This is a genomic window from Microbulbifer regidiadema (SeqCode) (assembly GCF_052467605.1).
Genome location: NZ_CP174316.1, coordinates 4,273,530 through 4,605,000, shown reverse-complemented (window position 1 = coordinate 4,605,000; position 331,471 = coordinate 4,273,530). Strand labels below are relative to the sequence as shown.

Annotated in this window: 285 protein-coding genes, 5 tRNA genes, 1 other RNA gene and 7 pseudogenes (1 of these 298 running past the window's edge); 105 read left to right on the top strand and 193 right to left on the bottom strand. The window is 51.6% G+C overall.

Annotated elements, in window-relative coordinates:
- Positions 1-92 precede the first annotated feature (92 nt).
- From ACJJIF_RS20810 to ACJJIF_RS20750, 13 genes are all read right to left on the bottom strand, one after another.
- Positions 93-182: transfer RNA gene (locus ACJJIF_RS20810), tRNA-Ser, on the bottom strand.
- A gap of 282 nt (positions 183-464) precedes the next feature.
- The gene (gene csrA / locus ACJJIF_RS20805; protein WP_091391203.1) at positions 465-659 is read right to left on the bottom strand and encodes a carbon storage regulator CsrA; all 195 of its coding nucleotides are present in this window, start codon (positions 657-659) and stop codon (positions 465-467) included.
- Between the two features lie 230 nt (positions 660-889).
- On the bottom strand, positions 890-2,122 hold the full coding sequence (locus ACJJIF_RS20800) for an aspartate kinase (protein WP_444930166.1): 1,233 nt from the start codon (positions 2,120-2,122) through the stop codon (positions 890-892).
- Positions 2,123-2,254: 132 nt separating this feature from the next.
- Entirely contained in the window at positions 2,255-4,864 is a 2,610-nt protein-coding gene (gene alaS / locus ACJJIF_RS20795; protein WP_444930165.1) for an alanine--tRNA ligase, read from the bottom strand.
- 72 nt (positions 4,865-4,936) lie between these two features.
- On the bottom strand, positions 4,937-5,284 hold the full coding sequence (locus tag ACJJIF_RS20790; RefSeq protein ID WP_444930164.1) for a histidine triad nucleotide-binding protein: 348 nt from the start codon (positions 5,282-5,284) through the stop codon (positions 4,937-4,939).
- A gap of 4 nt (positions 5,285-5,288) precedes the next feature.
- Positions 5,289-5,474 carry a Trm112 family protein gene (locus ACJJIF_RS20785; protein ID WP_108734085.1) on the bottom strand — a complete coding sequence of 62 codons (186 nt, stop codon included), beginning with the start codon at positions 5,472-5,474 and terminating at the stop codon, positions 5,289-5,291.
- Between the two features lie 133 nt (positions 5,475-5,607).
- Positions 5,608-6,447 carry an alpha/beta hydrolase gene (locus ACJJIF_RS20780; protein ID WP_444930163.1) on the bottom strand — a complete coding sequence of 280 codons (840 nt, stop codon included), beginning with the start codon at positions 6,445-6,447 and terminating at the stop codon, positions 5,608-5,610.
- A gap of 41 nt (positions 6,448-6,488) precedes the next feature.
- Positions 6,489-7,499, bottom strand: coding sequence for a class I fructose-bisphosphate aldolase (locus ACJJIF_RS20775; protein WP_444930162.1), 1,011 nt, complete (start codon positions 7,497-7,499; stop codon positions 6,489-6,491).
- Between the two features lie 47 nt (positions 7,500-7,546).
- Positions 7,547-9,025 carry a glycerol kinase GlpK gene (gene glpK, locus ACJJIF_RS20770; RefSeq protein WP_444930161.1) on the bottom strand — a complete coding sequence of 493 codons (1,479 nt, stop codon included), beginning with the start codon at positions 9,023-9,025 and terminating at the stop codon, positions 7,547-7,549.
- A 100-nt stretch (positions 9,026-9,125) separates the two neighbouring features.
- Complete coding sequence (locus ACJJIF_RS20765; protein ID WP_444930160.1) at positions 9,126-9,611, bottom strand: regulatory protein RecX; 486 nt, start codon at positions 9,609-9,611, stop codon at positions 9,126-9,128.
- Positions 9,612-10,646, bottom strand: coding sequence for a recombinase RecA (gene recA, locus ACJJIF_RS20760; RefSeq protein ID WP_444930159.1), 1,035 nt, complete (start codon positions 10,644-10,646; stop codon positions 9,612-9,614). It abuts the gene before it with no gap.
- Positions 10,647-10,820: 174 nt separating this feature from the next.
- Entirely contained in the window at positions 10,821-11,333 is a 513-nt protein-coding gene (locus tag ACJJIF_RS20755) for a CinA family protein (RefSeq protein WP_444930158.1), read from the bottom strand.
- 118 nt (positions 11,334-11,451) lie between these two features.
- Positions 11,452-11,616 carry a hypothetical protein gene (locus tag ACJJIF_RS20750; RefSeq protein ID WP_444930157.1) on the bottom strand — a complete coding sequence of 55 codons (165 nt, stop codon included), beginning with the start codon at positions 11,614-11,616 and terminating at the stop codon, positions 11,452-11,454.
- Positions 11,617-11,945: 329 nt separating this feature from the next.
- Between ACJJIF_RS20750 and ACJJIF_RS20745 the strand changes: the two genes are divergently transcribed.
- Together ACJJIF_RS20745 and ACJJIF_RS20740 are read left to right on the top strand one after the other, a co-directional pair.
- The gene (locus ACJJIF_RS20745) at positions 11,946-14,000 is read left to right on the top strand and encodes a family 16 glycosylhydrolase (protein ID WP_444930156.1); all 2,055 of its coding nucleotides are present in this window, start codon (positions 11,946-11,948) and stop codon (positions 13,998-14,000) included.
- Positions 14,001-14,545: 545 nt separating this feature from the next.
- Positions 14,546-17,251: a discoidin domain-containing protein gene (locus ACJJIF_RS20740; RefSeq protein ID WP_444930155.1), complete on the top strand. Its 2,706-nt coding sequence runs from the start codon at positions 14,546-14,548 to the stop codon at positions 17,249-17,251.
- Positions 17,252-17,398: 147 nt separating this feature from the next.
- Here the strand turns inward: ACJJIF_RS20740 and ACJJIF_RS20735 are convergent, their stop codons facing one another.
- On the bottom strand, positions 17,399-17,833 hold the full coding sequence (locus tag ACJJIF_RS20735) for a GNAT family N-acetyltransferase (protein WP_444930154.1): 435 nt from the start codon (positions 17,831-17,833) through the stop codon (positions 17,399-17,401).
- 30 nt (positions 17,834-17,863) lie between these two features.
- Between ACJJIF_RS20735 and ACJJIF_RS20730 the strand changes: the two genes are divergently transcribed.
- The gene (locus ACJJIF_RS20730; RefSeq protein WP_444930153.1) at positions 17,864-18,469 is read left to right on the top strand and encodes a tRNA-uridine aminocarboxypropyltransferase; all 606 of its coding nucleotides are present in this window, start codon (positions 17,864-17,866) and stop codon (positions 18,467-18,469) included.
- 29 nt (positions 18,470-18,498) lie between these two features.
- Here ACJJIF_RS20730 and ACJJIF_RS20725 read toward each other — a convergent pair whose 3' ends face one another.
- The gene (locus ACJJIF_RS20725) at positions 18,499-19,281 is read right to left on the bottom strand and encodes a sulfite exporter TauE/SafE family protein (protein WP_444930152.1); all 783 of its coding nucleotides are present in this window, start codon (positions 19,279-19,281) and stop codon (positions 18,499-18,501) included.
- A 511-nt stretch (positions 19,282-19,792) separates the two neighbouring features.
- On the opposite strand from ACJJIF_RS20725, the gene ACJJIF_RS20720 reads away from it, so the two are divergent.
- Positions 19,793-20,185, top strand: coding sequence for a FecR domain-containing protein (locus ACJJIF_RS20720; RefSeq protein ID WP_444930151.1), 393 nt, complete (start codon positions 19,793-19,795; stop codon positions 20,183-20,185).
- A 546-nt stretch (positions 20,186-20,731) separates the two neighbouring features.
- Here the strand turns inward: ACJJIF_RS20720 and ACJJIF_RS20715 are convergent.
- The 7 genes from ACJJIF_RS20715 to ACJJIF_RS20685 all read right to left on the bottom strand — a co-directional run bounded on the left by ACJJIF_RS20715 (position 20,732) and on the right by ACJJIF_RS20685 (position 27,664).
- Positions 20,732-22,672 (bottom strand): hypothetical protein, encoded by a 1,941-nt coding sequence (locus ACJJIF_RS20715; RefSeq protein ID WP_444930150.1) that lies wholly within the window; start codon positions 22,670-22,672, stop codon positions 20,732-20,734.
- A 132-nt stretch (positions 22,673-22,804) separates the two neighbouring features.
- The gene (locus ACJJIF_RS20710; protein WP_444930149.1) at positions 22,805-23,404 is read right to left on the bottom strand and encodes a macro domain-containing protein; all 600 of its coding nucleotides are present in this window, start codon (positions 23,402-23,404) and stop codon (positions 22,805-22,807) included.
- A 34-nt stretch (positions 23,405-23,438) separates the two neighbouring features.
- Positions 23,439-24,263, bottom strand: coding sequence for a GH12 family glycosyl hydrolase domain-containing protein (locus ACJJIF_RS20705; RefSeq protein WP_444930148.1), 825 nt, complete (start codon positions 24,261-24,263; stop codon positions 23,439-23,441).
- Between the two features lie 543 nt (positions 24,264-24,806).
- A complete protein-coding gene (locus tag ACJJIF_RS20700) occupies positions 24,807-25,319 on the bottom strand; it encodes a DUF7716 domain-containing protein (protein ID WP_444930147.1) in 513 nt (170 codons plus the stop codon).
- 186 nt (positions 25,320-25,505) lie between these two features.
- A complete protein-coding gene (locus ACJJIF_RS20695) occupies positions 25,506-26,339 on the bottom strand; it encodes a S1 family peptidase (protein ID WP_444930146.1) in 834 nt (277 codons plus the stop codon).
- A 146-nt stretch (positions 26,340-26,485) separates the two neighbouring features.
- Entirely contained in the window at positions 26,486-26,875 is a 390-nt protein-coding gene (locus ACJJIF_RS20690; protein WP_444930145.1) for a carboxymuconolactone decarboxylase family protein, read from the bottom strand.
- 465 nt (positions 26,876-27,340) lie between these two features.
- A complete protein-coding gene (locus ACJJIF_RS20685; protein ID WP_444930144.1) occupies positions 27,341-27,664 on the bottom strand; it encodes a hypothetical protein in 324 nt (107 codons plus the stop codon).
- Between the two features lie 87 nt (positions 27,665-27,751).
- Here ACJJIF_RS20685 and ACJJIF_RS20680 point away from each other — a divergent pair, with 87 nt between their 5' ends.
- Entirely contained in the window at positions 27,752-28,849 is a 1,098-nt protein-coding gene (locus tag ACJJIF_RS20680) for an IS630 family transposase (protein WP_444930143.1), read from the top strand.
- Positions 28,850-28,883: 34 nt separating this feature from the next.
- Here the strand turns inward: ACJJIF_RS20680 and ACJJIF_RS20675 are convergent, their stop codons facing one another.
- Together ACJJIF_RS20675 and ACJJIF_RS20670 are read right to left on the bottom strand one after the other, a co-directional pair.
- The gene (locus ACJJIF_RS20675) at positions 28,884-29,186 is read right to left on the bottom strand and encodes a helix-turn-helix domain-containing protein (RefSeq protein WP_444930142.1); all 303 of its coding nucleotides are present in this window, start codon (positions 29,184-29,186) and stop codon (positions 28,884-28,886) included.
- A gap of 571 nt (positions 29,187-29,757) precedes the next feature.
- Positions 29,758-30,369, bottom strand: coding sequence for a hypothetical protein (locus ACJJIF_RS20670; protein ID WP_444930141.1), 612 nt, complete (start codon positions 30,367-30,369; stop codon positions 29,758-29,760).
- Positions 30,370-30,607: 238 nt separating this feature from the next.
- Between ACJJIF_RS20670 and ACJJIF_RS20665 the strand changes: the two genes are divergently transcribed.
- Genes ACJJIF_RS20665 through ACJJIF_RS20655 form a run of 3 tightly spaced genes read left to right on the top strand, consistent with a single transcriptional unit; the run spans position 30,608 to position 32,296 of the window.
- Positions 30,608-30,814 carry a phage integrase N-terminal SAM-like domain-containing protein gene (locus ACJJIF_RS20665; RefSeq protein ID WP_444930140.1) on the top strand — a complete coding sequence of 69 codons (207 nt, stop codon included), beginning with the start codon at positions 30,608-30,610 and terminating at the stop codon, positions 30,812-30,814.
- Positions 30,815-30,862: 48 nt separating this feature from the next.
- The gene (locus ACJJIF_RS20660) at positions 30,863-31,234 is read left to right on the top strand and encodes a tyrosine-type recombinase/integrase (protein ID WP_444932392.1); all 372 of its coding nucleotides are present in this window, start codon (positions 30,863-30,865) and stop codon (positions 31,232-31,234) included.
- A 15-nt stretch (positions 31,235-31,249) separates the two neighbouring features.
- Entirely contained in the window at positions 31,250-32,296 is a 1,047-nt protein-coding gene (locus ACJJIF_RS20655) for an IS91 family transposase (protein ID WP_444930139.1), read from the top strand.
- 265 nt (positions 32,297-32,561) lie between these two features.
- Here the strand turns inward: ACJJIF_RS20655 and ACJJIF_RS20650 are convergent, their stop codons facing one another.
- From ACJJIF_RS20650 to ACJJIF_RS20635, 4 genes and pseudogenes are all read right to left on the bottom strand, one after another.
- Positions 32,562-33,116 carry a DUF4274 domain-containing protein gene (locus tag ACJJIF_RS20650; protein WP_444930138.1) on the bottom strand — a complete coding sequence of 185 codons (555 nt, stop codon included), beginning with the start codon at positions 33,114-33,116 and terminating at the stop codon, positions 32,562-32,564.
- Between the two features lie 70 nt (positions 33,117-33,186).
- A complete protein-coding gene (locus ACJJIF_RS20645) occupies positions 33,187-33,387 on the bottom strand; it encodes an IS3 family transposase (RefSeq protein WP_444930137.1) in 201 nt (66 codons plus the stop codon).
- Positions 33,388-33,489: 102 nt separating this feature from the next.
- Positions 33,490-34,041: pseudogene (locus ACJJIF_RS20640) on the bottom strand (IS3 family transposase); the annotation flags it as partial.
- Positions 34,042-34,065: 24 nt separating this feature from the next.
- Positions 34,066-35,181 (bottom strand): IS30 family transposase, encoded by a 1,116-nt coding sequence (locus ACJJIF_RS20635; protein ID WP_444932391.1) that lies wholly within the window; start codon positions 35,179-35,181, stop codon positions 34,066-34,068.
- Between the two features lie 91 nt (positions 35,182-35,272).
- Between ACJJIF_RS20635 and ACJJIF_RS20630 the strand changes: the two genes are divergently transcribed.
- Positions 35,273-35,893: an IS3 family transposase gene (locus ACJJIF_RS20630; protein ID WP_444932390.1), complete on the top strand. Its 621-nt coding sequence runs from the start codon at positions 35,273-35,275 to the stop codon at positions 35,891-35,893.
- Here the strand turns inward: ACJJIF_RS20630 and ACJJIF_RS20625 are convergent.
- Positions 35,890-36,839, bottom strand: a pseudogene (locus ACJJIF_RS20625) (IS5 family transposase). The gene ACJJIF_RS20630 and the pseudogene ACJJIF_RS20625 overlap by 4 nt on opposite strands.
- 1,026 nt (positions 36,840-37,865) lie before the next feature.
- On the opposite strand from ACJJIF_RS20625, the gene ACJJIF_RS20620 reads away from it, so the two are divergent.
- The 3 genes and pseudogenes from ACJJIF_RS20620 to ACJJIF_RS20610 form a co-directional block, all read left to right on the top strand.
- Positions 37,866-38,573, top strand: a complete 708-nt coding sequence (locus ACJJIF_RS20620; protein ID WP_444930136.1) for a L,D-transpeptidase — start codon at positions 37,866-37,868, stop codon at positions 38,571-38,573.
- Between the two features lie 12 nt (positions 38,574-38,585).
- Positions 38,586-38,894, top strand: a complete 309-nt coding sequence (locus ACJJIF_RS20615; RefSeq protein ID WP_444930135.1) for a hypothetical protein — start codon at positions 38,586-38,588, stop codon at positions 38,892-38,894.
- Positions 38,895-39,430: 536 nt separating this feature from the next.
- Positions 39,431-40,252, top strand: a pseudogene (locus ACJJIF_RS20610) (IS30 family transposase); the annotation flags it as partial.
- A 31-nt stretch (positions 40,253-40,283) separates the two neighbouring features.
- Here ACJJIF_RS20610 and ACJJIF_RS20605 read toward each other — a convergent pair.
- The 10 genes from ACJJIF_RS20605 to ACJJIF_RS20560 all read right to left on the bottom strand — a co-directional run bounded on the left by ACJJIF_RS20605 (position 40,284) and on the right by ACJJIF_RS20560 (position 51,288).
- Positions 40,284-41,422 (bottom strand): IS3 family transposase gene (locus ACJJIF_RS20605; RefSeq protein WP_444930134.1). Its coding sequence is split into 2 segments (ribosomal slippage): positions 40,284-41,173 and positions 41,173-41,422, totalling 1,140 coding nucleotides; the frame shifts between segments, so codons are not numbered across the junction.
- A 58-nt stretch (positions 41,423-41,480) separates the two neighbouring features.
- Positions 41,481-41,675 (bottom strand): hypothetical protein, encoded by a 195-nt coding sequence (locus ACJJIF_RS20600; protein WP_444930133.1) that lies wholly within the window; start codon positions 41,673-41,675, stop codon positions 41,481-41,483.
- Between the two features lie 464 nt (positions 41,676-42,139).
- Positions 42,140-42,475: a hypothetical protein gene (locus ACJJIF_RS20595; protein ID WP_444928609.1), complete on the bottom strand. Its 336-nt coding sequence runs from the start codon at positions 42,473-42,475 to the stop codon at positions 42,140-42,142.
- A 108-nt stretch (positions 42,476-42,583) separates the two neighbouring features.
- Positions 42,584-42,892 (bottom strand): immunity protein TriTu family protein, encoded by a 309-nt coding sequence (locus tag ACJJIF_RS20590; protein WP_444930132.1) that lies wholly within the window; start codon positions 42,890-42,892, stop codon positions 42,584-42,586.
- A 375-nt stretch (positions 42,893-43,267) separates the two neighbouring features.
- Positions 43,268-44,431, bottom strand: a complete 1,164-nt coding sequence (locus ACJJIF_RS20585; protein WP_444930131.1) for a Shedu immune nuclease family protein — start codon at positions 44,429-44,431, stop codon at positions 43,268-43,270.
- A gap of 136 nt (positions 44,432-44,567) precedes the next feature.
- Positions 44,568-44,858 (bottom strand): hypothetical protein, encoded by a 291-nt coding sequence (locus ACJJIF_RS20580; protein ID WP_444930130.1) that lies wholly within the window; start codon positions 44,856-44,858, stop codon positions 44,568-44,570.
- 132 nt (positions 44,859-44,990) lie between these two features.
- Positions 44,991-45,392, bottom strand: a complete 402-nt coding sequence (locus tag ACJJIF_RS20575; protein ID WP_444930129.1) for a GFA family protein — start codon at positions 45,390-45,392, stop codon at positions 44,991-44,993.
- A gap of 788 nt (positions 45,393-46,180) precedes the next feature.
- Positions 46,181-46,960 carry a hypothetical protein gene (locus tag ACJJIF_RS20570; RefSeq protein ID WP_444930128.1) on the bottom strand — a complete coding sequence of 260 codons (780 nt, stop codon included), beginning with the start codon at positions 46,958-46,960 and terminating at the stop codon, positions 46,181-46,183.
- Positions 46,961-48,972: 2,012 nt separating this feature from the next.
- Complete coding sequence (locus ACJJIF_RS20565; RefSeq protein WP_444930127.1) at positions 48,973-49,527, bottom strand: hypothetical protein; 555 nt, start codon at positions 49,525-49,527, stop codon at positions 48,973-48,975.
- 1,467 nt (positions 49,528-50,994) lie between these two features.
- Entirely contained in the window at positions 50,995-51,288 is a 294-nt protein-coding gene (locus ACJJIF_RS20560; RefSeq protein ID WP_282931087.1) for a hypothetical protein, read from the bottom strand.
- Positions 51,289-52,365: 1,077 nt separating this feature from the next.
- Here ACJJIF_RS20560 and ACJJIF_RS20555 point away from each other — a divergent pair.
- Positions 52,366-53,441: pseudogene (locus tag ACJJIF_RS20555) on the top strand (integron integrase).
- 64 nt (positions 53,442-53,505) lie between these two features.
- Here ACJJIF_RS20555 and aroC read toward each other — a convergent pair.
- Positions 53,506-54,582 (bottom strand): chorismate synthase, encoded by a 1,077-nt coding sequence (aroC, locus tag ACJJIF_RS20550; RefSeq protein WP_444930126.1) that lies wholly within the window; start codon positions 54,580-54,582, stop codon positions 53,506-53,508.
- 173 nt (positions 54,583-54,755) lie between these two features.
- Entirely contained in the window at positions 54,756-55,679 is a 924-nt protein-coding gene (gene prmB / locus ACJJIF_RS20545; RefSeq protein ID WP_444930125.1) for a 50S ribosomal protein L3 N(5)-glutamine methyltransferase, read from the bottom strand.
- A 392-nt stretch (positions 55,680-56,071) separates the two neighbouring features.
- Between prmB and folE the strand changes: the two genes are divergently transcribed.
- Both folE and ACJJIF_RS20535 read left to right on the top strand, forming a co-directional pair.
- On the top strand, positions 56,072-56,614 hold the full coding sequence (folE, locus tag ACJJIF_RS20540; protein ID WP_444930124.1) for a GTP cyclohydrolase I FolE: 543 nt from the start codon (positions 56,072-56,074) through the stop codon (positions 56,612-56,614).
- 54 nt (positions 56,615-56,668) lie between these two features.
- The gene (locus ACJJIF_RS20535) at positions 56,669-57,013 is read left to right on the top strand and encodes a 5-carboxymethyl-2-hydroxymuconate Delta-isomerase (RefSeq protein ID WP_444930123.1); all 345 of its coding nucleotides are present in this window, start codon (positions 56,669-56,671) and stop codon (positions 57,011-57,013) included.
- Between the two features lie 8 nt (positions 57,014-57,021).
- Here ACJJIF_RS20535 and ACJJIF_RS20530 read toward each other — a convergent pair whose 3' ends face one another.
- The 7 genes from ACJJIF_RS20530 to ACJJIF_RS20500 form a co-directional block, all read right to left on the bottom strand.
- On the bottom strand, positions 57,022-58,065 hold the full coding sequence (locus ACJJIF_RS20530) for an alpha/beta fold hydrolase (RefSeq protein WP_444930122.1): 1,044 nt from the start codon (positions 58,063-58,065) through the stop codon (positions 57,022-57,024).
- Positions 58,025-58,477 (bottom strand): phosphohistidine phosphatase SixA, encoded by a 453-nt coding sequence (sixA, locus tag ACJJIF_RS20525; protein ID WP_444930121.1) that lies wholly within the window; start codon positions 58,475-58,477, stop codon positions 58,025-58,027. Before sixA ends, ACJJIF_RS20530 begins: the two co-directional genes overlap by 41 nt.
- 122 nt (positions 58,478-58,599) lie before the next feature.
- The gene (locus ACJJIF_RS20520; RefSeq protein WP_444930120.1) at positions 58,600-59,082 is read right to left on the bottom strand and encodes a DUF4389 domain-containing protein; all 483 of its coding nucleotides are present in this window, start codon (positions 59,080-59,082) and stop codon (positions 58,600-58,602) included.
- Between the two features lie 13 nt (positions 59,083-59,095).
- A complete protein-coding gene (locus ACJJIF_RS20515) occupies positions 59,096-60,127 on the bottom strand; it encodes an NAD(P)H-dependent glycerol-3-phosphate dehydrogenase (RefSeq protein ID WP_444930119.1) in 1,032 nt (343 codons plus the stop codon).
- 246 nt (positions 60,128-60,373) lie between these two features.
- Positions 60,374-62,296, bottom strand: a complete 1,923-nt coding sequence (gene htpG, locus ACJJIF_RS20510; RefSeq protein ID WP_444930118.1) for a molecular chaperone HtpG — start codon at positions 62,294-62,296, stop codon at positions 60,374-60,376.
- Between the two features lie 97 nt (positions 62,297-62,393).
- Complete coding sequence (locus tag ACJJIF_RS20505) at positions 62,394-63,548, bottom strand: serine hydrolase domain-containing protein (RefSeq protein ID WP_444930117.1); 1,155 nt, start codon at positions 63,546-63,548, stop codon at positions 62,394-62,396.
- A 279-nt stretch (positions 63,549-63,827) separates the two neighbouring features.
- Entirely contained in the window at positions 63,828-64,430 is a 603-nt protein-coding gene (locus ACJJIF_RS20500; RefSeq protein WP_444930116.1) for a peroxiredoxin, read from the bottom strand.
- A 332-nt stretch (positions 64,431-64,762) separates the two neighbouring features.
- Between ACJJIF_RS20500 and ACJJIF_RS20495 the strand changes: the two genes are divergently transcribed.
- A complete protein-coding gene (locus tag ACJJIF_RS20495) occupies positions 64,763-64,975 on the top strand; it encodes a bacterioferritin-associated ferredoxin (protein ID WP_444930115.1) in 213 nt (70 codons plus the stop codon).
- 226 nt (positions 64,976-65,201) lie between these two features.
- Positions 65,202-65,495, top strand: a pseudogene (locus tag ACJJIF_RS20490) (DUF2254 family protein); the annotation flags it as partial.
- Between the two features lie 3 nt (positions 65,496-65,498).
- Here the strand turns inward: ACJJIF_RS20490 and ACJJIF_RS20485 are convergent.
- On the bottom strand, positions 65,499-65,687 hold the full coding sequence (locus ACJJIF_RS20485) for a hypothetical protein (protein ID WP_444930114.1): 189 nt from the start codon (positions 65,685-65,687) through the stop codon (positions 65,499-65,501).
- Positions 65,688-65,848: 161 nt separating this feature from the next.
- On the opposite strand from ACJJIF_RS20485, the gene ACJJIF_RS20480 reads away from it, so the two are divergent.
- Both ACJJIF_RS20480 and bfr read left to right on the top strand, forming a co-directional pair.
- Positions 65,849-66,058 (top strand): hypothetical protein, encoded by a 210-nt coding sequence (locus ACJJIF_RS20480; protein WP_444930113.1) that lies wholly within the window; start codon positions 65,849-65,851, stop codon positions 66,056-66,058.
- A gap of 304 nt (positions 66,059-66,362) precedes the next feature.
- On the top strand, positions 66,363-66,854 hold the full coding sequence (bfr, locus tag ACJJIF_RS20475) for a bacterioferritin (RefSeq protein WP_444930112.1): 492 nt from the start codon (positions 66,363-66,365) through the stop codon (positions 66,852-66,854).
- A gap of 111 nt (positions 66,855-66,965) precedes the next feature.
- On the opposite strand, the gene grxD is transcribed toward bfr, so the two are convergent.
- Complete coding sequence (gene grxD, locus ACJJIF_RS20470; RefSeq protein WP_444930111.1) at positions 66,966-67,301, bottom strand: Grx4 family monothiol glutaredoxin; 336 nt, start codon at positions 67,299-67,301, stop codon at positions 66,966-66,968.
- A 307-nt stretch (positions 67,302-67,608) separates the two neighbouring features.
- Between grxD and ACJJIF_RS20465 the strand changes: the two genes are divergently transcribed.
- The 4 genes from ACJJIF_RS20465 (at position 67,609) to ACJJIF_RS20450 (ending at position 75,128) form a co-directional block, all read left to right on the top strand.
- Complete coding sequence (locus ACJJIF_RS20465; protein ID WP_444930110.1) at positions 67,609-68,793, top strand: aspartate aminotransferase family protein; 1,185 nt, start codon at positions 67,609-67,611, stop codon at positions 68,791-68,793.
- Between the two features lie 22 nt (positions 68,794-68,815).
- On the top strand, positions 68,816-69,730 hold the full coding sequence (argF, locus tag ACJJIF_RS20460; RefSeq protein ID WP_444930109.1) for an ornithine carbamoyltransferase: 915 nt from the start codon (positions 68,816-68,818) through the stop codon (positions 69,728-69,730).
- Between the two features lie 800 nt (positions 69,731-70,530).
- A complete protein-coding gene (locus tag ACJJIF_RS20455; protein WP_444930108.1) occupies positions 70,531-73,470 on the top strand; it encodes a ribonucleoside-diphosphate reductase subunit alpha in 2,940 nt (979 codons plus the stop codon).
- A gap of 416 nt (positions 73,471-73,886) precedes the next feature.
- Positions 73,887-75,128 (top strand): ribonucleotide-diphosphate reductase subunit beta, encoded by a 1,242-nt coding sequence (locus ACJJIF_RS20450; RefSeq protein ID WP_444896444.1) that lies wholly within the window; start codon positions 73,887-73,889, stop codon positions 75,126-75,128.
- A 171-nt stretch (positions 75,129-75,299) separates the two neighbouring features.
- Here the strand turns inward: ACJJIF_RS20450 and ACJJIF_RS20445 are convergent, their stop codons facing one another.
- Genes ACJJIF_RS20445 through ACJJIF_RS20435 form a run of 3 tightly spaced genes read right to left on the bottom strand, consistent with a single transcriptional unit; the run spans position 75,300 to position 77,799 of the window.
- Positions 75,300-76,040, bottom strand: a complete 741-nt coding sequence (locus tag ACJJIF_RS20445; RefSeq protein WP_444930107.1) for a LytR/AlgR family response regulator transcription factor — start codon at positions 76,038-76,040, stop codon at positions 75,300-75,302.
- Between the two features lie 11 nt (positions 76,041-76,051).
- Complete coding sequence (locus ACJJIF_RS20440; RefSeq protein WP_444930106.1) at positions 76,052-77,065, bottom strand: sensor histidine kinase; 1,014 nt, start codon at positions 77,063-77,065, stop codon at positions 76,052-76,054.
- A 17-nt stretch (positions 77,066-77,082) separates the two neighbouring features.
- The gene (locus ACJJIF_RS20435; RefSeq protein WP_444930105.1) at positions 77,083-77,799 is read right to left on the bottom strand and encodes a hypothetical protein; all 717 of its coding nucleotides are present in this window, start codon (positions 77,797-77,799) and stop codon (positions 77,083-77,085) included.
- Positions 77,800-77,850: 51 nt separating this feature from the next.
- Between ACJJIF_RS20435 and ACJJIF_RS20430 the strand changes: the two genes are divergently transcribed.
- The gene (locus tag ACJJIF_RS20430) at positions 77,851-78,009 is read left to right on the top strand and encodes a hypothetical protein (protein WP_444930104.1); all 159 of its coding nucleotides are present in this window, start codon (positions 77,851-77,853) and stop codon (positions 78,007-78,009) included.
- 538 nt (positions 78,010-78,547) lie between these two features.
- A complete protein-coding gene (locus ACJJIF_RS20425) occupies positions 78,548-78,934 on the top strand; it encodes a DUF2750 domain-containing protein (protein WP_444930103.1) in 387 nt (128 codons plus the stop codon).
- 429 nt (positions 78,935-79,363) lie between these two features.
- Here ACJJIF_RS20425 and ACJJIF_RS20420 read toward each other — a convergent pair whose 3' ends face one another.
- Positions 79,364-80,581, bottom strand: a complete 1,218-nt coding sequence (locus tag ACJJIF_RS20420) for a hypothetical protein (RefSeq protein ID WP_444930102.1) — start codon at positions 80,579-80,581, stop codon at positions 79,364-79,366.
- A gap of 638 nt (positions 80,582-81,219) precedes the next feature.
- The gene (locus ACJJIF_RS20415; RefSeq protein ID WP_444930101.1) at positions 81,220-83,421 is read right to left on the bottom strand and encodes a hypothetical protein; all 2,202 of its coding nucleotides are present in this window, start codon (positions 83,419-83,421) and stop codon (positions 81,220-81,222) included.
- A gap of 374 nt (positions 83,422-83,795) precedes the next feature.
- Here ACJJIF_RS20415 and ACJJIF_RS20410 point away from each other — a divergent pair, with 374 nt between their 5' ends.
- Positions 83,796-84,584, top strand: a complete 789-nt coding sequence (locus ACJJIF_RS20410) for an SIMPL domain-containing protein (protein WP_444930100.1) — start codon at positions 83,796-83,798, stop codon at positions 84,582-84,584.
- A 76-nt stretch (positions 84,585-84,660) separates the two neighbouring features.
- Here the strand turns inward: ACJJIF_RS20410 and ACJJIF_RS20405 are convergent, their stop codons facing one another.
- The 3 genes from ACJJIF_RS20405 to ACJJIF_RS20395 all read right to left on the bottom strand — a co-directional run bounded on the left by ACJJIF_RS20405 (position 84,661) and on the right by ACJJIF_RS20395 (position 89,347).
- On the bottom strand, positions 84,661-85,329 hold the full coding sequence (locus ACJJIF_RS20405; RefSeq protein ID WP_444930099.1) for a DNA-3-methyladenine glycosylase I: 669 nt from the start codon (positions 85,327-85,329) through the stop codon (positions 84,661-84,663).
- A gap of 273 nt (positions 85,330-85,602) precedes the next feature.
- Positions 85,603-87,786 carry a S9 family peptidase gene (locus ACJJIF_RS20400; protein ID WP_444932389.1) on the bottom strand — a complete coding sequence of 728 codons (2,184 nt, stop codon included), beginning with the start codon at positions 87,784-87,786 and terminating at the stop codon, positions 85,603-85,605.
- A 181-nt stretch (positions 87,787-87,967) separates the two neighbouring features.
- Complete coding sequence (locus ACJJIF_RS20395) at positions 87,968-89,347, bottom strand: SLC13 family permease (protein WP_444930098.1); 1,380 nt, start codon at positions 89,345-89,347, stop codon at positions 87,968-87,970.
- A gap of 460 nt (positions 89,348-89,807) precedes the next feature.
- On the opposite strand from ACJJIF_RS20395, the gene ACJJIF_RS20390 reads away from it, so the two are divergent.
- The 3 genes from ACJJIF_RS20390 (at position 89,808) to ACJJIF_RS20380 (ending at position 91,839) form a co-directional block, all read left to right on the top strand.
- On the top strand, positions 89,808-90,482 hold the full coding sequence (locus ACJJIF_RS20390) for an outer membrane beta-barrel protein (protein ID WP_444930097.1): 675 nt from the start codon (positions 89,808-89,810) through the stop codon (positions 90,480-90,482).
- 189 nt (positions 90,483-90,671) lie between these two features.
- Positions 90,672-91,268 carry an SLATT domain-containing protein gene (locus ACJJIF_RS20385; RefSeq protein ID WP_444930096.1) on the top strand — a complete coding sequence of 199 codons (597 nt, stop codon included), beginning with the start codon at positions 90,672-90,674 and terminating at the stop codon, positions 91,266-91,268.
- Between the two features lie 70 nt (positions 91,269-91,338).
- The gene (locus tag ACJJIF_RS20380) at positions 91,339-91,839 is read left to right on the top strand and encodes a TrmH family RNA methyltransferase (protein WP_444930095.1); all 501 of its coding nucleotides are present in this window, start codon (positions 91,339-91,341) and stop codon (positions 91,837-91,839) included.
- Here ACJJIF_RS20380 and ACJJIF_RS20375 read toward each other — a convergent pair.
- The 3 genes from ACJJIF_RS20375 to purL all read right to left on the bottom strand — a co-directional run bounded on the left by ACJJIF_RS20375 (position 91,836) and on the right by purL (position 97,472).
- Positions 91,836-92,720 carry an aldo/keto reductase gene (locus tag ACJJIF_RS20375; protein WP_444930094.1) on the bottom strand — a complete coding sequence of 295 codons (885 nt, stop codon included), beginning with the start codon at positions 92,718-92,720 and terminating at the stop codon, positions 91,836-91,838. The two genes, ACJJIF_RS20380 and ACJJIF_RS20375, sit on opposite strands and share 4 nt — an antisense overlap.
- A gap of 170 nt (positions 92,721-92,890) precedes the next feature.
- A complete protein-coding gene (locus tag ACJJIF_RS20370) occupies positions 92,891-93,214 on the bottom strand; it encodes a TfoX/Sxy family protein (RefSeq protein ID WP_444930093.1) in 324 nt (107 codons plus the stop codon).
- 391 nt (positions 93,215-93,605) lie between these two features.
- Positions 93,606-97,472, bottom strand: a complete 3,867-nt coding sequence (gene purL / locus ACJJIF_RS20365; RefSeq protein ID WP_444930092.1) for a phosphoribosylformylglycinamidine synthase — start codon at positions 97,470-97,472, stop codon at positions 93,606-93,608.
- Positions 97,473-97,874: 402 nt separating this feature from the next.
- Between purL and mltF the strand changes: the two genes are divergently transcribed.
- On the top strand, positions 97,875-99,353 hold the full coding sequence (gene mltF, locus ACJJIF_RS20360) for a membrane-bound lytic murein transglycosylase MltF (protein ID WP_444930091.1): 1,479 nt from the start codon (positions 97,875-97,877) through the stop codon (positions 99,351-99,353).
- 84 nt (positions 99,354-99,437) lie between these two features.
- On the opposite strand, the gene ACJJIF_RS20355 is transcribed toward mltF, so the two are convergent.
- Genes ACJJIF_RS20355 through mtnP form a run of 6 tightly spaced genes read right to left on the bottom strand, consistent with a single transcriptional unit; the run spans position 99,438 to position 104,801 of the window.
- Positions 99,438-100,091 carry a TIGR04282 family arsenosugar biosynthesis glycosyltransferase gene (locus tag ACJJIF_RS20355; RefSeq protein ID WP_444930090.1) on the bottom strand — a complete coding sequence of 218 codons (654 nt, stop codon included), beginning with the start codon at positions 100,089-100,091 and terminating at the stop codon, positions 99,438-99,440.
- Complete coding sequence (locus ACJJIF_RS20350; protein ID WP_444930089.1) at positions 100,084-100,761, bottom strand: TIGR04283 family arsenosugar biosynthesis glycosyltransferase; 678 nt, start codon at positions 100,759-100,761, stop codon at positions 100,084-100,086. Before ACJJIF_RS20350 ends, ACJJIF_RS20355 begins: the two co-directional genes overlap by 8 nt.
- On the bottom strand, positions 100,758-102,233 hold the full coding sequence (locus ACJJIF_RS20345; RefSeq protein ID WP_444930088.1) for a dihydrolipoyl dehydrogenase family protein: 1,476 nt from the start codon (positions 102,231-102,233) through the stop codon (positions 100,758-100,760). Before ACJJIF_RS20345 ends, ACJJIF_RS20350 begins: the two co-directional genes overlap by 4 nt.
- Before the next feature lie 7 nt (positions 102,234-102,240).
- Positions 102,241-102,924 (bottom strand): TVP38/TMEM64 family protein, encoded by a 684-nt coding sequence (locus tag ACJJIF_RS20340; RefSeq protein ID WP_444930087.1) that lies wholly within the window; start codon positions 102,922-102,924, stop codon positions 102,241-102,243.
- 25 nt (positions 102,925-102,949) lie between these two features.
- Entirely contained in the window at positions 102,950-103,897 is a 948-nt protein-coding gene (gene arsS, locus ACJJIF_RS20335; protein ID WP_444930086.1) for an arsenosugar biosynthesis radical SAM (seleno)protein ArsS, read from the bottom strand.
- The gene (mtnP, locus tag ACJJIF_RS20330) at positions 103,890-104,801 is read right to left on the bottom strand and encodes an S-methyl-5'-thioadenosine phosphorylase (RefSeq protein WP_444930085.1); all 912 of its coding nucleotides are present in this window, start codon (positions 104,799-104,801) and stop codon (positions 103,890-103,892) included. The genes arsS and mtnP overlap by 8 nt, the downstream gene beginning before the upstream one ends.
- Positions 104,802-105,046: 245 nt before the next feature.
- Here mtnP and ACJJIF_RS20325 point away from each other — a divergent pair, with 245 nt between their 5' ends.
- Together ACJJIF_RS20325 and ACJJIF_RS20320 are read left to right on the top strand one after the other, a co-directional pair.
- Positions 105,047-105,613: a DUF2239 family protein gene (locus ACJJIF_RS20325; RefSeq protein WP_444930084.1), complete on the top strand. Its 567-nt coding sequence runs from the start codon at positions 105,047-105,049 to the stop codon at positions 105,611-105,613.
- A 12-nt stretch (positions 105,614-105,625) separates the two neighbouring features.
- A complete protein-coding gene (locus tag ACJJIF_RS20320) occupies positions 105,626-107,014 on the top strand; it encodes an MATE family efflux transporter (RefSeq protein ID WP_444930083.1) in 1,389 nt (462 codons plus the stop codon).
- Positions 107,015-107,114: 100 nt separating this feature from the next.
- On the opposite strand, the gene ACJJIF_RS20315 is transcribed toward ACJJIF_RS20320, so the two are convergent.
- From ACJJIF_RS20315 to sdhC, 10 genes are all read right to left on the bottom strand, one after another.
- A complete protein-coding gene (locus ACJJIF_RS20315; RefSeq protein WP_444930082.1) occupies positions 107,115-107,768 on the bottom strand; it encodes a M12 family metallopeptidase in 654 nt (217 codons plus the stop codon).
- A 543-nt stretch (positions 107,769-108,311) separates the two neighbouring features.
- On the bottom strand, positions 108,312-109,184 hold the full coding sequence (gene sucD / locus ACJJIF_RS20310; protein WP_108734154.1) for a succinate--CoA ligase subunit alpha: 873 nt from the start codon (positions 109,182-109,184) through the stop codon (positions 108,312-108,314).
- A gap of 2 nt (positions 109,185-109,186) precedes the next feature.
- Positions 109,187-110,353 carry an ADP-forming succinate--CoA ligase subunit beta gene (gene sucC / locus ACJJIF_RS20305; protein WP_444930081.1) on the bottom strand — a complete coding sequence of 389 codons (1,167 nt, stop codon included), beginning with the start codon at positions 110,351-110,353 and terminating at the stop codon, positions 109,187-109,189.
- 163 nt (positions 110,354-110,516) lie between these two features.
- A complete protein-coding gene (lpdA, locus tag ACJJIF_RS20300) occupies positions 110,517-111,959 on the bottom strand; it encodes a dihydrolipoyl dehydrogenase (protein ID WP_444930080.1) in 1,443 nt (480 codons plus the stop codon).
- A gap of 65 nt (positions 111,960-112,024) precedes the next feature.
- Positions 112,025-113,209: a 2-oxoglutarate dehydrogenase complex dihydrolipoyllysine-residue succinyltransferase gene (gene odhB / locus ACJJIF_RS20295; protein ID WP_444930079.1), complete on the bottom strand. Its 1,185-nt coding sequence runs from the start codon at positions 113,207-113,209 to the stop codon at positions 112,025-112,027.
- Positions 113,210-113,255: 46 nt separating this feature from the next.
- Positions 113,256-116,087, bottom strand: coding sequence for a 2-oxoglutarate dehydrogenase E1 component (locus ACJJIF_RS20290; RefSeq protein ID WP_444930078.1), 2,832 nt, complete (start codon positions 116,085-116,087; stop codon positions 113,256-113,258).
- A gap of 211 nt (positions 116,088-116,298) precedes the next feature.
- Positions 116,299-117,003: a succinate dehydrogenase iron-sulfur subunit gene (locus tag ACJJIF_RS20285; protein ID WP_444930077.1), complete on the bottom strand. Its 705-nt coding sequence runs from the start codon at positions 117,001-117,003 to the stop codon at positions 116,299-116,301.
- A gap of 19 nt (positions 117,004-117,022) precedes the next feature.
- On the bottom strand, positions 117,023-118,795 hold the full coding sequence (gene sdhA, locus ACJJIF_RS20280; RefSeq protein WP_444930076.1) for a succinate dehydrogenase flavoprotein subunit: 1,773 nt from the start codon (positions 118,793-118,795) through the stop codon (positions 117,023-117,025).
- Between the two features lie 3 nt (positions 118,796-118,798).
- A complete protein-coding gene (sdhD, locus tag ACJJIF_RS20275; protein WP_444930075.1) occupies positions 118,799-119,167 on the bottom strand; it encodes a succinate dehydrogenase, hydrophobic membrane anchor protein in 369 nt (122 codons plus the stop codon).
- Entirely contained in the window at positions 119,161-119,535 is a 375-nt protein-coding gene (gene sdhC / locus ACJJIF_RS20270; protein ID WP_444930074.1) for a succinate dehydrogenase, cytochrome b556 subunit, read from the bottom strand. Before sdhC ends, sdhD begins: the two co-directional genes overlap by 7 nt.
- 439 nt (positions 119,536-119,974) lie before the next feature.
- On the opposite strand from sdhC, the gene gltA reads away from it, so the two are divergent.
- The 5 genes from gltA to ACJJIF_RS20245 all read left to right on the top strand — a co-directional run bounded on the left by gltA (position 119,975) and on the right by ACJJIF_RS20245 (position 126,742).
- Positions 119,975-121,264, top strand: coding sequence for a citrate synthase (gene gltA, locus ACJJIF_RS20265; RefSeq protein WP_444930073.1), 1,290 nt, complete (start codon positions 119,975-119,977; stop codon positions 121,262-121,264).
- A 328-nt stretch (positions 121,265-121,592) separates the two neighbouring features.
- Positions 121,593-122,129 (top strand): hemerythrin domain-containing protein, encoded by a 537-nt coding sequence (locus ACJJIF_RS20260; protein ID WP_444930072.1) that lies wholly within the window; start codon positions 121,593-121,595, stop codon positions 122,127-122,129.
- A 671-nt stretch (positions 122,130-122,800) separates the two neighbouring features.
- Positions 122,801-124,828, top strand: coding sequence for an FAD-dependent oxidoreductase (locus ACJJIF_RS20255; RefSeq protein ID WP_444930071.1), 2,028 nt, complete (start codon positions 122,801-122,803; stop codon positions 124,826-124,828).
- Positions 124,829-126,181, top strand: a complete 1,353-nt coding sequence (locus ACJJIF_RS20250) for a cytochrome c3 family protein (protein WP_444930070.1) — start codon at positions 124,829-124,831, stop codon at positions 126,179-126,181.
- Positions 126,182-126,193: 12 nt separating this feature from the next.
- On the top strand, positions 126,194-126,742 hold the full coding sequence (locus ACJJIF_RS20245; RefSeq protein WP_444930069.1) for a Tll0287-like domain-containing protein: 549 nt from the start codon (positions 126,194-126,196) through the stop codon (positions 126,740-126,742).
- Positions 126,743-127,122: 380 nt separating this feature from the next.
- Here ACJJIF_RS20245 and ACJJIF_RS20240 read toward each other — a convergent pair whose 3' ends face one another.
- Complete coding sequence (locus ACJJIF_RS20240) at positions 127,123-127,332, bottom strand: DUF3820 family protein (RefSeq protein WP_444930068.1); 210 nt, start codon at positions 127,330-127,332, stop codon at positions 127,123-127,125.
- 138 nt (positions 127,333-127,470) lie between these two features.
- Between ACJJIF_RS20240 and ACJJIF_RS20235 the strand changes: the two genes are divergently transcribed.
- A complete protein-coding gene (locus tag ACJJIF_RS20235; RefSeq protein WP_444930067.1) occupies positions 127,471-127,740 on the top strand; it encodes a YMGG-like glycine zipper-containing protein in 270 nt (89 codons plus the stop codon).
- Positions 127,741-127,833: 93 nt separating this feature from the next.
- On the opposite strand, the gene ACJJIF_RS20230 is transcribed toward ACJJIF_RS20235, so the two are convergent.
- Genes ACJJIF_RS20230 through dcd form a run of 3 tightly spaced genes read right to left on the bottom strand, consistent with a single transcriptional unit; the run spans position 127,834 to position 129,830 of the window.
- On the bottom strand, positions 127,834-128,019 hold the full coding sequence (locus tag ACJJIF_RS20230; protein WP_444930066.1) for a hypothetical protein: 186 nt from the start codon (positions 128,017-128,019) through the stop codon (positions 127,834-127,836).
- Positions 128,019-129,227 (bottom strand): BaiN/RdsA family NAD(P)/FAD-dependent oxidoreductase, encoded by a 1,209-nt coding sequence (locus ACJJIF_RS20225; RefSeq protein ID WP_444930065.1) that lies wholly within the window; start codon positions 129,225-129,227, stop codon positions 128,019-128,021. The genes ACJJIF_RS20230 and ACJJIF_RS20225 overlap by 1 nt, the downstream gene beginning before the upstream one ends.
- A 33-nt stretch (positions 129,228-129,260) precedes the next feature.
- Positions 129,261-129,830, bottom strand: a complete 570-nt coding sequence (dcd, locus tag ACJJIF_RS20220; RefSeq protein WP_444930064.1) for a dCTP deaminase — start codon at positions 129,828-129,830, stop codon at positions 129,261-129,263.
- A 205-nt stretch (positions 129,831-130,035) separates the two neighbouring features.
- Between dcd and imuA the strand changes: the two genes are divergently transcribed.
- The 3 genes from imuA (at position 130,036) to ACJJIF_RS20205 (ending at position 133,568) form a co-directional block, all read left to right on the top strand.
- Complete coding sequence (gene imuA / locus ACJJIF_RS20215; protein WP_444930063.1) at positions 130,036-130,743, top strand: translesion DNA synthesis-associated protein ImuA; 708 nt, start codon at positions 130,036-130,038, stop codon at positions 130,741-130,743.
- Between the two features lie 19 nt (positions 130,744-130,762).
- Positions 130,763-132,268 carry a Y-family DNA polymerase gene (locus ACJJIF_RS20210; protein ID WP_444930062.1) on the top strand — a complete coding sequence of 502 codons (1,506 nt, stop codon included), beginning with the start codon at positions 130,763-130,765 and terminating at the stop codon, positions 132,266-132,268.
- A gap of 109 nt (positions 132,269-132,377) precedes the next feature.
- Positions 132,378-133,568 carry a transposase gene (locus tag ACJJIF_RS20205; protein ID WP_444930061.1) on the top strand — a complete coding sequence of 397 codons (1,191 nt, stop codon included), beginning with the start codon at positions 132,378-132,380 and terminating at the stop codon, positions 133,566-133,568.
- Between the two features lie 467 nt (positions 133,569-134,035).
- On the opposite strand, the gene ACJJIF_RS20200 is transcribed toward ACJJIF_RS20205, so the two are convergent.
- The 4 genes from ACJJIF_RS20200 to ACJJIF_RS20185 all read right to left on the bottom strand — a co-directional run bounded on the left by ACJJIF_RS20200 (position 134,036) and on the right by ACJJIF_RS20185 (position 137,950).
- Entirely contained in the window at positions 134,036-134,926 is an 891-nt protein-coding gene (locus ACJJIF_RS20200; RefSeq protein WP_444930060.1) for a glycosyltransferase family 2 protein, read from the bottom strand.
- A gap of 2 nt (positions 134,927-134,928) precedes the next feature.
- Positions 134,929-135,618 carry a WecB/TagA/CpsF family glycosyltransferase gene (locus tag ACJJIF_RS20195; RefSeq protein ID WP_444930059.1) on the bottom strand — a complete coding sequence of 230 codons (690 nt, stop codon included), beginning with the start codon at positions 135,616-135,618 and terminating at the stop codon, positions 134,929-134,931.
- A 62-nt stretch (positions 135,619-135,680) separates the two neighbouring features.
- Positions 135,681-136,541: a glycosyltransferase gene (locus ACJJIF_RS20190; RefSeq protein ID WP_444932388.1), complete on the bottom strand. Its 861-nt coding sequence runs from the start codon at positions 136,539-136,541 to the stop codon at positions 135,681-135,683.
- A gap of 86 nt (positions 136,542-136,627) precedes the next feature.
- Positions 136,628-137,950 carry an oligosaccharide flippase family protein gene (locus tag ACJJIF_RS20185; RefSeq protein WP_444930058.1) on the bottom strand — a complete coding sequence of 441 codons (1,323 nt, stop codon included), beginning with the start codon at positions 137,948-137,950 and terminating at the stop codon, positions 136,628-136,630.
- 991 nt (positions 137,951-138,941) lie between these two features.
- On the opposite strand from ACJJIF_RS20185, the gene ACJJIF_RS20180 reads away from it, so the two are divergent.
- On the top strand, positions 138,942-140,363 hold the full coding sequence (locus ACJJIF_RS20180; RefSeq protein WP_444930057.1) for an undecaprenyl-phosphate glucose phosphotransferase: 1,422 nt from the start codon (positions 138,942-138,944) through the stop codon (positions 140,361-140,363).
- On the opposite strand, the gene ACJJIF_RS20175 is transcribed toward ACJJIF_RS20180, so the two are convergent.
- Both ACJJIF_RS20175 and ACJJIF_RS20170 read right to left on the bottom strand, forming a co-directional pair.
- On the bottom strand, positions 140,360-141,781 hold the full coding sequence (locus ACJJIF_RS20175) for an O-antigen ligase family protein (protein ID WP_444930056.1): 1,422 nt from the start codon (positions 141,779-141,781) through the stop codon (positions 140,360-140,362). The two genes, ACJJIF_RS20180 and ACJJIF_RS20175, sit on opposite strands and share 4 nt — an antisense overlap.
- 61 nt (positions 141,782-141,842) lie before the next feature.
- Positions 141,843-142,274 carry a pilin gene (locus tag ACJJIF_RS20170; RefSeq protein WP_444930055.1) on the bottom strand — a complete coding sequence of 144 codons (432 nt, stop codon included), beginning with the start codon at positions 142,272-142,274 and terminating at the stop codon, positions 141,843-141,845.
- Between the two features lie 546 nt (positions 142,275-142,820).
- Between ACJJIF_RS20170 and pilB the strand changes: the two genes are divergently transcribed.
- The 5 genes from pilB to yacG all read left to right on the top strand — a co-directional run bounded on the left by pilB (position 142,821) and on the right by yacG (position 147,815).
- On the top strand, positions 142,821-144,533 hold the full coding sequence (gene pilB / locus ACJJIF_RS20165) for a type IV-A pilus assembly ATPase PilB (protein WP_444930054.1): 1,713 nt from the start codon (positions 142,821-142,823) through the stop codon (positions 144,531-144,533).
- A 193-nt stretch (positions 144,534-144,726) separates the two neighbouring features.
- Positions 144,727-145,941 (top strand): type II secretion system F family protein, encoded by a 1,215-nt coding sequence (locus tag ACJJIF_RS20160; protein WP_444930053.1) that lies wholly within the window; start codon positions 144,727-144,729, stop codon positions 145,939-145,941.
- A gap of 3 nt (positions 145,942-145,944) precedes the next feature.
- Positions 145,945-146,832, top strand: a complete 888-nt coding sequence (locus ACJJIF_RS20155; RefSeq protein WP_444930052.1) for a prepilin peptidase — start codon at positions 145,945-145,947, stop codon at positions 146,830-146,832.
- A 106-nt stretch (positions 146,833-146,938) separates the two neighbouring features.
- Positions 146,939-147,547, top strand: a complete 609-nt coding sequence (gene coaE / locus ACJJIF_RS20150; protein WP_444930051.1) for a dephospho-CoA kinase — start codon at positions 146,939-146,941, stop codon at positions 147,545-147,547.
- Between the two features lie 52 nt (positions 147,548-147,599).
- Positions 147,600-147,815, top strand: a complete 216-nt coding sequence (gene yacG / locus ACJJIF_RS20145; protein ID WP_108734183.1) for a DNA gyrase inhibitor YacG — start codon at positions 147,600-147,602, stop codon at positions 147,813-147,815.
- Positions 147,816-147,889: 74 nt separating this feature from the next.
- On the opposite strand, the gene mutT is transcribed toward yacG, so the two are convergent.
- The 21 genes from mutT to rsmI form a co-directional block, all read right to left on the bottom strand.
- Positions 147,890-148,288 (bottom strand): 8-oxo-dGTP diphosphatase MutT, encoded by a 399-nt coding sequence (gene mutT, locus ACJJIF_RS20140; RefSeq protein ID WP_444930050.1) that lies wholly within the window; start codon positions 148,286-148,288, stop codon positions 147,890-147,892.
- Between the two features lie 9 nt (positions 148,289-148,297).
- Positions 148,298-149,500, bottom strand: coding sequence for a bifunctional glutamate N-acetyltransferase/amino-acid acetyltransferase ArgJ (gene argJ, locus ACJJIF_RS20135; RefSeq protein WP_444930049.1), 1,203 nt, complete (start codon positions 149,498-149,500; stop codon positions 148,298-148,300).
- Between the two features lie 230 nt (positions 149,501-149,730).
- A complete protein-coding gene (gene secA, locus ACJJIF_RS20130; RefSeq protein ID WP_444930048.1) occupies positions 149,731-152,478 on the bottom strand; it encodes a preprotein translocase subunit SecA in 2,748 nt (915 codons plus the stop codon).
- A gap of 163 nt (positions 152,479-152,641) precedes the next feature.
- The gene (locus ACJJIF_RS20125; RefSeq protein WP_444930047.1) at positions 152,642-153,577 is read right to left on the bottom strand and encodes a M23 family metallopeptidase; all 936 of its coding nucleotides are present in this window, start codon (positions 153,575-153,577) and stop codon (positions 152,642-152,644) included.
- A gap of 156 nt (positions 153,578-153,733) precedes the next feature.
- Positions 153,734-154,648 carry a UDP-3-O-acyl-N-acetylglucosamine deacetylase gene (lpxC, locus tag ACJJIF_RS20120; protein ID WP_444930046.1) on the bottom strand — a complete coding sequence of 305 codons (915 nt, stop codon included), beginning with the start codon at positions 154,646-154,648 and terminating at the stop codon, positions 153,734-153,736.
- Between the two features lie 396 nt (positions 154,649-155,044).
- Positions 155,045-156,286, bottom strand: a complete 1,242-nt coding sequence (gene ftsZ / locus ACJJIF_RS20115) for a cell division protein FtsZ (RefSeq protein ID WP_444930045.1) — start codon at positions 156,284-156,286, stop codon at positions 155,045-155,047.
- Positions 156,287-156,373: 87 nt separating this feature from the next.
- The gene (ftsA, locus tag ACJJIF_RS20110; protein WP_444930044.1) at positions 156,374-157,609 is read right to left on the bottom strand and encodes a cell division protein FtsA; all 1,236 of its coding nucleotides are present in this window, start codon (positions 157,607-157,609) and stop codon (positions 156,374-156,376) included.
- 115 nt (positions 157,610-157,724) lie between these two features.
- The gene (locus ACJJIF_RS20105) at positions 157,725-158,420 is read right to left on the bottom strand and encodes a cell division protein FtsQ/DivIB (RefSeq protein ID WP_444930043.1); all 696 of its coding nucleotides are present in this window, start codon (positions 158,418-158,420) and stop codon (positions 157,725-157,727) included.
- 124 nt (positions 158,421-158,544) lie between these two features.
- On the bottom strand, positions 158,545-160,008 hold the full coding sequence (murC, locus tag ACJJIF_RS20100; protein ID WP_444930042.1) for a UDP-N-acetylmuramate--L-alanine ligase: 1,464 nt from the start codon (positions 160,006-160,008) through the stop codon (positions 158,545-158,547).
- 29 nt (positions 160,009-160,037) lie between these two features.
- A complete protein-coding gene (murG, locus tag ACJJIF_RS20095; protein ID WP_444930041.1) occupies positions 160,038-161,135 on the bottom strand; it encodes an undecaprenyldiphospho-muramoylpentapeptide beta-N-acetylglucosaminyltransferase in 1,098 nt (365 codons plus the stop codon).
- The gene (gene ftsW / locus ACJJIF_RS20090; RefSeq protein WP_444930040.1) at positions 161,135-162,358 is read right to left on the bottom strand and encodes a putative lipid II flippase FtsW; all 1,224 of its coding nucleotides are present in this window, start codon (positions 162,356-162,358) and stop codon (positions 161,135-161,137) included. The genes murG and ftsW overlap by 1 nt, the downstream gene beginning before the upstream one ends.
- Positions 162,355-163,737, bottom strand: coding sequence for a UDP-N-acetylmuramoyl-L-alanine--D-glutamate ligase (gene murD, locus ACJJIF_RS20085; protein ID WP_444930039.1), 1,383 nt, complete (start codon positions 163,735-163,737; stop codon positions 162,355-162,357). The genes ftsW and murD overlap by 4 nt, the downstream gene beginning before the upstream one ends.
- An 8-nt stretch (positions 163,738-163,745) precedes the next feature.
- Entirely contained in the window at positions 163,746-164,831 is a 1,086-nt protein-coding gene (mraY, locus tag ACJJIF_RS20080; protein ID WP_444930038.1) for a phospho-N-acetylmuramoyl-pentapeptide-transferase, read from the bottom strand.
- Entirely contained in the window at positions 164,831-166,210 is a 1,380-nt protein-coding gene (locus ACJJIF_RS20075) for a UDP-N-acetylmuramoyl-tripeptide--D-alanyl-D-alanine ligase (RefSeq protein WP_444930037.1), read from the bottom strand. The genes mraY and ACJJIF_RS20075 overlap by 1 nt, the downstream gene beginning before the upstream one ends.
- Entirely contained in the window at positions 166,203-167,735 is a 1,533-nt protein-coding gene (locus tag ACJJIF_RS20070; protein WP_444930036.1) for a UDP-N-acetylmuramoyl-L-alanyl-D-glutamate--2,6-diaminopimelate ligase, read from the bottom strand. The genes ACJJIF_RS20075 and ACJJIF_RS20070 overlap by 8 nt, the downstream gene beginning before the upstream one ends.
- Positions 167,732-169,489, bottom strand: a complete 1,758-nt coding sequence (locus ACJJIF_RS20065) for a peptidoglycan D,D-transpeptidase FtsI family protein (protein WP_444930035.1) — start codon at positions 169,487-169,489, stop codon at positions 167,732-167,734. The genes ACJJIF_RS20070 and ACJJIF_RS20065 overlap by 4 nt, the downstream gene beginning before the upstream one ends.
- Positions 169,490-169,679: 190 nt before the next feature.
- Positions 169,680-169,955: a cell division protein FtsL gene (gene ftsL / locus ACJJIF_RS20060; protein WP_444930034.1), complete on the bottom strand. Its 276-nt coding sequence runs from the start codon at positions 169,953-169,955 to the stop codon at positions 169,680-169,682.
- Positions 169,956-169,959: 4 nt separating this feature from the next.
- Positions 169,960-170,892, bottom strand: coding sequence for a 16S rRNA (cytosine(1402)-N(4))-methyltransferase RsmH (rsmH, locus tag ACJJIF_RS20055; RefSeq protein WP_444930033.1), 933 nt, complete (start codon positions 170,890-170,892; stop codon positions 169,960-169,962).
- A 12-nt stretch (positions 170,893-170,904) separates the two neighbouring features.
- Positions 170,905-171,348, bottom strand: a complete 444-nt coding sequence (gene mraZ / locus ACJJIF_RS20050; RefSeq protein WP_444930032.1) for a division/cell wall cluster transcriptional repressor MraZ — start codon at positions 171,346-171,348, stop codon at positions 170,905-170,907.
- 437 nt (positions 171,349-171,785) lie between these two features.
- Positions 171,786-172,154, bottom strand: an RNA gene (rnpB, locus tag ACJJIF_RS20045) — RNase P RNA component class A.
- Positions 172,155-172,213: 59 nt separating this feature from the next.
- Complete coding sequence (gene rsmI / locus ACJJIF_RS20040; protein WP_444930031.1) at positions 172,214-173,056, bottom strand: 16S rRNA (cytidine(1402)-2'-O)-methyltransferase; 843 nt, start codon at positions 173,054-173,056, stop codon at positions 172,214-172,216.
- A gap of 39 nt (positions 173,057-173,095) precedes the next feature.
- On the opposite strand from rsmI, the gene ACJJIF_RS20035 reads away from it, so the two are divergent.
- The 4 genes from ACJJIF_RS20035 to ACJJIF_RS20020 all read left to right on the top strand — a co-directional run bounded on the left by ACJJIF_RS20035 (position 173,096) and on the right by ACJJIF_RS20020 (position 176,607).
- Positions 173,096-175,009 carry a penicillin-binding protein activator gene (locus tag ACJJIF_RS20035; protein WP_444930030.1) on the top strand — a complete coding sequence of 638 codons (1,914 nt, stop codon included), beginning with the start codon at positions 173,096-173,098 and terminating at the stop codon, positions 175,007-175,009.
- Positions 174,996-175,358 carry a YraN family protein gene (locus ACJJIF_RS20030; RefSeq protein WP_444930029.1) on the top strand — a complete coding sequence of 121 codons (363 nt, stop codon included), beginning with the start codon at positions 174,996-174,998 and terminating at the stop codon, positions 175,356-175,358. The genes ACJJIF_RS20035 and ACJJIF_RS20030 overlap by 14 nt, the downstream gene beginning before the upstream one ends.
- Before the next feature lie 64 nt (positions 175,359-175,422).
- Entirely contained in the window at positions 175,423-176,013 is a 591-nt protein-coding gene (locus ACJJIF_RS20025) for an SIS domain-containing protein (RefSeq protein ID WP_444930028.1), read from the top strand.
- Between the two features lie 3 nt (positions 176,014-176,016).
- On the top strand, positions 176,017-176,607 hold the full coding sequence (locus ACJJIF_RS20020) for a BON domain-containing protein (RefSeq protein ID WP_444930027.1): 591 nt from the start codon (positions 176,017-176,019) through the stop codon (positions 176,605-176,607).
- Between the two features lie 72 nt (positions 176,608-176,679).
- Here ACJJIF_RS20020 and ACJJIF_RS20015 read toward each other — a convergent pair whose 3' ends face one another.
- Positions 176,680-177,870, bottom strand: coding sequence for an acetyl-CoA C-acyltransferase (locus ACJJIF_RS20015; RefSeq protein ID WP_444930026.1), 1,191 nt, complete (start codon positions 177,868-177,870; stop codon positions 176,680-176,682).
- Between the two features lie 175 nt (positions 177,871-178,045).
- On the opposite strand from ACJJIF_RS20015, the gene ACJJIF_RS20010 reads away from it, so the two are divergent.
- Both ACJJIF_RS20010 and ACJJIF_RS20005 read left to right on the top strand, forming a co-directional pair.
- Positions 178,046-178,642, top strand: coding sequence for a LemA family protein (locus ACJJIF_RS20010; protein WP_444930025.1), 597 nt, complete (start codon positions 178,046-178,048; stop codon positions 178,640-178,642).
- 3 nt (positions 178,643-178,645) lie between these two features.
- Positions 178,646-180,556 carry a M48 family metallopeptidase gene (locus ACJJIF_RS20005; protein WP_444930024.1) on the top strand — a complete coding sequence of 637 codons (1,911 nt, stop codon included), beginning with the start codon at positions 178,646-178,648 and terminating at the stop codon, positions 180,554-180,556.
- Positions 180,557-180,616: 60 nt separating this feature from the next.
- On the opposite strand, the gene ACJJIF_RS20000 is transcribed toward ACJJIF_RS20005, so the two are convergent.
- From ACJJIF_RS20000 to zapE, 9 genes are all read right to left on the bottom strand, one after another.
- Entirely contained in the window at positions 180,617-181,231 is a 615-nt protein-coding gene (locus tag ACJJIF_RS20000) for a Yip1 family protein (RefSeq protein ID WP_444930023.1), read from the bottom strand.
- Positions 181,232-181,338: 107 nt separating this feature from the next.
- Positions 181,339-182,511 carry a GGDEF domain-containing protein gene (locus tag ACJJIF_RS19995; protein ID WP_444930022.1) on the bottom strand — a complete coding sequence of 391 codons (1,173 nt, stop codon included), beginning with the start codon at positions 182,509-182,511 and terminating at the stop codon, positions 181,339-181,341.
- Between the two features lie 134 nt (positions 182,512-182,645).
- Complete coding sequence (locus tag ACJJIF_RS19990; RefSeq protein ID WP_108735312.1) at positions 182,646-183,041, bottom strand: ClpXP protease specificity-enhancing factor; 396 nt, start codon at positions 183,039-183,041, stop codon at positions 182,646-182,648.
- 25 nt (positions 183,042-183,066) lie between these two features.
- On the bottom strand, positions 183,067-183,693 hold the full coding sequence (locus ACJJIF_RS19985; protein WP_108734210.1) for a glutathione S-transferase N-terminal domain-containing protein: 627 nt from the start codon (positions 183,691-183,693) through the stop codon (positions 183,067-183,069).
- 107 nt (positions 183,694-183,800) lie between these two features.
- Positions 183,801-186,002, bottom strand: coding sequence for a ubiquinol-cytochrome c reductase (locus tag ACJJIF_RS19980; RefSeq protein WP_444930021.1), 2,202 nt, complete (start codon positions 186,000-186,002; stop codon positions 183,801-183,803).
- On the bottom strand, positions 185,999-186,598 hold the full coding sequence (gene petA / locus ACJJIF_RS19975) for a ubiquinol-cytochrome c reductase iron-sulfur subunit (RefSeq protein ID WP_444930020.1): 600 nt from the start codon (positions 186,596-186,598) through the stop codon (positions 185,999-186,001). Before petA ends, ACJJIF_RS19980 begins: the two co-directional genes overlap by 4 nt.
- Positions 186,599-186,897: 299 nt before the next feature.
- The gene (gene rpsI / locus ACJJIF_RS19970; RefSeq protein ID WP_444930019.1) at positions 186,898-187,290 is read right to left on the bottom strand and encodes a 30S ribosomal protein S9; all 393 of its coding nucleotides are present in this window, start codon (positions 187,288-187,290) and stop codon (positions 186,898-186,900) included.
- Positions 187,291-187,305: 15 nt separating this feature from the next.
- Positions 187,306-187,734 carry a 50S ribosomal protein L13 gene (gene rplM / locus ACJJIF_RS19965; protein WP_444930018.1) on the bottom strand — a complete coding sequence of 143 codons (429 nt, stop codon included), beginning with the start codon at positions 187,732-187,734 and terminating at the stop codon, positions 187,306-187,308.
- Between the two features lie 113 nt (positions 187,735-187,847).
- On the bottom strand, positions 187,848-188,972 hold the full coding sequence (zapE, locus tag ACJJIF_RS19960) for a cell division protein ZapE (protein ID WP_444930017.1): 1,125 nt from the start codon (positions 188,970-188,972) through the stop codon (positions 187,848-187,850).
- A 333-nt stretch (positions 188,973-189,305) separates the two neighbouring features.
- Here zapE and ACJJIF_RS19955 point away from each other — a divergent pair, with 333 nt between their 5' ends.
- Positions 189,306-189,746: a Z-ring associated ZapG family protein gene (locus ACJJIF_RS19955; RefSeq protein ID WP_444930016.1), complete on the top strand. Its 441-nt coding sequence runs from the start codon at positions 189,306-189,308 to the stop codon at positions 189,744-189,746.
- A 92-nt stretch (positions 189,747-189,838) separates the two neighbouring features.
- On the opposite strand, the gene sat is transcribed toward ACJJIF_RS19955, so the two are convergent.
- Complete coding sequence (gene sat / locus ACJJIF_RS19950; protein ID WP_444930015.1) at positions 189,839-191,029, bottom strand: sulfate adenylyltransferase; 1,191 nt, start codon at positions 191,027-191,029, stop codon at positions 189,839-189,841.
- Positions 191,030-191,441: 412 nt separating this feature from the next.
- Between sat and ACJJIF_RS19945 the strand changes: the two genes are divergently transcribed.
- Positions 191,442-192,584, top strand: coding sequence for a S1C family serine protease (locus tag ACJJIF_RS19945; RefSeq protein WP_444930014.1), 1,143 nt, complete (start codon positions 191,442-191,444; stop codon positions 192,582-192,584).
- Positions 192,585-192,604: 20 nt separating this feature from the next.
- The gene (locus ACJJIF_RS19940) at positions 192,605-193,033 is read left to right on the top strand and encodes a nuclear transport factor 2 family protein (RefSeq protein WP_444930013.1); all 429 of its coding nucleotides are present in this window, start codon (positions 192,605-192,607) and stop codon (positions 193,031-193,033) included.
- A gap of 47 nt (positions 193,034-193,080) precedes the next feature.
- Here ACJJIF_RS19940 and hisD read toward each other — a convergent pair whose 3' ends face one another.
- From hisD to ACJJIF_RS19915, 5 genes are all read right to left on the bottom strand, one after another.
- Positions 193,081-194,391: a histidinol dehydrogenase gene (hisD, locus tag ACJJIF_RS19935; protein WP_444930012.1), complete on the bottom strand. Its 1,311-nt coding sequence runs from the start codon at positions 194,389-194,391 to the stop codon at positions 193,081-193,083.
- A gap of 14 nt (positions 194,392-194,405) precedes the next feature.
- Complete coding sequence (gene hisG / locus ACJJIF_RS19930; RefSeq protein WP_444930011.1) at positions 194,406-195,044, bottom strand: ATP phosphoribosyltransferase; 639 nt, start codon at positions 195,042-195,044, stop codon at positions 194,406-194,408.
- Positions 195,045-195,093: 49 nt separating this feature from the next.
- Positions 195,094-196,356, bottom strand: a complete 1,263-nt coding sequence (gene murA, locus ACJJIF_RS19925; protein ID WP_444930010.1) for a UDP-N-acetylglucosamine 1-carboxyvinyltransferase — start codon at positions 196,354-196,356, stop codon at positions 195,094-195,096.
- Between the two features lie 45 nt (positions 196,357-196,401).
- Positions 196,402-196,635, bottom strand: a complete 234-nt coding sequence (locus ACJJIF_RS19920; RefSeq protein ID WP_444930009.1) for a BolA family protein — start codon at positions 196,633-196,635, stop codon at positions 196,402-196,404.
- A gap of 87 nt (positions 196,636-196,722) precedes the next feature.
- A complete protein-coding gene (locus ACJJIF_RS19915; protein WP_444930008.1) occupies positions 196,723-197,256 on the bottom strand; it encodes an MlaC/ttg2D family ABC transporter substrate-binding protein in 534 nt (177 codons plus the stop codon).
- A 530-nt stretch (positions 197,257-197,786) separates the two neighbouring features.
- Here ACJJIF_RS19915 and ACJJIF_RS19910 point away from each other — a divergent pair.
- The 12 genes from ACJJIF_RS19910 to yjgA all read left to right on the top strand — a co-directional run bounded on the left by ACJJIF_RS19910 (position 197,787) and on the right by yjgA (position 207,178).
- Positions 197,787-198,758, top strand: coding sequence for a KpsF/GutQ family sugar-phosphate isomerase (locus tag ACJJIF_RS19910; RefSeq protein ID WP_444930007.1), 972 nt, complete (start codon positions 197,787-197,789; stop codon positions 198,756-198,758).
- Positions 198,759-198,831: 73 nt separating this feature from the next.
- The gene (locus ACJJIF_RS19905) at positions 198,832-199,368 is read left to right on the top strand and encodes a KdsC family phosphatase (RefSeq protein ID WP_444932387.1); all 537 of its coding nucleotides are present in this window, start codon (positions 198,832-198,834) and stop codon (positions 199,366-199,368) included.
- Positions 199,368-199,934 carry an LPS export ABC transporter periplasmic protein LptC gene (lptC, locus tag ACJJIF_RS19900; RefSeq protein ID WP_444930006.1) on the top strand — a complete coding sequence of 189 codons (567 nt, stop codon included), beginning with the start codon at positions 199,368-199,370 and terminating at the stop codon, positions 199,932-199,934. The genes ACJJIF_RS19905 and lptC overlap by 1 nt, the downstream gene beginning before the upstream one ends.
- Entirely contained in the window at positions 199,921-200,472 is a 552-nt protein-coding gene (gene lptA / locus ACJJIF_RS19895; RefSeq protein ID WP_444930005.1) for a lipopolysaccharide transport periplasmic protein LptA, read from the top strand. The genes lptC and lptA overlap by 14 nt, the downstream gene beginning before the upstream one ends.
- 91 nt (positions 200,473-200,563) lie before the next feature.
- Complete coding sequence (gene lptB / locus ACJJIF_RS19890; protein WP_444930004.1) at positions 200,564-201,289, top strand: LPS export ABC transporter ATP-binding protein; 726 nt, start codon at positions 200,564-200,566, stop codon at positions 201,287-201,289.
- 194 nt (positions 201,290-201,483) lie between these two features.
- The gene (locus tag ACJJIF_RS19885; RefSeq protein WP_444930003.1) at positions 201,484-202,944 is read left to right on the top strand and encodes an RNA polymerase factor sigma-54; all 1,461 of its coding nucleotides are present in this window, start codon (positions 201,484-201,486) and stop codon (positions 202,942-202,944) included.
- Between the two features lie 196 nt (positions 202,945-203,140).
- Positions 203,141-203,431 carry a ribosome hibernation-promoting factor, HPF/YfiA family gene (gene hpf / locus ACJJIF_RS19880; RefSeq protein ID WP_252465170.1) on the top strand — a complete coding sequence of 97 codons (291 nt, stop codon included), beginning with the start codon at positions 203,141-203,143 and terminating at the stop codon, positions 203,429-203,431.
- Positions 203,432-203,434: 3 nt separating this feature from the next.
- Positions 203,435-203,896, top strand: a complete 462-nt coding sequence (gene ptsN, locus ACJJIF_RS19875) for a PTS IIA-like nitrogen regulatory protein PtsN (protein WP_444930002.1) — start codon at positions 203,435-203,437, stop codon at positions 203,894-203,896.
- Positions 203,897-203,997: 101 nt separating this feature from the next.
- On the top strand, positions 203,998-204,858 hold the full coding sequence (rapZ, locus tag ACJJIF_RS19870; protein WP_444930001.1) for an RNase adapter RapZ: 861 nt from the start codon (positions 203,998-204,000) through the stop codon (positions 204,856-204,858).
- A 19-nt stretch (positions 204,859-204,877) separates the two neighbouring features.
- A complete protein-coding gene (locus tag ACJJIF_RS19865) occupies positions 204,878-205,147 on the top strand; it encodes an HPr family phosphocarrier protein (RefSeq protein ID WP_444930000.1) in 270 nt (89 codons plus the stop codon).
- A 101-nt stretch (positions 205,148-205,248) separates the two neighbouring features.
- Positions 205,249-206,616, top strand: coding sequence for a magnesium transporter (gene mgtE, locus ACJJIF_RS19860; RefSeq protein WP_444929999.1), 1,368 nt, complete (start codon positions 205,249-205,251; stop codon positions 206,614-206,616).
- Between the two features lie 46 nt (positions 206,617-206,662).
- Positions 206,663-207,178, top strand: a complete 516-nt coding sequence (gene yjgA, locus ACJJIF_RS19855; RefSeq protein WP_444929998.1) for a ribosome biogenesis factor YjgA — start codon at positions 206,663-206,665, stop codon at positions 207,176-207,178.
- Between the two features lie 64 nt (positions 207,179-207,242).
- Here the strand turns inward: yjgA and msrB are convergent, their stop codons facing one another.
- The 7 genes from msrB to ACJJIF_RS19820 all read right to left on the bottom strand — a co-directional run bounded on the left by msrB (position 207,243) and on the right by ACJJIF_RS19820 (position 216,748).
- Entirely contained in the window at positions 207,243-207,779 is a 537-nt protein-coding gene (gene msrB, locus ACJJIF_RS19850; protein ID WP_444929997.1) for a peptide-methionine (R)-S-oxide reductase MsrB, read from the bottom strand.
- Positions 207,780-207,838: 59 nt separating this feature from the next.
- On the bottom strand, positions 207,839-212,038 hold the full coding sequence (locus ACJJIF_RS19845) for a YhdP family protein (RefSeq protein WP_444929996.1): 4,200 nt from the start codon (positions 212,036-212,038) through the stop codon (positions 207,839-207,841).
- A 36-nt stretch (positions 212,039-212,074) separates the two neighbouring features.
- Positions 212,075-213,562: a ribonuclease G gene (gene rng, locus ACJJIF_RS19840; protein ID WP_444929995.1), complete on the bottom strand. Its 1,488-nt coding sequence runs from the start codon at positions 213,560-213,562 to the stop codon at positions 212,075-212,077.
- Complete coding sequence (locus tag ACJJIF_RS19835) at positions 213,559-214,170, bottom strand: Maf family protein (protein WP_444929994.1); 612 nt, start codon at positions 214,168-214,170, stop codon at positions 213,559-213,561. The genes rng and ACJJIF_RS19835 overlap by 4 nt, the downstream gene beginning before the upstream one ends.
- Before the next feature lie 97 nt (positions 214,171-214,267).
- Positions 214,268-214,747: a rod shape-determining protein MreD gene (mreD, locus tag ACJJIF_RS19830; protein WP_444929993.1), complete on the bottom strand. Its 480-nt coding sequence runs from the start codon at positions 214,745-214,747 to the stop codon at positions 214,268-214,270.
- The gene (gene mreC, locus ACJJIF_RS19825) at positions 214,734-215,576 is read right to left on the bottom strand and encodes a rod shape-determining protein MreC (protein WP_444929992.1); all 843 of its coding nucleotides are present in this window, start codon (positions 215,574-215,576) and stop codon (positions 214,734-214,736) included. Before mreC ends, mreD begins: the two co-directional genes overlap by 14 nt.
- A 137-nt stretch (positions 215,577-215,713) precedes the next feature.
- A complete protein-coding gene (locus ACJJIF_RS19820; RefSeq protein ID WP_444929991.1) occupies positions 215,714-216,748 on the bottom strand; it encodes a rod shape-determining protein in 1,035 nt (344 codons plus the stop codon).
- 356 nt (positions 216,749-217,104) lie between these two features.
- Here ACJJIF_RS19820 and gatC point away from each other — a divergent pair, with 356 nt between their 5' ends.
- The 5 genes from gatC to cysZ all read left to right on the top strand — a co-directional run bounded on the left by gatC (position 217,105) and on the right by cysZ (position 221,609).
- Entirely contained in the window at positions 217,105-217,392 is a 288-nt protein-coding gene (gene gatC / locus ACJJIF_RS19815) for an Asp-tRNA(Asn)/Glu-tRNA(Gln) amidotransferase subunit GatC (RefSeq protein WP_444932386.1), read from the top strand.
- A gap of 70 nt (positions 217,393-217,462) precedes the next feature.
- On the top strand, positions 217,463-218,908 hold the full coding sequence (gene gatA / locus ACJJIF_RS19810; RefSeq protein ID WP_444929990.1) for an Asp-tRNA(Asn)/Glu-tRNA(Gln) amidotransferase subunit GatA: 1,446 nt from the start codon (positions 217,463-217,465) through the stop codon (positions 218,906-218,908).
- Between the two features lie 11 nt (positions 218,909-218,919).
- Positions 218,920-220,371: an Asp-tRNA(Asn)/Glu-tRNA(Gln) amidotransferase subunit GatB gene (gene gatB, locus ACJJIF_RS19805; RefSeq protein ID WP_444929989.1), complete on the top strand. Its 1,452-nt coding sequence runs from the start codon at positions 218,920-218,922 to the stop codon at positions 220,369-220,371.
- Positions 220,372-220,437: 66 nt separating this feature from the next.
- On the top strand, positions 220,438-220,734 hold the full coding sequence (locus tag ACJJIF_RS19800) for a PA4642 family protein (protein WP_444929988.1): 297 nt from the start codon (positions 220,438-220,440) through the stop codon (positions 220,732-220,734).
- Positions 220,735-220,778: 44 nt separating this feature from the next.
- A complete protein-coding gene (gene cysZ / locus ACJJIF_RS19795; RefSeq protein WP_444929987.1) occupies positions 220,779-221,609 on the top strand; it encodes a sulfate transporter CysZ in 831 nt (276 codons plus the stop codon).
- Positions 221,610-221,660: 51 nt separating this feature from the next.
- Here cysZ and ACJJIF_RS19790 read toward each other — a convergent pair whose 3' ends face one another.
- The 8 genes from ACJJIF_RS19790 to ACJJIF_RS19755 form a co-directional block, all read right to left on the bottom strand.
- On the bottom strand, positions 221,661-222,809 hold the full coding sequence (locus tag ACJJIF_RS19790; protein ID WP_444929986.1) for a hypothetical protein: 1,149 nt from the start codon (positions 222,807-222,809) through the stop codon (positions 221,661-221,663).
- A gap of 208 nt (positions 222,810-223,017) precedes the next feature.
- Positions 223,018-224,523: an ATP-dependent RNA helicase RhlB gene (rhlB, locus tag ACJJIF_RS19785; RefSeq protein ID WP_444929985.1), complete on the bottom strand. Its 1,506-nt coding sequence runs from the start codon at positions 224,521-224,523 to the stop codon at positions 223,018-223,020.
- A gap of 47 nt (positions 224,524-224,570) precedes the next feature.
- Positions 224,571-225,200 (bottom strand): HvfX family Cu-binding RiPP maturation protein, encoded by a 630-nt coding sequence (locus ACJJIF_RS19780; protein WP_444929984.1) that lies wholly within the window; start codon positions 225,198-225,200, stop codon positions 224,571-224,573.
- Positions 225,201-225,390: 190 nt separating this feature from the next.
- A complete protein-coding gene (locus ACJJIF_RS19775; RefSeq protein ID WP_444929983.1) occupies positions 225,391-227,487 on the bottom strand; it encodes a CapA family protein in 2,097 nt (698 codons plus the stop codon).
- Positions 227,488-227,542: 55 nt separating this feature from the next.
- A complete protein-coding gene (gene ggt / locus ACJJIF_RS19770) occupies positions 227,543-229,294 on the bottom strand; it encodes a gamma-glutamyltransferase (RefSeq protein WP_444929982.1) in 1,752 nt (583 codons plus the stop codon).
- 26 nt (positions 229,295-229,320) lie between these two features.
- A complete protein-coding gene (locus tag ACJJIF_RS19765) occupies positions 229,321-230,643 on the bottom strand; it encodes a type III PLP-dependent enzyme domain-containing protein (RefSeq protein WP_444929981.1) in 1,323 nt (440 codons plus the stop codon).
- A gap of 97 nt (positions 230,644-230,740) precedes the next feature.
- Complete coding sequence (gene ggt / locus ACJJIF_RS19760) at positions 230,741-232,492, bottom strand: gamma-glutamyltransferase (RefSeq protein ID WP_444929980.1); 1,752 nt, start codon at positions 232,490-232,492, stop codon at positions 230,741-230,743.
- Between the two features lie 145 nt (positions 232,493-232,637).
- Positions 232,638-235,502 carry a TonB-dependent receptor domain-containing protein gene (locus tag ACJJIF_RS19755; RefSeq protein ID WP_444929979.1) on the bottom strand — a complete coding sequence of 955 codons (2,865 nt, stop codon included), beginning with the start codon at positions 235,500-235,502 and terminating at the stop codon, positions 232,638-232,640.
- A gap of 242 nt (positions 235,503-235,744) precedes the next feature.
- Here ACJJIF_RS19755 and ACJJIF_RS19750 point away from each other — a divergent pair, with 242 nt between their 5' ends.
- On the top strand, positions 235,745-236,638 hold the full coding sequence (locus ACJJIF_RS19750; protein ID WP_444929978.1) for a LysR family transcriptional regulator: 894 nt from the start codon (positions 235,745-235,747) through the stop codon (positions 236,636-236,638).
- Between the two features lie 66 nt (positions 236,639-236,704).
- Here ACJJIF_RS19750 and ACJJIF_RS19745 read toward each other — a convergent pair whose 3' ends face one another.
- Positions 236,705-237,193, bottom strand: a complete 489-nt coding sequence (locus tag ACJJIF_RS19745; RefSeq protein WP_444929977.1) for a hypothetical protein — start codon at positions 237,191-237,193, stop codon at positions 236,705-236,707.
- Between the two features lie 11 nt (positions 237,194-237,204).
- A complete protein-coding gene (gene gltS, locus ACJJIF_RS19740; RefSeq protein ID WP_444929976.1) occupies positions 237,205-238,410 on the bottom strand; it encodes a sodium/glutamate symporter in 1,206 nt (401 codons plus the stop codon).
- Here gltS and ACJJIF_RS19735 point away from each other — a divergent pair.
- From ACJJIF_RS19735 to ACJJIF_RS19725, 3 genes are all read left to right on the top strand, one after another.
- A complete protein-coding gene (locus ACJJIF_RS19735) occupies positions 238,403-238,612 on the top strand; it encodes a hypothetical protein (protein WP_444929975.1) in 210 nt (69 codons plus the stop codon). The two genes, gltS and ACJJIF_RS19735, sit on opposite strands and share 8 nt — an antisense overlap.
- Before the next feature lie 206 nt (positions 238,613-238,818).
- Positions 238,819-240,183 carry an MATE family efflux transporter gene (locus ACJJIF_RS19730; protein WP_444929974.1) on the top strand — a complete coding sequence of 455 codons (1,365 nt, stop codon included), beginning with the start codon at positions 238,819-238,821 and terminating at the stop codon, positions 240,181-240,183.
- 121 nt (positions 240,184-240,304) lie between these two features.
- Entirely contained in the window at positions 240,305-241,768 is a 1,464-nt protein-coding gene (locus ACJJIF_RS19725) for a succinylglutamate desuccinylase/aspartoacylase family protein (RefSeq protein WP_444929973.1), read from the top strand.
- A gap of 109 nt (positions 241,769-241,877) precedes the next feature.
- On the opposite strand, the gene prmC is transcribed toward ACJJIF_RS19725, so the two are convergent.
- The 3 genes from prmC to hemA are packed head-to-tail and all read right to left on the bottom strand — an operon-like array spanning position 241,878 to position 245,112.
- Positions 241,878-242,705, bottom strand: a complete 828-nt coding sequence (gene prmC, locus ACJJIF_RS19720; RefSeq protein ID WP_444929972.1) for a peptide chain release factor N(5)-glutamine methyltransferase — start codon at positions 242,703-242,705, stop codon at positions 241,878-241,880.
- 50 nt (positions 242,706-242,755) lie between these two features.
- Complete coding sequence (prfA, locus tag ACJJIF_RS19715) at positions 242,756-243,838, bottom strand: peptide chain release factor 1 (RefSeq protein WP_444929971.1); 1,083 nt, start codon at positions 243,836-243,838, stop codon at positions 242,756-242,758.
- The gene (gene hemA, locus ACJJIF_RS19710) at positions 243,835-245,112 is read right to left on the bottom strand and encodes a glutamyl-tRNA reductase (protein WP_444929970.1); all 1,278 of its coding nucleotides are present in this window, start codon (positions 245,110-245,112) and stop codon (positions 243,835-243,837) included. Before hemA ends, prfA begins: the two co-directional genes overlap by 4 nt.
- 229 nt (positions 245,113-245,341) lie before the next feature.
- Here hemA and ACJJIF_RS19705 point away from each other — a divergent pair, with 229 nt between their 5' ends.
- The 11 genes from ACJJIF_RS19705 (at position 245,342) to ACJJIF_RS19655 (ending at position 254,117) form a co-directional block, all read left to right on the top strand.
- On the top strand, positions 245,342-247,156 hold the full coding sequence (locus ACJJIF_RS19705; RefSeq protein ID WP_444929969.1) for a tetratricopeptide repeat protein: 1,815 nt from the start codon (positions 245,342-245,344) through the stop codon (positions 247,154-247,156).
- Entirely contained in the window at positions 247,140-247,781 is a 642-nt protein-coding gene (gene lolB, locus ACJJIF_RS19700) for a lipoprotein insertase outer membrane protein LolB (protein WP_444929968.1), read from the top strand. Before ACJJIF_RS19705 ends, lolB begins: the two co-directional genes overlap by 17 nt.
- 63 nt (positions 247,782-247,844) lie before the next feature.
- Positions 247,845-248,750 (top strand): 4-(cytidine 5'-diphospho)-2-C-methyl-D-erythritol kinase, encoded by a 906-nt coding sequence (gene ispE, locus ACJJIF_RS19695; protein WP_444929967.1) that lies wholly within the window; start codon positions 247,845-247,847, stop codon positions 248,748-248,750.
- A gap of 11 nt (positions 248,751-248,761) precedes the next feature.
- A tRNA-Gln gene (locus ACJJIF_RS19690) sits at positions 248,762-248,836 on the top strand.
- A 356-nt stretch (positions 248,837-249,192) separates the two neighbouring features.
- Positions 249,193-250,122, top strand: coding sequence for a ribose-phosphate pyrophosphokinase (locus tag ACJJIF_RS19685; RefSeq protein WP_108735320.1), 930 nt, complete (start codon positions 249,193-249,195; stop codon positions 250,120-250,122).
- 189 nt (positions 250,123-250,311) lie between these two features.
- Positions 250,312-250,926 (top strand): 50S ribosomal protein L25/general stress protein Ctc, encoded by a 615-nt coding sequence (locus ACJJIF_RS19680; RefSeq protein WP_444929966.1) that lies wholly within the window; start codon positions 250,312-250,314, stop codon positions 250,924-250,926.
- 5 nt (positions 250,927-250,931) lie between these two features.
- A complete protein-coding gene (gene pth / locus ACJJIF_RS19675; protein ID WP_444929965.1) occupies positions 250,932-251,528 on the top strand; it encodes an aminoacyl-tRNA hydrolase in 597 nt (198 codons plus the stop codon).
- A 202-nt stretch (positions 251,529-251,730) separates the two neighbouring features.
- Entirely contained in the window at positions 251,731-252,822 is a 1,092-nt protein-coding gene (gene ychF / locus ACJJIF_RS19670) for a redox-regulated ATPase YchF (protein WP_413663075.1), read from the top strand.
- A 37-nt stretch (positions 252,823-252,859) separates the two neighbouring features.
- A complete protein-coding gene (locus ACJJIF_RS19665) occupies positions 252,860-253,810 on the top strand; it encodes a DMT family transporter (RefSeq protein WP_444929964.1) in 951 nt (316 codons plus the stop codon).
- 116 nt (positions 253,811-253,926) lie between these two features.
- Positions 253,927-254,003 (top strand) — tRNA-Met (locus ACJJIF_RS19660).
- A gap of 39 nt (positions 254,004-254,042) precedes the next feature.
- Positions 254,043-254,117, top strand: a tRNA-Gln gene (locus tag ACJJIF_RS19655).
- Positions 254,118-254,226: 109 nt separating this feature from the next.
- On the opposite strand, the gene ACJJIF_RS19650 is transcribed toward ACJJIF_RS19655, so the two are convergent.
- From ACJJIF_RS19650 to ACJJIF_RS19625, 6 genes are all read right to left on the bottom strand, one after another.
- Positions 254,227-255,291, bottom strand: a complete 1,065-nt coding sequence (locus ACJJIF_RS19650; protein ID WP_444929963.1) for a sulfite exporter TauE/SafE family protein — start codon at positions 255,289-255,291, stop codon at positions 254,227-254,229.
- Between the two features lie 151 nt (positions 255,292-255,442).
- Entirely contained in the window at positions 255,443-256,150 is a 708-nt protein-coding gene (locus ACJJIF_RS19645) for a SapC family protein (protein WP_444929962.1), read from the bottom strand.
- A 671-nt stretch (positions 256,151-256,821) separates the two neighbouring features.
- Positions 256,822-256,896 (bottom strand) — tRNA-Cys (locus ACJJIF_RS19640).
- 237 nt (positions 256,897-257,133) lie between these two features.
- Entirely contained in the window at positions 257,134-257,457 is a 324-nt protein-coding gene (locus tag ACJJIF_RS19635) for an alpha/beta fold hydrolase family protein (RefSeq protein WP_444929961.1), read from the bottom strand.
- 9 nt (positions 257,458-257,466) lie between these two features.
- On the bottom strand, positions 257,467-257,958 hold the full coding sequence (locus ACJJIF_RS19630) for an alpha/beta fold hydrolase (RefSeq protein WP_444932385.1): 492 nt from the start codon (positions 257,956-257,958) through the stop codon (positions 257,467-257,469).
- A 49-nt stretch (positions 257,959-258,007) separates the two neighbouring features.
- Positions 258,008-259,189, bottom strand: a complete 1,182-nt coding sequence (locus ACJJIF_RS19625) for an MFS transporter (protein ID WP_444929960.1) — start codon at positions 259,187-259,189, stop codon at positions 258,008-258,010.
- Positions 259,190-259,652: 463 nt separating this feature from the next.
- Here ACJJIF_RS19625 and ACJJIF_RS19620 point away from each other — a divergent pair, with 463 nt between their 5' ends.
- The gene (locus tag ACJJIF_RS19620) at positions 259,653-260,666 is read left to right on the top strand and encodes a Vgb family protein (RefSeq protein ID WP_444929959.1); all 1,014 of its coding nucleotides are present in this window, start codon (positions 259,653-259,655) and stop codon (positions 260,664-260,666) included.
- Between the two features lie 84 nt (positions 260,667-260,750).
- A complete protein-coding gene (locus ACJJIF_RS19615) occupies positions 260,751-261,350 on the top strand; it encodes a class I SAM-dependent DNA methyltransferase (RefSeq protein WP_444929958.1) in 600 nt (199 codons plus the stop codon).
- Positions 261,351-261,484: 134 nt separating this feature from the next.
- Here the strand turns inward: ACJJIF_RS19615 and ACJJIF_RS19610 are convergent, their stop codons facing one another.
- The 18 genes and pseudogenes from ACJJIF_RS19610 to ACJJIF_RS19525 form a co-directional block, all read right to left on the bottom strand.
- A complete protein-coding gene (locus ACJJIF_RS19610) occupies positions 261,485-261,880 on the bottom strand; it encodes a hypothetical protein (protein WP_444929957.1) in 396 nt (131 codons plus the stop codon).
- Between the two features lie 48 nt (positions 261,881-261,928).
- Positions 261,929-262,840, bottom strand: a complete 912-nt coding sequence (locus tag ACJJIF_RS19605; protein ID WP_444929956.1) for a zinc metalloprotease — start codon at positions 262,838-262,840, stop codon at positions 261,929-261,931.
- Between the two features lie 862 nt (positions 262,841-263,702).
- Positions 263,703-264,524, bottom strand: coding sequence for a hypothetical protein (locus ACJJIF_RS19600; RefSeq protein ID WP_444929955.1), 822 nt, complete (start codon positions 264,522-264,524; stop codon positions 263,703-263,705).
- A 519-nt stretch (positions 264,525-265,043) separates the two neighbouring features.
- Entirely contained in the window at positions 265,044-265,283 is a 240-nt protein-coding gene (locus ACJJIF_RS19595; RefSeq protein ID WP_444929954.1) for a hypothetical protein, read from the bottom strand.
- A 374-nt stretch (positions 265,284-265,657) separates the two neighbouring features.
- Entirely contained in the window at positions 265,658-265,948 is a 291-nt protein-coding gene (locus ACJJIF_RS19590; RefSeq protein WP_444929953.1) for a hypothetical protein, read from the bottom strand.
- 448 nt (positions 265,949-266,396) lie between these two features.
- A pseudogene (locus ACJJIF_RS19585) lies at positions 266,397-267,889 on the bottom strand (IS3 family transposase).
- 631 nt (positions 267,890-268,520) lie between these two features.
- A complete protein-coding gene (locus ACJJIF_RS19580; RefSeq protein WP_444929952.1) occupies positions 268,521-268,757 on the bottom strand; it encodes a hypothetical protein in 237 nt (78 codons plus the stop codon).
- 390 nt (positions 268,758-269,147) lie between these two features.
- On the bottom strand, positions 269,148-269,453 hold the full coding sequence (locus ACJJIF_RS19575) for a hypothetical protein (protein ID WP_444929951.1): 306 nt from the start codon (positions 269,451-269,453) through the stop codon (positions 269,148-269,150).
- A gap of 17 nt (positions 269,454-269,470) precedes the next feature.
- Positions 269,471-269,737, bottom strand: a pseudogene (locus tag ACJJIF_RS19570) (IS66 family transposase); the annotation flags it as partial.
- A 269-nt stretch (positions 269,738-270,006) separates the two neighbouring features.
- Positions 270,007-270,330 (bottom strand): hypothetical protein, encoded by a 324-nt coding sequence (locus ACJJIF_RS19565; RefSeq protein ID WP_444929950.1) that lies wholly within the window; start codon positions 270,328-270,330, stop codon positions 270,007-270,009.
- A gap of 381 nt (positions 270,331-270,711) precedes the next feature.
- On the bottom strand, positions 270,712-271,038 hold the full coding sequence (locus ACJJIF_RS19560) for a hypothetical protein (RefSeq protein ID WP_444929949.1): 327 nt from the start codon (positions 271,036-271,038) through the stop codon (positions 270,712-270,714).
- A gap of 696 nt (positions 271,039-271,734) precedes the next feature.
- Positions 271,735-272,037 carry a hypothetical protein gene (locus ACJJIF_RS19555; protein WP_444929948.1) on the bottom strand — a complete coding sequence of 101 codons (303 nt, stop codon included), beginning with the start codon at positions 272,035-272,037 and terminating at the stop codon, positions 271,735-271,737.
- A gap of 570 nt (positions 272,038-272,607) precedes the next feature.
- Positions 272,608-273,081, bottom strand: a complete 474-nt coding sequence (locus ACJJIF_RS19550; protein WP_444929947.1) for a hypothetical protein — start codon at positions 273,079-273,081, stop codon at positions 272,608-272,610.
- 5 nt (positions 273,082-273,086) lie between these two features.
- A complete protein-coding gene (locus ACJJIF_RS19545; protein ID WP_444929946.1) occupies positions 273,087-274,691 on the bottom strand; it encodes an RHS repeat domain-containing protein in 1,605 nt (534 codons plus the stop codon).
- Positions 274,692-274,926: 235 nt separating this feature from the next.
- Positions 274,927-275,190 carry a hypothetical protein gene (locus ACJJIF_RS19540; RefSeq protein ID WP_444929945.1) on the bottom strand — a complete coding sequence of 88 codons (264 nt, stop codon included), beginning with the start codon at positions 275,188-275,190 and terminating at the stop codon, positions 274,927-274,929.
- Positions 275,191-275,198: 8 nt separating this feature from the next.
- Complete coding sequence (locus tag ACJJIF_RS19535) at positions 275,199-275,489, bottom strand: hypothetical protein (RefSeq protein ID WP_444929944.1); 291 nt, start codon at positions 275,487-275,489, stop codon at positions 275,199-275,201.
- 87 nt (positions 275,490-275,576) lie between these two features.
- Positions 275,577-276,023, bottom strand: coding sequence for a hypothetical protein (locus ACJJIF_RS19530; RefSeq protein ID WP_444929943.1), 447 nt, complete (start codon positions 276,021-276,023; stop codon positions 275,577-275,579).
- Between the two features lie 9 nt (positions 276,024-276,032).
- The gene (locus ACJJIF_RS19525) at positions 276,033-281,096 is read right to left on the bottom strand and encodes an RHS repeat-associated core domain-containing protein (RefSeq protein ID WP_444929942.1); all 5,064 of its coding nucleotides are present in this window, start codon (positions 281,094-281,096) and stop codon (positions 276,033-276,035) included.
- 341 nt (positions 281,097-281,437) lie between these two features.
- Between ACJJIF_RS19525 and ACJJIF_RS19520 the strand changes: the two genes are divergently transcribed.
- A complete protein-coding gene (locus tag ACJJIF_RS19520; RefSeq protein ID WP_444929941.1) occupies positions 281,438-281,728 on the top strand; it encodes a hypothetical protein in 291 nt (96 codons plus the stop codon).
- Between the two features lie 208 nt (positions 281,729-281,936).
- On the opposite strand, the gene pyk is transcribed toward ACJJIF_RS19520, so the two are convergent.
- The 6 genes from pyk to edd all read right to left on the bottom strand — a co-directional run bounded on the left by pyk (position 281,937) and on the right by edd (position 289,375).
- The gene (gene pyk / locus ACJJIF_RS19515) at positions 281,937-283,373 is read right to left on the bottom strand and encodes a pyruvate kinase (protein WP_444929940.1); all 1,437 of its coding nucleotides are present in this window, start codon (positions 283,371-283,373) and stop codon (positions 281,937-281,939) included.
- Between the two features lie 117 nt (positions 283,374-283,490).
- The gene (gene gap / locus ACJJIF_RS19510; protein ID WP_444929939.1) at positions 283,491-284,525 is read right to left on the bottom strand and encodes a type I glyceraldehyde-3-phosphate dehydrogenase; all 1,035 of its coding nucleotides are present in this window, start codon (positions 284,523-284,525) and stop codon (positions 283,491-283,493) included.
- A 78-nt stretch (positions 284,526-284,603) separates the two neighbouring features.
- On the bottom strand, positions 284,604-285,242 hold the full coding sequence (eda, locus tag ACJJIF_RS19505; protein WP_444929938.1) for a bifunctional 4-hydroxy-2-oxoglutarate aldolase/2-dehydro-3-deoxy-phosphogluconate aldolase: 639 nt from the start codon (positions 285,240-285,242) through the stop codon (positions 284,604-284,606).
- Between the two features lie 21 nt (positions 285,243-285,263).
- Positions 285,264-285,974 carry a 6-phosphogluconolactonase gene (gene pgl / locus ACJJIF_RS19500; protein ID WP_444929937.1) on the bottom strand — a complete coding sequence of 237 codons (711 nt, stop codon included), beginning with the start codon at positions 285,972-285,974 and terminating at the stop codon, positions 285,264-285,266.
- A 69-nt stretch (positions 285,975-286,043) separates the two neighbouring features.
- On the bottom strand, positions 286,044-287,504 hold the full coding sequence (gene zwf / locus ACJJIF_RS19495; protein WP_444929936.1) for a glucose-6-phosphate dehydrogenase: 1,461 nt from the start codon (positions 287,502-287,504) through the stop codon (positions 286,044-286,046).
- A gap of 53 nt (positions 287,505-287,557) precedes the next feature.
- The gene (gene edd, locus ACJJIF_RS19490) at positions 287,558-289,375 is read right to left on the bottom strand and encodes a phosphogluconate dehydratase (RefSeq protein WP_444929935.1); all 1,818 of its coding nucleotides are present in this window, start codon (positions 289,373-289,375) and stop codon (positions 287,558-287,560) included.
- An 817-nt stretch (positions 289,376-290,192) separates the two neighbouring features.
- Between edd and ACJJIF_RS19485 the strand changes: the two genes are divergently transcribed.
- On the top strand, positions 290,193-291,239 hold the full coding sequence (locus ACJJIF_RS19485; protein ID WP_444929934.1) for a LacI family DNA-binding transcriptional regulator: 1,047 nt from the start codon (positions 290,193-290,195) through the stop codon (positions 291,237-291,239).
- A gap of 21 nt (positions 291,240-291,260) precedes the next feature.
- On the opposite strand, the gene nagA is transcribed toward ACJJIF_RS19485, so the two are convergent.
- On the bottom strand, positions 291,261-292,391 hold the full coding sequence (gene nagA, locus ACJJIF_RS19480) for an N-acetylglucosamine-6-phosphate deacetylase (RefSeq protein ID WP_444929933.1): 1,131 nt from the start codon (positions 292,389-292,391) through the stop codon (positions 291,261-291,263).
- Positions 292,392-292,472: 81 nt separating this feature from the next.
- Entirely contained in the window at positions 292,473-293,471 is a 999-nt protein-coding gene (gene nagB-II, locus ACJJIF_RS19475; protein ID WP_444929932.1) for a glucosamine-6-phosphate deaminase NagB-II, read from the bottom strand.
- Positions 293,472-293,730: 259 nt separating this feature from the next.
- Here nagB-II and ACJJIF_RS19470 point away from each other — a divergent pair, with 259 nt between their 5' ends.
- Together ACJJIF_RS19470 and ACJJIF_RS19465 are read left to right on the top strand one after the other, a co-directional pair.
- Positions 293,731-294,597 carry a DUF6279 family lipoprotein gene (locus ACJJIF_RS19470; protein ID WP_444929931.1) on the top strand — a complete coding sequence of 289 codons (867 nt, stop codon included), beginning with the start codon at positions 293,731-293,733 and terminating at the stop codon, positions 294,595-294,597.
- Between the two features lie 165 nt (positions 294,598-294,762).
- Positions 294,763-296,040 (top strand): aspartate aminotransferase type Ic, encoded by a 1,278-nt coding sequence (locus ACJJIF_RS19465; RefSeq protein ID WP_444929930.1) that lies wholly within the window; start codon positions 294,763-294,765, stop codon positions 296,038-296,040.
- Between the two features lie 83 nt (positions 296,041-296,123).
- Here the strand turns inward: ACJJIF_RS19465 and olsF are convergent, their stop codons facing one another.
- The 3 genes from olsF to ACJJIF_RS19450 form a co-directional block, all read right to left on the bottom strand.
- Positions 296,124-297,797, bottom strand: a complete 1,674-nt coding sequence (gene olsF, locus ACJJIF_RS19460) for a bifunctional ornithine lipid synthase OlsF (RefSeq protein ID WP_444929929.1) — start codon at positions 297,795-297,797, stop codon at positions 296,124-296,126.
- Positions 297,794-298,585, bottom strand: a complete 792-nt coding sequence (locus tag ACJJIF_RS19455; RefSeq protein ID WP_444929928.1) for a UDP-2,3-diacylglucosamine diphosphatase — start codon at positions 298,583-298,585, stop codon at positions 297,794-297,796. Before ACJJIF_RS19455 ends, olsF begins: the two co-directional genes overlap by 4 nt.
- Before the next feature lie 303 nt (positions 298,586-298,888).
- Positions 298,889-299,221: a DUF1820 family protein gene (locus ACJJIF_RS19450; protein ID WP_172621124.1), complete on the bottom strand. Its 333-nt coding sequence runs from the start codon at positions 299,219-299,221 to the stop codon at positions 298,889-298,891.
- 186 nt (positions 299,222-299,407) lie between these two features.
- Between ACJJIF_RS19450 and miaB the strand changes: the two genes are divergently transcribed.
- From miaB to ACJJIF_RS19420, 6 genes are all read left to right on the top strand, one after another.
- Entirely contained in the window at positions 299,408-300,775 is a 1,368-nt protein-coding gene (gene miaB, locus ACJJIF_RS19445) for a tRNA (N6-isopentenyl adenosine(37)-C2)-methylthiotransferase MiaB (RefSeq protein WP_444929927.1), read from the top strand.
- A 205-nt stretch (positions 300,776-300,980) separates the two neighbouring features.
- Positions 300,981-302,021, top strand: coding sequence for a PhoH family protein (locus ACJJIF_RS19440; RefSeq protein WP_444929926.1), 1,041 nt, complete (start codon positions 300,981-300,983; stop codon positions 302,019-302,021).
- 16 nt (positions 302,022-302,037) lie between these two features.
- The gene (ybeY, locus tag ACJJIF_RS19435; protein ID WP_444929925.1) at positions 302,038-302,508 is read left to right on the top strand and encodes an rRNA maturation RNase YbeY; all 471 of its coding nucleotides are present in this window, start codon (positions 302,038-302,040) and stop codon (positions 302,506-302,508) included.
- 70 nt (positions 302,509-302,578) lie between these two features.
- Positions 302,579-303,475: a CorC family transporter gene (locus ACJJIF_RS19430; RefSeq protein WP_444929924.1), complete on the top strand. Its 897-nt coding sequence runs from the start codon at positions 302,579-302,581 to the stop codon at positions 303,473-303,475.
- A 71-nt stretch (positions 303,476-303,546) separates the two neighbouring features.
- Positions 303,547-305,112 carry an apolipoprotein N-acyltransferase gene (lnt, locus tag ACJJIF_RS19425; protein ID WP_444929923.1) on the top strand — a complete coding sequence of 522 codons (1,566 nt, stop codon included), beginning with the start codon at positions 303,547-303,549 and terminating at the stop codon, positions 305,110-305,112.
- 122 nt (positions 305,113-305,234) lie between these two features.
- A complete protein-coding gene (locus tag ACJJIF_RS19420) occupies positions 305,235-306,152 on the top strand; it encodes a TIGR01777 family oxidoreductase (protein ID WP_444929922.1) in 918 nt (305 codons plus the stop codon).
- An 11-nt stretch (positions 306,153-306,163) separates the two neighbouring features.
- Here the strand turns inward: ACJJIF_RS19420 and ACJJIF_RS19415 are convergent, their stop codons facing one another.
- The 3 genes from ACJJIF_RS19415 to ACJJIF_RS19405 form a co-directional block, all read right to left on the bottom strand.
- Positions 306,164-306,541 (bottom strand): hypothetical protein, encoded by a 378-nt coding sequence (locus tag ACJJIF_RS19415; protein WP_444929921.1) that lies wholly within the window; start codon positions 306,539-306,541, stop codon positions 306,164-306,166.
- 295 nt (positions 306,542-306,836) lie between these two features.
- Positions 306,837-307,613, bottom strand: coding sequence for a YdcF family protein (locus ACJJIF_RS19410; RefSeq protein ID WP_444929920.1), 777 nt, complete (start codon positions 307,611-307,613; stop codon positions 306,837-306,839).
- A complete protein-coding gene (locus tag ACJJIF_RS19405) occupies positions 307,613-308,062 on the bottom strand; it encodes a zinc ribbon-containing protein (RefSeq protein WP_444929919.1) in 450 nt (149 codons plus the stop codon). The genes ACJJIF_RS19410 and ACJJIF_RS19405 overlap by 1 nt, the downstream gene beginning before the upstream one ends.
- Before the next feature lie 160 nt (positions 308,063-308,222).
- Between ACJJIF_RS19405 and leuS the strand changes: the two genes are divergently transcribed.
- The 3 genes from leuS to holA all read left to right on the top strand — a co-directional run bounded on the left by leuS (position 308,223) and on the right by holA (position 312,448).
- Complete coding sequence (leuS, locus tag ACJJIF_RS19400) at positions 308,223-310,820, top strand: leucine--tRNA ligase (protein ID WP_444929918.1); 2,598 nt, start codon at positions 308,223-308,225, stop codon at positions 310,818-310,820.
- 85 nt (positions 310,821-310,905) lie between these two features.
- Positions 310,906-311,430 carry an LPS-assembly lipoprotein LptE gene (locus ACJJIF_RS19395; RefSeq protein WP_444929917.1) on the top strand — a complete coding sequence of 175 codons (525 nt, stop codon included), beginning with the start codon at positions 310,906-310,908 and terminating at the stop codon, positions 311,428-311,430.
- Positions 311,431-311,443: 13 nt separating this feature from the next.
- Positions 311,444-312,448 carry a DNA polymerase III subunit delta gene (holA, locus tag ACJJIF_RS19390; RefSeq protein ID WP_444929916.1) on the top strand — a complete coding sequence of 335 codons (1,005 nt, stop codon included), beginning with the start codon at positions 311,444-311,446 and terminating at the stop codon, positions 312,446-312,448.
- Positions 312,449-312,571: 123 nt separating this feature from the next.
- On the opposite strand, the gene ACJJIF_RS19385 is transcribed toward holA, so the two are convergent.
- On the bottom strand, positions 312,572-313,780 hold the full coding sequence (locus ACJJIF_RS19385) for a hypothetical protein (RefSeq protein ID WP_444929915.1): 1,209 nt from the start codon (positions 313,778-313,780) through the stop codon (positions 312,572-312,574).
- A gap of 214 nt (positions 313,781-313,994) precedes the next feature.
- Between ACJJIF_RS19385 and ACJJIF_RS19380 the strand changes: the two genes are divergently transcribed.
- Positions 313,995-314,303, top strand: coding sequence for a hypothetical protein (locus ACJJIF_RS19380; protein WP_444929914.1), 309 nt, complete (start codon positions 313,995-313,997; stop codon positions 314,301-314,303).
- Positions 314,304-314,708: 405 nt separating this feature from the next.
- Here ACJJIF_RS19380 and ACJJIF_RS19375 read toward each other — a convergent pair whose 3' ends face one another.
- The 10 genes from ACJJIF_RS19375 to ACJJIF_RS19330 form a co-directional block, all read right to left on the bottom strand.
- Positions 314,709-317,348: a hypothetical protein gene (locus ACJJIF_RS19375; RefSeq protein WP_444929913.1), complete on the bottom strand. Its 2,640-nt coding sequence runs from the start codon at positions 317,346-317,348 to the stop codon at positions 314,709-314,711.
- A gap of 250 nt (positions 317,349-317,598) precedes the next feature.
- Positions 317,599-319,398 (bottom strand): hypothetical protein, encoded by a 1,800-nt coding sequence (locus ACJJIF_RS19370; RefSeq protein ID WP_444929912.1) that lies wholly within the window; start codon positions 319,396-319,398, stop codon positions 317,599-317,601.
- Between the two features lie 345 nt (positions 319,399-319,743).
- A complete protein-coding gene (locus ACJJIF_RS19365; protein WP_444929911.1) occupies positions 319,744-320,946 on the bottom strand; it encodes a hypothetical protein in 1,203 nt (400 codons plus the stop codon).
- 1,458 nt (positions 320,947-322,404) lie between these two features.
- Positions 322,405-323,220: a hypothetical protein gene (locus ACJJIF_RS19360; protein WP_444929910.1), complete on the bottom strand. Its 816-nt coding sequence runs from the start codon at positions 323,218-323,220 to the stop codon at positions 322,405-322,407.
- 1,458 nt (positions 323,221-324,678) lie between these two features.
- Positions 324,679-325,860: a hypothetical protein gene (locus tag ACJJIF_RS19355; protein ID WP_444929909.1), complete on the bottom strand. Its 1,182-nt coding sequence runs from the start codon at positions 325,858-325,860 to the stop codon at positions 324,679-324,681.
- A gap of 54 nt (positions 325,861-325,914) precedes the next feature.
- Complete coding sequence (locus ACJJIF_RS19350) at positions 325,915-326,400, bottom strand: hypothetical protein (RefSeq protein WP_444929908.1); 486 nt, start codon at positions 326,398-326,400, stop codon at positions 325,915-325,917.
- Between the two features lie 327 nt (positions 326,401-326,727).
- Positions 326,728-327,582 (bottom strand): CsgG/HfaB family protein, encoded by an 855-nt coding sequence (locus tag ACJJIF_RS19345; RefSeq protein WP_444929907.1) that lies wholly within the window; start codon positions 327,580-327,582, stop codon positions 326,728-326,730.
- A 44-nt stretch (positions 327,583-327,626) separates the two neighbouring features.
- Entirely contained in the window at positions 327,627-328,034 is a 408-nt protein-coding gene (locus tag ACJJIF_RS19340) for a curli assembly protein CsgF (RefSeq protein ID WP_444929906.1), read from the bottom strand.
- Positions 328,034-328,462, bottom strand: a complete 429-nt coding sequence (locus ACJJIF_RS19335) for a CsgE family curli-type amyloid fiber assembly protein (protein ID WP_444929905.1) — start codon at positions 328,460-328,462, stop codon at positions 328,034-328,036. The genes ACJJIF_RS19340 and ACJJIF_RS19335 overlap by 1 nt, the downstream gene beginning before the upstream one ends.
- 4 nt (positions 328,463-328,466) lie before the next feature.
- Entirely contained in the window at positions 328,467-329,150 is a 684-nt protein-coding gene (locus tag ACJJIF_RS19330) for a helix-turn-helix transcriptional regulator (protein WP_444929904.1), read from the bottom strand.
- Between the two features lie 860 nt (positions 329,151-330,010).
- Between ACJJIF_RS19330 and ACJJIF_RS19325 the strand changes: the two genes are divergently transcribed.
- Positions 330,011-331,471, top strand: the 5' portion of a protein-coding gene (locus tag ACJJIF_RS19325; RefSeq protein ID WP_444929903.1) for an acyl-CoA dehydrogenase family protein. The gene runs 198 nt beyond the window's last position; the window shows 1,461 of its 1,659 coding nt (coding positions 1-1,461); it begins with the start codon at positions 330,011-330,013; its stop codon lies beyond the right edge, outside the window.

The following is a 331,471-nucleotide window of genomic DNA, read 5'->3' as shown; positions in this document are numbered from 1 at the left end:
TTGAAGTGGCGCGCATTATATCCGCACCACCTTCTTTTGCAAGCCCCTCATTTTTGAGAAGCCCGAACCTTCAAAAGAGAAGGTATAAATAATGGCGGAGAGAGAGGGATTCGAACCCTCGATGAGTGTTAACCCATACGCCCTTAGCAGGGGCGCGCCTTCAGCCACTCGGCCATCTCTCCTTTTCAAGCCCTAGTGAAAACTTTGTTTTCGGGCCACCTCCGAAGAGGTCTTTCGTGTCGATCAATCTGTTTGATTGCTCTCTGAAAGTGGGCGGCATAATACCAACGGCTCAGCAAAAAGCAATGGGGAATCAATAACTTTTTGCACTTTTTTGTCTTTCCGAACAAGAAGCGAACAAGGTGTTCAAAAAAAAGACTTTTGCGCCAACGGTGCTGGTGAAAATATCTACAGCGCAAAATAAAAAAGGCCGGAGAGCCGGCCTTTTTTAGGGAACTGTTCCACTACTCGTTGCCACCCTCCTCGGAGGATTGCTTTTCACGCTGGATGCGCTGATAAATTTCTTCACGGTGCACGGCAACTTCTTTGGGGGCATTGACACCAATGCGCACCTGATTACCTTTCACCCCCAACACGGTAACCGTGACATTGTCGCCAACCATCAGCGTTTCGCCAATTCGGCGGGTTAAAATCAACATTACCTACTTCTCCTTGATCATCCTGTGATAAAGAGCAGCCGGCGTTCCCCTGGAACTGCTCTTATTTGGTCATCATAACCGGATGGCGGTGCACATAAGGCCCAAAACTACCCTTCACACTCTTCAGTATTGACCAGTCGAACAAAATCTCAACAGGCTGTATGCTACGTCGAGCCACTGAATTGCAATTAGTAGTTTTTTCCGCCAGCTGACCGGCTACAAAAATCTCGTTATCTTTCTTTGTCGGAAAGTTCAAATTCGCTGTGCAGCGCCCGAACCGCCAGCTCCAGGTAGCGCTCATCAATAATCACCGAGATCTTAATTTCAGACGTGGTGATCATTTGAATATTGATGTTGTCTTCACCCAGGGCGCTAAACATACGACTTGCCACATTTGCATGTGAACGCATACCTACGCCAACAATAGAAACCTTGGCAATCTTGTCATCTGTGATCACCTCGCGGGCCCCAAGCTCGGCAGAAACTCGCTCCAACACATCGCGGGCTTTGCCCAGATCATTGCGGTGTACGGTAAAGGTAAAGTCCGTCGTACCGTCGATGGCACTGATATTTTGAACAATAACGTCGACTTCAATATTTTCAGCGCCAACCGGCGCCAAAATTCGGCATGCAACGCCTGGGGTGTCCGGCACTCCGCGAATTGTCAGTTTTGCTTCGTCACGATTAAACGCGATACCGGATACAACGGGCTGTTCCATATCGTTATCTTCCTCATCCAGGCTAATCAGGGTTCCGTCACCCTCTTCAAAAGTTGAGAGTACACGCAGGGGAACCTTGTACTTACCAGCGAACTCTACGGCGCGAATCTGCAAAACCTTGGAGCCGAGACTGGCCATTTCCAGCATTTCTTCAAATGTGATCCGCTCCAGCCTGCGCGCACTGTCGACCACTCGCGGATCGGTGGTATAAACCCCATCCACATCGGTATAAATCTGGCACTCGGCAGCATCTAGCGCGGCAGCTAATGCCACGCCGGTTGTATCTGAGCCGCCGCGCCCCAGCGTGGTGATATTGCCTTCGTCATCCACACCCTGAAAGCCGGCCACCACAATGACCTTGCCCTCATCGAGGTCTGTGCGCATTCTCTCCACATCAATGCTTTGGATGCGGGCTTTGGTATGGGCGTTGTCCGTAAGAATCTTCACCTGCCCACCGGTGTAGGAGCAGGCGTCATAACCGCGCTTCTTCAAAGCCATACTTAAAAGGGCGATTGTGACTTGCTCCCCAGTGGAAACCAGTACATCCAACTCTCTGGGGTCTGGTTTCTCCTGGATTTGATAGGCGAGATCAATCAGGCGATTCGTTTCGCCACTCATGGCAGACAAGACGACAACCATGTCATGCCCTTGAGCGCGAAACCCGGCAACTTTATCGGCCACTGCCTCAATTCGCTCAATCGAGCCAACCGAGGTTCCGCCGTATTTCTGCACGAACAAACTCATAACTTACTGTGTTTCCTTAGCTCCACAACAAGTACGCGCCCCGCCGGACTCACGCAGGCGCGCACTTAATCACCAAACCTCAGCGAAATCAACTCGACTACCTGTTTAGGCCGCTAATTTGACAAAACTTAACTAGCCTAAGGATTGTTCGATCCAGCTTGGCACCTCTTTCAACATATTGGGGAGTTCAGATACATCGGTTCCCCCGCCCTGAGCCATATCCTTTCGACCGCCGCCTTTACCGCCCAGTTTACCGGCAGCAAAACGCATAAGGTCACCGGCAGAAAGGCGGTCAGTCAGGTCCTGGGTCACCGCCGCTACCAGGGCGACTTTTTCATCTCCCGGAGCCGCCAGCAATACCACGCCGCTGCCGAGCTTATTCTTCATTTGATCCGCCAGATCGCGCAGAGACTTGGCGTCAGCGCCATCAATGGAGGTTGCCAGCACCTTAAAGCCGGCCAAATCAATGGCCTGAGCGGAGAGGTCTCCGCCGGCACCGCTGGCCAACTTGGTTTTGAGCTGGGCGATCTCTTTCTCCAGCTTGCGGTTATTGAGCAAAAGCTGCTCGACCTTATCCGCCAAAGTGTCCGGGCGCGCCTTAAGCAAAGTGGCCACATGTTCCAGGCGATGCTGGGCCTGATCGAACAGAGACATTGCGTGGGCACCTGTTACCGCTTCGATACGGCGCTGACCGGAAGCGATACCGCTCTCACCAACAATACGGATCAAGCCGATATCCCCGGTGCGCTTAACGTGGGTGCCGCCACACAGCTCCACAGAGAAAGCCCTGTCGTCGGTCTCACCCATTGAGAGTACGCGAACAGTATCGCCGTACTTCTCGCCAAATAGGGCCATAGCGCCCATGGCTTTTGCCGACTCGATATCGGTTTCGCGTGTTTCAACTGGGGTATTTGCGCGAATTTGGCCGTTCACCAGGGATTCAATCGCATGCAATTGTTTTGCCGTCACCGCTTCGGGGTGGGAGAAATCAAAGCGCAGGCGCTCGGAGTCCACCAGGGAACCCTTCTGGGTCACATGCTCACCCAACACCTTGCGCAAGGCCGCGTGCAATAAGTGCGTTGCGGAGTGGTTCAGCGTGGTGGACTGGCGAACATCAGCAGACACGGTGGCCTCAAGGGTTTCACCGACGGCAATAGCGCCTTTTAGCGCCTTACCACTGTGCAAGTGATGCGCGCCCTGCTTGGTGCAGTCGCGCACTTCAAAGCGGGCATCGGCGGCACTCAAATAACCGCTATCGCCCACCTGGCCGCCGGACTCTGCGTAGAAGGGGGTCTGGTCCAGCACAATCGCGCCCTCTTCCCCTTCCTCCAGGCGTTCAACCTGTTCGCCATCTTTAACAATGGCCAAGACTTTGCCGCTTGCCGCAGTCGCGCTGTAACCGAGAAACTCAGTGGCGCCATCCAATTCGAGGACATCGGTATAGTCCTGCTTAAACTTACCGGCGGCGCGAGCTCTCTGGCGCTGGGCCTCCATGGCGGCCTCATAGCCATCCATATCCAGGGACAGGCCGCGCTCACGGGCGATATCCTGAGTCAGGTCTGTAGGGAAGCCATAGGTGTCGTGCAGAGTGAACACCAACTCACCGGGAATTTCACTACCCTCAAGAGAGCTCAGGGCATCTTCCAGCAGCGCCATGCCCTTATCCAGGGTCTTGGCAAACTGCTCTTCCTCTTTGCGCAGCGCGCTCTCAATTAACTGCTGCTTTTCACGCAGCTCCGGGTAGGCATCCCCCATCTGCTCCGCAAGCGCTTCTACCAGTTTGTAGAAGAAGATATCTTTGTGTCCAAGCTTGTGTCCGTGGCGCACGGCGCGGCGAATAATACGGCGCAGTACAAATCCGCGCCCCTCATTGGAGGGCATTACACCATCGGCAATCAGGAATGAGCAGGAGCGGATGTGATCGGCGATCACCCGCAGGGACTTCTCTTCCAGATTGCTACAGCCAACCACTTCCCCGGCCGCTTTCAGCAGCGCTTGGAACAGGTCAATTTCATAGTTGGAATGCACACCCTGCATTACAGCGGCGATGCGCTCCAGGCCCATACCGGTATCCACTGACGGCTTGGGCAGCTGGTGCAACTCGCCATCAGCGGTGCGCTCATACTGCATAAATACCAGGTTCCAGATCTCGATATAGCGATCGAGATCGTCGTTATCGGAACCGGGGGGACCGCCGGGCACATCGGCACCGTGGTCATAGAAAATTTCAGAACTGGGACCGCAGGGACCGGTGTCGCCCATCTGCCAGAAGTTATCCTCGTCGAGGCGGGAGAAGCGCTCGGCACTCACCCCCATCTCTTTCAACCAAATATCAGCCGCTTCATCATCGCTGATATGTACGGTTACCCAGAGGCGCTCCTCCGGCAGGTTCAATACCTTAGTCAGGAACTCCCAGGCAAAACGAATCGCTTCACGCTTGAAATAATCGCCGAAGCTAAAGTTGCCGAGCATCTCAAAAAACGTGTGGTGGCGTGCGGTATAACCGACATTTTCGAGGTCGTTATGCTTGCCCCCGGCACGCACACAGCGCTGCGAGCTGGTGGCGCGATTGTAGGAACGCTTTTCCTGCCCCAGAAAGGTGTCCTTAAACTGCACCATGCCGGCATTGGTGAATAGCAGCGTCGGGTCGTTGCCCGGAACCAGGGAGCTTGAGGGCACAACCGTATGGCCCTGCTCAGCAAAATAATTCAGAAAGGCGTCGCGAATTTGTGCGCTTTTCATCCGGCGTAATTCCACTTCGTTAGTTGAGTTTTATTTGGTTGGCCTCCGTGACTCGGTGTCACTTCTAGCCCACTATTGTGCGAGTCCCTGCTCGGGCATTCTTTTTTGAGCCAGCAGGTGGACGTGCAGGTGAAATACAGTTTGACCTGCGCTTCGACCATTATTAACCACCAGTCGATAGCCTTCGAGTCCCAGCTTGCGCCCCAGTTCTGCCGCAACCCACATCAGGTGGCCGAGCAGGGATTTATCCTCAACCTGAGCATCAGATAAATTCACTAGGGGTTTGCGTGGGATAATGAGGAGATGGGTCGGCGCTTGTGGCGCGCGATCCTCAATAACGACACATTGGTCATCCTCGTAGATCATCTCGGTAGGAATATCTCCCGAGATAATTTGACTGAAAACGCTGGGTTCACCCATAGGTTTATTTTTCCAGCTTTTCCTCGGCTGTGAGCTGCCGCGCTTCAGACTCCAGCATTACCGGTATGCCATCCCGTACAGGGTAGGCCAGGCCGCTGGCCTTACAGACCAACTCCTGAGTGTCCTCCCGGTATTCGAGCGGTGCTTTACTCACCGGGCACACCAATAGGCTCAGCAACTTTTTATCCATGTTCTACCCCACTATTTTCCCCCGGCAGTACTTCCGAGGGGCAAAAATGACCGCGTATCATACAATGCTTCATACGCTTTTACACGGTATTCACTCTCGCTTATGTTGCGCTATTTTGGGGTTTTACGCTTTTTTACCCTTGCGTGACAGCGGTGCGGCCTGCAACTACAGCGTTGAGATGACCGATTAACAGCTCCCGAGCCAGACGCCCCTCCTCCACCTCGTTAAATACCTCGTGGTAGGATTTCGGGAAACAGTGTAGCTGTTTGTTTTTTGAACCCAGCCGCTCAAACCATTTGCGGCTCAGCTCTACATCGACAATTTTATCCGACTCCGGCAATAGCAACAGACAGGGTACAGATAGCCTACCCAGCCGCTCCGAGAGAAAGGTCCGCTCACGGATAAAAGCCTCGAACCAGCATAGGGATATGCTGCCATGCACTAATTTATCCTCGCCATAGCGCCTGACGACCTCCGGGTCCCGGGATAGCCAGCGGCTATTTATCCGGCTGGAGAGAAGCAACCGCGGAAACCCGCGAGCAAACAGTAACGCCAGCCACAACAAAAACCCTTTCGGCTCATTTTTAGCGCGAAACCCCGGCGCAGAGAGGCTTAAGCTATCGACCGAGCCGTAGCGGATCACACAGCCACAGGCGATAGCCGCCCCCATACTGTGCCCGAGAAGGTGCAAACTAAGCCCGGGGTTTACACTTTTTACCAGGGCGATGAATTGGTTGAGGTCCTCGCTGTAAAGCGCAAAATCCTCAATATGGCCGCACCGTCCCTCCGACAGTCCATGGCCATAATGATCCAGTGCATAGACACTGTATCCAGCGCGATTCAGATCCCCGGCCAGCTCGCTATAGCGCCCACTGTGCTCTCCCAATCCGTGTGAAATAACCACGACACCCAGCGCCCCATCAACCCACCAACACCGGTAGTGCAGTGTCACCCCCTTTGTGACAAATTCCATTTCAACTTCCTTAATTTCCCTATTAATTCTTATTTCGCGGGCTACTCCAGAGCTTCGCGATACCTACCCAACATTGCCAAATGATTCATTCGAGAACGCTTGAGCAACGCTTCCTGCGCTGCCGCAACGTTTTCTGGGCGCCCCTGCCAAGCGGCGAGCGCCGGCTCCTGAAGCGCGCGCCCATAAGAAAAGCTCAACTGCCAGGGCTCAGCCCCCCGCTGGTTCATAGCATTGAGGTTGGCGGTGGCCTCTTCCGGCCCCTGCCCCCCGGAGAGAAAGTTAATCCCCGGTACTGCCGCTGGCACGGTTCGGCGCAAACTGCGCAGGGTATATTCCGCCACCTGCCCGGGGTCAGCCGACTCCGCTTTCGCCCCCGGGGTCACCATGCTCGGCTTAAGTAACATCAATTCCAGTATTACCCCGTGCTGGTGAAGAGCGTGAAATACAGAGTGCCAAACCCGCTCGTTCACCACCGCACTGCGTTCAATATCGTGCTCGCCATCCATCAACACTTCGGGCTCCACAATAGGTACCACCCCCTCGGCCTGACACACGGCCGCGTAGCGGGCCAGCATCTCCGCATTTGCGCTAAGCCCGAGGCCCGTGGGGTTGTGGTGGCCGATAGCGTAGACCTCGCGCCACTTGGCAAAGCGCGCCCCCTGTACCTTGTACTGCCGCAAGCGCTCGGACAAGCCGTCCAGCCCATAGGTAATCATATCTCCCGGGGCTCCCGGTAAGGGTCCCTTGCCCTTGTCCACTTTAATGCCCGGCAGTATGCCCTGAGCTGCGGCCACTTCAGGCAGAGGGCGCCCCTCAATATCCTTTTGCCCCAGAGTTTCCTCGAACAAAATAACGCCGCTAATACACTCACCCAAGCCCTTGCAAGACAGCAGCGCGGCGCGATAGTCGCGTCGACTCTTCTCGGTGGAATCAACCCCGATAGTGGCAAAGCGCTTGGCGATAGTGCCGCTACTTTCATCGGCCGCCAAGATCCCCCTCTGGCCATCGACCAAAGCCGCCACCGTTTCCTGCAACTTATCGATCTGTGACATCTCACCCCTCCCTTCGGTTATTGTGCAAAGAGGATGGGCGGTCCCAGCTAAAAAGCCCTACAGGCTTTCACCGCCCTACGCCAGCCAGTTAGTAATTGCTCCCGCTCTACTGCGGCCATTGCCGGTATAAAATCCCGCTCGATTTCCTGTAGACACTCCGGCAACTCCTGTGGCTGCCAGGTTCCACTGCCAATACCCGCCAGCAGTGCGGCACCTATAGCCGTGGACTCAATCTGCTGAGGGCGCTCGACGCGCAGAGAAGAGATATCCGCCTGGAACTGCATCAGGAAGTTATTGGCGCAAGCACCCCCGTCCACCCGCATATGCGTTATCGGTAAACCCAGGGCTCGCTCCATTAGGCGGGCCAGCTCGTCGCTCTGATAAGCGATAGATTCCAAGGTTGCGCGCACCACCTCGGCTCGACCAACGCCGCGACTCAAGCCGCAGATAGTCCCCCGCGCCGATGGGTCCCAGTGTGGCGCCCCCAATCCACTAAATGCCGGCACCAGGTAAACACCCCGGGTATCGGGAATACTCTGAGCGATGACCTCGGTATCCACCGCCTGCTGAATCATACCCATTTCATCGCGCAGCCACTGTATGGCGGAGCCCGCCGTAAACACCGCCCCCTCTACGGCATAGGCCGGCTTGCCCCGGGCATCACAGGCCACTGTAGCCAGCAAGCCCTGAGGAAGCTCCGGGCGATCCTCACCGGCATAAGCCAACATAAAACAACCGGTTCCATAGGTATTCTTAATACTGCCGGGCTCGGTACATCCCTGGCCAAACAGCGCCGCCTGCTGGTCTCCCGCGACACCGCAAATCGGAGCTGACATACCGAGAAAGGCCTGGGGATCTGTATCGATAAAGTGACCTGCCGACGGCAGAATTTGCGGGAGAATAGATTCTGGGCACTGGAAGAAGTCGAGTAACTCCCTATCCCAGGCTTTGTTCTTGAGGTTATACAGCAGGGTGCGGCTGGCATTGGTGTGATCGGTAAGATGGGCCCTTCCGCCACTCATCTTCCAGATCAACCAGCTATCCACCGTGCCAAAACACAGATCCCCCCTCTGGGCTCGGCTCAGCAGGTCGGGGTTGTGGCGGAATAGCCAGGTCAGCTTGCTCGCGGAAAAGTAGGCATCCAGCAATAGGCCGCTGCGCGCTCGCAACCAGTCAGACCGGCCGAGCGCCTCCAGCTCACGGCACACCTCGGCAGAGCGCCGACACTGCCACACTATCGCGGGAAAAACCGGCTCGCCTGTATATCTGTCCCAGAGAATGGTGGTCTCGCGCTGATTGGTAATCCCTACCGCCGTGATATCCGACGCGCAAATACCGCCGCGCTCAAGTGCTGCGGCACAGACCCGGAGAGTGACCGACCAAATCTCTTGCGCATCCTGCTCAACCCAGCCAGGTTGGGGGTAATGATTGGGGATTTCGGCGTAGCTGCGGCCAACCAAATGGCCCTTACTGTCGAAAATAAAGGCTGTGGTACCGGTGGTGCCCTGGTCAATAGACAGGATCATAGAGTTCTCGCGCTTATTCTTCTGGTCCCTTTCTACGCCTGAAAGAGCGGCCAAAAGCTATAGACCAGCTCCCCAGACACCGGTCAGAATATAAGCCCGATTAATCGCCGTCCAGCGCCCAGCCAATCGCATCGGCGGGAAATCCCCGATAAGCCAGATATCGCTGACGCCGCGCCCGCTCCTTCAGCCACTGATCTCTGGGGAACTCAGCACTTATTGAGGCCCGGTATTTCCTCTGTAGCATTTCTGCGGCCAGCTCAAACCAGTCCACTTCCAGCTGCTCCAGAGCCCGAGCAATCAACTCACCGCCCACACCGCGCTGCTGTAATTCCTGGCGAATACGAATAGGCCCCTGCCCCCGCTGGACACGGGAGCGGGCAAATACCTCGGCAAAGCGCTGATCGGATTGGTAGTTGAGTTCCTGTAGACGCTCAAGGAGGGCTTCGAAATCGGCACCGGGGAATTTGGCCGCAAGCTTCTGCCTCAGTTCACGGCAGGAGTGCTCGCGGCGGGTCAACAGCTCAAGCGCCGCGCCGAAAAGCGCCTGAGCTGAATCAGCGGAGGAATCCGCTTTTGTGTACGGCATCTACTCTTCCGGTAACTCCACAGCCTCTTCAGAGGTGGCCGGGACCAGATCACCGAGCAGCTGCGCGCGCAACTGGCCTTCAATTTCGTTGCGAATAGCGGGGTTATCGCGCAGGAACTTAGTGGCATTCGCCTTGCCCTGGCCGATCTTATCGCCCTTGTAGCTATACCAAGCGCCGGCCTTATCTACCAACCCCATCTTCACACCGTAATCGACAATCTCACCGATCATGTTGATGCCTTCACCATACATGATCTGGAATTCGGTCTGCTTAAATGGAGGGGCGACCTTGTTCTTAACCACTTTCACCCGGGTTTCATTGCCCACCACCTCATCGCCATCTTTAACGGAGCCGATACGACGGATATCCAGGCGTACAGAGGAGTAGAACTTGAGGGCGTTACCACCGGTGGTGGTTTCGGGGCTGCCGAACATAACACCGATCTTCATACGAATCTGGTTGATAAAGATCGCCAGGGTATTGGTGTTCTTGATATTACCCGTGAGCTTGCGCAGGGCCTGGGACATCAGGCGAGCCTGCAAGCCCACGTGGGAGTCACCCATTTCGCCTTCGATCTCAGCGCGCGGGGTCAGGGCCGCTACGGAGTCCACTACCAGCACATCAACGGCACCGGAGCGCACCAGCATATCGGCCACTTCCAGCGCCTGCTCACCGGTATCCGGCTGGGATACGATCAACTCATCGACATTTACACCCAATTTTTCTGCGTAGATAGGGTCGAGGGCGTGCTCGGCATCCACGAAAGCACAGGTGCCGCCGTTGCGCTGGGCCTCGGCAATCACTTGCAAAGTAAGGGTGGTCTTACCGGAGGATTCCGGTCCATAGATTTCAACAATACGGCCGCGCGGCAAGCCGCCTATTCCCAGAGCCACATCCAGGCCGAGGGAGCCGGTGGAGATCGCGGGGATACGCTCGCGTTCCTTGTCCCCCATGCGCATCACAGTGCCTTTACCGAACTGGCGTTCAATCTGAGAGAGCGCCGCCTTTAGCGCCTTGTCTTTATTGGAATCCATGACCATTCCCGTATTTCTGAGCTGTATTGAGTGGTGGCAAGCTTAACGAAGGATTACTGTATAGGCAACCAGTAATTCCTTAAGCTGAGTACCAGCTCCACATTAATTTGAGCACTGCCGGAAAGGAGGCCAGTGCTGGCCGCAAACGGGGAAAAATTGACCCGATGGACAGGCTCAAACCGGGTGCTCATAGACAATCGCCAGCATCCCCTTGAGTGCCTCGATCACGGTCTGCGCTTGCACCTCCGCCCGATTGCCGCTGAACAGGAAGCGCTTCGCATCGATCTGTACCGGCTCCTGCCCCTCCGCATGGGCCCAGGCAATCCAAACAGTACCCACCGGCTTCTCTGCACTGCCGCCATCGGGCCCGGCAATACCGCTGACGGCAACGGCGAGATTGGCATCCATCATCGCCAGAACCCCACAGGCCATCTGCCGTGCAACCGGCTCGCTCACCGCACCAAACTGCTTCAGATCGCCGCTATCGACCCCTAGGACACTGTTCTTAATCCGATTGGCATAGCTCACAATTGATCCGTCGAACCAATTAGAGGCACCCGCAACAGACGTAATCGCTGCGGCAATCGCACCGCCACTACAAGATTCTGCCGACGACACTCGCCACGCTCTCTTTTCCAGCTCCCGACCCAGCTCACTGGCAAGTTCGATTATCTCTCTGTGATCCACTGTTTCATCCTATTCAACCGCCTCCAGGCCCCACCCTACGGAAGCGGGCCCCAATTCTGAATGTCGACCAGCGCCGACCTGCCCCCCATTTTAAACGAGCAGCGCCTCCGCCGAAAATTCAGCCGCCCTCAACAAAATTAGAACCTGGATTTACAGCAAGATCATGCCGACACCAAAAGATAAAAAATACCGCCAAACCACCAAATCCAACCTCTCCCACTATCTCAGCTAAAAATTGGAATTTAAATTTTAAAAGAGGTGTAAATTCAGCAAATAATTTCAACCGAACAGTTTAGAAGACAAGAAATAGCTTAATGATAAAAGGGCAAAAAATGTGCAAGGGCTCTTATCCACGCTGTCCGCCTCATTTTTTAATAAAATAATTTTCATATATGCGACAAGCTGGACCGCTCCTACGATAAAGGGGCCGCACATTCCCTTTGCAGCTGCCGGCTTTTTGTTAGTCTGTTACTGCTGTAGTAAAAAATAAGTACCAAAATAAAAAGCAGATAAACCTCCAAGCCCCACCAACAACAGTGGGCGCGAAAGTATAGCCATATAAAAACATAATGACGTTGGCGACCCTATAAACAATTAAAGAAAGACAAAATCATGAACTTAAAAAAATCAGCGATTGCAGCTGCGATTGTCAGTGCCTGTGTGTCTTCACTTGCCGGTGCGAAAACACTGGTATGGGAAGACAATTTCGATGGCGACAGTATTGATAAGTCCGTCTGGACTTACGATGTCGGCAATTCAGGCTGGGGTAACAATGAATTGCAAACCTACACCGACGACAGCGCCAATGCCTATATCGAAGATGGCAACCTTATTATTCAGGCGCTGCAAAATGATGACGGCAGTTTTACCTCCGCTCGTCTAAAAACCCTAGGTCGCATGACCTATCAATACGGCACTATTGAAGCGCGCATAAAACTGCCCGACCTAAATGCCGGATTGTGGCCCGCCTTCTGGCAGCTCGGTGGCGACTACGGCCAAGTGGGCTGGCCCGCCTGTGGCGAGCTGGATATTCTTGAAGCGGGCATGGCCGAGGCGCTCAGCGCCGGCACCGTCAACTCCGAGGTTTCAGGTGCTTTTCACTGGTGGCATGAGTCCGATGACTACACCGGCCAAGCAGACTACGGCCAATCGAAAAACCTGGTTGACGATTTCGGTTCCAGTGTGGACCTCACCGAGGACTATCATGTTTTCGGCATGACCTGGACACCCGACAGCATCGCCATGTGGGTCGACGACGAAGCCAATGAAATTATCAGCATCGGCAGTGAAGACCCGGCCTTTGACGAGTTCCGCCAGCACCACTTCCTGATCCTGAACTTGGCGGTAGGTGGTGTATTCCCGGAAATTTATACCAATAGCGAAATCACCGCACCTATGCCCGCTAAAATGTATGTGGACTATGTGCGCATCTACGACAACGACGACAGCAGTTACAGCACAGAAATTTCTCTGGCGGAAGACACGGCAAAAAATGGCGATATCGGCGTATTTTCTGAGAGCGCCAGCCTATCCGAATCGCTGGAGCTTGGCACCGATACAGAGCTGTATATCTGGAATCAAAACAGCATGGCTGCAACTGTTAGCAGCGATGCCGCCGAGGGTGACGAAGCACTGGAGTTAGAGATTACCGCTGGTGAATGGTTCGGTATGGGCTTTTGGATGCACTATGACCTGAATCTGATGAACTATGAAAACGGCCATCTCAATCTCAAAATGAAAACCACCAGCAGCCAGACTATCGGCATCGGAATTTCCAGTACTGGTGGCGGAGATGCCTGGATAGACCTGGTAGATGGCGACGATACCTACGGCTTTGAGCGCGACGGCGAATGGCACCAGGTCAGTATCCCCCTAAGCAAACTCGGAGTAGACTTCAACACTATCAGCCAGGCATTTATGATTCGCGGCGATGCTGCATCTGAAGACTTTGTTCTGGCCATTGACGAGGTCTATTTCAGCGAGAGCGTTGAAAAAACAGCGCCAACCGGTGTCTTCTCTCTCTACAGCGAAACCACCGAGGCCAACTCAACTTTCACCCAGGGAACTGACGGCAACCTGTATATTTGGGGCAACACCCTGCTGGAAGCCAATCAAACCCCATTTGAAGGTGAGGAATCCCTCTCCTTTTACTCCTCGGGTGCCGGCTGGTTTGGAATGGCATTTACTGCCGACAACTATTACGACCTGTCCGCCTTCGACAATGATTCCGCAATGCTGAATTTCGCTCTGAAGACCACTTCAGACACGACTTTTAAAATCGGCATGAAGAGCGGCAGCGTTGCCGATATTGGCCAGCAATGGATTGAATTTGCCAGCGGCTCCGACCCTTACAGCTTCACCCGCGACGGCGAGTGGCACCAAGTATCTATCCCCGTTACCGATTTCAGTAACGAGGTAGATATGTCCAATGTTATTCAGCTATTTGAACTGTTGGGCGTTGACGGGGATATCAGCGATATCGAGATTGACGATATCTATTTCTCCGGCGGAAGTTCAGACGGTGACGATAGCCATCACTGCCATCCGCACACTCGCAAGTGCCCCCCTCGCCACAAAGGGCATAAACATCACCGTGGAGGGCACGACCATCATCATAGAAACTGTCCCCCGCCGGCACAGTGCCCACGGGGTCCCCATAAAGGCTAAAAAATACAAAAGGGCACAGCCAGCTGGCTGCGCCCTTTTTTCTACTACACCAGCCAGTCTCTGCCACCAATATCAAAACTGGCCTGATCTGCCGACAGATATCACCTTTTACAGAGGCAGCCGAGCGTTACCAGCATCTAATTGCTCAGGAATTCTTCAGCTAAAAACATCAAACAATAAATATACACACTGTCATCACAACCCCTCGATTTAACCAGCCCTGAAAAGCTTTTCGGGTAAAACATTTACCAGCAAAAAACCAAAGAGACTTTTATTTTCTTGTAAAAAAATTACAAAAAATTATTTTTCAAGTGGATGCGACAAGCAGGACTGCAAGCGCGATAAAAGGTCTGAATCCACTTTCCCGGAGAACAATCGTTTTGCTAGGCTTTGCCCGTGACAAGCGCCTGTTATTTCGAGTGAAATTCAACCAGCAACAATTTAGGTATCCAGTCTTCACTAATTTCACAAACAGTCCTTGATGTGTCACACCACCTACTATCAGGCGTTTTATTCTTATAAATAATTAACAACGAAAGAAAATCATGACTATTAAAAAATCAGCGATAGCGGCAGCTATTGTCGGCACTTTTGTGTCCTCAATAGCCAACTCAAAAACTCTGATCTGGGAAGATAATTTTGACGGAGACAGTATCGACACTTCCGTCTGGACCTACGATGTCGGCAATTCCGGCTGGGGTAACAACGAGTTACAAAACTATACGGATGATAGCAGCAATGCTTATGTCGAAGACGGAAAGCTGATTATTCAGGCGATACAGGAAAGTGACGGCAGCTTTACCTCAGCTCGACTGAAGTCCCTCGGGCGCCTGTCCTACAAATACGGAACCATTGAAGCTCGCATCAAACTGCCCGATTTGGACGCGGGACTGTGGCCTGCTTTCTGGCAACTGGGCAGCGACTACGGTCAAGCCGGCTGGCCCGCCTGTGGCGAGCTGGATATTCTCGAAGGCGGCATGGCTGAAGCCCTCGAAGCCGGTGTCGTCAACTCTGAAGTTTCCGGTGCCTTCCACTGGTGGCACGAGTCCGATGACTATACCGGACAGGCGGATTATGGCGAGTCCAAAAACCTTGTTGAAGACTTCGGCTCCAGCTCCGATCTCACTGAGGACTACCATATCTTCGGCATGACCTGGACACCCGACAGCATTGTTATGTGGGTGGATGACGAATCCAACCAAATCGCCGCACTGACTGACACCAGTGATTCCGCCTTCGATGAATTTCGCCAGCATAACTTTTTAATTCTCAACCTGGCGGTGGGTGGCATCTTCCCGCAGATCTATGACAACAGCGAGATCACGGCGCCAATGCCCGCGAAGATGTACGTTGATTACGTACGTATCTACGACAACGATGACAGCAGCTACAGCACCGAACTCTCCCTGGCAGCCGATACGGCAAAAAGCGGCAACCTGGGCGTATTCGGAGACAGCAGCGATATTTCCGACTCCCTGGCGTTTGGAAGCGATATCGAACTTTACGTCTGGAACAATATGGAAAGCCAGTCCAGCCTCAGTGAGAGCGACGCTCTGGAATTCCAAATTGATGCCGGCGAATGGTACGGCATGGGTGTATGGATGTACTACGACCTAAATTTGATGAACTATCAAAATGGTCACCTAAACTTCCGTATGAAAACTACCAGTGAAGAGAGTATTGGCATTGGTATTAACAGTACCAGCGGTGGCGAGTCCTGGGTAGACTTGAGCGTAGAAGGCGATACTTTTGGCCTGGAGCGCGATGGGCAGTGGCACGAAGTAAGCATTCCCCTGAGCAAGTTTGGAGTGGATTACAACACTATTAGCCAGGCCATTATGCTGCGCGGCGATGCCCCAGCAGAGGCCTTTAGCCTCTCTATTGACGATATTTACTTTAGTGAGAGTGTGGCCAAAGCGGCTCCCAGCGGCACCTTCTCCCTGTACAGTGAAACCACCGAAGCAGACTCCACTTTCGAGCTGGGCAGCGATGGCAACCTGTATATTTGGGGTGAAACCCTGATCGAGACATCCACCTCCCCCTACGAAGGCTCCGAGTCCCTATCCTACACCTCCGCTGGTGCCGGCTGGTTCGGCATGGCTTTCACCGCTGACTATTACTACGATATGTCGGCCTTCGACAACGATACCGCCACACTCAATTTTGCCCTGAAAAGCAGCTCCAGCACGACCTTTAAAATCGGCATGAAAAGCGGCAGCATCGACGATGTGGAGCAGAAGTGGATTGAGTTTAGCAACGGCGCCGACCCCTACGGTTTTAGCCGTGATGGTCAATGGCACCAAATTTCTATCCCCGTAAGCGACTTCAGTGACGAAGTGGATATGTCCAACGTCCTCCAGCTGTTCGAACTACTGGGCGTAGATGGAGAGATCAGCGATATCGAGATTGACAATATCTACTTCTCCGGAGGCAGCGATAACTCTGGTGATGACTCCGACAATGGAGACGACGAGGGCGACAACAATGATAGTGGCAATCGGGACCTGATCGCACAGGCCAGCATCACCGCCAGCAGTGAAATCCAATCCATCGCACAAGCAACCGATGGCGACAGCACCACTCGCTGGGAGAGCGCCCATGGCAGCGACTCAGTATGGGTGCTCCTGGACCTGGATGAAGCGGAGGCGCTGAACACCCTGACAATCGACTGGGAAACTGCCAACGCAGCGGCCTATACGGTGCAAGGCAGTAATGACGCCAGCTCCTGGACTACACTGGCCAGCTTTAGTGGCGGCACTGACGGCGAGAGAACCGATGAGCACAGCCTGAGTGGTAGCTATCGATATGTGCGCCTGTACTTTACTGAGCGCAGCACAAGCTACGGCTATTCCATCTGGGAAATGGGCTTAACCGGTGGTGACAGCCAGGCTTCAAGTATCACTGCAACCTCTGAACTGCAAAGCGCTGAGCTGGCAATCGACGGAGACAGCAGCACCCGCTGGGAGAGTGTTCACGGTATAGACAATGTCAGCCTGACCTATGATCTGGGCTCTGTGCAGTTTATCGACAGCCTCCAAATCGACTGGGAAACCGCCAATGCCGCCGCCTACACCCTGCTCGGCAGTACCGATGGCAGCAACTGGACAACTATTGAGTCACTTTCCGGAATGGGTACAGGTGAACGCACCGATGCAATTAGCGTAGAGGGCGACTACCGCTACTTGCTGATTGATTGCACCGAGCGCAATACCCCGTACGGCTACTCCATCTGGGAAATCACTACTCTCTAAACCCTGTGGGGCAGCACTTTTCTGTGCTGCCCCTTATTCCCCCTTCGATTGCGAGGAAAATAATTCTAAATCCTCTGTATACAACTGCACCCTTGAGGCAATTTTTGTTCGCGCACCGCCACTATAGAAAAAAAAGGGCAATATCCCCTAAAGATAAACCATCGCTAAAATTGCACGCCCCTGTTTCACGTAGCTGCGATACAAATCCCCCACGGGGCTGCTCAAATCATCAACATCTACCCTTTTAAAGCCCAAAGATGAGTAAAAGGGTTCTAAATGTGCATAGGGGAATGTATAGGTATCGCTATCAAAGCGTTCCGCCAGCAGCGCCAATAACTGTCTCGCAACTCCCTGCCCCCGATAGTCCGCAGCAACAGCAACCCCAGCCAGCAGCTTAAAGGTTTCATAGCGCCGCAAATAACCACAAGCAATCACCTCGCCCCGTTCGCTCCGCACAACCCCGCAATCTTCATGGCGTTTGGCTTTGCCACGAAATCCATGCGTGCGATAAAATTTGTTCGCCAGCGGAATCTCTATATCCGTCAGCCACTGAACCCTATAACAAGGCTGCGTTTTCGCCATAAACCTGCCTCTATACCTCGAAGTAAAAAGATGCCCAGAGAGACCTGTAACACCTGCCTGCGCCCCCCCAATGTCTGCTACTGTAGCGCACTAGTGAAGCTGGCCAATACCATAAAGGTGGTGATCATACAGCACCCACAGGAAGGGAAGCACCCGTTCAATACCGGGCGCATGGCCTACCTGTGCCTGAACAACAGCGAAATGCTTATCTCTGAAACCCTAGCCCCCCAACAGCTGGGGCAGCTGCTTAAAACCCCTAGCGCCCTACTCTACCCGTCACTGCAGTGGCTACCTGAGACCCCCCAGTTAGACAAGGGCGGCTCTATCCTTAATCACAAAAACCAACAGGTAAAAATAGAGCAACTCATTGTGATCGACGCCACCTGGAAAAAGTCCAAAAAAATTCTTCACCTCAACCCCAAGCTTCAACAACTCCCGAGACTAAATCTCAACGGGAATCTAAAGTCCACTTACACCATTCGCAAAACTACGGTTGCCGATGGTTTATCCACCATTGAGAGTATCGCCATGGCTATGACTCAACTTGAAGACAGGAGTGACTTCTCCAGTCTTTTGCAACCTTTTGCAAAAATGATCAGCCTGCAACAGCGTAGCTATGCGCTAGAAACGACTTAATGAAAATAGAGATCGCTGCCAGTGAAACCTCAAGGGGAGAGCTGCACCACCATCGCATCAGGAAATATCAAGTTAGACACGCCTTGATAGGTCAGCACACACATAAAGATCGATAATGTATACCGAATAATCTTTCGATATCGCTCCTCATCAATCCTGGACTGAAGTCTAAAGCCAATAATTAGCCCCAAATAGGCAAACACAGTAACTGCGAACAGTGGCATCAGTGCCAAATCATTAAAGCCCGAATAGAACGATAGCACGGCAAACTGTATCAGCTTACCCATCAAGAAACAGATATTGGAAACAATAATTACTTCTCTCGATGACTTGCTAACCTCCAATAAATAAATCATCAATAGCGGTGCAATCGCATTAGTAGCACCACCAATCATACCTGCCAAGCTCCCCATAATGACCGGGAAAAGTACTGGCCGACTGGAAAGCTTGCAAAGATACTTCTTCAAATGATTGGAAAACAGATAAAACAGGATTGATATTGCCAGCAACAACTTGAGAAAGTCAGGATTTGCCCAGGTTAACAGCCATGCTCCGGAAAAACTTCCCAGCGACACCAGCAATATCACCAAAGCATATTTAGAAAAATCAACCCTATAATCTCGACATCTATAAAGACTGAAAACAATAAGCAAAAGCGAGGGCAATAAGGTTAATACCACTGCCGTTTTCAAATCATAAACCAGTGCCAGAATGGGTGTGGCGAGCATCGGAAAACCGAAACCCAACGCCCCATGAGCAACCCCCGCTATCAGGATAAGTAGCAATCCTACTGCAACTATCTCTATGACCACTCGCTAAGTAACCCTCGATATAGCAGGCATATCAAAATACATTCGTTTAAGGCGCCTTGCTCTATTCTTTATTCCAGTTTTTGTATGAAGGTGTCGCCGACTCAAAAGCACCGTCATTGTACAGAAAAAACGCTCTATCGCTATGGGATATGATCCCACCGTTCCCTGACTTGCCTATCCCTCAGCCCCCTAAATCAAGCTCACACAAGCCCAGCTATTTAACAAAACTGAAACAAGCTCTCTCCCCCCCTAAATGGACAAAGTTTACCGGGACACAAAAAAACGTAGTGAACTGCGCCAAAGCAAGATAATTTAATAAAACCACAACAAACAACCCCCAAAAGAGAAAAGAAAGCGTCACAAAATAAAAAGTAGCAACGGCAAGCCCAGCGATCAATCCACCCCGCAAGGTGGAACAACAGTCCATATATCAAAAATAAAACCTATAAAGTGGATCAGAGCCCCGCCGTTAAGGGCCAATCCCGCTTTCGAGATAAGCTGAGGGGAAAGCATGAAAGATACCAAGGCGCGCAAATCATTTAAATGCAGATACCAAACAGCCCCAAAGAAAACGTCCGACCAACTCCTGCCAGATGGCAGTCATATAAAGCTGAGCGCCGCCACTAAAGTGGCTGTCAGCTACTCTGAGACACGTAGACGTATACGCTTATTCAATGGAGAGGCACAATTCAGCATTTATAAAGATATAAGCTGGCCACTTATTATAGAATCGCGGCAAACATTGATCCGCACGCACAAATCCATCTTCAACATGGATCAGCGATATGGAGAAACAGAAGTCACTGTTCTAGAAGGGAAAATTATAGCCAGCCCAATAAAACAAACTAAAAATCGCAGCAAAGTCGAGAAAGGTGAAACACTCAAAACAACTGAAAACAACTGAAAACAACTGAAAACAGCACAGGAGCAATCAAAGCTTTTGACATTGCCACCTACAAGGACTGGTGTAGCGGCTATACCCAGGCCAACAATATCAGGCTGGCAGAACTTCTTATCAAGCTCAATCGCTTTACTGACATACCGCTGATAACCAGAGGGCGGGATACCAATAGGTTGTTGATCAGCGGAACTTACGACTTAAATCATATCGAAAACAGCATTCACTTACTGAGCAAATCCTATAACCTTAAAGCCACTAGAGAAGAGTTCCATATCATTCTCGAACAACTTGCCGAATAACTCCCTAATGCCCCCCCAAATGGATTTATTCCTCCCTGTAACATAGCCATAAAACCGTAGTTTTCTGTAATCTTTACAGCAAATACTGTCATTCTTAGTCGTTCTGCTATGACTAACAATACATAATTTGTTAGTCTAATTTACTCAGCTGGCAAGGAACACCAGGACTCCCCCCCTGGCTCAAAGACTCCTAACCTTGCCAGCTCTTTTTACTCCCACTTATTGCAAGTAAAGATACAGCCCAACAATACTATTCAACCGTATCTCTGCTCTCCTGCCTTAAATAACCAGCCGCATTTTCATCCTGCGCCAACTGCCGCTGTTCCATCATAGGTACTGCCCGGCTGCGCTGATTAATCGCATGAATATTTGAAGTATTTTCGAGGTCCCTACCGCTGGTAATGGAGGCAATGGACTCCCTATCCTTCAAGAAGCCTATCACATCATCCCTGATTTCAGACAGATCCCGCTCAGATTTATGCATTTCAAGTATATGCCTTGGATACTCTAAATTTCTCATACCAGATGCCGCAAAGGTACTGGAGACAACCTTGGTTACAATAACCCAGGGAGTAATTGAACTTCTTACCAATACATTTTCAGAACGTGTACTATCGTGTATGCCTGTACCTGTTGAAATTTTAGACTCGGTAAACGTACCTTCGCATTTAAAATAAACCAATAATGATTCAAATTGTATTTCTGCAAAAAAGATATGCGCAGCATTGGTTAAAAAACGGGCAAAGGTATGAAGAATAAATCCAACTAACAATAAGTGGATTAAAGTCATGCAGAGGGCTCCCCCTGCGGCAACATATTCCTCCAGCAAGGCCAAGCGCCCACTTTCCTGTGTTAAAGCAGTAAACTCCTGCTCAACAGCCGCAATAGATTCCGGTTGAAAAAATTGGATAATATCAATGAACGAATATGCCACCCAAATGGTTAATGCAGTGACCACAAGATAGAGAGCATTACCCACATAAAGACTGATATCGCGAATCCACCTGAATCTATCCCCCAGATCAACGGGGCGGACCGTAGGCTGCACCTCCTGGATCATTTCCCCGGTAAAGGAACCTTTGCCATCGATTTGCTCTACCAGATTTGGATCAAGCTCTCGATAAACCCGATTAGGCACCTCTTTGTAGCGGCGATTTGCCATCACAAGATTATCCAGGTTGATAAAAATCTCCTTCGGATGAACGGATTCCTGCCAGTTATCCCGCAGCTCGGAAACCTCTGTTACCGGATTCGCGACCTCACTTCTAAAACGCAACATAGCGACAACAGCAAAACTACAAGCTGAACCGACGATGACAATGCCTAAAATATACAGAAAAGGGCTAAAGTTCGGTAAGGCTTGGGCCAAAACAGCCGAAACACTAATTAGCTCATCTAAAGAAGAACCACCTTGCTTCGCAAAAAACTCGACTCCCAGGCTTAAGCCCAACCCCAGCAACAGAGGCACCACGATCGAGAATACAATCGTTTTTACAATACTTCCCCCGGTAAGACTCGCCACACTTTTTTGGGCCTCTCGGGAGATACCACGACTCGCGGAGCGCCATACAACCAGCGTATACAGCAAAGCAATAGCAGAGTACATCGGAAATAGCTCTTGCCCCATATCGCCGGCAAAGCCGCTAAGACAAATAAAGGCAACAATGATATAGGAGAGTATAACCGTAAGCGTACTTACCCAAGCGCCAAACTGTGCTTGTGCCATATTCCGGATGGGGTATGGCATATAGAGCAGCCGGGGAAAGATACTGTGTAGCACTCGCGCCAAGAAGCCTTTGGGCTCAAGAAAGGTCGAGTTCTTGCGCCCAACTAACATCTCCTCCAGTTCAGAAGCGGTATAAGCGACTTCATTTTTCTCTTGAGACGCCGTGCTTGCTTCAGATTTGGAGTGATTAAAGGCCAGTGATACCGGATGGTTGCGCCCGACGAAAAATCGCAATAAAGCAAAAATCCCCCCAGACAAAGCTCGGATACCGCTTACCAATAAAGCTGCGCCGACAATAACCAGCACCCAACCATTGACAGGGTTCGATTTCACCTGGCCTGCAGCCATAAAGAGCAGGATCAGAGCCACAAGAGACTGCACACCGCCCCTGATTGCCGTAACTCGCCCCTCTTTCTTAAAAGGGTTCTTAAGCCCCAGATCAATTGAGCCATAATCAAATGCCATATACTACCCCCTCGGTACAGATCCCCATGCCTGAAGCTTAAATTCAAAACATATACACACTTTTTAAGTGTATGCAGCTTAAGGCTTTCCTGATCATATTTCACTCATTTTCTATACAGCTGGCAACAATAGTTAGTAAACCAACTGTAACCTCCTGTGCGTCGCATGGATTTCTGCATAACTGGGTATTCTTGAAGGCTTGATAAATGCGCTGTAAGCCGCTCGCATATGACCTGCGCAGCGCCGAGCAGACAAGTTACCAATACCGGTCCCCAAGCCGGGGCATACAATTGACTTTATACCTTCCGAAGGATCTGACTTATTGAACTGCTGTACCGCATTTAAGATTGCTCGAAAAGCATAATAAGCATTTAGAGTACTGGAGACATCTTCTGGCACACGCATAGTTGGAGCTGAGATCAAATAGGGCCAATTCTCATGGGAAGTAGGTACTATTATCGCAGCCCCTACAGGTAGCTCACCATGAAAATCTCCTTTAATTTTCTCTTGTAAACGGTCTTCAACTCGAAAACCCAACCTATCCCTAATAGAAAGATCCAGCCCACCATCCATGATCCCAAAACTGTTTGCAGGGCTAACCATCGCATCAGCTGGCCTGGAAAATAAATCGCCCCCAATAACTTCAACGGTCTCCACACCTTCAAATACTTCACCCCAAGCATCTACAAGTTCTTTTGATTTATCAATTAAGTAGATTTTAGCAGGCAGCATATAAATCTCATTTTTAACAGAATTATTTACAGCCTCACAACTTACTCACCCGATAATCAACTGTAAAGTCTTTTATCCACGTAACTCCTGAACCACTCATAATTTCATTCCCAAGCTCTACATCAGCTATATATAACTCTTTGGAAATTAACCCTTCCTTAACTGCGTAGCTGAGAAGTTCTAAAGCAGGAATAGAGATCTTCATGGAAGGCTGTTTAAGCCTAAATGATACATACACCCAATTATTATCATTTACTCCCGACATATCCCTCCAGTCCTTATGGTACCAAACCTCCCATGCAGCACCATTAACCGTAAGCTCGCTATATTTTCTTCCCGCAGGACTAAAATGTCCCTCAGTAAAGTAGGTCCAAATCATAATTTCAGCAGCTATTACTGAACGATTTTGCTCATCCCCTCTATACTCCTCCGAGATTAACCACATAGTCGTGGCCGTATTATGGTCTCCATTTGACACACTTTCTGTATGATGTGAAATATCAAGTTTAGTAAGACTAGACATCTTCAAAGGAAATGAATCATCAAACTTAGGCTCTGGCGACCAAGGTGAAGCTCCTACTTTTATTTGTGGCTGAGAATAAATCACCTGCCTTCCAAAGGGCCAAGACCAGGACCAACCAAACTGCAATTCACCATCTACCAACCGTTCCTTCAAACACTGGGTCCAAGGATCATCTTTTGCCGCATACTTATTCCAGACATTATTACTCAAAACTCCAAGCTTGGTTGGAGCACTGTAGAAATCGTCGCAACTTATAGTTGCCCCCTCAGGCTTAACCCAACCGACATCTTCACCAACAACCTTTGAGCAAAAAGAAAGAACAACAGAAAAAACCAAGATAAACCTCAAAATTAAACCTCACAGTCAAAAATCCAAATATAGCGACTAAAGTTAAATATCAAACAATCAAATATAGAAAAGTTTCAGATAGAACCCATATTGGTTTGTTTTACGAAATTCACAATCACAATCCACAACCATGAAAAAGATTAATGGTCTTTTGGGATTATAGATGGACAGCTATATATTCTCCTATAAAGAGAGAATCAGGCGCTACTGGTGTTATCAACAATAGGGTAAAATCTCGACTGCGCGCAATCCACTCACATAAATTATACCTATAGCCACTTTTAACCAACAACCCCATTGTCAAAGTCCACCTCTCCCAAGCACTCACAACCCTAAGAACCACCGGTTTTTATCCATATTTTCTGTATAACGCACCCAAAATCAGCCAAAGATCTAGAACACCCTGGGTTTACCGAAATTATTGCCTTAGCCAATTTCAGAATCTCACCTCCTGTGAGATTAGAATATCCGTATATTTTCATTATTAATAGTCAACGCTTTTAGCTTGGATTCGCATTTAGCGCTCTACTCCTAATCGCTGAATAGACACGGCTTCTTCTGGATCATTTCAAAGCGGTGTTTCTTACAAAACGCACTGCCTTTAATGGCACCTCTTTGGCATACTTTGTTTTTACACCGTATATCTTCTCTTTCCGAACCAAGACAGTCATAAAAGTCTCGATCAATTTTTCTCTGATACTCCTCTGATGAAAGAGGCTTAAAATCCGGATGAGGTAAAAATGCATCATGTTCGTAATAGTAGAGAAATGATTCAAGTAATAACTCGTCAGTGAGCTCGCAACCTAAACCTTTAGCGAATAAAGCTATGCTTTCAATAGTGCCTGAATCTAGAGTAGAGACAAGTCCTTTCTCTTGTGTAATTAGTGGCTCATCATTTTCATCAACCTGATCATCTTCTAGTTCATCAACGTTAATGATCTGGCCAAGCGTGTCAAAATTCCAGCCCCCCTTTTCCGGAAGATACAACCACCCCTCTTCAAGCTGCCCACTTGCACGTTTTAATATATTTATTAATGCTTCCATACTTCCCTAACATCTAACTCTCGGCTTAGGCTTTATACACATATCTGAATTCTATTCAAAGTCTCACATAAAGAAATAATCTACCTCCCATCGGAGCGGCGAAATAGAGACGCACCGATTACGCAAAAATGGGAGTGAATCGACAAAAATAGCGCATAGTTTTGGACTCCTCACAGCAGTGTTGTGTTAGTCTTTTATTGAATCTTCTACAAGTGCTCCAGAGGAGATCGTATTTTCTATCCAGTCAATGTAATAGGATACACGGACGTTATAGCCAGCATCTCCGTAACGCCCTCCGTAATAGGTCCGTAAATCCCTTTCGCTAGAATCCCAAGCAACTATACCCGCTAGTTTCCATTCTTGATCTTCGTTGATTAATACCGGACTTCCACTATCTCCTTTACCAGCCATACCTTCGAGCTTAACTGCTGTTTTAGGCGTATCAAAAACATAGGAAATCCAACGATCTTTAACCGTAGAAATTTCGTTGAATGCTCTCCGCAAGGTAGTACGATGCGGACTATTAGCTTTTGGTCCAGCATCTCCTCTCCCAGTGCTACCTTTACCAATTAGCTGTACAATTTTTCCAATTTCATCATCACCTCGATATAGAGAAATTGGCTTTACATCCGTAATTGGATTTTCAAGTTTGATGAGCGCAATGTCGTCTGTTGATGCAATAAACTCTTGAAGGCTAGACCCATTACCAGTCGCCAAGGCTTCTTTTATCAGTTTATTATCTGGTGCCTTATACCCGGGATGGACAATTACAGATGCTACCTTTCTCGGCTCGTTATTTAGATTGACTTCTTTGAAATGTTGCATACAAGCCACATGCGCTGCTGTAACTATCCACTGAGGAGAAATTAAAATACCGTGTCCCTCACCAGGAAAATCTACCAATGCAGGCAGCACAGATGAAGGAATTCGATATTCTTCATCTTCGGTGTCGTCACGAATAATGATCGCATTTACAGTAGATGATATGAACAACAAAACTAATAGCAAATATCCCTTCATTCTTCTTTTCCTCTTAATAAGGATTACTCGCCAAAAGGCTAACGCACGATAATCGGCTAGCGCTATATAGCGATGACAGCCTGGTGAAGGCCCATAGGGCCGGAATGCAACTCATCACCTTTCTACACGAGGGGCCCTGAACCCCGTTAACTTTCTTCAAAAACTTCCAGTGCTGTATTAAGGGCATTTATAGATGATGGAAACCCTCCGTACAGCGACATCTGCCAGATAATCTCGCCGATTTCTTCTTTAGTTAAGCCTGCTTTCAATGCCCCTTGGATATTAACTTTTAGTTGCGGTGACGTTTGGCCGCCTATTGCCGTAAGTGCAGCAATGGTAGCGATATAGCGTGATTTTAGATCTAGCCCTGGCCTTGAATACTGCTGTCCATAAGCGAAATCAACCACAGATTCCCCGATGCCAGGTACGTACTTTCCATACCTTTGTTCTAGTACCTCTTCCATTCCAGGATTTACTTCTTCTACCAACGCCCTTCCCCGAGAAAGGGTATTACTAACCTCTGTTTTATCATTCATAAATTTTGTGTCCTTTGAAGGGGCATCCGAAGTGTTTGCGCGCAAAGTGCACCACATAGGCTGCCCAGTCCAGCTCCGAAGGGCTGGATGAGCCTGCTTGGCCTTGTATGGCTGTTCTTGCCCGATAAATTTACAGGGAAAATACCATACTTTCTCCGCCAGTTAACTATCTGATTGGGACTCCACAATGATTCAACTGGCTTGTAGGGCTTATTAACTTAAAACGAGGGCACCCAAACGGAACCATAGTGCCAGCTTGTGGAAGTGTGCTCAGGTAGAGATTGGTGTTTGCAGAAACTACGAGCCACCTAAAAATTGACCGCCACAATAACGCCTAGCGTAGCTGCGCCCGAAGCGTAGTTGTTTTTGGATTAAATGAAGCGGCAGCGTAATGACCCCAAAAACAAACGGGGCTTTGGGTTTCAGGTTGCCGCCACTTGTTAGGCTTTTAAAGTGATTACGGAGTTATTCATCATGGTATTTGTCATAACTTTCTGACCACTCGCGCTCATAGCCTTGTTTTTTAAAGTAGCCGGTAAATATATATAGTGATTTTTCAAGCCAGGCTTGTAAGTCAGAGACTCCATGAATAACTTTGTCTTCACTTTCATCATCAACAACTTGATCGGTCATCTCCCAAAAGAAATAGGCTAAATCTTTGGCCTCTTTCTTACTGCTTAAATTTGAGCCGCCTGAAACTATAGATTTTGCGATATTGCAATCTAATAACTCGGCGTAATACAGCACTAAAGTTTTTGCTGGTTGATTGTATTCGTTAAAGTTCATCATGCGTTAAAAGTCTCTAATGCTAGTGTAGTGTATTAAATAGATTGCTGATATATAATGTGAGCTTAATTTAGCGATTAAGTGAAGACCATGCCAGCTCAAGTTGAAATCAATTTATCACCGGAAGAAAAAAAGCAGTTAGAAAAGAATATAAAAAGTCGAAAAATATCGGTGAGATTGGCTGAGCGGTCAAAGATTATTTTGCTCGCTGCCAAGCAGGTTCCCAACTACCAAATTGCGAAAAAGTTAAGCATTGATGTCAATACGGTGGGCCGATGGCGCAATCGTTTTGCAGAAAAGCGTCTGGCAGGTATAGAGAAGGATTTGCCCAGGGGGGCTAATCATGGCGGTAAGAATTCAGAAGAGCAGGCAAAACTCCGCTCGAAAATTATCAAGATGACGACAGGAAGTAAGCCAAAGGATGGGACACACTGGACAACGCGAGGCATGGCGAAAGTCTTAGGAATTAACCACTCTTTTGTCAGCAGGGTATGGCAGGAAGTGGGCCTTAAGCCTCATCTAACCGAAAAGTTCAAGGTGAGTAACGATCCTGCTTTTGAAGAAAAATTACACGATGTTGTTGGCTTGTATATGTCACCGCCAGAAAATGCTGTTGTCTTTTGTGTGGATGAAAAAAGCTCGATTCAGGCCCTGGATCGGACACAGCCTGGACTACCCATGAAACCGGGGCGGTGTGGCACCATGACCCATGATTATAAACGTCACGGGACAAGCACTCTTTTTGCCGCCCTTAATACGCTGACTGATGAGGTCATAGGTGAGTGTAGAAAGCGCCATCGTCATCAGGAGTTCTTAGGCTTTTTAAAGACCGTAGAAAAGCAAACACCCAAAGAACAGGATCTTCATCTTATCGTCGATAATTACGCGACTCACAAGCATGAAAATGTAAAGCGCTGGCTCAAGAGAAACAAACGAGTTCATCTTCATTTTATTCCGACCAGTTCATCCTGGCTAAATCTGGTGGAAAGATTTTTTGGATTACTCACAGAGAAGCAGTTGCGCCGAGGGGTATTCACCTCAGTCAAGGAGTTGGAAACGGCTATCGTGAAATTTATTGAAACACATAATGAAGCCAAGAAAGCTTTTGTGTGGACGAAATCTGCTGAGGAAATTTTATTGAAAGTGGAGCGTGCACGCCAAGCACTCTCAAATCAGCAATCTATTTAATACAGCGCACTAGTGAATCGATAGCAGCCATTCGTTACCCAAACATCTGGAGCTTGCTAATAAGTTTAGTAATGGTCATTTCTTCAACAGCAACCAAAAAATAGTGCGTATCATCGCCTTTAAAACCAGATTCTGCGAACCGGTTTTGCCATCGAGCAATTTTATGGACACTAAAGGGTAAGCGTTCAGCAATTTCTTCATTCGACAAATCTTCATCGGCAAGCAATATAATTGACAGACGCTCTTTGATTCTCGCTGGTGTCTTACCACTGCGACAGAGGCGTTGAAAATCTTTACGCTCCTCATCTGTGAGGGATATTGTTACGGGGGCGGGCATTGTCTGTATACCAAAAGCAGCAGCTGGACTACTAATTATATTTGAATATATTGTTCGTTATACCACACTAGGTTGCCTGTCAGATGCAGTCATCAAACTCTGTGTTAATGGTACTGCCCTGAATTGTTCAGGCCTTCAGTAGCACGAACTCTACCTACTATGCCTTCTACTGACTTCTACTGGTCGGTCAAAACCGATCTCTCAGTTTTCAGTTATTCCGTTAACAACTTATAGAGCTCCCAGAGTAAGACATTTAATTTTCTTCACGTAGATGCTGGATTTATAAAACGCAGACCAATTGTAGATAGAGAGCTTCATGGTCACGTGCCCACTGGCTCCGCCTACGTCACACCTCATATCCAGTTCTTGTACATCACCCATGAATTTGCGCTGGGCTTCCTCCAGCCAATACCTCACGATATTAACCTTGCCCTTTCGCTAGCCTTCGGCTCCACGAATACCTGGTAAGAGGACTTTCATCTCTCTAGTTAAATCCCATGTCTGGCACACACGCCTTAATAACGGGCAGACAAACCGAAGGGTTGTCTGCCCAGCCGCAGGCGATCGTTGATTAATTTGTTAAGCCTATTTTTGACAACCATTGTTGATAGCTTAGCTCTAGTTCATTTGGCTCACGACAACGAAGGTATGAAATTGCAGCATTCGTACCTTCCTTATTGTAAATTTCCCTCAGTTTAGTTCGGATCTTATTGTAATGCTTTATTTGTGCTTCTATATTTGTTTGCCGCAAAGGTATTCTGTTAAACGGTAAGCGAGCTAGATATCCTTCAAATTCTCCTGCCTTGGCAAATAAAATATCATTGCCTTGATTCTTTTTCCGGAGCCTCATAATTGCTGCCTTAACACTCCATTGTTCTGAACTTTCTCCCTCCACTCGCTTAAGAAATTTAAGCATGTACTTTTCAGGATAAGGTGTTACTAGAGCAATCCATGCTGCCCAGCTTATCGATCTCCAGCAATGACGAACCAGGTCCTCATAAAGATACCTATCCATTGCGCATATTGTTCTATGGGTTTGATATAAAAACTCTAATGGCTCGCATTTAATACCTGGGAAATACTCAATAAATTTTTCATAGGGAGTAATTTCCGATAGTTTAAACGAGAGAAACGACTCACCACCTCTCAATCTTGAGAGAGGCATATACGGTGTGTGAGCCATATAGCAGTGTGAATCCATGTAGTGAGGTGTATACATTAGCACTATGTGGGCTTAACGCCGTGATAAATGGCTTATTTTGATTGTTTTGAATTTGTGCTATTTGAGCACAAATTTGAAGCGATTAAAATAAATCCGATTTCATTACCTTGTTGAACGAAGCCGCTTCGCGGCAGAATAAACGCCTCACAAGCTAAGCTCTTTTCAGTCCAATTCGGACTGAAGATTAAAGGAGCTTATCATGACACCTAAAGAGCAGCGCCGTTTCAACAGCCTTTATCAGCGCCATCTACGCACCCTAAAACTGCAAGGGCTCAGCGAGAGAACTATTGACGCTTACGCGCGAGCTGTGCGGCGCTTGTCTGGGCATTTTAATGCCTGCCCCGATAAAATCTCAACCGATAAACTCGAACAATATTTTTCTGAGCTGGTGGACTCCCACTCTTGAAGTACCGTTAAGGTTGATCGCAATGGCCTACAGTTCTTCTGGAAGCATATCCTCAAGCGCAAGTGGCAGTGGCTGAATATCGTCAAAGCACCCAAAATTCAGTCGTTACCCGATATTCTCACACCACAGGAGATTACGCAACTTATCGGGGCGGCACGTAAACTGCGCTATCGTGTTTTTATTCTCACAACTTATTCCATGGGCTTGCGATTAAGTGAAACACTGGCTCTTGAAGTTGGGGATATTGATGCAGGGCGCAAGCAAGTACATATCCACCGAGGTAAAGGTCATAAGGGTCGCGGTGTCCCACTTCCAAATCTGACCTGCTGCACTCTACGCTCGCTTGCTATTTCCTTGCATTTCCGGCGATATGTCACGGGCACATCGGACCAGGACAACAATGAGCAGCCTATCTGTTAACCTGAGGAGGCTGTAATGCGCCTTGCCTCCGTGATCGAACATTATGAAAGTGCTCTACTGCAAAAGTATGGTGCCCGTCTACTACCTGAGCAGCGCCGAGCCATAGCGGCTATTCGTCACTGCCGTACCAATATGGCTGGTGAAGTACTGTGGCAGTGCGGGGCCTGCTCTTACTCTCTACTGAATCCACGCTCCTGCGGACATCGCAATTGCCCCCAATGTCAGAACCATGAGGCCAGTCAGTGGTTAGATCGACAGAGCCGCAAGCTACTACCGGTAGAATACTTTATGGTGACTTTTACCCTGCCAGCAGAGCTGCGGGCATTAGCCTTGCACCATCAAAAAGTTGTTTATTCACAATTAATGACCACCTCTGCACAAACGTTAAAGAGCTTTTCTCTCAATGACAAAAAGCTCAATGGAGAAATCGGATTAACAAGTGTTCTTCATACTCACACCCGGCGGCTGGACTATCACCTGCATTGCCATATTATCGTTTCCGGGGGAGCAGTAAATCGGGTTAAACGTCAATGGAGAAACTCCAAAGGCAAATATTTGTTCAATGGTGTCGCCCTCGCTAAAGTCTTTCGTGCCCGAATGCTTGAAGCCTTGCAAGCAGCGGGGTTGCAGATCCCCCACTCACCAGAGAAGTGGATTGTACAGTGTCAGTCTGCTGGTAGCGGGCAATCCGCACTTAAGTATCTATCCAAATACCTCTACCGTGGAGTGATTAGTGAGAAGCAAATACTGAATAACAAAAACGGAAAGGTAACCTTCCGCTATATTGAAAGTAAAAGAGGGGAAAGTAAAATCCGGACACTGCCAGGCGCTGATTTTTTGTGGCTGCTACTACAGCATGTACTCCCGAAGGGCTTTCGGCGAGTACGTGATTACGGCTTTCCGCATAGTAATGCCAAACGATTATTGCAGCTTGTACAGCTGACCCTCAAAGTTATTCTTGAAACGCTCAAACCAAGAAGTCGACCGTCAATGTGTTGCCCTAAGTGCAGTGCCCCCATGCAGTTTGTGCAAGTCTTTAGCCCGGGCTGGCTCTCGGACTGATGAGCAATCTCTTAGTAAAATATTGCCACTTACCAACAAGGAGGGAATAAGAGTTCAGTAGAAAACACTACATCCATTGGCACCAGAGAAGCCAAGGCTGGCGATCGTCTTTAAAAAATTGAACGATAAGAAACTCCAAAACATTCCACACTCTCAAAAAGATATTTTCTTATAAAGAGCGAGTCGGGCGCTACGGGCTTGTCCAACAACTGGATAAGATCGCGACTACGCGCGATCTATCCTTATTCGTTATACTCAAATCACATTACAAACAATCTTGAACATACATCTTACTATAAGGACATAAAAATTCAGCAGGTATGACGTAGTTGTTTTTTAAATATTCTTCTAAAGATGGCACATACATTTCATGGTAAGCATCGAAAGCGATATCGTATGTATTAAATTTCTTGCTCACAAATCTATCATACACTTCTTTGAAAAATTCTATTTCAACTTGGGTTGCAAAGCCTGGATTTGGAGATAATGCGCTATAGCCACTTCCTTTCCAAAAAAGAAGTAATGCAGTACCAGCATCACAATATGGGTGGTTTAAAATCGCATAAATGCTTTCTACCCCTTCATCATCCCAAGTATAGTGATCAGCAACCACATGCAACTCCTCTTTACTCTGCAAGCATGCGATAGTGACTATTTCATCGTCAGAAATATTAAATTGATCAGCCATATACCTCACGGCTTCATAATCTTTACCGTGCTTTAAACAAATATTATTCCAAGCTTCCTTACTAGGAATAAAACCACATTCAAAACATATAGATGCGCGTTTTTTCTGCTCTTTAGTTAACCTTTTTGCCATTTATTCCTCCAAACTAGACGTTGGCGTTGGTCTTGCCCACAAAAAGTAGACACTCTAACTATGCGTATTTTCACTCATACTCTGCTGGACTTACATAGCCCAATGCAGAGTGCCTACGAACCCTATTGTAGAAAATCTCAATGTATTCAAACACCTCAGATTTTGCTTGCCCTTCGCTTTCGAATGTTCCGGCATAGACCAGCTCGACTTTTAGCCTGATAAAGAATAATTCCATTGCCGCATTATCCCAACAGTTAGCCTGGCGACTCATACTTTACTTGCACTTGCTTTCGGACAAGAGATCCCGGTATTTCTGCGATAGATATTGCACATCCCTGTCAGAGTGAACTATTAGTCCAGGTTTTATTGGTCGTCACTCTAGGGCCATTTTCAATGCTCGACGTGTCAATTCATCGGTCATCTGCGAGTCAAATGCCCAACCTACAATACGTCGAGAGTACAGATCCATAACTACCGCGAGGTATAGCCACCGCTCCAGAACCCAGATATACGTAATGTCACTGGTCCAGCGGCAATTTGGTTGATCCACATCAAAGCAACGCTTAAGTAAGTTGGCGGAGACGTTAATGCTCCCCTCTACGGGCTGACTATATCGAAAGCCTTTGCCGTTTCTCGCTTTAATATGCTCCTGTTGCATAAGCTTAGCGACGTAGTTCCGCGAGCATGGCTCACCTAACTCTTGAAGCTCGCAAGCAATTCTAAGCGCGCCATAACGACCTTTAAACTCAACAAACGTCTCTCGGATTTTCTCGATTGTTCGTATCTTTCTAATCGTGCGAGCAGATGGCAATCGCCCCCGCCATCGATAATAACCCGATCTTGAGACTTCTAAACACCGACACATCAAGCTAACCGGGAATGACCCTACATGCTCTTGTATCAATGCGTACTTTACTCTAGGTGGTTCGCAAAGTACGCAGCTGTAGGTTCAACCTGTCAAGGCAACACCCTGTTTAATAACCTGCTTTGGTGTCGCAAAGTTCAGTGTTTTTCTTGGCCTGCTATTAAGCTCGTTAGCAACTTGATTTAGTTTCCTCTGAGTATGCTGCGCCAAGCATGTCTTTTTTGGAAAGTACTGACGGATTAAGCTGTTGGTATTTTCATTCGTTCCCCTTTGCCAAGGGCTCTGAGGATCGCAGAAGAAGACAGGAACACCTGTCTTTTCCGTAAATTCAGCGTGCTTCGCCAGCTCCATTCCTCGGTCCCATGTCAGTGATTGGAGAAGCTCTTTTGGCAGTTTTTTAAACCTAGCAACAAGCGCCTGGTTCACAGAAGTCGCATCTTTCCCTTTCAATTTAAGAATGATCGTATACCTCGATTTTCGATCCACAAGCGTGGCGATATGAGTGTTGTTTGAACCTGACACTAAGTCACCCTCCCAATGACCTAAAACACATCGTTCTTGTATCTCCTGAGGACGCTCCCTTATCGATGTACCGTTGACGATGTTGATAGTACCGCGCTCGCCTTTACGTGAATGTTGTTTGCTGTGACGAAGACTGTGAGATCGACGCAAATGCTTTACTAGCTTATGATGAAGTGCTGAACGCTCACGGAAGTACAGTGTTTTATAGATATTCTCTGCTGATATCTGCATTGATTCATCAGCCTGATATGTCTTCCATAACCAACCCGATATTTGCTCTGGAGACCACTTCAACTCTAATTTTTCCAAAACAAGCTTCTTTAGCCTCGGGTTTTGCTCAAGCAAATACGGCTTGGGGCGCCTTGCCATCCGTTTTGCACGGTTGTTTGCATCTACAGCTTTATAGTATCGTCGCCCCCGATTTCTCTGAATCTCACGCGAGATTGTGGATGGATTCCGATTCAAGGAGCGAGCGATTGCTCGAATACTTTGTTTTGCAGAAAGACCTGCACGTATTTCCTCGCGTTCGGCTAATGTGAGGTGTTGAGGAGATGGCTTTCTGGGTATTGGTTTAATTCCGCCAGTATCTCTCAAAACAGTAAAAATGGTTCCTGGCTTAGAATCTATGGCATTGGCAGTTTCACTAAAGCCAATGCCCTTTTTCCAAGCGTTGAAAATCCACTCTTTTTATTCTGCTGTAAATATGCGCTTCATTCAATGATCCCCCGATAGGCCATATTCCTACAGGGGTGTTGCACTGATCAATTGAATCTACAGCTGCGTACTTTGCGAACCACCAAGAGTAAAGTACGCATTGATACAAGAGCATGTAGGGTCATTCCCGGTTAACTTGATGTGTCGGCGTTTAGAAGTCTCAAGATCGGGTTATTATCGATGGCGAGGGCGGTTGACAGCTCAACGCATGATTAGAAAGATACGAACAATCGAGAATATCCGAGAGACGTTTACTGCTTTTAAAGGCCGTTATGGAGCGCCTAGAATCGCTTACGAGCTTCGAGAGTTAGGTGAGCCATGCTCACGGAACTACGTCGCTAAGCTTATGCATCAGGAGCATATTAAAGCGAAAAACGGCAAAGGCTTTCGATATAGCCAGCCCGTAGAGGGGAGCATTAATGTCTCCGCCAATTTACTTAAGCGTTGCTTTGATGTGGATCGACCAAATTGCCGCTGGACAAGTGACATTACGTATATTTGGGTTCTGGAGCGGTGGTTGTACCTCGCGGTAGTTATGGATCTGTACTCTCGACGTATTGTAGGTTGGGCATTCGATTCCCAGATGACCGATGAATTGACACGTTTTGAACGTAGCGGCCCTGAATTTTCATACCTGAAACCCGCAATATGCAGATTTCGGGCGCACTGCCCCTAGACAGCTAGATATTTCCTCCCTATCAATAAGTTGACAAGCCCTGCTAACAGGCACAGCTGTTTAGTATTTTTTACTAACCCTAGATAATGAGTTATATTATATCCGAAAATACATTTAATATAACGGAAGGGGTGCTCGACCTTAGTTCGAGTCTGCGCCTTGATTTTTTCAGCTTTGCGCAGTTCAGTGCGCCCAGGAAGATTTTTCGATATGCTTGGCTTCATTGCTATGTGCCAGTCTAACTCTCGTTCCTTCAGCCCTTCACGTTTCTCCACGCCAATATAGCCAGAATCACCCAAGGCTCTTTTTTCATCTCCATGTAGGGCTCGCTCTACAGTTGTAATATCATGAGCATTTGCTGCTGTCGTATCAACACTGTGCTCTATTCCGGTCACATCATCGATGCCAACACACATCTTCATGCTAAAATACCACTGCCCGCCTTTTTTAGTTTGATGCATTTCTGGATCACGAGCTTTCTCGCAATTTTTAATAGAGTTGGGTGCATTGATATTCTTAACATCTACGATACTACCTTCTTTTAGTAGGACACCAATTCCTTTGAGATGACTGTTAAACTCTTCATAGAATCGACGTCCGAGTTGGTGTTTCTCAAGTAGGTGACGGAAATTTAGAATAGTAGTTTCATTAGGGATGGGCTTTGTAAGCGTCAGGCCGGCAAAATTAGGTATAGCCTCTATCTCAGAAAGAGGGTCTTCCATAGCCGGGCCGCTGAGGTTGTGAAAAATTTGTGTGCAGTGAATGCTCGTCATAACCCTCATTGGATAAGGTCACCTGCCTCGCCCTAGTCTTGGATAGAAGGGTTCTACCTTACTCTCAAGGTGCGCCCATGGAATCAGGTTATCAATTTGCTCAAGAAACTTATCTTTACGAGTTTTGCACGTTTGTTCCGGTATTCAGTTTCGGCAAAGCTGACCTGGTGCATGGTTTGTGTTATTTTTACTTATTATTGTTTACTGATATTTTACGTCATTTCGGCAGGAACTTATTCAGAGATTCCTTAGCACACTTCTGATACTTCCAAGCTGTAATGCGGTGTAGATTGAAATCTGATGCTACATGGGGTTAGATGCTAAGCCTTGTATTCAAACAGATCATGAGCCAAAAAGGGGTTTCGATTGCGAGTCAAAGAGCTGAATTAAAAATCACTGTAGCCAAGCTGTAATGCGGTGTAGATTGAAATCTGATGCTACATGGGGTTAGATGCTAAGCCTTGTATTCAAACAGATCATGAGCCAAAAAGGGATTTCGATTGTGAGTCAAAGAGCTGAATTAAAAATCACTGTAGCCAAGCTGTCAGAGCTCTGAAAGGGCCTCATGAGGTCTATGATCGTGAGTTACTCAGAATCATGGGATACTGATCATGAGAAAAATACCATTTACGTATCTATTCGTATTTTTTATAGCAGCTTGCGCAATTACAGATAGCAATATCAATTTGTATGTGGATTACAAAGCATATAATGCTGTAGTAACTGCATAAAATGTTAAACAAAAGGCCCCCCATGTATGTTACTGACAGTATACTCCACAATATGAACTTTAATCATCCATTAATCAGTGGTGAGCTTATTGTTTTGAGCAGATATATCAGCAACTAAACAGGATACTACCAAAATGTATCTGGAAAGCCTGGGTGTTTAACCGTCGATGGCTTTGATGATAACGAGCAGCCGGTAGTGCTAAATATCAAATATAAACATGAAGATATATGGAGAATTGATTACATACATGTTAATTATCCCGATACAGCAAAGGCTTTCAAGAAAGTTGTCCGCCGCCCTTTACAAAGCTTCTGATCGGTGCCAACAAAACGCTGCACTCGGCTCCGGCGCTATCGCGCCTCTGTGGGTGAGCTTGACGTTATAAGCTCTGTTACTAGCTGTAATTATTCCACGTTATTGTTAGTATAAATTCGATTATTTTATAACTCATACAAGGATGAAGTAAGATGTCACAAGGTAACCGTGCAATACCGAAAAAGAAATATACTATAGGAACAACTAACTATATTTTCAACAGAGTTGGTAAAGGAGGAGTTAACAGTAGTGCAGACATAAGGAGTATCATTTCATTATTAGAAAATAGAAAAAAAGATCCCTACTACCAAGAAAAACTTCATGGATTAAAAATCCCAAACCCCTTCTCCTCAAATATTATTCGGGAGTTAACTCAGTGTATTTCAGACTTTCAAGCCAGCATACAGGGAAGCAAAAAGGTTGATGGGGCAGTTGATCCAGCTGGCTCTACTATTTTATACCTTGGCGGGGTAAGACTTACAGGAAAACATATTATCGTAGATTTAGATCATCAAAATCTTTACGCTTACAATGGAAAAAATAAAATATATGAATTTCATTGTGCCTCTGGTGATAAAGGGCACCCTACGGCAATAAAGCCCTCTTTACACTATATATACAGAAAGCATAAAGAATACAGAAGCCGTAAGTATGATGCACAAATGGATTATGCGATGTTTTTTACAAAAGATGGTAAAGCTATTCATCAATCAAATGCTGTAAGTGTTACCTCCTTTTTAAAATTCTTTGGTGCTGATTCATTAGGATCTCATGGTTGTGTTCGCCTAAGTGAAGATGATGCCAAGAAATTATTTAGTTGGTCACCCATGAATACTCCAGTATTTATTGATATGGCTTAGGAGTTAGGGTTTATGAAAGCACTAATTTATCTAACTCTAGGCGTCCTCTTTGGAGGAAATGTTGGATATTTATATGTAGTCAGCATGTCTGACGATCGCAGTGAAGATATAATAAAAAGAGAAATTACCTTACTTAATAAGTATTCTAATATTCCTTCTTGTGAAGATTTAATAGATACTAAAGGTAGTATTACTCAGAAATCTGAAAATGGTAATCACATATTTTGGTCATACTTAAGCGAGGACAATTTGCTTAAAAAGGCTGTAATTTCATCAGACTTTGTTGTTGCATACGAAGAGGTTGAAAAAAAATGCGAATAACTAGGTCTCACTTATAATAAGCTTTTGAATAAGGACAGATACAGTTGGCTTTTGTTTCTACGTCGCTAATTATAGCCAACTATATTTTGCCTGTTAACAGGGCGTTATAACTAAGACTTACCCGCATTTAGTAGATGCCCTGTGTGGTTAGTTTTAGCCCTAATACGGAAGTGTATTACGGGTAAGAAAAGAACTCAGACTTATATGGAATCTTTCCGCAGAAAAGCCTGGAGTAACAACGGCTTCTGTGGCACGAGAGCTAGGCGTCAACGCACAGTAGATTTACAACTGGCGTTGTCAATTTAATCGACTGCCTGATAAGCAGTTCAATAGTTTAGACGGCGTCGACTATTCCAAATAGGAAAGCGCTGAAGTTCGCAAGCTCAAGAGGGAACTGCATGAAGCTCGTCAGGAGGTTGAGTTTCTAAAAAAGGCAGCTGTAGATTCAATTGATCAGTGCAACACCCCTGTAGGAATATGGCCTATCGGGGGATCATTGAATGAAGCGCATATTTACAGCAGAATAAAAAGAGTGGATTTTCAACGCTTGGAAAAAGGGCATTGGCTTTAGTGAAACTGCCAATGCCATAGATTCTAAGCCAGGAACCATTTTTACTGTTTTGAGAGATACTGGCGGAATTAAACCAATACCCAGAAAGCCATCTCCTCAACACCTCACATTAGCCGAACGCGAGGAAATACGTGCAGGTCTTTCTGCAAAACAAAGTATTCGAGCAATCGCTCGCTCCTTGAATCGGAATCCATCCACAATCTCGCGTGAGATTCAGAGAAATCGGGGGCGACGATACTATAAAGCTGTAGATGCAAACAACCGTGCAAAACGGATGGCAAGGCGCCCCAAGCCGTATTTGCTTGAGCAAAACCCGAGGCTAAAGAAGCTTGTTTTGGAAAAATTAGAGTTGAAGTGGTCTCCAGAGCAAATATCGGGTTGGTTATGGAAGACATATCAGGCTGATGAATCAATGCAGATATCAGCAGAGAATATCTATAAAACACTGTACTTCCGTGAGCGTTCAGCACTTCATCATAAGCTAGTAAAGCATTTGCGTCGATCTCACAGTCTTCGTCACAGCAAACAACATTCACGTAAAGGCGAGCGCGGTACTATCAACATCGTCAACGGTACATCGATAAGGGAGCGTCCTCAGGAGATACAAGAACGATGTGTTTTAGGTCATTGGGAGGGTGACTTAGTGTCAGGTTCAAACAACACTCATATCGCCACGCTTGTGGATCGAAAATCGAGGTATACGATCATTCTTAAATTGAAAGGGAAAGATGCGACTTCTGTGAACCAGGCGCTTGTTGCTAGGTTTAAAAAACTGCCAAAAGAGCTTCTGTTGTGGTCAAGTCCAACCGGACACCTCTTTAAGCACATTTCTCAAATTCGATAGGGGTTACATCCCCCAATGTTGTGTGTATTCTGCATGAGTTGTAATAAGCAATATAGGCTCTCACATCTGCTGTCGCGTCCACCCTTGTTTCATAGAGATTTCCCGTTAGCCACTCTCGCTTCAGGCTGCTAAAAAACCGTTCTGTTGGTGCGTTGTCCCAGCAATTTCCTTTACGGCTCATTGAACATACCATTCCATGCTCCTTCAGCAACGCCTGATAGGTATGGCTGGCATACTGACTGCCTCGATCAGAGTGGTGTAGAAGGCCTTGCGGTGGTGTGCGTAAATTGACGGCCATCATCAGCGCACGACTCGCCAAAGCCGTTTCCATCTGGCGATCTAGGTGCCAACCAACTATCCGGCGTGAATAGAGATCAATTACTACCGCCAAGTACAACCATCCCTGTAGCGTCCAGATGTATGTAATATCCGTAGCCCAAACTTGATTTTTAGCACTCGGCGAAAAATCCCTATTCAGAAGATTCTCTGCAATGGGCAGTTGGTGTTTGCTATCTGTCGTCAACGCAAAACGCTTCTTGCGTTTTACTGCCAAACCTAGCTTTTTCATTAGCTTTCGGGCTCGATAGCGCCCAATTTTAAAGCCTTCTCTGCGTAATAGCTTCATTAGTCGGCGGCTTCCCAAGCTCTGCCGAGATTCTGCAAATAAGGCCTTCAAGCGATGGCATAGTTGCCATGTTTGGCTATCTATTGAGCTATCACTGCGATGGCACCAATCGTAATAGCTGCTCTTTTTTACCTGCATTACTCGGCAAAGCATCCTAACTGGAAAGCTACTTTTCTGCTCTTTGATGAAGCTGTACTTTACTTCATTTCTTTCGCAAAGAAGGCGCTGGCCTTTTTTAGGATTTCCTTCTCCATCCGCAAGCGCTTGTTTTCACGTCGCAACCGATCCAATTCAGCGCGCTCGCCTGCATCCAACCTTACTCCGCTCTCTTCCTGCTTCAGCTCCTTTACCCAGCGTCGCAAGTTATTAGCAGTGGTCCCTACAGCCTCTGCGGCCTTAGAAATCGAATAGCCTTGTTCAGAGACAAGAGCTACAGCGTCTTTCTTGAACTCCGGCTTGAATTGCCGGCGTGTACCTTTTGTTGTCATACGTCACCTCACTTGGTAGTTTTACCATCTTAGCGAAGTGTCCGGAAGTATTAGACCACTACAATGGAGCATTAGCGCCTTCAAAAAGGCTATCAGAAGAAGACCAAGAGGGAACAAATGCTAGCCGAAGTATCTCTTCTAGATGCTCGTCCAAATGGGCCGCAATTATAATCACTACAGCCCTATCTGATTCATCTTGTAGATCGCTCATCATCCCCTGAAATTTTAACTCAAAGCTTATTTCGAAGCTCATACTCTTTCCTTGGAGGTTAACGTTGCCAGCAAGGGCAGCCGAAGCGGAGCGTAGGCTGTCCAGCCTAGCCTCCGGCTGGGCGATCTTGCCTGGCCTGGTTATAGCTGGCGCGCACTGAACGACCTACTTGCTCTCTGCCAGCCAACTTTGGCTGGCCACTACCCGATAAATTTACTGGGAAAAATACCATACTTTCTCCACCAGTTAACTAACTGACTGGCACTCCACAACGGTGCGACTGACTTGCAGGGATTGTCGGCTTAAAACGGAGGCACTGGAACGAAACTGCGGTACCAGTTTGCAGGAGAGCTTTCTGGCGAAACGTGTTCAGGTAGAGATTGTTACTTGCAGCATCGACAAACTACCTAAAAATTGACCCCCACAATAACGCCTAAAGCACCTACGTCAAAACCAAAGCGAAGCGGCGGTTTTGACGTCGGGTGCCTTTACTTGTTATAAGTTGACTACTCACTAATTAGAATCTCGATATCTGGTTTAACAGAGAGCGTGACCTCGATACCAGTCTTGCTTATGAACGAAAGGTAACCCTCTTGGTTGGGTGCAGGGTTATGACGCGCGAACTTGCACCCCATTATTTGATATTCGAACAAGACATGATTCTGATTTTCTCGGAACAACCTGAATCGAACGTCCTCCTCAAAAGGAAATATTGTAAGTTCTAGTTCAAGGCCGTTCTCCTGGACTCTGAAAACATAAAATGGTCCACCGCCTTCGTCCTCGACAACCTCAGGGATTACTTCCAAAATCCCAACAAATTCTGTTTCATCCCATTGAAGCACGATATTTCCTATGACTTATAACGCCGGCCACACAGGCGAGCGCTTTTCGCGAGTCCAGCCAAATGCGTTTTTTTGCATTTGGCGATTGTGCTGGTCCTTGTTATGTTTTTAGCGCTCATAAGTTGCCACCTCACTGAGCCACCAGTTTAATTTGTCTTCGAGCAACCAAAGCTCAGGTGTTTCAAATACCTTTTGAAGCACTTGATTCTCGGTTTCGATATCGAGCGCCTCTACTACCAAGCTACCACTTTCCCATAGTGCTGCTCTAGCCAACAATCCATTTCCAGCTATTTCGATGTAGCGTGCTTTAACAGAATCGCCTAGTTCATCGGTGATTGAGACATCATATCCCTCAGCACCAAATATTTTGGATTTGGATGATTTCCAGTTTTCTAAGTACGCTAGTAACTCATTCATGGTGAAACATAACGCCGCGCCTGTGTTTTATACACATATTTGAATCCTATTCAAAGCCTCATACAGAGAAATAGCCTAGCTTCCCGACTGGAATGGATGAAATTTAACCGTCTGTAAGACCAAAAGCGCTTGAGTTTTACGCTAAATCTAACGCTCTCCCTGGAGTAGAGCGCATATTGGTTATATAATCACCAGCATCCCTCTCTACTTAGGTATCTGATCTTGCCTGTAGTAGATAGAGTTGAAGCTCTCAATACTCTTGTAGAGCTTATCAGAGTAGTAACTTTCACTGGTTCACTTGTGTATAAAACTTAGCGCCGCGCTCTGCGGAAATTTAGGAGCGCCAGCGAGTAAATTTTCCGTAGCAGCCCCTTGTTAGCTGCTCTCCGCATGAACAATAAACCTTGAACGCTCATACAACTCATCAAATGTAATTATTTCAACGTCTTTTAGGCTGCTGCGATATAATTCAAAAGATCGTAGCTTTTCTTTATTTACACCGTGTTCAGTAACAAATTCTTGGAGGTTCCCGATAACTACGAAAGCTTTTGGCTTGTAGTTAAACACGTCCTCCCCAGTTGGGTTACCATTAGCGTTTACGGGTCTTATTTGATCATAAAGATTTCTAGACGCCGAAGCCACTGTACCATGAACCTGAGCGACAGCTCCCACTAGTTCTCTTGAAGGAGACCAGCAACCCGGCCTATAACTTGTAGATTCAAGTAGCGCTGTCTCATGTGTTTTTATTTCGATGAAACACAGAGAGCTGATAACACCCTTAGTCATCATTAGTGCATCAGCGCGTTTCCCCTTATTTATAAGGTCGCTTCCTTGTACAATTTGTTCAAGCTTCCTATCTTCAAACCCCGTAACAAACACATAATTTAGCCCATAGCCAAAAACCCACTTGTTTTTATCGAAGTATTTTTGCCAAAGATCTTCTTTTCCTCGGCAGTTCTTATGCTCCATTGCATGGTCAAAGTATTCAGAGTCTTCAAGTAGTCGGCTAAACACATCAAGCTGCTTCTTGCGATAGCCAAGAGCAACTACATCTTTGCTTGTAACTTCCGTACGAAAAGCCTCGGCGAATAAGTCTTGGTTATCTTTTACCAAGCTCTTTGCCTGCGTCTGAGACAATATTATCTTTCGTAGTTCGGCGTCTGTTATATTGACGTTGCTGCCATCTTCAAATTGATAATTGAAGACGTTATGAAAGAACTCTATGACTTGACCAATCTCAGAACCTACAAAGGAAAAGTATGTTTTTTGAGGAGTGCCTTTGCTTGGATTGAAACTCTGAAGTGTTACAACTGAAACTCCCCTTGAATCTTCAAAAAACTTGGCGATTATCTCTTTCCTACCACCTTCAGTTTTTCGAATTACTATCTCGTCTTTTTCTTTGGCATAGATAAACCCTTCATCTAGATCCAGAACCTTTGATGCATGGCGAAGCCTCTTATCATCGTGCACAACTATCCTGCGGCTCATGTAGGTTTTGCCGGGTACTTTGTTCAAATGATAAGTTAGTTCGTCTGACATTATTCCCTCTTGCTCAGATCTTGATCGGCTTGGCAGCTAACGTTGCCAACAGCGGAAGCTTTGCAGCGGCGAAGCCGCAGAAAAGCTGTCCAGCGCACGCAGTGCGCGTTGCTGCTTGGCCTTGTTATAAGTGACGCTACCCAATAATTTCATTTTTAGCACCGACAATTTTGCGTGCAACCCTAAGACAATGCTCTTTGCTAGCACCCAAACCAATATTGCCCTCTATTGTTGCTACCAGTGACGAGGATATATGCTCGGCATCTTTACCCTCGACCGCAAGACGAAAAATATGTGGCAGATAACTCTGATACTCGTCGCGAGCTTCTGGCATGTCATTTACACCAATAGGGTCCCAGTCACACCATAAAATTTCATCTATGACTTTGTAGAGTTCTAGTTCTTCTGGAGGTAATTTCTTGCCCATACTCTTACTTATAACGCCCAGCGCAGGCGCAGCCAGCGCGGAGCACCTTTTGTGTTAATGTTTGAGCGCCAGCGAGTAACACAAAAGGTGCGTAGCGTTGGCTGTCGCTCTGCCGCTGTTTGTTAGGCAATTCTACGAACCAAAACCCTCGGGATGCCGTTTGCCTAAATCACCGATCTCCTCCCAGCTACCTTTTGAACTCACCCACATATGGTGAACTACCTTCAAGTTTTCATACCCACGAGTGAGAGTTCCTACTGGAACATAAACATTTGAAGGATCATTCTCTCCTGGCAAGGTAGATCCGCAATTACCGCAAAAACTTGTGTGCCAATCATGACCGGGCTTTGCCCAGTACTTGATATCCGCCTCGCCTTTAGTCCAGCGAAACTTATCTTTTGGCACTATTGCCACCGCAATTCCACCACTTCCAGTTGAGCGGCGACAGATAGAACAATGACAGATGTAAACATCCGATAGCTCTTGCAGAACTTCGTAGGCAACTTCACCGCAGTTACATTCACCGTTTGTCATTCGGAATTTCACTGGTTGCCTAACGCCGCCATAACCGGCAGCCGTGCGCGAAGCGCGATTTAGGCTGTCCAGCCACGAAGTGGCGATGGTTGATGGCCTTGTTATAAGGCGAATCATGCACGATGCTTTGCCTGATAGATCTTTGCCATTATTGGCTGGCCAACTATGAGAATTACACTGAGCATACTAAACGGAACCAGGCTTTCAGTGACATAGAGAGAGCCAAACACTAGCGCCCAGACTAACAAAAGAAGAGCTGACCACCGCACCCGACTCCCTTTGCCAATGAGATAGATAGAAACCAAGCAGCTAGCTATCGCAAAGCCCTCGCCATATAGCACCCAAGTAAAGTCATGCGCGTAAACTGGGACACCAAACACAGCGAGAAAAATTATTGCAAAGGCTCGATTCATTTCTTTGCCTTATAACGTCCAACCTGTGTTTTATACACATATTTGAATCCTATTCAAAGCCTCATACAGAGAAATAGCCTAGCTTCCCGACTGGAATGGATGAAATTTAACCGTCTGTAAGACCAAAAGCGCTTGAGTTTTACGCTAAATCTAACGCTCTCCCTGGAGTAGAGCGCATATTGGTTATATAATAACCAGCATCCCTCTCTACTTAGGTATCTGATCTTGCCTGTAGTAGATAGAGTTGAAGCTCTCAATACTCTTGTAGAGCTTATCAGAGTAGTAACTTTCACTGGTTCACTTGTGTATAAAACTTAGCGTCCAACTCAGCGGACAATTGAAGCGCAGCGTAAATTGTTCCGCTGCAGTTTTTTGTTATGTCTTTTGTGGATGTTCATCAGCTATATCTTCAGGTATAAGGCTAATTGCCTGCTCAATTTTCTGAACAAGCCTATTAGACATATAAACTAGATCTCTAATAGAATCCACGGTCAGTTCAATCCGAATACCATCTTTATCTAAACCAGCCCGGTGCACACAATGATGTCTTTTAATCACAGCACTAAACAACCATGAAATATCACCAAAATCGCAATCTAGAACATCCTTAAACATGGGTTTTACTTTTTTTAGATCGTGAAATATCAAGTTCTGCAGGTAATCAGCCACAGTTAATTTTAGCTTTTCCTTCTTTTCGAATATTTCCTTGAGAGTAAATTTCATATTTGAAAAATAAGGGTCGGTCTCTACAAGTTTTCTTATTAGTTGATCTGAGTTTGTGACTTTATGAATGAATGTACCTGCAAGGTAAGCTTCAAGTGATGCGACAACATGGCCGTGCAACATAACAAGTAAGCTAAACGTAGCCTCATCACCAGTCAAATCAACATGTAAAAGCTCCTCAACATTCACCATTTGAGAATTAAAGATTCCCACTTGTGATTGCTTGTAGATATACCACTCAAGCTGTCCCTGCCAGTAATCTTCCTCTTCAATACGCTGCTGATTTTCACAGTACTCTTCAAATGCTTGTACTGCTTCTTCCCACTCTTCTGATCCCTCTTCTCCAGCATCATCGCCAAAATTCTCTTCAATCCAGTCATACATAGGCTGAAGCTCTTCCTGACGCATCATTTCTTCTTTAGCTCGACCCATGACAACCCTTTAAATATTGCGAAGTGAGATAGACATAACGCCGCTAGCAAGGGCAGCCGAAGCAACGCGTAGGCTGTCCAGCCCAGCCCCGAAGGGGTTGGGCGAGCTTGCCTAGCCTGGTTATGGCTGGCGCGCTCGGGACCGACTACTAGCACTTTGCCAGCCATAGTTTGGCTGGCCACTGCCCAATATTTACGAGGGAAGAATACCGCACTTTCCCTAACCAATTCCTATCTTACTGGCAATCTGCGAAATTGCAGCGGACTGCCTTTTTTTTACAACACCCGAGCGAACACTCTTGGAGCGAAACTGCCTGAATAGCAATCAGTAAAATTGCTCAATACCAGATGCTATTTAGTGGCACGAAATCTTCAGTTACCACGAAAAATCAATAAAACCGACCGCCACAATAACGCCGCTAGCAAGGGCAGCCGAAGCAACGCGTAGGCTGTCCAGCCCAGCCCCGAAGGGGTTGGGCGAGCTTGCCTAGCCTGGTTATGGTTGGCGCGCTCGGGACCAACTACCAGCACTTTGCCAGCCATAGTTTGGCTGGCCGCTGCCCAATATTTACGAGGAAAGAATACCGCACTTTCCCCAACCAATTCCTATTTTACTGGCACTCCACGAAATTGCAGCGGACTGCCCACCTCTACCACACTTGAGCAAATACCCTAGGAACGAAACTGATTGAATAGCAACCAGTAAAAAGGGCTCAATACCGGCTGCAATTTAGTGGCACTAAAGCTTCAGTTACCACGAAAAATCAATGAAGCCGACCGCCACAATAACGCCGCTAGCAAGGGCAGCCGAAGCAACGCGTAGGCTGTCCAGCCCAGCCCCGAAGGGGTTGGGCGAGCTTGCCTAGCCTGGTTATGGCTGGCGCGCTCGGGACCGACTACTAGCACTTTGCCAGCCATAGTTTGGCTGGCCGCTGCCCAATATTTACGAGGGAAGAATACCGCACTTTCCCTAACCAATTCCTATCTTACTGGCAATCCGCGAAATTGCAGCGGACTGCCTTTTTTTACAACACCCGAGCGAACACTCTTGGAGCGAAACTGCCTGAATGGCAATCAGTAAAATTGCTCAATACCAGATGCTATTTAGTGGCACGAAACCTTCAGTTACCACGAAAAATCAATAAAACCGACCGCCACAATAACGTCTGCCGCACAGGCGAGCAACTAGTTGCGAGTCCAGCGCACGAAGTGCGCGATTGTGCCGGCACTTGTTATAGCTTTTACTCATTTTAAAACGCCAACTTGTGATCATGTGGCAAACATTCATCGCACAGTAGCTTACCATTAAAAGTGGCTGCAATATTAAGTTGCCGTATAGGATCAGCCGTTTCTCTGTCACTTACCCAGCATCCACACGATTCACATTTTCCACAATTCATTGTCGATGAATCAAGAACCAACGATTGTGTTGACTCCCATGATAACTGAAAAGATGTTTCAACAGCCTCCACTGCCTCAGATAAAGCATTCTCCAATTTATCAAAGTCATTGAATTCGTCATTGTTTATGACGTCTTCCGGAACCTCAACTAGGACATTTACGCTTAATAGTACTGTTTTACTCTTTCTCATATATTTAGCTGATGTTTCGGATCCAAGTGGCTATAACGCCTTGGCTGTGTTTTATACACATATTTGAATCCTATTCAAAGTCTCATACAGAGAAATAGCCTAATTTCCCGACTGGAATGAATGAAATTTAACCGTCTATAAGACCAAAAGCGCTTGAGTTTTACGCTAAATCTAGCGCTTTCCCTGGAGTAGAGCGCATATTGATTAAACAATCACCAGTATCCCTCTCTACTTAGGTATCTGATCTTGCCTGTAGTAGATAGAGTTGAAGCTCTCAATACTCTTGTAGAGCTTATCAGAGTAGTAATTTTCACTGGTTCACTTGTGTATAAAACTTAGCGCCTTGGTTTGGGGCAGCCGGAGCAACGCGTAGGCTGTCCCAGCCACGAAGTGGCGAACAACACCACCTTGTTAAGTATCGTTACTTCGAGCATTTTACATAACCTTCTAATACATCACTCCATGCTTGGTCAGGATCAAACCCAACCACCAAACCATCCTTTGTTTTCTGGCCAGTAAAAGCTCCCATGCCGTGCTGAATCATGTACTTCGGGTAATAAGTAGGTTTGCCAAGAGTTTTAATTGAGTTACAAACAACATTCATATTTTCAGCGGCTTTTTTAAAAGCTGCTTGAAAATTTGCTGTTTGTTCCTCGTTCAGTGCGCCTAGGTGATTCATGCGCAAAACAGTAACAGCCTGATGGGCAGACCTGTCTGAAACACGTAGGGTATCGTATTTTCCGTAAGCCAATGAAATGAAATAAAGCTGAACTGCTTTGTCAAAGTCGTCCTCATTGACGCACTTGTTAACCCCAATATAAATATCAGCCGGGCTGTTTTTAGTGGTCAGCTCTTTGGTGGATATGCAGTTTACTGGTCTGCTGGACTCCAAGTTACCTTCGGCTTCATAGTTCTTGATATCTGCGTTTGCAGTAATAGAAACAATTAATCCGACTAAAGCTAATGCTATTCTCACGCTTTACTCTCCAAGATACTTAACGCCTTGCTCACAGGCATTTTTGTTTTTGTGTGTTTTGTGGTACTAGCGAAGCGGCCACAAAAGGCGCAAAAATAAAAATGTCCTGGTGCAGCAACTTGTTAGCTACGAACACCACGCCATACCTGCCAATAACTAACACAAAGTATACATATAACTATTAACATGACGGGTGCCCAAAACGGCGCCCACCATGACGAAGTGTAATCATTAAAACCAGCATCTTTAAGCACCGTACAGAAGTGATACCCCTTAAAAGTTACACCTATTAAATATTTTCCAACAACCCACGCGGCCCAGGGAACAAGAACAGCTTGGGGAATACTTAGCCATTTCGCCCATCTTACTCTTCTTGTGAATAGCAGAAGTACAGACACTAATAGCATTGTCGGCATGTAGAAAATGCCTGTTAATTGCCAAGCATCTTCGCTACCCATTGTGCAAGTAGTAATTTCCAAAGCTGGAATCATTAGCATTATGAACCAGCCTAAAATATTGAGACTTATAACGCTAAAATACACGAAATATTTCAATGTGATGCTCTTACTCGTATACAGCTAACGCCCAGCGCAGGCGCAGCCAGCGCGGAGCGCATTTTGTGTTAATGTTTGAGCGCCAGCGAGTACACAAAAGGTGCGTAGCGTTGGCTGTCGCTCTGCCGCTGATTGTTATGTGTGGCGCTACGCACAGCGCGCTTTAAGATACTTGGCTAGAGCGCCAATGGGAAACAAAATAGCTGACCATAGAACGGAAAATGCGAGAATAACGACTACGCTAGAGCCAGCTCCACCTTCGAGCTCTACATTCAGTAAAAATGCCGTAATTAAAGCCAGTATGAAACAAGCGATTGTCATTTTGTACGGCGGGAGCTTATAAGCATCAGGCAACCACAAATATGCACACAGCCAAATTACTAGGCTAGGAGATAGTGCTACGCAAAGTAGAAGCAGCATGATCAAAATGAATAGAAAACCTTCCATACTCTACTTTTGCCCTTACTTACACATAACGCCGCTAGCAAGGGCAGCCGAAGCAACGCGTAGGCTGTCCAGCCCAGCCCCGTAGGGGTTGGGCGAGCTTGCCTAGCCTGGTTATGGTTGGCGCGCTCGGGACCGACTACTAGCACTTTGCCAGCCACAGTTTGGCTGGCCGCTGCCCAATATTCACGAGGAAAGAATACCGCACTTTCCCCAACCAATTCCTATCTTACTGGCACTCCGCGAAATTGCACCGGACGGCCTCTTTTTACAACACTCGAGCGAATACTCTAGGAACGAAACTGCTTGAATAGCAATCAGTAAAATTGCTCAACACCGGATGCTATTTAGTGGCACTAAACCTTCAGTTACCACGAAAAATCAATAAAACCGACCGCCACAATAATGCTTCAAGCTGGGGCGGCCGTTAGGCTGCCCTGGCGCGAAGCGCCCTTGCAGCCTTGACTCGTTATGTGCCCGCACTAGCTTTGGCCTCCTCAAGCTCAAGCAATTTTTCTTGGCGCTCTAAGATCTTTTCCCAGCGGTCCATCAGTCGGGTATTGCGCTCTAGTTGGGCCTTTTGCTGTTTCAGAAGTCCATCGGTAGCTTCAGCTTGCTTTCTCGTAATTTCAAGCTGGCGATCAGACTCCTGAGATTGTTCCCAGAATTTTTCGACTTGGCGATCATACTCTTGATACATATCATCGGCGAAAGAAGACATTGATACTACCGATAATATGAAGGCAAGAATCCATTTATTCATGCTGATGCTCCTGGGCACATAACGCCGCTAGCAAGGACAGCCGAAGCAATGCGTAGGCTGTCCAGCCCAGCCCCGAAGGGGTTGGGCGAGCTTGCCTAGCCTGGTTATGGCTGGCGCGCTCGGGACCGACTACTAGCACTTTGCCAACCATAGTTTGGTTGGCCGCTGCCCAATATTTACGGGGAAAGAATACCGCACTTTCCCCAACCAATTCCTATTTTACTGGCACTCCACGAAATTGCAGCAGACTGCCCACCTCTACCACACTTGAGCAAATACCCTAGGAACGAAACTGCTTGAATAGCAACCAGTAAAAAGGGCTCAATATCGGCTGCAATTTAGTGGCACTAAAGCTTCAGTTACTACGAAAAATCAATAAAATCGACCGCCACAATAACGCCGCTAGCAAGGGCAGCCGAAGCAACGCGTAGGCTGTCCAGCCCAGTCCCGAAGGGGTTGGGCGAGCTTGACTAGCCTGGTTATGGCTGGCGCGCACTGAACCACCTATTTGCTCTCTACCAGCCAACTTTGGCTGGCCACTGCCCGATAAATTTAAAGGGAAAAATACCATACTTTCCCAACCGGTTAACTATCTGATTGGCACTCCATGATGGCGTAGCTGGCTTGCAGGGCTTGCTGACTTAAAACGATGGCACTGGAGCGAAACTGCGGTACCAAATTTCAGGAAAAATCTCAGAAAAAAGTGCTCAGATAGAGATTGATGCTTGCAGCAGCTACAGAACATCTAAAAATCGACCGCCACAATAACAGTGTATTCAAAAGCAGCTGCATTATATCACCTGCCAATATATCCCAGGAGTAAGAATTCAGCAAAACCCAAAAAACACATACAAATCAGTGAGTTAGTCAACGCTAACATAAAAACACCCAAGTGGATATATTGCAGCTGCACCATATCTTGTTATTTTGCTCCTTTTGATCAAAAACATAAATCGTTAAAAATCAATAAATTAGCACCTATATTGATGTGGATATGTGCAGCTGCTTTTGATCTCCGATATTGACAGCATAGGGAAATAGCAAATACTGTATATAAAAACAGTATGAGAAAGTATCATGGATGATATTCGCCCTAAGCTGCCCGCTAAACCAGAGCGTTTTATGGATATCTTGCGCCAGCATATTCGCAAGCAGGGACTATCGTACCGAACGGAGCAGACTTACACCCATTGGATAAAGCGATTTATCCTCATCGCTTGAAGCACCCTGCCGATATGGGGGCCGCTGAGGTTGAGGCATTTCTTACCTACCTTGCTGTTCAGGGGCTCTGCGCAACCAATACGCAAAGAGTGGCATTGAATGCCATTGTCTATCTCTACAAACAGTTCTTAGACAGGGAAATCCCAGATTTGGATTTTAAGCTTGCCAAGAGGCAGCGGCGGCTGCCTGTTGTTTATAGCCGCGAGGAAGTGTTCGCAGTTCTCAGTCATTTACAGGGCGTTTTCAGATTGCAAACTGAGTTGATGTATGGCTCAGGGCTTCGCAGTGCCGAACTACTGTCTCTCCGAATAAAGGATGTGGACTTTAGCAGCAACAATATTTTTGTCCGTAGCGGGAAGGGGAATAAGGATCGCACTACCCTTCTGCCGAAAGGGATAGCTGAAGATATACAGTGTCAAGTCAAGCACGTATCTCTTCTTCACCAGCAGGATTTACTCGCCGGTTGCGGCTCAGTTTATCTACCAGATGCCCTCGATCGAAAATACCCCAATGCCGCCAAACAGCTGGCCTGGCAATACTTGTTTCCCGCTAACTCTATCAGTCAATGTCCCCGCTCCGGCATATATCGAAGGCACCATATGCACTCATCCACATTGACGCGCCAAGTAAGTAACGCCGTAAGAAAGGCGGGAATCAACAAACCGGCACGCTGCCATGCATTTCGCCATAGCTTTGCGACCCACTTGCTCGAAGCGGGTTATGACTTGCGTACGATTCAGGAGCTGCTTGGGCATTCGGATATAAGCACTACCGAAATTTATACTCATGTCGTAAATCGGGGAGATAAAGGCGTTTTAAGCCCCTCAGATCGTCTGCGCAACATAAATAAAATTGAAGAGACTGAAGCTAACTATTTTGTAGAGAGCAAGATAGGGGAGGTGCTGGGGCTTAGCTTATTGGCCGCGCCTTAGCAGTGGGGGGATCGGATACCAGCTTGCGCCGGTATCCCAATAAAAAATATAAATATCGGTCGAGTTATCCCGGAGTGACATCACCATTTTGCGCGCGCTGGCGCAGGGCGTGATCGATCAGGACTAGGGCCATCATCGCTTCGGCGATCGGCGTTGCCCGAATACCAACACAGGGATCGTGGCGGCCTTTGGTTACCACTTCAATGGGGTTGCCGGAGCGATCGACACTGCGGCCAGGGATACGCAGGCTGGAAGTCGGCTTCAGGGCGATATGGGCAATAATATCCTGGCCACTGGAAATCCCCCCTAAAATGCCGCCGGCATTATTTGATAGAAATCCCTCTTGCGGAGTAATTTCATCCCGGTGCTCGGTGCCCTTCTGTTCCACGGAGTCAAAGCCCGCACCAATCTCCACACCTTTTACCGCATTAATACTCATTAGGCCGTGGGCCAAATCTGCATCCAGGCGGTCGAAGATCGGTTCGCCCAGTCCGGCGGGAACGCCGCTGGCGTGTACAGAGATACGCGCACCGATGGAGTTCCCCTCTTTGATCAACGCCTGCATATAGGTTTCCATTTCAGGAACCCGCTCCGCGTCCGGGCAGAAAAAGGGGTTTTGTTCCACTTGCTCCCAATCCAATTTCTGTACCTTGATCGGGCCCAACTGGGAGAGGTAGCCGCGCACTTCAATACCGTATGTTTGCTTCAGCCACTTTTTGGCAATGGCCCCGGCGGCGACCCGCATAGCGGTTTCACGGGCGGAAGAGCGGCCACCCCCACGGTAGTCGCGAATACCGTATTTCTGCCAGTAGGTGAAATCCGCGTGCGCCGGCCTTACCTGCTCGGCAATATTGCTGTAGTCCTTGGAGCGCTGGTCGGTATTTTCAATTAACAGGCCAATGGGTGTGCCGGTGGTTTTTCCCTCGAACACACCGGAGAGTATTTTTACCTGATCCGGTTCACGACGCTGGGTGGTATAGCGAGAAGTACCGGGCTTGCGGCGGTCCAGCTCCCGCTGGATTTCCTCTTCACTGATCTCCAGGCCCGGGGGGCATCCATCGACGATACAACCGAGCGCGGGGCCGTGGCTCTCGCCAAAAGTGGTGACACAAAACAGCTTACCAAAGGTATTGCCCGACATAGACGACTTTTCCAACTAGTAGGTGGTAAAACGGGATGAGCCCCAAAAGGGGCGAGCATTATAAATGATCTGCCCGCCCCGGTGCGCCAGCTGAGGGAAAAAGCACAAGTGTCCGCACAACCGGGCTTGCGCCCCTATCCCGGCAATCGAGATTGCCGGGGAGGCAAAAGGAATTACTCCTTATCGAAGTAGGATTGATAGGCGAGCAGTTCTTCCCGGCTGATGGCGAACACACCGTGGCCGCCATCTTCAAACTCCGGCCACATAAACGGCACTTCCGGGAAAGCCTGCTCCAGGGCTTCCCAACTATTGCCCACTTCGCAGATCAGCAGGCCCTCTGGCTGCAAGTGGTTGGCGGCTTCGCGCAGCAGGCGGCGGGTAAAGTCGAGGCCGTCACTACCGGAACCCAGGGCGATATCCGGTTCTGCGTGGTACTCCTTGGGCATTTCCGCTAAATCGCGGGCATCCACATAGGGCGGATTGCACACGATCAATTCGTAACTCATCCCCTGGAGGCCGGCAAAGAGGTCCGATTGCACCGCGCGTGCGCGTTCGTTCAAACCGTGGCGATTGATATTGATCTGCGCCACTTCGATCGCGTCTGCGGAAATATCGCTCACATCAATCCGCGCTTCCGGAAAGGCCTCGGCACAGGCGATACCGATACAACCGCTGCCGCAGCAGAGATCCAGAATCGCCAGGGGTTCCACATTGAGCCAGGGCTGGAAATTGTGGCGAATCATCTCGCCAATCGGCGAGCGGGGCACCAGTACGCGCTCATCCACATAAAAAGTCATATCGCAGAAGTGCGCTTCCCGGGTCAGATAGGCCGCCGGTACCCGCTCGGTAAAGCGCCGCTCCAAGATAGTGAGCACATCGCGGCGCTCCTCCATGGTCAGGCGGGCCTGGAGTATCTCCGGCTTGCTGTAGGGGGGTAGATGCAGGGCGTGAGTTACCAATAACACAGCCTCGTCCCAGGCATTGTCAGTGCCGTGACCGTAGTAGAGATCGGCCTCATTGAATCGGCTGGTCCCCCAGCGGATATAGTCCAAAACCGTGGTCAGCTCGTGGAGGCTGGATTCACGCCTTTCTATCATCGAATCTATCCTTAAGTACTATGTATCTCGTCAGAGTCTATTGTCACTTATATGATGGCCTCTGTTGTGGCTATCGAAGTGCCAGGCAATGCCCGAGGAGTGTAGTTTGGTTGCCGCCAATAAGCGACGAGTAACGCTGTGTGGTGATTGTATCGCCGCAATCCCAGGGCCATTTTATTGCCCAGTGCTACTCCCCATCGCTTGTATCCCGAGCAATCATTTATACGGAGCGATTGCACTGCACCACTGTTTCCTCAGCGGAAAAATACCCCGACAACGGCCATTAAATGAACTCCGACAGCCCCCAGGGTCCGCACGGATCTTTACTCTCGGGTTACAAACGCTTAGGGTAGCGCACCCGCCCTTGGGGCTGAGATGTTGGAAAGAGCAGCATGAACGAACATTACGCGCGAATTATTGAAGCAATCGGCGAAGATCCGCAACGCCCTGGGCTCAAAGACACCCCGGAGCGCGCCGCCAAAGCCATGGAATACCTGACACGCGGCTATAAACAGACCGTGGAAGATGTAGTCAACGACGCGCTCTTCCCGTCCGATTGCAGCGAGATGGTACTGGTAAAAGATATCGAGCTCTACTCCCTGTGCGAGCACCACCTGCTGCCGTTTATCGGTCGCGCCCACGTAGCCTATATTCCCAATGGCAAGGTCGTCGGCCTGTCCAAGGTAGCGCGCATTGTCGATATGTTTGCGCGCCGCCTGCAAATTCAGGAACAGCTGACCGTAGAGATCGCCGAGACCCTGCAAAAGGTTACCGGTGCCGCCGGTGTCGGTGTGATCATCGAAGCCAAGCATATGTGCATGATGATGCGCGGCGTGGAAAAACAGAACTCGATTATGAAGACCTCGTCTATGCTCGGTACTTTCCGCAGCAATCAGGCCACCCGCAACGAGTTCCTCTCCCTGCTGCGCCAGTAAACGCCACCGCCGTCTAGCGGCCGCCAGGGCCGCTTTGACCGAGGAGTAAATGCTATGCCTCACCTGATCATTGAGTATGCGAAAAATCTGGAAGAGAAGATTTCTGTCGCGGCACTGGTCAGTTCGGCCCAGGAGACGATGCGCAGTTCCGGGTTATTCGCCTCCCACACAATTAAGACCCGTGCCAAACCCTACGATCAATTTATTGCCGGGGATAATGGCGGTAGTTTTATCCACGCGGAGATCCGCCTGCTTGAAGGGCGCTCTACGCGGGAGAGAGAGGAACTCAGCTCTGCGGTTTTTAACAGCCTGTGCCAGTTTGCCGAGGGTGTTCCCGCAGTCTCGGTAGAGGTGCGGGAGATGGATGCCAGCTGCTATTCCAAGCGGGTGCCGTTTTAAGCACCGCCTTAGCTATCGGCTTCACCGCGCAAGAAAGGTCCGAACCACTCCGCTATCCCCCGGGCGCCGCTCTCCTCCAGGTGCAGGTGGTGGCTGCCGGGTATTTCCCGCGCCTTAATAGCGGGGAACTCCTCCAGCACTGGGCGCAAGCGCTCGAACATCTCCGCGATACCCCCTTCAGCGAGCACCAGCTGCACCGGCATCTTTAATCGGGACAGGTAAGCCCGGATCTGCGGCTCATTGAGCTTGGCAGTAGAAGCCGCCATCAGGCGGGGGTCGTTACTCCACATATAGCCGTCTTCCACTGCGCGGGTACCCCGCTCGGTCAGCACCTGTGCAGCCCACTCGGTCAGCGGAAACATACCGTTTTTACGCGCTTCTACCGCTTCGTCGAAGGTGCTGTAAACCCGCAGCTTGCGCGCGGCGTAACGGGCCCGCTGGGCAATGGCCTTGGCGAGATTCTCCGGGGCTTTTTCATCCTCGCTGGAGGGGGGCACCAGACCATCGATCAGTGCCAGGCGCTTTACCCGGTCGGGAAAGGCGCCGGCGGTAATCACCCCGGCAATAGCGCCGCGTGAGTGAGCCAGAATGGAAAACTTGCGCCAGCCGAGCGCATGCACCGCACCCAGAATATCCTCTGCCTCTTCCCAGATGTTGTAGTTGGCATCGAGTGAACGGTGATAGCTGCGGCCGTGGCCGGGCATATCCACAGCCACCAGATTAATTCCACTTAACAGAGGCGCCAGGCGCTCAAAACTGGCGCAGTTATCCAGCCAGCCGTGCAGGGCGATGACCGGCTCTCCCTCCGGGTCGCCCCACTGGCGCGCGGCAATCGATTTATGTTCAAACTCGAGAGTGATCTCTCGGGGGGGCATTTGATTTGTCGCCAAAGCGCTATCCACCAGACAATGACTAAAACAGGTGGGGAAATGGTGCGACCCATCGGCAATATCTGCAATGACAGTTGTGATCAGTGCAATAGGGATTTGCGGGCAGGCACAGGCGGAAAAGTTACTCTGCGTGCTGTAACCACTCCAGCTCAGCACAGCCATTGGCCCACACTTCGGCACTGACACAGGCGAGACTGGCGGTGCCCATGGGGTGCTGATTACCGCTGCCACAGAGGCCATTGAGCAAGCTGCCCACCAGTGGCTGGTGGCTCACCAGCAGAAGCGGAAAGCTATCCTGGGCCTGCAAGTGATCGAGCAGCTGCTGTGGATCGGTATTGCCGATCAGCAGCGGTTCGCTAATAACCGGCAGTCCCAGTTGAGCAGCAACAATCTCGGCGGTTTCCTGGGTGCGCACATACGGGCTGGCCCAAATTGCCTTTACCGCCGCCAGCTCCCCGGCACGCGTTGTGCAGACCTGGGCAACCTGCCTGCGCCCGCGCTCTGTCAGGGCTCTCTCTGCATCATTGGCGAGCATGGGCTCGGCGTTGCCGTGGCGTAAAATAAACAGCTGCATGGGGCGTCCTCAGGGAGTGGCTCGTTGCGCTATCAGTAGCAGTAGAATATTTGTAGAGAGGGCCGCTGGTATTTATCCGGCACACTCACGGGCACCGGATAAACAAGCAGCTGGGGGAGGAATCAGTTTTTGTCGACAGGCTTGTCGGCGTCGTCGGCACTCTCCTCGACAAGCTCGGGCTTTTCCCGCTGCTCCGCTGCGGAGTTGCCCAGGATAATAGCATCCTCGGCTTCATCTTCGGCCCGCTCCTTGTCCCGTGTTGTTTCCGCAGCAACCACTTCCGCAGACACTTCTTCCGCACCCTCATAGCCAGACAAATCCTCTACGTCGGATTCGGGCCACTCGGAAAACGGAAAAGGCTTTTCGTCGGAGTTGTAAATCAGGAACTGAATCGCCTGATAAACGTAGGAGGAGAGCTGATCGCCAAAGCGGCGCAGATTATCGTTGGGTTTCCCATTGATAATCGAAAACAGGAATTGCAGTATCACTACCGCCATCAGTAGCCATGCGGCAACCTGAAGGCACACCGCAAACAGCACCATATAGATAAGGCGCACCCACTGGTTGCCGGAAGTAAGATTGCGCTTTAGATTGTCATTGTTCATATGAGGCTTCCATTTAAGGCTTGGCCGAGTAGGCCACATCAAAAGTTTGTGCGCCCGACATCAAATTACGAATCACCTCAGGAATCGGCCGCTGTTCAAATAATATGGCGTGAATCGCAGAAACCAAGGGCATATAGACACCCTTTTCGTCCGCTTTCTGCTTAATTAGACGAACGGTATTCACACCTTCGGCCACCTGACCAATTTCTGCGATGGCCTGATCGAGCGGCTTGCCCTTGCCCACCATATAGCCCACCCGATAATTTCGGCTGAGGTCTGAAGAGCAGGTTAAAATCAAGTCGCCGACACCGGCGAGGCCGATAAACGTCATGGGATCGGCGCCCATCGCCTCGGCAAAACGCATCATTTCTGCCAGGGAGCGGGTGATCAATAAGCTGATGGTATTTTGCCCGCGCTCTAACGCCGCTGCCATACCGGTGATGATCGCGTAAATATTTTTCAGTGCGCCGGCAAGCTCCACTCCAAATACATCACCACTGGAATATACCCGGAAAGTCTCCGAGTGCAGTGCCGATTGAATCGCTTTGCAAAGCGATTCATCTTCACTGGCGACCACCGTTGCAGTGTAGTGCCCCGCAACAATTTCTTTAGCAAAATTCGGTCCGCTCAAAACCCCGACCCGCATGCCGGTGGTTTCCTCGCGCAGGATATCGCTCATTAAGTGGAAACTGTCGTGTTCGATTCCCTTAGTGGTGGAGATCAGCATAGTGCCCGGCGCCAGCAGTGGGGCCACTTTTTTCACCACCTCGCGGAAAGACTTACTGGGAATCGCCACGAAGACGATAGTGCAACCGTCGAGCGCCTGCTCCAGGTCACTGGTAATCTGTAATTCCGGGTGCAGGGGTACGCCGGGCAGGTATTTGTGATTCTCTCGGGTATTGCGACACTCAGCCGCTGTCTCCGCACTGCGCATCCACTGGCGGGTGTCGTGGCCGTTGCCCGCCACAATGTTAGCAATTGCGGTTCCGAAACTGCCGCCGCCCAATACGGCAATAGCGAGGGGGTTGGAAGTTTCTTTTTGCATTGTCACACCGATAAAGCTACTTATAAGACTTGCGGATTATAGAGCTATGACCCGCTGAGCCCAATGGGGTCAAATTGTTTTAAACTTCTGCCAATTGTGCGAAACAGCACAGTAAATAACAAAAACGGCCCTCTGCCTTGACCAACCGATAAAATACCGCTCGATCCGGCAGGGGCCGTTTTCCAGGGCCGGCCAAGTCGAGTCGACTCCGCCGGCCAGCGCTTGGCAGCGATCGATAGCGCTGACTTAGCCGTGCATTTCCAGCAGCAGCGTATTCAGGCGGCGCACATAATCCGCCGGGTCCGCCAGTTGGTTGCCTGCGGCCAGGTTGGCCTGGTCCATAAGGATATTGGTGAGATCCGCAAAGCGATCTTCATCCGCCTCCTGGTCCAGACGCTGTACCAGCGGGTGGGATGGATTGATCTCGAAGATCGGCTTGGCATCCGGCAGGGCCTGTCCAGCCTGCTCCAGAATGCGGCGCATCTGCGGGCCCATATCCTGTTCGCTCACCACCAGACACGCCGGGGAATCCACCAGGCGAGTGGTCGCGCGCACGGATTCAACGCGCTCTTGCAGAACGGCCTGCACCCGCTCAACCAGGGCTCCGGACTCCTGCTCGACTTTTTCGCGCTCGGCCTTGTCTTCATCGCTCTCGGCTTCACCCAGATCCAGCGCGCCCTTGGCCACGTCCTGGAACGGCTTGCCGTCGAACTCGTTCATATGGCCGACGAACCACTCATCCACCTGATCGGTGAGCAGCAGCACTTCGATACCCTTCTTGCGGAATACTTCCAGGTAGGGGCTGGATTTGGCCGTGGCAAAGTTGTCGGCACACACATAGTAGATCGCCTTTTGGCCATCCTTCATGCGACCCACATAGTCTTCCAGGGATTGATCCTGCTTCTCAGTATCGGCGTGGGTGCTGGCAAAGCGCAGCAGTTTGGCGATTTTCTCTTTGTTGGAGAAGTCTTCCGCCGGGCCTTCTTTCAGCACGTTGCCGAACAGTTCCCAGAGCTTCTGGTACTCGTCGCCATCCTTTTTCGCCAGCTTGTCCAGCATATCCAGCACGCGCTTGGTCAGCGCGCTCTTGATCGCATCGGTGTTGCGATCCTGTTGCAGGATTTCACGGGAGACGTTCAGCGGCAGATCGTTGGAATCCAGCACCCCTTTTACAAAGCGCAGGTACAGCGGCAGGAATTGCTCCGCATCGTCCATGATAAAGGTGCGCTGCACATACAGCTTGAGGCCGCGAGCGGCGTCGCGCTGGTACAGGTCGAACGGTGCGCGCGCGGGGATATACAGCAGGCTGGTGTAATCCTGTTTGCCCTCTACGCGGTTGTGGCTCCAGGTCAAGGGGTCGTCGAAGTCGTGGGAGATATGCTTGTAGAACTCCTTGTACTCTTCAGACTTCACTTCCGAGCGCGGGCGGGTCCACAGGGCCTGGGCTGCGTTGACCGCTTCAAACTCAGGCGCCTTCTCTTCTTGCGGCGCTTCGCCCTCTTCCGCTGCCGCCGGCATTTCCTCTTTCAGCATCTCTACCGGAATAGCGATGTGATCGGAGTACTTTTTAATAATGGAGCGCAGGCGCCAACCATCGGCAAACTCTTTCCCTTCCTCTTTCAGGTGCAGAACCACTCGGGTGCCACGCTGGGGCACCTCAACGGTCTCCACAGAGTATTCCGCTTCGCCGTGGCACTCCCAGTGTACGCCCTGGTCGGCATTCAGACCAGCGCGACGGGTGAATACGTCTACTTTGTCGGCGACGATAAAGGCGGAGTAGAAGCCCACACCAAACTGGCCGATCAGGTGCGCATCTTTTTGCTGATCTCCAGTCAACTGCTGCATAAACGCAGAGGTGCCGGAACGGGCAATAGTGCCGAGGTTTTCGATAACCTCATCGCGGCTCATACCGATACCGTTATCGGTAATGGTGAGGGTGCCCTCTTCCTTGTCAAACTCAATGCGAATACGCAGGTCTGCATCTTCGCCCAGTAACTCAGGCTTGGACAGCGACTCAAAACGCAGCTTGTCAGCGGCGTCAGAAGCGTTGGATACCAACTCGCGCAGGAAAATCTCCTTGTTGGAGTACAGCGAGTGGATCATCAGGTGCAGCAGCTGCTTGGCTTCCGTCTGGAATCCATGGCTCTCTTTTTGGGCCTCAACGGTCATCTATTCGGTCTCCCCGTATACGTCAATCGGAACAGAGAGCAAATATTGGGACCCGCCAGCAGGTTTCAAGGGGGGAGTTCACACTCACCAGTGAAGATCAGCGATCCCCACTGGCCTGAGCGGTGGCGAGATTGCCTTTGCCGGTAATATCAATCACAAAGTTGGCGGTGAGATCTGAGATAACGCGGGACTCCGCATTCATCAGGATGGCGATACCCACTTTCAGCTTTTCCGAGTAGGCCACCGCCGCGCGGAAGCCCGCTACCCAGCCGCCGTGGTAAATAATACGGTCATCGCCGATGGTGTAGAGGCGCCAGCCCAGGCCGTAGCCCGCGTGAGACAGATAGTCTCTCCAGACACGGTGGCGCATATGGCGCTGGGTAGCGACCCGCTCAGTGGTCATATCGGCGATCACTTCCGGCGATAGCACTTTGGGGTAGTAGCCCATCTGCGCCTTCAGCCACTGCGCCATATCGGAGATGCTGGCATTTACCCCGGCCGCCGGCGCGGCAAAGTAGTACTCTTTCTCCACCTTCACCGGGCGCCAGCCGCTGCCGGTCTGGATATGCGGCGCCGCACGGTTGTTGGAGGCCATAAAGCTCTCCCAACCGACCGAGGCGTTCTGCATTTTCAGCGGGATAAAAATGCGCTTCTTTAACTGCCGGGCAAAGGAGACCCCAGTTGCCTCAAGAATCACATCCTCAATCAGGCTGAACAGTACATTCTGATAGCCGTAACATTTTCCCGGCGAACAGCGCGGGTCGATTTTGGCAAATTTGGGCAGTATCTTGCTGACGGGTTTGTTGTCCTCAAGATAGTTGTCATAGGCATTGGGCGTCAGGCCCGAGGAGTGACTGAGCAGGTGTTCCACCTCCAGCTGGCGGGACAGCGAGGGCGTTTTAAAGCTCAGGTCAGGCACATAGTTGACCACCTTGTCATGCCACTTAAAACGGTTCTCGTGCTCCAGCACAGTGGCCATACTGGCGGCAAAGGTCTTGGATACCGACGCCAGGCGGAATACCGTATCCCGGTCCACCTTGCCGGACTTACCCCGGACTCTGACGCCATAGGTGTCCATCGCCACCACCCGATTGCCATCAACAATGACATAGGCGCCGCCGGGTATGGACTTACCCGCCATCATTTGTTTGAAGTAGCGGCCAAACTGTTTGGCCTTGTCGTCTATATCAGCCGCACGCGCAGGGAGGAACAGGCTCCCTATAATTAACAGAAAAAGGAAAACATGTGCCAAAGAAGCGCACCTGCGATAGACAATATTGAATAGAATTGCAGGTCTCATAAATAAATCGAGCCGCCAAAGCAATCCGCTAGTTGCAGATAAGACTAGCAGCCAGCGGGCAAAAACTCTATTTAGGCGCCACGCAGGACTGACCGATGAATTCTAGTCTGCACTTATCTCAAGCGCGGGGACGGCTATGCCAATCGGCAACAACAGAGCTGGTATAAACAAAAAAACCGCCTTGCGGCGGTTTATCTTCGGGGCCCTGGGGCCCCTGCGCAAAAAAGCGTCTTACAGCTTCTCAGCGTTCTCGCTCAGGTAAGCCGCAACACCTTCCGGGGAAGCGTTCATACCTTTGTCGCCTTCCTGCCAACCGGCGGGGCAAACTTCACCGTGCTCCTGGTGGAACGCCAGAGCGTCAACCATGCGCAGCATTTCGTCAACGTTGCGGCCCAGCGGCAGATCGTTAACGACCTGGTGGCGTACAGTGCCTTCTTCGTCGATCAGGAAGGAGCCGCGGAAAGCAACACCAGCGTCAGCTTCTACGTCGTACGCCTGGCAGATTTCGTGCTTAACGTCTGCAACCAGGGTGTATTTAACCGGGCCGATACCACCGTCGTTAACGGAGGTGTTACGCCATGCGTTGTGAGAGAACTGGGAATCGATAGATACACCGATTACCTCAACACCGCGCTTTTCGAACTCGGCAAAGCGGTGGTCGAAAGCGATCAGCTCAGAGGGACATACGAAAGTGAAGTCCAGCGGGTAGAAGAAAACTACAGCCTTCTTACCTTTGATGGTTTCTTTCAGGTTAAAAGTATCGACGATCTCGCCGCTACCCAATACCGCTGCTGCGGTGAAATCCGGAGCCGGCTTGCCTACCAGAACTGCCATGAAAACCTCCTCAATCAATGATGGGTTGTTGATAATGCGTGATGTGTTCAATTTATAAGCAATAGTTATAAATTGAATGGGAATTCGTAGTGGGCCGCTATGATACACACCCACTTATTACAGGCCCATAAATTTTTTAAATCAGGCTGATAGCAGAACAGCTATGCGTGAACTGGGCCCCAAAATAGGATGACTCACCACAAAAATCGTACAATTTGCGAACAAAGAGGTTGAAATGCCATCATTCCGAAATCTTATTGACACTCATTCTCAGTTGCAATAGGATTTCGACTTAACTAATATTGAGTAAGGTTTAGACAGAGCCAATAGCCATGTATGTATGTATTTGTAAGGGCATAACTGACCGCCAGATCAAAGAGGCGATCTACGATGGCTCCACTTCGGTGAAGGCGTTGAGACGCCAATTGGGCGTTTCCTCTCAATGTGGGCGTTGCGCCGAGCAGACCAAAGAAATCATCGATGAGACTATGAGCGGGGGGATGATAGCCTCCGCCAATAGCGGGCTGTTCTACTCCGCCAGCTGACCCCCGCCAGTTCACCCTTAATATCGGTCGCAACAGTCTGGTGCGGCCGCCCCCCAAAAACGCACCCCCAAGCCCACAGACTAAGCTGATTGCACGCAGGTATACCCGGCGGCTTATGAAGCAGTATCTCGTACATCTCTAACGAACATCTCTACTCCAGCCCCGCTGCTTATGATTCTGGCGGCGCTACCCCTCAGTGCCTTAGTGCCTTTACCACTCACCTGGACTGCATATTCCCCGCGCCCTGTTATCCGTCATTGCCGGCGCCACCATTACCCTGGCCGGAACCCTTTTCTCGATAACCACGGCGGCCCTATCTCTCGCCGCCAGTCAATTCGGCCCCCACCTAGTCGGGAATTTTATCTGCGACCTCGCCAGCTATGTCTATGCCATTCTGATCCTGCGCTCTATCAGCAGCGCAGAAAGAGGAGGCGATAACTGCGGCATCAGCGCGCTAACCGCCCAGGTACTGATTTTAATCGGTGCTATCTACCTTATTTATTTTACTCTCAATGTCGCGCAGTCAATTCAGGTCGATAACATTACCCACCGTATTCGCCTGGAATTTCAGCGGGCGGTAGCGCGCGAATACCCGGATTGCGATACCCCCAACTGGTGAAAAATATTTGATCCAGAGCGCCTCGATCTCGGTTCCAGCAAGGTCGGCATCCCCATCCCAGGAGAAGCTTATCCGGCGAGCAACCCCGAGCACACAATCCCCGCAATTCAGCCGGCAATACAGATCGCTATCCAACTAACTGCGGAGCAGAGCCTTGGTAGGGTATTAAGTCGGTCCGAACCGGCCAATTGCTTCACCAATTTTGCGGGGAGTTGCGCATAATTTGCAGTAGCCTTGGACTCTCTCAGTTCTCAATGCCTCACTGGAAAAAATTGTCGAATACGGCCGAACAAACAGTGTATTTATATGCCACCCGCCCAACGCACTGGCAAATAGATAAACAGGCGCTAGCGAATTATTTAAAACGCTTAGATAACGACAACCCTGCCTGTATAAAAAATAAAATTGACCAACAAACCCTTAAAGATAAATTAGCGTTTATTCAAAAAACACTGAAAGGTTGAAATACAACCCCGCAACCTAAATGAGAATTATTTTCGTTGCTATTTTTGGCCAAATTTGCGTTAAAACCCTTGTTTTTCCTGCATTCCGCAAGAAAAATTTTTTCTTGACTTGCCGCAGATCGCAACGCAAACTCGACCCCGATTGCAGCTGACAGCCTAAATAAAACCAGGCAAATCAACTAGCTGCAAAATTTAGTGACCAGCACTCTTTGGCAACTAAAAATATCAACTAATCTCTAGCGATTGATAAATAGGAATTCCCTGCAAACCCTATTGAGTTGGCAGGACTTCAGGAGCACAAGCTATGAAAGGCGACCCCAAGGTAATTGAGCACTTAAACAAAGTACTGGGTAATGAACTGGTAGCGATTAACCAGTATTTCCTGCACGCCCGCATGTACGACAACTGGGGTTTCAAAGAGCTGGGCAAACAGGAATATCACGAATCAATCGATGAGATGAAACACGCCGATTGGCTGATCGAGCGCATTCTTTTCCTCGAAGGTATTCCCAACCTGCAACACCTGGGCAAACTTCTAATCGGTGAAAATACCGAAGAGATGCTCAAGTGCGATCTGAAAATTGAGTCGAAAGCCATTCCCGACCTGCGCGAAGCTATCGCCTACTGCGAATCCGTCAGGGACTACGGCAGCCGCGAACTGCTGGAAAAAATCCTCGAATCTGAAGAGGAGCATGTAGATTGGCTGGAAACCCAACTGGAATTAATCGACAAAGTGGGTATTCAGAACTACCTGCAAACCCAGATGGAAACTGCCGCCGGCAGCTCTGGCAAATAGCTTAAGCCGTCTCACAGGCATAAAAAAAACCGCAGTTGTAGCTGCGGTTTTTTTATTGTCGCAATGCCCTACCGTTTTTAGCCGATAGCGGCACAAGAACAAAAGACAATATTAGCTCTCGTCTTCGCTCTCTTCTGCTGAAGCCTCATCGATCAAGGTTTTCAGCTCACCATTCTCATACATTTCCATAATGATGTCACAGCCACCGATCAACTCGCCCTTTACCCACAGCTGGGGGAATGTCGGCCAGTTCGCATATTTGGGTAGCTCAGCGCGGATATCCGGGTTGGCCAGAATATCAACGTAGGCAAAGCGCTTACCGCAAGCCATCATTGCCTGGGAGGCCCGCATGGAAAAGCCGCACTGGGGGGCGTTGGGGCTACCTTTCATGTAAAGCAGAATGGTGTTATCAGCGATCTGCTGCTTGATGTTCTCCAGTGTATCCATAAGCGTGAAAAACCTCAGGTGGTCGAAGCAAAAGTAAATATACAAGCACAATACCGCAATTCGGCATAGCGCACCGACGCTCATTGTACCCCAGCGAGGCCCGCAATAAGTACACCATAGCGCCGATGGGGCCAAAAACTGCAAATCTGCCACACTGGACACAATGTTGGAAATTGAGCCAAGCAGATAACACACACCCTATAGAGGCTGTGTTACCATTGCCGGGATCAATATAAAATGCAGATCAAAACCAAAAAACAGAATTTTCTGCGGAATGCAGATGTGTAAGACTTAAGGAGATGCCCCGGTGACCACCCCGACACTCATGCAAAACTACGGCGACCGAGCCCTCACCCTGGTGCGGGGGGAAGGCAACTATGTGTGGGATGATCAGGGGCGACGATACCTGGATGCCATCTCCGGAATCGCCGTCTGCGGTCTCGGTCACTGCCACCCCAAGGTCACCCTGGCCCTGCACGAGCAGATCCGAACCCTGTTGCACGTATCCAATCTCTACAATATTCCCGCCCAGGAACAGCTGGCCGACAAACTTGTACAGATGTCCGGTATGGACAATGTCTTTTTCTCCAACTCCGGTGCCGAAGCCAATGAAGCGGCTATTAAACTGGCGCGGCGACTGGGAAATAGCCGCGATATCGAAACCCCGCAAATCCTGGTGATGGAGGGCGCCTTTCACGGCCGCACTCTCGCCACCCTGACGGCAACCGGTAATAAAAAAGTCCAAGAGGGCTTTGGCCCCCTGCCCGAGGGGTTTCTGCGAGTTCCCTTTAACGATACCGCAACCATCGAAAAACTGGCCGCTGAGCGCAGCGATATTGTCGCCGTGCTGGTAGAGCCGATTCAGGGCGAGGGCGGTGTGCGCCTGCCCTCTGCCAACTACCTGGGTAAATTGCGCGAGCTGTGCGATCAACACCAGTGGCTTCTGATGCTGGATGAGGTGCAGACCGGCAATGGGCGCAGCGGCAAAGTGTTTGCCTATCAGCACGCGGGTATACTGCCCGATGTCGTAACCACCGCAAAAGGACTGGGGAACGGTGTCCCCATCGGCGCCTGCCTGGCAAGAGGGGTCGCCGCACAATTATTTTCTGCCGGTACTCACGGCTCCACTTTCGGCGGCAACCCGCTCGCCTGCAGCGCAGCGCTGGCCGTACTCGACGCCCTGGAAAGCGAGTGGCTGATAGAGCGCGCCGAAGTACTGGGGCAGCGCCTGCTCCAGCAGCTACAGCAACAACTATCCGCTTGCAGCCTGGTTAAAGAAGTGCGCGGCCTGGGGCTGATGATCGGCATCGAACTACAGCAGCCCTGCGCCGCCCTGGTAGACATGGCCCGCGAGCAGGGGCTACTGATTAACATTACAGCCGGCAATGTTGTACGCCTGCTGCCCCCACTAACTCTCAGCGATGACGAGTGCCACCGATTGGCAAGCGATGTCAGTTCACTGATTCACCAGTTTGCACTGCAAGCGGTCTGATGCAAAAAAAGGAGAACGGCTTATGGCGGTCAGACATTTTCTTACCCTGACAGATTTATCCGCACAGGAACTCACACAAATTATTGAGCGCGCCATCGAATTAAAAAAACTGCGCGCACAGGGAATTACCACCGACCTTTTTCGCGGCAAAGTACTGGGGATGATTTTTGAAAAATCCTCCACCCGCACCCGCGTTTCCTTCGAGGCGGGTATGGCGCAGATGGGCGGCAGCGCCCTCTTTCTCTCCCCTCGCGATACCCAGCTGGGGCGCGGGGAGCCGATTGAGGACAGCGCCCGGGTGATTTCCAGCATGGTGGATATGGTGATGATTCGCACCTTTGGCCACCAGGTGCTGGAGCGCTTCGCCGAGTACTCGAAAGTACCGGTGATCAATGCGCTCTCCGACAGCTACCACCCCTGCCAGCTACTCGCGGACATTCAAACCTATGTGGAGCACCGGGGCAGCCCGGAGGGCAAGGTGGTCGCCTGGGTCGGCGACGGTAACAATATGTGTCACTCCTATATCAATGCTGCGCGCCTGTGCAATTTTGAGCTGCGCATCGCCTGCCCACCGGGCTATGAGCCCGATGCCGATATTCTCGCTGCGGCCGCCGATCGCGTCACCGTGGTACACGACCCAGTGGCGGCGGTAACAGGGGCCAACTGGGTAGCCACCGATGTGTGGGCCTCCATGGGCCAGGAAACTGAACAGCAGATCCGCCTCAAAGCCTTCGAAAACTTCCTCGTGGATCACGAATTGATGAGCCATGCCAACAGCAATGCCGTCTTTATGCACTGCCTGCCGGCCCACCGAGGCGAGGAAGTCAGCGCCGAGCTTCTGGAGGACAGCAACCTGTCTGTGGTCTGGGATGAAGCCGAGAACCGCCTTCATGCACAAAAAGCCCTGATGGAATTTCTACAGGGCCACAGCCACTAGCCCGCCTAAACGATACAGCGGTTTCTACCGCTGTATCGCACCTGCCCTCTCCCCCTCATATCTTCCGGTGAGCCCCAACAGAGGCCATTGACACCAAAGTGCTCACAAAATCGCCAGATTCAACAGTTGGCACCAAAGACCCATTTACAGCCCGCCCAAGTGCCAAGATTAAATAACCGTCAGCAAACTGATTAATTGAGTACCACTTTGCTCAAAGAGCAGCCATTTGCAAATAGTTATTGCCGTTGTTAATTTACAGCGCCCAAGCTATTAAAAAAAATTGTAAGGCTTTGTACCCGATTCTCTCAGCCTGCACTCACTCCTTTGCAGCCCAGAGCTGACGGGCCCTGTCGCGAAAGTGGCTACTGACTCAGCCCCACTACCCACAATTTATCCACAAACAACTACAAAGTTATTCGCCTTGAACTGACCCGCCTACCGCATTATCTTGTAGCGCTCTCGGGGTATACCCCCTATATATTGGGGTAGGGACCTAAGAGCACCCCCATTTTATGGGGCAGATTCCGGCGCACCACCGCACTTTTTGGCGGCGGGCGTCAGGCGCTGCTTTTTTCAAAGCAGAATCAGAGGTAAGCGGGTGGAATGGAGCTTCCGCCACAGGCAACAGCTGGCACACTTTTTCAAGGAACCGGTGACAAGTCGCCTGTTTCCAGTATCCACAGCTGTGGATAAATACTGGCAAAGCGAAGGACACGCTCCGCCATGCCACGCAGTCATGTGGCCGCCGTTCATTTGAGCGCACGCGGACAGATAACAGTACAAACCTTTCGGAGATTTACATGCACACAGAGACAGGGCGCTCTCAAGCCGTGCCTGAGGAAAAATCAGGCACCTCCAGCGACCAGGCGACTGGCGGCACCACTCTGGCCGCTACTGCACCGGGCCAGATCCGCGTGATCAAGCGCAATGGCACCGTTGTCCCCTACGACGACAGTAAAATCGCTGTCGCCGTTACTAAAGCCTTTCTCGCTGTTGAAGGCGGCACTGCCGCTGCTTCCAGCCGTGTCCACGAGCAAGTTGAAGAGCTGGTCGAGCAGATCAGTACCACTTTCAAGCGCCGTATGCCCTCTGGCGGCACTATCCACATTGAGGAAATTCAAGATCAGGTAGAACTGGCCCTGATGCGTACCGGCGAGCACAAAGTTGCCCGCGACTACGTACTCTACCGCGAAGAACACGCCCGCCTGCGCGCCGAGAAAGAAAAGGCGGCCCAGAGTACGGAGCAAGCGGTCGATGCCCACCCCAGCATTCGCGTAAAGCAGGACGACGGCAGCCTGGTTCCTCTGGATATGGAGCGCCTGCGCACCGTTGTCAGTGAAGCCTGTGAAGGCCTGAAAGATGTCGACAGCGCGGCAATTCTTAACGAAGCCCTGAAAAACCTGTACGACGGCGTCTCTGAAAACGATATCAACACTGCGCTGGTTATCACTGCGCGCACTCTGGTTGAGCAGGAACCCAATTACACCTTCGCTACCGCCAGCCTGCTGCTGGACAAGCTGCGCTCCGAAGCCCTGCGCTTCCTCGGCCTGGCCGAGCGCGCCACCCAGCACGAGATGGAAAAGCTCTACGCCTCCGCCCTGCCCACCTATGTGCAAAAGGGTATCGAGCTGGACCTGTTGGACCCGGCACTGGCCACCTTCGACCTGGAAACACTCGGTAAAGCCTTAAAAGGCGAGCGCGACCACCAGTTCACTTACCTCGGCCTGCAAACTCTGTACGACCGCTACTTCCTGCACAGCGACGACATTCGTTTCGAACTGCCGCAGATCTTCTTTATGCGCGTCGCCATGGGCCTCAGTATCAACGAAGAAAACAAGAACGAGCGCGCGGTAGAGTTCTACAACCTGCTGAGCTCCTTCGACTACATGAGCTCCACCCCGACCCTGTTCAACGCCGGCACCCTGCGCCCGCAGCTGTCCTCCTGCTACCTGACCACGGTACCGGACGACCTGCACGGCATTTACGGCGCTATCCGCGATAACGCCATGCTGTCCAAGTGGGCCGGCGGCCTTGGCAACGACTGGACGCCGGTGCGCTCTCTGGGTTCCTATATCAAAGGCACCAACGGCAAGTCCCAGGGTGTTGTGCCCTTCCTGAAAGTGGCCAATGACACCGCAGTAGCCGTCAACCAGGGCGGTAAGCGCAAAGGCGCTGTGTGTGCCTACCTGGAAACCTGGCACCTGGATATCGAGGAATTCCTCGAACTGCGCAAGAACACCGGTGACGACCGCCGCCGCACCCACGATATGAACACCGCCAACTGGGTTCCCGACCTGTTTATGAAGCGCGTGTTCGAAGACAAAGAGTGGACCCTGTTCTCGCCGGCCGATTGCCCGGACCTGCACGACCTGTTCGGCACCGCTTTCGAGGAGCGTTACAACCACTACGAACAACTGGCTGCCGAAGGCAAGCTGCGTCTGTTCAAGAAGATCCGCGCCCTCGACCTGTGGCGCAAGATGCTGGGCATGCTGTTCGAAACCGGCCACCCCTGGATCACCTTCAAAGACAGCTGCAACCTGCGCAGCCCGCAGCAGCACGCCGGTGTGGTACACAGCTCCAACCTGTGCACCGAGATCACTCTCAACACCAAGGCCGACGACGAAATCGCCGTATGTAACCTGGGCTCCGTCAACCTGGCTCAACATATCGGTGACAACGGCGAACTCGACCGCACCAAGCTGGCCAACACCGTAAAAACTGCGGTACGTATGCTCGATAACGTTATCGACATCAACTACTACGCGGTTGAAAGCGCACGTCAGTCCAACATGCGTCACCGCCCGGTGGGCATGGGCCTGATGGGCTTCCAGGATGCGCTGTACAAAGCCGGCATCGCCTACGCCAGCGACGAAGCCGTAACCTTCGCCGACAGCACCATGGAAGCGATCAGTTTCGAAGCCATTTCCGCTTCCAGCGATCTGGCTGCCGAGCGCGGCAAATACCAAACCTACGAAGGCTCCCTGTGGAGCAAAGGTGTTCTGCCACTGGATTCCATCCAGATCCTGGCCGAACAGCGCGGCCAGCAATTTATCGAACAGGACACCAGTTCCACTCTGGACTGGGACGGCCTGCGCGAAAAGGTTAAAGCCCAGGGTATGCGCAACTCCAACGTGATGGCGATCGCCCCCACCGCGACCATTGCCAATATCACCGGGGTTTCCCAGTCGATCGAACCGACTTACCAAAACCTGTATGTGAAGTCGAACCTGTCCGGCGAATTCACCGTAGTAAACCCCTACCTGGTACACGACCTGAAAGATCGCGGCCTGTGGGATCAGGTGATGGTTAACGACCTGAAATACTACGAGGGTTCTGTACAGAAAATCGATCGCGTACCAGAAGATCTGAAAGCGAAATACCGCACCGCGTTTGAAGTGGATCCGCGCTGGATTGTGGACGCCGCCAGCCGTCGCCAAAAGTGGATCGACCAGGCTCAGTCCCTGAACCTGTATATCGCCGGCGCCGACGGCAAAAAACTGGACCTGACCTATCGCATGGCCTGGTTCCGCGGTCTGAAAACCACTTACTACCTGCGCGCCCTGGCTGCCACCACCACAGAGAAATCCACTGTGAATAGCGGCACCCTGAACGCGGTAAGTGCACACGGCAACAGCAACGGCGCAGCTGCGGCGGCACCCGCTGAACAAGCAGCGCCCGCACCGGCCGCCGTGCCTCAGGCCTGCTCACTGGACGACCCGGATTGCGAGGCCTGCCAGTAAAATTTAAGCCCCTGTTTTTAAGGGGCTGCACTAACTCTCGGGGGAGAGCGTCGTAACCGCAAATGCGGGCATGACCATGCGCAGCGACCCCGGTCCACCCACTATTTAAACAAATGGTGGGGAATATCACCGGGACCGGGGATCGGCTGCGATTTCACCTCCGAGAGAAGCCAGTGCAATTGCCAGCGAAAATTCAGTGCAAATAAATGCACAAAAAGCGCAGCAAAAATTGATCTGGCACAGGATTTTCTGTGCCCAGGCGCGTTAAAAATACAAGCCTGTAAAGAATTATTACCGGTAAAAAAATACATCGGTATGCCATCCCTGGTTACGCTCAATCTGCGAGTAATACCCCAGGAAGATTTAAGAATTTTTTATCGAATTTTCGATAGTGAGACCGATCAGAAGGGCCAACTATGCTGAGCTGGGACGACATCGACACCAAGCCCCAACAACCTGAAAAAGCACCCGAACCGCAACCGGCGCCGGAGGCCCAGGCCAAACCCGTGCAGGAATCCACTTCCTACACCGCCGCTCCGGCGTCGCCTGCGGCCCAAAGCGGTTCCACTGCTGTTGAAGCCGCCCGTGCAGCAGTTGCCGATATGGACCCGGCTCCCGGCCTGGAAGAACTGGAAATGGGTGCGGCCCGTATCCAGGTAGATGAAAAGCGCATTATCAATTGCCGCGCTGACCTCAACCAGTTGGTGCCCTTTAAATACGACTGGGCCTGGCAAAAATACCTGGACGGCTGCGCCAACCACTGGATGCCCCAGGAAATTAACATGAATAAAGACGTGTCCATGTGGAAAGACCCCAACGGTCTGACCGAGGACGAGCGTCGCATCGTGGAATACTCCCTGGGTTATTTCTCCACCGCAGACTCCCTGGTTGCCAACAACCTGGTATTGGCAATCTACCGCCATATCACCAACCCGGAGTGCCGCCAGTACCTGCTGCGCCAGTCTTTTGAAGAGGCCATCCACACCCACGCCTACCAGTACTGTGTAGAGTCTCTGGGCATGGACGAGGGCGAAGTCTTCAATATGTACCGCGAAGTGCCCGCAGTGGCCAAAAAAGCGGCCTGGAGCCTGTCCCACACCCAGGCCATCGGCGATCCCAACTTCAAAACCGGCACTGTTGAATCCGACCAGGAGCTGCTGCGCAACCTGATCGCCTTCTACGCCGTCACCGAAGGCATCTTCTTCTACTGCGGCTTCAGCCAGATCCTGTCCATGGGTCGCCGCAACAAAATGACTGGTGTTGCCGAGCAGTTCCAATACATTCTGCGCGACGAGTCTATGCACCTGAACTTCGGCATCGACGTCATCAACCAGATTAAACTGGAAAATCCACACCTGTGGACGGCGGAGTTCCAGCAGGAAGTGACCCAGATGATTCTCGAAGGTATGGAGCTCGAAGTGGCCTACGCCCGCGATACTATGCCCCGTGGCGTACTGGGTATGAATGCGAATATGATGGAGGAGTACCTCCAGTTTATCGCCAACCGCCGTCTCAGCCAGCTGGGTCTGAAAGAGCAGTTCCCGGGCGCGCAGAACCCATTCCCATGGATGTCTGAAATTATGGACCTGCGCAAAGAGAAAAACTTCTTTGAAACTCGCGTTATTGAGTATCAAACTGGCGGCGCACTACAGTGGTAAGCGCCTCCCAGTCAGCGAATTACTAAAAAGGAAAAAGTAGTCGCTCACAGGAAGAGAAGTATTGAAACGGGCTTAACGCCCGTTTTTTTTATCCTGTGACAATCGGCTCGATAAGCCCCTCCTACATTATTTTATTGGCAGCCGTGATCACCTTTTGTCTTCAATGGTTTCTTAACTGTCAAGCCAGCGCCGAAAGGCAGAACTTCTAGTCTTACTCGTTACTAATGGCTCATTCAGGCCGGAAAGGTATATCGCCAGAGTATCCTTACCATAAGCTTCAAAGCGCTGCACATACTCAATATTGACAATATCGCTGCGATTGATCCGAATAAATTTTTGTGGGTCTAGCTGAGCCTCAAGGTCAGTCACAGATTGCTGTATCAAAGCGTGACTCAGCCCACTCTGGTGATAAGCAAAGATAATACCTCGCTCCGCCCGCAGACAAACAATATCCTTCACCCATAAGACTTCCATACCCTGCCGCTTTCTCAATAGAAACCTATCCCTAAAGCTTGTGCGGGGTTCTTCCTGATTAGTGTTTCCACCTATAAAACTATCTTTTAACTGCTCGAAAGCCAACATAGCACTCGTAAAGCGTTTATAAGAAAATGGCTTAAGTAAATACTCAACCCCCATATTTTGGAAAGCATTCATCCAATAGGCATCATAAGCCGTGGTGTATATTATCGGGCAAGGTAAATCAATTTCACCTAACGCATGAAAAACAGAGCCATCGAGTAGCTCTATATCTGAAAAAATAAGATCCAGCGACACCCCCTCAAGAAAAAATTCTCGCACTTTCTCTACTTTATCCAGGGGCCCCAGAATTTTTGCCTGGGGATCATGTTTCAGTATATATCCCTTGAGCTTCTCAGCAGCTAGCGGCTCATCCTCTATTAATAGAATATTCATTCGATACTGTATTAATTGCCAATCAATGGAAGACGCAGCATAAAATCACCATCCCGCTTTATCACCTCTACCGATCTACCCAAAATTGCCTCAGATCTGACCTTCAAATTACTTAGCCCTACTTTTTGAGAGAGACTGCCAGTAACTTTTGGTCTAATTTTGTTGCTAACCTCAAGCCAGCGATCAACAATTTCAACCTTAATCGACAACGGATTTTCCTTATCTCCCTGATTGTGCTTAACCACATTTTCTAACGCCAACTGGAGAGAGCAAGGTAAAGTTGCATACTGGGATCGCACCGTCTCCCCACACTGAATATCCAACTTATAGGCGTTGGAAAATCGCTGAGTCAACAGTGACATATAATCATCTGCAAAAGCAAGCTCCCGCTCAAGACTTATTGTCTTACAATTATGACCATCCAAGATATAACGATAGATATTCGTAAACCTGTCGAGAAACTCATCAGCCTCCTCCGGCCTCGAAGCAATAAGCGCAGACAGAATATTGAGATTATTAAACAGAAAGTGGGGGTCCAGTTTCTGCTGCATCACCTCAAGTTGCTTTTCCAGCAGTAATTTCTGCACTCTCTCTAAGTCTAGCTGCCGAGCATTAATCCCCTCAACCAGCTGAAAGGCAATAACTGCACCGCTATTTAGTGCATGTAGCATAAGTAAACTTATTGACAGCAAGAGCACATGCCTCCCATCTATCACCTGCAAACCGAAGGCAAACTCTAAAAATAAGGTAAGAGCTATTGAAGCAAACAGGTAAAAGGAACAGCTAAGTATAAAAACTTTTATACACTTTTTAGCGGGTATCGCTGTATTTTCCTGTTTTGACACTATCGCCTTATAGGCTTTCAAGGTTAACCACTGGGAGAAAAAACACTGTAGCGCAATCCAAAAGGGCGCATCATAGTGTACCACAATAGGATTTCCCGGAGCAGCTTTTAGAAAGGCTGAATACAAGACAACCAAAATTGAAAAGCATAGGGTCAATATAATAGTGGCTGCCTTTTGCATTCTTATCGTTAACTCACTTACTGTGGAAGACTCATAATAACCTGCCCATTAACATCGAGAAACTCTAATTTTGCCTCTCCGTCCTTGGTAACTATTAGCTGTATACGTTTTTTCCCATCTGCATCGTTAAGCTGAAGTTTTGAATCTCCGTTTAACGTACCATAAAAGGCCCTTCTCGTTCCCCCAAGCTTCTCCTCTTTATACCGCCTCAAAATTTGCGCTACCCGCTCCCTGTCATTGCGTTTTTTGGCCTCAGTAAGCTCCTTGGACAACTCAAAATCCATATCCTGAGCTGGGCGATCCATTACTGTAAGGCCGGTTACCATATAGTCCAATTGTTCAATATGCTGAACCATAAGTGTTTGATCTTGGTTATACCGATCAAAGGAGAGATGCAACCCATGGCTGGTCTCATCGCCAGTTTGCCCGCCTCGAAATATAAATCCTCCATTTTCAGTCCCCTCATCGTTATAAAAAATCATTCCAGGCCTAGGAGAGGAGGGACGAAAGACCTCCCCACCTAGCTTTTCAACTCCCGGGGCCCTGTCTGAGTTTGCCAAAACCATACGTTTTAGCCCGCTTTTCTCTACAATATTTATCCTCTCAACAGAAATCTCTTCAAATTCAACTGAGCGATTATTCAGCCCTATATATATCCCTAGGCTAACTACACTTAGCACCAACAACACATTAAACTTGCCCTGATAACTTGGTACTTTTTCTTGGTTTTTCATATTGATTACCCTGCCTTTTTCAAGCTAAAGGTTATGGGCTAAAGCGCAAGCGTGGGAGAGGAAAATGATGAGCAGGGGGAGAGTTCTAATGAACAGGGGGAAAATGGGGACAAGGTTCGCAGCCAAAATGGCATTTTAACAACAAAAGCCAAACCAACTTACCACCTATCCAATATCGAAGTTGGCAAGAGTGTCATCACCCGACCATAAAGCACTCTCACTGTACTACTTTACCGAATTACGGCAGCTGAGCTTTTCAGGTAAAACGATAGGTCTATTCAGATAGGTCCATCAAGATACCGCCATAAGCAGAGATCTCAAAGCTGACTGTGCCCTTCCCCCCTTGCCTACGGCAATAGCACAGGCAATTACTACCGACAGCCTTACCAATTCACCAGTGATTCACCCCTTATCGATCGGGAAATCGCACCGGGTATAAAACCGGCGCCAGAAGGGCTTCACCGGCACGCCTGAGCCTCAAGAATACGGACAGACTAAAAGCTCCATAACCGTATTACTAACTTATCGAAGGAACTCTTAGCCAACTCCCCATATAAAAATAGATTTAAGTTCTAGCTGGACCGCCATTTGTTACCAGTGGCAGTAGCCTGGCAATTAAAACAATTTGGATACGATCTATTGTTGGCGCATAATACCCTGAACTGGCAAGTCTGGCAGCTGTCCCGTCTTACTTGAGGAGGCCTCCCAAAGTCTACCTCCCTTGAAACTCGTGAATGTGAATTTATCTATGAGCACCCCTGATTTAAACCAAATTATTGATCTCGACTGTGAAGACCGCTACGAACACTTTTTGAGTGTGACTGGAGAGGAACGGGAGGTCTGGATATTGGTTGATAGCCAAAACTGTTTCCTAAAAATTCATACCGATGAAGATGGTGGTTTCGAATACCTACCAGTATGGCCAAGTGCCGAGCTTGCCTGCGCTTATGCCGAAAATGAAGCGGGACTTACCCCAAAAAGTATCCCTCTGCCACAGTTCTTGAACAAGTGGCTGCCCGGCTTAAAAAATGACAATATTGAAATCGGTATATTCCCGGCACCGGACAAAAGTGTCTGGATTACCAATTCAGAGGAATTGGGCAGTGACTTGCGTGAGGAACTCAATAACTTCTAAGTTATCTCACAGCTTATGTAATAGCCACTTTGCAAGAAGTGGCTACCTAACCTATTAATTAAATTAGTTCAGAGCAAATCCAATCTTACTGGGAAAGTAAATCATCCAGCGCAACAAATCCTGAAAATATAACCTCTAATAGGGCAGTATTTTTCTAGACCCCAAAGAATCTTAATCCAGCAACAAGGCAGATAAGCTCAGCCCTGCGAACCTTTTATATTGCCGAGCAGCATCGCATTTGAAAATATAGACCGGAATATAATCAGCCCGTTAATCTATGCATTACGACGATTCCTGGAGCGCTCAGGTATAAAAAAGGCACAAACTATCGAGGAACGTCAGAAGATACAACCTTATAGTTACCCAACTACGGCACACAGAAACTAAAAAGCCCGCTTAAAGCGGGCTTTTTATCAGCAGCCGAGTTGCTTACTCGGTACAGGCGGCGATACGGCCAGCTGTGTTCTTGCCCGCACCACAGTCCAGACCATCGGGAATACCGGTGTAATCTGGAGCCATAATACCGCCATTGCGCTGAGCGTCATGGTCGGTGTAAATGCTCGCCAAGTTGTAGGAGCGCGCGGTGCCTTTACTATCGTTGTCGCAGGAGAAAATAGCACTTCCGTAAGCAACACCCAGGAAAGTCTTGTATTCCTTCAGGTTTGACCACAGGTTGCGCTTGGCAGAGCCGGAGCAGTTCATCTGGGAAGCCAGGTTAATATAGCCATCATCCTCACCACTCAACAACAGAGAGGTAGCACTCTCGATACCCGGGAAGCCCGCATAGCCGCCGATAGTGTAAACCGGCGCTGCCAGGTTGGTACCGACATAGTTGCGCACAGCATAGACATCATTGGTTTGCAGATAGCGAACCGCCGAACACTCACGGCCAATAAACCAATCGTTGATCAGATCTTCGACCCAGCTGCCGTTACATAGACGGTCAACACCCTCGGTTCCAGTGATTGCACCACCGGTAGTAAAGATCGCTGCGATACCGTTAATAGCGGAGTCAAAATCCACTTCAACCGCATAGTCATCATTCAAGCCGGCAACGTTAACGGTTTCGGTTTCAGTTTTACAGCTCTTCCAGAACCAGGAACCACTACAAACCTCTGAGGTTGTTGTCTCGGTATTGGAATCGTACTGGTTGTAAGCGCGGTTATAATAGGGAGAGCCCTCTACCGCATTACCTGCGAGATACATCATCTGAGTCGCACCCTGGCTGTGTGCGATCACATAGAAAGTATCATCCGCAGCACACTGGTTTTCATGCTCGAAATCATCGCCTTCGCCATTGCGAATAGCGATAATCTGCCGGGCAATTTCACCTGCTGTTCCGTCGTGCCAATAGGGCATTTCGCCTTCATCGGTGGAGTTGTAACCTACCACACCGTAGTTTCCACCATTTACAAGCAGCTGCTCAATAAAGTCGCTCCCCGCATACTCATCAAAGTAAGTGCTACTCCAATAGTCTAAAGCCGGTTGCTCAAGGTTGCCCTGAGAGTCAATACGCTGCTTGATATGGCCCTCTTCACCGTGGCCGTGAACCAAGATGTAACAGTTGTCCGCACTCGCAGACGTCGATCCCAGGAACCCTGCCAATAGTAGGGAGAAGCTCGCACCCAGTCGCTGATAACGTGTCATTGTGATGTCCTTTTATTTTGCTCAGGCTTGATCCCAATTTTTTAAATTGTCTTTTTATATTGCCGAGACTGTTTTATGGCCTGCGAAAGGTATCCGGTTAATAAGCGCCAAGAATATGACTAATAGCGCCATATGGATCTTTAGGGCGACAAGTAGGGTGACCAATCGGTCAGAAATTTGGAGAAAACCTATCCTGATATGACCCAGTTTTGAAGCATCTAGCCTACTAAATCACTGTCACAAGAAAGCAAATCGATAGATAAGTGAGCGCTCCCTTACGGGGTTTAACCTCCCCCGGAAAGGTAGTTTATTTATAGAAGGGCACCTTACACTTTGTATAGATTTTAGCCAGCGTCAAACAAGGCGGGGGCAATTGCCCGGCTCCCATTTGTTACAGCGGCCACATTACAGGAGGCGTTTCTGAATAGCCCGCAATCTGTATGGAGGCTTTGATCAGGATGAAAAGATGTATATAAAAATCGGAGTGAGCACTAACAAGCAAAGGCACGGGGTACTGTAATGCTACTCCCATGTTTTAAGCGTTTAATATCAGAACCAGTGTAAATTAACTTGCGCTGGAAAAGTACGCCGCTGGCAAGGGGAGGCCCCCTTGCCAATTGACATATCAAACGGAAGAATTAATTAACGCTATTCGAATGATAAATCAGCGCCTGCCAAGTATTTTGCTGACCGCTTATATAGTTGTCATAAGTTGGATTCTTAATATAAGTCCAAGCCACTTTGCCCTCTCCTAAATACATAGGCTCATCCAGGCCACCCCAACCATAGTTTGGTAGTTCCATAGGTCCTTCGAGCACATTGAGATCCGCATCAATTTCCATGACGTAGTAAGCTTTTGGTACTAACAGTCGTTTAGAACCGTTATCAGCATAAATACGGTTATAGGCAAGGTTGTCGGAGATACACTGGAATTTTGCATAACCCAATAGATAGCGCCCATTTTTCAAGTCGATAAGCTGTGGATCACTTATTTGACAATCATCATCCGCCACTAACCAATTAAAACCCTGCCCTTCCATACTGCCTGTAGAACTGACCCTGGCAATACCAATACGGGTTAAAGAGCTAGAGTCTAATGCATCACCAGAATACAGGCCCTGCCTAGTCATTGTGGGAAAACTATCATCATCTTCCCAATAGCTATAACTCATATAAGACAGGAAACAGTTTGTCGTATCGTAATCTGCACAATCTTCATCAAAGGGACCCTCGGCAGACAGGTCAACACCGACTTCATCCTCTAAGAACCTATCCATATCTGCATCTGCAATATATTTAGGTGAGACAATCAGTGACAAGTTGGTATTGGCATCTACAGGCACCACCGTATGACCTCCGCCGTTAGAAACCATAACAGAGGTAGCAGGTACAAAATGATTAAAGCGGCCTTCAGTAGAGGAACTGGATGTTTCCATCTTCACCGCAATAGTGCCCAGTTGCCCATGGGTACTGCCGATCCAGTCATTCCAATCGCTAGTACAAATTGCTCCAAACATTTCATTATCCGGATTATAGAACGAGCGAATATTTATCACATGACCATCGCCGCAGGCCCAATACCAGCCACGATTATCCGTGCTACTCATATCCAGAGACCAATTGTCTCGATCTATGACGGTCAAACCCGCTGAATAATGGGAACTCCCATAGCCATCAAATACCCGTGCAGAAACAGAGAAACCGTAGCTGCTGCGCCCCTGGCTATCCTCTTCAACATAAAGTAATTCTTGTGCACCAAGGTGCGTTCCACCGTGCATTTTATTCACTACATAGGTATCAGGCACTTCACTTAACTGCTGGTTTTCCCACTCCAACAGCCAAATTTGTTCGTTGTAGCTGTAACTGGCATCTCGAATATACTGGAGCAAATCATTGTAATCGCCAGAGGCAAGATTGGAGATGATATAATCCATTTCCTCTTGCATATCAGATCCTTTAATCGTGCTAAAGGACGGTGAATCTCCAAAGTCAGTATCCGGAAAATTCGCCTCCAAACCTGCAAGAAAATCATCAAAAGTCAGCGTGGCATGCCCGGTAAAAAACTCGATATATTCACTGTGATTGGTCGCAACCAAAAGACCTATTTCATTAGCGATGCGGGATTCGATGGTGTCAATATTGTCTTCCATTTTCATCCAGGTTGAGCCATATTGCTCAACAAGGTCAGCCTCTACATCATAGCGCTCACTGGCTTGGTATTCCGTATTACACAATACTGCTACAGTGGAACAATCTGAACTCACTGCCACACCATGAGATTCATAGCACTGTTTTAACAATGTGGCATTGCCTGTGGGCTCAAAACTGGAAGTTGCAGGGTCGTACTGCAACTCATAAATAGAACCGTAAGTGGTATCCTCAACACCGGTCCCCTCGGCTAAAGTAGTGGAAACAAACATTCTCGGGGTATCGGTATCGATTGCACAAGTGGCTGTATAATTTCGGATAGGGATATCAATATCCTCTTCATCCTGCTCTCCATCGGTACGCGCAATATAGTGTGCCATCTGATATACCTCTCGGGCATTATTCATGCCCTCGGGTAAAGTGACATCAACAGCCGTCAACGATGCAAACCCCAAGTCAGTAATTTCCACATCCCCCAGTACAACAGTAGTGCCGACATTATCAGAGATCGGGGTATCTTCACTATCAGATGATCCCTGGCCACCACTACTATCTTGACTACCGCTACTGTCTTGATCACTATCTGTAGAGGAGGTATCCGTTTCCGCAGAGGAACCCCCACCACCTCCACATGCAGCCAACAATAGCATCAAAGAAAACGCCAATATTTTCTTATTTATTAGTAAACCCATTCGTTCTGCCCAACTTATATATCACTAAAATATTTTATTATTTACTTGCTGCCATCAATTGGTCAGGTATTTCCAATCTCAGAGCCGGCGTGAACTTTAAAATGATGTAATCGTTTTTCTGTGAAGCAGTTTTAGAAATGCTTTGGGAGTGATCAGCGGCCATCACACACCGATAAACGGTACTCGTTTACCGGATCGATAAAGCATGACTACTCAGGCAAAACTTAGCGATAGCTTAAGGGATAACCAACTTAATAAATTGTTACAACCGTAACAATTCGCTGACAATAAAGAAAACCGCTATAGTCTTGTCAAACCACTCTGAGATGGCCATCCTCTAACATCTCAAATACTCATAATATGGAAGTGTCAACATGAAAAGACTTGCCCTCTTAGCTACACTCATCATTCCCAGCTTTGCACTGGCAACACCTGAAATTACAGGCAGTCCACAAGACTTGCGCGGTCTGATTTATCCAGAGTCAAAAATTGTCACACTGCATGGCAGCGCAGAAGAAACAGCGTATTCAGATCAAGCCATTGTGAATGTTATTGTAACCACTCAAGAACCCCGCCTGTCAGATGCTATTGCCAATAACAGTGCTCTGCGTGAGCAGTTAACTCGCAGTTTGGTCGAAGCTGGTATTGATAGAGGAAAAATCAAGAACTCAAAGTTCTCATCTTCCCCTCAGTTTGGCTGGTTAGGCAAGAATCCATCCAGCTATAAAGTGATCAATCGGGTGGCAATCACCATTGATCAGGAGAATCATTTGCAAGCTATCGCACAGTTAACCGATGAAAATAAAGAAATCGAGATAGTGAGCACTTCATTTGAGCATTCAAAAGTTTCTGAATATACAAAGAAAGTACAATCCAAAGCATTGGCAAAAATTATGGAGCAAAAAGCAGACTATGAAGGCACGCTTGGCATTCAGTTAACGCCGGTGAATATCCGCACAAGAAGCCTCGGCTATCATGGTACAGCCGGTGCCGATGCTGTAGAGGAGGTTGTCGTTACAGCTGCCAGAGCTAGAAGTAGCGGGTTGAAAGACAGCACTTCACGGACCTATATAGAAAGAGAGACCAGCTCTTTCGATGAAGTTCAATATGAGGCTTCACTGTCAGTAGATTTTCAAGTGACGCCAGCGAATGTAGCTGATTAATTCTTTATCAACCGATAACATTGGCAGAAGTCTCTACAATATGGACTCCTGCCAACCTATGCCCCCACTAACTCTCTCAACCTACAGAGAGGGATAAGATCTGGCTAATCTCATTCAAACTGCGCTTAGACTGGGACTGCCAGATTTCAATTGCTTCTTTCAAAGCTGCCCAATCCTTCTTAGAGGAGGGAGATTTATCAACAACCCCCTCTCGAATCAGCGCGCGAATCGTATCGCTGGCAAAAACCAAGGTGTCGATCCCCATACGCCTTAAAAATACTTGTGCGGTTTTCCCCCCTAGACGATCTCCACCTTTCCTCAGGTACTGAAGGTTTTCAATATAGTTAGCGGTATTCCAATTAGAGAAATACTCCCCCAGACTCCCGTGTTCATTTGAGATATGCCAAAAGAAGTCTGCATTTCTCTGAATAGAGCGGGTTTTAGTCCAGTGCTTAATCATCCCTTCCTGCCGCATCAGGTCATCCAAAGCCTCCTCCGGTAGGCGACGACAGAAAGAAGCATCAAAACCATAAAAGATCCTCTCTATATCCGGCCATTTTTTTTCAACGACCTTCCAATTAAAACCAGCTTGAAAAACCGCACGAGATACCGCTGACAACCACTGGTTATCGGGTATCTCTTTTAAGAACTGTGCGGATTTAGGCTTAATCAGCCTTTCCTGAAGACCACCTAACCCGCCAAAACGATCAATAACCGGCGCCTCAATAGCAGAAAATTCGCGCATAACTTATAGCTTCCAAAAGATCTCCCTATATTCTACGCCGACAATTGAAAATTCAAAACAAGAGATGTTTTTGTAAAGGAGTATAAATAGCAATGTGCGATCAGCTCGACCTAAGAGATTGGTAAAATCAATTGATTTTATCTGACTCTACCGGAAATAATCCACAAAAAAAAGGGGAGCAAGCTCCCCTTTTAAATAAAACACCGCTAACAAATAAAGGTTGCTTAGCTATCTACAGCCAAGCAGAGATACTGCCTTATTTATCAAGCTACTTTACTGGGACTTTCTATCACTCTCACGATGAGTATCACCAAGTAAATCGAGGTAAAACGCATACTGCAAGGCCGTCTCTTTATAGCGGCGGAAGCGTCCCGAAGAACCGCCGTGACCGGCCTCCATATTGGTATTAAATAGCAGCTGATTTTTATCGGTCTTCAACTCCCGCAGTTTTGCCACCCACTTCATGGGCTCAAAATATTGCACCTGGGAGTCATGTAGCCCTGTGGTCACCAGCATATTGGGGTAGTTCTGTGCTTTTACCTGATCGTAAGGCGAATAGGAGAGCATATATTCATAGCTGTCCTTATTGTTGGGGTTACCCCACTCGTCATATTCATTGACCGTCAGAGGGATGGACTCATCCAACATGGTAGTCACCACGTCGACAAATGGCACCTCTGCGGTTACCCCTCGATACAAACCCGGCTCCATATTGACTACCGCCCCCATCAATAGCCCCCCTGCACTGCCGCCGGAAGCAAAGATCTTATCAGAGGCTGCATACTTCAATTGGCTCAAGCCCTTGGTAACATCAATAAAATCAGTGAAAGTATTCTTTTTATTGAACATCTTTCCGTCTTCATACCAAGCGCGCCCCAATTTTTGACCGCCGCGAATATGGGCGATAGCAAATACAAAACCGCGATCCAGCAAGGATACTATAGAGGAACGAAACCAGGGGTCGACGGTACTGCCGTAGGAACCATAGGCGTATTGCAGCAGTGGATTAGTACCATCTCTCTGGAATTTATCCTTGCGATATACCAGAGACACCGGCACCTTGACACCATCCCGTGCGGTAATCAGGATACCCTCACTCTGATAGCTCTGAGGGGCAAACCCACCGGGCACCTTATCTTGCTTAAGCAGTGTCAGATCACCGCTATCCAGCCGGGCCTCATAGATACTCTTTGGTGTCGTCAGGCTTGAGTAAGACACCCGCACACTCTCCGATCCCAAATTGGGATTGGCACTTAAGTCCAACTGGTAAACCGGGTCATTAAAGCCGACCTCAAGAGCCTTGTTGTTCTCTAAGTTAATGATCCGAAGCCCTGCCTGACCTGATTTTCGCTCTATCAGAGCGAGATGCTGGTCAAATAAGGTAAAGTCTTCCAGAAGAGTGTCACTACTGTGTGGTATTACCTCCTGCCACTTAGACTTATCCGCAGCATCGGCCATAGAGGCTTTCATCAACCTGAAGTTTTCGGCCTGCCAGTTGGTAAGAATATAAAACTCACCTCCCAGTTTTAGCGCCGAGTACTCGTGGTCTTTTTCCCGGGGGTGTAGGGGGGCAAAGTCTGCCAGCGGGGTATTGGCATCCAGAATGGACTCGCCGCTACTGGTCGTCGAGCTGTGGTGAATCCGCACCAGCTCCCCATCCCGGGATTTGGAAATCCAGGTGTAGAAGGCCTTATCCATTTCTTCATAAACAATAACATCGTCACTCTGTGGGGTGCCCAATGTATGTCGCATTACTTGATAGCCGAGCAGAGTCTGGCGATCTTTATTGATATAGAAGACGGTCTTATTGTCATTTGCCCAAACCGCAACCGGTGAGGCATTTTCCAGCTTGTCCGGCAGTAGTTCACCGGTTTTTAAATCTTTGAAGCGAATCGTGTAAACACGGCGCCCCACACTGTCTTCAGGGTAGGCGAGCAATTGATTGTTGGGAGATACGGCCAGGCGTCCAACACTGAAATAGCCGCTACCTTCGGCCAGGCTATTTATGTCCAGCATAACTTCTTCAGGCGCCTCTTGGCTGCCTTTGCGCCGGGCGTGAATCACATACTCTTTTTGTGGCAGGTAGCGACTGTAATACCAGTAGCCATTATAATAAACGGGTACCGTCGATTTATCTTTTTCCAAACGTCCAGTCATTTCCTCAAAGAGTAATTCCTGCAACGCTTTAGTGTGCTGCATTACCGAGTCGGTATAGGCGTTTTCTGCTTCCAGGTGCGCAATAACATCTGGAGCTTTGCGTTCATCATCGCGCATCCAATAGTAATTATCGATACGCTCATGACCGTGCATAACCAGCTTGTGGGGCACTTTCTTGGCCACAGGAGCAGAAACATCCTCGTTAAACAAAACTTTTTCCTCTGTTGCCTGGTTATTTTCCGCTTCACCACACCCCGCTAAACCGAGGGCGAGCAGTAATGTTGCCGCAGTTTTATTCATCAAAATTTATCTCTTTTGTGTATTCTTCTTTTACCCACCAATACTGCTTTATTGCAATCAGGTTAGAGCACCGATAAGTCGCATCACATCCCGACAAGGCCCCCTATGCTGAACACCAATAGGCAATTCTCAGTCGAGGACCTATTACCTGAAATTTTAAAGCCCCTATCTCCGGCAAATACTAACCCGTCAAAATCAACCAGCTCATTCCCGCAATAATCAGCGATGCCGTCACGCTCAGTATTGCCCCCTCACGCACCATATCCTGTATGCGTACCTTGCCTGTTCCGTAGGCGATGGCATTCGGTGCCGTGGCCACAGGCAACATAAACGCACAGCTGGCACTCATCGCCGCCGGTATCATCAGTACCATCGGCTCAAAGCCCGCAGAGGTTGCAGCTACAGCGAGAATGGGCATAAGCAAAGTTGCAGTGGCGGTATTACTGGTGATCTCTGTCAGGAAGGTTACGCTCAAACAAAGTATTACCAGCATTAGCCACAGCGGCATTGTGGTGAGGAAAGAAAGACCATTGCCGAGCATATCGCTTAGGCCGGAGCTGGAGAACCCTTTTGCCAGTGCAATACCGCCGGCAAACAGCAACAGCATTCCCCAGGGAATTGTTTCCGCTGTCTGCCAGTCCAGCAGGCGTCCGCCCTTGCCATTGGGGACTAAAAACATAGCGACAACCGCCGCAAGGGCCACAGTACCATCGCCGGCAGCATCAACCCCTATCAGGTCGCTCCAGCCACCGAATGGTGCATTGCGGGTAACCCACAGGAGAATAGCCACCCCAAAAACCATTAAGGTGCGCTTTTCCTCTGCCCGCCACTCTCCCACTTGCGGGGGCTCGATAGCATTTTTCAGATGGATATTACGAGTCAGCCAAAGGGCCATAATCGGCAGGGTCACCAGGGCGACAGGCAGGCCAATTTTCATCCACCCCAGGAAACTAAATTCTCGCCCCGTTACCTCCTCATAGATCCCCATAAAAATAACGTTGGGTGGCGTTCCCAGCGGGGTCCCCACCCCACCCAGGCTCGCGGCATAGGCAATCCCCAGAATCAGGGCAATACTCAAGCGCTGGTTATCAATCCTGGAGAGAATCGCCAAAGCAATGGGCAGCATCATTAGGGTTGTGGCGGTATTGGATATCCACATACTCAAGAAGCCCGCCGCCAGCATAAACCCGAGCACCAGCCTGCGCCCGCTGGAGACACCGACAATACGCAACATATACAGAGCGAGCCGCTCGTGCGCGCCGCTCTTCTCCAGGGCTTTGGACAGGATAAAAGCTCCCATTAGTAACAGAATGACATGACTGCCCAGAGAAGAGGCTACTTCGCGGTGATCAGCGACCCCAAATAGGGGCAGAAGAACAAAAGGCACCAGTGAGGTGGCGGGGATAGGCAGGGCTTCTGTAACCCACCAGATCACGGTCAGCAAGGTAATCGCTGCGGTTACCGCCGGTAGGTATTGCATTCCCATCGCGGCTAAAAAGAAATAGAAGGCCGCTGCCAAAAGAGGACCTAAAACTATAAAGCGCTGTCGCGCGATCGACATATCTGCCCCCAACGACTCCAGGGTTTAATTTTTATTGGTTATTGCTGTTGAGAAACTGGGCTCCGGCCAATCACCGCACGATCCAGGTCCCCTCAGGTAGATACACAAAATACAAGAAAGTGAGCACTCTGCGCACTACTTCGAAGTAATAAATTCCACTGGTCTACAAAGAATGTACAGAACAAAAGCATCTTGTTTGATTTTTGCCCACCCCTATGGGGGCTAGCATACAGTCGCCTGCTCGATAAAAAAGCCTGTGCAGAAAAAAGCTAAACAAAAGCGGCTGTTAGGGAGGTCTGCGCAAATGTACAATACTGACAAACCATTATTTATAGTTTTTTGAGCTTAATTCAAAGAGTGCTAATACCCACTCTGCACTAGGGAACCGCTGAATAATTCCGTGGCCCCCTAGAGCTATTCAAGCGAATAAAAAACGATCAGTTATTATATGAGGTACCTCTTGAAACACACCGCTCTTGCCGCTTTTATCGCGCTATTTAGCTCCAGTATTCACGCCGAAGAACAGCCTTTCTACCTGAAGGCTTCTCTCGGGTATACACAGTTTGACTCCGACAGCTCTTATACGATTAAAGAGGATTTAGACTCCGTCAGTTACGGGTTTACGTTTGGCTACCGGATCAATCAATATATCGCTATTGAGGCGGGAATGACCGACTTAGGCAAGCTAGAGCGGCGCTCTGGATACGAACTATACGATGCTGAAATCTATGGTGATCAAGATTATCAAACTGTCTTTAATGCAAGCTCTTATGACCACACTAAGACCGAGTACAAATCGTACAGTTTAGGAGCCGCTTTTACTAAGCGCTTTCAACAACACCTGAGCGCGGGTGTCCGTCTCGGTGTTCACCAGTGGAATACCACTTCCAGTGGTAGCGGTAATTACGAATATTCTATTGATTGGTACAGCCCAGATGGCGAGCTCTTGGAATCAGAAAGCTATGCTTGGTCTGGCGATTGGGGTGATGAGAAAGATAGCGGCACCGACTCCTACTATGGCGCAGTAATAAGCTGGTCCACCGGTGCCTGGGATATCGGTCTTGAACATACTCTCTATAAAATCGAGGATGAAAAAGCCAACTTTACCGCATTGGGGGCTACTTACAGCTTCTAATCCGAATCAAACTATCAGATTCTGGAGGAAGTGACTACTTACACTTCCTCCAGAGCCCGCCCCTAAAGCACCTTCGCCGCTGCTCCCTCCCCCTCAACTAAAATCCAGCCAGCTACTCTGTACAATTAAGCAGTATCCGGCAAACTATCGCCTGCGACAGCCAGTAAAGAAGAAAAGGCAAAGGGAATTATGAGCAATATACCCAATACTGTAGAAGTCTTGGAAAAACTCCGCTGGAATGCCCACCTGTGCAAGCACAGCCATTTTCGCGCATCCATGAAGGGGCGCAATTTGCATGTGCTATGCGGGGTTCCCATCGTTGTCGTCAACCTATTCCTCGGCTCACTGTTCTTCTCCCTGATCAATGCGGAGCTACCGGACTGGACCAAGTGGAGCGGTGCGGGACTGGCCCTGTTAGCCGCCTTGCTTGGCGGTGTGCAAACCTTCTTCAACTTTAAAAAGAACTATGAGGGGCACCGACAAGTTGGTAACGAATATCTGGCAATCGCCAGGGAGTGTGAGCGACTGATCGCCCTCTATTTTGACAGTATCCTGGATCTCGAACATCTCTCTAAAAAGATTTCAGAACTGAATACACGTTACAGCGATATCAATCAGCGTGCGGAAGAGTTTATTGTGTCAGATAAGGTATACAAACAGGCGGCACACACCCAAACTCAAAAGGCCGCGCGCGAGCCCTCTCTGGTGGAGCAGATGCGCAAACGCCAGGCCTCCGCACTGAGAATTGCCGGGGAACCGATTGAAGCCGTAGACGGTAACCACTGATCCGGTCCGCCGGCACTGCAGTACCCCCCTGAAACAGTAGCGCCCTCACCTCTACAGAACAAACAGTAAAATGCAGACAGATCACAGCAGCCATCAAGCAACCGCAAGCACTCACCCCTTGTGCTATTTGGCCACAGATATCGGCACCCCGAGTAATGTCGGGGGCTTATTTCGCATCGCCGATGCACTCGGTGTAGAGAAAATTTATTTAACCGGTGAAACCCTAACGCCGCCCAACTCCAAGATTCGAAAAATTTCCCGCTCTACTGAGAAGTACGTCCCCTACGAATATCACGTATCCGCCATTGATACTGCGCAAGCATTAAAGGCTAAAGGCTATCGATTAATCTGCCTGGAAATCACCTCGAACAGCATTGAACTGAAACAGGCTCCCATTACTAGCGGAGATAAAGTCTGCTTGGTATTGGGCTCGGAAAAGGATGGCGTAGCTGCTGAACTCCTGAAGATGGCAGATGCCGTGGTGCATATCCCTATGCAGGGGGTCAATTCTTCAATGAATGTCACTTCCGCTTGTGCCATAGCAACCTATGCCCTGCTGGAAAAAATTTAGGCGGGGACTTTAACTATCAGGTTCTTCTGGTTGGCGTAGTCTGGATCACCACCAAATCTTTTATTGCAGTTCAAACCATTGATTGCCTGAATTTCCGCTTGGCTTAAATTAAAGTCTGAAAGTAAAAAGTTGTTGCGCATATTATCCAGGCTTTCTGCTTTCGGAATAACGATACGGTGCTGCTGGATATTCCATTTCAAGATAACTTGCCCCGCCCCCACCCCGTGATCCTCAGCGATCTGTACGATTAATGGATCTGCCAACGGCTTGTCCTGGGCTTCGACACCACTCCAGGTAGAACCGGAGCCCAGCGGCGACCAACAGCAGATGGCAATTTTATGAAATTGGCAATAGTCCACCAGAGGCTGCTGAGTGAAATAGGGATGCAATTCAATTTGATTGCAGACTGGGGGAACCTCGGCAAAAGCCGCAAGCTGTTCTATATCCGTTTTACGAAAGTTTGAAACACCCAGGGCGCGCACTTTCTTTTGCTGGTAAAGCGCTTCCATCGCCTGCCAAGTTTCCCGGGTATAAGCCGGTACAGGCCAGTGGATCAAATAGAGATCCAGGTACTCGAGCTGCAAGCGCTCCAAACTGCGGGCAAACGCATCGTGGGTTTTTCGATTCCCCTGCTCGCTATCCCAAACTTTACTGGTAATAAATAGCTCGGCCCGCGCCAGGCCGGACTCTTTGATCGCTCTCCCCAGCGCCCGTTCATTGCCGTAAACTGACGCCACATCAAAGTGGCGGTACCCCACTGACATGGCCTTTAAAAGTACTTCCGTGACATATTCATCATCCTGTTGCCAACTGCCAATAGCAGCCATTCCCATGCCGAGCTGGGGTATCTCTACACCGTTATTCAATTCGAGAAAATACATAATCAATATCCTTTCAGATTCCGGTGCGGCACACCGGCGAGGATCTACAGCGCTTCTGAAATTCAGGGCGTACAGAAGTCAACGGGCTGTAAGCAGCGAGTTCACCCGCAGCGATTAATCAGTACACAAAAGAAAGATACCGTTTCCTATTTTTAGCTGGCGATCAACCGCTATTTGGGTGGCAGCGACCCCGCAAACACGGCACCACGGCTGACCCAATTATCCAGATCGACAGCCACAGCATCTTCTTCCACATACACCATACCTTTTAAGGGGCGCCCCGTGTAATCCATAGGGCGGGTATAGCGCTCAGACAGAGCCGTTTGATAATCATCAGGCCCAACGCGGACCATCAACTCCTCCCCGACAACCCCACAGGCCATATTGCCATTCAACATAAAAGCGAGCCCGCCAAACATCTGCTTTTCACTCAGACCTTCATTTCCCTGAAGTAGTTTGCGCACCTTTTCAGCCAGGTTTTCGCTGTACGCCATAAGTTCCTCCTTAATCTATTTTATTGAGCAAAAATTCCCCTTCAGATACGGTTTTTTCTGAACTGATTAACCACGATAAAATTAGAAAAGATTCGAATGGAGAAAATGTGAATACTAATCCCAATAAGATATTGGGTGGAGCGATGAGCAAGTACACTGTAAGTTCAACAGATAACTGCACCATAGCAAAAATGTTATTTCGAATAATTGCTTAAGTGTAGCAGTAAGTGAAGCTTATTCACTTGAAAAGAAGAGCGTTACGCCAGGAAATAAAAGGGCTGAAAACTGTTATAGAAGAGTTTGCTTGTTTATTCAAATTGTGGCGACCTGAAAAGGCCACCACAACCTGACAAACACCCCGGCCAACTAACCGCCGGGGTACTGATTTGTCTTAATCAACAAATACCCGCGCGTTGCGGAACAGACGCATCCAACCGGCGTCTTCGCTCCACTCATCCGGGCGCCAGCTGTTGTTGACCGCTCGTGCAACTCGCTCCGGGTGCGGCATCATAATCGTGACACGGCCATCTTCAGAGCTCAGGGAAGTAATACCGTTTACCGAGCCGTTGGGGTTGGCCGGGTAGGTCTGGGTAATTTCCCCTTTGTTATTCAGATAGCGCATCGCGATGGTACCGGAAGCTTCGCACTTCTCCAGCGCCTGCTGATCGGCAAATTCCACCCGGCCCTCACCGTGAGCAACGGCAACTGGCATATAAGTGCCCGCCATACCTTTAAACAGCACAGAGCTAGACTCTTCAATGCCCACCAGGGCAAAGCGCGCCTCATACTGCTCGGACAGGTTGCGCACAAAGCGCGGCCAGTGGTCGGCACCGGGGATCAGCTCTTTGATCACAGAGAACATCTGACAACCGTTACACACCCCCAGACCGAAGGTATCGTTGCGGTTAAAGAAGCCTTCGAACTGGTCGCGCGCGCGATCGTTAAACAGAATGGTTTTCGCCCAGCCCTCACCGGCTCCGAGTACGTCACCGTAAGAGAAGCCACCACAGCCCACCAGGCCTTTGAATTCATCCAGGGCCACACGGCCGGACAGAATGTCGCTCATATGCACGTCGACAGCGTTAAAGCCGGCGCGGTGGAAAGAGTGCGCCATTTCCACCTGGCTGTTGACCCCCTGCTCGCGCAGTACGGCAACTTTTGGACGAACACCTTTGGCGATATAGGGCGCGCTGACATCTTCGCTCATATCGAAAGTCAGGTTTACCGTCAGGCCCGGGTCATCCTGGGCAATTGCGGCAAACTCCTGCTCGGCGCACTCGGCGTTATCGCGCAGGGATTGGATACGGAAGCTGGTTTCCGACCAGATCTGCTGCAACTCCGCGCGGGAGCGCTTAAAGATTTCAACACCGTTATTGGTGATGCACAGGTGCTCGTTATTGTTCAGGTAACCGATCTTGTGGGTGGGTACGCCGACAGCGGCAAAGCGCTGTACCAGCATATCCGCTTCACAGGCGGGCACCTGTAGTACCGCACCCAGCTCTTCACTGAACAGCGCGGCGATCGGGTCTTCACCCAACTCGTAGATTTCCACGTCCATACCCACGCGGCCGGCAAAGCCCATTTCCGCCAGGGTTGTGAACAGACCGCCGTCGGCGCGGTCGTGGTAGGCCATGATCAGATCTTCGTTCAGCGCCTGCTGCACCACTTCAAAGAAGCCTTTCAGCTTCTTGGCGTCGTCCAGGTCTGCGGGCTTGTCGCCCAGCTCATTGTAGACCTGTGCCAAGCAGGAACCGCCCAGGCGGTTTTTACCGGCCCCCAGGTCCACCAGCAGCAACTCGCTCTCACCTTTATTCGTGCGCAATTGCGGAGTCACGGTTTTGCGTACATCGGTAACCGGAGTAAAGGCAGAGATTACCAGCGACAGCGGTGCGGTAACCGCCTTTTGCTCACCCTCGTCTTCCCAGGCGGTGCGCATAGACATGGAGTCCTTGCCCACCGGAATGGTAATACCCAGCTCGGGGCACAGCTCCATGCCCACCGCTTCTACGGTGCGATAGAGTTTTTCCTCTTCGCCCGGGTGGCCCGCAGCGCACATCCAGTTGGCGGAGAGTTTGATATCAGACAGCTGCTTCACCGGGGTACAGGCGATATTGGTGATCGCCTCGCCCACGGCCAAACGACCTGACGCGGGTGCATCCAACAGTGCCACCGGGGTGCGCTCCCCCATAGACATGGCTTCGCCGGCATAGCTGTCGTAGGACACGGTAGTCACCGCACAGTCCGCCACCGGCACCTGCCAGGGACCGACCATCTGATCGCGGGACACCTGGCCGGTAACCGTGCGGTCGCCAATGGTAATCAGGAAGCTCTTGCTGGCCACGGTGGGCAGGCGCAGCACCCGCTCAGCCGCTTCATTCAAATCGATATCGGCCGTGGAGAAAGCCTTGGTTGCCGCCTGGCGCGTCTGTGCTTCGCGATGCATGCGCGGCGGCTTGCCGAACAGTACCGACATCGGCAGATCCACCGGCTTGGAGTCGAACTTCTTGTCATTTAACAGCAGGTGTTTGTCTTCGGTGGCTTCACCGACAACGGCGTAAGGCGCGCGCTCGCGCTCACAGATCTGCTCAAAGCGCGCCAGGTCTTTCGGCATCACCGCCAGTACGTAGCGCTCCTGGGATTCGTTACACCAGATTTCCAATGGGCTCATACCCGGCTCATCGCAGGGCACATTGCGCAGCTCAAAGTTACCGCCGGTACCGCCGTCTTTGACCAGTTCGGGGAAGGCGTTGGACAAACCGCCCGCACCCACATCGTGGATAAAGGCGATGGGGTTGCTCTCACCCAGCTGCCAGCACTGGTCGATCACCTCTTGGCAGCGGCGCTCAATTTCCGGGTTCTGGCGCTGTACTGAAGCGAAATCCAGGTCTTCAGAGCTGGAACCGCTGGCCATACTGGAGGCCGCACCGCCACCGAGGCCGATCAACATGGCCGGACCACCCAGCACTACCAGTTTGGCGCCGGGGGAAAACTCGGGCTTCTCAACATGCTCTGCGCGGATATTGCCGTAGCCACCAGCCAGCATGATCGGCTTGTGATAGCCGCGACGCTCGCCGTCAAAATTCTCTTCAAAGGTGCGGAAGTAACCGCAGATATTCGGGCGGCCAAACTCATTGTTAAATGCCGCACCACCGATCGGCCCCTCGATCATAATATCCAGGGCGGTAACGATGCGCTCGGGCTTGCCGTAGTTGGCCTCCCAGGGCTGCTCCCAACCGGGAATGCGCAAGTTGGAAACGGTAAAGCCTGTGAGGCCCACTTTCGGCTTGGAGCCACGGCCAACCGCGCCCTCATCGCGAATCTCACCACCGGCACCGGTGCCGGCGCCGGAGAAGGGGGCGATCGCGGTGGGGTGGTTGTGGGTTTCCACCTTCATCAGCAGATGAATAGCTTCGTTGCTGAAACCGTATTCTTTGCTGTCCGGGTCCGGGTAGAAACGCCCCGCTTCACTACCGACAACCACAGCGGCGTTATCCGCATAGGCGGACAGTACGTTATCACCACCTTTCTGGTAGGTGTTCTTGATCATGCCGAACAGGGAGTGCGGCATCTCTTCGCCATCGATGGTCCAGGAGGCATTGAAGATTTTGTGGCGGCAGTGCTCGGAGTTTGCCTGGGCAAACATCATCAGCTCTACATCGGTGGGGTTGCGCTCCAGCTCCTGGAAGCTGGTGAGCAGGTAATCAATCTCATCTTCCGCCAGGGCCAAGCCCAAGGTGACGTTGGCATCTTCCAGCGCTTCGCGGCCGCCCTCGAGAATATCCACGCCGCGCAGCGGGCGCGGTGCCTCTTCCACGAATAATTGCTCCGCCTGATTAAAGTCGGTGAATACCGCTTCAACCATACGGTCGTGCAAACGGGAGGCCAGAGCAAGGCGTTCAGCTTCGTTTAACTCGACACCGGTAATGTAGTAGGCGATACCTCGCTCCAGGCGCTGAACTTTATTCAGGCCGGCGTTGTGCGCGATATCAGTGGCCTTGGAAGACCAGGGCGAGATCGTACCCGGACGCGGCACAACCAGGATCAGCTCGCCTTTCGGCTCGTGTTTTTCCTCGGTTGGACCGTATTGAAGCAATCGCTCCAGTAGGGCCATCTCCTGGTTATCCAGTGAGTCGCTGTCTGCAAAGTGAACGAACTCGGCGTAGAGATCGTCGATGGTCGGTTGCAGCGCGCGCAGTTGATTGAGCAGGTTTTTATGGCGGAATTTCGACAGTGCGGGAGCACCACGCAGAACTAACATTGCGGGAGATAGCCTCTTGTCTAAATGAGAAAGATTGCGCGAATGGGATTTCGCACAAGGCCCCGGAAATTTGAGAGGCGCAATTGTACCTGAAGCATCGCCACTCCAACACACCCGCCGGACACTTGGACACACATGAACCAATTAGTAATCTGAATGCTCAAAAGACAAACAAAATTGAGCGAAAATAAATCAATTTTGCGTCAAAGCCTGGCTCAACTAACTAAGTCTGTAATGCTTTGCAAGCGCGTAGGTCACAGTGTTCAAAAGACAAACTGGGCAGATTGTCGCCAAATCATGTAAAATTAGCCCGCTGCGTCGCCCTATTTGAGTGGGAAACTGGCGCGCAGCGCCTTAGGCACAACACTAAATACACCAACGGACTAGCTAGAGGGACAGCCTATGATGATGAAAAGCCGTATGCTGCGCTACGTCCGCCGCGTGTGCAAAGGGATTGCCCTTTCCTGCTGCGCCTCCCTGCTGGTTGCCAGTAAAGCACCGAATACTCTGGAGCGTGTCAAAGCCTCCGGCGAATTGGTCGTACTGTCACAAAATGGCCCTACTACTTATTACGAAGACGCCACCGGCAACCCCACCGGGTTTGAATACGGTATGTTGCATGCTTTTGCCGAAGAGCTGGGAGTAAAGCTAGTTATTCGCGACGTGCATGACCTGGACGAAATGTTCAATCAACTGCGCGATCCCGAAAGCGGCGCACACTTCGCCGCTGCCGGTCTCACCGTCACCCCGGAGCGCCGCGAACAGGTCCGCTTCACCCCGTCCTACTTCGAGATCCGCCAGCAAGTCATCTATCGCGTAGGCCAACAGCGCCCGCGCAAGACCAGCGATCTCGAAGGGAAAAAGGTCGCCGTGATTGCCGGCAGTGCCCACGCAGAAGAAATGAAGAAACTCTCCGCCCGCTATACCGGGCTGGACTGGGAGGAAGTCTCCGACGTAGACGCCATGGAATTGGTAGAGATGGTGCAGGAGGGAAAATACAGTTATGCGATTGTAGATTCCAACGCCTACGCCGTTCACCGCGGCCTCTACCCCAACACCGCTGTCGCCTTTAACCTCACCCAGTTCCAACCGGTTTCCTGGGCCTTCCCGCAAAGTGATGACGACAGCCTATACCGCAGCGCCCGCCGCTTTATGTTGCGCGCCAATACCAACGGTATGATCGACCAATTGCGGGAGGAGTTTTTCGGCCATGTCAGCGACCTGAATGTGGGCGGCGCCCAGGCCTTTGCCAAGCGCAGCCGCGAGCGGCTGCCCAAATGGCGCGGCACCATGCAAAAAATTGCTGGCCAGTATGACCTCGACTGGCATCTGCTCGCGGCCCTCAGTTACCAGGAGTCCCACTGGAATCCCCGCGCCCGCTCCCGCACCGGTGTGCGCGGCCTGATGATGCTCACCCTGAATACCGCCAAAGACCTCGGTGTGAATCGCCTCAACCCCGAGGAGAGCATTGAGGGCGGCGCCCGCTATATCGTACAGATTCGCAACAAACTGCCGGAACGTATTCGCGAGCCCGATAGAACCTGGATGGCCCTGGCCGCCTACAACGTGGGCTACGGCCACCTGGAAGATGCCCGTGTGCTCACAGAGCGCATGGGGGGCAATCCAGACCTGTGGCCCGATGTGCGCGAACACCTGCCCCTTCTGGCCAAGCGCCAGTATTACAAGACCACCAAGCACGGCTATGCCCGGGGCTGGGAGCCGGTCACTTATGTAAAGAATATTCGCCACTACCAGGCCCTGCTGAGCTGGAGTAGCCGTATCGAAGAGCAGCGCCTGGCCGCTGCCAACGATGACGACGGCGGGGCTCTTGCCGATAGCGGCGCGCTGGAAGCAGAAGGCAGTGCCGCCCCCGCGCTCTGAGCCCCTAATCGAACTGAACTCTAAATTCCTACAGATCTTGCCGGTTTGCTGCCAGTCGCGCCCATGGGTACAGCGCCACCGCGCTTAATCCTCGACCTGAACACCCTGCCAACTCACCTGCCAGGCCTCGGGCAAAAATGGCAGGTCCTCGGGATCGTCAATATCGGTCAGCACTTGTAGGCGCCGGCACTGCATTGCGCACTCCTGCAATCGATCCAGGGTCTGCTGTGCCACCACTTCGGTGCTCCAACAGATATCCTCAAACAGGCGCGAATCGACTCGCTTTAAACCCAACAGGGTGTAACCGCCATCTTTTGCCGGATACATCACCGCATCAGTATCGACTAGGGCCTCAGCCGCAGCCCGGAGCCGCTCCACATTTAACTCGGGACAGTCTGTCCCCAACAAGAGGACTCCCGGGCCCTCGACAGGGGCGCTTTTTACCGCCTGCCACAGGCGCTGACCGAGATTACCTGCGCACTGACTGTAAAGCGCTACCCCCCGGGACAGTTTCAGCGCCTGCCAAAAAGGGTGGCCGGAGTCCGGCGCAACATGCAGCTCCACCGGCCCCAGGTCGGCCTTTAGCGCCTGCGACAGTGTGTGCCTCAATAAGCGCTCCGCCAGCGAGGCCGCACCGGCCTCCCCCAATACCGGGGCAAGCCGGGTTTTGGCATAGCCCGGCAGCGGAGCCTTGGCCATCACGACCAGGCGCAAAGGGGTTAATACGCGATCAGTCATAACGCTTTGCCAGGCTCTCCGCCGGTACGCCTCGCCAGTAATCAAAGCGCAGCCGCCACATCAGTAAAACCGTGCGCACAACACCGAACTTTTCCCAGCGGCGCCCCGAGGTTGTCACTTTTTTCCGCAAACAACAGGGACGATAGTCACGCCGCAGGCGACGGCTCAGCTCGATATCCTCCATCAACGGCTGCGCGGGGAATCCGCCCATACTGTCGAACAAGGCACGGCGCACAAAAATAGCCTGATCCCCCGTAGCAATACCGCTGAGCCGAGAGCGCAAATTAATCAGAGCGGCGATCAGGGGAAAGCAAAAACTGCGCCCCTCAATTTGAATATCAAAACGCCCCCAATAGGCAGTCTCCCTGTTTAGCTCTCCAATAGATTTGAGGGCCTGTGGCGGAAGCCGACTGTCGGCATGTAAAAACAACAGCCAGTGACCTTTAGCCATCTGCGCTCCGGCATTCATCTGTAGCGCCCGCCCCCGGGCGGCGTGTAGCAACGCCAAACCGGAGCTCTCCAGAATCTCCACGCTGCCATCGCTACTACCGCCATCGACGACAATAACTTCGACATCTTCCCGCGCATCCAATGCTTGCAGATGCTGTAATAACGGCGCCATTTGCTCTGCTTCATTGAATAGAGGCACAATCACACTGAACTGTATCACTTGCGCCTCCAGCGATTAAAAATTTCCAGACAGCGTAAAATACCTGCGGGTGCGTGCGCGCGCTTCCAATTGCCCGCCGCAAATTTATTCGCTTCACTCATGGTGGGGTACAGGTGAATCGTCGCGAGAATTTTATTCAGTCCCAAGCCGTGCTTCATCGCCAAAATAAATTCCGCAATTAATTCTGCGGCATTTTCCCCCACAATAGAAACACCCAGTATTTTATCTTTCCCCGGCACAGTCAGTACTTTGACAAATCCCCGCCGCGCACCATCGACAATCGCTCGATCTAAATGTTCGAGATCGTAGCGGGTTACCTCGTAGTTCACCCCCTGTTTGCGAGCAGCCGTTTCAGAGAGTCCCACACTGGCCACCTCGGGATCGACAAATATCGCACTGGGAACCAGTGAGTAATCCACGGCAAATTTCTTAAGGTCGCCGAAAAGGGCATTCACTGCTGCATACCACGCCTGATGGGAAGCCATATGGGTAAATTGATAGGGCCCGGCAACATCTCCAGCGGCGAGAATATGGCGAAAACGAGTGCGCAGGTATCGATCCAGTGGTAACTTGCCATTTTCCAGCAGGCCTATGTTTTCAAGCCCGAGACCGCTTAGCTTGGCCTTTCGCCCCAGCGCCAAAATTACCTCATCAAACGCCAGCCTGACTTCGCCCGCCTTGCTCTGTGCAAGCAAAATGCCACCGCGCCGAGCGGGAACACCTTCAAATTCAACGGCCTCATGACCCGTTAAAACTTTAACCCCATCGCCGGTGAGCGCCTCAGTAACGGCTGCGGACACCTCAGTATCCAGCTCCGGCAACAAGCGCTCGAACCGCTCAACTAAAACCACCTCTGAGCCGAGCCTCGCAAGCGCCTGTGCCAGCTCACAACCAATAGCGCCGCCGCCCAATAGCAGCAATCGGCGGGGCGGTGCCGACAGATGAAAGAAGCGCTGCCACAAAGTATCACTGGTCAGATAATCCACCCGATCGAGCCCGGGCAGCACTGGAACAATCGGTTCAGCACCGGTAGCCAGCACCACCGCCCGCGCCGTCAAAGTCTGTTCTCCGCCGCTGTTTAGGCCGATTTTAACCGTCCAGGGATCGAGTAGTTCTGCGTTTCCCAGCAGCACTTCCACCCCCAACTCGGTATAGCGCTCTGCGCTGTCATTGGGCTCAATCGCCTCAATCGACGCCCTGACATGCTGCATAACCCGGGGAAAGTCAATCACTGGCGGCTGGAGCACAACCCCAAACGCACCGGCACAGCGCGCCCTATGGGCCTGTCGCGCGCACATAATCAACGCTTTACTGGGAACGCAGCCGGTATTGAGGCAGTCCCCCCCCATTTTATCCGCTTCGATCAAAGTCACTTTTGCTTTTACTGCCGCAGAGATATACGCGGTAACTAAGCCCGCCGCACCGCCGCCAATCACAATTAAATTTCGATCAAATTTCTTAGGCTTCTGCATAAAATAATTATCCGGCCTGACGCCTGTACTTAAGCCAGCGGAGTAGGTATTTTGCCATCAAGGGAAACACCCCCAACAATACAAAAGACAACAGCAGTGGCATAGATAAAATATCTTTGAGGCTTTCCACCTGTGCCAACTGGGTACCTGCGTTGACATAGACTACCGTAGCCGCCAGCATTCCCAGCTGGCTGACCCAATAAAAGGTCCAAACTTTAATATGGGTAAGCCCCACCAGAATATTGATCAGAAAAAAAGGAAAGGCCGGCACTAATCGCAGGGCAAAAAGATAAAATGCCCCCTCCCGATCAACCCCCTTGTTAATCACTTGAAGGTGCCCGGAAAAGCGCCCTTGGATATAGTCGCGAAATAGATAGCGAGCCAGTAAAAATGCGAGAGTAGCGCCGATACTCGAGGCAAAAGAGACAATCACGGTTCCCCAAAAGAGCCCAAACAGTGCGCCGGCGGCAACCGTAAGAATGGCCGCTCCCGGCAGCGACAGCCCCGTGACCAAAATATAAAAAACAAGAAATAAAAAAGCGGCCACAAAGGGCGACGACATCTGCCAGTGCTTAAACTCCTCCGCCCCACTCTTTAACTTCTCCAGGCTCAGCCAGTGATGCAAATCGAGTGCATAGAAGAGTGCCACCAATCCGACAATAGCGACCAACAGCAAAATTTTTTTATTCATAGCTCCCAGGTTCCATACTCCAGCACTAGAGAGCCCCAGCGCAACTACTGCCCTGCCCGGCCGTACAGCCGTAGCAGTGGTCGGCCACACAAATATCTGAACCCTGCAAGTCCACTTCGAGTAAATCGCGCAGATGTAAACGGCCGGGAAGCGGCATATTGAGCTGTTGATTAAAATCACAATCAAATAGGTTTCCCTGCCAATCGACACTGACCAGGTTGCGACACATCACAGCGGCAAGGTTATCGGCACTGTAACTGCGCTTAAGTAACGCCATATAGTCGTGGAACTGCCCTTTTGAAATCAGCATCGAACCAAAGCGCTTGATCGGCATATTGGCGAGGGCGAACAAATGATTGAACTCAATAGAGAAGTGGTCGGCCAGCTCGCGCCGGTAATCCGCCTCTAAGGCGCCCTGCTCCGGCGGTAAAAAAGGCCCCTGGGGGTTGTAGACCAAGTTGAGCTGTAGGCCACTGCCGGGCTTACCGTAGCCCAGCGTATTCAATTTCTGTAGCGCGGCGATACTCTTGTCAAAAACCCCTTTACCCCGCTGCTTATCCACGTTGTCGATGGAGTAACACGGTAGGGAGGCGACTACCTCAACCTGATTCTGAGCGAGAAATTCAGCAGTATCCTCCTGACCCGGCTCAAACAGGACAGTCAGGTTACAGCGATCGATCACATGCACTCCCCGCTCTCGCGCCCCGCTTACCAGCGCGCGAAAGCCCCAGTGCAACTCCGGAGCACCGCCGGTGATATCCAGTATGCGGGTTTTGCGCGCAGCAATCACTTCCAACAACAGCGCCAGGTTTTCATCAGACATCATTTCCGTGCGATTGGGCCCGGCATTGACATGACAGTGCACACAGCGCTGATTGCAGCGGTAGCCAATATTGACCTGCAAGGTCTCAAGCGCCTTGCGGCGAATGGGCGGAAAATCCGACTGTTCCAGCAGGGGCAAGGTCTCAAGCATCGATATCGCCGCTCCACTCTTCAAATAGTGCTTCTGTCGGAGCCAGCAGGGGTTTTATTACTGCTTGTTTTTCCTCCGGCATCGCCTCAAGAGGGGTCACCAAAGCGCTTAACAGCGCCGTATGCGCGGAGGACTCCGGCCGCTCAGTCCCCAGCATCCGTATCGCCTCCCGCGCAACCTGCTGCGCGCGCGCGGCGTTTTGTTGCAGATTGGCAATGGCGATTTCTGCGGTTACCGCCTCTTCGCGCGGGTGCCAACAATCGTAGTCCGTCGCCATCGCCAGCGTGGCATAGGCGATCTGTGCCTCGCGGGCCAGCTTGGCCTCCGGCATATTAGTCATACCGATCACCGATGCCCCCATACTGCGATACCAGTGCGACTCGGCACGGGTAGAAAACTGCGGGCCCTCAATACAGATATAGCTACCGCCGCGATGTAACTGAATAGGTTCCCCGGCTTGGGTTAGGGCAAAAGCCCGCGCCAAACTGTCTGCGACAGCGGGGCAAACCGGGTCGGCCATAGACACATGGGCAACCGCCCCAGCGCCAAAAAAAGTGCTCTCCCGGCGACGGGTCATATCGATAAAGTGATCGGGAATCAGCATATCCAGCGGCCGCACCTGTTCCTGTAGGGAGCCCACGGCGGAGAGTGAAAGAATATAGCGCACACCCAGTTGGCGCAGGGCGTGGATATTGGCCTGATAAGGCACCTCGGAGGGGGTCAGGCGGTGGCCGCGCCCATGGCGGGCGAGGAAAGCCACAGGGATACCTTCGAGCTTACCGCACACGATGGCATCTGAGGTGTCGCCAAAGGGCGTGTCCATCCGAACCTCATCCGCGTCCCTGAGCCCCGGCATATCGTAAAGACCACTGCCCCCAATTACCCCAATCAAAGCCCTCGCCATGTTCACTCCTAAACAGTTGGTTTTTCCGCAGTATAGGAGCGCACGCCGAGCGTGTATATCACTGACACTCAGGCAAAAATCAGGCGCTAAAACGGCATCGACAAAGGGGAAAGGCAGCGCTAGATGAGCCCTGCTCCGGTTGAGATCGCAGCCAGCCAGAAAACCCCCTCTTGTATACAGGCTAAACTACCAGCTATATTTACCCGGGTATAAATATTTAACCCGGATAAATATAGGAAAATACAGTGAGTGCTGACTACATCGCTATCAATCAACAACAGATCATCGCCCGAGGAACACTGGAAACCGTTATTCGCCAAGTGAAGGAGATGAATACGGACCCCGAGCCGATTGTTTTCGAGGCGGAAAGCTGCAAACGGATTGAACTGGATTGGCATAGCGACACCCAGGTGTTACTGGCAGAGTTAGCTGCGAACACAGCCGCCCGCAAAAGCAAGCGTGGGCGCCCCAAATTAGGGGTTACCTCCGGGGAAGTTACCCTGCTGCCCCGCCACTGGGAGTGGTTGCGTCAACAGCCCGGCGGCGCCTCTGTCACACTGCGCAAACTGGTAGAACAGGCACAAAAACAGCTCTCTCCCGAAGAGCGCATCAGCGGCAAGCAACAGGCACTGGATAAATTTATGCTGTTAGTTGCAGGGGATACCCCCGGCTTTGAGGAGGCCAGCCGCGCCCTGTATAGAAACAGTCTGATCAGCTTTGAAAAAGCCATCCACTCCTGGCCCGACGACCTTAAAAAATTAGTACTAAATAAATTTAAAGCGATTGCGGAGATGCACAGCGGTAAGCTGTAAAACGGATTTACTATGTACAAACCACAAGACAACCTATTTGTTAGCGGCGCCTTGCTGCCAGTTTTTCTTAAAAGTGCCGTGCCGATCGCCCTGGTAATGCTGGTAAATGGTTCATTTACCTTACTGGATACTTATTTCCTGGGGATATATGCCGGCTCAGATGCCCTTACCGCCGTCACTTTAACATTTCCGGTCGTGACACTGATGGTAGCCCTATCCTCTTTGATCTCCGCAGGCTACTCCAGTGTTCAGGCCAGACTTTTGGGCGCCGGGGAAAAAGACCAGGCAAAACACGTTTTCTCCCAGGCAATCACTTTAGCATTAATCATTTGTGCTGCATTGATGTTGCTATTTTTTCTGGGCGGCTGGCAACTAACCCTGTTGATGTCAGGCAATGTAAAACACCTAGCGGAGATGAGTTACACCTACCTGGTCATACTTATACTGTTCTCACCGGTATTTTTTATTGGCACTGTCAATTCGGATACCTTGCGCAGTGAGGGGAAGCTCCGCCTAATGACCTTCGCCTCCCTTTCGTCAGTACTACTCAATGCCATATTTAATTATATTTTTATCGCCCATTTAAAAATGGGCGTAGCCGGCTCTGCTTACGGTACAGTGTTGGCAAAAACAATCACACTACTACTCGTCGCAGGTTATCGCCATTTTGGACGGACAGTTATTGATACGCAGATTATCCATTTATCCAAGCAGTATAATCTGTGGTCGAAATTTATCTCCCTGGGGTTGCCAACCAGCTTAAATTATATCGGCGTATCACTGATATTTGCTTCCGTAATTTTCACTATGCAAATCTGGAGTACGGGCAATTACGATTCGACTGCCGCTGCCTACGGTATCAGCACTCGCATTATGACCTTTATTTTCCTGCCACTGCTGGGTTTCAGCCAAGCTTTTCAGACCCTGATTGGCAGCAATGCTGGGGCTAAAAACTGGTCCCGCGTCGACAGCAGTATCAATATCGCTTTAACCGTAGCATTCACCTACTGCCTAGCGCTACAACTCAGCATATTAATGCTCAAAGATACCTTGGGCGCCTTATTTGTCAGCGACCCACAAATTATTGCAGAGGTTGCCCGTATTCTGCCGATAATGACGCTTGTCTATTTTTTGGCGGGACCCTTAATGATAATCAGCACCTTCTTCCAGGCTATTGGCGATGCCAAGCGCGCAGTCATTCTCGGGGTAACAAAAACCTACCTCTTTGTGCTGCCACTTATTTTGATATTACCGCTACTATTTGGTGAGGTGGGGATATGGTATGCCGGGCCTATCGCAGAACTGCTGTTACTGATTTTAACTATTTGTGTACTTTATCAGCGCGGTCGCGATCACGGGCACAAATATGGTTTATATAACACCCAACAGGTACCCTCTTAAGTCTATTTTTGCACCCGCCTCGGCTTTGTACTCTTAGCCCAAGTATCAATTGAGCAAGGGAACCTACGGCTCCCTTGCTCAAGCGAAGAAAAATACCCCCTCAACTCAAGGCAACGGCAAAAGAGCTGGGCAAGGTCTGGCGCTTGGCATCATAGAGATATGACAGCATATCCAAATCGCCTTCACTGGGGTTCCAGCTAGAACTGTTTACCTGGTTGGGCGATATTTTACAGCCGCCGCCAGGGGTGTTTTTTAAGATTCCCAGCGCCTTTGCCTGGTCGTCATACATCATGATGGACTTGCCATCGAAAGCCGAGCCATGGGTTAAAAAGCGGCTTAACGTTTGCACCCGAGTTTGATGTTGCAGGGAGTCCAGAGTGTTCTGCACCGCGAGAGGGGCATCGGAGCGCATATGCTCGTGGGCAAGACCGAGCGTGTGGCCAATTTCATGGGGAAGCGAAGCTATCGCCGCTCGATCAGAGCGCCAGTTTACCCCGCAATATTGCTTGGTATCGTTGGTAAATCCTACAGTGGCACTGCTGCGATCATCCATAATGGTAACCACCCCACGGCCAGCCATACCCACCGGTAGAAATTTAACCGCCGCAAATCTAAACTTGCGATAAATACAAATTTCCCAGTGAGACATGGCCCTTTTTACCGCATTGACATAGGCGGCATCCAGATTTGGGGGGATGTAGTATCTCACCACACCATTTGGCCAAACCCCACCAACCTCTTCATTTCTGTCCAAAGAGAACCCCCCAAAACTTATCTTATAAGATATTTTTCGAGATTTTTTGTCTATTGCTAATCCCATATCGCTAAAGCTCCTGAAATTTTTTTTGTTATCGGCCGACAAAGCAACACTGCCGTACCAAGACTGGCAAGTCAAAAACCAGCTGAGCTAGCTAAAAAGTAAAAAAGGGAAACAAATCACAAAAAATAATTCAGCCATTGCGCGCCCGCATATATGCCCATTCAAAAAAATACAGAGCCCCGCAAATAAAACAAAAACACCCCGGGTAAAAATCGGCAGAAATCTCTTATAAAACAAGGCGTTCACCTACCTTCAGGCAGGGATAGAAAAAATGCTGAACAAAACCTAACTTCCGGTCAACACCAGAAAAAGCTGACAAGCTGTAAAAGTGTACAAATTGTGAAAGTGTAAAGGTTGGTAAAGAGACGAGAAAAAGAAGGCTGAACATCTCCCCAGCCGACTAAGCTGGTGTGTTCACACCCATAAAAAAAGCCACCCAATGGGTGGCTTTTTTGAAAACTAAAAGTTGGCAATTGCTTACCAGCCAGTAATTTCCTTCAGAGCGTCGCCGATCTGAGCCAGGGAGCGCACGGTTTTAACACCAGCGTCTTCCAGAGCAGCGAACTTCTCGTCAGCGGTGCCTTTACCACCAGAGATGATCGCGCCCGCGTGACCCATACGCTTGCCGGGAGGAGCAGTTACACCAGCGATGTAGGAAACTACAGGCTTGGTAACATTTTCCTTGATGTAAGCAGCCGCTTCTTCTTCAGCAGTACCACCGATCTCACCGATCATAACGATTGCTTCGGTCTGCGGATCGTTCTGGAACATTTCCAGGATATCGATGAAGTTGGAACCCGGGATGGGGTCACCACCGATGCCCACACAAGTGGACTGGCCGAAGCCGTAGTCGGTAGTTTGCTTAACCGCTTCATAGGTCAGGGTACCGGAACGGGAAACGATGCCCACTTTGCCCGGCTTGTGGATGTGACCCGGCATAATGCCGATCTTGCACTCACCCGGAGTGATAACACCCGGGCAGTTCGGGCCGATCAGGCGCACGCCCAGCTCGTCGCACTTCACTTTAGCGTCGAGCATATCCAGGGTCGGGATACCTTCGGTGATACAAACAATCAGTTTGATACCAGCGTTGGCCGCTTCCAGGATGGAATCCTTACAGAAAGGCGCAGGTACGTAGATTACGGAAGCTTCAGCACCGGTCTTCTCTACCGCTTCTTTAACGGTGTCGAATACTGGCAGGCCCAGGTGAGTCTGACCGCCTTTGCCCGGAGTTACACCACCAACCATCTTGGTGCCGTAAGCAATCGCTTGCTCGGAGTGGAAAGTACCCTGGGAGCCGGTGAAGCCCTGACAGATTACTTTAGTGTCTTTGTTAATCAATACTGACATGATTATTTACCCTCCGCAGCTTTAACCACTTGCTCAGCAGCATCGGTCAAGCTGGTAGCCGCGATAATGTTCAGGCCACTGTCGCTCAGAACCTTGGCGCCCAGGTCTGCGTTGTTGCCTTCCAGACGCACAACAACCGGTACTTTAACGCCCACTTCTTTTACTGCACCCACAACGCCTTCGGCGATCATGTCACAGCGAACGATACCACCGAAGATGTTGATCAGTACGGCTTTTACGTTCTCGTCGGACAGGATGATCTTGAACGCTTCAACAACGCGCTCTTTGGTCGCGCCGCCACCAACGTCCAGGAAGTTAGCCGGCTTGCCGCCGTGCAGATTTACGATGTCCATGGTGCCCATGGCCAGGCCAGCGCCGTTTACCATGCAGCCGATGTTGCCATCGAGCGCTACGTAGTTCAGGTCGAACTTGGCAGCGTGCGCTTCGCGCGGGTCGTCCTGGGAAGGATCGTGCATTTCGCGCAGGTCAGCGTGGCGGTACAGCGCGTTGCTGTCGATTACCACTTTGGCGTCCAGGCAGTGCAGGTTGCCTTCGGTGGTGATTACCAGCGGGTTGATTTCCAGCAGGGCCAGATCTTTTTCCTGGAACATTTTTGCCAGGCCGAGGAAGATCTTGGTGAACTGCTTAACCTGAGTCGGGTTCAGGCCCAGTTTGAAAGCCAGCTCACGCGCCTGGTAAGGCTGAGCGCCTACCAGCGGATCGATGGTGGCTTTCAGGATTTTTTCCGGAGTCTCTTCCGCTACTTTCTCGATCTCAACGCCACCTTCGGTGGAGGCCATGAAAACGATACGACGGGTAGAGCGGTCAACAACAGCACCGAGGTACAGCTCTTGATCGATATCGGTGCAGCTTTCAACCAGGATACGGGAAACCGGCTGACCATTTTCGTCTGTTTGATAAGTTACCAGACGCTCGCCCAGCCACTTTTTGGCAAACTCTTCAATTTCTGCCTTGGAATCTACCAGCTTTACACCGCCAGCCTTACCGCGGCCACCAGCGTGTACCTGGGCCTTTACTACCCACTTATCACCGCCAATTTCGTCAGCCGCTGCTGCTGCCGCTGCCGGGGTTTCCGCTGCAATGCCTTTGGAAACCGGCAATCCGTATTCCGCAAACAGTTGTTTGCCCTGATACTCATGCAAGTTCATAGTCAATACCAATTCACATATAAAATGTGTTTACTAATTGCAGATCACTCTGCACCTGAGAGAGAAATTTAAAATTTCCGTCGTTGCAAATTTCAAATTCCACAAATGAAACCGGGGCAGCTAATCAAGCAATAATTAGCTGCCCCGAAATCGAAAAATAATCTTACTTGCGCTTCTTGCGATTTACGGTGTGAATCGCATGGCCGTGCACGCCCAGTGCCGCTTCTTTCACGGCCTCAGACAGAGTCGGGTGTGCAAATACCGTCATACCGATATCTTCAGCGCTGGAGCCAAACTCCATCGCGATCGCCACCTGCTGCACTAGATCTGCCGCAGACGGGCCAACAATGTGGGCACCCAGTACGCGGTCAGTTTCCGCGTGCGCGATGATTTTCACAAAGCCCTGGGTATCGTTGGCGGCCATAGCGCGGCCGTTGATCGCAAACGGGAAGCTGCCTACGTTGTAGGGCTCGCCATCGGCTTTCACCTGCTCTTCGGTGCGGCCAACCGCAGCGATTTCCGGGTGGGTGTAGATCACGTTGGGGATCACGTCGTAGTTCATCATCGGCTTCTGGCCGGCGATGCGCTCGGCAACCACAACACCCTCTTCAGAGGCCTTGTGCGCCAACATCGGGCCGCGCACCACATCACCAATCGCCCATACGCCCGGTGCAGAAGTCATGCACAGGTCGTTGACGTAGATGAATCCGCGCTCGTCCATCTTCACATCGGCATCTTCAGACAGCAGGCCTTCGGTGTAAGGGCGACGGCCGACGCAGACGATCAGCTTGTCGAAAGTCTCCTGGTGTTCTTTACCATCTTTGTCCTGGTAAGTAACAACCACTTCCTCGCCTTTCACTTCGGAGCCGGTTACGCGGCAAGCGAGGCGGATATCCAGACCCTGCTTCTTGAAGATCTTCTGGGACTCTTTGGCAACCTGTTGGTCCATGATTGCCAGGAACTTGTCCATGGCTTCCAGAACAACCACTTCGGAGCCCAGGCGGTTCCATACAGAACCCAGCTCCAGACCGATAACGCCAGCGCCGATAACACCCAGACGCTTGGGCGCTTCGGTGAATTCCAGTGCGCCGCTGGAGTCGACAATAATCTTATTGTCTACCGGAGCGGGCGGAATATTTACCGGTACAGAACCGGAAGCCAGAATAACGTTTTCAGCTTCGTAGACGGTGCTGTTGCCTTCGTCGTCGGTCACTTCCACTTTCTTGTTGGCCAGCAGTTTGCCGGTGCCGAAAATGGAGGTCACTTTATTGGCGGTGAACAGGCCGGCAACGCCGCCGGTCAGCTTGTTAACGATCTCGCCTTTGCGCTCGATCATCTTGCTCACATCCATCTTGACCTTGCCGACTTCAATGCCGTGCACGTCGAGAGCGTCTTTGGCCTCGTGGTACTTCCAGGAGCTATCCAGCAGAGCCTTGGAGGGAATGCAACCTACGTTCAGGCAGGTACCGCCGTTTACGTATTTGCCTTCCTTGTTTTTCCACTTTTCAATACAAGCGGTCTTCAGGCCCAGCTGAGCGGCACGGATGGCAGCGACATAACCACCAGGACCAGAGCCAATTACGATTACGTCAAATTTTTCCGACATGATCAGTTCCAGATATTTCTAATGCAGTGTGATCGAGGGGGCCCGCAGGCCCCAGGATTTATTGTTTAAACTTCGAGCAGGATACGCGCTGGATCTTCGATCATTTCCTTGATCGCTACCAGGAAGCCAACCGCTTCCTTACCGTCGATCAGACGGTGGTCATAGGACAGCGCCAGGTACATCATCGGCAGGATTTCCACCTTGCCATTTACCGCCATCGGGCGCTCCTGGATCTTGTGCATACCCAGAATTGCCGTTTGCGGCGGATTCAGAATCGGAGTGGACAGCAGGGAACCGAATACACCACCGTTGGTGATGGTGAAGGTGCCACCGGTCATCTCTTCGATAGACAGCTTGCCGTCGCGGGCGCGAACACCCAGATCGCGGATATTGTTTTCCATATCCGCCAGCCCCATGTTTTCCGCGTTGCGCAGAATCGGCACAACCAGACCTTTCGGCGAGGAAACCGCTACACCGATATCCTGGTAACCGTGGTAAACGATATCGTTGCCATCGATAGACGCGTTCACTGCGGTGTAGCGCTTCAGCGCTTCTACTGCAGCTTTTACGAAGAAGCCCATAAAGCCCAGACGAGTGCCGTTGTGGGTCTTCTCGAACAGGTCTTTGTAGTTCTTGCGCAGGTCCATAATCGGCTTCATGTTCACCTCGTTAAAGGTGGTGAGCATGGCGGTGGACTGGGACGCGTCCAGCAGGCGCTCGGCGATACGCTTGCGCATACGGGTCATAGGAACGCGCTTCTCTACGCGCTCACCCGGAGCTACCGCAACTTCGGCAGCAGCAGCGACGGGAGCAGCAGCAACCGGCGCAGTACCCGCTTTCATTACATCTTCTTTGAGAACGCGACCGCCCTTGCCAGTGCCTTCAACACCGGCCAGGTCTACACCCTTCTCTGCAGCCATTTTCTTGGCAGAGGGCATGGCAATTTTATCGCCAGCTGCGGGAGCTGCGGCTTCGGCAGCCGGAGCTGCCGCTGCTGCCGGGGCAGCGCCAGCGCCCGCTTCAAACTTGGCAATCACTTCATTGGAGAGAACGGTATCGCCCTCACCCTTGATGATTTCAGTCAGGGCACCATCGGCAGGTGCAACAACTTCCAGCACAACTTTATCGGTTTCGATATCCACGATCAGCTCATCGCGGGACACCGCTTCACCGGGTTGCTTATGCCAGGTGGCGACAGTTCCGTCCTGAACAGATTCAGGGAAAGTTGGCGCTTTAATCTCGATCGTCATTTTTTCTGTTTCCTGAGATTGACTCTTCACTTATTACTGCCGCCGGTTACTTGACGGTCAGCGCCTCGTTGATGAACTTATTCTGTTCTTCAAGGTGCGTGGACATATAGCCCGCCGCAGGTGCTGCGGATGGGGCGCGGCCCACGTATTCCAGATCCAGCTTCGGATGGGTCTCCGACAACAGACGACGCAAGTGGTGTTGGCTGGAGTACCAGGCGCCCTGGTTCATGGGCTCTTCCTGACACCAGGCGACACTCTTGATCTTCTTGAATGCGGATACCGCTTCCACAAACTCTGCGTCCGGGAATGGGTACAGCTGCTCGATTCGCACGAACGCAACATCTTCCTGTTCGCGCTCCATGCGGGCTTCCAGCAGGTGGTAGTAAACCTTGCCGGAACACAGAACCAAGCGTTTCACTTTGTCTGGATCTACGCCCTGGTCCTGGATCACATTGTGGAAGCGGCCTTCGGCCAGCTCTTCCAGGCTGGAGGTGGCCAGCTTGTGACGCAGAATCCATTTCGGGCTCATAATCACCAGCGGGCGGCGCATGGGGCGCACTGCCTGGCGGCGCAGCAGGTGGAAGATCTGCGCCGGAGTAGTGGCGTTACACACCTGGATATTGTGCTCGGCACACAGCTGCATAAAGCGCTCAAGACGCGCAGAGGAGTGCTCTGGGCCCTGGCCTTCGTAGCCGTGCGGCAACAGCATTACCAGGCCGCACATACGTCCCCACTTGTGCTCACCGGAGGTGATGAACTGGTCGATCACAACCTGGGCACCGTTGGCAAAGTCGCCAAACTGGGCTTCCCACACCACCAGAGATTTAGGTGTGGTGGTGGCGTAGCCGTATTCAAACGCCAACACTGCCTCTTCGGACAGCAGCGAGTCGTAGATATAGAACGGCGGCTGGTCTTCAGACATGTGCTGCAAAGGCACATAGCTCTGGCCGTCTTTCTGGCTGTGAATCACCGCGTGGCGGTGAGAGAAGGTTCCGCGACCCACATCCTCACCAGTAAAGCGGACCATAAAGCCCTCTTCCAGCAGGGTGCCGTAAGCCAGAGTTTCCGCCATGCCCCAGTTCAAGGGCAGTGCGCCACCGGCCATTTTGCGGCGGTCTTCGTAAATCTTGGAGACCTGGCGCTGCATCACAACGCCATCGGGCACGTTGGTCATACGAGTGGCGACATCCTGCAACTTCGGCAGTGCATAGCCGGTATCGGCGGGCGTATCCCAATCGTGACCCAGGTAGGGGTTCCAGTCCACAAACATGGAGGAGTCCGGCTGCTTCACCAGACCGGTAGCCACGTCTTCACCCGCATCCAGCTTGTCGCGGTAATCGTTGGCCAGCTTGTCTGCGGCAGCCTTGTCCAGGATGCCCTCGCCCACCAGCTTCTCAGAGTAAAGCGTGCGGGTGGTTTTGTGCTTGCGAATGGTCTGGTACATCAGCGGCTGGGTACCAGAGGGATCGTCGGTCTCGTTGTGGCCGCGACGGCGGTAGCAGACCAGATCGATAACGATGTCTTTCTTAAATTCGTAGCGGTAATCCACCGCCAGCAGCGCGGCCAATACGACCATTTCCGGGTCGTCGCCATTTACGTGCAGCACCGGTGCATCGATCATCTTGGCGGGATCGGTGGAGTACTCGGTGGAGCGGGCGTCTTCGCGCTTGCTGGTGGTAAAGCCCACCTGGTTGTTCAATACGATGTGCACCGTGCCGCCGGTGTAGTAACCGCGGGTCTGGGACATCTGTAAGGTTTCCTGCACAACACCCTGGCCGGCAAAGGCCGCGTCGCCGTGGATGTTGATCGGCATCACCTTCTCACCGGTGCTGTCGTTGCGGCGATCCTGGCGAGCGCGCACGGAACCCACAACCACCGGTGCACTGATTTCCAGGTGCGACGGGTTGAAAGCCAGGGCCAGGTGAACCTCACCGCCAGGGGTCATCACGTTGGAGGAGAAGCCCTGGTGGTACTTCACGTCACCGGAAGTATCGAGGGTCTTCTTGCCTTCAAACTCTTCGAACAGGTCGGCGGGGTTTTTACCGAGGATATTTACCAGGGTGTTCAGACGGCCGCGGTGGGCCATTCCGATCACCACTTCCTTCACCCCGTAGGTACCGGAGCGACGGATCAGGGCGTCCATCATCGGGATCAGACTCTCGCCCCCCTCGACACCAAAGCGTTTGGTGCCCGGGTACTTGGAGTCCAGGTGGCGCTCGAGACCTTCAGCGGCGGAGAGGCGCTGCAGGATTTCAACCTGGATATCGTTGCCGAAGTTGGCTTTGGACTGGCTGCGCTCAAGGCGCTGCTGGAACCACTGCTGCTCTTCCAGGTTGGAGAGATGCATGATCTCTGCGCCCAGGTTGCCACAGTAAGTATTCTCCAGGCCCTCGACGATTTCACGCAGAGTCGCCTCCTCTTTGCCGAGGAACAGGCTGCCGGTATTGAAGGTGGTGTCGAAGTCACCTTCCGTCAGGCCGTGGTAGCTCAGCTGCAGGTCGGGCACCTGTTCGCGGGCCATCAGACCCAGCGGGTCGAGGGTCGCTTTCTTGTGGCCGCGATGGCGGTAGGAATCGATCAGTTGCAGAACTTTAATCTGCTTGCGCTCGTGCTCAATATTGGCCGAGCCGGCCGCACCGGGAGCGGCTATCGGGCGCGCGCGATGCTTGCTGAGCAGCTCAAAGTGCTGGCGCACAGCGGCGTGGGAAACATCGCTGCTGCCTTCAACGCGGGGGAGGCTATCGAAATAATTGCGCCACTCCTCGGGGACACCGTTGGGGTCGTGCAGATAGGTCTCGTAAAGCTCCTCCACGTAGGCAGCATTGCCCCCGGAGATATGGGAGCTACGCCACAGCTGCTCCATGGTACTTTCGTGCATGTTGATGCCTACCTCAATTGCAGTGTGCTGATCTTCTCTTGAGCCACTGCGCTTTCCTTTCACTCACAAAAGGGGAGGCGCACAAAGCCACCTCCCCTTTTCAGTTTTTTACCGGTTAAAACCGGCTTTTTGTCATTTGCTTGGCACCCTACCTGGCGCCGGGCTCGCGAAGCGCGAACCCCAGCGGGCCGATAATCGGCCGCAGTATCCCCTACACGGCGCGGGTCAGCAGCATATTGCGGATATGGCCGATCGCGCGGGTCGGATTCAGACCTTTCGGGCAAACATTGACACAGTTTTGAATACCGTGGCAACGGAATACACTGAAAGGATCATCCAGGTTGGACAGGCGCTCGTCAGTGGCCAGGTCGCGGCTATCCGCCAGGAAGCGGTAAGCCTGCAACAGGCCGGCCGGGCCGATAAACTTGTCCGGGTTCCACCAGAAAGACGGACAGGAGGTGGAACAGCAGGCGCACAGAATACACTCGTACAGGCCGTCGAGCTTCTCGCGATCTTCCGGAGACTGCAGGCGTTCGATCGCCGGAGCCGGCGTATCGTTTTGCAGGTACGGCTCGATCTTCTTGTACTGCTCGTAAAACTGTTCCATATCCACAACCAGGTCGCGGATTACCGGCAGGCCCGGCAGCGGGCGCAGAACCAGTTTACCCTTGGGAGCCGCTTCAGACAGTGGCGTAGTACACGCCAGACCATTGCGACCGGAAATATTCATACCGTCGGAGCCACAGACGCCCTCACGGCAGGAACGACGGAAAGACAGGGTCGGGTCTTCGGCCTTCAACAGCTCCAGAACGTCCAGCACCATCAGGTCTTTGCCCTGGGTGTCCAGATCGTAGTCCTGCATGTAAGGCGCTTTGTCGGTTTCCGGGTTGTAACGGTAAATGCTTACTTTCAACATACTCTATTCCGCTCCCGAATCAGTAAGTCCGAGCTTTCGGTTCAAAGGCTTCCATGGTATTAGGCGCGAAGTTTACCGCACGCTTGCCGACACGTTTTTCCGTGGGGAAATACATAGAGTGGCACAGCCAGTTTTCATCATCGCGCTCCTGGAAGTCCTCGCGGGCGTGAGCGCCGCGACTCTCGGTGCGAGTCTCTGCGGCAACCGCCGTAGCCTCGGCAACTTCCAGTAGGTTTTGCAGTTCCAGCGCTTCAACACGGGCGGTGTTAAACGCGCGACTCTTATCGTCGAGGCGCACATTCTCAATACGCTCGCGCAGATCTGCAAGCTTCTTCACGCCTTCGGCCATAAAATCACCGCGACGGAATACGCCGAAGTGGTTCTGCATCACGCCCTGCAGCTCTTTGCGCAGGTCCGCAGCCTTCTCACCTTTGTCATTGGTTTCCAGGCGGTTCAGGCGCGCCATAGCGGCTTCGAGATCGGACTCGGAAGCTTCGCGGTGCTCAATACCTTCGCGCAGGGACTTCTCGATAAACAGGCCGGAAGCGCGGCCGAATACCACCAGGTCCAGCAGGGAGTTGCCGCCCAGGCGGTTGGCGCCGTGCACGGACACACAGGCGACCTCACCACAAGCGTAGAAGCCATCGATAATCTGATCGTTACCGGCAGCGTCCTGGGTCAGCGCCTGACCGTGAACGTTGGTGGGAATACCGCCCATCATATAGTGACAGGTAGGTACTACCGGGATCGGCACCTTGACCGGATCGGCGTGGGCAAAGGTCTTGGACAGCTCACAGATACCGGGCAGGCGGCTGTTGAGCAGTTCTTCACCCAGGTGATCGAGCTTCAGGAATACGTGATCGCCTTCCGGGCCACAACCGCGGCCGTCGAGGATCTCGAGGACCATAGAGCGAGCCACAACATCGCGGGAAGCGAGGTCTTTGGCATTGGGGGCATAGCGCTCCATAAAACGCTCGCCATCTTTATTCACCAGGTAGCCACCCTCACCGCGACAACCTTCGGTCACGAGTACACCGGCGCCGTAAATACCGGTGGGGTGGAACTGCCACATCTCGATATCCTGCACTGGCATACCGGCACGCAGGGCCATACCGACACCGTCACCGGTGTTGATGTGCGCGTTGGTGGTGGAAGCGAAGATACGACCGGCGCCGCCGGTAGCGAATACGGTCGCCTTGGACTTGATATAAACCACTTCGCCATCTTCGATGCACATGGCGATCACACCCACAACCGCACCGTCCTGGTTCTTCACCAGGTCAATCGCAAACCATTCGTTCAGGAATTCGGTTTTGTGCTTAACGTTGTTTTGATACAGGGTGTGCAGCAGTGCGTGGCCGGTGCGGTCAGCAGCGGCACAAGTGCGCGCAGCCTGGCCACCGCGACCAAAATCCTTGGACTGACCGCCGAAGGGGCGCTGGTAGATACGACCTTCCTCAGTACGGGAGAAAGGCAGACCCATGTGCTCCAGCTCAAATACCGCTTCGGGACCTACGGAGCACATATATTCGATCGCGTCCTGGTCGCCGATATAGTCGGAACCCTTAACGGTATCGTACATGTGCCAGCGCCAATCATCGTTGGGATCTGAGCTGGCGATCGCACAGGTAATACCGCCCTGGGCAGATACCGTGTGAGAACGAGTCGGGAATACTTTGGTAATCACCGCAGTTTTATAGCCGGATTGGGCCATCTGCAGGGCAGCGCGCATACCGGCACCGCCGCCACCAATTACAATCCCGTCAAAAGAAATAGTACGCATGTTCGCCATTGCTTATACACCCCAAAGAATTTCAATGCCCCACACCGTGTACAACACGGCAACCGCAGCCAAAATCACTTCTACGAACAAACGCAGAACAGTGGCTTTACCGCCCATCATCCGGTTGGTGATGTAATCGGTAATCACGGACCAGAGGCCAATCCAGGCGTGAATAATGGTGGACAGCAAGGCAACCAGGCTGAACACACGCATCCAGCGCTGGGCGAACAGTTCGGACCAGGCCTGGTAGCCAAAGTCCTGACTAAAAAAGATAAAACCCACTATAAAGAGGGTGTACGCAAGCAGTATTACCGCAGTGACTCGCTGGTAGAGCCAGTCGAAAGTGCCGCTACGACCAAAGCTTGTTACTGTTTTTACCACAACCAAACTCCCGCCAGAAGAATAAGGATTACAGCCAGCGCCAGCACTGATACAGCGCTGCGGCGACCGCCTTCGAGGCTTTCACCTATCCCCATATCCATAAACAGATGACGAACACCTGCCAGTATGTGGTAAATAAGTGCCGCCAGAGATGCCCAAAGAATGAGCTTGGCAGGGATACTGCTAAATATCGCTGCGATTTCGGCGAATCCCTGCTCGGATTCCAAACTGGCATCGAGCATCCACAGTAATAGTGCAACAACAACGAAGAGCACTACACCGGAAATACGATGCAAAATGGAAACCACAGCGGTAGCGGGAAGCTTTATAGTGGAAATGTCTAAATTGACAGGTCTGTTTTTGTTCACAGGAAAAACACCTTGTTGCCCTGAACGACCGGGCGCCCGTTAGCTTTTCAATGGAGGGACGAGCTGCTTGCAGATCACTTTGCACTCGACCAGATAAAGCCTTACACAAAGTAGCCGTACCATGGCGCAAGCCGCGCGGATTATAGGCATTCACTAGTCAAAACACAACGAACGCCTGCAATTACGCCGGCTTCCCGCCAGTATCGCGCAACAAAGCCGGAATCGCGGGATTTCTCCAGAGATTCCTGTGCACTATCTAGACAAATACTCTACGAGCATGGACCGAAACCAGATATCCTGCCGACAATAGACTGATGGTCCATTCCTTTTGGTTTGACAATTTGCGGCTCGGCACTTAAGTTTGGCCCCGCTCAAAAGGCCGCCAGCACCCGAAAGCAGCGGGAAAAGGCCGGCATAAGAACATTTTTAGGAGTCCGCAATGTCCGATAAAAAAGCGCAGCTCACAGTCGATGGTATCGACGGTGCCCTTGAGATGCCCGTTCGCTCCGGCACCCTCGGCCCCGATGTGATCGATGTCGGCGGCCTGACCGGCAAAGGCTTATTCACTTACGACCCGGGCTTCGTATCCACCGCCTCATGTGATTCCCAGATCACCTTTATTGACGGCGGCAAAGGCCAACTGCTGCACCGCGGCTACCCCATCGAGCAACTGGCAGAGAAATCCGACTACCTGGAAACCTGCTACCTGCTGATGAATGGCGAGCTGCCCAACGCAGAAGAAAAAAAGAAGTATGTAGACACTATTATGTCTCACACCATGGTTCACGAATCCCTGGTAAACTTCTTTAAAGGCTTCCGTTACGATGCCCACCCGATGGCGATGATGTGCGGCGTAGTCGGCGCCCTCGCCTCTTTCTATCACGACTCCCTGGATATCACCAATCCAGAGCACCGTGAGATCTCCGCCCACCGCCTGATCGCCAAGATGCCAACCCTGGCAGCTATGTGCTACAAGCACTCCCAGGGCATGCCCTTCATGTACCCGGACAATAGCCTCAGCTACTCCGAAAACTTCCTGCACATGATGTTTGGCAACCCCTGTGAGCCCAGCAAGATCGATCCGATTGTCGCCAAGGCAATGGACATCATCTTCCTGCTGCACGCAGACCACGAACAGAACGCCTCCACCTCCACCGTTCGCCTGGCAGGCTCCTCTGGCGCCAACCCGTTCGCCTGTATCTCTTCCGGCATTGCCACCCTGTGGGGACCCGCTCACGGCGGTGCCAACGAAGCGGTACTGAACATGCTGGAGGAAATTGGCGATGAGAGCCGTATCGACGAGTTCGTACAGCGCGCCAAAGATAAGAATGACCCCTTCCGCCTGATGGGCTTCGGCCACCGCGTCTACAAGAACTTCGACCCCCGCTCCCGCGTAATGCAGGGCATTTGCGATGAAGTTCTGGGCGCCATGGGTGCAGAGAATGATCCGCTGCTGAAGATTGCCAAGAAACTGGAGAAAATCGCCCTTGAGGACGATTACTTCGTAGAGAAGAAGCTCTACCCGAACGTAGACTTCTACTCCGGCATTATTATGAAAGCTATCGGTATCCCCACCGATATGTTCACCGTGATCTTCGCCACCGGCCGCACCTCCGGCTGGATTGCACACTGGAATGAAATGATTTCCAACCCGTACAAGATCGGTCGCCCTCGCCAGTTGTACACTGGCTACCCGCAGCGCGATTACGTACCGCTCGAGCAGCGCTAGGCTCAAGCAAAAAACCCGGCCACGCCGGGTTTTTTATTGCCCTAATAATTTAAAATAGCGGCAGATACTCTTTTTGGTTTTCTCAACGCTAATCAACTGTATTTTGTTAAAATTCTAAAAGCAAAGCGCTGGGTTGTGACTTAAGTCTCAATTTTGTAATTTTACCCAATCCCCCTCCCCTCCAGCAGTTAAACCCGCTGTCATCCAATGTAAAATCCGACCCGCCCGCCGGGCTCCAAATAGCTTTACTTTCCTTAAGCTACCGCTCTTAGCTCGCGGAGCGATCAGACTTAATAACAGCTTTTAAAAATCTACTGGGACTAAATTCATGCTTAGTTTTATTTCCGGGATGTTCCGAAATAAGAAAACAGAAGATGCAGCGGACCTTGAAGAGAAGTACACACGCAGCTCCTACGCAGGAGCTAAAGGTGCCCGCACCATCTCTTACGACCCCACTTTAATCAAAGCACTGGAGGATGATCACCGCACCCTGATCAGCATCTTTCAGCGCATGTGGTCTGAAGGTTTCGAGAAAAAAAATTATCGACAGCTGTCCCAGCTGCTGACCCAATTTAAGTCCGGCTTTCAAGCTCACCTGATTAAAGAAAATGTGCGCTTTTATGTGTACCTGGAGCAGGCCCTGGCTGGCGACGCCCACACCCTACAGGTGGTCAAAGATTTCCGCACTGATATGAATGAGATCGCAAATACGGTTGTACAGTTTTGTAAGCGCTACAACCACGAAGCCTTTACTTCGGAAATGGTGCGCGATTTTAAAATGGACTACCAGAAAATTGGTGAAGCACTGACCCGTCGAACAGCGCTAGAAGAAAAAGAACTCTATGTCCTCTATCAGCCCTCATAAAAGCAACATTTAGTTTTTTTATTAAAGGTAGTGAGATATTTAACCTATTAATGCCGATAAGAAACAATAGCTTACCCTAGGCATATTATTTTTACAGTCTGCTGCCCACAAGGATGGGGCCGCACACTTTTTAAACAGAAATCGCCATATAAAAAACCGAACCCCCATCCTCTGCTGCCTCTTAATTTCTCCAATTAACACCCGGGTCAAGCAACCTCAAGCTGTTAGCAGCCGCATACCCCAAACGCGCCTAATTTCAGGGACTCATAGCTAACGGCAGTCCGCTTTAGCCTACAGTGCTCGGGATTACAAAATAGATTTAGGCCCCAGCACAGACCTAACCTCGACAGCAATCGCCTTAAAACCAAACAAAATATAAGCACTGAAATTGGGCAAAGCCCTCACCTCAGTCCCGCAACCTCCAAAACTGCCCACACAAGTTAAGTTTAGTTATTTTTTCGGCTGCACCGGATTATTTAACCCCATTCTCTATCGTCATCAATCAATTGGTACTAGACCTTTATTTAATTTTGTTTAAATATATAGGAATTAGAATTCAAAAAAATAACCTATAATGGGAAATTAGTCTAAGAAATTTTATAAGCCTTGTGGCAAATAATTCAAAAAACATAAAGACTAATAGAGAGGCCAAAGCAGTCCGGGGGGGAGGTATGGCGGAGCTAGACGACGCACTTGTCGAGCAGCAATCAAGTGGTATCCATGCTAGCGATAGCAGTTACCCAATTTACGTAATTATCGGCACAGGTCCTGTAGGTGTGCGCTGCGCACAAAAGCTACTGGAGTTCTGTGATGAGGCTCAAATTGTAATCTATGGAGCAGAGACAGAGTCGCCCTACAACCGGGTTAAACTCTCACAATATTTATCCAGCCACGTAGAGCTGGAAGAGCTTGAAAACCCCATCCTCAGCCACAGTGATCACCGCCTTGCCGAATATATTGATCGCAAGATCGTCTCTATTAACCGCTCACAAAAAACCGTTACTGATGCCGATGGGAATATACAGCCCTACTCCAAGCTGATTATTGCTACCGGCTCAAACCCTATTATTCCAAAGATCCAGGGGGCGGATCTGCCGGGTGTTTACCCCTTTCGAAGCCTGCGCAACACCCAGGACCTGCTGGCTTTAAGGGAGCAAAATGCTGATGTTTGTGTTATCGGCGCAGGCGCTCTGGGCCTTGAAGCGGCAACCGCATTAAAGACCCCGAAAAATCATGTCACCCTGCAATCTCGAGGCCACTTGCTGAGCGGGCTCCTAGGTGAGGAGGGTGAAGCCTTCCTTAAATCCGCCCTCACTGCACTGGGTGTAGAATTAAAAATTACAGACACCCTGGTAGCTATCGAGGAAAATGCGAGCAAGCGCATACTCACTTTTGCCAGTGGTGAACAAATTTCTGTGGATGCTATTGTATTGTGCACAGGAATTAAGCCAGAAATTAGCCTGGCTGAGCAGTGCGGAATCTCCACCGAGCGCGGCATCGTGGTCAATGAATGGATGCAAACTTCCGACCCAGATATTTATGCAGTGGGGGAGTGCGCTGAGTTCGAGCAAAAAGTTTACCAGCTGGTCCGGCCGGGATACGAACAGGCAGAGAGTTGTTGCGCACATGTTCGCCGCAATCACGGCAGCGCACCGTCATCATCCCCCTACTCCGGCAGCTATAGCGACATCCAGCTAAAAATTGCCCACATCCCCTGCGGAATTATGGGGGAGGTAACTGCGAAGAACCTCGAGCAACAAGAGGGGGTGGAGAGCCATATCTACCGCAACCGCTTTAAGGGGACATATAGACGCCTATTTACCCAAGGCGAATATATCGTCGGGGCAACTTATATCGGCAGCTGGGATGAAGCCAATGAATTGCGCCAAGCCGTAGCGCAAAAACAAAAAATCTCTCTGCGCACACTCAAGCACTTTGACAGTGAAGGGCGGGTTTTTGCCAAAAAATCCGGCAATAGCATCAAAGATTTCCCCGATAGTTACCTAGTTTGCCAATGCAACTCTGTTACCAAAGGGGAATTGTGCAGAGCGATTTCCGCTGGCAAGCGCAATTTAAATGAGTTACAGCAGGCAACCACTGCTGGATCAGTGTGTGGTAGCTGCCGCCCACTAATGGCTGAACTCTTAGACGCACCAGTTCCAAACCTGGTCATGCGCCACTCAAAGGGAATACTGATTACCTCAATACTCTCATTGATTCTGATTACGCTAGCTTTCTTGATGCCTCCAGCTCCCGTTTCTTCCTCGGTGCAAACAGCACTTTTCTGGGAAAAACTCTGGTACGACAATTTTTGGAAGCAGGTTACCGGCTACACCATTTTGGCGATGTGCCTTTTCACCGCCGCTCTCAGTCTAAGAAAGCGCTGGAAAAAACTCAGCCTCGGTCATGTCGATCACTGGCGCTATGCACACAGTGTTACCGGCTTGATCGCTCTAATTGCGCTCGCAGTCCACTCGGGATTTCGCCTCGGTGAAAACCTGAACTTGGCATTGATGCTGGTATTTCTGACGGCAACCGCCACCGGCTCGCTCGTCGGTGTTTTTATGGCACGCAATCACCACTGGACTGATTTAAAGCTGCGCGAACACCGCAAGTGGTGGTCCCGCGTTCACTATGCCCTGCTCTGGGCTCTGCCAGCTCTCCTTGCCTACCATATTTTTGCGGTTTATTACTTCTAGATGAAATCTTATCAATTTAAATTCTGGCACTACGGCGTATTGCTGACGCTGATTATCGGCTCCGCCGTGGCGTACAACCTTAACGTCGACGATAAATCCGTATTTATCAGTGGGGATGCCACTCACGGTCACCACCAGATTGAGCTGGCTTGCACTTCCTGCCACACCGACGGCTTTGCCGGTGAGGATGCTATTCAGCAGGCCTGCCTGAACTGCCATGCCGAAGAGCTGGAGCTGGTAGATGACTCTCACCCCCGGCAAAAGTTTTTAGACCCGCGCAATGCGGTACTGCTGGAAACACTGGATGCCCGGCTATGCGTCAGCTGTCACACCGAGCACAAGCCGCAAATTACAGGAGAAATGGGCGTCACCTTAGCAGGCGATTTCTGCTTTCACTGTCACAGCGATATCGCCGAGGAGCGCAGCAGTCACAAAGATCTCGGTTTTGAGACCTGTGCGAGTGCGGGCTGCCACAACTATCACGATAACGGCTCGCTCTATGAGGATTTCCTTATCGCCCACGTTGACCAGCCCGATTTACTGGAAACTGCAAAGCTTCCCGCGCGTACAGCGGTTCAATCCTGGCTAAATGAAAACCCGGATAAAGCCCCCCTGCAAATTAGCCAGGCAGATATTAGCCAGGCAGACCATGCTGCGGAAATTACTGCCGCCTGGGCACAGAGTATTCACGCACAGACGGATGTGAACTGCAGCAGCTGCCACGCCGATGGGCAGATGCAGTTCAGCAGCGTAGAGATTGTCGAGCAATGTGCCAGCTGTCACAGCGAACAAAAAGAATCCTTCACCGAAGGCAAACACGGAATGCGTTTGTCCAGCAAGTTGGAAGAAGGATTTATTCAGCGGGTTGGGGCCATATCCCCGCAGCAGGCTCGCCTGCCGATGAATGCCAATGCAACGGATGAATTGAGCTGCATCAGCTGCCACGGCCCCCATGAAGTGGATATGCAATTTGCCGCTGTAGAGGCCTGCCTGGGGTGTCACAATGACGAGCACAGTCTCGCCTATCAGGACTCCCCCCACTTCAGCACCTGGCAAACAAACCCCGAGGGTGGCGTCAGCTGTGCCAGCTGCCACTTACCCCGGGAAACTCATGGTGAGCAGGTCGTGGTCAATCACAACCAAAACCACAACCTTCGCCCCAATGAAAAAATGATGCCCGTTTGCCTGAGCTGTCATGGAGCCGAGTTCTCCCTTGCCGCTCTCGCTGACAAAGCCCTGATCAATAGTAATTTCAAGCATAAACCCGCCGAGAAGCATGAGACTTTCGAGCTGATCCGCGAGCGTATTGCAAGGATTTCCAAAAGCAAAAACAAGCAACATCAATCCCAATAGGAGGGGAATAATATGCGTATCGTCACTTGTATTATCGCTGGGCTAGCCCTGCTCACAGGCTGTGAGAAGAACCAGGGAGTTGCACCAGAGCGAATGGCAGATGCCATCTTTGCGGTTATCGAGGCAGACCGGGCCAACTACACCAATAAAGTAGTAAACCGCCTGCAAAATGAGGAAAAAATTCTCGATGCCGACGAGCATTGGCAGGATAAAAAATTACTGCCACTTCCCGCGCAGATGATGCGTATGGGAGCAGAGCGCGTTGCCGAAAAGGACTCTGGATTTAATTATGCCCTGCTCTCCCTGTGGCCAATCAACAAGCAAAACAAGCCGCGCACCGAAATGGAGAAAGAGGGCTTACAGTACGTAATTGACAACCCGGGCAAGAATTTTTACGGCCGTGAAAAACTGGGAGGCACTGAGTACTTTACTGCGGTATATGCCGACGTAGGCGTATCACCTGCCTGCATCAGCTGTCACAATGACCACGTGGATACCCCGCGTACTGACTTTGAACTGGGCGACACCATGGGTGGCGTTGTTATTCGAATCCCGCTCTAATTAATCGATAGCCAAGCTCGGATTGTGGGATCGAGCAACTTACCCGATGAAGGTTGCTGCCTTAGAAGGGTGATGGACAAATGTAACCATCAGGGAATAACGATTAGATAGTATCAAAAGAGTGGCGGCCGAATTCATTTCGACCGCTCCCTCTTTCAAGCTGACTGGTTCTACTCCCGCTACTACCTCGCTGAAATCATTCAGACCAGTGGTCACCCGCTGTGGGCCTATTTCCGGGTCAGTCCAGTCTCCATTACGGTCCGCTTTTTCTTGGGCTTTGCTCCGCAAAGCACGCCTAGGCATTACTATATTAAGGTCAGATAACCACAGAGCAAATAATTCAAGCTGACCTCGTGCAGAGGGCAATGCCAGCGATAAAGTCAGCGCAACGGATCGATAAGTCCCTGCAATCCCTCGACTTTAATTTCCAGCGCCAATGCCATCAGCTGCCCCAAACGCCCCTCGGGAAACCCCTTTTTGGCAAACCAAAGTAAATACTCCTCAGGCAAGTCTATTAATAGACTCCCCGCGTATTTTCCAAATGGCATCTCAAGGCGGGCCAACGCCACCAAGTCCTGTTTATCAAACACTGCTATCCCCCCTAAATACCTGTAATGAAACTTCCGCTTTGGATTTGCTGGCAGTGTAAGCGGACCCTACACTGACTGCGACATTACTCGGCCTGCGCCGATCTTCGATACCTCAACTTTCCAGCAGCAGGGGTGCCTATGCATATCAAAGCTATCAAATATCTCAGCTTGGCCGCGATATTGACTGCGGGCCTTGGAGGTTCAGGCTGTGCCAATATGAGTGATACCGACCGCCGCATCGGCACTGGTGTCGGTATAGGTGCCGTAACAGGCGCCCTGATTAGTGGCGGGCGCCCCGGCGGTACTGCCACAGGTGCCGTGCTCGGTGCTGGAGCCGGCTACCTCTACGACAGGAATAAAAAACGCAGGGATTACTATCGCTATCGCGGCCGCTACTATCGTTATTAACTGATCGCTTTTATCCTTAAATAGCGCGAGGCACTCGCGCTATTTAACTCATTATCAGCGGGCCCGTGAATCTCCAACTCAGCAAGAGAAAATTTACAAAAGTTTCGTTTTTGTTTTTGCGCAGCGCTCGCAGCGATATTCAGTGACTAATTTCCCCTGCTTCACATCAAACTTGCGCTCAGTAACTACTTTCCACTTGTGAAAGCCCTCTCTACACAGAGTACTGCCCTTGTGCTTTTGCCAAGTAGTTTTTCTTTTAAAAGGAATCACATCTCCCATTAAGCCACCTCCCCTGCGGCATGCCCTGAAGCCCAGGCCCACTGAAAATTAAATCCACCGAGCCAACCGGTAACGTCGAGAACCTCACCGACAAAATAAAGCCCCGGCTGAGTTTTACACTCCATAGTTCGAGAAGAAACCTGTGCGGTATCGACCCCGCCCAAAGTCACCTCAGCGGTGCGATACCCCTCAGTGCCTGCCGGCATCAACTTCCAACTCTGCAGCTTGTCACCCAGCTGTTGTAATTCCACCTCCCCAAACTGCTTTAGGGGACGGCTGCTGATTTGTGCCCGCTGCAAGAAAAACTGTACCAGCTTTTTACTCCAAACTTCTGCCAGTACACTATGCAGGTGGCTATCCGGACTCCGCTGTCGACGCTGCAGCAACCACTCCGCCAAGTTTTTATCTGGCGCCAAATCAAATGTCACTGCCTCACCTTCACGCCAGTGACTGGAGATTTGTAAAACCGCAGGGCCACTTAGCCCCCGGTGAGTAAACAGCATCTGCTCGTGAAAACTGCCCTCAGCACAAGAGGCTGTCACCGAAAGAGAGGTACCGGGCAGGGTGCTCTGGCGCTCCAACTGGCGTTTATGCTGGGTAAACGGCACCAGTGCGGCTCGTGTCGGGACTATCTCCAGTCCAAACTGCTGGGCAATCTCATAGCCAAATCCACTCGCCCCCATGGTGGGGATAGAGAGACCGCCGGTAGCCACAACCAGGGACTCACAGGCAACCGTTCCCATACTGGTTTCGACCCGATACCCCTGCCCCACTGCTTTCACCTGGGTAATACTACAGCGAGTGCGGATTTGCGCCTTGGCCGCACGGCATTCCGCTAACAACAGGTCGACGATATCCCTGGATTTATTGTCACAAAAAAGCTGACCGAGGGTTTTCTCGTGGTAGGCAACCCCGTGCTTCTCAACCAGGGCAATAAAATCCCACTGGCTATAGCGGGCCAGAGCGGACTTACAAAAATGGGGATTATTACCGTAAAAATTCTCTGCCGTAGTGTAGAGATTGGTGAAATTACAGCGACCACCACCGGACATCAGAATTTTTTTGCCGACTTTATTGGCGTGATCCAATACCAGCACACTGCGCCCGCGCTGGCCCGCTGTGGCTGCGCACATCAGTCCCGCCGCCCCGGCGCCGATGACTAACACATCGACGCGATCGGGCAACTGACTGGAAGAAACCTCTGTCATAGATAAAAAATCGTACCGCAGTAAAACCGATAATCAGGTGCGGGGCAGAGTCACGCCGCGCTGCCCCTGGTATTTACCGCCGCGATCGGCATAGGACACATCACAGATTTCATCGGACTCGAAAAACAGCATCTGTGCCACACCCTCGTTGGCATAGATCTTTGCCGGCAGATTAGTGGTATTGGAGAACTCCAAAGTCACATGCCCTTCCCACTCCGGTTCCAGCGGCGTCACATTGACGATGATACCGCAGCGAGCATAAGTGGACTTACCCAGGCAAACCGTCAACACAGAGCGCGGAATGCGGAAATACTCCACTGTGCGCGCCAGAGCAAAGGAGTTTGGCGGGATAATGCAGTGATCGCCCTCCACATCCACAAAGCTGTTCTCATCAAAGGTCTTCGGATCAACCGTGGCTGAGTGAACATTGGTAAAGATCTTAAATTCACGGGCACAGCGCACGTCATAACCGTAGCTGGAAGTGCCGTAGGAGATGAGCCGGTCGCCATCGTCATTATGGCGTACCTGACCGGCCTCAAAAGGCTCAATCATGCCGTGCTGCTCTGCCATGCGGCGAATCCACTTGTCGGACTTGATACTCACTCCGTCCCCCTGAATAGAATAATTAGTGCTCAATTAAAGAGGCCGAATCATAGCCGGTTTGGGCTGTGCAAAAAAGTGGCAATCCAATGATTTCTCACTTGCTGCCACCAAATGAATACTGTATAAATCAACAGTACAACTGTATGCACGTACAGACTTAACCGGAGATATAGGCCAGATTCGGTCAAGATTGAGGGATGAAATCGTGGGTGTTGTAGAAAAATTTATAGAAAACGATCCGTTAGAGAGTCGACCCAGCTACCAGACAGCGGCAGAACTACTCCCCATAAGCGATATCTGGCCAGCGGCGAATGAGCCCCGACAGCAACATACCGGCATTGCCAGTGGCCACCCCAGCCTCGATACACTCCTCGCAAGTAGCGGTTGGCCCCGAGGGGCCAGTATAGAACTCTTGCTCGATCAGACAGGCATCGGCGAACTCACACTATTACTTCCGGCGCTGGCCAATCTCACTCAGAGCGGACAGATGGTCATACTGGTCAATCCCCCCTATATCCCCTACGCACCAGCACTGGCCAGCAGTGGTATCTGCCTGGAGAACCTGCTGATCCTACACCCCCGGGGCCTCAAGGATACGCTTTGGGCGATAGAGCAATCCCTGCAATCCGGTGGCTGTGGTGCCCTGCTCAGCTGGCAGGGACGCCTGTCCCCAGCTCACAAAGACCTCTGCCGCCTACAGCAGGCAGCGCGCAATGGCGACTGCCTGCACTTCCACTTTCGCCCCCAGAGTGAATCGACAACCCCCTCACCAGCACAGCTGCGGCTACAGCTCGAACCCGAAGAAACACAGCTGGCGCTGAAGCTCCTACAACAATCCGGCGGCCCCTATGGCCAACATCTCTACCTGGCGAGAGCGGCGCAACTGGCCTGCCGCGAGCAGCCACTGCACTAAATAGCCCCGGAGTAACCCGATGCTTTGGCTCTGTATTCAGTTCCCCAGGCTCCCTTTGGAAGTGCTGACCCGCGCACAACAACAAGGAGAGAAGGCCTCGCCTCAAGTAGTTGTTGAGAGACAGCTGGTAATTGACCGCAACACTGCTGCATCCCAGTGTGGCATAGAGGCCGGCCTCAGTATCACTACAGCCTTGACCCTCTGCGCGAATTTGCAGCTATTACAGCGCGACCCCCAGCGGGAACAACGAGAGCTGCAGCAACTGGCCCAATGGGGTTACAGTTTTACCCCACTGGTCTCGCCCCGGCCGGCAAGCCCTACAAGTCATAGTGAGAGCACAACGGCCCAGCTCTACCTGGAGCTTAGCCGCTGCCCGCACGCCAACGGCGGCATCAGGGCATTGCTGGAACAATTGGATTGCGAACTTGAGCAAATGGGGATTAATCACCTAATGGCACTGGGCCACAGCCCCAGTGCGGCCTATATGCTGAGCCAGCTAGCGGAGCACCGGCAGTGGCTCGCACAGACCAACACCCCGCCCAGCCCCCAGCAGTGGAGACAGTGGATCAACTCTGCCCCCAGTAAATTGCTCGATTGCGATAACAAAACCATCGCCAAGCTCTATGCCTGTGGCATCAAAAGAGTAAGCCAACTGCTGGCCAGCCCCCTCTCAGAGGTAGGCTCGCGTTTTGGGCACTCATTTGTGGACTACCTGGCACGCCTGAGTGGAAGCCGCCAAGACCCCGTCTGTCTCTATTCGCCACCAGTAGAGTTCCGCAGTGAACTATTTTTCCCCAGCCCCCTGGATAGTAACGAACAACTACTGTTCCCGATCGGGCGCCTGCTCAGAGAGCTCTGCTCACAGTTACAGCGACGTCAGCTTTACGCCCCACAATTGCACTGGTATATGGTTTTCGGTCAGAGTAAAGAGCACTTAATCAGCGTAGAAGTCTCCAGCCCACAACTCGACCTCCAGCATTTAATCGCCCTGACCAAACTACAACTGGAAAGCGTGACACTCGAGCAACCGATACAGTCTATCCGTTTAAGCTGTAATCACCTGCTTCCTCTAGAGCAGAAACTGCGGGATGAGGACTTTTTTAACCAAGGCAATCGAGTGCAGCGCAAGCGGCGACTTTTAGACAAATTAAAAGCCCGCCTCGGCCATCAAGCTCTCTCCGGGATCAGCCTAAAAGAGAGCGCTCTCCCGGAACAAGCCTGGCAAAATGCAGACGCCCTGATTATTAAAAATCATTCTCGGGGTCAACAAATTACACCCATCAAGGCACCACGCCCCAACTGGCTACTGCCCCGCCCCAGCAAATTGGAAAGTACTGAGGGGAAATTATTTTACCAGGGAGAGTTACAATTATTACAGGGGCCAGAGCGAGTTGATGGCCACTGGTGGCAACACGGACGTCATGGACGGAATTATTACATCGCAAAAAATGCGGGAGAGCAGTTCTACTGGGTTTTTCAGGATCTTACGACGCAGGAGTGGTTTTTGCATGGGGTTTATAGTTAGCAACACTTCGGACAGTTTTGAGGGGGAAATTGGGGGCGTGGTGCTGGAATCCATGGGCGGAGACTGAGAGAATAAGGTTTACGAAGTCTAATTAACGCAGTAACCGCCCATGGAAGACACAATTAAAACAGTTTTTGCCAAAATGTCCAGTGTTGGTAAGCCCCAGCAGAAATTTATGATGGCTCTATTGTCGGTACTGATGGTCTTTCGAGGCAAGGCGACCTATCTGAATCTGGCCAGATTCAGTACCTCAAGTGAGAAACGTTATCGACGCTGGTCACATAGATGCTTTGACTTTACCCAGTTTAACACCACATTATTTGCCAGCAAACTCCAAGAAAATCGTGAATGTGTCGCCGCTACTGATGCCAGTTTCATCAGTAAATCCGGCAAAAAGACTGATGGCGTAGGGTGGTTTTATAACGGCAGCGCTGGAGAATCACAACGCGGCCTTGAGATCTCTACGATCAGTGTCACCGACTTGAAGACAAATACTGCCTATGCCATAGATTCCCAGCAAACGATCGATGAAGAAGGGAAATCGAGGGTTGAACAATATGTGAGCCATGCTCTCAAAGTTCTACCGAAGTTGCTTGATCTTGGGATTAAATACCTTGTAGCAGACGCATTTTATAGCAAAAATTCATTTGTTAATCCAATTCTTCAGGAAGGAATGCATATCGTTGGAAAGTTACGGATTGATGCTAATTTGCAGTGGCTATACGAGGGGCAATACAACGGTCAGGGACGCCCTAAACGGTTTGACGGAAAAGTTGACCTTGAAGATTTATGCCGTTTTGATTTTGCTGGAATTTTTGATGCTCAAGTTAAAGTCTACACGAAGGTGGTGCGCACCAAATTTTTAAAACGCGCCATACGCGTGGTGCTGCTCAAGACTATCGATGAAGATAAAAAAGGAAGTGCGCTACTGTATTCTACAGATACGAATTTAGATGCAGTGAAATTGGTCTCGTACTACAAATCAAGATTTCAAATAGAGTTCTTATTCAGGGATGCGAAGCAATACACCGGATTAACTCACTGCCAATCCGTACGAAAGGAAGCCATAAACCTTCATGTTAATGCGTCGCTGACAGCGCTGAATTTGCTAAAATTTGAAGATCGCAGAGAGACGCAGACAGATGCATCTACAGTTATCTCAATCGCCAGCTGGAAGCGCCGCAAGTTCAACCAGCATCTGATGAATAGGGTTTTTAGCAGCTTAGGTCTGGACCGAAGCTGTGAAAAAGTCAGCTACATTTATGATCGCTACAGCGATTACGGGGCAATTGCGGCATAAAAGTGTCCGAAGTGTTGAGTTAGGCAAACCCCGGATAATTCCTCAAGAAGTCTAGCCTTCGAAGCTTTAAAAAATATTACGAAATCATTCGGAACTATAGAATCACAGGGTTAATGGCACTCGAAAAAGAAGAGATTAAATTACCTGACCCCACTGAAATTTCTCACAGGCAGGTGTGCCTCACCCATATTATCAACCTGGGATTTTACACTTAAAAAAACCTTTAAATCCATAATTACAGGCCTTTAGAATGAAAATTTATTCAATAAAACACACTAACCTTCCACACAGATCGGCATCCTCGAACTCAATCACCCTTAAGTATTTAGGTTATACATTTTCCCCCGCATCCAACTCAGAACAGTAAAAACCGATCGAGATTTCCATTCTGCGACCCCATAAAACCCTGGTTTCGTAAGGCTTAGCAGTCTTTCAGGACAGAATATTTCTCCGCTAGAGTCACATCATCACACTTTCCTCAGAAAATTGGTGAAGTACTTATAGACAGAAACAGGCAAAATTGATCGAAACCAATACTTTAAACCAATTGAGACGGAGAAGACTCCACGATAAATACTCAAAAAAAATAATCCAGAAAAATAAAATGGCCTTATCCAAAAACCATGAAAACTCAAATGCTTAACCTTAAAAGCCAGATCAGACCTATCTGTGAGAAAAATTTTATGCTTGTCATACCAGCTATTGACTGCCTGGAAGTCCTTCTTCAGTGAAAGCCTGCCAAAAACGTCACTATCATCCACGATAGTAAGCACATCCTCAAGCATTAAAAACTTCATACCCGAATTTTTTAGTCGAATCACATAATCAGTATCATCACCGTAACCTAAATTTACATCCCAAAGAACTTGAGATGCTAACGCTCGTGAAAAAACAATTCCTGGGGTAGAAAAAAAACCATCGTAGCAAAAAATATACTCTGAAAAATTAAAATCTGAAGAATACAAGTTTACTGGTGATACGGACTCAGAAAATGCGCGCCTAATCAAAACCCTAGAACAAACAACAAAACCAGAATCCATATGGCTGCGATAAAAGTCCAAAACATCAAACCTACCTACAACAAAAAAATCGTCCGAATCCAAATAACATATATAGCGACCCCTTGCTAATGATAAACCTTTATTTCTAGCCGCAGAGGCTCCTTGATTCTCCTGGAATATATAAATAAAATTATCCACGGTGATCGATTTTAAATATTCGGCGGTGCCATCCGAAGAACCATCATCAACAACTATGACTTCTAAATCTTCACGATTCTGATCCAAGCAAGACTGAATGGCCCGACCAATAGTACCAACCCTATTGAACGTAGGAATAATTATACTATAGCTATACACTTTTACGAAAACCTTCGACGGATTTTAAAATCCCATACCAATAATACAACAGACAATGGATAATATATTGAGTAACGGAACAGTAGTTTAGGCTCATCAAAAATACGGTATAGCCAGCGCAAGTCAAATTTATCGGCCCACTTAGGATAGTAGTTAACATTCGACCTTGACTGATGAAAAAAACCACCGCACGTAAATCCTGTCCCCCTCCATCCCGCATTCCTGAGCCCCAACAAGAATAACTCTTGCTTTGGCGACCCCATTCCGACAACTACTAGATCAGGTTTTTTTTTGCAGATATCATTAATGACAGCCGCTTGATCACTCTCGACCTCAAAAAAACCATGATGGAAACCAACCAACTCAAGATTAGGGAATACACTAAGGATACTATCTATAGCATCTGATATCGCCTCCTGAGTAGATCCAACAAAGTAAACTGCTTGCTTATTTTTCTCCGCATGTAAAAATACCTTAGGTGCAAGTGAGGTCATATCAAAACTCGACCTTTTAAAGCTTCCAACACCTATGATTCCCAAAAGAAAAACCAAGAGTTGACCGTCAATCAAAATTCGCCCCTCCACAAACCCCGACTTAAAAAACTCTCGCAACCTAAAGTATGAATACATATTGATAAATATATGGGTACAGCCCTCACTCCAAGTATCACCAATCTTACTGGAAATTTTCATATTGAACACCCAACAAAATAACACCTTCAAACAAGCAAGACCTCAACGCACAAAAAACAAAATCAATACGGATAAGTCAACTTAAAAACAACACGCTTGAAAAAAACTGATATTTTTCTTTTAATCTTTACAAAAGAAAACAACTTAAAATACATTCTGATCGAAATTGACCTCTGGCACATATATTTTATCATTAACAACTGGTGCCGTCTTTGATTTAAAGTCAACCTCTCTTTATGCTTTCTATAAAAGGCCAAATAACCAAACTTTTTCTCTGGATAAGCAGTAATTCTATCATCCCCACCTACATGTATATATTGCCCAGCACATTTAGCCTTCTCTGCTTGACCATACTTTTCAACCATCCTTAACCACATATCATAATCCTGGGCCGAGGTTAGGCTTTCATCGAAAAATCCAACATTCTTAAACTTCTCCAAAGAGGAGAACACCTGATTTCCTACATCATTCTGATATCTAATGCTAGACAGTGTTACAACTTCTGGCCTCGCCGTTGGCTTACGTGAACCATCTGAAAATATAAACACATCATCCGAATAAACAAAAGCAAGTTTTTCTGAGTAGGCCGAATGCAATCCAGATAACCGGCCGGGCAGCCACTCATCATCATCATCAACACCTGTAACATATTCACCCCAAGCCAGCTTTATAGCTAAATTCCTAGCAAAACAGGCTCCCATATTTTTACTCAATGCATAATATCGTAAATTTACATTTTTTCGAGAAAAACTCTCAAGTACACGCAAGCTATCATCTGAAGAACCATTATCCACAACAATAACTTCAAAACTTGGGTGACTTTGATTCAAAATAGAACTTAAGCAGCGAAAAAGTTTTCTTGCCCTATTACATGAGACCACATAAACAGAAACTTTATAATCTAAGGTTTTTACAAATGGCATAAAACTCACAACTAAAACCCAACCCCAATATAACCAATCAATATTTGACCAGTTAGACAATTAGAAAATGGAATATTTCACATTAGCTATAAAAACAAGACAGCCCCAACAAAAAGAAACTCTCCATAAATTACATACTTTAGACTCTTCAAAACCCCTAAAAAACCACTCGGCAGTAAAAAAAAACCCATAACAAAGTAGCATATAAAGAAATTAACTGAAAAACTACACAAAAGAGCCCAGCAAAGAGTTTCTATAGATCCAAACCAAATACCCACCCCCATAGACACACAATTTGTGAAACAGGAAAAAACACCAAGCTTGAAAAGCAAGTCGGGGCGGGCTGCCGCATGAAAAAATGAGCCACTTGAACTTAAAACAATCTGGACAGGCAACGAAAGTGCCAATATCTTTAGCACTGGAATAACCTCGCGCCACTGAGAACCCAGCACAACCGCCACCACAACATCAGCATATAGATAAACCCCAACTCCAACTATGATCGCCACCAAAGATAATTTTCTGACGTATAAATTATGAACATATTCAATTTTTTTTAAGTCATCCCTTGAGTTGGTGAGCACAGGTTGAATTGCGGGGTTCATTGCAAAGGTAATGAGCATTAAGGGGTAGCGCATTAACCCGTAAGCTCGCTCATACACCCCCAAGCCTGAAGCACCGAAGTACCTCCCCACTAAAAGGTTGTCCAGACTTCGAGAGAAAAAATTTGCAATATTAAACCCCATCTGATTACATGAAAACTTAAACAAAGATCTCACCAAATAAAACTCCCCCCCAAAGCGAGGCTCACCGACTTTTGACTTTAGGCAAGCCACCCAAAAAAAACAAAATTTCAAAACAGATAAAATAAAAAATCTAAATGCCAAAATTAAAATAGTATCAACAAATAAAAATAAGACAAAAACCAGCATTAAAGAAATTATTTCAGCCCAGAATTCACAATAAGCTATCGGCAAGAAAAAATGTTCCCTCTGCAAAATCGCCAATGGCACAACCGAAAGAGAACCAAAAAAAACAGATAGCGCTAATGGTATAGCCAATCGAGCATCAAAGCTCATCTCATACAGCAAGCCTACAAAAGGGTATATCAACCAAAAAACAACACCGACTGTTATGCCTGAAAAAAAAGTAAGCGTAAAAACCCCATCCCTAAGACCTAATGATATTTCCTTTTCATTAATTATAGCCGGTACAACACCCAATTCAGAAATTATTTGAAAGAAAAAAATAAAAACCTGCATTGCGGCAAAAACACCATACTCCTCTGGCGAAAACAATCTTGCCAGCGTCATTATCGATATCAATTGAGCGAGATAAACTAAATATCTTCCACCAATACTCTTGGGAAGAGCTTTAAGCAGAGCTCTCCAGGCATCATCTTTTTGCATTGCACCCCCAGTAAATTACACCTTGAAATATATCCCCAAGAGAAACTTCTCACGCACCCCTTAAAATTAACCGTTCTGATATATAGAATACAAAAGAGCTTCAGGTTAAAGCTGGAAAACACACCAGTATAATTAAATGAAAACCTAAAAAGCATTGCGCAAAAAACATCCCCCGATGAAACCAAAGGCTTCAGCTGTGTTTTATACACATATTTGAACCCTATTCAAAGCCTAATACAGAGGAATAGCCTAACTTCCCGACTGAAATCGCTTGAGCCTTACGGTAAATCTAGGGCCGTCCCTGGAGTAGAGCATATGCTGATTAGATAGTCGTCAGTATCCCTCGCGAGTTAGGTATCTGATCTTACCTACATTAGATGGCGTTGAAGCTCTCGATACCCTTGTAGAGCTTATCGGAGCAGTAATTTTCACTGGAGCATTTGTGTACAAAACTTAGGGCTTCAGTTACAAGCCGATCAAAACCGACGGCTTGCCCCCCATTTCTAATGGGGCAAAATAGCCACTCTCCCGGCAGAAAAGGCAATGGGATACCGCTGACAAATTTCCTCACCCCTCTAATAAAGCCTTTTTCTAGAATCTGGAGATACTGACTGCGTAGTCCCTTATGCTTTATTTTACAAGACTCAGACTGCTCGCTCGCCTCATGACAGCTGCTTTGCATATTCTACGGCAATTCATATGCCAGAATTGCTATGGGCTTGTCAAGTATTATTGGAGCACACGCACCTTCCTGTCAGGGCTAGGAGCCCCCTTTCGGACTAAAAATTAATTTTCATCTTAGCCTAACTTGGGAGGGGGCACTTTTCTACTTAGCTTAACCCTTTCGATAACCATCATTCTTATTCAACAACAAGTTGAACTGAAGCTTGAAGGGAAAAGGTGAGCGCTCCTGCTTGCCAATATATAGATGGCAAAATATATATAAAGATCATACCATATAACAGCTCTAGCCCGGAGGCCTGAAAAATTTATGCTATATGATATGAAACCCAGGTGGAGACCCCACCATCAGAGTAGCCTAGCTACATTATATCGAACAATCGATTTAGTAGTTATTTTAAGCTCTCTCTTTCTGTGTTGCGCATTACTTAATCATGAAGTAACAAAAAACTGGCTTTTTATTGGTTTTCTTAGCTCAACCTTATTTATTTTTTTTTCCGAATCGGTAAACTTATACCGATCCTGGAGAGTTGATACCTATACCCGCATGCTAGGGTTGACGCTTATTAGCTGGGGCCTTGTTTGCACATCTCTTCTTCTGATTACCTATTTCAGCAAAACAGGAGAAGCTTATTCTCGGCTGGTCATTGGGTTTTGGTTTCTAAGTACGGCCGCCTCCCTATCTCTATGGAGATACCTTTTAAGAGTTATACTTTTTCATATTCGCTCTCACAATCACAATACTCGCACAGGCGCCATTCTTGGCATTACCCAACCTGGCATACAATTAGCGGCTGACTTAGCAGAAGAATCTCACCATGGCATTCGAATCAAAGGGTTTTATAGCGCGCCTGAAGCAAGCTCATGTGACCAAAAATTAATTAGGAATAAAAATTTCAATGTCCTTGGGAGCGTTAATGATGCCGTTTCAGAGGCAAAGCTAGGGAAACTAGAATACATTTATATTGCTTTGTCCATGAAGGATGAAGATCAAATACAAAATATATTAAGATTATTTTCAGATACAACAGCAACTGTATACATCCTTCCAAACCTTTTTGTTCAAAGCTTTCTTCATTCGCGCTGGCATCAAGTAGGAGGCAGCAGTATACTAAGTATCTACGACACCCCAATCGAGGGTATCAACAGCTGGATTAAGCGCTCCGAAGATTTATTGCTAGGTTCTATTCTCCTAATTTTATTCTCACCTCTTATGGTGTTAATTGGACTAGCAATAAAAGCCACCTCAAATGGTCCGATTATCTTTAAACAGTTAAGGTACGGACTCGATGGCCGCCCCATAAGAGTATGGAAATTCCGCACAATGAGCACTCTAGAGAATGGGGCTCACGTTGTGCAAGCTCGCAAAAATGATCCTCGCGTAACCGCAATTGGACGCTTTTTGCGTAAAACTTCTCTTGATGAGCTACCGCAGCTCATTAACGTTATTCAGGGAAAAATGTCTATTGTCGGACCTCGACCACATGCAGTGGCTCATAATGAGCACTTCCGAAAGCTAATTGACGGCTATATGCTTCGACACAAAGTAAAACCGGGTATTACTGGTTGGGCACAAATCAATGGCTTTCGCGGTGAGACTGACACTACCGACAAGCTGCGCGCAAGAATTGAATGCGATCTTCATTATATTAACCACTGGTCAATCTGGCTAGACATCAGGGTATTGCTCTTAACTCTACCGACAGTTATAACAGCTAAAAATGCTTACTAGGGTGCTACAATTGGAGCCCCATTTAACCAGAATCTTGGTCCTCTGGAATCTATCGAGTTGTTTGACTGCTGACTCAGGTAATAGATAGACATAAAAATATATACAAATAGAATAATGAGAATTAACATACTGCTCAATATTCGTGTAAATACAGAAATTTTCAGCACTACTTCACCTTGGTGGCTAACGGGCGGTGTTAGCCACCATAGAATACCCATATACATAAGCATCAATGTTTGAGGGATAGGCATTACAATAATTCCACTGAGTAATGAATAGATCCCTGCACATATTGATGAAAGAAAAACCCCCTTTAACACCTGAGCTTTCTCTTCAGCTTCATGCTTAATAACTTTAAAGCATCGATGCAAAATTAGAGCAGCCAAATATATTAAACAGCAGGTTGCCACCCCCCCCCACTCATAGAGGAATTGAAGAATACTATTATGCGGGTGCCCTTCATATCTTATAAAATCTGTAAAGGCATAAGCTCCTGGCCCAGCCCCCAGTATTAAGTGAGCTGCCGACATATTCTCGACCAACTCCTGCCACATATAAATCCGACCGGAGCTATGTGTACGAAAAGGGGAATCCGCTCCTTGAACAAATTCGACATTCAAAATATATAGCAGCGCCCCGTAAAAAAAACACACAGCTAAAAAAACCAATAAAGCCCAAACTATATACCGCCTGCAGTTCCTTAAGAATAAAAAAGCAATGACGCCAGTAGCAAGCACAGATAACAGCAATCCACGCGCACCTCCCGAAAGAGCCAAAAATAAGTTTATGAAAAGCAGCACTACAGCAAGGCTTCCCCACCGGGGATGAAGTATAAACATCACTAAGCATGGGATAAAGAAAGCTTGGATTTGATTGAAAAACCTTATCGAGACCACAAATGGATAGAAAACACTTGGTCTAATAGAACCAGTCAAGTAAACGTCCAATACAAAGTAGATTGAAGACTTGAATATCAAACAGGAGTGAAGGAAGAGCAGTACAAATATAAGCTTTTCAACAAGAGCCGCCTTCTGGATATAATAGCCAGATAAAAAAATAGAAAATAAGAGCGCCCAGTGTAAACTTTCAAACAGTGACTGGGGAGTATTTTCCGAAAACAACGCTCCCATAAAGAGTAATATAAAGATTAGTATGAATATATTCTTACATGTCCGCGTATCGGAATTTTTAAACAGGTCACCCCAGGGATTTGTTACTGCAAGAATAAAGGAGAGCAGGGAAATGAGAACAATTTGCGATGATCGCTTAAAATCATATCCACTCATTTCAAGTGTTAAGGGTACTCCCAAGAGCCCTAACGAGAACAGAAACCAAAGAATAAAGCTAAAAAATAGAGTCCAAGAGATTATTTTATTTCTAGCTATAAAGTAATCAGCCCTAAAAGCTAAATGATTCATTCAAAAGGTTCGCTAAAAATGAAAAAACCGCTATATCTAGCGGTTTTTTCATTCAGATCAATTAAGTGTTGCGACACTCGGCAGGAACATATTTCATATTGTTGGTGCTAACACCCCCACATGCCCATGTAACTCCACTACCGGTCGAGGAGGATGTCGGGGTAATAGTAAATGAAACATCGTTGGCATTACTCGCCATAGTAACAGTAATAACTCCCGAGGCATCTGCACATGCCAGGCTAGCCACACTACCAACCGCAGATGTAAATGTATTTACACCAGTACAGTTACCAGAAGTAGCAATTGCACCACCATTATTGGCAATATTCTCAGAAATAGTCGCTTTCGCACCGGAGGCCAGGGTAAGGCCTTCAGAAACACGAGCACGAACTGTGTAATCTTGGTAAGCCGGAAGGGCAACTGCTGCCAAGATGCCGATAATCGCAACTACGATCATCAATTCAATAAGAGTAAAGCCCTGTTGCTTTTTCATTGTAACCGTCTCCATACAGACTATTGATAATAGTGAATCCCGTGAGGACATCGCTGAGTAATATACAAGCTTCATGCCAAAATTAACAAACATTTATTTCAGCTGCTTACCGCAACTATTTTATTAGTTACGCGACCACCTGCAGGGGTAGGCAAACAGCCTAAAACTGACATAACCTCCTCACACCTGACAAAAATTGTCACTCCCTGGCGTTTGACGGCCAGCTTGTAGACCTATCGCTAAGTGTTCAACTTGTTGGCTCATGTTCATTATTTCGCTATATTTCGCCTGATGCTCAAACATACATCTTAGGGGCTTCTGAATAATTTCATAACAGTTCTACGAGCTCTTGAAAGCTGCAGGTGTTGTGTGCAACTCGCCGCAAATGGCTGCAGCCTATACTGAAGTTGCAATCCGGCAGCAAGGCTTCCGAGTCATTCACATTCTAGAAGCTAGAAGCATCGAAGAGTTATACAATACCCCTAGATTTAAAGCTCAGCGCCTTAAGCAGAAGCACACAGTAACCTATATCCGGCAGTGTAACCAATGACAGTTTCTCCTCTTAGCGGCTTAGCCAAACGTTTGGTTGCCGATCAAATTTTCGACGAACCAACCGCTCTATCCGCAATTAAGGCGGCCCGCAGAGAGACTCAAAGCTTTGCCCAGCATATAGTGGAGGCCAAGCTAGTTAAAAGCTCAGAGCTTGCCCAAATTGCTTCGCAATCATTCGGCACGCCGCTATATGACCTTGGGAGCTATAATTTTGAGTTAATCCCCAAAGGCATTATCGACGAAAAGCTTATCAGTAAACACTTTGCTCTACCGCTGTATAAGAGGGGCAATAGGCTGTTTGTGGCGGTGGCAGATCCAACCAACCTTGCCGGCCTAGATGAGATAAACTTTAACACCGGACTAAGTACTGACCCCGTCATAGTAGAGGCCGATAAGCTGGCCAAGGCTATCGAAAGCTACCTGTCCCAAAGTGAAGATATGGGGGCAGGCCTTGATGGCATGGAAGACGAAGAACTCGACAGCCTTGATGTCGGCGAAAGCGATTCCGATCATCACAATGACGAAGAGCCCGGTGGAGATGAAGCACCTGTAGTCCGCTTTGTAAACAAGGTGCTTCTCGATGCGATACGCACTGGCGCTTCGGACATCCACTTCGAGCCTTATGAAAAATCCTACAGGGTGAGGTTTCGCACTGACGGGGTCCTACATGAGATCGCCAAACCCCCTATTCAGCTCGCCTCTCGACTTTCTGCGCGCCTCAAAGTGATGTCCAAGATGGATATCTCTGAGAAACGAGTGCCTCAGGATGGCCGCATCAAGATGAAGCTTTCCAAAACCAAGGCTATCGATTTTCGCGTTAATAGCCTGCCAACTCTGTGGGGGGAGAAAATTGTTCTACGTATTCTTGACCCCTCCTCCGCCAAGCTTGGAATCGATGCCCTGGGCTATGAGGATGAGCAAAAGCAAATCTATATGGACGCCCTGGCCCAGCCGCAGGGAATGATTCTGGTTACAGGTCCTACCGGGTCCGGGAAAACGGTCTCTCTGTATACCGGGCTCAATATTCTCAATACCCCGGAGCGCAATATCTCCACTGCTGAAGACCCGGTAGAAATCAATCTGGAGGGAATTAACCAGGTCAATGTTTCTGCGAAGGTCGGCCTCAACTTTGCCGAGGCCCTGCGCTCATTCCTTCGACAAGACCCGGATATTGTTATGGTGGGAGAAATCCGGGACCTAGAGACGGCCGAAATCGCCATTAAGGCGGCGCAAACCGGCCACTTGGTGCTATCAACCCTACATACAAACTCAGCACCGGAAACCCTGACCCGCCTAATGAATATGGGCGTTCCCACTTTTAATATTGCCACCTCTGTGAGTGTGATTATTGCACAGCGCCTAGCTCGAAGACTGTGCAATGAATGTAAAAAGCCGATTACACTCCCTCCTGAAGTATTAGAGGCCGAAGGTTTCTCAATGGTCACAATCCCCACAAGTGACTGGAGCATTTTTCAACCAGTGGGCTGCGAACACTGCTCTAAAGGCTATAAAGGGCGCGTAGGTGTGTATGAAGTGGTTCGCATTACTAACGGCATCTCCAGAATTATAATGGAGGGCGGCAACTCCATTCAAATTGCCGACCAAGCGCGAGAAGAGGGCTTTAATAACCTGAGAATATCCGCCCTACGCAAAGTCGTGATGGGGGTTACCAGCCTGGAAGAGGCCAACAGGGTGACCAAGGACTAACAGCTGGCTGAGAAACTAAAATTCAGGGGCTCGCTGAATTCGGCATATAGCGAAAAATATCAGGCTCAACCCAAGCCTGAAGAAATGAGCTGTATGCTCTAACATGTTAGCGACAACCAACGTGAAGAATAGAGTATTAACTCTTGTATTTTAGAGAACTATATGCAAGGGATAGAAAGCAGGAAGAGCAGATATGGCTAGTACCACAGCAGTTGAGTACATCTATAAGGGTGTGGATAGCAAAGGGGCTAAAGTTCAAGGCGAGATCAGCGGCACTAGCCCCGCCCTAGTTAAAGCCCAGCTGCGTAAGCAGGGCATTATTGCCAACCGTGTTCAAAAGAAGCCCAAACCCCTGTTTGGAGGCGGAAAGAAAAAAGTAAAGCCCGCTGATATTGCACTTTTCACTCGCCAAATGGCTACCATGATGAAAGCGGGTGTCCCCTTGGTGCAAAGTTTTGATATTGTTGCAGACGGCCTGGATAATCAGGGGGTTAAAGAATTAATCTTTAAAATTCGCGATGAAGTTTCCTCTGGCACTGCATTTGCTGATGCTTTACGCAAGCACCCGCTCTATTTTGATGATCTATTTTGTAACTTAGTTGCCTCAGGTGAGCAATCAGGCGCTCTTGAGACCATGCTGGATAGGATTGCCACTTATAAAGAAAAAACAGAATCTCTGAAGGCAAAAATTAAAAAAGCTATGACCTATCCCATTGCAGTGATTGTAGTGGCAATAGTCGTAACTTCAATTTTGCTGGTCAAGGTTGTTCCACAATTTGCAGAGACATTCTCCAGTTTTGGGGCTGATCTCCCTGCATTTACTCAGTTAGTAGTCGGCATGTCGGAGTGGATGCAAGCCAACTGGTTTATTGCGCTAATAACTGTAATCCTCGGTATCGGGGGCACTATTGAAGCAAAAAAACGCAACAAAAAAGTGGCTGAATTTTTTGACCGACTGATCCTAAAACTACCGATTTTGGGGCTCATTACCTACAACTCAATCTCAGCTAGGTTTGCACGAACGCTCTCCACTACATTTGCCGCAGGGGTCCCCCTTATCGATGCCCTGAAATCAGTGGCGGGCGCCACCGGTAATAGCCTTTACGAAGAGGCAACACTTAAAATCCGAGATTCAGTCGCTACCGGTATCCCCCTCAATGCTGCCCTGCGCTCTTCAGGACTTTACCCAACTATGCTGGTACAAATGGCAGCTATTGGTGAGGAGTCCGGCGCCCTAGATGAAATGCTTGGTAAGGCCGCTGATTATTATGAAGAAGCTGTAGACAACCTAGTTGACAATCTCACCACACTTATGGAACCACTGATTATGGCTGTACTGGGTATCCTGGTAGGCGGCCTAATGATCGCCATGTACCTACCGATCTTCCAGCTGGGTCAGGTTGTTTAAAAAATGCTAGAGATTTTCCTCCTATATCCAGCGCTACTCTCAGGTAGCGCTTTTATTTTAGGCCTAATCGTAGGCAGCTTCCTCAACGTAGTAATCCTGCGTCTCCCAGTTATGATGGAGCGGGAGTACAAGCGGGATTTCTATGACCACTTTGATGATATAGAACCCTCTGCCGCAGAACAGCAGGAGCTAAAAAAGCCCTTCAACCTGCTGCTACCCCACTCCCACTGTCCCAAATGCCAAACTGAGATCAAGGCCTGGCAAAATATCCCGGTTATTAGCTACTTACTACTTCGCGGCAAGTGCCGCTCTTGCGGGACCGGTATTCCCAAGCGCTACCCAGTGGTGGAGTTAATTACCGGCATCCTAACTGCTGTCGTCGTCTGGCAGCTGGGGGCCACCTGGCAGGCGTTGGCCGGATGCATCTTTACCTGGGCCCTTATCGCCCTGACAGGTATCGATTTTGATAAGCAACTACTCCCCGACAACATCACCCTACCCCTGCTCTGGGCCGGTTTACTGATCAATATTTGGGGGGTGTTTGCCCCGTTGCAGGACGCAGTTGTCGGTGCTATCGCCGGTTATCTGTCACTCTGGTTGGTGTTCCATATCTTTAAGATTGTTACCGGTAAAGATGGTATGGGTGCCGGGGACTTTAAAATCCTGGCGGCCATCGGCGCCTGGTTTGGCTGGCAGGTGCTGCCGCTGGTTATCTTGCTTTCCGCCGCCGTCGGCGCCGCTGCCGGTATCAGCTGGAGTATTGCGATGGGGCGGGATCGCAATTTACCCATCGCCTTTGGCCCCTACCTCGCCGGTGCCGGCTGGATCGCGATGCTCTGGGGGGATCAAATTATGGGGTGGTATCTCAATATCTCTGGACTTGCCAGCTAAAGCAAACGGCTCACTACTCCCCAGCCAATTGCATTACTATGACCCCAGCCAGCTATCTGACTGGGGTCTTTATTTTTATCGCGACCTTTTTTGAGGGGGCTAGCCAGTGCTTACAATAGGTTTAACCGGTGGAATCGGCAGTGGAAAATCAGCGGCGGCTGGATATTTCCGCGATCTAGGTATTCATGTGGTGGATGCCGACTGGGCTGCGAGGGTGGTAGTACAACCGGGAAAACCCGCCCTGGAACAGATCGCCCAGCACTTCGGTAGCGAAATACTACTTGAAAATGGGGAGCTAGACCGGAGCAAGCTGCGCACACAGATATTTGACGATCCGGGCGAACGCCAGTGGCTGGAGAGTCTATTACACCCTCTGATTAGACAAGAGATAATCTCCTCGCTAAACGAAAGCCAGGGCCTCTACGCGATTTTGGAGTCCCCCCTGCTGATTGAGTCGGGCCAATATAAACTCGTTGAGCGGATTTGTGTGGTCGACCTTGCCGAGGCTGTGCAGCTTGAGCGTGCCTGTGCACGAGATAACAGCCAGCGGGAGCAGATTCGCAAAATTATGGCTGCCCAACTGAGCAGGGAGCGGAGGCTAGAGAGAGCCGATGATGTGCTGGACAACGCTACAGACTTGGCCGCGCTTAAAACTCAGGTAGAACAGCTCCACCAAAAGTACCTACAGATTGCCCAGTCGAAAGAATCGGGCTAAGTTAATTAGAGTACAATTCCAATCCAGATTACTGTTAAGCCCAAACTATCTTATGCCTAAATCCAGCGTAACCCCGACACTCAACTGCCCCACCTGCAAAAAGCCCATTGAATGGAGTGATAAGTTTCCCTTCAAACCTTTTTGTAGTGAACGCTGTAAGCTGATTGACCTGGGGGAGTGGGCCAGTGAGGGACACAAGATTCCCGGGGAATCGGTATATGACGATGTACTGAGTGATGACCTGGACCCAAACAAACCCCGCCACTGAGAGCAAGTATCCAACCCCACCTGAACAGCTGCCGCTCAGCAGCTATTCAGAGTGAAGCCAAATTGATAAGGGCGCTAGGAAAAGTGCCCTTTGACTGCCGCAATAATCGCTTGATTGGCATCGGGAAAGTGGAACTTGTCCAGTTCGTCGACAGATACCCACTTGATCTCCTGTTGCTCCCGGCCGAGGGCTTCACCGGCAAACTGTGTCACTTGCCAGGTATCCAGCAACACGGTTTTCTCCGGGTAGTCGTGGCGAATTTCTACCAGCGGCCGCAGCTCCTGTAACTCAATCGCCACCTCTTCAAGCAACTCTCTGTAGAGCGCGTCCTGTACAGATTCGCCCTGCTCCACCTTGCCACCGGGAAACTCCCAGCGCCCCCCCATATGCAAATGGTCGGGGCGGCGGGCAATTAGGATTTTGCCATCCTCTCGGATCACTACACCAACAGCGACATGGACAACCTTACTCACACTACTACCTCAAGTCCGATATTCTGCGTTGATAGTGACATACTCGTGGGAGAAGTCACAGGTCCAGATATGCTCACTGCTCTCACCGCGCCCCAGCTCGATTCGGACGGTAAATTCAGGCTTGGAAAACACCTGCTCCCCAGCCTGCTCCCGATATTCTGCGGCGCGGCCACCGGCACTCACCACCTGTACGTCATCGAGGAAAATCTCCACCTTCCCGGTGTCCAACTCGCCTTTAATCGCGTTGCCGATCGCCATTACCAGGCGGCCCCAGTTGGGGTCTGAGGCGTAGAGTGCCGTTTTCACCAAGGGCGAGTCACCCACCTCAAAGGCAACCTCCAGGGCCTCTGCGCTACTGAGCGCACCATCCACTTGTACGGTAACAAACTTGGTTGCACCCTCACCATCTTTGACAATGGCCTGGGCGAGCTCTATATGCACTTCCGTAATTGCCCTGCACAGCTCCCGATAATTGATAGCCTCGCTATCATCGATCACCTTCCCCCGCGCAGCGGTTGCCATTAATACACAGGCGTCGTTCGTTGAGGTGTCCCCATCTACGCTAATGCGATTAAAGGAAGCTCCCACGGCCTCGCGCACCATTTGCTCCAACAGAGGTTGCGCAATACCGGCATCAGTGGCGACATAGGCGAGCATGGTCGCCATATTTGGCTGGATCATGCCGGAGCCCTTGGCAATCCCCACAACCGTGATTTCCTCACCGTTAATCTTGAGTTTACGACTCGCAATTTTGGGCCGGGTATCGGTAGTCATTATGGCTTCGGCCGCCCGCTCCCAGCCAGCGGGCTCCAGCTGTGCAGTAGAGCTTGGAATTGCGGCGAGCAATCTCTCTATGGGTAAGTGCTCACCAATCACTCCGGTACTGAAGGGCAATACCTGTTGTGCAGAAATTTTCAGTGCCTCCGCCACAGCTTCACAAGTAGCCCGAGCATCCGTCAACCCCCTTGCACCCGTAGCGGCATTGGCATTGCCCGCATTGATCACCAGAGCTCGCACATCGCCTCTGGCAATATGCTCTTTCGCAACCGTAACCGGGGCTGCACAAAATGTATTCTGAGTAAACGTGGCCGCAACTGAAGCTCCTTCAGCAAGTTCAATCAGCAGCAGGTCGTTGCGCTCCCAGTCTTTGATCCTGGCGGGCACACTAGCGAGGCGAACCCCTTCAACAAGGGGAATGGATGATTCAGACATAAAAATAACAACTTAGGGCTATACAGCGCTGGCAAACCCGAACCCCTGTTCACCGGAGCGAAATAGCGGAAACCAATGATTGATCAATATTATTGAAGCCTCACCCCGGCAAGGCAAGGCAAAAATAGATTTATCTGCGGAATAAATATTAATTTCCGCAGAAAGTTTTTTGATCGGACAAAAAAATACCCCGCTAAGCGGGGTATTTTCTCAATCTCGGCAGTGGAAAATTAGCTCTGGGCAGAGGAGGCCAATTTACCGTGGCACTGCTTGTACTTCTTGCCGGAGCCACAGGGGCAGGGATCGTTGCGGCCAACTTTAGGGCCGCGACGCTCCGGTGCCGGAGTGGCCGGCTGCCCGCTGGACTCGCCTTCTGGAAGCGCTGAAGCCTGAGCGTGCTGTAATTCGAGCTGCTGCTTGCGCTGCTCTTCCAGACGGCGCTGCTCCATCTCTTCTGCCTGCTCGCGAGTCATAGGCTCTACGTGGGCAAGGATACGCACCACCTCATGCTTGAGGTTCTCCAGCATGCTCTGGAACAGGTGGAAGGACTCGCGCTTAAACTCCTGCTTGGGGTTTTTGTTGGCATAGGCCCGCAGACCAATGCCCGCACGCAAGTGATCCATGCTGGAAAGGTGCTCCTTCCACAGCTGGTCCAATACCTGCAACATAATCTGACGCTCAATTGTCGGCATCAGATTGGTATCACCGGAGGACTCCGCAATACGGGAGACCTTGGCTGCATAGGCCTCCTGCGCAGCGGTGGTAATTTTCTCCCGCAGACTCTCCTCGTGCAGGGTGCGGTCTTCGTCGAGCCACTGCTGTACCGGGAGCTGAATCCCCAGTTCACCGGAGAGCTGCTGCTCCAGAGCTGGAATATCCCACTGCTCTTCCACGCTCTGCGGGGGAATAGAACCAGAGACAATGCCACTGACCACATCTTCACGGATAGCGGAGATGGTGTCACTGATGCTCTCGGCTTCCAGAAGCTCGTTACGCTGGCCGTAGATCACCTGGCGCTGATCGTTGGCTACATCATCGTACTCCAGCAGCTGCTTGCGGATATCGAAGTTGCGACCTTCCACGCGGCGCTGGGCTTTTTCGATAGCGTTGGACACCATGCGGTGCTCAATCGCCTCACCGCGCTCCATTCCCAGCATCTGCATAAAGTTCTTCACCCGATCGGAGGCGAAGATGCGCATCAGGTTATCTTCCAGGGAGAGATAGAAACGGGTAACCCCCGGGTCGCCCTGACGGCCCGCACGGCCGCGCAGCTGGTTATCGATACGGCGGGATTCATGGCGCTCAGTGCCGATAATATGCAGGCCGCCGGCCGCAATCACCTGCTCGTGACGCTTCTTCCAGTCCTCTTTGGCTTGTGCCAGTTCCGCTTCCGTCAGCTCGCGCCCCTTCTCCTGGGCAAACGCTGCCGCCTCCGCCTCCCAGTTACCACCCAGCACGATATCGGTACCGCGACCGGCCATATTGGTGGCGATTGTCACCGCGCCCGGGCGACCCGCCTGAGCGATAATCTGCGCCTCGCGCTCGTGGTACTTGGCGTTGAGAACCTGGTGCTTAATGCCCGCCTTTTGCAACTTGCGGGACATCTCTTCCGAGGTCTCGATAGAGGCGGTACCAACGAGAATCGGAGCCTGCTTTTCACGACAGTGCTTCACATCCTCAATAATCGCTTCCATCTTTTCTTCCTGGCTCAGGTAGACCAGGTCGTTGAGATCTTCGCGCTGAATTTCTTTATTGGTGGGAATTACCACCACATCCAGGCCGTAAATTTGCTGGAATTCAAACGCCTCGGTATCCGCCGTACCGGTCATACCGGCGAGCTTGGGATAGAAGCGGAACAGGTTCTGGAACGTTGTAGAGGCGAGAGTCTGGCTCTCACTCTGGATCTGAACGGTCTCTTTCGCTTCCAGCGCCTGGTGCAGGCCCTCGGAGAGGCGGCGGCCCGGCATGGTCCGGCCGGTGTGTTCATCAATTAACACCACCTGACCGTTTTGCACGATGTAGTCCACATCGCGGTTAAACAGCACATGAGCGCGTAAAGCGGCGTGCACATGGTGCAACAGGCCCAGGTTTCCAGGGGCGTAAAGAGACTGATCTTCCTTCATTAATCCACTGCGCGACAGCAGATCTTCGATCAATAGGTGGCCCTGTTCGGTCAGCTCAACCTGGCGGGTCTTCTCATCGACAGTGTAGTGCCCTTCCCCACCCTCTTCGGCGCGCTCCAGCTGGGGAACCAGTTTGTTCATCGCCATATAGAGGTGAGAGGAGTCTTCGGCGGCACCAGAGATAATAAGCGGGGTACGCGCTTCATCGATCAGGATCGAGTCCACCTCATCGACAATGGCGAAGTTTTGCGGACGCTGGGTGCGGTCCTCTTTGCGCAACACCATATTGTCGCGTAGGTAGTCAAAACCGAATTCGTTGTTGGTGCCGTAGGTGATATCAGCTTCATACGCCGCTTTCTTTTCTTCCGGCGGCTGCTGGGAGACAATAACGCCCACCGTCATACCCAGGAATTCGTATACCGGGCGCATCCAGTTGGCATCCCGCGAAGCCAGATAATCGTTCACCGTAACAATGTGAACGCCCTTGCCTTCAAGTGCATTCAAGTAGGCCGGCAGGGTTGCAACCAGGGTTTTACCTTCACCGGTGCGCATCTCTGCGATACGCCCTTCGTGCAGGGTCATACCGCCGATCAGCTGCACATCGAAGTGGCGCATACCCATGGTCCGGCGGCCCGCTTCGCGCACTGCCGCAAATGCCTCAGGTAGAATTTGATCGAGCTTTTCCCCGTCAGCGAGCCGCTGCCTAAACTCATCCGTTTTCGCCCGCAGGCCTGCATCGTCAAGCTTCTGGAAATCCTCTTCCAGAGCGTTGATCTTCCCCACGACCCGCCGCATGCGCTTCAGCTCGCGGTCATTTTTTGAACCAAAGACCGATTTAATCAGTTTGCCAATCATTATTTAGAAACCACTTATCTTATTTGCGCTGTCGGCGCTAATACCGGGCAGATCGATGCACCGACACTCCTTTATGCGAGAGGTGCAAGTAAACAGGAAGGCGCAAGCGCTGGCAACTCTTATGCCAAGCTACCAACAATTACGCGTAAAGGAAGGATAGTTCTTATCTGCCTGTGCGGCGGATGTAGCTGGCCGGGTCAACCGTGCGGTTATTTTTGTAAATCTCGAAATGGACATGGGGTCCAGTAGAGCGGCCACTGGAGCCCATCAGGGCAATAACCTGGCCTCTCTTGACCACGTCACCCAAGCCCACTTTAAGTTCACTGTTGTGCCCATAGCGGGTGGAGTAGCCATTGCCGTGATTGATCTCCACCAGCTGGCCGTAGCCGTGACGCTCATCGGCCCAGGTGACAACACCGGCGGCCACCGAGACAACGTCAGAGCCCATTTTGCCGGCAAAATCCACGCCCTTATGCCAGGTTCTGCGGCCGGAGAAAGGATCGGTGCGGTAGCCATAGCGGGAGGACATCCAGCCCTTGCTGATGGGGCGGCCCGCTAAAAACTGTTCATCCTCAAGCTTGAGGTTCGCCATCAAAGATTCGAGCGTATTCAGCTGCATCTGGCGATCTTCAATCTGGTGAGAGAGATCGCCGATAACTTCGAGAAACTCGGGGGGCTGATAGGGTAACTCAGAGGCACCGGCAAGGCCCGGGTCTTCCGGCCCGCCAATAGCCGGCGCACTGCCAAATTCAAACTCGCCTTCATCGAGGTTGGCGACAGAGGTTAAACGCTCACCGAGAGCATCCAGGCGGGTCAAGCGCGCCTGTAACTCGGCAAGTTTAACCGTAAGGGCCGCAAGCTGCTCCCGCGCCTCTCTGTCCGCCTCAGCAATTTCTGCCTGCTGCTTGCGCAGGGCGCGGTTCCAGGCCTTGGCGGTGCGGGAGTCAAACAGATCCGTTTCGGTAACCGGTAAATTCGCCCCCAGCAGAAACGCGCCCACAGGGAGGCTCAGCAGACACAAACCCAACAGGGCCTTGCTCAAGCTGCCAAAATTAAAACTGCGAGTCGCACCGCGATCGTTGACCAGGATTACTTTCATAGGGGCTGTGAGGAGTTCGACATTTTTTAATTTTCATTAGCCCCGATACATAAAGCCGAGGTGCCAAACCCGTAAGGGTACCAAAAATCTATAGACTTTCTGTGAAACAATCATACAAAAAAGCCGGCAGTATAATGCCGGCTTTTTGCGCAAGTATCAAACTGCCAGGATAGGCTTGATATAGGAGATCGGCGCCTCTTCCTGCTCGCCCTCAAAGGTGACCATTTCCCAGGCATCTTCCTGGGCCATCAGGTGGCGGAGGGATTTGTTGTTCAGAGCGTGGCCGGACTTAAAGGCTTTGAACTCACCAATCAGGCTGGTACCCAAGAGGTAGAGATCGCCAATTGCGTCCAGAATTTTATGCTTCACAAATTCGTCTTCATATCGCAATCCACCTTCGTTCAGAATACGGTATTGATCGATCACAATTGCGTTATCAACAGAACCGCCCTGCACCAGGCCCTTGGAGCGCAAGTATTCGATTTCATGCATAAAGCCGAAGGTACGGGCGCGGCTCACTTCCTTTACGAAGGAGGTGCTGGAAAAGTCCACAGACGAACTCAGATTGCGCCCCTGGAAAACCGGGTGGTCAAAGTCAATCGTGAAGGAGACCTTAAAGCCGTTAAAAGGCAGGAAGCTGGCAACTTTATCGCCATCCTCTACGGTCACCGGCTTCTTGATGCGCAGGAACTTCTTCGGAGCCGCTTGCTCCTGGATACCTGCGGACTGAATCAGGAATACAAATGGGCCGGCACTGCCATCCATAATGGGCACTTCTTGCGCGGACAGCTCGACAATCGCGTTATCAATGCCGAGACCCGCCATTGCTGAGAGCAAGTGCTCTACCGTAGCAATGCGAACGTCACCCTTTTCCAGGGTGGTTGAAAGGAGAGTATCGCCGACATTTTCCGCGCGAGCCTCGATTTCAACAACCGGGTCCAAATCGGTTCTGCGGAACACGATACCGGTGTCTACGGGCGCTGGTTTAAGGGTAAGTACAACTTTCTTGCCAGTGTGCAGACCTACGCCAGTGGCGCGAATAGCATTCTTAAGCGTGCGCTGTTTGATCATGAAACTATCTTTTCCCCGTCGGTGGACCACGCCCCTAAGGCGCAGTAAGCCATCGATATTAGCACAATTGCGACGCCAATACCAATTCTGGGCGAGTGGTCACTACAATAGAGCACCACCTACCTACTGAGGATAGATCAAGCAAAGATTGCAGCGCCAACGCATATCACTACGACAGCATTCTAAAGTCGTCAGCTCCGCAAGCGCTGTTAATAATTGTTAATTATTTTAGATAATTATTGCGATTTATTAGTTCCGGTTCAAAGTCTCTGTAAAACAGGGCAAGAGTCCACCCATTCGACGAGGTGGACTCGAGCAAAGGCCGCACCGCAGCGGCAATACCCAGCCGGAGCCGGGCAGACATGAGCGGTGTTCTACCACTGCGGTAGCGCTGCCCTAGTCTGCCTGACGGCGCAGGAACGCGGGAATATCCAAGTACTCCATATCCGCATCCGCCGGGTTCAGCGTAGAATTCGAGCGCTTGGGGCGCTCCGCATCACTGCGCGGACGCGGGTCAATAGCTTCGCGATTCACCAAACCTGCGGAACCGTGACCGGTGTGAGCGGCGTGGTTATCGCGGGTTTCGCGAGTTTCGCGAACCGGCTCGCGGGGCTCCGGGCGGCGAGAGCTATCCACCACCTTGACCGGACGCGCTGCCGGGGTGCCTTCGCCGAGGCCCGCCGCCACTACGGTCACTCGCATTTCATCGCCGAGCTTGTCATCCACTGCGGTGCCGATAACCACAGTCGCCTCATCGGAGGCGATTTCCTGGACAATCTCACCCACTTCAGAGTATTCACCCAGGGTCAATTCCTGGCAGCCCGCCTCTTCACTACCGGTGATGATATTCACCAGGATGCCGCGAGCGCCGGCCAAGTTAACATTATCCAGCAGCGGGCTGCGCACCGCTTTTTCAGCCGCTTCACGCGCACGGTTTTCACCGACCGCCGAACCGGAGCCCATCATCGCCATACCCATTTCAGACATCACCGTGCGCACATCGGCGAAGTCCACGTTCATGATGCCCGGGCGAATCATCAGATCGGCAATACCCTGTACTGCACCGAGCAAAACGTTATCCGCTTCTTTATATGCGGATTTCATCGTGATCTTACTGCCGAGCACTTCCAACAGGCGATCGTTGGGAATAGTAATCAGGGAGTCAACTTTATCGCGCAGCTCAAGGATACCCTCGTCAGCTACTACCGTGCGCTTGCGCCCTTCAATCTTAAATGGGCGGGTAACCACTGCAACGGTGAGAATGCCGAGTTCTTTGGCAATCTCAGCAACAATCGGTGTACCACCGGTACCCGTACCACCACCCATACCGGCAGTGATAAATACCATATCCGCACCGGTCAATACCTCAGCAATGCGATCGCGGTCTTCAAGCGCGGACTGGCGACCAATATCCGGGTTTGCCCCTGCGCCCAGACCGCGAGTGATTGTGTTACCCAGTTGCAGGATTGTGCGAGCCTCAATATCTTTGAGAGCCTGTGCATCTGTGTTTGCACAGATAAAGTCTACACCCTCAACATCATTGGCGATCATATGCTTAACTGCATTACCGCCGCCGCCGCCGACACCAATCACCTTGATGACAGGCTTATCCTGTACACTATCAACTAGTTCGAACATTGCTGTTCCCCTTTTTTGCTCATGTCGAATTTTACAGCCATGCCTAAAAAAAATCCCCCCGGGATGGCTTAATCTGGTTGCACTCTATTACAAATTTCCGCGAAACCAGTGTTTTACCTTATCCCACCACTGATTATCGTTGCGCACAGGCGGTATTTTGCCCTCTCGAGCCTCTTCCTGCTGCATCGCATACATCAATAATCCAACTCCAGTGGAATAAATTGGGTTGCTGACGATATCCGTCAGACCCGCAATACCCTGTGGCACTGCAAGGCGAACCGGCATATGGAATATCTCCTCAGCCAGCTCAACCGCGCCCTCCATTTTTGAAGAGCCTCCAGTCAGTACAACGCCCGCCGCACACAAATCTTCAAAACCACTGCGACGCAACTCAGCTTGCACTAATGTAAACAGCTCGTCGTAGCGCGGCTCAACAACTTCGGCCAGTGCCTGCCGAGATAAATCTCTGGGAGCACGATCACCAACGCTCGGCACCTTGATGGTTTCACCTTCGCGAGCGAGTTTTGCCAATGCGCACGCATATTTGATTTTCAAATCTTCAGCGTGCGGTGTCGGTGTGCGCAAAGCCATCGCAATATCGTTAGTGACCTGATCTCCGGCAATCGGTATTACACCGGTATGCCGAATAGAGCCACCAGTAAACACTGCAATATCGGTAGTCCCCCCACCAATATCTACCATGCACACCCCCAACTCTTTCTCGTCTTCAGTCAGGACGGCATAACTGGAGGCCAATTGCTCTAGGATGACATCTTCTACTTCGAGGCCACAGCGACGAATACACTTTTCAATATTTTGTGCAGCATTCACTGCACCACTTACCAGGTGGACTTTTGCCTCAAGGCGTACACCGGACATCCCCAGAGGCTCTTTTACCCCCTCCTGGTTATCAATCAGGTACTCCTGCGGAAGCGTGTGCAGAATTTTTTGATCCGCCGGAATTGCCACAGCCCTGGCTGCATCAATAACCCGATCGAGATCCTGCTGGGTTACCTCGCGGTCTTTGATGGCAACTATACCGTGAGAGTTCAAGCTGCGAATGTGACTTCCCGCAATCCCTGCGTACACAGAGTGAATTTCGCAACCCGCCATCAACTCAGCTTCTTCCACCGCGCGCTGAATAGATTGCACAGTTGATTCAATATTAACCACTACGCCTTTTTTCATTCCGGTGGAACGATGGGAGCCGATACCGACAATATTGAGTTCCCCATCACCGGATGCCTCACCGACGATAGCAACTACTTTAGAGGTGCCTATATCCAGTCCAACAATCATGCGCTGATCGGATACCTGTGTCATTTTTGTACCAACCTCGCTGAGCCGTATTCTGATTCAGGGCCTGCTATCGGACCAGAACACAGCGTTCGCTTTTAAACTTTTATCTGTAAAGCAGCCACCCGAGCTGCCTCTATATTTACTTTTCTTCGTCTTTCCACTCAACCGCCACGGCATTGCTGTAGCGTGTATCGACACTGACGACCTTTTGTAGATGCGGCGCCAGCACCCCGCGGCTCAAAAATAGAAAGCGGTGTACCCGCTCCAATAAAGCATCATGGCCGAGTTTTAATTCAATTCCCGACACCAACTCCAGATGCCAACCACTCAGGTCATCAAATGACAACCGTTTTACTTCCATATCTCGGGTGGTCAACAACCCGGCGAGCGCTCGGTACTGCAACATGATCCGCTCTACCAGTTCTTCATCCCCGGCCAATTCCGGTAATGCCTGGACACTCATGTGCGCCGGTCGCGGTAATAAGTCCCCGCTCGCTACCAGCAGCTTATCCTCACCCCAACTGGCGAGAGGCTGTGCCTCAGTAATATCTACTTCAACCCCCTTCGGCCAACGCCTGCTCACTGAAGCGGAAATAATCCAGGGGTTCGCGAGTAATGTCTGCCGCATTGCCTGAATATCTGCGGAAAAAAAACCGGCTCTCAGGTGAGGAAGGAGCGTGTCCCTTAATTCCTCTTCGCTTACCGCATTAAAAGCCCCGCGTACTTGCACCTGCTCCAGGGCATCAACATTACTGAGTTCAACCGATGGTGCCCAACGCCACAGCCAGACCCCACCATATAAAAGAGCTGAAAAGCTCGCGAATATCGCCAGCAAAAAAAAACACCGTCTCCAGTTCAGGCGAAGTTTCTCTGTATCTCTGGCCCCGAGAGGGCTCGCACCGCGAGCAGTCTTTTTTTTCCTCCCGGCTGATTTCGTTTCAGCGCTTTTCACTAACTACTCAGTCCTCACCGCCAGGCTCGCCCAGGCGCCACCCGGCCAACCTCTGCGAAAGCGCACCGACATTACCGGCGCCCTGAGTCAGAACAATATCACCGGGCTCCAACAAATCGGCCAATACCGGCGGCACTTGATCAATCGTCTCCATAAAGATCGGATCCACCTGTCCCCGGTTGCGTATGCTGCGGGCGAGGGTCCTGCCATCGGCACCGGCAATTGGCGTTTCGCCAGCACTGTACACGTCGAGCAAGATCAATTTATCGACCTCAGACAACACTTGAACGAAATCTTCGAACAGGTCCCGGGTTCGGGTATAGCGGTGGGGCTGGTAAATCATAACCAGTCTCCGATCCGGCCATCCATCCCGCACCGTTTTCACTGTGGCAGCGACTTCTCGTGGATGGTGCCCGTAATCGTCCACCAACATCACCTTGTTCGCTTGCCTATCATCACTTACCGCATATTCACCATAAATCTGGAAGCGGCGGCCAACACCCTGGAAGCCTTTTAGCCCGCTGCGAATCGCCTCATCGCTAACGCCTTCATCACAGGCAACGGCAATGGCTGCTGTCGCGTTGAGGACATTATGAATACCTGGCGTATTCACAGAAACCTGTAATAGGTCCCCCTTGGGTCTCTGCACGCTGAAATGACTGCGCAGCGGCTCCTGCTTTACTTCGACAATGCGGTAGTCATTGCCCTCATCAAATCCATAGGTCAGCACCGGGCGAGAGAATTTGGGAATAACCTCCTGAACATTGGCATCATCCCCACAAACCACGGCCAGACCGTAAAACGGCAGGTTGTGCACAAAATCAATAAAGATCTGCTTTACCTTCTCGAAGTCGCCCCCATAAGTTTCCATATGGTCCGCATCGATATTGGTAATCACTGTCACCATCGGCTGTAGGTGGATAAAAGATGCATCGCTCTCGTCCGCCTCCGCCACCAGATAGCGACTTTCACCCAGGGCCGCATTGGCACCCGCAGCATTGACCAGGCCTCCGATAACGAAAGTCGGGTCTTTTTTATCTGCGGCAAAAATTGCGGCGATCAAGCTGGTAGTCGTTGTCTTTCCGTGAGTTCCCGCCACAGCGATACCATAGCGGTAGCGCATCAACTCACCGAGCATTTCGGCGCGGCGCACAATGGGGATTCTCTTCTCCCTCGCCTCTACCAACTCCGGGTTATCGCCGTGTACCGCTGAGGAGTTAACTACAACATCAACGCCGCGAACATTTTCCTCACTGTGCCCGATTTGGACTTTAACACCCAATTCACGCAGCCGGTCGGTTACCACAGATTCACGCAGGTCAGAACCGGATACTTCGTAGCCCTGATTCTGCAATACCTCTGCGATACCGCTCATGCCGGCGCCGCCAATTCCAATAAAGTGAATTCGGCGGATACGACGCATAGCCGGTACCGCATAACTTTTATCTTCGCTCGTCCGCACTGAAGACATGACTTTAACCTTCACCCACTTATTCTTTATTACCTGGCCCGGGCCAGCTCTTCGCTGCAAGCATTCACCACCTGCTCAGTCGCATCAGTTTTTGCCACTCGCCGCGCGGCAGTCGCCATTTGTAATAGCTGCTGGCGATCCTCTAACAAGCCCTGTAGTAAGCCAGATAACTTCTGCTCATCCATTTCCCGCTGCTGCATAACAATCGCTCCGCCGGCATTTTGCAACCACTCGCCATTACGCGTCTGATGATCATCAATGGCATAGGGGAAAGGCACCATAATTGCGCCGACACCCGCAGCGGCAATTTCAGAAACCGTCAGCGCCCCGGAGCGACAGATAATCAGGTCCGCAGCGCGATAGGCCCCAGCCATATCCGCAATAAAAGGGACCACTTCAGCCTCTACCCCCGCCTCTCGATAGGCCGCTCTGGCAACCTCCAGATGACGCTCTCCGGCCTGGTGGACCACGGTGGGGCGCAGGGAGGGCTCCAGCAGCGCAATCGCCTTTGGGACCAACTCATTAATCGCCACAGCACCGAGACTGCCGCCCAAAATCAAAAGGCGCGGAGACGACTGACTGCCAATGCGCGTGTCAGGCTCCGGCAGCGCTGCAATTTCTTTGCGCACCGGATTGCCCACCTGCCTGGCACCGGGCAAACCACTGGGGAAGGCCTCAAGTACCTGACTGGAAATCCGTGCCAACAGGCGGTTGGTGGTTCCCGCCACCGCATTCTGTTCGTGGATAATCAGCGGTATGCCCCCGAGGCGGGCTGCAACACCGCCCGGCCCCGTCGCAAAGCCGCCAAAACCGAGCACCGCGTCCGGCTGCACCCGCTTAACCACCACCCTGGCCTGGGCAATTGCCCGCAAAATTTGCAGGGGCGCTTTGAGCAGGGCCAACTTCCCCTTGCCCCGGATACCCTCCACCTTGATACAGTGCAGCGTTATATTCGCCTCCGGTACCAAGCGGGATTCAATCCCGCGCGCGGTACCTAGCCACTCCACAGTGGCCCCTTGTTCCTGCAATGCCCTGGCCACCGCCAGCGCCGGAAATACATGGCCACCGGTACCACCGGCCATCAACAAAAATTTCTTGCCGGAAAAACGCTTATTTACTTCAGACATCAAACCGCCTCTCCGCTACCGCTCTTTATATTGGACTTGGGGGAATGAAATATTGGCAGCTGGCGCAAAAGCTCAAGCCCGCCACTACCATTTTCAGCAGGCTGCTTTAATTCAGCCTGAATCCGCATCGCCAAGCCGAGTAATGCACAACACACAATCAGGCTACTGCCACCAGAGCTGACAAATGGCAGGGTCAACCCCTTGGTTGGCAGCAGGCCAGAGGCAACGCCCATATTGACGAAGGCCTGCCCTGCCAATAGCACCGCCATACCAAAGGCCAACAGTGCCGCAAAGAACTTCTCCTGCACGAGAGACGCCCTGACCAAGCGGAGCAGCGAGTAGGTGAGCACAGCGAAAAGCCCAACCAGCACCACACCACCGAACATCCCCCACTCTTCCGCCAGGATCGCAAAAATAAAATCCGTATGGGCCTCGGGCAGATAAAACAGTTTCTGCACACTATTGCCCAAACCGACCCCAAACCACTCTCCGCGGCCAAAAGCGATCAGCGACTGGGTCAGCTGATAGCCACTGGCAAACTGATCCCCCCAGGGGTCCAGAAACGTCAGCAATCGCTGCAAGCGATAGGGACTCATCAACGCCATTAGCGCCAGACCACTGGCAGCGGCCGCCACCAATAAAAAAGTGTGAGGAAGGCGCGCGCCGGCCAAAAAAACCATCGCCAATACAGTGCCAGAAAGTACAACCACCGAACCGAAATCCGGCTGCAAAAGCAGCAACAGGGCAACCGTTGCGAGAATCACCACCGGCACCATAAAACTGCTCCAGTGACGCAACTGCTTATTTCTGCGGGTTAGAAAACTGGCAAAAAATACCAGCAGGCAGAACTTGGCTACTTCGGCAGGCTGCACCGTGATACCGGCAAATACCAGCCAGCGCCGGCTACCGTTCACCTCCCGACCAATCCCCGGCACCAGTACCGCAATCAGTAACAGGCAGGCAAACAACAGTAGCGGCCAGGACAATCGCGACCAAATCGCCAGGGGAATCTGACTGACGACAAATCCAGCCACGCCACCGACCAGTAAAAAAGCCAAGTGGCGCTTGAGGAAATACCAGGGGTCAGCATAAATATCTGTAGCGAAGGCAATGGAAGCCGATGCCACCATCACCACGCCGATACTAGCCAGGACCAGGACACTGAGTAACAGCAGTCCATCCTGCCATTCGCCGTGCCGATGCTCTATTGCCAGAGCGCTCACTGGACGCCTCCAGCGGTATCGCATAGCGCCAGAACTGCCCGGCGAAAATCATCGCCGCGCGCTTCAAAATTGCGATACATATCAAAGCTGGCACACGCCGGTGATAACAAAACGTAGTCACCGCTGTGTGCCAATTGCCTAGCTTCAGCGACCGCCTCCGCCATTGAGGTGGCCCTGCGAACTTCGCACTGGCCGTCAAAAACGTCGGCCAACTTGTCTCCATCCACACCGATACAGACCAGGGCCCGCAGTGCCCCGGCACTTTTTCGCAAGGGCGCAAAGTCAGCTCCCTTGCCGTCACCTCCGGCAATCAGCACTATTTTACTGGTTGCCGTCGACAGGCCATCCAGTGCCGCCTGGGTTGCCCCCACATTGGTGCCTTTTGAGTCGTTGACATAAACAACACCGTCAAAATCAGCTACGCGCTCACAGCGGTGCTGCAATCCGCGAAAGCTGCGTAAAACTTTCAGCATCGCCTCGCTCGGCAAGTCCAGTGCGTAGCCCATCGCCAGAGCAGCCAAACCGTTGGCAATATTATGCTTGCCGACCATGGCCAGATCGCTCACCGGCAATAAAACCTCGGTTCCCCGGGCCAACCACTTCTGCCCTTGATGTAAACGCAGACCAAACTGATTGAGATCCGGCTGATCGAGTCCAAAGCTCCACTCGCGCCGCTCGCGGGAGAGAGGCCCCTGGGATAAAGGGTCCGCGCGATTTATCACGAACTGATCCGCTCCGCGATAAATGCGCTGTTTGGCCCGGTGGTACTCCACCATACTGGGGTAGCGGTCCATATGGTCCGCACTCATATTTAAAACGGTGGCGACAGTGGGGGCCAGGGAGTACGTGGTTTCCAGCTGAAAACTGGAGAGTTCCAAAACAAAAATTTCTGGCAGCGGCTCCTCGAGTAAGTCCAGTACCGGCACACCGATATTGCCGCCGACACCAACGCTCAAACCAGCCTCTTCGACCATCTTCCCCAGCAGTGTGGTTACTGTACTTTTTCCGTTGGAGCCGGTGATTGCAGCGAGCTTTGCGCTCGCTTGCACTCGGCTCAGGGCCTGGGCAAACAGCTCGATATCGCCAATCACAGGGATGCCATCGGCGATCGCTTGCTGCAACACCGGTTCCGCAAGCGCCACCCCCGGACTGGCAATAATCAGGCTCGCGGCGAGTAAAGTGCCCGGGCGCAATGGGCCGGTTTCCACTGCCACCTGCGGGAACTCCTGACGAAAAGCTTCGAGTCCCGGCGGGTTATCGCGACTGTCTGCCACGACCGGCGTATGGCCGTGACGCAGCAGGTAGCGCACCACCGATTTCCCGGTAGCGCCAAGACCTATTACTACTTTCTGCTGTGAAGACGTCGCGATCAGGCTCATTTATCTATTTATCGAATTTTCAGTGTTGCCAGCCCGGCCAAAACCAGAATGACGGTAATAATCCAAAAGCGCACTATGACCCGGGGTTCCGGCCACCCCTTTAATTCAAAGTGGTGGTGCAGAGGCGCCATGCGGAAAATTCGCTTTCCCGTTAACTTAAATGATGCGACCTGCAAAATTACGGAAACCGTTTCCATTACAAAGACACCGCCCATAATGAACAGGACAATTTCATGGCGGGTAATCACCGCGATAATGCCCAGTGCCGCACCCAGTGCCAGGGCGCCTACGTCCCCCATAAATACTTGGGCCGGATAGGTGTTAAACCATAAAAATCCGAGCCCGGCACCGCCGAGGGCCGCACAGAACACCGCCAACTCTCCAGCGCCGGCAATGGCCGGGATATGCAGGTAGTTGGCAAACTCCATATGACCAGACAGATAAGCGATAACCCCAAGGGCACCACCCACCATCACGGTGGGCATAATCGCCAAGCCGTCGAGACCATCGGTCAGATTCACTGCATTACTGGAGCCAACGACCACAAAGTAGGTCAGCAATATAAAAGTTACCGGCCCCAGGTTTATCGCAACATCTTTAAAGAAGGGGACAAAGAACTGGGTTTCTGCCGGGCTTGAGGCACTCATGTACAGATAAATAGCCGCACCTAAGCCCGCGATGGACTGCCAAAAATACTTCCAGCGGGCGATAAGACCACGGGGGTTTTTGTAAACGACTTTTTTATAGTCATCCACAAAACCTACAGCACCGAACACAAAAGTCACCAGTAAAGTGACCCACACATAGCGGTTGCTGAGGTCGGACCAGAGCAGTGCCGAGGCGAAAATCGAGGCGAGAATCAGTGTGCCCCCCATCGTTGGGGTGCCAGATTTACTCAAATGGCTTTGCGGGCCATCATCCCGAATCGCCTGCCCTACCTGCAAATGGTTTAACCAGTGGATCATGCGCGGACCCACGAGCAGTGAAATACCCAGCGCCGTCAACGCGGCCATAATTGCGCGCACGGTCAGGTAGTTAAACAGCGAAAAACCGCTGACGTGTTGTTGTAATAGCTCCGCTAGCCAAAGCAGCATTACTTCTCCCCTCTGCTATTGCCAAGCAGTGCCTGCGCGACTAATTCCATACGGGCGCTGCGTGATCCTTTAACCAAAACTGTGGTTTGTTCATCCAGTTGTTGAGTGAGAGCAGTAACCAGGGGTTCCCTCTCTCGATAATTGCGCAGAGACTCTTGTCTCCCCGCAGAAAAGGCCATACTGGCGGCAGTGCCCAAGGGCCCCAGGGTAAACAGCGCATCCAAACCGCGCTCCCGCGCCAAAGCGCCAACACTTCGGTGCATTTCCTCGGCATCGGGACCCAACTCCGCCATGTCCCCCAATACCAAAATCTTTTTGCCCGAACGCTGTGACAGTAACTCAATAGCCGCGCCTACTGAGCCCGGGTTCGCGTTATAGCTGTCGTCGATAACTGTTGCGCCGGCAATACCGGCCTGCTCTTGCAGGCGCCCTGCGACGCCATTCACGGTGTTGAGTCCGCTGATAATTTCCAGTGCAGGTATTCCTGCGGCAAAAGCACAGCCCGCCGCAACCAAGGCATTGTGAACGTTGTGTTCACCGAGTAATTTCAGACTTACCGGGTGGGCAACACCTTCGATAACCAGGTCAAAAGAGGGGCAACCACTGGAGTTCAATACAATATTATCCGCGTGGATAGGGCACTCATTGGACAACCCAATAGCCAGGGTTTTTACTCCCTCGGGGATATTCTGCAACCAATAATTCGCGTAGTTATCATCGCTATTGATCACCGCCGTCGCCGATACGTCCAAGCGGGTATAAATCTGTCCTTTGGCTTTGGCGATCCCATCAACAGAGCCAAAACCTTCGACATGTGCCGGCATTACGTTGTTTACCGCAGTCACCTGCGGCTTGCCGATACTACACAGGTAACCGATATCATCGGGACCATTAGCCCCCATCTCGAGAATCAAGGCATCGTGCTGTGCTGTCAGCCCAAGCAAAGTCATCGGCAACCCAAACTGGTTGTTTAGATTTCCCTCGGTGACACAGGGCGTATGGCTCTGAGAAAAAATGGCTGACAACATCTCCTTGACGGTGGTCTTGCCACAGGAGCCGGTAATAGCCACAACCAATCCGTCAAATTGTTCGCGGCATTGTAAGCCAATTTGCCCCAGTGCGATCGTGGTATCTTCAACACGCCACTGTGGCAAACTGCAACTGGGCACTTCGCGATCGACAACCAAGCCCAGTACCTGGCCATCCAGCTCACCGACAAAGTCATGCGCATCAAAATTTTCACCAACCAATGCGACAAACAGAGACTTGGGGTCGAGCTTGCGGGTATCGGTGCAGACCTGTGCAAACTCCACAGAGCCATTGATCAGTTCGCCACCAAAACGGCGTTGCAGTTGCTCCAGAGTAAGGGGCTTAATCACCTTGGCTCTCCTCGCCTTCACTGAGCTGGCCCGTATTGTCCACGCGCGCTTTAAGAGCAGCCGCAGCCTGCTCGCGATCGCAGAAGTGAATTTTTTCACTGCCGATAATTTGGTAATTCTCGTGACCTTTACCGGCGATCAACACAATGTCTCCCGGCTGTGCGGCAGATACCGCTTGAGCAATAGCGGTTGCGCGATCAGCTTCCACTTCGATATTGCTGGCGGCGCCCTCGAGAATATCGTCGATAATTTTTTGCGGATCTTCGCTGCGGGGGTTATCGCTGGTCACAATGGCACGGTCTGCCATTTCCGAGGCAATACGCCCCATCGCCGCGCGCTTACCTGTATCCCGGTCACCGCCACAACCAAATACACAGCACAAATTGCCGCGACAATAAGGGCGCGCGGCCGCTAGAGCGGCCCTAAGGGCATCTGGGGTGTGGGCGTAATCTACCAGTACGCCCACCTCGCCGGCGCCCTCAACCAGGACTCGCTCCATACGCCCCGGCACCGCTTGGATAGTGGGAAAAGCGGCGAGAATATCTTCAAAAGGCATACCCTCTGCCGCCGCTGCGGCAACCACCGCCAGGGCATTGTGGATATTGAAATCACCGATTAGGGGGGCGTGTAACTCGCCAGAACCCCAGGGGGAATTGAGTTTTACAGAGAACCCCCGCTCGTGGCGGCGCAGATCGGCGACATGCAAGTCGCCCGCCTGCAAGCCATAAGTCAGAACACGCAGGCCGCGTAATTTACAGCGCTCCGCCAGCTGGGCACCAAACGGGTCATCCAGATTGATAATGCCGCGCTTTAGTTTCGGCAGCCCGAAAAGCTTCTCTTTGGCCGCGCCGTAAGCGGCCATATTGCCGTGATAATCCAGGTGGTCGCGGCTCAAATTGGTGAAAATTGCCGTATCAAAAGTCAGCCCGTGTACACGCCCCTGGGAGAGCGCATGTGAGGAAACCTCCATCGCCGCAGCGGCAACGCCCCTATCGCGGTAGCTGGCGAAATCCGCCTGCAAACTCACCGGATCAGGGGTCGTTAGGCCCGTCTCTCGCAATTCGATTTGGCTATCTTTCCAGATACCGTTGCCAATGGTGCCTATCAGTGCGGCACTGCCAAAGTGGCGGGCCAGCAATTGGGAGATCAAATAGGCGCAGGTGGTTTTACCGTTGGTACCGGTCACTCCAACCAGGTGCATTTCACCACTGGGATTGCCGTGGAAGCGCGCAGCAATTTCCCCTACCCGCTTGGCCAGACCGGGCACACTGACCACCTGGATGTCATTGCGACTTTTGCACTCCAGCTTGTCGCCGTCGGCGAGTACCACCGCAGCGCCGGCAGCAATTGCCGCATCGATATATTCACGCCCGTCGACGACAGAGCCGCGCAAAGCCATAAATGCGTCACCGGCTTTAATCTTGCGGCTGTCCAGGGCAATACCACTGACAGGAATATCGGGTATACCGGCGTAACCCGGCACCAATTCTTTGATGGAAACAGAATGTTGTTCGCGCTGACTCACGATTTTGAACCCCTCTCGCTTAACTGCGCGGCCAATTGTCCTTCCGCCGATTTAATTTTTTCCGGTGGAACCTGCAACAGGCGCATAGCACCAGTCATCACCGCACCGAATACCGGCGCGGCTACTTCACCGCCGTAATATTTGGCGTGACTGGGATCATCAATAACAACTACCGCGGCAAGGCGCGGATTATCAGCGGGAATAAAGCCCGCAAATACCGAGCGGTAGCGATTATCCGCATAACCACTACTGCCAACTTTGTGTACAGTGCCGGTCTTGCCGGCAACGCGATAACCCTCTACAGCGGCAAGGCGACCGGTGCCGCGGGAAATCACCGTTTCCAACATCGCTGTAACCTGCTGCGCCAAGGGCTCTTCGATAACCTGCTCAGGCGTTTCCTGCGCTTTGTCGGCGGATAAAACCAGAGAAACCGGGCGCTTAACCCCGGTATTCGCCAGCACACTGTAGGCTTGGGCCAATTGCACGGCGTTGACAGTTAAACCGTAGCCGAAGGCGAAATTGGCCCGCTCGATTGGGTGCCAGCGACTGCGAGTCGGCAGAATACCCGGTGCCTCACCGGGAAAGCCGCTCCCCACAGCTTCGCCCAGGCCCAAGCGATAAAAGAGTTCGCGCAGAGAATTTGGTTCCAAATCGAGGGCAATTTTTGTAATTCCCACCTGGCTCGACTTGGTAATAATTTTGGTGAGATCCATTTTCCCGTAATTAATCGGGTCTACCAGGGTTTTCCCCGGCACCCGAATATATCCCGGGCTGGTATTTATTTCTGTTTTTGGCGTGTAGCGCCCGGTCTCCAAAGCCGCCAGTACCGTCAAAGGCTTTACCGTAGAACCCGGCTCAAACTGATCGATCAGCGCGCGGTTGCGCATGGCTGCCGACTTAACGCCCTTGCGGTCATTGGGGTTAAACGAAGGTTGATTGGCCATCGCCAACACATCGCCGCTCTGTGTGTCGAGAATCACCATAAAGCCCGAAGCGGCACCGTTTTCCAACACCGCTCGCTTTAATTCCCGATAAGCCAAATACTGTAGGCGCATATCGATAGACAGGCGTAAATCCCTGCCCGGTTGCGCCTCCTGGCGAATGGCTAAATCCCTTACCGTGCGCCCTTTCAGGTCTTTAATTACCTGGCGAGATCCCGCCTGCCCCGACAGCCAGTCATCGTAGGCCAACTCCATCCCTTCCTGGCCGCGATCGTCGATATTGGTAAAACCGAGAAGCTGGGCCACCACTTCTCCTGCGGGATAAAAACGCCGATACTCTTTTCTACTGAAAACACCGGTAATTCCCAGCGCCAACACCTCTCCAGCTTCTTCCGGGGACAGGTGACGGCGCAGGTACATAAACTCTTTATTGCGGTATTTTTCCAGGCGCTCGCCCAGTTTGGAGGGTTGCAAATCCAGTGCACGGGCCAAGTGCGCTAAATTTTCATTATTTATTTCACGCAGTAATTTGGGGTTGGCCCACAGACTGTGGACCGGGGTACTGACGGCGAGCAGCTCACCGTTTCGGTCGACGATAGAGCCTCGATACGCGGCAATTTCCTCGGTGCGCAGAGTTCGCGCTCGCCCCTGATCCTGCAGGAAACGGTATCCGCGCTCAGCCGCTGGCACCACTTGCAGCCTGGCCAAATGAAATACCAGTGTCAGGGCGAGCAGGCACAGCGAAACCGCCACCAGCGCAAAGCGCCAGCGGGCAATACCCGGCTGAATATCCTTTTTCTTAACTGCGCCCATGTATTCCCAATTGGCCTTATCTATTTATTCTGCGCCCAGGCTGAGCATGTCACTCTCCAGGCCTGAGCTGCAAAGCTCAACTTGTGCAAACTCTTTTTAATTATCTAAAGGCCAAGGCCCCCCAAAAACGCAGAAACCCCACCGGGCAAACAGCAGGGTATTTACGTCTTAATCTGGAGGCAGCTAGAAGCTAATCCACTACCACCAGTACCTGCTCCGCAGGCGCAGGCATATGCATCTTCAATTTTTCTTGTGCGACCTGCTCGACCCGGCTATATGCCGACCAGGCACTTTTTTCTAAAAGGAGCCGCTCTTGTTCATAGCGCAGCTCATCGTGATTTTTTTGTGCCTTACCCAGCTCGGCGGTCAACTCTCGACTGTGCTGGGTGGTATGGATGACAGATAGGGATGACACTATTACCCCTATCCACATCACTCCCACTCCGAGCAAGGCCTTAGCGGACATCAGCTCAGTTTCCAGCCAACTTTTCTGCCACCCGCATTACGGCACTGCGGGAGCGCTGATTTTCGTCGACTTCTACGGTATTGGCCTTCACCGCCTTGCCCACTGAACGCAGCGTCTTGGTTATCTGGCTATCCATAACCGGAAGCCCCCGAGGCAACTGGGGACCGCGCTCTTTTTCCCGGATAAAACGTTTTACCATGCGGTCTTCCAGGGAGTGGAAACTGATAATCACCAGGCGCCCACCGGGTGCCAGTAACTGCAGGGATTTATCCAGCGCACTCTGCAGGTCATTCAGCTCACCATTGATATGGATACGAATGGCCTGGAATACACGAGTCGCGGGATGCTTGCCCTTCTCCCAAGCCGGGTTCGCTTCCTTCACAACTTCGGCAAAATCGAGGGTGCGTGCAAACGGCTCTTCCTGCCGACGCTTGACGATGGCAGCGGCCATCCGCCGGGCAAAACGCTCCTCTCCGTACTCCTTGAACACCCTGGCCATTTCGGCCTCGGCCTCAGTGTTGACCCATTCCGCAGCACTGATCCCCCGGCTGGTATCCATGCGCATATCCAGGGGGCCATCCTGCATAAAACTGAAACCGCGCTCCGCCTGATCCAATTGCGGCGAAGACACACCCAAATCGAGCAGTATCCCACTGACCTTACCGGCGGCTTGCCCGGCAGCCTTATCCATATCGGCAAAAGACCCGTGCCAAATGGAAAAGCGGGACTCACCGGCAAATCTCTGCTCGGCAAATTCAATAGCCTGAGGGTCTTTATCCACCCCCACCAACTGACCTTTGGGCCCTAGGCGTTCGAGAATTGAGGCACTGTGCCCTCCCCGGCCAAAAGTGCCATCGATATAAAACCCGTCCAGCTCGGTCACCAGAGCGTCTACGGCCTCGCGCAACAACACACTGCGATGCAATTCTTGAGACACCCCGTACTCCCCTTATAAAGAGAGGGATGCCATTTCCTCAGGCATACCCTCTTCGTTTTCACTATCGTCGAGCCAGGACATCCAGCGCTCCTCACTCCAGAGCTCCAGCTTTTTCCCCTGACCCACTAACATCAATTTCTTTTCCAGCCCCGCGTACTCTCGCAGCGTCGGGGGAATCAACACCCTGCCATTGCCATCTACCTGTAGCTCACAGGCATACCCGATCAGCAGGCGCTGAGCGCGCCGAGCCACTTTGTTAAAACTCGGCAAGGCTTCTATCTTCGGGAGAATTTGCTGCCACTGGGGCGATGGATATACCAGCAGACAGCGCTCCTCAGTGTGAGCTGTCACCACTAGACAACCCGCACACTCATCCAACAGCCTATCGCGCACGCGTGCCGGAATTGCCAGACGCCCCTTGGCGTCCATGTTGATTGCGTGGCTGCCCAAATACACGTTCAGTGGTACTCGCTTTGGAGATCGCCCTATCGCGATTTATGCCTGGGTGGCGGGCCCGAGGAGAAAACGGCTCGACTTCAGGTGGACGGTGTAAACACCCACTCACCTGTTGCGAATAAACCACAAATTTCCACAATTATCCACTTTTCCCCACGTTCGACACTATAAAACTGGTCGACACAAAGTCAAGGAATTCGACCGCAAAGCCCCTAACCGCCCCCTGTAAAATCGCGGCCTCCAGCGAGGCGGCGGAAACGGCTCCATTTGACACTGTCGTGCCCCCAACCCTAATCCGACCTCTCAAGCCCGCAAGAGGTGAGCTGCGGCTGCATATTGGAGGAGAGATATACACGGCGGGAGGGGCGTAGGACTCGCGGAATCGGCCCAACTTTAGCGGCAAACAAAAAAGCCCGGCGAGTGCCGGGCTTTCGAAATTGTTGAGCTGGCCTGTAAGCCGGGTTCTGTCGAGGACAATCATTCATCTGGGATGCCTGTCACCAGACACCTCAAGCGACCTACCCGCCCCCGGTGCGGGTCACACCTATAAGGGGGCCTATTTGGTCTTGCTCCAAACGGGGTTTACCGTGCCGCGGACTGTTACCAGCCGCGCGGTGCGCTCTTACCGCACCCTTTCACCCTTACCTGTGCTTCCCCAGACCGAAATCGAGGGAGGCCATCGGCGGTCTACTCTCTGCTGCACTTTCCGTAGGCTCACACCCCCCAGGCGTTACCTGGCGTTCCACCCTATGGAGCCCGGACTTTCCTCCATCGCACAAGGCGACAGCGATTGCCCGGCCAGCTCGGCGCGAAGATTAAAGAGGCGACAGGCGGATTGCAACAGGCAATTGCAGCAATCGACGCCTTATTTTTGTTCCAGGCTCCAGTTGTACAGAATTTTCTTCTTTACTCCGGTGATTTCGGCAGCAATCGCCGCTGCCTTTTTCGGCGGCAACTCCGCCAGCAACAGTGACATGACCCGCTGGGCCTCGCCGTCCAGTTCGCTGTCGCGGGAGCGCTGTGCGCCGCGCACCAACAAAACAATCTCTCCGCGCTGCTGATTGCTGTCAGCGCGAACCCACTCCACCAGCTCCGCCAGGGGCATCAACTGAAAAGTCTCGAAGGCCTTGCTGACCTCGCGGGCAATCACCGCCTCTCGATCGCCGCCAAACGCGCCTGCCATGGCCTCCAGGGTGTCGGCGACCCGGTGTGGGGCCTCGTAGAACACCAGGGTGCGGGTATCCCCCGCCAGCTCCTGTAGAGCCCGCTCACGGGCGCCGGACTTAGCCGGCAGAAACCCTTCAAAGCTGAATTTATCACTGGGGAGACCGGCGGCACTCAGTGCGGCGACAAACGCACAGGCTCCCGGTATCGGAGAGACCTTGATTCCGCGCTCCCTAGCTTCACGCACCAGGCGATAGCCGGGATCGGAGATCAGCGGCGTACCCGCATCGGAAATCAGGGCAATGGTCTGCCCCTGCTCCAGGCGTTGCAAAATCTGCTCGGTGCGCTTGTCATCCGAGTGATCGTGATACGCCATAAGGGGTGTATCGATATTAAAATGGGAAAATAATCTCTGACTGTGACGCGTGTCCTCCGCCGCAACCAGATCGGCACATTGTAGAACTTCGATCGCTCGCGGTACCATATCGGCCAAATTACCAATGGGCGTAGCGACAATGTAAAGCAGCGCCTGATCCGGCCCCATAGCTGTTCACTCCAAATATAAATATTGCGGGAGAAGATTATGTCCGCCTCTTCCCGGCGCACCTCTACTGTAATCACCAGAATGGCAGCTGCCTCACTGGCAGTAGCACTGGCGGCTTGCCAGACACCGGCCTCCCGGCCGAACGTTTACCAGCCGACCTATGCGGCCGGCCACACTGTCAGTCGCAGTGAGGCTGTACGCATGCTGCGCAGTGCCGACACCCTGCCGGCGCCGGCGCGGGATCAACAGCGTCTGCAAGCGGCCGCTATTCTATACGAGCTGGGGGATAAAGAGACGGCAAAAGAGGCGGTAATTCAAATTACCCCCGCGCAGCTGGACGACAACCTCTTTGCCAGCTATGCGCAAATCTACGGCAGTTTGCTCGCCGCAAACGACGATTTCTTTGAGGCCCTCGACCTGGCGACATCTCCGCGCCTGGAAAATGTATGGTCGCAGCTGCCACAGAAGACCGCCCTGCCCCTGCGCAGTCTGCGCGCCGATCTGTGGGGGCTGTTGGGCAACCTGGACAGCGCAATCGATGAGCGGCGTGAAATTGCCTATATCGCTCAGTCTGATGAGGCAATCAGCGAGAACAACAACGGCTTTTGGCATCTTCTGACCCAACTACCGTCCAGTGAACTGAAAAGTCGCGCCACGCAGAGCAATGACAGCCAGATGCGCGCCTGGTATCAGCTGGCCCTCCTCGGCCGCGACACCCAGACGGATATCAGCTCGCAGCTGACCGCCCTCAGCCGCTGGCGCGAGCGCTGGCCCGCCCACAGCGCCAACGCCCACCCGCCCCAGGCATTGCAGCTACTGGAGCGCCTGGCCACTCAGCGGGCCGACCGCGTGGCGCTCCTGCTACCGCTATCCGGCCCCCTGGGCAGCGCCGGCAGGGCAATCCGTGATGGCTTTATGGCGGCCCACTACACCGCCCTGAATGCCGGAGGTGCCACCCCGAAAATCATGGTTTACGACACCGGGACCGATCAACCCTTCGAGGAGATCTATCAGAGCGCCGTCGATGCCGGTGCGCAGATGATTGTCGGCCCCCTGGACAAGAGCAAAGTGGCCAACCTGCTCGCCACTGAGAAGCTGCCGGTGCCCACTCTCGCCCTGAACTACGGCGACCAGGGGCGTCTGACCACCGATCTGGTCCAGTTTGGCCTGGCGGTTGAAGATGAGGCGCGGCAGATCGCCCAGCACGCTTACCGGCAGGGCAAGCGGCAGGCGATGGTTCTCGCTGCGGACAGCAGCTGGGGGCAGCGCGGCGCCGAAGCATTCGAACAGGAGTGGCTGCGCCTGGGGGGATCGGTGAGTATTCGCCGGACCTTCAGGGACAACAGCAAATTCTCCGCCCTGGTCAGTGACGCCCTGCTGATTCCCGCCAGCAACGCGCGCAAGAAAGCCTTGCAGAGTCGTCTGGCGGCAAAACTGCAATTTACCCCCCGCCGCCGCGACGATGTGGATATGGTGTTCCTCGCCGCCCAACCCCAGCAGGCGCGCCAGCTCAACCCCATGCTGACTTACCACTACGCCAGTGACCTGCCGGTTTACGCCACCTCCCACGTCTTCGGTGGCAATATCAACCGCAACCGCGACAGGGATATGAATGGTATCCGCTTTACCGCCCTGCCCTGGCTGTTTGAAAGCAACCAAACCAAACAGGATATCGAGGAGCAGGCGTCACCGGCGCCGGCCTTTGCCCGCCTGTATGCCCTCGGTGCCGATGCCTTCCGCCTCTACCCACGCCTGCCCATGCTGCGCCAATTCCCCGAACAAAAAGTGCACGGCCTCACCGGCGCATTGAGCCTGAGTGCCGATGGTCGCATAGTGCGCGAGCAGATGTGGGCGCGAATCGACAAGGGGGTGCCGGTCCCCATCACGACAGTAGAGCCCCAACTACCGCAGCGGGAACCGATCGAATTAAGTGGGAACCGTGAAACTTTTTAAGGGCTCAAGCGGTGCTGTCGGCAACCAAATGGAGGCCGTCGCAGCCCGCTATTTGCAGCGCGCGGGGCTCACCTTACTGGAGCGCAATTATCGCAGTTCACACGGAGAGATAGACCTTATCGCTCGCGACAGCGATACTGTCGTGTTTGTGGAGGTGCGCTTCCGCCGCAAAAGTCAGTTCGGCGGGGCCGCAGCCAGCGTGGATTCACGCAAACAGGCGAAGCTATTGGCCACCGCCAGCCGCTATTTGCAACAACAAAAACTGGACTGTCCGTGCCGCTTCGATGTCCTTGCCATAGACGGCGATGCACAAAACATTCAGTGGATTAAAAGCGCTTTCGAAGCCTGAGGCGCAACCGAGATTTACCCCGTCAAGTTATGGTGAGCCAGAGCTCACCTGAATTAAGGACACAATGGAACAGCGAGTCGTAACCCTTTTTCACCACAGCCTTGAAGCCACAATGAACGCTGGCGAGATACTGGCCCCGCTGATTGCAGAAGCCAGCGAAATGGTGGTGCATACACTCTTGGCAGAGAGCAAAGTCCTGCTCTGTGGCAACGGTGTCAGCGGCGCCCTGGCGCAGAGTTTTAGCTCGCAACTAACCGGTGGCTTCCAGCGCGAACGCCCCGGCCTACCGGCGATGGCGCTCAACAGCGACGGCGTTTCCATGGGAACCGTCGCCCAAAATCACGGCAGCGCCGACACCTTCGCCCACCCGGTTCGCGCCCTGGGACAGCCCGGCGACCTGCTCGTGATCATCAGTAGCGACGGGCGCGACTCAAATCTGGTGCAGGCCATGCGCGCGGCCCGCGATCGGGATATGGGCATACTCGCACTGACCGGCGGTGACGGCGGCGACTGCGCCGCACTGCTCGACACCCACGATATTGAACTGCGCGTGCCATCTGATGTCGCAGCAGAGGTACACCAAGTACACCTTCTGACTATTTTTTGCCTGTGCGACCTGATCGACAGCAGCTTGTTCGGTGGCTACGAGGAATAAACAATGAACAACAGAAAGTTGACCCTGGGGAAATATCTATTGGCTGCCCTCACCGCAACCACCTTGTTAGCGGGATGCAGCACCGTACTGGAGGCCACCCATGACGGCCCGATACAACAGGACCCCGGCCAGCGCTCTTTCGGCACCTATATCGATGATCAACGTATCGAAACGGTGACCACCGTTAATATCAACAAGGCCCACCCGGACCTGAAAATCTCCAACATCAATGTCAACTCGTTTAACGGTGTCGTCCTCCTCACCGGCCAGGTGCCCAGCCAGGAGCTGCGCCTGTTGGCCGGACGCACGGCGGAACGAGTGCAGAATGTACGCCAGGTCTACAACGAGATCCAGGTGCGTGGCAAGGTCAGCCTACTGGCCAGCACCAGCGATACCTGGCTGACCACCAAAGTGAAAAGCAACCTGCTTGCCAATAAAGAAGTGGACAGTGGCCGTATCAAAATCGTAACCGAAAATGGCGTGGTCTATCTGATGGGACTACTGACCCCCGCCGAGGCCGAGCGTGCGGCCGAGGCAACCCGCTCAATAGGTGGGGTGCAAAAAGTCGTGAAAGCTGTGGAGTACATCAACTAGTCGCCCACAGACGGCATCCACAAAAAACGGAGGCCAAGGCCTCCGTTTTTTTATTGTGCTCAGGTAAGCAACTTATACCCGCTCAATAGCGACCGCTGTGGCCTCACCGCCGCCAATACAGAGGCTAGCGACCCCTTTCTTGGCATCGCGCTTTTCCATAGCCGCCAGCAGGGTGACCAGGATTCGAGCGCCACTGGCACCCAGCGGATGCCCCAGGGCACAGGCGCCGCCATTGACATTGACCTTCTCCCAGGGCAAGTCGAGCTCGCGCATTGCGGCCATAGCCACAACCGCAAATGCCTCGTTAATCTCGAACAGGTCCACATCTGCCGCAGACCAACCGGCATTTTCCAGCAATTTGCCCATAGCACCGACCGGAGCCGTAGTGAACCACTCCGGCTCACGGGCAAACTGGGACTGCCCCTTGAGCATCGCCAGAACTTTCACACCGCGCTTCTCGGCTTCACTTTTGCGCATCAACACCAGCGCCGCAGCGCCGTCGGAAATAGAACTGGAGTTTGCTGCGGTTACAGTGCCGTCTTTGCGGAACGCCGGTTTCAACTGGGGGATTTTGTCCGGGCGGGCATTGCCCGGCGCCTCGTCGACACTCACCTCAACCTCACCTTTACGCGAGGCAATGGTCACCGGAGCGATTTCCCGGGCAAAGTCCCCGCCCTCGATCGCCGCCTGGGCGCGGGCCAGGGATTCCAGCGCGAAGGCGTCCTGCTCTTCGCGGGTAAAGCCGTATTTGTCGGCAGTGGACTCGGCGAAGGTCCCCATCAGCTTGCCATCGGCGGCATTTTCGAGACCGTCAAGGAACATGGAGTCCTTGACCTCTCCGTGGCCCAGGCGCATGCCGGAACGGGCCTTGGCGAGCAGGTAGGGCGCATTGCTCATGCTCTCCATACCACCGGCCACGATAATCTTGCCCTCCCCCATCAGCAGGGCATCGCGGGCCATCATCACGGTCTTCATCCCGGAGCCGCACACCTTGTTGACGGTGGTGCAGGGGGTGCCCACAGGAATACCCGCACCCAGTGATGCCTGGCGCGCCGGGGCCTGGCCGACGCCGGCCGGGAGCACACAGCCCATCAGCACTTCATCGACATCGGCAGGTGCCACACCCGCATCCTCCAGGGCCGCACGAATCGCCGCAGCACCTAACTGCGGGGCAGTGAGGGCTGAAAGGCTGCCCTGCATAGCGCCCATCGGCGTACGCGACATTCCGACAATCACTACGGGGTCCGAAGTTACATCACTCATTCTGGCTGCTCCAAGTTCTGTGCCGCCATCCCTGTGGTGGCGGCAATTGTTTTAATGTCGCCGCATTATAGCCGAAGCCCTACCCCGCTTCGCCAGGGGCTGCGGCTAATGCACAGCAGTATCAGCCCAGCGTGTTACTATTTACGCCACCAACAGGGATAAATAGGGAAGTGCTATGGGGTCTACAGGATTTATTGTGCTGCTCGGCGTTGCCGCACTATTTTTTTATATAATCAGCATTTTCAACAAACTGGTTTCACTTAAGAACCGCAGCGAAAACGCTTTTGCGCAGATCGAGATACAGTTAAAGCGGCGCCACGAACTGATACCCAATCTGGTGGAGAGCGCCAGGGCGTATCTGAATCACGAGAGGGAGACTCTGGAGGCCGTGATCAGTGCCCGCAGTAGCGCAATTTCAGACCTCAAGAGCGCGGCCCAAAACCCCACTAATGCCGCTGCAATCGATAAGCTCGGCCGCACCGAGGGTCTTCTCAACGGCGCCCTCAGCCGTCTGAATATGGTGATTGAGGCCTATCCGGAACTGAAGGCCGACCAAACCCTCACCGAACTCAACGAGGAGCTCAACAGCACCGAAAACCGGGTGGCATTTGCCCGCCAGGCCTTTAACGACTGCGTCACCAGTTACAACATCTATAAGCAGAGCTTCCCTCCGGTATTCCTGGCCGGCCTCTTCGGGCACCGAGCCGACGCCAAGCTGCTTGAGTTTTCGGACTCGGAAACCTTGCAAGTCGCGCCACGTATCGAGTTTTAAGCTATGAACTTCTATGTTCAGCAGGATAAAGCCAAGCAGAGCAGCCTCTTGCTGGTCTGCCTATTCGCCTTGGCACTCATTACCCTAATCACCCTAACCACCCTGGCGACAGCGGCAATGGTGTCGCTGTCGCGCGGTCAGGCCTTGCTTCCCTCAGATATAGTGCAAGTCTTGGGCTGGGAAACCCTCATCTCAATAGCCTTTGTCATCACCGCCATCGTCGCCCTGGGCAGCCTGTACAAATTCCATCAACTCTCCTCCGGGGGAAAAGCTGTGGCCGAAGCCCTCGGAGGACACAAGCTCAATATTGCCGCGCGGAGTGAACGGGAAAAGCGCGCACTTAATATCGTGGAGGAGATCGCTATTGCAGCGGGTATTCCGGTGCCCGATGTCTACCTCCTTGAAGACACGGCCATCAATGCCTTTGCCGCCGGCCAAACTCCCACAGACGCCGTTATCGGCCTGACCCGAGGCGCATTAGAAAAGCTGACCCGGGAAGAACTCCAGGGCGTGGTCGCCCACGAATTCAGCCATATTCTCAACGGGGATATTCGCCTTAATAGCCAGATTGTCGGACTGTTGCACGGCATCTTAGTTATTGGCCTGTTGGGACAGCTTTTAGTCAGAAGCCCAGCCCCACATAGACGTGTAACCCCAGCAAGATACCCACTGCTGGGCCTGGGAATAACCCTGATCATTCTCGGCTATAGCGGCACACTGCTCGGCAACCTGATCAAGGCCGCCGTCAGCCGGCAGCGGGAGTTTCTTGCCGATGCCTCCGCAGTACAATTGACCCGCAACAATCTCGGTATTGCCAGCGCACTGAAAAAGATTGGCGGCTACAAATCGGGCTCACAACTCAGCAGCTCCAACACCGCAGAGTTCAACCATATGCTGTTCGCCGTTGGGGTGAAACACTCGCTACCCAACCTTTTTGCCAGCCACCCACCGCTAGCGGTGCGCATTAAAAGACTGGAGCCCGCCTGGAATGGCCTCTTCAGCAACGCGGAAAAACCGACAAATAGTGCACCGCAGCCGCCCTCCCCCGGCGAACTGCAAAGTGCGCAGCTCGCCATGGCCGCGCCTACAACACCTTTCCAGGCCGCACTGGATGCCGTCGATAACAGTATTGCCAAACCCGATACCCAGCAAATTGAACTGGGCCATCAACTGCTGGACTCCATTCCACCGTTGATTCAACAGGCTGCGCACGAGCCTTTTAGCGCCCGAGCACTGGTTTACCATCTTCTTTTACACAAAGATAAGGCCGAGCGAGACAAACAGTTGAAGCTCTTGCAGAAAATCGCCCACCCGGCGGTTATCCGGGAGATGCAAAAACTTAAGCCGCACATGGAGGCACTGCCGAGCAATGCCCGCCTCGCCTTGATCGACTTGTGTATTCCCGCCCTGCGCGCGCTGGTTCCACAGCAGTACCAGGTTTTTAAGCGAAACCTGATTAAGCTCTTGCACAGCAACGGGAAATTAGAGATTTGGGAGTGGGCCCTGTACCGGGTCTTGGTGCACGCACTCGACAACACCCCGGATCGACAGCGCCTCTCCCACAATAAACACGCCAACAAGGATGCCGCGCGATTTATCCTGGCCGCCGTCGCCCACGCGGGAAACAGCCAGTACCTACCGGCAAAGCGCGCCTACGAACAAGGACTTAGCGCCCTTAACCTTGAAATCACCCCGCTGCCCGGTAGCGCCGATATCACCCTGCCGCGAATGGATAAAGCCGTTGCCATTGCCGGCCTTATCCCGCCACTGGAAAAACCCAACCTACTGAAAGCTATAGTGATTACCTTGAACCACAACGGAGTTATCAAGGCGGAGGAGATCGAATTACTGAGGGCCGTCGCCGACAGCCTGGACTGCCCAATGCCGCCGATTATCAATACCTCCAATCAATAAAAAGCGCTTTAAATTTACTATTTGCAGCAGCGTCGATACTGATATCGGCGCTGCTGCACCCTAGTGTTGGTAAACCGGCCCAATGCCCACACTCCACAAAATGACTGAGCCAATAAGCACCGTAACCATCATAACCAACGCAACCGTCAATACCGCACAGGCGTATAGAAAGGCGCGCTCCTTATTCATATTCATCAGAATCGGAATACCGGCAAAGACCAGGTAAATAGAATAGACCCCGGCAATACCGACCGATGCCATCGTCAGCCAGGGGTGGGGATACAGCACCACAATACTCGCGAGGAAGATTGGCGTAGTAATAAACACCGCAAGGGCAGTGCCCTCATAGTGGCGTGTCGGCTCATCGCCCTCCACACCATATGAACGCGCCATCCAGTTGATAAACTCCCCCAGGCAATAGACCCCCAGTAGCAGTGCAAAATAAGTGACGACCGACAACACTGCTGCACTCTCAGGGGTCAGCTTTGCCAGGTGCCCCCCAACCTGAAAACCTACCCGGGTTACACCGAAGTAACCGGCCACAGTAGGTATCAGTGCCAAGAGCGGTATATGCGTTACAAATACCTCAAAAAATGAATGTCGATCGGCGCGAATCGCCTTCCACTCTTTTTCCGGATTGGTCAAAATACCGATAGTATGACTGAGTAACCGCACGCCAAATCTCCCTTCCAATGCCCTGCCTTGCAGTATCGGTGGCGCACAACAGATTAACCAATGCCGAAAGGGAATTAGACGTCACTTTTAAATTTACTTGATTTATATCAGCCGTGAATAGACAGGCAATTGCGCCCACTGCGCTTTGCCTTATAAAGCGCCTGGTCGGCAGCTTTGAGGATAGCCTCAGGTTTTCTTAGCTTTTTGCTGCGATGGGCGACACCGATACTCACAGTAATTTTTATTGGCTTCCCCCCGCCCCGCCCTCGGAAAGAAACCCCCGCTGAAAGACGCCCCGATGACCTTAGTCTCAGTGGGTAGTTTGCGATTTTTTCCCTGATCTCTTCCAACCGGGCCTCTTTCGCCTCGCGATTGCGCCCCGCAAGATAAATGGCAAACTCCTCTCCACCGTAGCGAAATACAGTACCGCTGGCGTGACGGGCGAGTTGTGCGGCGACCATTTGCAAGGCCTGATCCCCCACCTGGTGGCCATAGCGATCATTTAGCTTTTTAAAATAATCGATATCGACCATAGCGAGGCTGTAATTCCATGCCGGAGTTAGCATCTGATAGCGAAAAGCCCGCCTGGAGTGAAGCCCGGTCAGCTCATCGCGAAACGCCAACTCATAACTGGCTCCCAGTAGCGATGCAACCAGCAGGATTCCCGCTACAGAGCCAATAAACTCGAGGGGAAGACTCAACCAGACACTAAATAGCAGCAAAATAATGCAACTAAACAGACCCATTGCCGTGGGGCCTGGGTAGAGAAACAATAAAGCAAAGGCGCCGAATGCAGAGATACCGCCAATCAATTGCGGCAGAGTAAACCCGGACACCCCAGCGGGTAAACTTTCCAGTGGAAATACCAAGTTCAGGGGGGAACAGCAGTCGTAGAGCCAGGCAAAACCCACCCCCTCAATCAGTAACAGCAAGCTCCACAGCAATCCAAAAATACTGAGTACACTGCGATCACGGCTACAGGTAAACAGAACCAGATTTACCGCAACCAGTGAGAGATAGAGGGGAAGGTCCCGCTCTAGGCTCGGGAGCAATTGGGCTCTGGCGCCCATATATAGGGCCATAATAAGCAGCGCTGCAAGCACCACCCGGCTGGAACGAAACCCCAAACCGAGCAATCCCGCCATCCCCAACAGCACAACAGGCAGCTGCGAGCTGTATAAAGGGGTCAGGTCGATCCAGGGGAAATACTGCGCAGTGAGAAGCACCAGAAGCATCCCTGGCAGCCAGATAAAGCGCAGCCACTGAAGATACGGCGGCATGATATTTGCGGCAATAATAGTTAGCCGGCCATTATACGGACTTGGAGCAAGCCCACACCCGGAACCGCATCACAGAAAAGGGGGCGGGAAGCTGGCAGGGCCTTAGGAATTCACCCTGCCAGGGAAGAGGAGCGCTATTTAACGACTCGCAAGGCCGGCTTTTTCACCGATTTTTTACCCAAACTGGTGGGTGGAGTCGGCTCTGGCGGCTCTGGGGTTTCCTCGGCCTCAAATACCATTCCCTGCCCATTTTCCCGCGCATAGATGCCGACGACAGACCCTACTGGGACCTGAATATCCGTCGGTACACCACCAAAACGAGCATTAAACCTGATGGCGTAGTTGTCCATGGTCAGGCTGGCAACCGCTGATTCCGAGATGTTCAGAACTATCTGGCCATCATCGTTTACATGCTGCTGCGGCACCAGAACACCAGGGAGGTGTGTATCAACCAGAATATAAGGAGTGCACCGGTTATCGGTTATCCACTCGTAAAACGCCCGCAGGATATAGGGACGATTGGATGTCATAGCCGGCTTACTCACCAGTATCCCCTCAACGCATTTCCCGTTCGTATTCAGTCAGACTCTGCTGGAATGCTTCGCGAGCAAACAGGCGATCCATATAATCCAGCAGCGGTTTCACCTGCTTGGTTTTCGGAAGGCTGATTTCGAACTGCTCGAGACGCCACAACAGCGGGGCCATACAGCAATCTACCAGAGAGAACTCTTCGTTAAAGAAATATGGCAGATCGGTAAACATCGGCGCAATACCAACCAGGTTATCGCGCAGCTCTTTGCGGGCAGAGGCCGCATCCTTACCACCAGCCAGAATCTTGTCCACCAGAGGACACCAGTCGCGCTCGATACGGTGCATAATCTGGCGGCTCTGAGCACGGGCAACCGGGTACACCGGCAGCAGCGGTGGATGCGGGAAGCGCTCGTCCAGATACTCCATCATCACCTTGGTCTCGAACAGCACCAGGTCGCGATCTACCAGGGTTGGCAGGGAGTTGTAAGGATTGAGGTCAGCGAGTTCAGCTGGTTTATCATCGGCGTCCACATCGGTAATATCGACGGAAACCCCTTTCTCGGCAAGTACGATACGCACTCGATGGCTATAGTGGCTGCGACCATCGGAGAAGAAGGTCATCGAGGAGCGCTTGTTGGTAGGCACACCCATGTTCAAACTACCTCAAACTTTTAGCCGGCTGAAGCCGACCTTTTATTCAAAATATAAAAGGGCAGTGAGCAAGCTCACCACCCATTAGAGACAAACTATCGACGGCTTTAGTGGTGCACGTCCTTCCAGTATTCGCGGTTCAGCAACCAGGCGAAGATAAAGAACACAAAAATAAACGCCAGCACATAGAAGCCAATACGTTTGCGATCTTCGGCTATCGGCTCAGCGATGTACTCCATAAAGTTGACGAGGTCATACATGGCCCCATCAAACTCTTCCGGAGTCATGGAGCCTTTCACCTTACCGACCTCCAGGCTACCACAGGCGGCATCCATAATCGGGTTGCCCAGCTCATCGCGGACAACTTTACCGTGGTCGCGCTTGGGACCGGGGGCGCATTCCTGCAAACCCTGCAACTCCATCAGCACGTGGGGCATAGCCACACTCGGGAAGACCTTATTATTTACCCCAGTAGCACGACTGTCGTCCTTATAGAAGCTGCGGAGGTAAGTGTAGAGCCATTCCGGTGAGCGCGAACGGGCAACCAGCGTCAGGTCCGGCGGCGCGGCGCCGAACCATACCTTGGAATCATCCGGGCGCATGGAGATCGTCATCAGGTTACCGATCTTGTCGTCACCCAGAACCAGATTCTCCATCATCAACTCAAGCGGGATATCCAGATCAGTGGCCACACGCTCCCAGCGGGAGTAGTTGGCACTGTGACAACCCATGCAGTAGTTGACAAAGTACTTGGCGCCGCGCTGCAGAGACGGTTTGTCCTGCAAATCGATGCTGATATGGTCCAGCTCCACTTCGGATTCCGCACCCACCGCTTTAATCGGGATAAAGGTCAGCAGGCCGACAACAATAATACCGATAAATAGTGTTGCAAATGTTTTGCCTCCAGACGGGCTGGTTACACGCTCGGGCTCCGGGTATACGTCATCGCGGTTAGTGATCCATGGCAGAGCGGCAAAGAAGGCTGCCAACAGCAGGGTTACAACCCCCATGAACGTATTCACAGAGAAGTTAGCTACCGCCATCCACAGGAACAGCACAGCAAAGATGGCGCAAACAGCCCAGGAACCAATGCCTTTCTTACTCTTCGGATTCGTCCAAACCGGCATGGTCAGGAAGAAGGCGAAGTAGAACAGGGTTGCGACCTGAGACAGGAAGTTGCGGTCCGGAGTCGGGGATTTAACACCCAGGTAGCCGAGGATAATAAATACCGCAGCAAACAGAAGCAGCAAGCCCTTCGGCAACCAACCCTTGTAGCGGATCGAGCGAACCGGGCTCTTATCCAGCCAAGGCAGCACAAACAGCACCGCAATAGCCGCACCCATCGCTACCAAACCAAGGAACTTGGCGGTAAGCGGGCCGATATCCATAGTTACTGCACGCAGGATGGCGTAGAACGGCGTGAAGTACCAAACCGGAGCAATATGCGGCGGTGTCTTCAGCGGGTTCGCCTCTTCGAAGTTAGCATACTCCAGGAAGAAACCGCCCATTTCCGGGAAGAAGAACACAACGGTGGCGAAGATAAACAGGAATACTGCAATACCTACCAGATCGTGAACAGAGTAGTAAGGGTGGAAAGGCACGCCGTCTTTAGGGATACCGTTCTCGTCCTTGTTCTTCTTAATCTCGATACCGTCCGGGTTGTTGGAGCCCACTTCGTGCAATGCGAGGATATGCAGAACGACCAACAGCACCAGTACCAGCGGCAGTGCAATCACGTGCAGGGAGAAGAAGCGGGTCAGGGTAATGCCAGAAATCAGGTAGTCACCGCGAATCCACTCAACCAAGGTGTCGCCAACAGCAGGGATTGCTCCAAACAGAGAAACAATTACCTGGGCACCCCAGTAGGACATCTGGCCCCAGGGCAGTACGTAGCCCATAAAGGCCTCTGCCATCAGCACCAGGTAGATACACATACCGAAGATCCACACCAGCTCGCGGGGCGGCTTATAAGAGCCGTACATCAGACCGCGGAACATATGCAGATATACCACTACGAAGAAGGCGGACGCCCCCGTCGAGTGGAGATAGCGTATCAACCAACCCCACTCCACATCGCGCATGATGTACTCAACCGAGGCAAACGCCTCCTCGGCAGAGGGGTTGTAACTCATAACCAGCCAAATACCGGTCAACAGCTGGTTAACCAGAACCAACAGGGAGAAAACGCCGAAGAAATACCACAGGTTAAAGTTTTTGGGCGCGTAGTACTTGCCCATGTGCTTATCCCAGGCCTGGTAGATCGGCAGTCGCTGATCTACCCAATCACCGAAATCTGCGAGCCATTTCATGCGGTGCCCTCCTGGTCTACGCCAATCACGATTACATCGTCGTTCTCATAGGAATATGGCGGCACCTCCAGGTTGGTAGGCGCGGGAACACCGGTGTAAACGCGGCCAGCCATATCGTATTTGGAACCGTGACAGGGGCAGAAGAAGCCGCCCATCCACTCGTCGCCACCCAGATCGGCAGCGCCCACTTCCGGGCGGTACATCGGTGCGCAACCCAGGTGCGTACACAGGCCAACCAATACCAAAAGTTGCGGCTTGATGGAGCGGTTTTCCGGGTCTACATAAGCCGGCTGAATAGATTCCTCGGAGTTGGGGTCGCGCAGTTGCGGCTCCACTTTCTCCAGATCTTGCAATATTTCCTCGGTGCGGCGCACAACATAGACCGGCTTACCTCGCCACTCTACGGTGACCATCTGGCCCGGTTCAATTTTGCTAATGTTGTATTTAACCGGAGCACCAGCAGCTTTCGCCTTGGCACTCGGCTTCCAGGAAGCGACGAAGGGAACGGCAACCCCCACCGCACCTGCACCACCAACAACCGAGGTGGCCGCAGTTAGAAAGCGGCGCCGTCCTACATTTACACCGTCATCACTCATGACGTAGTTCTCCCATCACAGCGACCCCCGTTAGCCCGGAGATGCACTGGCCCAAACCCAAAAAGTCTTGAAAGAAGTCCCGCCCGGCAGATTGCCCGCGCGAATAAACCCCACAAATCAAGCGGATACAAATCGGCGCAATGTTAAAGAAAATGCCAATTTGATACAAGGCAATGCTATGGGGAACGTCGGGAATCACGCGGCGAAACCGCGATAAATCCAGCAAAGTCACAAGAGCGCTGGATAACCACAGATACGGGTATAAAAAAGCCCGGCAGAAGCCGGGCCAAAAAGAAAGCTTAACGCTTGGAGAATTGCGGCTTCTTACGCGCTTTGCGCAGACCCACTTTCTTACGCTCAACCTCACGGGCGTCGCGGGTAACATAACCAGCGGCACGCAGCGGTTGACGCAGCGCTTCGTCGTACTGCATCAGGGCACGGGTCAGGCCGTGACGGATAGCACCCGCCTGACCAAAGGAACCGCCACCTTTAACAGTAACAGTGATGTCGAATTTCTCGACCATTTCAACCTTTTCCAGCGGCTGACGCACGATCATGCGCGCCACTTCACGGCCAAAGTATTCGTCCAGGGTACGACCGTTTACGCTGATCTTACCTTCGCCTGCTGTGAGGAATACACGAGCAGTAGAGGTCTTGCGGCGGCCGGTACCGTAGTATTGAGTAGTTGCCATCAGATTTATTCCCGTTTAGATCGCCAGTTCAATCGGCTGTTGAGCCACATGAGGATGTTCACTGCCGCTGTATACTTTCAGCTTCTTGAACATGGCACGACCCAAAGGACCTTTCGGCAGCATGCCTTTAACGGCGCTTTGAACGGTGCGCTCGGGCGCTTTTTCGATCAGCTTTTCGAAGCTGATGGATTTGAGACCACCGGGGTAGCCAGAGTGGCTGTGGTAGATCTTGTCTTTGGCCTTGTTACCGGTCACGCGAACCTTTTCAGCATTAATTACAACGATGTAATCGCCAGTGTCCACGTGGGGCGTGTATTCAGGCTTGTGCTTGCCGCGCAGACGGGTTGCGATCTCGGCAGCGATACGGCCGAGGGTCTTGTCCGCAGCGTCAACAATGTACCAGTCGCGTTTTACCGCTTCTGGCTTGGCACTGTAAGTCTTCATGTTATAAACACCTGTAATATGACCCCCAGAATTAGGGGCCGTCCCACAAAAGAGCGCGGATAGTACAAAAGGAGTGTACGCTTTTCAAGCAGAAATTACCCGACTCGACAGACTCACTCTGGGCGGTGCGGCCGCTCCAAATATTCGCGGGACTGCATCTCCAGAAGCCGACTCACTGTGCGCTCAAATTCAAACTTGAGGTGGCGACCGACGTACAGTTCCTCCGCCGGAACTTCCGCTGAAATGACCAATTTAACGCTCCGGTCATAAAACTCATCTACCAGGTTGATAAAGCGGCGCGCCTGGGCGTCCATCCGCTCATCGAACTTTGCCACCGATCCGAGGAGCACCGTATGAAACTCCCGGGCCAGCTCGATATAGTCATTTTGCGATCGCGGCCCATCACACAGGTCCACAAAATCAAACCAGGCAACATCATCTGCTACCTTTAGGGCTCGGATCGGGCGCCCCTCTACCTGCAACTGAACTTCGCTGCGTACCTCGCAACCGCTGACACTCAACTGGGAAAAGCTCTGTTCGAGATTGCTGTCCGCCTCGCTACCCAGCGGGGAGTGATACAGCTGCAATATCTCCAGAGTGCGCAGCCGGTAATCGGTCCCCCCGTCCACATTGACAACTTTGGTATGCCTCTCCAGCAGATCGATTGCCGGGAGAAACCTCGCCCTCTGCAATCCATCCCGATACAGGCCACTGGGCACAATATTTGAGGTTGCCACCAGGGCCACCCCCCGGCGAAACAGCGCATCCAGCAGGCCGGCCAATATCATGGCATCGGCGATGTCCGAGACAAAAAACTCATCAAAACAGAGCACCCGAGCGCGGCGCGCAATCTTGTCCGCCACCTTCTCCAGCGGGTTCTTCTCTCCAGCGTACTCCTTTAGATCCTGGTGGACCCGCCGCATAAAACGGTGGAAGTGAGTGCGCTGCTTTTCTGCAAATGGCAGGGACTCGAAAAATGCATCCATCAGATAGGTTTTGCCGCGCCCAACCCCGCCCCAAAAATAGAGCCCCTTCTCGGGCTCCGAGGCGCCGCCGCGCAAACGGGCGAGGAAATTAACGATTGCTCCGCGCTGGGACCTGGCCACAAGGCGCTGGTGAAGATCCTGCAACTCCTCAACCGCCCGGCGCTGGGATTGGTCTTCGAGAAAATCAGGGCGCTGCAGATCGCTCTCATAGCGCTCGAGCGGAGAAGAAAATAGTGGTTTGGCGGGCAACATAGAGGAAAATTTCTTCGACTACTGAATAACTGGCGCGCACTCTAACAAATTCAACCAATCGGCGCATAGGTCACAATATACGTACAGTCGACACTCCAGACTGCGGTGCAACCACCCGAAATAGCCAGCCCTCCCTGCAAACTGGCAGTGGACGCCGGCCATCCCACCGCAATTCGCCGACAACCTTAATTGTCAGTGTAATAATCGCGTATACTGGCCGCTCAATTATGGGGCCGTAGCAGAAGTGGCGCAAAGTGCAGGCAGGCGCACAGCCGGACTGAGGCCGCCCCCACGAGGTGACCGGTACAATAAAAGCAAGTTGAGGAGGTGCAAGTGCACTCTACATCGGTATTAATTTTAGTCGGCGTCCTCGGTATGACCCTGGGTGCATTCCTCGCTTTTCTTGCGGTGCGCGGGCGTACCAGCGTGGAGCGCTCGGAGGAGCTGGAACAAAAGCTGCGCGAGGCCAACAACAAGCTTGAAGACTTCCAGCTACAGGTCAACGACCACTTCGATCAAACCTCACAGCTGGTTCACAACCTCACCGAAAGCTATAAAGAGGTTCACGAATACCTATCAAACAGCGCCCTGCGCCTATCCAGCCAGGATATTGGCCGCCAGATGCTGAAGGCGGGTAGCGGTCAATTAAAAGACAATGACGAGCAACTGCAAGATATAGAGCCACCTCGCGATTGGGCCCCGAAAGAACCCGGCGCCAAAGGCACTCTGGCCGAGGACTACGGCCTCGAAAAAGAAACTCACGAGAGCAGCTAGTGCAGCACAATCGACACTGCACAAATCGCAGCTGATGCAGCTTTTACAGCAATAAAAAAGGCGGGTAATTACCCGCCTTTTTTATTGGGCAGTTACAGGCTCTGATAGTAGTCCATCAAAATCTGCGCCACTTCAGGGCGGGAAAACTCCGGGGGCGGTGCGATACCATCACCGAGCATTTCGCGCACTTTGGTGCCCGAAAGCAGGATAAAGTCCTCTTTGGTGTGATCCGGCACATCGCGCATCATCACTACCTTATTCAACTTCTTGGAATAAGCAGTGTGGTCGGCGCGGAAAATCTCAATTTCAAGAGCGCCTTCAGGCACCTTCTCATCAAAGATTGTCTGCGCGTCAAAAGCACCGTAATAGTCGCCAACACCGGCGTGGTCGCGCCCAACGATCAGATGGCTACAGCCACAGTTCTGGCGGAAGACAGCATGCAGCACCGCTTCGCGGGGACCGGCATACAGCATATCGAAGCCATAACCTGTCACCATCACCGTATTTGCCGGGAAGTACAGCTCTACCATTTTGCGAATAGAGGCATCGCGCACCGGGGCGGGGATATCGCCGGGCTTAAGCTGGCCAAGCAGCATATGGATCAACACACCGTCCGCTTCCACGCCATCCAGGGCCATCTTGCACAGCTCTTCGTGCGCGCGATGCATCGGGTTGCGAGTCTGGAATGCCACCACTTTGTTCCAGCCGCGCTCCTTAAACTCATTGCGAATTTCAACTGCGGTGCGGAAGGTATCCGGGAAGTCACTTTGGAAGTAGCTAAAGTTCAACACCTCAATCGGACCTGAAATCAGAGTTCGACCGGCAGATTTGAACGTTGCAACGCCGGGGTGTTTCTCATCCAGAGTGCCAAACACCTGTTCCGCCATGGTATCCATCTGCTCTTCAGAGACGGTTTCAATCGCCTCAACATCCATCACGGCGAGAACCGGGTTACCCTCTACATTGGGGTCACGCAGGGCAATACGGGAAGCGCCTGCGATCTCACTGGCATCTTTAACAACGTTAACAACCGGTACCGGCCAGAACAAACCGTCAACTGTGCGCAGGCTTTCAGCAACGCTCATCGCATCCGCCAGGTTCATATAACCGTGCAACGGATTAAAGTACCCCGCCCCGAGCATTACCGCATTAGCGGCGGCAGCAGAACTGACCACGATTGACGGCAGGGACTCCGCCTCTTGCATCAGCTGGTGGTGTCTTTCACTGTCGTATACAAAGCGCGGCTGAAGCTCAACACTGCCATGAGGGCGAACTAGGGACATTTAGGTCTCCAAATAAATAGTAGTTACCGGTTAGTCTTAAAATTTCGACTGGCCATTATACGCATCTAGCGCAAGTGACCAATGTCAACGGGATATAGCAGTCACATTATATCGTGCAAATACAACTCCCCGAGCAATCGCGCCAGCCCCCAACTCGCTATAAATCACTAGAACAAAAGTATACGGGAACATAAGAGCAGCTATACCAGGCGGTGAAAATATAAGCACCCACCCTGTAAGCCCACAAAATAACCAGCGCATCGGGGTCGGGCCACAGGGTATTTATAACTCAGCACAAGCGTACCGCGAAACAGGCTTGCAGCGGGGGCAGCAACAATTTCCTCTATCCGGCGTTATGCGCAGCGATTCCACCTGAGGACGTGTGTATAATCATCCCAAAGAGGAGTCACGAGTGTCACAGAACCGATTTCTACAAGATTGGGCCCTACCCGCCTTGATAGGCCTTGCCATGGCCGCCCTACTCTTGGTTATATTCCCACAGCTTCGCGGTGCCCCGCCCAAAGCCAGCGAAAACAATATTCAGAGTCCCACGTCTTATGCCCACGCTGTTAATATGGCGGGCCCCGCTGTAGTTAATATATATACTCGCATGGCTATGCCGCAGCGCCAGCACCCCCTGTTTAACGACCCCCTTTTTAGACGCTTATTCGACAATATGGACGTCCCGCAAAGGCAGAGGATGCAGTCCAACCTCGGTTCCGGAGTGATCGCCAGCGACAACGGTTATATCTTAACCAATCATCACGTGGTCGATCAGGCGGATGCCATCGTTATTCTGCTGGCCGACGGCAGAGAGGCGCAGGCAAGACTCGTCGGCAGCGATGCAGATTTTGATTTGGCCGTTCTCAAAATTGATCTGGACGGCCTGACGTCAATTTCTGTCGGAGAACCCGACAAAGCCCAGGTGGGCGATGTCGTCCTGGCTATTGGCAACCCTTTCGGGGTTGGGCAAACCGTGACTCAAGGTATTATCAGTGCAAAAGGCCGCCACCTTGAGAACTCCGGCACCGGCAGCTACTTGCAAAATTTCTTGCAGACAGATGCCGCCGTCAACCCGGGAAACTCCGGGGGAGCACTGGTTGACTCCCGCGGCCGCCTGCTGGGTATTAACACCTCAATCCTCAATCAATCCGGCTATTCTGGCGGTATCAGTTTTGCCATTCCCGCCAATATCGCCTTCAAGGTAATGCAGGATATTATTGCTTACGGCCGCGTCGTGCCCGGCTGGCTCGGTATCGAAGCCACCGGTATCAGCCCGCAAATGGCCAAGGAGTTCAATTTAAACTCTATCGGCGGTGTCATGGTGACAGCCATCTACAACGAAGGCCCCGCCTACACAGCGGGTCTCCAGCCTGGGGATGTCATTACCCATATCGATAACCTGCCCATCGGCGACGGCAAGCAGGGAGAGGCCACTATGGCCACCTTGCGCCCCGGTGACACCATCTCAATTACATTTATTCGAGATGGAATCTCCCACACGGTGAATGCCACGGTTTCAGAAGAGCCCCAGACAAAAACCACAATAGAATAAACCCTTAAGGGAGAGTCTCTATGCGTTCGCTAGTTTTAGCCCTGTTTTTTGCAGTTACTGCAACTTCTGCAGTAGCGGGAGATCGAGAGGATTTACATCAACTGCTGACTGACTTTATCAGCAAGGCTGCCACCGACGCCCAAGCCCATCAACGCTTCTGGGCCGAGGACTTGGTATACACCAGCTCCGCTGGAGAGCGCTTTGGGAAAAGTGAAATTCTGCAAGGGATGCAAACCCCGGCAACAGAGCCCGTAACAATGAGCTATGCCGCCGAGGAAATTGATATCCGGCTGCTGGGGGACGCGGCTGTTGTTGCATTTAAACTATCTGCAAATGACAGCGGCAAGGATGAACAGAGTTATTACTTCAATACAGGGACATTTATCAAGCGCGGCGGTGAGTGGCGCGCACTCGCCTGGCAGGCTACTCGCATCCCCCCGGCAGAGTAAGATTTTTATAGGCACCCCGGCAAAAGAAAGCTGCCGGGGCGCTTCACTCACAAATCTTTAACCCGAAAACCCGCAGAGCGGGCATGAGCTTCCAACCCCTCTCCGAGAGCGAGAGTGCGCGCTACGCGCCCCAAGGCATCCGCACCTTTTGCCGAACAGTGAATCACCGAGCTGCGCTTCTGGAAATCGTAAACTCCCAATGGAGAGGAGAAGCGGGCTGTGCCACTGGTGGGGAGAACGTGATTGGGACCGGCACAGTAATCACCCAGAGCCTCGGCCGTATAGCGCCCGAGGAAAATCGCCCCGGCATTGCGGATTTTTGGCAGGTAGGCCTCTGGAGTAGCAACAGAGACCTCCAGGTGCTCCGGGGCAATCCGGTTAGAGATTTCTATCGCCTCCTGTACGGACGCCACCTGGATCAAGGCCCCGCGATCAGCGAGAGAGCGAGCGGCGATATCGGCTCGGGGCAGTTCGGCCAGGAGCCGCTGTAGCGAAGCCTCAACCCGATCGAGATACTCCGCATCCGGGCACAGCAAAATAGACTGGGCCTGCTCATCGTGCTCAGCCTGAGAAAGCAGGTCCATCGCGATCCAGTCGGGCTCGGTTTGCCCATCGCAAATCACCAGGATCTCAGAGGGGCCCGCGATCATATCGATAGCGACATGGCCAAAAACAGCGCGCTTGGCGCTGGCGACAAAAATATTGCCCGGCCCCACAATTTTATCGACTGCGGGAATAGATTCGGTACCGTAGGCTAGCGCCGCTACCGCCTGGGCACCACCAATGGTAAAGACCCGGTCCACTCCGGCAATTGCCGCCGCCGCCAATACCAGGTCGCTCAGCGCCCCTTGCGGCGCTGGAACCACCATATTAACGGCATCCACTCCAGCCACCTTCGCTGGAATTGCATTCATAAGCACAGAAGAGGGGTAACTCGCCTTACCCCCGGGCACATAAATACCGACACTTTGCATCGGGGTAATTTGCTGCCCCAATACCGTTCCATCGGCCTCTGTATAATGCCAGGACTCCTGCCGCTGGTGCTCGTGGTAGCGCTTAACACGATCAGCGGCAACTTCCAGGGCCTCGCGCTCTTCAGCGCCAATGCGCTTCAGAGCCGCAGTCAGCTCAGTAGCCGGAAGAATAAAGTCATTCGCACTTGCAAGGTCTCGGTGGTCGAATCGATTGGTAAACTCGATAACAGCCTTATCGCCCTGGGTCCGCACCCGCTGCAATATCTCAGCAACGGTGCTTTCGACCTCCTGGTTCGCCACTGCTTCCCAAGCGAGTAACTGCTTCAACTGCCCATCGAAATCTATATCGACTGTATTTAGCCGGCGAATTATTTTGTTCGTCATAACACTTCAGAGGTCTACTTGGTTTGTGCGACGGCTGCGGCCAGCTTTTCAATCAGACTGTTGATTGGTGCATATTTCATCTTCATGGCTGCTTTATTGACGATCAGCCGACTACTAATTTGCGCAATGGTCTCGCGAGCTTCGAGGCCATTGGCTTTTAGCGTATTGCCGCTATCCACAATATCCACGATCTCATCGGCCAGATTCATTAGCGGCGCGAGTTCCATAGCCCCATACAGCTTAATAATATCGACCTGACGCCCGATCGAGGCGTAATGCTTCTTGGCACTTTGCACAAACTTGGTAGCGACCTTGATGCGGCCACCGGGCAACTGCCCGCCTTTGATACCCGCTGTCATCAGGCGACAGCGGGCAATACCCAAGTCGAGGGGCTCATAAATACCCTCGGAGCTGTGCTCGAGTAACGTGTCTTTACCCGCTACACCGATATCAGCAGCACCGTGCTGCACATAAGTTGGCACATCCACACCCCGCAGGAGAAGAAGATGCACCCCTTCGCAATTGGTTGGAAATATCAACTTGCGACTCTTGCTGAGATCCTCAGCAGGCTCCAATCCCGCCGCCTTGAGAAGCGGCAAAGTCTCCTGAAGAATCCGCCCTTTTGTCAGTGCGATTGTAATTTGTGCAGTCATTATGATTTACGCCAGTCCATCATTGGCTCTAAAGGTTATTTGGCCCCAATCAGCCTGGGACACGCCGAATATTCGCGCCGAGCTGTCGCAGCTTCTCTTCAATACACTCGTAACCGCGATCAATATGGTAAATACGATCTACCAGAGTCGTGCCCTCCGCCACCATACCGGCAATAACCAGGCTCGCTGATGCGCGCAGGTCGGAGGCCATTACTGGGGCGCCTTTGAGCTGTTCCACTCCGGTGACAATCGCGGTATTACCCTCCAGAATGATATCCGCTCCCATTCGATTCAGTTCATGCACCTGGATCAGGCGATTCTCAAAGATTGTCTCGACTACCGTCCCCTTGCCTTCAGCCACAGCATTCATTGCGGTGAACTGCGACTGCATATCTGTGGGGAAAGCGGGATAAGGCGCCGTGCGGAAGCTTACCGCTTTGGGGCGGTTGCCCTTCATATCCAGCTCAATCCAATTGTCGCCACAACTGATATGGGCGCCAGCCTCTTCAAACTTGAGCATCACCGCATCGAGGATATCGGCGCGGGTATTGAGCAGGCGTACCTTGCCCCTCGCCGCAGCGGCGGCGGCCAGGAAGGTGCCGGTTTCAATACGGTCCGGCATAACGGTGAATCTGCAGGGGGTGAGTTTGGGCACACCGTGAACACGCAGGGTATCGGTGCCGACCCCTTCGATCTGAGCCCCCATCGCAATCAGGAATTCAGCCAAATCGACGATTTCTGGCTCGCGAGCGGCGTTGTGCAGCGTTGTCGTTCCCTCGGCCAGTACTGCGGCCATCAGCAGGTTTTCAGTGCCGCCAACCGTCACTTTTTCCATGACAATATTGGCACCCTTGAGACGACCATTGGAGCGGGCCCGGATAAAACCGCCGTCGATGGTGATCTCAGCCCCCATAGCCTCCAGGCCTTTAAGGTGAATATCGACCGGTCGACTGCCAATTGCACAGCCACCGGGGAAGGAAACATTTGCCACACCATGCCTGGCCAACAGGGGCCCCAGGACCAGAATTGAGGCCCGCATGGTCTTAACCAGCTCGTAGGGGGCGGTCAGGTCATTGACTGAGCGGGGATCAATTTCAACACCCAGCTTTTCATCAATAGTGACTTCACACCCCATACACCGGAGCAGGGTAATCATGGTGGTAATATCATTGAGATGCGGCAAATTATCGATTTGCACAGGCCCATCAGCTAACAAAGCAGCAGCCAATATCGGCAGGGCTGAATTCTTCGCACCGGAAATCCGCAGAGTCCCGGAAATTGGGCTGCCACCCTCTATTATCAACTTATCCATTCGATCTCTTATCTAGATCGCCAACACCTCAGCGGCAATGGCAGGTTAACGACTGGCTTCTTCTGGAGTCAGAGTCTGCATTTGCACGGCATGCAAGGTGCCATCGGCGATCTTTTCACCGAGAGCGGCATAGACAAGCTGTTGTTTTTTTAAACGACTCAGACCTTCAAAGGTACTGCTCACCACAGTCACCATCAGGTGACTACCTTCGAAAGCCACTTCAACAGTGCTATCGGGGATTTGCCCTGTGATCAGGGACTTGATTTCGTCTGGTTGCATAGGAGGGAATTGCGATTAGTTAAAAACAGCTCGCAAGTGTACTTGAATCAAGCGGAGTGCGCAGCTGCGCACTCCAAAGTTCGCGGATCAGCTCACTTTATTCGCCGCATCGTCTGCCGCCGACCAATTGGAAATCACCTTGTCGATGTCTCCATAGGTCTGCATTGACTGCGAGAACTGGCTGCGGAAAGTCTTACCTAAGTTGACCCCATTCAGAATGACATTAATCAACTTCCACTGGCCCGCCCGATTGCGCACCAAGGTATAGGAAACTTTTGTTACCCCCTCTTTACTGCGAACCTCTTGCAGCACGTTGACACGATTACCCTGGGGCGTAGTACCGGGGTTAATCACATTCACGTCCAGGTCGCCAAAATTGACTACACCGCGCGCAAATGTTGCGACGAGATCCCGGCGGAAAGCGTGGGTAAAGCGAGAGCGCTGCTCAGCGGTTGCCTGCTTGGCATAGCGCCCCATCACGCCGCGAGCGATAAAATCGAAATCAACGACCGGGGTAAGTACCCCTTCAACAGCACTGTAGTATCTTTGCGGGTCTGAATTCGCATACTGGGCATTGGATCGAATCACCCCCAGCAGCTCATCGGACACCCCTTTAATCATAACGTATGGATTCTGGGCAGCATTGGCTGCAGGCACTACTGCAGATACAAAAACAACACAAAGCGCAAACCTAATCCATCGCGACAAACCGTACCGGCCAATCCAAAATGATACGTTCACAAATTATCTCCAGTTAGCAAATCATTCCTTGGACGCATATGGCGCAATTTAGTGCCATAGTTGTACCACATATCAATCCTCCCGCAGCCCAACCGAGACTGTGTCGATCATCCATTGAGTGACATAGCTGACAGCGGAGACGGCAAACTATACCATGACCGCATCGGGCAATGTGGCGGTGTACGAGTGTGTCATTTGGCACATTGGGAAGACATACTGACTTTTTCCACCGCTACCAGCCCGCTAATATAGATTAGCACGACAGCAAAAAGGCGGGCCCCTTTCAATTAATGGGCCCTTAAGACAGCAAATTATCCCCGCTGTCGCATAAGCTAACACTGAGATTGTCGCAGACTAGGCGAACCTTACTGTGACATATTAAAGAGCGCGAGAGTGATTCGAGGTAGTTGATGACACAAAATCTAATTTTGGAAGCCGGGCGCCGCACCGTCCGCATGGAAACTGAAGCGGTAGCAGCACTGGAAAACAGAATTAATGGCGAATTCCAGCGGGCCTGCGAAATGATTATGCAGTGTCGCGGCCGCACCATTGTTACCGGCATGGGTAAATCCGGGCATATTGGCCGCAAGATCGCTGCAACCCTTGCCAGCACGGGAACCCCGAGCTTCTTTGTTCACCCCGGTGAGGCCAGCCACGGCGATCTGGGCATGATCACCCGGGACGATGTTGTTATCGCTATATCCAACTCCGGCTCCTCCGCCGAAGTCCTCACCCTGCTCCCCCTGCTAAAACGCCTGGGCATCCCGCTGATTAGCATGGCGGGGAAAACTGACTCTCCCCTGGCACAAGCTGCGGAAGTCAACCTGGATATTTCCGTAGCCACAGAGGCCTGCCCACTCAACTTGGCACCCACCTCTTCAACAACCGTAACCCTCGTGATGGGTGACGCACTGGCAGTTGCCCTGCTTGAAGCCCGCGGCTTTACCGCCGAAGATTTTGCCTTTTCCCACCCCGGTGGCGCCCTCGGACGCAGACTCCTGCTGAAGGTCGAGGATGTGATGCACGCTGGTGACGAATTACCCCAGGTAAATCCAGAAACCCCACTAGCAAAAGCCCTGCTGGAAATGACGAGCAAAGGGTTCGGTATGACAACCATCGTCAACAGCGACGGTGAACTGCTCGGAGTCTTTACCGATGGAGATTTGCGCCGGGTCATCGACCAAAAAGTCGAACTCGATAAAGCAATTATGGAAGAAGTAATGAGCCGTCGTCCCAAAACGGTTTCCACTGACACCCTTGCCGCTGAATCTCTACGAATTATGGAAGATTACAAAATCACCGCATTAGTCGTGGAAGATAAGGCGCACCACCCAGTTGGCCTGCTCCATATGCACGATATTCTGCGCGCCGGCGTTATCTGAGATAATAGCGAGCAATTATTTATGATGAGCGGGCCATGCCCGCCCCCACAGGTAAAGAGAGATTACCCCGGTGATATCCGAACAAAAGATAAATGACTCCTTGAAAAATATCCGCTGGCTTGTTCTGGACGTAGACGGCGTCCTGACCGATGGCAAGCTCTATTTTGACAATAATGGCAATGAGCTTAAAACGTTTAACACCCTGGACGGGCACGGCATAAAAATGCTGCAAAACTCCGGAGTTCGCGTGGCAATTATTACCGGCCGGCGCAGCAATGTAGTAGAGCGCCGCGCACACGATCTGGGTATTAATAAGCTAATCCAGGGTCGCGAAGACAAGTTTGCCGCCCTACAGGAGCTGCTCGCTGAAGAGTCTTGCCGACTGGAAGATATTGCCTACGTCGGCGATGACTATCCCGACCTTCTGGTGATGACCAAAATCGGCTGCCCTATTGCGCCACCCAATGCGGCCCCACCGGTGCGCGAGCGAGCCCTGTGGATCACCGGTGCACGCGGCGGTGAAGGCGCCGTGCGCGAGGTCTGCGACCGCATTATGATTGCCCAGGGGACCTTTGACGCGGCACTCGCCCCCTATATCGGAGAAAAGTAATGCGCTCCTGGCTGCCTCTCGTACTGGTCACTCTACTTATCAGTGCCGGACTCTGGTTTTCCGAGAGTCCGCCAGAGCAACTCCTGGGCAAAAGGCCCACCCCGCAACAGCAAGACCGCGCTGCGGACTTGATTATCAAGGGGGCGGAGACCCGCCACTTTGACCAGACGGGCAATCTGGCTTACCGCGTGGACGCAGAAGAGATCACCTACTTTCAGTTCAAGCGCCGGGACCGGGCTAACCTGAAAGAACCGCGCATGCTGTTCTATACCGACGACACCGCCAAATGGGCAACCCGCTCCAAGCGCGGCACCGCCTTCAACCGCGGGAAGCGCATCGTGCTCAATGGCGATGTACAGATTGATGAACTCCCCACCCCGGATGGCGTCAAATTAGAGACATCGCGAATCACAATCTTCCCCAACAGGGAATTCGCCGAGACTGACAAAGTTGTTATTATTAGCTCCGGCCCCAATCGCACCGAAGGTAAGGGGCTGCGCGCCTACCTGAAAGAAAACCGGATGGAAATCCTGTCCGATGTAAAGAGCAGCTATGACACCCAATAACCGCCACTTTTCGCCCCTCAAGGCCCTTATCGCGATTGCACTGGCAGCAATTACTGCTGCTGCGCAGGCATTGCCCGATGACCGGACCCAGAAAATCTCTGTGGGCTCAGACTCCATGTCGGCCGACCGCGCCAACCACCTGGTGGTTTACAGTGACAATGTAGTCATCACCCAGGGCTCCCTGCAAATCAGGGCAGACCGCGTCGAAGTGCACTTTACCGAAAGTGATGAAATCAGCCGGGTGGTAGCCGTGGGCCGCCCAGCACACTTCCAGCAAAAGATTTTAGAGAGCCAGGAACCCGTCAAGGCCCGCGCTGATCGCATAGAATACGCCATCAGCTCCGAAGAGTTACAGCTTATCGGCGAAGCTTATATCGATCGGGATGGCAACACCCTGACTGCTGAAAAAATTGACTACGACCTCGCGACGGAACAAATGAGCGCCCGCAGCCAGCCGGGCCAGGGCAGAGTTGAGATGATCTGGAAGCCTGAAAGCAGCGAGACCAGCGAACCCGCCGACACCAACGCCAGCCAGTAATCCAGCCAGACTCCAATGCCGGTAACCAGCGCTATTTACAATGATGTAATCCGCAGCCATATAGCGCTGCGGTCAGATTTCAGGATTCACTATGCCAACGCTACAAGCGTTACACCTCGCTAAACAATATAAGAAAAGAAAAGTTGTTCAAGATGTCTCTGTCAGCGTATCCAGTGGGCAGGTTGTCGGCCTGCTGGGCCCCAATGGAGCCGGGAAGACAACCTGCTTTTATATGATTGCAGGGCTGGTGCAGGCTGACGCCGGGCAAGTCCTAATTGATAGCGAAGATATTACCCGCCTCTCCATGCACGGTCGCGCCCGCAAGGGTATCGGCTACCTGCCCCAGGAGGCCTCTGTTTTTCGACGTCTGTCGGTACGCGACAATATTCTCGCAATCCTTGAGACCCGCAAGGGGCTCAATCGGGCGGAGCGCGAAAAACAGGCCAGGGAGCTGCTCGAAGAGTTCAATATTACCCATATCGAAAACAGCCTCGGCATGGCCCTGTCTGGCGGAGAGCGGCGCCGGGTAGAAATTGCCCGCGCCCTGGCTACAGACCCGAGCTTTGTACTACTCGATGAACCTTTTGCCGGGGTCGACCCCATCTCGGTAAACGATATCAAATACATCATCCGCCACTTGCGGGACAGGGGTATCGGGGTATTAATCACAGACCACAATGTGAGGGAAACCCTGGATATCTGCGAAACCGCCTATATCGTCAGCGAGGGCCATATTATTGCCTCAGGCACACCGGATGACGTCCTGGCCAACCAGCAAGTCCGCGAGGTGTATTTGGGACACGAGTTCACCATTTAATGGCAAATGATGACAAGTATAACAAAATACCCCAAATGCCGAGAATTTCATCATAGTTTATGGGTGAATTAGCCCCTCCCCTAACGGCTATCGGCACGCTTATTGCTTGTAATAGTTAGGGGGCCGGGGTAGTCTGCGCCATCTCGGGTTAACTTTGATAGACCCATTGTCGCACTGGCCTGCAACTCTAAACTATGAAGCAGTCTCTCCAGCTCAAGCTCGGCACACAGCTAACCATGACCCCACAGTTGCAGCAGGCAATACGCCTCCTGCAACTCTCCACGTTGGATTTACAGCAGGAAGTCCAGGCAGCCCTCGACGGCAATCCCATGCTGGAAGTTGAGAGCGAAGATTTGACCCCAGCGGCAAATACGGAAAAAAACGCTCAGCAAGAACTACCATCCAGTACGGGAGAGGATTTAACCTCCACCGCGAGCGAGGAAAAAGAGCTTGGCGATGCCGACTGGAATCAGGATATTCCAGCAGAGCTGCCCGTTGATACCCAGTGGGACGATATTTACAGCAGCTACAGCGCCCCAACCGAGGGCGAAGACCCCAACTTTGAGCGCAACACCGCGATCGACACACTGCAAGACCACTTGCGCTGGCAATTAAACCTCACCACCCTGTCCAGCCACGACAAGCGAATTGGCGAGCATCTTATTGACGCCATCAGCCCCAACGGCCTGCTCAATACCACAGTTAACGATGTTGCCACCTCTCTGCAGATCGAAGAGGATGAGGTGGTTGCCGTCCTTAAAGCCGTGCAACAATTCGAGCCGGCCGGCTGCGGAGCCCGAAACCTGCAAGAGTGCCTGCTGCTACAACTACAGCAACTGCCTGTGGGGACCCCCTGGCTAAAAGAGGCGCAGACCATTATTGAGCGCCACCTGGAACTGCTCGGAAAACGGGACTTCAGGCAGCTCAGTCGGCGCACACGCCTCACTGAAGCCCAGCTCGGCGAGGTCATCCGCCTTATTCAGACGCTCACCCCCAACCCGGGGGAAGAGTTTAGCGGCGAGCAGCCCGCCTATGTTATTCCCGACATTATTGTGTCGCGCAAGGAACAGCGCTGGCTGGTCGAACTGAACCCCGAAATCACCCCCAAGATCCGTATCAATGGCCACTACGCCTCACTGGTAAAGCGAGCGGACAACTCGCGGGAGAACAACTTCTTGCGGGATCACCTACAAGAGGCCCGCTGGTTTCTGAAAAGCCTGCAGAGCCGCCACGACACCCTGCTGAAGGTCGCCACTTCGATTGTGGACAAGCAGCAGGGTTTTTTTGAGGAGGGCCCCGAGGCGATGAGACCCATGGTTCTGGCGGATATTGCTGAAACCATCGGCATGCACGAATCCACGATATCCCGGGTCACTACCCAGAAGTACATGCTGACCCCGCGCGGAGTCTTCGAACTCAAATACTTCTTCTCCAGCCACGTCAGCACCGACTCCGGCGAAGACGCCTCATCCACGGCGATTAGGGCCCTTATTCGCAAACTTATCGATACCGAAGTCCCCAGAAAGCCGCTGTCCGACAACAAAATCACCCAAGAATTGGATAAACAGGGGATTAAGGTTGCACGTCGAACGGTAGCGAAATACCGCGAATCCATGGGTATCCCCTCGTCAAGTGAGCGGAAACGGCTCGTTTAGCCTCCCCCCCCAGAACCGCCAACCACCCTGACCCCAAAACAGCGGCCAGTCACAAACCTCTGGCGCCCCTACCGCCCCGCCTGTAACCAAAACCCAAAATTTGAGTGTATCCTTCCATTCTGGCCCACTTCCTAGTAGGGTTGCGACCCGTTAGGGGGTGAGCGCCGACTTGTGATGCACCTTTAAGGAGAAATCCATGCAGATCAATATTAGTGGCCACCACGTCGACGTTACCTCACCTATGCGCAGCTACTGCGAAACCAAAATGGAGAAGCTGTCCAGGCACTACGACAATATCACCAATGCGCAAGTTATTTTATCTGTCGAAAAGCTGATCCAAAAAGCTGAGGCGACCGTACATATTAATGGTCACGATCTCTGCGCTGGATCTGAAGACAGGGATATGTACGCGGCAATTGATGCGCTCACCGATAAGCTGGACCGCCAACTGAAAAAACACAAAGAGAAGTTGCAGAACCATCGCTGAACTATGACACTGGAAGCATTACTCTCTCCCCGCCTCAGTCTTTGCCACCTGGCGGGGAGTAGCAAAAAAAAGCTCTTGCTCAATATTGCCCAGGCCATCGCCGAACAATATCCCCAACACGATTCCGATACAGTTTTTAACCAGCTGATCGCCCGTGAGCGCCTGGGCTCCACCGGAATTGGTGACGGCGTCGCCATTCCCCATTGCAGACTGCCCGGCTGTGAAAGCCCCATCGGGGTTCTCTGCACCACCGAACCCGCCATTGATTTTGACTCTGTGGATCGCCAGCCTGTCGACTTGCTGTTTACGCTTCTGGTCCCCGAAGATGCCGAACAGGAACACCTGGATACACTGGCAGAAATCGCCGCCCTGTTTTCCGACAGCCTGGTAAGGGATAAGCTGAGACAGGCACAGAGCAGTGATGAACTCTACGCCCTGGCAATTGATAGCACCGCAGCCGCCTGAGAGCGGTCCGGTAACTGGCACTCAACGCTGAAATTTGCCCCGGTGCCCAGGCAGTACAATAAGCGAAATAATAAAGACTTGAGTAAAGAGGAGGGGTCCCCATGCGCTTGGTGATTATTAGTGGCCGCTCCGGCTCGGGTAAAAGCTCTGCCCTACAGCTGTTGGAGGATGTCGGCTTCAACTGCATCGACAACCTGCCCACCAGCCTACTCCCAGAACTGGTTAAGCGGGTCAGGGCGCAGCCACCGAAAGAAAATACCCCGCTAGCCCTGGGGGTCGATGCCCGCAACCTCTGGCAGGACATCAGGCAAGCTCCCGGCGTTATTGAATCCCTGCGCCAAAGCGGGGTTCAGTGCGATGTGATTTACCTGGATGCGCGGGAACCCGTATTGGTACAGCGATTCAGCGAGACCCGGCGCAAACACCCCCTCAGCAACGATTGCACCCACCTGTTGGAGGCCCTCAACCAGGAAAAAGAGCTGCTCACCCCCATCTCCACCGTTGCGGATATGGTGATTGACACCAGCTCCCTGAGCCTGCACCAGCTGCGCGAACTGATAAAAAACCGCGTGGTGGGCGAACAATCCAGCAGTATGGCGATCCTATTCCAGTCCTTCGGGTTTAAGCACGGGGTGCCGGTGGATGCGGATCTGATTTTTGACCTGCGCTGCCTGCCCAACCCCTACTGGGAACCGAGCTTAAGGGAAAAAACCGGTAGGGATATCGAAGTCGCAACCTTCCTGCGCTCACACCCAGAGACGCTAAAGATGGAGGCCGATATCACCAGCTTCCTGGAAAACTGGCTGCCCTCTTACCAAAAAAGTAATCGCAGCTACACCTGTATCTCTATCGGTTGTACCGGAGGGCGGCACCGATCCGTCTATATGGTTGAGCAGCTGGTAAAAAAGTTTTCCAAAGAATTCGCCAACGTTCAGATTCGTCATCGGGAACAGCAAAAGTAGGCTTTTATCGATCAGCGCCATGCAGAAACAGCAACTGACCATCATCAATAAACTCGGCTTGCACGCCCGCGCCGCCAGTAAATTTGCGCAGACCGCCTCCCGCTTCTGCTCCACCATCAAAGTGCACTGTCAGGGCAAAGCCGTAGATGGCAAAAGCGTAATGGCACTGATGTTACTCGCCGCCGGCAAGGGCACAGAGCTGGGACTGGAGGTAGAGGGGGCCGATGAATCTGCCGCCCTGGAAGCCATCAGCTCACTCATCTCCAATCGTTTCGGCGAAGCGGAATAGAGGCCGGTATACTATTGCCAAACCGAGGCCCACTCACAAACACTAAATCGTTGAGCTTTTACACTACCTCCCATTTTCACCACTAGCAGTAAGGACTTTTTGTGCCCAGCTCTCCCCAAGCCGAAATCAAGTTCCGCGCACAGAATCAGCTGGGTGAGCTGTATGCCGCGCTAGATAGCGGCACGGGGCAAGAAGTCCGGCGCATGCTCAAAACCCTGACCCCACAGAGCATCGCCCAATTACTGGAGAGCTCCCCACCGCGTATTCGCCAGGTACTTTGGAACCTTGTCGATCGGCAAACAGAGGGTGAGGTTCTACAGGAGCTCACCGACGATGTGCGCAGCCAGATCCTCGCCACCATGGATACGGAGGAAATGGTGGCGGTGATGGAGGGCCTCGATGCCGACGACATCGCCGATATACTGCAACAACTGCCAGAGCGAGTCGTCGCCGAAGTACTCTCGTCGATGACGGAAACCGACCGCCTCCGGGTCGAAAGTGTCCTCGCCTACGATGAGAGCACGGCCGGCGGCTTGATGGATACCGACACCATCTCCGTCCGCCCCAACCTTACACTGGATGTGGTGCTTCGCTACTTGAGGCGCCATGAACAGTTGCCGGAGTCTACCGACAGCCTGTTTGTTGTTAACCGCAGAGGCCAATATATCGGCCTGTTACCGCTGTCCAAGATTCTCACCACAGATCCATCGGTAACTGTTCGCGAAGTGGTCAATACCGATGTGGAACCCATACCCGCAGATATGCCCGACACCGAAGTGGCGCGACTGTTTGAAAAATATGATTGGATTACCGCGCCGGTAGTCGATGAGGACAACCGCCTGCTGGGACGAATCACCATTGATGATGTGGTCGACGTCATCCGCGAAGATGCCGACCACTCCCTGATGAGCCTCGCAGGCCTCGACGAGGAAGAGGATACCTTCGCCCCAGTAGGGCGCACCGCGCGGCGGCGAGCCGTTTGGCTGGGTATTAACCTACTCACGGCACTTCTCGCCTCCTGGGTGATCAGTCTGTTCCAGAATACCCTCGACAAGGTGGTCGCCCTGGCAGTGCTAATGCCTATTGTCGCCAGTATGGGGGGCGTGGCTGGCAGTCAAACGCTCACCGTGGTCATTCGCGGCATGGCCCTCGGCCAGATTGGCCGCAGCAACTTGAGCTGGCTGCTCTCCCGTGAACTGGGCTCGGCGGCACTCAACGCCCTGCTGTGGGCTCTGGCGATGGGACTGATCACGGCCATGTGGTTTGACGATATATGGATCGCCGTCATTATCGTCGCCGCCATGGTCATCAACCTATTAACCGCTGCGCTCGCCGGGGCCATACTGCCCGTTGCGTTGCGCGCTATGAAAATTGATCCCGCCCTGGCCGGTGGTGTAGCACTGACTACAGTCACCGATGTAGTGGGCTTTATGTCTTTTCTGGGCTTGGCCACTTGGTACTTTAGCTGAGTAGCCTCTGAAGCAAACCCCCTTATTTACCGAAAGCGAACCGAAGATGTACGAATACGACGACTACGATGACGACCTGCCAAAAAGTAAAACTCAGGTCAAAAAGGAAATGCACGAACTCCAGGACCTGGGCAAGCAGCTGACCGAACTCTCCAAGGTCCAGCTGGCCCAAGTTCCTATCGACGAGGACCTACTGGAGGCCATCGAGACTCTGCACCGGATCAAATCCAACGAAGCGCGCCGGCGCCAGATGCAGTACATCGGCAAATTGATGCGCAGTGCCGACCAGGAGGCCATTGAAGCGGTACTAAACCGATTTAAAGAGCGAGACCAGCAACACCTGCGCTTCGATAAGATGGCCGAAGACTGGCGCAAACGCTTACTGGAAGAAGGCAATAGCGCCCAGGGTGAGTTTTTTAATCAGTACACCGGTATTGATCACCAACAGCTGCGCCAATTGATCAGAGATTCCCACCGGGAGATCAAAAATAATAAGCCGCCAACCAACCAGCGCAAACTCTTCCGCTATCTTCGCGACTTTTTTATTCAAGAAGCAGAATAAGATCTCGGGGGCGCTCAGTAGCAACCCGCTGCCAGCGCCCTAACCCTACTTAAACCTTGGGAGATTATGGTGTTTTCTTGTCTCCCGGTGCTGGGACAAAATCCAGGGCGAGGGAATTGAGACAATAGCGCAACCCGGTTGGCTCCGGACCATCTTTAAAGACATGCCCCAAGTGCTCCCCGCACCTTGACAACACCTCTGTGCGCTTCAGCCCCCAACTGTAGTCGTCCTTTAAAATAATATTTTGCGGGTAGGCCACGTCCCAGAAACTGGGCCAGCCAGTACCGGACTTATATTTTTGCTCAGAGCTAAAAACCGGTAACCGACAGCCCGCAGTGATATAAGTCCCTTTTTCTTTGTTGTACAGAAGCTGCCCGCTAAAGGCGCGCTCAGTCTCCTTTTCCCAAAGAATATTGTAGCGCTCCTGCGGCAGAATCTTCTTCCATACCGATTTGGGAATCCGCTCGAGATCAGTTCCCTCCGCAATATGCCTCTCGGCCTCGGCGACCGTCATAGTCTGATCGCGCTGCGGATCATCTGCCGCCGTACAGGCCGAAAGGGTAACGGCGGCGACAACTAGGGAAAGTGAATACCGTGCCATCTGCAATGCTCCTTTTACAGGGAATCAATGAGATGGCTTTTGCACTACGCCATTAAAGCTCAGGCCGCAGGTGGGCGCTGCTCGTCAGAACTCGCCTCAACCTGTGACTTGCTGTCCCCGTGCTCCAGGACCGCTCCCTGGCGTTTAGCGCCATCTCCATCAAACAGCTTCTCAAATCGCATTTGTGGGTCCGCCCAACCACCGCTGATACGGTAGCTCACGCTGGCAACCTTTTTAACCTGCTTTTTAAACGCCTTACTGATCAGGTAGACCCCCGCCGCTGCGGGCAAGCCCCCAGCCAGGGCGGCAACCAGAGCCAGATTGTTGCCTACCGGCAAGGTGGCTACTAAGGTCAAATCCAGATCTTCGCGGAGCAAGTTGACCCGCCCCGCCATTTGCAGCTCACTGGTAGGCCCCTCCACCTGGATTGGTACCGCAATAAGCAGCTGGCCATCGCCCTCAAAGACCACTTCACCGCGCACCCGATCAAAGGCCATACCGCTCTTGTAGAGATCGGAGAAATCAAGGCGCAGGCGCCGGGCCCAGGTATCAAAATTAAACAGTGACAACAGGCGCAATACGGTAGAGCCCGTGGCACCGGTTGAGCGCAGGAAGCGGCCATCGCGAATATCAATCTTAAGCTCCCCGGAGAGAAGGCTGCCCTTGGCCTGTGCCGGAGAACCCGCCCATCGAAAAGCGGTAGCAAAACTCGCGGACTTGCTCTCAATCAGCGGCTCATGCCCCATCTTGCGCTGGATATCTGCGAGGTCATCGGCCACCAGTCGGCCGCTAAATTGCGATGACTCCTGACCCTCGGCATCCCTCGCCCACACCAGCTCAGCGCCCAGTTCCTCACCCCGCTGACCCTGTCCTTCGAGGCGGAACCCCCTTACCGTACCGTGAATATCAGTCAGCACCAGGCGATCCGCCGATGATCTCACCTTAAATGACCAGGGGCCCAGTACCTCCTCACCGACTTGGAGGACTTCGGTGCTGAAGTCGATTTGCGGCACACTGGTAAAATCAAATCCGGCCAAGGGGTCTGAGACCACCTCTTCCACAAAGGGGTCCAGAGGAAATGCCTCAGTGTCAGGCTGCGGCTGTTTTTCAGGCATAGGGAGGCGCAGATGCGCGAGTTGCAAGCGCAGCGGTGCGCTGCCATCCAATACTCCCGTCAGATCCCCGGCCGCCATTTCACTATCAAATTTGAGGCTCCAGTCTGCCCCCACGCCCTCGCCGCTCACGTGGATATGCTCAATATCCACAGAGCCCAACTGCAACTGATCAGTACTGACATCCAGGCGTACCGGCAGCGGCGCGCCGGTAGTCTCGACATCCTCGGAGGGGGGAACTGCTGCGCCGGCAAGAGCTTTGTCAGTGTTCGGGAGCGCCGGCCCAGGGGATTGATAAATACCCAACAGCGACTTCCAGCGGGGGAGATCCACCGTGGAAATATCTCCGGTCACTGTCAGCGCCCGCTCGGAGGGCAGATTTGCCTCGGCATTCAAGCCGATTGCAGCGCGCTCCAAGGCTCCATCAATCAGCCAGAACTGGCCCTGCAAATGCTCGCCATAGTCCATATGGAACAAGCTGCCCTGCTCCCCAATCGGCACCCGCAATACGAAATGGGTTTCGGCCTCCGCCGCCTTGCCCAAAGGCTCAGGCAGGTTCACGGCCACACCGGTCAGGTTGGAGGTGAGTTCAAATACAGCCGCGTAGGGTACTTCCTCGGACTTGGCCGGAATGGTCACCAGGGCCTGGTAGTCCATTTCACCTTCCAGCCACTGCAACTCCGGCCGCGAGCTCCAGTCATACACCGATTCAACCCGTGCGCTGCCGTCGATAACCACCTGGGTATCCCGCGCATCCCCCTCGCCGAAATGGCGGATGCGCGCAGTCAGTGGCCGCCCCCACAGCTTGCCGGTCAGCCGGGTTCCCTCAAGGCCGGTGCTACTGTCGTACTTCACCCGGCCATTTAATGCCGTTGTATCCAGGCGCAGGCCTTCCAGTTGGAGACCACCGCGACTCAAATTCAGTTCGATCTGCTGCTTGGACATTACCGCTGCCCGCCCCAGAGGCAGTGTCAAAGAGACAGCGCCATCCAGCTGTCCGCTCAGGGCCCAATCATCAAAGGCGCTTCCCAGGTGATCCCTGAGCGGGGATTCACGCAACAGCCGCAGCCCATCGGCAGCGGGCCCAACCACATGGGTTTGCACATCCAGGCGCGAACCTCCGTTCGCCTGTGGGGTCACTGCAACCTGGATATCTCCCGCATCCATATTCCAAAGCTTGGCCTTATCGGCGTTGACCCGCACCCTGTCATCATCGAGCAATAAACGGCCATCCACATCCCTGACCCCGGGCCAACCACTGGCGTAATCCAGACTCGCACCAGAAAAGTCGAGCGCCAACTGGATAGTCCTGCGCTCGGGGTGACCCGCCAGGGCGCGGAAGGATTCATCCTCGCCATCCTGGCTATAACTGCTGCCGCGATAGATAAAGGCCGCACTCTCAACGCGCCCCCGATTATTGGCGCCCAGGCCGGTTTTCAGCCATTTGCGCAAATCATCACTGACTACAAAGGGCACCAGCTCTTCCTGGACAAGTACCTGCGTATCTTTCAATGACAGGGAAAGCACCAAATCCGCCGGTCGCGTCTGGGCGTGAAAAGGTAGCGACAGCATAAACTGGCCACCGACTCGACCGAGCTCCCCCTCCAACTTCAGTGGCCCCGACAGAACACTGACCTGGTTTTCCGCCTTATCGACATCCCAGGCGATGGTGCCGCCGGCCTGCTCAAACCCAAAGGCGTTTTTATACAGGTTGGGGAAGTGCGCACCGAGAGGAGTCCCATCGAGTTCAACCCAACCGCTGGCACCCTCTACTTGCAGGTATCCGCTCAACTGATTAATCGCCGGAGCTCCCCGAAACGCCTCCACGGCAATATCGTTCAAGTTGGCACTGATCTCTAACTGTCGCCCCGCACCCGCTCGCAGGCGTACACTGTACAGCTGGCCTCGGGGTTTTAGCGCACGCAACCACTCATCGGCAGCCCCCTCGAGCAGTGACAAGCGATTTAAAATACCGCTCCAACCAGCGAGGTCGACCACATCGGCCATCAGGGCCAGTCCCTCTCGATCGCTGTGAACCTGCAAATTGAGCGGTGGCATTTGCAGGCTCTGCCAATCGATTTCAATATCCTGCAGCGCTAAACGCCAGTACTCTCCCGGCAACCAGCGCCCCGACAAGTCTCCAGAGAAGGCGCGCAGCGGGGCTAGGATATGCCCCTCGATATCCCCGCTTTTCTGTATATCGGCCAGGCTCTCAACCTGGGCCAAGTCCACTTGTCCCACAATGCGATACCCGCTGGCGGCATCGCTGTGCAGCCACAGGCGGCCATCTGCCCACTTCCTGCCCCGCCAGTGAAAACGATCGGGCAGCGGTGTCAGCTCATGGAGCAAACTGACAATATCCTCATCGAGCAGCAGCTCATTGAGCTGCATATAGCCGCGCAGGGAAAAGTGCTCTTTATCTTTGGGGTTGCCGCGCCCCTCCAATACGAGCCGCAGGGTCTCCTCATCAACCTGACGGCTCTCCCCTTCACGGGAAATAAATGCCCTTGCGGTCAAGCGGTGGAGACTCCCACTATTTTCCAATTGAATTTCCGGCAGATTGATTTCAGCCAGCTGCTCATCGGGCAGGCGGACCGTAATAGCGGCATCGCTGATTTGGATTTTGGGGCTCAACTGAAACAGGCGGGCCGGATCTGCCGCTTTGGCATTGGGCGCCGTACTGCCTTCCAGTTTTAGCGGGACATCGGGAAAACCCTGTAGGTGCCAGAGGCCGTTTTCATCGCGACTGAGCCCGGCGGAAAACTTGTGCATTTGCAGGTCTTTCCACACCAGCTCCCGGTGCCAGAGGCTGGAAAGCAGATCCAGTTGGAATAGGCCGTGCCCCATACCCAACTCGCCATTCTCCCCCAAGCGCAGCCCATCCAGCTGTAGAGCTACCTCTAGGGCCTCCCAGCGCAGGGAGATGCGATCCATCTGCACCGGGACACCCAGCTGCCCGGACAGCCAGCGACTAATCTGCGGGCGATAATTCTCCACTTGTGGCGAAAGCAGTCGGCCCGTCTGCACGATAATGGCCAGTGCGATCACCAGGCTTACCGACAGCAGCCAGAATTTTCTTGCAATCCAGCGTATTACCGCCATCGCTATAGCCTCACCACCGTGCAGATATGGGCCCAGTGCCGACAACAGACACTCGGCCCCTGCGGGCGGGTGAATAGAGGATTACACAAGAACAATGTCATACTGCTCCTGGTTGTATATAGGCTCTACCTGGAACTGAATAGGCCGGTCGATAAACTCTTCGAGATCGGCGACATTGGCCGACTCTTCATCGAGCAAGAGATCTATCACCACCTGACTGGCCAGCACCATAATTTTTTCACTATCGTAAGAGCGCGCCTCGCGAATGATCTCGCGGAAAATCTCGAAGCAAACCGTCTCTGCACTTTTTAGGGTTCCCCGCCCGCAACAGACCGAGCAGGGTTCACATAAAATCTGCCCCAGGGACTCCCGGGTCCGCTTGCGGGTCATTTCCACCAAGCCCAGCTCGGAAACCCCGGTGATACTGGATTTGGCATGGTCCCGCTCCAGGGTCTTCTCCAGCGTGCGCAGGACTTGCCGCTGGTGTTCCGGATCTTTCATATCGATAAAATCAATAATGATAATCCCGCCTAAATTCCTCAAACGCAACTGGCGGGCAATGGCTGTCGCAGCCTCCAGGTTGGTCTTGAAGATAGTCTCTTCCAGGTTGCGATGGCCAACAAAAGCACCGGTGTTGACATCAATGGTGCTCATCGCCTCTGTCTGCTCTACGATCAGGTAGCCACCGGACTTCAGGGTTACTTTATTGTGCAGTGCCCGCCTTATTTCCTCTTCGACACCGTATAAGTCAAACAGCGGGCGCTCACCGGGATAGTGCTCCAGGCGTCCGGCTATTTCCGGTGCGTATTTACTGGCAAACTCCGCCGCGCGACCATGAGCCTCACGGGAGTCTATACGAATCTTTTCCGTATAAGGGCGCGCGAGATCACGCAGTGCACGCATAAATAGCGGCAGATCCTCATAAATCACCGAGGGCACAGGGCGCTCTCTGATACGCCCCTCCAGCTCGCCCCACAGTTTGTACAGGAATGGGATATCCCGCAGCAGTTCTTCCTCGCTCACTCCCTCGGCAACGGTGCGCAAAATAAAGCCCCCGTCGGCGGATAAACCGTCTTCGGCAAGGCGCAGAGAAGCCGCCTCAACCAACTGGCGCAAGCGCTCGCGCTCACTCTCGTCTTCGATGCGGTTGGAGATACCGATATGGCGGGTCTGCGGCATATACACTAAGTAGCGGGCGGAAACCGAGAGATGCGTAGTCAGGCGGGCCCCCTTGCTGCTGATCGGGTCTTTCACCACCTGCACAACCAGTGACTGCCCCTCCCGGACTAAAGCGCGGATGTCTGCCACTTCGGCATCCCGCGCCTCCATACCTTCGTCGTCGAGGGGGGCAATATCCGAGGCGTGGATAAAGCCCGCGCGCTCGAGACCAATATCGACAAAAGCTGCCTGCATGCCGGGCAGTACACGAATCACTTTTCCCTTATAGATATTACCTACAATCCCGCGCCGCGCGCTGCGCTCCAGGTAGACCTCCTGAAGTACGCCATTTTCTACCAGGGCCACCCGGGTTTCGGTCGGCGCGACATTAATTAACAGCTCTTCGCTCAAGATTGGCCCTCCTGCCAATAGGGAATTCCCGCATGATCCAACATGGGGACCAGAGCTTCCAGCGGGAGCCCTACAACATTGCTATAACTACCACTCACAGCCTCAACCAAAGCGGCACCAAAACCCTGAATACCGTAACCACCAGCTTTGTCGGTGGGCTCTCCGGTATTCCAGTAGGCCTCTATTTGGGATTTGGATAAATGGCGAAATTTGACCCGGGTTTCTACCACCCGGCTAAACTGGCGCTCCTGCGAATGCAGGCATACTGCGGTGAACACCGAGTGCTCCACTCCCGACAGAGTCCGCATCATCGACTCAAAGTCAGGAAAATCTACCGGCTTTTCCAGCAGCGTCTCCCCCGCCACAACCACAGTATCCGCCCCCAGAGACCAGAGACCCTCAGGGCCACCGACAGCCCGAAAGCCCGCTGTGGCCTTGTCGTGGGCCAGGCGTTCTATGTACTCAATAGGGCCTTCTGCGGGCTGCTGCTGTTCTATAACAGCGGGGGATAACCGGGAGAAAGACACCCCAATTTGAGCTAATAGCTCGGCGCGGCGCGGCGAACCCGAAGCCAAAAGAAGCCGATTGTCAGAAGCACTTTTTGTCACTCTAATACATATTCCCTGTGGACCAGCGGCTGATTATAGCGGCACTGTTCGAAAATTAATCAATTTTTTACACTGATTTACAGTGCCGACGAGACGGTCAACGAACGTGTAAACGCCTGGAAAGGCTTCCCAGCCACGGGGTTACCCAGGGCCAGAGCAGGGCTGTGGTCAGGGCTGGCCACAGGAAAGTCAGCCCGGGCACCGATTTGCCTTCGAGGCCGTGTACCCAATTGCCCACGACTTGGTGGATGCCCACCAACACAAATACCCACAGCAGTTGCTGGGCCGGGTTAAAAGCTCGGGTGCGCTGATAGGTGAGCAAGCTGAAATAGGCGAGAACCGATAGAGCCAATGCGTGGGTTCCGAGACTCGCCCCGGTGACTAAATCCTGCAAGATACCGATCATCCAGGCAAATCCCACCCCCAGGCTCTGGGGCATACGCGTAATCCAGAATATCACCAGTAGAGCCGGAAACGCCGGGCGAAACCAGAGCCACTCCTGTGGCAGGGGCATAATGGCGAGCAGCAGTGACAGCAGAATAGTGACCGCAATGAACCAGCGGTTATTCGCTTGCAACAGAGCGCCCTCCATCACCGATAACCGCCAGTACAAAGCGACTGCGATTCATCCGGCCTCTGGGCAGTACCTCCGCCTCGACAAAAGGCTTACCCGGATCTCTCTGCACCGAGACAACCTCACCGACCGGATAACCTGCGGGAAAGCGGCCGCCCAAACCAGAGCTGAGTAATAAATCGCCCTCGCGGATATCGCTGGTATTGGCCAGGTGGCGCAGTTTCAGGCGATAGAGGTCACCGGTGCCCTCGGCGACGGTGCGCATACTGTTGCGCAGGACCTGTACGGGAATGGCGTGGCTCGAGTCCGTAATCAGCAGGATGCGGCTATAGGAATCGCCCGCCTCAATTACCTGGCCCAGCAAACCGCTGGCATCCATTACCGGAGTGCCGATATCAACGCCGTCATCGCGGCCCTTGTCGATCAGCAGCACATGCTCCTGGGGGTCCGGGGTGACGCCGATCACCTGGGCCACCAGTACCCGGTCATCGACCATTTCTGCCGAATTCATCAGCTCTTTCAGGCGGGTATTCTCCGCTTTAACTGCGGCCAACAACTGGCTGCGCTGCTCCAGCAACAGAACCTGGCGCTTGAGGCGGCTATTCTCTTCTTGCAGCTCCTCGCGCGAGCGAAACTGCTCATCCGCCCAATCACCCACGCGCTCGGGAGTTCCTGTTACCCAGTAAAGTGGAGCAACAACCCCGGATAAGCGCTCGCGCACCGGCTGGAACCAGTTGGTGTAATGGTCGGAGACGATCAGTGCGATGGCGAGTATGACGAGAAAGCCCAGGCGGTATTCGGCAGAGGGACCGCGGGTAAATAGCGGCTTCACAGGCAACCCCCTCTTAGCAGGTCAAATCAAACATGGTGAGAACAGTACAAGCCCCGAAGACGGCTCGCACTGTTTTTATTACAGGGAACTTGCGGACACAGCCACAAGCTCCCCAGCAGGTTACGCAGTACTGTCTACTAGTTAGACATCAGGTAGAGGCGGTTGCTATCCAGCATATCCAGTGCCTTGCCGCCGCCGCGGGCCACACAGGTCAGCGGATCGTCGGCAACGATCACCGGCAGGCCCGACTCCTCCATCAACAGGCGATCGAGGTCGCGCAACAGGGCGCCACCGCCGGTCAGTACCATGCCGCGCTCAGCGATATCGGAGGCCAATTCGGGGGGAGATTGCTCCAACGCGCTTTTGACCGCCTGTACAATCCCGGTCAGCGGCTCTTGCAGGGCCTCGAGGATTTCATCGGAATTCAGGGTGAAACTGCGGGGGACACCTTCGGCCAGGTTGCGGCCGCGCACGTCGATTTCGCGAACCTCACTGCCCGCATAGGCGCAGCCAATTTCTTCTTTAATTCGCTCGGCGGTCGCATCACCGATCACACTGCCGTAGTTGCGACGCACATAGTTGACGATAGCCTCGTCAAAGCGGTCACCGCCGATGCGCACAGAGTCGGAATAAACCACACCATTCAAGGAGATAATGGCGATCTCAGTGGTGCCCCCACCGATATCCACCACCATGGAGCCGCTCGCCTCCTCGACATTCAGGCCGGCACCAATTGCAGCGGACATCGGCTCTACGATCAGTGACACTTCGCGGGCGCCGGCGCCCAGGGCCGACTCGCGAATTGCGCGGCGTTCCACCTCTGTGGATTGACAGGGAACACACACCAGCACTCTCGGGCTCGGGCGCATCCAGCTGTTTTCATGCACCTTCTTGATAAAGTGCTGCAACATTTTTTCGGTCACCTGGAAGTCGGCGATAACACCGTCCTTCAGGGGCCGAATAGCCGTAATATTGCCTGGGGTCCGGCCGAGCATGCGCTTAGCTTCGACTCCGACAGCCTCAACAATTTTCTGACCATTGTAGTGACGTATAGCAACGACAGAGGGCTCGTCGAGTACTACGCCGCGATCGCGAACGTAAATCAGCGTGTTGGCAGTTCCCAGGTCGATGGAGAGATCACTGGAAAACATACCCCGCAAACGTTTAAACATGGAATTCGATTACCTTGTACTAATTGTCAGCCCCCAGGTCGGGCACTGCGGGCGCGGCTTCTTTTATGGATATAAATCCTACTTAGTCCGCATAAATAATTCTGAGTTCCGAGCCGCATTTCGAATCGGATTCTACGCAAAATACCGGAGTCTCTCATCACTCGGCAGGATTCGGCAAACTCTAACAACCGCTAGGCATCAGAGCAAGGCTGAAGGGCGGTCATTTGAGGCCCGCGATTCATTACTGCCCGGGCCGGTGAGAATATTACCCCATTGTGCTAAATTTGCCGGTTCTGCCCGCTGAACTAATCCGGGCAGCTTTCGACTCGCAACTCAAGCTGGAGGAGTCCATCACCATGGCAGTGGATACGCAAACTGTAGAAAAACTCGCGGAGCTGGCCCGTATCGCCATATCCAAAGAAACCATCGAAGAAGTCAGCAGTCGCCTCGGAGAGGTTTTGCAACTGGTCGACCAGTTACAATCCACCAATACCGATGGCATAGCCCCGATGGCGCACCCGCTCGACGAAGTGCAGGAACTGCGCACCGACACAACAACAGAAGCGAATAAGCGCGAAGACTTCCTCGAGCTGGCTCCCCAGACTGAAGAAGGCCTCTACCTGGTTCCCAAAGTAATTGACTAACAGCCCAACACTGACAAAGTCCGCTTTAATACCCAGCCCTCAGCCCGCCTAGAGCCTTTAAGGGAATAACATGCATCAGCTTACTATCGCCGAGATCATCCGTGGATTGCGGAGTAAAGAGTTCTCAAGTACAGAGCTAACCCGCCATTTACTCGGCCGCATCCAGCAACTGGACAGTAACTACAACAGTTTTATTAGCGTCACCGAAGAGAGCGCCCTGGCGCAAGCCGCAGCCGCCGACCAGCGCTTGGCCAGCGGTGAGGCAGCGGCACTGTGCGGCGTGCCCATCGCCCACAAAGATATTATTTGCACCAGGGGCATACGCACCAGCTGCGCCTCCAAGATGCTGGATAATTTTATTCCCCCCTACGATGCCACCGTTGCTGAGAATCTCAACACCGCCGGCGCCGTTACCCTGGGCAAAACCAATATGGATGAGTTCGCCATGGGCTCCTCCAACGAAAGCAGTTTTTACGGCCCGGTAAAAAATCCCTGGAATACCCGCTGTGTTCCCGGCGGCTCCTCCGGCGGCTCGGCTGCGGCAGTTGCTGCACAACTGATACCCGGCGCCACGGCCACCGATACCGGCGGCTCTATTCGCCAACCGGCAGCGCTCACCAACACCACCGGCTTGAAGCCCACCTATGGGCGCATCTCCCGCTATGGCATCGTGGCCTACGCCTCCAGCCTCGATCAGGCCGGCCCCATCGCCCGCAGCGCCGAAGATGTGGCTTACCTGCTGTCCGCCATGGCCAGCCACGACCCGAAAGATTCCACCAGCCTGAAACAGCAGCCCACTGATTTTACCGCCGGGCTGAATAACCCGATTGCCGGACTCCGCATCGGAGTGCCCCGGGAATACTTTGGTGAGGGCCTAAACGCTGAAACCGCAAGCCGGGTTCAGGAGGCTTTGCAAGAGTTCGAGAAACTGGGTGCGCAACTGGTCGATATCAGCCTGCCACATACCCAGTTGGCGATACCCGCTTACTATGTGATTGCCCCCGCTGAAGCCTCTGCCAACCTGTCTCGGTTCGACGGGGTTCGCTATGGCCACCGCTGCGAGGAGCCCAAAGACCTGCGCGATCTCTATATGCGCTCCCGTGGCGAAGGCTTCGGCGAAGAGGTACAGCGCCGCATCCTGGTGGGCACCTACGCCCTGTCCGCCGGTTATTACGATGCCTACTACAACAAAGCCCAGCAGGCCCGGCGCCTGATCAAGCAGGACTTTGTCGAGGCATTCGAAAAGGTGGATGTGATTATGGGCCCCACCACCCCCTCCCCCGCTTTCGAACTGGGCGCCAAAAGCGCAGACCCGGTGGCGATGTACCTGGAGGATATCTACACCATCGCCACCAACCTCGCCGGACTACCTGGCATGTCTGTACCCTGTGGCCTGGTAAACAATATGCCGGTGGGCCTACAAATTACCGGCAATTACCTGGATGAGGCGCGCATGCTCAATATCGCCCACCAATACCAACAGGTAACCGACTGGCACAAAGCCAGCGCCGTATAAGGAGATAAATTGTGGAATGGGAAATCGTTATCGGGCTGGAAATACACGTCCAGCTCTCCACCCAGTCAAAACTCTTTTCCGGCGCCAGCACCCGCTTTGGTGCCGAGCCGAATACCCAGGCTTGCGCCGTAGACCTAGCCATGCCGGGTACACTGCCGGTACCCAATGAGGAAGCATTTCGCTATGCGGTAATGTTTGGCCTGGCGATGAACGCGGAAATCGGCAAGCGCTCGGTTTTCGAACGCAAAAACTATTTCTACCCAGACTTGCCCAAGGGCTACCAGACCACCCAATTGGAGCAACCGATAGTCGGCGCCGGCGAAGTGGAAATTCACCTGGAAGATGGCAGCAGTAAAAAAGTGCGCTTGCACCACGCCCACCTGGAGGAAGATGCCGGCAAATCCCTGCATGAGGATTTCCACGGCATGTCCGGTATCGATCTCAATCGCGCCGGTACGCCGCTGATTGAGATCGTATCTGAACCGGATATGCGCAGCGCTGCCGAAGCGGTGGCCTACCTGAAAAAAATTCACAGTATCGTAACCTACCTGGGCATTTCCGATGGCGACATGTCCCAGGGCTCACTGCGCTGTGATGCCAATGTATCCGTGCGTTTAAAAGGCGAGGAAAAACTCGGCACCCGCACAGAATTAAAAAACATCAATTCTTTCCGTTTTGTCGAGCGCGCAATTAAAGTCGAAGCTGAACGTCAGATCGACATCCTGGAAGACGGCGGTACCATTACCCAGGAAACCCGCCTCTACGACGCAGACAAAAATGAAACCCGCTCTATGCGCAGCAAAGAAGTGGCCAATGATTACCGCTACTTCCCCTGCCCTGACCTGCTGCCAGTTGCACTCACCGATGAATATGTCGAGCAACTGCGCAGCATTCTGCCAGAACTGCCTGATGCAAAAGCAGCCCGCTTCCAAACGGAATACCAGCTATCCGCTTATGATGCAGACCAGCTGACACAGGAGCGTGCCAGTGCAGACTATTTTGAGACTGTGAGTAAATCCTGTGGCGAATCCAAGCTTGCCGCCAACTGGATTAACGGTGAACTGGCAGCGCTGCTCAACCGTCGTGAACTTACTATTTCACAATCTCCGGTTTCTGCCGACCAGCTAGCTGGACTAATCGCACGGATCAAAGACAACACCATTTCCAGCAAGATCGCCAAACAGGTGTTCGAGGCTATTGCCGACGGCGAGGGCAGTGCCGATGAGGTGATCGAAAAACGCGGTCTGAAACAGGTTTCCGACAGCGGCGCTATCGAACAAATGGTGGATGAGGTGATCGCTGGAAGCGATGCTCAGGTAGAAAACTACCGCAAGGCCGATGAATCAAAGCGCCCCAAAATGATGGGGTATTTCGTCGGGCAAATTATGAAAGCGTCCAAGGGGCAGGCAAACCCGCAGATGATCAATAAAATCCTTAAACAAAAATTAGATGCACTGCTTTAACTCACAATATTTTAACACCTGGGGCGGGCCCTGCCCGCGCCTTATTTATCTAGCAAGGATATCGTTTTGAGCCAGAAAAAAGACAAACAGAAGGTCCTCGGAGAAGTGTTTGATGAGGAGCGCATTGCCGGCTTCCTGGTTGGCGAAGCCCCCACAGGCGTCAATCGGGATTACCACCTGCTCGAACGCGCCTACCGCAGTATGAAAGTAGAGAGCTTTGCCACTTTTGTAACACTGTTTCTCGCTGAGGGCCTCGACCTGAACAGCCCCGGCCCCGACGGCAAAACCCTACTGGCACGCATTGGCGAACACCGCCAGGGCGCTGAGTATCGCGAAATATTAAAAGCCGCTGGCGCCAACTAACAACCCCTGAAAATTCGGGCATTGCACCAGCGAGAGGTGAGTGTATGACTTCAAACCCCGTTCACGGTATCGACGCACTGGTGCGCGGTATCCACTTAATTAGCCGGCGCGAGTTGCGCCCCTTTATCCTGGTGCCACTGCTGATAAATCTGGTGCTGTTTATTCTTATCAGCGGCATTATGATTTCGCAGCTGGGTGGACTCAGCGATTATATCGGCAGCCTGCTCTCCCACACTCCGGTCAATACAGAAAATATGTCCTGGTGGGAAGCGATGATGGCCAAGGGTACCGCCTGGGCTGCCAGTGCTTTTCGCTGGCTGGCCTGGATTATTGCACTACTGGTGCTTTTCCTGTTCTTTCTTGCCTACGGCTATTTGTTCAGCGTTATCACCAATATCATCGCCGCCCCTTTTAACGGGCTGCTCGCCGAGAAAGTCGAGGAACTGCTCACCGGCAAAGCTCCCCCTGCCGAGCCGATAATGCAAATGGTGTCGCGCACCCTGGGCCGAGAGTTGCGCAAGCTCGGTTACTTCGTGTTTTGGGGGCTAATCGTATTTATTATTGCCATGCTCACTAGCTGGACCATTATTATCCCCATAGTGCTCACCGCCGCCTGGGGCGCCTGGTGCATGGCAATTCAATACGTCGACTATCCACTGGATAATAACCAGCGTCCCTTTGCTGAATTAACCTCAGTACTGCGTCGTCGCAAACTCACCACCCTGGCCTTTGGCGGCAGCGTGATGCTGGCCAAAATGGTGCCCATTTTAAATATCTTTATTATGCCTGCGGCCGTTGCCGGTGGTACCGCCTTGTGGATTGAGAGGCTGCGTATTGAAGGCAACCCAGATTCTCAAACTCCAGTGCTTCAGTAACCCCGCCTAAAAATACACAGCCCTCTCATGCAGAGGGCTGTGTATTTGACATCACCGACCTGAGGTTTTCTTTTTTTTCAGGGCCCGATACCAAGGCTGCTGTCCCCTGGCAATATAAGCCGTTGCCGACAGGCACTTGGCCAAATATTCAAGCTCCCGCGTCAACGCCTCCCCAGAAAGCCCCCTGCCGATCATCTGCTGGAGCTTGTCTGCCAACAGTGCATCGCGCAACCCCTCAGGCCTCTGAATACCCGCAGACAGAATTTCTGGAATCCACTCAGATAGCTCGCGCACGCTAATCCAGTCATTTCCCTCTTCGGGATAGCCAGAAAAATCCGTATCAAATGCCAGGCCTGAATCGTTACTCAAAAAGGTATCGTTCAGCTGTTGATTGGAATCTTTGAAGTGCATAAAGAATTGCCGGGCATCACTCCGCGATGGTATCAGCTGAGTGTCATCCTCTTGCATCATTGGCTTCAGCTTAATCAGCTCGGACTCCGCCACCCCCAATGCCAATAATTTATGGGTGAGTAAAAACTCCTTTCTTGCCACACCCTCATTCACCTGCCGAGCCGACAGTTCTACATCGCCCTCAAGTAAAGTGAGGAAGTCACTCACAATATCGCCACCGTGCAAGGCTTCCCGACTAAAAAGCCCAACCTTGAGGGCATCGGCTCCAAATACCGACGCCCACACCTTTAATTTGGCAAAATAGTCGTAGTAGATCTCAATATCCTTACTGAGGGAGGGAAATGCCCCTTCGTCGTGGCCAAGTAATTTACTTGAAGAGCTCCGCTTGGACGCGGCCCCTCTCGCCCCTTGTTTTTTAAAGGATATCGCCTGTAGATCTTGCCTACGCAGGTAAACAATCACCACAACCTTATCGAAATACTTGGCACATACTCGCTGAACGCGCTCAATATCATCGCGCTGATACAAGTAGCAAAGATGCTCTGCCGACACTATAGTTCGGTCGCTGCGCCTAGTAGCAAGCAATTTATCGAAGCGTGAATTAACTTGAAAATGGAGCTGCTCTCTCTCCTCGACAACGTCAACACAGCTAGAGGAATTGCCCTTTTTTCCCAGGGAGAGGAATTCGAAGCCGGCCCTATTCAGGGCCTGCTCTTGCTCTTTCATCGCCAACTGAAGGGAGCTGGAGCCGGTTTTATGGAAGCCGATATGTAGATAGAGGGTGCGCATCGGAGTATTAACTGTAATTTTTATTGAGTGGGGGAGTCAGCATGCGAGCCACTCCAGAATTGCAGGAGCAACGCTAAACAGTGGGGCTTGGCCTTATTGCAACAGGCTAAAATACCTAACTTTAGGGCAGGATTGAGAACTCAAAATCCACCAAGGCCATTAATGCCGATGCTGCAAGGGTAACAAGCCCTTGCAGCAACAGGGAAAGTCAGTGCCGGCGTGGGCGGCGATGCCCACCAGAGCCACCGCGACGTCCATCGCGGTCACCGTGACTGCGTTGAACTTTTACTTTGGGAGGTTCCACCAAAAGCTCTTCCGGCGGTACTTCACACTTGAGCTTGCCACCGAGCAGCTGCTCAATAGGCTCCAAACGCATAGCATCATCTTCACAGGCAAAACTGATAGACGTGCCGGTTTTACCCGCTCGGCCAGTTCGACCGATGCGGTGTACGTAATCTTCAGGTTCTTCGGGCAGGGTAAAATTCACCACATGGCTAATGCCGTCGATATGGATACCGCGCCCGGCGACATCGGTAGCCACCAGCACCTTGGTTTTGCCGGACTTAAAGTCATCGAGGGTGCGAACCCGCTTGTTTTGCGCCACTTCACCGGAGAGCAGACCGGCGGAAATACCGTGGGCGAGAAGCTGCTCGTGCAAGCGGCGACACTGGTCGCGGCGGTTGGCAAACACGATCAGGCTATCCACCTCTTCCCGCTGCACAATGTTATAGAGCAAGGTGTACTTTTCTTCGCTGGCAGACAGATAGACATGCTGCTCCACCGAATCCGTGGCCACGCGCTCCGGCTCAATCTCCACAACTACCGGGTCATCGGTCCACTGCTCCACCAGATCATCAACCTCAGGGGTAAATGTGGCAGAGAAGAACATGGTTTGGCGGTGGGTTTTGCGCGGGGTCTGGCGCACAATGCGACGCACCTGGGGGATAAAGCCCATATCCAGCATGCGATCCGCTTCATCGATCACCAAAACTTCCACCTGATCCAGGTAGCAATCCCGGTTGCCGACAAAGTCCAGCAGACGACCTGGCGTAGCCACCAGGATATCCACCAGGCGCTCATTCAGGTTTCTCTGCTGCTTGTCGTAATCCATACCACCAACCAGAGTGTGAATCTCCAGGTCGGTATGTTTACACAGCGCCTTGGCGTCATCGGCAATCTGCATCACCAGTTCGCGGGTCGGAGCGATAATCAGGGAGCGGGCTTCACCGGCGTAACGCTCCCCATCAAAGGGATGCTTGAGCAGATCGTCAATCACAGTGATCAGGAAGGCGGCGGTCTTACCGGTACCGGTTTGCGCCTTGCCCACCAAATCGTGGCCATTGAGAGTGTGGGGAAGGGAACGGCCCTGGATAGGTGAGCAATACTGGAAACCCAGATCGTAAATAGCGTGCATCAACTCATCGGGCAGTCCCAGGTCGTGGAAGCGTACCTTGTCCTCCTGCTCCGCCACCTGGAATTCATCCAGGGACCAGGGTGCCGAAGCCTTCGGCGCCCTGCTGCGCTGGCGCCCTTTTTGAGCACCTCTGCTACTGCCCCTGCGCGACTTCCCCTCCGCCTGTGCGGATTTTGTACGCCCCTTGGCAGCCTTATCAGACGGCTTTTGCCCTTCTTTTCGGCGCTCGGAGCTGTCTTCTCCCCGGCGGGAGCCCTTATCCTCTTTGGAGGAGGAACGGCGGAACAACTTTCCTATCAAGTGAAATACTCGCTCAAATGTTCAAATAATCGGCGAGTATAACATCTCTAGGCACCTCCCTGCCCGCTATAGTGACGGCACAGCCAGTAATCCACACTGAAAAAGCGCCCAGCCCCACTACAAAATAGCGCCAACAGCATAATGAAATAGGTCGCTGCAAACTCAATACCGTTCTTTAGAATGGTTACGCCGCCAGTTTCCATTAGCCATTCGTAGTTACCGTGCTCTTTCAGTAGACCAACAATCTTCTCTTTGCGCACCGAGGCCCCTTCAATCAAATCCTTGCGCCACTCCCAGGGCACGCTCAGGGTTTTATCCGGCAGTGCCGACCAACCGTACTCCCAGTGGACCGTGGCCGCCGCCACCGCCATCACAAACATCAGCGGAATCACCGCCAGCCGGGTCGCGCCTCCCACCAGGATAGCGACACCGCCAACAAGCTCCACCAGTGCAGTCATCCAGGCCATCAACATGGGCGCCGGAAGGCCCAGGCCCCAGTCGGGGTTGCCAAACCAGGCGGCAATATCTTCGATATGGCTCACCTTATTCATACCCGCGAGGATAAAAATCGGCGCCAGATAAATCCGCAACAACAGCGGCCCCAGCCAGTCGATCTTGCGCGCATAGCGCACAAAGCCTGTGTACCCGCAGCTCAGGCGATTCATAACACCACCCATTTAGCTCACTCCATCATCAGCGTCTCTGTTCACTTTAGTCGAGTGATAGCGCCAATTCTTACACGGCACCCAGTTCAATCCGACGAAAAAGACCTATCGCTGCTCGCAGACCTCGAGTCGGACAGCAGCCACAGCGCGAAGTAGAGACCTCAAGAGATAACCAAAGAGAGTAAGCCCGAGCACAAGAGACTCAGTGGCGCGGGACCTCCGGCTGCAAATCCACTGCTGCCTCACCCTGGGGCTCCAAGGCCAACGCATCGATATTGGTAACCCCATCGCCCAGTTGTGCACAGGGGGCGGTTTTATCCCAGGCCACCCAGGCCAGGTCATCGAGGGTAATAGCCTCGCCCTCGGCAACAGCTGCCTGCAAGCGCAGGCGATAGCCTTTAACCGCCTGTTTGTCCAGCGGCGGGAAGTCGACTCGAAACGCCTGCCAGTCGTCCCCGCCGATTGCAACAGTGCCGAAACATTCCCGCTCCGCAGACGCCAACGATTGTGAGAAGGCGCGCTTGCGAGGGGCGTATTCCAAACAGACTTGTAGCGACTGTGGCTGCGTCGAGCGGGCGTAGCCGAGCAGCGAGTGAGATGCCTGTGGCGCCGCCTCCACCAACCGGTGAAAGCCACGGGTAACCGCCCCGGCAAGGCCGCCGCTATCTCCGCGCAGTACCATCGAGTGATCTCCCGAACGGGCAGTTCCCGCATCGATACTACTGGCGGGGGACAGGCGCCAGGTGGAAGGCTGCCCAGGCAGCAGCCGATCGGATTCAAAATCACCGGTCACCAACAGATCGCGGCCGCTGGTACAGCTCGCCTGTGGATCAATCCCCTCGAGCGCCGGCAATTGCTGTTGCCAAGTCAACGGCAGCTTGCCCGCCCACAGGCCCGGTGTAGGCGCCAGCGGAGCAGTGCCAGCGCTCAGCGCTTTGCGGGCTCGTTTACCACTATCCGGCAAAATAACCCCGTGTCCGCCACTGGCCGACAGAGACAGTCCATTTAGAAAGGATTGATGCTGTAGGCGGCGGAGAATATGCTGCCGCACAGCCCCAACCGCAGGTGTGGGCTGGTAGTGCTGAATATAGAGCGGCGCCACCTCAGCCCGCACAAACTGCTCGCCATCCATCCATACGTACAGCAGCGCAGATCGATGGGTCTCCTGAAAATACTGGTCAAATAAAAAATTGCCCAGGGAGTAAGCGATAAGCTTGCCCCGGTATAACTCAAAGCCGTGCAGCACATGAGGGTGATGGCCAATAACCAGATCGGCTCCCCGGTCAATGGCCAGCTTCATACGGCGCTGGCTGAGTTCAGTGGGCGCGTAACTGTACTCTTCACTGCCGTGATACTGCACCACCACCGGGCGCTGCTCGGCGGCTTCGCGGGCCACTGTACGGGCTATATTCACTTCACTGCCGAGGGCGGCCCCGGCTTTTTCTCCCTCGGCCACCTGATTGGGGGAGAAGTTACCGCGCCAGCCCACAAAGCCCAATAGGCTGTATTGCTGTGAGCCCCCTTGCAACAGAGCACTCTCAAGTGCCTGGGGCTCATTCAGCCCGCCCCCTGAAAATTTCAAGCCGCTCTCCCGCAGGGCGTCGAGCGTGCTTGTTACCCCGGCATCGCCAAAGTCATACAGGTGATTATTGCCCAAAGTGACGTAATCGATGCCCGCCCATTTTAATGCCGCCAGGGTGAGCGGACGGGAATAGAAAGTGACACTTTTCGGCGTTTCCGTGCCGGGCTTATCACCAGCCAGAACCGCTTCCAAATTGACTGAAGCGATATCCGCATCGACAAGATATGGTTTGATCGGGGCCAGTAGCTGTTTAAACTGTGCGGCATCACTGCCCTCACGCAGCAGGGGCTTGTCCCCCTTTAGCGGCTTGTAATAACGCCGCCCTGTCATTAAGTCACCCGCAAAAGCCAACATCACCCGGCCGGGTTTTCGGGCCACCAGGGTAACGTCGGGAATTTTTCCATCGCTGAGCGTTAATTCATGGGCGGAAAAAGTATGGGTTAGGGGGTAGTAGCCGGCCGCAGAAAATTTAAGCTGATAGATATTTTCGGCAGCCAGCGTCAGGCGGAAGTTGCCCTTGCGGGTAAAAACCACGCCATCATTATTATTGATCTCAACCCCGGTAATCGCTTTACCCTGCTCATCCACCACTCGCCCAGTAATAACCGTATTATGCGCTGCGGTTTTGGCAGACAGCCCGGTCGAGAAGATTATACCGGCCAGTAGCAGGCTAAAAACCTTGATTAATTGGTGGCCCTTTCGCCCTATCCCGTTCATCTTCCCCCCCCACAGCCGATGGCTTTTTAGCGTTATAAATTTACCCGCGCTGCGCTTATTGCACAGCTACTGTTCCAGCATCGGGACGGCGGGGATCAGAGGCACCATAAAACAATCCCTCTTTCCACATAATGGACTGCACACTGCCCATGGCCCGACCCTGTTTCACCTGCTGCCCTTTTTGCAGCAACAGTTTGATGGTATCCGGACTAAAGCCAGGCTCCAGTTCCAATTGGTCCGGCAGCCATTGATGGTGAATTCTGGGCGCGTGGACCGCATCGGCAATATTCATTTGGTGGTCCATAACATTGACCAATACCTGCAACACCGTAGTGATAATACGACTGCCTCCCGGGCTGCCAGTTACCACGTAGGGTTTGCCCTCGCGAAATATCATGGTCGGTGTCATTGAACTCAAAGGGCGCTTGCGCGCGGCAATGGCATTGGCCTCCCCTCCCACCAGGCCAAAGGCGTTGGGCACACCGGGCTTCGCGGAAAAATCATCCATCTCATTATTCATCAGAATACCGGTACCGGGGATCACGATTCCGGAACCGTAGGAAAAATTGAGGGTATAGGTATTGGACACCGCATTGCCCTGCGCATCCATAACAGAAAAATGGGTGGTGTCAGGGCTCTCATAGGGCGCGGGGTTGCCCGCGTGGATTTTTGCCGAGGGAGTCGCGCTTGTCAGCGAAATACCCTCGGCCAATTCCCGCGCATAGGCTTTACTGGTGATGCCGGCAATCGGCACGGCGAAGTGATCCGGATCACCCAGGTGTTCACTGCGATCCGCGTACGCGCGCTTCATGGCCTCCGCCAGTAGGTGGGTGGCATCGGCACTGCCCGCACCCATTTTGCCGATCGGAAACTGCTCCAGGATGTTGAGCATCTGAATAATATGGACACCGCCGGAGCTGGTGGGCGGCATTGATATCACCTGATAGCCACGGTAATCGGTGGAGACCGGCTCGCGCTCTTGCACCCGGTAGTTGACCAGGTCATCGCGGGTAATCAGACCACCCCCCGCTTGCATCGCCGCAACAATTTTATCGGCGATTGCGCCCTGGTAAAAAGCCTCCGGACCGTGTTTTGCCAGCTGTTTTAAGCTCCACGCCAGATCCTTTTGCACCAGTACCTCGCCGGGCTCGTAGGGAACACCGTCGCGCTTGTAATAGGCTTTGGCTGTGGCCGTATTGGCCGTGAGCCAGGCCTGGCGACTTTTCAGGTTCTCAGCCAGATCATAGGAGACCACAAAACCTTTTTCTGCCAGTTCTATCGAGGGGGCCACGACCTCTTGCCAGCTCATGGTGCCGTATTTTTTCAAGGCATAGGCCAGCCCTGCCACAGTGCCAGGCACCCCCGATGAGAGATAACTGAAGCGGGCTTTTTGGGTATCTACATCGCCCTCGGGGTTCAGGTACATATCCCGGTGAGCCGCCGCCGGTGCCATCTCGCGATAATCGAGCGCCAGTACCTTGTCTTCTTTGGCCAGGTAGACCAGCATAAAGCCACCACCGCCAAGGTTTCCGGCCCTGGGTAAAGTTACCGCCAGGGCAATGCCCGTAGCCACGGCCGCATCTACCGCGTTGCCGCCCCGGCGAAGAATATCCGCACCAATTTCACTGGCCAGCTGGCGTTGGCTTGACACCATGCCACCAGTGCCGATTACCGGGTGGTGAATACTGTCATAGCGGATAATCGCTGCGCTTTCATCCACATGACTTGCCGCCTCACTCGTCACAGATACGAGCAGCAGCGCTGTCAGCAGAAATGATGATATCAACTGTTTGCTTTTCTCAACCATCAACATAACTCTTCTCGCTCTTATTTTTAACCCACGACCTGCATCATCTCGCCAAGCGTTTGCGCTGCCCGATATTGTTCAAACTGTACCGAGCCTGCCGCGCTAATTCGATAACCGTAAACCGCCGGTGCCGGTAGGGAGTTATAATAAAATGGATTGGAAAAATAATACGCACCGGTATCGTGGAGCATGACATAATCGCCACTGTCGAGCTTTGGCATTACCCGCCGATTGGCGATGACATCTCCCGAGAAACAGCAGGGGCCGGCAATATCCTGCTCGATAAAATTCTGTGTCTTACTGGCACCGCGACTATCGAAAGAGGATAAGCGCAGAGGCCAGGCCTCCGGCATAAAAATAGTGCGCGCGGCAATCTGGGCACCGGCGTGAGTGGTGACAATATGCCGTCCACCACTGTTTTTGGCGTATTCCACCCGAGATAAAATACAGCCATTTTTCGCCATCACCGCACGGCCAAACTCGGTTTTCACTTTAAACTCGCCCGTGAATAGCGCGGGAACTTGCTCTTTCAGGAAGTCGGCGTACTGACGGTAGGTGGGTGTCACTTTATCACTGTAAAAATTCACCCGCAGACCTCCGCCAATGTCAATTGAACGGATACGCTGCTCTCCGGCGCGTTTGTTAATCTCCTTGGCCAGCGCCACTACCTTGGCGATCCCCTCCGCCATCAGATTAAAGGGGCAGCCCTGGGAGCCAACATGGGTATGGATCGTATTGAGCCAGGGGTACTTCAAATAGTCATTGATAATACGCTCACGATTACCGTAATCATCAAGGGCCACACCAAACTTGGAGTGTAGCCCTGCGGTACTCATCGCTTTAATCTGACCACTGCCCACTTGAGGGTTAATTCGATAGCCCAACTCGCCGCAAGTTGGGTCATTGCCCAGGATCTCTTGCACCCGTGCCATTTCATCGAAATTATCGATATGTAAAGTGGCGCCCAGGGATAATACCCGGCGAATCAACCCGAAGGTTTTTGCCGGCTCATCAAACACAATCTGATCGGCAGTAAAGCCCGCATTCAGCGCCTGTTCCAGCTCGCCGGGACTTGCCGTTTCGGCACTCATGCCGAGTTTTTTCAGCAGCTTTAATACCGCCGACATACCATTGGCCTTCACCGCAAAATGATGCGTAAAGTGTTTTGGAAAAGCCTGATGTAAAGACTGTACCGTGTGCTCCACCCCGGCAATATCCACAAAACCGACCAGCGGTTCCTCTGCACTCAACAGCCCCTGCTGAATTGCTGCTTTTGTCAGCAGCTCATTGGCGGGGTTTACGGCAACAGCATCGGTTGCATATTTATCAACAAATTCATAATCATTCATTGCAATCCGCTCCCCCTAATTAACGCTTTATAAAAAAGCAAAAATTATTATTCACTTGATATATTCCCGGGGCTCCACCCCAACAAACTGCTTTTATTTAATCCAACCCAACGGTTTTGGCATTGGGCCGGCGGGGGTCTGAAGCCCCAAAATAATAGCCATCGTGCACCATAATCGATTGGCTGCTGCCCATAGTGCGCGTCTCCTCAACCCTGTGCCCTTTGGCCCGCAACAGCGCCATACTGTCGCGGTTAAAACCCGGTTCAACCTCGAGAATATCCGGCAACCACTGGTGATGAATACGCCGCTCATTGGTGGCCTCGGCTATATTCATTTTATGGTCAATGACATTGCTGATTACCTGTGTCACCACATTGATAATGCGGCTGCCACCAGGACTGCCCACCAACAAAAAGGGCTTGCCCTCTTTCAGCACGATTGTCGGTGACTGTGAACTGACCGGACGCTTACCCGGCTCCAGCCGATTTGCCTTGCTTGCAGAAAAACCTGCCGCACCCTCAACATCCGCCTGCACAGAAAAGGTATACACCTGGTTATTCATCAATATCCCCGTTCCCTCGACCATATGGCCGGTACCAAACGAGTTAGCCAGGGTGTAGGTATTGGATACCGCATTACCTTCGGCATCGATCACCGAAAAGTGTGTGGTCGAGGGGCTTTCCTCTGGCAAGCTGTGTCCGCCGAGCTGCTCCGACGACGTTGCGCGGTCGAGTTTGATCGTTGTGGCAAGCTGGCCTGCGCGCTTTTTATCGATCAACCATTGCTGTGGAACCGGGTAAAAATCCGGGTCGGCCAGATGCTGACCGCGATCGGCAAAGCTGCGCTTCATCGCCTCGGCCATTACGTGGAAGGTCTGTGCGGATCGCCCCCATTGCGTCAGGGGGAATTGCTCGAGAATATTCAGTGTCTCAATAATCGCCACACCACCGGAACTGGGCGGCGGCATAGAAACAACCTGGTAGCCACGGTAATCACCCACCACCGGGGTTCTGTACTTCGCGGTATAGCCGGCTAAATCTTCGCGGTCAATATGGCCACCCTGCCGCTGCATAGCAGCAACAATTTTGTCAGCAATGGCCCCCTGATAAAAAGCCTTTGGGCCATGTTTGGCGATTTGCTCTAACGACCAAGCCAGATCAGCCTGAAGCAGGGTTTCTCCAGCCCGATAGCTGCTGCCATCGGCCTTAAAATACGCTTTCGCGGTAGCGGTATCCTGTCGCAGCCACTCGCTTTTGGCCTGCAACAGCTGAGCCAGGTCGTAATTGACCACAAAGCCCTTAACAGCCAGCGTAATCGCCGGCTGTAACAACTGCGACCAACTGAGCTTACCGCTACCGTGGTCCCGCCACGCCCGATGTAAACCGGCCACAGTGCCGGGAACACCTATAGCGTGCCAGCTGCGGCTGGTCGCTCTATTTTTGCTGCCATCACTGTTGAGAAAATCTGCGGCCGAAACACCACTTGGGGCCGTCTCGCGATAGTCGATTGCAACCGTTTTTTTACCGTCGGCGCGGTGGACCAACATAAAGCCACCGCCACCCAAATTACCCGCTCGCGGCAGTGTCACCGCTAGCGCAAATCCGATGGCAACCGCCGCGTCCACTGCGTTGCCACCGGCCTCTAAAATCTGCACACCGACATCGCTGGCCAGTGCATTTTGTGTGGCCACCATCGCGCTGCGCCCCACCACCGGATGAAAGACATCCTCATAGCGAACAATCCCATCCCGGCCCATATTGTAAGGACCACTGGCGGCAAAGTTGAGAGGAGACAACACGGCGAGCAGCATCGATATCAAGCTGGCAACTGTGTGCTTACGAATGGTCAAAACTACAACCTCTTCTTATGTTGTCGTCGTCACTGATTGTATTTAAGGAGTAGAAGGCTCTGCCGCGCTGATAATGCCGCCTCAGACAGAGCTTCAAGAAAAAAGGGGGAGTTACTCCCCCGTTAAAGTCCAACAACAAAGCGCATTAAAAGTTCTTTGCCACATCGAGATAGACATAGCGGCCGCGATTGGAATAGAGGCTGCCGAAATAGCCCATTTGCTCATCGGCAATATCTGGCTCTTCATCAAAGATATTATTCATACCCACACGAACCCTTAGGCCATCTCTCATTCCACCGGTAAAGCGGTAGTCCACATTTGTGTTAACCGTTGTATAGCTATCGATAGGCAGTGCGGTATCAGGTGCCGCAGTATCGCTGTCAGCCAGGGTACTGGTATCTGTCACAGCACTGGTGTACTGGGCAAAAACACCCGCGCCCCACTGACCCTGACGCCAGTTCATCGACATGGTGGAACGCCAACGGGGGCGGCCATCCTCGCCGATCAGACTGCCCGCATTGCTGGCCACCTCTCCGGCATCAATCAGGATTTGCATTTCCTCACTGGGGTCCTGATCAAATTTAATGAGATAAGCACCGTTCCATTTCAGATCAAAATTGCCGATGTCGGTATCGAAGGAATACATCGCACTAACGTCTACACCGCTGATATCGCGCGGGTCCAGATTGAGGTATTCATCCAGGAATAAAATGGGCTCACCCACGGAACCATCGCTGGTTTCTGCGCGAATAACATTGGGGTTGTAAGAACCCTGCTCACGCAGCACCGCATCCAGCGCCAGGCCATTGCTCGCACCGAGAATACCCACCACACCCTCTTGTCTGATATCCCAATAGTCAGCGGTAAAGGTGAAACCATCAAATGGTGTTAAGACAAAACCGTAAGTGTGACTCCAGTTTTCCTCCGGCTGTAGATCGGCATTGCCCAGACGCTGCTCTTCCAAGCCCACCGATTCTCCGGTCACCGGGTCGGTACGGGTATTCACCACCGATACGGCGCCCTGGTGCAACTGCATCAGGTTGGGGGCACGGAAGCCTTCGGAGTAGGCGCCGCGAATTTGAAACCAGTCGTTGACGTACCACGATAGGGCCAACTTAGGCTTGGTCACACTGCCCACATCCGAGAAGTTTTCATGGCGTAGCGCCAGCTGCATATCCAGGCTGTCTACCAGAGGTAGATCGCGCAAGAGCGGCACCAACATTTCGGCATACAGCGACATCACCCGACGCGAGCCGCTGGCATCCGGCGATGCACTGCTGCCCATAATGTCACTGACATTCACCAGCTCACCGGTCACCTCATCGGTAAACTGGATAGTGCCATCGGAACGGTCATCACGATTTTCATCAAAGCTCTCCTCGCGCCATTCGATACCGGCAGCCAGGCCCACATCCCCAGCCTGGAGACTGAACAGATTGGCATTAGAGACTTTGAAATCTGCCAGAGCCAGGGTGGTTTTACTCTGTCTTTTTACATTGATACGGAAGGTATCCAGTACCTCCTCGGAGTTGGGCGTGGGGTCGGTGAGACTGGTTGGGTCATCCACATCGAGACCGCTAAACAGGTTGTAGGCATCTTCGGTATCGAGCATCAGCGACTGCTGAAACAGACTGTGACTGACGCGGTTATCGGTACTGTCTATGGTCTCGGCCTCACTGTAAACCAAGCCGGTATCCCAATCCCAATCACCCCAGTTACCGCGCAAGCCACTCACAAAACGATAGCTGGTGTCGACCACATTAATCTTGCGCAACCCAACGTCGTAAGGGGTGAAGGTTGTCAGCGTAAAGCCGAGGCCCTCATCGGGTACATTCTCATCCCCGGCAGGCACAATTCGATTGGGGTTGAGGGTACCATCATCAAAATACACGGGACCAAAGGGGTTCCAGTAGTAATCTGCCGGCACTTCAAAGCGGCTGTTGGAGAGCAGACCGGCCGCTTCACGCACCCGATCGACCTCCGCTCGGTAATAGCCCAGCTCGTTATAAAATTCCGAGCCATTCGCCAGCTCATGGGTCAGGAAACTAAATAAATTGATCCGCTCAGAATCTGGTGACAGCATCCGCACAGAGTTTCGGTTGCCGCGCAGTGCGCGGTCGCCACCGCCATCATCCAGACAAATATCAGAATCACTCAGCGAGTAGGAGCAATCACTCGCGTCGACACTCGATCCGTCGTCCTGCACCAAATCGGTTGGGCGCACATGCAGCAGACCCAGATCATCAAAGTCAAAAGCGCCCCAACCGTGGGTGCTTGAGCGGTTATCAAGGCTGGTATCCCCCTCAAATAGAGAGTCGCCAGTAAAAAAGCCGCGCAGGTCGGAATTGGCCGAATAATCGCGCTCGCTCGCATAAAAACCGTTCTTGTTATAGTAGGTTCCAGTCAAGTTCAGCTTGGTGGCACCGTCATTAAACTCAAAACCGTTAGCGCCATTCACTGTGACTTCATCGAGTTCAGTGCCCACTGAAGAACCGTAGCGCACATTGAGCACAGCGCCGTCGTAGTCCTTCTTCATCACATAATTAACCACCCCGGCAACCGCATCCGCCCCGTACAGTGCGGCAGCGCCATCGCGCAATACCTCTACCCGTTCCAGGCCATTGACTGGCAGGGTATTGGAATTCACAGTCACCACTGGAATATAGTTTTCGGTCTGCGTGCCCGGGTGCAATACCATGCGACGGCCGTTTAACAGCACCAGAGTATTGCCGGTGCCGAGGCTGCGCAGGTTAATAGAATTAACATCGCCACGCGCCGCATTTACCCCGGTCGTCACCGACTCGTTAAAACCAACTTGTCCCATCTGCGGAATAGAGCGCAACAACTCATCCCCAGAAGCCGCCCCCATGAGTGCAATATCCTCCTCGCCAATAACCGATACCGGCAGAGTACCTTCGACATCGGCCCCCTTGATTTGGCTACCGACGACAGTAACCTCCTCAAGCGCACTAGACTCAGTATTTTCCTGCGCCACGGCCAAAGGTGCCATTAGCAGAAGTGAGCAACTGGATACTAAATTTTGCCTGAAAAGTGAGCTGAGTTTAGATCGTTTTAAAAATGCCATTTCAATCCCCTCTTATTTTGTCGCTGTTGTGGGAAAGTGTTTTATTCGGCCCTGAACCCGAACCGTAATTATGCTGAAAATATTTTTATCATCTATTGACTTTAATTAACCCACGTATAACCTGTGTCTATTACCCAAAGCTTTTATAACGATAATATGGGTCTGAAATGCGCCTCCGTCATATTGAAGTCTTCCATGCCGTATACAACACAGGCTCCATCTCCGATGCAGCCAAATTACTGAACGTATCTCAGCCATCGGTCAGTAAAGTATTGAGTCATGCAGAGATGCAGCTCGGGTTCAAATTATTCCTGCGGGTAAAGGGGAAACTGGTCTCCACTTCCGAAGCTCACTCGCTTATCGAAGAAGTTCGCAAGATTTACCAGCAAATCAACGCGATCAAGAAAACGGCGGAGAATTTAAAAGAGCACACCCACGGCCATATTCGCGTGGTTTGTATGCCTGCACTGGGCCTGAATCTTCTGCCGGATGCGATTAAGCACTACCACAAAAAATTTCCCAATGTGACCTTTGACGTTAAAACAAAACACTACGATCAAGCGATAGAGTCAATCTACGAATACGAAAATGACTTAGCCTTGGTATTTACTGACCGCAACCATCCCAGCATTGAAGCCATAGAAATTGGCACCGGGCAACTGGTGCATATTGCTCCGGCGGACTCGGCCAGCAGCGAGCGAGAGCAGATTAAACTCAGCGATATCGATAAAGAGGGGTTTATCTCAATCTCCAACACCGGGCCCCTGGGCGATCTATTGAGCCAGCGCTTTTCTGCTGAAAATATTATGCCCAAAACCTCCATTCAGGCACAGACTTACTACCTGGCCAAAAACTTGGTGGCGCGGGGGCTCGGTTTTTCTATTTTTGATGAGTTTACCGCTGCGGCAGATAATCGTGGCGAGGTGGTCAGCACGCCTTTTAGTCCGCCGATAGAATTTAAACTGAAGTGCTTCCATCACGCCAACCAACCCCTGTCAAAAACGGCCGCAGACTTTGTTGAACATATCAAAGAGGCCTTTATCGCTTTGCGCGCCAAGTAACCCCACAATCAAAAAATCACAATAGCTCCCGCATAATGTAACCCGCGAAGGGGCGCCGTCCAGGCGTTAGTCAGCTGCCGGTACTGGAGCAGCGCTCAGGGCCACTGCCGGGTCCGCCGGAACCGCAGACCAACCGTTGTCACCCTGCCGATAGAGCGCAAAACCGTGCACCGAAATACTATCCCCCGGCCGGTTGCCACTGGCCTCCAGCCCCTCAATTCCCCTCTCCGCCGCGTTTAACAACTGGTGCAGGGGGCTGCGCCCCTGGCCATTCCAAGCCGCAAAACGCCACTCGCGGCGCAAGCGCAATTCCGCGTGATAATAAACCACCCATTGATCGCGCTCGCCGGCAGTATTGCCCATCCACGGCTGGGTGCCGTAACGCTTAAAGTGCTGCACCTGCCACAGGCCATCGCCAAAGGCGCTGTCGAGCTGTACCTGCAAATTGTGCTGCAACTCTGACAGAGCCGGCCCTCTGGAGCAGCCGGACAGTAGCACTGGCAACAACAGGATAAATATCCGTGCGCTACAGCGTTTTTTCAAAAGACAAATCACTCGCAACCCCTCTAAAACATCCACGACAAGCCCATAAAGAGCTGAATAACCAGGGCGTTGGTAATATCGATAAAAAATGCTCCCACCAACGGCACGACCAAAAAGGCCTGTGGCGATGGCCCGTGGCGCGACACCAGAGCCTCCATATTGGCAACAGCGGTGGGAGTTGCCCCCATCGCAAAACCACAGTGTCCCCCGGCAATGATGGCGGCATCATAGGTTTTGCCCATCACCCGAAATGTCACAAAATAGCAAAACATCATCACCGCAATCACCTGAACACCGATAATCAGCAACATAGGCCCAGCCAGGCTAAACAGCTCCCACACCCGCAAAGACATCATCGCCATCGCTAGAAAAATCGACAGCGACATAGTGCCCCACAGATCAACACAGGCAGTGCTGACCCGATAGCGACCGCTAAAATCCAGCAAATTGGTAACCAGCACCGCCAGTAGCAGCGGTATTAGAAAAGCCGGAATAACCAGTCCGGCCGCTACCAGCAAACCGTGCAAGCCACTCCCGGCCAACATGCACCCGACGAGTAAAAACAGGGTCTCCATCATTCGCCGTGGAGTGACCGTATCTTTGTCGTCAACATCGTAGGTCACCATATTATCGCTATGGTCTTTGCCTTGACTGGGCTTAAGGTTGTGCTTGCGAATAAGCCGCTCGGTTACCGGTCCGCCGATCAAACCACCCAGCACCAGCCCAAAGGTCGCCGTTGCCATGGCGATTTCCAGCACCCCCTGTAGGTTGTAGATATTGCTGAATAAATCCGCATAGGTAGCGCCATTGCCATGGCCGCCCGACAGGGTGACCGAGCCCATCACCAGACCAAACAGCGGATGCATATCCGCCGACTTGACCATCAACACCCCAATAAGGTTCTGCACTATCAGCATCACTGTGGCCACAGCCAGAAACAGCACGACTTTGGGGCCGCCCTTAATCAATAGTTTGACACTTGCCGCCAGACCAACGGTGGTAAAGAACATCACCATCAGCGGGTTTTTCAGGCTCATATCAAAAGAGAAAGAAATATCAAACAGCGTGTAACCGAGGGCCGCGAGCAGTGAAAAGATCAGCCCGCCCACCACCGGTTCGGGAATACTGTTGCGGTTCAAAAATGGGATAGCGTGCGACAGGTAGTAGCCGACGATCAGGATCAGCATTGCGATCAGCAGGGTGCCGAGAAGAGATACCTCAATGACCATATTTTCATTATCTTTCTTTAATACGACCGAAGTAGTCGAAGTGGCAACAATGACACCATCTTACACAACCTCAATGCCCGGCGATCTTTCCAATTTCGCCCGCCCCATAGCGCCAGGTTATGCCTGCCCCAACCCCGCTTCACGACTCACCGGCCAGCCTCTCAACCCCATCCGCTTTTACCCCAGAGCCGCCAAGTCATAAAAAATTCCGCTATAAACACTGGGCGCCAGTGGGCTTTAGTCTTAGAATGCCCCTCCACCTGAAGTGACTGACCGTTTTGCGGTCACCCCAACAAACCGAAGGTGATCGGATCGGGCCAACCCGTGGCGCAACAACCACACAAACCTCCAGCGGCCCCGGCTGATGCAGCACAATCACATACATAACACCTGTAATTTGGCTTTAATTTGTTCAAACTGTATAAACGTGCCATTTCCACCGAGTTATCCCACCTGACCACCTTGGGAGGCCCCCTGGTGATCAGCAACCTGGCCGTCGTAAGTATGGGGGTTGTCGATACTCTGGTAGCTGGACGCGCCAGTGATGTGAGCCTTGCCGGACTCGCTTTAGGAGCCAGCATTTGGGCGGTTTGCGCAGTGACGTTGATTGGCCTGCTCGCCGCTATCTCCCCTGTCGTGGCACACCTGCGGGGAGGCCGCGACGAAGAGGGTTGCGCCAGGCAATTGCAGCAAGGGATGTGGATCGCACTGATTGGCGGCATCCTGGTTATATCTACCCTGCTCACTGTCCCCATTTGGAGCCACTGGATAGACATAGAAGAACCGGTGCGCCAGGTGCTGGAGGGCTATGTACTGGCGCTGACGGTTGGCACCCTGCCCTTTGCTGTGGGCACCGCCTTGCGCGGCTATTGTGAGGGCATGGGACAGGTACGCCCAGTTATGCGTATCTATATGGCCGCTGCCATCTTGAATATTCCCCTGGATATTATCCTGGTGTTTGGCGCCGGCCCCATACCGGCAATGGGGGGCGTGGGCTGCGGCTGGGCCACCGCTGCCGTCTGCTGCCTGATCGCTATTGCTCTTTACTGGCACGCCAATACCGACCCCGCTTACCGCACCCTCAAGTTGAAACTACTGCCGCCGCGCCCCCATGGCCCAACACTGCGCCACCTGTTCGCGATCGGCCTGCCCATCTGCATCGGGGCTACCAGCGAGGTGACTTTCTTTGCCAGCCTCACCTTTCTACTGGCCTCCTACGGCAAGGAAATTGTCTCTGCACATCAAATCAGTATGAATGTGGGCTCAATTTTTTACCTGGTAGCTCTGGCCCTGGCCCAGGCCCTGAGTATCCGCATTGCGCAACTGCTCGGACAGGGGCGGCCAAAGCGGGCACGCTTCTGCGGCAATGTAGGTATCAGCGCGGGACTGATCTATGCACTGGGTACCGGCGTGCTTCTGATCAGTCTGCGCATCCTGTTTGTTAAGGCCTATACCAGCAACGAGGAAATTATTGCGGTAGCCGCCAACCTGCTTTTGTTCTGCGCCGCATTCCAGTTGGTGGATGCCGGCCAGGCAATGACCTGGGGCGCCCTGCGCGGCTACAAAGACACCAGGGCCCCGATGATGATGCAACTCTTCTCCTACTGGCTGGTGGGGCTTGTTAGTGCCTATTGGCTCGGCGAGCTCTTCTGGGGTGTCTACGGCTACTGGGTCGGGATCTGTATTGGCTTGGGAACGGCTGCCATTCTCCTGGGAATTCGCTTCTGGCGAACCAGTCGCAGAGCGGTCGAACAAACCTACGGACACGCGTAATTTGGCGCATATCACATCCCTCGGGAACGTATTGACTATACTGGCGCTCCAAAGTCCCAATCAGTGCCGGACCTAAGGCTCTCCGGCACCCCCAGATATATGAAGTTGACCGGAGTGCCGAATGACCTCGTGCCTAACCCCCAGAATGGCCCGCCAGCTGTTAAGCCTGGCCCTTCTGCTGTCCTCCCCCCAGACCCTAAGTGCCAGTGACAGCAGCGGAACACAAGCCGAAGAGATACCCCAGGCCGCCAATTTACAACTGGATCAGCCGGTTATTACCGAACTGGGACCACCCAGCGAGGCCGATACCACAGCGGCAGATTCCGAACCTGCAGGCGATAACAGCGAAGAGACCTCTCTGCCAAAGGCGGAAAACCTGCAACTGGATCAACCGATACACGAACTGGAGCCCCAGCCCACGGCAGAAACAGCCGCAGATAACCAAACCGCAGAGCAAACTGCGGCGAGCGACACTGAGCTGCCGGAGCCCGGCACGATTTCCCTGGAGCCGGGAGAAGCTGCCAAGCCCCTGCGCCTGCTGGGCTCTGAAGTCCCCCCGGCAACCTCCACGCGCCTGGCCTGGTCCCCCAGCCAACACTTCGAAGGGGTCTATAGTCCCACAGCGGTACTGGTGGTTAATGGCGCCAAACCGGGGCCGGTACTCTGCCTGACCGCAGCGGTGCATGGCGATGAATTGAACGGTGTGGAGACAGTGCGGCGGGTTATGTACGACCTGGATGCCGAGCACTTAAGCGGTGCGGTAATCGGTGTACCTATCGTCAACTTGCAGGGCTTTCACCGCAGCTCCCGCTACCTGACCGACCGGCGCGACCTGAACCGGCACTTCCCCGGCGATCCGGACGGCTCCTCAGCCTCGCGAATTGCCCATTCATTTTTCCACGAGGTGATCAGCCACTGTAACGCCGTGGTGGATTTGCACACGGGTTCTTTTTATCGCACCAACTTGCCACAGTTGCGCGGCGATTTGACCAACCCCAAAGTGGTGAAAATGACCCAGGGCTTTGGCTCCACAGTGGTACTGCACAGCGCCGGAGCCAAGGGCACCCTGCGCCGCGCCGCCGTAGAGGCCGGCATCCCCACCGTCACCCTGGAGGCCGGGGCGCCGATGGTGCTCGATGAACTCTCGGTAAGCCACAGTGTGAAAGGCATCCGCACACTGCTCAATCAATTGGACATGGTGAGCAAATTCCGCCTCTGGGGCGATCCCGAGCCGGTTTACTACACCTCCACCTGGCAGCGGACTTCCACCGGCGGGGTTATCTTCAGTGAGGTGCAGCTGGGGGAGTTTGTGCGCGAGGGGGACCTGCTGGGAACGGTGACCAACCCAATTACCAATGTGCGCACGGAAATTCGCTCCGAGCACAACGGCCGCATTCTCGGCATGGCATTGAACCAAGTCGTACAGCCGGGATTTGCCGCCTACCATATCGGCCTCCAGGCGCCCCAGGAGCAAATCAGCCCACCCCAGGAAGTGGTCGCGGAAGAGTCGGTCGCTGAAAAATCGGAGAGTAAAGTGCCGGCCACACCAGAGAAACAGCAGTCGCCGACGGAAGGTGAGGAGTAACCCTTCAGCGGTCAATCGCAAGGCGCTTGCCCCGACTGATGGCAAGCGCTGCGCTACACCCGCGAGCCGGCCACCCGCTGCGCATTCAGCGGCCAACTTGCGCGCCCCACTATTTTTGTCCCAGAGTAATTCGCTCCCAACCGGCGTAATCCCTGCGGCTTGAAACCCGCTGCAATCCCACCGCAGAAAAAATTTCCCGCACGCTATCGGCCTGTTGCCAGCCGTGCTCCACCATTAGCCAGCCGCCGTTTTCGAGATAATCACTCGCTGTTGCAGCGATATGCTCAATATCTGCCAGGCCCTGCCGCTCCGCCACCAGCGCAGAGCGCGGCTCAAAGCGTACATCGCCCTGTACCAAGTGCGGGTCAGCGGCATCGATATAGGGGGGATTGCTGACGATCAGGGAAAACGGCTGTGGCGCCACATTGGAAAACCAATCACTCTGGATAATTTCTACATTGTGCAGCTTGAGCGAACGCCGGTTCTCCTCTGCCAAGCCGACCGCAGCGGGGGATTTTTCCGCTGCAATAATTTCCCAGCCCGGTCGCTCCGATGCCAGAGCCAGGGCAATCGCCCCCGTGCCCGTGCCCAAATCCAGCGCCCGCAACCTGCCCTGGGGGAAAAACTCCAGGGCGGTCTCTACCAGTAATTCAGTGTCCGGGCGGGGGATCAGGGTGGAGGCATCCACCTTCAGCGGCAGGGACCAAAATTCGCGCTCGCCGATAAGATGCGCCACCGGCTCCCCCGCCTGTCGGCGCTGGAGCAACTGCTCAAAGCGCGCCTGCTCAGCTTCATTTAATTCGTATTCCGGCCAGGTATAGAGCCAGGTGCGCTCGCGCCCCAGCACACTGCCGAGCAGAAGTTCTGCATCCAGGCGCGCGCTATCGCTATCAGTTAACTGGGCGCAGCGCGCAATATTTTCCTTGACGCTGGTCATGGAGAAAAACCTATAAAAACGCCGCTCGAGGCGGCGTAAAAAATCGGGAATTATTGGGCCAAAGCCGCCAGCTGGTCGGCCTGGTACTCCGTGCGCAATGGCCCGATCACCTCCTCCAGAGCCCCCTGCATAATCTCGTCGAGTTTATAGAGGGTGAGGCCGATACGGTGATCGGTAACGCGGCCCTGGGGGTAGTTATAAGTGCGGATGCGCTCCGAGCGATCGCCGCTGCCCACCAGACTGCGGCGGGCATCGGAAATTTCCTGGGCCGCCGCTGTCTCCTGCGCAGTATTGAGCTTGGCTTGCAACAGTGCCATCGCCTTGGCTTTGTTCTTGTGCTGGGAGCGCTCGTCCTGACACTCCACCACAATCCCGGTGGGAATATGGGTTAGACGCACAGCGGAATCGGTTTTGTTAACGTGCTGACCACCGGCACCGGAAGCGCGGTAGGTATCCACACGCAAATCCGCTTTATTAATTTCAATCGCGTCGCGCTCATCCGGCTCCGGCATTACCGCCACCGTACAAGCCGAAGTGTGGATGCGCCCCTGGGATTCTGTTTCCGGCACTCGCTGCACCCGGTGCGCACCGGACTCGAATTTTAATTTTGCGTAGACATCTTCACCGGCTACGCGGGTGATAACTTCCTTGTAGCCACCGTGCTCGCCGAAATTTTCACTGACAATCTCTATGCGCCATCCCTGCTTCTCCGCGTAGCGGGAGTACATGCGGAACAGGTCACCGGAGAAAATAGCCGCTTCATCACCACCGGTGCCCGCGCGAATTTCCAGGAAGACATTTTTTCTATCGTTGGGGTCCCGGGGCAGCAGCAGAGTCTGCAACTCGCGCTCCAGCGGTTCCACCTGGCCTTCGGCCTCGCGCAGCTCCTCCTGAGCCATTTCGCGCATTTCCGGGTCGTCCTCCCCCAGCATCTCCCGAGCCGCGAGCATATCTTCCTGCAACTGCTTGTAGGCGCCGTAGCATTTCACCACTTCTTCCAGCTCAGAATACTCCCGGGACAGATCGCGGAATTGATCCTGATCGGCAATGACCTCGGCATCGCCCAGCAGCGCAGACACTTCCTCGTGACGCTCAAGCAGGGTTTCCAATTTATTCAGTAACGATTCTTTCATTGATGCTTTTTCTCTAAATCGATATCGGTGAGATCATCCAACCCAACGACCTCGCGAGCGATACGCAAACGCTCAATATCCCCCTCCGCCGTGGCTTTTTTCAGACTGACGGTGGGCGCATGAATTAGTTTATTGGTGAGGGAGCGGGCGAGCTGCTCCATCAGTCGACGGGGGTCCTCGCCTTTGTCCAGCTGCAACAGCACCCGCTCAAGTTCGGAAGCACTCACTTCCAGGGCCCGCTGCCGGTAGCTGCGAATACTGTCCACAGCCTCCAGGGAGCGGCTCTCCTTGGTAAACTCTGCCGCAGCCGCATCGACAATTTCCTGAGCCGCCTCCGCCGCTTTCTCGCGGGAGCGCTTGCCCTCGTCAATCACCCCGCGCAGATCGTCCACCGTATACAGATAGACATCATCCAGCTCGCCAACTTCTGACTCGATATCCCGGGGGACTGCGATATCCACCATAAACATGGGTCTGTGACGGCGCTTGCGCAGCGCCGATTCAACCGCGCCTTTACCCAGGATCGGCAGCTGACTGGCGGTGGAACTGATAACGATATCCGCGCGTGCCAGGTGCTCCGGAATATCCGCCAGCAGGATTGCCTCGGCCCCGAAACTCTCGGCGAGCAGCTGGGCCCGGCTCAGGGTGCGGTTGGCAACGATAACCTGCTTGATGCCCTGATCGAGCAGATGGCGGGCAACCAGCTCCACGGTCTCTCCCGCACCGATCAGCAGTGCGGTCTGCTTTTTCAGGTCGGTAAAAATACGCGAGGCCAAAGAGACAGCGGCATAGGCGACTGAGACCGGGTTTTCGCCAATCGCCGTTTCCGTGCGCACCTTCTTGGCGACGGTAAACACCCGCTGGAAAACCCGGTGCAGCTCGCTGCCAACGCTGCCGGATTCCCGCGCCACGGCATAGGCGGATTTGATCTGGCCGAGGATTTGCGGCTCGCCCAATACCAGGGAGTCGAGACCACAGGCGACGCGCATCATATGGCGAATCGCCTCCTCGCCGCTGTGCACATAGGCACAGCTCCTGAGCTGCTCCAGGGGCACCTGGTGGTATTCAGACAGCCACTGCAATAGGGCTTCCGCATCCAGGTTTCCATATATTTCGGTACGATTGCAGGTAGACAGGATGGCCAGCTCGCGGCACCCCAGTGCTTTTCGCGCATCTCCCAGTGCGCCGGGCATCACCTCGGGGGCAAAGGCCACCCGCTCGCGCACTTCGACCGACGCGCTGTCGTGGTTGATACCCAGGGTAAGAATTGGCATAGACTTCCGTTAGCATTAAATCTTAAAAGGCGGAAACCGCACTGGGAGCGCATTTTCATAGGCTGTCGCCTCCCTTGCAAGCACATGAGCCAGTAAAATTGCCCGCCGATTTGGCAAGAGCCCCAGCCCACGACCGTTCTAACCCCGATTCACGACTAGAATTATATGGCGATAATCGCTTAAAACACGCCAATTGCCAGTCTTTAGCGACAACGTATGGACACGATCTATGCTCCCTCCTCGCGCACTACAACGCCCCACCCATATTGACAACCACCTGCTCAAGCTCGCCGCCGTGTTTTTGTCCCTGGCGCTGACCGCCTGCACGCAGAGCCAGACCTCAGCGGCCCCCACCGAAGAGCCGGCGACAACAACGCAGGAACCGCAGAGTCTGAAAGAAAAGACAGCCCCGCAGCCAGCCGCAGCGGAGGTCAAAAGCTTTCCTATCGATACCTTCTACACGCTCTTGGTCGCCGAAGTTGCCGGCATCCGCGAGCACTACGATATCGCACTGGCCAACTACTACCGCCAGGCGGAGATCACTAAAGATGCCGGGGTTGCCGCCCGCGCAACGCGTATCGCCCGCTTCTTAAACGCCCGCCAGGCCGCTTTGGACTCCGCCCAGTTGTGGGTGGAGCTGGAACCGCAAAGTGCCGATGCACAACTGGCCCTCACCGTCGAGCTGGCCCTGGCAGGCAACTTACACCGAGCCCTAATTCACGCCGCCAAGACCCTGCAACTGGGCGGCGATCCGCCCATGCAATCCCTCGCCGCCACGGCCATTGGCCACGAACAGCTGACCGCGCAGGCCAAGCGGGAGTTTGCCCGACTGGCCGAGGACTACCCCCTCAATGACGAGGCCGTACTCGCCTACGCCATGGTGCTGCGCACCGAGCAAAAATTTACCCGCGCCCTCTCCCTGGTACACCGCGTGCAGGAGCGGCACCCGAACCAATTGGATGCCCCGCTGCTGGAGAGCCACCTGCTGGTTGATCTGGGCCGGCGCCAGGAAGCCATTGCCCTGCTCGAACGACTTGTCGGTATTCACCCCTCCGAGAGCCCGCTGCGCCTTCAGTATGCCCGTCTGCTTATTCGCGAGGACCTGGCCCTGGCTCGCCAGCAGTTTGCCGAGCTGGTGCGACAGAGCCCCGAGGATGGCAACCTGATTTTTTCGCTGGCCCTGATTCAATATGAAACCGATCAGGCCGACGAAGCCAAAATGCTCTTTACCCAACTGATCGAGCTACAACAGCACGAATCCGCTGCACATTTTTACCTGGGTGGCATCGCAGAAAAATCTGGAGACTTTTCCAGCGCAGTGAAACATTTCCGCCAAGTGGGCCCCGGCAGCGATTACGTGGAGGCCATTACCCGGGGGACAGAGTTGCTGGCGAGCCTGGGGCGGCACAACAGCAACCGGGAGTGGTTTGCCACACTGAGGAAAAAGCACCCCAGCCAAGAAGAACATTTTTATCTGATGGAGGTCGAATTACTGCGCAAAAGCGGTGAGGCCGACGCGGCGTTGCAGCGAATAGAAGAAGCGTTAAAAATTAACAGCGGCAACGGTCGCTTGATCTACACCCGCGCGCTGCTGCACGACGAGCTCGGCAATACACAACAATTCGAAGAGGACCTGAGAATCCTGCTGGAAAGGGACCCCAATAACGCCACGGCCCTCAACGCTCTCGGCTATAAACTGATTGATGACAAATCGCGCCACGCGGAAGCCTATCGATTGATCAGCCGCGCCCTGGAACTCGAACCGGAAGACCCGGCAATTATCGACAGCATGGGGTGGATAGAGTACCGTCTGGGTAATTACGCCGCTGCGGAAAAGTACCTGCGGCAGGCGATGGATAAACATCCCGATCACGAAATTGCCGCACACCTCGGCGAAGTACTTTGGGTTCAGGGAGACAGGGAAGCGGCACTGAGAATATGGAGACGAGGCCTTCTGCTCAATCCCCACAGCAAGCTTATTCCGGCCGCCATGCAGCGCCTACAAATCAAAGAGTCACTGGAACAACATGCATCAGATCACTGACCAAATAACCGCGCGAAAATTCTATTTATTCCTGCTGGCCTGCCTGGCAATAATAGTTTCTGCCTGTAGTGGACAAAAACCTCAGCCGGAACCCCAGCCAAACGAGCGCAGTGAAAAGCCAACACCAAAAACGGTAGTGGAATTTACCCAGTGGAATCTCAAAGGCAAACTGGGCGTGCGCTCCCCCAAAGAAAACGGCAGTGCCAACCTGGCCTGGCTCCAGGGCGGCGCTGAGAATTTTCGCCTGCACTTAAGCGGCCCTCTCGGTGCCGGCACCACGGTAATTACCGGCTCCGCCGGTGGCGTCAGTTTGGTGCGCGGCAGTGAAGCACCGGTTTATGCGCGCAACCCCGCGCAGTTGACCCAAGAAGCACTGGGCTGGCCCCTACCCGCCCGGGAAATGTTTTACTGGGTGCGGGGCCTGCCCGCCCCCGGCGCCAAAAGTGGTGAAAAACGCAATGCCGAGGGCCAGCTGCAAAGCCTGCAGCAATCCGGCTGGGCGCTCAGTTTTAGCGACTACCGCAAGGAGGGCACCTTTGTCCTGCCCACCCGGATAAAAGCGCAAACCAACAGCCCCGCAGGCCCGGTATCTGTCACCCTGGTGATTAAAGACTGGGGGTTATAAATGCCGAAAGCGCAGCATACGGGTATGATGGCGAGCCTGTAATTTACCGATCCACTGTGCCCCATGCTGCTAACCCTGCCCGCCCCTGCAAAACTCAACCTGATTCTGCGTATTCTCGGCCGTCGCCCAGACGGCTATCACGAGTTACAAACTTTATTCCAGCTTCTCGATTACGGCGATTCACTGGAATTCAGTGAGCGCAGCGACGGGATAATCAGCGTGGATGCCGGCACACTGGATGTGGCGGAAAAAGACAACCTGGTATTTCGCGCTGCGCAGCTATTGCGCCAGCACGCGGAGCCTGCGCGACAACATTCACTCGGTGCGCATATTCGCCTGATAAAAAAATTGCCACACGGCGGCGGCATCGGTGGCGGCAGCAGTGATGCGGCAACGGCGCTGCTCGGGCTCAACCATTTGTGGCAGTGCCAATTATCCATCGCTGCACTGGCAGAACTCGGGCGGCAGCTGGGTGCCGATGTCCCGGTTTTTGTGCGCGGGCACACCGCTTGGGCCGAGGGGGTTGGCGAAAAATTAACCCCAGTGGCCACCGAGCAACGCCACTATTTAGTGGTCTCAACTGGTTGCGAAGTGAGCACCGCGAAAATTTTTTGCAATTCAGGTTTGACAAGAGATTCAGTCGCAATTACATTAGCGGCCCTTCGCGAGGAGCAGGCCAACGAGATGCAACTCGACAGCGAAAAACTGGAACAACTTTCCGGTAACGACTGTCAGCAACTAGTTGAAAAGCTCTACCCTGAAATACGCGATGCCAGAGAGTGGCTCGAGCAATTTGCTCCGGCACAACTCACCGGCACCGGGGGTTGCATTTTTGCAGCATTCCCCACGGCAGAGGCAGCCCTTGCGGCACAGGCCAAACTGCCAAAAGCGTGGCAGGGTTTTACAGCGACAGGTGTCTTGGTCTCACCGACACACCGAGCGCTAGCGAAAATCTCCTCAACCTACTGAGGAAACATTACTGGGGCGTAGCCAAGCGGTAAGGCAGCGGGTTTTGATCCCGTCATGCGAAGGTTCGAATCCTTCCGCCCCAGCCACTTTCTTTATATGCAATGGCACATTCAAAAAACCGGTTCCGACATGATTCAGTCTACACTGATCCAACCGGCCCAGGCCATTCGCACAGGGCTTCAGCAAGCCACCCCCCAATTTTTACCGAATCCTGAAGGCCGACTTGAGCGCAAGCGCCCGATGGTTGTGCGAGCACGCACCCAGAGCAACCCGTTGAGCGAAGGAAAAAACCGTGGCCAAAACCCTGTTTTTATCCGCGCAGCAGTGCGCCGCCCAACACAAAAGTGTTGCCGCAAAAACTCTGTCTGCTAGCAAATATGCAGACATCTACACTTCAATTCACTTCAAGACAGAATTAAAGGAACTCGCAGTGGCTGACTTAATGGTCTTTACCGGCAACGCAAACCCGGAACTGGCGCAGAAGGTTGTCGACCATATGGCGATCCCCCTGGGTGAAGCCACGGTTAAGCGCTTCTCCGACGGCGAGATTGCAGTAGAAATTACCGATAACGTGCGCGGCCGCGACGTTTTCGTGGTGCAATCCACCTGCCAACCCACCAACCGCAACCTGATGGAGCTGATCCTGCTGGTAGACGCCCTGCGCCGCGCCTCCGCCGGCCGCGTGACCGCAGTAGTTCCCTACTTTGGCTACGCCCGCCAGGATCGCCGCGTAAGATCCCAGCGCGTGCCGATCTCCGCAAAAGTGGTAGCCGATATGATGGTGAGTGTGGGCATCGACCGCGTACTGACCGTCGACCTGCACGCCGAACAGATCCAGGGCTTCTTCGACGTTCCCGTGGATAACGTTTACGGCTCCTCTGTCCTGCTCGACGATATCGAGCGCCAGAAGTACCAGAACCTGGTGGTGGTATCCCCAGACATCGGTGGTGTTGTACGCGCCCGCGCCGTGGCCAAGAGCCTCGACTGCGACCTGGCCATCATCGACAAGCGCCGCCCGGCCGCCAACGTTGCCGAAGTGATGAACATTATCGGTGAAGTCAGCGGTCGCACCTGCCTGCTGGTAGACGATATGGTCGACACCGCCGGCACCCTGTGTAACGCCGCCAACGCCCTGAAAGAGCACGGCGCCGAGAAAGTTGTCGCCTACTGTACCCACCCGGTACTGTCCGGCAACGCCATCACCAACCTGAACAACTCCGTTCTGGATGAGCTGGTGGTTACCGACTCCATCCCCCTGGGTGACAAAATGGAGAAGGCACCGAAAATTCGCCAGCTGACCCTGTCTGCCATGCTGGCCGAATCCATGCGCCGTATCAGCAATGAGGAATCCCTGTCCGCCATGTTCCGCTAGGAGCTGGTCGAGCCAGGTATCCCTGCGCCCCGCACGCCGGGGCACTTTGCCTTTAGCGCTGATTCCCGTAGAATACGCGCCCGCCCGGCACCGCCGGGCAATTACTTTTGGGCCCAGTGCCCATTTAACATCCATGCCAGAGCGCTCCGGTCGCAGGTCACTCTGGACAGACAACCCGAGGTTTATCCCATGTCTGATATTAAATTGAACGCCATTGCCCGCAGCGATGAAGGGAAAGGTGCGAGCCGCCGCCTGCGTCGCCTGGAAGGCCGTGTACCCGGCATCATCTACGGCGGTGAAGCAGAGCCTGCTTCTATCTCCCTGCTGCACAAAGACCTGACCAAAGCTCTGGAAAACGAAGCTTTCTTCTCCTCCATGCTGACTGTTGACGTAGACGGTAAAGAAGAGAAAGTTATCCTGCGCGACCTGCAGCGTCACCCGGCCAAGGCCCTGCTGCTGCACATCGACTTCCAGCGCGTATCTGCCAACACCAAAGTACACGTTAAAGTACCCCTGCACTTCCTGAACGAAGACAGCAGCAAAGGTGTTAAGGCTGGCGGTATCGTTTCCCACACCCTGACCGAGCTGGAAGTTAACGCTCCTGCCGGCAAGCTGCCCGAGTTCATCGAAGTGGACCTGGCTGACCTGGAAATGGACGGCATACTGCACATCTCCGACCTGAAACTGCCAGAAGGTGTTGAGTCTGTGGACCTGAGCCACGGCGAAGACCACAACCTGGTTGTAGCTTCTATCCACAAGCCTCGTGGCGCTGTAGAAGCTGAAGCCGAAGCTGGCGAAGAGTAATCGCTTTGGCTGCGGCACCGGATACCCCGATTCAGTTAATTGTCGGCCTGGGAAACCCCGGGGCGGAATACGATCGGACGCGACACAACGCCGGTGCCGACTTTGTTGTCGAGCTGGCCCGCCAACACGGCGCCCAGCTCAGCCTCGACAGCAAGTATCACGGCCTCAGTGGCCGTGTGCGGGTCGGCAGCCAGGATATCCGGCTGCTGATTCCCACCACCTATATGAATCGCAGTGGCCAATCTGTCGGCCCACTGGCGAACTTCTTCAAGATTCCCCCGGAAGCCATTCTGGTCGCTCACGATGAGCTGGACCTGACCCCCGGTATCGCGCGCCTGAAAGCCGGCGGCGGTCACGGCGGACACAACGGCCTGCGGGATATCATCGCCGCACTGGGCAACAACCGAAACTTTATGCGCCTGCGACTCGGCATCGGCCACCCCGGCAGTTCGAGCGAAGTGGCCCGGTTTGTACTCCAGCGAGCCCCCAGGGCGGAACAGGAAACACTGGCTGACGCCATCGATCGCGCGATCGACGTACTGCCCACCGCCGCCTCTGGCGACTGGGGCGCAGCCATGAAAACGCTGCACACCAATAAGTAGATCCCACCCGGCTTGCCTTTTGTCGCGGAGATCTCGATAGTGTGCTGCGCTAAATTGCCGGTATTCTCCCGGCTGGCCCGGACCCTTTGGTGGCCGAGACACCCCGCCCACCCAAAATCCCGCCAGCACAACCACTACCGGACTTCAAACGCAATAAGCAGAGTGCGCGCTGTGCGCCTCGGGCAAACGGAAAAATATCACCATGGGTTTTACTTGCGGTATTGTCGGCCTGCCTAATGTGGGCAAATCCACCCTATTCAACGCATTGACCAAAGCGGGCATCGATGCGGAAAACTTCCCCTTCTGCACCATCGAGCCCAATGCCGGTGTGGTGCCGGTACCAGACCCCCGCATCGACAAGCTGGCTGAGATCGTCAAGCCGGAAAAGGTCATTCCCACCACCATGGAATTTACCGATATCGCCGGTCTGGTTGCGGGCGCCTCCAAAGGTGAAGGCCTGGGTAACAAGTTTCTCGCCAATATCCGCGAGACCGACGCTATCGCCCACGTTGTGCGCTGCTTCGAAGACGACAACGTTATCCACGTCGCCAACCAGGTACACCCGGTAGCGGATATCGAGGTGATCAACACCGAGCTGGCCCTGGCCGACCTGGACACCGTGGAAAAGGCCCTACAGCGCTTTACCCGCGCCGCCAAGGGACAGGACAAGCACGCGATCAAGATGAAAGCGCTGCTGGAAAAAATCCAGCCACACCTGGATGAAGCCAAGCCGCTGCGCTCTTTCGAGCTTTCAGAAGACGAGCTGGCAGACCTGCGCGAGCTGAGCCTGCTCACTATCAAGCCCACCATGTATATCGCCAACGTGGACGAAGATGGCTTCGAGAACAATCCGCATCTGGATGCTGTAGCTGCCATCGCCGCTGAAGAGAACGCAGTACTGGTACCTATCTGCAACAAGCTCGAAGCGGAAATTGCCGAGCTGGACGACGAGGAAAAGCAGGAGTTCCTGGAAGAGCTGGGTATGGAAGAGCCGGGCCTGAACCGCGTGATCCGCGCCGGCTACCAGCTGCTGGGCCTACACACCTACTTCACCGCTGGCGTGAAGGAAGTGCGCGCCTGGACCATCCCCCTGGGTGCCACCGCTCCCAACGCCGCAGGCAAGATTCACACCGACTTTGAGAAAGGCTTTATCCGCGCCGAAGTGATCAGCTACAGCGATTACATCGACAATAACGGTGAAGCCGGCGCCAAAGACGCCGGCAAATGGCGCCTGGAAGGCAAGGACTATATTGTTGCCGACGGCGACGTAATTCACTTCCGCTTCAACGTCTAAGCGCCTCGCCTTTTTTGCCTCCCCACCCCGGGGAGGCATGCCCACCAGTGTAAACACCATGGCTCAATCTAACTGGAAAGTCGGCCTGCCCCTGACGCTGATTACCGTATTTATGTGGGCCGCCCTGCCCATCGCCTTCAAAGGGCTGCTCGAGTATATCAGCCCCGGCACCGCCACCTGGTATCGCTTTGCCGGTGCGGCACTGCTGGCGGGCCTCTACTACGGCCAGGCACGCAAGTTACAGCTCAGGCCGCTATTCAGTCGCGATCTGCTGCCTTTTACCGCCCTCGCCGTTATCGGCCTTCTGGTGAACTACCTCACCTACGCCAGCGGACTCAAATACATCACCCCCGGCGCCGCCCAGGTTGTTATCCAATTGGCCCCGCTGCTCCTGCTGATCTCCAGCGTGCTGTGGCTAGGGGAGCGCTTCTCCCCGCGACGCTGGGGCGGCGTAGCACTGGTAGTCACGGGCCTATTGCTATTCTTTAACCAGCGCCTGGATGAACTGACCAGCGGTGCCGGCGGCGACTACCTACTGGGACTCGGCTATATCCTTGTCGCTGCCGCCGCCTGGGCGGTATACGGCTTTTTCCAAAAGAAAATATTGAGCCACGCCACACCTCAAGACCTGCTGGTAGTAATCTATATCGCCGGCACCCTGTGCTTCCTGCCGATGGCTGAACCACTGAAGGTTTCCCACCTCGGCTGGCTCGAATGGCTTCTCCTGGCATTTCTCACCGCCAACACGCTGATCGCTTACGGCAGCTTCAGCAAGGCGCTGGCGCACTGGGAGGCATCCAGCGTCAGCGCGACCCTGTCTCTGGTGCCAGTGGTCACCCTTTTGTTCAGCACCCTGATCAGCCGCATCTGGCCCGACTATATTGCAGTGGAGCCGCTCAACTGGATCAGCTGGACTGGTGCCGGCGCCGTTGTGCTCGGTTCCGCCCTCGCCGCAATCCGCTCCCGGCGCCGTTCTGAGCCCCTTTAGACACCAGATGATAAAAAACGCTAACTATCTGAAAAGAATACAAAAAAAGTGTTGACACCCCCGGCCCATCGTTTAATAATGCGCGCCCTCGGGACAGCCGAGACAACAAAAGAAATGGCAAGGTAGCTCAGCCGGTTAGAGCGCAGCACTCATAATGCTGAGGTCGGGAGTTCGAGTCTCCCCCTTGCTACCATTTCAAATCACAGAGACTATTCTTTGTGAACCTTGAAACTGGGGCGTAGCCAAGCGGTAAGGCAGCGGGTTTTGATCCCGTCATGCGAAGGTTCGAATCCTTCCGCCCCAGCCATCTTCCCGAATTATTCAGCCGGCCCGATTCAGGGCAGCAATCAAAAGCCAAATCGTTTATCTGCACAGCACCCGCCAGAAAACCTCTAGCGAACGCCACTATTGGCCAATTACTTCGGCAGCGCCACCCCGCTATTCGCAACAACCTCAACGCCATCCGCTTTTAGATCGGAAGTCGCAAGGCTGCGCCCTCGCTCCCTGCGCAACCCCAGGGCTCGCAGCCACTCAAATCCCGCCAGGCAGAGCAGCAGTGCCAGCAGCACCAGTGGGCCGCCATAGCCCCTCAGGGCCTCCCTCTCTGACACACAGGTCCACAGAAGCTGCACAACGCACAGAAAGGCCACTATAAGCAGTGTCGGCTTGCGACCCAGCAGGCTGACCGCAAAGACGCCCAGAGGCGCTCCCAGGGCCACTACCGGTGCCGCCGCCAACCAGTTCCCAAACACCCCCGGCTGCCAATCCCCGGCCAGCGACTTCACCAGCACCCCGAGCACCGAGCAAAACGCCATAATGACCACCGAGGTGGGGATTGCCACCTTGAGATCGACGCGACTCAGCAACACCAGCGCCGCATACACCATCATATCTACACCCACACCGGTCACCGCCACCACACAAAAGCCGGCAAAAGCTCCCAGCAGCAGGCCGACGCGAAAATCTGTCGGACACTGGGGATCACCGCCGTGCTCGCAGTCGGTAATTTCACTGAGTCGGTACAAATGGAATATCCCAAAGCTGCCCCACAGGACGGCAAAGGAAAGCTTTACCCAGAGCTCGGGGATTAGCGGGGCAAACAGCAGGATGCCGGCGGGAGTGGCCAGCAGGGAACCCAGCAGTGCCCCTCGCAACATCGACCAAGCCAACTGCTGGCGCCGACAGAGAATAAACAGGCTGGCGCTCACCATCCCTATCGACTGCACCGCAAAACTAAAATCCCGGCCGAGGCTCGCCGGCATATCAAATAGCAGCACCAGTACGGGAAAGCCAACGGTACCTCCCCCCATGGGCGTAGATCCCGCCGCATAGCTGCCGAGCGCCATCGCCAGGGCCATAGAGCCGTGCTCAAGCGCCAGGGCCAGGTTATCCCCCTGCGAGATCAGAAACAGCCACACAGCGTAAAACAGAGCCAGCCAGGCGAACCAATAGCGGAGGGAGAGTCGCACCACGTTTTTCATCTTGTTATTTGTGAGCTTAAGCGTCAGAGGAGGCTAATAGTGGTACGAGTGTAAGATGGGATCAAGACAAGATTTTACAGGCCGCCTCCCCGCTGGCTATTGCCCGCAGGGAGGGATTGCCCGACAGCTGCAACTATCGGGCGAAACGCGATTAGTTCAGGCGCTTCTTGCGAATCAGGTTTTGAACCTGCATGGACGACATCATGGAGGCGTAGATAGCCGGCAGAGCGCCGCGCTTGCGCAGCTCCAGGAAGTCCTCATCGGACAGCTTGTTCAGTTTCTCCTCATCGATCACAAAGAAACCGGTCAGATCGTAAGGCTTGTCGTCTTCGTTCACCCGCAGGGTCAACTTCTTCTGGGTCAGCAAGTCCTTGGATACCAGGAACTCGATAAAGGAATCTGTTACCGCAACACGCTGAGCAGTTTCAACCACCGCCTGGGCGCGATTCTTCAGGAAGTCAGTTTGCTCGCCCTTATCATCGAACAGTGCCTCGCCCTCAGAGTCACCCAACATTTTGGAATCCTCATCAATGCACAGCACCGCCTGATCCGTATTGTCTGGGTTCTTAACCAGGACGAAGGGATAGGTGCGAACCTGCAAAGGAATATAGCTGCCGTTCCAGCCGTCAGCGCCGGAGAACAGGTTTTCGCCGGGGCGCAGGCCGGTGAGCGCCACCACTTTAAACTGCTCGGTATTCTGGTCTTTAACGAACAGGATCGGGTAGCTCTGAGCCGCCTGTACGATTTCCTGAACCACCAGCGGCAGGATGTGATTGCCGCTTACATGGTCAAACGTAATGTCCTGGGTGAGTTTCAGGTTGGCATGTGCCTTTTTATCTAAAGCTTTGATCTGTGCCATAAGTACAACTCCTAGCTACTTTTATAGTTACTAAATTTTCAGAGATACCCTAACGTACCACTTTTTTACGCATCTACGATGACGAATGCCTCCCGGCAGTCACCGGAAACCAAAGCCCGCATTAAACAGGGAAGAAGCCCAACAGGCAAACAAAGTCCACCGCAACTAGCCTAAAGACAAATTTATTTGATAAAAATCACACTACTTGAGACCATCAAACCAAGTAGAGTCACCACCTGCGCCCCTCTCAGTCCCCCTAAAAACCTACAATTGAACACAATTCAACCAGCTTCAACAGGCAGTTCACCGATGCATCTCCGCTGCGCATCGGAAAATTGCTATCGCTATAAGGAGTGAACGTTTAAACGACCAGGGAAGGCTGGCTGTGGGACGGCGCGAACACCACAAAAATCGACGCTGCCGCTGTATTGCCCAGAACCTGGCTACCTGCATCGCAGCTATCGACACACCCCATCGGGCCACACTGAAGCACCGCAAGTTCGCAAGAAAAGAAAAGGGCTTCAGAGCACTATAGCGGAAGAAAATTCGAACGAAATACCACCAGCCGCCCACCGGGGACGCGGCATAAAAGCAGTACACAAAGGGGAATTGAAACTATGCGCAGCGCGGAGTTGTTGAAGGCTAACCACACAGCACCTAGGCAAAAAAAGTGGAGGCCAGGACCGGATTCGAACCGGTGAAAAACGGTGTTGCAGACCGTCGCATTTCCTCTCTGCCACCTGGCCATAAAAAAACCCGGGGTCTTCGCTCCGGGTTTCTTATACATTGCGGAAGCGAAAGCGCCTCCGGACAAATTTACATAAGCGCTCAAGTTGCTTGGCAGCAACTGAAACAAAGGCGTTTTAGCAAATTGTCTCGTCAAGTTGCGGCAAAGGATAATAGAACAAAGGTACTATTTCAACTGTTTCTATGCACCCGTGGTGTACTGCGCAACGCCAAGCTTATGGCCCAATAGGGTTTGGCTAGCGCCTTTCACGAGCCCCCTGATAAGTTCTTGCGTTAAGAGCTAATATCTCTTGGACAACTCTCTCGGGTTCATCATTTTGCGGGAAGTGATAACTTTTATCGGTCAAAACAATCCTCCCTTGAGGGAATTTGTTCGCCCAATTTGTATGCAACTCCCCCCATATCTCGCGCGCCTCGTCAACAAAGAAAAGAAGAGAGGGGTTCTCATACTTCTTAATCGAAGCTATCACAGTGACAGGGATATCTGGAATTTGCGGGTAATCCGGCAGAGGGCGTTTAGACCAGAAATCCAGATATTGATTTGACATGCCGTTTTTCAAGTCGTCCAGCTATACCTCGGCAATTTGCTCATTCGCCAGTTTCAAATCCAGAGCCCGTATAATATCTACATCGTGCTCCGAAGATGGTTCAATTAGCATCAGTGCAGCCACTTTATTGGGATATTGTGCCGCAAAGGTACGCGCGACATGAGCACCGTAGGAGTGCGCGATATAGGTAACCCTACCCTCAATCCCCAACACATCTAATAAAGCGCTCGCTCCCTGCGCGTAATCCTCAGAGCTAAAATGTCTTTTTATTGACGTAGAGTTACCATTGCCAACTCGGGAGTAGCGTATTACCCGCGCATATTTTGCCAACTCCGCATAGATCGGCTCCCAATCATCCATTCCCGCCGAGCCTCCTGCCTCAAGGAATAAGGTGACATCACCGGAACCCATCATCTCGTATTCAATGCGGTACTCACCAACATCAACCATTTCCGGCTTGGCGGCAGCACTGGAGGAAAGAGCAAAAATTATTAGCAGGAAAAATATGCGCATCACAAACCTCAGCTATAAATTGAAATTCTTATCGTACCCCAGAGGGCCGCTAAGTAGCGGCAAGCCTCGGCGTCAAGCGAGCTTCATTACCCGGCCCTGGCCGCTTCGGAACCAGCTGAGCCAACCCCAGTGAAATTAAAGCCATTAATGCCCCAGCAAAAAATACCATGGCTGGAGAGCTCAGCCAGAGCAGACCAAACAGTACGGGAATAACAACTGCGGCAATATGATTAATAGTAAAACTCACCCCGGCAGAAGCGGCGATATCCCGCTCATCAACAATTTTCTGGAAATACGTTTTGAGCGCAATAGCCATAGAGAAAAACAAGTGGTCAATAATGTAAAGTGCCGCCGCAATGGCAGCGCTCTCCGCCAAAGCATAGCCGGAAAAAACCAGTATTAACCCAATATATTCCAACGTGAGAATACGACGCTCACCAAATCGAACAATAAGTTGGCCAACTTTAGGTGCAACATATAAATTAAGAAGATGGTTCACCGTATAGAGTGCAGCTATCTCCCCCACGCTATAGCCAAACTTTTCCACCATCAGGAAGCTGGCAAATACTATAAAGATCTGCCTGCGTGCCCCACTCATCATAGTCAGTGCATAGTAGAGCCAGTAGCGTTTACGCAGGATCAGCTTTTTATGCTGACTGTGAGACTGGGGAAACTGCGGAAAGACAACCCAGGCGCCCAAAGCAATAACAACTGTTACACCACCGCCGATTAGATAAACCCACGAATAATCGAGCCCTGCAACATTCATCAGCCCCCACACTAAAGCATACGCCAGCAGTGCAGCAAAGGAGCCGGCCGCCGCCATACGCCCCATCCAAATCGCGGAAGTTTGCTTGGGAAACCATTGAAGAGCCAGTGAGGTCTGCAAGGTCTCATAAAAGTGAAATCCCACAGACATCAATAAAGTTGTGAGCAATAGTCCGGTAAGTGATGGGTAAAACCCTGTTAGCATCACCCCAAGCCCTGTCACTACCAGAGAGAGTACCGCCAGGCGCTGCTCCCTAATCAGCAATAGTACAAAGACTACCAGAAAGGCTAAAAATCCGGGGATTTCCCGCACACTCTGCAACAGACCAATATCCGCCCCAGTAAATGCGGCTTTTTCAATAACAAAGTTATTGAGCAATGTGTTCCAAACAGAGAACGAAATCGGTATCGAAGCAGCTAAAATTAATAGAAGCACTTCAGGCCGGCGAAGACGTTGTAGCATGAGTGAACCCCCGCAAAAGGAGATCGCAATATACGCCCTTATTACATAACTGTAAAACTGTGAAAACAATAACCTAAAAAGATTCAGGTCTGGAATATAGCAGGATAACCGATAGGGACTGTCAAAGTAATAATCAACAACACGCACCGGCTTCCACAATTAAGCGTCACAAAATAGGCGCGCTATTGATATCCCAAGGGAGCGGTTAACCGTCAAAACCAAAATTTAAACCGACTAAACTATAAGAACGCCCCGCCCAGGGCAAAGCATCAGAGACCGATAAAGTTGGCCCCAAGAGCCCTCAGCGTCTTCAGTAGCCTCGCCAAGTGATACGGCACTGAAAAGATGGTACGCCTGCTTTGGACTACAGCGATAGTAAATCCAGTCGACACCTTCCCAACTTGACCTATGCTTTACCTACCACAAGCCCTGACACCCAATAACATGAAAGCTAAGGAGAGAAATGCATATCGATACCAGGCGCCTTTACTATCTCACTTTCGCCCTGCTCTTTATTTCCTGGCACCCCTTATTGGCAAACGCAACTGCACAGGAGGATCACCTTCCCGATCAACTTAACCTCAACGAATGGAGAGTACCCTGGCAGGGACTTCCCAGGGACCCGCATGTAGATAGTAAAGGGGACGTTTGGTTTTGTGGCCAAGCAGGTAACTATATCGGCCAATTTATACCGATCTCAGAAAAATTTAAGCGATATGATATACCTGAAGGCACTTACCCACACAACCTGATTGTCGATGCCAATAATGTTGTCTGGTATGCCGGCAATCGCAACGCTTATATCGGTCGCCTCAACCCCAAAACTGGAGCCGTCAAGCGGTATCCAATGCCCGAGGGGATCGAGGACCCCCACACCCTAATCTTTAATCAAAATGGCAATATCTGGTTCACCGCCCAGCACAGCAACCGCATAGGTCTCTTAAATGTGGATAGCGGCAAAGTGCAAGCTGCCACACCGCCAACGGCCAATGCACGCCCCTACGGGATAAAAATTGATCCTCAAGGGTACCCCTGGGTAGCCTTATTTGGAACCAATAAACTGGCCCGGGTAGACCCGGAAACGATGGCCATTCGCGAGATTAGCCTGCCCCGCCCAGATGCCCGCCCCCGCAGGCTGGAAATAGATCCAAGCGGTAATATTTGGTACCTAGACTACCCCCAAGGCTACCTGGGCCGCTACACCCCAACGGAGAAAGTATTTAAGGAGTGGAAGCTACCAGGCGAAAGTCCCCGCCCCTACGGAACAGCACTGGACAATAGCAAGCAACTCTGGATCGCCGACACAGGCACCATACCAAACACCATCTTGGCATTTAATATAGAGACAGAAAAATTTACAAGTAGGACCCCTGTACCAAGCGGGGGCAGCATAAGATATATGTATTTTAACGATAGGGATGGCAGTTTTTGGTTTGGCGTTGATTCAGGATTTCTGGATCAGGCAATACCAAAATAAAGACCCGTATTCAACACTGAATTGCAGCAGCCTAAAGAGTGATACACTTCAAAGTTAAATTCAGACCCTAAAAAGTAAATCTTAATGGATACTAAGCAGACAGGGGAAGCGTATGACACAATCACTCACCTATGGGAACACAAAGAGTTCAACAGAGAAAACGGCATTATCCAACATAAACGAGCATTTAATTTCAGCAAGAATAGAGAGCTAGCACTGGATGTGGGTTGCGGCTGCACAGGAAGATTTATCAGTCTTTTACAAAATGAAGGCTTCACCCCGGAAGGGGTCGACATTTCAGAAAACATGATAAAAATTGCCAAAAACAAACACCCTAATATAAAGTTCTACCACCAAGATATATGCAAGTGGAAAGCCACAAAAAAATATGATTTTATCAGTGCCTGGGACAGTATTTGGCATATCCCAATTGAAAAACAACAGAAAGTTCTAATAAAATTAGTTTCTCTCCTTAACAAGGACGGCATTCTAATTTTCTCTTTTGGCGGAACCGACAAGGAAGATTGCCATACAAATAGTGCAATGGGTCCAGAGTTATACTACGCCACCCTGGGTACCAATAGATTGGTAGAGCTTATGATTGAACTGGGGTGTATTTGCAGGCACCTTGAATACGATCAACCCCCAGAGCTTCATGCCTACTTGATCGTACAGAAAATATAATCGCCCCTACAACATAAGCCTCCTCCGCTTACTACCGGGGGCAGAAGGAAAGAATACACTGCACTCACGACGCACCCTGTTGATAACGGTGTTAACTGAACGGGTAGCAGGGGCCGTCATAACTCCCATAAAGACTATTCTAGTGGTGGCTGCCAATCAATTACTGGTTTCACCCCTTCTGTATTACACAACCAAATAATAGCCTTAACCCCAGGCTTGATCTTTCCCGCAGTATCAAAGAGGCTCCCCCAATCAGCATCCCGAAAAGTGTTGCCCCGAAGACGGAACTGCCCAAGAGTCCCCTGCCAATCCGGCATGGCAAGCTTAAGAAACTCCCTTGTCCCATAGTCAGTAGAAATCCATATTTTAACTTCATCACCGGCTCTTTCAAGCCTCTCCACCGTCCCCTGCCAGGAAGTCAGTTGATTGCGATTACAAGTCACATATTCCGGAACAGCAAGTCTTTGAGCGAGTAGACCAGGGCTACTGAGAAATATTAAGAAAAACAATAAATATCGAGTGTTATTCATAAGTCACTATGGAAAATAGGGGGGAGATAGCCTCCCCCCGAGAAATGATTAGAGCCCCCGATAAGTTATGCTTTGCTCGTCTGCACGGGTAGCCTGTCCCTCAGTGAACTCATACATACAGCTATCATCCGTGTAATCCATAAAGTTTGTTACCGGATCTTCCCCGGCAGCATTTCGCCCTCTGGTGCAGGTATCGCGCCCGACCGGACAGCCATATGCGGCCGATCGCTCAGCAGGCGTATCTGAAACATAATCTCCCTGACCCGAACATCCCCCCTGGAAGGTGTGATATAGGCCCAACCAGTGGCCAACCTCATGGGTTAGGGTGTCGCCCTCATTGTAGGGCGATGCGTCTCCACCAGGCACCGAACCCGTTAAAATAATAACGCCATCATCCAGAGGATCGGAGGAATAGCTGCTTGGGAAGGTGGCCCAACCGAGTAAGCCACCTTCGAGCTCAGCGACATAAATATTAAGATCAGAAGCATCACCTTCGCGCAAAGAAGACTTCATCGAACGCTCAGCTGAAGAGTTATAACCAACATTGTACCAAGAGTTATTAGCCGTAACCGAAGTAGAAACCAGGTTGAATGTAAATGGCGTATTTGCATAAGCATCATTTAGCACGGCCATTTGAGCATTGATTTCTCTATTGGAAAGGGCGCCATTATTAGCGGTATCAGTAATCACGTGAAAGTATACATCAACAGTTACTGACCCATTAGGGCGTAAGGTGTGAGCCACACTGCTGTCACTCGAGATTTCACGCAGTGTAGCAAAGTGCTGCTCTTTCAATACAGCCTCCTGAATGGAAGGGTGATCTGTTCCACAGCGTTTTAGCCCACTATTATTAGCAGCCTCAACAGTGGAAACACTTTGAGCAAAACCAACAGCGGATGACGCAAACACACATAGGGACAAAGCAGCCTTTGCCGAGATACTGAAAATAGCCTTTCTCATAACTTGGACCTTAATTTTATTATTAAATTACACTCCCCATAAGAGCCCGCCAACTTTCCACGCTCAGACAAACATTTGTCAATAGAACTAATTCTTAAACTGATAATAATGTCACCAAACCCTTTAACTCGGCGGAACATTCAACAAAACAATTAAAAAAAACAATCTGCTCAGCAAAAATCTAAAAAACAAAATCATGGGCACCAAAAAAATAGTTACAAATGAAATTTATTTTCAGGACAAGCACAAGCGAACACTCACGCACACCAAAAGCAAAACACCAACCAAAAAAACATCTAAAAAATCAACCCAGAAAACTTAAAACCTTAACTCAAATCAATATCAATTATTATTTCAACAAGAGAAGTGCCTCACCCAGGGCTACCCCATATAAATCGGTGCAAAAACAAACAAAACAGACCTAAAATAGCTATCCCCCTTGACCGATAGAGTGTTTTTTTGAACAAAACCTAAAGCACCGAGGAAAGTCGGCCATTTCTAGGCTATTTAATCTGTCACTGGGATAGCTCTCCGAAATCCATTAAGAGCCAAGTAATTTAAGGGTAATTTCCAGTCACGGAAAGCAGTATCTGGTTTTTTTAAAATGTTCGCATAATAAAAGATACCGCATTGAAATATTACCCCCTTATAGTGTACTAACTTAATGCATGCATATAGCAGGCGGACCTTGATTTAAGGAGCAGCCACCAGCGCAGCATTTAATGGCTGCCGCCTTATCGAAACAACAGGAACCTTCAAGTATTTTCTAAAACCTCTGCGGTCATTTATCCTGCCGTATTTCTGCTTTGCAAGCTGGTTCACCATGGAGGTAAGACGACCTTGACAGATCTGTAAATAGCCTTCACTCAAGGGTGTATTCGTAGAACCCCTGGGCACGTAATCGCGCAATATTAAGCGCATACCCTCTACTATTTATCCATGTGTCGATCCATTCTGCACGCCGGTGCGCATCGGTAATATATTTAGAAAATTCTTCTAGCTTCTCCTGTATACAGTCGTCATCTGCATTAAAGTTATTGCTAGTCACTTCAGCAGCGGCAGTATTAATAAATGCGCCGATCAGTTCCGGGCTCTGCGCAAATGCCTCCACCAATTCAGAATGATAGCCCTCCACCAGATCCTCGCCGCACTGGCCATTGGCGGTGGTTGCTCGACAGGCCAATATCTTGAGGGTGTCTTTTGTAAAACCGTGCTGCTGAATAATTCTCTCTATCTGATAGGCTTGGTGCACCTCATGATCCAGGTCCGAAAGAAGTAGCAAGTCGGTATATAGAGGGATGTACCTGGCGTTGTGTAGGCATAGGATTGCAGCCCCAGCCTGGGCCAGATGATTTTCATAATCTTGCCATATAACAATGCCGTTATTTCTTGAATAACGAATGATATTCTCAATAAAGACAATGGCTTTTGCAGTCAAGCTCTCGTCCCTACAAAAGTGCTCAAATAGCTCTTCTTCGTCAATGATTTTTTCTGGTATACGAGTTTCCACCGCATAATATAGTTGATTATAACGAGTCAACTTATAATCAACGTTACTATCTATCGAATAGGAGTAATCAACCATTTTGTCGGCGATAAAGTGTAAGTTATCTAAAACATTAATATTGCAGACTTCGATTGTGAGACAGAGCCCATCATTCTTAGCAGATAAATCAGTACGCATAAGCTATTCTTAAGGCCTTTTAGGGTGGGAAACTTCAGAGTATTACATATTACAAGACTTCGGACAGTTTTGGGGAGAAAATTTGGGGTGCCGTGGTGGAGCCCATGGGCTGACACTGAGAGAATAAAATTTCCCAAAGCTAATTAATGCAGTAACCGCCGATGAAAGATACAATTAAAACAGTTTTTGCCCAAATCTCCAATATTGGTCTTACCCAGCAAAAATTTATACTGACTCTATTGACCTCATTAATGATCTTTCGGGGCAAGGCGACATATCTAAATATGGGCAGATTCAGATCCTCAAGTGAAGGGCGCTATCGACTCTGGTCGCACAGAGACTTTGACTTCACCCAGTTTAACACAAAACTATTATTAGTGAATTCCAGGCTGATCATGAGTGTATTACTGCTATCGATGCCAGTTTCATCAACAAATCTGGCAAAAAAGCTGATGGATTAGAATCGTTTTTACACCAACTTATATGGGACAGACCTGACTACTCATACCATTCGTTTTTTCACCCAGGAAAAACTGACGGGATAACCCTTCTGCCTTTATAAAATTCTTTATTTTGCTGAAATTCCAGCGCTAACTTAGCAGCTTCTTCTTGACCAATTGATACTCTAGTAATTTCTTCTTCCGTTAGCTTCACACAAATATCAACTTCAAATGCCCCTCCAGAAAAAAAAGTTAGGTACCAATCAGTATCATCCTGAACCAATAAGTATGAATAAGGCTCTTTAAAAACTATTTTCATCTTTTTTCTTCGCACTATCAGTTGCATCAGAAACACTCATTTTCTTACAGGCTCCCATCTATGGGTGTCTAGAACTTGCCTGCATTCATTTGTCTAAAAAATACTCTGCAAATCAAAAAAGATGTCTATTTTACTCGTTTTTACATATGGGACAGCCCTGGAGGGAATCGGAACTTAGCGACACGTGTTGCCTGCTCTTTCATTGCGTGAGCAACTACTAAATCATTTCTTACCTTAAGCCAAAACCTTTAAAGCTTGATCAGTAAGAGATACTCTATGACTATTTACATAGCTTAAAATTTCGGTTCTTTCATTATCAGAATATGAAGCAAATGTACTTTTAGGCCATATGTTAAATTTATTGAGACAGCTCTCTAAATATCTCTTTTTTTCCCATCAGATAATTTCTCTGAAAGCACTCTCGGCAACAGTTCATACAATTTGATATTGTATGAAGAGCTAAGCCAGAAAAAACCAGGCAATAATCTTTCATCAATAATCTTATAGACTTCATAAAATGCCTCTAGAACATCTTTAGTGCTTGAGACAATTACAAACCTCTCTTTAAAGTCATCGTACCCCTTAAATTCTTCAAGTTTTGTATTTTTGACATATTTATAATTCCCCTCTAAAAGGTCCTTTAGGTTTCTTGCAACATTATCCATAACCACTCCAGAATTGGTCTTACGGGTAGATTAAGTCGAGTGACTCCTTGTACCTTACCCCCTATAATCACCCAATCTTTCATTGTACGCTGCCGTGCGCCCCCGACAGCCCCAGGATCACTAATATCATTCAAATAAGAAGGGCCTTTCCCAAAAATCTGTAACATACCCTTACTATCAGAAATAGTCTATATCAATTCAATAGCTAGCCACTTTATACACCCTATAATCGTCTCAACCTAGTACAGAATATATTCCTGTAACTTTTCTATCCTCAACTATATTTACACCCTCAACATTTTCGTGGAATACCATATATTTACCAACTAATAGTGATCAATTCTTACTATTAACCCAGCGGACATCTAGTGATGATATAATACAGACATAAAAAAATAAGATGCACGGTATCTGTCAACGTAGTTGTCGCGTTTAAGGTATCAGCTCTTTAACAATTTACCGCCTTTTCCGGATTCAGAGTTACCGATTCCGGCAAGCTGATGTTTCTGGTTTCTCCTGACCAGCGGCGAGGGTTCTTGGCCTTCGCAGCTTCAAGCACCGCTTTGCGCTGGATCAGTATCTCGTGAGCTTCGCCATTATGGCGCTGCTCAGGTGTCACGTAGTTCAAGCCACTGTGGCGATGTTCGGTGTTGTACCACTGAACAAACGTCAGTACCCAGTTCCGAGCTTCATCGATTGTTTTGAAGCCAGTTACCGGGAAGCCCAGCCGGAACTTCAGCGTCTTGAACAATGACTCAGAGTAAGCATTGTCGTTACTCACCCGGGGACAGCTGTTCGAGGGCGTTATGCCAAGGTCGTACAGTTTCTCCAAGAAGGTCGCCGCCTTCATGGGGCTGCCATTATCGGAGTGCAGTACAAGAGGCTTCTTCTTGGCTGCCAGGTGCTCCCTCCCGCCAGTAGGCTTTCTCGATAAACTCACAAGCCAACTCTCCTATCTCACGCTCATACACTTCATGGCCGACGATTTTCCGGCTGTAAACATCCATGACCAGATACAGGTAGCACCAGGTTCCGCATGCTGGCCCCGGCAGCCACGAGATATCCCAAGACCACAGGTAATTTGGCTCTGAGGCTTTGTGTGTGGTCACTGCTCGCTTTTTCTCTGGTGCCTTCTGCCGGCCTCGGCAGTGAACCTGATCATGCTCTCGTAAAACTCGATAAAGTGTCGATTCAGAAGCGAGGTAATGGCCCTGATCCAGCTGGTCGGCAACAATAAATGCTGGCGGCAGCTTCGGTATTCAGGTTGGTTACACAGGGCTACCACGGCTTGATGCTCCTTGACGGTCAGCTTGTTCGATGGCTCCGGCCTGGGCACCACGGGCCTCTGATCTTCTCTGACAACCGCATCAGTGGTCCAGCGTTGATAGGTGCGTAAGCTCACGTTCAGCAAGGCACAAGCCTTAGCCAGCCGGGCTCCGCTGCGATTGGCTTCGGCAATCAGGGCAATGGTTTGCTGGCGATCTGGAAGGCTGGTCATTCGTCCTCGTCTTTGTGGCCCCAGATCGCCTCGGCTTTTTTTGACAGTGTGAGCAGCGCAGCGGTTTCTGCGAGCGCCTTCTCCTTGCGTTGTAGCTCTGCCTCAAGCTTTTTAATACGATTTTTCTCGGCCTTACTGGCTTTTTGGTTGCGCTTCGACTGCTCGTCAGATACAGCATTAGCTGACATGCAGGCTGCTTTCCAGGCCTCAATCTACTCGGCAAAAAGGCCGTTTTTGCGGCAGTATTCATTGAGTTCCGCCTCAGTCATCGGGGCGGTCTCAAGGACGATTCTGAATTTTTCTTCGCTACTCCAGTTTTCGGGAGTGGCAGAGTTGGACGGCAAAACAGCACCTCGTTGTCTAGCGGCTTTGCGCCAATTGTACAGGGTGGCGGTACAGAAAAATTCTGGACCCCCATCAAGTAGAAAATATAAACCGCCAATTCTATTGGCATGATCCCACGCAAGTACTCGACAGCACGATTACCGCCCTTTTATCCAAAAGCAGCGATTTCCAAAACCTAACCAGAAATTCCCAGAATTTCATCTCCTTTACCTGTAAACCAAAGAGAAAGAGCCGCCAGATGGTCAGCTAGCCCTATTGCCGGCACCACCCTTCAGTCTTTGGCTGTCCTAGATCTTCCTAGATCTTCATTTTTGGCTGTCCTAGATATTAAGATCTTGCTTGTCCTAGATCTTGTTGCCTAACTGGCTTCGCCGGACCTAACCCGTGCGGGACACGCACGAATCGCCTACAGGATCTACCGAGTTCCGCGCAAAAGACATCAATACATGCATCAGGTCAACAGACTCCGGAGACCGATGTAGATACTCACAAGAAACGTATCCACCTCTGTTGCCTTCCCCATCACCCAACAAGGTCAGCGATCTCAAATCTTGTTTTCGGAGCTCAATACTGAGCCTGTATCTTCCCCTGTCAACGCTTAACACTGGCCGTTACCGAACAGCGCCCATGACTCGGGGCCCCAGCGGTTTGCTAAACCTTACCGGGTAGAGGGCTTTCACCTCCAATCTTTTGCCGATTTATCTCGGCGCACTGGGTGTCCAGAACTGTTTATTTTAAATCCTTTTTAGACACAAAAATTTTTGTGATACATTCCTTTCCATCAATAATATTTGTTTCAACTTGAATATTCTTAAGGTTGGCTATCTGGTCGTAAACAAAAGGGTTCATACCATCAACTGAATGCTTTGCCTCACATAACAAATAGCGATTCCCATCATCATCGCAAAACACAAATGAAAAAATCTCACCACCTTGAGAGCCAGAAAAACTTACGCGCTTTCTCATAATTATTTAACCTTCTTCGGGTTTGAATAGGAAACTTTACCCGTATTTTCTGGCAACCAGAATTGCGTTAGAATCTGGGTTCCTCCTCCTTTATATAACTTTCCTGAACGCGATGATTGTGGACAAACTTCACCCAAGAGCACTTTGGAACCCTTGCCAATCTGAACATCAACTATATTGTCCATAGTGTTATAAACCGACTTACCATGCTCATCATAAAATGGACTTAACGGATCAGAGACTGGGCCACTGGCTTTGTTTAGACGTAACTTTTGCAGCCGCCCCTGAGGGTCGTAGTCCCGCTGACTCTCCAGGCCATTACCGTGCTGACGCTGACTCTCCCGACCCAGTTCATCGTGACTGATGCTGGTAATCAGCTGATCGGCATCACTACCCGCCGGGCGGCGGAGTTGAAGGCCTCAATCTATGGGTGTCCAGAAATGTTCCTCTCAATCTACCAGGTTTTTGAATCAGCAGATCATCAACTTGTCGACTCCGACACTTATCAACAAATTCCAAAGCATTATTCAAATCCATTTTATATAATTCATATGCATCTTTTGTAATTTCATAGTACTCCTCATAGTCTGCATACTCATTTCTCACCGGTATTGACACATAAAACCTCCTCGAGTCTTCCTCAATACCGATAGAAAATCGTTCTGCCCTATTAACCGCTACATCAGTAAATTTCATTGCTATTCCTAAAGTAACTATCCAGCACTAATTTCAAAAGCTTTGAATTTTTCCAGTAAAAATCCAGGCCACTCTCCATTAAATAGTTGTGTTAATGCTTCTCCAGGGGCAATGTCATTTTTCTGGCAAGTCAAAAGGTAAGAGCGGATAAGACAGAAGGCTCTTGCGCCTTCTTCAGAGCGAAAGCAACCCGAAATCTTTTGCTGTACCTTAGTCATTCGAAGATCTCGCTCCCCCTGATTATTAGTGAACGGTACTTCAGCACGCTCCATAAAACGAAGGACCCTTCAGTCTTCGGCTGTCCTAGATCTTCCTTTACCTACTTCTGCTTAATGTAGCGGCCCCTAAAGAACCTATTTATTTCTTTATTATTTGGAATCAGATTAAGTAGATTAATCATAAAAATCTTCGGATACACTTAGAAGTTGGAATGCGACCACCTGATTCACTTGTGTTATTATTGTGTGCAAACATTCTCTGCGCCCACAAACCAGTTTCACCTTTTGCTTTTCCTCCTGGGCTCCCGTCCCCCTTATATAGTCGGATTTTCAGTCTACGCCCCCAAATCGAACGAACCACAAGCGTTTTTTACCATAACTTCTGATACATGCATTTCATTAAGAAAATTTTGATTGTAATTTGAAGAACACTCTAGATAACTTCGTGCACAGTTAAGCAACGCCAACAGTTTCCGCCTCTGGCCCGAAGAACTACCATTTTTGACAACCGACTCCAGTGCTTCCTCATATTTCTGAAGATACTCTCGAACAGTATCTTCATCTGACTCAACAAGTTTAGCGCTAATAGCCTTGATTGTTTTTTCAAGCTGCTCAATAAGTTTTTTATCTTTAGCCAAAGAAACACCTTTGATAGCCACCTCCAAATAGAAAGCCCCCTAATACCTATATGCCATTTCTCCGACCAACCTTCTAGCATTAAGATTTGATCGCCCCACTGCAACATCGCAAAGCCAATTAGCCCTCCATAGAAGGTTTAGCATAGCTATATTTTTATTCGCTCTGATTTTATTTCTTAGCATTACTATTATTAGATACCTTAGACTGCTTATTTAAAGTCAAAAGCCCCCACTTTTTCAGAAACTATTAACATAGTGATCCCCACCGGAGTGCTTGCACATTAAATTTGGCACAAGAGTTCGACAGCAGCACTCAAACTTAAATTGGATTTGGTTATTTTTTCTATATAGCGAAAAAATGACACAAAACTCTGGATACTACAGCCTGGGGAGCCTTAACTTTTACAACTTGGACTTTACAGACAAAACTATCCACTCAAAAAACTCTAAAGAATCTTTATAATCCCCCAGATAAGGAGCTATAGCACAGCTATAATTAATACATAGCAGTAATTCTTCAATGCTAGAGCTAGATGCCTTACCTTCTTTAAACTCTGAGTTGATAAACTTCCACAAGCTTCTAGCCTTGCCAGCATATTCATCCCCCCATAGCTCTTGGAAAAGGCTAGTAGGATCAAAAGATCTGGCAAAGCAGTCATAATCAGCCACACCCGCATTCATCAAAGGTAACTCTTCAAGGGTTGGCCGCATTTTTAACTCATTATTCATAACAATTAAACCAAGTGTGTTAAAAAAAGAATAGACGCACCTCTAGCCTGATCTCTGCCAACTATCGGGACAACCATCAAAATCAGCTAAAATATCGCTTTCAGCAATCAAGCCATAAAGGTACTCGGCAGAAAAACTATCAATCCTGATGATATATTTTTCCTTTAAAATAGACTTCGTAGGAACACTCTGAATCTACAACTTTACCCCAAGCCATAAGATTATCAAACATATTCAATCTTCACCTCATATTTCCTATTTCAGCTTACATAAACCTGTCTTGATGACCCTATAATTTACCCGCATGTTCCCGCACCATCCAAATCGATGCTTTACCTTAGACACACTAACAAGCTGGCAACACTCAATACCACCGAATACACTTTAGATAAGCCGAAAGCGAATTGAGGTAAAAACTATTCAACAACCTGCATTCAAATATGTGCGGCCGCCTACATGGGGGCCGACAGGGCCTTCTCAATAAACGCTGGGTACACGGGCCTACACTTCCTCTCAGCCACTCCGAAGCACTCGATAGCACGATTGACGCTCTTTTACTTTTACAATAAAGAGGAAGAAAGGCCAGAAAGGAGATAACGCTACCCTCCCGCCTCTGGATGTCCCAGCTCCCAAACCTATGGACACCCAAAACAAGCGTTTACTATGAGTGTTTAGAACTGCTTACTTATATATTTCTTAGGTCAACGGGGCGCCAGGGAGTTGCTTCGACACTTCCCGAAAAACACCCAAAATTTTTTTCAAAAAAAATATAATATCTTCATCCTTTTGCCTAAGATTCGGCAGAATCTCTTCAAAATTTAAATTTGGCTCATTAAGAAGCCAAACCGCTGCCTTTTTGCAGCGCTCCATCTCACTGAAGTTATAGTTTTTGCAAATATACTTATTTAACGCTTCATATTTTTTCTCATCATGAACATCTGGTATATAATATAAGAAATATAGTACAGCACCGATGCCTTCTGGCTTCCTATTTTTCATTAAAAATCCACCCAATCTTCGGGTATGTCATCGCCCAGTTTCCACTCATCTGCATCTCTAAACCTTTTATGTGGTGTTGGCTCCAGAGCCGAGCCATCATCTTTCCAACCAGATCTCATGACCTGGTTCAAGTGATTATGATCAACACTCCTATCTTCTAGCTATTTGCCAGAGAGGGGATAGCGCTATCCTCCCATTTCTGGATGCCCTAGGCTCCCCAATCTATGGACGTCCAGAACCAGGGGTATGATCTATGGGTGTCCAGAAATGTTCTTTCCTGGGTACACGGCATAAGCGACTGCCGACGTCTCCTCTCAGCTACGCCCTGCTAATCTACTCCTGCCTCAAGTACTAAACAGCACGATTACCGCCCTTTTATCCAAAAGCGCGATTTCCAAAACCTAACCAGCAATCCCCAGCATTTCATCTCCTTTACCTGCAAACCAAAGAGAAAGAGCCGCCAGATGGTCAGCTAGCCCTATTACCGGAACCACCCTTCAGTCTTTGGCTGTCCTAGATCTTCACTGGTGGACAGGATTAAATACATAGGTAGATATTGTACCCAACGTGCTACCCCTTCTCAGCTCCTTCTAGAATTTTTTTTAAAATTTTGTTTCCTTTGCGATAGGCAAAATCAGCATGTGTGTTTAATTTATCCTTATACTGGCTCAAATCACCCGCTTTCTTAACCCCTAACAAGTAATCTTTTACAAGAGTAGACTCCAAAGAATCTAGTTCTAAAAATAAATTTGACCCTGGCAATTTATTGGCATTTTTCTGAGCCACATATGATGAAAAATTTGCAAGAAAGTGAAACAAATCTGATTCTGTAGGAGATAAGCCCTTTATAAAATCAATAAAAGCATCGTCGAACTTCTTACCATTCTCTGGGGATGCTTTCAAAAATGTATTCACATGACCACTTATATTCGCCCCATGTAAATGCCCTTCGTAATCAGGACTTGGGACAAAGTAGACGCCACGCCCCCTAAAGAAGCAATTTGTTTCTTTGTTATTTAGAGCCACTTCAAATAGATTAACCATAAAACTCACCGAATACGCTTAGAATTTGAAAAATGATTCATTAGTTCATCTACACTATTATCGTGTACGATATTCTCAGCCCCTATTAAAGCAGCCTCACTAGTCCCACCTTTAGTTTTTCCTCCAGGTATCCACTCTCCCTCATATGCACCGTCTTCACGACCATCAGCAATGTCATAATCAAACCTTGTATCCCCAGGCTCTACTACCACATAAACTATCTTCTCATCACTCAAATCCACATTACCTAAGCTCAGCTCATCCCTTAAAACAGTCCAATCACGACCAGATGACTCGTATTTTTCAATGACAGCATCCATTTCAGATCGCAAACCTACAAATTTACGTGGAGGAAGACTTGTAAATTCTGGGTTTTCCATCCAACCTTGAACAGCAATAAATCCAGCCCCTTCATTCTGAAAACTATCTAAATGAGCATTAATGTAGGACTGCGGCAAGTAAGTTGATGGATCTGGTCGTTTAAGCTTTTCAGTGCGGCTACCCATCGCAGCGACTTCTTTCATTTTTTGATATGACTTAGCCGCTTCTGAACTATTTGCAAAGTACCCTTTAGTGTTTCTCTGAAACTCATTCCAAGAATTCACTGGAGGACAATCTTTACTAGTTAGTCCGTAGGGATCTATCCAAGTTACTGGATTCGGTACATACCTATAATTATTCGCCCCACCCAGCAACCCAATCGGGTCCTGCTGAGTAAACTCCCCTACCTGCGGATCATAGTACCTAAACCGATTGTAGTGTAGCCCTGTCTCTTCATCGAAGTACTGTCCCTGGAAGCGAATCGGTTGCTCTATCCGATGTTCATGGGCTAAAGCAATATTGCCATAGCTCTTATAGACGACACTCCATACGACTTCACCTTCCTGATTGGTAAGGGTATCCGGCGTTCCCAGATGATCCAGGTGGTAGTGGTAAACCTGATCTTTCTCTTGTTTGCCTTCCTTTAACGCAACAGGCTTAAAAGTACCCGGTTCAAAATAGTAAGTCCGAGTATTCAGATTTTGCTGGGTGCGGATATCGAATTTGTTTTCACGAAGCAGGACACCCCCATCCCAGAGGAAGCTGGTTTGTTCACTATTAGTTGCCTTGCCAATACGACGGCCCAGCGGGTCGTACTGGTAGTGAACCTCTTGCTGAAGCTGCTCTACCCCTTCTTCTAGTTTGAGCTTTTCTACCCGCACCAACTGCTGCCGAGCATTGTAGTGATAGCGGGTTTGCAGCTTCTGTCCTTTGCCACGCAGTTCGGCAATGTGGTTGCCATGAATATCGTAGCGGTAGTGGGTATCACCACGGAAAGCTAAGCGATTGCCTTTGATCTGAGTGGCACTGGCCTGTTGTTTGGCTTCATCCTTTGAATTAGCGGCGGCGAGGATATTGTGTGCAGGATCATGCACAAAATACTCGGGGTTGGGGCCATCTACCTGAGTCAAGCGGTCTAGGGCATCGTAGTGGTAGCTACGCATGCCACGCAGGCTATCCTCGGTCTTGGCGATCTGACCAGCTTTGTTGTATTGATAGCCGCGCTCCAATATGGAATTTGTATTTTGGGTTGGATCAGAGACTGGGCCACTGGTTTTGTTTAGACGCAACTTTTGCAGCCGCCCCTGAGGGTCGTCCCGCTGACTCTCCCGACCCAGTTCATCGTGACTGATGCTGGTAATCAGTTGATCGGCATCACTACCCGCCGGGCGGCGGAGTTGAAGGCCTCAATCTATGGGTGTCCAGAAATGTTCCTAGGGTGATGGAAGGTTGCCAGGTACTCACCACTGAACAAACACCAAGCGCTTAACGTAAAAACCCAGCCCTATGCTGGGCTTTTAAAAATTAAAGAGGAGCCCCTCTCAATCTACCAGATTTTTGAATCAGCAGATCATCAACTTGTCGACTCCGACACTTATCAACAAATTCCAAAGCATTATTCAAATCCATTTTATATAATTCATATGCCTCTTTTGTAATTTCATAGCACTCCTCATAGTCTGCATACTCATTTCTCACCGGTATTGATACATAAAACCTCCTCGCCCCCTCCTCAACACCGATAGAAAATCGTTCTGCCCTATTAACCGCTACATCAGTAAATTTCATTGCTATTCCTAAAATGATAATGGTGTTTGCCTAAATTGACTTGGCAAAATATCACCAGCATCTATTACTGCCTCCAAAGCACCATCAGGAAGTCTCCCCCCAGGAATCCACAAATCATTAGCTCCCGCCTCATTACCAGACGGAATTCTTAGATTTAACTCTCTTGGTTTTGGAATATCTACCCTAACCAACGTATTAGCGTCAAAGAAGTCTTCTGGAAGACCTAACGCATTAGCCATTGCTCCAGAATTACCATTGGAAGATGACAACAATTTATCTGCCTCACTTCTCGTCATCACAAAAGAAGTTCCATCTCGCTGAGCAACAGGATAAAAAATCCCAACTCGATGGCTGGGCTTCCTATCTAATTTGGTATTTAAGTTAAGTTAAGCAATCCTTTCCCATAAACCTGGGTAGTTGCGCTCAGACTCAACCAAACACCACAACGAACCACAAGAAGCACACTTGTAATAACCTTCTGACCCCAGCTGACCGGGCTCTGGTTGGTACCATGATGGCTTCGATACGCGCTCCAAAATGTTTTTCTGAATAGCATCTCGAACCTGTCGTGTACAATTCTCATGATCAGATAAACCGCTGAAAACCCGCTCGCTAGGCAAAGATTTACACTGGGCACAAGGAGCAACAATGGTTTTACCCAAACCAAGCACCGTAGTAGCATCACCTCTTTTTAATTTAATTAGCGCCCCCGGCGACAAACTTCTTGAATGTTGGTCAGATGCTTTTTTCACATAAGATCTGAAATCATCAATACTTAGAGATTCAGACCTTAGTTGCTTTAACTTATCAATCAACTCTTCACTAATACTCACACTAACACCTTAATTTTTATTCAGCGGAATAATCCAACTTTCATCCCAAGAATTAGTTCTTCCCATAAACTGATTCATTCCACCAGAGCCAGCGGCAGGATAAAACTCTGTGCGAGGTTCCCAGCCCTTTGAGAATGAATTGCCTAAAGGCCTAGGAACTTTAGCAGTATCAAGTGCCGATGTAGGAATTCTCAAAAGAACATCAGGCTCCCCCCAATGAGAAAACACTTGTGCTCTGTCCATGATGACTTTCGAATCCAAACCGACATAATCCGTAGACATATAGGTTGGCACACCATCACGACCACTTATGAAGTTTGCTGCTCGATAGTTGTCAAGATCTCCAAGCTTGGCAGCTCGATATACGTAATCTTGCTTAGCAATAGCGGAATCGAGGTTAGCTTGTAGCTCAGCACCTCTATTACGATATTGTGACATGAGGGACTTGTATTGCCCCTGAGTAAGAGAGCGCTCGCCTACCCCAGGGTTTCTTACCCAAGAAGGCGTAGTACCTATATTTCGAATTGAGTTCAATTCTGCATCTAGGCTTGTTCCATGAGGAGTTAGTTTGTTTGGAAAAACACCCTTCTGTACTTGCGGCCCAGCAATTGCATTAACTTGCCTATACGGGTCTTCTTTCGCCGCAGTCAACCCTGACGGGTCCACCCATTCAACCGGATTAGGCACATACTGATAGCTATTCGACCCACCCAACAATCCAACCGGGTCCTGCTGCGTAAACTCCCCAACTTCTGGATCATAATACCTAAACCGATTGTAGTGCAGCCCGGTCTCTTCGTCGAAGTACTGCCCTTGGAAGCGGATAGGCTGCTCTATCTGGTTCTTGTGGGCCAGGGCAATATTGCCATAGCTCTTATAGGCAACACTCCATACCACTTCGCCCTCTTGATTGGTAAGGGTATCAGGCGTTCCCAGATGATCTAGGTGGTAGTGGTAAACCTGTTCTTTCTCTTGTTTGCCTTCCTTTAGTGCAACCGGCTTGAAGGTACCCGGTTCAAAGTAGTAGGTGCGGGTATTCAGATCCTGCCGGGTGTGGATATCAGCCTTGTTTTCCCGTAGCAGGAGATCCCCATCCCAGAGGAAGCTGGTTTGTTCACTGTTAGTTGCCTTGCCAACACGACGGCCCAGCGGGTCGTACTGGTAGTGGACCTCTTGCTGAAGCTGTTCTTCTCCTTCTTCCAGCTTAAGCTTTTCTACCCGCACCAACTGCTGCCGAGCATTGTAGTGATAGCGGGTTTGCAGCTTCTGCCCTTTACCGCGTAGCTCGGCAATGCGGTTGCCGTGAATATCGTAGCGGTAGTGGGTATCACCACGGAAGGCTAAACGATTGCCTTTGACTTGAGAGGCACTGGCTTGCTGTTTTGCTTCATCCTTTGAGTTGGCGGCGGCCAGAATATTGTGTGCAGGATCGTGTACAAAATACTCGGGGTTGGGGCCATCTACCTGGGTGAGGCGATCCAGGGCGTCGTAGTGGTAGCTGCGTGTGCCACGCAGGCTATCCTCAATTTTAGAAATCTGGCCAGCTTTGTTGTATTGATAGCCGCGCTCCAATATGGAGTTTGCACTTTGAGTTGGATCAGAGACTGGGCCGCTGGCTTTGTTTAGACGTAACTTTTGCAGCCGTCCCTGAGGATCATAATCTCGCTGGCTTTCCAGGCCATTGCCATGCTGGCGCTGGCTCTCCCGGCCCTGTTCATCGTGACTGATACGGGTAATTAGCTGATCAATATCGCTACCTACGGGGCGGCGGTGCAGGCTCTGGAATTGGCCGGCGGGGTTAAAGGCGAAGTTAAGCACTTCGCCATCGGGCAAGGTTGTGGCGATACGGTTGCCGGCGGCATCATAGTTATGGCTGAGTTTATCTTTGCCCTGCCAATCTGCAGTGACGCGGCCGTTGGCATCGTATTCCCAGCGCAGTTTGCGGTGGCTATTTTCTGCTTCGATTAGCTGGCCGCTGCGGTTGTAACGGAAGTTGGTAATCCCATCTGGAGTCACTTCTTCCAACATACGCCCGAAGGGGTCGCGCTCAAAGATCGTATCGATACCCTTGCCGGTATCAGGATCAGTTACCGCTCTTGAAGCGATCAGATGGCCGGCGCGGTTGTAGGCGTAGCGGGTTACGCGGCCGTCGAAGCCTACCTCTTCAATCAGACGTTCGTTGAGGTCGTATTTAAGCTGGTAGCGCTCGCCATTTTCATTGGTGAGGCCAACCAAGTTGCGCTCGCCGTCGTAGTGGTATTCCAGGCGGCTGCCATCTGGATTGGTGCGCGCCTTAACCTGGCTGAGGCCGTCGTAGGCGTAACAGGTACTGCGGCCTTCGGAATCCATCACCTCCGAGAGCAGCCCTTGGGCGTTGTAACTGTACTGGGTGCGGGCACCATCTGGAGTAATAACCGCATGGATACGATCCTGAGTGTCGTATTCGTAGCGGGTGATTTGGCCGGGGGCGTGTTGTACTTCTTGCAGGCGGCGAGCCATATCATAGCGATAGTGCTGGTTGCGCCCCATAGGGTCTTGGATTGCTGCGAGCCGACCTTCCGGGTTCCACAGGTAGCGGGTGGCATTGCCGAGGGGGTCGGTAACGCTGCCGATCAGACCGACCGGGTTATAGCTGTAGTGGGTGCTGTTGCCGAGGGCATCAGTGGTGGCGACGATTTGTCCGTTTTTGTTGTATTCGCGCTGCCAGGTGTTACCGGATGGGTCGGTGACTTTGCCTGGTAAGCCTTCGTTGTTGTATTCGATGCGGTGGCTATTGCCGGCGGCATCGGTCTTTTGGATCAGGCGACCCTGATCGTCGTATTGATAGATCTCTTCGCGCAGGCTGCCATCATCGCTGGGCAGCTGGACCTTGGTTACCTGACCCAGCTCGTTGTAGCTGTAGAGGGTCTCTGCGCCTTCGGGGTCGCGGTGATAAATCGGCAGGGCGCGCTCGTTAAAGCGGAATCGCTCCTCGCCACCACGGGTATCGGTCACAGTAACCCCGTGCCCATCCTCATCCCAGGCAAACGTGTAGTTGTAGGTGGCCTGCCCATCGATGGGGTCGCCCCACTGGCGTATACAGCGGGCCGAGGGGCCTTCTCTATCCCATTCAAAGTAAAAGCAGTAGCCGGTTTTTAAGGTGCGCTTAGAGATGATATGTTGCTGGTATTCATAGTGCTCGCTGTAGCCATCGGCATCGGTGGCTTTTATCAGGTCGCCTTCGTCACTGTATTTGTACTGAGCCAGTATTTTAATGTGGCCATCGCGGGTTTCTTTTTTTAGCTCACCCATGCGCAGGCTGTTGCGCTGTCCTTCCGGTGGACTGATATGCAGGGCTTCGCCGAGACTGCTCTCGATACAAATCAGGCGTTCGCCGATATAGTGGAATAGGTAGTAGTTACCGTAGCCATCGCGAATTTCAGAGAGTTTTAGAGTGCCACTCTCGCCTATCGCCTTGAAATGTTTTTGTACGCCATTTAAGGCGCCGTAGGGACTGATCACCCAGTGTTTATCACTGATACGGATGAGGGATAACTTTTCTGCTACATTGTGGCTTCGCCCGCTATTGCCCGGTGTTGGCAAACTAATTACCCGACCCTCGGCATCGTAAAATTTTACGGTTTTATCACCTAAAACCAGGCGCTCATTTAAGGTATGAGCCCAGCCGTGGCCCAGGCCAAAATCCTTGCTATTACTGCTGCGATAAGATCGGGTTAAGGTTAATGGCAGGGGGCCATCCAGTACCGCATCCACCAGAGAGAGATATTCTTCCCCTGTTTTTACATTAACGGGGTCGGATCGGTGATAGGAGTTCTCCGCGTTCTGTGCAACCTCACCTTCCGGCGTCTGTCCCACTGCATTAGTGCCATTGTCAGGCTCGTTAGCATTGTTCCCTTGACTATTCTGAGCACTATTTGAATTACTGCTGGCGCTACTGTCAGAATTGCTATTATTTTGATTGCTGCTGGAACTGCTAGAGCTGGAACTACTGGAAGACGGGCCGCTGGAACTCTCAGGTACCGCAGCCTCAGAGGAGCTAAAGTCGGAGAAACTGGCGCTGCCGCCCTTGGCACTGCTTTCCTTGGAGTCCAGCAGTCGCTGTTTTTTTAGCTTGGCCAATTCCAGCATTAGCTCGCCGACCTTTTCAAACGACTTCAGCAGGCGCGCATTTTTAACCATCGCCGCAGCCGCACCGACACCCCCGGTAACGGCAGCAAGAACAATAGTGAGAATAATCTCAAAGGCACCACCACCGGCCATTTCGGTCATTTCAAGGCTGTGCTGGGCTTTTATATAATCCTGGGCAAAGCGGAAAATAATATCGCGCAGAGCCGGGTCATCGTAAATAAGCTGGGTAACATCCAGAGCCAGTTCCAGCTGCTGCCGGGTGATTGAGGAGGGGTCAAAGCCGAGAACATCGACGATTTCCCGTTGCAAGGCAGTGACATTCTCCCGGTGAGACTCTTCAAAGCTCTTGTCATGTAGGAAGTAGTTCGCTGTGGCAACCCCCAGCTTATGGGATTGGCGGATGGAATTGAGCATCAGCGCTACTTCAAGCACATCTTTAGTCCACACCGCCAGGCCCCAGGCGGCATTGCCCAAACCTGTGGCCCCGCTTTCAATATAGGCGCCCACTTTTTCCAGAGTGGAGCGCTGTTCGTGTTGCCGCTGGATCTGGGCCGCTTCGGCGCGCTCTTGGGCGATAATTTGCTGTAACCCCAGACGGATTTTAACGATTAAGTCCGCCGGCTGGTTTTCCTGTGCCGCAATAGCAGCGGGCGCCTGTTCGATAATCAGGCGGCTCTGTACCAGGGCGCGATAAATTTCCCGCGCATGAATGGATAAATAGCTCGGGGGCTCGGATGCAGGCCCTGAAAAAGGCGTGCCGAAGGTGCTGGCTTGGAGGCCGTTATTGAGAGGGAAGAAGTGTGTGTAAATCTTCTCAATGGCGGCATCGTCGAACATAGAAAGTAAATGGCTGGCATCCACCTGCATCGGGAGTGCAACTGAATCCCCCCCCACTGTCCTGACTTCGTACTGGATACCCTGCTTATTTTCAACACGTAGCTGCATAATAATTCTTTAAATACTCACGTCTAGGAAAGAGTAAATTCAGTTCATAGTGACCTAAGGGCCAGCGAGGCACCCCTGGACGATGGAACAATCGAATTTATTCATTAGACTCAACTCCAGGAATTGGAGCCCAGCGGTCACAAATAGGTGACTACTTCAAACAAAGCCGGTGTCGATTAAATTCGAAACGTTAAGACCTGCCAACAACACACCATTACAAGAGGAGCCCACTGAAGAAAATATTCTTAGGAAAATAAGCACTATTAAGTACTATCGCCCTATAAAAATATTAACTATTAGATTTTTCATTCTCCCCTATTGGGGGCAAATGAAAAACCTTTGTGGCGCCAAATAAAACACGGGGCGGAGATCTATTTTGCGAGATTACCGCAAATTATATGAAGGTGGTAGATAAGAAAGCGGTAAGACAGGAGCAAGAATATCTTGGGGGAGGAGGGGTAAAACTCAACTATAAAATTAATCTAAGCTTATTTTCGATAATTTTTTACTATATAGAAACAAATAGCACCGCCGTATTAGAAAATCATCCTTTAAATCGACTTTGCAATGCAAGTATTATTCATTTACTGAATTGTTTTTTATTAGGAGAATTAACAGCCAAGGATCGATAAAAATATTTAATTGAAGAATATTGAAGGCGCAGCAGTATTGGGCTTTAAAATTTGTGATGGCTATCACAGTGGATTTTCCACGGCAAGATGAAGAACGGCGAGAAAAATAGCAAGCGACAGGTGATTAGTCGCAAATAATTGAGAGCCGGCTAACCGGAATAGGCCCATCGCACCCAACCAGCAGGTGCGTGGACCCTTAGTCGAAGCCCTATTCGATCTCTTTAATACGCATAGAGTTGGTGTGTCCACCCATATTCAGGCGTTCACCCTGGGTAATCAGTACCCGCTGGCCTTTTTGCAAATCGATACGTGAGTTTAAGACCTCGATAACGGCTTCAGTCAGGTGTCCGAGGGGAACAGAAGCCGGGTCAAAGCTCACCGTCTCTACACCGCGCAGCAATACCAATTGACGGGCAATACGGGGATGCCGGGTCAGCGCGTAGATAGGCAAACGGGTATTGGCCCGGGACATCATCCTAGGGGTGCGGCCGGACTCGGTGAGCGCCGCAACAGCACACAGGTTTTCAACCCTGGTTGCAACATCGATTGCCGCCTGGGCAATAACCGTATCAATAAGCGCAGAAGAGCCGTGATCGTCAGCGGTATAAGGAACGCTGCCCAGGTACTGTTCAGCACCAATAATTACGTCGCTCATGGATTCCACAGCAGCGACTGGATATTCACCCGCTGCGGTTTCCGCAGACAACATCACTGCGTCGGTACCATCCAGTACCGCATTGGCCACATCCATTACCTCGGCGCGAGTGGGAGTCGGGCTGGTAATCATCGACTCCATCATCTGGGTCGCGGTAATCACGCCGCGATTAAGGGCATTGGCACGGTTGATTAGCTTTTTCTGTACTCCCACCAGGGCCGGATCACCAATCTCTACTCCCAAGTCACCCCGGGCTACCATAATAGCGTCGGAGGCCAGGATCAGGCTGTCCATTTGCGCATCGTCGGCAACCGCTTCAGCCCGCTCAACCTTGGCGACAATGGCCGCTTGGCTACCGGCCTCTGCCATGGCTCTGCGCGCGGTTTCCAGGTCTTCTGCACAGCGGGGGAAGCTGACTGCGAGAAAGTCTACTTCGAGCTCTGCCGCCAGCTTAATATCCCGGTAGTCTTTTTCTGTCAGTGCCGGTGCGGACAAGCCGCCGCCCAACAGGTTGATGCCCTTGTTGTTTGACAACTTACCGCCCTGTAGTACACGGCAGTAAAGCTTGCTCGGCGTAGTACCCGTCACTTCCAGGCGAATCTTGCCATCATCCAGCAGCAGAATATTGCCAGACTGGCAGTCACTGATCAGACTGGGATAGTCCACACCGACACGGTGCTCATCCCCCCCTTCAACTGGGCAGTCCAGATCGAGGGTAAACTCATCATTGTTTTCCAGCTGCACACTGCCCTTGGCAAAACGGGCAATACGAATCTTCGGTCCCTGCAAATCCCCCAAAACCGCAACAATTTTTCCCTGCGCTTCGGCGGCATTGCGTACGTCTGTAACCCGGCGGCGGTGATCCTCGGCCGAGCCGTGGGAAAAATTCAGGCGCACAACGTTTACCCCCGCGCGAATCATTTCGTCGATTACGCGGGGTTTATCAGTACCGGGGCCCAGGGTTGCTACGATTTTTGTATGGCGAATCATAAGATCCCGTCATCTAGTCGATTTAAAAGAAGGTTTAGAGAGCTATCAAACAGAAATCTTATCTCCATCTAATAGCCCTCAGTAGTGAAATTACCGCTATCTGATGCACTGAGAGGATCAGGCAGACTCGGCAATCGGCTGGTTCAGTTGCAGTGTCTCGGCCATCGCCAGACTGGTGTCGAGCATGCGGTGAGAGAAGCCCCACTCATTGTCATACCAGGCCATTACTTTCACCAGGTTACCATTCACGCGGGTATGGTTGGCATCAAAGTGACTGGACGCACTGGTATGGTTAAAGTCGACCGATACCAGGGGCTGATCGCAGTAGGTCAACACACCGCCACTGGCCTCGGCAGCTTCCTGCATAATTTGGTTTACTTCCTCAGCGGTAGTATCGCGGCTGGCGATAAACTGGCAGTCCACCAGGGAGACATTACTTACCGGCACTCGAACCGCCATACCATCGAGACGACCTTTCAATTCAGGCAATACCAAACCTACCGCCGCAGCCGCACCCGTTTTGGTGGGGATCATATTGTCCGCCGCCGCACGGGCCCGATAAATATCTGCGTGTACCGCATCCTGGGTGTTCTGATCGTTGGTATAAGCGTGCACGGTGGTCATAAAGCCCCGCTCAATACCCAATTCGCGGTGCAGTGCTTGAGCTACTGGCGCCAGACAGTTAGTGGTGCAGGACGCATTGGAAACCACGCGGTGCTCAGCGCTGAGGTTGCTGTCATTCACACCGTAAACAACCGTGAGGTCCGCATCTTTTGACGGCGCAGAAATCAGTACCGCAGCGGCACCGGCTTCAATATGAGCCGAGGCAGACGCGCGATCGGTAAAGCGGCCGGTACACTCGAGAACTAAATCTACACCCAATTGCTTCCAGGGCAGCTTGGATGGGTCGCGCTCCTGACAAACTTTAACTCGATCACCGCCAATAACCAGTGTTTCGCCATCGACTTTAACCTCTGTGGCAAAGCGACCGTGGATAGTATCGAAGCGGGTCAGGTGAGCATTAGATGCTACCGGAGCGAGATCATTAATTGCGACTAGCTGAATCTGATCACTGTAGCCGGATTCATAAATAGCCCGGGTGACATTCCTGCCGATACGACCGTAACCATTAATGGCAATTTTAATTTTCATCTCGCTTTACCCTCTTTATATACTTGTGCTTATTCAGATGCACCCACTCTGGGTGCAGCATACCGAGTGTGTCAGTTGTTATGGGGATTTAGGTTTCAGTGCCGCAGCCTGTTGTGCCTGTCGAGTAATCTCTGCCCAATTTTGTTCGCGAACCAGCGCGCTGCTGGCCATCCAGGAACCGCCCACACAAACCACATTGTCCAGCGCCAGAAAATCCGAGGCATTTTTTGGGCCTATGCCGCCAGTGGGGCAAAAGCGAACCTCCTGTAGCGGGCCGCCAATGGATTTCAGCATTGGCACTCCACCGGCTGCCTGCGCGGGGAAAAATTTTTGGTAGCGATAACCGCGCTCATACAAGCGCATAACCTCTGAAACACTGGCGGCACCGGGCAATAGTGGTACTTCGCTGCCTTCAGCGGCCTCCAGTAATTGATCGGTTGCACCGGGGCTCACCATGAAGCGAGCACCGGCGTCGATAGAGCGACGCAGATCATCACCATTGAGCACAGTGCCGGTGCCCACATGGGCTTCTGGCAGGTGTTTTGCAATTTGCTCAACCACTTCCAGGGCAGCTTCAGTGCGCAGGGTTACCTCAAGTACTTTCAGGCCACCTTCAATTAAGGCGCCAGCGAGAGGGAGGGCATCCTCGGCTTTATCAACAACCAGTACTGGGACAACGCCAGCTACCTGCAAAATCTCGGCGATATTTTTCTGCATCAGTTAATTCCAAATCGTTCGTTAAGGCGCCCAGTAAACAGTGACGGGTTTTAGTCCCTGCTTGAGAATACTGCGCACCGGCATTTCCATCTCGTCGCTGCCGAGCAATGCCTCTCGATAAACTTTTAGTTTCTCTTCGCCAGTGATCAACAACTTGATATTGCGCGCCTGTAAAATTGCACTCAACGTTAAAGTCATACGCTCAGTATTGGAGCCGGTAACTTCACTTTGATTGGCAATAATGGCACTGCACAATTTTTCCGATTCAGGATTTAGCGCACCCTGTAATCCCTGCGCATAGGGGAACAGTGATGCAGTGTGGCCATCACTCCCCATACCCAACAGGCAGACGTCAAACGGTTTTTGCAACTCGCTGTAAGCCTGCTCACACTCGTTTTCGCCTTCAGCAGCCGTTGGCTGTGTATTTTTCATGCCCAAAAAATTGGCTTCAGCACCAAAGTTCTGTAACAGCGACTTTTCGATAAAGGCAGCATTACTACCGCTTTCATGTTTTTCCACCCAGCGTTCATCGACAAGAGCCGCTGTAATTTTCGACCAGGGCAGTGGGCGCCGGGATAATTCACGATAAACCGGTTCCGGCGTGCTGCCGCCAGACACTAGAAAGCTGGCGTGACCGCTTTCTTTGATACCTTTTTGCAGTTCGCTGGCGCAGTCGTGGGCTAGAGCCTGTACCAGGCGCTCGCGATCTTGAAAAAATTTTTCTTCAGCCATGGATTCTTCCATTTATCTTTGTAGAGGCGGGCATTACATCAAGAATATCGGCGCCCGCCTCCCAGGTTATTACTGCGCGTTAAACCAGTGGCGGTCACTGCGTGACAACAGGTCGTGCGCCCCTTCTGGGCCCCAGCTGCCTGCTGGATAGGCCTGCGGCTGGCTGTCAGTTTCGCGCCAGTGCTCAATAATCGGGTCCACCCATGCCCAAGCAGCGGCAACTTCATCGCGATGGATAAAAAGCGCGGGGTTATTTGCTGCGGCATCCAGCATCAGACGCTTATAGGCGTCGCTGCGGAAGCTGTCATAAGTATCCGAGAGGGTTAAATTCAATTCAGCCGGTTGCAGCTCAGTGGTGAGGCTGTCCATTTTTTTCGCCATCAATACCAGCTTGATACTCTCCTCAGGCTGTAGGCGAATAACCAGGCGATTGGGGACAATCTTTCCGGCAGACTCGTCGTAGACACGGTGAGAAACGCTTTTGTACTGCACCACAATTTCGGCACAACGCTTTTCCATACGCTTGCCGGTACGCAGGTAAAATGGCACTCCGGCCCAGCGCCAGCTATCAATATGCGCGCGAATAGCGACAAAGGTTTCGGTCGCGCTGGTTCCACCGTCGAGTTCATCGAGGTAACCGGGCACATCACTGCCATTAATCTCGCCGGCCACGTATTGACCGCGCACAACGTTTTCATCGACCAAATTGCCGGTGAGCGGGCGTAACGCCTCCAACACCTTAATTTTTTCCGCCCGGATATTCTTCGCCGACATACTGTTGGGCGATTCCATGGCGATAAGGCAGAGCAGTTGCAGCAGATGGTTTTGCACCATATCCCGCATAGCACCAGTTTCATCATAAAACCCGGCACGCCCTTCCAGGCCTACGGTTTCTGAAATACTGATCTGGATATGATCAATGGTTTTTGCATCCCAAAGATGCTCAAACAATACATTGCTAAAACGCAGGGCGAGAAGGTTTTGTACCGTTTCTTTACCGAGGTAATGATCGATACGGAAAATACTATCTTCCGCAAAGTAGCTGGCAATTTTACTGTTAATTTCATCCGAGGTTTGAGCGTTATAGCCCAGTGGCTTTTCCACCACAACTCTGGAATTTTCAGTAATCAGGCCTTTTAACGAGAGGTTTTCACAACAGGGACCAAATACTGCCGGCGGAATCGCCAGATAAAAGATGCGAACCCGCTCCGGGTCGGTACCGAGGATTTCTGTCAGGTGATCCCACTGGGCATCGGGTACCGCAATATCCAATGCAAGTGGAGACAGTAATTGGCTAAACTGCTCCCAGCTCGAAGCACAGTATTCACCTTCGCGAAGATACCTTTGCAGTGCTTGATGGGCTGTTTCAATATACTGATCAACATCTGATTGACGGCGGCACACCGGAAGGATGCGGCAACCCTCAGTCAAGCTGCCCTCTCTAAATGCTCGGTAAAGTGCCGGCAACAACTTGCGCAGTGCAAGGTCTCCGCCTCCACCAAATAACACCATATCAAAAGGGTTAATCATAAATTTTGCTCTGAGATCGTTCTTGTCCCGGAGCCTTTGGGGCTCCGCAATAGTCAATAAAGTATGCTTGCCCCGGTCTCTGCACCGCTGGCAAGGCCGCGCATATTAGCGAATAGTTCACGGCCGGTACCACGGGCATTTTCAGAGAGGTCGCACTGGGCCGGTTCGCGAGCATCGAATTCAGCCTGATCGACCAGCACGCGCAGAACACCGACCTCAGAGTCAAGTTCAATCATGTCGCCCTCTTGCACCTTGGCAATCGCACCGCCTTCCACGGCTTCCGGCGACATGTGAATAGCTGCCGGGACTTTTCCGGAGGCACCGGACATACGCCCATCGGTAACCAGCGCCACTTTAAAACCGCGATCCTGTAGCACCCCCAAAGTTGGGGTCAGCTTGTGTAGCTCTGGCATACCATTGGCACGGGGGCCCTGGAACCTCACCACTGCCACAAAGTCGCGCTCCAGCTCGCCCGCTTTAAAGCGCTTCAACAGATCATCCTGGTTATCCAGAACAATAGCGGGCGCCTTCACTTTGAGGTGCTCGGATTTCACCGCAGAAACTTTGATCACACTGCGACCGAGATTGCCTTCGAGGAGCTGTAAACCACCGTGCTGGGAGAAGGGGTCAGTGGCCGGACGAATTACCGTCGTATCACCACTCTCCTCTGGGATTGGCTTCCAAACCACGCCGCTAGCATCGCTGTTCAGGAAGGGATCTTCACAGTAGGGCTCAAGGCCGGAATTGCCGAGCACCGTATGCACATCATCGTGTAACAGTCCGGCGGAGCGGAGTTCGCGAATCAGAAACTGCATCCCGCCGGCTGCGGCAAAATGGTTGATATCCGCAGTGCCGTTCGGGTACACATGGCACAGCAGCGGCACCACCTCAGAGAGGTCGGCCATATCCTGCCAGGTCAGCTGGATACCTGCCGCACGGGCCATCGCGATTAGATGCAGCGTGTGGTTGGTCGACCCACCGGTAGCCAGCAGCCCTACAACCCCATTGACGAACGCCTTTTCGCTGAGAATTTTAGCTACCGAGGTATGCTGGCTGGGCTCAGTAATTTTCACCAGCTGGGCCACTGCCGCCTCGTTTAATGCCGCACGCAAATCGGTACCGGGATTGACAAAGGAGCTGCCGGGCAGTTGCAGTCCCATAATTTCTACCAGCATCTGGTTGCTGTTGGCCGTGCCGTAAAAAGTGCAGGTGCCGGCACTGTGGTAGGAAGCGCTTTCCGCTTCCAATAGTTCGGCGCGCCCGACTTTGCCCTCAGCGTACAGCTGGCGAACGCGAACTTTTTCCGCATTGGACAAGCCTGTGGGCATTGGCCCTGCGGGTACAAAAATTGAGGGCAGATGACCAAAGGATAGGGCGCCGATCACCAGACCGGGAACAATTTTGTCGCAGATCCCCAGGAATATGGCCCCTTCAAAAACATCGTGGGAGAGGGCGATGGCGGTAGACATGGCGATCACATCCCGCGAAAACAGGCTGAGCTCCATACCGGCGCGCCCCTGAGTCACCCCGTCACACATCGCCGGTACACCACCGGCAACCTGGGCCGTAGCGCCATTGCGCACAGCCGCCGCCTTCAATTGAGCCGGGTAGGCACCGTAGGGCTGGTGCGCGGATAACATATCGTTATAGGCGTTGACGATTCCCAGGTTTGGCCCTCGGCCGGAGGCTATCAACTGTTTTTCGCTTTCCGGGGACGCGGCTATCGCGTGGGCCAGGTTGCCACAGGACACGTGAGCCGTTGCCCGATCTTCAATATGCGCTTTCTTTACCTGCGCCAGATACTCTGCACGAGTCTCTTCGCTGCGCTTAATGATGCGTTCGGTAACGGCCTGAACCTTGCTGTGAACCATGACTATCCCGTATTAACTCTGTTGAGGTGGTCTCGCGAACCAAAACCACCGAGGTCACCTATCAGTGGCTCGGGCCACCTGTGATTATCTTTCCGTGAAGGGCCTCGCGGCCGCAGAGCTCCCATTGCAACTCTTTGGTTGTAGTGCCACTGGTGGCCTATTACCCAATAGAAAATTTGAAACCTGGGGAACAAACTTGCTTTAACAAGCTATTGGCAGCCAGGAGCCTTTGAACCTGCGGCTACAGTGCCTCTGCTACCTGATAGAGAATTCTGGGGTCGAGCAAAATCCATATTCCGGACTTCCCCTCGCCATAGAGGCGCATGTTAGTGCCCCTCCAACACCGCAACCTCCTCCCCTCTAAGGTGGTAGAGGCTTCCGACGCCCAACTTGGGTCCTCACCCCATTTGTAGTCCCCGATCTTATTGACGCGCATTATGTAGTAAAACTACAAAAACTTTCAAGGGCCCCTGGGCGAACAACACGGGCAGCCTGTAGGGCAAAACAAAATATTGGGGTTATTTGGCGTAAAAATTGTCTTCTAGACCGATAAATAGGACTAAAAGCCAGCAGGCAGTCATCGCCAGGAGATTTTAGTAACTCTTCAATGTAGAATTTTTACAGCTGGATGACAGGACCCGCGCTTGCGCAAGAGCATAAGATCAAAAACTACAAAACAGGCCCGAAAGAGGAATTGAAATACCCGCAATAGCGCCTATTGCGGGTCCATAACTGTTAAAATCCCAGCGCCCGGCGATACTCTTTTGTGGACACCCTCTCGCCCCCGAGTCACGGCTCACGTAAAACTGATAGATATATGAAAGTCACAATTAACGATGTTGCGGAGCGCGCGGGCGTATCTATCAAAACCGTGTCCAGGGTGATCAATAATGAGCCCTCTGTGCGCGCAGCCACCCGGCAAAAAGTGCTCGACGCGGTAAAAGGCCTGAACTACACCCCCAACCTCGCCGCACGCAACCTGGCCGGGACACACGCCTACTCCATCGCATTTATTTATGACAACCCTAACGCCTATTACATTATCGATATGCAAAACGGCCTACTGGAGGCCTGTAGAGCGCAAGGGTATGAATTACTTATCCACCCCTGTCACGCACAGGCCCCCACCACTCCCAGCGATCTGCATAAATTGGTCGAACACGGCAAGGTCGCAGGGCTGGTCTTAACCCCGCCCTTTTCTGAGTCGCCCGCCTTTATTGCGGGGCTTCGGTCCATGGATGTGGAGTTTGTGCGGATTGTTTCCTCTTCCTGCAAAGAAGATGGCGAAGAGCGCGCTATACAGATTGACGATCGCCAGGCCGCTTACAATATCACCCGGCACCTGCTCTCTCTCGGCCACAAGCGCATTGCTTATTTGAGCGGGGGGACAGAGCACCTCTCCACTCTGGGGCGCCAACAGGGGTACTGCCGGGCTATCGAAGAGGCCGGGTTAGCCGTAGAGCAACCATTGATTATTCAGGGCGAGTATTCATTTGAATCCGGAGAAATTAACGCGGCCAAAATTTTGGGGGGCGACAACCCGCCCACGGCAATATTTGCCGCAAACGATGAAATTGCAGCGGGGGCATTATTTGCTGCGCGCATGTTGGATATTGATGTGCCCGGGCAGGTCTCTATCGCCGGCTTTGAAGACAGCCCCTTTTCCCGGCAAACCTGGCCCAAATTGACCACCGCCTACCAACCCAACCGGGAAATCGCGCGCTCAGCGGCTGAGCTAATACTTGCGCAAATTCAAAATAAAGGGGCAAGAGAAGATAGCGACGCGGAGACAGAAGCGGAGCCCCCACGCCGCTTCACCCCCGAATTAATTGTTCGGCAATCCACCGGCCCCGCACCCGAGTAATCGCTTGAAGTGGGATTAAGGCTAAGCCCTTCGATAAGTCTCGCGGCCCCGGCACCAGGTCCTGCTCACCCGCAGGGTCTCATCCAGTAACACCATATCCGCCCGGGCGCCCTCGGTAATAACACCTCCTCCCAGGCCGAGAAATTGTGCGGGGTACAAGCTCGCCATACGCAATGCCTCCGGCAATTCAACCCCGCACCAATCGCGGATATTTCGCACCGCACCGATCATATTCAGGTGCGAGCCCGCCAGCTCCCCGGTGCTGGAAGTCAGCTTGTCCCCCTCTCGTGTAACCACCCGGTCAAACAAGGGGAAATGGGTTGCCTCGCTCCCCACCAGTGACATCGCATCGGTAACCAAAAGCAACTTGCCCTGTGGCTTCGCCTTCAAAGCCAGTGTGATAGCCCCGGGGCTAACGTGGTGGCCATCGGCAATTAATCCACACCAGGCGTCGTCCCGAATCAGTGCCGTGCCCACCATACCGGGCTCGCGGGAATGCAGTGGAGACATTGCGTTGTACAAATGGGTAAACCCCGTTGCCCCCGCATCCAGCGCCGCCTCAACCAGGTCGGCACTCGCATTGGAGTGACCGAGGCAGACATGAACCCCGAGAGCCACCAACTTGCGGATATCGGATACAGCAACACACTCCGGTGCCAAAGTCAGCAAGCGAATCCCCAGATCCTCCCTGGCGTAGAGAGAGAGCTCCTCATCACTCAAAGAGCGGATAAATCCCTGCTCGTGAGTCCCCTTTTTGGCCTCACTTAAATGCGGCCCCTCAAAGTGCACGCCGATCACCCCCGGAACACCCGCAGACAGCGCCTCGCTCACCGCATCGGCAGCTTGCTGCATCACCGGCAACTTATCGGTAATCAGCGTTGGCAGGAACGCACTGGTACCAAACTGGCTGTGGGCCTCGCCAATTTTCTCAAGCGCAGCAACCGTGGGATCTTGATTAAACAGCACGCCGCCACCGCCATTGACCTGAATATCAATAAGGCCCGGCACCAATAAACCCGGCAGGCATTCCACGGTGGAACTCACACCACCGCCCACCGTAGAAATGGTGCCATCCTCCCCGATAGTGACAGCAACATCCGCCAGGATGCGCTCACCATCAAAAAGCTTTTCTGCAATTAGGGTAACCCCCACTGTCCCCTCCAAATCTTATTTTCTCTAGGCGGCCTCTGAATAATTCTGTGGTATCTCTTTAGCGAATTATTCAGCGGCCCCTTAGATTGTCTGAGTGATTTTTTTTAAGCCCGCCGGCTTGTCGGGATCAATTCCCCGGCTAACCGCTACATGGGCCACATCGATATAAAAGCGCTGTAACAGTGCCAGCGGTGCCACTCTGGGGTGTACGCCTTTACTGGGCACATGCAAATTAATCAGTGTCGCCCCACGCCGCCGGATTTCATCAATCTGTTGGCTGTGGGCGGGAAATGACTCATCCTCAATGGAAACATTCACCACTGTCAACTGCCCCTCCACCAGGGTGACAGGGCCGTGTAAAAATTCGGCACTGGAATAAGATTCCGCGTGGATATTGCACACCTCTTTTAACTTGAGGGCCAACTCCCGCGCAATGGCATAGCCCGGCCCCCGCCCCAAAACCACCAGGTTTTTCACCAGCGCCAGACTTTCCGGGCGCAGCTGAATCTCTGCCCGCACCGCAGCCCTGAGAGCCTGCGGCAAGTTTTGCAAGGCATTGTTCAGAGCGGCACCCTGAGTCCAGCTCGCCACCACCTGCAATATGGCGGACAGGGTGGCCAGGTAACTCTTGGTCGCCGCGACCGCTTTCTCCGGGTTTGCCTTTAAGGGAATAACCAAGTCGACCAAATCCGTGATCGGAGCCTGCTCATCGTTCAATAAAGCGATGGTATAGGCCCCCTCCTCCCGCGCCATGCGCGCCTGGGCCAGAATATCCGGGCTTCTGCCAGACTGGGAAATAACCATAACCAGGGCGCCGTCGAGCTTTAACCTGCGCCCATAGACGCTGGAGACAGACAGCGCGGCAGCACAGGTTGGCGTGCCGGTTTCAATTTCTATCAGGTACTTGGCAAAGACGCCTGCGTGATCGGAAGAACCCCGCCCGATCATCATGACAAAACGGGGGGGCACTTGACGCAAGCGCTCTCCCAGGCGAGACATTATTGTGGCATTGGAGCGCAGTTGCTCAGCAATCCTTTCCGGCGCCTCGCGAGCTTCAGCTTCCATAATCGTACTAATCATATAATACGCCCCGCTTGATTTACTCAAAAAGGGCCCACCCCCAATCAACACTGGGCTCCACTTTTCAGTCTACGCCTTAGCGCTATCGCACCTCCGCTTTTTGGGTCCCAATAACTGCCATTACCTGAGGATATTTTATGCGGCGCCAACGCTATCGACACCTCTATTTCTGCGGGAAATGGATATTCACTATTCCTTTTTCATCTATGCTTAAGGCATCCTTATCAGCCGCCGCCAGCGCAACCCACAGGACAAATCAATGCCCCAACCCCAGGGCAAGTACACAGTACAAAAACGTTATTTTGTTGTACTGCTTTTAGCCGCCTGTCTACTCAGCAGCTGCTCCAGCATTCAATTTGCCTATAACAATATCGACTACTGGATACGCTGGAAACTGAGTGACTATATCGACTTAAATTCCCAGCAGACACTGGAGTTTCAGGGGGCCCTCAATAGTTTTTTTCAGTGGCACCGACAAACACAATTGCCAAAATATGCCGATTTTCTACTCCAGCTGGCCGATAAAGTGGATCAAGGCCAGTTGGAAAACCCGCAATTGGCCCCCGTTGAACAGGAGGTCTACCACTTTATCAACAGCGCCAGTCGCAATGCCTACGACTTGATACTGCCTATTGCAGCACAGCTGACACCGCAGCAAGTTGACCAGCTGCAATACAACCTGACAAAGAAACAGCAAAAAGTACTAGAAAAATGGCAGCGCTCCCCGGAGAAAATCAAACGTCACCGCGACCGGCAAATTCGCCGGGAGAGCAAGCGCTGGCTCGGCAGTTTGACCGAGCAGCAAAAACAGCTAATTGCAGCTTGGGTAGAGCGAATAGGATACAACCCGGTTTTGCGCAATGAGCAGCAGCTGATTTGGCAAACTAATGCCATCGACTTACTCCGTCAGAAACCTGAAGGCTATCTGGAAAAATTGCGCGACCTACTGGAAAACCCAGAACAACTTTGGTCTGAGCAATATCGCGAGGCGCAGAAACAGCGCAAAACCCAGGCGCGTGAATTGGGAGAACAGATTTTATCCAGCACCAGCCCCGCCCAGCGCCGCCATTTGAGCAAAACTCTACGCGACTACGCCCAGGATTTTCGCGTACTGGCCAGTGAATAGTCACTCCAATCGACGCCCCACTGTGAACTGCCTCTCAAAGAGTACCCTATAACTCCGTTAAAAAAGATTCAACAGAAACCAATTATCATATGTGATTTCCTACTGACGAAACCGACCTTAGACTGATAAGCTCGCCCTCTCAATTTACCAGCTAGGGGAATTCAAGTGCATATCGAATCCGCCACACAAGAACAATTGATCGAGTGGGAAAAAGAATTGAGTGCCCACTACGACAAGATCTGTCGACACGAGCTAAGCCTGGATATCACTCGTGGCAAACCCTCGGCGGAACAATTGAAACTTTCCGATAAACTGGACGGCATCCTCTCTGCGGATTACCGCACAGCGGACGGCACTGACACCCGCAACTATGGCGGGCTGATCGGTCTGAGCTGTGCGAGAGAGCTTGGCGCCGAAATGCTCCAGGTGCCGGTCAATGAAGTGATTGCCGGGGGCAACAGCTCCCTCACCTTGATGTATCACGCAGTTGTCACCGGATACCTGTTTGGCTTTGCCGGCAACAAGCCCTGGCGTGAATTAACCGCGCCTAAATTTCTCTGCCCGGTTCCCGGTTATGATCGCCACTTTAGCATCTGCGAGCAGCTGGGCATCGAAATGATCAACGTGCCCATGGGCGAAGACGGCCCCGATATGGACCTTGTCGAAAAGCTGCTTGGCCAAGACCCGGAAATTGTCGGGATCTGGTGCGTTCCCAAATTCTCAAACCCCACAGGGGTAACCTACAGCCGGGAAACCGTAGAGAGATTGGCACAACTGGGGCAAATTGCCGGTGCGGGTTTCCGCATATTCTGGGACAACGCCTACTCTATTCACGACCTTGGCAACCGTGTAAGCCTGGCGAATATCCGCTCTGCAACCCTGGAAAATGGCACTGTAGACTCCGTTTTACAGTTTGCCTCAACCTCAAAAGTCACCCATGCGGGCGCAGGTGTCGCGTTTGTCAGCGCCAGCCAGGCAAACCTGGATTCCCTCAAGGCCCAAATGCAGGCAATGACTATTGGCCCGGACAAGGTCAACCAACTACGGCACTCGCGTTTTTTCACTGAGCACACCAGCCTGGCAGAACACATGCACAAGCATGCCGATATTCTTCGCCCCAAGTTCGAGTGTGTTCTGGAGCATTTGCACAATGCCTTTTCCGATGCGGATATGGGCAGCTGGGAAAAACCCGAGGGCGGCTATTTTGTGTCTTTTAATACACTTCCCGGCTGCGCCAAAGCTGTGGTAAAAATGGCGGCGGATGCCGGGGTAAAATTAACCCCCGCCGGCGCCACCTTCCCCTATGGACAAGATCCCGAGGACTGCAATATTCGTATTGCACCGAGTTTCCCACCACTGGAAGAGCTGGATACGGCAATGTCTATTTTTGTCCTCTGTGTAAAACTGGTGAGCTTGCGTAAAAAACTTGCAACCATTTCGTAGAAAAATAAACCTCAAATAAACTTCTCTACACCACCGAAAAAGGCAGCTTAACGCTGCCTTTTTTATAATAAGCCTCTCCCCCCTCAGGCGTGCAAATAGCGTTTGGCAAACTTTTTATCCACTTTGAACAAATCGACAACCACCAGGCCATCCACGGCATCACAAAAATCCGGGTCAATATTAAAGGCGTGAAAACTGGTCCCACCGGGCACGGTAACAGAGGCATACTTTTTAAATAGAGGGGGCAGCTTTACCCCCTCCTCGCCCAGAACTTGCTTTAATTGACGCATATCGGATAGCGCATCCCCGAGTAATTCAGGCAGCCCTGATTGCGCCTGTATAAATGGCAGGCGGGCATCGCCGAGGGGATTTTCAGGGGAAAAGTAGTGGGAAAAATAGCGCACAATGGCCGACTTGGCCCTCACCGAGAAGGTCCCGGGCATTGAGACCGGGCCAAATAGATAGCGCACCCGTCGCCGCAGGACCCACTGCCCAATAGCGCACCAGAGCAAGTCCAGGCCGCGTCCTCCCCAATAGTCCGGCAAGAGAAAACTGCGCCCCAATTCCGCAGAATCCGGCAGGCATTGGCGCGGCGGCTGCGGGTAGTTAAACAGAGTACTGCTGTATATCTCATCTGCTGCGAGAGCCCCGGTCGCCGCTATGCGATAGGCCCCGGCTATCTGGTGACTATCCGCATCCCACAACAGCAGATGGTCATAGTGTGCATCAAACGCATCCCAGTCCCGACTCTGCCCACTCCCCTCACCGACCGCGCGAAAAGCGATCTCCCGCACCCGGGCCAACTCCCGCATAACCGGACAATCTGCTTTCTGCCGATACAGGCGCACAGAGAGGGCGCCCGCCGCAGAGAGCGATGCACAGGACTCCACCACCTGCGCCACCTCAGTCTTCGGCTCGGCTTCGGCAATTAACTCCGGCCCCAGGGCGGCAGGCGCTCGATGTAAACGGTAGACATGCTCGCGCCACAACGCGGCTTTGGCCCGAGAAGTCAGGGGCCAGCGGCGAAAGTGCTCCGCCTCCAGAGGGCGGCCAATGCGAATATCGATACTGCGGCTGGCCTGTTTAAACATCTCCCGGATCAGCCATAAAGTAGAGAGGGGCTTATTCAGCATGGAGAGAGCATAAAACCAGCAGGAGTTCCGCCCAAGTACTTGCACCGGCAGAATGGGTGCAGCTTTTTTTTCCGCAAAACGGACAAAACCCGAATTCCAGCGCCCGTCCCGCACGCCCTTAGGGGTGAGCCTGGAGACCTCCCCGGCCGGAAAAATAATAGTGACTCCCCCCGCCCCCAGGTGATTGTAGATCCGCTCAATATCTCCCCTGCGCGTGCGGCCATTAAAATTATCTACCGGCAATAAATACGAGCGCAGCGGGGTGATATTCCACAGCAACTGGCTGGCTAGCGCGCGCACATCTTTGCGCACACGGGCAACCATATCAATCAGCGCCAGGCCATCGAGGCTTCCCAGCGGGTGATTGGAGACAATGACCAGTGGCCCACGGCGGGGTATTCGCTCCAGTTCGGAGGGGTTGAGTTCATAGCGAAAATTTAGATCGGCAAAAACCTGGCGAATAAAATCCAGGCCACCGAGGTGGGGATAGCGGCGAGTAAACTGTTGCAACTGCTCTTCGCAACAAATTTTTTTTAGCGTAGCCGAGGCCAGTTTGCGCGTGGTTTTTTGCGGGGCTGCGCTGTACCAGGCATTTTTTTGCAAAAGACTCTCAAGCTGAATCATGCCGCAACCACCTCCTTCATAATGCTGGCGATCTTTGGGCTGCGATGCCAGTTTAAGAGTTTCAAACTGCCGTTTTGCTGCTCGACCACCGCACTCATAGAGTCGACCCAATCACCGCAATTTGCATAGATCACCGCACTGCCAGACACGCTTTTATGCCTCAGTGCCGGCCGGTGAATATGGCCACAGATAACGCCGTCAAATCCCCGCGAGATCGCCTCGCGGGTGGCCACCGCCTCAAAGTCGCTCATCATCTGCCGGGCGGCGCTCACCCGATTTTTTATCTGGCTGGCCAGGGACCACCAGGGTTTATTAAAACGATTGCGCCAGTAATTAATCCAGCGATTAAAGCGCAGCATCAGGTAATAACTGCGGTCACCAATGTGATAGCTGATCGGGTTAATTTTGATGCGGTGTTCAAATTGATCGCCGTGGGTCACCCAGAGGCGGCGCCCCGCTGAGGTTGTGTGAATACAGTCTTTTTCGATGCGGATATTACCGAGGCGCTTGCCCACCCAGCTGCGCATAGGAGCGTCGTGATTTCCGGGGATATAAATCACCTCGGGGGTCAAACTGCTCAATTCAGACAGCATTCCCAGCAGCAGTGAAGAGGCCTGGCACCACGCACCCCGCCCCTGAGCGAGCGCCTGCATATCAAAAATATCCCCCACCAGATAGACCGTATCCGCGCGATTCTGAACCAGAAAATCTGCGAGCCGGTGAGGTTCACTGTCCCTGCTGCCCAAATGGACATCGGAAATCCACAGTGCGCGATAGCGATTGCTCATAGCAAGGTTCCCGTCTATAGCGATTATCGGCCCACAGATACCGAGGCGGATACGCGGCAAAAATATCGGTCGTCGCTTGAGCTAAGGCGCCTCTGAATAATTCCGTATCTGCTCTGTTGTTAGCACATGGAGGTCAGCTTAACGGACCGCGCTGATCTTCAGCCCAACCACTTTGCAGCGATTTGATGACAGACGGGAGGATTTTTATAGAAGGTTCTATTACAGGGGGGAAGGGTACAGCGGGGGCTTGGGAATTAAAAACCGGGCCTAAAGCCCGGTCTCGCAGCGAGTAAAAGGGAAATCCTACTCGGTGTCTTGGGGATGGCGGATCGGCGGGGCAAAGGGGAATTTAGCCACCTTGTCACCCTTAACCTCAACGATCTTGCCGGTGCCCTCTTTTTCAACCTCATCGATGCGTACAATACTGTGCATCGGTATGTATGAACGGGTTACCGAGGCAAATTCATTTTTCAGCTTTTCTTCACTGGGATCGACCACCAACTGAGCCTTTTCCCCAAAAACAAACTCCTCCACCTCGATAAAGCCGTACATATCGCTCTGGTAGATGGCCCGGGCGTAGAGTTCATACACTTGGTTTTGGTTGTGAAAAATCACTTTATAAATCGGGTTGGCCATAAGTCTCTCAGGATGGGGTAGACCCCGAATTTGATCAAAGGACGGGCAAAGGGAGCCTCTAAGCCCGAAAAAGCGCGCAAGAATAGCACAGGTTCGCAACAGCTAATATAGCCATCTATGCAGTGCCGGGTCGTATCGCTATAATGCCCAACCCCAATTGTTGACCAGTTTTTAACCAGGCGCGATATGTCCGAAACATCGGTGAAAAAGCTATACATTAAGACCCACGGCTGCCAAATGAATGAGTACGATTCCGCGAGGATGCGCGATCTACTCGGCGAGTCCCACGACATGGTACCTACCGACGACCCCAATGAGGCCGATGTCCTATTGGTCAACACCTGCTCTATCCGCGAGAAGGCCCAGGAAAAGCTGTTCCACCAGCTGGGCCGCTGGAAGAACCTCAAGGAGAAGAACCCCGAGCTGGTGATTGGTGTTGGCGGCTGCGTAGCCAGTCAGGAAGGCGAGGCGATTGCCAAGCGCGCGCCCCATGTAGACCTGATCTTTGGCCCCCAAACCCTGCATCGCCTGCCGGAGATGATGGAGACCAAAGAGCAGAAAAGCGGCGCTGTCATCGTCGACGTGAGCTTCCCGGAAATCGAGAAGTTCGATCGCCTGCCACAGCCTGAGGCCGACGGTGCGACTGCATTTGTCTCCATTATGGAAGGCTGTTCCAAGTACTGCACTTTCTGCGTCGTCCCCTACACCCGTGGCGAGGAAGTCAGCCGCCCAGTGGCCGATGTACTCGAAGAGGTCGCCCACCTGGCCGACCAGGGCGTGCGCGAAGTCAATCTGCTGGGACAGAATGTGAACGCCTACCGGGCCACCGGCGAAGACGGCCACGAAGTGGATTTTGCCGAACTGATCACCTACGTGGCGGCGATCGATGGTATCGACCGCATTCGCTACACCACCTCGCACCCGGTCGAGTTTTCCGATGCGCTGATCGATGTCTACGCCCAGGTGCCGGAACTGGTTAGCCACCTGCACCTGCCGGTACAGAGCGGCTCCGACCGCATACTGATGGCGATGAAGCGCGGCCACACCGCGTTAGAGTACAAGTCCAAAATCCGCCGTCTGAAGAAAATCCGCCCGGATATCTGCCTGTCTTCGGACTTTATTATCGGCTTCCCCGGCGAGACCGACAGGGACTTTGAGGCCACCATGAACCTGATTCAGGATGTGGGCTTCGACATCTCCTTCAGCTTTATCTACTCCCCTCGCCCGGGCACTCCCGCTGCCGACCTGGCAGATGACACCCCGGAAGAGGTGAAGAAACAGCGCTTGCAACTTCTGCAAGCCCGTATCAACCAGCAGGCCGCAGCGATTGCTCGCTGCATGGTGGGGAATACTGAGCGGGTTCTGGTGACCGGGGTATCGAAAAAAGACCCGGGGCAACTACAGGGCCGCACCGAGAATAACCGCGTAGTCAACTTCCGCGCTGACGACCTTGCCCTGATCGGCAAGTTTGCCGATGTTGTGATCGAGGAGGCGCTGCCAAACTCCCTGCGCGGCACCCTAATTACATCCGAGCTGGAAGAAGACCTGTTCTAACGGCAATTACCCCAAATGCCGGCAGGATATACCGCTAAAGTACATCCTGCCGCCAAAATAAGCTCAATTGCCCCCTTAAATTACAAGCAGTAATTAGAATTAAGTAGAGTTAGAACCTATTTGTAGGAATCACCTCTTTCCTCCAAAGGGAAAATGGGTATACCCTAGGAATATAACCCTTGGACTAAAGGTGCCGGAAACCAATTTGGAAACACAAACCCTCGCTCACAGCATCACACTCGAGCCCAATGACGCACGCCGTCTTGCCAATCTCTGCGGTCAATTCGACCAACACCTACGCCAAATAGAACAGCGCCTGGATATCGAAATTCGAAATCGCGGCAACCAGTTTTCATTTTATGGTGACGCCAAATCCGCACGCGCCGCTGGCGAACTACTCAGTCAGCTCTATCGGGAAACCGACGGCAAGGACTACCTCACACCGGATGAAATTCATTTGGCCCTGCAACAGGCGGGAGTTGAGGAACTGGCCAATAAAGCGGGTGACGGCGGCACCAGTGAAACCGACCAAGTGGTACTAATTCGTACCAAAAAATGCTCGGTGCGGCCTCGGGGACTCAACCAGCGCAAATACGTTCGCGCGGTGCAAACTAACGATATCAATTTTGGCATCGGCCCTGCGGGCACGGGCAAAACCTACCTGGCGGTAGCCTGTGCGGTCGAGGCACTGCTCAAAGATGAGGTTGAGCGAATTCTTCTGGTGCGCCCCGCCGTTGAGGCCGGCGAGAAGCTGGGGTTTCTCCCCGGTGACCTGAGCCAGAAAGTAGACCCCTATCTTCGCCCCCTCTACGACGCGCTCTACGAGATGCTCGGTTTTGAGACGGTCGGCAAGTTGATCGAGCGCAACGTTATCGAAGTGGCGCCACTGGCTTATATGCGCGGGCGCACACTGAACAACGCCTTCGTTATCCTCGATGAGAGCCAAAATACCACCCGCGAGCAGATGAAAATGTTCCTCACGCGGATTGGCTTTGGCTCCACCGCCGTTATTACCGGGGACCCCAGCCAGGTCGACCTGCCGCGCGGGCAAGCTTCCGGGCTGCGCCATGCCGTGGGTGTACTGGAGCGGGTCAATGGCATCAGCTTTACCCACTTTAGGGCCAAGGATGTGGTGCGCCACCCCTTAGTACAGCGCATTGTGGAAGCTTACGATATTCATGAGGGCGAGCAGGAGAGAAGCACGCTCGATCGGGTTGCCAATAAAGCCGATGAGAATGCCGCATAGAGTCCACAGCTGAGTTATGACTGATTTAACACTCGATGTGCAGCGGGCCAGCCGCTGCGACCAACTCCCCACCGATGAGGCTATCAGCACCTGGGTGTCCAAAGCTTTGGCCGGTCACCGCAATGAAGCGGAACTGTCGGTACGAATCGTGGACGAAGATGAAAGCCAGGCACTCAATCACCAGTACCGGGGCAAGGATAAACCCACGAATGTTTTGTCCTTCCCCACGGATTTCCCCGCAGAGCTGGACCTCCCGATGCTGGGAGATCTTGTGATCTGTGCCCCGGTAGTGGAGCGGGAAGCGCAACAGCAGAACAAATCCCTATCGGCGCACTGGGCACATATGGTGGTCCATGGCACACTGCACCTTCTAGGTTACGACCATATCGAAGATGCAGATGCTCAAATTATGGAAAGTCTGGAAACCGGGTTGCTCGCCAACCTCGGTATTGCAGACCCCTATGCCCCGCTGGATGCAGCGGGATAATAGCTGCTGTACCAGCGAGTAAATGGCAAGCCGCTACTGAATTTATTTACAAACGAGAGAGCCCCGGAGCATGGCCACTTCCATGACCACAGACGAACCCCCAAGTAGTCACTCAGCGAGTAAATCCCGCGCGAGTGAAAAAAGCTGGCTGGAAAAACTATTCAGTGCCTTTTCAGCCGAACCCAAGTCTCGCGACGAATTGTTGGACATCATTAAGGACGCTGCGGAAAACCAGCTGGTAGATGCTGAAGCCCTCTCTATTATCGAGGGTGCCCTGGACGTTTCCAGTCAGCAAGTCCGCGAAATTATGATTCCGCGCTCGCAAATGGTTGTGGTGGGTCTGCACGATAAACCGGAAGAATTCCTGCCCAAAATTATTGATTCGGGCCACTCCCGATTCCCTGTCGTCGGCGAAAGTGTCGATGATATTCGCGGGATATTGCTCGCCAAAGACCTGCTCCCACTCCTGTTGAAAGGTTTCGACGGCTTCCAGCTTGAAGACCTGATTCGCCCCGCCAATATTATCCCCGAGAGCAAGCGCCTGAATATTCTGCTGCGTGAGTTCCGCGAAAATCGCTACCATATGGCGGTGGTCATCGACGAGTACGGCGGTGTATCCGGCGTTGTGACGATCGAAGATATCCTCGAAGAAATTGTCGGCGAAATTGAAGACGAGACCGATGAGGAAGAGGCGGATAGCTATATCCGCAAAGTGGGGGAAAACGATTTTATCGTAAAAGCCCTCACCCCCATCGAGGAGTTCAACGAATTTTTCGAGAGCGCCTTTAGTGACGAGGAGTTCGACACTGTCGGCGGCCTGATTATGCAGTCATTTGGCCACTTGCCCGGCCGCGACGAAGCCACCCAACTGGGCGACTTTATGTTCCGGGTACTCTACGCAGACAGCCGCCAGATACACCTTTTGCGGGTTGCCCATATGCGCAAGCCGCCGGAGGAAGGCAGCTGAGCCACGCCCAACACTGCACGCTTTAACACACCGATACCCCGCCCCAGGCGGGGTATTCTGACAACGATTTTATGCGCAGATTTTTTTCTCCTCTCGCCAATGCTGCCGCTGGCGGGTTGATGACACTTTCTCTGGCCCCGTTTAACTACTGGGTTTGCGGCCTGCTGTCTCTGGCCATCTTTGCCTGGGTTATGCTCTCTGCGGGCAGAGGGCGCACACTGCCGGGGCGCAAAACCTTTGCCCTGGCCTTCTGCTACGGCCTGGGCCTCTTCGCCAGCGGCGCATCCTGGGTCTATGTTTCAATTACCAATTTTGGCAACTCATCGGTTCCATTAGGGCTGGCCCTGACCGGGAGCTTTGTCGCCATTATGGCGTTGCTACTGGCCGCCCCCTTCTATTTTCTCGGCCGCTTTACCGATAACAGGTTCAGCTTTGCCCTGGCCTTTGCCGCACTCTGGTTTATCAGCGAGTGGTTGCGCAGCTGGGCCTTCACCGGCTTCCCGTGGCTCTTCGCCGGCTATGGCCACACCGAGACCTGGCTGGCGGGCTGGGCGCCGGTACTGAGTGTCTACGGCATAGGCCTGCTACTGGCATTCACCGGTGCCGTACTGGCCCTGGCCGTCAGCGGCCGCCTGTCACCGCTTAAACGGCGCGGCCCTATTGTTCTGCTCGCAGCGGCACTGGCCCCCTGGCCAATAGGCGCCGCGCTCTCCCGGGTGGAGTGGACCACAGCCCAGGGCCCACTGATCAGCGTTGGACTTGTTCAGGCCAATATTCCGCAGGAAAAAAAGTGGTTGCCGGAGTTTCGCGGAGAAACGATCAGCCGCTATCAGGAGGGCACTCGCGCCCTTAGCGATCGAGATGTCGACGTGATTATCTGGCCCGAGGCCGCCCTGCCAATGCTCTACAGACAGGCCCCCAACCTGATGCAGGCACTGCAACGCAATGCCGAGAGTACCGAAATCGACCTGATCACCGGCATCCTCTATGACACGCGAGATCCAGCGCGGGGGAGCGTCAGCATTCACAACTCTGCAGCGGTGTTTGGCCAGAGCCCCAGCGTTTACCACAAGCGCCACCTGGTGCCCTTCGGTGAGTATGTGCCGCTGGAGGATTTTATTCGCGGCACTATCGAATTTTTTAACCTCCCCACCTCTTTTATCCGCTCGGGCCCCGACGAACAATCCCCACTGCGCGCTGCCGGCGCCAGCTGGGCACCGCTTATCTGCTATGAAATCGTCTACCCGCAACTGGTTGCCGACTCGGCGCAGTCATCGCAGATACTCCTGACCATTAGCAACGATGCCTGGTTCGGAGCCTCTATCGGCCCGCTGCAACATATGCAGATGGCGCAAATGCGCGCGCTGGAAACCGGCCGCTATCTGGTGAGAGGAACCAATACCGGGGTAACCGCTATCGTGGACCCCAAAGGACATATTGTTAAACAGCTGCCTCAATTTGAGCGCGCCACTATGAGCGGCGATATCAGAGCCATGCGCGGCGCAACGCCGTTTATGCTCGGTGGTATTTCCCTGGTATTTGCCCTGGCCCTGCCCATGTTGGCCCTGGCCCTGTTTTTACGCCGCAGGGTGGAACCCCAACCCAACGCCCCGGTAAACGGCGAACTATCCGATTAAGACTCCCCAGCGGCCACCCTCCCATTTAATCCCGGCGGGTGGCCCGGACAAACCACCACCGCTTTATATCACTGCTATGCTGCATTCAATTTTGTAGCGAAGATAAGGCAGGGCAATTCCCCATGCATTGCTTGATTAGCGGTGGTACCGGGCTTATCGGCAGGCTCTTTTGCCAGCGCTGGCTGGATCGGGGCAATACCATTACCGTATTGAGCCGACACCCGGAGCGGGTGCGAAGCCTGTGCGGAGAGTCCGCCAGTGCCTGTCGCGACCCCGCCGAGGTGAGCCAGCCCGTAGACATAGTGGTGAATCTTGCCGGAGCCCCCATCTCCCGTCGCTGGACAGAAAAATACCGCTCTACGATTCGCAGTTCACGCCTGGGGACAACAGAGCAGCTGGTGCGCTGGACTCTGCGGCAGAGACAGAAACCGAGTTACTTTTTATCCGGTTCCGCAATCGGCTATTACGGCAATCGCGGTGGGGAGCTATTAAAAGAGGGCAGCGCCCCGGGAGGCGGTTTTGCCGCGCAACTGTGCCGGGACTGGGAAGCGGCCACCGCCCCCCTACAGCAGTGCGGCGTCAAGGTGGGCATTATCCGCACCGCCATAGTACTGTCGATGCGCGGTGGCGCCCTGCCGCAAATGCTGCCCGCCTTTCGTCTCGGGCTTGGGGGGCCGATGGGTTCCGGCGAACACTGGATGAGCTGGATTCACGAGGAGGACCAAGTCGGCCTGATGTTACACGCCATCGACAACCACCTGTGCCAGCCCTTTAACGGAAGTGCACCGGAGCCTGTGACCAATAACAGCTTTGCCCGGATTCTGGCCAAAGAGTTACATCGACCGGCGATTTTTCGCACACCCGCCTGGGTGCTAAAAATGATTTTTGGAGAGATGGCCGATGAGTTGTTACTGACCAGCGATCGGGTTGAGCCCTGTACCGCAGTGGAAACCGGCTATAGCTTTCAATTTCCAACACTTGAGCAGGCACTTGCAGACCTGCTCAAAGGGGACGGCGCTATCACTAAGGCCAGCGCCTGACGGGGGATTTGTTAGGCGGCGACCATATCACTCGCGAGCGCCTGGGCCAGATAACGGCGGCTGGATTCACTGGTCACCAGATCGGCGTGGCAGTCCATTGGCGCCGAGCCCACCCACTGAGCGTGCCAGCGATACCAATTGGACTCCTCGGCTTTTACCCGGAGTTCGATAAACTCCACCTCCGCCGGTGACAAGTCGAACTCGCGGACTATCTGCCCGGCAAAGGTTTCAAAATTCTTGCTGAGTTGAGCGCCGCTATCATCGCCGGCACACAGAAACACCAGTGTGCGGCCATCTTGCTCAACCCGTTTGAAGCCGATCCAAACAGCCCGATTCAAGCGGTTGTGTAGCTGTATCGGAGAGAAAGAAAGTGGGATGCCCTTTATCATAAGGTTATCTCAATTATTGTTATGCTTCTTACCCACAAAAGCCAATTCCCACAAAAAGAGTATCACCAGGGAGGCCTTGTGGCGCCAGTCATCCTAATCCCGGTACAACTAGCAATCAAGGAAGTTTATAAAGAATTGTCAGGTCTTCCAGCGTGAAACCCCATCTCTCTATCCTTCCTCAAGCCTATGAGATTACATTTTTCAAAAAGTTCCTTGGGGAGTCTCTAAATCACTCCCCCCTATCGCTGCGGGCCTTGGGTGCCCACTTTTCGAGGCGCTCAGTGCTCTGACAGCCTCAACAATCTCTAACCGGCGGCAGGGGTCTCCAGCGGTACCAAACCCGCGCCAGTATCTCCCGCCAATAGACCTGAGTTCTCAACAGGGAAACCGCACTGGGCAACCAGCGCCCCAGACCGTTTTGTACGCGAGGCATCAGCTCAGCGGCACTCCCCACCGGCAGGGGCTGCACCCTCAGGCCCGCGCGGGTAAAGGTCTCCGCTGCGCGGGGCATATGCCACCAGTGCGTCGCCAGTAAAATCGACTTCACCTGAGCGCGATGCAAAATATCCGCGCTATTGACCGCATTCTCCGCTGTCGTACGGCTGCAATTATCCTGCCAGGTAACCGGCAGCGAGAATTCCGCCACTAGCCTCGCCATCAACTCGGACTCCGCCAGTTGCTCCCCCGCATGCACCCTACCACCGGATGCCAATATCGGTATTCCCGCCGGGGCTCCCTCCAGAGCCCCGATCACTCGCTCAAGGCTCGCCGCAGAGAGTCTTTCTCTCTGCGAAAAACGCTCCCGGTAGCGCCCAGCACCCAGTATCACGAGCGCCTCGGGGCGGAAGTTGGATTGCTCTGGCACCTTGCCCAGCCGGTTTCCCAGCCAGGAGGTAAAGGCCGGGGTTGCGCTCACCCAGAGCACACTAAAAGAAATAACAGCCAGTGGCAGGGAGGACTTCTCCAACAGCGAGCCGGAAGGGGAGAAGCGCAGCATAAAGGCCAGTAACAACCCCAGCAGTGGCAGCAGCGGCGGCATTAGTAGACTCGCTACCACTGGGTAGGCCCCCATCAATCTTCCAAACCACCCTCAATCTGTCGGAAGCAGCCGTAGCCGCACCGGTGGCAGGGCGTAATCTGGGTATTCAGTGGGGGCATTGCCCGATAGCCACAACCGAGACACTGCAACTCCTCATCGGCGCCAACGAATTCACCCGCCAGGGCCCAGGGTTTGCCCTCTTTGATACAGCGCATTAAGTTTGGCCAGGCGGTTTCGGTCGGGTCCGCCGCATTCAACAGCCACTCTCCACTGCGCTCCTCCAAAGTTTTTAGCTCCCCGCCCAACCCGCGGATATAACCCGCCGCGCGGTGCAGATCATCTTTTAGCCAAGCGCGCAAAAATGTCATTTTATTGGCGGTGAGATTCTCGATAGCCAGCTCACCCTCGACCAAATCCTCAAAGTCTTCGCGAAACTCGTTGATCAGATCATCCTTCGGCGGCAACTTTGGTTCCTTCGTCACGGCATCCCTCCTATAATCTCGCGTTTAGGCATCGTAAAAGATGCACCGGGAGCGGAACTTGATCGCGATCAATCTCTAACTATTGTCACGCGCTCACCGCCCCAATAAACACTGAATAGTTTCCCGCAAATTTTGATCACAGAGTATAGGTCCCGAATCGATGGAAGAGCAGTACACCCCCTCCGCAGTCGAAGCTTCCGCCCAGGAGTTCTGGGAGGCCGAGAAGAGCTTTGAAGTAAAGGAAGACGCCGGCAGGGAAAAATTCTACTGCCTATCCATGTTCCCCTACCCCAGCGGCAAGCTGCATATGGGGCATGTGCGCAACTACACCATTACCGATGTAATTACTCGCTATCAGCGCATGCAGGGTAAAAACGTATTGCACCCCATGGGCTGGGACGCGTTCGGTCTGCCCGCAGAGAACGCCGCGATCCAAAATAAGACCGCGCCAGCCAAGTGGACCTATGCCAATATCGAGTATATGAAGGGCCAGTTGAAGGCCCTCGGCTTTGGTTTTGACTGGTCCCGCGAACTGGCCACCTGCCAACCCTCCTACTATCGCTGGGAGCAGTGGTTCTTCACCCGCCTCTACGAAAAAGGCCTGGTCTACAAGAAGAACTCTGCGGTGAACTGGTGCCCCCACGACCAGACCGTACTGGCCAATGAACAGGTAGAAGATGGCGCCTGCTGGCGCTGTGGCACCACCGTTGAGCGCCGCGAGCTGGCCCAGTGGTTTATCAAGATCACCGATTATGCCGAAGAGCTGCTCGAAGACCTGGACAAACTGCCCGAGTGGCCCGAGCAGGTGCGCACCATGCAGCGCAACTGGATCGGCAAGAGCCGGGGAGTAGAGCTGAGCTTTGCCCTGCCCAAATCTATTGCGGGCATGGACCACTTCGATGTGTACACCACCCGCCCGGATACGCTGATGGGTGTCACCTATGTCTCCCTGGCTGCCGAGCACCCTATCGCCCTGGAGCTTGCCGAGTCCAACCCCGAACTCAAAGCCTTTATCGCCGAGTGCAAAAAGCAGTCCCTGTCCGAAGCCGATATGGCCACGATGGACAAGAAAGGCATGGATACCGGGCTCAAGGCAATTCACCCCATCAGCGGTGAAGAGGTCTCCGTATGGGTGGCCAACTATGTACTGATGGATTACGGCTCCGGTGCGGTGATGGCAGTACCGGCCCACGACCAGCGCGACTGGGAATTTGCGCAAAAATACCAGCTGCCGGTGATACAGGTTATCGCGGCTGCCGAAGGCGAGTCTGTCGACCTGGAGCAAGAGGCCTATACCGAGAAAGGCAAACTGGTAAATTCCGGCAATTTTGACGGCCTGGATTTTGATGGCGCCTTTACGGCGATCTCCGAAGCACTGATTGCCGCAGGTAAGGGCCGGGTTAAGACCAACTACCGCCTGCGCGACTGGGGTGTCTCCCGCCAGCGCTACTGGGGTGCGCCCATCCCCATGTTCAACCTGGCCGACGGCGGCGAGATCCCAGTACCCGCAGACAAACTGCCGATCCTGTTGCCGGAAGATGTCGAACTCGACGGCGTTCAATCGCCCATCAAAGCCGATTCCGAATGGCGCAAGGACGAACTCAACGGTACACCCGTAGAGCGTGAAACCGATACCTTTGACACCTTTATGGAGTCGAGCTGGTACTACGCCCGCTACACCTGCCCCGATTTTGAAGAGGGCATGCTGGACCCGGACCGCGCCAACTACTGGCTGCCGGTCGACCAGTATGTCGGCGGTATTGAGCACGCCATTTTGCACCTTCTCTACGCGCGCTTCTTCCACAAGCTGATGCGCGACGAGGGCCTGGTCAACAGTGATGAACCCTTCAAGAAGCTGCTGTGTCAGGGCATGGTGTTAGCCGAATCCTTCTACAAAGAAGAGCACGGCCACAAGACCTGGATCAACCCCGCCGATGTGGATGTTGAGCGCGATGACAAGGGCAAGCCCACCAAAGCGATTGAGCGAGCCAGCGGCGAACAGATCACTGCCGGCGGCGTGGTGAAGATGTCCAAGTCCAAAAACAACGGCATAGACCCCCACGCTGCGGTTGAGGAGTACGGTGCCGATACCGTGCGCCTGTTCACCATGTTTGCCGCGCCCCCGGAGCAGACTCTGGAGTGGCACGATGCCGGTGTGGAAGGTGCCAGCCGCTTCCTGCGCAAACTCTGGAAAACCGTTCACGCGCATATCGCTGCGGGTTCCAGTGCAGCGCAGATCGACCAGCAGTCCCTCAATGACAAGCAACAGCAGCTGCGCCGCAAAACTCACGAGACCATCCAAAAAGTGGGCGACGACTACGGCCGCCGCCAAACCTTTAATACCGCTATCGCTGCGGTTATGGAACTGCTCAATGAGGTTGGCAAGCTGGCGGATCGCAGTAGCGAACAGGGGCTGGCCGTAGAGAGAGAAGCCCTGCAAGCAGCGGTCCTGCTGCTGGCTCCGGTAACGCCGCATATCTGCCACCAGCTGTGGCAGGTGCTCGGCAATAGCAACGCCCTGATCGATGCCCCCTGGCCGCTAGTCGACGAACAAGCTCTGGTGCGCACCTCGATTACCTTGATCGTTCAGGTCAATGGCAAGGTGCGTGCAAAACTGGACGCGCCGGCTGATGCGGACAAAGAGAGTCTGGAAAAGCTCGCCCTTGCCGATGAAAACGTCCAGAAATTTATCGGTGAAGCTACGGTGCGCAAAGTGATCGTGGTACCCGGCAAACTGGTAAATATTGTCGCCAAATAAAGATCCGCAACAAGATCGCCGGGAGTCTCACTCCCGGCCCGCTTTAGTCTGCTTCCTATAGCCGACAAGACCAAGGCAAGTCGTTATGAAAACCATCGCAAGTCGAGCCGCCACTCTCCTTCTCGCTATCACTATTGCCGGTTGCGGGTGGCATCTAAGAGGCGCACCTAAAAATTTCCCGCCCGGAAGCACACTCTATATCTCCACAGAAAATCCGCGCAGTGATACCGCAGAGCAATTAACCCGGCTGTTAAGAAATGCGGGAGTATCCATGGCAGAGTCTCCTGCGGACTCCGACTATTCACTGGTAATTCACCAGGAAACGGACAGGAAACTGACCGTCGCCGTAGACTCTGAAGGGCGAGCATCGGAATACGAACTGATCAGCAGTGCTATTTATAGCGTGCGCACCGGTACCGGCCAGGTTCTCCTCAGTAAAGCCAAGGCCGATGTTTACCGCACCTTAGAGTGGGATGTCGATGAAATTGTCAGTAAGAGTGAAGAGGAAAATACCCTGCGTGCAGAGATGCAGCGGGAGCTTATTGGACGAATTATTGACCGCTTGCGACGCATTGATGTCAACGCACCTCTAGAAGATAAAAGTTACTAGGTTAGTCCTGCCAATGCGCATCAATCCCCAGCAACTACAGCAAAACCTAAAAAAAGGTCTCGCGCCAATTTATATTATCTCTGGTGACGAGCCCTTAATAGTCCAGGAGTGCTGTGATTTAGTCCGCTCTACGGCCAGGAAACACAACGTCACCGAGCGCGAACTGATTCATGCAGAGCACAACTTCGACTGGGGCACGCTGCTTGCCTCAGCCGGCAATATGTCTCTATTCGCCGAAAAAAAGCTGATAGAAGTGCGTGTACCCGGGGGAAAACCCGGCGATAAGGGCAGTAAAGCCCTGCAGGAATTTGCCGCCCTGGCCAATCAGGATCTGCTCTTGTTACTGGTACTGCCCAAACTGGACAGGTCACAGCTCAACAGCAAGTGGGTAAAAGTCCTGGAGCAATCTGGAGTACTGGTCCAGGTATGGCCGGTAACCGCCCAGGAAATGCCCCGCTGGATAAACCAGCGCCTTGCGGCAGCCAAGCTTTCCGCAGAGCCCGAGGCAGTGCAAATACTGGCCGAGCGGGTCGAGGGAAATCTACTTGCGGCCAGTCAGGAAGTCGAAAAACTCAAGCTCGCAAACCCCGGCGAACAAATTACCGTAGAAATGATGGAGCACAGTGTTACCAGCTCCGCGCGATACAGTGTTTTTGATCTGATTGATACCATACTCTCGGGAAATGCTGCCAAGGCCGTTAAGACATTAGATGGACTGCGTGTTGAAGGTATTGAGCCCCCGATCGTCCTCTGGGCTATTACCCGGGAAATTCGCACACTGCTCGATATTATGGAAAAGCTCGACCAGGGCCAGCCCCTGGCCCGCTTAGTGAGATTGCAAAAAAGACAACCACTGGTGCAAGAGGCCTTACAGCGGCTCAAGCAGAAGCAACTTGAAAGCCTACTCGTTCGCGCACGCGCTATAGATACGGCAATTAAGGGCGGCAGCGGGCAACAGTCCCCCTGGACCGGCCTATTGGCACTAACCCTTAATTTTTGCGGCCAGCGAATACTCTGAGTAACTTCCCAATAACTCAGCTTACCAGGCCTCTACCCGCTTAAAAAAGATAATGCCAGTCAGCTTAACTGACTGGCATTATTCAACAAGCTAGCTTTCTGCACCCCTACTAGCTTCTCAGAATCAGTTCTGAGTGATACTGGCAAAGTTACCCGTGCCACCTAAGAAGGTATGCCCCCCCTGAATAATATTGGCCGTGTTCAATGTGCTGGTCTGATTTATGGTTGCAATATTATCGCGGCCTTCCTGACTAACATAAGCAGAGAGCTCAAGGCCCGACTGAACGACAGTAACCAGGCTATCAAAAGTAACCCCCTGCTCAATTTCCGCCAGGTTTAAGTCGCCAAACTGATCAATATCAGTAATATCGGAACTACCAGCAGATTCACCAAAAGCCTGATTGCCGATACCAATTTGGTCGACATCCAGCAGATTGGAAGATCCAATCTGCGTAAAGCCTATAGTATTGTTATTGCCAGTCTGTACCAGATTCACGATACCGCTTGCACCGCCTTGACTTACATTAGCCAGATTATTCGCTCCATTCTGGTTAATATTAGTAATAAGAGGACTGCCCCCCCTCTGATAACCAAGAGCAACGTTTGAATAACCCAACTGCAAGACAGTAAACGTATTGCCAGAACCATATTGTGCAAGATCAAGCGAGTTAAAATCACCACTCTGCAATAGATTTAGGGTGTGTTCATCCCCCTCCTGATAAACCGTCGCCGAGTTAGAGTTGCCCACTTGGCCACCGACAAAACCATCGGGCGAAGACGGCCAAGTACTGGCCCAAATAGCATTGCCATTACCCAACTGCGCGCTGGAAAAATAGTTACCATACACCTCCTGCCGCAGGCCCACGATATTGTCACTCCCCTCTTGGTACATTTCTGCGCTATTGTGGCTAGAATCGTTAATCGCAGTGCCCTGGGTTAAGTAGATCATATTCTCACTGCCAAACTGCGCAGTATAAGCCGCATTACTGGAACCGACCATTTGCTGAACCGTTGCGAAATGCCCTTCCCCCTCCTGATAAGTCTGCGCTGTACTATCTATTTGTAGCGTCTGCTCAACGGAGGTCAGGTTTCGATCACCAACCTGAGTTTGATCGGTATGATTACTGTCATCTGAATTCTGCTCGGCAAAAGCCCGGTTATTATTACCGTCCTGCCATTGAAGAATCACATTATTAGTTGCAGCAACCCCTTGAAAAGCTTCTGCATAGTTATCCTCACCAAACTGCACCTGTTCACTGTGATTACCATCGGCCTGAGCCTGACCTACACCAACGAGCAAAGCAATAGTCGCAACAAGTTTAATCCTCTTCATTTATCAATCTCCCCCAAGTTAAAATTTTAAATACGGGCAAAAAGTGTAATACCTTAACCACACCGACCAGATCACTTGGCCATCGCCGAATTGCGCGACAAACCAAAACTTCACCATCAAACTCGATAATTTTTCCAGGAAATATTTAGCCAACCCAGCCAATCAATATCATACACAGTAGACATTTATTTCATTTTTGAGGAGAGGCGAAGGATTGGCGTTATTACAGGCAGCATATCTTAAAAAGATTACCACCCCAATAAAAAACAAACTAAAAGGACGCCAACCTCTGCACTACTATTGTGATGATATCACAATAAAGAAACCGACCGACAACCCCATAACCCCCCTAGCTTACAGAGAAATCACGCAGTTATTCAGAAGTGCTTTAACTAAAAGTTATAAAAATGAAAGCCTTGCGCCATATTACTATAAAGCCAATATCAGACCGCTTGTCTGCCTGGTACTAGCCCAGCAAAAAACATCCCTGAAAGCACTGATCGCATTCAATATACTGGACTAACTTATAGTTACAATATTATTCCAACTCTATTGGACAATATAAACAGATTGCTCAACACCAAACTGGAGCACAGCAGCCAGGCTGAAGAATTCTTGCCCGGTTTAAATTTTCAATGCCCTGAACAGCTTTACACATAAAAACCAAGTCCCGTATAAGTCGGCGCTAATGGATAAGTTTAAATTCTCCTAATATCTACGGACATTCCCCAGGAAAGACTGAGAAGCAAAAGGCTTATAACAACTCTGCGGATAGATTGTGAGATAAACTAAAAAGCAGCGATAGAAGTCACAGACAGCGAGTAAGACAATAAGATTTGCGCTATTTTTAGTAAAGCGGGCTTTAAGTATCACCATTAAAAACCAGTGCCAGTTAGCTTAACTGCCTGGCACTGGTTAAGGAAACTACTTAGAAAGCTGCAGATGTCCCACTACCGCCTTGTGAGACGGTGGCGTAATTGCTGTTGCCAGTCTGCATGATACTGGCCGTGTTTAGTGCGCTAAACTGACTAACCATAGCAATATTATCGGAACCGGTCTGAGCAACATAAGCCGAGTGCTCAGAGCCATTCTGATACACGGTGATCATATTGCCAGCACCAACCTGATAGGCCTCGGCCAAATTTAACTCACCGACCTGATCAATATCTACATTATTGGCAGTACCATCACTGTAACCAAAGCTATAGTTACTATCGCCGTTTTGATCAATATTTACCAGATTAGCATCTCCATACTGAGCAAATTCAGTAGCATTATCCGCTCCAGATTGCTCCAAATAAGCGGTATGGTTAGTCTCATTCTGGCTAATATTGGCAATATTATTATTTCCTGACTGATACCCCCAAGAAGTGTTTGAAGAACCCAACTGTATGATGGTAGATATATTGTCGGCACCATACTGTGTGAGATTTAAAAAATTAGCATCACCTTCCTGCAATAGCTTAGCGCCATTCTCAAAACCATCCTGGTAACTATAGGCAGCATTATAATTACCTAATTGACCACCCGTAAAAGGGATAGGTTTGTACCAGGGGCTACTCCAAATGGTGTTGTTTTCACCATACTGAGTGCTAACAAAGTCATTATTTTCGCCTTTTTGTTGATGCAGAAAAGCTCTGTTACCACTACCTTCTTGGTACCCCTCTACATGGTTGAAATCAGAACCATAGTGTTGAGCTAAACGGAGGATATTCTCACTGCCGAATTGCACAGCATAAGCGCTGTTGTAGGAGCCAAAACTGTTTTTAATCTCGCTTTCGTTGCCCTCCCCTTCCTGGTAACTCCCACCTTCACTATCTACCTGATAATGCTGATTAGCATAGGAAAAATTACGATCGCCGATCTGGGTTTGGTTAATATAACTATTATTTCCTGACTGCAGGACTGCATCAGCATAATTGTTATTACCTTCCTGCCACTGATGGACATCGTTATTAGCTGAACCCTCATTCTGAATAACCTCTGCGTAGTTAGCCTCTCCGAGCTGCGAGACGGTGGCGTAATTACTACTTCCAGACTGCATAATATTAGCCGCATTCAGTGTGCTAAACTGACTGGCAAGTGCAATATTATCGGAACCACTCTGATCAACATAAGCCGAATGCTCAGAGCCATTCTGGGTAACATTGGCAGTGTTATTATTACTTGTCGAATATTCCGATTGTATGATGGTAGCTATATTGCTAACACCATACTGTGTAAGTTCCACAAAATTATTATCACCTTGCTGCAATAGGTTCGCGATATTCTCAAAACCCTCCTGGTAAATATAAGCAGTATTAAAATCACCTGATTGAGCACCCTTAAAAGCATCGGGGTAGGGTATCCAGGTGCTACTCAAGATAGCATTACCATCACCATATTGAGTGCCAACAAAGTGGTTACCGTCCCCCAACTGTCGCAGACCAGCCACGTTGCCATTACCCTCTTGGTGCATCCTTGCGTAGTTAAAGTCGGTTCCAAAGAAATGATTTAAATAAAGTATATTCTCACTGCCAAACTGTGTGGCATAAGCAATGTTGTAGGAGTTTCCCCACTGAGAGATAAAGCTTGTATTATCCTCCCCCTCCTGATAACTTATCAATTCACTGCCTACATCATCATCTTGAGTGGCCTCTACCAAATTTGATGTTCCAACCTGATCGATATTTGCCAGATTAGCATTTTCGGACTGTTCAAATTCTATAGCGTTATAATTACCAGTTTGCACTAGTCTTGCAATATTATCAGCTCCCAATTGGTCAACATCAATATCATTACCAACCCCATTCTGGGTAACATTAGTAACAAGATTATCACCTGACAGATAAACCCTAGACAAGTTTTCAGAACCCAACTGTAAGACAGTAGATATATTACCAACACCATCGAAATGTCTGAGATACAGATAATGACCATAACCGCTTTGCAATAGATTTACGGTGCTCTCAAAACCAGTTACCCAAATATAGCTAGTATGTTCATCGCCTATTTGGCCACCCAAAAAACCATCGGGAGAGGAGTACCAGGTGCTACTCCAAATAGCGTTGTTATCACCCACTTGAAGGCTCCAAAAGCGATTACGGTTCCCCTGCTGGTGCCAAACAGTCGTGTTGCCATTACCCAATTGCCCCACCGATCCGCTGTTAAAGTCGGAATCAGAATCTTGAACCAAATGGCCTATATTCTCACTACCCGTCTGTCCGATCCTAGCCTCGTTATAAGAGCCTGCCCTCTGAAGGAGGGTGCCTAAATTATCATCTCCCGTCTGAGCGATCTCCGCTTCACTACCTACCTGGTCGTCTTGCCAGAGATCGGCCACATTACGATCGCCGATCTGAGTTTGCTCAATATAGTTACTATCTGCGTAACTCTGGATTGCATAAGCCTGATTGTTATTGCCTTCCTGCCACTGATAGGCAGCATTATTAATTGCCTCTGTTATCTGAGTAACCTCTGCGTAGTTAGCTTCTCCGATCTGTGTTTGATCGGCAAAGTTATTGTCGGCCAAAGACTGACTTGAATCAACAAGCAGAGCAATAGCAGCCGCGAGCTTAATTTTCTTCATCTATTAACTCCCCTAAAAATAAACTTTAAATAACAGCAGAGTAGTGCAATACGTTAATCATACTGCACCCGTTACATCTCATAATCGCCAAGTAAACTGCGCGACACAACTAAACACCCACAACCACTTTGAATAATATTTGCCGGACTTCCGGGACTAACTATACGTACTTTCCCGATAAAATCTGCGGGCTTGTTTTTAAATCAGCACCAATTAGCTTAACTAACCGACATTTATTTAAGGGAATTACTTAGAAAACTGTAGATGGCCCACTACCACCCTGCGAGACGGTGGCGTAATTACTGTTTCCAGTCTGCATAATATTGGCCGCATTTAGTGCGCCAGCCTGACTGACGAGCGCAATATTATCGAAACCGGTCTGAGAAATATAAGCCGAGTGCTCAGAGCCATTCTGATACACGGTGATCATATTGCCAGTACCAACTTGATAGGCCTCTGCCAAATTTAACTCACCAACTTGATCAACATCTACATTATTGGCAGTACCATCACTGTAACCAAGGCTGTAGTTACTATAGCCTTCCTGGTTGATATCTACCAAGTTAGCATTTAAAATCTGAGAAAATTCCGCAGTATTAGCTTCGCCCATTTGCACCAGATTTGCAATGTTATCAACTTCAAACTGCTCCAAATAAGCAACATGCTCAGTCCCATTCTGGGTAACATTGGCAGTGTTATTATCACCTGACCATAAATCAAACTCCAACTGTAGGATGGTAGCTATATTACCAACACCGTACTGTGCAAGATCCACAGAATTATTATCACCGTCTTGCAATAGATTTGCGATATTCTCAAAACCCTCCTGGTAAATATAAGCAGTAGTAAAATCACCTTCTTGCCTACCGCTAAAACCATCGGAATCCCCACTGGCCCTGATAGCATTCCTGTCACCATATTGAGCACCTACAAAGTAGCTATTCTTATCCGACTGCTCCAGATCAGCCACGTTTTCATTACCCTCTTGGTAAATCTCTGCGTAGTTGTAGGAATAGTTGAAACCATATTCTTGGTTTAAATTGAGTAAGTTATTATTACCAAGCTGTGTAGCATAAGCACTGGCCTGAGAGGTGGCCGACTGTTCGCTAAAGATTATATTACCCTCCCCCATTTGCACTAGATTTACAATGTTGTCATCGAAATAATCATCAGGTTGGTAACTATGAATATAATTATCAATCCCGCTCTGGGAAAAATTAGCAATCATATTATCTCCTGCTTGATAACTTCTAATATAATTATCAATCCCGTTCTGGGAAGCATTAGCAATATGATTATTACCTGACTGCGAAACCCTTGAGTTATTTTCAGAACCCAACTGCAAGATAGTCGATATACTGCCAGCACCATAGTGCTGGTAGACGGTCAGAGAATGATCATAACCAGTTTGCAATAGGTTTACGGTAGCCTCAAAACCACTATGCGAGATATAAGCATAGTGGTCATCGCCGAATTGGCCACCCAAAAAACCATCCGGAGAAGGGTGCCAGGCGCTGCCCCAAACAGCGCCGTTATCGCCATCTTGATAGATCATAAACCCATTATTATCCCCCTGCTGGTACATAGCAATCGTGTTGCTTCTACCCGTTTGATGCATACTCCCCGAGCTAAAGTCAGAATTAGAATCTTGAACTACATGGGCTATATTGTTACTGCCATACTGAGCGAGATAAGCATAGTTATAGGAGCCTGACTTCTGAAGGAGGATACCTGAATTGCCTTCTATCCACTGATTGCTTCTCGCTGTACTGCCTATCTGCTCGTATTGCCAGATCTCACTCTCATTACGATCGCCGGTCTGATCTTGCTCAATAGAGTTACCATCCGCGTAACTCTGCTCTGCATAAGCCTGATTGTTATCGCCCTCCTGCGACTGATAGGCAGTGTTATTAATTGCCTCCGTTACCTGAGTAACCTCTGCGTAGTTAGTCTCTCCGGTCTGCACTTGATCAGAAAAATTGTTATCCGCCAAAGCCTGACTTGAACCAGCGAGCAAAGTAATAGCGGTAGCGAGCTTAATCTTCATCATCTATCGATCTCCCTAGAAATAAAATTTTTAAAAACAGCAGAGTAGTGCAATACTTTAATCGTACTGCATTCGTTGTACCTTATGGTCGCCAAGCAAACTGCGCGACATAATCCAATAATCCAATAATCCAATAATCCAATAATCCAATAATCCAATAATCCAATAATCCAATAGCACTTTGGATATTTACAAAATTTTCGCAACTGTATATCGCACAGTGTGACTGTAAGTCATGAAACTTCCGGGACTCTTAAACTATACACACCTTTCCAAAAAAGTTGGCGAGCTCCCTTTTGAATTAGAGTCAGTCAGCTTATCTGACTGACTCTGATTTAAGAGGACTGCTTAGAAAGCAGCAGATGACCCATCACCGCCGCCCTGAGAGACGGTGGCGTAATTACTGCTGCCAGTCTGCATAATATTGGCCGTATTCAGTGCGCTAGCCTGGCTGACAATAGCAATATTTTCGGAACCGTTCTGGGCAACATAAGCTGAATGCTCATAGCCAGACTGGTCCACGGTCATCATATTGCCAACACCAACTTGAGAGGCCTCCGCTAAATTTAATTCTCCAACCTGATCAATATCTACATTATTGGCAGTGCCATCACTGTAGCCAAGGCTATAGTTACTATCGCCATCCTGATTGATATCTACCAGATTAATATCTCCAAACTGAGCAAAGTCCGCAGTATTATTGTCACCCGTTTGCACTAGATTTGTAATATTGCCAGATCCAGATTGCGCTAGATATGCGAAATGATTAGTCTCATTCTGGGTAACATTAGTGACATTATTATCACCTGACTGATAACCAAAAGAATAACTGGAAGAACCCAACTGTAAGATGGTAGATATATTGCCAACACCATACTGCGAGAGTTCCAGAAAGTGAGTGTCACCGCTTTGCAAGAGATTGGCGGTATTCTCAAAACCATCTTGGTAAATAGAAGCAGTGTTATAATAGCCTACTTGGCCACCCACAAAGCCATCGGGAGAGGAGTACCAGGTGCTGTTCCAAATAGCATTGCTATCGCCATGTTGAGTACTGAAAAATTCGTTACCTTCCCCCTGCTGCTGTAGAACACCCATATTGTCACTACCATTTTGGTACATCTCTGCATAGTTGAGATCGGAATAATAGTATTGATCTAAATGCAGCATATTCTCACTGCCAGACTGCGCGGTATAAGCACTGTTGTAGAACCCTGTCCACTGATGGATAGTACTTAAATTACCCTCTCCCTCCTGATAGCTACTCGCCTCACTGCCTATCTGGTTGTCTTGCCAGGTGTAGGTCCAATTGCGGTCGCCGATCTGAGTTTGAGCAATATAATTGTTATCCGCATAACTCTGGTCTGCATAAGCCTGATTGTTATCACCCTCCTGCCACTGATAGGCAGCGTTATTAGTTGCATCTGTTACCTGAGTAACTTCTGCGTAATTGGCCTCTCCGATCTGCGTTTGATCGGCAGTGTTATTATCCGCCAAAGCCTGAGTTGAACCAGCGAGCAAAGCAATAGCAGCAGCGAGCTTAATCTTCGTCATCTATCGATCTCCCTAGAGATAAAATTTTAAATAACAGCAGAGTAGTGCAATACTTTAATGGTACTGCACCCGTTGCACCTCATGGTCGCCAAGCAAACTACGCGACACAACCAAACAATCCACCAGCACTTTGAATACTATTGACAGAATTTCCGCAACCAACCTGACTAATTAATGCCACATTATTTACGCCACTGCATATCGCTATAGCATGGTTATAGATCCAGCCTGAGATATCACCACACAATAGGAATCGATGAGCCACGGTATCCAAATCCTATTATTACCGCCTTCCTGTATCAGATTGAACTGATCGTAAAAGATCGAATTGGGAAGCTTTAGTAGACTGTAATTACCCAGCGGTGAAATCCGAACCAAGCTACCCATAACTGAATCTTTCCTCAATAAAGGAAGATCCCGACCCCCTTACCCTGCAGACAAGTAATCGATTTCACCTAAACCAGAAGCCCCACATGCCGAAAGTGGAAAACAGCGAAAAGAAATAAAATCACCGCCCTCTACTTAGCTGCATCGCCGCAAATAAAAATTAGCAACAACATAGAGAAAATATAGACAACTATAGATAACGATCAACAAACCTTAAATCAGAAGAAAGAATATATTTAGAAAAAAACAAACAAGAAAGCGTAGAACTTTTGCATGAAACACGAGAACCAAAACCCAAAAACATAAAGCACGACAAATCAAACAACCCCACAAAGAAAAAACTTATACTACCCCCACAACCCAACAAATAAAGATAAAATTCTAAACTACTGTCAACACAGCCTTGCGTGGCATTACAGGCCAAACAAAACACCTCAAAATAAAACTTAATTAAAATAAAAACTGCGACACTCACAACTTAAAAACCGCTTCAAACAGCATCAATGGCGCAGCTATCATTGCCAACTTAGCCGGCACTTATTGAACTGGTATTTTATGTTTAGCCAGCGCAGGTATTATCGACCAGAATTTGTCATACCCACGCTACCAAAATGATAAAGCAGTGGATTTAGCTTTTTCATGATCAAACATCCTAAACTTATAAATAGTAGAAAAAGTGTGGGGAATCTCAATAAGTCTACACCAATAGAGCTTGGCAGAAAATTTTTAACTGAGGAGTTACAACCGGGTTAAAGACGCCTACCTTCTGCACTGAGGATTCTGACTCAGCTACAAAAGAATAAAAAACGCTCTACTATCAGCCTGCGTAAGGCCAATCGTATTCAATGGGCTGACGAGGTATTGAGCGGAGAAAAAACATGCTTCTATTAGCCACAACCCCCTAGAAAAGCCCCTATAAAGCAAAGGAGTCAACTGGGGTCAAAAGGATGATACACTTCAGAGTTGAATGCAGGAGGGAATATATAGAGGTGACTGTTACAATAGCAATTAAAGAACTAATGCCAGCCAGCTTAACTGACTGACATTAGCTAAGATAGAGCTAGCTAAAAATTAGTTTTGAGAGATAGTAGCAAGGTTATTGCTGCCAACCTGCTCAACACTCGCCATATTTAATGCGCTAGTCTGATTGATATAGGCAGCATTATCGTAACCACCCTGTCCAACGTGAGCAGAATGCTCAAAACCAGACTGGGCTATGGTGATCAGGTTTCCACTGCCATAATCTTGATGTACTTCGGCCAAGTTCAGTTCGCCAGACTGATCAATATCCACAGTGTTGGCAACACCATCACTATAGCCAAAGGTATAGTTACTGCTGCCGTTTTGGTCGATATTTACCAGATTAGCCTCTCCATACTGAGCAAAGTCAGTAGTATTGAAGTCACCAGTTTGCACTAGATTTGTGAGGTTATCAGTACCATCCTGGTACATATCTGCATAATTAAAGTTGGAGCCAGAGTACTGATCTATATGGAGCATATTCTCACTGCCAAACTGTACGGCATAAGCACTGTTGTAGGAGCCAGAATTCCACTGATGAATAGTGCTTGAGTTACCTTCCCCATCCTGGTAACTCATAGCTTCACTGCCCACCTGGGTACTTTGTGAGGTTTCAGAGCGATTGCGATCACCCAGCTGGGTTTGATCTATATAATTGCCATCGGCGTAACTCTGGTCCGCATAAGCCTGATTGTTATCACCCTCCTGCCATTGATAGGCATCGTTATTAGTTGCCTCTGTTACCTGAGTAACCTCTGCATAGTTGGCCTCTCCGATCTGCATTTGATCCGCAGTGTTATTGTCCGCCAAAGCCTGAGTTGAACCAGCGAGCAAAGCAATAGCGGCAGCGAGCTTAATCTTCGTCATCTATCGATCTCCCTAGAGATAAAATTTTAAATAACAGCAGAGTAGTGCAACACTTTAATGGTACTGCACCCGTTGCGCCTCATGGTCGCCAAGCAAACTACGCGACACAACCAAACAATCCACCAGCACTTTGAATACTATTGACAGAATTTCCGCAACCAACCTGACTAATTAATGCCACATTATTTACGCCACTGCATATCGCTATAGCATGGTTATAGACCCAGCCTGAGATATCACCACACAATAGGAATCGATGAGCCACGGTATCCAAATCCTATTATTACCGCCTTCCTATATCAGGTTGAACTGATCGTAAAAGATCGAATTGGGAAGCTTTAGTAGACTGTAATTACCCAGCGGTGAAATCCGAACCAAGCTATCCATAACTGAATCTTTCCTCAATAAAGGAAGATCCCGATCCCCTTACCCTGCAGACAAGTAATCGATTTCACCTAAACCAGAAGCCCCACATGCCGAAAGCGGAAAACAGCGAAAAGAAATAAAATCACCGCCCTCTACTTAGCTGCATCGCCGCAAATAAAAATTAGCAACAACATAGAGAAAATATAGACAACTATAGATAACGATCAACAAACCTTAAATCAGAAGAAAGAATACATTTAGCAAAAAATAAACTAGAAATCGTAGAACTTTTGTATGAAACACGAGAACCAAAATACAAAAACATAAAGCACGACAAATCAAACAACCCCACAAAGAAAAAACTTATACTACCCCCACAACCCAACAAATAAAGATAAAATTCTAAACTACTGTCAACACAGCCTTGCGTGGCATTACAGGCCAAACAAAACACCTCAAAATAAAACTTAATTAAAATAAAAACTGCGACACTCACAACTTAAAAACCGCTTCAAACAGCATCAATGGCGAAGCTATCATTGCCAACTTAGCCGGCACTTATTGAACTGGTATTTTATGTTTAGCCAGCGCAGGTATTATCGACCAGAATTTGTCATATCCACGCTACCAAAATGATAAAGCAGTGGATTTAGCTTTTTCATGATCAAACATCCTAAACTTATAAATAGTAGAAAAAGTGTGGGGAATCTCAATAAGTCTACACCAATAGAGCTTGGCAGAAAATTTTTAACTGAGGAGTTACAACCGGGTTAAAGACGCCTACCTTCTGCACTGAGGATTCTGACTCAGCTACAAAAGAATAAAAAACGCTCTACTATCAGCCTGCGTAAGGCCAATCGTATTCAATGGGCTGACGAGGTATTGAGCGGAGAAAAAACATGCTTCTATTAGCCACAACCCCCTAGAAAAGCCCCTATAAAGCAAAGGAGTCAACTGGGGTCAAAAGGATGATACACTTCAGAGTTGAATGCAGGAGGGAATATATAGAGGTGACTGTTACAATAGCAATTAAAGAACTAATGCCAGCCAGCTTAACTGACTGACATTAGCTAAGATAGAGCTAGCTAAAAATTAGTTTTGAGAGATAGTAGCAAGGTTATTGCTGCCAACCTGCTCAACACTCGCCATATTTAATGCGCTAGTCTGATTGATATAGGCAGCATTATCGTAACCACCCTGTCCAACGTGAGCAGAATGCTCAAAACCAGACTGGGCTATGGTGATCAGGTTTCCACTGCCATAATCTTGATGTACTTCGGCCAAGTTCAGTTCGCCAGACTGATCAATATCCACAGTGTTGGCAACACCATCACTATAGCCAAAGGTATAGTTACTGCTGCCAGTTTGGTCGATATTTACCAGATTAGCCTCTCCATACTGAGCAAAGTCAGTAGTATTGAAGTCACCCGTTTGCACTAGATTTGTGAGGTTATCAGTTCCAACTTGCGCTATAGAAGCGAAATTATTAGTCTCATTTTGGGTAACATTGGTAACGTTATTATCACCTGACTGATAACCAAAAGAAGCATTGGAAGAACCTAGCTGTAGGACAGTAGTGGTATTGGCAATACCGTACTGTACGAGATCCAACAAGTTAGAATCACCGCTTTGCAATAGGTTAGCTGTATTTTCAGCGCCGTCCTGATAGGTATAAGCAACGTTAAAATCACCTACTTGGCCGCCCAGAAAACCATCAGGAGAGGGGTACCAGGTGCTGTTCCAGATACCATTGTTATCACCATACTGAGTGCTGTAGAAGTAGTTACCCTCACCCTCTTGCTGAAGGACACCCATGTTATCAGTACCATCCTGGTACATATCTGCATAATTAAAGTTGGAGCCAGAGTACTGATCTATATGGAGCATATTCTCACTGCCAAACTGTACGGCATAAGCACTGTTGTAGGAGCCAGAATTCCACTGATGAATAGTGCTTGAGTTACCTTCCCCATCCTGGTAGCTCATAGCTTCACTGCCCACCTGGGTACTTTGTGAGGTATCAGAGAAATTGCGATCACCCAGCTGGGTTTGATCTATATAATTGCCATCGGCGTAACTCTGACTTGCATAAGCATAATTGTTATTACCTTCCTGCCACTGGTAGGAAGCATTATTAGTTGCCTCGGTCACCTGGGAAACCGTTGCATAGTTAGCCTCCCCGAGCTGCACTTGATCAGCGAAGTTATTATCGGCCAAAGCCTGACCGGAACCAGCGAGCAAAGCAATAACAGCAGCAAGTTTAATCTTTTTCATTTACCAATCCCCTTAAAACTAAAATTTCAAATAACAGTAAAATAGTGCAATTCATTAATCGTACTGCACCAGTTGCACCGTATGGTCATCGCCAAACTGCGCGACAAAACCAAACAATCCATCGCCATTTTGAATAATGTTTGCAGAATTTCCGTAACCAATCTGACTAATTAATGCCACATTATTTATCCCACCCTGTATTGCTGTAGCTTGGTTGTAGGCTCCAGACTGGGATATCGCAGCATAATTAGAATCGCCAAGTTGTTGCACTAAAGCTGTATTGGCATTGCCCTCCTGCATCAGGATGGCCTGATTGTAAAGCCCGGACTGAGTAACTTCTGCCTGATTGAAATCACCCACCTGTGAGACCCGAGCCAAATTACCTAACACTGAATCCTCTCTCAACAAAAGAAGATCCAAGGCTCCCTGCCCCACAGACAACTCATCAAGACCGTCTAAATCAGAAGCTCCACACACCGAAAGCGGCAAAACCAGAAACAGAAATAAAATTACCGTTACTCGCTTAGCTGTATTTATCACTAACCACCTCGCTGTAAAGAACGATTAACAACTATAAGAAACAACATGAACAACTATAAATAAAAAACAATAAATCTTAAATCAGAAGAAAGGATACATTTAACAACAAATAACCGGAGGAACTTAAAACTTTTGTATGACGACAATAATTAAATATGGAAAACACAAAACCCGCAAAAAATCTATCACAACAAATTACACAAAAATACAAAAAAATGGGGCCGCCTCACTCTGCAACTCCAGAACTCTAAGGCAACCCCAGCGTATTGAATCAAGATTTTTAGACTTAAAAACTACAAGCGCAGCAAAGGCAAATATAAAAAATTATTATAATATTTTTACTGGCGCCGCCGCATATTCACTAAGCACGGACACAGGGTACTGACTATTATCTTTCAGGGCCCACAAATTAGAATTAACACCTTGAGAGATAAGATGAATTACCGCCGATTCTATTGCCGACAGAACGCACAATTGTGCGGGATCATTAGTTGTTGAGCCCGCCTCAATCTCAAGTAGACGCTTATACTCAACAAAATTGTAAACATCCCCCTGAACCTGCTTGGATAAAATTTTCTTACTGGTTAAAACACTACTGAGCACTCGCCCACTACGCACATCTATAGCACGTAAATTAACGGTAACCTCATCGACACGATACTGTTCAGAAATACCAATACCAAAATAGCGAGCACCAGCTCCACCTGTTTCAATATTGGTATCATATCCAACAATACCACCTTCAAGCATAATATTGGCCGACATTAGCGAAGGTAATTCAAATGCGGGGCTTGTAGAGTTATCCTGCTCCTTCAATGCTGCCCTGATGATCTTCCTCTCAGTTAGCAGATTTTGCAGCCCCTCCCGCTCAAGGGTTACAAACCAGCCTGATTCGTTCAGCACCTGAACCAGCATAGCGGCAGCGCCCTGAGTCACTGCGGTCGAAAATGAACTGGAGGGTGAGGGCTTATATTGGCCAGTTTGATCACTAAAACCATACACTGCGGTTACGATTTTTCCTCTGGGAGCCGGCAAACTCACCAAGTCCGTATAGGTACTCATTCGATCGGTCAAGGTTGCTTTTTGTTGGCCGGAACCAAACAGTGACTCCTTAAGCGAATTAACCGAACTACAGCCACCAACAGCAAGAAAAAAAGTAAGAACAAATATTCTTGATAACATTTCACCCCTCCCCACGAAAATCTAAGATCACCAATGCTATTTAACTAGTTGCTCGGGTTTAGACCCACTACGACAATTTCAGATATCTCACCTGTTACAACATCAGTAATCGTGATTGTCAGTTCACCATCAATATCAAGAATGTTGACAATATAGTCATCAGTTACCAAGGTACCATCATTGCCATTCCCTACATCTGTCAGCAACTGTGAGAGCAGACGGGACTCCAGTGTGTCAGTAAAGCGATCCAGAGAGGAGGTCTCAGAATATGGAGAACTTGCAGAATCCGGGTCCTTTTTATCATTCTGCGCGCTGGCATTATTTAATAAATAGGTACCATTGAGAGGGTTACCCCCAAATGATGGGTTAACCGGTGTATACACCAGCTCAGTTGCACTCACCACCCCAGAAAAAGACAACAAAAAAATAACTGCTACAATCTGCTTTTTCATTATATTTCATCTCCCGCTAAATCAACATTTTGAGACAAAAGACTCTGTAATCTTTGCTGCCGAACATTATTATTTATCTGTGCCGCAGCTTGCCCAACGATTTCATCAAACTTCCTGCGCCCGGGATAAATCACTGTTTTGAAAACTTGTTTACTTTCAAAAGTCACCCAGACAACACTTCCCCACCTCGCCGACGGTCTCTCGTGTACAGTAAGGTTATAATCAAAACCCACCATATTAGTCGAAATATAAATAGAAAGAGATCTGGCAAACTCATGCCCAATACCACTTACGGTATTATCGATGATCAACCCTGTTAACAGGGACTCCTCGGCGCTTTGATCTTCTGTATCCTGGGCGAAGCTAGTGCAAACAATACATGAAAACACGATAGCAGATGCAAGTGAACGTAAAAAAATTAATTTCATAGTATTACAAATTTTGACTGGCCCAACTGCTTGCTTCCAGGCGATTCCTACAGCCTATTTTTCTATAAATTTTATACAGATGGCTCTTAACGGTATGTTCACTGACGCATAGAGCTTCAGCGATATTGGCATTGGTATTACAGTCACAGATTAACTGTAAGATTTGCCGCTCTCTCTGCGTCAAGTTAGAAGCTTTGTCACACCACTTTTTAGGCTTTCTATGCTGCCTGAGGAAGTTATGGAGTACATTTCTCGGGAACCAGTATTCCCCTGAGAATATCCTGCCTAACCTCTCCATGATGACTTTTGCATCGCACTCGGCGGGCATCAACCCCAAAACTTTCTCCCAGTGCAGGACAAAATCAATATCGGCATTTTCATCAACATTGATTAGTACAAGATTAGGGGGGCTCGCTAAAGCGTGTATCTCCCTCAGTAGCAGTTCAAGATCAGACTGGGAAATATCGGCACAATCAAGCAGAAGATATTCAGCCTTAATATCACTTAGAGATGAAAGTGTCGAACGCTGTAGAATAGCGCAACTGGTTTTAAATTCATCTTCAATCCGCCCAGCAAATATCGACGACTGGAGATTGACGCATGCGGTCAAGAAAGCAACCGCAACCCCCGTTTTTTCTGACTTAGGGCTAACGACCTTTAGTGGTGCATATTCCTTATGCAAATTCATCTGGGTTCCCCCAATGTGGAGTCCTTTTATATTTCAGCCTGTTTCCAACTTAACTATTTTTAATCAGCTTCCACGATCACCTTACGCTGTGAGCTAAATCTATTCGATCAACCCCCTCACTGCAACCAATAGTGATCTAGATAGCAAAAATTCAATCTTAAGTGTGCCAAGCGTACTCTTTTACGACGTTTGGTAATACAAAAGTATCATATAGAGGCAAATAAAAATGTAATTTAACATGCTTTGGTATAGATTTTTTGGCCAAATCAAAACCTGCGAAATATCATTTTTTTTGTACTGGTCCACACTATTATCAGATTAAAATCGACCAATAAACAGCTTTTTAAAACAACCCTCGGCAACAAGGCGACAAACATAAGGCATTCGAGCTTTAGTAGAGATATACCCGCAAATGGTATTCGATAGCAATAAAATATAAATTTCAGCAAATTACTTTTAAACCATATTTGATCGAATAATTATTGCGCTAGCTGCATAAAATCGGGCTTTGAGAATAAAAGCAGCAAAGTTCCTGCTCACAAGCCAGCAGATTAAATAGTGATCAAAAAGTGCCTGATTTGCGCTTATATACAGCGGTTTTCTGGAGGATTTCCCTGGATAAACCACTGGGATCGTACCAGTTAAAGAGCCATATGAAATATGCTTGTATAATTTCCTAATCTCTCTATAGATGCAGGGAATTTCTGCATAAGAGACTTTCAGAACGATACGAACGTTTTAAAAAAAATAGACATTCCTGTAAGGCAGCGCCTTAATTATGAATTGTTCTACATGCCGGTATCAAAAAATGCTTGAGAAGTTCTCCCAATCAAATAGCCCCACACTCTTAGGGTAAATCTATGAACAGTAAAACTGCCGGATCGGATTACAAATCCATATACCCAGTTGTCAATCAAGTTCCTCCCCTATCTGGTCACAACCTTTATATGGGCGACTGCGCATTACAGGAGGCCATACATCTCAATGGGGCACATTGGGCCGAGGCCGAACTGGAGCGCTATGGGGAGGTCTGTGGCAGGCCAGAAATGATAGAGAGAGGGTATATTGCCAATGAATTTACCCCCATCTTTGAAAGTCACGATCGCTCAGGCCAGCGTATCGACCTGGTTCGATACCACCCCGCATACCATCAATTAATGCAACTGGCACTCTCCGAGGGTTTACACAGCGCCCCCTGGACCGATCCCGGTCCTGGCGCCAATGTAGCCAGGGCGGCGAAAAACTATCTGCACTCCCAACTCGAAGCCGGCCACGGTTGTCCGGTTACTATGACCTTCGCTTCAATCCCCTCTCTTGAGTTAAACCCTGAAATTGCCCGGGAGTGGATACCCAAGATCACCAACCGCACCTATGACGGCAGTAACCGCCCCTATTTTGAGAAAAGTTCACTGACGATTGGCATGGGCATGACAGAAAAACAAGGAGGGTCAGACGTCAGGGCAAATACGACCACCGCAATCCCTCTCGACGATGGCACCTACGAATTACTGGGGCATAAGTGGTTTATGTCTGCCCCCATGTGCGACGCTTTTCTAATTCTCGCCCAGACGCCCGCTGGCCTATCCTGCTTTCTGGTCCCCCGCTGGCGCCCAGATGGCACGAAAAACCCCTTAGAAATTCAACGCCTGAAAACAAAGTGTGGCAATGTCTCCAACGCTTCGTCAGAAGTTGAGATACGCGGCGCACTGGGCTGGTTGATTGGCGAGGAAGGACGCGGGGTCAGCGCCATCATCAAGATGGTGGCACTTACCCGATTTGACTGTATGGTGGGCTCATCTGCGGGGCAGCGGCAAGCCGTTATCCAGGCAATATACAACGCCAGTAAGCGCAAGGCTTTTGGAAAGAAGCTGATTGAGCAACCTCTGATGCAGAATGTGCTGGCCGATCTTCATTTGGAAGTTGAGGGCTCCCTTGCCCTTACCATGCGTATGGCCAGAGCTATGGACCAGGAGGACAAGGAGCACGAAAAAATGCTCCTCAGACTTGGCGCCGCAGTGGGAAAATACTGGATATGTAAACGCAGTCCCCACCACGCCTATGAGGCAATGGAGTGCCTGGGGGGCAATGGCGCCATCGAGAACTTTATAACCGCACGGCTGTACCGAGATGCGCCAATTAATGCCATTTGGGAGGGTTCAGGCAATATCCAGGCACTGGATGTTTTGCGCGCGATTACTAAAACACCGGCCGTTATTAGCCACTGGTTTGATGAGCTGGATATTAGCCGGGGGGTAAATACACTCTTTGATACTGCGGTTGATAAGTTGCGCAGAGAGCTTTTCGACCTAAACCAGTTTGAA

What these genes read in the sequence shown, in the direction of transcription:
- csrA (WP_091391203.1), bottom strand. Translation starts at nt 659, where the DNA reads ATGTTGATTTTAACCCGCCGAATTGGCGAAACGCTGATGGTTGGCGAC.
- ACJJIF_RS20800 (WP_444930166.1), bottom strand. Translation starts at nt 2,122, where the DNA reads ATGAGTTTGTTCGTGCAGAAATACGGCGGAACCTCGGTTGGCTCGATT.
- alaS (WP_444930165.1), bottom strand. Translation starts at nt 4,864, where the DNA reads ATGAAAAGCGCACAAATTCGCGACGCCTTTCTGAATTATTTTGCTGAG.
- ACJJIF_RS20790 (WP_444930164.1), bottom strand. Translation starts at nt 5,284, where the DNA reads ATGGGTGAACCCAGCGTTTTCAGTCAAATTATCTCGGGAGATATTCCT.
- ACJJIF_RS20785 (WP_108734085.1), bottom strand. Translation starts at nt 5,474, where the DNA reads ATGGATAAAAAGTTGCTGAGCCTATTGGTGTGCCCGGTGAGTAAAGCA.
- ACJJIF_RS20780 (WP_444930163.1), bottom strand. Translation starts at nt 6,447, where the DNA reads ATGGAATTTGTCACAAAGGGGGTGACACTGCACTACCGGTGTTGGTGG.
- ACJJIF_RS20775 (WP_444930162.1), bottom strand. Translation starts at nt 7,499, where the DNA reads ATGTCACAGATCGATAAGTTGCAGGAAACGGTGGCGGCTTTGGTCGAT.
- glpK (WP_444930161.1), bottom strand. Translation starts at nt 9,025, where the DNA reads ATGATCCTGTCTATTGACCAGGGCACCACCGGTACCACAGCCTTTATT.
- ACJJIF_RS20765 (WP_444930160.1), bottom strand. Translation starts at nt 9,611, where the DNA reads ATGCCGTACACAAAAGCGGATTCCTCCGCTGATTCAGCTCAGGCGCTT.
- recA (WP_444930159.1), bottom strand. Translation starts at nt 10,646, where the DNA reads ATGGATTCCAATAAAGACAAGGCGCTAAAGGCGGCGCTCTCTCAGATT.
- ACJJIF_RS20745 (WP_444930156.1), top strand. Translation starts at nt 11,946, where the DNA reads ATGAACTTAAAAAAATCAGCGATTGCAGCTGCGATTGTCAGTGCCTGT.
- ACJJIF_RS20740 (WP_444930155.1), top strand. Translation starts at nt 14,546, where the DNA reads ATGACTATTAAAAAATCAGCGATAGCGGCAGCTATTGTCGGCACTTTT.
- ACJJIF_RS20735 (WP_444930154.1), bottom strand. Translation starts at nt 17,833, where the DNA reads ATGGCGAAAACGCAGCCTTGTTATAGGGTTCAGTGGCTGACGGATATA.
- ACJJIF_RS20730 (WP_444930153.1), top strand. Translation starts at nt 17,864, where the DNA reads ATGCCCAGAGAGACCTGTAACACCTGCCTGCGCCCCCCCAATGTCTGC.
- ACJJIF_RS20720 (WP_444930151.1), top strand. Translation starts at nt 19,793, where the DNA reads ATGAAAGATACCAAGGCGCGCAAATCATTTAAATGCAGATACCAAACA.
- ACJJIF_RS20715 (WP_444930150.1), bottom strand. Translation starts at nt 22,672, where the DNA reads ATGGCATTTGATTATGGCTCAATTGATCTGGGGCTTAAGAACCCTTTT.
- ACJJIF_RS20710 (WP_444930149.1), bottom strand. Translation starts at nt 23,404, where the DNA reads ATGCTGCCTGCTAAAATCTACTTAATTGATAAATCAAAAGAACTTGTA.
- ACJJIF_RS20700 (WP_444930147.1), bottom strand. Translation starts at nt 25,319, where the DNA reads ATGGAAGCATTAATAAATATATTAAAACGTGCAAGTGGGCAGCTTGAA.
- ACJJIF_RS20695 (WP_444930146.1), bottom strand. Translation starts at nt 26,339, where the DNA reads ATGAAGGGATATTTGCTATTAGTTTTGTTGTTCATATCATCTACTGTA.
- ACJJIF_RS20690 (WP_444930145.1), bottom strand. Translation starts at nt 26,875, where the DNA reads ATGAATGATAAAACAGAGGTTAGTAATACCCTTTCTCGGGGAAGGGCG.
- ACJJIF_RS20685 (WP_444930144.1), bottom strand. Translation starts at nt 27,664, where the DNA reads ATGATGAACTTTAACGAATACAATCAACCAGCAAAAACTTTAGTGCTG.
- ACJJIF_RS20680 (WP_444930143.1), top strand. Translation starts at nt 27,752, where the DNA reads ATGCCAGCTCAAGTTGAAATCAATTTATCACCGGAAGAAAAAAAGCAG.
- ACJJIF_RS20675 (WP_444930142.1), bottom strand. Translation starts at nt 29,186, where the DNA reads ATGCCCGCCCCCGTAACAATATCCCTCACAGATGAGGAGCGTAAAGAT.
- ACJJIF_RS20670 (WP_444930141.1), bottom strand. Translation starts at nt 30,369, where the DNA reads ATGGCTCACACACCGTATATGCCTCTCTCAAGATTGAGAGGTGGTGAG.
- ACJJIF_RS20665 (WP_444930140.1), top strand. Translation starts at nt 30,608, where the DNA reads ATGACACCTAAAGAGCAGCGCCGTTTCAACAGCCTTTATCAGCGCCAT.
- ACJJIF_RS20655 (WP_444930139.1), top strand. Translation starts at nt 31,250, where the DNA reads ATGCGCCTTGCCTCCGTGATCGAACATTATGAAAGTGCTCTACTGCAA.
- ACJJIF_RS20650 (WP_444930138.1), bottom strand. Translation starts at nt 33,116, where the DNA reads ATGGCAAAAAGGTTAACTAAAGAGCAGAAAAAACGCGCATCTATATGT.
- ACJJIF_RS20645 (WP_444930137.1), bottom strand. Translation starts at nt 33,387, where the DNA reads ATGAGTCGCCAGGCTAACTGTTGGGATAATGCGGCAATGGAATTATTC.
- ACJJIF_RS20620 (WP_444930136.1), top strand. Translation starts at nt 37,866, where the DNA reads ATGTCACAAGGTAACCGTGCAATACCGAAAAAGAAATATACTATAGGA.
- ACJJIF_RS20615 (WP_444930135.1), top strand. Translation starts at nt 38,586, where the DNA reads ATGAAAGCACTAATTTATCTAACTCTAGGCGTCCTCTTTGGAGGAAAT.
- ACJJIF_RS20600 (WP_444930133.1), bottom strand. Translation starts at nt 41,675, where the DNA reads ATGAGCTTCGAAATAAGCTTTGAGTTAAAATTTCAGGGGATGATGAGC.
- ACJJIF_RS20590 (WP_444930132.1), bottom strand. Translation starts at nt 42,892, where the DNA reads ATGAATGAGTTACTAGCGTACTTAGAAAACTGGAAATCATCCAAATCC.
- ACJJIF_RS20585 (WP_444930131.1), bottom strand. Translation starts at nt 44,431, where the DNA reads ATGTCAGACGAACTAACTTATCATTTGAACAAAGTACCCGGCAAAACC.
- ACJJIF_RS20580 (WP_444930130.1), bottom strand. Translation starts at nt 44,858, where the DNA reads ATGGGCAAGAAATTACCTCCAGAAGAACTAGAACTCTACAAAGTCATA.
- ACJJIF_RS20575 (WP_444930129.1), bottom strand. Translation starts at nt 45,392, where the DNA reads ATGACAAACGGTGAATGTAACTGCGGTGAAGTTGCCTACGAAGTTCTG.
- ACJJIF_RS20570 (WP_444930128.1), bottom strand. Translation starts at nt 46,960, where the DNA reads ATGGGTCGAGCTAAAGAAGAAATGATGCGTCAGGAAGAGCTTCAGCCT.
- ACJJIF_RS20560 (WP_282931087.1), bottom strand. Translation starts at nt 51,288, where the DNA reads ATGAATAAATGGATTCTTGCCTTCATATTATCGGTAGTATCAATGTCT.
- aroC (WP_444930126.1), bottom strand. Translation starts at nt 54,582, where the DNA reads ATGTCGGGCAATACCTTTGGTAAGCTGTTTTGTGTCACCACTTTTGGC.
- prmB (WP_444930125.1), bottom strand. Translation starts at nt 55,679, where the DNA reads ATGATAGAAAGGCGTGAATCCAGCCTCCACGAGCTGACCACGGTTTTG.
- folE (WP_444930124.1), top strand. Translation starts at nt 56,072, where the DNA reads ATGAACGAACATTACGCGCGAATTATTGAAGCAATCGGCGAAGATCCG.
- ACJJIF_RS20535 (WP_444930123.1), top strand. Translation starts at nt 56,669, where the DNA reads ATGCCTCACCTGATCATTGAGTATGCGAAAAATCTGGAAGAGAAGATT.
- ACJJIF_RS20530 (WP_444930122.1), bottom strand. Translation starts at nt 58,065, where the DNA reads ATGGCTGTGCTGAGCTGGAGTGGTTACAGCACGCAGAGTAACTTTTCC.
- sixA (WP_444930121.1), bottom strand. Translation starts at nt 58,477, where the DNA reads ATGCAGCTGTTTATTTTACGCCACGGCAACGCCGAGCCCATGCTCGCC.
- ACJJIF_RS20520 (WP_444930120.1), bottom strand. Translation starts at nt 59,082, where the DNA reads ATGAACAATGACAATCTAAAGCGCAATCTTACTTCCGGCAACCAGTGG.
- ACJJIF_RS20515 (WP_444930119.1), bottom strand. Translation starts at nt 60,127, where the DNA reads ATGCAAAAAGAAACTTCCAACCCCCTCGCTATTGCCGTATTGGGCGGC.
- htpG (WP_444930118.1), bottom strand. Translation starts at nt 62,296, where the DNA reads ATGACCGTTGAGGCCCAAAAAGAGAGCCATGGATTCCAGACGGAAGCC.
- ACJJIF_RS20500 (WP_444930116.1), bottom strand. Translation starts at nt 64,430, where the DNA reads ATGGCAGTTCTGGTAGGCAAGCCGGCTCCGGATTTCACCGCAGCAGCG.
- ACJJIF_RS20495 (WP_444930115.1), top strand. Translation starts at nt 64,763, where the DNA reads ATGTATGTATGTATTTGTAAGGGCATAACTGACCGCCAGATCAAAGAG.
- ACJJIF_RS20480 (WP_444930113.1), top strand. Translation starts at nt 65,849, where the DNA reads ATGCCTCACTGGAAAAAATTGTCGAATACGGCCGAACAAACAGTGTAT.
- bfr (WP_444930112.1), top strand. Translation starts at nt 66,363, where the DNA reads ATGAAAGGCGACCCCAAGGTAATTGAGCACTTAAACAAAGTACTGGGT.
- grxD (WP_444930111.1), bottom strand. Translation starts at nt 67,301, where the DNA reads ATGGATACACTGGAGAACATCAAGCAGCAGATCGCTGATAACACCATT.
- argF (WP_444930109.1), top strand. Translation starts at nt 68,816, where the DNA reads ATGGCGGTCAGACATTTTCTTACCCTGACAGATTTATCCGCACAGGAA.
- ACJJIF_RS20455 (WP_444930108.1), top strand. Translation starts at nt 70,531, where the DNA reads ATGCACACAGAGACAGGGCGCTCTCAAGCCGTGCCTGAGGAAAAATCA.
- ACJJIF_RS20450 (WP_444896444.1), top strand. Translation starts at nt 73,887, where the DNA reads ATGCTGAGCTGGGACGACATCGACACCAAGCCCCAACAACCTGAAAAA.
- ACJJIF_RS20445 (WP_444930107.1), bottom strand. Translation starts at nt 76,040, where the DNA reads ATGAATATTCTATTAATAGAGGATGAGCCGCTAGCTGCTGAGAAGCTC.
- ACJJIF_RS20440 (WP_444930106.1), bottom strand. Translation starts at nt 77,065, where the DNA reads ATGCAAAAGGCAGCCACTATTATATTGACCCTATGCTTTTCAATTTTG.
- ACJJIF_RS20435 (WP_444930105.1), bottom strand. Translation starts at nt 77,799, where the DNA reads ATGAAAAACCAAGAAAAAGTACCAAGTTATCAGGGCAAGTTTAATGTG.
- ACJJIF_RS20425 (WP_444930103.1), top strand. Translation starts at nt 78,548, where the DNA reads ATGAGCACCCCTGATTTAAACCAAATTATTGATCTCGACTGTGAAGAC.
- ACJJIF_RS20420 (WP_444930102.1), bottom strand. Translation starts at nt 80,581, where the DNA reads ATGACACGTTATCAGCGACTGGGTGCGAGCTTCTCCCTACTATTGGCA.
- ACJJIF_RS20415 (WP_444930101.1), bottom strand. Translation starts at nt 83,421, where the DNA reads ATGGGTTTACTAATAAATAAGAAAATATTGGCGTTTTCTTTGATGCTA.
- ACJJIF_RS20410 (WP_444930100.1), top strand. Translation starts at nt 83,796, where the DNA reads ATGAAAAGACTTGCCCTCTTAGCTACACTCATCATTCCCAGCTTTGCA.
- ACJJIF_RS20405 (WP_444930099.1), bottom strand. Translation starts at nt 85,329, where the DNA reads ATGCGCGAATTTTCTGCTATTGAGGCGCCGGTTATTGATCGTTTTGGC.
- ACJJIF_RS20400 (WP_444932389.1), bottom strand. Translation starts at nt 87,786, where the DNA reads ATGAATAAAACTGCGGCAACATTACTGCTCGCCCTCGGTTTAGCGGGG.
- ACJJIF_RS20395 (WP_444930098.1), bottom strand. Translation starts at nt 89,347, where the DNA reads ATGTCGATCGCGCGACAGCGCTTTATAGTTTTAGGTCCTCTTTTGGCA.
- ACJJIF_RS20385 (WP_444930096.1), top strand. Translation starts at nt 90,672, where the DNA reads ATGAGCAATATACCCAATACTGTAGAAGTCTTGGAAAAACTCCGCTGG.
- ACJJIF_RS20380 (WP_444930095.1), top strand. Translation starts at nt 91,339, where the DNA reads ATGCAGACAGATCACAGCAGCCATCAAGCAACCGCAAGCACTCACCCC.
- ACJJIF_RS20375 (WP_444930094.1), bottom strand. Translation starts at nt 92,720, where the DNA reads ATGTATTTTCTCGAATTGAATAACGGTGTAGAGATACCCCAGCTCGGC.
- ACJJIF_RS20370 (WP_444930093.1), bottom strand. Translation starts at nt 93,214, where the DNA reads ATGGCGTACAGCGAAAACCTGGCTGAAAAGGTGCGCAAACTACTTCAG.
- purL (WP_444930092.1), bottom strand. Translation starts at nt 97,472, where the DNA reads ATGTTAGTTCTGCGTGGTGCTCCCGCACTGTCGAAATTCCGCCATAAA.
- mltF (WP_444930091.1), top strand. Translation starts at nt 97,875, where the DNA reads ATGATGATGAAAAGCCGTATGCTGCGCTACGTCCGCCGCGTGTGCAAA.
- ACJJIF_RS20355 (WP_444930090.1), bottom strand. Translation starts at nt 100,091, where the DNA reads ATGACTGATCGCGTATTAACCCCTTTGCGCCTGGTCGTGATGGCCAAG.
- ACJJIF_RS20345 (WP_444930088.1), bottom strand. Translation starts at nt 102,233, where the DNA reads ATGCAGAAGCCTAAGAAATTTGATCGAAATTTAATTGTGATTGGCGGC.
- ACJJIF_RS20340 (WP_444930087.1), bottom strand. Translation starts at nt 102,924, where the DNA reads ATGAATAAAAAAATTTTGCTGTTGGTCGCTATTGTCGGATTGGTGGCA.
- arsS (WP_444930086.1), bottom strand. Translation starts at nt 103,897, where the DNA reads ATGCTTGAGACCTTGCCCCTGCTGGAACAGTCGGATTTTCCGCCCATT.
- mtnP (WP_444930085.1), bottom strand. Translation starts at nt 104,801, where the DNA reads ATGGCGAGGGCTTTGATTGGGGTAATTGGGGGCAGTGGTCTTTACGAT.
- ACJJIF_RS20320 (WP_444930083.1), top strand. Translation starts at nt 105,626, where the DNA reads ATGTACAAACCACAAGACAACCTATTTGTTAGCGGCGCCTTGCTGCCA.
- sucD (WP_108734154.1), bottom strand. Translation starts at nt 109,184, where the DNA reads ATGTCAGTATTGATTAACAAAGACACTAAAGTAATCTGTCAGGGCTTC.
- sucC (WP_444930081.1), bottom strand. Translation starts at nt 110,353, where the DNA reads ATGAACTTGCATGAGTATCAGGGCAAACAACTGTTTGCGGAATACGGA.
- lpdA (WP_444930080.1), bottom strand. Translation starts at nt 111,959, where the DNA reads ATGTCGGAAAAATTTGACGTAATCGTAATTGGCTCTGGTCCTGGTGGT.
- odhB (WP_444930079.1), bottom strand. Translation starts at nt 113,209, where the DNA reads ATGACGATCGAGATTAAAGCGCCAACTTTCCCTGAATCTGTTCAGGAC.
- ACJJIF_RS20290 (WP_444930078.1), bottom strand. Translation starts at nt 116,087, where the DNA reads ATGCACGAAAGTACCATGGAGCAGCTGTGGCGTAGCTCCCATATCTCC.
- ACJJIF_RS20285 (WP_444930077.1), bottom strand. Translation starts at nt 117,003, where the DNA reads ATGTTGAAAGTAAGCATTTACCGTTACAACCCGGAAACCGACAAAGCG.
- sdhA (WP_444930076.1), bottom strand. Translation starts at nt 118,795, where the DNA reads ATGGCGAACATGCGTACTATTTCTTTTGACGGGATTGTAATTGGTGGC.
- gltA (WP_444930073.1), top strand. Translation starts at nt 119,975, where the DNA reads ATGTCCGATAAAAAAGCGCAGCTCACAGTCGATGGTATCGACGGTGCC.
- ACJJIF_RS20260 (WP_444930072.1), top strand. Translation starts at nt 121,593, where the DNA reads ATGCTTAGTTTTATTTCCGGGATGTTCCGAAATAAGAAAACAGAAGAT.
- ACJJIF_RS20255 (WP_444930071.1), top strand. Translation starts at nt 122,801, where the DNA reads ATGGCGGAGCTAGACGACGCACTTGTCGAGCAGCAATCAAGTGGTATC.
- ACJJIF_RS20250 (WP_444930070.1), top strand. Translation starts at nt 124,829, where the DNA reads ATGAAATCTTATCAATTTAAATTCTGGCACTACGGCGTATTGCTGACG.
- ACJJIF_RS20245 (WP_444930069.1), top strand. Translation starts at nt 126,194, where the DNA reads ATGCGTATCGTCACTTGTATTATCGCTGGGCTAGCCCTGCTCACAGGC.
- ACJJIF_RS20235 (WP_444930067.1), top strand. Translation starts at nt 127,471, where the DNA reads ATGCATATCAAAGCTATCAAATATCTCAGCTTGGCCGCGATATTGACT.
- ACJJIF_RS20230 (WP_444930066.1), bottom strand. Translation starts at nt 128,019, where the DNA reads ATGGGAGATGTGATTCCTTTTAAAAGAAAAACTACTTGGCAAAAGCAC.
- ACJJIF_RS20225 (WP_444930065.1), bottom strand. Translation starts at nt 129,227, where the DNA reads ATGACAGAGGTTTCTTCCAGTCAGTTGCCCGATCGCGTCGATGTGTTA.
- ACJJIF_RS20210 (WP_444930062.1), top strand. Translation starts at nt 130,763, where the DNA reads ATGCTTTGGCTCTGTATTCAGTTCCCCAGGCTCCCTTTGGAAGTGCTG.
- ACJJIF_RS20205 (WP_444930061.1), top strand. Translation starts at nt 132,378, where the DNA reads ATGGAAGACACAATTAAAACAGTTTTTGCCAAAATGTCCAGTGTTGGT.
- ACJJIF_RS20195 (WP_444930059.1), bottom strand. Translation starts at nt 135,618, where the DNA reads ATGAAAATTTCCAGTAAGATTGGTGATACTTGGAGTGAGGGCTGTACC.
- ACJJIF_RS20190 (WP_444932388.1), bottom strand. Translation starts at nt 136,541, where the DNA reads ATGCCATTTGTAAAAACCTTAGATTATAAAGTTTCTGTTTATGTGGTC.
- ACJJIF_RS20185 (WP_444930058.1), bottom strand. Translation starts at nt 137,950, where the DNA reads ATGCAAAAAGATGATGCCTGGAGAGCTCTGCTTAAAGCTCTTCCCAAG.
- ACJJIF_RS20180 (WP_444930057.1), top strand. Translation starts at nt 138,942, where the DNA reads ATGCTATATGATATGAAACCCAGGTGGAGACCCCACCATCAGAGTAGC.
- ACJJIF_RS20175 (WP_444930056.1), bottom strand. Translation starts at nt 141,781, where the DNA reads ATGAATCATTTAGCTTTTAGGGCTGATTACTTTATAGCTAGAAATAAA.
- ACJJIF_RS20170 (WP_444930055.1), bottom strand. Translation starts at nt 142,274, where the DNA reads ATGAAAAAGCAACAGGGCTTTACTCTTATTGAATTGATGATCGTAGTT.
- pilB (WP_444930054.1), top strand. Translation starts at nt 142,821, where the DNA reads ATGACAGTTTCTCCTCTTAGCGGCTTAGCCAAACGTTTGGTTGCCGAT.
- ACJJIF_RS20160 (WP_444930053.1), top strand. Translation starts at nt 144,727, where the DNA reads ATGGCTAGTACCACAGCAGTTGAGTACATCTATAAGGGTGTGGATAGC.
- ACJJIF_RS20155 (WP_444930052.1), top strand. Translation starts at nt 145,945, where the DNA reads ATGCTAGAGATTTTCCTCCTATATCCAGCGCTACTCTCAGGTAGCGCT.
- yacG (WP_108734183.1), top strand. Translation starts at nt 147,600, where the DNA reads ATGCCTAAATCCAGCGTAACCCCGACACTCAACTGCCCCACCTGCAAA.
- argJ (WP_444930049.1), bottom strand. Translation starts at nt 149,500, where the DNA reads ATGTCTGAATCATCCATTCCCCTTGTTGAAGGGGTTCGCCTCGCTAGT.
- secA (WP_444930048.1), bottom strand. Translation starts at nt 152,478, where the DNA reads ATGATTGGCAAACTGATTAAATCGGTCTTTGGTTCAAAAAATGACCGC.
- ACJJIF_RS20125 (WP_444930047.1), bottom strand. Translation starts at nt 153,577, where the DNA reads ATGAAAGTAATCCTGGTCAACGATCGCGGTGCGACTCGCAGTTTTAAT.
- lpxC (WP_444930046.1), bottom strand. Translation starts at nt 154,648, where the DNA reads ATGATCAAACAGCGCACGCTTAAGAATGCTATTCGCGCCACTGGCGTA.
- ftsZ (WP_444930045.1), bottom strand. Translation starts at nt 156,286, where the DNA reads ATGTTCGAACTAGTTGATAGTGTACAGGATAAGCCTGTCATCAAGGTG.
- ftsA (WP_444930044.1), bottom strand. Translation starts at nt 157,609, where the DNA reads ATGACACAGGTATCCGATCAGCGCATGATTGTTGGACTGGATATAGGC.
- murC (WP_444930042.1), bottom strand. Translation starts at nt 160,008, where the DNA reads ATGTCTTCAGTGCGGACGAGCGAAGATAAAAGTTATGCGGTACCGGCT.
- murG (WP_444930041.1), bottom strand. Translation starts at nt 161,135, where the DNA reads ATGTCTGAAGTAAATAAGCGTTTTTCCGGCAAGAAATTTTTGTTGATG.
- murD (WP_444930039.1), bottom strand. Translation starts at nt 163,737, where the DNA reads ATGAGCCTGATCGCGACGTCTTCACAGCAGAAAGTAGTAATAGGTCTT.
- mraY (WP_444930038.1), bottom strand. Translation starts at nt 164,831, where the DNA reads ATGCTGCTTTGGCTAGCGGAGCTATTACAACAACACGTCAGCGGTTTT.
- ACJJIF_RS20065 (WP_444930035.1), bottom strand. Translation starts at nt 169,489, where the DNA reads ATGGGCGCAGTTAAGAAAAAGGATATTCAGCCGGGTATTGCCCGCTGG.
- ftsL (WP_444930034.1), bottom strand. Translation starts at nt 169,955, where the DNA reads ATGTCCGCTAAGGCCTTGCTCGGAGTGGGAGTGATGTGGATAGGGGTA.
- rsmI (WP_444930031.1), bottom strand. Translation starts at nt 173,056, where the DNA reads ATGGGGCCGGATCAGGCGCTGCTTTACATTGTCGCTACGCCCATTGGT.
- ACJJIF_RS20035 (WP_444930030.1), top strand. Translation starts at nt 173,096, where the DNA reads ATGTCCGCCTCTTCCCGGCGCACCTCTACTGTAATCACCAGAATGGCA.
- ACJJIF_RS20025 (WP_444930028.1), top strand. Translation starts at nt 175,423, where the DNA reads ATGGAACAGCGAGTCGTAACCCTTTTTCACCACAGCCTTGAAGCCACA.
- ACJJIF_RS20020 (WP_444930027.1), top strand. Translation starts at nt 176,017, where the DNA reads ATGAACAACAGAAAGTTGACCCTGGGGAAATATCTATTGGCTGCCCTC.
- ACJJIF_RS20015 (WP_444930026.1), bottom strand. Translation starts at nt 177,870, where the DNA reads ATGAGTGATGTAACTTCGGACCCCGTAGTGATTGTCGGAATGTCGCGT.
- ACJJIF_RS20010 (WP_444930025.1), top strand. Translation starts at nt 178,046, where the DNA reads ATGGGGTCTACAGGATTTATTGTGCTGCTCGGCGTTGCCGCACTATTT.
- ACJJIF_RS20005 (WP_444930024.1), top strand. Translation starts at nt 178,646, where the DNA reads ATGAACTTCTATGTTCAGCAGGATAAAGCCAAGCAGAGCAGCCTCTTG.
- ACJJIF_RS19995 (WP_444930022.1), bottom strand. Translation starts at nt 182,511, where the DNA reads ATGCCGCCGTATCTTCAGTGGCTGCGCTTTATCTGGCTGCCAGGGATG.
- ACJJIF_RS19990 (WP_108735312.1), bottom strand. Translation starts at nt 183,041, where the DNA reads ATGACATCCAATCGTCCCTATATCCTGCGGGCGTTTTACGAGTGGATA.
- ACJJIF_RS19985 (WP_108734210.1), bottom strand. Translation starts at nt 183,693, where the DNA reads ATGGGTGTGCCTACCAACAAGCGCTCCTCGATGACCTTCTTCTCCGAT.
- ACJJIF_RS19980 (WP_444930021.1), bottom strand. Translation starts at nt 186,002, where the DNA reads ATGAAATGGCTCGCAGATTTCGGTGATTGGGTAGATCAGCGACTGCCG.
- petA (WP_444930020.1), bottom strand. Translation starts at nt 186,598, where the DNA reads ATGAGTGATGACGGTGTAAATGTAGGACGGCGCCGCTTTCTAACTGCG.
- rpsI (WP_444930019.1), bottom strand. Translation starts at nt 187,290, where the DNA reads ATGGCAACTACTCAATACTACGGTACCGGCCGCCGCAAGACCTCTACT.
- rplM (WP_444930018.1), bottom strand. Translation starts at nt 187,734, where the DNA reads ATGAAGACTTACAGTGCCAAGCCAGAAGCGGTAAAACGCGACTGGTAC.
- zapE (WP_444930017.1), bottom strand. Translation starts at nt 188,972, where the DNA reads ATGTTGCCCGCCAAACCACTATTTTCTTCTCCGCTCGAGCGCTATGAG.
- sat (WP_444930015.1), bottom strand. Translation starts at nt 191,029, where the DNA reads ATGTCCCTAGTTCGCCCTCATGGCAGTGTTGAGCTTCAGCCGCGCTTT.
- ACJJIF_RS19940 (WP_444930013.1), top strand. Translation starts at nt 192,605, where the DNA reads ATGCGTTCGCTAGTTTTAGCCCTGTTTTTTGCAGTTACTGCAACTTCT.
- hisD (WP_444930012.1), bottom strand. Translation starts at nt 194,391, where the DNA reads ATGACGAACAAAATAATTCGCCGGCTAAATACAGTCGATATAGATTTC.
- hisG (WP_444930011.1), bottom strand. Translation starts at nt 195,044, where the DNA reads ATGACTGCACAAATTACAATCGCACTGACAAAAGGGCGGATTCTTCAG.
- murA (WP_444930010.1), bottom strand. Translation starts at nt 196,356, where the DNA reads ATGGATAAGTTGATAATAGAGGGTGGCAGCCCAATTTCCGGGACTCTG.
- ACJJIF_RS19920 (WP_444930009.1), bottom strand. Translation starts at nt 196,635, where the DNA reads ATGCAACCAGACGAAATCAAGTCCCTGATCACAGGGCAAATCCCCGAT.
- ACJJIF_RS19915 (WP_444930008.1), bottom strand. Translation starts at nt 197,256, where the DNA reads ATGATTAAAGGGGTGTCCGATGAGCTGCTGGGGGTGATTCGATCCAAT.
- ACJJIF_RS19910 (WP_444930007.1), top strand. Translation starts at nt 197,787, where the DNA reads ATGACACAAAATCTAATTTTGGAAGCCGGGCGCCGCACCGTCCGCATG.
- lptC (WP_444930006.1), top strand. Translation starts at nt 199,368, where the DNA reads ATGCGCTCCTGGCTGCCTCTCGTACTGGTCACTCTACTTATCAGTGCC.
- lptA (WP_444930005.1), top strand. Translation starts at nt 199,921, where the DNA reads ATGACACCCAATAACCGCCACTTTTCGCCCCTCAAGGCCCTTATCGCG.
- lptB (WP_444930004.1), top strand. Translation starts at nt 200,564, where the DNA reads ATGCCAACGCTACAAGCGTTACACCTCGCTAAACAATATAAGAAAAGA.
- ACJJIF_RS19885 (WP_444930003.1), top strand. Translation starts at nt 201,484, where the DNA reads ATGAAGCAGTCTCTCCAGCTCAAGCTCGGCACACAGCTAACCATGACC.
- hpf (WP_252465170.1), top strand. Translation starts at nt 203,141, where the DNA reads ATGCAGATCAATATTAGTGGCCACCACGTCGACGTTACCTCACCTATG.
- ptsN (WP_444930002.1), top strand. Translation starts at nt 203,435, where the DNA reads ATGACACTGGAAGCATTACTCTCTCCCCGCCTCAGTCTTTGCCACCTG.
- rapZ (WP_444930001.1), top strand. Translation starts at nt 203,998, where the DNA reads ATGCGCTTGGTGATTATTAGTGGCCGCTCCGGCTCGGGTAAAAGCTCT.
- ACJJIF_RS19865 (WP_444930000.1), top strand. Translation starts at nt 204,878, where the DNA reads ATGCAGAAACAGCAACTGACCATCATCAATAAACTCGGCTTGCACGCC.
- yjgA (WP_444929998.1), top strand. Translation starts at nt 206,663, where the DNA reads ATGTACGAATACGACGACTACGATGACGACCTGCCAAAAAGTAAAACT.
- msrB (WP_444929997.1), bottom strand. Translation starts at nt 207,779, where the DNA reads ATGGCACGGTATTCACTTTCCCTAGTTGTCGCCGCCGTTACCCTTTCG.
- ACJJIF_RS19820 (WP_444929991.1), bottom strand. Translation starts at nt 216,748, where the DNA reads ATGTTTAAACGTTTGCGGGGTATGTTTTCCAGTGATCTCTCCATCGAC.
- gatC (WP_444932386.1), top strand. Translation starts at nt 217,105, where the DNA reads ATGGCAGTGGATACGCAAACTGTAGAAAAACTCGCGGAGCTGGCCCGT.
- gatA (WP_444929990.1), top strand. Translation starts at nt 217,463, where the DNA reads ATGCATCAGCTTACTATCGCCGAGATCATCCGTGGATTGCGGAGTAAA.
- cysZ (WP_444929987.1), top strand. Translation starts at nt 220,779, where the DNA reads ATGACTTCAAACCCCGTTCACGGTATCGACGCACTGGTGCGCGGTATC.
- ACJJIF_RS19790 (WP_444929986.1), bottom strand. Translation starts at nt 222,809, where the DNA reads ATGCGCACCCTCTATCTACATATCGGCTTCCATAAAACCGGCTCCAGC.
- ACJJIF_RS19780 (WP_444929984.1), bottom strand. Translation starts at nt 225,200, where the DNA reads ATGGGTGGTGTTATGAATCGCCTGAGCTGCGGGTACACAGGCTTTGTG.
- ACJJIF_RS19775 (WP_444929983.1), bottom strand. Translation starts at nt 227,487, where the DNA reads ATGAACGGGATAGGGCGAAAGGGCCACCAATTAATCAAGGTTTTTAGC.
- ggt (WP_444929982.1), bottom strand. Translation starts at nt 229,294, where the DNA reads ATGGTTGAGAAAAGCAAACAGTTGATATCATCATTTCTGCTGACAGCG.
- ACJJIF_RS19765 (WP_444929981.1), bottom strand. Translation starts at nt 230,643, where the DNA reads ATGAATGATTATGAATTTGTTGATAAATATGCAACCGATGCTGTTGCC.
- ACJJIF_RS19755 (WP_444929979.1), bottom strand. Translation starts at nt 235,502, where the DNA reads ATGGCACCTTTGGCCGTGGCGCAGGAAAATACTGAGTCTAGTGCGCTT.
- ACJJIF_RS19750 (WP_444929978.1), top strand. Translation starts at nt 235,745, where the DNA reads ATGCGCCTCCGTCATATTGAAGTCTTCCATGCCGTATACAACACAGGC.
- ACJJIF_RS19735 (WP_444929975.1), top strand. Translation starts at nt 238,403, where the DNA reads ATGACCATATTTTCATTATCTTTCTTTAATACGACCGAAGTAGTCGAA.
- gltS (WP_444929976.1), bottom strand. Translation starts at nt 238,410, where the DNA reads ATGGTCATTGAGGTATCTCTTCTCGGCACCCTGCTGATCGCAATGCTG.
- ACJJIF_RS19725 (WP_444929973.1), top strand. Translation starts at nt 240,305, where the DNA reads ATGACCTCGTGCCTAACCCCCAGAATGGCCCGCCAGCTGTTAAGCCTG.
- prmC (WP_444929972.1), bottom strand. Translation starts at nt 242,705, where the DNA reads ATGACCAGCGTCAAGGAAAATATTGCGCGCTGCGCCCAGTTAACTGAT.
- prfA (WP_444929971.1), bottom strand. Translation starts at nt 243,838, where the DNA reads ATGAAAGAATCGTTACTGAATAAATTGGAAACCCTGCTTGAGCGTCAC.
- hemA (WP_444929970.1), bottom strand. Translation starts at nt 245,112, where the DNA reads ATGCCAATTCTTACCCTGGGTATCAACCACGACAGCGCGTCGGTCGAA.
- ACJJIF_RS19705 (WP_444929969.1), top strand. Translation starts at nt 245,342, where the DNA reads ATGCTCCCTCCTCGCGCACTACAACGCCCCACCCATATTGACAACCAC.
- lolB (WP_444929968.1), top strand. Translation starts at nt 247,140, where the DNA reads ATGCATCAGATCACTGACCAAATAACCGCGCGAAAATTCTATTTATTC.
- ispE (WP_444929967.1), top strand. Translation starts at nt 247,845, where the DNA reads ATGCTGCTAACCCTGCCCGCCCCTGCAAAACTCAACCTGATTCTGCGT.
- ACJJIF_RS19685 (WP_108735320.1), top strand. Translation starts at nt 249,193, where the DNA reads ATGGTCTTTACCGGCAACGCAAACCCGGAACTGGCGCAGAAGGTTGTC.
- ACJJIF_RS19680 (WP_444929966.1), top strand. Translation starts at nt 250,312, where the DNA reads ATGTCTGATATTAAATTGAACGCCATTGCCCGCAGCGATGAAGGGAAA.
- ychF (WP_413663075.1), top strand. Translation starts at nt 251,731, where the DNA reads ATGGGTTTTACTTGCGGTATTGTCGGCCTGCCTAATGTGGGCAAATCC.
- ACJJIF_RS19665 (WP_444929964.1), top strand. Translation starts at nt 252,860, where the DNA reads ATGCCCACCAGTGTAAACACCATGGCTCAATCTAACTGGAAAGTCGGC.
- ACJJIF_RS19650 (WP_444929963.1), bottom strand. Translation starts at nt 255,291, where the DNA reads ATGAAAAACGTGGTGCGACTCTCCCTCCGCTATTGGTTCGCCTGGCTG.
- ACJJIF_RS19645 (WP_444929962.1), bottom strand. Translation starts at nt 256,150, where the DNA reads ATGGCACAGATCAAAGCTTTAGATAAAAAGGCACATGCCAACCTGAAA.
- ACJJIF_RS19630 (WP_444932385.1), bottom strand. Translation starts at nt 257,958, where the DNA reads ATGCGCATATTTTTCCTGCTAATAATTTTTGCTCTTTCCTCCAGTGCT.
- ACJJIF_RS19625 (WP_444929960.1), bottom strand. Translation starts at nt 259,189, where the DNA reads ATGCTACAACGTCTTCGCCGGCCTGAAGTGCTTCTATTAATTTTAGCT.
- ACJJIF_RS19620 (WP_444929959.1), top strand. Translation starts at nt 259,653, where the DNA reads ATGCATATCGATACCAGGCGCCTTTACTATCTCACTTTCGCCCTGCTC.
- ACJJIF_RS19615 (WP_444929958.1), top strand. Translation starts at nt 260,751, where the DNA reads ATGGATACTAAGCAGACAGGGGAAGCGTATGACACAATCACTCACCTA.
- ACJJIF_RS19610 (WP_444929957.1), bottom strand. Translation starts at nt 261,880, where the DNA reads ATGAATAACACTCGATATTTATTGTTTTTCTTAATATTTCTCAGTAGC.
- ACJJIF_RS19605 (WP_444929956.1), bottom strand. Translation starts at nt 262,840, where the DNA reads ATGAGAAAGGCTATTTTCAGTATCTCGGCAAAGGCTGCTTTGTCCCTA.
- ACJJIF_RS19600 (WP_444929955.1), bottom strand. Translation starts at nt 264,524, where the DNA reads ATGCGTACTGATTTATCTGCTAAGAATGATGGGCTCTGTCTCACAATC.
- ACJJIF_RS19595 (WP_444929954.1), bottom strand. Translation starts at nt 265,283, where the DNA reads ATGAAAATAGTTTTTAAAGAGCCTTATTCATACTTATTGGTTCAGGAT.
- ACJJIF_RS19590 (WP_444929953.1), bottom strand. Translation starts at nt 265,948, where the DNA reads ATGGATAATGTTGCAAGAAACCTAAAGGACCTTTTAGAGGGGAATTAT.
- ACJJIF_RS19580 (WP_444929952.1), bottom strand. Translation starts at nt 268,757, where the DNA reads ATGAGAAAGCGCGTAAGTTTTTCTGGCTCTCAAGGTGGTGAGATTTTT.
- ACJJIF_RS19575 (WP_444929951.1), bottom strand. Translation starts at nt 269,453, where the DNA reads ATGAAATTTACTGATGTAGCGGTTAATAGGGCAGAACGATTTTCTATC.
- ACJJIF_RS19560 (WP_444929949.1), bottom strand. Translation starts at nt 271,038, where the DNA reads ATGAATAATGAGTTAAAAATGCGGCCAACCCTTGAAGAGTTACCTTTG.
- ACJJIF_RS19555 (WP_444929948.1), bottom strand. Translation starts at nt 272,037, where the DNA reads ATGAAAAATAGGAAGCCAGAAGGCATCGGTGCTGTACTATATTTCTTA.
- ACJJIF_RS19550 (WP_444929947.1), bottom strand. Translation starts at nt 273,081, where the DNA reads ATGGTTAATCTATTTGAAGTGGCTCTAAATAACAAAGAAACAAATTGC.
- ACJJIF_RS19540 (WP_444929945.1), bottom strand. Translation starts at nt 275,190, where the DNA reads ATGAAATTTACTGATGTAGCGGTTAATAGGGCAGAACGATTTTCTATC.
- ACJJIF_RS19525 (WP_444929942.1), bottom strand. Translation starts at nt 281,096, where the DNA reads ATGCAGCTACGTGTTGAAAATAAGCAGGGTATCCAGTACGAAGTCAGG.
- pyk (WP_444929940.1), bottom strand. Translation starts at nt 283,373, where the DNA reads ATGATTCGCCATACAAAAATCGTAGCAACCCTGGGCCCCGGTACTGAT.
- gap (WP_444929939.1), bottom strand. Translation starts at nt 284,525, where the DNA reads ATGAAAATTAAAATTGCCATTAATGGTTACGGTCGTATCGGCAGGAAT.
- eda (WP_444929938.1), bottom strand. Translation starts at nt 285,242, where the DNA reads ATGCAGAAAAATATCGCCGAGATTTTGCAGGTAGCTGGCGTTGTCCCA.
- pgl (WP_444929937.1), bottom strand. Translation starts at nt 285,974, where the DNA reads ATGGCTGAAGAAAAATTTTTTCAAGATCGCGAGCGCCTGGTACAGGCT.
- zwf (WP_444929936.1), bottom strand. Translation starts at nt 287,504, where the DNA reads ATGATTAACCCTTTTGATATGGTGTTATTTGGTGGAGGCGGAGACCTT.
- edd (WP_444929935.1), bottom strand. Translation starts at nt 289,375, where the DNA reads ATGGTTCACAGCAAGGTTCAGGCCGTTACCGAACGCATCATTAAGCGC.
- ACJJIF_RS19485 (WP_444929934.1), top strand. Translation starts at nt 290,193, where the DNA reads ATGAAAGTCACAATTAACGATGTTGCGGAGCGCGCGGGCGTATCTATC.
- nagB-II (WP_444929932.1), bottom strand. Translation starts at nt 293,471, where the DNA reads ATGATTAGTACGATTATGGAAGCTGAAGCTCGCGAGGCGCCGGAAAGG.
- ACJJIF_RS19470 (WP_444929931.1), top strand. Translation starts at nt 293,731, where the DNA reads ATGCCCCAACCCCAGGGCAAGTACACAGTACAAAAACGTTATTTTGTT.
- olsF (WP_444929929.1), bottom strand. Translation starts at nt 297,797, where the DNA reads ATGATTCAGCTTGAGAGTCTTTTGCAAAAAAATGCCTGGTACAGCGCA.
- ACJJIF_RS19455 (WP_444929928.1), bottom strand. Translation starts at nt 298,585, where the DNA reads ATGAGCAATCGCTATCGCGCACTGTGGATTTCCGATGTCCATTTGGGC.
- ACJJIF_RS19450 (WP_172621124.1), bottom strand. Translation starts at nt 299,221, where the DNA reads ATGGCCAACCCGATTTATAAAGTGATTTTTCACAACCAAAACCAAGTG.
- miaB (WP_444929927.1), top strand. Translation starts at nt 299,408, where the DNA reads ATGTCCGAAACATCGGTGAAAAAGCTATACATTAAGACCCACGGCTGC.
- ybeY (WP_444929925.1), top strand. Translation starts at nt 302,038, where the DNA reads ATGACTGATTTAACACTCGATGTGCAGCGGGCCAGCCGCTGCGACCAA.
- ACJJIF_RS19430 (WP_444929924.1), top strand. Translation starts at nt 302,579, where the DNA reads ATGGCCACTTCCATGACCACAGACGAACCCCCAAGTAGTCACTCAGCG.
- lnt (WP_444929923.1), top strand. Translation starts at nt 303,547, where the DNA reads ATGCGCAGATTTTTTTCTCCTCTCGCCAATGCTGCCGCTGGCGGGTTG.
- ACJJIF_RS19420 (WP_444929922.1), top strand. Translation starts at nt 305,235, where the DNA reads ATGCATTGCTTGATTAGCGGTGGTACCGGGCTTATCGGCAGGCTCTTT.
- ACJJIF_RS19415 (WP_444929921.1), bottom strand. Translation starts at nt 306,541, where the DNA reads ATGATAAAGGGCATCCCACTTTCTTTCTCTCCGATACAGCTACACAAC.
- ACJJIF_RS19410 (WP_444929920.1), bottom strand. Translation starts at nt 307,613, where the DNA reads ATGGGGGCCTACCCAGTGGTAGCGAGTCTACTAATGCCGCCGCTGCTG.
- leuS (WP_444929918.1), top strand. Translation starts at nt 308,223, where the DNA reads ATGGAAGAGCAGTACACCCCCTCCGCAGTCGAAGCTTCCGCCCAGGAG.
- ACJJIF_RS19395 (WP_444929917.1), top strand. Translation starts at nt 310,906, where the DNA reads ATGAAAACCATCGCAAGTCGAGCCGCCACTCTCCTTCTCGCTATCACT.
- holA (WP_444929916.1), top strand. Translation starts at nt 311,444, where the DNA reads ATGCGCATCAATCCCCAGCAACTACAGCAAAACCTAAAAAAAGGTCTC.
- ACJJIF_RS19385 (WP_444929915.1), bottom strand. Translation starts at nt 313,780, where the DNA reads ATGAAGAGGATTAAACTTGTTGCGACTATTGCTTTGCTCGTTGGTGTA.
- ACJJIF_RS19375 (WP_444929913.1), bottom strand. Translation starts at nt 317,348, where the DNA reads ATGAAGAAAATTAAGCTCGCGGCTGCTATTGCTCTGCTTGTTGATTCA.
- ACJJIF_RS19370 (WP_444929912.1), bottom strand. Translation starts at nt 319,398, where the DNA reads ATGATGAAGATTAAGCTCGCTACCGCTATTACTTTGCTCGCTGGTTCA.
- ACJJIF_RS19365 (WP_444929911.1), bottom strand. Translation starts at nt 320,946, where the DNA reads ATGACGAAGATTAAGCTCGCTGCTGCTATTGCTTTGCTCGCTGGTTCA.
- ACJJIF_RS19360 (WP_444929910.1), bottom strand. Translation starts at nt 323,220, where the DNA reads ATGACGAAGATTAAGCTCGCTGCCGCTATTGCTTTGCTCGCTGGTTCA.
- ACJJIF_RS19355 (WP_444929909.1), bottom strand. Translation starts at nt 325,860, where the DNA reads ATGAAAAAGATTAAACTTGCTGCTGTTATTGCTTTGCTCGCTGGTTCC.
- ACJJIF_RS19345 (WP_444929907.1), bottom strand. Translation starts at nt 327,582, where the DNA reads ATGTTATCAAGAATATTTGTTCTTACTTTTTTTCTTGCTGTTGGTGGC.
- ACJJIF_RS19340 (WP_444929906.1), bottom strand. Translation starts at nt 328,034, where the DNA reads ATGAAAAAGCAGATTGTAGCAGTTATTTTTTTGTTGTCTTTTTCTGGG.
- ACJJIF_RS19335 (WP_444929905.1), bottom strand. Translation starts at nt 328,462, where the DNA reads ATGAAATTAATTTTTTTACGTTCACTTGCATCTGCTATCGTGTTTTCA.
- ACJJIF_RS19330 (WP_444929904.1), bottom strand. Translation starts at nt 329,150, where the DNA reads ATGAATTTGCATAAGGAATATGCACCACTAAAGGTCGTTAGCCCTAAG.